Source organism: Devosia sp. WQ 349K1, from assembly GCF_016595685.1.
In the GTDB taxonomy this organism is placed as follows: domain Bacteria; phylum Pseudomonadota; class Alphaproteobacteria; order Rhizobiales; family Devosiaceae; genus Devosia.
Genome location: NZ_JAENGO010000001.1, coordinates 1 through 461,373 on the forward strand (window position 1 = coordinate 1; position 461,373 = coordinate 461,373).

The 461,373-nt window shown below is 57.2% G+C and carries 383 protein-coding genes, 6 tRNA genes and 3 pseudogenes (1 of these 392 only partly in view); 164 read left to right on the forward strand and 228 right to left on the reverse strand.

What is annotated here, in order from left to right; all coding sequences use genetic code 11:
- Nucleotides 1-277 (reverse strand): transposase (locus tag JHL21_RS00005; protein WP_200211105.1); only part of this gene is annotated, 277 nt, incomplete at its 3' end.
- Nucleotides 278-687: 410 nt separating this feature from the next.
- Between JHL21_RS00005 and JHL21_RS00010 the strand changes: the two genes are divergently transcribed.
- From JHL21_RS00010 to JHL21_RS00030, 5 genes are all read left to right on the forward strand, one after another.
- Nucleotides 688-8,766, forward strand: coding sequence for a peroxidase family protein (locus JHL21_RS00010; RefSeq protein ID WP_200211106.1), 8,079 nt, complete (start codon nt 688-690; stop codon nt 8,764-8,766).
- A 70-nt stretch (nt 8,767-8,836) separates the two neighbouring features.
- On the forward strand, nt 8,837-10,600 hold the full coding sequence (locus tag JHL21_RS00015) for a type I secretion system permease/ATPase (protein ID WP_200211107.1): 1,764 nt from the start codon (nt 8,837-8,839) through the stop codon (nt 10,598-10,600).
- Entirely contained in the window at nt 10,597-12,483 is a 1,887-nt protein-coding gene (locus JHL21_RS00020; RefSeq protein ID WP_200211108.1) for a calcium-binding protein, read from the forward strand. Before JHL21_RS00015 ends, JHL21_RS00020 begins: the two co-directional genes overlap by 4 nt.
- 10 nt (nt 12,484-12,493) lie before the next feature.
- Nucleotides 12,494-13,792 (forward strand): HlyD family type I secretion periplasmic adaptor subunit, encoded by a 1,299-nt coding sequence (locus tag JHL21_RS00025; protein ID WP_200211109.1) that lies wholly within the window; start codon nt 12,494-12,496, stop codon nt 13,790-13,792.
- 86 nt (nt 13,793-13,878) lie between these two features.
- Nucleotides 13,879-15,294, forward strand: coding sequence for a sensor histidine kinase (locus tag JHL21_RS00030; RefSeq protein ID WP_254081913.1), 1,416 nt, complete (start codon nt 13,879-13,881; stop codon nt 15,292-15,294).
- A 15-nt stretch (nt 15,295-15,309) separates the two neighbouring features.
- Here JHL21_RS00030 and JHL21_RS00035 read toward each other — a convergent pair whose 3' ends face one another.
- Nucleotides 15,310-15,972, reverse strand: a complete 663-nt coding sequence (locus JHL21_RS00035) for a response regulator transcription factor (RefSeq protein ID WP_200211112.1) — start codon at nt 15,970-15,972, stop codon at nt 15,310-15,312.
- A gap of 1,496 nt (nt 15,973-17,468) precedes the next feature.
- On the opposite strand from JHL21_RS00035, the pseudogene JHL21_RS17640 reads away from it, so the two are divergent.
- A pseudogene (locus tag JHL21_RS17640) lies at nt 17,469-17,608 on the forward strand (integrase core domain-containing protein); the annotation flags it as partial.
- Nucleotides 17,609-17,728: 120 nt separating this feature from the next.
- On the opposite strand, the gene JHL21_RS00045 reads toward JHL21_RS17640, so the two are convergent.
- Nucleotides 17,729-18,067 carry an immunity 8 family protein gene (locus JHL21_RS00045; RefSeq protein ID WP_200211116.1) on the reverse strand — a complete coding sequence of 113 codons (339 nt, stop codon included), beginning with the start codon at nt 18,065-18,067 and terminating at the stop codon, nt 17,729-17,731.
- 775 nt (nt 18,068-18,842) lie between these two features.
- Complete coding sequence (locus JHL21_RS00050) at nt 18,843-19,739, reverse strand: LysR substrate-binding domain-containing protein (RefSeq protein WP_200211117.1); 897 nt, start codon at nt 19,737-19,739, stop codon at nt 18,843-18,845.
- Nucleotides 19,740-19,861: 122 nt separating this feature from the next.
- Between JHL21_RS00050 and JHL21_RS00055 the strand changes: the two genes are divergently transcribed.
- The 6 genes from JHL21_RS00055 to JHL21_RS00080 all read left to right on the forward strand — a co-directional run bounded on the left by JHL21_RS00055 (nt 19,862) and on the right by JHL21_RS00080 (nt 25,279).
- A complete protein-coding gene (locus JHL21_RS00055; RefSeq protein ID WP_200211119.1) occupies nt 19,862-20,749 on the forward strand; it encodes a hypothetical protein in 888 nt (295 codons plus the stop codon).
- 49 nt (nt 20,750-20,798) lie between these two features.
- Nucleotides 20,799-21,761, forward strand: a complete 963-nt coding sequence (locus JHL21_RS00060; protein WP_200211120.1) for a tripartite tricarboxylate transporter substrate binding protein — start codon at nt 20,799-20,801, stop codon at nt 21,759-21,761.
- Between the two features lie 64 nt (nt 21,762-21,825).
- The gene (locus JHL21_RS00065) at nt 21,826-22,290 is read left to right on the forward strand and encodes a tripartite tricarboxylate transporter TctB family protein (protein WP_169193754.1); all 465 of its coding nucleotides are present in this window, start codon (nt 21,826-21,828) and stop codon (nt 22,288-22,290) included.
- Between the two features lie 12 nt (nt 22,291-22,302).
- The gene (locus tag JHL21_RS00070; protein ID WP_200211121.1) at nt 22,303-23,805 is read left to right on the forward strand and encodes a tripartite tricarboxylate transporter permease; all 1,503 of its coding nucleotides are present in this window, start codon (nt 22,303-22,305) and stop codon (nt 23,803-23,805) included.
- Between the two features lie 71 nt (nt 23,806-23,876).
- On the forward strand, nt 23,877-24,608 hold the full coding sequence (locus JHL21_RS00075; protein WP_200211122.1) for a PIG-L deacetylase family protein: 732 nt from the start codon (nt 23,877-23,879) through the stop codon (nt 24,606-24,608).
- Nucleotides 24,608-25,279, forward strand: coding sequence for a 4-carboxy-4-hydroxy-2-oxoadipate aldolase/oxaloacetate decarboxylase (locus JHL21_RS00080; RefSeq protein WP_200211126.1), 672 nt, complete (start codon nt 24,608-24,610; stop codon nt 25,277-25,279). Before JHL21_RS00075 ends, JHL21_RS00080 begins: the two co-directional genes overlap by 1 nt.
- Before the next feature lie 95 nt (nt 25,280-25,374).
- Here the strand turns inward: JHL21_RS00080 and JHL21_RS00085 are convergent, their stop codons facing one another.
- Genes JHL21_RS00085 through JHL21_RS00095 form a run of 3 tightly spaced genes read right to left on the reverse strand, consistent with a single transcriptional unit; the run spans nt 25,375 to nt 28,183 of the window.
- On the reverse strand, nt 25,375-26,253 hold the full coding sequence (locus JHL21_RS00085) for a sucrase ferredoxin (RefSeq protein ID WP_200211128.1): 879 nt from the start codon (nt 26,251-26,253) through the stop codon (nt 25,375-25,377).
- 23 nt (nt 26,254-26,276) lie between these two features.
- The gene (locus tag JHL21_RS00090; RefSeq protein WP_200211130.1) at nt 26,277-27,200 is read right to left on the reverse strand and encodes an ABC transporter substrate-binding protein; all 924 of its coding nucleotides are present in this window, start codon (nt 27,198-27,200) and stop codon (nt 26,277-26,279) included.
- Between the two features lie 59 nt (nt 27,201-27,259).
- Nucleotides 27,260-28,183 (reverse strand): ABC transporter substrate-binding protein, encoded by a 924-nt coding sequence (locus JHL21_RS00095; RefSeq protein ID WP_200211132.1) that lies wholly within the window; start codon nt 28,181-28,183, stop codon nt 27,260-27,262.
- Between the two features lie 126 nt (nt 28,184-28,309).
- Between JHL21_RS00095 and JHL21_RS00100 the strand changes: the two genes are divergently transcribed.
- Genes JHL21_RS00100 through JHL21_RS00110 form a run of 3 tightly spaced genes read left to right on the forward strand, consistent with a single transcriptional unit; the run spans nt 28,310 to nt 31,111 of the window.
- Nucleotides 28,310-29,281, forward strand: a complete 972-nt coding sequence (locus tag JHL21_RS00100; RefSeq protein WP_210338819.1) for an iron ABC transporter permease — start codon at nt 28,310-28,312, stop codon at nt 29,279-29,281.
- Nucleotides 29,278-30,312, forward strand: coding sequence for an iron ABC transporter permease (locus JHL21_RS00105; protein ID WP_200211134.1), 1,035 nt, complete (start codon nt 29,278-29,280; stop codon nt 30,310-30,312). The genes JHL21_RS00100 and JHL21_RS00105 overlap by 4 nt, the downstream gene beginning before the upstream one ends.
- The gene (locus tag JHL21_RS00110; protein ID WP_200211136.1) at nt 30,302-31,111 is read left to right on the forward strand and encodes an ABC transporter ATP-binding protein; all 810 of its coding nucleotides are present in this window, start codon (nt 30,302-30,304) and stop codon (nt 31,109-31,111) included. The genes JHL21_RS00105 and JHL21_RS00110 overlap by 11 nt, the downstream gene beginning before the upstream one ends.
- Nucleotides 31,112-31,260: 149 nt before the next feature.
- Here the strand turns inward: JHL21_RS00110 and JHL21_RS00115 are convergent, their stop codons facing one another.
- Complete coding sequence (locus tag JHL21_RS00115) at nt 31,261-32,241, reverse strand: DUF2971 domain-containing protein (RefSeq protein ID WP_200211138.1); 981 nt, start codon at nt 32,239-32,241, stop codon at nt 31,261-31,263.
- A 118-nt stretch (nt 32,242-32,359) separates the two neighbouring features.
- Nucleotides 32,360-36,046, reverse strand: coding sequence for a vitamin B12-dependent ribonucleotide reductase (locus JHL21_RS00120; protein WP_200211139.1), 3,687 nt, complete (start codon nt 36,044-36,046; stop codon nt 32,360-32,362).
- A 478-nt stretch (nt 36,047-36,524) separates the two neighbouring features.
- On the opposite strand from JHL21_RS00120, the gene JHL21_RS00125 reads away from it, so the two are divergent.
- From JHL21_RS00125 to JHL21_RS00135, 3 genes are all read left to right on the forward strand, one after another.
- Nucleotides 36,525-36,911 carry an NADH:ubiquinone oxidoreductase subunit NDUFA12 gene (locus JHL21_RS00125; protein WP_182395992.1) on the forward strand — a complete coding sequence of 129 codons (387 nt, stop codon included), beginning with the start codon at nt 36,525-36,527 and terminating at the stop codon, nt 36,909-36,911.
- A gap of 44 nt (nt 36,912-36,955) precedes the next feature.
- Complete coding sequence (locus tag JHL21_RS00130) at nt 36,956-37,339, forward strand: DUF2155 domain-containing protein (protein ID WP_248305862.1); 384 nt, start codon at nt 36,956-36,958, stop codon at nt 37,337-37,339.
- 61 nt (nt 37,340-37,400) lie between these two features.
- Nucleotides 37,401-37,898, forward strand: coding sequence for a GyrI-like domain-containing protein (locus tag JHL21_RS00135; protein WP_200211141.1), 498 nt, complete (start codon nt 37,401-37,403; stop codon nt 37,896-37,898).
- Between the two features lies 1 nt (nt 37,899).
- Here the strand turns inward: JHL21_RS00135 and JHL21_RS00140 are convergent, their stop codons facing one another.
- The 6 genes from JHL21_RS00140 to JHL21_RS00165 all read right to left on the reverse strand — a co-directional run bounded on the left by JHL21_RS00140 (nt 37,900) and on the right by JHL21_RS00165 (nt 42,620).
- Nucleotides 37,900-38,676: an APH(3') family aminoglycoside O-phosphotransferase gene (locus JHL21_RS00140; protein ID WP_200211143.1), complete on the reverse strand. Its 777-nt coding sequence runs from the start codon at nt 38,674-38,676 to the stop codon at nt 37,900-37,902.
- On the reverse strand, nt 38,651-39,307 hold the full coding sequence (gene aat / locus JHL21_RS00145) for a leucyl/phenylalanyl-tRNA--protein transferase (RefSeq protein ID WP_200211144.1): 657 nt from the start codon (nt 39,305-39,307) through the stop codon (nt 38,651-38,653). Before aat ends, JHL21_RS00140 begins: the two co-directional genes overlap by 26 nt.
- 39 nt (nt 39,308-39,346) lie before the next feature.
- On the reverse strand, nt 39,347-40,693 hold the full coding sequence (gene accC, locus JHL21_RS00150) for an acetyl-CoA carboxylase biotin carboxylase subunit (protein WP_169193769.1): 1,347 nt from the start codon (nt 40,691-40,693) through the stop codon (nt 39,347-39,349).
- Nucleotides 40,694-40,703: 10 nt separating this feature from the next.
- Nucleotides 40,704-41,195 (reverse strand): acetyl-CoA carboxylase biotin carboxyl carrier protein, encoded by a 492-nt coding sequence (gene accB / locus JHL21_RS00155; protein ID WP_169193770.1) that lies wholly within the window; start codon nt 41,193-41,195, stop codon nt 40,704-40,706.
- Nucleotides 41,196-41,228: 33 nt separating this feature from the next.
- A complete protein-coding gene (aroQ, locus tag JHL21_RS00160) occupies nt 41,229-41,666 on the reverse strand; it encodes a type II 3-dehydroquinate dehydratase (RefSeq protein ID WP_182395835.1) in 438 nt (145 codons plus the stop codon).
- 93 nt (nt 41,667-41,759) lie between these two features.
- Nucleotides 41,760-42,620, reverse strand: coding sequence for a DsbA family protein (locus tag JHL21_RS00165; RefSeq protein ID WP_200211147.1), 861 nt, complete (start codon nt 42,618-42,620; stop codon nt 41,760-41,762).
- A gap of 152 nt (nt 42,621-42,772) precedes the next feature.
- Between JHL21_RS00165 and JHL21_RS00170 the strand changes: the two genes are divergently transcribed.
- The 3 genes from JHL21_RS00170 (at nt 42,773) to JHL21_RS00180 (ending at nt 45,173) form a co-directional block, all read left to right on the forward strand.
- Entirely contained in the window at nt 42,773-43,918 is a 1,146-nt protein-coding gene (locus tag JHL21_RS00170; RefSeq protein WP_254081889.1) for a pyridoxal phosphate-dependent aminotransferase, read from the forward strand.
- A gap of 10 nt (nt 43,919-43,928) precedes the next feature.
- A complete protein-coding gene (locus JHL21_RS00175) occupies nt 43,929-44,441 on the forward strand; it encodes a GNAT family N-acetyltransferase (RefSeq protein ID WP_200211149.1) in 513 nt (170 codons plus the stop codon).
- Nucleotides 44,442-44,597: 156 nt separating this feature from the next.
- Nucleotides 44,598-45,173 carry a hypothetical protein gene (locus tag JHL21_RS00180; RefSeq protein ID WP_199531577.1) on the forward strand — a complete coding sequence of 192 codons (576 nt, stop codon included), beginning with the start codon at nt 44,598-44,600 and terminating at the stop codon, nt 45,171-45,173.
- 34 nt (nt 45,174-45,207) lie between these two features.
- Here the strand turns inward: JHL21_RS00180 and JHL21_RS00185 are convergent, their stop codons facing one another.
- Entirely contained in the window at nt 45,208-47,928 is a 2,721-nt protein-coding gene (locus JHL21_RS00185; protein WP_200211151.1) for a ribonuclease E/G, read from the reverse strand.
- A 672-nt stretch (nt 47,929-48,600) separates the two neighbouring features.
- On the opposite strand from JHL21_RS00185, the gene JHL21_RS00190 reads away from it, so the two are divergent.
- The 4 genes from JHL21_RS00190 to JHL21_RS17940 all read left to right on the forward strand — a co-directional run bounded on the left by JHL21_RS00190 (nt 48,601) and on the right by JHL21_RS17940 (nt 53,937).
- Nucleotides 48,601-49,704 carry an N-acetylmuramoyl-L-alanine amidase gene (locus JHL21_RS00190; protein WP_200211153.1) on the forward strand — a complete coding sequence of 368 codons (1,104 nt, stop codon included), beginning with the start codon at nt 48,601-48,603 and terminating at the stop codon, nt 49,702-49,704.
- Nucleotides 49,705-49,771: 67 nt separating this feature from the next.
- Entirely contained in the window at nt 49,772-52,237 is a 2,466-nt protein-coding gene (locus JHL21_RS00195) for a penicillin-binding protein 1A (protein WP_200211155.1), read from the forward strand.
- A gap of 97 nt (nt 52,238-52,334) precedes the next feature.
- Nucleotides 52,335-52,418, forward strand: a tRNA-Leu gene (locus JHL21_RS00200).
- 109 nt (nt 52,419-52,527) lie between these two features.
- Entirely contained in the window at nt 52,528-53,937 is a 1,410-nt protein-coding gene (locus tag JHL21_RS17940; RefSeq protein ID WP_200211161.1) for a site-specific integrase, read from the forward strand.
- A 212-nt stretch (nt 53,938-54,149) separates the two neighbouring features.
- Here JHL21_RS17940 and JHL21_RS00210 read toward each other — a convergent pair whose 3' ends face one another.
- The 5 genes from JHL21_RS00210 to JHL21_RS00230 all read right to left on the reverse strand — a co-directional run bounded on the left by JHL21_RS00210 (nt 54,150) and on the right by JHL21_RS00230 (nt 58,945).
- Nucleotides 54,150-54,704: a ribonuclease H gene (locus JHL21_RS00210; RefSeq protein WP_200211162.1), complete on the reverse strand. Its 555-nt coding sequence runs from the start codon at nt 54,702-54,704 to the stop codon at nt 54,150-54,152.
- 150 nt (nt 54,705-54,854) lie between these two features.
- Nucleotides 54,855-55,721: a ParB N-terminal domain-containing protein gene (locus JHL21_RS00215; protein WP_200211166.1), complete on the reverse strand. Its 867-nt coding sequence runs from the start codon at nt 55,719-55,721 to the stop codon at nt 54,855-54,857.
- A 1,006-nt stretch (nt 55,722-56,727) separates the two neighbouring features.
- A complete protein-coding gene (locus JHL21_RS00220) occupies nt 56,728-57,366 on the reverse strand; it encodes a recombinase family protein (RefSeq protein WP_200211168.1) in 639 nt (212 codons plus the stop codon).
- A gap of 434 nt (nt 57,367-57,800) precedes the next feature.
- Complete coding sequence (locus JHL21_RS00225; protein WP_200211169.1) at nt 57,801-58,355, reverse strand: hypothetical protein; 555 nt, start codon at nt 58,353-58,355, stop codon at nt 57,801-57,803.
- A gap of 2 nt (nt 58,356-58,357) precedes the next feature.
- On the reverse strand, nt 58,358-58,945 hold the full coding sequence (locus JHL21_RS00230; protein WP_200211171.1) for a ComF family protein: 588 nt from the start codon (nt 58,943-58,945) through the stop codon (nt 58,358-58,360).
- 670 nt (nt 58,946-59,615) lie between these two features.
- Between JHL21_RS00230 and JHL21_RS00235 the strand changes: the two genes are divergently transcribed.
- On the forward strand, nt 59,616-60,059 hold the full coding sequence (locus tag JHL21_RS00235) for a hypothetical protein (RefSeq protein WP_200211172.1): 444 nt from the start codon (nt 59,616-59,618) through the stop codon (nt 60,057-60,059).
- Nucleotides 60,060-60,116: 57 nt separating this feature from the next.
- On the opposite strand, the gene JHL21_RS00240 is transcribed toward JHL21_RS00235, so the two are convergent.
- Together JHL21_RS00240 and JHL21_RS00245 are read right to left on the reverse strand one after the other, a co-directional pair.
- Nucleotides 60,117-60,425, reverse strand: coding sequence for an AzlD family protein (locus tag JHL21_RS00240; protein WP_200211173.1), 309 nt, complete (start codon nt 60,423-60,425; stop codon nt 60,117-60,119).
- The gene (locus tag JHL21_RS00245; RefSeq protein WP_200211174.1) at nt 60,409-61,137 is read right to left on the reverse strand and encodes an AzlC family ABC transporter permease; all 729 of its coding nucleotides are present in this window, start codon (nt 61,135-61,137) and stop codon (nt 60,409-60,411) included. Before JHL21_RS00245 ends, JHL21_RS00240 begins: the two co-directional genes overlap by 17 nt.
- A 216-nt stretch (nt 61,138-61,353) precedes the next feature.
- On the opposite strand from JHL21_RS00245, the gene JHL21_RS00250 reads away from it, so the two are divergent.
- Nucleotides 61,354-62,715 (forward strand): MATE family efflux transporter, encoded by a 1,362-nt coding sequence (locus JHL21_RS00250; protein WP_200211175.1) that lies wholly within the window; start codon nt 61,354-61,356, stop codon nt 62,713-62,715.
- A gap of 22 nt (nt 62,716-62,737) precedes the next feature.
- Here the strand turns inward: JHL21_RS00250 and JHL21_RS00255 are convergent, their stop codons facing one another.
- Nucleotides 62,738-63,010 carry a hypothetical protein gene (locus tag JHL21_RS00255; protein ID WP_200211176.1) on the reverse strand — a complete coding sequence of 91 codons (273 nt, stop codon included), beginning with the start codon at nt 63,008-63,010 and terminating at the stop codon, nt 62,738-62,740.
- 110 nt (nt 63,011-63,120) lie between these two features.
- Nucleotides 63,121-64,695: a D-alanyl-D-alanine carboxypeptidase gene (locus JHL21_RS00260; protein ID WP_200211177.1), complete on the reverse strand. Its 1,575-nt coding sequence runs from the start codon at nt 64,693-64,695 to the stop codon at nt 63,121-63,123.
- A 388-nt stretch (nt 64,696-65,083) separates the two neighbouring features.
- Here JHL21_RS00260 and clpS point away from each other — a divergent pair, with 388 nt between their 5' ends.
- Nucleotides 65,084-65,500: an ATP-dependent Clp protease adapter ClpS gene (gene clpS / locus JHL21_RS00265; protein ID WP_169193783.1), complete on the forward strand. Its 417-nt coding sequence runs from the start codon at nt 65,084-65,086 to the stop codon at nt 65,498-65,500.
- A gap of 9 nt (nt 65,501-65,509) precedes the next feature.
- Nucleotides 65,510-67,852 (forward strand): ATP-dependent Clp protease ATP-binding subunit ClpA, encoded by a 2,343-nt coding sequence (gene clpA, locus JHL21_RS00270; RefSeq protein ID WP_182395818.1) that lies wholly within the window; start codon nt 65,510-65,512, stop codon nt 67,850-67,852.
- Nucleotides 67,853-67,970: 118 nt separating this feature from the next.
- On the opposite strand, the gene JHL21_RS00275 is transcribed toward clpA, so the two are convergent.
- Nucleotides 67,971-68,423, reverse strand: a complete 453-nt coding sequence (locus tag JHL21_RS00275) for a DUF6194 family protein (RefSeq protein WP_200211179.1) — start codon at nt 68,421-68,423, stop codon at nt 67,971-67,973.
- Between the two features lie 874 nt (nt 68,424-69,297).
- Between JHL21_RS00275 and JHL21_RS00280 the strand changes: the two genes are divergently transcribed.
- The 3 genes from JHL21_RS00280 (at nt 69,298) to JHL21_RS00290 (ending at nt 72,701) form a co-directional block, all read left to right on the forward strand.
- Complete coding sequence (locus tag JHL21_RS00280; RefSeq protein ID WP_200211181.1) at nt 69,298-69,444, forward strand: hypothetical protein; 147 nt, start codon at nt 69,298-69,300, stop codon at nt 69,442-69,444.
- Between the two features lie 403 nt (nt 69,445-69,847).
- Nucleotides 69,848-70,531, forward strand: coding sequence for an outer membrane protein (locus tag JHL21_RS00285; protein ID WP_200211183.1), 684 nt, complete (start codon nt 69,848-69,850; stop codon nt 70,529-70,531).
- Between the two features lie 1,375 nt (nt 70,532-71,906).
- Nucleotides 71,907-72,701 carry a hypothetical protein gene (locus tag JHL21_RS00290; protein WP_200211184.1) on the forward strand — a complete coding sequence of 265 codons (795 nt, stop codon included), beginning with the start codon at nt 71,907-71,909 and terminating at the stop codon, nt 72,699-72,701.
- 173 nt (nt 72,702-72,874) lie between these two features.
- On the opposite strand, the gene JHL21_RS00295 is transcribed toward JHL21_RS00290, so the two are convergent.
- Entirely contained in the window at nt 72,875-73,753 is an 879-nt protein-coding gene (locus tag JHL21_RS00295; protein ID WP_200211185.1) for a S9 family peptidase, read from the reverse strand.
- 77 nt (nt 73,754-73,830) lie between these two features.
- Nucleotides 73,831-75,537 carry a sulfate permease gene (locus JHL21_RS00300; RefSeq protein WP_200211186.1) on the reverse strand — a complete coding sequence of 569 codons (1,707 nt, stop codon included), beginning with the start codon at nt 75,535-75,537 and terminating at the stop codon, nt 73,831-73,833.
- A gap of 367 nt (nt 75,538-75,904) precedes the next feature.
- Between JHL21_RS00300 and JHL21_RS00305 the strand changes: the two genes are divergently transcribed.
- Nucleotides 75,905-75,981 (forward strand) — tRNA-Asp (locus tag JHL21_RS00305).
- 109 nt (nt 75,982-76,090) lie between these two features.
- On the opposite strand, the gene JHL21_RS00310 is transcribed toward JHL21_RS00305, so the two are convergent.
- The 4 genes from JHL21_RS00310 to JHL21_RS00325 all read right to left on the reverse strand — a co-directional run bounded on the left by JHL21_RS00310 (nt 76,091) and on the right by JHL21_RS00325 (nt 80,692).
- On the reverse strand, nt 76,091-77,248 hold the full coding sequence (locus tag JHL21_RS00310) for a hypothetical protein (protein WP_200211187.1): 1,158 nt from the start codon (nt 77,246-77,248) through the stop codon (nt 76,091-76,093).
- A gap of 3 nt (nt 77,249-77,251) precedes the next feature.
- Nucleotides 77,252-77,524 (reverse strand): hypothetical protein, encoded by a 273-nt coding sequence (locus JHL21_RS00315; protein ID WP_200211192.1) that lies wholly within the window; start codon nt 77,522-77,524, stop codon nt 77,252-77,254.
- Between the two features lie 705 nt (nt 77,525-78,229).
- The gene (locus tag JHL21_RS00320) at nt 78,230-79,624 is read right to left on the reverse strand and encodes a DUF6035 family protein (protein ID WP_200211193.1); all 1,395 of its coding nucleotides are present in this window, start codon (nt 79,622-79,624) and stop codon (nt 78,230-78,232) included.
- A gap of 36 nt (nt 79,625-79,660) precedes the next feature.
- A complete protein-coding gene (locus tag JHL21_RS00325) occupies nt 79,661-80,692 on the reverse strand; it encodes an AAA family ATPase (protein ID WP_200211197.1) in 1,032 nt (343 codons plus the stop codon).
- A gap of 515 nt (nt 80,693-81,207) precedes the next feature.
- On the opposite strand from JHL21_RS00325, the gene JHL21_RS00330 reads away from it, so the two are divergent.
- From JHL21_RS00330 to JHL21_RS00345, 4 genes are all read left to right on the forward strand, one after another.
- The gene (locus JHL21_RS00330; RefSeq protein WP_200211199.1) at nt 81,208-81,522 is read left to right on the forward strand and encodes a helix-turn-helix transcriptional regulator; all 315 of its coding nucleotides are present in this window, start codon (nt 81,208-81,210) and stop codon (nt 81,520-81,522) included.
- A 650-nt stretch (nt 81,523-82,172) separates the two neighbouring features.
- Nucleotides 82,173-82,646: a DUF2321 domain-containing protein gene (locus tag JHL21_RS00335; protein ID WP_200211200.1), complete on the forward strand. Its 474-nt coding sequence runs from the start codon at nt 82,173-82,175 to the stop codon at nt 82,644-82,646.
- A 559-nt stretch (nt 82,647-83,205) separates the two neighbouring features.
- Nucleotides 83,206-85,521, forward strand: a complete 2,316-nt coding sequence (locus tag JHL21_RS00340) for an AAA family ATPase (protein ID WP_200211201.1) — start codon at nt 83,206-83,208, stop codon at nt 85,519-85,521.
- Between the two features lie 202 nt (nt 85,522-85,723).
- Complete coding sequence (locus JHL21_RS00345; protein WP_200211202.1) at nt 85,724-86,110, forward strand: phage protease; 387 nt, start codon at nt 85,724-85,726, stop codon at nt 86,108-86,110.
- A 164-nt stretch (nt 86,111-86,274) separates the two neighbouring features.
- Here the strand turns inward: JHL21_RS00345 and JHL21_RS00350 are convergent, their stop codons facing one another.
- Nucleotides 86,275-87,636 carry a plasmid recombination protein gene (locus tag JHL21_RS00350; RefSeq protein WP_200211204.1) on the reverse strand — a complete coding sequence of 454 codons (1,362 nt, stop codon included), beginning with the start codon at nt 87,634-87,636 and terminating at the stop codon, nt 86,275-86,277.
- A 579-nt stretch (nt 87,637-88,215) separates the two neighbouring features.
- On the opposite strand from JHL21_RS00350, the gene JHL21_RS00355 reads away from it, so the two are divergent.
- The 4 genes from JHL21_RS00355 (at nt 88,216) to JHL21_RS00370 (ending at nt 95,363) form a co-directional block, all read left to right on the forward strand.
- A complete protein-coding gene (locus JHL21_RS00355) occupies nt 88,216-88,476 on the forward strand; it encodes a helix-turn-helix transcriptional regulator (RefSeq protein WP_200211206.1) in 261 nt (86 codons plus the stop codon).
- 278 nt (nt 88,477-88,754) lie between these two features.
- Nucleotides 88,755-91,820 carry a TerB N-terminal domain-containing protein gene (locus tag JHL21_RS00360; RefSeq protein WP_200211208.1) on the forward strand — a complete coding sequence of 1,022 codons (3,066 nt, stop codon included), beginning with the start codon at nt 88,755-88,757 and terminating at the stop codon, nt 91,818-91,820.
- Between the two features lie 5 nt (nt 91,821-91,825).
- Complete coding sequence (locus tag JHL21_RS00365) at nt 91,826-93,136, forward strand: ATP-binding protein (protein WP_200211209.1); 1,311 nt, start codon at nt 91,826-91,828, stop codon at nt 93,134-93,136.
- A complete protein-coding gene (locus JHL21_RS00370) occupies nt 93,111-95,363 on the forward strand; it encodes a DEAD/DEAH box helicase (protein WP_200211211.1) in 2,253 nt (750 codons plus the stop codon). Before JHL21_RS00365 ends, JHL21_RS00370 begins: the two co-directional genes overlap by 26 nt.
- A 15-nt stretch (nt 95,364-95,378) precedes the next feature.
- On the opposite strand, the gene JHL21_RS00375 is transcribed toward JHL21_RS00370, so the two are convergent.
- Together JHL21_RS00375 and JHL21_RS00380 are read right to left on the reverse strand one after the other, a co-directional pair.
- Nucleotides 95,379-98,855 (reverse strand): YhaN family protein, encoded by a 3,477-nt coding sequence (locus tag JHL21_RS00375; RefSeq protein ID WP_200211213.1) that lies wholly within the window; start codon nt 98,853-98,855, stop codon nt 95,379-95,381.
- On the reverse strand, nt 98,856-100,097 hold the full coding sequence (locus tag JHL21_RS00380; RefSeq protein ID WP_200211214.1) for a DNA repair exonuclease: 1,242 nt from the start codon (nt 100,095-100,097) through the stop codon (nt 98,856-98,858).
- Nucleotides 100,098-100,336: 239 nt separating this feature from the next.
- Between JHL21_RS00380 and zorA the strand changes: the two genes are divergently transcribed.
- From zorA to JHL21_RS00400, 4 genes are read left to right on the forward strand one after another with little or no spacing between them, the layout of a single operon-like run.
- Complete coding sequence (zorA, locus tag JHL21_RS00385) at nt 100,337-102,409, forward strand: anti-phage ZorAB system protein ZorA (RefSeq protein ID WP_200211215.1); 2,073 nt, start codon at nt 100,337-100,339, stop codon at nt 102,407-102,409.
- 3 nt (nt 102,410-102,412) lie between these two features.
- On the forward strand, nt 102,413-103,312 hold the full coding sequence (locus tag JHL21_RS00390) for an OmpA family protein (protein ID WP_200211217.1): 900 nt from the start codon (nt 102,413-102,415) through the stop codon (nt 103,310-103,312).
- Complete coding sequence (locus JHL21_RS00395; RefSeq protein WP_200211219.1) at nt 103,302-104,705, forward strand: EH signature domain-containing protein; 1,404 nt, start codon at nt 103,302-103,304, stop codon at nt 104,703-104,705. The genes JHL21_RS00390 and JHL21_RS00395 overlap by 11 nt, the downstream gene beginning before the upstream one ends.
- Nucleotides 104,702-107,698 carry a DEAD/DEAH box helicase gene (locus tag JHL21_RS00400; RefSeq protein WP_210338821.1) on the forward strand — a complete coding sequence of 999 codons (2,997 nt, stop codon included), beginning with the start codon at nt 104,702-104,704 and terminating at the stop codon, nt 107,696-107,698. The genes JHL21_RS00395 and JHL21_RS00400 overlap by 4 nt, the downstream gene beginning before the upstream one ends.
- A 554-nt stretch (nt 107,699-108,252) precedes the next feature.
- Here the strand turns inward: JHL21_RS00400 and JHL21_RS00405 are convergent.
- From JHL21_RS00405 to JHL21_RS00505, 21 genes are all read right to left on the reverse strand, one after another.
- Entirely contained in the window at nt 108,253-109,281 is a 1,029-nt protein-coding gene (locus JHL21_RS00405; protein WP_302052354.1) for a GntR family transcriptional regulator, read from the reverse strand.
- A 42-nt stretch (nt 109,282-109,323) separates the two neighbouring features.
- Nucleotides 109,324-109,653 (reverse strand): L-rhamnose mutarotase, encoded by a 330-nt coding sequence (locus tag JHL21_RS00410; RefSeq protein WP_200211223.1) that lies wholly within the window; start codon nt 109,651-109,653, stop codon nt 109,324-109,326.
- On the reverse strand, nt 109,650-110,486 hold the full coding sequence (locus JHL21_RS00415) for an amidohydrolase (RefSeq protein ID WP_200211225.1): 837 nt from the start codon (nt 110,484-110,486) through the stop codon (nt 109,650-109,652). The genes JHL21_RS00410 and JHL21_RS00415 overlap by 4 nt, the downstream gene beginning before the upstream one ends.
- 8 nt (nt 110,487-110,494) lie before the next feature.
- Nucleotides 110,495-111,469 carry an aldo/keto reductase gene (locus JHL21_RS00420; protein ID WP_200211227.1) on the reverse strand — a complete coding sequence of 325 codons (975 nt, stop codon included), beginning with the start codon at nt 111,467-111,469 and terminating at the stop codon, nt 110,495-110,497.
- Nucleotides 111,470-111,478: 9 nt separating this feature from the next.
- Nucleotides 111,479-112,585 carry a mandelate racemase/muconate lactonizing enzyme family protein gene (locus tag JHL21_RS00425; RefSeq protein ID WP_200211228.1) on the reverse strand — a complete coding sequence of 369 codons (1,107 nt, stop codon included), beginning with the start codon at nt 112,583-112,585 and terminating at the stop codon, nt 111,479-111,481.
- Complete coding sequence (locus tag JHL21_RS00430) at nt 112,582-114,108, reverse strand: sugar ABC transporter ATP-binding protein (RefSeq protein ID WP_200211229.1); 1,527 nt, start codon at nt 114,106-114,108, stop codon at nt 112,582-112,584. Before JHL21_RS00430 ends, JHL21_RS00425 begins: the two co-directional genes overlap by 4 nt.
- A gap of 1 nt (nt 114,109) precedes the next feature.
- Nucleotides 114,110-115,063 carry an ABC transporter permease gene (locus JHL21_RS00435; RefSeq protein ID WP_200211230.1) on the reverse strand — a complete coding sequence of 318 codons (954 nt, stop codon included), beginning with the start codon at nt 115,061-115,063 and terminating at the stop codon, nt 114,110-114,112.
- Nucleotides 115,060-116,067, reverse strand: a complete 1,008-nt coding sequence (locus tag JHL21_RS00440; protein WP_200211232.1) for an ABC transporter permease — start codon at nt 116,065-116,067, stop codon at nt 115,060-115,062. The genes JHL21_RS00435 and JHL21_RS00440 overlap by 4 nt, the downstream gene beginning before the upstream one ends.
- Before the next feature lie 57 nt (nt 116,068-116,124).
- Nucleotides 116,125-117,159 (reverse strand): sugar ABC transporter substrate-binding protein, encoded by a 1,035-nt coding sequence (locus JHL21_RS00445; RefSeq protein ID WP_200211233.1) that lies wholly within the window; start codon nt 117,157-117,159, stop codon nt 116,125-116,127.
- Between the two features lie 347 nt (nt 117,160-117,506).
- On the reverse strand, nt 117,507-118,184 hold the full coding sequence (locus JHL21_RS00450) for a hypothetical protein (RefSeq protein ID WP_200211234.1): 678 nt from the start codon (nt 118,182-118,184) through the stop codon (nt 117,507-117,509).
- Nucleotides 118,184-119,230: an ABC transporter ATP-binding protein gene (locus JHL21_RS00455; RefSeq protein WP_200211236.1), complete on the reverse strand. Its 1,047-nt coding sequence runs from the start codon at nt 119,228-119,230 to the stop codon at nt 118,184-118,186. The genes JHL21_RS00450 and JHL21_RS00455 overlap by 1 nt, the downstream gene beginning before the upstream one ends.
- 3 nt (nt 119,231-119,233) lie before the next feature.
- Nucleotides 119,234-120,076 (reverse strand): carbohydrate ABC transporter permease, encoded by an 843-nt coding sequence (locus JHL21_RS00460; protein ID WP_200211237.1) that lies wholly within the window; start codon nt 120,074-120,076, stop codon nt 119,234-119,236.
- Nucleotides 120,066-120,983, reverse strand: coding sequence for a carbohydrate ABC transporter permease (locus tag JHL21_RS00465; protein WP_199530335.1), 918 nt, complete (start codon nt 120,981-120,983; stop codon nt 120,066-120,068). Before JHL21_RS00465 ends, JHL21_RS00460 begins: the two co-directional genes overlap by 11 nt.
- Nucleotides 120,984-121,164: 181 nt before the next feature.
- The gene (locus JHL21_RS00470) at nt 121,165-122,436 is read right to left on the reverse strand and encodes a sugar ABC transporter substrate-binding protein (protein WP_200211239.1); all 1,272 of its coding nucleotides are present in this window, start codon (nt 122,434-122,436) and stop codon (nt 121,165-121,167) included.
- A 22-nt stretch (nt 122,437-122,458) separates the two neighbouring features.
- A complete protein-coding gene (locus JHL21_RS00475) occupies nt 122,459-124,072 on the reverse strand; it encodes an FAD-dependent oxidoreductase (protein ID WP_200211241.1) in 1,614 nt (537 codons plus the stop codon).
- Between the two features lie 14 nt (nt 124,073-124,086).
- Nucleotides 124,087-125,103: a LacI family DNA-binding transcriptional regulator gene (locus JHL21_RS00480; protein ID WP_199530338.1), complete on the reverse strand. Its 1,017-nt coding sequence runs from the start codon at nt 125,101-125,103 to the stop codon at nt 124,087-124,089.
- A gap of 445 nt (nt 125,104-125,548) precedes the next feature.
- Nucleotides 125,549-126,283: a ribonuclease activity regulator RraA gene (locus JHL21_RS00485; RefSeq protein ID WP_200211242.1), complete on the reverse strand. Its 735-nt coding sequence runs from the start codon at nt 126,281-126,283 to the stop codon at nt 125,549-125,551.
- Between the two features lie 36 nt (nt 126,284-126,319).
- Nucleotides 126,320-127,477 carry a mandelate racemase/muconate lactonizing enzyme family protein gene (locus JHL21_RS00490; RefSeq protein WP_200211244.1) on the reverse strand — a complete coding sequence of 386 codons (1,158 nt, stop codon included), beginning with the start codon at nt 127,475-127,477 and terminating at the stop codon, nt 126,320-126,322.
- A 48-nt stretch (nt 127,478-127,525) separates the two neighbouring features.
- A complete protein-coding gene (locus JHL21_RS00495) occupies nt 127,526-128,314 on the reverse strand; it encodes a FadR/GntR family transcriptional regulator (protein WP_169193808.1) in 789 nt (262 codons plus the stop codon).
- Nucleotides 128,311-130,272, reverse strand: a complete 1,962-nt coding sequence (locus JHL21_RS00500; protein WP_200211245.1) for an ABC transporter permease subunit — start codon at nt 130,270-130,272, stop codon at nt 128,311-128,313. Before JHL21_RS00500 ends, JHL21_RS00495 begins: the two co-directional genes overlap by 4 nt.
- A gap of 121 nt (nt 130,273-130,393) precedes the next feature.
- On the reverse strand, nt 130,394-131,788 hold the full coding sequence (locus tag JHL21_RS00505; RefSeq protein ID WP_200211246.1) for an ABC transporter substrate-binding protein: 1,395 nt from the start codon (nt 131,786-131,788) through the stop codon (nt 130,394-130,396).
- Between the two features lie 372 nt (nt 131,789-132,160).
- On the opposite strand from JHL21_RS00505, the gene JHL21_RS00510 reads away from it, so the two are divergent.
- Nucleotides 132,161-133,219, forward strand: a complete 1,059-nt coding sequence (locus JHL21_RS00510) for an ABC transporter ATP-binding protein (protein WP_200211247.1) — start codon at nt 132,161-132,163, stop codon at nt 133,217-133,219.
- A gap of 71 nt (nt 133,220-133,290) precedes the next feature.
- Here JHL21_RS00510 and JHL21_RS00515 read toward each other — a convergent pair whose 3' ends face one another.
- From JHL21_RS00515 to JHL21_RS00550, 8 genes are all read right to left on the reverse strand, one after another.
- A complete protein-coding gene (locus JHL21_RS00515) occupies nt 133,291-134,124 on the reverse strand; it encodes a sulfite exporter TauE/SafE family protein (protein WP_200211248.1) in 834 nt (277 codons plus the stop codon).
- 8 nt (nt 134,125-134,132) lie between these two features.
- Complete coding sequence (locus tag JHL21_RS00520) at nt 134,133-135,137, reverse strand: ketopantoate reductase family protein (protein WP_200211249.1); 1,005 nt, start codon at nt 135,135-135,137, stop codon at nt 134,133-134,135.
- Nucleotides 135,138-135,929 carry an SDR family NAD(P)-dependent oxidoreductase gene (locus JHL21_RS00525; RefSeq protein ID WP_182395781.1) on the reverse strand — a complete coding sequence of 264 codons (792 nt, stop codon included), beginning with the start codon at nt 135,927-135,929 and terminating at the stop codon, nt 135,138-135,140.
- Between the two features lie 8 nt (nt 135,930-135,937).
- Nucleotides 135,938-137,695 carry a M28 family peptidase gene (locus JHL21_RS00530; protein WP_200211250.1) on the reverse strand — a complete coding sequence of 586 codons (1,758 nt, stop codon included), beginning with the start codon at nt 137,693-137,695 and terminating at the stop codon, nt 135,938-135,940.
- Nucleotides 137,692-138,525 (reverse strand): ABC transporter permease, encoded by an 834-nt coding sequence (locus tag JHL21_RS00535; protein WP_199530347.1) that lies wholly within the window; start codon nt 138,523-138,525, stop codon nt 137,692-137,694. The genes JHL21_RS00530 and JHL21_RS00535 overlap by 4 nt, the downstream gene beginning before the upstream one ends.
- A gap of 2 nt (nt 138,526-138,527) precedes the next feature.
- The gene (locus JHL21_RS00540) at nt 138,528-139,427 is read right to left on the reverse strand and encodes an ABC transporter permease (protein ID WP_199530348.1); all 900 of its coding nucleotides are present in this window, start codon (nt 139,425-139,427) and stop codon (nt 138,528-138,530) included.
- Nucleotides 139,420-140,496: an ABC transporter ATP-binding protein gene (locus JHL21_RS00545; protein WP_200211252.1), complete on the reverse strand. Its 1,077-nt coding sequence runs from the start codon at nt 140,494-140,496 to the stop codon at nt 139,420-139,422. The genes JHL21_RS00540 and JHL21_RS00545 overlap by 8 nt, the downstream gene beginning before the upstream one ends.
- A gap of 61 nt (nt 140,497-140,557) precedes the next feature.
- On the reverse strand, nt 140,558-141,610 hold the full coding sequence (locus tag JHL21_RS00550; protein ID WP_200211253.1) for a PotD/PotF family extracellular solute-binding protein: 1,053 nt from the start codon (nt 141,608-141,610) through the stop codon (nt 140,558-140,560).
- A gap of 173 nt (nt 141,611-141,783) precedes the next feature.
- Here JHL21_RS00550 and JHL21_RS00555 point away from each other — a divergent pair, with 173 nt between their 5' ends.
- The 3 genes from JHL21_RS00555 to JHL21_RS00565 all read left to right on the forward strand — a co-directional run bounded on the left by JHL21_RS00555 (nt 141,784) and on the right by JHL21_RS00565 (nt 145,162).
- On the forward strand, nt 141,784-142,272 hold the full coding sequence (locus JHL21_RS00555; protein ID WP_169193820.1) for an Lrp/AsnC family transcriptional regulator: 489 nt from the start codon (nt 141,784-141,786) through the stop codon (nt 142,270-142,272).
- A 128-nt stretch (nt 142,273-142,400) separates the two neighbouring features.
- Entirely contained in the window at nt 142,401-144,134 is a 1,734-nt protein-coding gene (locus tag JHL21_RS00560; RefSeq protein ID WP_200212226.1) for a gamma-glutamyltransferase family protein, read from the forward strand.
- Nucleotides 144,135-144,151: 17 nt separating this feature from the next.
- The gene (locus JHL21_RS00565) at nt 144,152-145,162 is read left to right on the forward strand and encodes an NADPH:quinone reductase (RefSeq protein ID WP_200211255.1); all 1,011 of its coding nucleotides are present in this window, start codon (nt 144,152-144,154) and stop codon (nt 145,160-145,162) included.
- 18 nt (nt 145,163-145,180) lie between these two features.
- Here the strand turns inward: JHL21_RS00565 and JHL21_RS00570 are convergent, their stop codons facing one another.
- From JHL21_RS00570 to JHL21_RS00595, 6 genes are all read right to left on the reverse strand, one after another.
- A complete protein-coding gene (locus JHL21_RS00570; protein WP_200211257.1) occupies nt 145,181-145,699 on the reverse strand; it encodes a peptidylprolyl isomerase in 519 nt (172 codons plus the stop codon).
- A 61-nt stretch (nt 145,700-145,760) separates the two neighbouring features.
- Nucleotides 145,761-147,341 carry an ABC transporter substrate-binding protein gene (locus tag JHL21_RS00575; protein WP_200211259.1) on the reverse strand — a complete coding sequence of 527 codons (1,581 nt, stop codon included), beginning with the start codon at nt 147,339-147,341 and terminating at the stop codon, nt 145,761-145,763.
- Nucleotides 147,338-148,360, reverse strand: a complete 1,023-nt coding sequence (locus tag JHL21_RS00580) for an ABC transporter ATP-binding protein (RefSeq protein WP_200211268.1) — start codon at nt 148,358-148,360, stop codon at nt 147,338-147,340. The genes JHL21_RS00575 and JHL21_RS00580 overlap by 4 nt, the downstream gene beginning before the upstream one ends.
- On the reverse strand, nt 148,357-149,361 hold the full coding sequence (locus tag JHL21_RS00585; RefSeq protein ID WP_200211269.1) for an ABC transporter ATP-binding protein: 1,005 nt from the start codon (nt 149,359-149,361) through the stop codon (nt 148,357-148,359). The genes JHL21_RS00580 and JHL21_RS00585 overlap by 4 nt, the downstream gene beginning before the upstream one ends.
- Nucleotides 149,358-150,530, reverse strand: a complete 1,173-nt coding sequence (locus tag JHL21_RS00590) for an ABC transporter permease (protein WP_200211270.1) — start codon at nt 150,528-150,530, stop codon at nt 149,358-149,360. The genes JHL21_RS00585 and JHL21_RS00590 overlap by 4 nt, the downstream gene beginning before the upstream one ends.
- Nucleotides 150,527-151,456, reverse strand: coding sequence for an ABC transporter permease (locus JHL21_RS00595; RefSeq protein ID WP_199530356.1), 930 nt, complete (start codon nt 151,454-151,456; stop codon nt 150,527-150,529). The genes JHL21_RS00590 and JHL21_RS00595 overlap by 4 nt, the downstream gene beginning before the upstream one ends.
- A gap of 540 nt (nt 151,457-151,996) precedes the next feature.
- On the opposite strand from JHL21_RS00595, the gene JHL21_RS00600 reads away from it, so the two are divergent.
- Both JHL21_RS00600 and JHL21_RS00605 read left to right on the forward strand, forming a co-directional pair.
- Nucleotides 151,997-152,242: a DUF2798 domain-containing protein gene (locus JHL21_RS00600; RefSeq protein WP_169193827.1), complete on the forward strand. Its 246-nt coding sequence runs from the start codon at nt 151,997-151,999 to the stop codon at nt 152,240-152,242.
- A gap of 115 nt (nt 152,243-152,357) precedes the next feature.
- On the forward strand, nt 152,358-153,839 hold the full coding sequence (locus tag JHL21_RS00605; RefSeq protein ID WP_200211271.1) for a SulP family inorganic anion transporter: 1,482 nt from the start codon (nt 152,358-152,360) through the stop codon (nt 153,837-153,839).
- On the opposite strand, the gene JHL21_RS00610 is transcribed toward JHL21_RS00605, so the two are convergent.
- The 6 genes from JHL21_RS00610 to JHL21_RS00635 form a co-directional block, all read right to left on the reverse strand.
- Nucleotides 153,836-154,483 (reverse strand): YoaK family protein, encoded by a 648-nt coding sequence (locus JHL21_RS00610; RefSeq protein WP_200211272.1) that lies wholly within the window; start codon nt 154,481-154,483, stop codon nt 153,836-153,838. The genes JHL21_RS00605 and JHL21_RS00610 overlap by 4 nt on opposite strands.
- 6 nt (nt 154,484-154,489) lie before the next feature.
- On the reverse strand, nt 154,490-154,912 hold the full coding sequence (locus JHL21_RS00615) for an HIT family protein (RefSeq protein ID WP_200211278.1): 423 nt from the start codon (nt 154,910-154,912) through the stop codon (nt 154,490-154,492).
- Nucleotides 154,913-155,114: 202 nt separating this feature from the next.
- Nucleotides 155,115-156,284, reverse strand: coding sequence for a GNAT family N-acetyltransferase (locus JHL21_RS00620; RefSeq protein WP_367948137.1), 1,170 nt, complete (start codon nt 156,282-156,284; stop codon nt 155,115-155,117).
- A gap of 128 nt (nt 156,285-156,412) precedes the next feature.
- Nucleotides 156,413-156,874, reverse strand: coding sequence for a RidA family protein (locus JHL21_RS00625; protein ID WP_200211280.1), 462 nt, complete (start codon nt 156,872-156,874; stop codon nt 156,413-156,415).
- Nucleotides 156,871-158,202 (reverse strand): DNA polymerase IV, encoded by a 1,332-nt coding sequence (locus tag JHL21_RS00630; protein ID WP_200211282.1) that lies wholly within the window; start codon nt 158,200-158,202, stop codon nt 156,871-156,873. The genes JHL21_RS00625 and JHL21_RS00630 overlap by 4 nt, the downstream gene beginning before the upstream one ends.
- Nucleotides 158,203-158,481 carry a DUF3572 family protein gene (locus JHL21_RS00635; protein ID WP_182395761.1) on the reverse strand — a complete coding sequence of 93 codons (279 nt, stop codon included), beginning with the start codon at nt 158,479-158,481 and terminating at the stop codon, nt 158,203-158,205.
- A 125-nt stretch (nt 158,482-158,606) separates the two neighbouring features.
- Here JHL21_RS00635 and JHL21_RS00640 point away from each other — a divergent pair, with 125 nt between their 5' ends.
- A complete protein-coding gene (locus JHL21_RS00640; protein ID WP_169193835.1) occupies nt 158,607-158,978 on the forward strand; it encodes a response regulator in 372 nt (123 codons plus the stop codon).
- A 91-nt stretch (nt 158,979-159,069) separates the two neighbouring features.
- Nucleotides 159,070-160,440 (forward strand): PleD family two-component system response regulator, encoded by a 1,371-nt coding sequence (locus tag JHL21_RS00645; RefSeq protein WP_182395759.1) that lies wholly within the window; start codon nt 159,070-159,072, stop codon nt 160,438-160,440.
- Between the two features lie 307 nt (nt 160,441-160,747).
- Here the strand turns inward: JHL21_RS00645 and rpmG are convergent, their stop codons facing one another.
- The 3 genes from rpmG to rnr form a co-directional block, all read right to left on the reverse strand.
- Complete coding sequence (gene rpmG, locus JHL21_RS00650; RefSeq protein ID WP_046104197.1) at nt 160,748-160,915, reverse strand: 50S ribosomal protein L33; 168 nt, start codon at nt 160,913-160,915, stop codon at nt 160,748-160,750.
- Between the two features lie 96 nt (nt 160,916-161,011).
- On the reverse strand, nt 161,012-161,407 hold the full coding sequence (locus JHL21_RS00655) for a DUF983 domain-containing protein (RefSeq protein ID WP_169193837.1): 396 nt from the start codon (nt 161,405-161,407) through the stop codon (nt 161,012-161,014).
- A gap of 2 nt (nt 161,408-161,409) precedes the next feature.
- Nucleotides 161,410-163,689: a ribonuclease R gene (gene rnr, locus JHL21_RS00660; protein ID WP_200211287.1), complete on the reverse strand. Its 2,280-nt coding sequence runs from the start codon at nt 163,687-163,689 to the stop codon at nt 161,410-161,412.
- 198 nt (nt 163,690-163,887) lie between these two features.
- Here rnr and plsY point away from each other — a divergent pair, with 198 nt between their 5' ends.
- Both plsY and dprA read left to right on the forward strand, forming a co-directional pair.
- Entirely contained in the window at nt 163,888-164,496 is a 609-nt protein-coding gene (gene plsY / locus JHL21_RS00665) for a glycerol-3-phosphate 1-O-acyltransferase PlsY (protein ID WP_200211289.1), read from the forward strand.
- On the forward strand, nt 164,496-165,626 hold the full coding sequence (dprA, locus tag JHL21_RS00670) for a DNA-processing protein DprA (RefSeq protein ID WP_200211291.1): 1,131 nt from the start codon (nt 164,496-164,498) through the stop codon (nt 165,624-165,626). The genes plsY and dprA overlap by 1 nt, the downstream gene beginning before the upstream one ends.
- Here the strand turns inward: dprA and murB are convergent.
- Nucleotides 165,619-166,638, reverse strand: coding sequence for a UDP-N-acetylmuramate dehydrogenase (gene murB, locus JHL21_RS00675; RefSeq protein ID WP_200211293.1), 1,020 nt, complete (start codon nt 166,636-166,638; stop codon nt 165,619-165,621). The two genes, dprA and murB, sit on opposite strands and share 8 nt — an antisense overlap.
- Nucleotides 166,639-166,764: 126 nt before the next feature.
- Between murB and topA the strand changes: the two genes are divergently transcribed.
- Complete coding sequence (gene topA, locus JHL21_RS00680) at nt 166,765-169,500, forward strand: type I DNA topoisomerase (protein ID WP_200211296.1); 2,736 nt, start codon at nt 166,765-166,767, stop codon at nt 169,498-169,500.
- Between the two features lie 117 nt (nt 169,501-169,617).
- On the opposite strand, the gene JHL21_RS00685 is transcribed toward topA, so the two are convergent.
- From JHL21_RS00685 to ruvX, 4 genes are all read right to left on the reverse strand, one after another.
- A complete protein-coding gene (locus tag JHL21_RS00685; protein ID WP_200211298.1) occupies nt 169,618-170,664 on the reverse strand; it encodes a dipeptidase in 1,047 nt (348 codons plus the stop codon).
- Nucleotides 170,665-170,784: 120 nt separating this feature from the next.
- The gene (gene pyrC / locus JHL21_RS00690; protein WP_200211300.1) at nt 170,785-172,077 is read right to left on the reverse strand and encodes a dihydroorotase; all 1,293 of its coding nucleotides are present in this window, start codon (nt 172,075-172,077) and stop codon (nt 170,785-170,787) included.
- A complete protein-coding gene (locus tag JHL21_RS00695) occupies nt 172,074-173,048 on the reverse strand; it encodes an aspartate carbamoyltransferase catalytic subunit (RefSeq protein WP_200211302.1) in 975 nt (324 codons plus the stop codon). The genes pyrC and JHL21_RS00695 overlap by 4 nt, the downstream gene beginning before the upstream one ends.
- A 66-nt stretch (nt 173,049-173,114) precedes the next feature.
- Nucleotides 173,115-173,588, reverse strand: a complete 474-nt coding sequence (gene ruvX / locus JHL21_RS00700) for a Holliday junction resolvase RuvX (protein ID WP_169193846.1) — start codon at nt 173,586-173,588, stop codon at nt 173,115-173,117.
- Between the two features lie 61 nt (nt 173,589-173,649).
- Between ruvX and JHL21_RS00705 the strand changes: the two genes are divergently transcribed.
- From JHL21_RS00705 to gatB, 8 genes are all read left to right on the forward strand, one after another.
- Entirely contained in the window at nt 173,650-174,171 is a 522-nt protein-coding gene (locus JHL21_RS00705; RefSeq protein WP_200211304.1) for a hypothetical protein, read from the forward strand.
- 85 nt (nt 174,172-174,256) lie between these two features.
- On the forward strand, nt 174,257-174,544 hold the full coding sequence (gene gatC, locus JHL21_RS00710) for an Asp-tRNA(Asn)/Glu-tRNA(Gln) amidotransferase subunit GatC (RefSeq protein WP_169193848.1): 288 nt from the start codon (nt 174,257-174,259) through the stop codon (nt 174,542-174,544).
- Between the two features lies 1 nt (nt 174,545).
- Nucleotides 174,546-175,031 (forward strand): GNAT family N-acetyltransferase, encoded by a 486-nt coding sequence (locus JHL21_RS00715; RefSeq protein ID WP_200211306.1) that lies wholly within the window; start codon nt 174,546-174,548, stop codon nt 175,029-175,031.
- A gap of 32 nt (nt 175,032-175,063) precedes the next feature.
- Complete coding sequence (gatA, locus tag JHL21_RS00720) at nt 175,064-176,548, forward strand: Asp-tRNA(Asn)/Glu-tRNA(Gln) amidotransferase subunit GatA (protein ID WP_200211308.1); 1,485 nt, start codon at nt 175,064-175,066, stop codon at nt 176,546-176,548.
- Between the two features lie 135 nt (nt 176,549-176,683).
- The gene (locus JHL21_RS00725) at nt 176,684-177,001 is read left to right on the forward strand and encodes a hypothetical protein (RefSeq protein ID WP_169193851.1); all 318 of its coding nucleotides are present in this window, start codon (nt 176,684-176,686) and stop codon (nt 176,999-177,001) included.
- Between the two features lie 429 nt (nt 177,002-177,430).
- Nucleotides 177,431-177,745, forward strand: a complete 315-nt coding sequence (locus JHL21_RS00730) for a chorismate mutase (RefSeq protein ID WP_169193852.1) — start codon at nt 177,431-177,433, stop codon at nt 177,743-177,745.
- Between the two features lie 9 nt (nt 177,746-177,754).
- The gene (locus JHL21_RS00735) at nt 177,755-178,243 is read left to right on the forward strand and encodes an N-acetyltransferase (RefSeq protein WP_199530373.1); all 489 of its coding nucleotides are present in this window, start codon (nt 177,755-177,757) and stop codon (nt 178,241-178,243) included.
- Nucleotides 178,244-178,255: 12 nt separating this feature from the next.
- A complete protein-coding gene (gatB, locus tag JHL21_RS00740) occupies nt 178,256-179,755 on the forward strand; it encodes an Asp-tRNA(Asn)/Glu-tRNA(Gln) amidotransferase subunit GatB (RefSeq protein ID WP_200211310.1) in 1,500 nt (499 codons plus the stop codon).
- 77 nt (nt 179,756-179,832) lie between these two features.
- Here gatB and JHL21_RS00745 read toward each other — a convergent pair whose 3' ends face one another.
- The 4 genes from JHL21_RS00745 to purM all read right to left on the reverse strand — a co-directional run bounded on the left by JHL21_RS00745 (nt 179,833) and on the right by purM (nt 182,745).
- On the reverse strand, nt 179,833-180,036 hold the full coding sequence (locus JHL21_RS00745) for a hypothetical protein (protein ID WP_200211312.1): 204 nt from the start codon (nt 180,034-180,036) through the stop codon (nt 179,833-179,835).
- Nucleotides 180,037-180,083: 47 nt separating this feature from the next.
- Nucleotides 180,084-180,968: a DMT family transporter gene (locus JHL21_RS00750; protein WP_200211314.1), complete on the reverse strand. Its 885-nt coding sequence runs from the start codon at nt 180,966-180,968 to the stop codon at nt 180,084-180,086.
- Between the two features lie 125 nt (nt 180,969-181,093).
- The gene (purN, locus tag JHL21_RS00755) at nt 181,094-181,672 is read right to left on the reverse strand and encodes a phosphoribosylglycinamide formyltransferase (RefSeq protein ID WP_200211316.1); all 579 of its coding nucleotides are present in this window, start codon (nt 181,670-181,672) and stop codon (nt 181,094-181,096) included.
- Nucleotides 181,669-182,745, reverse strand: a complete 1,077-nt coding sequence (gene purM, locus JHL21_RS00760) for a phosphoribosylformylglycinamidine cyclo-ligase (protein ID WP_200211318.1) — start codon at nt 182,743-182,745, stop codon at nt 181,669-181,671. Before purM ends, purN begins: the two co-directional genes overlap by 4 nt.
- A gap of 134 nt (nt 182,746-182,879) precedes the next feature.
- Here purM and JHL21_RS00765 point away from each other — a divergent pair, with 134 nt between their 5' ends.
- Genes JHL21_RS00765 through JHL21_RS00780 form a run of 4 tightly spaced genes read left to right on the forward strand, consistent with a single transcriptional unit; the run spans nt 182,880 to nt 188,396 of the window.
- Complete coding sequence (locus JHL21_RS00765) at nt 182,880-183,974, forward strand: AI-2E family transporter (protein ID WP_200211320.1); 1,095 nt, start codon at nt 182,880-182,882, stop codon at nt 183,972-183,974.
- Nucleotides 183,975-184,700 carry a hypothetical protein gene (locus tag JHL21_RS00770; protein WP_200211321.1) on the forward strand — a complete coding sequence of 242 codons (726 nt, stop codon included), beginning with the start codon at nt 183,975-183,977 and terminating at the stop codon, nt 184,698-184,700.
- A 1-nt stretch (nt 184,701) separates the two neighbouring features.
- On the forward strand, nt 184,702-186,858 hold the full coding sequence (locus JHL21_RS00775) for an RNA degradosome polyphosphate kinase (RefSeq protein WP_254081892.1): 2,157 nt from the start codon (nt 184,702-184,704) through the stop codon (nt 186,856-186,858).
- 2 nt (nt 186,859-186,860) lie between these two features.
- Nucleotides 186,861-188,396 carry a Ppx/GppA phosphatase family protein gene (locus tag JHL21_RS00780; RefSeq protein WP_169193861.1) on the forward strand — a complete coding sequence of 512 codons (1,536 nt, stop codon included), beginning with the start codon at nt 186,861-186,863 and terminating at the stop codon, nt 188,394-188,396.
- Here JHL21_RS00780 and rnd read toward each other — a convergent pair whose 3' ends face one another.
- Nucleotides 188,397-189,566 (reverse strand): ribonuclease D, encoded by a 1,170-nt coding sequence (gene rnd, locus JHL21_RS00785; RefSeq protein ID WP_200211328.1) that lies wholly within the window; start codon nt 189,564-189,566, stop codon nt 188,397-188,399.
- 185 nt (nt 189,567-189,751) lie between these two features.
- Between rnd and aspS the strand changes: the two genes are divergently transcribed.
- The 14 genes from aspS to JHL21_RS00855 all read left to right on the forward strand — a co-directional run bounded on the left by aspS (nt 189,752) and on the right by JHL21_RS00855 (nt 204,783).
- A complete protein-coding gene (gene aspS / locus JHL21_RS00790) occupies nt 189,752-191,635 on the forward strand; it encodes an aspartate--tRNA ligase (RefSeq protein ID WP_254081893.1) in 1,884 nt (627 codons plus the stop codon).
- Between the two features lie 146 nt (nt 191,636-191,781).
- Complete coding sequence (locus JHL21_RS00795) at nt 191,782-193,383, forward strand: EAL domain-containing protein (protein ID WP_200211331.1); 1,602 nt, start codon at nt 191,782-191,784, stop codon at nt 193,381-193,383.
- Nucleotides 193,384-193,483: 100 nt separating this feature from the next.
- Entirely contained in the window at nt 193,484-195,763 is a 2,280-nt protein-coding gene (locus JHL21_RS00800) for an NADP-dependent malic enzyme (RefSeq protein ID WP_367948138.1), read from the forward strand.
- A 4-nt stretch (nt 195,764-195,767) separates the two neighbouring features.
- Nucleotides 195,768-196,058 (forward strand): Dabb family protein, encoded by a 291-nt coding sequence (locus tag JHL21_RS00805; protein ID WP_200211332.1) that lies wholly within the window; start codon nt 195,768-195,770, stop codon nt 196,056-196,058.
- Between the two features lie 66 nt (nt 196,059-196,124).
- Nucleotides 196,125-196,523, forward strand: coding sequence for a septum formation initiator family protein (locus JHL21_RS00810; RefSeq protein ID WP_182395736.1), 399 nt, complete (start codon nt 196,125-196,127; stop codon nt 196,521-196,523).
- 114 nt (nt 196,524-196,637) lie between these two features.
- Complete coding sequence (gene pdhA / locus JHL21_RS00815; protein ID WP_182395734.1) at nt 196,638-197,645, forward strand: pyruvate dehydrogenase (acetyl-transferring) E1 component subunit alpha; 1,008 nt, start codon at nt 196,638-196,640, stop codon at nt 197,643-197,645.
- A 91-nt stretch (nt 197,646-197,736) separates the two neighbouring features.
- Complete coding sequence (locus JHL21_RS00820) at nt 197,737-199,116, forward strand: pyruvate dehydrogenase complex E1 component subunit beta (protein ID WP_200211333.1); 1,380 nt, start codon at nt 197,737-197,739, stop codon at nt 199,114-199,116.
- Between the two features lie 11 nt (nt 199,117-199,127).
- A complete protein-coding gene (locus JHL21_RS00825) occupies nt 199,128-200,471 on the forward strand; it encodes a pyruvate dehydrogenase complex dihydrolipoamide acetyltransferase (protein WP_200211334.1) in 1,344 nt (447 codons plus the stop codon).
- Between the two features lie 12 nt (nt 200,472-200,483).
- Nucleotides 200,484-201,134 (forward strand): GDSL-type esterase/lipase family protein, encoded by a 651-nt coding sequence (locus tag JHL21_RS00830; RefSeq protein WP_169193870.1) that lies wholly within the window; start codon nt 200,484-200,486, stop codon nt 201,132-201,134.
- Between the two features lie 23 nt (nt 201,135-201,157).
- Nucleotides 201,158-202,597, forward strand: a complete 1,440-nt coding sequence (gene lpdA, locus JHL21_RS00835; protein WP_200211335.1) for a dihydrolipoyl dehydrogenase — start codon at nt 201,158-201,160, stop codon at nt 202,595-202,597.
- A gap of 121 nt (nt 202,598-202,718) precedes the next feature.
- Nucleotides 202,719-203,669: a lipoyl synthase gene (lipA, locus tag JHL21_RS00840; RefSeq protein WP_169193872.1), complete on the forward strand. Its 951-nt coding sequence runs from the start codon at nt 202,719-202,721 to the stop codon at nt 203,667-203,669.
- Complete coding sequence (locus tag JHL21_RS00845) at nt 203,670-204,113, forward strand: type II toxin-antitoxin system RatA family toxin (protein ID WP_169193873.1); 444 nt, start codon at nt 203,670-203,672, stop codon at nt 204,111-204,113.
- Nucleotides 204,113-204,388: a putative quinol monooxygenase gene (locus JHL21_RS00850; RefSeq protein WP_200211336.1), complete on the forward strand. Its 276-nt coding sequence runs from the start codon at nt 204,113-204,115 to the stop codon at nt 204,386-204,388. The genes JHL21_RS00845 and JHL21_RS00850 overlap by 1 nt, the downstream gene beginning before the upstream one ends.
- A 29-nt stretch (nt 204,389-204,417) precedes the next feature.
- Nucleotides 204,418-204,783 carry a VOC family protein gene (locus tag JHL21_RS00855; RefSeq protein ID WP_200211339.1) on the forward strand — a complete coding sequence of 122 codons (366 nt, stop codon included), beginning with the start codon at nt 204,418-204,420 and terminating at the stop codon, nt 204,781-204,783.
- A 34-nt stretch (nt 204,784-204,817) separates the two neighbouring features.
- Here the strand turns inward: JHL21_RS00855 and JHL21_RS00860 are convergent, their stop codons facing one another.
- Nucleotides 204,818-206,293: an AMP nucleosidase gene (locus tag JHL21_RS00860; protein ID WP_169193876.1), complete on the reverse strand. Its 1,476-nt coding sequence runs from the start codon at nt 206,291-206,293 to the stop codon at nt 204,818-204,820.
- Between the two features lie 296 nt (nt 206,294-206,589).
- The gene (locus JHL21_RS00865) at nt 206,590-207,198 is read right to left on the reverse strand and encodes a DUF1176 domain-containing protein (protein WP_199530391.1); all 609 of its coding nucleotides are present in this window, start codon (nt 207,196-207,198) and stop codon (nt 206,590-206,592) included.
- A 75-nt stretch (nt 207,199-207,273) separates the two neighbouring features.
- On the opposite strand from JHL21_RS00865, the gene folD reads away from it, so the two are divergent.
- Nucleotides 207,274-208,176, forward strand: coding sequence for a bifunctional methylenetetrahydrofolate dehydrogenase/methenyltetrahydrofolate cyclohydrolase FolD (gene folD, locus JHL21_RS00870; RefSeq protein WP_200211342.1), 903 nt, complete (start codon nt 207,274-207,276; stop codon nt 208,174-208,176).
- On the forward strand, nt 208,173-208,733 hold the full coding sequence (locus JHL21_RS00875) for a DUF1643 domain-containing protein (protein WP_200211343.1): 561 nt from the start codon (nt 208,173-208,175) through the stop codon (nt 208,731-208,733). Before folD ends, JHL21_RS00875 begins: the two co-directional genes overlap by 4 nt.
- A 142-nt stretch (nt 208,734-208,875) precedes the next feature.
- On the opposite strand, the gene JHL21_RS00880 is transcribed toward JHL21_RS00875, so the two are convergent.
- Both JHL21_RS00880 and JHL21_RS00885 read right to left on the reverse strand, forming a co-directional pair.
- The gene (locus tag JHL21_RS00880; protein WP_169193880.1) at nt 208,876-209,379 is read right to left on the reverse strand and encodes a CinA family protein; all 504 of its coding nucleotides are present in this window, start codon (nt 209,377-209,379) and stop codon (nt 208,876-208,878) included.
- Nucleotides 209,380-210,570 carry a bifunctional 2-C-methyl-D-erythritol 4-phosphate cytidylyltransferase/2-C-methyl-D-erythritol 2,4-cyclodiphosphate synthase gene (locus JHL21_RS00885; protein WP_200212230.1) on the reverse strand — a complete coding sequence of 397 codons (1,191 nt, stop codon included), beginning with the start codon at nt 210,568-210,570 and terminating at the stop codon, nt 209,380-209,382.
- A 166-nt stretch (nt 210,571-210,736) separates the two neighbouring features.
- Here JHL21_RS00885 and dusB point away from each other — a divergent pair, with 166 nt between their 5' ends.
- From dusB to hflX, 7 genes are all read left to right on the forward strand, one after another.
- Nucleotides 210,737-211,747, forward strand: a complete 1,011-nt coding sequence (gene dusB / locus JHL21_RS00890; protein WP_200211347.1) for a tRNA dihydrouridine synthase DusB — start codon at nt 210,737-210,739, stop codon at nt 211,745-211,747.
- Nucleotides 211,744-212,883, forward strand: a complete 1,140-nt coding sequence (locus JHL21_RS00895) for a nitrogen regulation protein NR(II) (protein WP_200211358.1) — start codon at nt 211,744-211,746, stop codon at nt 212,881-212,883. Before dusB ends, JHL21_RS00895 begins: the two co-directional genes overlap by 4 nt.
- Entirely contained in the window at nt 212,880-214,331 is a 1,452-nt protein-coding gene (gene ntrC / locus JHL21_RS00900; RefSeq protein ID WP_200211359.1) for a nitrogen regulation protein NR(I), read from the forward strand. Before JHL21_RS00895 ends, ntrC begins: the two co-directional genes overlap by 4 nt.
- 171 nt (nt 214,332-214,502) lie before the next feature.
- The gene (locus tag JHL21_RS00905; RefSeq protein WP_200211361.1) at nt 214,503-216,833 is read left to right on the forward strand and encodes a PAS domain-containing sensor histidine kinase; all 2,331 of its coding nucleotides are present in this window, start codon (nt 214,503-214,505) and stop codon (nt 216,831-216,833) included.
- Nucleotides 216,834-218,216: a sigma-54 dependent transcriptional regulator gene (locus tag JHL21_RS00910; protein ID WP_169193885.1), complete on the forward strand. Its 1,383-nt coding sequence runs from the start codon at nt 216,834-216,836 to the stop codon at nt 218,214-218,216.
- Between the two features lie 173 nt (nt 218,217-218,389).
- Entirely contained in the window at nt 218,390-218,641 is a 252-nt protein-coding gene (hfq, locus tag JHL21_RS00915; protein WP_169193886.1) for an RNA chaperone Hfq, read from the forward strand.
- A 6-nt stretch (nt 218,642-218,647) separates the two neighbouring features.
- Nucleotides 218,648-220,003, forward strand: coding sequence for a GTPase HflX (gene hflX, locus JHL21_RS00920; protein ID WP_199530397.1), 1,356 nt, complete (start codon nt 218,648-218,650; stop codon nt 220,001-220,003).
- Nucleotides 220,004-220,122: 119 nt separating this feature from the next.
- Here the strand turns inward: hflX and mazG are convergent, their stop codons facing one another.
- Nucleotides 220,123-220,938 carry a nucleoside triphosphate pyrophosphohydrolase gene (gene mazG, locus JHL21_RS00925; RefSeq protein WP_200211363.1) on the reverse strand — a complete coding sequence of 272 codons (816 nt, stop codon included), beginning with the start codon at nt 220,936-220,938 and terminating at the stop codon, nt 220,123-220,125.
- A 320-nt stretch (nt 220,939-221,258) separates the two neighbouring features.
- On the opposite strand from mazG, the gene JHL21_RS00930 reads away from it, so the two are divergent.
- Genes JHL21_RS00930 through JHL21_RS00945 form a run of 4 tightly spaced genes read left to right on the forward strand, consistent with a single transcriptional unit; the run spans nt 221,259 to nt 225,187 of the window.
- Nucleotides 221,259-222,674: a circularly permuted type 2 ATP-grasp protein gene (locus JHL21_RS00930; protein ID WP_200211364.1), complete on the forward strand. Its 1,416-nt coding sequence runs from the start codon at nt 221,259-221,261 to the stop codon at nt 222,672-222,674.
- 21 nt (nt 222,675-222,695) lie between these two features.
- On the forward strand, nt 222,696-223,637 hold the full coding sequence (locus JHL21_RS00935) for an alpha-E domain-containing protein (protein ID WP_169193891.1): 942 nt from the start codon (nt 222,696-222,698) through the stop codon (nt 223,635-223,637).
- A gap of 6 nt (nt 223,638-223,643) precedes the next feature.
- Nucleotides 223,644-224,444, forward strand: a complete 801-nt coding sequence (locus JHL21_RS00940; RefSeq protein ID WP_200211365.1) for a transglutaminase family protein — start codon at nt 223,644-223,646, stop codon at nt 224,442-224,444.
- A gap of 17 nt (nt 224,445-224,461) precedes the next feature.
- A complete protein-coding gene (locus JHL21_RS00945) occupies nt 224,462-225,187 on the forward strand; it encodes a proteasome-type protease (RefSeq protein ID WP_200211366.1) in 726 nt (241 codons plus the stop codon).
- Nucleotides 225,188-225,412: 225 nt separating this feature from the next.
- Here the strand turns inward: JHL21_RS00945 and JHL21_RS00950 are convergent, their stop codons facing one another.
- Nucleotides 225,413-226,420: a LacI family DNA-binding transcriptional regulator gene (locus JHL21_RS00950; protein WP_200211368.1), complete on the reverse strand. Its 1,008-nt coding sequence runs from the start codon at nt 226,418-226,420 to the stop codon at nt 225,413-225,415.
- Between the two features lie 207 nt (nt 226,421-226,627).
- Between JHL21_RS00950 and JHL21_RS00955 the strand changes: the two genes are divergently transcribed.
- The 9 genes from JHL21_RS00955 to JHL21_RS00995 all read left to right on the forward strand — a co-directional run bounded on the left by JHL21_RS00955 (nt 226,628) and on the right by JHL21_RS00995 (nt 235,829).
- Complete coding sequence (locus JHL21_RS00955) at nt 226,628-227,956, forward strand: alpha-L-fucosidase (protein ID WP_200211370.1); 1,329 nt, start codon at nt 226,628-226,630, stop codon at nt 227,954-227,956.
- 4 nt (nt 227,957-227,960) lie between these two features.
- The gene (locus JHL21_RS00960; RefSeq protein ID WP_200211372.1) at nt 227,961-228,797 is read left to right on the forward strand and encodes a DUF4037 domain-containing protein; all 837 of its coding nucleotides are present in this window, start codon (nt 227,961-227,963) and stop codon (nt 228,795-228,797) included.
- Between the two features lie 28 nt (nt 228,798-228,825).
- Nucleotides 228,826-230,046: a sugar ABC transporter substrate-binding protein gene (locus JHL21_RS00965; protein ID WP_200211374.1), complete on the forward strand. Its 1,221-nt coding sequence runs from the start codon at nt 228,826-228,828 to the stop codon at nt 230,044-230,046.
- 69 nt (nt 230,047-230,115) lie between these two features.
- Nucleotides 230,116-231,051 (forward strand): carbohydrate ABC transporter permease, encoded by a 936-nt coding sequence (locus JHL21_RS00970; protein ID WP_200211376.1) that lies wholly within the window; start codon nt 230,116-230,118, stop codon nt 231,049-231,051.
- Complete coding sequence (locus JHL21_RS00975) at nt 231,041-231,889, forward strand: carbohydrate ABC transporter permease (RefSeq protein ID WP_200211378.1); 849 nt, start codon at nt 231,041-231,043, stop codon at nt 231,887-231,889. The genes JHL21_RS00970 and JHL21_RS00975 overlap by 11 nt, the downstream gene beginning before the upstream one ends.
- Nucleotides 231,890-231,910: 21 nt before the next feature.
- Nucleotides 231,911-232,987 (forward strand): ABC transporter ATP-binding protein, encoded by a 1,077-nt coding sequence (locus JHL21_RS00980; protein ID WP_200211380.1) that lies wholly within the window; start codon nt 231,911-231,913, stop codon nt 232,985-232,987.
- 320 nt (nt 232,988-233,307) lie between these two features.
- Nucleotides 233,308-234,348: a methionine ABC transporter ATP-binding protein gene (locus tag JHL21_RS00985; RefSeq protein WP_367948157.1), complete on the forward strand. Its 1,041-nt coding sequence runs from the start codon at nt 233,308-233,310 to the stop codon at nt 234,346-234,348.
- Nucleotides 234,341-235,015: a methionine ABC transporter permease gene (locus JHL21_RS00990; protein WP_200211381.1), complete on the forward strand. Its 675-nt coding sequence runs from the start codon at nt 234,341-234,343 to the stop codon at nt 235,013-235,015. Before JHL21_RS00985 ends, JHL21_RS00990 begins: the two co-directional genes overlap by 8 nt.
- Before the next feature lie 28 nt (nt 235,016-235,043).
- Nucleotides 235,044-235,829, forward strand: a complete 786-nt coding sequence (locus tag JHL21_RS00995; protein WP_169193902.1) for a MetQ/NlpA family ABC transporter substrate-binding protein — start codon at nt 235,044-235,046, stop codon at nt 235,827-235,829.
- Nucleotides 235,830-235,889: 60 nt separating this feature from the next.
- Here the strand turns inward: JHL21_RS00995 and JHL21_RS01000 are convergent, their stop codons facing one another.
- From JHL21_RS01000 to JHL21_RS01030, 7 genes are read right to left on the reverse strand one after another with little or no spacing between them, the layout of a single operon-like run.
- A complete protein-coding gene (locus JHL21_RS01000) occupies nt 235,890-236,726 on the reverse strand; it encodes an MBL fold metallo-hydrolase (RefSeq protein WP_200211382.1) in 837 nt (278 codons plus the stop codon).
- A 3-nt stretch (nt 236,727-236,729) separates the two neighbouring features.
- A complete protein-coding gene (locus JHL21_RS01005; RefSeq protein WP_200211383.1) occupies nt 236,730-237,509 on the reverse strand; it encodes a TatD family hydrolase in 780 nt (259 codons plus the stop codon).
- Nucleotides 237,509-239,056, reverse strand: a complete 1,548-nt coding sequence (gene metG / locus JHL21_RS01010; protein WP_200211384.1) for a methionine--tRNA ligase — start codon at nt 239,054-239,056, stop codon at nt 237,509-237,511. The genes JHL21_RS01005 and metG overlap by 1 nt, the downstream gene beginning before the upstream one ends.
- Complete coding sequence (locus tag JHL21_RS01015) at nt 239,053-240,078, reverse strand: AAA family ATPase (protein ID WP_200211387.1); 1,026 nt, start codon at nt 240,076-240,078, stop codon at nt 239,053-239,055. The genes metG and JHL21_RS01015 overlap by 4 nt, the downstream gene beginning before the upstream one ends.
- The gene (gene tmk / locus JHL21_RS01020) at nt 240,075-240,761 is read right to left on the reverse strand and encodes a dTMP kinase (RefSeq protein ID WP_169193907.1); all 687 of its coding nucleotides are present in this window, start codon (nt 240,759-240,761) and stop codon (nt 240,075-240,077) included. The genes JHL21_RS01015 and tmk overlap by 4 nt, the downstream gene beginning before the upstream one ends.
- An 18-nt stretch (nt 240,762-240,779) precedes the next feature.
- A complete protein-coding gene (locus tag JHL21_RS01025; RefSeq protein ID WP_349236777.1) occupies nt 240,780-241,916 on the reverse strand; it encodes a D-alanyl-D-alanine carboxypeptidase family protein in 1,137 nt (378 codons plus the stop codon).
- A gap of 57 nt (nt 241,917-241,973) precedes the next feature.
- Complete coding sequence (locus JHL21_RS01030; RefSeq protein WP_182395984.1) at nt 241,974-242,894, reverse strand: septal ring lytic transglycosylase RlpA family protein; 921 nt, start codon at nt 242,892-242,894, stop codon at nt 241,974-241,976.
- Nucleotides 242,895-243,229: 335 nt separating this feature from the next.
- Here JHL21_RS01030 and metH point away from each other — a divergent pair, with 335 nt between their 5' ends.
- Both metH and JHL21_RS01040 read left to right on the forward strand, forming a co-directional pair.
- Entirely contained in the window at nt 243,230-246,973 is a 3,744-nt protein-coding gene (gene metH / locus JHL21_RS01035; protein WP_200211389.1) for a methionine synthase, read from the forward strand.
- A 111-nt stretch (nt 246,974-247,084) separates the two neighbouring features.
- Nucleotides 247,085-247,435 carry a hypothetical protein gene (locus JHL21_RS01040; RefSeq protein ID WP_200211390.1) on the forward strand — a complete coding sequence of 117 codons (351 nt, stop codon included), beginning with the start codon at nt 247,085-247,087 and terminating at the stop codon, nt 247,433-247,435.
- Between the two features lie 164 nt (nt 247,436-247,599).
- Here JHL21_RS01040 and aqpZ read toward each other — a convergent pair whose 3' ends face one another.
- The 3 genes from aqpZ to JHL21_RS01055 all read right to left on the reverse strand — a co-directional run bounded on the left by aqpZ (nt 247,600) and on the right by JHL21_RS01055 (nt 249,579).
- Nucleotides 247,600-248,286 carry an aquaporin Z gene (gene aqpZ / locus JHL21_RS01045; protein ID WP_200211391.1) on the reverse strand — a complete coding sequence of 229 codons (687 nt, stop codon included), beginning with the start codon at nt 248,284-248,286 and terminating at the stop codon, nt 247,600-247,602.
- A 448-nt stretch (nt 248,287-248,734) separates the two neighbouring features.
- Nucleotides 248,735-249,025, reverse strand: coding sequence for a GIY-YIG nuclease family protein (locus tag JHL21_RS01050; RefSeq protein ID WP_200211397.1), 291 nt, complete (start codon nt 249,023-249,025; stop codon nt 248,735-248,737).
- A gap of 434 nt (nt 249,026-249,459) precedes the next feature.
- Nucleotides 249,460-249,579, reverse strand: coding sequence for a hypothetical protein (locus JHL21_RS01055; RefSeq protein WP_200211399.1), 120 nt, complete (start codon nt 249,577-249,579; stop codon nt 249,460-249,462).
- Nucleotides 249,580-249,627: 48 nt separating this feature from the next.
- On the opposite strand from JHL21_RS01055, the gene JHL21_RS01060 reads away from it, so the two are divergent.
- Nucleotides 249,628-249,975 carry a hypothetical protein gene (locus JHL21_RS01060; protein ID WP_200211401.1) on the forward strand — a complete coding sequence of 116 codons (348 nt, stop codon included), beginning with the start codon at nt 249,628-249,630 and terminating at the stop codon, nt 249,973-249,975.
- On the opposite strand, the gene eno is transcribed toward JHL21_RS01060, so the two are convergent.
- Nucleotides 249,972-251,249, reverse strand: coding sequence for a phosphopyruvate hydratase (gene eno, locus JHL21_RS01065; protein ID WP_200211408.1), 1,278 nt, complete (start codon nt 251,247-251,249; stop codon nt 249,972-249,974). The two genes, JHL21_RS01060 and eno, sit on opposite strands and share 4 nt — an antisense overlap.
- A gap of 179 nt (nt 251,250-251,428) precedes the next feature.
- Here eno and JHL21_RS01070 point away from each other — a divergent pair, with 179 nt between their 5' ends.
- Nucleotides 251,429-251,860 (forward strand): VOC family protein, encoded by a 432-nt coding sequence (locus tag JHL21_RS01070; RefSeq protein ID WP_254081895.1) that lies wholly within the window; start codon nt 251,429-251,431, stop codon nt 251,858-251,860.
- A gap of 70 nt (nt 251,861-251,930) precedes the next feature.
- Here the strand turns inward: JHL21_RS01070 and JHL21_RS01075 are convergent, their stop codons facing one another.
- From JHL21_RS01075 to tpiA, 6 genes are all read right to left on the reverse strand, one after another.
- Nucleotides 251,931-253,220, reverse strand: a complete 1,290-nt coding sequence (locus JHL21_RS01075) for an MFS transporter (RefSeq protein WP_200211417.1) — start codon at nt 253,218-253,220, stop codon at nt 251,931-251,933.
- A gap of 154 nt (nt 253,221-253,374) precedes the next feature.
- Nucleotides 253,375-253,551, reverse strand: a complete 177-nt coding sequence (locus JHL21_RS01080) for a DUF4169 family protein (protein ID WP_169193915.1) — start codon at nt 253,549-253,551, stop codon at nt 253,375-253,377.
- A 117-nt stretch (nt 253,552-253,668) separates the two neighbouring features.
- Nucleotides 253,669-254,565, reverse strand: coding sequence for a hypothetical protein (locus JHL21_RS01085; RefSeq protein ID WP_200211418.1), 897 nt, complete (start codon nt 254,563-254,565; stop codon nt 253,669-253,671).
- A 137-nt stretch (nt 254,566-254,702) separates the two neighbouring features.
- A complete protein-coding gene (locus tag JHL21_RS01090) occupies nt 254,703-256,331 on the reverse strand; it encodes a CTP synthase (protein WP_169193917.1) in 1,629 nt (542 codons plus the stop codon).
- 113 nt (nt 256,332-256,444) lie between these two features.
- Nucleotides 256,445-256,864 (reverse strand): preprotein translocase subunit SecG, encoded by a 420-nt coding sequence (gene secG / locus JHL21_RS01095; protein WP_200211419.1) that lies wholly within the window; start codon nt 256,862-256,864, stop codon nt 256,445-256,447.
- Between the two features lie 141 nt (nt 256,865-257,005).
- Nucleotides 257,006-257,758, reverse strand: coding sequence for a triose-phosphate isomerase (tpiA, locus tag JHL21_RS01100; protein ID WP_302052346.1), 753 nt, complete (start codon nt 257,756-257,758; stop codon nt 257,006-257,008).
- 123 nt (nt 257,759-257,881) lie between these two features.
- Here tpiA and JHL21_RS01105 point away from each other — a divergent pair, with 123 nt between their 5' ends.
- The 7 genes from JHL21_RS01105 to glp all read left to right on the forward strand — a co-directional run bounded on the left by JHL21_RS01105 (nt 257,882) and on the right by glp (nt 265,527).
- Nucleotides 257,882-259,756, forward strand: coding sequence for a peptidylprolyl isomerase (locus JHL21_RS01105; RefSeq protein ID WP_200211421.1), 1,875 nt, complete (start codon nt 257,882-257,884; stop codon nt 259,754-259,756).
- A 30-nt stretch (nt 259,757-259,786) separates the two neighbouring features.
- Nucleotides 259,787-261,295 (forward strand): anthranilate synthase component I, encoded by a 1,509-nt coding sequence (gene trpE, locus JHL21_RS01110; RefSeq protein WP_200211422.1) that lies wholly within the window; start codon nt 259,787-259,789, stop codon nt 261,293-261,295.
- Between the two features lie 144 nt (nt 261,296-261,439).
- Nucleotides 261,440-262,039 carry an aminodeoxychorismate/anthranilate synthase component II gene (locus JHL21_RS01115; RefSeq protein ID WP_200211423.1) on the forward strand — a complete coding sequence of 200 codons (600 nt, stop codon included), beginning with the start codon at nt 261,440-261,442 and terminating at the stop codon, nt 262,037-262,039.
- Nucleotides 262,039-263,055 carry an anthranilate phosphoribosyltransferase gene (trpD, locus tag JHL21_RS01120; protein ID WP_210338822.1) on the forward strand — a complete coding sequence of 339 codons (1,017 nt, stop codon included), beginning with the start codon at nt 262,039-262,041 and terminating at the stop codon, nt 263,053-263,055. The genes JHL21_RS01115 and trpD overlap by 1 nt, the downstream gene beginning before the upstream one ends.
- On the forward strand, nt 263,055-263,858 hold the full coding sequence (trpC, locus tag JHL21_RS01125) for an indole-3-glycerol phosphate synthase TrpC (RefSeq protein ID WP_169193924.1): 804 nt from the start codon (nt 263,055-263,057) through the stop codon (nt 263,856-263,858). The genes trpD and trpC overlap by 1 nt, the downstream gene beginning before the upstream one ends.
- Nucleotides 263,858-264,337 (forward strand): cyclic pyranopterin monophosphate synthase MoaC, encoded by a 480-nt coding sequence (moaC, locus tag JHL21_RS01130; protein ID WP_169193925.1) that lies wholly within the window; start codon nt 263,858-263,860, stop codon nt 264,335-264,337. Before trpC ends, moaC begins: the two co-directional genes overlap by 1 nt.
- Nucleotides 264,334-265,527: a gephyrin-like molybdotransferase Glp gene (gene glp, locus JHL21_RS01135; protein WP_200211425.1), complete on the forward strand. Its 1,194-nt coding sequence runs from the start codon at nt 264,334-264,336 to the stop codon at nt 265,525-265,527. The genes moaC and glp overlap by 4 nt, the downstream gene beginning before the upstream one ends.
- On the opposite strand, the gene JHL21_RS01140 is transcribed toward glp, so the two are convergent.
- Both JHL21_RS01140 and JHL21_RS01145 read right to left on the reverse strand, forming a co-directional pair.
- Nucleotides 265,524-266,279 (reverse strand): DUF1365 domain-containing protein, encoded by a 756-nt coding sequence (locus JHL21_RS01140; protein WP_200211426.1) that lies wholly within the window; start codon nt 266,277-266,279, stop codon nt 265,524-265,526. The two genes, glp and JHL21_RS01140, sit on opposite strands and share 4 nt — an antisense overlap.
- Complete coding sequence (locus tag JHL21_RS01145) at nt 266,276-267,619, reverse strand: NAD(P)/FAD-dependent oxidoreductase (RefSeq protein ID WP_200211429.1); 1,344 nt, start codon at nt 267,617-267,619, stop codon at nt 266,276-266,278. Before JHL21_RS01145 ends, JHL21_RS01140 begins: the two co-directional genes overlap by 4 nt.
- A gap of 244 nt (nt 267,620-267,863) precedes the next feature.
- Between JHL21_RS01145 and JHL21_RS01150 the strand changes: the two genes are divergently transcribed.
- From JHL21_RS01150 to JHL21_RS01160, 3 genes are read left to right on the forward strand one after another with little or no spacing between them, the layout of a single operon-like run.
- Nucleotides 267,864-268,445: a sigma-70 family RNA polymerase sigma factor gene (locus JHL21_RS01150; RefSeq protein ID WP_349236778.1), complete on the forward strand. Its 582-nt coding sequence runs from the start codon at nt 267,864-267,866 to the stop codon at nt 268,443-268,445.
- Nucleotides 268,442-269,095 (forward strand): ChrR family anti-sigma-E factor, encoded by a 654-nt coding sequence (locus JHL21_RS01155; RefSeq protein WP_200211434.1) that lies wholly within the window; start codon nt 268,442-268,444, stop codon nt 269,093-269,095. Before JHL21_RS01150 ends, JHL21_RS01155 begins: the two co-directional genes overlap by 4 nt.
- 10 nt (nt 269,096-269,105) lie before the next feature.
- Entirely contained in the window at nt 269,106-269,522 is a 417-nt protein-coding gene (locus JHL21_RS01160; RefSeq protein ID WP_200211435.1) for a DUF2177 family protein, read from the forward strand.
- Here JHL21_RS01160 and JHL21_RS01165 read toward each other — a convergent pair.
- Both JHL21_RS01165 and JHL21_RS01170 read right to left on the reverse strand, forming a co-directional pair.
- The gene (locus JHL21_RS01165; protein WP_200211440.1) at nt 269,512-270,240 is read right to left on the reverse strand and encodes an SDR family oxidoreductase; all 729 of its coding nucleotides are present in this window, start codon (nt 270,238-270,240) and stop codon (nt 269,512-269,514) included. The two genes, JHL21_RS01160 and JHL21_RS01165, sit on opposite strands and share 11 nt — an antisense overlap.
- A 94-nt stretch (nt 270,241-270,334) precedes the next feature.
- Nucleotides 270,335-271,423: an ABC transporter ATP-binding protein gene (locus tag JHL21_RS01170; protein WP_200211441.1), complete on the reverse strand. Its 1,089-nt coding sequence runs from the start codon at nt 271,421-271,423 to the stop codon at nt 270,335-270,337.
- A gap of 411 nt (nt 271,424-271,834) precedes the next feature.
- Between JHL21_RS01170 and JHL21_RS01175 the strand changes: the two genes are divergently transcribed.
- The 3 genes from JHL21_RS01175 (at nt 271,835) to JHL21_RS01185 (ending at nt 274,960) form a co-directional block, all read left to right on the forward strand.
- Nucleotides 271,835-273,091: an extracellular solute-binding protein gene (locus tag JHL21_RS01175; protein ID WP_200211442.1), complete on the forward strand. Its 1,257-nt coding sequence runs from the start codon at nt 271,835-271,837 to the stop codon at nt 273,089-273,091.
- 94 nt (nt 273,092-273,185) lie between these two features.
- Nucleotides 273,186-274,118 carry a carbohydrate ABC transporter permease gene (locus tag JHL21_RS01180; protein ID WP_200211443.1) on the forward strand — a complete coding sequence of 311 codons (933 nt, stop codon included), beginning with the start codon at nt 273,186-273,188 and terminating at the stop codon, nt 274,116-274,118.
- A complete protein-coding gene (locus JHL21_RS01185; protein WP_200211445.1) occupies nt 274,118-274,960 on the forward strand; it encodes a carbohydrate ABC transporter permease in 843 nt (280 codons plus the stop codon). The genes JHL21_RS01180 and JHL21_RS01185 overlap by 1 nt, the downstream gene beginning before the upstream one ends.
- Nucleotides 274,961-275,023: 63 nt before the next feature.
- On the opposite strand, the gene JHL21_RS01190 is transcribed toward JHL21_RS01185, so the two are convergent.
- The 5 genes from JHL21_RS01190 to JHL21_RS01210 form a co-directional block, all read right to left on the reverse strand.
- A complete protein-coding gene (locus JHL21_RS01190) occupies nt 275,024-276,310 on the reverse strand; it encodes an amidohydrolase family protein (protein ID WP_200211447.1) in 1,287 nt (428 codons plus the stop codon).
- An 18-nt stretch (nt 276,311-276,328) separates the two neighbouring features.
- A complete protein-coding gene (locus JHL21_RS01195; RefSeq protein WP_199530445.1) occupies nt 276,329-277,276 on the reverse strand; it encodes an ABC transporter permease in 948 nt (315 codons plus the stop codon).
- A 2-nt stretch (nt 277,277-277,278) separates the two neighbouring features.
- Complete coding sequence (locus JHL21_RS01200; protein ID WP_169193937.1) at nt 277,279-278,361, reverse strand: ABC transporter permease; 1,083 nt, start codon at nt 278,359-278,361, stop codon at nt 277,279-277,281.
- On the reverse strand, nt 278,358-279,887 hold the full coding sequence (locus tag JHL21_RS01205; protein ID WP_200211449.1) for an ABC transporter ATP-binding protein: 1,530 nt from the start codon (nt 279,885-279,887) through the stop codon (nt 278,358-278,360). The genes JHL21_RS01200 and JHL21_RS01205 overlap by 4 nt, the downstream gene beginning before the upstream one ends.
- A 63-nt stretch (nt 279,888-279,950) precedes the next feature.
- Entirely contained in the window at nt 279,951-280,949 is a 999-nt protein-coding gene (locus tag JHL21_RS01210; RefSeq protein ID WP_199530448.1) for a BMP family protein, read from the reverse strand.
- Nucleotides 280,950-281,281: 332 nt separating this feature from the next.
- Between JHL21_RS01210 and lexA the strand changes: the two genes are divergently transcribed.
- Nucleotides 281,282-282,001, forward strand: a complete 720-nt coding sequence (gene lexA / locus JHL21_RS01215; RefSeq protein WP_200211450.1) for a transcriptional repressor LexA — start codon at nt 281,282-281,284, stop codon at nt 281,999-282,001.
- Between the two features lie 385 nt (nt 282,002-282,386).
- Here the strand turns inward: lexA and JHL21_RS01220 are convergent, their stop codons facing one another.
- Nucleotides 282,387-284,195 carry an IlvD/Edd family dehydratase gene (locus JHL21_RS01220; protein ID WP_200211452.1) on the reverse strand — a complete coding sequence of 603 codons (1,809 nt, stop codon included), beginning with the start codon at nt 284,193-284,195 and terminating at the stop codon, nt 282,387-282,389.
- Nucleotides 284,196-284,462: 267 nt separating this feature from the next.
- On the opposite strand from JHL21_RS01220, the gene JHL21_RS01225 reads away from it, so the two are divergent.
- The 4 genes from JHL21_RS01225 to JHL21_RS01240 are packed head-to-tail and all read left to right on the forward strand — an operon-like array spanning nt 284,463 to nt 288,829.
- On the forward strand, nt 284,463-285,380 hold the full coding sequence (locus JHL21_RS01225; RefSeq protein ID WP_200211454.1) for a 2-dehydro-3-deoxygalactonokinase: 918 nt from the start codon (nt 284,463-284,465) through the stop codon (nt 285,378-285,380).
- A gap of 2 nt (nt 285,381-285,382) precedes the next feature.
- The gene (locus JHL21_RS01230; RefSeq protein WP_200211455.1) at nt 285,383-285,994 is read left to right on the forward strand and encodes a 2-dehydro-3-deoxy-6-phosphogalactonate aldolase; all 612 of its coding nucleotides are present in this window, start codon (nt 285,383-285,385) and stop codon (nt 285,992-285,994) included.
- Nucleotides 285,991-286,866, forward strand: coding sequence for an SMP-30/gluconolactonase/LRE family protein (locus JHL21_RS01235; RefSeq protein WP_200211456.1), 876 nt, complete (start codon nt 285,991-285,993; stop codon nt 286,864-286,866). Before JHL21_RS01230 ends, JHL21_RS01235 begins: the two co-directional genes overlap by 4 nt.
- Before the next feature lie 7 nt (nt 286,867-286,873).
- A complete protein-coding gene (locus tag JHL21_RS01240) occupies nt 286,874-288,829 on the forward strand; it encodes a beta-galactosidase (RefSeq protein ID WP_200211457.1) in 1,956 nt (651 codons plus the stop codon).
- On the opposite strand, the gene JHL21_RS01245 is transcribed toward JHL21_RS01240, so the two are convergent.
- The gene (locus JHL21_RS01245; protein WP_210338823.1) at nt 288,798-290,849 is read right to left on the reverse strand and encodes a ComEC/Rec2 family competence protein; all 2,052 of its coding nucleotides are present in this window, start codon (nt 290,847-290,849) and stop codon (nt 288,798-288,800) included. The two genes, JHL21_RS01240 and JHL21_RS01245, sit on opposite strands and share 32 nt — an antisense overlap.
- Nucleotides 290,850-291,028: 179 nt before the next feature.
- Here JHL21_RS01245 and gltX point away from each other — a divergent pair, with 179 nt between their 5' ends.
- Nucleotides 291,029-292,444, forward strand: coding sequence for a glutamate--tRNA ligase (gltX, locus tag JHL21_RS01250; protein ID WP_200211461.1), 1,416 nt, complete (start codon nt 291,029-291,031; stop codon nt 292,442-292,444).
- Between the two features lie 178 nt (nt 292,445-292,622).
- Nucleotides 292,623-293,912, forward strand: coding sequence for a citrate synthase (gltA, locus tag JHL21_RS01255; RefSeq protein WP_169193948.1), 1,290 nt, complete (start codon nt 292,623-292,625; stop codon nt 293,910-293,912).
- Between the two features lie 50 nt (nt 293,913-293,962).
- Here gltA and JHL21_RS01260 read toward each other — a convergent pair whose 3' ends face one another.
- From JHL21_RS01260 to JHL21_RS01435, 36 genes are all read right to left on the reverse strand, one after another.
- Nucleotides 293,963-295,093, reverse strand: coding sequence for a lipid-A-disaccharide synthase (locus JHL21_RS01260; RefSeq protein WP_200211463.1), 1,131 nt, complete (start codon nt 295,091-295,093; stop codon nt 293,963-293,965).
- Nucleotides 295,094-295,104: 11 nt separating this feature from the next.
- Nucleotides 295,105-295,908: an acyl-ACP--UDP-N-acetylglucosamine O-acyltransferase gene (gene lpxA / locus JHL21_RS01265; protein ID WP_200211470.1), complete on the reverse strand. Its 804-nt coding sequence runs from the start codon at nt 295,906-295,908 to the stop codon at nt 295,105-295,107.
- Nucleotides 295,905-296,378: a 3-hydroxyacyl-ACP dehydratase FabZ gene (gene fabZ / locus JHL21_RS01270; protein ID WP_200211472.1), complete on the reverse strand. Its 474-nt coding sequence runs from the start codon at nt 296,376-296,378 to the stop codon at nt 295,905-295,907. Before fabZ ends, lpxA begins: the two co-directional genes overlap by 4 nt.
- Nucleotides 296,375-297,403 carry a UDP-3-O-(3-hydroxymyristoyl)glucosamine N-acyltransferase gene (lpxD, locus tag JHL21_RS01275; RefSeq protein WP_200211473.1) on the reverse strand — a complete coding sequence of 343 codons (1,029 nt, stop codon included), beginning with the start codon at nt 297,401-297,403 and terminating at the stop codon, nt 296,375-296,377. Before lpxD ends, fabZ begins: the two co-directional genes overlap by 4 nt.
- 71 nt (nt 297,404-297,474) lie before the next feature.
- Nucleotides 297,475-299,631, reverse strand: coding sequence for an outer membrane protein assembly factor BamA (gene bamA, locus JHL21_RS01280; protein WP_200211474.1), 2,157 nt, complete (start codon nt 299,629-299,631; stop codon nt 297,475-297,477).
- A 143-nt stretch (nt 299,632-299,774) separates the two neighbouring features.
- Nucleotides 299,775-300,896: an RIP metalloprotease RseP gene (rseP, locus tag JHL21_RS01285; RefSeq protein WP_200211475.1), complete on the reverse strand. Its 1,122-nt coding sequence runs from the start codon at nt 300,894-300,896 to the stop codon at nt 299,775-299,777.
- 27 nt (nt 300,897-300,923) lie between these two features.
- Nucleotides 300,924-301,784 (reverse strand): phosphatidate cytidylyltransferase, encoded by an 861-nt coding sequence (locus tag JHL21_RS01290; RefSeq protein WP_200211476.1) that lies wholly within the window; start codon nt 301,782-301,784, stop codon nt 300,924-300,926.
- Nucleotides 301,781-302,542: an isoprenyl transferase gene (locus JHL21_RS01295; protein ID WP_200211478.1), complete on the reverse strand. Its 762-nt coding sequence runs from the start codon at nt 302,540-302,542 to the stop codon at nt 301,781-301,783. Before JHL21_RS01295 ends, JHL21_RS01290 begins: the two co-directional genes overlap by 4 nt.
- A 30-nt stretch (nt 302,543-302,572) precedes the next feature.
- On the reverse strand, nt 302,573-303,133 hold the full coding sequence (frr, locus tag JHL21_RS01300) for a ribosome recycling factor (RefSeq protein WP_169193957.1): 561 nt from the start codon (nt 303,131-303,133) through the stop codon (nt 302,573-302,575).
- A 72-nt stretch (nt 303,134-303,205) separates the two neighbouring features.
- Nucleotides 303,206-303,925 carry a UMP kinase gene (pyrH, locus tag JHL21_RS01305; protein WP_200211480.1) on the reverse strand — a complete coding sequence of 240 codons (720 nt, stop codon included), beginning with the start codon at nt 303,923-303,925 and terminating at the stop codon, nt 303,206-303,208.
- A gap of 195 nt (nt 303,926-304,120) precedes the next feature.
- On the reverse strand, nt 304,121-305,047 hold the full coding sequence (tsf, locus tag JHL21_RS01310; protein ID WP_169193959.1) for a translation elongation factor Ts: 927 nt from the start codon (nt 305,045-305,047) through the stop codon (nt 304,121-304,123).
- 111 nt (nt 305,048-305,158) lie between these two features.
- Nucleotides 305,159-305,911 carry a 30S ribosomal protein S2 gene (gene rpsB / locus JHL21_RS01315; RefSeq protein WP_169193960.1) on the reverse strand — a complete coding sequence of 251 codons (753 nt, stop codon included), beginning with the start codon at nt 305,909-305,911 and terminating at the stop codon, nt 305,159-305,161.
- 353 nt (nt 305,912-306,264) lie between these two features.
- Nucleotides 306,265-309,726 carry a DNA polymerase III subunit alpha gene (dnaE, locus tag JHL21_RS01320; protein ID WP_200211482.1) on the reverse strand — a complete coding sequence of 1,154 codons (3,462 nt, stop codon included), beginning with the start codon at nt 309,724-309,726 and terminating at the stop codon, nt 306,265-306,267.
- 388 nt (nt 309,727-310,114) lie between these two features.
- The gene (locus JHL21_RS01325; RefSeq protein ID WP_169193962.1) at nt 310,115-310,801 is read right to left on the reverse strand and encodes an ABC transporter ATP-binding protein; all 687 of its coding nucleotides are present in this window, start codon (nt 310,799-310,801) and stop codon (nt 310,115-310,117) included.
- Entirely contained in the window at nt 310,794-312,101 is a 1,308-nt protein-coding gene (locus JHL21_RS01330; protein WP_200212232.1) for an ABC transporter permease, read from the reverse strand. Before JHL21_RS01330 ends, JHL21_RS01325 begins: the two co-directional genes overlap by 8 nt.
- Before the next feature lie 62 nt (nt 312,102-312,163).
- Complete coding sequence (gene proS / locus JHL21_RS01335) at nt 312,164-313,513, reverse strand: proline--tRNA ligase (protein ID WP_200211484.1); 1,350 nt, start codon at nt 313,511-313,513, stop codon at nt 312,164-312,166.
- Between the two features lie 648 nt (nt 313,514-314,161).
- Nucleotides 314,162-314,413, reverse strand: coding sequence for a DUF1467 family protein (locus tag JHL21_RS01340; protein WP_200211485.1), 252 nt, complete (start codon nt 314,411-314,413; stop codon nt 314,162-314,164).
- 99 nt (nt 314,414-314,512) lie between these two features.
- The gene (locus JHL21_RS01345) at nt 314,513-316,186 is read right to left on the reverse strand and encodes a ribonuclease J (protein ID WP_200211487.1); all 1,674 of its coding nucleotides are present in this window, start codon (nt 316,184-316,186) and stop codon (nt 314,513-314,515) included.
- 75 nt (nt 316,187-316,261) lie between these two features.
- Complete coding sequence (locus JHL21_RS01350; RefSeq protein WP_367948139.1) at nt 316,262-317,083, reverse strand: biotin--[acetyl-CoA-carboxylase] ligase; 822 nt, start codon at nt 317,081-317,083, stop codon at nt 316,262-316,264.
- Complete coding sequence (gene nuoN, locus JHL21_RS01355; RefSeq protein WP_200211489.1) at nt 317,084-318,529, reverse strand: NADH-quinone oxidoreductase subunit NuoN; 1,446 nt, start codon at nt 318,527-318,529, stop codon at nt 317,084-317,086.
- A 9-nt stretch (nt 318,530-318,538) separates the two neighbouring features.
- On the reverse strand, nt 318,539-320,113 hold the full coding sequence (locus JHL21_RS01360) for an NADH-quinone oxidoreductase subunit M (protein WP_200211491.1): 1,575 nt from the start codon (nt 320,111-320,113) through the stop codon (nt 318,539-318,541).
- Nucleotides 320,113-322,161 carry an NADH-quinone oxidoreductase subunit L gene (gene nuoL / locus JHL21_RS01365; RefSeq protein WP_200211492.1) on the reverse strand — a complete coding sequence of 683 codons (2,049 nt, stop codon included), beginning with the start codon at nt 322,159-322,161 and terminating at the stop codon, nt 320,113-320,115. The genes JHL21_RS01360 and nuoL overlap by 1 nt, the downstream gene beginning before the upstream one ends.
- Before the next feature lie 11 nt (nt 322,162-322,172).
- Entirely contained in the window at nt 322,173-322,481 is a 309-nt protein-coding gene (gene nuoK / locus JHL21_RS01370) for an NADH-quinone oxidoreductase subunit NuoK (protein ID WP_169194180.1), read from the reverse strand.
- A gap of 15 nt (nt 322,482-322,496) precedes the next feature.
- Nucleotides 322,497-323,105 (reverse strand): NADH-quinone oxidoreductase subunit J, encoded by a 609-nt coding sequence (locus tag JHL21_RS01375; protein WP_169193969.1) that lies wholly within the window; start codon nt 323,103-323,105, stop codon nt 322,497-322,499.
- An 11-nt stretch (nt 323,106-323,116) separates the two neighbouring features.
- Complete coding sequence (gene nuoI / locus JHL21_RS01380; protein WP_199530470.1) at nt 323,117-323,605, reverse strand: NADH-quinone oxidoreductase subunit NuoI; 489 nt, start codon at nt 323,603-323,605, stop codon at nt 323,117-323,119.
- A complete protein-coding gene (nuoH, locus tag JHL21_RS01385; RefSeq protein WP_200211494.1) occupies nt 323,605-324,702 on the reverse strand; it encodes an NADH-quinone oxidoreductase subunit NuoH in 1,098 nt (365 codons plus the stop codon). The genes nuoI and nuoH overlap by 1 nt, the downstream gene beginning before the upstream one ends.
- A 9-nt stretch (nt 324,703-324,711) precedes the next feature.
- Complete coding sequence (gene nuoG / locus JHL21_RS01390; protein ID WP_200211495.1) at nt 324,712-326,811, reverse strand: NADH-quinone oxidoreductase subunit NuoG; 2,100 nt, start codon at nt 326,809-326,811, stop codon at nt 324,712-324,714.
- 4 nt (nt 326,812-326,815) lie between these two features.
- On the reverse strand, nt 326,816-328,123 hold the full coding sequence (nuoF, locus tag JHL21_RS01395) for an NADH-quinone oxidoreductase subunit NuoF (protein WP_199530472.1): 1,308 nt from the start codon (nt 328,121-328,123) through the stop codon (nt 326,816-326,818).
- Nucleotides 328,113-328,331 (reverse strand): hypothetical protein, encoded by a 219-nt coding sequence (locus JHL21_RS01400; RefSeq protein WP_169193974.1) that lies wholly within the window; start codon nt 328,329-328,331, stop codon nt 328,113-328,115. The genes nuoF and JHL21_RS01400 overlap by 11 nt, the downstream gene beginning before the upstream one ends.
- Nucleotides 328,331-329,596: an NADH-quinone oxidoreductase subunit NuoE gene (gene nuoE, locus JHL21_RS01405; protein ID WP_200211496.1), complete on the reverse strand. Its 1,266-nt coding sequence runs from the start codon at nt 329,594-329,596 to the stop codon at nt 328,331-328,333. The genes JHL21_RS01400 and nuoE overlap by 1 nt, the downstream gene beginning before the upstream one ends.
- A complete protein-coding gene (locus JHL21_RS01410) occupies nt 329,596-330,786 on the reverse strand; it encodes an NADH-quinone oxidoreductase subunit D (protein ID WP_169193976.1) in 1,191 nt (396 codons plus the stop codon). The genes nuoE and JHL21_RS01410 overlap by 1 nt, the downstream gene beginning before the upstream one ends.
- The gene (locus JHL21_RS01415; protein ID WP_200211497.1) at nt 330,786-331,421 is read right to left on the reverse strand and encodes an NADH-quinone oxidoreductase subunit C; all 636 of its coding nucleotides are present in this window, start codon (nt 331,419-331,421) and stop codon (nt 330,786-330,788) included. The genes JHL21_RS01410 and JHL21_RS01415 overlap by 1 nt, the downstream gene beginning before the upstream one ends.
- A gap of 10 nt (nt 331,422-331,431) precedes the next feature.
- Entirely contained in the window at nt 331,432-332,013 is a 582-nt protein-coding gene (locus JHL21_RS01420; protein ID WP_200211498.1) for an NADH-quinone oxidoreductase subunit B family protein, read from the reverse strand.
- Nucleotides 332,004-332,369 (reverse strand): NADH-quinone oxidoreductase subunit A, encoded by a 366-nt coding sequence (locus JHL21_RS01425; protein ID WP_200211499.1) that lies wholly within the window; start codon nt 332,367-332,369, stop codon nt 332,004-332,006. Before JHL21_RS01425 ends, JHL21_RS01420 begins: the two co-directional genes overlap by 10 nt.
- 492 nt (nt 332,370-332,861) lie before the next feature.
- Nucleotides 332,862-333,446, reverse strand: a complete 585-nt coding sequence (locus JHL21_RS01430; RefSeq protein WP_169193980.1) for an outer membrane protein — start codon at nt 333,444-333,446, stop codon at nt 332,862-332,864.
- 318 nt (nt 333,447-333,764) lie between these two features.
- Nucleotides 333,765-334,313: an outer membrane protein gene (locus tag JHL21_RS01435; protein ID WP_200211500.1), complete on the reverse strand. Its 549-nt coding sequence runs from the start codon at nt 334,311-334,313 to the stop codon at nt 333,765-333,767.
- 408 nt (nt 334,314-334,721) lie between these two features.
- Between JHL21_RS01435 and JHL21_RS01440 the strand changes: the two genes are divergently transcribed.
- From JHL21_RS01440 to JHL21_RS01450, 3 genes are all read left to right on the forward strand, one after another.
- Complete coding sequence (locus JHL21_RS01440) at nt 334,722-334,931, forward strand: hypothetical protein (protein ID WP_200211501.1); 210 nt, start codon at nt 334,722-334,724, stop codon at nt 334,929-334,931.
- Nucleotides 334,932-335,001: 70 nt separating this feature from the next.
- The gene (locus JHL21_RS01445; RefSeq protein WP_200211502.1) at nt 335,002-335,214 is read left to right on the forward strand and encodes a hypothetical protein; all 213 of its coding nucleotides are present in this window, start codon (nt 335,002-335,004) and stop codon (nt 335,212-335,214) included.
- A gap of 68 nt (nt 335,215-335,282) precedes the next feature.
- Nucleotides 335,283-335,885, forward strand: a complete 603-nt coding sequence (locus JHL21_RS01450) for a YigZ family protein (protein WP_200211504.1) — start codon at nt 335,283-335,285, stop codon at nt 335,883-335,885.
- 17 nt (nt 335,886-335,902) lie between these two features.
- On the opposite strand, the gene JHL21_RS01455 is transcribed toward JHL21_RS01450, so the two are convergent.
- From JHL21_RS01455 to JHL21_RS01485, 7 genes are all read right to left on the reverse strand, one after another.
- Complete coding sequence (locus tag JHL21_RS01455; RefSeq protein ID WP_200211506.1) at nt 335,903-336,760, reverse strand: ROK family protein; 858 nt, start codon at nt 336,758-336,760, stop codon at nt 335,903-335,905.
- Nucleotides 336,757-337,431 carry an N-acetylmannosamine-6-phosphate 2-epimerase gene (locus tag JHL21_RS01460; protein ID WP_367948140.1) on the reverse strand — a complete coding sequence of 225 codons (675 nt, stop codon included), beginning with the start codon at nt 337,429-337,431 and terminating at the stop codon, nt 336,757-336,759. Before JHL21_RS01460 ends, JHL21_RS01455 begins: the two co-directional genes overlap by 4 nt.
- Nucleotides 337,432-337,501: 70 nt before the next feature.
- Complete coding sequence (locus tag JHL21_RS01465; protein WP_199530481.1) at nt 337,502-338,425, reverse strand: dihydrodipicolinate synthase family protein; 924 nt, start codon at nt 338,423-338,425, stop codon at nt 337,502-337,504.
- A gap of 37 nt (nt 338,426-338,462) precedes the next feature.
- Nucleotides 338,463-339,275 (reverse strand): ABC transporter ATP-binding protein, encoded by an 813-nt coding sequence (locus JHL21_RS01470; protein WP_200211507.1) that lies wholly within the window; start codon nt 339,273-339,275, stop codon nt 338,463-338,465.
- Nucleotides 339,272-341,275 carry a dipeptide/oligopeptide/nickel ABC transporter permease/ATP-binding protein gene (locus JHL21_RS01475; protein ID WP_200211509.1) on the reverse strand — a complete coding sequence of 668 codons (2,004 nt, stop codon included), beginning with the start codon at nt 341,273-341,275 and terminating at the stop codon, nt 339,272-339,274. The genes JHL21_RS01470 and JHL21_RS01475 overlap by 4 nt, the downstream gene beginning before the upstream one ends.
- 1 nt (nt 341,276) lies before the next feature.
- Nucleotides 341,277-342,242 carry an ABC transporter permease gene (locus tag JHL21_RS01480; protein WP_200211511.1) on the reverse strand — a complete coding sequence of 322 codons (966 nt, stop codon included), beginning with the start codon at nt 342,240-342,242 and terminating at the stop codon, nt 341,277-341,279.
- 99 nt (nt 342,243-342,341) lie between these two features.
- Nucleotides 342,342-343,916, reverse strand: coding sequence for an ABC transporter substrate-binding protein (locus JHL21_RS01485; protein WP_200211513.1), 1,575 nt, complete (start codon nt 343,914-343,916; stop codon nt 342,342-342,344).
- Between the two features lie 133 nt (nt 343,917-344,049).
- Between JHL21_RS01485 and JHL21_RS01490 the strand changes: the two genes are divergently transcribed.
- A complete protein-coding gene (locus tag JHL21_RS01490; protein ID WP_200211515.1) occupies nt 344,050-344,775 on the forward strand; it encodes a FadR/GntR family transcriptional regulator in 726 nt (241 codons plus the stop codon).
- A gap of 121 nt (nt 344,776-344,896) precedes the next feature.
- On the opposite strand, the gene JHL21_RS01495 is transcribed toward JHL21_RS01490, so the two are convergent.
- The 6 genes from JHL21_RS01495 to JHL21_RS01520 all read right to left on the reverse strand — a co-directional run bounded on the left by JHL21_RS01495 (nt 344,897) and on the right by JHL21_RS01520 (nt 351,520).
- Nucleotides 344,897-345,796 carry a carbohydrate kinase family protein gene (locus tag JHL21_RS01495; protein ID WP_200211516.1) on the reverse strand — a complete coding sequence of 300 codons (900 nt, stop codon included), beginning with the start codon at nt 345,794-345,796 and terminating at the stop codon, nt 344,897-344,899.
- Nucleotides 345,793-346,860 carry an ABC transporter ATP-binding protein gene (locus JHL21_RS01500; protein WP_200211517.1) on the reverse strand — a complete coding sequence of 356 codons (1,068 nt, stop codon included), beginning with the start codon at nt 346,858-346,860 and terminating at the stop codon, nt 345,793-345,795. Before JHL21_RS01500 ends, JHL21_RS01495 begins: the two co-directional genes overlap by 4 nt.
- Nucleotides 346,860-348,368 carry an argininosuccinate lyase gene (argH, locus tag JHL21_RS01505; RefSeq protein WP_200211518.1) on the reverse strand — a complete coding sequence of 503 codons (1,509 nt, stop codon included), beginning with the start codon at nt 348,366-348,368 and terminating at the stop codon, nt 346,860-346,862. The genes JHL21_RS01500 and argH overlap by 1 nt, the downstream gene beginning before the upstream one ends.
- A gap of 3 nt (nt 348,369-348,371) precedes the next feature.
- Nucleotides 348,372-349,229, reverse strand: a complete 858-nt coding sequence (locus JHL21_RS01510; protein ID WP_200211519.1) for a carbohydrate ABC transporter permease — start codon at nt 349,227-349,229, stop codon at nt 348,372-348,374.
- Nucleotides 349,226-350,158: a carbohydrate ABC transporter permease gene (locus JHL21_RS01515; RefSeq protein ID WP_169193994.1), complete on the reverse strand. Its 933-nt coding sequence runs from the start codon at nt 350,156-350,158 to the stop codon at nt 349,226-349,228. The genes JHL21_RS01510 and JHL21_RS01515 overlap by 4 nt, the downstream gene beginning before the upstream one ends.
- Nucleotides 350,159-350,284: 126 nt before the next feature.
- Nucleotides 350,285-351,520, reverse strand: a complete 1,236-nt coding sequence (locus tag JHL21_RS01520; protein ID WP_199530488.1) for an extracellular solute-binding protein — start codon at nt 351,518-351,520, stop codon at nt 350,285-350,287.
- Between the two features lie 223 nt (nt 351,521-351,743).
- On the opposite strand from JHL21_RS01520, the gene JHL21_RS01525 reads away from it, so the two are divergent.
- From JHL21_RS01525 to JHL21_RS01540, 4 genes and pseudogenes are all read left to right on the forward strand, one after another.
- A complete protein-coding gene (locus JHL21_RS01525) occupies nt 351,744-352,937 on the forward strand; it encodes an ROK family transcriptional regulator (protein WP_200212236.1) in 1,194 nt (397 codons plus the stop codon).
- A 29-nt stretch (nt 352,938-352,966) separates the two neighbouring features.
- Nucleotides 352,967-355,303: a PIG-L family deacetylase gene (locus JHL21_RS01530; RefSeq protein ID WP_200211521.1), complete on the forward strand. Its 2,337-nt coding sequence runs from the start codon at nt 352,967-352,969 to the stop codon at nt 355,301-355,303.
- A gap of 1 nt (nt 355,304) precedes the next feature.
- Nucleotides 355,305-356,231, forward strand: a complete 927-nt coding sequence (locus tag JHL21_RS01535) for a DMT family transporter (RefSeq protein ID WP_200211523.1) — start codon at nt 355,305-355,307, stop codon at nt 356,229-356,231.
- 453 nt (nt 356,232-356,684) lie between these two features.
- Nucleotides 356,685-356,978: pseudogene (locus JHL21_RS01540) on the forward strand (IS3 family transposase); the annotation flags it as partial.
- Nucleotides 356,979-357,217: 239 nt separating this feature from the next.
- Here JHL21_RS01540 and JHL21_RS01545 read toward each other — a convergent pair.
- The 13 genes from JHL21_RS01545 to JHL21_RS01605 form a co-directional block, all read right to left on the reverse strand.
- On the reverse strand, nt 357,218-357,868 hold the full coding sequence (locus JHL21_RS01545; protein ID WP_200211525.1) for a ThuA domain-containing protein: 651 nt from the start codon (nt 357,866-357,868) through the stop codon (nt 357,218-357,220).
- A gap of 8 nt (nt 357,869-357,876) precedes the next feature.
- A complete protein-coding gene (locus JHL21_RS01550) occupies nt 357,877-359,532 on the reverse strand; it encodes a DapH/DapD/GlmU-related protein (protein WP_200211527.1) in 1,656 nt (551 codons plus the stop codon).
- A 4-nt stretch (nt 359,533-359,536) separates the two neighbouring features.
- Nucleotides 359,537-360,544, reverse strand: coding sequence for a hydroxyacid dehydrogenase (locus JHL21_RS01555; protein ID WP_200211529.1), 1,008 nt, complete (start codon nt 360,542-360,544; stop codon nt 359,537-359,539).
- Entirely contained in the window at nt 360,544-362,394 is a 1,851-nt protein-coding gene (locus JHL21_RS01560) for a DUF2264 domain-containing protein (RefSeq protein WP_200211531.1), read from the reverse strand. The genes JHL21_RS01555 and JHL21_RS01560 overlap by 1 nt, the downstream gene beginning before the upstream one ends.
- Nucleotides 362,394-363,428, reverse strand: coding sequence for an ABC transporter ATP-binding protein (locus JHL21_RS17650; protein ID WP_200211534.1), 1,035 nt, complete (start codon nt 363,426-363,428; stop codon nt 362,394-362,396). Before JHL21_RS17650 ends, JHL21_RS01560 begins: the two co-directional genes overlap by 1 nt.
- Nucleotides 363,425-364,444 carry an ABC transporter ATP-binding protein gene (locus JHL21_RS17655; protein WP_200211535.1) on the reverse strand — a complete coding sequence of 340 codons (1,020 nt, stop codon included), beginning with the start codon at nt 364,442-364,444 and terminating at the stop codon, nt 363,425-363,427. Before JHL21_RS17655 ends, JHL21_RS17650 begins: the two co-directional genes overlap by 4 nt.
- Nucleotides 364,434-365,555 carry an ABC transporter permease gene (locus JHL21_RS01575; RefSeq protein WP_254081926.1) on the reverse strand — a complete coding sequence of 374 codons (1,122 nt, stop codon included), beginning with the start codon at nt 365,553-365,555 and terminating at the stop codon, nt 364,434-364,436. Before JHL21_RS01575 ends, JHL21_RS17655 begins: the two co-directional genes overlap by 11 nt.
- A 16-nt stretch (nt 365,556-365,571) precedes the next feature.
- Nucleotides 365,572-366,564 (reverse strand): ABC transporter permease, encoded by a 993-nt coding sequence (locus tag JHL21_RS01580; protein ID WP_199531471.1) that lies wholly within the window; start codon nt 366,562-366,564, stop codon nt 365,572-365,574.
- A gap of 235 nt (nt 366,565-366,799) precedes the next feature.
- A complete protein-coding gene (locus tag JHL21_RS01585) occupies nt 366,800-368,704 on the reverse strand; it encodes an ABC transporter substrate-binding protein (RefSeq protein WP_200211537.1) in 1,905 nt (634 codons plus the stop codon).
- Nucleotides 368,705-369,165: 461 nt separating this feature from the next.
- Nucleotides 369,166-370,170, reverse strand: coding sequence for a LacI family DNA-binding transcriptional regulator (locus tag JHL21_RS01590; RefSeq protein ID WP_200211538.1), 1,005 nt, complete (start codon nt 370,168-370,170; stop codon nt 369,166-369,168).
- Nucleotides 370,171-370,536: 366 nt separating this feature from the next.
- Nucleotides 370,537-371,214, reverse strand: a complete 678-nt coding sequence (locus JHL21_RS01595) for a hypothetical protein (RefSeq protein WP_200211542.1) — start codon at nt 371,212-371,214, stop codon at nt 370,537-370,539.
- 67 nt (nt 371,215-371,281) lie between these two features.
- Entirely contained in the window at nt 371,282-371,953 is a 672-nt protein-coding gene (locus JHL21_RS01600; RefSeq protein WP_200211543.1) for a hypothetical protein, read from the reverse strand.
- 62 nt (nt 371,954-372,015) lie between these two features.
- Nucleotides 372,016-373,185 (reverse strand): TMEM43 family protein, encoded by a 1,170-nt coding sequence (locus tag JHL21_RS01605; RefSeq protein ID WP_200211544.1) that lies wholly within the window; start codon nt 373,183-373,185, stop codon nt 372,016-372,018.
- 337 nt (nt 373,186-373,522) lie between these two features.
- Between JHL21_RS01605 and JHL21_RS01610 the strand changes: the two genes are divergently transcribed.
- Nucleotides 373,523-376,114, forward strand: a complete 2,592-nt coding sequence (locus JHL21_RS01610) for a LuxR C-terminal-related transcriptional regulator (RefSeq protein WP_200211546.1) — start codon at nt 373,523-373,525, stop codon at nt 376,112-376,114.
- A 714-nt stretch (nt 376,115-376,828) separates the two neighbouring features.
- Here the strand turns inward: JHL21_RS01610 and JHL21_RS01615 are convergent.
- The 3 genes from JHL21_RS01615 to JHL21_RS01625 all read right to left on the reverse strand — a co-directional run bounded on the left by JHL21_RS01615 (nt 376,829) and on the right by JHL21_RS01625 (nt 384,352).
- Complete coding sequence (locus JHL21_RS01615) at nt 376,829-378,748, reverse strand: hypothetical protein (RefSeq protein ID WP_200211548.1); 1,920 nt, start codon at nt 378,746-378,748, stop codon at nt 376,829-376,831.
- Between the two features lie 304 nt (nt 378,749-379,052).
- Nucleotides 379,053-380,813 carry a phospholipase D-like domain-containing protein gene (locus JHL21_RS01620; protein WP_200211550.1) on the reverse strand — a complete coding sequence of 587 codons (1,761 nt, stop codon included), beginning with the start codon at nt 380,811-380,813 and terminating at the stop codon, nt 379,053-379,055.
- Nucleotides 380,810-384,352, reverse strand: coding sequence for an AAA domain-containing protein (locus tag JHL21_RS01625; protein WP_200211552.1), 3,543 nt, complete (start codon nt 384,350-384,352; stop codon nt 380,810-380,812). Before JHL21_RS01625 ends, JHL21_RS01620 begins: the two co-directional genes overlap by 4 nt.
- 978 nt (nt 384,353-385,330) lie before the next feature.
- On the opposite strand from JHL21_RS01625, the gene JHL21_RS17945 reads away from it, so the two are divergent.
- Complete coding sequence (locus JHL21_RS17945) at nt 385,331-386,368, forward strand: tyrosine-type recombinase/integrase (protein ID WP_200211554.1); 1,038 nt, start codon at nt 385,331-385,333, stop codon at nt 386,366-386,368.
- A gap of 245 nt (nt 386,369-386,613) precedes the next feature.
- Here JHL21_RS17945 and JHL21_RS01635 read toward each other — a convergent pair whose 3' ends face one another.
- Both JHL21_RS01635 and JHL21_RS01640 read right to left on the reverse strand, forming a co-directional pair.
- Nucleotides 386,614-387,507, reverse strand: coding sequence for an IS481 family transposase (locus tag JHL21_RS01635; RefSeq protein WP_200211556.1), 894 nt, complete (start codon nt 387,505-387,507; stop codon nt 386,614-386,616).
- A gap of 229 nt (nt 387,508-387,736) precedes the next feature.
- Nucleotides 387,737-388,051, reverse strand: coding sequence for a helix-turn-helix transcriptional regulator (locus tag JHL21_RS01640; protein ID WP_200211558.1), 315 nt, complete (start codon nt 388,049-388,051; stop codon nt 387,737-387,739).
- Nucleotides 388,052-388,519: 468 nt separating this feature from the next.
- On the opposite strand from JHL21_RS01640, the gene JHL21_RS01645 reads away from it, so the two are divergent.
- The 3 genes from JHL21_RS01645 to JHL21_RS01655 all read left to right on the forward strand — a co-directional run bounded on the left by JHL21_RS01645 (nt 388,520) and on the right by JHL21_RS01655 (nt 393,222).
- Complete coding sequence (locus JHL21_RS01645; protein ID WP_200211560.1) at nt 388,520-389,578, forward strand: AAA family ATPase; 1,059 nt, start codon at nt 388,520-388,522, stop codon at nt 389,576-389,578.
- A gap of 34 nt (nt 389,579-389,612) precedes the next feature.
- On the forward strand, nt 389,613-391,007 hold the full coding sequence (locus JHL21_RS01650; protein WP_200211562.1) for a DUF6035 family protein: 1,395 nt from the start codon (nt 389,613-389,615) through the stop codon (nt 391,005-391,007).
- Between the two features lie 985 nt (nt 391,008-391,992).
- A complete protein-coding gene (locus JHL21_RS01655) occupies nt 391,993-393,222 on the forward strand; it encodes a hypothetical protein (RefSeq protein WP_200211564.1) in 1,230 nt (409 codons plus the stop codon).
- A gap of 39 nt (nt 393,223-393,261) precedes the next feature.
- Here JHL21_RS01655 and JHL21_RS01660 read toward each other — a convergent pair.
- From JHL21_RS01660 to JHL21_RS01695, 8 genes are all read right to left on the reverse strand, one after another.
- Nucleotides 393,262-393,338 (reverse strand) — tRNA-Asp (locus JHL21_RS01660).
- Nucleotides 393,339-393,733: 395 nt separating this feature from the next.
- Nucleotides 393,734-393,809 (reverse strand) — tRNA-Val (locus tag JHL21_RS01665).
- A 101-nt stretch (nt 393,810-393,910) separates the two neighbouring features.
- A tRNA-Val gene (locus JHL21_RS01670) sits at nt 393,911-393,986 on the reverse strand.
- Nucleotides 393,987-394,188: 202 nt separating this feature from the next.
- Nucleotides 394,189-394,464, reverse strand: coding sequence for an HU family DNA-binding protein (locus JHL21_RS01675; RefSeq protein ID WP_169193720.1), 276 nt, complete (start codon nt 394,462-394,464; stop codon nt 394,189-394,191).
- A gap of 462 nt (nt 394,465-394,926) precedes the next feature.
- The gene (locus JHL21_RS01680; RefSeq protein WP_200211567.1) at nt 394,927-396,123 is read right to left on the reverse strand and encodes a TCR/Tet family MFS transporter; all 1,197 of its coding nucleotides are present in this window, start codon (nt 396,121-396,123) and stop codon (nt 394,927-394,929) included.
- A 99-nt stretch (nt 396,124-396,222) separates the two neighbouring features.
- A complete protein-coding gene (locus tag JHL21_RS01685) occupies nt 396,223-397,104 on the reverse strand; it encodes an NAD(P)H-hydrate dehydratase (RefSeq protein ID WP_254081896.1) in 882 nt (293 codons plus the stop codon).
- A gap of 86 nt (nt 397,105-397,190) precedes the next feature.
- A complete protein-coding gene (locus JHL21_RS01690) occupies nt 397,191-399,131 on the reverse strand; it encodes a DUF5054 domain-containing protein (RefSeq protein ID WP_200211568.1) in 1,941 nt (646 codons plus the stop codon).
- 13 nt (nt 399,132-399,144) lie between these two features.
- Nucleotides 399,145-400,185 carry a LacI family DNA-binding transcriptional regulator gene (locus JHL21_RS01695; protein ID WP_367948141.1) on the reverse strand — a complete coding sequence of 347 codons (1,041 nt, stop codon included), beginning with the start codon at nt 400,183-400,185 and terminating at the stop codon, nt 399,145-399,147.
- A gap of 289 nt (nt 400,186-400,474) precedes the next feature.
- On the opposite strand from JHL21_RS01695, the gene JHL21_RS01700 reads away from it, so the two are divergent.
- From JHL21_RS01700 to JHL21_RS01760, 13 genes are all read left to right on the forward strand, one after another.
- Nucleotides 400,475-401,821: an extracellular solute-binding protein gene (locus tag JHL21_RS01700; RefSeq protein ID WP_200211570.1), complete on the forward strand. Its 1,347-nt coding sequence runs from the start codon at nt 400,475-400,477 to the stop codon at nt 401,819-401,821.
- A gap of 171 nt (nt 401,822-401,992) precedes the next feature.
- Nucleotides 401,993-402,937: a carbohydrate ABC transporter permease gene (locus tag JHL21_RS01705; protein ID WP_200211571.1), complete on the forward strand. Its 945-nt coding sequence runs from the start codon at nt 401,993-401,995 to the stop codon at nt 402,935-402,937.
- 11 nt (nt 402,938-402,948) lie between these two features.
- Entirely contained in the window at nt 402,949-403,782 is an 834-nt protein-coding gene (locus JHL21_RS01710; RefSeq protein ID WP_200211573.1) for a carbohydrate ABC transporter permease, read from the forward strand.
- 5 nt (nt 403,783-403,787) lie between these two features.
- On the forward strand, nt 403,788-404,891 hold the full coding sequence (locus JHL21_RS01715) for an ABC transporter ATP-binding protein (RefSeq protein ID WP_182393822.1): 1,104 nt from the start codon (nt 403,788-403,790) through the stop codon (nt 404,889-404,891).
- A gap of 1 nt (nt 404,892) precedes the next feature.
- Entirely contained in the window at nt 404,893-406,293 is a 1,401-nt protein-coding gene (locus JHL21_RS01720; protein ID WP_200211580.1) for a CehA/McbA family metallohydrolase, read from the forward strand.
- Between the two features lie 15 nt (nt 406,294-406,308).
- Complete coding sequence (locus JHL21_RS01725) at nt 406,309-407,160, forward strand: sugar phosphate isomerase/epimerase (protein WP_200211582.1); 852 nt, start codon at nt 406,309-406,311, stop codon at nt 407,158-407,160.
- A gap of 96 nt (nt 407,161-407,256) precedes the next feature.
- On the forward strand, nt 407,257-408,267 hold the full coding sequence (locus JHL21_RS01730) for a substrate-binding domain-containing protein (protein ID WP_200211583.1): 1,011 nt from the start codon (nt 407,257-407,259) through the stop codon (nt 408,265-408,267).
- 374 nt (nt 408,268-408,641) lie between these two features.
- Nucleotides 408,642-409,793 carry an extracellular solute-binding protein gene (locus tag JHL21_RS01735; RefSeq protein ID WP_200211584.1) on the forward strand — a complete coding sequence of 384 codons (1,152 nt, stop codon included), beginning with the start codon at nt 408,642-408,644 and terminating at the stop codon, nt 409,791-409,793.
- Nucleotides 409,794-409,825: 32 nt separating this feature from the next.
- Nucleotides 409,826-410,674, forward strand: coding sequence for an ABC transporter permease (locus JHL21_RS01740; RefSeq protein ID WP_169193707.1), 849 nt, complete (start codon nt 409,826-409,828; stop codon nt 410,672-410,674).
- Nucleotide 410,675: 1 nt separating this feature from the next.
- Nucleotides 410,676-411,500, forward strand: coding sequence for an ABC transporter permease (locus JHL21_RS01745; RefSeq protein WP_182393827.1), 825 nt, complete (start codon nt 410,676-410,678; stop codon nt 411,498-411,500).
- Between the two features lie 8 nt (nt 411,501-411,508).
- Nucleotides 411,509-412,543 (forward strand): ABC transporter ATP-binding protein, encoded by a 1,035-nt coding sequence (locus tag JHL21_RS01750; RefSeq protein ID WP_200211585.1) that lies wholly within the window; start codon nt 411,509-411,511, stop codon nt 412,541-412,543.
- On the forward strand, nt 412,544-413,380 hold the full coding sequence (locus tag JHL21_RS01755; RefSeq protein WP_200211586.1) for a glycerophosphodiester phosphodiesterase family protein: 837 nt from the start codon (nt 412,544-412,546) through the stop codon (nt 413,378-413,380). It begins immediately after the preceding gene.
- Nucleotides 413,377-414,186, forward strand: a complete 810-nt coding sequence (locus JHL21_RS01760) for an inositol monophosphatase family protein (protein ID WP_200211588.1) — start codon at nt 413,377-413,379, stop codon at nt 414,184-414,186. The genes JHL21_RS01755 and JHL21_RS01760 overlap by 4 nt, the downstream gene beginning before the upstream one ends.
- Nucleotides 414,187-414,359: 173 nt before the next feature.
- On the opposite strand, the gene JHL21_RS01765 is transcribed toward JHL21_RS01760, so the two are convergent.
- From JHL21_RS01765 to JHL21_RS01790, 6 genes are all read right to left on the reverse strand, one after another.
- A tRNA-Asp gene (locus tag JHL21_RS01765) sits at nt 414,360-414,436 on the reverse strand.
- Between the two features lie 292 nt (nt 414,437-414,728).
- The gene (locus JHL21_RS01770) at nt 414,729-415,790 is read right to left on the reverse strand and encodes an ABC transporter ATP-binding protein (RefSeq protein WP_169193702.1); all 1,062 of its coding nucleotides are present in this window, start codon (nt 415,788-415,790) and stop codon (nt 414,729-414,731) included.
- Between the two features lie 10 nt (nt 415,791-415,800).
- Complete coding sequence (locus JHL21_RS01775; RefSeq protein ID WP_200211590.1) at nt 415,801-418,998, reverse strand: glycoside hydrolase family 38 C-terminal domain-containing protein; 3,198 nt, start codon at nt 418,996-418,998, stop codon at nt 415,801-415,803.
- A complete protein-coding gene (locus JHL21_RS01780) occupies nt 418,995-419,810 on the reverse strand; it encodes a carbohydrate ABC transporter permease (protein WP_200211592.1) in 816 nt (271 codons plus the stop codon). Before JHL21_RS01780 ends, JHL21_RS01775 begins: the two co-directional genes overlap by 4 nt.
- Entirely contained in the window at nt 419,810-420,700 is an 891-nt protein-coding gene (locus JHL21_RS01785) for a carbohydrate ABC transporter permease (RefSeq protein WP_169193699.1), read from the reverse strand. The genes JHL21_RS01780 and JHL21_RS01785 overlap by 1 nt, the downstream gene beginning before the upstream one ends.
- A gap of 88 nt (nt 420,701-420,788) precedes the next feature.
- Nucleotides 420,789-422,105 carry an extracellular solute-binding protein gene (locus JHL21_RS01790; protein ID WP_169193698.1) on the reverse strand — a complete coding sequence of 439 codons (1,317 nt, stop codon included), beginning with the start codon at nt 422,103-422,105 and terminating at the stop codon, nt 420,789-420,791.
- A gap of 265 nt (nt 422,106-422,370) precedes the next feature.
- Here JHL21_RS01790 and JHL21_RS01795 point away from each other — a divergent pair, with 265 nt between their 5' ends.
- From JHL21_RS01795 to JHL21_RS01820, 6 genes are all read left to right on the forward strand, one after another.
- Entirely contained in the window at nt 422,371-423,435 is a 1,065-nt protein-coding gene (locus JHL21_RS01795; protein WP_200211594.1) for a LacI family transcriptional regulator, read from the forward strand.
- Between the two features lie 506 nt (nt 423,436-423,941).
- Entirely contained in the window at nt 423,942-425,696 is a 1,755-nt protein-coding gene (locus JHL21_RS01800) for a PQQ-binding-like beta-propeller repeat protein (protein ID WP_169193696.1), read from the forward strand.
- Nucleotides 425,697-425,774: 78 nt separating this feature from the next.
- On the forward strand, nt 425,775-426,644 hold the full coding sequence (locus JHL21_RS01805) for a transporter substrate-binding domain-containing protein (RefSeq protein ID WP_200211596.1): 870 nt from the start codon (nt 425,775-425,777) through the stop codon (nt 426,642-426,644).
- Nucleotides 426,644-427,630: an ABC transporter ATP-binding protein gene (locus JHL21_RS01810; protein ID WP_200211598.1), complete on the forward strand. Its 987-nt coding sequence runs from the start codon at nt 426,644-426,646 to the stop codon at nt 427,628-427,630. Before JHL21_RS01805 ends, JHL21_RS01810 begins: the two co-directional genes overlap by 1 nt.
- Nucleotides 427,627-428,475 (forward strand): ABC transporter permease, encoded by an 849-nt coding sequence (locus JHL21_RS01815; RefSeq protein WP_248305844.1) that lies wholly within the window; start codon nt 427,627-427,629, stop codon nt 428,473-428,475. Before JHL21_RS01810 ends, JHL21_RS01815 begins: the two co-directional genes overlap by 4 nt.
- Before the next feature lie 5 nt (nt 428,476-428,480).
- The gene (locus JHL21_RS01820) at nt 428,481-429,290 is read left to right on the forward strand and encodes an ABC transporter substrate-binding protein (protein ID WP_200211599.1); all 810 of its coding nucleotides are present in this window, start codon (nt 428,481-428,483) and stop codon (nt 429,288-429,290) included.
- 15 nt (nt 429,291-429,305) lie between these two features.
- Here the strand turns inward: JHL21_RS01820 and JHL21_RS01825 are convergent, their stop codons facing one another.
- The 11 genes from JHL21_RS01825 to JHL21_RS01875 all read right to left on the reverse strand — a co-directional run bounded on the left by JHL21_RS01825 (nt 429,306) and on the right by JHL21_RS01875 (nt 442,503).
- Nucleotides 429,306-429,914, reverse strand: a complete 609-nt coding sequence (locus tag JHL21_RS01825) for a hypothetical protein (protein ID WP_200211600.1) — start codon at nt 429,912-429,914, stop codon at nt 429,306-429,308.
- A gap of 42 nt (nt 429,915-429,956) precedes the next feature.
- On the reverse strand, nt 429,957-430,451 hold the full coding sequence (locus JHL21_RS01830; RefSeq protein WP_200211601.1) for a c-type cytochrome: 495 nt from the start codon (nt 430,449-430,451) through the stop codon (nt 429,957-429,959).
- A gap of 288 nt (nt 430,452-430,739) precedes the next feature.
- Nucleotides 430,740-431,603, reverse strand: coding sequence for a 2-hydroxy-3-oxopropionate reductase (locus tag JHL21_RS01835; protein ID WP_200211602.1), 864 nt, complete (start codon nt 431,601-431,603; stop codon nt 430,740-430,742).
- Nucleotides 431,600-432,385 carry a 2-oxo-tetronate isomerase gene (gene otnI / locus JHL21_RS01840; RefSeq protein ID WP_200211607.1) on the reverse strand — a complete coding sequence of 262 codons (786 nt, stop codon included), beginning with the start codon at nt 432,383-432,385 and terminating at the stop codon, nt 431,600-431,602. Before otnI ends, JHL21_RS01835 begins: the two co-directional genes overlap by 4 nt.
- A gap of 1 nt (nt 432,386) precedes the next feature.
- A complete protein-coding gene (locus JHL21_RS01845) occupies nt 432,387-433,304 on the reverse strand; it encodes a sugar phosphate isomerase/epimerase (RefSeq protein ID WP_200211609.1) in 918 nt (305 codons plus the stop codon).
- Between the two features lie 11 nt (nt 433,305-433,315).
- Complete coding sequence (locus JHL21_RS01850) at nt 433,316-434,347, reverse strand: Gfo/Idh/MocA family protein (RefSeq protein WP_200211611.1); 1,032 nt, start codon at nt 434,345-434,347, stop codon at nt 433,316-433,318.
- A 4-nt stretch (nt 434,348-434,351) separates the two neighbouring features.
- A complete protein-coding gene (locus JHL21_RS01855; RefSeq protein WP_200211613.1) occupies nt 434,352-436,061 on the reverse strand; it encodes an ABC transporter ATP-binding protein in 1,710 nt (569 codons plus the stop codon).
- A 10-nt stretch (nt 436,062-436,071) separates the two neighbouring features.
- On the reverse strand, nt 436,072-437,166 hold the full coding sequence (locus JHL21_RS01860) for an ABC transporter permease (protein WP_254081928.1): 1,095 nt from the start codon (nt 437,164-437,166) through the stop codon (nt 436,072-436,074).
- An 81-nt stretch (nt 437,167-437,247) separates the two neighbouring features.
- Nucleotides 437,248-438,234: an ABC transporter permease gene (locus JHL21_RS01865; protein ID WP_169193684.1), complete on the reverse strand. Its 987-nt coding sequence runs from the start codon at nt 438,232-438,234 to the stop codon at nt 437,248-437,250.
- A gap of 143 nt (nt 438,235-438,377) precedes the next feature.
- Entirely contained in the window at nt 438,378-440,489 is a 2,112-nt protein-coding gene (locus tag JHL21_RS01870; protein ID WP_200211617.1) for a family 10 glycosylhydrolase, read from the reverse strand.
- Nucleotides 440,490-440,574: 85 nt separating this feature from the next.
- A complete protein-coding gene (locus JHL21_RS01875; protein WP_200211618.1) occupies nt 440,575-442,503 on the reverse strand; it encodes an ABC transporter substrate-binding protein in 1,929 nt (642 codons plus the stop codon).
- Between the two features lie 220 nt (nt 442,504-442,723).
- On the opposite strand from JHL21_RS01875, the gene JHL21_RS01880 reads away from it, so the two are divergent.
- Nucleotides 442,724-443,731: a LacI family DNA-binding transcriptional regulator gene (locus tag JHL21_RS01880; RefSeq protein ID WP_200211619.1), complete on the forward strand. Its 1,008-nt coding sequence runs from the start codon at nt 442,724-442,726 to the stop codon at nt 443,729-443,731.
- Nucleotides 443,732-443,758: 27 nt separating this feature from the next.
- On the opposite strand, the gene JHL21_RS01885 is transcribed toward JHL21_RS01880, so the two are convergent.
- From JHL21_RS01885 to kdpA, 8 genes and pseudogenes are all read right to left on the reverse strand, one after another.
- Nucleotides 443,759-445,378 (reverse strand): FGGY-family carbohydrate kinase, encoded by a 1,620-nt coding sequence (locus JHL21_RS01885; RefSeq protein ID WP_200211620.1) that lies wholly within the window; start codon nt 445,376-445,378, stop codon nt 443,759-443,761.
- 3 nt (nt 445,379-445,381) lie between these two features.
- Nucleotides 445,382-446,110: an SDR family oxidoreductase gene (locus JHL21_RS01890; protein WP_200211621.1), complete on the reverse strand. Its 729-nt coding sequence runs from the start codon at nt 446,108-446,110 to the stop codon at nt 445,382-445,384.
- Nucleotides 446,111-446,169: 59 nt separating this feature from the next.
- Nucleotides 446,170-446,295, reverse strand: a pseudogene (locus JHL21_RS01895) (IS3 family transposase); the annotation flags it as partial.
- A gap of 546 nt (nt 446,296-446,841) precedes the next feature.
- Nucleotides 446,842-447,531, reverse strand: coding sequence for a response regulator (locus JHL21_RS01900; protein WP_200211622.1), 690 nt, complete (start codon nt 447,529-447,531; stop codon nt 446,842-446,844).
- Entirely contained in the window at nt 447,528-450,206 is a 2,679-nt protein-coding gene (locus JHL21_RS01905; RefSeq protein WP_367948142.1) for a DUF4118 domain-containing protein, read from the reverse strand. Before JHL21_RS01905 ends, JHL21_RS01900 begins: the two co-directional genes overlap by 4 nt.
- A gap of 4 nt (nt 450,207-450,210) precedes the next feature.
- Nucleotides 450,211-450,798, reverse strand: a complete 588-nt coding sequence (gene kdpC, locus JHL21_RS01910) for a potassium-transporting ATPase subunit KdpC (protein ID WP_200211623.1) — start codon at nt 450,796-450,798, stop codon at nt 450,211-450,213.
- Between the two features lie 12 nt (nt 450,799-450,810).
- The gene (gene kdpB / locus JHL21_RS01915) at nt 450,811-452,874 is read right to left on the reverse strand and encodes a potassium-transporting ATPase subunit KdpB (RefSeq protein ID WP_254081897.1); all 2,064 of its coding nucleotides are present in this window, start codon (nt 452,872-452,874) and stop codon (nt 450,811-450,813) included.
- An 11-nt stretch (nt 452,875-452,885) separates the two neighbouring features.
- Complete coding sequence (gene kdpA, locus JHL21_RS01920) at nt 452,886-454,595, reverse strand: potassium-transporting ATPase subunit KdpA (protein WP_200211625.1); 1,710 nt, start codon at nt 454,593-454,595, stop codon at nt 452,886-452,888.
- 811 nt (nt 454,596-455,406) lie between these two features.
- Between kdpA and JHL21_RS01925 the strand changes: the two genes are divergently transcribed.
- Together JHL21_RS01925 and JHL21_RS01930 are read left to right on the forward strand one after the other, a co-directional pair.
- Complete coding sequence (locus JHL21_RS01925; RefSeq protein ID WP_200211627.1) at nt 455,407-455,595, forward strand: hypothetical protein; 189 nt, start codon at nt 455,407-455,409, stop codon at nt 455,593-455,595.
- 270 nt (nt 455,596-455,865) lie between these two features.
- The gene (locus JHL21_RS01930) at nt 455,866-456,537 is read left to right on the forward strand and encodes a hypothetical protein (RefSeq protein WP_200211629.1); all 672 of its coding nucleotides are present in this window, start codon (nt 455,866-455,868) and stop codon (nt 456,535-456,537) included.
- A 219-nt stretch (nt 456,538-456,756) separates the two neighbouring features.
- On the opposite strand, the gene JHL21_RS01935 is transcribed toward JHL21_RS01930, so the two are convergent.
- The 4 genes from JHL21_RS01935 to JHL21_RS01950 all read right to left on the reverse strand — a co-directional run bounded on the left by JHL21_RS01935 (nt 456,757) and on the right by JHL21_RS01950 (nt 460,631).
- A complete protein-coding gene (locus tag JHL21_RS01935; RefSeq protein WP_200211631.1) occupies nt 456,757-456,909 on the reverse strand; it encodes a hypothetical protein in 153 nt (50 codons plus the stop codon).
- 205 nt (nt 456,910-457,114) lie between these two features.
- The gene (locus JHL21_RS01940; protein ID WP_200211633.1) at nt 457,115-458,353 is read right to left on the reverse strand and encodes a serine hydrolase; all 1,239 of its coding nucleotides are present in this window, start codon (nt 458,351-458,353) and stop codon (nt 457,115-457,117) included.
- An 11-nt stretch (nt 458,354-458,364) separates the two neighbouring features.
- Nucleotides 458,365-459,498, reverse strand: a complete 1,134-nt coding sequence (locus tag JHL21_RS01945) for a serine hydrolase (RefSeq protein WP_200211635.1) — start codon at nt 459,496-459,498, stop codon at nt 458,365-458,367.
- 233 nt (nt 459,499-459,731) lie between these two features.
- Nucleotides 459,732-460,631: an alpha/beta fold hydrolase gene (locus JHL21_RS01950; RefSeq protein WP_200211637.1), complete on the reverse strand. Its 900-nt coding sequence runs from the start codon at nt 460,629-460,631 to the stop codon at nt 459,732-459,734.
- A gap of 232 nt (nt 460,632-460,863) precedes the next feature.
- On the opposite strand from JHL21_RS01950, the gene JHL21_RS01955 reads away from it, so the two are divergent.
- The gene (locus tag JHL21_RS01955) at nt 460,864-461,265 is read left to right on the forward strand and encodes a glyoxalase/bleomycin resistance/extradiol dioxygenase family protein (RefSeq protein ID WP_200211639.1); all 402 of its coding nucleotides are present in this window, start codon (nt 460,864-460,866) and stop codon (nt 461,263-461,265) included.
- A gap of 38 nt (nt 461,266-461,303) precedes the next feature.
- Here JHL21_RS01955 and JHL21_RS01960 read toward each other — a convergent pair whose 3' ends face one another.
- Nucleotides 461,304-461,373, reverse strand: partial view of a hypothetical protein gene (locus tag JHL21_RS01960; protein ID WP_210338824.1) — the 3' portion only. Its footprint extends 377 nt past the window's final position; only the last 70 of its 447 coding nucleotides appear in the window; its start codon lies beyond the right edge, outside the window — the gene reads right to left on this strand; the stop codon is at nt 461,304-461,306.

Below are 461,373 nucleotides of genomic sequence, written 5' to 3' on the forward strand. Positions count from 1 at the left end.
TGCGTAAATCCAGAACCTCATCATTGGTGGCGGCACGAGTTGTGTCACCAGCCAAACGTCGCTTGCCAGCTTCCATGAACTCCTTTGACCAAGAGTAATAGACGCTCTGGGCGATGCCTTCACGCCGGCACAGCTCAGCAATGCTGTCCTCGCCACGCAATCCGTCGAGCACGATCCGGATCTTGTCCTCGGCCGAAAAGTGTCGTCGTGTCGCGCGGCGGATGTCCTTCACCATCTGCTCTGCGGATGATTTCGTCTTTATTGTTTTCGTCGCCATTCTGGTTCTTTCGTCACTCAGACGAGACCAGAACTCTCCTTAAATCGCAAACCCATTTCTGAGACATAGGTCCTGATGCCGGACAAATTGCCCGTTCGGCGGGGGGGGGCTTTGGGGGCACGTCATTATGTTGCGAACTCTATCAAAATCTGGAGGAGAGTTAGGGGGCTCGGTTCACGCGGTGCGCTCCCAAGTTCTTGGGTGTGGAGTGTAACTTCGGACTTTAGTCCGGTGCTTAAGGGCGGATGTTAAGTGTAATTCATTGTCCCTTTAGTCCTGCAAGTTGTTGGACGAATTGGAATAGCGAGTGAGTAAGGGTTAAGATTACGTTAACCTTCATGAGCTGGGTTGTCTGCATACGGAATGCACGACCGCTAGCGTGGCAATCAAGCCAATTTGGGGACATGATCATGGTCACTTTGGTTAGGCACGATCTGGAATTCATCCTAAAGCAGATCAAGATCGCTGAAAGACATTCTTCCGGTGAGAGCCTGACGACGCTGGTGGCCGAAGCTGGGGGCGTTGACGCCAGCTCCTCTGCATCAGAGCAAGTGCATTTGCTGCCCTATGGTCTGCGCACGGTAGACGGAAGCTACAACAACTTGCTGCCTGGCAGGCAGGAGTGGGGCGCTGCAGAGCAACCCTTTCCGCAGTTGACCGATCCGAGCTGGGTTGTGGGAAGCGGCAGCTTTCCGGCAGGCTCTGGCTATCCAACAAACAATCAATACATATTGCCTGGCAATGTTGTGGACATTGAGCCTCGCATTATCTCTAACTTGATCGTTGATCAGACGCTCGGCAATCCGGCTGCAATTATCGCTGCACTGGAGCATGCTGGGGTCACTGGGCAAGCCCAAGCTGGCGCTGTCATCGATATCCAGAACGCGTTCAGCGCCGTACGAGGCCTGAGCCCGAACTCTGATGCGTTTAAAGCGCTCTGGTCCGAGGTTAAGGAAGCCGTTGAGAGGTACGGGATCACCATGGATGGCACCACCATCCATTTGCCAAACGTTTCGCCTGATATCGGAGACTCTGCACCATATAGTGCGATCTTTACGCTGTTCGGGCAATTCTTTGACCATGGGCTTGATCTGGTCGCCAAAGGTGGCAACGGTACAGTTTACATCCCTTTGCAGACAGACGATCCGCTGTACAACCCAGGGTCTCCACACACCAACTTTATGGTTCTGACCCGTGTCTCCACGGGAGCCGACGCAAAGAATACAACGACGCCTTGGGTCGATCAGAACCAGACCTATGGCTCTCATGCCTCCAAGCAAGTGTTCCTGCGCGAATATAAACTTGTCGACGGCAATCCTGTTGAGACGGGCTATCTGTTGGGTCATGAAACGGGGGGGTTGGCCACTTGGGCTGACGTGAAGCAGCAAGCGCGCACAATATTGGGCATTGACCTCTCGGACGCCGATGTCTCGAGCATTCCGCTGATTGCCACGGACGAGTACGGCAACTTCATTCGCGGGAAGGACGGTTACCCACAATTCGTAAAGGGCGTTGGGTCCGACGGTATACTTGGGACGGCCGACGACGTGCTGGTTCAAGGAAATCCGCAGGCACCTGTTTCAACGGTCGGGGTCGCCCGGACAGCGCATGCATTCATTGACGACATTGCGCACAACGCCGTGCCCGGCACGACATACTTTGCGAATGGTCAGGCAGTTGTTGTCACTGCGGACAACGATACCGATGTGGGCAACCAGTTGTCCATTGACACGCGTGGCAACAAGACTGCTTACGACAACGAGCTACTCGAGGCGCACTTCGTAACAGGCGATGGCAGGGGCAACGAAAACATCGGCCTGACGATGATCCACCATATTTTCCATGGTGAGCATAATCTCATTGTCGAGCAGACTAAGAAGGTTGCGCTGGATAGTGCGGATCTCGCATTCCTCAACGAATGGCTGCTCGTGAAAGTAATGGCAATCCCAGCGGACCCGAGCACGCTCGTTTGGGACGGAGCGCGCTTGTTCCAAGCGGCGCGTTTTGTCACCGAAATGGAATACCAGCACCTGGTATTCGAAGAGTTCGCTCGCAAAATGCAGCCGGACGTTGACCTCTTCCTGTTTGAGCCTGATCCAGACATCAACCCAGCCATTTTTGCCGAATTTGCCAACGTCGTTTATCGCTTCGGCCACTCGATGCTGAACGAAACGGTGGACTTGATTGACGCAGACGGCAAGCCGACCCAGATGGCTCTCTTCGACGCCTTCTTGAACCCGCTCGCTTACGAGAGCGCCGGGATAACTCATGACGCCGCTGCTGGCGCGATTATTCGCGGTATGAGCACCCAGGTTGGCAATGAAGTCGATGAATTCATCACCAATACGCTGCGCAATCAACTGCTCGGCATTCCGCTCGATTTGGCGTCGATCAACATTGCCCGTGGCCGTGACACCGGTATGCCGACGCTCAATGAAGCGCGTGAACAATTTCAGGCCATGGCCCATGGTGACACCCAACTGAAGCCATATGAAAGCTGGGTGGACTTCGCGCTCAATCTGAAAAACCCTGCGTCAATCGTTAACTTCGTTGCTGCCTACGGCACGCACCCGCTGATCTTGGCTGCCCAAACGGTTGAGGCAAAGCGCGATGCGGCAATGTCCATCCTTGGCTTGGGCGAAGATCAGCAAGCTCTGACGTCAGCGAACGGCGACTTCGAGGCTGGGTCTTTGGCTTCGGGTGCTCCAGGCGTCAATGTAGATGCGAATGGCAATTATACCGTTGGAAGCCCGAACGGTTGGCGTCTCACAGGCACAGGTGGCGTATTTGACCCAGCTGACAACGTCATCAACCAGCCCGCTTCCTCAACCAACCAGGTGGGGTGGCTCGCGCAAAACGCATCGCTGACGAAAGTGACGGATCACACGCTCGCCGCCGGTGAAAAGTTTAGCCTGACGTTAAAAGTTGGTGATCGCCTAGATACCGATTGGCCGGGCGGAGTTGTTCGTTTGGTCACCAGCAATGGCACCGTGATCGCTAGCAAAGCTCTCACTCAACCCGCAGACGGGGGTTGGGCTACAGTGACGTTGGAAACAGGTGCTATTCCTGCTGGTCTTGCAGGCCAGGGGCTGTCCGTTGTCATCGAAAACACTGGCGGCACATCTGGCCAAATGCTCGTTGATGATGTCTCCCTTTCGCGACTGGTCTCTTCCAATGTTGCGGACCGCGTCGATTTCCTCAACGGTACTGGCGCTTGGGCGACTAAGGAAACAGGTCTAAACCTGATCGACCTTTGGGTCGGTGGACTCGCTGAAAAGAAGATGGACTTCGGTGGCATGCTCGGCTCCACCTTTGCCTTCATCTTCGAGCTGCAGATGGAAAATCTGCAGGACGCCGACCGCTTCTACTACCTCTCGCGTACGCAGGGCCTGAACCTGCTTTCAGAATTGGAAAGCAATTCGCTCGCCAAGATGATGTTGCGCAACACCGATTTGGATGAAACTGGCACTGCAATCCCGGGCGATATCTTCTCGCGGCCCGATCTCGTTCTCTATGCCGATCTTGCTAAACAGATCGCGATGACAGGTCTGGAAGATCCTGTACACGAAAATGCCTATTTGCAGGCTATTTCGAAGCTGGTTGAGCGTGGCGTGAACGGGACCGGTTTCTATCTGCGCTATAGTGGCGGTGAACACGCCCTTGTTCAAGGTTCGGACGGAGATGACCGCATCATCACTGGAGATGGCGATGACTCTATTTGGGGTGGCAAGGGCAATGACCGCATCGAAGGCGGCTATGGTGTCGACCATCTCCACGGCGGCGACGGCGATGACATCATCACCAATGCTGGCACCGATATCGGTGAAATCGACTTCCTGCACGGCGAAGGCGGCAATGACGTCATCCATGGTGGTAGCGGCAAGGCACTGATCTTCGGCAATTCGGGCCATGACTTCTTGATCGCCGGCCCGGACGGCAAGACCGTGATGGGCGGCACGGGCAATGACTTCATCCTCGGTGGCGACGGCATGGACTTCCTCATGGGTGAAGCCGGGGACGACTGGATTGAGGGTGGTGGGCGTTTCGATACGCTGTCGGGCGAAAACTCTGAGCTGATGTTCAACTCGAGCATTCAGGGCAATGACGTTCTGAACGGGCAGGGCGGGGACACTGACTACGACGCCGAAGCTGGCGACGACATCATGTTCCAGGGCACTGGCATCCAGCGTAACAATGGTATGGCGGGCTTTGACTGGGCGATCCACAAGGACGACCCAAATGGGGCTAATTCCGACCTCGGAATTCCACTCTTCACCAATCAAGAAGCATTTATTCTCAGGGACCGCTTCGACCTCGTCGAAGGTCTTTCGGGTTGGAAACACGACGACAATCTGACTGGCCGTGTGGTGCCGGTGAACACACGTGTTGAAGCGACGGGTACGGCCGCGATTCCTGCGCCCGGCATGCCGCTCTACGCCTATTCAAATGCCTTGTTGGAACGCAACGTCGCGCTCATCAACGGGCTGGATAACCTCGTTGCGCACCTGACAGCATATAATGAAACCGGCCGTGACGGCATCACGGAAAAGGTTCTGTTAGACACCGCAGATGCATCTGACATTCTGCTTGGCGGTGGTGGCAGTGATCGGATCAAAGGTCTTGCTGGCAACGACATCGTTGACGGCGATAAGTGGCTCAATGTCCGCATCCTGATCGTTCACAACGGCACCAATTACACCGCCGATGGCATGAGCAAGCAGGTCTTCCTTGAAACCGATATGGTCAATGGCGTCCTCAAGGCGAATGCGAACGCACAATTTGGTGGCAAAGGCCTCGATGCACTGATGCTGGAAGGCGTCTTTAATCCTGGTGCGCTATCGATCGTTCGCGAAATTGTTGATGGCAGGCAGACTGGCGACATCGATACGGCAGTATTTACGGGCATTCGCGAGCACTACACCTTCGGTGTGAACAAGGACCACAGCCTCTATCTGGACCATGCGCCGCCAGCATCCGACGAAACCGATCCGCTCACTGACAATATCGAAGGCGTGACTCAACGTCCGGTGCTCGACGGTCGCGATACTGTTCGCAATATCGAACGGCTTGAGTTCACCGACCTCACGATGAATGTCATCAACGGGACGGATGCTGTCGAAACGCTCAATGGCGATCAGTCAGGAACCGGTCTCATCCACGACGTTTTGATGGGCTTTGGTGGCAAAGACGTCCTGAACGGTCATAGTGGCAACGACGTGCTGATTGGCGGGCTCGGCGATGACACGCTCAACGGTGGTTCAGGCGACGACATCTATGTGTTTGGCATTAAGGACGGTAGCGACGTTATCACCGAAACCTCCGGCGATGATCGCATTAGCTTGGCGCTGAATGGAGCTGCTCTCGACAGTTTCAATATTGTTCGCTCCAATAACACTAACAGTAATACCTCAAACTCCTTGTCTATTTTGCTCAATGGGCACCAGATCCGGGTCAATAACCATTTCGGAAGTTCGTCCAATGCGGTGGAAACGGTTACGTTCGATGGCGGAAGTTACAAAGGCTATGACTTCTACCTCGCAGACGATGAAGGCGACGAAGTTTTCCGTGGCACATATGTTCTGAATCGCCAGAATGGGAGCACGCTAACTGCAGCGGCGGACGTTAACACTATCCTCGCCACTTCCAATTCAGCCACAGACCGCACGCTAACTGGCAATACGGGCCATGACATGTTGTTCGGAGGTGCCGGGAACGACATGCTCAACGGTGGTGCAGGGATCGACTTGCTGGTCGGTGGCGCTGGCAACGACACATATATCGTCGATGATTTGGGCGACACGGTTGTTGAACTCGCCAACGGTGGCAATGACACTATCCGCACTAGTCTGCCGTCCTACAACCTCGACGATAACGTCGAAAACCTCACTCACACCGGAACAGGCGATTTCACCGGCGCTGGCAATAATCTGAACAACGTCATCACCGGTGGCGCAGGCAACGACAGCCTGTATGGCGAGGCCGGCAACGACACTCTGAACGGTGGCACCGGCGACGACTATCTGGACGGCGGAGCGGGCAACGACACGCTCAACGGCGGCGATGGCAATGACAGCCTCTTTGGTGGGGTGGGCGATGACACGCTAAACGGTGGTGCTGGCAATGACTACATTGATGGCGGCGATGGCAACGACACTCTCGACGGTAGTCTTGGCGATGACGTTGTTCACGGTGGCGCTGGCAATGACATAATCTATGTCGGCTCGGGCAATGACACCGTAGTCTATAACACTCCAGGCTTCGGCACCGATACAATCCGAAACTTTGACACGAATAATAGTGGTGGGCAGGACCTCATAGATCTGCGCGGTCTCGGTATTACGTCGCAGAATTTCAGCGCTCGCGTTACCATCGGCACCGTCACGCCACTGCAGGGTAGTGCCGCGGCCAATGGCGGGAATAGCCAGGTTGCTATCACGGTAAAAGATGCTGCAGGGTCCACAATTGGTACTATAAACATCCGGGGCACCGACCTTTCTACAAATGCCTCTAACAGCAATGCAATCACCGCTGCTGATTTCCTCCTCGGTGTCGTCGCGCCAATAAATGGATCGAACAGCAGCAATACTCTCAACGGTACCGCAGGCAACGACGTCATCAATGGTTGGGGTGGAAACGACACCATTAGCGGCCACGCGGGTGACGACAGCCTTGACGGCGGAGATGGGAACGACACCATCAACGGCGGCGCTGGCAATGACACCATCAATGGCGGATCCGGCAACGACGTGATTAATGGCGGCACCGGCGATGACATCATCAATGGCGGCACTGGCAACGACGACATATTTGGGGGATCGGGTGACGACACCGTTCACTGGAACGCCCAAGCCGCAAATGGTTCCGCGGGCTGGGATGTGATCGATGGTGGGTCCGAAGGGATCAAGGGTGACACCTTAGTCATCACCGGCCAGAATAATGTCTACGAAATCTTCCGGTTCTACCCATTCGAAGATGCGCAGGCGCTGTTCCCCAATGCCACGTTCCGCGGCACCGGTACCGAAATTGTTGTGAGCCGAACTGTCGTTACCAATGGCATCGAAGGTACGCCGCAAATCATCGCTGAATTGAGCGAGATCGAAGAGATCGCGATCAATGGATCAGGCGCCAGCGGCGAGGGTATGGCTGGCGGCGACCGCTATGAATTCATCGGCGACTTTGCAGAACAAGGCGAAGAAACCAGTCTCCGTCTCAACACCATCACCATCAACGGCAGTGGTGGTGACGACACGGTCGATATTTCTAAGCTCACGTCCGCCCACCGTATCGTGTTCCGTACCCGTGGTGGCAATGACACCATTATTGGCAAGTTGCGCCCACAGGACGTTGTGCTGCTGCCACTGACCACAACGGTCGACGATTACGACGTCGTTGAAAATATCGATGGCACCACGACCGTGGTCGGTGAAGACTATTCCATCAACTTCTTCAGCCCAGGCGGGCTGCCTCAGTTCGAAATTGACGATGGCAGCGATGGTCACCTCGCGCCACCAACTGGTGAACCTGGCGACGAAGAAGAACCTATCATCGATGACGGCGATACAGGTGGGAACACCGGTGGGAACGGCAATGGTGATGATGACGATGAGGGCAACGACAGCGACAACGACGACGAAGATGATGACGATGGCGTTGTAACGCCTCAGCCGGGCACCGAAGCGCCTGTCAGTGGCAACAACAATGTCATCACCGGCACTTCAGGCGACGATGTGCTGAATGGCACCAATGGCCGAGACATCATGACCGGCGGCGCGGGCGATGACATCATCCTCGGCGGCAAGGGTGCCGACATGATCTTCGGCCAGGCTGGCGATGACCGCATCTTCGGCGAAGATGGCAATGACATCCTCGATGGTGGCAAAGGCAATGACACGATCGTTGGCGGCGCAGGTGACGATATCTTCCTCGCCAACGACTCTGACGGCAACGATGTCTACTACGGCGATGAAGTCGACGGTGGCGCGGGCAATGATACGCTCGACATGGGCACAATCAGCGCTGGCATCACCGCGGATCTCGGCACTGGCCATCTCGGCCGGGGCAGCGCGCAAAGCTCGCAGACTGGTATCGATACGCTCTGGGGTATCGAAAACATAACCACCGGCTCTGGCAATGACACGATCACGGCAAGCAGCGCCATCAACGTCATAGATGGCGGCGTGGGCAACGACACCTTCCGCTTCCTGTCTGCAGCCGATGCTGACGGCGATACCATCATGGGCTTCCAGCCCGGCGATAAGATCGATCTCAGCGCGATGGATGCAGATTGGCTAAGCGCTGGCAAGCAGTCCTTCACTCTCGTCTCCGGTGCATTCTCCGGGGCTCGTGGGGAACTACTCGTAACGCAGGAAAACCGCGACGGCGTTGATTTTACCATTGTCCACGGTAACGCCTCCGGCGGCCAAGACGCTGATTTCAAGATTGCCATCAAGGGCTCGCACACCTTCACGGCAAGCGACTTCGATCTCTAACTGACCACATCGGCCGGGGGCGAATAAGCGTCCCCGGTTGAGCGTTTCACCAGTTTTAGGCGGGTAAGTAATGCGTCCCAAGGATTACAATTCGGCAGCTCGAAATCGCAACGCCCAGCAGCTCACCAGTGGCTTCCGGTCAGTCGGTCTGTTCCTTTTCATCATGTCGGGGATCATCAATATCTTGGCGCTCACGGGCGCCTTCTACATGCTGCAGATCTATGATCGGGCGCTGACCAGCGGCAGCATTCCCACACTGCTCGCGATCTCGTTGCTCGCTATTGGCTTATATTTCTTCCAAGGCATGTTTGAGATTTTGCGTTCCCAAATCCTCGTCCGCATTGGGGCACGGCTGGACCGCAAAATTGCGCCTATGGCCCATCAAGTCGCGATCGACATGCCTCGGTTTGGATTCTCCACTGCCGAATCCCTTGAGCGTGGACGCGACGTTGATACTGTCCGTGGCTTCTTAGGTAGCCAAGGCCCGATCGCTCTGTTCGATCTTCCTTGGATGCCTCTTTTTCTCGCCTTCGTCTATCTGCTGCACCCGATGCTCGGGGCGCTGGCATTCGGCGGCGCAATTGTGCTCACCTTACTGACTATTCTCAACGAGCTGATGACGCGCCGACTGACCAGTGCCACTCACAGCGCGGTGGTGACGCGAAATGCCATCGCCGATTCAAATGCGCGCAATGCAGAAATTCTCAAAGCCATGGGTTTCGCCGGGCGTGCGGTTGCTCGCTTCAATGAGGCCAACGAAGACCATTTAAGCCTTCAAACCAAGGCCAATGATATTAGCGGCACATTTGGCGCGATCTCGCGCGTCTTGCGGATGATCTTGCAATCAGCTGTGCTTGGCCTTGGGGCCTATCTCACCATACAGGGGCAATTGTCTCCGGGTGCAATCATCGCGGCTTCTGTGGCCTCTGCCCGTGCTCTCGCGCCCATAGACCTTGCCATTGGAAACTGGAAGTACGTGGTATCGGCACGAGCTGCCTACGGCCGTCTCAAGGAAACCATGATTGCTCTGGCTTCGGCCGACGAACCATTAGAGTTGCCGCCGCCTGCCAATTCGCTCAAGGTCGAAGGCATTACGATAGCAGCACCAGGCACAGGCCGTGTGCTGCTCAGCGATGTCAGCTTTGAGCTGAAGGCTGGTGAAGCGCTCGGCATTATCGGCTCTAGCGGTGGTGGCAAGACCACGCTGGCCCGCGCTCTGACGGGTGTGTGGCCAAGTCTGCGGGGCAATGTCCGGCTCGATGATGCTGAACTCACCCAATATCGCGACGATAAGCTTGGCTCCTACATTGGCTTTCTGCCGCAGGAGGTATCGCTTCTCGACGCGACGATCGAAGACAATATCGCCCGCCTCGATGACAATTCTGATCCGCGCGACATTGTTGCTGCAGCCAAATCATCCGGCGTGCACGAAATGATCGTCCGCCTCGAATTTGGCTATAAAACCCAGATCGGCCCGTCGGGGACGGTGCTATCCGCTGGGCAACGCCAACGGATCGGTCTCGCGCGCGCCATGTATGGGCGGCCCTTCCTTGTGGTATTGGACGAGCCAAACTCCAACCTCGACAGCGAAGGGGAAGCCGCGCTGACCGCGGCCATTGAAAGCATCAAGAAACGCAATGGCATAGCTGTCATCATCGCCCATCGTCCGAGTGCCTTGAAGGCCGTCGATAAGGTCGCGGTTATTCAGAACGGCCGTATGACTGCCTTCGGCGCCAAAGAAGACGTTCTGGGGACAATGCTGCAGCCCGTGTCGTCCAATGGTCAGTCAATCAACCGGCCGCAGCCATCCGTGCAAGCGTCGGTGGCCACATGATCATCGACGTCAAAGGCACCAAGCAAGAGCCGAAGCAAGCCGATCCGGCCCAGAAATATATACTTAAAAGCATGGACGAGCGAAGCGATAAGCCCTTTGCGTTCGCCGTGCTTCTAACGGCAATCGTGCTCTACCTGCGTTCCTTTTTGGCACCAGAGCAAAATGCTGGCTTTGCTGAAGAAGCCAAAGTGCCGGGCCATGGAGAAGATGAAGCGGAGAATGACATCGCGCTCGAGGAGGATGTCGCTGTCGTCCCCATGCCAGATAATGGGGAGCCAGAGCAGGCGCCGTCTAGCGATCCGCCAGTCTTTAATTCGATCTCCGCCTATCCGGTGGTCTTGCCGACGCGGGCGTTAAGGCTCGATATTCGCTTGGGCGACATGCCTAACTTGGTGGATGTTGACCCGCTCGTCGCCGCCTTGACGGCCAATGACAATCTCTTCTTCCGCAATTTCTCTTCGGATTATTCCATCACTCCATCCCGTTTTGATGGTGGCGGGCAACCAGTGATAACTTATGCCCCATCGACAAAAACGCCCCCCCCTAAGCCCGGCCGTCCCGACAAGGATGATGACGACCACTCCACAAACCGGGCACCGCGCAACACCGGTCCGTTGACGCTGTTTGATCTCAGCGGTTGCGCGCTATTCGCCATTAGCCTCCCGGATCTGTTGCAACATACGGTCGACCCGGACGGCGATGTTCTGACAATCCGGAATTTGCGCGCGAGCAATGGTGTGCTGACGGCCGATACGGGAAGTTGGTATTTTCAGGCTGAGGCGAAGTTCGAGGGCATTGCAACGCTCACCTATGAAATTACCGATGGCCACTATGTCATGCAGCAAACCGCTTATGTGCATGTCATGCGCCCAACTATTGAAGGCACAGAAGGCCATGACAATCTGATTGGCACGGATTGCGCCGAAATCATCATCGGCGGCAGCGGGGACGACAATATCGTCGGGCGAGGCGGTGACGACATCATCCACGGCGACGATGGCGACGATCATATCATCGCCGGAGATGGGGACGATATCGTCTATGGAGGGCGTGGTAACGACATCATATTTGGCGGCGCCGGAAACGATATCCTTTCGGGCGGGGAGGGCGATGACTATCTTTCCGGCGATGAAGGCGACGACATTCTATTTGGCGACACTGGGGACGACCAGCTCTTGGGCGGTGCCGGGGATGACGTGCTCAACGGCGGGCACGGCAACGACACTCTCGACGGGGGAGATGACAATGATGTCGTCATCGACAGCGAGGGCAGCGATACCAATCGCGGCGGTGCGGGTGATGATTTTATCATCGCCGCTCTCGACCTGGCCGATGATCGCCAAGATGGCGGCACGGGATACGATACGCTCGACTATTCGGCCAGCACACAGGGCGTGACTATCGACGTCAAGAACGGTCTAAGCTCTGGCCGCGAGGTTGGCGAGGATCGTTTCGAGAATTTTGAAGCCTTTGTCGGTGGCTCGGGCGACGATCACTTCATCGCCGGGGACACGGACACACAGCTCACCGGTGGTGGCGGCGACGATGTGTTCGAGTTTTGCCCGACAGTCACAAGCGTTGAAATCACCACACCATCCGTGCCGCTCAATCACCACACAATCATCGACTTCAACGTCGGTGATCGCATACGGATGTCGAAATTCGACATCTTTGAAAAGGCTCTAGACACGCTAGAAGACCGCTTCGAAGAGATCTATGGCGATGATTTCGACGATGACGATATTCTCATTCGATATCGACACGATCGTATCGATGAGCTGACACACACCATCATTGAGGCTGACTTTAACCGCGACGGCGTTTGGGAAACCACCGTCGTTTTAGAAGGGACACGCGCTCTTTTCATCATTGAGCACGTGTGAGGGATGAGTAATGCGTAAGTACCGCAAGGACAGTTTTAAGCTTGGGTCGCGAGTTCTTCTTGGTAGTGCTCTGTCTGTGCTGCTCGTCGGTGGAGCAGGGGGCTGGGCTGCTACCGCCGAGATTTCGGGTGCCGTTATCGCTCAGGGCCAAATCGTCGTCGATCAGCAGATTAAGACCATTCAGCACCGCGATGGCGGGATCATTGGCCAGATTGCAATCCGCGAGGGAGATAGCGTCACCGCCGGTCAGGTCTTGCTCCGTCTCGAAGACTCTCAGACCAAGGCCGAACTCTCCATTATTGAAGCCCAACGCTGGGAGCTGACAGCGCGCCGCGCGCGCCTTTTGGCGGAGCGCGACTTACTCGAAACGATCGTGTTTCCGGAAAGCCTCGATGCTTCGATCGCTGAGGTGGACTTCCTCGTGACGGGGGAGAGCCGCGTATTCCACGGCAATCTCTCCAATCGGAATAGTCGTAAGCAGCAGCTGGTGCTTGTGGTTGAACAAGTTGCTGAAGAGGTGACCGGGCTTGAAGCTCAGCGTGGCTCCAAGCACCAGGAAATCGCTCTGGTGGAACAGCATAGGGCACGTTTGGACAGTTTGGTGTCCAAGCAGTTGATGGAGCAGGCTCCGCTCTATGCAGCGGATCGTGACATTGCTCGATTGATGGGGGAGAGCGGCGAAATTGATGCCGCGATCGCGCGTGCGCGCAGCAAAATGAACGAACTGAAGCTGCAAATCTTGTCCATAGACGAAACCTCCCGTACCGAGGCACAACGGGAACTAAACTCGCTCGACACCAAGATGAGTGAGCTGCAAGATCGCCATAACGCCATATCTGACCGTCTCGCTCGGACAGAAATCCGAGCACCCATTGATGGCGTGGTGAATGAACTCAACATGCACACTATCGGCGGCGTGATCACACCTGCCGAGATTCTCGTGACTATTGTGCCGTTGAATGCACAGCTCAAAGTGGAATTTGGTGTGCCGCCAATTTCTATCGATCAGGTCAGTATCGGTAGTTCTGCGCGCCTCCGCTTGCCCGCGCTGAACCAGCGCACAACGCCCGAACTCACCGGCAAGGTGACGCATATGTCGCCAGCGACAGCGCGGGATCCTGTTTCAGGCCAGTTCTTCTACAGAGGAGACGTGATTTTAGACGAGGGCGAAATCACCAAGATTGGTGCAAGTCAGCTCATACCCGGCATGCCGGTTGAGGTATATGTGACGACGGAAGAGCGAACGGCATTGTCATATTTTGTGCAGCCGATCACGGATCAGATAGTAAAGGTGTTCCGGGAGCGGTGATCTACTAATTGATGTGGTGTGGATGACTTAAATCTGCGAATTTCTATTTTAAAGTTCATTGTGAACGCCAAGAGATTCTTGTGAATATGTCGGCTGCAGCATCTGATCGCGGACAGTTGTTTGGGCTTAGTCTACCCATGCAGTTCATGGCTGCAGCGGCGCTCATATTGAGCGGTTCGATGCTATTGCTCGGTACCTATGTCAACCAGCAGGTGACCCGCGGCGTATTGGTGTCGTCAGGCGCTGGTACGGTCGCCTTTCTCGAGGCTGTCGTTGAGCCTTTGCTGCGGGAATTGGATACGCATGACAGCTTGCCCCCTCATGTTCATGAGCAGCTCGACGCGGTGCTCGAATCCGGTCAGCCAATTTTACGCAGTGTCGTCACGCTGAAACTTTGGCGCAGCGATGGCACGGTGCTGTACGCCAATATGCCGAAGTCGATTATTGGACAAAAATTCGTCTCTATTAATGTTGCAAAGGCCGCGTTGGGGGACGTCGTGGCCGAGTTTGAAGACATGCGCAGCGAAGAGAGTGCACATGAGCAGACGCTCGGCATTCCTCTAATTGAAGTTTATGCGCCGCTCTATGACCGCGACCGCAATATCGTTGCCGTCGGAGAAATCTATGAGAACGCCAGCGTGCTCCGTGCTCAGCTGCGCGATAGTCAACACCGCACGTGGGGCGTAGTGGCGGTCACAGCGATTTGCATACTTTGCTTGCTCTATCTCATAGTGCAGCGCGCCAACAACCTCATCTTGCGGCAAAGTGCCGAGCTGCTAGCTCGATACGGCGAAGCGGAAGCAATGGCCCGCATGAACCAACAATTGCGGATTGATGCGGACGAGGCTCGGTTGAACGCTAACGCGGCGAATGAAGAGCTGATCGGCCGCGTTGGTCAGGACCTACACGACGGTCCAATCCAGATATTGAGCCTGCTCATGCTGAAGCTGGGTCGCTTGCTGCGGAGTTCTCAAACTGATTCGGAGATAGAGTATGCCCAGTCCATTCAGGACATCACCACAGAGGTGATCAAAGAGCTGCGTTCTCTCTCGACCGGGCTGGTTTTGCCAGAAATTGGAGAAATCGATTTGACCAGTGCTGTGAAACTCGCTGCAGAGCGGCACGAGAACCTTACTGGTACGAGCGTCGAGCTCGACATTCAAGCCTTGCCTGACGTTACTAACGCGCTGAAAATATGCGTCTATCGTATCGTCCAAGAAGGTTTGAACAACGCTTTCAAACACGCTGGTGGCGTTGGGCAGAGGGTTGCGGTGAAGCGGGTCTCAAAATCGATCGAGTTAGAAATCTCTGATCAGGGCGTGAGAGTTGGCATGAATGGTGCACAAGCTAATGATAGAGCCACGCTTGGGCTATTTGGGATCCGAAATCGCGTTGCCACGTTCGGTGGGGAAATGGAAGTTGCCATAAATGAACGCGGCACGTCGCTAAAAGCGCGGTTACCGGTCGACATCAGCAAGACACTAAATTCCGTTTCACGTTGAAGGCTAGCCTGAAAGCTACTCGGCCGCAGCGCTTCGATGGTGGCCTGCCTCGATTTCTTTCGCCGCTATCACCACCTCAACGCGATTGCGCGCGTTCAGCTTCTGCATCAGCAAGGTCATATAATGCTTGACGGTTTTCTCGCTGATGGAAAGGCGCGTGGCAATTTCTCTATTTGTTCGACCGATCAGAAGTAGCTGCACGATCTGGTCTTCGCGGACACTAAACTTCACAGTGCTATCGCCGATCGGCTTGCTATCACGCTTGTTGAGGGAGGCTATGACCCTGCCGGCGAAGCTTGGGGTGATGAAAGTGTCGCCTGCGAGGACTGTATTAATAGCCTGATGCAGTTCCGCCTCGGTGCTCCCCTTAAGGACGAAGCCATCTGCACCCGCGTTCAAGGCGCGAACAGCGAGGTCGATACTGGCAGAGGCGGTGAACACTAGGATCTTCGTTCGAAGGTTCGGGCCAGCAACGCTAGCGATCTGCGCGATAACGTCGCCAGGCATACTGAGGTCGACGATAAGAACATCTGGATCACGGTCAAGTAACACTGCAAAATCAGTGGTGGCACTGCCTGTCCCTGCAATCTGATATTCATTCGTCTCTTGGAACGATTTTACTAGTCCTGACAAGAGAATAGGGTGGTCGTCTATAAATGCGATTGTTTTGTTTGGCATATACGTAACCAGAATTTCTTGACTATTCTGAAGTTACAAATAACTGTTTATTATGTACAGTAATTTGCGTGAAAATGGTTATTGCAGATTTGTAGCGAGAGTTAGCTGCTGACGGCTTGCAGATGCCAAAGCCAAAGCCGATTTGTGTTCACCTGGCGTCATGTTTTACCTATCACGCTGCTTCATGCCTTGAGTGGACCAAGTGCTTGGCCGAAAAAGGTCGGGTCCAAAACTCAACAGCAGGCCGGCATTTGGGATCGACGGAGAACGCGTACTTTAGAGCGCCATGATATCAACTCTGCAGATCGGGCCTATACCGACTATTGTTCTTGGCTCTGCGAACCGATTGTTAAATATTTCTTGTCTCTCGTGCTGTCGGACGGGCGCTCTTTAAGTCTGCTCCGACGGCAGAGATCGTCTTGGTAAGACTGGGGCCATTGGTCGCGTCTCGCGGTTGTATCACGCAGCCCCAAGAACCGACGGGTTACCTGAAGTCGTCGCGCTTTTTGTGACGGAATCCGTGGTCGATTGGGGCGGTTCTACTTTTTGAGACGAAACACTGTCGTCTACGATGTGCAGCTACTGCTGACATCTGCGCAATTCACGCGGCATAGTGGAGGAGTTGGGTGAATTTTGATCGATCAACCATTCCGAAAAACTGACTATCCGGACTGACCTACCTTGCGCACTGCTGCGCCATGGTTGTTGCCGTCGTGCTGGATTGTCCTTAGGTAGGCGAGGAATATCGCGCAACGGGACTTTTTGGGATTGAGGTTATCGATGAAGTTTCGGGAGCTATCATGCATTTGTTTGACCAATATGATTAGCTGTTGAGGAGTAGCCCTGCCACCCCACTTTTGCACCTAATGGTATCGCGCGTTCATGGCAGTCATTTCGTGGCGGATGTTGAGCGACAACGATCCCGCCGAATTGGCTAGTTGATACACATGGCTATTGGCTCGCGTTTCGGTTCTGATGATGTCTTAAAACGCATTACATCTATAAAACGCGATAAACAGAAGGATTCCTCCCATCGAATGTACGAATGGCAGGTGCGACGAGGTCGTTTTAGCGGGTAGAGCGGGCTCTAGTTTGGCGTTATATTCATGTTGCCAACAGTATTGTCCCCATCTTGGGGTGTCTGTCTCTATGTCTAATCGGTTCCGTACAATTGGTTTCAACTTTTCGGTAAATTACGTCCCGTTAGGACTGCGAAAATGTTGAAACTGCCGTCGATTTACTCAGAGGCTTTCCGGCCTGTCACGCCGGAGGTCGCGGGTTCGAGCCCCGTCTCTCGCGCCATTTTCTATCATTAAAATCATTGAAGTGAATCGCGCACTGCCTTTCAGCGGAGCGTTGAGTTCCAATTTTTTGAACTCGCCGTGCTGGCCAGTCTGATCCTGCTCAGTCTTTCCGTCGTCAGGTGTTTTAGCTCAGATTGGCGCGTTGCTTGGTGGAGAGCGCAACTCGTCGTTCGGTTGATGTTATGCCGCAAGCTAGGCGACACGTGCCTCAACGAGCACCTGTTTGCAAACCTGCGCCACGCCCGCGAGTTGATTGCTGCTTGGCGTGACGATTACAAACTCAACCGCCCCCATACGAGCCTCGACGCTTCACACCGTGGGAGTATCACTAACGGTCAACAGAAAGTCAAAGCCTGAACAGCGCTAACCAATAAACGCGGACACTTGTGGGAGCAGGTCAGCCTGTAAAGGTAATTTGGGGCGGGCTACATGAACCTGACAAAGGATCTAGGTTAGGATCGGTAATCCTCATACTCCCACCTAAAGTACCTAGACAACTTTTCAGCAATTTCGCTCCAAGTCCCCCCGGTGATATTCGCCACTGTGTCGACCACGAGGTTTTGCACGGCCTTCTCATCATACGCAGATACAAAAACTACGTGCCTGGCAAACGCCGCTGAGTTCAGTCTATTCTTGTAGAACCACTTTGGGGTGCACACCTCAAAGCTAAAGATATCGGCTCCATCCTCACCATCAGGCCCAATCATAGCTTCGGCCGCGACGCAGAAATCCTCAACGTCATCTGGCCAATATGCATAGGTCTCATGTTCAATAAGGTCGATGGATTTCACGGTTGCAATCATGGTGTCACATTAACATGTCCGTTCGCGCCCCACGCACCTGACGGCAGCAGTCCACGCGCATTATTGCCTTGAGCCAACTTCAGCGCCCGAGCAATCATATCGACGCTTACATAAGGGCGAAACCAACCCCGTCGCCAGCCTTCATGCTTGCTAGATAAGCTTCTAAGCGCTCCGTCTCTCTCAGAACCGAAAGTGCCCCAAGGTGCCAGATCGGGAGCACACCCGGCACGCTGGTGGGGAACTTGGAGTAGTCGATAAGGTTTGCCCTAAGTCTTGCTAACCGGTCCATTACAGTGCCGCTGCGCTACGCGCCTCCACCTCAGCTTCGCCCAGCGCTTTCGCTCGTAGCTTGGGAGGACGCAACGCACGTACCAAGGGAGCACCAAGCTTTCTCGGCGGGTCGTCGGCGGTTTCTGCGCACGCAGCGGAAAAGACCTTAGTTTTTACGCTGAGGGTACAATCCACCGGTTGTTTATCGGTCATTGTCCTATTCAGAAGATCATTTGTATGCTTGCGTCTCCCAAGTCTCGTGGGCAGTAAAGTCACCGGCTTCGTTCCTGCTAACCCTCCACCTCATTTGTGCCATCCATCCCTGTGTGATGGCGGCCTTCGGAAATTCGCTGATGGGCATCTGTTGGCTGAAATGGGCCTGGTTGGGGGGCTCCTCCGTGGGAAAGACCTGGGTTCAATTTGAGCGGAGAGGCGAGAGGGCAGGGCGTCGGTCTGGGCGATACATGCTCCCCCCGAGCGTTGGACACACAGTTCAACCGGATGAATAGGCTTGCTGAATGCAGTGGGAGAGGTCGGCGATCTCGGGGCGGGATTGAATGCGCATTGGGGCGAGAATGCCGAAGGCAAATTCGATGGCCGGGCGTAACGGTTTGATCTCATAGCCAAGAGGACGAAGCTTCTCGGCAGTGAACGGGTCAATGATGCCGACACCGAGACCTGCGGTGACAAACATGACAAGGGAAGCCGCAGTGGCGGTTTCGACTGCAATATTGTAGCGCAGACCGGCACTGCTGAATGCTTGCTCGACCTTATACCGAGTCAAATTGTGCCGTTGCAGGGCGACCAGAGGTTCATTCTCGAGCATGGATAGCTCGATATACTCTTGGTCTCGCAACTTGTGACCCTTGGGCAGAATGCAGACACCGTCGGCCACCGGCAGAGTGGTGATTAACTCATTGGGGTACTCAACGGGCAGCATGGTGACCGCCAGATCAAACTCCTGATCGTTCAACCAACGACGGTTGTCGCGGCGGGCAACAACGTCCGTGGAGACGGTGATCGACGGATGAGATTGCCGAAAGAGAACAAGTGCTTCCGGCAAAATGGAGTGTGCCATAGCCGAATTGGCGAACAACCGGATCGGGCGTTGTGGCACGCTTTCAATATCGCGCAGAATGGCATCGAGGTGATCGACGCGGGCCAGTGTTTCCTGCGAGGCATCGAACAGCCATTCAGCTTTTGGAGTAGGGACCAGACGACCACCCGTGCGCAAAAAGAGTGTTGTTCCGAGCTGAGCTTCCAACTCCGAAAGCGTTTTGCTGACAGCGGGTTGGCTGACATTGAGCGTTTTGCCGGCTTCGATCGTGCTGCCTGTGAGCATGAGGGCGCGGAAAACCTCCATATGCCGAAGCTTAAAGCGCCAGGCCATGTCTCTATTCCTTTTGGTTATAGCTTTATGGATTCATCGCATTTGACCTAATTGGTTGCAAGGCGGGATAGTTACCGAAAGCGACGTGTTCGGATCGTACCGGACCAAGTAGGGGGTATTCTGTGCAAGCTTTGCGGTTCAAATCTGCCATTGGCGATATGGTTCAAGTCCGTCCAATTCGTGAGAGATTGGCGCAGTCTGACCGGTTCGCTCTCGACCAAGTGGCCGTCGAGCCGTTCCACGTAGCCTTCCGGCGCATGGTGCGTGACCTCGAGTTTGACATCTCCGAAATGCCGATCGCGACGCTGGGGCAGGCGATGCATGCTGGGGTGCCGATCGTCGGTCTGCCGCTACCGGCCTCGTGCCGCATGCACCACACGTCCATTCTGACCAGCGTCGACTCTGACATTCGCGGGCCAGACGATCTTAGGGGAAAGCGCGTCTTGGCGCGCTCTTGGCCCCAAACGACGGGCATCTGGGTTCGCGGGATTTTGGCACACGAATATGGCCTCCATCTGCGCGACGTGAACTGGATTATTCAAGAAGGTCCGCACGTTCCGCAGTTCAAGGATCCGGACTTCGTGACGCTCGAAGAAAGCGAAGAGAGCCTGCTGAGCTTGCTTAAGCAAGGCAAGGTCGACGCGATCACCGGCCTACATGGGGTTCCAGAGGGTACGCGCCCGGTCATTGCCGACGCCAAACTTGCTGGTGCCGAGTGGCATGCGCGCACCGGTATCTTCCCGGTGAACCATGTTCTTTGCGTGCGTCGGGAAGTGTTGGATCAACATCCTTGGATCCTCGAAGAGTTGACCGAACTATTTGATAAATCTAAGGAAATCGCACAAGAAAGAGGCGATTTGGATAGTTCGAAACATGGCCTGCCAGCCGGGCTCGAACTCTACAAGGCTGGCTTGGAGGAAAACCGGAAGTCAATGCAGATGCTGGTCGATTTCTCCATCGAGCAACAAATTCTGCCGCCATCCATCACTCTCGATAGCCTTTTTGTCTAACGAACAGGTGGCCAACGCGCCACCACAACCAACCCGTGGGAGGGACACTATGAATTTGATTAAGACGTTACTGGCGAGCACTATTCTCGTTGCAGCGACCAGCGCTGGTGCACAGGCGCAGAGCTATCCGGACAAGCCGGTTACTCTGGTTGTTCCATTCGCGCCGGGTGGCGCGGTTGATTTGGTTGGCCGTTTTCTTGCCGACAAATTGGGTGCTGCTTGGGGGCAGACCGTCGTTGTCGAAAACATTCCAGGTGCAGGCACGCTGTTGGCGACCGGTCAGGTCGCCAATGCCAATCCAGATGGTTACACCCTGCTGGTCAATTCGGCGACGGTGACCATGAGTGCGGCGATTCAAGAAACTCCACTGGTCAATCCGTCTGAAGATCTGACCCACATCGGCCGCATTGGAGCGACCCCGCTGTTGCTGGCTGTGAGCCCATCGCTCGGCGTTTCGAACTATGAAGAGTTCGCTGCCCTAGCGAAGTCGCAGGAACTCAACTACGCCACTGTTGGCGTTGGTTCGCTCAACCAATTCGCCACGGAAATTCTGCGTAGCGCTGCGGAACTTCAGATGGTGCCAGTGCACTATAGCGGCGGCTCGCCTGCAATGACCGACGTTATCGGCGGCCATGCCGACCTGTTCTACGGCTCCATCACGCAGGTTATTCCCCATGTTCGTGAAGGCCTGATGACCGGCATTCTGGTGTCCAGTGCAGAACGCTCTGAAACCTTGCCAGATCTGCCAAGCGTTGGCGAACTGGGTATGAACGACGCTATTATCGAAAACTGGTGGGGTCTGTTTGGCCCAGCTGGTATGGACGCGGCTCTGGTTGAAAAGATCAACGCTGACCTGAACACTGTGCTGCAGACGCCTGAAATGGCGGAGTTTTTGCAGCGCGATGGCGGTCGCCCGATTTGGGGTACGCCAGCAGAATTCACAGCACAGGTGCAGGGTGAATATGCAACTTGGCGCAAGGTCGCCGAAGAGCAGGGCATCCGTCCCGAATAACGCCTAAGGCACCGAGCCGCCGCCTGAGGTGGCGGCTCAACTTCGCCAAAATTTTGGAGGTCATATGACCATCAGAAGTCAAAAGGACCTCGTCGCAGGTGGCCTGTTTGTCGCCATTGGCTTGTTCTTTGCCATAGCCTCACTTGAGTATCGCCTTGGTACACCGGGCCGTATGGGGCCAGGGTTCTTCCCACTCATGCTGGGGGCGTTGTTGACTGTTTTGGGGATCGGTGTGGTCATCACATCGTTGCGCGGTGAGCCTGAAGAAGACGGCAGGCTTGAGACGCTTAACCTGCGTGGATTGGCCATTGTGGTCGTGGCCACGGTGTCTTTTGCGCTGCTGATCCAGTCGTTTGGTTTGCTACTCACACTGGCGATCTGCGCCGGTCTGACCAGTCTTGCCAGTCCCGGCACCAAGCTCAAAACGATCCTGATCAACATGGGTGTTCAGCTCGTCATCGGCTTCGGCATTTTCCATCTGCTGCTGAAACTGCAGATCCCACTTTTGCCAGTATTTCTGGGCCAGTAGAGGCGCTGCACCATGGATTTTGTTGCTAATCTGACTTTGGGGCTGCAGACGGCCCTTACATTTGAAAATCTCATCTATGCAGCCGTTGGGTGTTTCCTGGGCACATTGATTGGTGTTTTGCCGGGTCTTGGCCCTCTCACCACTATTTCGATGCTCCTGCCGTTTACCTTTGGTCTGAGCCCGATCGGTGCACTGATCATGCTCGCCGGGATTTACTACGGCGCCGCTTATGGTGGTTCCACGACGGCTATTCTGGTGAACATGCCGGGTGAGGCTTCGTCCGTGGTCACGACAATCGACGGCCACAAGATGGCGCGTCAGGGCCGCGCGGGTTCGGCACTTGCTGCCGCAGCCATCGGGTCTTTTGTTGCAGGTAGCTTTGGTGTGCTCGTTCTGGCGGTCTTCTCAGGGCCGATTGCCCAGATCGCATTTAGCTTCGGGCCTGCAGAATACTTCGCCTTGATGTTCCTTGGCTTGATTGCTGCGGTTTCGCTGACATCCGGCCCCTTGCTCAAATCTCTGGCTATGATCGTTATCGGTCTGCTCGTCGGGCTCGTTGGTATGGACGTAAACTCCGGTGTTGTCCGGTTTGCGTTCGGCAATATGGCGCTATGGGAAGGCGTCAGCTTTATCGTGATCTCGATTGGTATTTTCGCCTTTGCCGAGATCGTCAGCACCCTTGAGCGGCACAAGGCTGGCGATGCTCAGATCGCGCCAATCAAATCGATCATGCCCACCAAGGAAGACATCAAGCGTATGACGCCGTCGATCCTGCGCGGCTCCGCGTTAGGGTCTCTGCTCGGCGTGCTGCCAGGTGCCGGCGTGTCACTCGCCTCCTTCTTTGCCTATAGCTTGGAAAAGAAGACGTCGAAGTACAAGCATGAGTTTGGCCACGGTGCGATCGAAGGCGTCGCCGGCCCTGAATCGGCTAACAATGCGGCCGCGCAAACCTCATTCATTCCGACACTAACGCTTGGCATTCCCGGCTCTGCGACGATGGCGCTTATGCTGGGGGCAATGGTCATCCACAATATCCAGCCTGGTCCAAGTGTTGTGACCAAAAACCCAGACCTGTTCTGGGGGCTGATTGTGTCGATGTGGATCGGCAATTTGTTTTTGGTGATCCTGAACCTGCCTCTGATCGGTATGTGGGTGCGCCTGCTGCGTATTCCTTACACCATGCTGTTCCCGGCGATCCTGATGTTCTGCTGCATCGGCGTCTATGCCAGCTCCTATTCGCTGTTTGACGTGTTCATGGTCGCGGGCTTTGGGGCTGTTGGATACATCCTCGCCAAACTTAATTGCGAGCCTGCGCCTCTCCTGCTTGGTTTTGTGCTTGGGCCGATGGTGGAAGAGTATTTCCGCCGCGCATTGGTGCTCTCGAAGGGCGACTTCTCGGTCTTCATCTCGCGCCCTATTTCTGCGGTTCTGCTGACGCTGGCTATCGCCATGCTCGTGTTCGCGGCACTGCCAAAACTGCGAAAGACCCGCAAAACCGTTTTTGCGGACGAATGATCTGGCAGCCTCTCGCCCACTCGCAGGCGAGAGGCTCAATTCTCTGAAATTGTAATTTTAGGATCTATGAGATGGCTAAGAAAACAGCGCTCATCGTGAGTGCGCATTCGGCTGACTTTGTCTGGCGTTGTGGCGGGGCAATCGCTGCCCACGCAGCAAAAGGTTATGACGTGACGGTGGTCTGCCTCTCCTATGGGGAACGTGGCGAAAGCGCCAAGCTTTGGAAGCAGGCGGATATGACCTTGGAGAAGGTCAAGACGGAACGTCGTCGTGAAGCAGAGAATGCCGCCAAGGCACTGGACGTTCACGACATCCAGTTCTTTGACTTGGGCGATTACCCGCTCGAAATGGACCGTGCTTCCAAAGACCGTCTGGTCGATGTGATGCGCGCGGTACAGCCGAGCTTCATCATGACCCACTCTAAATACGATCCGTACAACACGGACCATATGTATGTGTCGCAGTGGACCCTTGAATGCCGCGCCATTGCGCAGGCTTGGGGCCATAATCCAGGCCAGAAGATTTTGGGTGCGCCACAGGTCTATTTGTTCGAGCCGCACCAGACTGAGCAGATGGATTGGAAGCCAGACACATTCCTCGACATCACCGATGTGTGGGATAAGAAGTGGGCCGCTATCCAGTGCATGGAAGGTCAGGAACACCTTTGGCACTACTACCGCAATGTCGCTGAGAACCGCGCCAACCACTTCACCCGCAACTCGGGCGGTCAGTCCGGTGGTCGTCCGGCGAAATATGCCGAAGGCTTCCAGTCGATTTATCCACGTACCGTGGACGAACTCTAATGGGTGTCGTTGTTCAAAACATCGAACGGGCAGACCAATCGGTCATTGATCGTCTTGCCGCCTGTGGCGTGGCCACTGTCCATGAAGCTCAGGGCCGCAAGGGAATGCTCGCGAGCTACATGCGCCCGATCTACAAAGGTGCCCGTTTGGCCGCAAGTGCGGTGACGATCTCCTCACCGCCCGGCGATAATTGGATGTTGCACGTTGCCATCGAGCAAATCCGCGCTGGGGATATACTGGTGCTGGCGCCAACGAGCCCGTGTGACAACGGTTATTTCGGCGATTTGCTGGCAACGTCAGCGCAATCTCGTGGCTGCAAAGGCCTAATCATTGATGCTGGCGTGCGTGATATCGCCGACCTCACCGAGATGAACTTCCCAGTGTGGTCTAAGGCTGTTTCGGGGCAGGGCACGGTCAAAGAAACGCTTGGCTCGGTCAATGTCCCGATTGTCTGCGCCGGAGCGGCGATCAATGCGGGTGACGTGATCATCGCCGATGATGACGGGGTTTGTGTCGTGCGTCGGGAAGAGGCAGCTGCAGTGGCCGACCAGGCTGAGGCACGCGTTGCTGCCGAAGAGGCGAAGCGCAAACGTCTCGCAGCTGGCGAACTGGGCCTCGATATTTACAAGATGCGTGAACGCTTGGCCGAAAAGGGCCTCAAGTACATTTGAGGCTGCGGTTACTGCTAAAAGCAGATCATGAGAGGCCGGGCGTCTGGCCTCTCATCGGGGGCGAAGTGTACGCCGAGCAAAGCAATCGTCTCGTTTTACGGTCGATGGACGAGATTGACCGCGGTCACGATGAGGCGCTCAACGGTTTTTCCCTCGTCGCTAGCTAGCGAACGGCAGGTGCCGTGCATGTGGAACGACTTGGTTTCTAAGCCAATCGCGAGAACAGCGTTGCCGACCATGGCATGAGCGCTTGCCGTGCTGCCAGTTCCCTCGATTGGGTCCAGCAACCGCACCTCGTCTTGGGTGAAGCCATTCGCTTCGGCCCATTCCCACGCGGCAATTTCAGCGGCTTGTTCAGCTTCGCTGAGTTCGGGGCGGCCCTTAAAGGCAGGCAGGTAATGTCGGCCTTGGGCGAGGGTTTCTAAAAAGCTTGGAATTTGATCTGGCGTGAGGCGGCCATAGCGGGCGCGCTGTGGCATGACAATGACCGAAGGGGCAAAGTGACAGCCGCCAAAGTGGGTGGTCTGCATCACGTCAAAGCCGAACGCTCCGGCTTGTTCTCGAAGGGCTTTGTAGATGGGGAAGCCATAGCGTGCGCAACACGCATTCACCTTGGCATCAGTGCAGCACAGAATGACCGGTCGCGGCAAAACGGGACCGCTCAGTGGCGTGCCGTCCGCCCAAGCGCGAATGAGGGCTGCGGCTTCGGTCTGATTTGCGGGTAGGGCGGTGCGGCTGTCGGGAAATGACACCAGTTCCAAGTCTGGGCCGCCGTCGCTCTCAAGCAGCCCGACATAGCGGTTCGGCCCGTAGGACTCGTGGATGGCGCGTTGCAGAACCTCATCCAAACCAGCCGACTGGTACCGTGGCCGACGCCATTTCCCTTTCGGCCAGCGGATAAACATGTGGCGCAGTGCCATTGCCCCGGTGCCAGCGAGCGGCTGGGCAATGGCGTAGTCAGTGCAAAAGTCCATGGTTGAGGTTCTGCAGCCAGGCTTTAGTCGGCGTTTGCTGGATCTACGCCGTAGATGGCGGCGATTTCGTCCAGCAACATGTTGGCGCAGAAAATGCCGCCGCCCGTGTTCCACACCAGTTCGCTCACGCGCTGGGCTTTGCCCGACTTGACGGCTTCAAGGTTCTGCCACAACGGGTCATTGGTCCACTCGGACAAATTCGCCTTGGCGTCTTCTGGGTCGGCATCATCGGAGAAGTAGAAGATACGGTCGCCGGCCATGTCCGGGATACGTTCCTTCTGGATTTCTTCTGCAAACTCATCCTTGTTCTGAGCTGCAGGACGTTGGAAGCCCATCTGGCTGAGAATGCCACCGGCGAAGGTGTCCTTGTAGTAAAGGCGGACACGACCGGGAGCGAAGCGTACCAGCGAGATCTCTTCAGCGAGCCCGTCACCAATCGAATTGGCGATCGTGGCGGCGCGGGCGTCGAAATCGGCCAGCGCCTGCTTGCCTTCCTCTGCCTTGCCGACGGCTTCGCTATAAAGGGTCATATTGTCCTTCCAGCTGCCGCTCAGATCCTCGGCGAAAACTGTGGGGGCAATGGCGGACAACTGGTCGTAAATCTTCTCCTGACGCACTTTGTTGCCAATGATCAAGTCTGGCTCAAGGCTGGCGATGACCTCCAGATTGACAGCATTTTCAGTGCCAAGGGCGACCGTGTCCTTGAGCGCTTCGCTCAAATGGGCATACCACGGATCGCCGTCCCAGCTCTGGACCGCGCCAACAGGGATCACGCCGATAAAGACCAGCGCCTCAGTGCCTTCATTGGTCAGCATGACCACGCGCTGTGGCGCGTCTGGAACTGTTGTAACGCCCATGGCGTGCGTCACTTCGCGGGCCACGCTCGATCCGGCGAAGCCAAAGAGCGCCGAGCTCAGCACAGCGGCTGTTAGGAGGGATTTGATCATGGTTATGTGGTTTCTCTTGCGGATAAGGAGCGGGCCCGTACTCGGGCCCGCGTTGAGGCTTATTTGCGGGTCGCTGGAAGCCCATAAATGGCTTCAATATCGTCGAGCATGACATTGGCTGCGAGGATGCCGCCGGCTGTATTCCATGTCGCGTCCGATACGCCCTGGGCTTTGCCAGCGGCGACTACGGGCAGCGCGGCCCACAGAGGGTCGGCCATCCATTCGGCTGCTGCCGTGTCTGCCGCGCCATCGCCAGTCTCGTAGATGAAGTAGAACAGACGGTCGCCTTGGAACTCAGGGATACGTTCCTTGGTCACCTCGTCGGCAAATTCGTCTCGGTCCTGGTTCGCTGGACGGGCAAAGCCGATCTGGCTCAGAATATTGCCGGCAAACGTGTCATTCAGGTAGATTCTTGTGCGTCCAGCCATGAAGCGAACAAGCGAAATCTCTTCTGCTTTGGCGTCGCCAAGCGCAGCGCTCGTGGCCGCGATACGCGCGTCATAGGCGGCAAACGCAGCTTCAGCTTCGGCGGACTTGCCGACGGCCTCCGCGTAGAGCTCCATGTTGATCTTCCAGTCGCCGCGCAGGCGCTCGGAAATCACCGTTGGGGCGATTGCCGACAGCTGTTCGTAGATCTGCTCATGGCGGATTTTGGTGCCGATGATCAGGTCTGGCTCAAGGGCAGCCAGAAGCTCGAGGTTAATCGCCGACTCTTCTCCCAGAACGGTCACATCGGCCATTTGATCGGCGATATGGTCATACCATGGGTCGCCAAGCCAGGAGCGGACCGCGCCGACTGGCGTAATGCCGACGGCGAGCAGTGCCTCCGTCCCTTCATTGGTCAGCACCACCACGCGCTGCGGCGCGTCTGGGACATCTGTCGTGCCCATGGAATGGGTGACTTCGCGGGCACCGGCCGATGACGCGAAGGCCGCAACACAAGCCACCGAGGCGGCGATTACAACAATCTTCAGATTGCGCATTTTGCACCTAACTTGACATTGATAGTCATGAATGCGCATAGCTCACACCAGAGTTTAACATGACTGTCAACTTCAAGTTTGAGGGCTAAGCTGAGTACGCCATCCGCACATCGCCAGTTCGGACCAATGCCCTCGATATATGCGGGTCTGATCATTACCCTCGTCGCCGCCGTGCTCATCAGCATCTGCGTCGGTTACCGAGTCTATGGCCTTGACCAAGTCTGGCAGGCCATTGTCGCCTATGACGGCTCGGAAACTGCCGTCGTCATTGCCAATTTGCGCTTGCCGCGCGCCTTGATCGCGCCACTGGTTGGGGCAGGGCTGGGCATCGCGGGCGTCCTCGTCCAGACGCTGTCTCGAAACCGCATTGCCTCGCCCGACACCCTCGGGTTGAACGCCGGTGCGTCCTTGGGCGTCGTCATTGCGAGTTTCTGGTTCGGTGTTGGGTCGCTGACCGGGCTATCAATCGCGGCCGCCATGGGTGCACTGGCAACAAGCGTGCTGGTATTTGCAATTGCTTCTAGCGCGGGCGGTCTGTCGCCCATTCGGATTGTGCTGATCGGGGTGACCTTTGCGGGCCTCGGGCACTCGCTGGTCGAAGTGGTCCTCAGCACCAATGAAGCGCAGCTCTCCCAACTTCTGTTCTGGCTTTCTGGCGCGTTTGTTGATCGCCCAATAGCCTTGGTGCAGACGGGGGCTCCCATCATTGCTTTGGGCGCGGTGCTTGCCATTGTGTTGGCGCGCCCGCTCGATGCTTTGCAGGCTGACGACTCGACAGCGACCGGCCTCGGGGTCCCCTTGTTTGCCGTGCGTGGCTTGAGCTTTTTGGCGGTGTCGCTGTTGACGGGCGCTTCAGTATCGATGGCCGGCCCGGTGGGCTTTATAGGCCTTGTCGTTCCGCACATTGCGCGTTGGCTGGTCGGTTTGAGCCATCGTCGTCTTATTCCAGCGGCAGCGCTGATTGGCGCCATCTATGCCACCACAGCTGATGTGGTCGCCCGCTTTGTCGTCTATCCCACGGAAGCGCCGGTCGGGGCGATCACTGCTGTTGTCGGCGGAATTGCGCTGCTGGTTTTGTTGAAGCGGAGAGCCGCATGACCCCTTCGTCTTCGGCTGTAACCCAGTATCGAAATGCGATGAGCCTTGTGGCCATCATCGCCGTCTTCGTCCTGCTGTCCCTCAGCGCTGTTGCCTTTGGTTCAACCTGGATCGCCTTTGATAAGATCATCGGCGTTATTCTCGGCGTTGGCGAGAAGACGCAGAACATCATCGTCCTGCAATTGCGCCTCCCGCGCGTGGTCATGGCCATTTTGGCTGGTGGCGGCATGGCGGTCGCCGGGTTTCTTCTGCAGAAGGTCACGCGCAATAGCCTTGCTTCGCCCGGCGTGCTGGGTGTTATTGACGGCTCGGCCCTGGGCGTAGTGCTGTTTCTGGCGCTGCTCTCCAACGAATCCAATGCGCTGGTCACCTCCATTGCCTATCAGCCTGTCGCGGCCGCAATCGGCGCGTTTTTGGCGATCACGCTCGTCTTCACCCTATCGGGACGCCAGGCCTCATCGGCGATCCGACTTCTGCTGTTCGGCATTGCCGTTGCGGCGGTTGCTAAGGCCCTCACCGTCATTTTCATGCTGATCGGGCCGATCTATCGCGCCACGCAAGCCCAGCGATGGCTAGCTGGCGCGGTCAACGAGGTGAACTGGGGGGAAATCCAGATCACCGCGATTGCGCTTCTGCCTATCATGATTTTGGTGCTGCTGGCCGCACGGCGTCTGCCACCTGCTGATCTCGATGAAGTTTCGGCGCGCTCCGTCGGGCTCAACCTGCCGGTCTTTCGCATCGTGATTTTCGCGCTCGCCGCGAGCCTGACCGCTCTCTCGGTCGCCTTTGTTGGCGCTGTCGGCTTCATCGGCCTTATGGCGCCGCATCTGGCGCGCTTGCTGGTTGGGCGCAATGTCTATGCCGGTATTGTCGCCAGCTTCCTGCTCGGCGCTATTTTCCTCGTCGGTGCCGACATGATCGTGCGGGTTCTGTTCTCGCCGATTGAGGTGCCCGCGGGCACTGTGACCGCCATTATTGGCGCTCCCTATTTTCTATTCCTGCTGATGGGCAAGCAACGCAATGACGGATAAATCCTGCTCCCGTATCGATGTGCGCGATCTCAGCCTTTCCTATGGCAAGGTCAATGTGCTGCAGTCTTTGTCACTGCCCATTGAGCGCGGTAAAATTACCGTTCTGGCCGGGCCAAATGGGTGTGGCAAGTCCACTCTGCTCCGCGCTATTCGCCGCCTGCATAAGCCCACCTCTGGTGGTATTTTCCTCGAAGAGCTCGACATTTCTCGGCTGGGCGAGAAGGCGCTGGCGCGACAGATCGGCCTTTTGGCCCAAAGCCCGTCCGCGCCGGAAGACATGACGGTTGAGGAACTGGTTCGGCTGGGCCGCTATCCGCACCAATCCATGCTGCAACCGTGGAGCCGGGATGATGCGTCAGCATTGGAAAGCGCCATGGCAGGGACGGGGGTGACCGCCTTGCGCGATCGTCGCATCGGGTCGCTCTCCGGCGGTCAGTTGCAGCGCGTCTGGATTGCGATGGTCTTGGCACAGCAGACCGACGTGGTGTGTCTCGATGAGCCGGTCAACCACTTGGACATGGCCCATCAGCTCGATTGCCTCGATCTCGTGCGGGAGCTCAAGGAGGGTTTTGGGCGCACTGTTGTGCTGGTGCTGCATGATCTCAATCTGGCGGCGCGCTATGCCGATCATCTGGTGTTTTTGCGCGATGGCGCCATTGCGGCCAGCGGATCGCCGGAAGATCTGATGACCGAAGACACTATTGCGCGCGTGTTTGACGTCCGTGCCCGTGTCATCACCGATCCTGTGCACCAGCGTCCCTTGTGCATTCCGCTGAGCACCGTCAGAGCCGCCGAATAGCGCATTCATGCGCTAGGTCCTGCGTGGTGCGCCCGCTTTTGTAGAGGGACGTTGGGCGGGGGGTGAAAGACATTGTCCCATCAATTCCGCCTGTGAAGTAGCTCTGCCGCCGCCGTAGCCCTGATGTCTTCAGCCGCCGAGCGTCATCCTCAGAATGGAACGTTGTCGTCGTCAGCGGTATTGATCTGTACTGGCGCTGAGACCGTCGGTATCCAAAACGGTATCGGGTCAGTCATCGCTATACGCTCCAGGTCATAAGAATCCACTTCTTGTTTAACCTTGTAGAACGCTGGAGCTTCAGCGCCCTCGAACCGTTCTTCAAATATTTTTGTAACAAATTTCATGTTTTGTTCGTCACAGCGCAGTCCAAAGTAGATCCCCTCGACCTTCAGGTCGGTGAAGTTGTAAAAGTCTCCGCTTGGTAGAGATAGTTCAGTGCGTGACCGCGCGCCTTTTGTATTTCTGGATACGATCCGATACTCGTCTTCTTCACTCCATGCGTTTGATTTTTCGCAGTATATCATGGACAAGTTTCTTTTGGATTTTGGCGAGCCGTCTTCAAGATTAATTACGTCATCGAGAATGACTTGTGGCCTCTTGTCTGCATAGTTCACTCGTTCAAAAATGAAGTCAGGGTCAGCTGGCGGGAAGCCGGATAGCTCTAAACAAAAACCTCGATGTGAGTCCGCATAGTAACTCCACATCTGTGGTATATCCCACCCGGCTGACATCGAGAAAACTCTGGGCATTCCAATTCTGGAACGGATGAAACCCTTTATGTGCACATAGCCCCTGTCCCCTGCGGGCATGTTCGGCAGATAGTGTTCAGGGGTGTCTTCGGAGAAAAGTTGTTTCCCCTCGTTCTCGGCAGCATCTATGTTCTCGAGAAATTTGCTTGCCATCGTCACATAGAAACCGCCAGAGCTAAGGCGGCTAATTCTCTTGAGCGATGATCGGATAGATTGAACATCCTTTTCTACGGAGATGTTCGGCTCACAATCGGTGGGGTCATTCAGCGCCGATTTCATGGGCATATATAAACTACCCTTTTCGACTAACATGACCAAATTCAGCCCCGTATGTGGGCCAAACGGTTGGAACTTATAGAAGCGGCTTGGTTTTTTAGCCAAAGTTGCCAATTCCTTTAGTCAGAATGTTCCGGCCTTCACTTAAATGGACGGCGTGTCGGTAGTGTATGAGATGCAATAATATTGTTTGATGTCAATCTTTTATTAGAAGTTATTCTTCTCAACTGCACCCCGTCGTCGTTCCGCACGTGTCACACTTCAAACACGTCCCATTCCTCACCATCGTAAAGTTGTGGCATTCGGAGCATTGGTCGCCGGTGTAGCCTTTCATTTGGGCTTCGGCGCGCAGGAGCCCCGCGTCCTTTGAGGGCGGCGGGGTTGGGAGGGGGGAGAGTTCGGCGGCGTTGAGCGCTGTTGGGCTCGGTTCGATTTTGAGGGCCGTGCCAGAACGCAGGGCTGTCACCGTGTTGGTGTTGATGCCCGAGGGTGACAGTCGGGAAAGTTCGGCTGTCGGGACGAGCATGAGTGACGTGTTCGCCGTGCGGCCGCGGGTCATGCCGCGCGAGACAAATTGTGCCGCAGGAACGGGTGTTGGGGCCGTGCGGGCGTCGTGGTCTTCGGCGACGCCTTTGCCCAGCGCCGTGGGCGTGTCGGGGTTAACATGGGCGAGGTCGTCGCGGTCGAGGTAAGACACGGCCAGCTCGCGGAAGACGTAGTCGAGAATGGAGGTGGCGTTCTTGATGCGGTCATTGCCCTGGACCATGCCTGCGGGCTCGAAGCGGGTGAAGGTGAAGGCCTCCACATATTCATCGAGCGGCACGCCATATTGCAGGCCCAGAGAAATGGCGATGGCAAAGTTGTTCATCATGGCGCGGAAGGCCGCGCCTTCCTTGTGCATGTCGATAAAAATTTCGCCCAAGCGACCATCGTCATATTCGCCCGTGCGGACATAGACCTTGTGGCCGCCGACCACCGCCTTTTGGGTGTAGCCCTTGCGGCGGTCCGGCATTTTCTCGCGGTCGCGCAGGCGTTCGACAATTTTCTCGACAATGACTTCGGTGCGCGCAGCGGCGGGCATGGCGGCCAAGGTCTCCACCACGTCGTCTTCGTCGTCATTATCATTGGCGAGAAGCGAGGCGTTGAGCGGCTGGCTCAGCTTGGAGCCGTCGCGATAGAGCGCATTGGCTTTGAGACCCAAGCGCCAGGACTGCATATAGGCGTTTTTCGTGTCCTCGATCGTCGCATCATTGGGCATGTTGATGGTTTTGGAAATCGCCCCGGTAATGAAGGGCTGAGCGGCGGCCATCATCAGAATATGGCTATCCACCGAGAGGTAGCGCTTGCCGATTTTTCCGCAGGGGGTGGCGCAATCAAAGACCGGCAGGTGTTCGGCCTTGATGTGCGGCGCGCCTTCGAGCGTCATAGCTCCGCAGACATGGGTGTTTGCGGCTTCAATCTCGGCCTTGGAGAAGCCAAGGAAGGACAGAAGCTCAAAACTTGGATCGGCGAGTTGGGCGCCGGTAACCCCAAGGGCTTTGAGGAAGTCGACCCCAAGCGTCCACTGATTGAAGACGAACTTGATGTCGAATGCGGACTTGAGCGCGCCGTTGAGGGCTTCAACCTTGTCCTCTGTAAATCCCTTAGTTTTCAGGCTGGCCGGATTGATGGCTGGTGCTTGATTGAGATTGCCATGGCCTACGGCATAGGCCTCCATCTCGGCGATTTGGCTTTCGGAATAGCCTAGGGTGCGCAGGGCCGGGGGCACGGCGCGGTTGATGATTTTAAAATAGCCGCCACCCGCGAGTTTTTTGAATTTTACCAGCGCAAAATCGGGCTCAATGCCGGTGGTGTCGCAATCCATGACGAGGCCAATGGTGCCCGTGGGTGCGATCACGGAGACCTGCGCATTGCGGAAACCGTGCTCACTGCCCAAGGCGAGCGCGTCGTCCCAGGCTTGCTTGGCACGCGCGGCGAGCGTGGCGTCAGAGAGGTTGGCGTGGTCGAGGGCGACTGGCGCGATAGAAAGGCCTTCGTAGCCGGAGGTTTGACCGTGAGCGGCGCGACGGTGATTGCGGATAACGCGCAGCATGTGCGCGGCATTGCGGGGATAATCGGCGAAGGGGCCGAGTTCCTTGGCCATTTCGGCTGAGGTGGCGTAGCTGACGCCAGTCATGACGGCGGTGATCGCCCCGGTGATGGCGCGGCCGTTGGCGCTGTCATAGGGAATGCCCGAGGTCATGAGATAGCCCCCGATATTGGCGTAGCCAATGCCGAGCGTGCGGTATTCGAAAGAGCGGGTGGCAATGGCGCGCGAGGGGAACTGCGCCATCATCACCGAGATTTCGAGCACAATGGTCCAGAGGCGGACGGTGTGTTCGAACGCCTCGGTGTCGAAACTCCCGTCGGCCTGACGATAGGGCAGCAGGTTGACCGAGCAGAGATTGCAGGCCGTGTCGTCGAGGAACATGTATTCCGAGCACGGATTGGAAGCCGTGATTGGGCCCGCGGCGGGGGACGTGTGCCACTCATTGATGGTCGTGTGGAATTGCAGCCCTGGATCAGCCGACGCCCAGGCGGCGTGGCCGATCTGATCCCACAGATCGCGCGCCTTTAGCGTCTTGAAGGTGCTGCCATCGCGGCGACCGGTGAGAGCAAAATCCGCGTCGGCTTCGACCGCGTGCAAAAACGCGTCGGTGACGCGAACGGAATTGTTCGAGTTTTGACCCGAAACAGTCAGATAGGCTTCGCTGTCCCAATCGGTATCGTAGACCGGGAAGTCGATGTCGGTAAAACCTTGGCGGGCGAATTGGATGACGCGGAAAATGTAGTTTTCCGGCACCAGCGCCTTTTTGGCGGCGCGGACCTCACGCTTGAGGGCGGGGTTTTTGCTGACGTCAAAGCAGTCATCGCCCACCCCGCCTTCGCAATTGATAGCGGCCTTCATGACGGCCTTCAAATGCTTGGAAACGGTTTTCGAACCGGTCACCAGAGCGGCGACCTTTTGCTCTTCTTTGACCTTCCAGTTGATGAATTCTTCGATGTCGGGATGATCGATATCGACGACCACCATTTTGGCGGCGCGCCGTGTGGTGCCGCCCGATTTGATCGCCCCCGCAGCGCGGTCGCCAATTTTGAGAAAGCTCATCAGCCCGGAGGACTTGCCGCCGCCCGAGAGTTTTTCGCCAGAGCCGCGCAGGGCGGAAAAATTGGTGCCGGTGCCGGAGCCGTATTTGAAAAGGCGCGCTTCGCGGACCCAAAGGTCCATAATGCCGTTTTCATTGACGAGATCATCGTCGACCGACTGGATAAAGCAGGCGTGTGGCTGCGGATGTTCATAGGCCGAGGTGGAGGCCGTCAGTTCGTGGGTGAAGGGATCGACGTAATAGTGGCCCTGACCGGGGCCGTCGATGCCATAGGCCCAGTGCAGGCCCGTGTTGAACCATTGCGGCGAGTTCGGTGCGACGCGCTGAGTGGCGAGCATGTAGCACAGCTCGTCATAAAAGGCGCGGGCGTCGTCTTCGGTGTCGAAATAGCCGCCTTTAAAACCCCAATAGGTCCATGTGCCTGCAAGGCGATCAAAGACCTGACGGCTGTCGCGCTCGGAGCCATAGCGCTGGTCGGCGGGCATAAGCGCGAGGGTGGCTTCGTCCGGAACCGAACGCCAGAGCCATGAGGGGACCGCGTTCTCTTCGACGCGCTTGAGCGCAGCAGGGACACCCGCTTTGCGAAAATATTTTTGGGCGATGATGTCGGTGGCGACCTGCGACCAGCTCGCTGGGATGGCGATGTCTTCGAGCTTGAAAACGGTCGAGCCATTGGGATTACGAATTTCGCTAGTGGCGGAGCGGAAGTCGATGGTCGCATAGCGATCAGAGGTGGCGGTCGTAAAACGGCGGGTGATACGCATTTCGGTCTCTGGGCTCTGGTGTTGGACGGCTCACACAGGAGTATTGAAGAGTATGAAAAGCCCGAATGGCGTGAGAGTCGAGACGCTATTTTGCGAGTGTGATCATACCATCCCTAGTGGCGAATTTTGATCCAACGTCAAAATCTAGTATTTTATATGGATATAGGAAGCGCGCTTCACAAGCCTTCGCACTCCTTAATTTAGGGCGCGCGGATGCTCCGTAAAGGCTGAGGTTTTGCCCATAGTGCGCGATGCCAGTTGCGGAATTCAGATTGGGCTTTCGGCCTTGAATCAGGCGCGGGAGTGTCAAGCGCAAGAATTTGGTCAATGGCTTTGCGGTAATAGGCCGGGGATAGAAAAAGCCCTTTGGTGGGTCCGATTGTCGCAAGAAAGAATTGGATCAGGGGGCAGGCCATGCTAAACCGCCCAGAGTATTGACGACCAATTCTTCTGGAATCGACAAGTGGCCAAGTCCGGTATCAAGCAATTCCTGAGTGAAATCTTTGCGTGGTGGGGTGGCAACACCTGGGGGACACGCCTTTGGATCAAGCGCTTTGGCGAGTATGTGGGCTCCGATGAGTTCGGCAATCGCTATTATCAGGATCGCAAAGCGAACCGTCGCTATGTTACCTATGCGGGTGGCTTTGCTGACGCTTCGGCGATTCCGCCCGGTTGGCATGGTTGGATGCATCACCGCACGGACACTGTGCCGAGTGGAGCAAATTACCAGCCTCGCGCTTGGGAAAAGCCGCATGAGAAGAATCTCACTGGCACTGCCGCAGCCTACCGTCCTGAAGGTAGCTTGCTGAAGTCCGGTGAACGTCCGCAGGTTACCGGCGACTACCAAGCGTGGTCGCCCGAATAAGGATTTTGGGCTTGCCCTTTCTCCGTCGTCTCATTTCTCGGTCGCTGCTGGCAGCGACCGTTTTTGCTTTCTCGGCCCCCGCATTCGCGCAGCCGATTGCCAACCCCATCGCGACCTTTGCTGGGCTCGATAAAATTACGGGGCGCATCACCCGTTTTGACGTCTATATTGATGAGACGGTGTTGTTCGGCGCCCTCGAGATGACGCCGCGTGCCTGCTACAATCGGTCGAGCAAGGACACGGTGCAGCGCACTTCAGCGTTTTTGGAAGTCGATCAGCGCAGCCTCGACGGGTCTGCAGAGCGGATTTTCACGGGCTGGATGTTTGCCGATAGTCCCGCACTCAACGCAGTCGATCACGCCGTTTATGACGTCTGGCTGATTGAGTGCAAAACCTCGACCGACGTACCGCCACCAGCCAATAGATAGTCTGGATTTCCCCGCGCATTTGGAGGCATACTGACCCGATCAGCGTTTGATGGGGAGTGAGATGCTGACTGAACCCAAAATTGTCGCGCGTGAAGCGCAGACCTTCGCCTTTATGCGCGTGGTTGTACCTCAGCCTGAGATTGGCCGTGTCGCGCCGCCGCTTGTCGATCAGCTTATTGCTTGGATTGAAGAGATGGGTGGGACCGTCGCCGGCCGATCCTTCTTCAATTATCCGCGCTGTTACTCAGATGGCGGCATGGAAGTGATCGTTGGCGTACCGACGACCACCATCATGACCCCATCAGGGGAGGTGAGCACGGCAATCTTGCCCGCCGGGCGCTATGCCTCCTTGCACGCCAATGTCGACTATCACCAGTTGCATGATGCCAATCGGGTCTTGAGCGAGTGGGTTGAACGGGAAGGCTTGGAGCTTGATGGCCGGCGCGACGGGCAGGGCTCGTGGAGCGATAGCACACGTCTTGAGATTTATCACCTCGACCCCGGCGAGCATCCCAGCGGAATGCCCGTCACCGAGATCGCTTTCCGGTTAATGCGTTGAGTCAGTAAAGCGCGTCTAGCGTGTTGTAAAAGCGAAACTTTTCTGCGTTCCACTCGACCCCGTAAAGGTCGAGGAAGGGCCGGACGTGCTCCTGTCCGACATTGTAGGCGATGGAGCGGCAGGCAATTGAAAGGTCTTGCCACACATCGGCCGTTCCCAGGCGGGTGCAATCGACCATGCCGGAGAAGCGCTCATCGTCGCTCAGAATATTGGGAGCTGAAGGATCGCCGTGGGTGACGATCAGCTCACTCTCTGTGGGCTTATTGACGTTGAGCCAGGCGATCACGTCCTCCGCCGTAGAGCCGATCCAGTCCTGATCGAAATCGCTTTCATCAACGAGCTTTGCCGCAGCGCGTTGGGTGCCGAGAGCGATGCGAGCCTTGATGGAGTGATCGAAGGGGCATTGGCGCGGGTCGAGCGCATGCATGCGCTTGAGGCCCTGCGAATAGGCGCGGATGAACAATTCGGGTTTGTCGCGCAGGTGCGTCAGGTCTGAACCGGGCACGGCACTCATCAGCAGCCAGACACGGTCGGCGCTCTGTTCGGCGTCGATGACGCGCGGGGATTTGAAGCCCATTTTGGTGAGCCAGTTCAGCCGTTCGATCTCGCCGGGGAGTTCGGCGAGAGGGTGGTTGGCTTCCGATTTCAGGAAAACAGAATTGCCGTCACGAAGCGCAATTTGCCAGACCGAAGCGGCAGACTTGCCGATGGTAATCTTCTGCCACTCGAGGTCCTTGAGAGGCGCAAAGCTCTCAGGCAGGTCGGTCGGTTTGCTCATCTATCTCTTCCCATGCCCACCAATCTCCCATGTGTTCGAGAGATTTAGCCAAGCGTTCCTCATAGTCTTCGCGTGGTATCTCAATTCCGCCTAGCGAGGCTAGATGTGGCGTGAGGAATTGGGTGTCGAGGAGAACGAAATTTCCCGCGCGGAGGCGTTCCACAAGATGGGCCATAGCCGCTTTTGAAGCGTCAGTTTGACGATGGAACATGCTCTCGCCGAAGAAGGCGCCGCCAATGGCGAGACCATAAAGTCCACCAACCAATTGCTCGCCGTCCCAAACCTCAACCGTATGGGCAATGCCGCGCTCAAATAGCTCGCCATAGACGGAGCGAATGGTCGAGTTGATCCAAGTCGAATGTCGATCTTTGCCGACAGTGGAACAGCCATCGAGAATGCCGTCCCAATCACTATCGACGCGAATGGTCCAGCCCGATTTCCGCATGGTTTTGCGCAAGGATTTGGAGGCGTGGAACTTCTCGAGCGGAATGATGCCGCGCTCTTCGGGGGACACCCAAAAGACGTTCTCATCGGTAGCATCTTCCGCCATCGGAAATATGCCCGAGCAATAGGCGCGGATGATCAGTTCTGGAGTGAGTTCGATGTCGAACGGGTCTTGAGGGTCGGTCATGGGAATATGATAAGGGGCGCTTGCGCGCCCCTCAAATGATTAGACCTTGTTCTCAGCCAAGAACTTTTCCAGCCAATGGATGTCGTAGTTGCCGTTTTGAATATCGGCTTCCTTGATCAGGCGCTGGAAGAGCGGGAGCGTGGTCTTGACGCCATCGATGACGAACTCGTCGACCGCACGGCGCAGACGCTGCAGGCATTCTTCGCGGGTGCGACCGTAAACGATCAGCTTGCCGATCAGCGAGTCATAATAGGGCGGGATCTTGTAGCCCTGGTAGACGGCGCTATCGACGCGCACACCAACGCCACCAGCGGGGTGGTAGAAGGTGATCGTGCCGGGTGACGGCGCAAAGGTCTGCGGATCTTCGGCGTTGATACGCACTTCGATCGCATGGCCAGTGAACTTGACCTGATCCTGCGTCATCGAAAGCTTTTCGCCCGAAGCAACGCGGATCTGTTCGTACACGAGGTCGATGCCGGTGATGCGTTCGGTGACCGGATGTTCCACCTGCAGGCGGGTGTTCATTTCAATGAAATAGAACTCGCCGTTTTCGTAGAGGAACTCGATCGTGCCAGCACCGGAGTACTTGAGCTTGCGCATAGCGGCAGCACAAATTTCGCCGATCTCGTCACGTTCTTCCGGCTTGATGGTTGGACCACCAGCTTCTTCCCAGACCTTCTGGTGACGACGCTGGAGCGAGCAATCGCGCACGCCGAGGTGCACGGCATTGCCCTGACCGTCGCCCAGGATCTGCACTTCGATGTGGCGTGGCTTGCCCAGGTACTTTTCCATGTACACAGAGTCATTGCCGAACGCGGCCTTGGCTTCCGAGCGCGCAGTGGACCAAGCGACCAGCAGGTCAGCTTCAGTCTGCGCCACCTTCATGCCACGACCACCGCCACCAGCGGTTGCCTTGATCAGGACCGGATAGCCGATGCGACGTGCATCTTCGAGGGCCTGTTCTTCGGTTTCCACGGCACCGGCAGAACCCGGAACAACGGGAATGCCAAGCTCAACAGCGGTCTTCTTCGCGGTGATCTTGTCGCCCATGATTTCGATATGGTGCGACGAAGGACCGATGAAGGTGACGTTGTGCTCGGAGAGGATCTTGGCGAAGCGTGCGTTTTCCGAAAGGAAACCATAGCCCGGGTGCACAGCGTCGGCGCCAGTGATCTCACATGCAGCCATGATGGCTGGAATGTTGAGATAGCTGTCCTTGGCGGCGTTTGGGCCGATACAGACGCTTTCGTCCGCAAGGCGAACGTGCATGGCATTGGCGTCAGCCGTGGAGTGAACCGCCACGGTCTGAATACCCAATTCCTTACACGCGCGCAGTATGCGCAGCGCGATTTCACCGCGATTGGCGATCAGGACTTTCTGGAACATGGTCGCCCCCTTACTCGATGACGACGAGCGGCTCGCCATATTCAACGGGCTGAGCATCCTCGACCAGAATGCGGGTGATGGTGCCGGAGCGGTGTGCTGGGATCTGGTTCATGGTCTTCATCGCTTCGATGATGAGGACGGTCTGACCTTCAGAAACCTTGGTGCCGATTGCAGCGAATGCTGGTTTGCCTGGCTCTGGAGCCAAGTAAGCAGTGCCAACCATTGGCGAGGTCAGCGTGCCTGGGTTCGATGCCAGATCTTCTGCCTTCGGTGCAGCGGCTGGGACGGAGCCAGCAGGCGCGGCTGGTGCAGCAGCGGCCGGAGCTGGCGCTGCGTACTGGATCGGCGCCTGAGCATAGACAGGAGCTTCGTTCGGATAGGAACGGGTTACGCGGATGCGCATTTCGTCCTGTTCGATTTCGATCTCAGCAAGGTTTTCCTTGTTGAGGAGTTCGGCGATGGCGCGGATCAGATCCTGATCCACTGACGATGACTTGGTCATTCTTGTCGGTCTCCCGCTTCTCGCGTTGAAGCGTTATTTGAGTTTGTCGGCCAAGGCCATGAGGGCCAGTTTATATCCAAGTGCGCCAAAGCCGCAAATAACGCCGAAAGCCACCGACGACACATAGGAATGATGTCGGAAACTTTCGCGCTGATGGATATTGCTCAAGTGAACTTCAGCCACCGGAAGGGCCACGGCGCGTAAGGCATCGTGGATGGCGACTGAGGTGTGGGAATAAGCGGCTGGGTTTATCAAAATGCCGTCGGCCGTTTTCCGGGCATCTTGAATCCAGGTGACCAGCTCACCTTCGTGGTTAGACTGACGAAAATCGATAGCTATGCCCGCGTCTTTTGCAGTCGCGAGACAAAGGTTCTCAATGTCTTTGAGAGTTTCCGAGCCATAGGTCCCCGGCTCGCGCGTGCCGAGCAGGTTGAGGTTCGGGCCATTGAGGACAAGAACGCGTTTCGTCATGATCTTAGTCTTGTGCATTGCCATTCATAGTCGCTGCAAGGGCGGTTATACGAAATGCACCGAAAACGCCAAGGAAAACGGCGTTGGCCGGTTTTAAACACACTGTGCCTTACCGCATTCGCGCATGTTTGCAATTCGTTCCCGCAATGCATCGACGCCTATGGCGCCAGGGATGATCTCATTGCCGATGATATAAGCAGGTGTTCCCGAAATACCCAATGCTTGGGCAACCTTATAGGAATCCTGCAGGACTGTGGCGACGCTCTCGTCCTTCATGCGAAGTTCGAGATCGACAGGCGACAGGCCAAGGCCACGGGCTGCGGCAATGGCGGTATCTTTGGTCACTTTACCGCGGGCAGTGTAGAGCGCCTCGTGGAAGGTCCAGTAGTCGGCATCCGACTCGGCTACGAGAACGCCAATACGGGCGGCATCGACGGAATCGTCCGAAAGGATTGGAAGCTCTTTGAGGATGACGCGCAAATTGGGGTCTTCGGCCATCAGCGTCACGAGGTCAGGCATGGCCTTGCGGCAGTAGCCGCAATTGTAGTCGAAGAACTCGACCAGCGTGACGTCGCCATCGGGATTGCCGAGCACAACCTGATTGGGGGCGTTGTAGATAAGGTCCGCATTGGCTGCGAGACCCTCCTCGGCCTTGGCCATGGCCTCGGTGCGCTCTGTGGCCTCCAAATTCGCCACCATGCGGCGCAGAACCGTGGGGTTTTGCATCAGATAGTCTTCAATCATCGGATTGAGGAAACCTGCGTCGAGTGGCGGCGGCGAGAGAACTTGTGGCGCTGGCAGGGCGTCGGCCAGCTTTGCGGTGACAACACTCTCGACCACGGCGCGCAGATCGGCCTCTGGAAGAGCCGCAGAGGGACGATCAATGACGGCCCAGCCCAAGGCTCCAGCCAAAACACCAGCGAGAGCGGTGAGAGTAATCGTCGTCCTAGCCATGGATGTTCCTCAGGGCGCTGATTCAGTTCACTGCTTTTAGCAGAGGAGTATGGTGATGCGTACCCATGATGGCGAAGTGAAGGTCAAGTCGATCATTTCGGTTGAAGCGCTGTTCGGGGCGGGCTAGCACCAGTGTAATTTCTGGAGGCCTCATGACTTCGACTGCTGCTGACGGGCTAATGCCGTTCTTCGCCATGGATATTCTCAAGCAGGCCAAGCTGCTTGAAGGGCAGGGACGCACAGTCTGCCATTTGGAAGTTGGCGAGCCGGGATCGGCACCCGCGCCAGCCGTGCGCGCGGCTGTGGCCAAGGCCGTCGAAAACCCGCAGGGCTATACCAATGCCAAGGGCTTGCTTGAGCTGCGCGAAGGTCTCGCCGCCTATTACCAGCGCAATCACGGCGTATCGGTTGATCCTGAGCTAATCCTGGCCACCATGGGGTCTTCGGCAGGCTTTATTCTGGCCTTCCACACGGCCTTCAAGCCCGGCGCGCGCATTGCGATCACCCGTCCGGGCTATCCGGCCTATATCAATACCTTGTTTGGCTTGGGCTTTGGCATTGCCGAAATCCCGCTCACAGCCGAGAACGGCTGGCGGTTGACTGGTGCGGATATTGAGGCCGCCTACGCCCGCGAAAAATTTGACGGACTGCTGTTTGCCAGCCCGGCCAATCCAACAGGCGCGTCTGTGTCGCGTGAGCAATTGGCCGAAATCATCGCCACCTGCGAAAAGCTGGGTGTCACCCTAATTTCAGACGAGATCTACCACGGGCTCGACTACACCGGGCCAAGCGTCAGTGCCTTGGAGCTCACGCAGAACGCCATTATTATCAATAGCTTCTCGAAATATTATTGCATGACGGGCTGGCGCATTGGCTGGATGGTCATGCCCGAGGTCATGGTGCGTCGCGCCGAAATTTTGCAGCAAAACCTCTTCATTTCCGCGCCAACCCTTAGCCAGATTGCGGCAACCGTCGCCCTTGGCGAAGTCGACTATTCCGAAGAGCAGAAGGCGGGCTACGCGGCAACGCGCGATGTTCTGTTCAATGGGCTCCGCGAGATCGGCTTCTCGCTGCCGCATGACAGCGACGGCGCGTTTTACGCTTATGCGGGCATTGAGAAATTCTCCAATAACTCGCTGGAATTCTGCGAGAAAATGCTCGACGCCATCGGTGTCGCGGCAACGCCGGGGATCGATTTTGACCGTGTCGACGGCTATCGGTTCGTTCGGTTCAGCTTTGCTGGCACCCGCGCCAGTGTCGAGGAGGCACTCGTGCGGATGCGGACCTATTTGAAGTGAGGAGGGGCGCGTGGCTATACCCACAATCGAAACAGAACGACTGATCCTGCGTGAGCCGCGGGTCGAGGATTTTCCGGCCTATGCCGAGTTGATGGCGTCTGAGCGAGCCGAGTTCATGGGCGGCCCATTCGACAAGAAGGCTGCCTGGGGCATGTTCTGTCACGGACTGGCTCTGTGGCAGATGTATGGGCACGGCTCGTTGATGATCGAGCTTAAATCCACCGGCCAATGCATCGGCGAACTTGGGATCAATGCTGGTCCGTTTTATCCCGAAAAAGAGCTCGGCTGGATGCTTTACGACGGGCATGAGGGGCAAGGCTATGCCTTCGAGGCGGCGCTGGCGTTCCGCTCTTGGGCCTTTGATGCCCTCAAGCTGCCGGACCTCGTAAGCTATATCGATGACCGCAATGCGGGCTCGATTAAGCTTGCCGAGCGCATGGGGGCGGTGCGTGACGATAACTGCGTAAGGCAAGATCCTGAGGATGTTGTTTATCGCCATTATAATCAAGGTCTTACGGCTTAAAGTGAAACAGCTCGCTGAATGTTTGGACATCCCAGCGGGCTGAGCCTCCTCACGTAGCTTTAGCGAGATTGGAACTTTTTTAGCGCAACAGTCTTTCTCTATCGGATCTGCGACAGCCCATAGGATCTAGCCAAAGTGCTACAAGTGGTGCCGACGATGCTGGGAAACTGTAAGGCGATCATTGTGGCCAATGAGGCCCACGGTCGCGTTGAGCTTATGCAATTGGCTCGGAAGATGGGCTTCGGCCAAGTTGTTTCCCACGACACTGTCGATGGCGGCTCTGATGATGAGCCCTTGGTTGTCTTCTTCCTTGTTCACTACAACATTAGCGTCGCTGCGAAACAGCGCCTCTTGGCGCAATTGCGGGTATCAAGCTTGGACCAGGTCCGCTTTGCCCCTATCATTACCTTCCTTCCCGACGGCCCGAGCGAAGACGTCCTCGCCCATATCGAAATGGGTTTTGATGATGTCATTAGCCTGCCGGAAAATCAGCACATTCTGCAGTCTCGTCTAACCTCGCAGATTGGCAATGATCAGCTCTATATCGAAACGGCCAATTATCTCGGCCCGGACCGGCGCCGTATGGAGCCCAGTGGGCACCAGTACTCCGGGCGGCGGCAGGGGAATTTCGACCATAGCCGGCTTACGATCCATCGCTCTGTGAAAGAGGGGATAGCGGTTGTCCGGCGCGAAGTATTTTTATCCGCCGCGCCGATTGGGCAGAGGGCATAAAGAAAGGGCGGTCCGAAGACCGCCCTTGGTGTTTTTAGTTCAGGCCTAGGCGGCGCTGCCACCAACCGACCTTCTTCTTTTCGCCGGGTGCTTCGGCGTTCTCAACTTCTGGCGCTGCTGCCTCAGAAGGCGCGGACGAAGTGACAACCAGACCTTCTGGCGGCAGTTCCTTCTTCACACGTGGCTTGCGCTTTGGCTTGTCAGAGGCCGCTGGGGCTTCTGCAGCTGGCGCGGCGGCAACGGGCGAGGACTCGACGACGGCAGGAGCGGCCGCACTCGCATCGGCTGCTGGCGCAGCATCAGCGGCTTCGGCCTTTGGCTTGCGCGCACGAGACTTGCGCTTTGGTTTTTCAGCCGGTTCTGCTTCGGCAGCGGCCGGAGCGGCTGTCTCAGCTGGGGTCGCATCGACCGGAGTAGTTTCTGCTGGCGCAGACTCTTCGGTTTCCGTGACCTTCTTGCGGCGCGTGCGCTTTGGCTTTGCCTGAGCTTCGCTTGCAGCAGGTGTCGCTGTTTCAGCATTTGGTGCTGCGGCAGCGACTTCGAGGACTGGCGTCGGTTCAGAAGCGGTATCTGCTTCTGGTGCGATGTCAGCTTCAACCGTGCTCACTTCTGCAGCAACAGCTTCGCCGATGGCCTGTGCGGCTTCAGCTTCACCGTCACGACGGTTGCGGCGACCACCACGGCGGCCACGGCGACGGCGGCGGCGGGTTTCGCTATCCGCGTCATCGGCTGCGTCCGCTTCAGATGGGGTCGCTTCGGAGGCGCTGGCCTCGTCGCTTTCTTCACCATCGTCATTGGCCGCAACCTGTTGCGCCGCAGGATTGCTGTCGCCATTGCGTTCGCCACGTTCACCGCGACGGCGGCGACGACGACGGCGGCGATTATTGCCTTCGCCTTCTTCGGCGTCGGCAGACTTGGCCGGGGTTTCTTCTTCTTCGTCGTCGCTTTCAGCTTCGGCGACGTCTTCTTCCGCTGCGTCTTCGATGACGGCGCTGTCGACACGCACGTGTGCTGCTGCGCGCTGATCAACATAGGACGCGACGCGGGTTTCGCCCTTTTCGATTGCGAACTGGTGGCCGGTCATCTTGCCATCAGCCGTAATGGTGATGGAGAGATTGTTGCGGGCTTCCAGCAGCGTGAGGGTGTCACGCTTGTAGTTCAGAATGTAGAGAGCGACTTCGACCGGAACGCGGACATTGATCGACTGGCCAGGCTTGCGCATGACGTGTTCTTCAATGTGACGCATGATCATCAGCGCCAGGCTTTCGGTCGAGCGAACCAGACCTGTGCCATCGCAAATTGGGCACTTGTGGGTCGAGCTTTCAACAACACCAAAGCGGATGCGCTGACGGCTCATTTCCATGAGGCCAAAGTGCGAAATGCGGCCAACCTGAATGCGCGCGCGATCGTCCTTGAGGGCGTCCTTAAGACGGCGCTCAACAGCACGGTTAGAGCGGTTTTCCATCATATCGATAAAGTCGATAACGATGAGACCGGCAAGGTCGCGCAGACGCAGCTGGCGCGCCACTTCGTCGGAGGCCTCCAGATTGGTCTGGAGAGCGGTGTCTTCGATGTTGTGCTCTTTGGTCGAACGACCCGAGTTCACGTCGATGGAGACGAGCGCTTCGGTTGGGTTGATAACGATGTAGCCGCCGGAGGGCAGGGTGACGACCGGAGAGAACATCTGGTCGAGCTGGGCTTCAACGCCGTACTTGGAGAACAGCGGCTGATCATCCTTGTAGAGCATCACGTTTTTCGCGTGGCTCGGCATGATCATTGCCATGAAGTCCTTGGCTTCGCGGAAGGCAGCGTCGCCAGCCACGAGAACTTCATCGATCTCCTTGTTATAGAGGTCACGAATGGTGCGCTTGATCAGCGAACCTTCTTCGTACACGAGGCATGGCGCTTCGCTCTCCAGGGTCAGCGTGCGGACGCTTTCCCAAAGGCGCATCAAATATTCAAAGTCGCGCTTCACTTCAGCCTTGGTGCGCGAAGCACCGGCTGTGCGAAGGATAACGCCCATGCCCTGTGGTACCTCAAGATCGGAGGTGATCTCCTTGAGGCGCTTGCGGTCAGCAGCGTTGGTAATCTTGCGCGAAATACCACCACCACGGGCGGTGTTTGGCATCAGCACCGAATAACGGCCAGCAAGCGAGAGGTAGGTTGTGAGAGCAGCGCCCTTATTGCCGCGCTCTTCCTTGACCACCTGAACCAGCATGACCTGGCGGCGCTTGATAACTTCTTGAATCTTATACTGATGACGGCGCTGATGGCTGGAGCGACGACGCTCTGGCACTTCTTCAAGCGCGTCTGCGCCGCCGATGGACTCGACTGGCTCAGTATTGGCTGGTGCCTGCTCAATATGGCTGGCATCGCCTTCGGAGTCTGCGTCGGCTTCAGCCGAAGTTTCTGTTTCAGAAACAGCTTCAGCCGCTGGCGCGGCTTCTTCGACGTGTTCGTCTTCGCTGGTCTCTTCATCGAGCAGCAGGGCTTCGCGATCGGCTACCGGGATCTGGTAGTAATCGGGGTGGATTTCGCTGAACGCGAGGAAGCCGTGGCGATTGCCACCATATTCAACAAAGGCTGCCTGCAGGCTGGGTTCAACCCGAGTAACCTTGGCTAGATAAATATTGCCGCGCAGCTGGCGGCGGGTTGCCGATTCGAAATCGAACTCTTCGAGACGGTTTCCTTCAGTGACTACAATCCGAGTTTCTTCGGGGTGGATGGCATCCACCAGCATTCTCTTGGTCGCCATAATAAGCTCCGCGCACCCGCGCGCCGACAGAGACACGCCGTGAGATAGGCTGTCTGCATGTAGCGCGTTGCGGGGCGAATGGGTTGAGTTTGGTAATGCGCGAACCTCTCACGTTCGGCGCAGTTGTATTGATGGCAAAGGCTGGCTCACTGGGCGAAAGGGGACGGCAATCGACTTCTTCGATCGCGTCGCGCTGTTCTCGCCTGAGGGCCATATGACCTCTTCCTGTTAGGCCGCTACGTCAGTGCAGCAGGCCGTCCGGCTATTGGTACAAGCCGAAATTCTTCAACTGAAAGCGCAACCGCAACGTCCGTCTCGGACCACAGAGAGTGCTAGGGCACTCAGAACTAGTCACGAAACACGCGCGCTTTCATCCTTAGCGTGTAAGAAAGTTGGGCCCGATTAGCAACAAGAAAGTCGAAACGCCCTTCCGTCATGTCATTGTCATGGGCATCGGTTGGCGCAGCGCACAAATCATCGCATAAGGCTCGTTCTATGCCGAAGAATCGCCGCAAGCGCGGTGCATTTGGGTGTCAAATCAGTGCGAGGCAAGGTCCAGTTTTGACCAGAGCTATTTTTAAGCGTGTCATAGGTTTGATTGTCGTTTTGGGTGGGCTGTGCGGGCCTGCTTTGGCGCAAAGTGCTGCCTTACCAAACGTCATAGATGCACGAGTGACGATCACGCCGGAACGGGCGCGCCTTGTGATTGATCTGGCTGCAAAGACCGAATTCGCATTCGTTTCGCTCGATGAACCAAATCGCTTGGCCGTCGACGTACGGGCAGGGACCTTCACGGTTCAAGAGACCGAAGGGGAGCCTGCGGGCGAGGGTTTTGTCACCCGTTTCGCCATTGAACAGGCGGCAGGCGACCGTGTGCGCACAGTGCTGAGTCTCTCGGCTCCGGCACAGGTGCAGCAGGCCTATGTCCTTGAACCCTATGACGGACAACCCGCTCGCCTCGTCGTCGACATCATTCCTGCGACACCCGAAGAGTTCGCTGCCAATGTTGCGCGCGATAAGCAAATCTCCGCGGCCACCAGCGAATCGACCCCAGCAGGCGGCTCCGAGCTGCCCATCGCCACGCGGCCCCTCGTGGTCATTGACCCCGGTCATGGTGGTATTGATAGCGGGGCAGAAGCGCCGGGCGGCTTCCGCGAAAAGGACATTGTGCTGGCGTTTTCACTCAAGCTGCAAGAATTGCTGGTACAATCGGGACGCTTTGATGTGGCGCTTACGCGTCAGGACGACAGCTATCTGCGCCTTGAAGAACGCGTTGCCCTGGCGCGCGCCAACAAGGCTGATCTCTTCGTTTCGATCCACGCCGATAGTTTCCAGCAGCCCGAAATTCGCGGCGCGAGCATTTACACGCGCGACGAGCGGGCGACTGACATTCTCGACAAAGTTCTCGCCGACAATGAAAACACGTCGGACGTGATCGCCGGCTTTGTCATGCCGCAGGTGATGGCGCCGGAGGTGGTGGACATTCTGGTCGACCTGATGCGCCGCGAAATGCGGGCGCAGTCCTTTGCGGCGGCACAGGCCATCGTGCATTCGCTGGAGCCAAGCGTGCAACTGCGACGTTTTCCTGTGCGACAGGCGGACTTCTTTGTGTTGCAGGCCCCGGATGTGCCTTCGGTATTGGTGGAATTGGGATATATGTCCAATCCCGCAGACGTAACAAACCTGACGCAATCGAGCTGGCGCGATCGCACCGCAGAAGCCATTGCGCGCGGAATTTCGACCTATTTCGATAGTTTGGATGAAGAGGCCCAGTGACGTCTTCCGACTCAGGACGTGTGGGATAATGTTTTGCGGGTAATCCGCGTTTGGAGTGTCTGACGGGATGTTTCGTCTACTCGGCTGGCTGTTCGGTTTTGGAATGTTCCTCGCTCTCGGTGGCGTGGGCGCAGCGGCCGTGTATCTGTCCACTGTGACGGCCGAGCTGCCCGATTACACTGTCCTCAAGGATTATCAGCCGCCGGTAACGACGCGCGTTCATGCCGCCGACGGTACGCTCTTGGCTGAATATGCGCGCGAGCGCCGCTTGTTTCAGCCGATTGAAACCGTTCCGCCTTTGCTGATTGAAGCCTTCCTCTCCGCGGAAGACAAAGATTTTTACAGCCACAACGGCATCGCGCTCGACGGCATTATCCGCGCGCTGCGTGACAACGTTCTGGCGCGTATGGATGGCAATAGCTCCATTCAGGGTGGTGGCTCTTCGATCACCCAACAGGTGGCGAAGAATTTCCTTCTGACTTCGGAACAGACCTGGGACCGCAAGCTGCAAGAAGCCTTGCTGGCTATTCGTATCGAAAGCACCTTCACTAAGGACAAAATCCTCGAGCTTTACTTGAACGAGATTTTCCTTGGTTTGAACTCCTATGGCGTGGCCGCTGCAGCGCTCAATTATTTCGATAAGGCGCTCTATCAGCTGACCCTGCCGGAAGCCGCATACATCGCTGCACTGCCCAAAGGCCCGAATAATTACCACCCCTTCCGTCGCCCGCAGGCCGCTATTGAGCGCCGCAATTGGGTGATCGATCGTATGGTCGAAAACGGCTATGTCGCGCCCACAGAGGCTGCACAGGCCAAGGAAGAAGCGCTCAACGTTATTCCGCGCGCCTCCGGCAGCCAGCTCTATTCGGCTGAGTATTTTACCGAGGATGTGCGCCGTGAACTGGCCAAGCTCTACGGCGAAGACCAGCTTTATGGTGGTGGCCTCTCGGTGCGCACCACGCTCGAGCCCCGTCTGCAAGAATATGCGCGTCGCGCATTGATGGATGGCCTCATCCAATTTGACCAGCAACGCGGGTTCCGCGAGCCTGTGGCCTCGGTTGATCTCAGCGAGGACTGGGGCTTGGCGGTCTCGGCCATTAAGCCACTCAGTGACGTGCCGGAATGGCAGCTCGCAGTTGTGCTGGAAGCCAATGGCAATGAGCTGACAATTGGCCTGCGTCCCGAAAGCGATGCGGACGGTAAGCCCGGTGTTGACCGTTTGACCGGAACACTATCGGGCGGCGACGTGCGTTGGGTCTCCAAGCGTCTCGACAGCATTTTGGCTGTGGGCGACGTGATTTATGTATCGCCGGTCGCTGGTAAGTCTGGCTCCTATACCCTTCAGCAAGTGCCTGAAATCGAAGGCGCATTGGTGGCAATGGACCCGCGCACGGGCCGTGTTCAGGCCATGGTGGGTGGCTTCTCCTTCTCCGAAAGCGAGTTCAACCGCGCGACCCAAGCCCTGCGTCAGCCGGGCTCCTCGTTTAAGCCAATCGTTTATGCAGCGGCGCTCGATAATGGCTATACGCCAGCCTCGATCGTTCTTGATGCGCCGATTGAAATGCGCATGGCAGACGGGTCCGTATGGCGGCCCGAAAACGCCTCCCAGCAGTTCTATGGCCCGCAGACCCTGCGTCGCGGCATTGAGCGCTCGCGAAACGTGATGACAGTGCGACTTGCGCGTGAAATCGGCATGCCGCTGGTTGCGGATTATGCCAAGCTATTCGGCGTTTATGACACCATGCAGCCAGTGCTCTCCATGGCCTTGGGCGCGGGCGAAACCACGGCGATGCGCATGACTTCGGCCTATGCCACCATGGCCAATGGCGGTCGCAAAATTCAGCCGACACTCATCGACCGTATTCAGGATCGCTACGGCAAAACCGTCTACCGACACGATCAGCGCATTTGCGAAGGCTGCAATGCCGAAGCGTGGAACGGGCAGGGCGAACCCCGCATCATCGACACGCGTCAGCAGGTGCTTGATCCGATGACCGCCTATCAGATCACGTCCATGATGGAAGGCGTGGTCCTGCGCGGCACTGGTACGGCCGCCGCGCGGCTCAATCGTCCAGTGGCGGGTAAAACCGGTACCACCAATGATTACAAGGACGCCTGGTTCGTCGGCTTCACGCCGGAATTGGCCGTGGGCGTCTACATTGGCTATGACACGCCACGCTCCATGGGTTCGGCTGGCTCGGGCGCGGGCATGGCCGTTCCCGTCTTCGCTGGCTTTATGGCCAATGCTTTGGAAGGCAAGCCTGCCACGCCGTTTAACGTGCCGACGGGCATGGATCGCGTGCGCATCAATCCCGATACAGGGACGGCAGCCTATGAAGGCGAAAGTGGCATTGCCGAAGCCTTTAAGCCCGGGACGGGCCCGAACCTGATGACGTCGGTGATCGGTGTTGGACACGCCGCTAACGACGCGCTGGTGCGCGATCAGATGCTGCAGCAGCAATATAACGGGGGCATCGTCCCCCCACAGCCCGAGCCTGAGCCGCAACCGCGCCGCACATTGTTCGGCTGGTAAGGCGAGGGTGCAAAATCTGTGCGTAGGTATTGAACGGCAGGAAAAACGCACAGAATCTGTTGCGTAGCAAAATGGCTTACGGTAACACCCTAAGCGTGCCCCTCTGGCGGAATGGTAGACGCGCTTGACTCAAAATCAAGTATCGAGAGGTGTGCCGGTTCGAGTCCGGCGGGGGGCACCAATAATCTCCAAAAAGTCCCGGAAAGCCTGTGTTTCAAGGCCCTGAGTGCCCCTAGCGGTACACAACGTGGTACACACGCAGTACACGGGGTTCAGCTGTGAGGCTGGTCGTGAAGCACGTGAATCGCAATGCGCAGGGGGTGTGGAAGTACCGCCGCCGCGTACCGGGTGACATTGTTGAGGTCATCGGAAAGGCCGAGTTCAAAGGGACGCTTGGCAATAGCCACACTCAAGCTTTGTCAGCTTGGCCCAAATTTCACGCACAGATTGAGCAACAGATCGCTCGTGCTCGTAAGGCCAAGGGAACGGCGGATAACGCTGTGCCTAGGTCCGCTCGCGACGCATACGCTGATGCACTGCGCCAGTTTCGTGCCGCTGTCGAACATATCCCTGACATTGACTACGACCACGGTGACTTGCCGCCGAATCCTCGCGACGTCTTGGCGGACAATATTTTGGCTTCTTATCCGGAAGACCCTGATACCGGGAAGCCCGTAGGCATTCCCCAAGACCAGACCTACTTAGTCAATTTGCTACGCAACAGTGGGAAGGTAGCTCGTCCTCTAGCGACTTTGGGCGACGCTCTACGTGAGTACATCAAGGAGCGGTATGGCGACGACCGCGAAGGTTCCGAAAGGACCGCAATCGCTAGTGCTGAACGAGCGGTGCGGCTGGTAATTACCGCACTCTGTCGGGACCCGGTGCTGGCAGAATTGACCCGCGAGGACGCGAAAGAAGCGCGCGACTTTATGTTGGATCGCTTCAAGGCCAACGGTCAAAAGGTCAGCGTCTCGACGGTTGATCGAGAGTTGAATATCGTCCGTGCTGTGGTCAACTTCGCACTTGCCGAAGGCCTGATGCCAGCGGGGCTGCGCAACGTGTTTGAGCGGTTGCCAATGCCGACGATCGCAAATGGCTCGACTGAAGCAGAGGCGCGAGACCCTCTGCCGGGGCCAGTTTTAGCGGCGGTTTCAACGCGCTTTGTCACAGCGGCAGCGCAAGACATGAACTGCCTGTGGAGGATACTTGCCGGAACAGGGTGTCGTCTGTCTGAGATTACAGGATTGCGTCGGGAGGACGTGGTGCTGGACACTCTCGCTCTCGACCCGCTCCCCCATATTCGAGTTGCCTGGCATGAGAACCGTCGCCTAAAGACCCAGTCGTCAATTCGGTGTGTGCCGTTGGTTGGCGATGCGTTGGACGCTGCAAATGTGGCGCTATCGCTGTCAGAAGGTACGATGCTCTTTCCTCGATATGGGCGTCACAGGGGCGGCGATGCTGCTTCCCAAGCACTGATGAAGCACGTTCGCAAGGTCACGACCAACCCCAAACACGTGATCCACTCATTACGGCATAACATGAAGGATCGTCTCGCACTTGCTCAAACGCCTGAGCTCGTTCGGAATCTCATTATGGGTTGGTCGCTCGATAGCGTTGGGGACCGGGTATATGGCGGCGAGAAGGCGAAGCTGCTCGAGACCACACGTGCGATGCGCAAGGCGTTTGGTCAGGCCGATTAGTTAAAACAGATAGGCAAACCGAGGCTGTTGCAGTTGGACGGGGGCGACGCGAGGGGTATCCCTGCCGCCCGCCGCCGCCCGCCGCCGCCCGCTAATTCACCGTGTTCGAGGAAGACTGTCGCCTAGTGCGTTCATGAGGACTTAGCTGAACTTGAGGTGCAGATAGGTCATAAGAACTGGAGTGGCTGACAGCCTATTCTGAAGCTCTCCAATCAGGAGAGTGACTGAAACTGCGAGCAGAATGCTCTTGCTGGTCCGATGGCCTTCAGTCCGTATTCCGAGAGCCTAAGAGCTGTTTGCTGATGCATTTCGCTTTCGGCTGCTGAGATCCAAGTGTACCGGATCGTCAGACCCTCTGTGGCATTATCGAGCTCCTCCCACATTTCTCTATTCTTAACCGGCTTTTTGTTGGCGTTCCTCCAGCCGTTCCGTTTCCAATTATGAATCCAATCACTGGCTCCTTGGACTAGGTTTTTGCTGTCAGATTGGACTTCGATTGTGCAGTCATGTTCGAAGTTGGGGTGCTTTCGTACCGCTTTCAAAGCTTCGATAACGGGTGCCATCTTGATCCTGTTGCAGGTGGTTTCGTCTTGTGTTCCTGCAAGTTCGTCCAGAACCCATGAGCCATGTTCGCTATTTGCGATGATGACGGCGCCCCATGCTCCTGTTCCGTAATTTTCCACGCATTTCCCGTTGGTCGCTAGGGTGTAGCCGATGATTTTGTGATGTTCTTTCGGCAATGCTTGTTGGTTGGTCGACGCGGTCATCCCGGTCCTCCTTGGTTGTTTCGATAGAAATGATTGTGACGTTGCGAGTGAAGGGCGAAGGTCGTGCTTACCTTCGCAGGGTGCTCAGCCCTGCCCAAAATGGGCATATAATGGTTGGGTTGTTAGGTAGCGTTTGAGGTCGCGATTTGGTTAGAAATCCTCATCCTCATCCTCATCCTCATCCTCATCCTCATCCTCATCCTCATCCTCATCCTCATCCTCATCCTTATCCTCGTCTTCCTTCTTCTCTTCATTGAAGAGGTAGTCCATCATGGCTTCCAGCTTGTGTCCGATGGCGTAGTGGAGTGCCTCGGCCACCAGTTCGGAATCCCTGCGATGAAGCCCGTTCAGTGCGTCGAGGATGGCCCCCGCGAGTGTTCGAACGGCTGCTGTCCGTTCTTCATCTTCTGGGCTCTCGTAGGATTCCATTGTGTTAGGCCTTCGGTCACGGAACCATAAGCCAGTGGCTTCCATACCTTCGTGCTGCATCCCAACCCACCTCGCTCGCATGTTGTCGACAGTGCCCTTAGAGATGCCCGATGCTGTCACGATCTCGGATTTTGAGTAGTTGCCATTAGGGTCCCTGACGAGCTTCCACGCGAAATCAGCGCGTTCAGGGCCTGAAAGTGGGATTGAGGCCTTGGCGTTCTCTGCGCCAGCGAGAAGCAACGCAGTTCGCTTAGCGCAGGTCACAATTCTCGATGGAATTCCTGATTGCCATGCGACTGCTTTGTAGGCTGCTAGGCGGTGCACACCGTCGAGGAGGATGAGGGCTTTGCCATTGTCCCAGAGTAAAAGCGGATCAAGTTGCCCCGTGTTCCTCAAAATTGCCGCAAGTTGTTTGACGTGGTGCTGATCTGCGGTCGGTTGGTGGCGTGTCCTAAAGTATGGGTCTATTCGGATGAGGTTGCGGGTTGGCTTCCAAAACTCTTCGTTGACAGATTTTGGTGCATTTCTCCCTTCAATGGCCGGTGGTTGAGTGCAAGCGATTGGGCTGGCTTTTGGGACTTCGGTCATGAGTGTGTCCGTTAGAATGAAAAGTTTCGGTTCTATGGGACGGGGTAGTGGCCTAGGGGCGGTAATCGCGGTAAGCGTTGCGAAGACAATGTAGATATCTGAAGGTAGGATTGAGGCTCTTCTCTACGTTAAAAGTTGGGTACTTCCGCGTGTGGCGGAAATCATGTTTGAGCCTAAGCGGAGAGGCGCAGACGGTGTGCAGCACGGGGAACCGGTACGCCCCCCCTCCAAAGCCCTAGGTGACCTCTGCCTCTCTATTCTGGCAATTGAGGTGCTACCGGGGAGCGAGTGCACTCGATGTTGCGTTCTGGATCGTCAGCGGTAGTGTCACGAGAACGAGATCTTCTGCGCTGTTGAGTGTTGGGGTAGCCACATTCGCCTTTGGAGGTAAGGCTACGAGTGGGCCGACCGTTTCGCGTAGCGCGACCTGAGTGGTTGGGGGGAGCATCCGCGTGTATTTCAGCAAGCACCAGATGGTCCACGTGTAGTCACCGCGAGATTGAGGCGTGATTACCTCGTTTGCGATAGCGAGCTCTACTGCTGTGCTGATGGCGAAGTCAGCAGCGTCCCTAAGTGCCAGAACCGCGTTGTAAGTTTCTGATTTGACACGAGCGCTACCTAGATAACTTTTTAATTCATCTCCCACTGAGATAGAGCGCTGAGTGACACGGTCCCTCATCTCCTGTCCTGATGGTGGTGCTTGTTCCTTCTTTGGTCGGTTCACTTTGCTATTTCTCCGGAGATGCTATCGGGAAACGGCTTCTAGTTTTAAAAATTGTTGTGATGCAACAAGGGGTTGTTTGGGTTTTCTGGTAGGCCGGTTTCGCGATTGTCGATTGTCGCTATGTGATGACATTTAGCTCTGCTGAACGGCGGCACTTCTGAGGCTCCACGTAGTGAAATTGTAGCGGAGGCGCACATGCTGTGGCGCGGCGACGCAGTACGATAAATAGGGGGAGCTATTCCGGAGAACGTACGGGGGGCGGAGCACTCAAATCTCTCCCTATCATCTCTGCCACCTCGCTAGCACCTGTTCGGCTGCGTCGGGGTTGTCCCGGAGGCGCTGTACTGTCGGACGCGTAAGACCGGTTGCCTTAGCGATAGCAGACGCTCCAGCACCTAGCGCGTCCATGTCTCGAAGAGTCGTAAGCTGGGCGTGTGTATAGCTTGGTCGACGCCCTCGGTATTTCTCCGGTTCCTTGTCGCGTGTATCCGCAATTCCAGCCCTCTGGGCGCTCTTTGTTGCCTCGGCTTGAGCTTGTGCCGTAGCGGCCATAAATCCCACCAGAGCGTCCCGTACCGCCATTTGAATGGGGTCCGCAGTCGCGCCGTCGAAGGTCATGTTGTTGATGACAGTTCGAACCACAACGCCCTGCCGCATGAAGTGCCTGATAGTGTCTGTGACGTCCTGATAGTTGCGCCCTAGGCGGTCCACCCACCGCACCACGAGCACGTCTCCGTGCCGCAGCTTGTCGAACAAACGTTTCCCTTCTGGACGTTCCCGCAAGGGCACTTTCACTCCCGACACGCCGTCATCGGTGATGACTTCGTCAATCTTGAACCCTGCTGCCTCTGCCTGAATAAGTTGGTGAGCGCTGTTTTGGTCAGAAGTGGAGACGCGAGCATAGAGGATCGTGCGAGACATGAATTACCTGCCAACAAGGTTCGTGCCCACATAGGTGACTGCCAACAAATGAAAGTCAACCCTTGTGGGCGCGGCGTGACGGCAGTTCCTGTGTGCTCATAGAGGTATACCCTGTGGACACTTTCCGTAGCTGCGTTGAGGGGGCGGCTAACTTGCGCCGAGAGGGGGGCAAAGTCATTCGGCTTTCAAGAGACTGCCCCCTCGCGAATTTTGGGCATTTTTAGGGTGGACGCTAGCGCTTCTTGCAGGGACCCGATCGCTCGACCAATAAGCTCCGCGGGCTGCGGTAGTGCAATGATCAGGAGCGTGTTTGATAGCGTCGAAAGGTCGAGCTACACTGCGGTGCGTAAATAAGTGCCGTGATCGTCACGCAGATTTTCATGGCGGACCAAACTTTTTGTCCATATTCCTCATACTGTGCCGGGAGCTATGCCTCAAAACGGCAATTCAGGTTGGCCATTGAGAGCCGCAATTTGGTCGGAAATTCGTATTTTTAGGTCGGCTTGGGATCTAGCATCGTTGTCCATCACTCCAACCAGCGTTCGCAAGCTTGCCCCGTCTCGCACGATGGCGAAAGAGCGTTCGGTTGTCACATAAACAACCGACTTTTTTCCACGCTTCACGAGTTCTAGGACGTTGCCGAGCGTCCCCGTGCTTTTAGCGTCCCACAGCATCAGGCCGAAATCTGCCTTCGTAGCCATCGCCAAGTCTTTTGCCACGAAAAATTGCCTACTTCCCGGTAACGCTGACGTGTGAACGTTGTGAATCTGCCACCCCCCCAAGTTGTTTCGGGGGGCTGTTCCTGAGCAATAAACAGTCACATTTTCGCAGCCTTTCTCGTACAGAAACGCTTGCATCGCCTTGTCTGCGCCATTCGCATCACCAACAAGGACGTGAAGATCCGAATTAATCAGGGTTTCGAGGCGTTGCGAAAACGCAATGGGCATCTTTCTGATCTTTATTGAGCCAGCGATGAACACAGACTGCATTTTTATTTCCACGTAAGGGCGGCTACATATACGCCGCTGATCTTTGGGTAGGTTTGAAGGGCTGCGCAAGCCGCTTCCATTGAAGCTCCTGTATCGAATAGGTCGTCCACAAGCAAAGCGTTCCATTGCCCAGTACCGGCAATGCTATCTTGGATTGTTAATCGACCAGCGAGTTCGGCGTGCTTTTCTGCCTTTGTGCCCAGATCCTTGAGTTTCTTACCGGTGGTCGACGGGGCCTTTTGAATGATGTTTTCGAATGAAGTCACATTCATCAGTCCTGCGAGATCTCTTGCCACTGTCGAAACGGGCTGCTGCTGTCGAACTTGTGACGCTGGCATTGGGATCACCAACCCTATCTTGGGTAATAGTGGTACAATGTGCTCGTAGATTGCTGTTGCCAGTAGCGGGCTTTGGGCCCAAGAAGCGCGATATTTTAGTTGGTATACCGCCTCTCCAACCTCTGTACGTACAGTGTCAAACTGTGGATGGCCCAACTCATTGTCGTACAGATACGTGCTGGACACTATGTGTTTGTCTAGCGCGTAGCCGTCATTCCAAGGTCCTTTAATTTTTCGAATGTTTACCTTCATAAATGTCCCCTCCGCTTTCGAGGGTACTTATGTTGTTATGGTTGTTGTAAAAAGCTAGGCGTCTTAGAATTTATTTATGCGTGTGATGGCGCTTCAATGCATCGGTTCGCGTCACTAACCGCTCCATCACGTTGAGGGGGCGGGGGCTGATCAATCGAGTGACGGGTTTGGCGCAACTGAGATCTAGCGATATCTCTAATTGATATGGGATACTCTCGCGGTGCGAGCTCAGTTGTTTCTGCCTGTTTCCATCGAGGAACCATTTCCTGTTCCTGGGGGGGCATATGAGAGCTGTGCGGTGTGACCGAGCGCTCTGTGGTGCTTACCGTAGCCTTTTAGGCGGTACACAAATTTGACACGCGTGGTACACACGGCCTATTCTATCGGGTATCGGGTGTCGTCGGAAGTGCCCAGAAATCCTAGGGATTTGATCACAAAATGTCAGTTCGATATACTGCTGAGCCTCCGGCGGGGGGCACCATTCAGTTATCGCTAGAACTGAAATCAAAAGAAAGCCGATCCGGAAACGGGTCGGCTTCTTTGTTTTCGAGCCTTCTGTCGAATTGAATTTGAGAACTAGGTTGGTGACACATATCGTAATTTCTCCGCGGGATGACCAACCCTCGTTAATGCTGCATATTCACCTCGTGGTTCTCACGGGAGGGGAGAGATGCAAGTCATTGAAGAGGACCAGCTGTCGCGGGTGATGGCGCAGAAAACTACGCCTGTAGCGATACGCCGAGGAACGGGATACAAGTTGCATGTGCAGCTCCCGTATGCTGAAGACAATCGCATTTGGCTTCAACTGGGAATGAAAAGTGCGCCGAAGTGGCTTCTATCACAGCGTCGATGGGAACTTCCGAGCACCCACTTCAATACGTTTGTGAAGCGAGCATTGGATCGCTATTCGCGACTTTATGTAATTCAGCCATATGCAGAACAAGAGGTTTGCGCCAAGCAGTGCTGGGATGCACAAGGTCATGAATGTCAGTGCAGCTGCATGGGGGCAAATCATGGCAGCGGAAACGGGGATGGTTATTTCGAGGTAACGGACACGTTCGCCGTACGTTGGCAGGCGCAACGGATGGGGTGTCGTTTGATGGCGCGGAAATAGTTCCGTTGGGAATGGGGGGAATGCACCGAGTGCTTTGATAGTTCGGTGCCTCGCCCCCTAAGCCCCAATCCACATCCTAACCAGATACACCGTGCCCACCCCTGCAACCATGGCCGCAAACAGGTTTTTTGTGCCGACGAAAACCAGCGCTGTTGCAACAGCTGCCACCAGTTCCGCTGGGCTGCCGGTGACGAGGGCAGGCGCGACCAGCGCGGCGAGAACGGCACCGGGAATATGTTTCAGCCAGGCGGCGGCAAAACCGTCGCGGGGGAGCCGGTCCGCTAGGAGCAGGCCTGAGACTTTCACCGCGATGGTGACAAAGGCCATGCCGAGGATGGCGAGGAAAGCTTCAGGGGAGATGTGCATGCTTGCGCACCTCAAAAAATGCGCCCGCGAGCGAACCGGCGATGCCGCCAATGAGAATGTGCCAGCTGCCATCGATCAGTTTTGACGCGATGATGGCGACGAGTGCCCCGACGATCCATGGAATGAGGTCGGCCTTGCCCTTCCACATGCCAAGGAGCAGGGCGAGGAAGGTCGCTGTGAAGGCGAAGTCGAGGCCCCATTGCGCTGGGTCATCAATGGCTGAGCCGAGGCCATAGCCAATGAGATTGGTCAGCATCCACGAGAGCCAAGCCAAAGTGCCGCCGCCCAAAAGGAAGGCAACCGAGCCCTTGCCATGGGCCATGGCCGATACTGTCATCGCCCAGTTCTCGTCGGTGACGAGATACATCTGCAGGGCTTTAAAGCCGAGAGGGCCGGGCGGGTAGAGCGGGCGCAGGGTGGCAGTGAGCAGCAGATAGCGCAGGTTGACGATCAGCGCTGCCAACACCATTGCCCCTATGGGCAGGGTTGAGGCCGGTGTGCTCCACAATTCCAAAGCGACAAACTGTGAGGCACCGGCAAAGACCATGGTGCTCATCAAAACCACTTCGAGGGCGCTGAGACCGGTTGAGCGGGCGAGCACGCCCCACACCAGGCCATAGGCCGCAACAGAAATGGCGACGGGCACGCAGGCGCGGGCGCCGGCTAGGAACTGATTGCTGAGGGAATCGGGGGCTTGGGCAAGGTGTGACATCGTTCATGTGTCTAGCATGGTAGTTGAGAACGGAAAGATGCCCCGCTCGCAAAGTGATGCACGCCTTAGGTGTGGATGGTCTTGGCTGAATTGACGCTTTGTTAATCCGGGCGTAGAGACGCGACGTAGTCATTGGGCGCGATTGTTTCGACTCAATGACTGTTTCTACGGTTTGCTGAGCCGGGCCAGTCGCACTTTGGCCCTTCGGAGCGTTTCATGAATCCCTTTTCTGCGCGCCCTCTCTGGCAGAGGTTCGCCATTTTTCTCGTCCCGCTTATGGCGTCGAATATCCTGCAGGCGCTGTCAGGAACCGTGAACTCAATCTACGTAGGGCAGATGATTGGGGTGGAGGCGCTGGCCGCTATTGCGACCTACTTCCCGCTGATCTTTTTGCTGATGAGCTTCATGATCGGTCTCTCCGCTGGCGCGACCACGCTTATCGGTCAGGCTTGGGGCGCGAGGGATATTGCCAAGGTCAAGGTGATCGCTGGCTCTGCCTTTGCGGCGACGATTGTCTTCGGCCTTATTGTTGGTGTGTTGGGCGGAACCTTCGCTGAGCAGATCATGATGGCTTTGGGTGCGCCCGAGAATATCCGGGATATGGCGATTAGCTACGCGCGCATTTCGCTGTTTGGTATGCCGGCATTCTTCCTCTTTCTTGTGGCAACCTCGATCCTGCGGGGTGTGGGTGACACCATTACGCCGCTGCTCTCGCTGATCATGTCAATGGTGGTGAGCTTGCTTGTGACGCCAGCGCTGATCCTTGGTTGGGGTGGTTTACCCCAATTGGGTGTCACCGCTGCAGCGTGGGCAACCATTGCGGGCTTTGTGACCGTCCTGATTTTCCTCTTCGTCTATATGCGTGCGCGCAACATGCCGCTCGCGCCAGACCGTGACTTGCTGGCCGCCATCCTGCGTCCTGATTGGAAGCTCTTGCGCCTGACCTTGAAGCTGGGCATTCCGGCAGGTCTGCAGATGATCATCTCGTCCATTGCCGGGATTGTCGTCGTGGGCCTGGTCAACCGTTTCGGCTCAGATGCAACCGCCGCCTATGGCGCGCTGGGGCAGGTGATGAGCTATGTGCAGTTCCCGGCCATGTCAATTGGTATTGCGGCCTCGATCTTTGCCGCACAGGCTATTGGTGCGCGCAAACAAGATCAGCTTGGCCCTATCACCCGTACTGCGCTGATCATGAATCTGATCGTTACCGGTACGCTGGTTGTGCTGGCCTATCTCTTCAGTGAAGCTGTTGTGGCGCTGTTCCTGACCGATCCAGAAGTCGTTCAGCTGACGGAAGACCTACTCCGGGTCGTCCTGTGGAGCATTATCTGCTTTGGTGGCAGCGTTGTGTTCTCGGGCGTCATGCGCGCCAGCGGCACGGTCTATATGCCTATGGTGATTTCGCTGTTCTGTATCATTGGGATCGAGATCCCCGGAGCGATCTGGCTCAGCGGCACCGAACTGGGTCTGCGTGGGATTTGGATTGCTTACGCTGCGAGCTTTACGGCCATGCTGATCTTGCAGGCGGCCTGGTATCAGTTCGTCTGGAAGCGCAAAAAGATTGTGGCGCTCGTTTAGAGCGCCACATCAAAACTTCTGCTTAGGATTTGTTGCCCAGCGTGAGGCGGATGGCCCGCTTCCCGCCTGGGGCAAACACGTCGAGTTCGACGAAGGCCGGCGCCTGCGCCATGCGGCGGGTTCGAGCCGAGAGCGTCATCACCACACCGAGCAGGTCGCTCACAGAGCGCTTCTTGGGCAGCATGCGTTCCGTCATGCCCGAAAGTGCCTTATTGCGCACTTTCATATCAGGGGAGGCGAGCGGCGAGCGACCAATGAAACTGGCCAGTTCGACGAGAGCTTTACGGTCACTCATTGGGCTACTCCGTACACAAGCACCAATTTTGTTTCCTATAGGATGGGGCTCAAATGAGCTGATCATCCCGGTGGTATGGTTTGGCGGGAAGCCGCCACGTCGTTCGTTCATTAGCCTTGCATGGCCAGGCACTGCATATCCTGGCCCTTTAGGCGCTCGCACATAGCGTTGGCGGCACTGCGGTCACCAAAGCCGACGAAGCGGGCGCGGTAGAAGGTCTTGCCGTTCCGATCAAACGGTTCGACGAAGGAGCGGAAGTCGCCCAGAGAGCCAACCTTGCGGGCGGCATCAGAAAGCATGGTGCGTGCACCGTCTTCCGATGGACCTGCGCCGATCTGCACGATCCAGCCAGCGACTTGGGCAGAACCCGTCTGTGCCGAAGCTGTGTTGATTGGGTCGACGTTTGGCGTCTGGGTGTTCGAGCTGGTTGGGCCGATGCCGAGCGGTGCCGATGGCGCAGTCTGGCCAAGGGCCGATGGCGGCGCACCCAGCTTATAGGTGTCGCTCAGCCAAGCGCCGATCACGTCCGAATTGTAGTCCGGCACGCTTGGCGCTGCCAAAGCATTGGCTGCCTGTGCGGCTGGCACGAGGCCGAGGTCTGCAGGGGCAGGCGCTGGCATCGCAACTGCGACCGCGGGAGCTGGTGCCGATGCGACCGCAACGGCTGCCTGTGGCTGTGCTCCATTGGCGGCAACAAGTGCAGCGAGGCGGAACTCAGGCATTGGCGTTGGCATGGCGAAAGTTGCCTTGCGCTGCTGATTAGGCTGCGCCAGTGCGAACTGGGTGCTGCCCTGGCGGCCAGGCACTGGAACCATAGCGGTCTGCAAGTAGCCGCCGGAACGGCCCTTGTTGAAATAGGTGTTGACCAGCTGGCGGACCTTCTCGTCGCGCGATGCGGCAGAGTTGAAGCCGAAAGCGATAACGACAACGTGGCGATCATCCTTGCGGGCTGCGGTCATCAGGTTCGAGCCAGCCGCATTGATGAAGCCGGTCTTGATGCCGTCCACAGCGCCCATGTAACCGAGAACGCGGTTGTGGTTGCCGTAGGTGCGCTTGCCATAGGAGAACGAGCGGGTCTGGAAGAATTCGTAATAGTTCGGGAAGTGCTGGTAGACAGCAATCGCCAGAATAGCCTGATCGCGCACAGTGGTGACCTGACCGCCATCGGGAAGGCCCGAAGCGTTGCGATAGGTGGTGCTGCCCATGCCCAGAGCACGCGCGGTGGCGGTCATACGCTCAGCGAACTTGGCTTCAGTTCCCGAGATATGTTCCGCAATAACGCGCGACATGTCATTGGCCGACAGGGTGACGAGAGACTTGATGGCGTCTTCCACCGAAATAGTGGCGCCAGCGCGCAGGCCGAGCTTAGTCGGAACGGCCGCAGCAGCGTGACGGGACACGGTCATCTTGGAATTGAGCGAGAGATTGCCCGCCTGCAATTCTTGGAACAGGACGTAAAGCGTCATCACCTTCGCGACAGATGCCGGATAGCGACGAGAGTCAGCCTGATCTTCATATAGGATTTTGCCCGATTTCGCGTCGACCACGATACCGGCATATTTGCGTAGGTTTTCAATTGCATAGGTCGGCGCTGCAGCAGAGATGCTGACAGTTAGCGCAACGACAAAGGCAGCGGCTGCGCGAGCAATAATGCCGCGCCAAGGGGATTTTGCCAGGGAAGCCACCCGGTACTCCGTTTACTCACTCGGGCGAAAAATGCCCGTACGCAACACAACTAACGCGGCCGTCCAATCGGGGTTTGTCCCCCAAACCTGACTGAGCAGCCTTTTGTAAGCTACGGTGGGGCGGTTACGATTTCGTAAAATGCAAAGCTTTTTCACCGGCACTGTTGAATCAATGTCACGAGAGTTTTTCGGCAATGTGATGGGTGACGTGCCGCTTTGCTGTTTTGTCGCTTCAATGTGCGGCGAATTGAGCTATTCTATGGGCAAGTTTGAGCTGGGTTCTGCACTCTCGCCAGTTCGGGGTGGCCGAGCCCTTAACATGGGTCCATTCTTACCTACATAATGGGTCCAACCCGCTGCTTCGTTTTGTCTGGCGACAGTCTACTTTATGAAAACACTCTCTACGCAGATCCCTGTTTCCTTTTATTCCCAACGCTCTGCTGGGCCCGATGGGCCTTGGCTCGGGCCGAAGGATGATGGGGATGACCGATCGGGCGGAAACGACGCAGATTTCGAAACCGGGACGGTGACCAAAACGCGTCCCAAAACCAAGCGTCCGAACCTCTATCGGGTGCTGCTTCTCAACGACGACTACACGCCGATGGAATTCGTCGTTTCGGTGCTTCAGGACGTCTTCAACAAGTCACGAGAAGACGCCATGACCATCATGCTGCATGTTCACCAAAAGGGGGTCGGTGAGTGCGGCGTATATCCATACGAAGTGGCTGAAACCAAGGTCACTCGCGTCATGGATACGGCACGCAAAAACCAGCATCCGCTGCAATGCGTGATGGAAAAACAGTAGGAACATCATATGCCCTCATTTTCGCGCGGACTCGAAAAGGCCCTGCACCAGGCGATGAACCTTGCCCGTGAGCGCAACCATGAGTTCGCAACGCTTGAGCATCTGCTGCTGGCGTTGACCGACGATCGGGAAACCATCGCCGTTTTAACCGGCTGCGACGTCGATATTGATGCGCTTAAAAGCGACCTCGAAGATTTTATCAACGAAGAACTCGATAGCCTTGTCGTCCATAACGGCCAGGAAGCGCGCCCGACCGCTGCTTTTCAGCGCGTTATTCAGCGCGCGGTGATCCATGTTCAATCCTCCGGCCGCGAAGAGGTGACCGGTGCCAACGTGCTCGTGGCGATCTTCGCCGAGCGCGAAAGCCATGCTGCCTATTTCCTTGAGCAGCAGGACATGAGCCGCCTCGACGCCGTCAATTTCATCTCGCACGGCATCACCAAATCCGGCCCCAATGAAGATCGTCGCGTCAACGGCGCCGAAGATGGGGAAGGTGGCATCAACAACGCGCAGGAAGGCAAGAAGACTTCGGCGCTCGTCGAGTTCTGCGTCAACCTCAATGACAAGGCCAAGAAGGGCAAGATTGACCCCTTGATCGGCCGTGACGCTGAGCTGCGCCGCACCATTCAGGTTCTCTGCCGCCGCTCCAAGAACAACCCGCTTTATGTGGGCGACGCTGGCGTGGGTAAAACCGCCATCGCCGAAGGTCTCGCGCGCAAAATCGTCGAAGGCGATGTGCCTGACGTTCTCAAGGACGCCATCGTCTATTCGCTCGACATGGGCGCGCTGCTCGCTGGCACGCGCTATCGCGGTGACTTTGAAGAACGCCTCAAGCAGGTGATGAAGGAGCTCGAAAAGCAGCCGGAAGCCGTGTTGTTTATCGACGAAATCCACACCATGATCGGCGCTGGCGCCACTTCGGGCGGCGCGCTCGATGCGTCGAACCTCCTCAAGCCAGCTCTGGCTTCCGGGGCGATCCGCTGCATTGGCTCGACCACCTATAAGGAATATCGCCAGTTCTTCGAAAAGGACCGCGCGCTTGTCCGTCGCTTCCAAAAGATCGACGTCAACGAGCCAACCGTTCCTGATGCGATTGAAATCGTGAAGGGCCTGCGCCCTTACTTTGAAGAGTTCCACAAGCTCAAGTACACCGACGATGCCCTCAAGGCTGCCGTGGAGCTGAGCGCACGCTATATCAATGATCGCAAACTGCCCGATAAGGCCATCGACGTGATCGACGAAACCGGCGCCAGCCAAAAGCTGCTGCCCGAAGGCGAGCGCAAGGAAATCATCGACGTCGAAGACATCGAAGCAACCATCGCGACCATCGCCCGCATTCCGCCTAAGACCGTTTCCAAGTCTGACGCGGAACTGCTCTCTGGTCTCGAAAAGAGCCTCAAGACCGTGGTCTTCGGTCAGGACAATGCCATCACCGCGCTCTCGTCCGCCATTAAGCTGGCGCGTGCGGGCCTGCGTGAGCCTGAAAAGCCAATCGGCTCTTATCTCTTCACCGGCCCGACCGGCGTGGGTAAGACCGAGGTCGCCAAACAGCTGGCCGATACGCTTGGCGTCGAACTCCTGCGTTTCGACATGTCGGAATATATGGAGCGCCACACGGTCTCGCGCCTGATTGGTGCCCCTCCGGGCTATGTCGGCTTTGATCAGGGCGGCTTGCTCACAGACGGCGTGGATCAGCATCCGCATTGCGTTGTGCTGCTCGACGAAATCGAAAAGGCCCATCAGGACCTCTACAACATTCTGTTGCAGGTGATGGACCACGGCAAGCTCACGGACCACAACGGCAAGTCGGTCGACTTCCGCAATGTGATCCTGATCATGACCTCCAACGTTGGTGCGGCAGAACTCGCTCGTGCGCCGATCGGCTTTGGCCGCAAGCGCGAAGTGGGTGACGACGAGGAAGCGGTCAACCGCCAGTTCTCGCCAGAATTCCGCAACCGCTTGGACGCGATCATCTCGTTCGCGCCACTACCGCGCGAAACCGTGCGTCGTGTGGTCGAAAAGTTCGTGCTGCAGCTCGAAGGCCAGCTGGCCGAACGCGGCGTGACCATCGATTTGACCCCAGAAGCCGCCGATTGGCTGGCGGAACACGGCTATGACGAACGCATGGGCGCGCGCCCACTCGGTCGCGTCATTCAGGAGCATGTGAAGAAGCCTCTGGCTGATCAACTGCTGTTCGGCGAGCTGGTGAACGGCGGTTCTGTCACCGTGGCTGTGGTCGGTGAAGGCCGCGAAGCAAAGCTAGAGCTGGTGGCCGTGCCACCACGCCCCGCCAAGCCCAAAGCCCTACCCAAGCCAAAGAAGCCAAAGGCAACCGCGAGCAAGGACAGCTAATTTCCGCTGGATTTTAGTTGGTTGAACAAACAGAAGGCCCGGGGCAACCCGGGCCTTTTTGCATGTCACCAACGCACTGTTCATCTACCTCAGGTGGGGGCGGTCAATAGCGCATGGGCTATTTGGCTTGCCCGTGGGCCGTGCGGAGCAACTCTTGGCAGCGGGGCCACGAATGGTCGGGTGTGATCACACTCACCCAGCGCATTTTCGCGTAGACGGGGTGGGGGAAGAGCGTGTCGATTGCGGTGAGGTCGAAGCTCTCCGCAGGAGATGTTGATTTGTCGAAGCCGGGGAAGAGGCGCTCAAAGGTGTCTCTATCGGTTTGGATGTTGAGGCGGAATAGGCCTTGGCGATCGAGATTGGATTGATCGTCATAGGGCTGGTCGTGAGTGACCACCGTGGCAAAGGGAAAGTTTTGCTCCGTGCCCTTAAAAAAGAACACGTCTGCGGTTGTGTCATCAACCCGAACATCGGGCAGGGCGGCGACGTAATTGGCAATGTCCTCGATCGAAACGGGCATGATGGTCTCCTTGCGGATAGGAAGGCCCAGTATCGCAACAAGTTTGGCCATTTGGCGGCTCGTCTCTAGACGCAGAAGCCCGCGGAGACGACAAGGCTTGGTTATTATGTGATCTCAGTAGATGGCCCCACTCATTCCCCCCACGTAACCTCCCCGCAAGCGGGGGAGGAACAGACCGCGTTCGGTTGGGTGGGGGTAGATTCACTCCCGCTCTTCCAGCCCCACCGCACGCTTCTTTACCTCTCCCTCTGGGGGCTTCGAGCCGGCCGGAGGTAAAGTCATCCCTGCGGGATGATTTTAGGTGAGAAGGCCATGAGAGCTATGCGCGAATGGCTTGGTCGGCCAAAGGCCGGGTGAGGGGGCCCGCCTAGGGTCAGCCAAGTACAAAGCCCCCACTAACCTCCCCCGCAAGCGAGGGAGGGACGTATCGAGTGCGCTGGGCGTGCACAGTTCTCACCGGTCCATGCATTAGAGTTCAGTCGGCTGACGTAGCGTGTTCTCTCGGCCTACACTTTCTAACTCCTCCCCCTTTTAAGGGGGAGGTTGGGTGGGGGTAATTTCACTCCCGCTCTTCCACCCCGAGCGTGCGCCTCTTCACCTTTCCCTCTGGGGGCTTCGAGCTGGCCGGAGGTAAAATCATCCCCGTAGGATGATTTTAGGTGAGAAGGCCATGAGAGCTATGCTCGAATGGCTTGGTCGGCCAAAGGCCGGGTGAGGGGGCCTTTGTGGGACTAGTGTAGTAGAGAGCCCCGCCGAATTGTCTCAGCAAACGTGAGTTGGCATTCTCTCCCACCGTCATCACCCGGCTTGACCGGGTGATCCAGACCGGTCCGGCATCGCACTGGATTGCCCGATCAAGTCCGGCAATGACGTAAAGCAGGGGGGGGGCGTGACGCTGAGCAAATAACTGCCTGTCAGCGAGCTGGTGAACGGTGGTTCTGTCACCGTGGCTGTGGTGGGTGAAGGCCGCGAAGCAAAGCTAGAGCTGGTGGCTGTGCCCCCACGCCCCGCCAAGCCCAAAGCCCTGCCCAAGCCAAAGAAGCCAAAGGCAACGGCGAGCAAGGACAGCTAATATCCGCTGGATCTTAGCTGATCGAACAAACAGAAGGCCCGGGGCAACCCGGGCCTTTCTTGTTTTGGACAGGGTGGAGGTCGCAAGTTGTGCAAACTGGCTCCGACCGAGGAACGAAAACAACAGGGCGCGTCCAGCTAGATTAGGCATTGGTCACTAATATATGAGTGTGCCTGGTTAGCTTCGGTAGTGCGCGAGTTCTGTCGCCTATTTGCCTATGTGTGGCCGAGGTTGGATGTTACTTTTCTGACAAATATAATGTTTTTTTACAATCTGAATTTTCCGCGATTTTTGTGGATAATATTCCACTCGTCGCGCGTGCAGGGAGAAATTCCGGCGTTCTAGGTTCTAATTCTTTTGTCACTTCGTTAGATTTGAACGAATTCTATCGTTTGGTTTTTTTATGAATAAGTACCTTTGCGCATTCGCATTTCTCGGTGTTGCCTCAGGCTCCGCACAAGCTTTCGATGCGGTCCCATCTGATCCACAATCTCATTCGGTAATTGACTGGTCTGGCGCATATCTTGGCGCACAAGTCGGTCACTCTTGGGGGATTTCGCACCAGCAGTATGAACCGAATAAGCGCGACTATTCTGATCCTAATCCGAAGGGCCTAATGGGCGGCCTTTATTTGGGATACGACTATCAGCTCGATAATTCGCTCGTTTTGGGTTTGGACGCTGACATCAGTTGGACGGGCGCTGAAGGAAATTCGCTGTTCTACTTCTCCGATGGCACGCCCTACACCGATGAATTTAATTCAAACTTGTCGGTGAAGTGGACCGGTGCGGTCCGTGCTCGTGTCGGTTACGCAATGGGGCAGTTCTTATCATATGTTGCAGCAGGCCCATCGATAGCGTCAGCCAATTATACTTATACCTTCCGCGGAGGGGTCGTGGAAAACTTCGAGGCAATCTACAAAGGTTGGACTGCTGGTGTTGGGGTCGACTACTCCTTCACCGAGAACCTCGTTGGCCGTCTCGAGTACAGGCATTCGGATTATGGCAACGTGCTCAACACCGACTCCGAAAATCGCGTATCGTTGAAATCCAACTCGGTGCAGCTTGGACTTTCTTACAAGTTCTGACGATTAGTCACGCTCGACCGCGAACTGTTGGAAATGGACATAAAACAAAGTGCCCATTTCCCTGCGCTTATTAACGTCTCCATAAAAGTGCGCGCCACTCCGACCCCGCCTTGTCTGCTGAACCAGCGATCCAAGCATGCGCTGCCAGCCTCAACCGTCCCCGCAGAAGCTACCTGAACGTCTCAGTTGTGCCCTCTTCGACCGCCGGCCACTCTAGGCCTTGAGCCGTCGGCACCGACCTAATCGCATTCGTAAGCGCGGAAAGCACGGGTCCGGTTCGCCTAGCGCACACAGCTCTCACTGCGCCCGCTCCTTAGAGCGCACTGCTGATGAGGCGCGTACTTTCATCCCACACACTTCCTTCTCCTCCCGCTTTTCAGGGAGAAGTTGGGTGGGGGTAACTTCACTCCCGCTCTTCCAGCCCGAGCGTGCGCCTCTTCACCTCTCCCTCTGGGGGCTTCGAGCTGGCCGGAGGTAAAATCATCCCTGTGGGATGATTTTAGGTGTGAAGGCCATGAGAGCTATGCCCGAATGGCTTGGTCGGCCAAAAGCCGGGTGAGGGGGCCTTTGTGGGACTAGTGTAGTGCAGAGCCCCGCCGAATTGTCCCAGCAAGCGTGAGTTGGCATTCTCTCCACCGTCATCACCCGGCTTGACCGGGTGATCCAGACCGTTCCGGCATCGCACTGGATTGCCCGATCAAGTCCGGCAATGACGGGAAAGCCGGAGGGCGTGACGCAGGAAATCATCTCCCGCTCAGAAACACCTCCACCGAAACCTCCGCCCCATCTCTCCCACTCCCACCAGCCGTCACCCTAGGCCTTGAGCCGAGGGGCCTCCACTTGACTAAGCTGTTATGGAAACATTGCGCTCGCCACGCGAACTCCAGCCCGCCCAGATATCACCAAGTGCAACGCCCTCGGCTCAGGGCCGAGGGTGACGCTCAGTGGGTGGCGATGGAACTAGATTGCTAGGCAATGGCAGCTCTCACTCCTCCCCCTTTCCAGGGGGAGGTTGGGTGGGGGTTGTTCTTTAAAGAGCCTGCCCCTCGCCCTTAGCTGCTCGTCACTATTGTGGCGACATGGGGCAGAAATTTTCTCCCAGCATCGGAATTAAAGAGTCGAGTTCAGGCGGAGGGGTTTAGAGGGCGTGCTGAAAGGTTTTGGATTTTGTAATAACTTGAAATCTTGTTGATAATTGATTTGGCATTTGATGTGAAATTTGTGTTTTAAGGGGTTGTACTTATGGGGTAGTTGCTTGTCTGGTTTGTGCTTAGTTGTTTACTGTTAAGATTTTCCGGTTTCCGTTGGTGTTCTTGATAAGGTGCGGATATGTACCGAATTCAATATTCTTAACTATGTTCAAAAGGAGGGGGCGATGCTTGAATGGTTGCTGACGTATGTCATTATCGGTTTGGAGCAAGTCCCTGCGATTGTGCAAGTAATATTCTGGGGTACGGGCAGTGTTCTGGCGATATTGACCTATAGGCGCGCCCGAAAAACTCTACTTCAACCGGCGAAAACAGAGGTGTTCAAGTTACAGGTTCAGAAGTTGCAGCATCTTTTAGATTTCCTAAGTTGGAATGGACAAGTTGAGGCTTGGGAGAAGTCTGGGCTTGAAGAGAGCTTTGCAATAAACGCCCACGATTTGATCGATCGTTATGCAGACAGCAAGGGGCTAAAGAGAGAGGGAGGCACTCCACGCATAAAGCCCCACTCAAGTTTGGTGAGCGTTGGGTCACTAGACGATAACTTTGCTCTGATCGAACCGGGTGAGCGCGAATTTAGCAGATTAGCTGGTACGCCAAAGGCGATCGATTGGAGCGACTACACACCATGGGCGCTGCATATGGGGCCTACTTTGCATGCAACATTTGAACAGATTAGAAGGTTTAGAGCCGATCCAGTAATTCCGACGTTTGTTGCGAATGCGTTGGAGCAGATCGAGAGCGATCTCCATTCTGCAATGGTGGCATTCGGACCCACTATGAAAAGTTGTGCAGCGCTAATGGCAAAGCATTATCTTGAGACAGATGATGTGAAGTTGGCTTCGTGGAGTTGGCTCCCTAATCAGCATCCTGCCGAAGCGAAGTATGACTTTTATGAAAAAATCGTCGAATTGCGGTTAGAGATACGGAGCTATTTGAAGTCAGATCAAATGTTTGACTTGTAGAATGTGCTTCAAAAATTTGCTGTTTGATCAAAAATAGTCGGAACGATTTGAATGGTTTGCGTTTAGAGGATCTTCCTCCATGTTCCATGTGTGTGGTTTTAGCAAGCTATTGAATGCTATCTCTTTTAAGTAGTCGGGGCGGCGCCACTCCCCGACACCGCCGCCAGTGTTTCCTACTTCCCCAAATACGGCTTCATGAACGCCAGTGTGCTTTCCAGCATTTCATGCAGCGTCGTGGTGTCGGTGAATACATTAAAACTGTGGTCCATGTCGCGGACGAAGTGTTCTTCGTCGCCCTCGTGCGCGTCGATGAACAGCTGACCGCCACCATAGGCGACCGCTTCGTCTTTGGTGCCCTCGGCCACGAAGAGCGCGCCCTTATAAGCTGCGATTTCTTCGGTCGGCTTGGTGGTGGCGATCTCTTCAAAATAGCCCTGTTTCAAAAACAGCGAGAAACCCCATGGCATGGGGAGTTCGAGCGGCGTGTCGCCGGTCGTCAGGCCCGCTTGCACCTTTTCAGGGGTGAGGAGCGTGTCAAAAGTCTGTTTCGGGTCCGCAACGGCGGCCCAGAGCGCTGTGACTTTTGGGACATTGCTGCGGCCCGCAACGGCAGAGGCGACGAGGCCGCCTTGGCTCCAACCGATGATGCCGATGTTGTCGGCGTCTACGGTGTCGAGCGTCTTGACGAAATCCAGAGCGGCGAGGCCATCGGCGATCTGGCCGGAATAGGTGGTGTCAGGGAATTCGCCATCGCTTTCGCCCGAATTCCGGAAGTCGATGCGCAGGCTCGCGATCCCCTCGGCGGCGAGCTTGTCGGCGGTATAGGTGAAAATGCCCTTGCCCACGGATGGGATTTCCAGCTCATCGCGGGAGCCGCCAAAGCCGTGGAACAGCAGAACCACAGGGGCAGGGTCGCCCTCGGGGGTGACGAGTGTGCCGACGACTTTCATGCCGTCGACCTCATATGAAACAATTTTAGTTTCCGGCGCGGCGAAAGCGGTGCTGGTGAGCAGCAGGGCTAGGCCAAAGCCGAGTGCAATGCGTGATGCCATTTGCGTTCCCTCCGGGCCGGACTTTCCGGCCCTACAAGGAGGATAGTCACCAAATTCGCGGCCGCGCAATGGCTCGTCTACCTCCGCAGCGCAGACACTGCCTGGTGCTGACTGAGAAAAACCTTGCCCGAAAGATCACGCAGAAAATCGGTGGATTTGAGCTTGTCCATAACCGGACCTTTCACCTCAGAGAGGTGCAAGTGAACACCCTGAGTGTCGAGGCGATGTTGGATCGCTTCGAGGCTTTCGAGGGCCGATAGGTCGATGAAATTCACCGCCGAACACATCAGCACCACATGTTTTACCCGCTCATTGCCCGCGACCTGATCGGTGATCAAATCCTCCAAGAAGCGCGCATTGGCGAAATAGAGGCTTTCGTCGACGCGGATGGAGAGGATTTCTGGATGCGTTTCCACCGTGTGACGCTTGATATTGCGGAAATGCTCGGTGCCGGGCACTTGGCCGACCACAGCGGCGTGGGGCTTTGACGAACGGTAGAGAAAGATCAGGATTGAAGTGCCGATGCCCAGAGCGATGCCGGTTTCAACGCCGAGCAGAAGCGTTCCGATCAGCGTAATGGCGACAGCCGCAAAATCGGCCTTGGAATAGGCCCAGGCGCGTTTGAATACTGAGAAATCGACCAAGGTCAGGACGGCAATGACAATGGTCGCCGCCAGTGTTGCCTTGGGCAGTAGGGCCAGGAAGGGCGTCAGCATGAGCGTTGCGAGAGCAATGCCGATGGCCGTGAATGCACCCGCAGCGGGGGTGGCCGCGCCCGCATCAAAATTGACAACGGATCGCGCAAAGCCGCCGGTCACCGGATAGCCGCCACCAATGCCTGCCGCCACATTGGCCATGCCGAGGCCAATCAATTCTTGATTGGGCGAGATGCGCTCGCGGCGCTTAGCGGCCAGCGTTTGGGCGACGGAGATGGTTTCGACAAACCCAACAATGGAAATGATCAGCGCTGGAACCAGCAGCTGTTGCACTGTGTCGAGCGAGACGCTCGGTAGCGACAGCATGGGTAGGCCTTGCGGCACATCGCCGACTAGGGCGACGCCCTTAGCGCCGAGATCGAAAATCACCGATAGCGCCATAGTCAGAAAGACGACAAACACCGGACCGGCGCGGACGATGACGTTTGCCACTCCCTTCGGCACATGGAGCCGCTTCAACCATTTTTTGAGATCGAAGCGGATCCAGAGCAAGAGCCCGAGCGAAAGCGCGCCGATGCCAAGGGTATAGAGATTGATCGCGCCAATGCGGTTCGCAATGGAGCTGAACAAGCCGGGCAGGGCGTGTCCACTGGTCGAAATGCCCAGAAGGCCGCCAAGCTGACTGGTCGCGATAATCAGGCCCGAGGCGGTGATGAAGCCCGAAATCACCGGATGGGACAAAAAGTTCGCCAGAAAGCCAAGGCGCAATAGCCCCATGAGCGTCAGCATCGCGCCAGACATCAGCGCTAGCATGATGGCGGCGCTCGCATAATCAGCCGTGCCTTCCGCCGCGACGCGGCCAACGGCGGTTGCCGTCATTAGCGAGATCACCGCGACAGGCCCAACCGCCAGCGCCGAGGAGGTGCCGAAAATCGCATAGGCGATCAGTGGCAGGATCGAGGCATAAAGACCAACCTCCGGCGGGAGCCCCGCCAGCAGCGCATAGGCCAGCGACTGCGGAATGAGCATGATCGTGACGATCACCGCCGCGAGCACATCGCTGGTCAGGGTCTGGCGATTATATTTTCTACCCCAGTCAAGAATGGGGAGGTAGGATTGGAGGCGCACGCTGGGCTCCTGGCTGTTCAATCTGGCCCAGAGGCCGCAGAAATTTTCGCGCGCTGGCGGGCCGAATGGAAGCCGACGTCTGGTGACAGAGCGTGTGGCCCGGTTTTCCGGCTCTCTCGCGCATCATTTTCATTCGTATATACGCAATATCTAATATATATCAAGCCTATTGTTGCGCCTTTTGGGCGGGACATGCCTTTGCCGCGCCACGCGTGGCGCCCAAAAGTGCCAGCGAAGTGCCAATGATATGCCCATCGGCGCCACAGATGTTGAAAAGCTTTGAGAATTTTCTAGAGGCCGCTTTACAGGGGCAAATCACGCCCCTATACAGAGCCCACGTTGCGCCGAACGAGAGTTCGCAAGCGCTGCGGGAGTAGCTCAGTTGGTTAGAGCGCCGGCCTGTCACGCCGGAGGTCGCGGGTTCGAGCCCCGTCTCTCGCGCCACCTTTCCCCTTCACATTGCTGAAAAATTTGGAATGGTAGCGCACGGCTCGATAGCCTGTTCCCACTTTCATTGCTGACGCGTTCCCACTTTTGATCGCGGTCCGTTCCATTACCGCAGTTTGGTCCTGCCGCGCCTGCGGGCCTCTGTAACGGAACGAATTGTCCCCGCATTGACGGGAACGTATGTTGCAAACAGCGTGTTGGATGCGCTTAGGGTGTTTCCCATAGCGTGGGAAAGAGCCTCGGCTGTTCCGCCACCGACAATCGACTCAACTGCTCCCGAGCGCCGGAAGTCGTGGCCAAGAGTTCGCCTTTCTGCTGTTCCAAATTCAGCGGCGCGAACATCTCGGAAATCGTCACCTAACGTGTCTTTGCTATATGGCTGGCCCGAACGGTTCCGAAAAATCGGTGCATCACCGTGGATCTCTACGTCGAGGTGGGCCAAGTAAGCCTGAAGCACGAACGCTGACCGCCTGCTCAGGGCTCCTCCCACTGGCTTGCCGGTCTTGCCACGCTCGGTAAAGAATAGTTCTCCATGACCGGCCGTAGCGAGCTGAGAGGCTGTCAGCACACGAATGTCGCCGGGGTTAAGTTGTGTATCCCATGCGGCAGCGATGACTGCTGAGAGCCCAAAGTACCCCATCCGCCATGCCCTCTTCGCCAGCCGAACAGCCTCACCCTCCTGCCAGGTCTCCTCTCGGCCTTTTGCAGCGTCGTTGCGCACGCCCATGGATGGATCAGCGTCACGGACGCAGTAGCCCATAGCCGCCGCAACCTTCCATAGCGCACGCCATATCTTGATGACGCGATGAGCCTCTCGAAGGCTTACTTTGCGCTCGACCATGGACCGAAAGGCGCTGATAGTCACAAGCGTCACTCGGCTGGGGCGTACATCGCCGAAGGCAGGCTTGATTTGCTTCCATGCACGCCACCAGTCCTCGCGTGTTCTTGGAGCCTTTTTGGCCCATTCATCGGTTCCGCGGAAACCCTTGAATGCCTCGCCCAGGCTCCCGGACGGATACACCGTTAGTTCTTCTGCCCGCTCCGGCGAGAGGTTCTGTTCGCGACTGGCAGCTGGCGATGGGTGCTTGCCGGTCCGGGTATCATCCCAGCGCTGGTTCCACTCCTCAGCCGTTTTAAATGCCTCCGGGCCGTGCGCGCCGAGAGGAACCGACACAAAGCCATGCGCCTTCATAGTCGCGGTCGGTTCCCAAAACGCGCGATTATTCCGCTTTAGCTTGTAGTGCCGTGGCGTGCCGCGTCCCATGCTTCATCCCATCTCCATGATTCGTCGAAGCATTTCAGCCTCGTCCGTGATCGCTTCGCCGTCGTCTTGTTCCCCCATCAGCTTCGGGTTTCGCTTCGCGATGTAGCGATCGATGGCATCCAAATCGAAGTTGCCTGTAACAGGGTCGGGCAGCGGGAAGCCGTTTTTGAGTAGGTCTGCATAAATCTCTTTAAAGTGCATCTCGGTCACGCCGATCCGGTACGCGGCCTTTGCCGGCGGCACGCATCTGGGCTGGACGTGAAATCGGATGCCCATGGCTTCAAGTCGCCTTGGGGACGGTAGTTAAAGAAATCGCCTTCTCGACGTCGCGAAAGTGCAGGCTGGTATGCATTTGGGGACTTGCTCTTGTTTGGGTGGCAAGGACCCTCCTGCAGGAAAGGCTGTAGAAACATCGGGAAATTGGCTTCCTGACACAATTTTAGACTTGCGATTCTTGCCCTTGTGGATTTTTCACAAATTGAAGACAAGTCTTTGTTATAACATGGTCTTTTTCTGCTCGTTGGATTGGGAAAAGTATTTCCTTACCGTCTGTCGCTCAGAAGTGCGGCCAGCTCTTCCAGTTTCAAATGCCCGCATGGATGGACCCGTCCAGCTAGTGCTTGGACGGGATAGGGGGCTGCGATCGCTATGCTGAGCATGCATTGGAAACTGGAGCCATGAACTGGCCTTGACCCCAGATCAGGCCGCTCATCGCCTTCGGCGTAGACCAGCTCCGATGGAGCTGGTTGGGGGAAGGGTAGGCGGCCTGATCTGGCGTCAACCTCTGTGCTGGAATGCCTTTTTCTCACGGACGCGCGCGGGCGCCCCCTTTCTCTTTCTTCTCTTTTCTTTCTTATTGTCCCGGAGAAGGCCGCTCTTGGCGGCCTCTTTGGCGTCTGGTTACCCCGACCAGAGGGAGTGGAGTAACCTGGCGCCAGCAGCCCGCGACATCGGAATGTCCCGGGCTGCTTTTCTTCTCTTTTAGTGAGAGCTGCGGCGTTGGATGTGGGGAGCAAACCTTGGCGCCTTGACCAGCAGCTGGAAGCCGATCCAGTGGAACAGCACCGACAACATTTGGGCGTGATTGCGGATGGTGGGCGTAACCCCCTCCGTAGTCGCGAGCAACGCATTGAGCTGGTCGCGGTGACCAGCGGTAAGCGCGGCACGAACCTGAGGCGACATCTTACAAACGGTCTCTATCAGCGGTGCCCAATCCTTTGCGTTGCGCACGGTCAGCACTGTTGCGGTTGCCTGAAGCATGGCCTCGAGGGCGAAAGGGCGTGCCGTTGGTTCGGTGCAGGACGCATAAGCTTCCGCCGCAAACAACCAAGCGAGAACCGCGCCCACGCCCTGAGTGATCGCGGTGTCGATATCGCGACCCTTGATCTGACGCGCGATCGTCGTCCATTCGGGCCGCATCCATTCGAGCTCCTTGCCCTCCGCAAGAGCCGAGCGCATGGACGCCCGCTGGGCGCCAAAGTGCTGGCCCACCTGGCTGGCCAAAGCTTGGCGATAACGCTTTTGGCCGTTCGCCTTGCGCGCTGCCGGATCCATGAGGATGGTCTCCTGGTCGACCACGTCGCGTTCCCAGACGTTGTGCAGCGGAAGGGGCGGGGCGAGCCTGGGCATGATGCTCAGTTCCCACAGCTGAATCCTGCTCTGCTCAACGCAGGCGGCGGCGACGTCGGCGTCGAGGGCAAAGATGCGGCCGCCCATGCCGAGATAAATGTCGCGGAAGGCCAACTGGCTCAGGCGGTCGAGATTGTCAGTATCCGTAATCCAGATGTGACGGATTTTGTTGGCCGCGTAAAAGGCGCCCCGCTCCAGAATGGTGGAGAGGGACGCGGCTGCCAGCTGCACGTCGACTGCCACTGCTTGGCCGTGGAGCACGAAGCTCACATCGGGCTGGCGCCAGGAGCCATCCAGCGCCCGGATCTGGCGCTCGATCTGGATATCCGTGACGTTGGGATCCTGCGACAAGCAGAAAGCCAGCATGTGCTTGAGGTTGAAATGGTCAGCCCCTTCGCCTAGCCCCGCGAACTTCACCGCACCGATGTCGCGCAGATTTGCGGCGGTGCGCTGAGGGCAGGGAGGAGCGTCCGCGTTGGAATAATGCTTGAAGTGTGCGCCGCGGCCATCACGCGGAGTATCGGGAGATGCCGGATTCTGGGCCACGAAGAGGGGCTCGTTGCAGCCCGGGCACCGAAAGCGCGGATGACCGGCCACATAAGCTGTGCGCACATCGGCACGCAGGTCGCTCAGACCAACCTCAGTCAGAGGGTGAAGGATGTTTCGGGCCAGACGGACCTGCTGGCCCTGAGGCATGGTGGTGTCGATGACGGCTTCGAAGGCGCGGCTTTTCAGAGTCTTATTCATAACTTCGGTCCTTTTTTGCGTTTTTGAGAAAAATGGTCAGTTCAAAAGGGGGCGCGACGCAGCAGCAGAGGCTGCGTCGAGCAGTTTGTGGAGGGTGCGCAGGCTGGTGATTTTGCCCAAGCGGACGGCTTTGATAATGGGGGCGACCAGTTCGGGCGCGAGCCCGCGCCGCTCGATTTCGCGCGTAGCGATATCGGCGATTTCCGCGGGCGTCGGCGGCGCCATGCGGATCACCTGGCACCGGTCGAGCAAGGCTCGTGACAACCGCGTCGCATCGTTGACCAGGATGATCCAGTTGGTGAAACTGAGGTCCACGGTCAGCTGCAGATAGTTGTCCATATGCGCAGCTGCGCTGCGCTTCTCGAGCAGGCCCACCAGCGACTCGGACGGCTGGGGTGAGCTGTGGCGGCTCATATCGCGAAGCTTGTCGAGTTCGTCGAGCACCACGATGACATTGGCTGAGGCAGAATTTGCCAAGGCGTGCATGATCTCGCTGTGCCGCGAGTTGCTCCACGTGCCGTCCTGCGAGATGATCGGGCTCAGATTGGTCATCGCCGCGCAGTCCAGGTAGACCATCGTCAGGCCGCTGGCCTTCGCCAGAAGGTGCACGAGCCGCGTCTTGCCGGCGCCTGGGCTGCTTTCAATTACTAGAGGCCGGATCTGAAACCACCGTGCTCCGCGCGTAATGTGCACCTGCGCCGACTGCCGAATGGCTTCGATCGCCAAAGCAAAATTGGGCGCTTGGTCGAACACCTTGGCTGCAAACTCGTCCACCTCGTCTGACGTCCTGGGACCAGTCAGGTCCTTGACCTCGCCTAGTCCCTGAACCAACTGCCGCACGGCAAAGCGATCGCGGCGATCGTCAGCGCCGCGGCGCAAATTGAGGTCATCAGATGAGACCTGTGAGGCAATGCGAACGAAGGGCCGGTCGTGGTCCTTAAGCGAGAGCAAGCGCGGCTTCCCCACGATCGCGCGGTCCTCGGCTTCAAAAGCGAAGTCGCTCCGCAAAAGCTTGAGCAGTGCTTCGTCGTCATCATCGCCAATTTCCGGGCCGGGCCCGGACGTCATTTTCCAGTTTTTCATGATTATCGATATTTCTGCGGACGCGCAGATCCGTGGCACAAGCAGGTGTGCAGATCAGCGCGATGGATCGGATCCGACAGCGCAGGGGCTCAGTCTCGCGCAGTCAGCGCGAGGTCAGAGACAAACTGGCAATCAGGATGAGGGCAGGGGCCTAAACGGCGTGCGTTACCAGGCAGGCGTCGCGCAACGCGGCGACGCAGAACCATCCGATGCTCCCAAAGGGCGCAGAAATGTGGAGGAAATTGTTGCGACGAATCCATTCGCGGCAATAGAAGTGATTAGCCATCGCGGCTGCTCCTGTTCATGCAGGATGAGGCTGCCTGGTCAGGTCGTCAGAGTTGTTACTAGCAACGCTGACGGCCGCTTTTTTGGACAACCGGGAATCCGGGTAGAATCCTCATTTCAGGATGCACAAGTCTACGGTGCTCGTCATTACCGTTTGTTAAGAATGGTTAACGACGGGTGGGTCGGGCGTCAAAAAAACTTCGAAGGATTTCGAATTGAGTGATGAGGAAGCGCTGAGAATCCTTGTGGCGCTTGGAGATTCCAAACGATTCGACATTTTTCGAAAGGTCGGCGAGGCGCCGGGGTTGTCCTCATCAGACTTGAATTTTGGCAGTTCTGCGTCCACGACTTCTCACCATATCAAGCTTTTGGTTGAGGCGAGCCTGCTTGAGTCCATCAAGGACGGAAGGCACGTTCGATACAATCTGCATCGCGGTACACTCGTAAGGTTCGCACGCTGGGCAGCCGACCAAGCCGAGCAGGCGACCCTCAATGATCTGAGACAAAACCTGTCCGATAACCCCATATAGTCTGCGGACCTGGTAGGTTGTCTCTGATTAAAAAAGGCCGGTAGGGGGATGGTAACCATCTGGTTGCTTTCGGCATCAGGACGCGGACACTGGACGTTCGACAACGATGAAACCGGTCGTATCCCCATTAACGGATTGTAAATCCGCGTACTCCGGTTCAATTCCGGACGAGGCATTCAGCAAACTACTTAAAGATATCAGATCTTTAACTTGGGGCATGGCGCTCCAAGCTGTTCTTCTGTGTCGCGTTCATGTTGCGCACAAGTCCCAGCATTTCCGGGCTATTCTCGACACCCTCGGCGAATCCGTGCGACATGGAATGCAACATGGGAGGGGAATATGAAGGGCAGCAGTCTTTTTGCCGTCGCGGTAATGCGGACTATGTCAGTTTCGTCCGCCTCAGCTCAACAGGGCGAGTGCAACATCAAGGGCAATGTCAGCACTCAGGGCGAGCGCATTTATCATGTGCCGGGGCAGAGGTAATACAACGAGACCCACATCAGTGCATCGCATGGTGAGCGATGGTTTTGCTCAGAGGAATAAGCCCGCGCTGCCGGCTGGCGTCGGTCCCGAGTGTGATGCGACAGCGGGTGCAGACCCGGATGACTGCATAGCGTGATGCTTCATGACGTTGGTTTGAGAGGACGAGCATGAGCTACCAGTATGACACTGCTGTGGTGTGCAAGAATGGACACGTGGTGTCAGGCAATGAAACCAACGGAAAGGCCGCGCTATATTGCGAACAGTGCGGCGAGGCTACGGTCACGCGATGTGACACCTGCAACTCGCCGATAAGGGGCAACTCAACCTATTCGGGACATTTCATCTCGATGGGGACGCTTGCTGCCTTCTGTTACCAATGCGGTAAGCCGTACGAATGGACATTGCGCCAGATACAGGCTGCTAAAGACCTTGCCGACGAAGTCGAAGGCCTGGACGGCGCCGAACTCTCAAAGGCCAAGGACAGCTTCATCGTCCTCGTGTCCGATACCCCACAGACGCCCGTCGCCGCCGCTCGCGTTACCAAGCTGCTGCAGAAGGCCGGTCCGGTGATCGGTGGCGGCATCCGCGACATCGTCGTATCAATCGCCACGGACGCTGCGAAGAAGATGATGGGCCTTTAGCCTGCTGGTCGACACCGCCTCAGCGGTCCGGAGCGCATTAGACAAAGTGAGAGGTCGAGAAGCGATGGACTACGATGCAACCGCTAGAGCTGGCCTCGAGCGTGGGGCTCGCCTCACGGTCTTTCAGCGTCGCGGAGTGGACACGTTTGTTCAACTCGAAGCCGGCGACCATCTGCTTTTTGACGAAGTGTTAAAGATAAGTCAGATCGTGCAAGTGAACCGGGTCGACCAAGGCTCGCTTGAGCTGCTTGTGGGACGAACTTTACGGAGGTTGCAACCTGCCGATTGTTCTGAGGTGCCTGCGGAGAGTCGGCAGTCTGGCCGCCGCGTGCAGAACTGCATTGTCGGACCAAACTGAGCCGATAACGCAAAACCTGCGATAACAGGACTTAACGCAAATCTCGCCCATCCCTTCGCGCTAGCCGGCCGAAGCGTATTCGCGGCCGCTCATACGCGGCACGCATGCGCAAAGGCATGCCCGCCTCGATGTTTACATTAGTATCTGTCCAACAATAGAAATTTTGCCTGCCCGATGCTACCAAAGAACAGGGGGCGTCAGATGAACAAGCAAGTTACTGATTCTTTGAGACTTACTGCAGCCAACCTCGGTCCGGTTGCCAGTCTTGACGCTACGCTCAGCAAAAATGCTCAGAACTTGATTTATGCCCGAAACGGGACGGGCAAGTCATTCTTGACACGTGCCCTTCGTTACCTGGATTTGCAGGCTCAAGGCCAAGATGTTTCTGACGCTGCATTCAGCCTGGTGTCTGAAGAGTCGGCCGACAGTCGCGGCAGCTTCGCGCTCGCCCAAGGCAGCACACCATTGGGGTCCCTGGACCTGCATTTTACCGGCAATACCGTATCTGCAAACTCGCACGACCGCGTGTTTCATGTCTTTTCCGATGATTTTGTCCAAACCGACCTGCGCCAGCGCAACTTCGACATGGACGGAAATTTCGACGGCGAAATCCAGCTTGATCAAATCAACATCGACACGACGGATGCGGAAAAACGTCTGGCAGACGCCGCAGGAGAGGCACACAAAAAACGCGCAAACTTGGCAGTCCGGCTTGAGTCTGGAAAAACGGACGAATTGGTGGGGAAGGCGTCGGTAAGACGGCAATTGGCGGAATTCGGGGCGCTAAAAATCGATAGCGTCCTTTCCGCAAGCCAACAGCCGGAGCTCCCGGAGCGAACCTTCAAGGTCGTCGTGAGCGATTTGGACGCGCTGAAGTCGGTACCGGCCGATCCCGACTATCCCGCGCCGGTCAGATCCTTGGAGCTGTCAAAAGAACGCCTACATCAGATCGACAGGACTCTAGGCAATATTACTTCTCCCTCGAGCGTGTCCGCCGACATCAAACAGCTGATGAATACAAACCCAGGTTTCTTTGAAGATGGTCTGCATATGCTGGGGGAAGGTGGCGACCAAAGTTGCCCGTTTTGCAATCAGTCGGTCGCACATCCTCCTGCCAGAGACCGGATTGAGCTTTATCTGGCCTATTTCGCTGATGCAGAAGGCAAACATAAAAAGGAGCTGCGTGGCGCATGGTCGGACATCAAGAACTATCGCGGCGAGGCAGCTGAGCGCGTTACAGCGATAGCTCGCGAGGCGCTCAAATATGAGGCTTTGCGCAAACTCGTGCCCTCGCTGAGACACGCGGTGCTGCCAGATTTTTCAAGAGCTGCAGACGAAATTGATGCTGCTTTTCAAGCCTATCTGGAGGCCATCCGTATCAAGGGTGAAACGCCAAGCAGCATTGTTGACATACCCGACTCAAGCTTCGATCCACTGCTGTCAGAACTCAATCAGTGCATTGATCAGCTCAACGAAAAATTCGTGGAATTGACCACCGCGATCAAGACTTCCGACAATGAGAGGAAACGGCTGCAACGAGAAGCTTGCGCGGCATTCGAGATCGAGTTCGTGCATTCGCACTGGGCAGAGATTGATGCGATCTACAAGCACTATCAAGAAGCCGCTGCAGCACAAACCGATCTGGATGCGCTAAAAAAATCCCAGCTATCTGCAAATGCTAAGGAGCGTGTTGCCAAAACCTTCGAGGTATTGATAGGTACATTTTTTGGTCAAAAGTACAGTTTTGACCATACGGACTTCGTGCTCAAACGGGACAACAAAAAAATGGCGCGCGGCGCCAGCCGTACCCTGAGCGAGGGTGAAAAGACGGCTATTGCATTCTGCTATTTCATAGCGTGCGCACACAAGAAAGTTAGAACCACTTCGGATTATTCCAAGCTGTTTTTCGTGTTCGATGATCCCATCACGTCAATGTCGTACGACTTTGTGTTTTCGATCGCGCAAACGCTCAAAAACATCAGTATCTCCGCAACAGGCGAAATCTCCATCAACCCCGCGGATATTGCGAAGAGTAAACGCCCTGACCTTCTGGTTTTCACGCACAGCAGTTACTTCTACAATATCTGCGTCACGAACCGGGTAGTGAAGGACGGATCAGCCTTTTTTCTGCATGTCGCAGGGAAACAGCACAAGCTGTCGAAGCGAGCGCAATATGCGGCGCCGTTTGAACAGCATCTCAAGGAGGTGGTGGATGTTCACAATGGCCGTGATCCCGATCATACCACCGGTAATGCAGTACGGTGCATTCTCGAGGCGATTGGCCGGTTCTGCCATCCGGACAAGTCGTCCTTGTCAGATTTCATCACCTATCTTGCTGGCGAAGGCGGGTTTGAGATGAAAAGCGTGCTCATCAATAACCTGTCGCACGGCACCTACTATGATGAAACTCCGAGCCCGGATGAGTTGAAAGAGGCGTGCACGGAGGCAATCGCAGTCGTCGAACGATACGCCAGAGGACAGTTGGAAATGGTGCGCCAATTGTCGGATGCAGCGTAGCGACGGTCAGATTTGACTTCATCACACAGACGATAGCACTGCGTAGCCTGCTTCAATGTTAGCGCTGTCCCACTGCTGCCAACGTGCCGGGCATGGAAACCTGCGTCAACCATTCCCCCAGCTACCTCAGCCGGCAGGCTGCAGATGATGACAATTTTGCCTGCAGGCCCAGGCGCTGCCGGATGACGAGGCGCCCGCATGCGTGCATCTCATTCCTGCGGGCGAGCTGCGCACTCATGACAATCGCGGGCCCTTCAAAGTCAAGCCCGCCGCCAAGCTGATCCTTAATCCCATGACATCCGGCGATCGGCTGTCGATCGAAGAGAACCATGCCACGGACCGTGCCGGGCTCAATAGAATGCCGGCGCCGGCGCGTGGCTGGATCGTCGAACTGGCGCCGCGCAGCGTAGGGATATGGGGCAGGGTGGAGTTTACCGAGGAAGGCTGCCACCTCGTCGCCAGCAAGGCACATCAAGGCATTTTCCCGTTCAATCACCGGCGAAGCGACAATGTCGTCTTTGCCCTGCGCCGGCTTCGCTGGTCAACCGGCCCAATCTGCGCGGCCTTCACGCCTGCACCAGGAGAATGACATGGACCTGCTCGCCCAGCTCGCTAGCCGATCAGCCAAAAAGCGACCGCTCGATACACTCTGTGTATTGCAAGGCATCATCGACGCTGAAAAACCCCGGTTTAACTAAACCCGAAATTTAATCATGACGTCGACGTAAGGCGCTTAAGCGTTGGAGTGGCCAGTTAGGGCGAGAGATCTAGGTCCTCGCGCACCTGTTCCACCTTCGCCGCTTGTGCGGCATTGAGCTGCTCCCTAATGGTCTCAAGCTGGATGAGCATTTCACCTGCGCGCGCGCGTTCGGACGCGACAACGACTCGCTCTTTAGCCAACGCCTCTCGTTCACGCGTCAGCTTCGCGACCAGCTCAGCTAATTTGTCGTAGATTGGCCGAAGATATCTGAGCAGTGGTTTTAGACGAGCACCAAACTCGGCCGGGATCCCTGGCGCTGACCAGCGACCTTTGTCGATCGATAACTCGCCATCCGCGATCATCTGCACCCCCTCAAGGAGTGTCTCCTGCTGCCTTATCGCATCGGCGATCGTCTCCGATGCCTGATTCTCCGCATCCTCGCGAATGCGATCTACCGCAGCCATCTGTGCTTCGATTGAAGCTTCGGCCAGACGAAGCTTCGCCGTAGCTTCCTCGTGTTCCGCAGCGTGCTTAGCCAAACGTCCTTCGTAAAGTCGAAGGTTTTTTGCCTTCTGTTCGGTTAGTGTTTCCTGCTCCTTAAGCTTGAGGATACGCTCCTTGACCTTTTCGTGTTGGGCAAAAAGTGCCGCAACAGACGCCCGCAAAGTGTCGAGTTCCGCCTGTGCCTCATCACGGTCAGCATGCAATCCCTCAAGCTCCAATTCGCCTTCATCAAGCTCGGTCAGCAGGCTTCCGTGAAGCCTTTTCACCGAAAGATTAATCGTGTCGGAGGGGAGTGCGCCGGCGGCGATACGATCGAATTTGCGATTGCCGCGTTCGATCCGGGGTTCGAATTCAAAGATGATTTCGGCGACCAGATCCTGCAGTCGACCGTAATCCCTCCAAGTCATGGTTTTCGTCAGCGGATGGCCGTCAATGTCATAGGATGGCATCTGAAAATGTGCGTGGATGGCACTCTCATCCCGGTGAACTATGAGGCCCGTCAAAGTCGTGTTGCACCGGCTGCAGATGGCTTCGGCGATTGCCCTGAAAGCACGATTTTGGGTGTTTCTGTCGAGCGCTTCGAACCAGACCTGCGCCTCAGTTCCAAAGGCTATTAAGCCGGTTGTGGCGACTTTGCCGTCCTTTTTCGCACGCTTCTGAAGGTCGCGTTGAGCGCGGCGTGAGTTGCATATCTCCTTTAGTGTCGCGCCGCTGAGTGGCTCGATCAATACGTCATTGAGCTCCTTCCGCTTCGGATCGACATACTTGGGTTGGCGGCCGGCACGAACATCGTGTCGATTTTGCCCGTTTGCTTGTACGTGGTTGCAGTGCTTAAGACGGCCCAGGATCGCCTTCTTGTTAGCCTCAGAATTATCGGGAGCGACTTCGCGTTTTTTCGGTGTGGTTTTCATAATTGATCATCCGACAGGTGGATGAAAATGCGAAACAGCTGCCGGCACGGCATAACCTACTAGCCCCAACTACGTTTGGGGCTATACGGCGAAGGGGCTTCACCCCTTTCGAAACCCCACCGGCAGGCTCCGCCTATCCTGGACCTCACCATTCGAACCGCTGATTTGGGAGAGCGCCCCTCGCCTTCAGCAGGGCGCTAAACTCGCTTCGCTCGTCTCCCAAAAAGCGGGATGATACGACCGCCCCTCGCGCAAACGGGCAGGGCGGTAAAGCCTGCGGCTCGTATCGGATGTCCACCGCGGGCGGTGGACCAGATGCGATATCGTTGTCACCATCCTTCTGCGACTATCCGTCCGAACAAGCTCGGGCTCGCTGAGCTTCCAAAAGATCGCAAGCGATCTCTTGGAACCTTGAGCTCAGCTTGACCCCGACAAAATGACCATGGCCTTCGGCCTCACCCCCGCAGCCATGGCTGCTGGCTGGGGTGAGTTTTTGGCCAGTTTGTCAGGGTCAACCCGCGAGCATGTTCCTGTCGGTGGGTTGGGCTGATACGATCTTCTGCCATAGGAGGTGTCATCATGTTCCAGTACGACGATCTCGGCCCAATGATCTTTACCGCGCGTGAGGAGCTATACATGTCGCAAAGGCAACTCGCTGTCTTCGCAGAGACACCGTTGAGCCACATCGCTAGACTCGAAGCCGGTATCCCGACGCCCATCACCCTCGAACAGCTACTCCGCGTCTCGCATTGTGTTGGCCTCGACATGCCGGTCCAACATTTGCCTACGGCCCGTCCGACCTATGATCATCTTGTGGAGGAATCGCGGAACTATCACTGATCGGTGGCGACCTTGCAGCCAGATGAGCACCTTGCTGCGACCATCGTCCGGAGGCATTTCGGCTGGCAGCCCGTCAGCATGTCCCGTTTTACATCGGGCCTCGCCTTCTTCGTGTTCGACTTGGTCGGCGCTGACCTGAACCTCGTCGTGCGCCTCGAGCTGGCTATCCAAACTCCCAGTAGACATTGTCTAGCTGCGCAGTCACTTTCTCCGAAGTTGTTTTTCTTAAAGACATGATAACAATGTACGACAGGGAGCAAAGCGGGGGCCGGTTCACCGTGAGACTAACATGGATCGCCTTTCTTCTTTTGGCGCTGCTTTGGGCGAATCCCTCTTATGCTCAGTCGACGCCAGCCACCATCGCACAGCAGGAACTCGTGCGACTTGGCTACAACATTGGCACCGTCGATGGGCTGTGGGGACCGCGGTCCACAGCCGCTATGCTGGATTATCAAACTAAAGGTGATCTGCCTAAGACCGGCCTGCCCGACGCCGAGACGCTTGCACATTTTGCGCAGCCGGTAATTTCAGAGCTGACACCAGCAGGTGTTCCGGAATTTGATATCCCGGACAAACCTGTCGTTTCGAGGCGACCAACCCAGGCTCCGGTCGAACCTAATACCGAAAAGCGGCCGCCGGTCGCGGTCGATCTCCAGCCTGTCGTCACCGCGACGCAGCCTACGCAATCTGCCGATGACTTGATCAAGCCCTTGGCGCAAGTGGCCAGTTCATCAACACCGGTCAAAGAGCCACCTGCTGCGCCAGGGCTTTTGACGTTGATTGGCTGCATCGCTCTGCCGGCACTCTGTCTGTATGGCTATCTGAGGCGGAAGGAGCGAAGGAACTTCGCAAACTCGGTTCGTGCCGAAACAACGCACTCGACAGCGAGGGCGGTCCCGCTTGTTGCCCATACCCCGCGGGGAGAGCTTGCGGTCGAGAAATCACAGAACGCTCAACTCGCCGCAGACGACGGAATGTCCATTCTGCAGCGCGCCGTTCAAAGGGGTCTTGAGGGCGGTGCAGTCCCGGCAATCCAGGACAATCCGAGCGCGGACCATCCGCAAGCTCCGACCCCGTCGGTCGCGACGGGACGGGCTCGCGCCGATGCGCATAATGATGCGGTGCATGAGGTCATTCGCCAGCGAGCAGAAGATGCCCGGCGGCAGGGCAGCGCCGCAGCAGTGCTCAATTTGCCGCAAAGGATCATGCAAATTGCCGCTGTTACAAGGGAAGTGGAAGTCAGCGTCGAACCGCCTTATACTGGCGCTCGCTTCCGTCCGCCGCTGACCGACCCTTCGCCTAAACGAGAGCAATCGACTTGGGTCCGGGCACAGGACGCCGTCGCGATTGGCAAACATCACCTGACGCGAGGTCTGGTCTATGTTGGCGAAAAGCTGCCGACCCAGCGGGGCTGGCCGCACCGGGACAATTGCCTCATTGTCCCGTCGCTGCAAGTTGCGCTACGGGCTGACACTGCCGGGCAATATCTGGATTACTGGCCGTCCTATGAGACTTTGGCGCCATCCTCGCGCAAGGCCTATCTTGATTGGCTGGCGTCTGATCGGGCCGATCCAGCGACACAGATCGGATATGTGTTTCTCTATTTCTATGGCCTCGAACGGCGGCTGATGCTCGAAGGGGCGACCGACGAGCGTGACGCAATCATTGCAGAAGTCGAACGGCTGCTCGCAATCTACGGGGCGAACCACTCGTTCCATCGTTACGCGGCCAACCTGCTGGCGGCCTCTGGGATGCTGAGCGGCAGCGACAACCAAAGTTTGCGCGACGTAGAGATTGTCGATGGTGGAGTTCCGCCTGCCGTCCTGATCGAGCTCGGACGACGCGCGTCTGGTGGTCAGCCGATCAACGCCGATCTGCTGCTCTCGCTGGTGGTAAACCATCCTGAAACACGCCTCAGGACGCCGACGCGGCGGCTTTTCCACATGGTCCGCAAGCGTTTCGCGGAACGTATGGCGGCTGAATTTCCCGAGGGTCTCCGGGTGACTTTGCCTAAACGCACGCCAGTTCTGGACCTGCGCTATCGCAGTGCCAGCAACACATTCGATGTTCCGTTGATCACTGGCAGCCACGCCCTGCCAGACCTGGCTGCCCTGCCTGCGCCGCTGGTCATCGCGCGGCGACTGATCGATGAAATCAGCGACGAACTTGATGGCTATTCCCGTCAGATCGGGCGGACCGGGGAGAGCGCCAAAACGCTAGCGAGCCTCGCCAAACTGCCTCCTGCTTTAGCGCTGGAAGAGGCCATCACATTGCCAGGCGATCCGTTGGAGCGACTTTCCGCTCTTGCAAGCAGTCATCAAATGGTCAAGTGGACCGATCTGGCTGGGTTGACGGGCCACGACGTGGACGGCAGTGCCAAAACAAAGCTCAAGGAAATCGCGCAATGCGTCCGGACCTGGAATTTCGGCATAGTTCCTGACCCAGCTTTTACGCCGAAGATCATTTCGAACTGGGAAAATGTCGGCGTGTTTCGCTGGTCCGACGAGGAGCCCATGCCAAATACCGCAAGCGTGCAGTACCAGTTGGCCTATATTTCCCTGGCGCTCGGCGTCGTCGTCGCCAAGGCCGATGGCGAGGTCAGCGAGGCAGAACGTAAACTGCTGGCCAAGGTCATCTTGGAAAGCCCTGGGCTCAATGGCAACGAGCGGCGGCGACTTGTCGGCAATGCACGTTGGCTGGAGGCCAATACTCCGGCGCTGGTCGATATGAGGCAATGGCTTCGCGATGCATCGCCCACTTTCCGGCAGGCCATCATGGCCAACCTGTTTCCGGTCGCAAATGCCGACGGACGGTTGGCCGGCGAGGAGGTCGCAGCACTTGAGGCGGTTTCCAAGTTGCTCGGCCTAGACAAGCAGACCATCTATGACGGCCTGCATGATTCAACACGGCGCAGCGACGACGACCCTGTGCTTGTGGTTGCGGCCGGGGTCGAACAGGGAACCGCGATCCCGCGGAGCCCCGGCGCCACATCAGGTATCGATGTCGCGCGGCTTGCGGCTATTCGCGCCGAAACACTCGGAACATCGCGGATCCTCAACGACATTTTTATGGACGATGCCGGGCCGGCTGAACTGGTGGCGGCTGAGATATCGGCTTCGGATGGTGCCCTCGATGTTCGTCACCGCAGCCTGCTGGAGACTTTGCTGTCGAGACCGCAGTGGACCAAATCCGATTTCGAGCAACTAACACGCCAGGCAGGCTTGTTGCCCGGCAGCGTTCAGACGAAACTGAATGAATGGTCGCTCGAAAACTATGAAGAATTGGTGCTTGAAGGCAATGATCCTGTCATGGTCAATAGTACCGTAGTTCTTGAAAGCGCATGAATGTTATGACGTCCAAACCAACCATCAGACCCCGCGATCGCGATACCATCATCCAAGCGCTTCGGGCAGGGGTGGTGCCACGGCTGGGATTGCAGCATATCCAGGTCGGTCGTCAGGGCGAGATCGAGGCCATCGTTCGCGACATTGATCGCGTGGCGAACGGCGGTGCGTCTGTCCGGTTCATCATCGGGTCTTATGGCGCGGGCAAGACCTTCTTCTTGTTTTTGGTACGCCAGATTGCTCTGCAGCGAAAGTTTGTGGTGATGCAGGCCGACCTGGGTCCCGACAGGCGCATCCACGCCACCGGCGGGCAGGCTAGAACGCTCTATGCCGAGCTTGCCCGAAGCCTTTCGACGCGCTCCTCTCCCGATGGCGGTGCCCTGCGCGCTATTCTTGAGACGTTCATCGCCCAGACCACCGAATTATTCCCTGGAAAGCCCATTGAGACAGCAATATCTGCACGCCTTGCCGGATTGCGGGAAATGGTCGCGGGATATGACTTTGCCGCCGTGGTGGCGGCCTATGCTAGGGGCTACGAAGAGAGCAACGAGGCGTTGCAGGATGCTGCGTTGCGCTGGTTGCGGGCAGAATACACAACCAAAACAGAGGCTCGTGTCGATCTTGGGGTGCGGACTATCATCGATGACGCCTCGTTTTACGACGCATTGCGCCTGATGGCCAAGTTCGTACGGATCGCAGGCTTTTCCGGATTGCTGGTCAGCCTCGACGAGATGGTCAACCTCTACAAGCTGCAGAATGCCCAGGCGCGCAAGCAGAACTACGAACAAATCCTGCGTATTTTCAATGACGCCCTGCAGGGCACCACCGAGGGTCTCGGCATCCTGTTTGGCGGCACGCCGGATTTCCTGCTCGATACGCGGCGCGGTATCTATTCCTACGAGGCGCTGCAGACGCGCCTCGCCTCAAACAGTTTCGCCACGGGCGAGTTGATCGATCTCACCGGGCCGGTCATTCGGCTTCAGAGCCTGTCGGTGGAAGAGCTGCTGCATCTGCTTGAGAGATTGCGCGACGTTTTCGCCGCCGGTGATAGTTCTGCCTATCTGGTTCCCGACGAGGCGCTGCATGCCTTCCTCGACTACTGTCACACAAAGATCGGCGAGGCCTATTTCCAGACGCCACGCAACACAGTGAAGGCGTTTGTCGATCTGCTGTCGATCCTCGAACAAAACCCTGGCCTGAGCTGGCAGGAGCGTCTTGGCCTGCTCGATCTCAAGCTCGACACGGGCGGCGAGGACGATCGCGCGCTGCCCGAGGATGACCGGTCGGACGATGACCTCGCAACCCTTCGCTTCTAACCCCTCGACAACCGCATTCGACAGCCTGGCAGAGCCGGTTCGCAAATGGATATGGACCCAGAAATGGGCTCAACTCCGCGATGTCCAGACGCAGGCCATCCCGAAAATCCTCGAAGGCGGCGATGTCATCGTCTCCGCTCGCACCGCCGCAGGGAAGACCGAGGCGGCGTTTCTGCCCCTGATAACGCGCGTCCTCGCGAGGGGAGACGATCGGCCAACCGGCTTTGATATTCTCTATGTGGCGCCGCTCAAGGCACTGATCAACGATCAGCACCGAAGGCTGGAAGGCCTGCTAGAGGAGTGTGGCCTTCCGCTGCACAAATGGCATGGCGACGTCTCTTCGGACGCTAAGCAAAGGGCCAGAACCCGGCCGTCCGGGGTTATTCTAATCACTCCGGAATCCCTTGAGGCCACTTTGGTCAGGCGCGGGCGGGAGGTCGAAGGCCTGTTCTCAAATCTGTCCGCGGTCGTCATCGATGAGCTCCACGCTTTTGTCGGACGTGAGCGTGGCATGCAGTTGCAATCGATTTTGACCCGCATTGAGATCGCCTGCCGTCGCGACCGGATCGACCGGATCGGGCTGTCGGCTACGCTCGGCGATATGGGCATGGCCGCCGATTTCCTAAGGCCGGGGCGAGGTCAGAATGTTTCGCTCGTCGAGGGCTCAGACGCTGGCAATGGCCTCAAACTCCAGGTCCGCGGTTATGCGAAACAACTGGCGCCACCCCCTGAGGACGGGGAGGCAGCACCGTCGGCCAGGCCATCAATCGTGCATGACGCCATTGCGGATGACCTGTTCGCCTACCTGCGCGGCCATACCAACCTGATGTTTGCCGGCTCGCGGCAAAAAGTGGAGGCCTATACCGACGCGCTTCGCGAGAAATGCGAGGCCAATGGACTGCCAAATGAGTTCTTCGCCCACCACGGCAATCTCTCCAAGGGCGAACGGGAAGACGTCGAACTGCGCTTGCGGGATGATCCTCGCCCGACGACCGCTGTTGCCACGACGACCCTTGAGCTCGGCATCGATGTCGGTGACGTCGAGACGGTCGCCCAGATAGGGCCCGGGTTCTCGGTCTCCTCGCTGCGCCAGCGTCTCGGTCGCTCCGGCCGTCGGGCCGGCACGCCCGCCGTGTTCCGAATGTTCGTCGTCGAGCCAGGCCTTCACGCCGGTGTTCATCCAACCGAGCGGTTGCGGCTGGATCTGGTTCAGGGCATTGCCATGGTCGAGGCCATGCTCAAAGGGCTGTGCGAACCGCCCGACAGCGCGGGCCTCCACCTGTCGACGCTGGTACACCAGACGCTGGCGTTGCTGCTGCAATCGGGCTCGCTGCGTCCCGGCGTCGCTTACCGCGTGCTCTGCGAGGCTGGCCCGTTCCAGACGGTCAGCCGCGACATGTACGCGCTGCTGCTGCGGTCGATGGCGTCGTCGGAGCATCAGCTCATCGAAATGTCGAGTGATGGCAATCTGATGCTTGCCGCAGGCGGCGAGGCGCTCTCTGCAGGCCATGAGTTCTATGCGGTGTTCGAGACCCCGGTGGACTACCGGGTGCTGCACGGCGCGCACAATCTGGGGGCTCTGCCGATGGACCATGTGGTGGCCGAGGGCCAGACCATCATTTTTGCCGGGCGGCGTTGGCGGGTCATGACGGTAGATGACAAGGCGCGCGTCATTCTCGTGCAGCCAACTAAGGCCGCGCTGCTGCCGACGTTTGGCGGCAATGGCGGCGCTATCCATGACCTTGTGGTGGAGCAAATGCGTCTGCTGCTGTCTGGGACGAACGTCCCCGTCTATCTCAACGGCACTGCACGGCTCATGCTTGAGGACGCCCGCGCGGCCTTTCTCGAACTTGGCCTCGATCGGCGGGGCCTGATTCAGGTCGGGCGGGATGTTTACGTCTATCCCTGGGCTGGTAGCAAGCGTCTGGGCACCCTAAGCGTCGCGTTCTTGGCCCAGAAGTTCGTCGTCGCGGCAGGTCACCACCATCTCGAAATCGAAAACTGCGCGCCTGAGGCAGTCGACGCCGCGTTGCGGGCATTGATCGTGGCGCCGTTCCATACTGCCGAGGAGCTGGCAGCACTCGTGGCCAAGCCGGAGATGGCCAAGTTCGACAGCTTCCTGAGCCTGGAGCTGCTCAACCAGGTCACCATCGCCGAACGGCTGGATGTCCCATCCCTGCCTTACATCGCCCAACGCTGCTTCACGCCAGCCGCTGTGACCGGCTGAACTGGGCTCTTCAGCCTATAGCCTGATCAGGTCGAGGTCCGAACCGAGTTCGCTTCTGGCGATGTCGACGACGCTTTGATGGTGGGTGAACATGATGGGCTGCAGACGGGGCGAGATGGCGGCCAGGGCACGCAATCCTGAGGCAGTGCGATCGTCGTCGAAGGTCTGGAACAGGTCGTCGCCGATAAACGGGGCCGGCTCGTTGCGGGTGGCATAGTCTTCCAGAAAGGCCAGCCGGAGCGCCAGGTAGAGCTGGTCGCTGGTGCCTTCGCTCAGCGCCTCCAGGGCCAGACGCTCACCACTGGCGCGTATTGCCCTGAGCCGGGGTTGGTCCGTTTCGTCGAAATCCTGTGCCAGTCCGGTGAAGGCGTTGTGAGTCAGGCTCGCAAAGATGGTGCCGGCCGCGGCCATCAGGGGGTCAGCATGGGTGGCGCGTTGGCGATCCATAGCGGCTGCCAACAGTGTCGAGGCGAGCGTCAGCACCACCCATTGGCGCGACACTGCGACGATCTCGGTTTCGGCAGCGTGTTTCTGAAACGCCGCCAGTTCTGCGCCAAGGCGGTGCTCCAGCGCCTCCCGCCGCCTCCGGTGGTCGCTTTGCAGCGCTGAAAGGGCGTTCAAGTCCTCGATCAGGGCAAGATCCTGCTGTTCCAGCAAGTCGATGTCGATCGAGGCTTGGACTCGTTCAAAATTGGCAAGTTCGGCGTCGATTTCGCTGCTGTCATGGCCTTCGGCGAACGCTGCGAAGCGTTGATGACTGGCGGACAAACGCTCGACAATGGTGGCGCGGTCTTGCAGGCGCGTGATGACCTGCGGCAGATCGGTTCCGGCGGGCAGACTGGCGCAGCCTTCTTCTAATGCCGTCCGAGCGCTTGCAAGATCGGCGGCGGCCTCGGCTAGAAAATCCGTCGCCTCGGCCAGCTTGAGCGCAATTTCGCGGCGCTGCTGGTGCGCTGACCTTGCTGTTTCGGCCCGCTCGCGCAACCGCGCAATAACGACTTCGGCCGGCAGGCCAATGAGATCCGCTGCGACGGCCCGCGTGAGTTGGCCGGTCTCGGTTTCAAAGAGTGCGATATCGCGCTGCATGCCGAGCACCCGGCGCTCGCGATTGTTCTGCTCATGCAGCAGTGGCGGCAACTGTCCCCAGCCGGCGATTGCGACCTCGGCTTGTTGCACGGAGACTGTGGGCTCAAGGCCAATTCCCGGCAGCGCTTCAGCGAACTGCCGCTGCCAATCTGTTTCCTGGACCTGCAAGTCGCCCAGTTGTTGCTTGAGCGCCTCGCGGCGACGGACGCTGTCCTGCCGCCGACCATCGAGCGAGCGCCTCTCGGTCCACGCCTCCGAAAGTTGGGCAAGCCGCGCCTCGATCGCTCTAACCTGACTGGCAGTTGGCATTCTGATGTCGGCACCGAGCCCGCTTGCGGTTGCCAGAGACTGCAACACCGGCGCCAGCTCGGCATCACGACGATCTTGCTCCGCAAGCTCATGCTCGAGCAGCAGCAAGTCGTGGCGCCGTGCGAGCAAGTCGCCGACGGCTGCCAGCCACACGCTCATCTCGCGGGGCGACGCAGGAGTGACGCCGACAGGCACGAAGATGGCCCGGTAGTCCGCCTCAGCGGCGGCACGTTCCACCGAAAGGCGACCAAGCTCGTCCGCCAACTGGCGAGTTTCGAGCTGGCGCTCGGAAAACCGCAATTTCAGGTCCGCGAGACGCGACACCCGTTCGACGTCGGCAAACGCCGCATCGGCTCTCTGGTCGGCCAGACGCACCTGCCGTTCATAATTGGACGTGGCCAAACCGGCCTCTTCTGCCGGCAGTTGCGCGCTGCTGTGCAGCAGTGCATCGCGCAGGCGAACAAACAGTTCGTCGCGGTACTGCCGCACTGCTGCGATGGATTCGGCAGAAGGCAAATCCCGGTCGGGATCTGCCTGCGCTAGTTGCCCTGCGAGCCGCTCAATCTCGGCTGCGGCCAGGCGCTGCTTTTCGGCAGCCAGGCGCTCCGCCTCACTGGCCGCGGTGAGAGCCTGTTGATGTCGCGCCAGCGTCTCGGCGGTGGGCATCGCAACAATGGCCAACTGGTCGAGGTCCGACACTGGCGGTTGCAGTCGAAGCGCTGCCTCGCGTTGCGAGCGGGCAGTTGTCGCCGCGCGCAGGGTCAGCTCGTCGCGACGCTCCAATGCCCTGATTTCCGGAGCCAGAGCCGCCAGGCGGTCGCGCAGCGGCTTGGGATCGGCCAGGAACGCGGCAGGGCGTTCGGTCTCGAGAGCCGCTGCCGCGGTTGCTTCATCGCTGGCGCGCTGCAGCAGGTTGGCACGCTGGCTGGCCAGTTGCCGGCCGGCACTGGCCAGATCGGCGACCAATTGGAGCGCAGCATCGGAGGGCTGTCGGCGCTGCATCGTTTCGTCATCGGATAGGCCAAGGCGTCGTGTTAGCTGTGCGATCTGCCCGCGATATTCCGACAGTTCGGCGTCGACACGCGGCAGGTCGGAGCGCTTGCTGACGAAATCGCCGGACTGGGCAAACAGCGTCAAGATAGTCTCTGCGTGGGCCAGCAACGGCTCTTCGACAGTGATCGCGGCCAGTTCGGCTGTCGTCCGGGCAACTGTCTGTTCGATCAGGGCATGCCGCGCCAAGGCCTGCTGGTGCCTCGCCAGGCGCTGCTGCAGGACAGTAGCAAAATTGGCGGGCAGCGCGTCCAAGTCGCTGAAGGTAGCCTGATGGGCCAGGTCGGCGTCTATCTCGGCCTTGATCGGTTGCAGTTGCCGCAGGCGCTGCAACTGGTTCACCTGGCGGCGGGTCTGCACCCGATTGTCTCGGATGGCCTGCAGGCCGGTTTCGGCATCGGCAATGGCCGTCAGCAGCTCTTTCCATTCCCCCGATTTCAACTCGGTGTCGCGCTCCAGCCGACGCGCCTCTTCATGCCGCTCCAGCACCTGGTAGAAGGTGCGATCCTTGGCGGCGCGCTTTGCAAAGATGGCGTCGGCACTGCTATTGAGGCGAGCGCGCAGCGCCGACAGCCCGGTCAAGCCCGACGCGGCCGCGAAGAGCAGGCTGCCCAGTTCACCTTCACTGCGCAGCATCTCGTGGGCACCGGCCCGCAGACGGGCCGAATCGAGGCCGAAGGCACGCTGGAACACGTCGCGCGACAGAGCACCGACAAAAGGCTGCAATAGGTCATCGCGCAAAGCCTGCTCCTGCTCGTCATCACTCAGCAGGGTATTCTTGCTGCCACGGCGGCGGCGGAACGACACTTCGGTGCCAGCGCTGTCCCGCAGCGTAGCGCCTACCCGCCAAGTCACCGGATCGCGAAGAAAGCCGGCCGGCTTGGACCTGCCAAAGCCGAACAGCAGATCAGCAATGGCGGCAAGTGCAGAGCTCTTTCCCGCCTCGTTGGCTCCATAGACCAGGTGCAGCCTGGCGCCGGGACGAAACGCCAGCTCGCGCGCGTCGAGCGCGCCATATCGCAGCAGATTGAGACGCTCGATCCGCATCTATGCGCTGTCCCCTATGCTTTGGATCAGCAAGTCACGAGCCTCGGCCAACAGCAGGGCAGGGTCATCGCCCAGTGGTTGCTCGCCCGCCCCCAATCCTGCGGGCAGCTTTGCAGCAATTTCGCCGATGATTGCCCTGGCCTGTTCCAGCATAGCCGGATCCACCGCGAGGGCAGCCAACAGCCCCTCCATATCCAGCCCTGCCAATGAAGGAGCGGGGGCTGTGACGCGTGGTGCAGTCACCGCCAGGTCTAGCTTTTCGAGCCAGATATCGGGATGCAGGCGATGGCAGGCTGCCTGGATTTCGTCGACCAGCATGGCGCGCTGCGCCAACATCCAGGCGCGCAGCGGTGTCGATCCCGTAAGGCGCACGCGAATGGCGAGCAATTTGCCTTCGGCGGAATCAACCGTCGTAGCCAGCGCGTTGGTCAGCAGGCGCAGAATATCGGCAAGGCTCTGCGCCGCGGCGATATCGATCTCAAGCACTGCCCAGCGCGCCTCATCGACCAGTATCCGCTCGACACTGGCGACCCGGCTGTCTTCGACGGTCACCAGCACAGCGCCACGCGGACCGGTTTCACGAATGCTGCGGCCCTGCAGATTGCCCGGAAACACCACCATAGGCTCGGTGCTCACCACCTCGTGCTCATGTACATGCCCGAGCGCCCAATAATCATAGCCGCGGCTGCGTAGATCATCGAGCGAGCAGGGGGCGTAATTGGCGTGCGGCGGGCGGCCGGTTAGCGAAGTATGCAGCACACCAATGTTGAACCAGCCGGCGACGGGGGGCGGATAGGCAAGCGCCAGGTTTTCGGTCGCCGAGCGGTCTGCGAAACCCTGTCCATGCAGGGCGAGAGCGAGTGCCTCGATGCGGAAACTGGCGGGGCGGCGCGTGTCGAAGGAAAAAACGCTATCGGGCAGCGTGATGGATTTCGTGACGACACTTTCGGCGTCGTGATTGCCCTTGAGCAGATAGACCGGGATATTCGCCTGGGCGAGCCGGGCCATTTCGCGGTTGAAGAAAAGGCCGATGGCATTGTCCTTCCAGTCACCGTCGTAAATGTCGCCGGCTATGACGACGAAATCCACCGCCTCGGCTATGGCGCGTTGCACCAGCCCCGAAAACGCCTGCCGTGTCGCCTGGGCAAATCGAGCCGCAACCTCAACATCCTTCAACGCCAATCCTTTGAATGGCGCGCCCAGATGCAGGTCTGCAGCGTGCAAAAACCGGAATGAGGTCAAAAACAAAACGCCTTCATTTTTGGGATTCGGAAGTGGGTAAAAGCAAGAAACCCAGGGAAAATTCAGAAGGCTTATCTTAGTCGGATCCAATTAAACGAGAAAGGTTCCATGTCGCCTATCCACGGGCTTCCATAACTGCAATCGACCGGATAGCATCTGGGCAAATCGCATTACCCGCTCAGGGACATAAACAAAAAACATCGCGATATTTCACGGTATTTCTACCGGCGGGGGCACGGGTGGGCAAATTTATTTGGAACGGCTTGCTGCGGACAATTGCCTTTTGGGCGATCATAGCAGGTACCGTATATATGGTCGACATGCTGACGCAGCTCGACATTGGCATGATCCGAGAGAGGGTCGGTGCGGTGCTTGGACCGGTCATTCAAGGGCGCGAATTTGCCGCCGACAGCATAGCCAACCTCAGCCAACAGGACTTCGCCTTCTCGCTTGCCGGGTTGCTCGGGGCCTTCGGTGCCGGGTTGCTGCTGGCGTTTATAGCCCTGTACGCGATTGCGATCCGTTTTTCCCTTTGGCGTATCGGACGGTCATTTCGACCCAATGAGGACGACCGGCTTGGCTTCGCTCAAGCGTACGAAACTACGGTTTACCCGAAGCTACGGCGCCACCCGATTATCGGGCACGCTTGGCGGGAATTCGATGAAACGCTGCTCAAGGGCGAAGTAGAGAAGGGGGGCGTCATTGGAAATACTGTTCGCCCGCACAGCTTTATCAACTACGGGCTGGTTCGCGAGCGCCTGATGGGCCTCAAGATGATCAGCAGCATCCCCGGCTATTTCGTCGGTATCGGCCTGTTGCTTACCTTCACGGGCATCGTTCTGGCGCTGCACAAAGCCAGTGAGGCAACAACGGCATCGCTTATCAGCAATGATACGCCGGCAATGATGACGGCGATGACCGACCTTCTGGGCGTCGCGTCTTTCAAGTTTGCCACATCGATCGCCGGGCTCGGCGTATCCATTATTCTTGCCCTATTGTTCAAGGTGATCGTCATCGGCATCGAAGCGAGCTTTGCGCGGTTCTGCGAGCGGGTGGAAGCACAGCTCCGTTACACTGCTCCCCAGTCGATTGCCGCCGAGATGAATGAGACGGCCAAGGAGCAGAGCGCCCAACTCAAGGAAATCAACAGCGACCGGTTTTTCTCGCGCATGGGTGAGCAATTTGCGCCACAGGTCGCTGGTGCGCTTGAGAGCGCCATTGCGCCAATGACACAAAGCATAGACGACGCCATGAAGGCGATGTCGAGCCAGAGCCAGACTGGTGTCGGCGATATGATTGAGAGGTTCTCCACCACGGTGCAGGGCAGCGCCGGAACGGAACTCAAGCAGCTAGGCGAAACGCTGGCGAAAATGCACACGACGCTTGAAACGACACAGAAGGGATTGCACGGCACAGGCGAGGAATTCGCCAGCCGGATGAGCGAAGCGGCCAACGCTCTGCGAGAGACTTTTGACCGCGCCAACACCAAGCTCGACAGCGATCTGGGCTCGGCAGCATCTGGAGCCTCTGCCAAGGTCGAAGACGCCATGGGTCGCGTCATGGAGCGACTGGAGGGACAAGTCGGTACATTGATGGCAGGCCTTGCGGCGTTTGGCACAAGCAATGCCGCCAATCTGGACAACACCGCGAGCAAGGTGGCCGCAGCCCAGCAAGCCGCGGTAGATGGTATTGCCTCGGCATCGAGCGAAGCGGCAAAGGCCCTCGAAGCGGGGCTTGGCGAGGCGCTCGGGCGCGTTGCGGCCGAGATCGAACGCTTCGCGGTTGCCATGCGTTCTGGCGAAACGGCGCTGGCGCAGCAGGCGACTGCTATCGAAGCGGCGACCGAACAAACCAGGCAGGTTGCCGGCTCGTTCACCCAGACTGCTAGCGATGTGAGGACCGCAAGCGGCCCACTGCTACAGACCGGGGATCGTATCGCCAAGGCATCAGAACAGATGGGCGTGTCGATCGAGCGCGCCGCCGGTAGTCTTGAAACCGGAAACGCCGCAACGACCGCCCTGGCAGCGTCACTGACCGGGCAGTTGAGCGACCTGCGAGAGATATGGGAGAGCTACAAGACCCATTTCGACCGGGTCGATGTATCGCTCGGCCGAGCAGTGGAGCAGCTTGGCCAGGCCTCGGACGGCCAGTTGCAGACCATCAAGCGCTACGCCACCGAGATGAATTCCGACCTAGCCACAGTGATGAACAGCTTCAAGCCGCTGCTCCAGGATTTGGAGCAGAACGCGGATTCTATCGCAGAAAGTGTCGCTGATCTCGCCAAGACGCTGCCTCGTCTGGCAGCGGAATAAGCCATGGCCTTTATCGAGGAAACCGGATTCGGTTCTGACGGCCACGGCGAAGAGGACGAAAACTACTTCATTTCCATGACGGATATGATGGTGGGGATTCTCTTCATCTTCATCATTATGCTGATGGTTTTCGCGCTGAACTTCAAACAGCAGACCGACGTGTCAGAGGACCGGTTCGAACGGCTTGAAGAAGCGCGCCGACAGGCCGAGATTGTTGCCGACCGGCTCGACATATTGAAGGAGCAGGTGCAGGTCGAACTGCAACAACTCGATAAATCCGAACAGGTCCGCTCGGCGATGCTGCAGGATATTCGCGCACGTCTGGTCGCCCAAGGACTAGACGTGCAAATTGATTTGGCAAACGGCGTGCTTCGCCTAACGGAAGACGCCGTTCGGTTTGAACCCAGCAACGCCGACCTGGACGTGACTGCAGCCGACAACGTGCGCAAAATCTCTTTGGTCCTGCGGGAGGTGTTGCCGATGTATGCAGCCTGCGCAACGAGCGTGAATGCCTGCGGCGGCATTTCTACGGCAACATCGGTCGAGACGGTCTTTATCGAAGGTCATACCGATGTGACCGGACGCGACGACAGCAATTGGCAGCTTTCGACGCAACGGGCGGTCAACACCTACCGTGTAATGACCGAGGCACAACCCCTCCTTCGGGAACTGATCAATCGTGCGGGGCGAGAAATTATTTCGGTATCCGGATATTCCTCGACGCGACCCGTCAAAGACGAATCCAACAAGGCGGCGTGGGACACTAACCGGCGTATCGATCTGCGGTTCGTAATGGAAGTGGATGATAGCGAACGCCTCAAGGAGGTGCTGGCGCTGACCGACCAGATGGAGGGTCAACTGTTCGAGCTGCGCTCGGCTATCGATGCTGCCGATGTCCCATAGCCTGCAAGATGCCATAGGCAACCTCAGCCAGCGCCTGTCGCTTGGCGACAGACTCATGACCGAAGACCCGCCGCTATCGCGCCTGGCCGCCAAGCTTGCGCAGGATGGCGGCACAACGGAGCTTCGTCCGCCCAAGGATTACGATGCGGTTGCACGGGAAATATTGGCACAACTAGCATCCGGCCTTCATCTCGACACTCGGCAGTTGCGCGATGCTGCCTGGTGCCTGTGGAGTACCACGCCTGCCATCGTCGGCCAGCAGCGAGAATTCAGCGCGTTGCTGCTGCAGATGCAAGCGAGCGACAGCGCCCGTCCGTTTCGCACGCTCGCAACATCCTTCATGGCCTCCTACACCGCCGATCAGGCCGGCAGTTCGGAAGTGGCCCAAGTCCTGGGAGGTCTGTCGCAGCAGTGGGGCGGGCCATGGGGCCAGGTGCACAAGGCCTATAAGCTATTCGACCTGACGAATGGACCTCAAGCTCTCGCTTCAGCGGTCATTGCGCAGGACAAGCCCGCCTCCGATATCCTGAAGGCGGCGGGGATCGGCGCTATCAGCGCGCAGTCCGGTTATGCCAAGGCAATCACCAGCGCCCTGCTCGATCAACTTGCGCAGAGCCGGGATATAGATCACCTGACGAGGCTGGCCCGAATTCAGCGCTATGCGATGACCGCGGAGGGTAACCCTATCTACGGAGACCAGCGCCCAAATCTTGTCGAGGCGCTGCTGCGACCGTTTGGGACTGGCAAAGTTGAGAAAACCATCCGCGATCTGTTCCTCAAGATCGTACTAGCGCTGATGGGAGACCCGCGACTCAAGCCGGGCAATTGGAGTCTTGTGCCGACGGCATTGCGCGAGATGGTGCAACGCTGGCTCACCGAGCAATCGCTCCGCCAATTCCTCGATATCGTCGATCGAACGGCCGACGATAGCATGTGGCCTTATCGGCGGGCATTCTGGGAAGGCGTATATGACCGCGGGCTAATCGGCGATGCCTGGGTTGCCTTCGGCCCGGATGGCCAAAGACAGGCGAGGAACGCATTCGGCAAAGGCGCAGAGTTCGCCGTTCTGGCGGCTGAAGGACGGCAGGTAGAGTCCGGTCATGCCGTTCTGCTGCTGCGTATCGGCAACGGAGTGGTGGCGGATTGGAGCCACAATGGCAAATGCAACATCTGGTCCAATGCAGACAGCAAGACAGCCCCGAAGCTCTTCAAAAAATCCTACGGCTCCGACGAAATCCGCATCCACAAAGGCACCGGAAATTACGAGACTGAAGACCTGATGAGCCTGATGCATATGAGTTCTCCCACCTACAACTGGCAGGGTAAGGTCGCAGAGCGGCTGCGCAAGATGACAGGGATCCGCCTTCAACAGTCCGACTACAGGTGGCCATGATGTCACTTGCCTTCACCACGCGCCCTACACCCACCGGCGCCACCATCAGCCTGGTCGAAAAATCCCTGTTCAAGCGCAAGCCAATTGCTTTCGACGCCTGGGAAAGCCTAGACCCGTCTGAGCAGGCGGCAATCCGCTATCTGCGTCGCCTCGTCGAGGAGGGTCATGCTCGCTCATCGGGTGACGACCTCGCCGTTGATGGCGTGGCTGTTGTTAACCTGCCAACCCGACTTACCGAGATATTGAATGTCGCGCCGATTGCCTCGCTAACGTTGGGCTTGTCGATCGAAGATCGCGTCGAGAGCTCCAAGGGCCAGATCCGGCTGGCGTGGCAGGATAAAAGCGCTCGCAGGACCACTCCCACTCTAACCGGGCCGTTCGTTGCGCTGGGCGACAACCTGACGGGGCGACTAGCCGCACCGATCTTTGCCTTGCTCGAGGCCGTGGCAATCTACAACCAGTCGCTGGGGCAGCCTGGTGAAGCCCGGATCAAGCCCTGGCTCGGCGTACAAAGCGCGCTCGAACAGCTCACGGGCGAAGCCGTCACGACCGACAGGACGTTGCAGAGCCTGCGTATTTATCAGGCAGGCGCTTTTGCACTGGACGTGCGTGAAGCCGCTGGCGGCCCGCAAATTACGCCGATCCTGATGGCGCACGGTATGCGCCAATCACTGGCCGATGACGCCGATGCGCCTGAGACGCAGAATGGCGAATGGTTCGCCGACACGTCCGCCTCCAGCCTGCCGGACAACGAAAGCGACGCGCTGCTTGTGCCGGAGCTGCAACGCGCATTTGTGAACTCGTTCGTCCAGCAGGCTGGCAAGACCGCCCCGGCCATCAAGATCTCTGGCAATACATATGTGGTCATAGCACCCGAGCTGCGAGCGGCGCTTGATGTCGTCAAGGCGGCGCGTCAGTCGCCCGAAGCCGAACGCCGAAGCTTCATAGCCAATCCACGGGCCTTTCTCGACCGCGAAATCGGCACGCTGGGCGACGTCGAACTTGGATCGGTGTTTGTCGAGACGCACCAATACTCCGCTCGCGTGCTGGGGCTCGGACGCTGGGAAAAGCCGAGCCTGGACTGGCTGACCAAGCAAAATACCAGTTGGCTACCGGAGAGATTCCTGCTGGTTATCGGCAGCAAGACTGTCGAGCTAGCCCACGAGGACATTGAAGTCTTCAAGTCCACCGTTGAGTTGGCGATCCAGGATCACGCCGAAACCCTCAACTACAAGGACGATTGGCTCGACACATTGCTGGCGATCGACGCGCTGGGAACGCTGAAGCATTTCGGTGAGCAACAGCAGCAGGAGCTGCAAGGCGACCCTGACCCCGAGGCGACGGACGCCGGCGACCCCGTCATCAAGCCAGACACGGATGTTCTGCTGATAAACGACAATATCGATGGCACAGCGTTCCAGGCCCAGATTGTTGTTCGCAAAGCGTCGCTGCCCAAATCACTGCCGATCCACCTACTGCGCGCCAATCAACCCAAACCCCATCAGAGCGCGGGATTTGACTGGCTGCTGGGCGCCTGGGTTTCGGGCACGCCGGGCGTGCTTCTGGCCGACGACATGGGGCTGGGCAAGACCTTCCAGGCACTCAGCTTCATGGCGTGGTTCCGAGCCAACCAACAGGCGTCCGGTGCCAAAACCCAACCGTTAGATGGTCCTATCATTATCGTTGCACCCACGGCATTGCTGCTGAATTGGGAGAAGGAGGCCGACCTTCACCTTGTCGCCGGCAGTCTCGGCCAATGCGTAAAAGCCTTCGGCAAGGGGCTGAGCGAACTCAAATCGAAGAAAACCGATGTGGGCTGGACGCCAGAGGATGCCCTGGATGTAGACGCGCTGCGAGATGCCGATTTGATATTGACCACTTACGAGACCTTGGCGACCTACCATCGCGCCTTCGCACGAGTGTCGTATTCGCTCGGTGTGTTCGACGAAATGCAAAAGGTCAAAGCGCCGGACACGCTCAACACCCACGCGCTCAAGGCACTCAACGTCGATTTCGTTGTCGGAATGACCGGAACGCCGATCGAGAACCGGCTGGAGGATTTGTGGTGCATCATGGACCGGATCGAGCCTGGCTACCTTGGTGGGCTGCGCGACTTTTCCAAAACCTACAACACGAATTCGTCCGAGCCCTTGCAGGCTTTGAAAGCCAAGCTTGACCAGCCCCGACCCAACGTACCAGCGGTCATGCTCCGGCGCATGAAGCAGGATATTCTTGAGGGACTGCCGAGCAAAACCCCGAAGTCCTATCCCGTTTCCATGCCCCCCGAGCAAGCCGACGCCTACGCCAAGGCCGTTGCTGCCGCCAAGAGCGGCGAGCGGACCATGGGGGCAATGCTCACCGCTATCCACGCTTTGCGCGGCGTCTCGCTGCATCCCGGCGGCGGCAAGGGCATTGATGTGTATGACCCCGAGGCCCGACGCAGATGGATTGCTCAATCGGCCCGCGTTCGCACCACTCTGGAAATTCTTGGGACTATCCAGCGGTCTGGCGAAAAGGCACTGGTGTTCATCGAAGATCGCGCCATGCAATCGACCTTCGCCACCGTTGCAGCCGCGGAACTGAACTTGCCAAGCGAGCCTGAAATTATCAATGGCGAGTTGCCTGGGGACAGGCGACAAGCGATCGTCGACCGGTTCCAAGGCCTGCCTCTGGGCTTTGCATTGCTATTGCTCTCGCCCAAGGCCGCCGGCATTGGCTTGACTATAACTGCGGCCAACCATGTGATTCATCTGAGCCGGTGGTGGAACCCCGCGGTCGAGGACCAGTGCAACGATCGCGTCTACCGAATTGGACAAACCAGGCCCGTCACCATTCACATCCCAATCGCCAAGCACCCCGTCTTGGGCGATGCGTCTTTCGACGTGAAACTTGACGCCCTGCTGGAACGCAAACGCACCCTGTCGCGCGATATGCTTGCCCCGCCGATATCGGACAGCGATGTCTCAGATTTGTTCGGCAGTGCTGTGCAATAGACGTTCTCGCTTTACTGGCGGGAGCAAAACCAGTCCACGCCGCCAGCACATTCAAGAAAGAAGTCGGTCTCCAAACTGCCCCAAGCCGGCCATGGCTTCCTAATACGGTAATTTGCAAACATGGCAGGGCCTCAGCACTAGAGATAGTGAACGCCTTAGAGCCGGCGCAAATGATCTTTGTTGCGTTCCCACTGTTGGGCATACTGCAGCACTATTCAGGTTGCACGAAGTGGGAACATTCGTTGGCGGCATTGAGCAGACAGCTGGCCTGTCACGCCGGAGGTCGCGGGTTCGAGCCCCGTCTCTCGCGCCATTTTCTTTCATTGAAATTGTCGCATTTTCACACTCTCAGACGCAGTCTGTAGTGTTCTTGTCTTTCGCACTTCGATCCCAATAGTACAGCCTTGGTTGATGGCGATTGGGCTGAGTTATGGATTTTCGGAGACCGGATGCCGAGCGCCAGCGCTGCCGGTTTTGATACAATATCCGCTTCGGAAGCTAGGGTGTAGGGGGCTGTTTGGACCTATATAGCTACCGTTCTGAGGCGAGCTTGGTCATCCCTGTTGCGGCTGGATGAGGTAGCTTGGAATGCGGGATGTGGGTGTGGTCACGGACGCTTCGAGTACTTTTACGGTGCTGACGAGCGCTGCTTGGAGGTGGTGGACCATTTCTTTCGCAGCGGTCGCGTCGTCCCCCTTGTAGAGTGCCTCTAGGATTTTGACGTGCTGCTCTGCGGAGGGCAGTATTTCTTCGTCGTTGAGATAGCGCTCGAAGGTGAGATGCGTCGCGATCAGGGGCAGTTGGCTGCGCTCAATGATCTGGCGGAATTGGGCGTTTGAGCACGCTAGGACGATGTCGCGGTGTAAATCGTTTTCGAGCTGGACGATTTCCGCCTCACTTGATGCCGTGCCACGCGCGACGAGTGACCGAGCTCTGTCCAAGCGGACCTTTATGTCCTCTTTTTCCAGTGACCTAGCGCCTTGAACCAAGGCGAGCGGCTCAAGCACCGAGCGCACTTCATAGTGTTCTTCAACATCGCGGACCGTGAGCCGCGGCACGTACCAGCGGCCATTATTGCCCTGCTGGACGAGGCCGACGCGCTCAAGGCGTGTCAGCACTTCGTGCGCCACAGTGCGGCTGACGCCAAAAGTTTCCGCCAAGCTGGTGCCAACGATTTGGAAGGGGCCATAGGCCATGGAGGCGGCCACATCGCGCTCAACGAGCGGATAGAGACGGTCACGCCAGCCGCGTTGCTGCATTTCGTCGAGCTTGTCGGCCTCAAGCGATAGTCCCGCTTCGAAGAGATCGAGGCGTAGTGGGATATTGGTCTTTGAGCCGACCAGAAATCCGCGACCATCAAAGCTGCAGATCAAGCCGTCTTGGGCCAGCTTTTCCAGAGCCGCTGCAGCAGGCGAGCGGCTGACACCGAAGGCTCGGGCAATCGCGGATTCTGTCAGCACTAGGCCTTGGCTAAAAATGCCGCGCGTCAGGTGATCGTGCAGCACTGCGTAAATGGCATCCGAGCGTTTTCCGGGTGCCGTTGGGCGGCTATCAACCTGTGGCGAGATTTCTATGATCCTCAGCTTTGAGTGGGGCGATCTGGACTGCTTCTTCGAGGATGAGGTTTAGTCGACGTGAAAAACTTCTTCCGTCGATGCCCACCATTCGCCCGGCTCGCGCGTGGTCAGTGGTTCCTGCTTTGGCCCGCAGACCGCCCACCAGCGTTGCGTTTCTGGATCCTCCGCCATTTTGGCCATGTCTGCCTCATAGTCTGAGCCGATATACTCAAAATACGAGAACATCAAATTCTCAGGCTCGCGCAGGAAAATCGAATAATTGGTGATGTTGCAGGCTTCAATTTTGGCCAGCACACCGGGCCAAACCGCAGCATGGAGCGCCTTATAGTCCGCAATGTCTTCCGGCTTGACGCCGATCACTGAGCCCACACGCTTCATCGCGCAGCCTCCAGGCGATAGATCCGCTTGGCATTGCCGTTGAACAGTTTTGCGCGATCGCTTTCCGCCGCGCTGGCGGTGATGTCGAGGGATGCCTCCACCCAGCGTTCCAAACTGCCGTTGAGCAGCAGCACCGGATGGTCCGAGCCCCAGACAACGCGATCCCAGCCGAAAACCTCGATGAGGTGTTCAACATAGGGCTTGAGCGTCTCAGTGCTCCATCCCGCCGCAGCGTTGACAGCAATGCCAGAAACCTTCGCTGCAACATTGGGCAGGCTGGCGATCTTCTTTAGCCCCACGCTCCAGCTCTTAAAACCCTCATTGGCGATATCGGGATTGCCACAATGGTCGAGAACAAACTGGACTTTTGGAGCTGAGGCCGCGAGCTCATAGGCGAGATGCAATTGGTTGGCCCGCACGCAGAGATCAAAACTCAAGTCTGCCTCTGCCAACAGCCTCACATTTTCCACGAACTGCGAACTCTCGCTCAGCTCATCGGGCATGGTGTGTAAAATTCGGCGCACGCCTTTGACGTGGGGCAGGGATTGTAGTGCCTGAACATGTTGGGCGAAATCCGCATGTTCCGGCCGTCCTGCGGCAATCGCCCCGATCACGCGCGGATGTGCGGTCGCCATAAACTCGGCTTCGGCGAGCATTTGCCCTTCGGCAACATCCGCCTCCATATGCAGCGCCGCGACGATGCCCAGCTTTTCCGCCGTCGCAAAATACTCATCGGCCGTCCACGCACGATCTATCGCCGGATAATTGGCCAGCCAGGGCACATCAAATTGCGGGCGGTAGACCAGATGCAAATGGGTATCGATGATCTGCATGGTTCCTCCTAACCGAGCAAATGGCGTGCTGGATTAGACAGCGGCTTGGCCAGCAAGTCGAGATTCTTCTTGAGATTTGAAAGCTCTGCGCCGCCTAGCAGCACACTCGCGACGACGTCCTTGGGTCTCGTTAGCGCAAATTGCAGCGCTGCATGGGCCAATTCGGTGTCAGCTGCTGAAAATTGGTTTTCGAGCTCTGCGACCTGCTGCAAAACATCTGGCGACGCGGGCGCATAGTCAAACCAAGCACCCGGTTTCGGCCCAACGGCCAAAATGCCCGAATTGAACACGCCCCCCAGCACCAGCTTGGTGCCTTTTTCCCGGCACAGCGGCACCAGTTCCGCCTCTGCCTTGCGGTCGAGCAAAGTCCAGCGGCCCGCCAGCAGGATCACGTCCAGTGCATGATCTTGTAGTAGCTCAAGGCACACTTCCGTTTCATTGACGCCCAGCCCATAGGCGCCGATAAGGCCCTTGGCTTTCAGCTCCGCCAGATAGGGTAGCCCGCTTTCTAAAAGGTCCCGCATATGGGCCGGATTGTGCTCCGCCCCGAGCATGTAAGTTCCAATATCATGCACGAGCACGATATCGATCTTCTCAAGCCCCAATCGCTCTCGACTGCCTCGAAGGCTCTTTTCTATTCCGGCGGCCGTATAGTCGTAGTGCACATCATTGGGCAGTGGATCGATAAATCCATAGGCTTCGGCGCGCTGCGGGCCGGGGGTCAATACCCGCCCCACCTTGGTCGAAACCCCAAACTGATCGCGCGGCTTGCCCGCCAAAAACTGTCCCAAGCGCGCCTCGGATCGCCCACTGCCATAGCGCGGTGCGGTGTCGAAATAACGAACGCCTCGATCCCACGCGAGCTGCAAAACCTGTTGCGCCTGCTCATCGCTAATCGCAACTGCTAGGTTCCCGATTGATGCGCAGCCCATTGATATTTCGCTCACTTCGACCCCGGTCGAGCCAATGCTGCGCCTGTTCATTCCCGCCCCCTAACGCACAATGATATGCGTGCCTTCGCTGGTCTGCTTTTTGATGGCATCCCAATCCCAATCAATCCCCAGCCCCGGCTCCTCAGAGGGCACGGCGCGCCCATTGCGGATCATCATGCCGGTATGGGTCAGGCCGTCGAGCTGCGGAATATATTCGACCCACCGACCATTCGGCACAGCCGAGCACAGCGACACATGGAGCTCCATCAAAAAGTGCGGGCTGACTGCGACGTTAAACGTCTCCGCCAGATGCGCCACCTTCAGCCAGGGCGTGATCCCGCCGACACGCGCCACATCGACCTGCACGATGGAACAGGCACGACGCTGCAAATATTCCCGGAAATGGGAGGGGTGATAAATCGACTCTCCTACGGCAATGGGCAGTGTGGTCGACGCGGAAAGCCGCTGGTGCCCATCGAGATCTTCGGCGGGCAGGGGCTCTTCATACCAGCCAAGATCAAGCGGCTCATAGAGCCGCGCGCGACGTATGGCTTCGTCAACGCTCGCGCCCTGATTGCCATCGACCATGATCTCGAAATCGGTTCCTAGCGCATCCCGTACCGCCGTCAACCGTTTAACGTCTTCTTGCGGCGGACGCCCGACCTTAATTTTAGAGCCGCCAAAGCCGGCCTCTTTAGCGCGCAGCGCGTCTTCGATGAGTTCAGAAGGCTCGATGTGCAGCCAGCCGCCCTCGGTGGTGTAAAGCGGCACGGAGCGCTGCGCGCCCCCGGCCTCCTTATAGAGCGGTCGGTTTGCCCTGCGACAGCGCATATCCCACAGCGCGGTATCGATTGCCGCCAAAGCCAAGGCAGTAATCGCGCCGACGGCAGTCGCGTGGGTATGGAAGAAGAGCTTTTTCCAAATCTCTTCGATCATCTCCGGGTCATGCCCAATGATCTGTGGCGCTAGGTGCCGGGCAATCAGATCAACGATGGCATGGCCGCCGGTGCCGATGGTGTAGCTGTATCCAGTGCCAACCTGGCCGTCGTCGGAATAGATCCGGACAATGGGCGTCTCTTGGCTCACAAAACTCTGAATGGCATCGGTCCGTTTCACCTTCGGCACCAGATCGACCATCAGCACCTCAATGCGATCGATTTTGCTCATGCGAGCACCTCCTCCGGCGATGTTTCGGAATTGTGGATGGCAGCAATGATTTGGTTGCTCATATTTTTGTAGACGTGGTCGTTCTTGTACTGACCGGCTATGGCAAAATCCTTCATCACTACGATGTGGTCAGCCAGCGCGATCATTTCCGGCATATCGCTCGATATGACGATTATGGTCATGCCGCTATCGGCCAGTTCCACGATCAACTCGTGAATATAGGCCTTGGTTTTGATGTCGATGCCGACGGTGGGTTCATCGATAATCAGGATGTCGACCTCAGCCGCCAGCCATTTGGCCAGCTGCACTTTCTGCTGATTGCCGCCGGACAAATTGCCCACCAATTGCTCTAAGCTTGGCGTACGAATTTCTAGCCGCGCGGCTAGTGGTTTGGCCGCCGCCGTTTCTGCACCCGCATGAAGGAAACCCAAGGCATTGGCCAGGCGTCGCCAGATGGTTACAGCGATATTGGAGCGGATCGGGTGCGAGAGGATCAGTCCTTCGCTTTTCCTGTCTTCGCTGAGATAGCCAATACGATGCCGGGTGAGGGCCTCCTCGACGGATGAAATCCGCACCGGCTTGCCATCAATTTTGACGACGCCTTTGGTAATCTTTGCATCACCAATCAAGGCTCGAGCCAGCTCCGATCTGCCCGCACCAACAAGGCCGTAAAGGCCAACGATCTCGCCTTTCTTGACGTAAAGCGTAACGTCCTTATGGCCTAGGCTCGTTGAGATGAATTGCAGCAAGAGTTTGGTTGGCGTGTTCTCGGGCAGGTTACGGTTTTTATAGTCCGTTTCCTTCTCTTCGCGCCCAATCATCAGGGACACGAGCTTGCCGCGTGTCATCTCCGACATAGGCTCGCCACTGGCCGCAATCTTGCCGTCGCGTAGCACAGTCACACGATCGCAAATGGCAAAAACTTCTTCCAGCTTGTGACTGACAAAGACGATAGCGACGCCCCGATCTCGCAATTGCCGCAATAGGGCGAACAGGGCGTCGGCCTCCGTTTCGCTGATCGAGGCGGTTGGCTCGTCTAGCAGCAAGACCTGCGCTTCGTGGCGCAGCGCCTTCGCTATTTCGACAATCTGCATCTGCGCTACGGAAAGGTTCCGCACCTGCGTATGGGTGTCGATTGGTAACCCAATGCGATCGAGATATTTGCGCGCTTCTGCATGCGCCGCCGCATAATCGACAAGCCCGTTTTTGCGCGGCAAATGCTCGAGCACGATGTTCTCGGCCACGCTGAACCGAGGGATCAGATTGCGCTCTTGGTGCACCGCCGAGATGCCGTGGGCAATGGCGTCTCGTGGTGCATGCAGCTCAATCGGCTTGCCGTTGAGCAGAACACGTCCACTGTCCGGCCGGTGAACGCCCGTGATGATTTTGATCAGCGTTGACTTGCCCGCGCCATTCTCGCCCATCAGGGCGTGAATTTCACCCGGACGAAGGTCGAGTGAGACGCTGTCGAGCGCCTTAACGCCCGGAAAGGCTTTGGTTGCCCCTTCAATTGACAGCACCATTTCAGTCGCCCCCTGTCCGAATGGCTCGGAGCCGATTGATCCCAACCGCTCCTAGAATGAGCGCACCGAGAATAAACTGGACCCAATATGGGTCGACCTTGACCAGCACCATGCCGTTCTCGATCAGCGCAATCAGCACTACGGCGAGCAAAGTGCCGATGATGGAGATATGCCCGCCCGACAGCGACGCACCGCCGATGATCGGCGCGGCAAAGGAAATGATCAGCCAGTTAGAGCCAATGGTTGGTTGCGCTGACCCTAGCTGGGCCACCGCCAGAACTGCAGCGACAGCCGCCAACAGTCCCGACAGCGTGTGTGCCTCGATGATCGTGCGCGGCAGCGAAATGCCCGAGAGTTGCGCCGCATTGGCATTGCCCCCAACCGCCAACATGTGTCGGCCCGTTGGTACGCGCGAAAAGAACAGCGCCAGCAATCCTGTGACGATCAGCGGCACAATCAGCAGCAGAGGCAAAATGCCGATACGGCCAGTACCAAAAGACACGAATTCAGCAGGCAAATTGTAGAACGGAATTGAGCGGGTAATGCCAAGATTGATGCCCGCAAAAGCCGAGCCGGTGGCCAGAGTGACGATAAAGCCGTTGATCCCTGTTCGCACGGTCAGCCAGCCATTGATAAATCCGGCGAGGCCGCCAACGGCAATAGCCGTCGGCACTGCCAGGACCACTGGCACGCCCAGCGCGTCCATCAACCCGCCGACCGTGATGGCGACGAGGCCGCCGAGCGAGCCAATGGCCAAGTTCATCTGCCCCACGCCCAGCGTCACCATCTGCGCATAGGCAACGAGTAGCGCCACGCAAAAACTGCGCAGGAGAACGAAAAGATTGAATTCCGTCAGAAATGACGGTGCGGCGATGGCGAGCGCGACCATGCCCACCAGAATGGCGAGCAGAATGCCCGACCACTCCACCTGCAAAACGCGATTGAAAGAAGTCATGCGCGGCGCACCTGTCGTTTGAGCGCTTGGCTGGCGCGATAGCGTTCGAGCAGCACCGCCGAAAGCAGGATCACACCGAGGAAGAGTTGCAGCCAGAAATTGCCCACCTGCAGCACGAGCAGCCCACTGCGAATGGTGCTGACCAGCGCCGCGCCGAGCATGGTGCCGATAACCGAGACCATGCCGCCAGCCAGTGCTGTTCCGCCAAGCACAGGCGCGAGGAACGAAGACAGCAGCCAATCATCGCCGCCAACTGAAGGCATGGCTGCGCCAAGGCGCGAGGTCAGCATGATCCCCGCCGCTGCCGCCAGCACACCAGAAAGTGCGTGTGAGGTGATAATAGCCCGGCCGGTATTGATCCCCGACATCTGCGCCGCCCGCGTATTGGCCCCCGTCGCTAGAATTTCCCGGCCAAGTCGGGTGAAGCGATAAAGGACGAAAAGCAGCGCGCCGATGGCCATTGCGACCCATAAGAGCGAGGGCAGGGTGAGAAAGCTCGACTTGCCAAACTCGCCGACGCTGGCGGGCAGGGCATTATACGGCACCGCCTTAGTCAGGATCAGCATGCCGCCCGAAAAGAGGCTGGCGCTGGCAAGGGTGACGATGAAACTGTTCACCCCGGTTTTGACAATCGTAAAACCGTTGAGCCACCCCAGCGCCGCTCCGCCGAGCAGGGCGCCTGCCAAAGCAACGGGTATCGGCAGGCCGAGGGTTTGTAGGAGAAAGCCGGTGAGCATCACCGCGCAGACACCAATGGATCCCACCGAGAGGTTCATTCCGCCCGTGGCCAGCACCGCCATTTGCGCAAAGCCAATGACGATATCGACTGCAAGGGAGCGCCCCAGCGAATTGAGATTGAAACGCGAGAGAAATCCCGGCGCGAGACTTGAAAAGATGATCCAAAACGCAGCGACGATGACAAATAGGCCCAGTTGTGTCGAGCCTTTGCCCAAAAAGTCCAGCAGCGAGCGGCGCGGTGTCAGCGCGCTATCAGTGGCGGTCATGGCAATAATCCGGAAAGGCGATGCCGCACCGACAGCGGAGCGGCATCGCGTAAAGGCTTAGTTGCAGGTCAGATACTTGTCCTTGAAGCCCGACTGGATTTCCGTGGTCAGTGCCTTGAGGTCGTTCTGGTAGGCGTCAATATTGGCCGCCGAAATCACCAGGGTTCCGGAGTCGATGAACTTGGCTGTCTGTGGTGTTGTCACAAACGGCGCATCGGCCTTAACCGTGCAGCTGCCAGACGCCAACAGATCGAGCACATAGGCGCTGATATAGGCCTGACCATAGGGGTTCTGGGCCATGGTTCCGGCAACAAAGCCGTCACGGATCGCATCGAGAACAATTGGGTCATCGTCAATACCGACGAATTTGATCCGCTTGTCACCCAGATTGCGCAGCGCTGTCGAGGATACGACCGAGGGGATATAAGCGGTCGCAATCATGCCACCGATTTCATCCTTTTGCGCGGCCAGTAGGGCGTTGATTTTTTGGTCCGCAGCTTCCTGCGCATCGGTATCTGCAACGGTCTGCAGGAGCGTCACCGCGCCATTGGTTTCATCAACCGCCTTCTGTACCGCGTCGCTGCGCAGTGTGGTGTTTGGGTCGACCAGCAGGCCTGCAAGGTGCACGATTGCGCCCTTGCCACCCATGGCCTCAATCAATGCCTTAGTGCCGAGGTAGGCCGAATGATACACGTCCGTCCCGAAGCAGAACTCGACCTGTGTTGGGTCCTGAGCGCAACCCGCGACGGCGAGCGAGGGGATGCCATTGTCCTTGAGTTCAGCGACGGTCGAATTGATCCCAACCGCATCACCGGGGAAAATACCAAACCCGGTATAACCCTGCGCGGCGAGGCTTTCGAGCAGTTCGGTCTGCAGCTCTAGCTTCCAATCCGATGGAACTTTGAATTCCACAGTGGCAATGCCAAAATCTTTGGCCGCATCGGCCGCTGCCTGTTCCCACGGTGTGAAGTATGGGTGCGGGCCGCCCGAGATGATGGCGATCTTGTTATCGGACGCCAAACCAGCCACCGGCGTCAAAGCCGTGGCGACAACCAGTGATGCAGCAACAAGGCCGCTCAAACGAAATGTCATGTGATCCTCCCAGATCGCGACGTCGGAGCTCCTCCTCCCCGCCGCTTGTCCCGCACGCTATCAGTTACGTATATGTCATGCAATATACGTTATTGTGTCGATTAATGGATGGATTTTGAGGTCCATCAGCGAGTTGAACTGCGCTTTTGAGTGCGTTCTAAATGGTGAGTGGGTATGAGAAATTCTCATATGGCGCTCGTCCCTAGACACAATGAGCGCAGATAGTTTCGCGCGCCTAGGGGCAGTCGATTGACTGTGGTCGGATAAAAAACGCGGCGACTGGGTTTCGGTCGCCGCGGTTCTGAATATTTACATCGGCCGCCTTGCGCAGCGGACAGTATGGGTACTTATGCCGTAACAATGCCGCTTACGGCTTTGAACATGCTTTCAACTGTGTCGCCGGTGACGATGGCGCCGAGGAGGGGGGCGGCGATGCCGATCTCGCGGAGGCGGCGGGCGTCAGCGGGTGTGAGCGCGAGTTGGCTCGGTAGAATGACCGGGACATCGACCGCATCAACAATTGCTTTGTATCGCGCCAGATCGTCTTCCGTCATCGCGGTGCGGTAGCGGTCAAAGGTCATGATTGACGCTTCGATGATGCAGCCGGGAATAGCGGCGATGCGCTGAAGATCTTCGGGCGTGCTGGTTGAGGCCAAAGCAGGCATCGGGCGCAGTTTGGATTTCAGCAGATGCGGCTGGAGGTGGTCGACATAAACGTTGAACCCCTGAAAGCCGAGCTCGTACAGCGCGTCCATCTCCGCTTCGCTTGGCACGATTTCTTGCCCGGCCATTACCAATAGTGGGCAACCAAGTTTGGCCAGTTCCTCAAAGAACGGTCTTTCTTGCGCAAAAGTGCCGAAGGTGCGGTCGGTGGCGCGATGATAGGCGTTCAAATGGGTCTTGATCGCCGTCGCACCGGCATCCAACGCTGCTTTTGCGAGATCGATGTCATGGCGCGCCAAAGACACGATCACGGGAAAATCGCCGTTGGTGAGCGAGGTATAGAATGGGGTCGTCGCGTACATTAGTTGATCCGGTTGCCGAGTGCGGCGTCGAATAGGTGGACGGCAGAGAGTTCAGGGGCAATGTGGATGGTTTCACCCGGCTTGGCGCTGACGCGCTCGCGGAACACACCAACGATTGTTTGGCCACCCATGGTCATTGTGACCTGCGTTTCAGAGCCCATTGGCTCGACGAGACCGACCACGGCGGCAATGCCGGACGACGCCAGCGAGAGGTGTTCCGGGCGGATACCGTATTTGACCGGACCAGTTGCTGAGACGCCTGCAGGAATTGGCAGGGTGACGCCATTGCCGACGAAATTGTCGCCCTCGATGGTCCCCGTAATGATGTTCATTGCGGGCGATCCGATGAAGCCTGCGACGAAGACATTTTCCGGACGATCATAGAGATCGAGCGGCGCGCCGATCTGCTCAACCTTGCCGCCGTTCATGACGACAATCCGGTCGGCCATGGTCATGGCTTCGATTTGGTCGTGGGTCACATAGACCGTGGTGACGCCGAGACGCTGGTGCAGGCCCTTGATTTCGCCGCGCATAACGACGCGCAGCTTGGCGTCGAGATTGGATAGCGGCTCGTCGAACAAAAACACCTGCGGGTTGCGCACGATAGCGCGGCCCATAGCAACACGCTGGCGCTGGCCGCCCGAGAGCTGACGGGGATAGCGCTCAAGGAGCGGGGTGAGCCCGAGAATGTCGGCAGCCCAGTTCACCCGTTCGGCGATTTCAGCCTTGGACGCGCCGCGGTGCTCAAGGGAAAAGCCCATGTTGGTGGCAACCGTCATATGCGGATAGAGCGCATAGTTCTGGAACACCATAGCGATGTCGCGGTCCTTGGGTTCCAGTTCGTTGACGACACGGTCGCCAATGGAAATGTCGCCACCACTGATGGTTTCAAGGCCCGCGATCATGCGCAGCAGGGTCGACTTACCACAACCGGAAGGGCCAACGAGCACGATGAACTCACCATCGGTGATGTCGACATTGATCCCGTGCAGGATGTGAGTGTCCCCGTAAGACTTGCGGACATCGTTGAGAGAAACTTTGGCCATGGATCAGCCTTTCAGACCGGTATGGGCAAGACCTTCGACAAATTGCTTTTGCGCCACGATGAAGACGATGAGCACCGGAATAGCGGTCATGGTCGCGGCAGCGAGCTGAATGTTCCACATGGCTCCACCATAGGCGTCCGTGAACTGGGTCAGCGCCTGGGGCAGGGTGAACATGTGCGTCGAGGAAATGAAGACAATGGGCTCGAGGTAGAGGTTCCACGAGTGGAGGAAGGTGAAGATGGCGACCGCGCCGAGCGCTGGCTTGGCCAGGGGCAGGGCGATCTTCCAGAAGATTTTGAAGCGACCCAAGCCATCGACGCGTGCGGCTTCTTCAAGTTCGCCGGGCAGCGAGATGAAGAACTGGCGCATCACGAAGGTCGCGAAGACCGATGGCGCACCAAAAATCGGCACGAGGATGAGGGGCCAATGGGTGTTGATCATGCCCCATCCCAGAAACAGCTGGAACAGCGGAACAATGGTCACTTCGGACGGGATCAGCAGACCCAGCAGCACGATCATGAAGATCGCGTTTGAGAAGGGAAACTTGATCCGAGCGAAGGCATAGCCAGCCATGGAGGAGATGACCATGGTGCCTGCCGTGACGATGGCAGCAATATAGGCCGAGTTCCAATACTGGCGAGCGAAAGGCTGGAGCTCAAACACCTTCTGATAAGTGGTCCAGTCAAAGCGACGGGGCCAGATATCAGGCGGGAAAGCGAAGATGTCGCTGATCGGTTTGACCGATGAGGTGATCATCCACCAGGTCGGGAATACGAACGGCACCAGCAGCACGCAGAGCAAGCCGTAGAGCGCCACCTTCATGCGGGGAGAAAGATCAGTTTTCATAGAACACGATCCGCTTGCGCATCTGCCACTGAACGACGGTGAGGACCGCCACGATGACAAAGAGCAGGATTGAGAGAGTGGAGCCGTAGCCGAAGAAATTGAACTGGAACGCCTGCTGGTAGAGGTAATAGACCAGCACCGTGGTCGATACGCCCGGCCCGCCCTTGGTCAGGATTGCGATCTGCGCAAAGACCTGCAGCGAACCGACAATCGTGATGATCGACGTGAGCAGCATGGTTGGCGAGATCATCGGCAAGGTGATGCGGCGGAATTGCTTGAACTTGCCTGCGCCATCGACGCGTGCGGCCTCATAGAGCTCCTTCGGCACACCCTGTAGGGCCGCGAGGAACAGGATCATATTGAGCCCAACGTTCTTGAAAACCTGAACGACGACGACCGAGATCATGGCCGTGTTGGGGTGGCGCAGCCAGTTCGGACCCTCGATGCCAATCATGGCAAGCAGGCCGTTGATGCCGCCGTTCACCTGCAGCAAGAAGCTCCAGACGATCGTCCATGCGACGAGAGAAACCACAACTGGCGAGAAGAACAGCGTGCGGAAAACGACAATGCCTTTGAGCTTTTGATCCATCAAAATGGCCAAGAGCAGCGCAAGGCTCATATTGAGAACGACGAGGCCCAAGCTAAAGACGGCCGACGCCCACAAAACCGGGGGGAGGTTTGGGTCGCGCAGCAGCATCTGATAGTTGGCGTCACCCACAAAGGTGAAGGTGTTCGCCAGCACGTTCCACTCGTGCAGCGAATAATAGAACACCAGCGCAAGTGGGATGAGAACGAAGACGATCGTACCCACAAGCTGCGGTGCGATGAAGAGATAGCCGGCGGCCGCATCGCGACGAGCGATGGTCCAGAAGGGCGGCTTATGCGGCGCTTGTACTGGCTGAGACATTAAGGTTCCTGCGTCTCCCTCCCGCTTGCGGGGAGGGATCAAGGGTGGGGGTTAGCCACGGGCACAGTGTGTGCGGGGGCATACCCCCACCCTGGTTCACGACGGACTTGGTGCGCCAAGTCCTGTTCAGCTTCCCTCCCTGCGAGAGGGAGGGAAGAAGGAGCCGAAGCTCAAGTGGCGCTTAGCGCATCAACAGTGGGCTAACGCTCGAGCAGACGTTGTCGAGAACTGCGCCAACGTCAGCTTCTGCAACCCAGAGAGCGTCAAGCGACGCGCGGATGGTCTGCTGAATCTGAGCATAGTTGGTGTGGCCAGCCACAACATTGCCGGTGGAGATGCCGTTGATCACAACGGTTTCGATCTGTTCAGCCGAGAGCAGCGGATTGGTCGCGGTGAAGGTTTCGGTGTTCAGGAGAGCCGCACGCGCTGGTGGGAAGAACTGCGCCAGCTTGGCGCTGTTGGCTTCGTTGGTCCAGAACGCGAGGAAGTCGACAGCAGCGTCGACATTCTTGCCCGAAGCGAGGGCACCAACACCGGCCTGACCGACAACCGAATAGGTGCCAACCTTACCAGCTGGAAGCGGAACGAGGTCCCAACCGAAGGCGTCTTCCTTTGGCAGCAGCGAAGCACGCGAGATCTGCGTGACGGTCATTGCAGCGTCGCCGGTGAAGAAGTCTACGTTCTCACCTGGGCCTGGGAAGGAGCCATCCTTGAAGATGCCGGTGTGGAAGGCCGTCATGGCTTCGACCATTTCTGGCGTGTTGAAGCCGCAAGTCTTGCCGTCTGCAGACCATGCATCAGCGCCCCAACCACGGAAGAAGGCAGTCAGGTTCTGCCAGTTCTGATAGTTGAAGTCGCGGATGATGATGCCATCCTTACCTGCGTCAGCAACAGCCTTGGCCGATGCCATGGCATTGTCCCAAGTCCATTCGCCGGCAGCGATCAATTCGGCTGGAGTTTTAGCGCCAGCTGCGGTGATCAAGTCGGTGTTGACGAACATGGCGAATGGCGAGGTCGAGAACGGGTAAGCATAGAGCTGCCCGTCGCGCTGCCAAAGGCCGCGAGCGCTTTCGGTCACGTCGGCCAGATTGTAGCCTTCGATGGCGTTGAAGCGATCGGTGAGCGGAGCCAGTGCGCCAGAGGCAACAAAGTCCTGCGCGCTGGTTTCGAAGATCCAAGCCAGATCCGGTGCGTTGCCGCCCGCAATCTGTGTGGTCAAGGTCGTGGTGTAGTTGTCGAACGGTAGAGGTTCGAAGGTTACGGTCACGCCTGGATTTTCAGCGGTGTAAGCTGCCGCGATTTCGTTGAACAGCGCCATGTGCGCTTCGTTCGCGCTCCATGTGGTCATGCGCAGGTTCACTGCGTCCTGAGCCCATGCGACGCCGCTGAATGCGAGCGGCAGCATGATGCCGGCGAGGGCCGCAGTGGCCTTGAGCTGAGCAATACGGTTCATAATTCTCTCCCTTGAAAGTTTCTTAGTACCCACGGACGTCCGGCCAGCGGATCTCGATCCCCTCGCGATACAGCTGAGCTTGGAAGTCCTGGAGTTTTCCGTCGTCGGCCTGCACCTGGTGCGGGGTGAGGCCATTATTGAGGCAATGAGCGGCAAGCATGCCCGCCACTTCACCCACGTTCCATTCCACCGGATGCAAGCGATAGCAGCCGTTGGTGATGTGCGTGGTGCCCATGTTCTTGCCACCCGCGAGGAGGTTCTTCACGCGACGTGGCAGCAGAGAGCCGAGCGGGATTTCGAACGGTGCGGATTCAACGTCCACATAGTTATCGCCGCCGGTAGAGGGGTGAAGGTCGATGCGGTACATGCCGATACCGACGCTATCACGATAGTTTTTCGAGAGATTATTGCCGTGGACGAGCATGGAAACATCCTGCTCGACGATACGGGTCACCGGCAGAATGCGGCGGCTCTCGCGAATGTATGGGGCCATGGCCAAGCCATGTTCGGTGCCGGTGATGTCACCGCGCAGGCGCAGGCCCGGGAAGCCATAGCCACCATCGGTGCGCGGCGCTTCGGTCTGCAGCCAATAGAAGACCGAATAGGAAAGATCGGCTGCTTCCTTGAGCATGCGCGCTTTTTCGTCTTCCGACTTATCGATGATATTGCCATCGAGGTAGTCGATCATCGGCCAGTTCACGAGGCAGATGTCGGAATTGTAAGCGCCCGGTACGAAGTTGCGACGCGCTGCAATACGGCGGAAGGTCCAGAGGTTGCCATCGCCAGCATTGCGGCGCTGATCGGCATCCACTAGCAGCGGATTGTCATCCACATTCGGGGTGAATGTACGCGTGGTCTGCTCGAGCGTACGCGGATGCGGCGCGGTAAAGCCCAGCATAGGCCCGCCCCAGAAGTGCGGCTCGTAGGTGCGCCAGTAGTCGTAATTGTCTGGCTTATCGATGACGTGATTGCCGTCGACATGGTCCATGGCAAAGCAAACCGAGACGGCCTGAACATTGTCTGGCTGCGCTTCAGCAGGTGCGCTTGGTTCGCCAGTGTCGGACTGCGCTTCAAAGCCCGAAGCATATTCAGTGCCGGTCAGTGGCAGCAGATCGCCCAGCTCGGTGGCGTCCACAAAATACGGAGCCGAGCAGGTGATGACACGGCCGCTGTCGCGATGGCGCAGGGTTACCGACTTTACTTCGTCGCCGATAACTTCAGCCGAAATCGGCAAGTAAGGCTTCAAAATGGTCAGCTTGCCGCCGCCGATATAGGGCGCGAGCATGCTTTCGAGAACGGCAAGGCCAACGCGTGGCTCTGCGCACAGGCGGCTGACATATCCCGCACCGGGGTTAAGGTCATCCCAAGCGCGGCTGGCTTCGGTCAGCGGGTAGTGGTCGCGATAGTACTGGCGGATGCCCGAGCGCAGTTTGCGATAGGAACGGGTAATCCCGAACTGTTCAACCCAGGAGTGCTCGTCGGGCGGAACGGCCTGACTGGTCAGCTGACCACCAATCCAGTCGTATTCCTCTGTCATGATAACAGAGCGGCCCGCGCGCAGAGCGCCGAGCGCTGCTGCAACACCGCCGAGGCCGCCGCCAACAATAAGAATATCTGCGTGAAGCTCTTTGGTCATAATTTCCGGTCGAGTTAGCGAGAAACGGGGCCGAGGGTGTCACCCTCAAGCATTTGGCAAGTGAGAAGCTGTTGCTGAACGTCTTCGTTCTGCTCCAAGCGGCGCACCAACATCTGAGTAGCGCCGCGCCCCATGGCTTCACGGGGGATGGCGAAAGAGGTGAATTTTCGGCCCGGCTCTTCGGTCCGAATGTGGTTGCCGAGCACCACGATAGAGAGCGCGTTGGGCACCAACACGCCACGCGCACGGGCCGCCGCTTCCAACCCAATGGCGTCGACCAGTTCGGTGCAGAACACACAGGTCACGCCAGCGGCAAGCAGGCCATCAAGCAGGGCATTGGCGTCTGAGCCGACATGGTGATGGGTAAAGGCGAGTTCCGCCCCAGCCATTTCCTGCTGGAAACCTGTCCAGCGGTCGGCACTCGATTCAGCGCCTTCTTTGAAGCCGATAAACCCAAGTTTTTGGTGGCCCATGCGCTTGGTGCGCGCCACGAGTTCCGCCGTGGCTTCCGCATAATCACTCCCGACATAGGGCACAGGTCCACCGGCATCATCGCGTCGACCAACAGCCACGAAGGGGAAGTCGCCCCCGACGAGGCGCGCCAGTTCATCGCGATCAAATTGGCGTCCGAGAACAATGCAGCCATCGGCTAAGCGTAGGCGGACATTGTCGCCAAAAATTTTGCGGTTCTTTCCGGCGCCGGTTAGCAGCAGCAGGTCATAACCCAGCTCCTGCGCGGCATCTTCAATGCCCAGCAAGAAGGGGAGAAAGAAGTCGGCCTGATCGGACGGGAAGGCGGGTTCGTAGGTGAACACACCCAGAATGCGATTGAGCCCATTGACCATGCGCCGTGCGACAGGATCTGCCACATAGCCGGTATCGCGAATGACTTTGAGAACGCGCTCACGCGTATCATCAGGAATGCGACGCGCATCAGAAGGCGAACCATTCAAAACGAGAGAGACAGTCGCCTGGCTGACGCCAGCGAGCTGAGCAATATCCTTTTGCGTGAGTCTCTTGTGGGCTGCCATACGAGTTCTCCAATGTGCTGATACGTATCAGCGCTTATACGCATTAGCAATAGGGGCGTGACACTGGGATACCAAGATTAGGGGTGTTCGTAGCCCGTAGTACAGGCTCTCGAATGTGAATTGATAAGCTCAACCAAACGGTTGGCGATGTGCGGTGAGTTAATCGACCAGCCGCAAAACTGTGTGCAGAAGTGTGTCGTTTTCGCGGTGATCGAGGTCTGGACGAACGGGGCAGGACCGATGAAACGGCCTTGGCGCCGGGCCAAATAATGCCGTCACGAAGAGGCTTTGGTGTGTCGTTTAAGCAGGCAGAAAAGACCCCTGCTCGACGTATCGAGCAGGACAAAATGATTGCTAATTTCTAGGAGTTTAGCTGGGCCAAGCAGCAAGCGTTATGGATGCCGGTGAATAGGGTACGACCGTCTTGCACCACAGCCCGAGCTGCCTAACTGTTTAGCTTGCGCCAGGCTTGGTATTCTTCCTCAGCGTCGGGATGCAGCGGGTAGTAGCGCTGCAGAGACTCGCCCGCCATCAGCTTCATGCGTGAGAATTCTTCCCATTCGGCGTGCTTCTGGCCGTCGTCGATCACAGCTTGAGCCATTGAAATGGGGACTACGACCACGCCGTCATCATCAGCAACGATGATGTCGCCGGGCACGACGGTAACTCCGCCACAGGCGATAGTGACATTGACCGCATTGGGGTAAATATCTGTTTGGACGTGGAAATTGGGCGACCAGCCCTTTAACCATAGCGACAAGTCCAGCTTTTCGACATTGGGCCTGTCGCGCATCACGCCATCGATCACGATACCGGCGCCGCCACGACCTTTGAAATAGGTGGACATCATATCGCCGAAAATGCCTGAGCGCATGTCGCCGCGGGCGTCGACAACGACCACGTCGCCTTCTTCAACCTGATACAGAACATGGCGATGCAATTGCGTCTCCGGGTCCGCATACTCGCCATGATTGTAGAGGTCGGGGCGCTGCGGCAGACACTGCAGTGTCAGAGCCGGTCCGCAGATTACCTTGCCCTTGGTCTGCGGTAGAATGCCGGTCATATGCGGATTGCGGAAACCCATGTGTCCCAGCGTTCCTGCAATTGTTGCCGTGCCAAGGCTACGTAATGCCTCAATAATGGGGCGTGGTGGCCGGGTGATTTTTGCAATCTCGATCATGTCAAATCCCTCCTATGCAATCCGTTTTGCGAAATATCAGGCGAACCAAGTCGTGCCGGGATATTGATGCGCGCGTGCGACCTCTTCATTGAGCTCAAGCCCAATACCGGGGCGGTCTGAGAGGGTGATTTTGCCGTTCTTGATGATCTCGCCACCGTCGGTGATGGTCGACCAGTAATCACGGTGGAACCAGTGATATTCGAGCACGAGGAAGTTCGGCACGGTCGCGCACACATGGGCTGAGGCCATCGTGCCGATCGGCGACGAAACATTGTGGGGCGCGAAGGGGATGGAATAGAGGTCCGCCATTTCCGCGATTTTGCGACACTCCGAGAGCCCGCCGCATTTGGGAATATCGGGCATGATGATGTCGACCGCTTGCTGTTCGAGGAGCTTGCGGAAGCCATGCCGGAGATAGAGATTTTCGCCAGCGCAGATCGGCGTTGAGGTGCTGCGCGTGATTTCGGCCATGACGTCGATATTTTCGGGCGGCACTGGTTCTTCAAGCCACATGAGCTTGAGCGGTTCGAGATCGCGGGCGAGGCGAATGACGCTGTGCTTGTCGAGGCGCGTGTGCAGATCACACGCTACATCTACCGATGGGCCCGCTGCAGCAACGACCATTTGGGCGAGCTCGACCATGCGCTCGTGCTCCCACTTATTGGGAGTCATGTTGAAGGCGTCTTTCTGGTACCAGCCGGTTTCGCTGCCCGTGTGCCCATAGGCGCGTATGTCGAGATCAACCTTGAGGGCAGAAAATCCTGCTTCGAGCACTTCATCGACCACGGCCTGCACTTCGGCCATGTTCATGCCCGGGGAGACTTCGCAATCGCAGTAAAGGCGGATGTCGTCGCGGAACTTGCCTCCCAGTAGTTCATAAATTGGGACGTTGAGCGCTTTGCCTTTGAGATCCCACAGCGCGATTTCAATGCCCGTCAGGGCGGTGATGAGGGCGCCTGCGAACCCGCCCTCGAAAACGCGGCGGCGACGCAGTTCTTCGAACAGAGCGTCGATGGCAAAGGGATCGCGCCCAATCAGCATTTCGGTGAGTTCATGCTGGATAATGGCGATGGCCTGATGCCCGCCATGAACGCATTCGCCCATACCGGTAATACCGGCGTCCGTTTCAATTTTCACCCATAGGTGCATGCAGTGGCCGGTGGTGGCCGCTGTTTTGACCGACGTGATTTTCATTGTTCCCCCTCTGCCGAAGGTGGGCTCCCTCGGCCTCTTCTCGTCTTGTTATGGTGTGGATGTGCCCTTGCGACTGTTGGCAGACAGCGTGTTCTCCGCTTCTTCGCGGTCGTTGAACGCTTTCTTGCCCATCTGCAAATGCGATTGCAGGGCATACTGAAAATGGATGCGATCGCGCAGGGCGAGGCCGTCAATGACGCTGTCGTGCTGTTCAAAAGTGACGCCGGTGAAATCGCGGAGTTCCTTGGCGCGCTCCATAATCCGCAGCATCACCGGCTTCATGATGCGATAGACGTCGAGAACGGCCCGATTGTTGAGAATGGCGACCAGACGGAGGTGAAACTGAAAGTCCATCTCCGACGCCTGAACAATCGTGGCAGCATCACGTAGCTTGCCATTAATGTCGCGCAACTCGACAATATCGGTGGCGGTAATCCGGTCAAAGATGATGTCGACCGAGCTGATTTCGATCAATTGCCGTAGGCCCTGCACGTCAGAGAATGTCTGACGCGAAATATCGAGCGTGTTGAACGAAAACAGGTCCAGTGCACGTTCCATGCGGTCATCGATGATGATCGCCCCGATCTTGGGGCGAACGGACACCATGCCATAGGCCTTCATGATGCGCATGGCCTCGCGCACCGTATTGCGGCTGGCTTGAAAGCGTTCGCACAGCTCGCGCTCCGTGGGCAGGCTATCGCCCACGGTCAGCCTGCCGTCTGTGATCAGCCCTCTGATGTTCTGAACCATCGCGTCCACAGCGGACGGGATTGAGTTGCGAACAATAGTGTCGTTGAGCGACTGCCCATCAGACGACCGTGTTGTAGCGTCGCTCATCCTTTAACAGCCCCGACGGTGAGGCCTTCGGACAGGAAGCGTTGCGCATAGACGTAAAGAATTGCGACCGGCACAGCGGTCAATAAGGATGCTGCCATCAGCTTACCCCAAGGGAGAATATCGCCCACCACAAGCGACTGCAGGCCGATGGGAAGCGTGCGCAGAGATTCACTGGTGATGAAGACAAAGGCAAAGAGAAACTCGTTCCAAGCGTTGGTGAACGCAAACAAGGTGACGGAAAGGATCGCCGGAGCTGCCAGAGGAAGCGTAATGCGCCAGAAGATATAGAGACGACTTGCACCATCAATACGGGCCGCTTCTTCCAGTTCGACCGGGATGGACCGAAAGTAACCCATTAATACCCAAGTCGCGAAGGGCAAAAGGAAGGTCGGGTAAGTAATGATGAGAGCGATGTGGGAATTGATCACGCCAATGGTGGTGAGTGTTTGATACAGCGGGATGAAGAGGAGCGTACCGGGCAAGAGGTAGGTGATCAGCAGCAGCGTCGTCAGAAGCCCTGCGCCGCGGAACCGCAGCCGTGAGAGGGCGTAGGCGGCAAGGGACGCTAGCGCGACCGAAATCACCGTGCTGACAGCGGCAACGAAGACCGAGTTCAGCAGCCAGGTCAGGAAAGGCGTGTCGCCGACGAGTGAGCGATATTGCTCCAAGGTCGCTGGCTCTGGCCAGAAGATCGACCGACGCTCGCTGATTTGAGCCGTGGATTTGAGCGAGGTGGTGATGATCCAGTAAAAGGGAAAGAGCACAAAGGCGAGGAGCGGCAGGAGGACGATCACCCGCGCTATAGGCCCCGCATTGGAGCGCGCCGACTTCCGGAAAATCGGCTGCACGGGTGAGCGGCCCGTCGCCACGCGCACCCTACGGATGATCCATTCGATACCCGCAAAAGCCAGATTGATCGGCAGGAAGATCAGATCGATGAAGCCGGTGAACACCCGCGCTGCAATTTTCATGACACTGTGACCGGTGCCGCTGCGCTTTGCCGAGGCGCCATCGCGCTTATCGTCGTGGCGCATGAACCGCGCCAAGAGCCAAATCAGGATCGCCATCAAGGGCGCAACGCTAAAGGCTATGGCGATGCCGGGGCCGTATTGAAGCGAGCCCAAAGCCTTCTCATAGGCAAGGATCGAATAGAGCTTGGTCGCGCCGCCCGGTCCCCCCTGGGTCATCAGGAAGGGCAGGCCAAACTGATTGAAGGTCGAGATAAAGGACAAGAGCAGCGTTACGACGATGACATAGCGAAGGCTGGGCAGGGTGACGCTACGAAACCTTTGGACAGCATTGGCACCATCGACCTGCGCGGCCTCAATCTGCTCGCGATCGACCGCCTTCAGCCCCGCCAAAAGCAGCAGAACAAAGAAGGGTATGCCCTTCCACACATTGACCGAAATAATGCTGCCCATGGCCATGGTCGGGTCCGACAGCCAACCCAGTGGCCGGTCGATTACGCCGACCCCTTGCAGGATCGGATTAAGCCCGCCGAACATCGGATCATAAATGCTTTTCCAGGCAAGCGCGGTGACGATCTCTGGAACAATCCACGGCAGCAGCATGATGCCGCTGAGCAGTGCGCGGAAGGGCAGGCGGCTATTGAGGATAAGCGCCACGGTCATGCCGATGACGAATTTCAGGCTGAGCGACCAGAAAGTGAACTGGATGGTGTTCTGCATCGCTTGCAGAAAATCGCTGCTGCTCCACAGGCGCTGGTAATTGCGCAGGCCGACCTGAGTTGTCTCACCGGTGAGAAAGTTAAGCGAAGTGGTGCTGATGAAGATGGCGCTGACAAATGGCCAGAATATGAGCAAGGCCATGATGATGACGAGTGGAAGGATGAAGGCGTAACCGACCTTCCAGTCACGTCCCAAGAGCCCTTCGAGCTGCTTCTTGCTGGTCAGCTTCGGCCGGGGCAATTGTGTGGTCAGGCTCATACGGTCGTCCATAAAGGCGCTCCATCAGATCGCTATGGCGCAACGAGACCCTGGGTGGCAGGGCCTCGCCGCTCCGGGAAGAAAGGGAGACAGTGGCGACCCGATAGGACCGCCACTGATCGCTTGTGCTGGCTTAAAGGATGCCGCCTTCTTCGAAGATCTGGACGATCTTGTTGTGGCCGTCAGTCACGGCTTCTTGCGAGGTCATTCGGCCGGAGATGACATTGCTCATGGCTTGTTCGAGCACGCCCTGAGCACGGATCGCGTCGATCTGTGCGGCAGGTTGGGCTGGCCAAGATGCGCCGATGTATGGATCCTTGACGCTGACCTGGCTCTTGATGATCTCAAAGTTCGGGTCAGAGGCAATGAGTTCTGGTGTCCAAAGGTTTTCATAGGCTGGCATGAAGAGGCCGCCCGCGACGGAAGACATTTGCGTGAAATTGGCCGGGTCTAGCAGGTCCAGTGCAAGTTGCTTGGCCAGATCGACGTTGGGCGCACCCTTGAAGATGGTGAGCCACCCGCCCACTGCGCCGCCGTCACGGCTGCCGCCATCGTTGCCATTGGGCTGACGGAGAAGCACCGTGTTGGGGAACACCGGATTGTTGTCGCGCTTGGCAGCCGCATAGAGCGAGAAGGCGTTTGCGGTATAGCCAACACTGCCCGCCAAATAGGCTTCGTTGTTGGAAATATCGCCCCAACTTTCAACGCCCGGCGGCAACATGGCCGCATATTTGCCGTTGCGATCATAGGTTTCGCGGACGAACTCGAACGCAGCCACGGTGTTCGGATTGTCGAATTCAACCTTAGTGCCGGTGGCGTCGGTGAAGTGGCCGTTGAAGGCATTCAGAATTGCCGAGGCAACGCCCCAGCCGTCGCCGGACTGGTTGACCGTCAGGCCCCAACCATAAAAGCCATTAGCCGGATCGGAGATGGCCAGAGCCGCGTCGCGGCGCTTGCCCCACGTGTCCAGCGTGCGCCAATCAATGCCCTTTTCGAGCAATTTGTCGTTGCGGAAGAAGGTGCCGGTTGAGTTGGCGATGAACGGGACCGCAGCCCAGCGGCCGTCGACCTTGCCGTTCTGCTCAGCGTTGATCCCCGGCATAACATTGCCGTAGCGTTTTGTGGCTTCTTCCACCACGTCTGTAACGTCTTCGAGCAGCCCCAAGAGCTGCATTTGAGGCACAGAGATCGTGCTGGTGTAAGCCAGATCTGGTGGGTTTCCAGCACGCACGGCGGCCGACATTTTGCCTAAGAAGTCGCCGAAAGATTCCGGATTCGTGGTTGAAATGTCGAGTTGGGCACCGTTGGTGGTGGCAAATTTTGTCACGGTGTCGCGGAAAAGGTTTTGGGCCGCTTCGAAGTATTCTGTGCGGTGAATAACGGTGAGCTTGCCTGTTGCGCCTTCCGGCAGAGCTTGCTCAGCTTCCTGCGCCAGCAGCGGCATACCATTGCTTGCTGTCCATAGGCCTAGGCCTGCAGCACCACCATTTTTTAGCACGTCACGGCGATTGATCTTCTTAAAAGTCATTCGTCCTATTCCTCCTTTTGGACATGACTGCGCGCTCGCTGAGCCAGTAAAGGCGGCGATGAATACTGCGATGCGCTTTAATCTCCCGTGTGAAGACTCTCCTTGCCTTCACCTATCCGCGCCAAAAGCAGGCTTTTGTCCCATCAATAGGCTCGAATATGCACTATGACTGACGCAGGATGGGGTTTGAGTCAACATTTGTCCCACAAAAGACTTGATGCTTGGAAGTTCGCGCTTTAACAAATTGGCATAAGCAATGTTGTTCTTGCCGGTTTGAGGAGGCAGGCCTGAGCAACTTGTCAGTTCTATTTAAAGAACAATTTGCCGTTCTTGGGCTGACAAAACCGCAAATCATCGTTCTGGGAGGACTAGATGGGTGCCGTAACGATCCGCAATGTTCGCAAGGCCTATGGCGCAGTCGAGGTGCTGCACGGCGTTTCCATCGATATTGAGGATGGCGAATTTGTCATTCTCGTCGGCCCGTCAGGGTGCGGAAAGTCGACACTGCTGCGCATGATTGCCGGGCTGGAAGACATCACTGGCGGCGACATTGAGATCGGCGGACAGCTGGTCAACGATCTGGAGCCCAAAGATCGTGACATCGCCATGGTGTTTCAGTCTTACGCGCTTTACCCACATATGACGGTCGAGGAGAACATGGCGTTCTCGCTGAAACTGGGCCGTGTCCCCAAAGATGAAATCCGCCGTCGCGTGCTCAATGCCGCGCAGATTTTAGGGCTCCAAGATTATCTCGAGCGCTATCCGCGGCACTTGTCAGGTGGGCAGCGCCAGCGCGTTGCGATGGGCCGGGCGATTGTCCGAAACCCCAAGGTTTTTCTATTCGACGAGCCTTTAAGCAATCTCGATGCAAAGCTGCGCGTCCAGATGCGCAGTGAGATCAAGCTGAACCATCAGCGCCTCAAGACCACGACGATTTATGTGACCCACGATCAGATCGAAGCCATGACCATGGCCAATCGGATTGTGGTCATGCATTCGGGCAATATCGAGCAGATCGGCACGCCACTCGAGCTCTATGATCGTCCGGCAAACTTGTTCGTCGCTAGCTTCATCGGCTCACCAGCCATGAACATAATTTCGGGGGCGCTGGATGGCACCAGCTTCATCTTCCCGGACGGCAACAGAGTTGATCTCGGTGCCTTGCCGAGTGGCGTCGGAAATGGACTGATCAGCCTCGGTGTTCGACCCGAGCATTTTACCCTCGATGCCCAAGGGGTTCAGGCAGAAGTGGTGCTCATTGAGCCGACTGGATCGGAAACGCAGGTGACGCTGCGCCTCGGTGGCAAGGATATTGTCGGGGTGTTCCGCGAGCGCATCGAGGCGCAACCCGGCCAGTCCATCGGTATCAGTTTTCAGCGTGAGCTGGCGCATCTGTTTGCGGCGGAAGACGGACGCCGTTTTGAACGCTAGAAAAGCCAGCGTTCGCTCCTCTGCGCGAAGAAGGTATCCCGGCTCAATGGGGCAGAGCCGGGATGACTGGTTTACAGCCAGATATTCTGGATCACGTCCCAGCCCATGCGCAGGGCTGTGAGGGTCAGAAAGGCTGCAAAAGAATAGGACAGCGTCTTGCGTGGAATGCTGTGCGCCAGCTTTGCACCATATGGAGCCACCAGCATGGTGAGCGGGATCAAAGCCACCAGTGCGATCAGGTTCAGATAGCCGATAGATCCTGCTGGCAGGCCTTCAGCGCCAAAACCGGTGATGATGTAACCAATGGTGCCGGGGATGGCGATGACGAAGCCCAGAGCGGATGCCGTGCCCACAGCTTTGCGAATGTCGTAGCCGAAGGTTGTGAGGATCGGAACGCTCAACGTGCCGCCACCAATGCCCATCAGCGACGATATCAGGCCGACGACGGTGCCGAATGCGGCTTTGAGAGCCGGATGCGGGAAGTCGGTTGCGACGGCCGGGCTGTTGGCGCGGAGCGTCATATTGATCGCCACGAGTAGCGCCACAATGGCGAAGATCGCCGTGAGAACAATGCCCGAAACATAGGCGGAGAAGATCGCTCCACCAATCACGCCAATCACAATCGGCAGGGACCAAGACTTGATGAGGTCGAAGTCCACGGCACCCTTTTTGTAGTGAGAGCGTGCGGATGAAAGCGAGGTGAAAATGATCGTGGTGAGCGAGGTCGCCACCGCAATCTTCATGCGCAGGCCCTCATCGATCCCGAGGCCGCCCAGAACGAAGTAAAGCACTGGGACAATGATGATGCCGCCACCGACGCCCAAAAGGCCGGCGACGAGCCCGCCCATGAGCCCGGCAAAGATCATCGCGACGACAAAGAGCCCGTAATCTGCGAAAAATTCCATAGTGGTGCTTAGCCTTCCAGAGCTTCGAGCAGGGCGATGCCGAGTTCGGCGTTACCCGCTTCCACTGCCTTCACTGCATTGCGCAGCGCTCGCAGCCAAGGGGTGGGGACGCCAAGCTGTTCGCCAATCTCGATAACTGGCAGAACTTGGAAATCAACTTCCGTCGGACGCTTGAAAGTCGCCAGATCGCGCCACACGCCAGTGCGACGGTTGTCGTGAGAGTTCCAATATCGCGTCTGTGCGTCCCAGGAGGCCTGCATCTCGGCTTCGGTGCCACCAGCGCGGAACGCCTTGGGGTCAAAGCCATCGCTGTTCTCGATGCGAATACCCTTGGCGTCTGCAACGGCCGTGACTTCCGCGCAGATTTTGGCCAGAACCGCGCGCGCCTTTGGACGCTGGTAGATTTCAACGACGTCCATGTCGGCGATCGCAGTGCCGAAGTAGACCGCGCCAAGTGCCATTTTGGCCCAGAGATAGCCAAAAATATTGTCGGTGATATCGACCTTATGAACCGGCGCGAGCAATTCGCCCAGCTCCTTGATCCGGTCAGTAATCTGGCCGTCAACTTCGCCAATCTTGAAGCTGCCGCTGCCACCGTTCTTGATGTGACCCGGTTCGACAAAGAAGCCGCCAAAGGTCAGGTACCCGCCGATAGTGCGGTCCGCGCCAACTGCGTCGGCGATGCGGTATTCTTCGAGCCCGTTCTGCAGCGAGACAACGCAGCCGTCGGCGGCGAGAACGCGCTTGACCATGTCGAGCGTGCTTGCCGTGTGCGGAGCCTTAACGGCCAGCAGGATGATGTCGTAGCTGCCAGAGACGTCCTCCGGCAGCATGATGTTTGCGGGCACAGTGACGTCGCGCACGCCGCTCAGACGCAGCCCATTGGCACGCACGGCCGCCACATGGGCCGCGTTCGCGTCAACGAGATCAACAGTGTGACCTTGTTCGATCAGATGCACGCCAGCGATGGCGCCGATAGCACCAGCGCCGACAACGAGAATAGACTGACCCATTTAGCGCAACTGACGCGAGAAGGGCATGTGGGTGCGGCCGGTGTGCGTGCCCCCGGTGACTTCGAGGATCGCACCTGTGGTCCAGGACGAGCGGTCCGAGGTCAGGAAAGCTGCCGCCTCCGCAACGTCGATTGCCGCGCCGGTCCGGCCGATTGGTGTGCCTTCGAGGGTGAGGTTGACATATGGGTGCAGGCTATCGTCGGTTTCGGTGACGATATTGTCGAGGATCAGGCCCGGAGCAACCGCATTGACGCGGATGCCATATTGGCCCAGTTCGATAGCGAAGATGTGGGTGAGCAGTTCAACCGCAGCCTTGGAGCCACTGTAATGCGCACCACCGGCACGACCTGAGCGCGCCGCGCCCGAGGAGATGTTGATGATGGAACCCTTGACGCCAGCGTCGATCCACTTGCGGGACAGCGCCTGACAGGTGAGCATAGTGCCGCGCGTGTTGACGTTGAACACGCTGTCCCATTCTTCAACGGTCACATCGAGCATGGAGCAGTTTGGGAAAATACCATGCGCATTGGCCAAGAGGTCTGGCAGGCCGGCGAAAGCTTCTGCTTCCGCCACCATGCGCTGAACTTCGTCAAACTGCGACTGGTCGCCCTGAACGGCGAACACTTTGCCTGGGTAGGTTTCAGCGATTTCTGCGGCAACGGCTTTCACGCGACCACCATCGAGGTCGGCCATAACCACAATTGCGCCTTCACGAAGGTAAACTTCGGTGATCGCACGGCCCAAGCGACCTGCAGCGCCGGTGACCAGCGCGATTTTGTTTTCAAGAAGCATTTTTGAGATCAGTTCTGCTTGCTGTCGAGTTCGGCCGAAGCCTGTTCGAGAATTTCGATGGCCTGTTTCAGGCCCCACGCCACGCGATTGCGGGCACGCGATGCGCCAACGGTGAGGAACTTGAAGGCGTCGGTACCGGCCTCAACCTGCGCCATGTCGCGAAGCGGACGGAGCGACGGATAGATGGGCGTCATGATCGCGGCATCCTGCTCAAAGCGGTCCGCCTCGCTGTAGTCGAGGATGACCAATTGGCGCGAAACACCAATCAACGCCGCGTTTGCACTGGCGTATCCAGCCGCGTCCGAGAGGTTGGCAAGGCGTGCATTGAATGCCGTCGCGATTTCGGTCAGGCGGTTAGCGCGCTCTATCAGCACCGACATGTCGAACTTGCCGACAATGCCCGCCTGAATAGCGTTCAGTTCTTCAGAGAGATAACGACCGTGTTCAGCCCAATCGAGCGGCAGAACCTTGTCGGCGAGGAGGCGCCAGACCGTGTGGAAGTAAATCTTGGTGTCGCGCACCAAAATCTCTTCGTCCATCTTGTCGAGCAAATCATCGGGTGTGTGCCACCACCAGCCAGTGCCTGCGCCCTTGCGGTTGCCGCCGCCGAAAACCGCTGCCGATGCATTCGCATCCGCGCCAGCTGGCTGTTCGCTCATATTGCCGTAAATGGCCGAGACGCCAATGCCCCAGAAAGACTGGTCGCCAGCGCGCGCCATGCGGCGATTGGAAAACTCTTGCTGAGCCTGGTCCCAGATCGATTCAACGGCCAATGCGCGCAGTTCTGCCGCAGCGGTCGTGTCGGTCACGATGATGTTGCCCTTGCCGCCAGTCGAGTCGACGTTGACGTGCACAAGCGCGCGCTTTTCCAACTCTTCCCAATGCTCTTCAGCGTACCAGGTCGAGCCGGAGTAGCGACCCTGCGAGTGACCGGACCAGAAGACGATGCGCAGGCCACGTTGCCACAGATCGCGGCGCTCAGCGGCAACACGACCAACTTCCATCATGGTGGCATTGGCGCCGCCATTGTCCATCACGCCATAGTACCAAGTGTCGTGGTGGCCGGTGAAGAAGACAAATGGCTCTTCGTCATCTCCCGTCGCGCTTGGCAGGTCGGCCACCAGAATGGGGGTCTTGCGCCAGCGGGTATCGACGTCGGCGTGCAATGTGACCTGATAGCCTGGGTTTTCAACGAGCTTTGCCCGGATCGCCGTGCCGTTTTCGAGCGGCGTGCTGACCACAACGGTCTGTGGCAGATTGCCGACAGTTTGCTCGGTCGGGCTGCCCCAAACCGGCGAGATGCACATTTCGTGCGTGTGCTCGTGTGGGCTGACATGGAGCTGGCCAAGTGCGCCAGCTTCAGTGGCGCGCTGTGAAACGACAGCGCCTGCAACGCCATCAACGATGACGATCTTGCCGCGAACGTCCTTGCCAGCGAATTCAGCCGCAGAGCCCGAACCCACATCGACGAGACCCGCCGTAATCCCTTCAGCAGGGGAGGACTGCGAGAAGGAGTGGGTGATGCAACGGTGTTCACCGTCTGGAGTGACGATGCGCGCCTTTTGAGGAAGGCTGATATAGGCGTCGTGCAGGATGAGATCGGTCTTAAAACCGTAAGAGTTCATCTGCGCTTGGATATAGGCCAAGCTCTTGAGCTCTTCGTCGATGCCGGATTCTTTCCGCCACTTCGAGAATTCAACGAGGTGTTCCCACATCAATGGGCCGTTGATGGAATTGAGCAGATCTTGGGGGACGATCGCCTTCATTCTGATGCCTCCTTCGCCTGCAGCGACGCAAGCGGAATAGTTTTATTGCGCATGATCAGGCTCAGGATCGCGACGATGATAATCGCGAACAAAATCAAGAGACTGGACAGCGCAGCAATGGTTGGGTCCTGCCATTTCTGCAGGTAGAGGAACATTTCGATCGGCAAGGTGTTGGCGCCAGCGCGAACGAGGAACAGGGTGGTTTCAACCTGGTCGAACGAGGTCATGAAGGCGAACAGCGCCGAGACCACCATGCTCACCGAAATCTGCGGCATCACCACCTTGGTGAAAGCGCGGACTGGCTTGGCGCCCAAATCCATTGCCGCTTCCTGCAGCGACCAATCGAAATTGGCGAGCGAGGCCGTGATGACGGTCACGATGAAGGGCAGAACCACAACCACGTGCACGAACAGCAGGCTGGCGTAATTGCCAAACATGCCGATGCGAACAACGAACATGAACGCCGCCACGCCCAGCACGATGTTCGGCAGAACGATCGGCGAGAGCAGGAAGGCACGGATCAGGTTCGCGAGCTTGGGCTGGTAGCGGACGATGGCGTAGGACGCCATGGTGCCGATGACCATCGCAATCGCAGTCGCCAACAGCGCGAGCATCACACTGCGACCTGCAGCGAGATAGAACGTGTCCTGTGCGAACAGGTTTTCATACCAGCGGGTCGAATAGCCCTCAGGCGGGAAGACGTTGTGCGCCACGCTCGAAAACGAGTTGAGGATCACAATAGCCAGCGGTGCGAGCACGTAGAACACGCCCATCACCGCGAACAGGCCCAGCAGCAGATAGCGATAATGGGGCATAGTTTTATCAGACATCACTATACCTCACTAAAGCGCAGCAAGCGGTTGGAGATCATCACGGTGATCATAGCCAAGCCGAGCAGTGCGATGCCGCCAACAGCGGCAAGCGGCCAATTGATTTCGGTGGTCGCGGTGTAGACCTGCAGCGGCAGGATCAGGATGCGGCCGCCACCCAAAATCTGTGGCGTCACGAAAGCGCCAAGCGCTAGGGTAAAAGCGATTTGCGCACCAGAAACTAGGCCGGGCAGGGTGAGTGGGAAGGTGACGCGACGGAATGTGGTCCACCAACCGGCACCAAGGTCCATTGCGGCTTCGCGCAGGTTTGGGTCGATACGCTGCATCACCGAGAAGATCGGGAAGACAACGAACGGCAGGAACACATGCGTCAAGCTGATGACGACGCCGGTCAGATTGAACACGAGGCGGACCGGCTCAGGGAACTGCAGGATCTGCTGCAAGAACCAGTTAATCGGGCCCTGATCGGCCAGCAACACGGTCCAGCCATAGGTGCGCACGACGACCGAAACGAGGATCGGCGAGAAGATGATCACAGCGAACCACTTCTGCATCCACGGCTTTTGCATGCGCCAGAGCGCATAGGCCAGCGGATAGCCAATCACGATCGACACAAAGGTCGTCACTGAGGCCATCTTGAGCGTGTCGAGAATGACCATGTGGTAATAGGAGTCCGTGAAGAACTCGATATAGGTGTCGAAGCTGAAATCCTCAATCAGGCGACCCCGCTCAAAGCGGTAGAAGCTGTACTGAAAGAAGGTCAGCAGCGGCATTACGAAGGCACCCAGCATCACGATCATAACCGGTGACAGCAGGAGCCAGGGCATGATGCGACGGGTGAAAGGCGGCTTTGCTGGCGTTATCGCCAGCTTGCCCGAGGTGTTGGAGACGGCATCAGTCATCGCCGAAAAGCGTCGTTGCCGCCCCCTCCCAGCCAAGGGCCACGATGGTCCCAACCGCAGGGGCAGCGCTGGTACCATCGTGGTGGAGTTCGACCGTTAGGTCGATTGGGGTGTTCTGAATTTGAACCGTGACGAGGATCGAGGAGCCTGAGAACACGGTCTGTTTGACGAGACCCGACAGGCGCACCTGCGCGTTTGCAGCAGCATCTCCAACGCGGACGCGTTCGTGACGGACGGATACGACACCGGTCTTGCCATTGCCGATCTGGCCGATTGGCGTGGCAAAGCTGGCTTCGCCGACACGGACCATTGCGGTTTGGCCGGAGACTTCCAGGATTTCGACGGGCAGCAAATTGGTGTTGCCAATGAAGCTGGCGACGAAACGGGTCGACGGGCGGTCGTAGATTTCTTGGGGCGAAGCGAGCTGGTCGATCTTGCCCTTGTTCATCACGGCGATCTGGTCAGACATGGTCAATGCCTCGCCCTGATCATGGGTCACGTAGATGAAGGTGGTGCCGACTTCTTGCTGGATGCGCTTGAGCTCCATCTGCATTTGCAGACGCAGCTTCAAATCGAGCGCGCCGAGCGGCTCGTCGAGCAGCAGAACCTCAGGCTTGTTGACCAGTGCGCGGGCAAGGGCCACACGCTGCATCTGGCCACCCGAAAGCTGGCGTGGCTTGCGTTCTGCCATCTGCAAAAGGCTAACCATTTCAAGCGCATCGGCGACACGCTTACGAATTTCGTTGCGCTCGAGTTTTGCCACTTCCAAGCCGAAGGCGACGTTCTGAGCGACGGTCATATGGGGGAACAGCGCCCAGCGCTGGAACACCATATTGGTGGGGCGCGAGTAAGCTGCAACATTGTGCATGTCTTTGCCCGCAATACGGATCTGGCCGCTATCTGGCCATTCGAACCCGCTCATCATGCGCAAAGTTGTTGTCTTCCCGCAGCCGGAGGGGCCGAGAAGGGAGAAGAAGCTACCCTTGGGCACAGAAAACGAGATGTCGTCTACCGCAAGATAGTCAGCGAAAACCTTGCTGACATTTTGGAACTCGACGTCAAAATTCATTCGTAACTCGCTTGGAATGCACGGCAAACATGCGGAGGGGCGCAGAGCGCCCCTCTCATGATCAACGCATGTTAACCTTGACTTCACGATCCCAGCGCTGACGCCAATCAGGCGTCACTTCGCCGATGTGGCCGTAGTCAAACACAATGGATTCCTCAGCCAGGCTGAGCTGCAGCATCGGATTGGTCTTCTGCTTTTCGGTGAGAACAGCATTGGACACAACCGGGATGGACGAGGTCAGATCGCCGTAGCGGCCAGCGTTTTCAGCTTCGAGCAGCGAGTTGATCAGCGACGCGCAGACGGCCTTTTCAGCTTCGTCCGAACCGTCAACGATAGCGAGGTAGCTCGGGAACGCGATCGCGCCTTCCTTTGGAACTGCGAAGGCAAATGGGCCACCTTCTTCGATCCATACGTTGGAGATCGAGGAGAACCATGGCGCAGCCCAAGCGTCGCCGCTCACCAGCAGGTTCTTCACGGCGTCGTTGGAATCAACCAACGCGCGGAAGTTCTTGGCGTTTTCTGCCCAGACCTTGAAGCCTGGATCGATATTGAATTCGTCACCGCCGTTGAGCTTTGCAGCCACGGCCATCATGCGGGTGTCGTAGTCGAACATGGTCACGCGGCCTTCATAGGCCTCGCTCCAAAGGTCGGCCCACGAGGTCGGTGGGGTTGGAACCGCATCCTTGTTGTAGAGGATGCCGACAGCGTTCATCTGGTAGCCAACACCGCGGTCTTCAGCGCGACGGAAGTTTTCCATGACGTTGGTGAGGTTTGGAACAGCTGCTACGTCGAGAACATCCCACATGCCCTCTGCGTCGCCCTTGGTGATGGCGTCAGCATTGAAGAAGCCGCAGTGAACCAGCGGATTGTCCGGGGTGGTGCGGCGGGCCGCGACCATCTGCGGGTAGGTGATCGCGTTGTTCGATTCCAGAATGTTGATGGTCACATTCGGGTTCGCGGCGCGATATGCCTCAATAATTTCAGTAGGGACAACGCCCTGGTTCGAACCTGCCCAGATGAAGAAGGTAACTTCGGTCTTGTCTTGGGCAAATACGGCGGGAGCGACGGCTACGCCGCCAAGGAGTGCTGCCGTCAGCGCTGCAATACGTATCATACTTAGTCTCCGTATGGGGACGTGTACTCACGTCTCCCGACCCTTTTGAATGCGCGGCGCGTGGGGCACGCACTGCGCATCTCGTATAAATACGATACGAAAATTGCGCATAGTCAAGAATGAGTTTGCAGAATGATGCGAAATGCGTAATTTTATTGCAGGGAGGATGCGGGATGCAAAAAGTGGTTTTGGATCAGCTTGATCAAGACATCATCGCCTTGCTGGCGAAAGATGGTCGGGTTTCATTTCGTGAAATCGCGCGACAGTTAAACGTCTCGGAGGGGACGGTGCGGTTGCGCTTCACGCGCCTGCAAGACGAAAACCTTATTCGCGTGACCCTGGTGGGTAGCCCTATTGCTTTGGGCGTTGGGGTGTCAGCGATGACATTGCTACGGGTAAAGCCCGGACACACGCGCGAGACAGCCGAAATTCTGGGCCAGCAAAGCAATGTTCGCTTTGTTGGTCTGTCCTTTGGTCCAGCCGATGTGATGATACAATCCCTCCATAAGGATGTGGCAGATCTCCATCGGTTCGTGTCGGAAGTGGTGCCCAAGGTTGCCCCTGCAGTGACCAGCACCGACACTTTCCAAATTGCTGAGGTCACCAAGAGCTCCTGGACCTGGGGCGATTGGTTTGAATACCTCGAGTCCGATCAGGACTAGTTCTGAACTTCAACTTCTCAAGGCTTTGTCTGTTGTCTCCAACCCAACCGAGTTTCGTTTCGCGTCCTGAAATTGTTGGTAGCTTCGGGGTGGTCTCGTCCACGCACTGGATCGCCAGCGCCGTGGCAATGTCCATTCTTGAGCGTGGCGGGAACGCGTTCGATGCTGCGGTTGCCGGTGGTCTTACCCTGCAAGCTGTTGAGCCACATTTGAATGGCCCGGCGGGTGAAGTGCCGATTGTCTTTTACAATGCGCGCACCGAGCAGACTGAGGTTTTGTGCGGGCAGGGCGTGGCACCCGGCGCGGCGACGCCAGAACGTTTTACCGATCTTGGCCTTGATCTTATTCCCGGCTCCGGCCTTCTCGCGACTGTTGTCCCCGGCGCCTTCGACGCTTGGCTGGTGATGCTACGCGATCATGGCACCATGCGCCTGCGCGATGTGTTCGAGCCGCTTATTCACTATGCCCGCAATGGCATTCCTGTTTTGCCGCGCATCAATTCAGCTGTGGCCGGGATGCGGACCGTCTTTGAGAACCATTGGCATGGCTCGCGCGATGTCTACCTCAAGAATGGTGATCTGCCGCAAGTGGGCACCATGCACCGCAATCCGGTCATGGCCGACACCTATGAGCGCATCCTGTCTGAGGCCGAGGCCGTGGGCGGCGATCGTGATCGCCAGATCGAGGCCGCGCGTCGCGCTTGGTACAAGGGCTTTGTCGCTGAGGCGATGGATCGCTTCAGCCAATCCGGCGATGTCCTCGATGTCGACGGCGTCCCGCACAAGGGTCTTCTTACCGCCGACGATATGGGGCGTTGGGAAGCCAACTACGAAAAGCCACTGTCGCTAAAGTTCCGGGACTTTGAAGTCTTTAAGCCCGGCCCATGGAGCCAGGGGCCGGTCATGCTGCAGCAATTGTCGCTGCTCGACGGCTTTGCCCTCGAAGACATGGATCCTTCGGGCGATGAATACATCCACTTGATCCTCGAAGCCGGCAAGCTCGCCTTCGCCGACCGCGAGGCCGCCTATGGCGACCCGAAATTCAGCGATGTTCCAATGGAACACCTGCTCTCAAAGACCTATGCCGAAGAACGCCGCCGCCTCATGGGTGAAACCGCGTCTTTGGATTTGCAGCCCGGTATCCAAACCGACGCTGCTTGGGAGGCGCATCTCGCCGCCATTCGCACACGCGAGACCAAGGCCGCGGCGGGCGCAGGCGAACCCACTGTTGCTCCGATCCTCGGCGTTGGTGAGCCAACAGTGGCTCTTCCACCAGCCGAGCGTGGCGACACCTGCCACATCTGTGTCGTGGATCGTCATGGCAATATGGTTTCTGCGACCCCAAGCGGCGGTTGGCTGCAGAGCTCGCCGGTCATTCCTGAGCTGGGCTTCCCGCTCAACTCGCGCGCTCAAATGTTCTGGCTCCAGCCCGGTCTGCCGAGCACGATTGCGCCCTATAAGCGCCCGCGCACAACACTGTCGGCTTCGCTCGCCCATCGTGATGGCAAGCCGTATATGGCTTGGGGCACGCCGGGCGGTGATCAGCAAGATCAGTGGTCGTTGCAACTCTTCCTCCGCCACGCGGTCTCGGGGCTCAACCTGCAGCAGTCCATCGAAGCGCCTAACTGGCACACGGATCACTTCCCAAGCTCGTTCTGGCCACGCGCCGCTAAGCCCAACACCGTCGTTGTCGATGGGCAGATGCCGGAAGCCACCGTCACTAAATTGCGCGACCGTGGTCATGACGTCGTTGTCGGTCCTGTCTGGTCCGAAGGTCGCCTCTGTGCGGTCTCGCAGAAGGACGGCATCCTCAAGGGCGGTGCAGACCCACGCACCTCCCAGGGCTATGCCATCGGCCGCTGATGAAAGATTTTTCCGACATGTCCCAGCCGATTGCCGCGAGCTATGCAGGTTTTGGTCCTGCGCGTGACGTTTTGAAGTTTTCAGAACAAGTCCGTCCAACACCCCAACAGGGTGAGGTCGTTGTCCGCATCCACGCCTCCGGCATCAACCCGTCAGACGTCAAAAAGCGTTCTGGCTGGGGCAGCACAACGCCTCCTGCTCAACCCATCGTTCCACACAGCGATGGCGCGGGTGTGGTCGAATGCGTCGGTGCCGGTGTCCCAGAGTATTGGGTCGGTCGCCGCGTCTGGGTGTTTAACGCGCAAGGCGCTGCCTCTTATGGCGGTTCGGGCCCGGAAGCAGGCACTGCTGCCACCTACAGCTGCCTGCCGCTGTCCCATGTCGTGCCTTTGCCCGATAATGTCTCGTTTGAGGTTGGAGCCTGCCTCGGCATTCCCGCTCGTACCGCGCATTACGTCACCTTCTGCGATGGTCCGGTCACCGGCAAAACCGTCCTCGTGCAAGGCGGGGCAGGCGCTGTTGGCGAGCTGGCCGTGCAGTTCGCCGTAGCCGCTGGCGCGACCGTCATCACGACAGTCTCTTCGCCAGAAAAAGCCGAGGTCGCACGTGCGGCTGGAGCCCACCACATCATCAACCGCAAGACCGAAGATGTGGTGAAGTGCGTTCGTAACATTGCCACGCAAGGCGTTGATCGCATTATCGAAGTTGACTTCGGCGCGAACGCTGCCATTGACGCTGCCGTGCTGAAACTCGGCGGTCAGATCGCCAGCTATTCCTCGCCATCCGACCGTACCCCGGCCATCCCTTACTATCCGCTTCAGTTCACCAATGCCCATATTCGGCTCGCGCCGATCTTTATGATTTCGGAGGCCGACAGTATGCGTGGGCTCGCGGATATCAACTTTGCGCTCTCGATGGGGCAGCTTCGTCCAACCATCGCTGCGACCTTCGCCCTCCGCGAAATTGCCGATGCGCATGAAGCCGTAGAAGCCCCAAAGCAGCCTGGCAATGTGGTGTGCCTCGTCTGAGACACACCGGGGCGCGAACTAAACCCGCGTGAATTTTTGCGCTGACACCGGGCTCTGCGGATATTCGGTCGACTCAGCGGTCGCGAAAATCTTCATCACAATGTCTTCGCCCTCGATCACCTTGCCAAAGGCAGCGAAGCCCTGACCATCCGGGTTGCGTCGGCCACCAAAGTCCAGCTCTGGCTGATCGCCAATGCAGATAAAGAACTCCGATGTCGCCGTTCCCGGCTCAAGGCGCGCCATCGACACCGTCATGTGCTGATGCTTTATTCCTGTCACAGAGGTCGGCTCATGGGCGATGGGTGGGAAGATTTGCGGCTGGTCATCCTTGGGATCGATGCCCATCTGGACGACTTCGATTTTCGGGTCACGCTCCGGCGCTTGGTTGCTCAGCGTCACAACCCGATAGGCGCGCGCCGCGTCGAGGTGCCCGCCGTCCACATAGGCCAAAAAATTCTCTGTCGTGATCGGAGCCCGCTCCGGCTCTAGGCCTAGGGTGAAATTGCCCTGCTCGGTTTCGACGCGGACCTTAATCATATGCAATGACTTTCAAGAGAATGGGTGCCCCCGCCGAAAGAGCGGCGAGGGCATTGAGCACTTATTCAGCGATGGTTGCGTCGCGGAAATACGGCACGTTCAGCGACGAACGCCAGAAGCCAGACACCTGCGGGCTCATCATCATGTAGTTGTAACGATGATATTGCGGCAGGATGGCATGGTCGTTCATCAGGATCGCTTCAGCCGCACGCATATGGTCGCGTGACGCGGCTTCATCGGTTGCCTGCTTTGCCGCTTCGATCTCAGCGTCATATTCGGCATTCGACCAGTTGTTGAGGTTGTTGGCCGAACCGGTGACGAAGTTGTCGAGGAAGGTCATTGGGTGCGGATAGTCAGCGCCCCAGCCCATCTGTGCGATCTGGTACTCGACCTTCTGCACTTCTGGATAGAACACCTGCCATTCGGTGGCCTGAATCTCGACGTCGATGTTGAGATTTTCCTTCCACATCTGCTGAATAGCTTCGAGCAGCTTTTCGATCGGTGGGGAAGTGTAGGTCACAAAGACGGTCGAGGGGAAACCTTCGCCATTCGGATAGCCTGCCTCAGCAAGCGCGGCCTGTGCGCCTTCAACGTCTGCCGTTTCCGAAAGACCAAAGGTGTCGCGGCCGTCGGTATAGTCTTCGCCGCCAAGGCTCATGCCGGGTGGTACGAGGCCTAGCGCTGGCGTGTCAGCCGACTGCAGCACGAATTCGATGATTTCCGAACGGTCGATGGCCATGGAGAGGGCCTTACGCACGTTCAGATTGTCGAGTGGGGCTTGGTTCGGGTTGAAGAACGCATAGGTGGTGCCCAGCGCCGGAACGACCATGAAGGCATCCGATTCAACCGACAGGCGTGGAATTTCTGGCGATGGCACAGCTTCGATGCCGTCAACGTCACCAGCTTCCATAGCGGCAAGCGCGGTTGCTGGATCTGGGATCAGGCGGAAGGTGAGCTTATCGAGGCTGACAGCGTCGGCGTCGTAATAGTTCGGGTTCTTTTCAAAGACGACGGACTCGCCCTGATTGAACGCGGTCACGCGGAACGGGCCGGTGCCGATAAAGGTCGCCGGGTTGCGGGTCCAGCCTTCAGGGTCAGCCGAAACAACGTCCTCACGCACCGGGTAGAATGCCGGGTAGTTCAAGAGCTGCATCATATAGGGGACGCGCTGCTTGAGCGTGAAGGTGAGGGTCTTGTCGTCTGGCGCGGATACGGCAATCGCACCAGCGTCGCCACCGTTGTAAGCCTCTTCAGCGCCAACGATGTGGTAGAGCATCTGCGAGTTCATCGCGCCGGAGGCTGGGTCGAGCACGCGCTTCCACGCATAGACGAAGTCCGAAGCCTTTACCGCCTCGCCGTCCGACCACTTGGCGTCGCGCAGCTTGAAGGTATAGGTGAGGCCGTCCTCAGAAATTTCCCAGGTTTCGGCCAGTGCCGGAATGACTTCGCCTTCTGGGCTGTAGCGGATCAGGCCTTCAAAGGTGTTGCCGATGATCGGTGCTGCAAAGGTTTCCGCAGTGGTACCGGGATCGTATTTAGCGCTTTCGTTGTTGACCACATAGGTCAATTCCCCAGCAGCGAAGACTCCCCCAGTCGTCGCCAGCAGCGCTGCCGTTATCATCGGCAGAAGCATCTTGTTCATGACGTTCTCTCCTGTTGTGAGGTCGCAAAGACCTCGTTTGGCCTGTCCGCCAATTCCTTGGCGAAATGGCAGGCGGAGACATGGCCTCCGCCAATATCAACCAGTGGCGGCTCGATCCTCGCGCATAGCTCAGTGGCGAGCGGGCAGCGGGTGCGGAAGCGGCAGCCAGTGGGAATGTCGAGTGGGCTCGGAATTTCGCCCTGCATCGGCTCAACCTTGCGGGTCACCGATGGGTCAGGCACGGGAATGGCCGAGAGCAGCGCCCGCGTATAGGGGTGCGACGGGCGATGATAGAGATCGGCGCTCGGCGCCAATTCAGCAATTTTGCCCAGATACATAACCCCGATGCGGTCCGAGATGTGGCGCACCATCGAGAGGTCATGGGTGATGAAAAGATAGGTCAGCCCGAGTTCGTCTTGCAGGTCCTCAAGCATGTTGACCACCTGCGCCTGAACGGAAACGTCCAGCGCCGAGATCGGCTCGTCGCAAATGACGAGATCCGGCTCAAGCGCGATAGCGCGGGCAATGCCGATACGCTGGCGCTGACCGCCCGAGAATTCATGGGCAAAGCGCGCAGCGGCGTCGGTAGGCAGGCCAACACGGTCCAGCAGTTTGCTGACCTTAGCCCGTCGTTCAGCCGGCGTGCCGACACCCGCGATTTCCAGCGGTTCGGCGATCAGCTCGCCAACGCTCATGCGCGGATTAAGGCTGGCATAGGGGTCTTGGAAGATCATCTGCACGCGACGCCGGAACTTTGCCAACTGCCGCTCAGGCAATGCGCCAACGTCCTGCCCGTCAAAGATCAGGCTGCCAGAGGTCGGCTCATGCAGGCGGATCACCGTCCGAGCCAATGTGGATTTTCCGCAACCGGATTCGCCGACGAGGCCGAGGGTTTCGCCCTTCATCAAATCCAAGTCCACGCCGTCTACCGCGCGCAGGATTGGGGCCTGTGTGAATGGTGGAGCCGGGAGATGAAAATGCTTCTTGAGATTGCGCAGCGAGAGGAGAGGCTGGGTCATGCGACCACCTCATGCAGTCCTGCGACCTTGGGGGCCTCGGGGTGTTGCAGCCAGCACCGGGCTTGATGGCTATCGCCAAACAGCGGGGGCAGGGCCGCGACGCATTGGGTCATGGCGTGGGGGCAGCGTGGTGCGAAGGGGCAGCCGGGCGGCGGAGCGAGCATATTGGGGGGGCTGCCTGGAATTGGCGTCAAACGCTGGTGGCTATCATCGCGCAGGTCCGGAACCGCGCCGATTAGCCCGAGGGTGTAGGGGTGTGCTGGAGCCGCAAACAGATCCCGAACATTGGCGGTTTCCATCACCATGCCGCCGTAGAGCACCAGCACCCGGTCGCACACTTCAGCGATAACACCGAGATCATGCGTGATCAGAATGACGGACATGCCCAAACGTGTTTGCAGGTCTTTTAACAACGATAAAATCTGCCGCTGGATCGTCACGTCCAAAGCCGTTGTTGGCTCATCGGCGATCAGCAGTTTCGGGTCGCAGGCCAGCGCCATGGCGATCATCACGCGTTGACGCATTCCGCCTGAAAACTCATGCGGATAAGACTTGAGCCGAGTGGCCGCCGAAGGGATGCGCACCAATTCAAAGAGTTCGATTGCGCGCGCCCGGGCCTCGGCGCGGGTCGCCTTTCGGTGGCGCAGAATGGTTTCCATCACCTGCTCACCCACGCTCAGCGTTGGGTTGAGCGAGGTCATAGGGTCTTGGAAAATAACGCCGACCCGGTCGCCGCGAATATCGGCCAATTCTGCTTCGTCGAGTTTGAGCAGGTCTTGGCCCTCAAAATGGGCCGAGCCCGATTTGATCCGGCCACCGGCCTTGAGCAGCTTTAACACCGACATGCAGGTAATCGACTTGCCGGAGCCGCTTTCGCCGACAAAGCCGAGCATTTCTCCGGGGCGCACGTCAAAGCTGACGCCACGCACCGCTTGCACCTCGCCGCGGCGGGTAAAGAACGATGTGGTCAGGTCTTTGACCGATAAAATGGGCTGGGTCATGCGCTCAACCTCGGGTCGAGTGCATCGCGCAATCCATCGCCAAGGAAGTTGAAGGCGAACATGGTCAGCGAAATGGCAGCTGCTGGGAAGAACAATTGGTGCGGATAGGCGCGCAAGGTTTCGACAGCTTCCGATGTCAGCGAACCCCAGGAAGCCAAGGGTGGCGTCACGCCAAGGCCAATAAAACTCATGAAGCTTTCAATGAAAATGGCCGACGGGATCAGCATGGTCAGCGTGACAATGATTGGCCCCAGCGCATTGGGGAGCAGGTGGCGCGTCAAAATCCGCGCCGGAGACGCGCCCATGGTGCGGGCCGCCGCCACATAGTCGAGGCTTTTGAGCGAGAGGATTTGGCCCCGCACAATGCGCGCCATGTCCACCCAGAACACTGAACCAATCGCGATAATGATCGATAGCAGACCGGAGTTGAACACCACCATCAGCAGGACAACATAGAGCGTCAGCGGGATGGTCGAGATGATTTCGACAATACGCATCATCACCGCGTCGACCCGGCCGCCGACATAACCGGCTATGCCGCCGTAAAACACGCCGATGAAGAAATTCACCAGCGTCGCCACAAAGGCCACGGTTAGCGAGATCTGCGCGCCATAAAGCTGGCGCACGAGAATATCGCGACCAAGCTGATCCGTGCCAAAGAGATAGGTGCGGTTCCAGCTCCAGCCGGACGGTCTTAGCTCCGTGCCATCTTCAAGCAGAATGCGGGCAGGGAGCTTGCTATAATCAAGCGTAATGGGCTGGCCGCCGATTTCGAAGGCCTGCTGCTTCTTGATCATGTCGCGCCGTTCGCCCCGCACAAGGCCCAGCACAAACCCACTCTCGTCGACCTCATAGATGTTGAAGTTTGAGGCGTTGAGGAACACGCGCGCAGTTTCGCCTTCGGCATTGGTCAGCGCATAGGTTTCAAAAGCGGGCGGAATATTCGCGAGCTTGAGGTCTTGCTTGTAATAGGTGTGCGGCGACAGCATCGGGCCAAAAAATGCGGCCAAGACCAAAGCGATGATGAAGACGATACTGGCGACAGCAAGCTTGTTGGCGAGCAGGCGGCGGCGCACTTCCTGACCATAGGTCGGCGCGGGTGGTTGAACCGGCGCGGCCAGCGCTTCCGGCGGAAGCTTGGCCCACATATCGGGAGAAATCTCGGTCATGCTTTGGCCTTGCTCAACTTGATGCGTGGGTCGAGCCAGACATAGAGCAGGTCGACAATGAGGATCATGACCATAAGAATGGCAGCGTAGAAAATGGTAATGCCCATGATCGCCGTGTAATCGCGATTGGTAATCGACAGCACGAACTGACGGCCAATGCCGGGCAGGGCGAAAATCTGCTCTATGACGAAAGAGCCGGTGATCAGATTGGCGACAACAGGCCCGAGCACGGTGACGACAGGCAGTAGCGAATTGCGCAAACCGTGCTTGATCAGGATTTGACCCGGCCGCAGGCCTTTGGCGCGCGCCGTGGTCATATAGTCCTGTTCAAGCGTCTCCAGCAGCGACGAGCGCGTCAGCCGCGAGACAAAAGAAATCCAGAAGCCCGATAGAGCAAAGACCGGCAGAATGTAGCCGCGCCAGTCATCCAGACCAAAGGTCGGAACCCAGCCGAGGCGTAGCGCGAAGACATAAAGCGATACGGTGGCAATCACATAAGACGGAATGGCAACGCCGAGCGTGGCGATGAACATCACTGTCGTGTCCGGCCAACGATTGCGGTTCAGCGCCGCAACAATCCCCAGCGGCACACCCAATGCTACAACACAGATAACGGCCAAGAGGCCCGTCTGCAGCGTGACCGGTAGGCCCGATGCAATCATCGTGTTCACGGAAACGCCGGGGTATTTAAACGAAGGCCCGAAATCGAGCCGCAGCATTCCGCCGAGGTAGTTGAGATATTGCTGCCAGATCGGCTGGTCGAGGCCATATTTGGCATTCAGCGCGGCGGCAATTTCCGGCGCAAGCATCTTCTCAGAAACGAACGGACCACCAGGAACGGAATGCATGAGGAAGAAAGTCAAAGTTATAATGGCCCAAAGCGTGAGCGCCATCATGCCCAGACGTTGCAATATATACGACTGCATTGGTCGTCTGTTCCAATTCAGAAATTTCGAGGGCCGATCTACCCTACTAGATCAGCAGTAGCTTGCTGGAAAATCAATCTAATTTTTCAGCGCAACGTAGGAAATTGATGTTGCTGCTAGGCCGTCTTTATTGGCAGTCGCGCTGCACAACAGTGCGGTGTCTGCGCCACCCCAGATGCCAAGACGGCGCCCATCGTGCGGCCCTTAAAGGCCAGCAAGACGCCCATATGAGGCCAATTGGTGCCACTGTGGTCGCTTAGCCCCAAGCACGCAAAAAGGGCCGCTATTCCAAAGCATTGCTATTGATTCAGCCTAAAAGGGAAGCCCCGGCAGCGCATAAGAGCATTGCCAGCTCTCGGGGTGCCTCGCTCTGGTGGACGGTGTATAACGGCCCTCTGCCGATATTGAGGTCGCCGGTTGGGTATCCCGGCGCTGCTTTTGCAGTACTCGTCGCACTGCGTCCCAACGGCTCCATTAGATTTTTAGTTTGCACGGCAAGGGCCTAGGTCCGGGCTGGTGCATTTTGTATTGGAGAGGCGCATGCTTCCGAAAAAGACAACTCTGGTTCTGCAGCTAAGCATGACTTTCATGATGGCCTTTGTGATGTCGGGTTCGCTCGGCTTCATCACTGCCGGAACAGACTTCCTAAGCCATTGGCCAAAAATGTTTTTCATCGCTTGGCCGCTGGCGTTCATCTGGACCCGCATTATCAATCCGATTGCCTTCAAAATTGCCTTCAAGTTCGCCCCGCCACACAAGCAGGGTGGCGCTGCTCCGCAGCACTAATTTTGCCAAGAAAGCCGGGGCTCTGCTCCGGCTTTTTTGTTTGTGGGGGCGCTGGCTCGACCGTATAAGCGGGGCAAATTCTCGTCCTCTGCCCTCGGGCCAATCCGGTTTTTGCATGTTTAATTTCGCCAACTACCGCGCCGAATGGGTGCGGGATGTGCGGGCGGACCTCTTGTCTGGTCTGGTCGTTGCGCTCGCGCTAGTCCCTGAAGCCATTGCGTTTTCGATGATTGCCGGCGTGGATCCGAAAGTCGGGCTATACGCGTCGGTGGTGATTTCCATCGTCATCGCTTTTTTCGGCGGGCGTCCGGCGATGATCTCGGCAGCGACGGCCGCGACAGCGGTCCTGATGGGCTCGCTGGTGCGCGACCATGGGCTCAATTATCTGCTGGCGGCGACTATTTTGGCCGGGGTTCTGCAGTTGGTCGCCGGGTGGTTGAACCTGCAAAACGTCATGAGGTTCGTTTCGAAGTCGGTCATGTCCGGCTTTGTAAATGCCCTCGCCATCATGATTTTCATGGCGCAAATCCCCCATCTCGTGGGCGTGCCGTGGCTCACCTATCCGCTGATCGCGATATCGCTGGTCATCATCTATCTGTTCCCGCGCCTGACCACGGCGATCCCATCGCCGCTGGCAACAATTCTCATCATTGGGGTGGTGGCCTATTTCGCAGGCTTAGACATTCGCTATGTCGGAGATATTGGTGAGTTGCCTAATGCCTTACCAAATCTACTCATTCCCGATGTTCCGCTAAGCCTCGAAACCCTCCTGATCATCCTGCCTTATTCGGTGGGCGTGGCGGCTGTTGGCTTGCTCGAAAGCCTGATGACGGCACAGATTATCGATGAGGAAACCGATACGAATTCCTCAAAACGTCAGGAAACCTTCGGGCAGGGTATCGCCAACATTGTGTCGGCGTTTTTCGGCGGAATGGCCGGATGTGCCATGATTGGCCAGTCCGGGATCAACGTTCGCTCCGGTGGGCGCGGCCGCCTTTCGACATTCCTTGCAGGGTTCTATCTGCTGGTTTTGTTGGTCGCTGCTGGGGACTTGCTCAAAGTTATCCCCATGCCTGCGCTTGTGGCTATCATGATCATGGTATCGATCGAGACCTTTGATTGGCGGTCAGTGCGTAATTTGAAGGATCATCCGCGGTCCTCCTCGATTGTCATGCTCGCGACGGTTGCTGTGGTGCTTTACACCCATAACCTCGCCATTGGCGTCGTGGTTGGGGTCTTGTTATCGGGATTGTTTTTCGCCTGGAAAATCGCGCAGATTTTTGGAGTGCGTTCGGAATTGAGTGCCGACCAGACCACGCGGATCTATCACGTCGAAGGTCAGCTCTTTTTTGCCTCAGCGGAGCGTTTTGTCGGGGCGTTTGATTTCGCCGAAAAGCTGGAACGCGTGGTGATCGATCTCACCCACGCTCATATCTGGGATATTTCCAGCGTCGCCAGCATCGATAAGGTCGTAGCCAAATTCCGTTCCCTTGGCACGCAGGTTCAAATCTCGGGGATGAATAAAGCCAGCGCGACCATCGTCGATGAGTTGGGCGCGAAGCACACCAAGAATCCAGACATTTTGCTCGAAAACTAATTTCGGGAACGGGCGGCGCGGATCGTTTGGGTGAGGAAGAAAGCGCTATAGACCGCTAGGGCGATGAACAGGGTTCGGATGCCCATGTGGCTATAGAACATTGCCCCCAATGCTGCGCCGCCAAATAAGGCGAACCAAATGGCGATATGTTGCAGCCAGCGCCATTTGGGGCTTTTTCCGCGAAGTGCAAGAGCCAAATCCTGGCCCGCCACATAGAGCGTTCCAGTGACGAAGGTGGCGCCGAGGCGCACCGTGCCACGTGCGGGGAGAATGGCGTTTTGCGCGCCAGCGGCCAGCGATAACAGCAAAAGAGATTGTTCGGGTGGAACGCCTGCCACCATGAGGCCGAGCGCCGCTGCGACGGCTAAAGCGGTGAAACCGGTCACCAAAGCTGAGGACCATCGGGTCTGTGCTGTGGCCAGAAACGTCGCAATGGTGCTGCCCAAGAAGAAAAGCGCGATGAGCGTCAAGGTCAGGGCGAGGACCGAATATTCGCCGTTAAAGAGAGCGGCAGCCCCTTGCGTGGTGTTGCCGCTCATGAAGCTCGTAAAATAGCCGCCCAGTTCGATAAAGCCGACAACGTCGACTAATCCTGCGGCTCCGGTCAGCACCATTCCGAGGATGAGGTGTTTCGCCGGAGTCATTGGTGTTTACGCCGAGAGCCTTGCGCCGATGGTTTTTGCCAATTCGGCCAGTTCTACATCATCGCCGCGTCCCGAGGCATGGGCACCTAGGGCTTGGCCTTCATAGGCTGGAATAACGTGGAAATGCAGGTGGAAGACGGTCTGCCCAGCCGGGGCTTCATTGAACTGCGCGAGGCGAATACCGTCGGCATTCGTTACGGTTTTCACCGCATTGGCGACGCGCTGAACCAGTGGGATCACGGCCGAGAGCGCCGCCGGATCGGCGTCGAGTAGGTTACGGCTTGCAGCCTTAGGGATGATCAGCGTGTGACCCTTGGCTTGCGGAAAAATATCCATCATCACCAGCGCGGTCTCATCCTCATAGACCTTGTGGCACGGCATCTCGCCCTTGAGGATCTTGGCAAAAATATTGGTGGGATCGTAGGTCATAACGAAGACTCTATGCAGTGAAGCGTTTGGTTCTTTGTAGGCGGGCGTTGCAGCTTGAGGGAAGGGGCTTTTGTAAAGGGGACTAGCAAGGATCAGCCCGCACGCCCTTACCCATCAGTCCTCCACGTCCGTCATTGCCCGACATGATCGGGCAATCCAGCGCGATGCAGGGACAATCTGGATCGCTCGGAGGAGCGGGATGCTACTGCCGCTCGCCTTTGCGAAACGGGGTGTACTCTTCTAACTCAATCTGAGAGCGTAACACCGCTTTTCGCTCATGAATGAGGAAGTCATCCACGGCCGCGCGGAGGCCAGGGTGAGCGATGTGGTGTACCGAGTGCGTCAGAACCGGCTCATACCCGCGGGCCAGTTTATGCTCGCCTTGTGCGCCTGCCTCCACCACCGCGAGGCGGTGTTGTATCGCGAAATCAATGGCTTGGTAGTAGCAGATCTCAAAGTGCAGGAAGGGCACGTCACGCGTGGCGCCCCAGTTGCGGCCGTAAAGCGTGTCCTTGCCGATGAAGTTGATCGCGCCGGCAATTGGTTCATCGCCGTCATAGGCGAAGATGAGCAGGATGCGGTCGGCCATGGTCTCTCCCAGACGCGAGAAGAACTCGCGATTGAGATAAGGCCGCCCCCATTTGCGCGCACCAGTGTCTTCATAGAAATCGTAGAAGGCGTCCCAATGGTGCTCTTTAATGTCCGAGCCGGTGAGCCAACGGGCAGTCAGGTCATCGGCAAGGGCATCGTTGCGTTCGCGGCGGATGGTTTTGCGCTTCCGGGATGCCAATGTTTCCAAGAAGTGGTCGAAACTCTCGTAACCACGATTGAACCAATGGAACTGGGTGTCATTGCGCCGGAGCCACCCCAAATTGCCCGCCAATTCGGCTTCGCTTTCGGGTACGAAGGTGAGGTGGGTGGAGGAGGCGTTGAGGCGTTGCGTCAACTGCTGTGCGGTTTGCAGCAGTGCGGCCTGCGCATTCAAATCACCATTCGGAACCAATAGCTTAGGCGCTGTTGCTGGCGTGAAAGGTACAGAACCTTGCAGCTTGGGGTAGTATTTGCCGCCAGCACGTTCCAAGGCGTCGGCCCAGCCGTGGTCGAAGACATATTCGCCCATGGAATGGGATTTTAAAAACAACGGCATAAGCCCGATTGGCGCGCTGTTCTGGTCCTGCAACACAATGTGCTGCGGTAACCAGCCGGTTTCCGCTGTGGCGCAGTTGGATTGCTCCAGCGCCAGAAAGAAAGCGTGGTCGAGAAAGGGATTGTCCACAACGCCATTGGTTGAGGGCACAAGGCTGTTCCAGACATCGGCTGGAATGCTGGCTGTCGTGGGGTGAATGTGCGCCGAGAATTCGTTCAAGCTCACGCCGCACTCCACGTCTCAAATTGCTTATGCTTGAATATGCTATCTGCAGGCCGGAGCTTCAAGGGAAAGCAAAGGGCCAGGTGCGCCCCGCGCTACCCAGCCCCTTGAAACTCAACTGAAATGCAAATTTAGACTTCGATGACGGCGTCGATTTCGACAGCTGCGCCCAGCGGCAGCGAGGTCACGCCGAAGGCCGCGCGAGCATGTGTGCCGACCTTCTCGCCAAACACGCCGACGAAGAGGTTGGACGCGCCATTGGCGACGAGGTGCTGTTCGGTGAAGTCAGGGGTCGAAGCGACGAGAACGGTCAGTTTGACGACGCGCTTGACGTCTTCCAGCGCAATGCCGGCCGAGTGGACGATGTGGGCCAGAATATTGACGGCGCAGAGTTCCGCAGCATTGCCGCCCTGAACCACATTCATCGTGTCGCCAAGCAGGCCCTGGACAATGCCATTGGCGTCGCTGGAAATTTGGCCGGAGATGAACAGCAAATTGCCAGTGCGAACGACAGGGGCATAGCTGGCCACTGGTGCCATTGGGGCAGGAAGTTCGTAGCCATATTCGCGGAGCTTCTCGATGGGGGTGGTCATCTGATCTTGCCTTCCAAGTCGTCTGCTTCTTGTTCCGAACTCGCCTCCGGCGGCGCGCCGGTGCGAGCATTATAGAGTTTTCCGCGCATTACCGCGGTTCGGCCAAATTTGGATCGAACACGATCCATGGCCCTTTCAGCTGCCGCCTTGCGCGCCACTTGGGGCTCAAGGAGGTCAATTGGGTCAATGCCAGTGGCCTCGTCGAGCCCTGAAATGCCAATGCCAATGAGGCGGAATGCGGTTCCATCCACCTCTTTCTGCATTAGGCTCAGGCCGGTCTCGTAGAGAACATTGGCCAGCTGTGTGGGCATCATCAGGTGTCGCGCGCGGCTTCGCAACTTAAATCCAGTTGTTTTGAGCTTTAGGGTGACGGTATCGCCCACCAAGTTTTTGGTTTTGAGCCGTTCCGAAAGTCGCTCACAGCACTGCAAAAGCTCCGTTGAGAGTGCCTCTATATCGGAGAGGTCGTGGTGGAAGGTGGATTCTGATGAGACCGACTTCATAGAGCGGTCCGTCGAGACTTTGCGGGCATCCTGACCTTGGGCAAGGCGCGACAGGCGCGCGCCCGATTCTCCGTATAGCCGCATGAGACGGTGGGGGTCTTCTGCCTGCAGCTGACCGATGGTGTAATAGCCATCGCGTTGAAGCGTTTCCGCGAAAACCTTGCCGACGCCAAAGATAATGCTGATCGGCTTGTCATGCAGAAAGCTCAGCGTCTCTTCCGCCCCAATAACGGCAAAACCGCGCGGTTTATCGAGGTCGGATGCGATTTTAGCGAGGAATTTGTTATGGCTTAGGCCAACCGAGATGGTGACGCCGATCTGATCCGAAACAGCTTTTGCAAACTTGGCCAGCATGACGGCTGGAGGCGCTTTGTGTAGTGCCGTAGTGCCTGTCAGGTCGAGAAAAGCTTCGTCAATCGACAGCGGCTCAACCACTGGCGTCATCGTATCCATCAGCGTGCGAATTTCTCGGCTGACGCCAACATATTTGGCCATATTGGGTTTTATGACCACCGCATCTGGGCAGAGCTGCAGCGCCTTGAACATGGGCATGGCCGAGCGCACACCCGACTGGCGGGCAATGTAGCAGCATGTGGAGACAACGCCGCGCGTGCCTCCACCGATGATCAGCGGCTTGTCACGCAGCGAGGGGTCGTCCCGCTTTTCGACCGACGCATAGAATGCGTCGCAGTCGACATGTGCGATGGAAAGGTCAAACAGCTCGGCGTGGCTACGAATGCGCGGCGAGCCGCAGCGAGGGCAGCGATTGGGGGATGCTGCTGCCGCTCCGGTGCTCAGACAATCGCGACATAGCCAAGCGCTCATCTATCCCTCGGGATTTAGCTTGTGCCAAATGCGCATGAAGTTCTCTGGCGTCATCCCGGTGTTCGCGCATAGGGCGAGCAGAATCGCTTCGTTTGATGCAAAATAGTCGATAAGCCCATGTTGCAGCATTTTCGTGCCGACGGCGTTGCGTAAAGCCTGTGGGTCGATGCCCGCATGCTGCATAAATGCCAAAAGCTCTTCAGGATGTTCGGCCAGATAGGCTAGGCAAGCGTCGGCTGTGCTCGACAAATCTGGGGTAACGCGCTCAGAAATCGGCACCGTCCGGCCTCATTTGGTTTTTTGTAACGGTTTCAATGCTAGCTCATGTGCGTGGCGAAGCGAAGAACCGAGCAGCGTTCAGCCACCGTTTTTGGGGTGCGTAGTTTGTACCCAAGTGAGGGAATATGCCTAAGTCTGTGATGATCGTCGAAGACAATGAGCTGAATATGAAGCTCTTCAACGATCTGCTGGAGTCGCGTGGATACACGGTCATCCAGACTCGCAATGGCGTCGAAGCGCTGGATCTGGCGCGTGCGCATATGCCTGATCTGATCTTGATGGATATCCAGTTGCCAGAGGTTTCTGGACTTGTGGTCACTAAGTGGCTCAAGGACGATGAAGAACTGGCGCATATCCCAGTTGTTGCTGTCACGGCGTTCGCCATGAAGGGCGATGAAGAGCGAATTCTTCAGGGCGGCTGCGAGGGATACATTTCCAAGCCAATCTCCGTGTCTCACTTTCTGGAAACCATTGCCGGTTATATTGGGCCAGCCTGATTTTCCTTGTAGGGAAATCTAGCGAGGTTTCAGTGGCTCGACACGAACGGGGGGAGCTTGTTCGTGGGTCGCATTTATCTGGGGTAGTGGTTTGACCGCGCGCGTACTTATCGTCGATGACATTCCAACGAATGTGAAGCTGCTCGAAGCGCGGCTGCTGGCTGAATATTACGACGTGGTTACGGCCAATTCTGGCGCGAAAGCGCTCGCCATCTGCCAAGAGCAAGATATCGACATTGTCCTTTTGGACGTGATGATGCCTGAAATGGATGGCTTTGAGGTCTGTCGCCGGCTGAAAGCTGACCCTAAGACCCAGCACGTGCCTGTGCTGATGATCACTGCACTCGACCAGACTTCGGATCGGGTGCAGGGGCTCGACGCCGGAGCTGATGATTTCCTGTCAAAGCCTGTGGATGACACGCAGCTTCTGGCGCGCGTAAAAAGCCTGGTGCGGCTCAAGTCGCTGACCGATGAGCTGCGGGCTCGGGCGCAAACCAGCCAGCAGATTGCGGCTGAGGATGCGCTGCAGGCGATGAACTCTATTTCCGCTAAAGATGGCTCGATCTTGATCGTTGATACCGATCGCCGTCATGCGGAGCGTATTGCAGGCTATCTGCAAGCTGAGCATCGTGTCGAAATTCTCACCGAGCCTATGGACGCGGTATTCCAAGTCGCTGGTGGCAGTTATGAGCTGGCTTTGGTTAGCATGAGCCTCAAGGACTTTGATCCGCTCCGTGTGTGCTCGCAAATTCGTACCGTTGATCAAGCCCGTGGCCTGCCCATTATTTTGATGGCCGATGAGGCGGATAAGCCCAAGGTCGTGCGTGGGCTGGATCTGGGGATCAACGATTACATATCGCGCCCGGTTGAGCGCAGCGAACTGATGGCGCGGGTGCGCACACAGATCCGCCGCCAACGCTACGCGGACGTTCTTCGAGACAGTGTCAATTCCACCATTGCTCTTGCGATTACCGATGAGCTGACGGGCCTCTACAATCGTCGCTATTTTGATCGGCACATGAGTCTGGTGATGGCGAAGTCGCTTGAGCAAGAGCGCGATGTTGCGGTGATGATCCTCGACATCGATCACTTCAAGTCGGTCAACGACAACTATGGTCATGACGTTGGCGATGCCGTGATCCGTGAATTCGCAGCGCGTCTGCGCCGCAATCTTCGTGGCGTCGATATGGCGTGCCGTTTTGGCGGTGAAGAGTTCTTGGTGCTGATGCCTGACACAGACGTGCGGGTCGCAGAATTGGTGGCTGAGCGCGTGCGTGAGGCGGTTGCTGACCGTCCATTTGAGGTTGGCCTGAGCCGGCCTATCTCGATCACCATATCCATCGGCATGGCGCTCTATGAGAACATGGATGATACGCCGGAGGTGATCATCAAACGGGCTGACGTGGCGCTCTATAGGGCCAAGCACGCAGGTCGCAATCGCGTCATGGTCGACGCGGCGTAAGTCCCGTTAGGGTTAGCTGTTATAATTAACGGTAAGAACTCATTGGCCCTCAGCCAGTGAGGCGCTAGGGTCTTCATGACGGTTAGGGCGCGTTCTAGCGCTCCTATACCCGTGAAGTTCCCTAGGCATATCTCAGGTCCGCCGCAACTCCTGAGTCGCCCTGGGACGGCTGGTTCGGTGACGCATAGAGTGGCCTCGTCGTCGTTGTATCCCGAACCAGCCACCTCACATTTTCAAGCCAACCGCATAAAACAAAAGCCCCGCAGAAACTGCGGGGCTTTGTTTATTCCGATAAGGAATAGCCAGATTACTTGATCTTGGCTTCCTTGAATTCCACGTGCTTGCGGACAACTGGATCGTACTTCTTGAAAGCGAGCTTTTCAGTCTGGGTACGTGCGTTCTTCTTGGTCACGTAGAAGAAGCCGGTGTCGGCCGTCGAGACGAGCTTGATCTTGATAGTGGCGGCCTTAGCCATGATTGTGGTCCTTCACAAAGCGAAACGCGCTGCAGCAGGGCAGCGCCGAATTTGGCCGCAAACTACTAATTTGCGGTCGAAAGTCAAGTGTTGGCGTCAGTCCTTCTGACCTGTTCCAAAGCCATACATGCGCAAAGACCACTGTAGGCCTACAATTGCGCCCTTAATGGAGGGAAGCATAATCAGGGGAAGAACGATTGCGAGCGGAATCATCGTCAGCACATAGGTGATGGGCTGGATCTGATGGGTCATGTCGAGGTGCAACATCAGGAAGACGATAATGTGGCCCACGATGGTGATTGCGACGTAGGGAGGCAGGTCGTCAGCACGGTGATGTCTGAGTTCCTCGCCGCAAACATTGCATTCGTTTGCTACTTTGAGATAGCCCGCGAACATCTTGCCCTTGCCACAGTGTGGGCAACGGCAAAGCGCGCCACGCCACATGGCCTGACCAACGGTACGTTCGGGAAGAACTGCGCTGTTTTCAGTCATGACTACCTCTTTCTGCGTCCCTTGGGGCCGAAGCTGTTAGATGCGCCCTTACGCAGGGGGCGTGTAGGCGGCTTATTGCCGCGCTTGCCCTCAGAAAGCAACTCAAAGCGCAATGAGCCGGCCACGGGGGAGGCTTCGACGAGGCGAACTTCGACTCGGTCGCCAAGCGTGAAGCTTTCGCCCGTGCGCTCGCCAACCATCGCTTGGCGTTCTTCGACGTAGCGATAATAGTCCTTGCCCAGTGTCGAGGCAGGGATAAAGCCATCGGCACCGGTCTCGATCAATTTTACGAACAGGCCCGAGCGGGTGATGCCGGAGACACGACCCTCAAAGCGTGCGCCGATCCGCTCCGACAGATATTGAGCGAGCAGACGGTCGGAAGTTTCGCGTTCCGCCAACATGGCGCGACGCTCAGTCGTGGAAATGTGCTGCGCAATGCCACTGAGCTTGGTCTGCTCCTGATCCGTCATCCCATCGTCACCAAGGCCCAAAGCGCGGATAAGCGCTCGGTGCACGATCAAATCGGCATAGCGGCGGATGGGTGAGGTGAAGTGGGCGTAGCGGTCGAGATTGAGCCCAAAGTGGCCGTAGTTCTCCTTGGAGTACTCAGCCTGAGCCTGGGAGCGCAACACCATTTCCGACACTTGCTCGATATTGCCCATGTCGCGGGCCTTGCCCAGGATGCGGTTAAAATCAACAGCGCGAACGTTGTCGGCCTTTTTGACGCTGATATCGAGGCTGCCCAAGAACTCGCGCAGCGCGTGGAGTTTTTCGGACGATGGTTCATCGTGAACGCGATAGAGCAGTTCAGTGCGCTTTTGCTCAAGCGTTTCGGCTGCAGCGACGTTGGCCGCAATCATCATCTCTTCGATGAGACGATGCGCGTCTAAACGTTCAGGGATGAAAATGTCCGCGACCATGCCTGTCTTGTCGAGCTTGATCTTGCGTTCGGGCAGGTCAAGGTCGAGCGGGCCACGGGCATCGCGTGCTTCTGACATGGCGCCGTAGGCCATCCACAGAGGCTTGAGGATCGGCTCCAGCAGAGGCCCCGTCTGATCGTCCGGATTGCCGTCAATGGCCGCCTGTGCCTGCTGGTAGCTGAGTTTAGCTGCCGAGCGCATAAGGATGCGATGGAAGCTGTGGCTCGTCTTCCGACCGCCGGCGTCGAGGACCATACGAACGGCCATCGCCGCGCGCGACTCGCCTTGCTTCAAGGAGCAAAGCTCATTGGAGATGCGCTCAGGCAGCATGGGCACGACGCGATCCGGGAAGTAGACCGAATTGCCGCGCAGATAGGCTTCGCGATCAAGCGAGGTACCGGGGCGGACATAGGCGGCAACGTCGGCAATCGCAACCGTGACGACATAGCCGCCAGGATTGGCTGGGTCGGTATCGAGCACAGCGTGAACCGCGTCGTCATGGTCCTTGGCGTCTGGTGGGTCGATGGTAACCAGCGGCAAGTCGCGCCAGTCTTCACGGCCCTTCAGCGTTGCTTCCTCCGCCTCTTCTGCTTCGCGGGTGACTGAGGCGGGCCACTTGTTAGGAATATCGAGATTGTGGATTGCAATCAGCGACACAGCGCCTTCGGACTTTGGATTGCCGATGACGGTGGTGACGCGAGCACGCGGAATCATCAGGCGCCCGGAAAGCTTAACGTCTACCTCTACGAGATCGCCGTCTGAGGCATCGCCAAGGTCGCCAAGTGGGATACGCATTTCTTTCTGCTTGCGATCAACCGGAATGAGACGCGCGCCTTCCTCATCCATGCGGACAATACCGATGTGGCCGCGACGGGGCTTGTCGAGCACCTTCATCGGCTTAGCGGTGTAATCGGGCACAATGTCTTCGCCAGCGTCAATGCGGGCCAAGATGCGGTCGCCTGGAGCGGGTGCAACTCGAGAATGGGAATCCACCAACACGCGCACGCGTGGGATTTCACCTTCTTCCGGGTTCCACTGCGCTGGGAAGGCGTGGAGGTTGTCTGGGTCTGCGTCCGTCGGAATGTCGAGGACGGTTACATGGGGCAGGGCGGCGGTACGGCGCAGCGCCTTGCGGGTGCGCGTGATGACTCCTTCACCCTCAAGGTCCGAGAGCAGTCTTTTAAATGGCCGACGCATGTCGCCGCGAATGCCAAAAACTTTGGCCAGATCGCGCTTGCCCTTGATATCGTCTTCCTGCGCCAATGCTTCTAGGATCTGTTCCTTGGTCGGCAAGGCATCGGCGGCGGGCTGACGGGAGCGCTTTGGGCCGGATGTGTTTTTTGCTTTTGGTGTCTTGGCCATGGTCTATTCTTTGGGAGTTGCTCCCTATGTAGGGGAATAAGGGTGGTTTTCCAACGCATACGGGTTATTTGCTGGGCAATAAGTGCCGAGTGTGACCCAAGCAGCGCTTATCAGTCCCGGTAAAACGGGCCTCTACCCCTTGTGAACCGCGACTTTCAAAGGTTAGGTGTTGGTTAACGAAACTGCGAGAGCGCGTGTATGTCCGCTGAAATTCTCACCCTCTTTTATGCCGTCGGCTTGGGATATTTGTTTGGCTCGATTCCATTTGGGCTGATCCTGACCCGTGCGGCGGGGCTTGGCGATATTCGTCAGATCGGCTCTGGCAATATCGGCGCGACGAATGTGTTGCGCACCGGGAATAAGAAGATTGCCGCGCTGACACTCATTCTGGACGCATTGAAGGCAGTTGTTCCTATTCTGCTTGCGCGCCACTTTTGGGGTGAAGACGCTGCACGCATTGCCGCCGTTGGTGCCTTCTTCGGGCACTGTTTCCCCGTTTGGCTCGGCTTTAAGGGTGGCAAGGGCGTAGCCGTCATGATTGGCTCGCTTCTGGCTCTCGCGTGGCCGGTGGGGCTGATTTTCTGCGCTGTTTGGTTGCTGCTGGCCTATGTTCGCAAAATCTCGTCGCTGGCGGCGCTAACCGCCGCTGCAACGGCCCCGATCTTTGCCTATCTGTTCGTGGACGCAGGGCTGGCGATTGTGGTGCTGATTTTGGCGCTGCTCTTGTTCTTCCAGCATCGTGAAAACATCGCACGTCTGATCAAGGGCACCGAGCCCAGGATTGGCGGAAGCAAAAAGCCTGCTTGATGACCTGGCGCCGGGAAGGGGATAGAAACCTCTCTCCGGCGCAAAGACTGGCCATACTCAGACTTATCCGTACGGATAATATTGGCCCGATCACGTTTCGCCAGCTTCTTAGCCGATTTGGCTCAGCGCAAGCGGCCCTCGAAGCACTCCCTCAAATTGCACAGCGCGCCGGCCGGCCCATGGTCGCCTGTACGCTGACGCGCGCCGAAGACGAGTTTGCCGCCATAGAGCGGCTCGGGGCGCGTTTGGTGATTGAGGGGGATAGCGACTATCCCAATCTCCTCAGCCACATTGGCGGTGCACCGCCGGTTCTCACTGTTCACGGTGGGGAGCAGATCAACTGGCAACGCACAGCGGGCATTGTTGGGGCGCGCAACGCGTCGTCGGCAGGCATAAAAATGACGCGGCTGCTCACCGAAGGCTTGGGACAGGCAGGGTTCACCGTCGTTTCTGGACTGGCCCGAGGCATTGATGCTGCAGCACATTGGGCGGCTCTTGAAACCGGCACAGTCGCCGTGTTGGCGGGCGGCTTGGATCGGATCTATCCGCGCGAGCATCTCCAGTTGGCTGAAAAGATAGTCGATGGTGGCGGTGCACTAATCAGCGAAATGCCAATGGGCTGGGAGCCAAGGGCGCAGGATTTTCCGAGACGTAACCGTTTGGTTTCAGGGCTATCGTTGGGCGTCGTCGTTGTCGAAGCCGCCAAGCGGTCAGGTTCGCTGATTACCGCGCGCCTAGCCTTGGAGCAAAACCGGGACGTCTTTGCAGTGCCGGGGTCTCCGCTCGATCCACGCGCGGAGGGCGGGAACTTGCTCATCCAACAGGGTGCGCGGCTCGTCACCTGCGCGCAAGACATTGTCGAGGTTCTGCAAGACTTTGATCCGGTCCGCACAGCTCTCTTCGAGCCGGAATGGCACCCGGATTTTACGGCGGTAGACGATGTTGAACCGGGCGAGGATGTGCGTGCACGGCTGAGGCAGGCACTATCGGTCGTGCCCACCCCAGTCGATGATATTCTGGCCCAGATCGAGGTGTCGCCCGCCGCGCTACAAATGCTGCTGCTCGAGCTCGACATTGCTGGCGAAATCGAATGGTCGAGCGGCCAGTTGGTCGCTCTTCGTTTTAGGTGAAAATCGGCTCTTCGTGGAGCTGGATACCAAAGCGGTTTTTAACTTCGGTTTTGACGTGTTCAGCCAATCTGGCCACATCGGCCTGTTCGCCATGGGCGTGGTTGACCACAACCAATGCGTGGCGTTCAGAAATACCAACCGGCCCGAGCTTGTAGCCCTTAAGCCCCGTTTTTTCGATCAACCAGCCCGCTGATAGCTTTGTGCGACCATCGGACTGCGGAAAGTTCGGCGCTGTTGGAAACTCGGCCAAAACCGGAGCCGCAGCATCGCGTGCAACGATGGGGTTTTGGAAGAAGGAGCCTGCATTGGGTTCGGTGCGGTAGTCGGGCAGCTTTGAGTTGCGTAGGGCAACGACCCGCTCCATCACGATAGCAGGCGTCACCAGCGGAGTTTCGGTCAAATCCGAGAGCCCAGCGAAGCCGAGGTTGGCGCGCCAAGCCTTGGCCAGTCCCAAGCGAATTGCGAGCACAACATAACGATTGGGCTCTTCCTTAAAGACGGAATGGCGATAGGCGAACTTGCACTCTTCTTTTGAGAAGGTGCGCGTGGTGCCGGTTTGCCGATCCCAAGCCGACAATTCGAGGAAACTATCAGCCAGCTCGGCGCCGTAAGCACCAATGTTCTGGACGGGAGCCGCGCCTGCGGTACCAGGAATGCCCGCTAGATTCTCAAGCCCGCCGAAACCGAGGCCCACAGTGAACGCGACGAAGTCATGCCAATTTTCACCGGCGGCGGCCTCAACAACGATGTGTGTTTCTGTTTCTTCAACAAGCTGGCGCCCCTTAAGGGCAATGACGGCGGTTATGCCCTCAAAGCGCGGAGCGAGTACCACATTGGACCCGCCGCCAAGCACTTGGACAGCGATGCCCGATGTGTTGGCGTACGCAAAAAGCGCAGGCAAGTCGTCGATATCGGTGATTTCGATGCCAAAACTCGAGCTGGAGCGCAGCGCTAAAGTGTTGCGATGGGTCAGGTCGAAATTGGGAATCAAGCGGTCATGAATTTCAGTCATTGCGGGCCTAAAAATCATTGTTCGGGCCCCGAGGGCAAGACCATGTCTATAAGGATACGTTGACTTCTAATTGCGGCTTGACCATGTTGCGGCCTCTTCCCTTAGGCATTTGCGGAACGCTTACCCATGAAGGTCGTCGTCGTTGAAAGTCCGGCTAAAGCCAAGACAATCAACAAATATTTAGGCAAGGACTATGAAGTTCTAGCCTCCTTCGGGCACGTTCGTGACCTGCCAGCGAAGGATGGTTCGGTACGTCCGGACGAAGATTTTGCCATGTCTTGGGAGGTCGACACCGCTTCAAAAAAGCGGTTGAGCGATATTTCTTCCGCGCTGAAGGGGGCCGATGGCCTTATTCTGGCGACTGACCCTGATCGCGAAGGCGAAGCCATCTCTTGGCACGTTCTCGATGTTCTGCGTCAGAAGAAGGCGCTGAAAAAAGATATGACGGTGCAGCGCGTTGTGTTCAACGCGATCACCAAGGACGCAGTGACGGCGGCTATGGCCAAGCCGCGTGATATCGATATGCCGCTGGTCGACGCCTATCTGGCGCGCCGCGCACTCGACTATCTCGTCGGCTTCACGCTTTCTCCGATTCTGTGGCGCAAGCTGCCGGGTTCTCGTTCGGCTGGCCGAGTGCAGTCTGTGGCCTTGCGCCTCGTGTCGGACCGCGAAGCCGAAATCGAAAAATTTAAAGCCGAAGAATATTGGTCGCTGGAAGCCAAGCTTTCCCAATCGGGTAAGAGCTTTTTGGCGCGCCTTTTGTCGGTTGACGGCAAGAAGACCGACAAGCTCGATATCAAGACCGGCGAGAATGCTGCGGAGCTGAAAAAGCTCGTGGAAGCTGGCCAGTTCAACGTCTCCAACGTTGAAAAGAAGCCAACCAAGCGCAATCCTTATGCGCCGTTCACGACGTCCTCTCTGCAGCAGGATGCGTCATCGCGTTTGGGGCTGTCGCCCTCGCGGACGATGCAGATTGCCCAGCGCCTCTACGAAGACGGTCTGATCACCTATATGCGTACCGACGCCGTGCAGATGGCCCCTGAGGGGATCGCCATGGCGCGCTCGGTGATTGGCAAATATTTCGGCGACGAATTCCTGCCGGAAAAGGCCCGTATTTATCAGACCAAGGCCAAGAACGCACAGGAAGCGCACGAAGCGATCCGCCCAACGGATATGTTCAAGCGCCCAGAACAGCTGCATCTCGATGCGGATCAAGCCAAGCTTTATGGCTTGATCTGGCGTCGTACGCTGGCCTCGCAGATGAAATCGGCTGAAATCGACCGCACCACGGTGGATATTTCGGTGAACGTCCCGGGCCGCGTTGTTGGCCTGCGTGCGACTGGCTCTGTTGTCACTTTCCCGGGCTTCCTAAAGCTTTGGGGCATTGAAGCGAAGTCTGACGAAGACAACGAAGACGAAGACGATCGTGAGCTGCCGCCGCTCGCAGTCGGTGATAAGCCAAGCCTGCAGTCCGTTGATATTGAACAGCATTTCACTCAGCCGCCGAGCCGTTACACCGAGGCGAGCCTGATCAAGAAGATGGAAGAACTCGGCATTGGCCGTCCTTCCACCTATGCTGCAACGCTGTCGACACTCAGAGACCGCGATTATGTGCGCCTTGAAGGCAAAGCACTGCATCCGGAAGATCGCGGGCGCATTGTTACCGCCTTCCTCGAAAGCTTCTTCAACCGCTATGTCGAATATGGCTTCACTGCGGGATTGGAAGAGCAGCTCGACCAAGTTTCGGCGGGTGAGCTGGAATACAAGGTGCTCTTGCGTGATTTCTGGAAAGATTTCACGGCGGCCACTGAAGAGATCAAGGATCTGCGCGTTTCAGAGGTGCTCGACGCACTCAACGATATGCTCGCAAGCCGCATTTTCCCGCCAAAGGAAGATGGGTCAGATCCGCGCGTTTGCCCAACATGTGGTGAAGGCCAGCTTTCGCTCAAGCTCGGTAAATTCGGTGCCTTTATTGGCTGTTCGAACTATCCTGAGTGCAAGCACACTATGCAGCTCTCGGACGCGGCCAATGGCCAGAGCTCGGAAGCCATGGCAGGCGACGGCGTGTTGGGAACGGACCCAGAATCGGGCGAGGACGTCTTCCTCAAAACCGGTCGTTTCGGTCCTTATGTGCAGCTCGGCGATGGCAAAGAGCCAAAGCGCTCATCGCTGCCGAAGGGTTGGGATGCGCCATCTCTGACGATTGAAAAGGCTCTGCAATTGCTGAGCCTGCCACGTGAAGTTGGTCTGCACCCGGAAAGCGGCTTGCCTATCCAAGCCGGTCTTGGTCGCTATGGACCGTTCATTCTGCATGACGGCAAATACGCCAATTTGCCGGACGTGGAAGAAGTGTTCACTGTTGGCATCAACCGTGCGGTTGATCTGATCGCGCAGAAGGCCGCTGGCGGCTTTAAGCGTGGTGGCGGCACGGCTGTGGCAGCCATTCAAACATTTGAGCACGACGGTGGGCCGATTACGGTTCGCGCGGGTCGCTATGGCCCCTATGTGAACCAGGGCAAGATCAACGCGACCATTCCGAAGGATGTTGCGCCAGAGGCCGTAACGCTTGATCAGGCGATTGCCTGGATTGCGGCGCGCGCTGAAGTGGCCGGTGCCAAGAAGAAGGCCGCGCCGAAAAAGGCAGCTGCTAAGAAGCCTGCCGCCAAGAAGGCAACCACCAAGAAAGCCGCTGCGGCTGAAGATGGTGCCGAAGAGGCTGCGCCTAAAAAGCGGGTGACCAAGAAGGCTGCCGCTGCTGCTGAAGACGGGGCGGAAGCTCCGGTGAAAAAGGCAGCGGCGAAAAAGCCAGCGGCGAAGAAGGCTGCGCCAAAAACGATTGATCCGGAAGACGTACCGTTCTGAGGTTTGATCGAGCGAAATTGAAAAAGCCGCCGAGGAAACTCGGCGGCTTTTTTGTCGTCGGGAATTTGCATTACCCCCACCCGGCCTCCCCCCTGCGAAGGGGGAGGAGAAGAGGGCTTAGCCCATGGTCCGTTCGATGACGGCGAGCCAATTGTCTTGGGCGATCTTTCTGACCAAGGCTTGCCCATAGCCCTTATCGAGAAGGGCCTTGAGGAGCTTTGGGACGCCGGTAACGTCCTTCAATTCCTTAGGCATTTGCGCGCCGTCGAAGTCACTCCCGAGCGCCACGCCGTCTTCACCTAAGGCTTCAACGAGGGCGTCGATATGGCGGACCATCACCTCAAGCGGAGTGTCTGTGTCCCATTTGCCGTCAGGACGGAGGAAGCCGGTGGCGTAGTTGAGGCCGACAACGCCTGCAGACTCCTTGATCGCGGCTAGCTGCCAAGCGGTCAGATTGCGAGCGCTGGGGGAAATGGCGTGGACGTTGGAGTGGGTGGCGATCAAAGGCTTGGTGGACAGGCGCGCCACATCGCGGAAACCAGCAGCGTTAAGATGGGAAAGGTCGATCATTACCCCGCGCTTGTCGCAGAGTTTTACGAGGTCTTTGCCCGCTTCAGTGAGGCCGGGGCCGATGTCGGGATCGACATTGTGCAAGAAGGGGACGCCGGTGCCAAAATCATTGGCGCGGCTCCAGGTGATGCCGATGGAGCGCAGGCCTGCGGCGTAGAGCACCTCGAAACTATCGAATTTCACGTCGATGGCTTCCGCGCCTTCGATATGAAATATTGCCGCTAATTTTTTGTTTCTAATGGCATTTTGCACTTCACCTGCAGTGCGGCAAACGGCTAGGGCGCCTGCGCGTTCGAGTTTGTGAAGCAGCGAAGCCATCTCAATGGTGGAGGCAAGCGCATCGCGCACATCGAGATTGGGAGGGAGTTGGCCAGCGGAACTCGTGGGGCTGGAGACAACTGAAGCGGCATCGGCCTTAAGCGGTGGCGGGAATATGGCGAAAAAGCCGCCCGTCATACCGGCCTGATTGGCGCGGGGAAGATCGAGTTGGCCATCTATTGTGCCGTCGACAAACATTGCGATTTTGTCGGGCCGCGAGCTGTCTACCAAGCGAAGCAGGGTATCGTTGTGGCCGTCGAAAAAGGGAATGGTCATCGAATCGTCTCCGTCAGACCAAGACGGTAGCCGCTTCTTGTGGTGAAGTTGAGTAACGGACGCTCAATAATGAAATGCCGCCTCCCGAAGGAAGCGGCGGTGTTCATGTAAAGCTTGAACTCAGTCTTGGTGGGTGAAGACGGTTTTACCGCTCACGAAAGTGCGCATCACCTTGCCGGTCATGCGCGCGCCTTCAAAGGCGGTGTTGCGCGACTTGGAAACCAGAGCGCTCTCTTGCACCTGCCAAGGATAGTCGAGATCGATGAGGATCAGGTCTGCAGGCGCGCCTTTGGCAATGCGACCGCTTTCAAGGCCGAGAATCTGCGCTGGGCGGATTGTCATAGCTTTCAAAACGGTATGCAGGTCCAGATCGTCCGAGTGAACGAAACGGAGCGCCGCGGCCAAGAGTGTCTCCAAACCAATCGCGCCATTCGAGGCTTCTGCGAATGGACGGCGTTTCACTTCACTATCCTGCGGATCGTGATCGGAATGGATCGTGTCAATGACGCCAGACCGTAGGCCTTCGATGAGCGCACGGCGGTCGTCTTCGCTGCGCAGCGGAGGGCTGACCTTGAAATAGGTGCGATACCGGCCGATGTCGTTTTCGTTCAGGCAGAGGTTGTTGATCGAAACGCCAGCAGTGGCCTTGGAATTGCGCGACTTCGCAAACTTCAGCAGCGTAAGCGAATTCTCGGTCGAGACCTGAGCTGCGTGATAGCGGACGCCAGTTGAGAGCGCGAGCTGAAGATCGCGCGCGAGAGGCACCGTTTCGACTTCGCGCGACAGGCCCTTCAAGCCCAGAACGGTGGCAAAGAGTCCTGAATTCATTACGCCTTCGCCAGCCAGATCGGCGTCGAAAACGTGGTGGACGAACGGCATGTCGTAATTGGCAGCGTAGCTCATGGCGCTGCGGAGCAGCGAATTCGACTGGATCGAATTAGCGCCATCGGTGAGGCACACAGCGCCAGCTTCTTTGAGAAGACCGAACTCGGTGATTTCCTTGCCCTGAAGACCGCGCGTGATGGCTGCAGAGGGTAGCACGCGAGCCAGAGACTGCGCTTCTGCGCGACGGATGAGGAAGTCGACAATTGCACTGTCGTCCACCACAGGGGTGGTGTCTGGCATCATGACGAAGCTGGTGACGCCACCGGCGACGGCGGCCTTACCGGCCGAAGCCAAAGTCTCGCGATATTCCTTGCCCGGTTCGCCGACGAAGACGCGCATGTCTATAAGGCCCGGCGCAAGCACCTGACCATTTGCGTTGATGACTTCGGCGCCGTCTGGCACGCCAACGGGACCGTTGAGCGCGATGTCTGTGATGATGCCGTTTTCAATCAGAACCGCGCCGGGATGATCGGTGCCGGAGGCTGGATCAACAATGCGGGCATTTTCGATGAGGACGGGCCGGGTCATGCGTCGTTCCTATTGAGCAGAGCATCGAGCACGGCCATGCGTGCGGCAACGCCCATTTCCACCTGGTCGGTGATGACTGAGCGCGCGCTATCGGCGATCGCAGGGTCGATTTCGACGCCGCGGTTCATTGGGCCGGGGTGCATCACGATCGCGTCGGGCTTAGCGAAGCCGAGCTTGCGTTCATCCAGGCCGTAGAAGTGGAAATATTCACGCACCGAGGGGATCATCTTGCCGCTGGCGCGTTCATGCTGCAGGCGCAGCATCATTACCACGTCCGCGCCCTTCAGGCCCTGTTCCATATCGGTGTAGACCTCGGTTGCGAGGTGTTCGATGCCGGAGGGCAGGAGGGTTTTTGGGGCAATGACCCGGGTGCGAACATGGAGCGCTCCGAGGAGCAGTAAGTTCGAGCGGGCAACACGCGAATTGGCGATGTCGCCGCAAATGGCAACCGTCAGGCCCGCCAGCGTGCCCTTGTGGTTGCGAATGGTGAGGGCGTCGAGGAGAGCCTGGGTCGGGTGCTCGTGCGCGCCGTCGCCGGCGTTGACCACCGAGCAGCCAACTTTCTGGCTGAGCAGTTCGACCGCGCCGGAGGAACCGTGACGCACCACCAGCACATCGGGGCGCATGGCGTTGAGCGTAGCCGCGGTGTCGATCAGCGTTTCGCCTTTGGTGACGGAGCTGGTCTTGACCGACATGTTCACGACCGTAGCGCCAAGGCGCTTGCCCGCGATTTCGAACGAAGACTGGGTCCGCGTCGACGGCTCGAAGAAGAGGTTGATTTGTGTCTTCCCCGCCAAAGTGTTGAGCGACTTGCGCTCTTGGCGGCTGACAGCAATCATCCGTTCGGCACGATCAAGCAGTTCGATAATCTCGTGTTGCTTGAGGTCCGCAATAGAAATCAGATGGCGCTGGCGGAAGGGCGGGAAGTCACCGGATTGCCCGGCGACGGATGGAGGAGTGTCCTGCGGCATGTCGCATCCCTAGCGATTTGGTGCGGTCTATCGGCTGGGGGCGCGATGAGCAAGCCCCTCACGAATTTATCCCCGCCGGAGCCGGTCCAGCGCTCCCTGTAGAATATAGCTGGCGGCCAGTTTGTCGACCACTTCGGCGCGACGGTCACGGCGCATATCTGCGTCGATCATCATGCGCGTGACGGCAGACGTAGATAGGCGCTCATCCCAATAAGCGATGGGCAAGTTGACCTTGGGTGCGAGGTTGCGGGCGAAGGCGCGTGTCGATTGAACGCGGGGGCCTTCTGAGCCGTCCATATTGAGGGGGAGACCCAAAATGATCGCAACGATTTGATTCTGTGCGATCAATTCGATGATGCGCTCAGCGTCCTGAGTGAACTTGGTTCGTTTGATGGTTTCAATCGGGGTCGCGGAGTAGCGCATGCCATCACTGATAGCGACTCCAATGGTTTTCGTGCCGAGGTCCAACCCCAAAATCTTGCCGGAAGGCGGAATGTCGGAGAGCGGATTATTGTCGTCGGTCACTGAATGGGTACTCATTGGATTGATTGGGTCTGTCCTATAGGGTGCGGGGCAAAATGGCGATGAAAAAGACTTCCCTATGAAACTCACTTGGTTCGGCAATACGGCATTTCGCATACATGCGGGTGGGAAGATCCTAGTCATTGATGCTCATGGCGCAGTTGGGGTTGACCATCAGGAGCTGTGTTCTGGAGCGGATGTGCTGCTGCAGACGAGAGCGCCGTTCGACGAGATTTCTGGCAGCAGCTGGAAGCCGATGCCGCGAAAGCGCTTGCTTGATGCGGATGGGGCGCTCCGTGAGGTTGTGGTGGCAAAGCTCGGGCAGGGGGCGTTTGTCTTTGATGCAGAGGATGAGCCGCCCTTGTTGCTTCTCACCGAGTCTGTGCCCGAGCTCGGGAAATGGGCCGATAAGGCTGTGGTTCTTATTGCGGGGGGCGATTTGGCAGGGCTTGCCGACACGCTGACGGATGCCGCGGCGCCGCGACTGATCGCCCTAGCTGGAGGCGATGAAGAGATTGGCGCCGCCTTTGAAATTCTAAGATCTAAACTGGATGGCACCGGCGTTGTGGCGCTGGAACATGGGCTTGCTGTGGAAGCGTAATCGCGCCACGGTGCCATTTCGATTGTCTTTTGATACCGGGCATTGCTAATAACGCCCCAATACGCCGTTCTCGCTGGAGTTTGCCATGTCTGTCGACGCCAATACCGTCAAGCGCATCGGGCGCCTTGCCCGCATCCGCATCGAAGAAGACGAAGTCGCTGGCTACCAGACCGAAATCAATTCGATCCTCGGCTTTGTCGAGCAGTTGTCTGAAATTAACGTCGATGGTGTTGAGCCAATGACATCGGTCATGCCGATGACCCTGCGCCGCCGTGACGACGCGGTCACCGACGGCAACATCGCCGAAAAGATCGTCAAGAACGCCCCATTGACCGAAGATAACTTCTTCATGGTCCCCAAGGTCGTTGAATAATATGGCGGTTTCCATCGCCATTGAGACCCCTTTGCAGGACGACGTGCGCGAGCTCGTCGCGCAGCTCAACGCTTTCCTGCTGCCCACCTCGCCAGTTGAATTCCAGTTCAAGATGACTGTGGAACAAATGGCCGGTGAGGACACGACGGTTCTTGTCGCTCGCGACGAAAACGGCGTGGCTGTCGGCATGGGGGCACTCAAGGTGCATGGTCCCGAGCTTGGCGAAGTCAAACGCATGTTCACCCTGCCGTCCGTTCGCGGGCAGCGTGTTGGCACTCTATTGCTCGACCGAATCGTCGGCTTGGCGCGGGAGAAGGATCTTCCCATCGTCATGCTCGAAACTGGACCAGAAGACGGCATGGCGGACGCCCATCGTCTTTATGGGCGTTACGGGTTCTCCCGTCGCGGTCCGTTTCTCGACTATCCAGAAAGCCCCTGGTCCAACTTTTTTGAATTGAAGCTGACGGCACCCGCCTTCGCTGGTTGAGCGCAGCCGACGCTGAAGAGAAAGAAACTCCATTGACCGATCTTACCCGTCTGAGCATCGCCGAAGCCCGCAAGGGCCTCACCGAAAAGACGTTTACTGCGACCGAGCTGACCGAGGCCTATGTCTCGGCTATCGACGCAGGCAATGCGGCGCTGAATGCCTATGTCGTCACGACGCCGGATAAGGCGCGCGAAATGGCGGCAGCATCGGATGCCAAGATTGCTGCCGGTACGGCTGGCACGCTTGAAGGCATTCCACTGGGCGTGAAGGATCTGTTTGCGACCAAGGGCGTCCACACACAGGCCGCTTCGCACATTCTTGATGGCTTCAAGCCGGAATACGAATCAACCGTCACAGCAAACCTGTGGCGCGATGGTGCCGTGATGCTGGGCAAGCTCAACATGGACGAGTTTGCCATGGGTTCGTCCAACGAAACCTCGTACTACGGTCCTGCGATCAATCCTTTCCGCGCTGAAGGTTCGGAAGAAAAATTGGTTGCCGGTGGGTCATCGGGCGGTTCGGCAGCGGCTGTTGCTGGCTGGCTCTGCGCTGGCGCGACCGCAACCGACACTGGTGGCTCGATCCGTCAGCCAGCTGCCTTCACCGGCACTGTTGGCATTAAGCCGACCTATGGTCGTGCATCGCGTTGGGGCACTGTTGCTTACGCGTCTTCGCTCGATCAGGCTGGCCCAATTGCCCGCACTGTTGAAGACGCAGCGCTGCTGCTGACCTCGATGTCCGGCTTTGACGCCAAGGATTCGACTTCGGTCAACATTCCGGTTCCAGATTTCGCCGCCGCGGTTGAGCGTGGCGTAAAGGGCATCACCATTGGTGTTCCGCGCGAATACCGCATGGACGGCATGCCAGAGGAAATTGAAAACCTCTGGAAGCAGGGCCTCGAATGGCTCAAGGCTGAAGGCGCGACCGTCAAGGACATCTCGCTGCCACACACCAAGTATGCCCTTCCGGCCTACTACGTTGTTTCGCCAGCAGAAGCTTCCTCGAATCTCGCGCGTTATGACGGCGTGAAGTACGGCCTGCGCGTGTCCGGCAAGGACATCACCGACATGTACGAACTCACCCGCGCTGCCGGTTTCGGCCGCGAAGTGAAGCGTCGTATTATGATCGGCACCTATGTGCTGTCCGCCGGCTACTATGATGCCTACTACGTCAAGGCGCAGAAGGTTCGCACGCTGATCAAGAAGGACTTCGAGGATGCGTTCAACGCAGGCGTTGACGCGATCCTGACCCCAGCGACCCCATCCTCTGCCTTCGCTATTGGCGATGCAAAGTTGGCCGCTGATCCGGTTGCGATGTATCTCAACGACATCTTCACCGTGACTGTGAACATGGCAGGTCTGCCGGGTATTGCTGTGCCAGCCGGTAAGGATGGCAAGGGTCTGCCGCTCGGTCTGCAGCTGATCGGTAAGCCGTTTGACGAAGAGACTCTCTTCGCCGCAGCGCGCGTCATCGAAAAGAGCGCCGGTGGTGATTTTGCACCCAAGCAGTGGTGGTAAGACCCCACTAAACCCCTAGATCAGGTGGCGGCGCTTGATTGTGCCGCCTTTCCGCATTATTTCCGGGTCATGCACAAGTTGAAACTGGTAATGACGCCTCCAGCCGAGGCGCCCGGGCCAACAGGAACATCACCGATGGCCGCAGATATTTTTACGACGCTCGACTGGTCTGAGCCGCCGAAGGATATGAGTAAGCCGTTGCAGGCGCTCTGGTGGCTCAAGAAAGGCGAGTTCCGTATTGGTATGGAATGGGAGCGTGCGCACGCCATCGTCCAGTCGATGGAAGGTGTGCAGGCGTTCGATTGGGTCCATGCCTTGATGCATTGGATTGAAGCCGATCTCGCCAATGCCGACTATTGGTATCGCCGCGCCGGTAAGCGCCGCGCGACGGCGAGTGTTTCCACCGAATGGGAACACATGGCCGCTGCGTTAAGCGAAGTGACCAAGCACTAAGTGCACGCGTAATCCGTGATTGAATTGCCGCTCTCTGGGAACAGGGGGCGGCAATTTCTTTTGACGAACGCGCAGGGGCCTGGAAGTGGCATTATGCTGGCACTTATGGGCCTGTGGAGGGGCACCGCTGTCGTTTTACGTGGCATATTGCGCGCACGAGCCATGCCCATGGGACGCGAAAGCGTAATGGGAATAAGTGCTTGAAGAGGGGAGATTGGGCAGGCAGACGAGAGTGGCCTTGTGGGCTTATTTTACCTCAGAAGTAAACGCTGAGGAGAGATGAAGGGATGCTTTGTGCGGATGGGGGCCGCAAGCTGGGCTTTTTCTGTTCCCTGCCGGACCGAGCGTACCGAAACCGCCATTGGTGGCATTGAAAAGCGGGTGGAATACATGTCACAATTTTCCGAGCTTTTTTGACTGGATACGCTTGTGACTGCCGCTAAACTTCCCGCGCAATGCGAGACAAAAGAAGACGTTCGTTTCGAGATCGACCGCATTGATCGGGCGCTGTTGAATTTGTTTGCGGAACGCCACGCTTATGTCACGCGCATGGCTGAGATTAAAACCGATCCGCATGAAGCGTTTGACCCGGTGCGTATCGAAGCAATTATCTCCAAGGTTCGCGCGCTCAGCGTTGAGCAGGACTTGGATGAAGATCAGGCCGAGCTGATTTGGCGGACGCTGATCGATTGGAACATCAATTTCGAAAAGGGCATTATTGCCGCCCGTCGCCGGGCAAAATAGGAAATTTCCATGCGTGTCTCTCAGCCGGATCGTGATCTTGACTGGGAAGCACTGGGCTCATTGGCTTTTGCCTCCTGGCAGCAAAGCGAATTTGGAGCGCAAGACGCTGGGCGCTGTGACCGCGAAAAGCTGTTCGCAGAGTTTTGCACCTTTTGTCGCGACAAGTCGGAAACCATGCATGTTGCGACAATCGGCGATGTGCCAGTGGGCTGGGGCGCAAGGGAATTTTCCGATAATGTGATTTCTGACCTGTGGGTCGCACCGTTTGCGCAAAGCCAAGGCGTCGGTGCGGCCTTGCTTGCAGCGCTGGAAGAGGTTATCGCCAACGCAGGCTACACTTTCGTGGAGCTTGAAACCTCGGCCGGCAACACCGGGGCGGTACGCTTCTACGAGCGCAACGGATATATTCCGGTGTGGCGCGGTATGAAGTTTTCCGCCAGCCTGAACTACGAACTCGACAAGATTCGCTTCCGCAAGGCATTGCCGGAAGCGGCATAGGACTGCCGAAACATGACACTCGTTGACACCCGTACTCCCGACAAAAAGCGTCTGATCTCCGGTTCGACCGGCGATTGGGAAGTGATCATTGGTATGGAAGTGCACGCGCAAGTGACCAGCGAAAGCAAGCTGTTCTCTGGCTCGTCGACCGCTTTCGGTAATCCTCCTAATGCGAACGTCAGCTTTGTTGATGCCGCCATGCCTGGCATGCTGCCAACCATCAACGAAGAATGCGTGCGTCAGGCTGTGCGCACAGGTCTGGGTCTGAAGGCTCAGATCAACAAGCGCTCGGTCTTTGACCGCAAGAACTATTTCTACCCTGACTTGCCGCAGGGTTATCAGATTTCCCAGTTCAAGGACCCAATCGTTGGCGAAGGTGTGATCACCATCGACGTCGATGGGGAAACCATTGAGATCGGTGTCGAACGTCTTCACCTCGAGCAGGACGCGGGTAAGTCGATCCACGATCAGCACCCAAACATGAGCTTTGTTGACCTGAACCGTTCGGGCGTCGCCCTGATGGAAATCGTCTCCAAGCCCGACCTGCGTTCGTCCGAAGAAGCCAAGGAATATCTATCCAAGCTTCGCGCTATCCTGCGTTATCTCGGTACTTGCGACGGCAATATGGAGCAGGGCTCCATGCGTGCTGACGTGAACGTATCGGTACGTCGTCCGGGTGGCGAATTCGGTACGCGTTGCGAAATCAAGAACGTCAATTCGATCCGCTTCGCGGGTCAGGCGATTGAATATGAAGCCCGTCGCCAGATCGACATTCTGGAAGATGGTGGCTCGATCGATCAGGAAACGCGCCTGTTTGACCCGAAGAACGGGGAAACGCGCGCTATGCGTTCGAAGGAAGAAGCGCACGACTATCGCTACTTCCCAGATCCAGACCTGCTGCCACTCGAATTCGACGATGCTTTCGTCGCGGCTTTGGCTGAAAACCTGCCAGAACTGCCAGACGAAAAGCAGGCACGCTTTGTGCGCGATTTTGGCGTCACCAAGTATGACGCGCATGTGCTGACGCTCGAACGTGAAACCGCTGACTTCTTCGAAACCATCGTGGCGCACGGTGGCAGCAAGCGCGACGGCAAGGCTGTTGCGAACATCCTCAACGGTGACGTGGCAGCTTTCGCAAACAGCGAAGGCAAGGCAGTTTACGAAACCCACATTACCCCAGCGCAGATTGCTGGTGTGGTTGACCTGATTGCTGCGGGCACGATCTCGTCCAAGGGCGGCAAGGATGTGCTGCAGATCATCATCTCGGAAGAGAAAGACGGTGATCCGGCAGCTATCGTTGAAGCCCGTGGCCTAAAGCAGGTGACCGATCTCGGCGCGATCGAAAAGATTGTGGACGACATCATCGCCGCCAACCCGGAACAGGTTGAGAAGGTTAAGGCAAAGCCAAGCATGATGGGCTGGTTCGTCGGTCAGGCGATGAAGGCTTCGGGCGGCAAGGCCAATCCGCAGGCTCTTAACGATCTCATGAAGCAGAAACTCGGCATCGAGTAAGAACGCGGGTCTGGATTCTGGTCCAGTCAGAACGTTGAACGAATAGAAAACCCGGCCACTGAGCCGGGTTTTTGTTTTTACATCGTCGGCACAGTGCCTGGAGAGGGCGGCGGCGGCACGTCAGGGCCCGGCGTAGGCGGAATGGGGTCTTCCAGCGGCGGCTGGTGTGGCGGCACCTCCTGGGGCTCTGGAGGCACAGGATCTACGGGCTGGGGCTGAGGAGGCTCAGGCTGTGGCGGGATGCCGGGAATGGGCTCGGGTTCGTAGGTTGGGTCTGGCACGGTTCTCTCCTCTAAAAGAGGCTAACGGGGCCAGACACGATGAGTTCCTAGCGTTTGCGCAGGAGCGTTTGGATGCGGCCATCAATGAAGAGCAGGCCGAAGAAGATCACCAACATGCCTAGGATTTGGATGGGCAAGATCGCCTCGCCCAAAAGGAAGGTGCCCAAAATCAGCGTGGAGATTGGCGCAATAAAGGTCGTTGTGGCGAAATTGGTCGCGCCAACGCGCGGAAGAATTCGATACATGATCAGAAACGTGAGGGCCGTCGACAAGAGGCCCAGGCCGAGCAAGGAGCCGAGTGTTTCAATGTGCGTAATCTGTGGCAGGCCGTTGAGGCTTAATGCCACCGGCAGGCTCAAAATGGCCGAGCCCGTAAGCGCGATGGCGGCGAAGGCGGTCGGCTCGACATGCTTGTAAGAGCGGGTGATGTTGAGTGAGAGCGCATAGCACAGCGTTGCCGCGAGACAGGCGCCGACGGCCCAAAGCGCCGTATTGCCGCCGCTTTGCAGGGCAGGTGACACCAGAATAGCAGCGCCAACGAAGCCAATCCCTACACCTATGAATTTTCGGGGGCCGGATTTTTCACCGCCGGGCCAGAAGTGGGACATGATCGCAGTCATCATTGGAGTGAGCGCATTGATGATAGCGGCAACTCCACTGGCGAGGTGGGCTTGTGCCGTTGGAAACAGCGCAAAAGGAATGGCATAGGCGATGACGCCGAGAAGGGCCAACTGCCCCCAGAGCCTAGGATCGCGCGGAACGGGTTTTTTCAGCAGGAAAAGGATTGCCCAACAGCCGATGGCGCCAATGCCGACCCGCAAGGTTGTGATCCAGAGCGGGCTGAGTTCGCGGATGAGAACGGCATTGAAAATAAATGAGCAGCCCCAAATGGATCCTAAAAGAACAATCCAACCCCAATCACGCAGACTCATTATCGCCACTCCAATAGATGCGTTGGTCTACGCCTGCGCTGAAGTGGCGTCGAACCGATTTTGACAATGGGGGCGATCGATTTTGGTGATGGATAAAGAAAAAGGCCGGATCGCTCCGGCCTAATTTACATTTTGCCAAGGGCGAGTTGTTTCAACGCCTCGGGGTAGATCCTGTGTTCTTCCACCAGAACGCGAGCTGCAAGTGTGTCTTCCGTATCGTCGGGCAGAACGGGGACGCGGGCCTGCAGGATCGCGTCGCCTTCGTCGAGACCGGGGGTGACAAAGTGGACGGTGCAGCCGTGTTCCTTTTCACCCGCCGCGAGAACGCGGGCATGGGTGTCGAGGCCTTTGTAGGCTGGGAGCAGGGAGGGGTGGATGTTGATCATCCGACCTTCCCAGCGATTGACGAAGTCCTCACCCAGAACGCGCATGAAACCGGCGAGGCAGACAATATCGACCTCCCAGCTTTCGAGCATGAGCGTCATGGTGTCTTCGAACATTTCCCGACTGGGGAATTTGCTCTGCGCCAGCGAGGCCGTGGCAATGCCGTGGCTCGCCGCAATCTCAAGACCGGGCGCGGCTGCCTTGTTGGACAGCACGCCGACGATCTCGGCAGGAAAATCGGGAGCCTTTGCGGCCTCGATGAGCGCGCTCATGTTTGAGCCGCGCCCCGAGATCAGAATGGCGACCTTTTTCTTGCTCATAGAGCGAGCTTGCCGCGGAAGGTCACAGGTTCACCGCTGCGCTCGGTCAACTGACCGACGACAGCTGCGATTTCACCATTAGCGGTGAGCGAGGCGACCAGCTTCTCAGCATCTGCCGGCGCGACAGCGACCAGCATGCCGACGCCGCAATTGAAGGTGCGGAGCATTTCGCGCTCTTCCATGCCGCCAACCTTGCTCATCCAGCCGAAAACTGGGGGAACGGTGACCGCGTTGAGATCGACATCGGCGGCGAGGTGGTCAGGCAGTACGCGCGGGATATTGTCGATGAAACCGCCGCCTGTGATGTGCGCAAGGGCTTTAATGCCAAGACCTTCCTTGAGCGCAGCCAGCAGTGGCTTCACATAGATGCGGGTCGGCTCGAGCAGGGCTTCTGCAAGGGTTTTGCCTTCAGCAAATGGTGCTGGTGCGTCCCAGGCGAGGCCGGAGAGGTCAACAATCTTGCGAACCAGCGAATAGCCGTTGGAATGAACGCCAGACGAGGCGATGGCAACCAGCGTATCACCAGCGGCGATATCGGCGCGTGGCAGGAGGGTGCCACGTTCGGCGGCGCCAACGGCAAAGCCTGCGAGGTCATAATCATTGCCATGATACATGCCCGGCATTTCAGCGGTTTCCCCGCCGATCAGTGCGCACCCTGCTAGGCGGCAACCGTGGGCAATGCCTTCGACAATCGCCGTGCCCTGGGCCACGTCGAGCTTGCCGGTGGCGAAATAGTCGAGGAAGAAGAGGGGCTCGGCACCCTGAACGACGAGGTCGTTGACGCACATGGCGACCAGATCCTGGCCGATGGTGTCGTGCTTGCCAGTGTCGATAGCGATCTTGAGCTTGGTGCCAACACCATCATTGGCGGCAACCAGAACTGGATCTTTGAAACCTGCGGCCCTTAAATCAAAAAGACCACCAAATCCGCCGATCTCGCCGTCGGCGCCTGGGCGTCGGGTGGATTTCACTGCGGGCTTGATGGCCTCTACCAGAGCATTGCCGGCGTCGATATCGACCCCTGCCTGCTTGTAAGAAAGCCCATTAGGTGGCAGGTGTGGTGTGTCGGACATGAGCCTGGTGCCAAATGCTGAGGATAGCGGGCAGAGTGAACCGCGCGCCACCGGGGTTGGTTGAAACTTTCGGTGTTGGCCGTTAGACGGCTGATAGCTTCTCGATTTCCTATAAGCAAGGGCTACACGCAGCAATGACGCTCCGAAATCAAGTGACCATCTGGATCGGCCTCTTGGCTGCCCTGCTTTTATCGCTCTGGATTTTCCGGGGCATCCTGCTTCCATTCGTGGTTGGGGCGGCCTTGGCCTATCTGCTCAATCCAGTGGTAAACCAGCTTGAGCGCTGGCGATTTAAGCGCGTTTGGGCGACGGCATTGGTGTTGACGGCGATTATCGTCGTGATCATCGGCTTGTTCTTCATGCTGGTTCCGATGATCGGACAGCAGATTGTTGGCCTCATTCAGCGCGCGCCGAGTCTGTATCGCGACCTTCAGGGGCTCATAAATCAGTATTCGCCTGAGGTCAGCGCATGGCTCGGGCCTGAACGTGCCGCCGAAGTTGAGCGTGGGATCAACGAGATTGCGCGCAATTTGCTCGGTTGGATTACGCGACTGCCTGCCGAATTGGTCAATATCGGCATGTCTGGCGCGTCTGTCGTGGCGTTTCTGGTCGTGGCGCCGGTGGTGGCGTTCTACCTCCTGCTCGATTGGCAGGGGATGGTTGATGGGGTCGAAGGGCTTTTGCCACGCCAGCATAAGGGTGAGATCAAAGGCATCCTGCGCGAGATTGACGATTCCATGGCCGGCGTTATCCGCGGGCAGGGCTCTGTTCTCCTGCTCGATGCTGCGTTCTATGCGACCGCGCTATCTCTGATTGGGCTGAACTTTGGTTTGGCCGTGGGTATTATCGGTGGCCTGCTGAGCTTTATTCCATTCGTCGGTGCGGCAGTGGGATTCGGGCTATCAGTGGGCATTGCGCTCGTGCAGTTCTGGCCAAACATGTGGATGGTTGGCCTCGTGTGCGCGGTCTTCCTGTTTTGGCAGTTCATCGAAGGCAATATTCTCTATCCAAAGCTCGTGGGCTCATCGATCAACATCAATCCGGTCTGGATGATGTTTGCTCTCCTCGCTCTGGGCGCGCTGTTCGGATTCACCGGGCTCCTGCTGGCTGTTCCAATGGCGGCCATTGCCTCGGTACTCGTGCGGTATGGCGTGAGAAAATATAAGGAAAGTGCGCTCTATCTTGGGACAGATGCGCCAGCTCCAATCGACCACAAGGACCAGAACTAAATGGCTTTGCCTGAGAACGGACCCCGGCAGCTTCCGCTGGAGTTCGTTCACGAACCCTCGCACGCTGAAGATGATTATCTCGTTGGTGCAGGAAACGCCTTAGCCTATGCCCGTATCGAAGCGTGGCCACATTGGCCTGACGGGGTGACCATGTTGATTGGTCCCACCTCGTCGGGAAAATCGCATGTGGCGCGCATTTTTGCTGAGCGCAGCGGCGCTGTGCTGGTAACGCCCGAAACGATAGCGGCGGTTGCTTCCGCACATGGCAATGAACCTCTGGTGCTAGAGGACGTTGATCGGCTTGATTATAATGAGGATGATCTTTTCCATCTGCTGAACCAAGCCATGCGCGGCGACAGAACTCTGTTGCTGACGGCGCGTGAAGACGTTGCCAAATGGGATTTGCGGACCGATGATGTCCGCTCACGCATTCGGCGTGCGCCTGTTTTCACATTAGAAATCAGTGATGACATCGCGTTGTCACAGATTTTTGTGAAGTTGTTCGGTGATCGACAGATCACAGTCGACCCAAAGATAATCGGCTATGTGGTGCCGCGCATGGAGCGGAGCCCGGAAGAAGCCGAACGTCTGGTTGATTTGATGGACAAGCTGGCTCTTGCGAAAGGGTCGGCCATTACGCGTGCGATAGCGGGTGAAGCTCTTGCTGTACGGCAAGACGCAGATTCGGCGCTGAAATTGGACTGGGACGCAGACGACGATGAATGAGATGAGCGAAATCGCCGAACTGGATGGTGCCAACCCAGATGTGGAGGCGCTGCGCAAAAGCCCGGCGCGTTTCGTTAATCGAGAAGTCAGCTGGCTTCAATTCAATATGCGGGTTCTGGAGGAGGCTGGGAACGAATCCCACCCTCTGCTGGAACGCCTGCGTTTCGTGTCTATTTCGGCAAACAATCTCGACGAATTCTACATGGTCCGTGTTGCGGGTCTGAAGGGCCAAATCCGTGCTGGTTTGGCCAAGCAATCTGCCGATGGCTTATCGCCGAGCGAGCAGCTGGAAGAAATTGCGACGCTCGCTCAGCACTTGCAGTTGGAACAGCAGGACCACTGGCAAGATTTGCGCGAATTGCTGGTCGAGCAGAATGTCGTCATCCATGAGCAGGACGACCTCTCGCCGGAACAAATCGCTTATCTGCAAAAGCTGTTCCGTGAAGAAATTTTCCCTGTCCTCACACCAATTGCGGTCGATCCAGCCCATCCATTCCCGTTCATCCCGAACCTCGGGCTGGCCCTCGCATTTGAACTCAAGCGTCCAACCGGGGATCAAAACCTGACGGCGCTCGTGCGTATCCCGGGTAATCTCGATCGTTTTATCACGCTGCCATCGGCGCTGGTTTCAGAGGGGCGGACTGAGGTCGTCTCGATCGACACCCTAGTGAAGCTGTTCTTCCTCAAAATGTTCCCGGGCCATGAAATTGTTGGCTCAGGCGCATTCCGCATCATCCGTGACAGTGAAATCGAAATTGACGACGAAGCTGCCGATCTCGTTGTCGAGTTCGAATCTGCACTTCGGCAACGTCGCCGTGGCCAGGTTATCCGCCTAGAAATCGAGCGGTCGATGCCGCGTGCGTTGAAGCGGCAGATTGGTGAACAGCTCAGTGTCAAAGAGGCGGATGTCTTTGAGGTACAGGGGTTCCTCGGCCTCGCCGATGCCCGTAAAATCTGCGACGTTGATCGTGCGGACCTAAAATTCCCGCCGTATCACGCGCGTTTCCCAGAACGTATCCGCGACTATAACGGGGATAGCTTCGCGGCTATCCGCGCTAAGGACATCCTTGTCCACCATCCGTTTGAGAGTTTCGACGTCGTCGCGCAGTTCCTGATGCAGGCAGCGCGGGACCCGGAGGTGGTGGCGATTAAGCAGACGCTGTACCGGACGTCTTCAGACAGCCCCATCGTTAAAGCACTGGTCATGGCGGCAGAGGCGGGCAAGTCTGTGACGTGCCTCGTGGAGCTGAAAGCGCGTTTTGACGAAGAGGCGAATATCCGCTGGGCCCGCGACCTTGAACGGGCAGGCGCGCAGGTTGTGTTCGGTTTTATCGAACTCAAAACCCACGCCAAGCTGAGCCAGGTCGTTCGTCGTGAGAAGGGCAAGCTGGTTAGCTACTGCCATATTGGCACCGGCAACTATCACCCGATTACAGCCAAGATTTATACAGACCTCAGCTATTTCACGATTGATCCCTCGATCACCCGTGACGTTGCGCGCGTGTTCAATTTTATAACGGGTTATGCGCGGCCGACCGAACTCGAAACTATCGCTGTTTCCCCGGTCAATTTGCGCCAGACATTGGTCGAAAGCATCGCGCGGGAGATCGAGTTCGCGCGCGAGAGCAAGCCAGCCCATATTTTGCTGAAGATGAACTCGCTGGTTGATCCGCAAGTCATCGACGCGCTCTATGACGCGAGTCGGGCAGGGGTGAAAGTTGACCTGATTGTTCGTGGGATTTGCTGTCTGCGCCCCGGTATCCCCGGGTTCTCAGAAAATATCCGTGTAAAATCTGTGGTCGGTCGGTTCCTCGAACACAGCCGAATTTACTGTTTTGGCAACGGGGAGATGATGCCGTCCCCTCGGGCAAAAGTGTATATTTCCTCGGCAGATTTGATGGGCCGGAACTTGGATGGACGGGTGGAAGTTATGGTCCCGATCCTGAACAAGACCGTGCACAAGCAGATACTGGATCAGATCCTTGGGGCCTATCTCAAGGACAACGAACAAAGCTGGGAAGTCTTGCCGGATGGCAGTTCACACCGCATAAAGCGCTCTGAGGGTGAAGAAGCCTTCAGCGCTCATAAGTATTTTATGACTAATCCCTCCCTGTCTGGGCGCGGTAGTGCCGGGATGGTTGATAACGACGAGGCTTAAGTTTGACCCAATTCTGGGGCGTCGACGCCGATCCTACTGCCCAAGGTCGTTTGAAGGGGGCGCGCCCTGTCGCAGTCCTTGATATCGGATCAAACTCGGTTCGTTTGGTGGTTTATGAGCGGCATGCCCGCTCATTAACACCGCTCTACAACGAAAAGGCCTCCTGCGCCCTCGGGCGTGGGGTCGGCCAGACTGGTCGTTTGGCCGAAGCCAATATGGCGACGGCGCTTGAGGCGATGAAGCGTTTCGCTCTTGTTGCGCGCATGATGCGCGTTGGCACTGTGGTTGTGTTGGCAACCTCTGCCGTACGCGACGCCGCAAACCGCGATGAGTTCGTCGCGGCAGTCGAAGAGATTATGAACACCGAGGTTCGTGTTCTCTCAGGCGAGGATGAGGCGCACTTTGCGGCATTGGGGGTGGTTGCCGGTATCCCTGGGTTTGTCGGCGTTGTCGGCGACCTTGGTGGCGGTAGCCTCGAGTTTTCAGCACTCCAGAACGGATCAGACAGCAATAATCAGTCCTTCGAGCTTGGTGTCATTCGCCTGCAGGACGATTCGAACGGTTCTCCCGCGACTGCTGCGGAAATCGTGCGCAAACAGCTTAGTAGCTCCATGTTGAAAAACACTGGCGAGGAACAGCGTTTCGCGGCCATTGGCGGCACTTGGCGCTCATTGGCGAAGCTCCATCAAGCGCGCAGCAATTATCCGCTGCATATGGTGCAAGACTATGTGGTGTCGGCAGATGAGATGATCGCTTTCTGTAGCGACATCGTGAAAGCGGATTCCCTCAAAAATTATCCAGGCTCCAACTCGGTGTCGAACTCGCGGCGAGAACTCGTGCCTTTTGGCGCGGCCGTTTTGATGGAAGTTCTTAAAGCCGGTCGGTTTGCATCGGTGGTCTTCTCAGCGCTCGGTGTGCGCGAAGGCTATCTCTACGGCATGCTGGACGATACCGAACGGGTCGTCGATCCGTTGATCCAAGGGGCCGAGGAGCTATCAATTTTGCGCTCGCGCTCCCCTGAACACGCTACGGATCTAATAGATTTCACCACGCACTATTTCCGCTCGGCAGCCGTTGAAGAAACTGGCCAGCAGCGTCGCTTGCGCCTCGTCGCATGTCTATTGGCCGATATCGGCTGGCGCTCCCATCCCGACTATCGCGGCGAGCAAAGCGTCAATGCGCTTGCCTATGGCTCATTGACGGGGATTGATCACGTCGGTCGTAGCTTTTTAGCCCAGACCATGGCGGTTCGGTATGATGGGCTCAAGAGCAAGTCGGCTCTGGCGATTGCCGGCCTCACGTCATCTGAGATGACGGCGCGCGCGCGCTTGATCGGCGCTTTGTTCCGCGTTGCCTATCCGATGACGGCGGCAATGCCGGGCGTGTTGGGACGCACGTCACTATCGGTCGTTGACGAGGCTTTGGTGCTGAGTTTGCCGACCGACTATGCGTTCCTCAACGGCGACCATTTACGCAATCGCTTGCGTCAGCTCGCCGATGAGGCCGGGTTTGAAACGTGGAGAGTGAAGGTCGGCTGATTACTCAGCCGATTCTTCTTCTGGTACATCAAATTCGATAACGCCCTTGCGGGTCGCCACAAGGCCAACGCGGCCATGCTTAATGGCAAGCGCTTTTTCGCCAAACAGCTTGCGACGCCAGCCTTTGAGGGCAGGGACGTCTGCATCGTCGTCGAGCACGAGGGCGTCGATTTCGTCCGATGTCGCGATGATTCTCGCCGCAACGCCGTGCTGTTCCGCGACAGACTTGAGCAGAACACGAATGAGATCGCCCACGGCGCCTTTAGGGGATGGTCCGCGATAGCGCTCAGGCATGGCCGGAAGAGCCGACTTTGGAATGGCTTCCACGTCTTTCATCAGCGCGATGATTTCTGCGGCAGCACTGGAGCGGCCATAGCCGCGCGGTACCGCACGCAGTTTGTCAAAGGCTTCAGGTGTCAGCGGGCGTTGAGTCGCCAACTCGCTCAACACGTCATCCTTGAGAATGCGGCTTCGCGGCTGGTCTGATTCCTGTGCGCGTCGTTCGCGCCATTGAGCCAGCGCCTTCATAGCAGCCAAATCGCGCGGGCGATTGAGCTTCATCTTGAGGCGTTCCCAAGCATTTTCAGGCTGGACGACATAAGTGTCTATGGAACGGAGGACACCCAGCTCGTCTTCGACCCAATCCCAACGACGGGTCTGTTCGACCTGCTTTTTGAGCTCGCGATAGATGTCACGCAGATAGGTGACGTCAGCGAGTGCGTAGGTGAGTTGTTTATCGCTGAGCGGGCGAGCCGACCAATCGGTAAAGCGGGATGATTTGTCGAGTTCGACCTTGCAGATGGCGCGCACAAGACTGTCGTAGGAGGCGCTATCGCCAAACCCGCAGACGCTGGCCGCTATCTGAGTGTCGAAAATGTTATTGGGTACCGCGCCCGTCAACTTCACGAAAATTTCCACATCCTGCCGAGCGGCGTGGAAAACCTTGGTCACTTCCGGATTCGCGAGGAGCGTGAAAAAGGGCGCGAGTTTGATATCGGGAGCAAGCGGATCGATGAGAACCGCTTCGTCATTTGTGGCAACTTGGATCAGGCAAAGGCGCGGCCAATAGGTGGTTTCGCGCAGGAATTCCGTATCCACGGTGACAAATTCATACTGGGCAGCGCGCTCGCAAAACGCGGCGAGCGCCTCTGTGGAGACTATAATGTCCATGCGTCTACCGTCTTACTATGGTCGATATTCTTCCTATCAGGGTCTTCTCAATAGCTCCACCGTCGATTTTCCTTGCTTGTAGCGGGGGAAAGCCGCTAATCCCCCGAGCTTGACAGATGGGAGTGGCCATGCGCTTTTCCCGACTGCCTTTCCGGCCTTCCCGTAAGCTATTTCCGAGCATTGACATGACACTTCATCGCTATCGTTCCCACACCTGTGGTGCCCTCACAGCGAATGATGCTGGCAATAATGTGCGCCTATCGGGCTGGGTGCACCGTGTTCGCGATCACGGCGGTCTGCTGTTTATCGACCTTCGCGACAACTATGGCATCACCCAATGCGTGATCGACCCCGATTCTGCTGCATTCAGCACCGCTGAAAAAGTACGCTCTGAATGGGTTCTGCGTATCGATGGCGAAGTGAAGCCACGTGATCCATCGGCAGTGAACACCAATATTTCGACTGGCGCGATTGAGATTTTCATCCGCGACATCGAAGTTTTGTCCGTTGCCAAGGAATTGCCGCTGCCCGTTTTCGGCGACGCGGAATACCCAGAAGACATTCGCCTCCGTTACCGCTTCCTCGACCTGCGTCGTGAGAAGCTGCACAACAACATCCTGAAGCGCACCCGCGTTATCTCGGCGATGCGTTCGGGCATGGGTGACGCTGGCTTTACCGAATTCTCGACGCCGATTCTGACCGCGTCGTCCCCAGAAGGCGCGCGCGACTTCCTCGTGCCAAGCCGTATCCATCCCGGTAAGTTCTTCGCGCTGCCACAGGCTCCGCAGCAGTACAAGCAGCTGCTGATGGTTGCTGGCTTTGACCGCTACTTCCAGGTCGCACCATGCTTCCGCGATGAAGATCCACGTGCAGACCGTCTGCCGGGCGAATTCTACCAGCTCGACCTGGAAATGAGCTTTGTCACTCAGGAAGACGTCTGGAACACAGTTGAACCCGTCATCACCGACGTGTTCGAAAAGTTCGCCGAGGGCAAGCGCGTCACCAAGAACTGGCCGCGTATTCCCTACGATACCGCGATCCGTAAGTATGGCTCGGACAAGCCAGACTTGCGTAACCCGATCGAGCTGCAGAACGTTACCGAGCACTTCGTTGGTTCAGGCTTCAAGGTTTTTGCAAACCAGATCGAAGCCGATCCGAAGGTTGAAGTTTGGGCGGTTCCGGCCAAGAACAAGGCGGGTGCTGAGCCAATCGGCCGTGCTTTCTGCGATCGTATGAACGCATGGGCGCAGGGCGAAGGTCAGCCAGGCCTTGGCTATATCTTCTTTAAGAAAGTCCTAAACGTCACGGAAGTTGAAGCCCGAATTTTCGGAGAATTGTCTCAGGAAGCTCGCGAATCATACTTCGAACGATACGGCACTATAGAAGCAGAGGGATCTGGTCCTATTGCTAAGAACCTTGGCCCGGCCCGCACCGAGGCTATCAGGCGGGAGCTCGGCCTGACCGACGGCGACGCTGTGTTCTTCGTCGCTGGTCGCCCAGAGAAGTTCTACAAGTTCGCAGGTGAAGCCCGCACCAAGGTCGGTACCGATCTCGGCGTCGTCGACACCGAACAGTATGCACTGTGCTGGATCGTCGACTTCCCATTCTACGAGTGGAGCGAAGAAGAAAAGCGCATCGACTTTGCGCACAACCCGTTCTCCATGCCGCAGGGTGGCATTGACGCTCTGAACTCGGCGGATCCGCTTTCGCTCAAGGCTTACCAGTACGACGCTGTCTGCAACGGCTTTGAAATTGCTTCTGGCTCGATCCGTAATCAGGAGCCGGAAACCATGGTCAAGGCCTTCGAAATCACCGGCAAGAGCCGTGAGGAAGTCGAAGAGCAGTTCGGTGGTCTCTATCGTGCGTTCCAGTACGGCGCGCCTCCGCATGGTGGTGCAGCCTTTGGTATCGACCGTATCGTGATGCTGCTGTGTGGCGCGCAAAACCTGCGTGAAATCACCGCCTTCCCGATGAACCAGCAGGCGGAAGACCTTCTCATGGGCGCTCCGAGCCCAGCGGACAACAAGCAATTGCGCGAGCTCAGCATCCGCCTGAATGTACAAAGCTAAGCTTTACGCGAAGTGATTTTTGAAAGACGCCCTCCGGGGCGTCTTTTGTTTTGTGCATACGCGGACCCTCCGACCATGTGTTAATTGCTCGGAAAGCCAACACGGCATAAAAAGCTAACGTTCTCCTCTGAAACGGATTCTCGGTCGTGAAGTTCAACATCTCGCACCTGCTGATGTTACTCGGCGCGGCCGTAGCGCTGGTGCCAATCGTCGCTGTCGATTTTGTCATCGACGCCTATGTAGAGCATCGGGAAAAGACGGTGGCCGAGCGACACGTCAGCGTGGACAGTTCCACTGTTGCGTCCTCGGCTTCAGAGGGTGTAGCCGCCCTGCGCATAGTATGGTCCGACAGCCCGTCCTTGTGCGCACAGACCTTTGTGCAGAACGCTCAGGCGGCGGTTCAGAACAATGTCAGCGTGCTTCAATTCGTCGTCGAGAATAGCGATGGCACCCAGTATTGCGACGCGTTTGGTACAGGCGTCAGTTATGCTCCGCTTTCGACAGCGCTGCCAATTCCTGGCCAGTCCGAGACGCTGACCGTCGTGCGCTATGGCGCGATGGACGCGCCTGTTTTGAAGATCACACAGGAGATCGGGGAAACTCGCAAGCTCTCCGTGTTTGTGCCGCTTCTTCCACAGAGCATTGAATCGCATCTGCGGACCATGGCGCCTTCAACGATGAAGCGGTTCTCGCTGACCAATAACCAACCTATTTTGGTGCTGGGGACGAGCGGTGAGTTTGAGGCCGACAAGGCGCCGGACGATTTTATTCTCGCTGCAGGTTACGCCTCTCAGTTCCCGATCAAGGTTGAGCTTGCGATCCCGTTTGACGTTGCCCGTTCGCATTACCGCGATTTGGACCTTGTGTTCACCGTTCTTGCAGCACTGCTCAGCGGCGCGTTCTTGCTCGGCGTCCTGAGTTATTTCCGTCGCTCCCGTGTTCCAGCTTTCAATCTGGAACGGGCAATCGAGCGGAATGAAATCAAGCCGTATTATCAGCCCGTCATCAATCTTCGCACGGGCGATCTGGTTGGTTGTGAGGTGTTGTGCCGCTGGGAAAAGCCTAACGGCCGTGTCGTCCCGCCGAACAGTTTTATCGAATACGCTGAGAATACCGGCCTCGCGATTCCGATGACGGTTTCGCTGATGCAGCAGGTTCGAGGCGATCTCTCAGAACTCTGCAAAACCATCCCGAACTTCAAGATCTCCATAAATCTGTTTGAGGGTCATTTCCGCGATGGCGGGATTGTGGAGGACGTTCAGGCTATTTTTGGCAATTCGCCGATTAGCTACCGTCAGCTGGTTTTTGAAATCACTGAACGCCGTCCGCTGCGCAACACACTGGCCGCGACCAGCGTGATTTCAGGCCTTCACGCGCTGGGTTGCCGTCTGGCGATGGATGACGTCGGTACGGGGCATTCAAACCTTGCGTACCTCGCCACGCTCGGCGTTGATGTGATTAAGATCGATCGCATCTTTGTCGATATGATCAAGAAAGACACCACCCAGGTGCCAGTGCTCGATGGCCTAATTGCCATGGGCAAAGACCTTGATTGCGAGATTGTTGCTGAAGGCGTCGAAACGGAAGAGCAAGCGCTTTACCTTCGCGCGCATGGTGTGGTTCATGCGCAGGGCTATATTTTTGCACCTGCACTCAAGGCTAAGATCTTCATTGAACTGGCCACGGCCCTCCATCGCTCGGGTGGAAATGCGCGTGACGTTCTCGCACGGGTTGCGACAGCCAATTAACCCGATTGCATTGGTGCGACACAAAATGCCGCACTTGGTCTTTTCATTGCCGTGAATCGGTGGCACGTACGCTCCCAGACGAGAGTTTGGGAGATAAGTCGTGTCCTCGGATGTGAATGAACAGCGCAAAGCGCTGCGTGATGCAGCGTTGCATTTTCATGAGTTTCCCAAACCCGGCAAGCTCGAGATTCAGCCGCTAAAACCTTTGGGCAATCAGCGCGACTTGGCGCTCGCCTATTCCCCGGGCGTTGCTGCGCCTTGTGAGGAGATCGCTGCCAATCCCGATAGCGTGGCCCGCTACACCTCGCGGCAAAACCTTGTTGCAGTGATTTCCAACGGCACTGCCGTGCTCGGCCTAGGCAATATCGGGGCGCTGGCGTCTAAGCCTGTGATGGAAGGCAAAGCGGTTCTGTTCAAGAAGTTCGCAGGCATCGACGTCTTCGACCTCGAAATCGACGAGCTAAACCCACAGAAGTTCATTGACGCGGTAGCGCCGCTCTGGCCGACATTTGGTGGCATCAATCTCGAAGATATTCGCGCGCCCGATTGCTTCGAAATTGAAGAGCAGCTGCGCGAGCGTATGCCAATCCCGGTGTTCCATGACGATCAGCACGGCACAGCGATTATCGTCGGTGCTGCAGTGCTCAACGGCCTGGAGCTGGCGGGCAAGCATATTGAAGACGTCAAAATCTGCACATCAGGGGCAGGAGCGGCGGCCATTGCATGCCTCAATGTTCTGGTTGGCCTTGGCGCAAAAATCGAAAATATCTGGGTGGCCGACAAAGACGGCCTGGTCACGCACAAGCGCAACGACGTGAATGACAAATGGCGGTCGCGCTTCCGCCGGACCTCTGAGGCGACAACGCTGGCCGAAGTCATCGACGGTGCAGACGTTTTCCTGGGGCTCTCCGCTCCCGGCGTGCTCTCGCCAGAGATGATTGCCAAGATGGCGTCTAATCCGCTCATCCTGGCTCTGGCTAATCCGACGCCGGAAGTTATGCCGGAAGTTGCAAAGCAAATTCGTCCAGACGCCATGGTGTGTACTGGGCGCTCGGACTATCCCAATCAGGTCAATAACGTCCTCTGTTTCCCCTTCATTTTCCGTGGTGCGCTGGATGTGCACGCCACGACGATCAACGAAGAAATGAAGCTGGCTGCAGTGCGGGCGATTGCCAAGTTAGCGCACGAACCGGGTTTGGAAGTTTCGCCTTCTGGCGCGCCTGCCGTTTATGGCCCTGAACACATTATCCCAAATCCCTTCGATCAGCGCCTGATCTTGCGCATCGCGCCGGCTGTGGCGCGCGCCGCTATGGAAACGGGCGTCGCGAAAAAGCCTATTGAAGATTGGGCTGCCTATCTCGATAGCCTCAATCGCTTCGTGTTCCGCTCTGGCCTCGTCATGAAGCCGATCATTGATCGGGCGCGTGGGCAGGAAAAGCGCGTGGCCTTCGCCGATGGTGAAGATGAGCGCGTTCTGCGGGCCACTCAAGTGTTGCTTGAAGAACGGATTGCGCGGCCGATTTTGATCGGTCGTCCGGCGGTTCTCGAAGCGCGTATCGAGCGTTTCGGTCTGTCGATTAAGCCGGGCAGGGATTTTGAAGTCATCAATCCCGAAGACGATCCGCGTTACCGCGATTACGTCAGTCTCTTCCATTCACTGGTTGGCCGGGATGGCGTGACGCCCGACACAGCGCGCCATATTGTGCGCACCAATACGACGGTGATTGGCGCGCTGGCCGTAAAGCGCGGCGAGGCTGATGCGATGCTCTGTGGCTTGCAAGGGCGGTTTATCAAGCACGCCCGCGACATTGGCTCTGTCATTGGCCTGCAGGACGGGCTGAACACGGTTTCAGCGCTTTCGATGCTGATCATGCCGCGCGGTGCCTTCTTCCTCACCGACACCTACGTTAATCAGAACCCAAGTGCTGATGAGATCGTGGCTATTGCTTTGCAGGCGCGTCAGCATCTCAAGCGCTTCAACATCGAGGCGCGAGCCGCCTTGCTCAGCTATTCGAACTTTGGGTCGCGCGATGGCGAAAGCGCTTACAAAATGCGCGAGGTCTACAAGAAGCTCAAACGCGTCGCGCCGGACTTTATTGTCGATGGCGAAATGCAGGGCGATCTGGCGCTGAACGAAGAGTTGCGCGAGCGCTACATTCCGGATTCGGTGCTAAAGGGCGAAGCCAATCTCCTGATCTTCCCAGATCTTGACGCTGCGAACTTGTCGGCAACCTTGCTCAAGGAAATGACCAACGCTCTCGCCGTTGGGCCGATCCTGATGGGGACTAAAGCGCCAGCCCATATTCTGGCACCCTCAGTGACCAGTCGTGGTATCGTCAACATGGCGGCTATTGCGGCCAATGAAGCTGTACAGGGGTAAGGCTTTGATCCGTCATACGGTTGTATTCACTCTGCGTCATGAGTCGGGCTCTGCTGAAGAGGCCGACTTCCTGAGTGCAGCGAAAATTCTTGCGGATATTCCGGGTGTTGAGGCTTTCGAGCAGCTCCGTCAGGTCAGCCCCAAGGCGGATTTCGCCTTTGGGTTCTCAATGGAATTCGCAAATTCTGAGGCCTATCAATTCTATAACGACCACCCGCATCACGTCGCTTTCGTGCGTGATCGGTGGGTGCCCGAAGTGTTGCGGTTCCAAGAGATCGACTACACAGCGCTATAAGCTGTGTGGTCCCTAACCGGACATTAAGGCTCGTCGCGGATAATGGCGTATCTATAAGGTTTCGTCATGCCAACACGTCTTAAACGCCCGCCGTTCTGGCGCCACCTTGCTTTGACAGCGGCTCTGCTCGGCGTGCAGGGGTATCTTGGCTATTCGGCTATTTCCGGGCAGTTCGGCATTGAAAATCGTGCTCAGATAATTGAGGACATTCAAGTGCTTGAGGATAAGTCCTCGGCACTGCAAGCCGAGATCGACGCCTTTAAGCATCGCGTTCAGTTGATGAACCCAAAACATCTCGATCCCGACCTCATCACTGAGCGGGCGCGGGCCTTGCTCAACATGGCGCATACCGACGATATTTTGGTCATGGTGAACCCAGACAACGGTAAACCAGTTTCCGGTAAATTCCAAGAATTAATCGATTCTGAGTTAAGGTCAATTATTGAAGCGGATTCAACGCTCTAATAGAGTTTTTTGAATTCGCATTGCGGAATGTTATTACAGAGACGCTTGCGGTAAGGTGCGTGAAATGGCCTGATGGGCCAATCGCATACGACCCCGACCCAAGCGGAGTGCAGCATGGCGCGCAAGGCAACGGCCTCACAGCCCAACGTCCCTCAGTTTTCTAGCGAGCAGGACCTCGAAGCGTTCCGCGAAATGCTGCTTATTCGGCGTTTCGAAGAAAAGGCCGGCCAGATGTATGGCATGGGCCTGATCGGCGGTTTCTGTCACCTTTATATCGGTCAGGAAGCTGTTGTGACCGGCATCACCATGGCCTCGGAAAAGGGCCTTGATGCGCAGATCACCGGCTATCGTGATCACGGACACATGCTGGTTATGGGTCTCGACCCTAAGGGCGTCATGGCTGAACTGACCGGTCGTCAGGGCGGTCTGTCGCGCGGCAAGGGCGGCTCGATGCACATGTTCTCGAACGAGCACAAGTTCTATGGCGGCAACGGTATCGTGGGGGCGCAGGTTGCGCTCGGCACTGGTCTGGGCTTTGCCAATAAGTACAAGGGTGATGGCGGCGTTTCGATTGCCTATTTTGGTGACGGCGCGGCCAACCAAGGTCAGGTCTATGAGAGCTTCAATATGGCCAAGCTCTGGAACCTGCCGGTCGTTTATGTGATCGAAAATAACAAGTACGCCATGGGGACCTCCATTGAGCGTGCTGCTGCAACAACCGATTTCTCCATGCGCGGCGCTTCCTTCGGCATCGACGGCGAGCAGGTCGATGGCATGGACGTCCGCATGGTCTATGATGCCGCCAAGCGCGCCATCGAGCATGCTCGTTCGGGGAAGGGCCCGTTCATCCTTGAAATGCTGACCTATCGTTACCGTGGTCACTCCATGTCCGATCCGGCGAAATATCGCTCCAAGGACGAAGTGACGAAGTATCGCCAGGAACGTGACCCGATCGAACAGGTCCGCGCGCGTCTGCTGGAAGCCGGTATTGTGACGGAAGATGATCTCAAGAAGATCGAAACCGATATCCGCGCTGTCGTCACTGAAGCGGCGGACTTCGCGACCAATGATGCAGAGCCCGATCCTAAGGAGCTCTGGACCGATATCACTATCGAGGCATGAGCCGGCTCGGCCGCGCGCCGAGCCCCCAAACAAGTTGAGTTTCGCCGTGCGGCTTCAAAAAGCCCGGCGTTAGAAATTCTGGAGAGCAAATATGCCCCAAATCCTCATGCCCGCCCTGTCTCCCACTATGGAAGAAGGCAAGCTGGCCAAGTGGCTGGTGAAAGTTGGTGATGTCGTAAAGTCTGGCGATGTGCTGGCGGAAATCGAAACCGATAAGGCGACGATGGAAGTTGAAGCGGTCGACGAAGGTACTGTTACGGAAATCCTGATCGCCGACGGCACTGAAGGCGTAAAGGTCAACACCCCAATCGCCGTCATTCTGGCTGAAGGCGAAGTGGCTGGCGAAACAGCAGCTCCGGCTGCCGTTGAAGCGACCACTACGGAAACTGCGGCTCCTGCAGCTGATGCGCCCGTTGCGGCGGCACCAGCCACGGAAGCGCCAAAGTTTGTCGCGCAGAACGATCCGGACCTGCCAGAAGGCGTCGAAATGGTGGAGCTCACCGTTCGTCAGGCGCTGAACGAAGCCATGGCCGAAGAAATGCGCGCTGACGGCAACGTCTTCATCATGGGTGAAGAAGTCGCTGAATATCAGGGTGCGTATAAGGTCACTCAGGGCCTGCTGCAGGAATTTGGGCCGCAGCGCGTTATCGATACCCCGATCACCGAACATGGCTTTGCCGGTCTCGCTGTTGGTGCGGCCTTTGCGGGTTTGAAGCCAATCGTTGAATTCATGACCTGGAACTTTGGCATGCAGGCCATTGACCAGATCATCAACTCGGCTGCAAAGCAGCTCTACATGTCCGGCGGTCAGGTGACGGCACCTATGGTGTTCCGTGGCCCGAACGGCGCGGCAGCACGTGTTGGTGCGCAGCACTCCCAAGACTATTCGGCATGGTACAGCCATGTTCCGGGCCTCACCGTTATCGCGCCTTACAGCGCCGCTGACGCCAAGGGCCTGTTGAAGGCTGCGATCAAGTCGCCAAACCCGATCATCTTCCTCGAAAACGAAATCCTTTATAACTCCACTGGCCTCGTGCCGAAGATGGATGATTTCGTTCTGCCAATCGGTAAGGCTCGTGTTGCCCGTCAGGGTAAGGACGTCACCATTGTGTCGTTCTCCATGGGCATGCGTTACGCTACTCTGGCAACCGAAAAGCTGGTCGCGGCTGGCGTTGACGTTGAACTGATTGACCTGCGTACCCTCCGCCCAATGGACACCGATACCATCATTGCATCGGTCAGGAAGACCGGTCGCTTGGTGACGGTTGAAGAGGGTTGGCCGCAGGGTGGTATTGGCGCGGAAATCGCGGCCGTCGTCATGGAACAGGCGTTCGATTATCTCGACGCGCCAGTGACCCGCGTGACTGGCAAGGACGTGCCAATGCCTTACGCTGCGAACCTTGAAAAGCTGGCACTGCCAAGCGTTGACGATGTGATCGCAGCGGTGAACGCTGTGACCTATCGCTCTTAAGGAGAAGCCGGATGCCAATTAACATCACCATGCCGGCGCTCTCTCCGACGATGGAAGAGGGCAAGCTCGCCAAGTGGCACGTCAAGGAAGGGGACACCGTCTCCTCCGGCGACGTGATCGCGGAAATTGAAACCGACAAGGCGACCATGGAAGTGGAAGCTGTCGATGAAGGCAAGATCGGTAAGATCTTGGTTGCCGAAGGCACTGACAACGTCAAGGTGAACGCGGTTATCGCGGTTCTCCTGCAGGACGGTGAAGAGGCTTCGGCGGCAGATGCGGCTTCGGCCGCAGCGCCAGCGCCAAAGGCTGAACAGCCAAAGGCCGCTGCACCCGCTCCGGCGGCTGCGCCAGCGCCTGCTGCGAAGGCAGAAGCACCAAAGGCGGCAGCTCCGGCTCCTGCCAAGGCCGAGGGCGCTCGCGTCTTCGCTTCGCCATTGGCAAAGCGCCTTGCGAAGGAAGCTGGCATCGACATCGGTTCGGTTTCGGGTACGGGTCCGAAGGGCCGCGTGATCAAGGCTGACGTGGAAGCGGCAAAGTCGGGCAAGACCCCGCTCAAGGCTGCTGCATCGGCTCCGGCTTCGGCCCCATCGGCTGGTGGCACGATTTCGGCAGGGATGACCAAGGCTCAGGTCTTGGCGCTTTACGAAGAAGGCTCGTACGAGCTGGTTCCTGCCGATGGCATGCGCAAGGTCGTGGCGGCCCGCCTGACCGAAAGCAAGCAGTCGGTTCCGCACTTCTACCTGACGCTCGATTGCAAGATCGACGCGTTGATGGCCGCCCGCGAGCAGATCAATGCTTCGGCTCCGAAGAACAAGGAAGGCAAGCCAGCCTTCAAGCTCTCGGTCAATGACTTCGTCATGAAGGCTTGGGCTGTGGCGTTGCAGCGCGTGCCGATGGCCAATGCGACTTGGGCAGGTGACGCGATCCTCTACCACAAGCGTTCTGACGTGGCGGTTGCCGTGTCGGTGCCAGGTGGTCTCTTCACCCCAGTGGTGCGTTCGGCGGATACCAAGACGCTGCGCGAAATCTCGGATGCGGTGAAGGATCTGGCGACCCGCGCGAAGAACAAGAAGCTTGCGCCGCAGGAATATCAAGGCGGTTCGTCTTCTGTGTCGAACCTCGGCATGTTCGGCATCAAAACCTTCTCGGCTGTGATCAACCCGCCGCATGGCACGATCCTGGCTGTGGGTGCGGGCGAAGAGCGCGTTTACCCAGAAAACGGTCAGATCAAGATCGGTCAGTTCATGACGGTAACGCTCTCCTGTGACCACCGTGCCGTTGACGGCGCGCTGGGGGCGGAACTCTTGGGCGTATTCAAAAGCCTGATTGAAAACCCGGTGATGATGCTGGCGTAAAGGGGTTTGGCGATGAAGACCATTCTCGCCTTTGGCGACAGCCTGACGTACGGGGCCAATCCGGTAACGGGTGGCCCGCGTCACGCCTATGAACACCGCTGGCCGACTGCGCTTGAACAGGGGCTTGGCGGGGCTGCACGGGTGATTGCCGAGGGCATGGGTGGCCGCACCACCGTTTGCGACGACTGGTTTGCACCGGGCGATCGCAATGGTGGGCGCATTCTGCCGACCTTGCTGGAAAGCCATTCCCCGCTCGATCTCGTCATCATCATGCTGGGCACCAATGACCTCAAGCCAGCCATCAATGGCTCGGCCTTGCAGGCATCCTTTGGTATCCGGCGACTGGTTCAGATCATTCGCGAGCATGCTGCAGGCAAGGCGATTGCTGCGCCTGCAATCATCATCGCCGCGCCACCTCATATTTGCGACACCGACCATGCCGATATGATCGGCCATTTCGGTGGCTTTGCGCATGCGTCGAGCCAATCACAGCTCTTCGCCGAGCATTATGCGCGTCGCGCGGCTGAGCTGAACACGGGCTTTTTCGACGCTTCGACAGTTGCGCAAGCAGACCCGCGTGATGGTGTTCACCTCGATGAGGCGAATACACGCGCGATTGGTCTCGGTCTTGTGCCGCTTGTTAAACAGACACTGGGTCTTTGACCCAAAAATTCGTGGAGGCCCTCATGGCTGACCAATACGACCTTCTCGTTATCGGCGCCGGTCCCGGCGGTTACATCGCAGCCATTCGTGGCGCGCAGCTCGGGATGAAGGTGGGGATCATTGAGCGCGAGCATATGGCTGGCATCTGCTCCAACTGGGGCTGTATCCCGACCAAGGCGCTGCTGCGCTCTGCCGAAATCTACGGTCACATGACCCACGCCAAGGACTATGGCCTTACGGCTGAAAAGTTCGGCTTTGACCTCGACGGTATTGTGGCCCGTTCGCGCGCGATTGCTGCGCAGATGAACAATGGCGTGCAGTTCCTGATGAAGAAGAACAAGGTCGACATCATCTGGGGCGAAGCCACCATCACCAAGGCCGGTGAAGTCAAGGTTTCCCCGACCAAGAAGGTGATTGTTCAGCCGCAGGGCCCTGTGCCGAAGAACGCGCTGGGTGAGGGCACTTACAAGGCCAAGAACATCATTATCGCCACTGGTGCACGTCCGCGTCAGCTGCCGGGCATTGAAGCCGATGGCGATAAGATTTGGACCTATTTTGAAGCGCTGAAGCCTGCCGCCATGCCGAAGTCGTTGGTGGTTATGGGCTCGGGCGCGATTGGTATCGAGTTCGCATCCTTCTACCGGTCGCTTGGCGCGGAAGTGACCGTTATCGAACTGCTTTCGCAGATCATGCCGGTAGAAGATGCTGAAATTTCCGGTCTCGTGCGCAAGCGTTTGGAAAAGCGCGGCATCAAGATCGTCACTGAAGCCAAGGTGGCCAAGGTCGAAAAGACCGCGACGGGCGTTATCGCTCACGTTGAAACCAAGGACGGCAAGACCCAGCAGATCGCTGGCGATAAGCTGATCTCGGCGGTTGGCGTGCAGTGCAACACCGAGGGCCTCGGCCTCGAGACCGTTGGTGTGAAGCTCGATCGCGGTGCCATTGTCACCGACGGTTATGGCAAGACCAATATAGAGGGCATCTGGGCCATCGGCGACGTTGCAGGCCCACCAATGCTGGCGCACAAGGCCGAGCATGAAGCGGTTATCACGGTCGAAAAGATCGCGGGCCTACCCGTGCATGGCCTCGACAAGAGCAAAATCCCGGGCTGCACCTATTGCGAGCCACAGGTGGCTAGTGTCGGTCTGACCGAAGCTAAGGCCAAGGAAGCTGGTCGCGAGATCCGCGTTGGTCGTTTCCCCTTCGTGGGCAATGGCAAGGCGATTGCTCTGGGCGAGCCAGATGGCCTCGTGAAGACCATTTTTGACGCCAAGACCGGTGAGCTTTTGGGCGCGCACATGGTGGGCGCGGAAGTGACCGAGTTGATCCAGGGCTTTGTGGTGGCGATGAACCTCGAAACCACTGAAGAAGACCTGATGCACACGATCTTCCCGCATCCGACCCTGTCTGAGTCGATGAAGGAATCCGTGCTCGATGCCTATGGTAAGGCTCTGAACATCTAAGTTCGATACAAGCTTTGCTGCTCCCGCTTTTGGCGGGGGTAGCCCAATAGCTGAGTGAGTTGGGGTTGAACCCGCCGCTCAAGGGAGCGATATAACGGGAAGTTTCCCAGTCAGGACTGATATGGTCACGCTCATCGACAATTCGGCCAAGCCGCGTCACCCGGAAAAGGCCAATCGCCCCGATAGTATCGTCCTGCGCAAGCCGGACTGGATCCGTGTGAAAGCGCCGGGCTCACCAATCTATAAGGAAACCCAGCAGATCGTGCGCGAGAACAATCTCGTTACGGTTTGCGAAGAAGCGGGTTGCCCTAATATCGGCGAGTGCTGGAGCAAGAAGCACGCGACCATGATGATCATGGGTGAAATCTGCACCCGTGCTTGCGCCTTCTGCAACGTCCGCACCGGCATGCCTGGGCCGCTCGATCCGCTCGAGCCTGAAAACGTCGCGAAGGCTGTCAATAAGCTCGGGCTTGAGCATGTGGTGATCACCTCGGTAGATCGTGACGATCTTGCCGATGGCGGTGCGCAGCACTTTGCCGATGTGATTTTGGCGATCCGTGCGCTCAATCCGAAGACCACCATCGAAATACTGACCCCAGACTTCCTCCGCAAGGAAGGGGCTTTGGAAATCGTCGTGGCGGCAAAGCCAGACGTCTTCAACCACAACCTTGAGACTGTGCCATCAAAGTACCTGAAGGTGCGTCCCGGTGCGCGTTACTTCCATTCGATCCGCTTGCTGGATCGGGTGAAGGAACTCGACCCGACCATTTTCACCAAGTCTGGCATCATGGTTGGCCTCGGCGAAGAGCGGAATGAAGTTTTGCAGCTGATGGACGATCTGCGTTCGGCTGACGTCGACTTCTTGACCATCGGGCAATATCTGCAGCCGACCAAGAAGCACTATCCGCTGCAGCGCTTTGTAACGCCGGAAGAATTCAAGTCGTTTGCCACAGTTGCGACGGCCAAGGGGTTCTTGTTGGTATCGTCCAGCCCGCTGACCCGCTCGTCTCACCACGCCGGCGAAGACTTTGCGCGCCTCAAGGCCAACCGCATGCAGAAGCTCGGTCACTGAATGAAACGCTTTTATGACCGCCACGTCCCTCATTTGCCCCAGCGCATGTATGAGATCGTGGCGGACCTTAACGACTATCCGCGCTTTATCCCGAATTGCGCAGCCATGCAGGTTCGCCCCGATCCGACAGCACAGTCGGATACAGTCGTTCTCGCCAAAATGACCATTGCTTTTGGTCCCATCACGCAAGGCTATACCAGCCGAGTGACCATGGACCCTGAGGCATTGACCATTCGCGCTAAAGCGGTTGATGGGCCGTTTTCGTATCTCGATAGCGTGTGGAGCTTTGAGCCTGAAGGGCAGGGCACGCGCGTCAAGTTCGAGATCGATTTTAAGATCTCCAACCCATTTATTGCGGCCGTTGCTGAACCAGCCTTCGCCGCCAAGCAGGAAGAAATCATGCGGGCGTTTTCGGACGAAGCTGATCGACGGTTTGGTGCGTGATGATCGAGCTGTCCGGTAGTCTCATTTGTGCAAATGAAACCGAAGCGACACTCGTTCGCTCACTGCTGCCCCTGCACATAGAACTGACCCTGGCCGAGCCGGGCTGTTTGGTGTTTGAAGTGAAGGAAACTGACGTTCCCCTGGTGTGGAGCGTTTTCGAGCAGTTTTCGGACCGAGTATCCTTCGACGCTCATCAGGCTCGTGTGCGGGCGTCCAAGTGGGGCCAAGAGAGCGCTCATATCAAACGAGATTACAAAATCGTCGAAATGCGCTAGCGTCGCTCCACTGATCCGTGGGGGGCGACATGATTAGAAAACTCGAATGCGTCTGCATTCCGACAGACGATATCGTTGCCTCGGAGGCGTTCTATCTCAAACTTGGTCTGACTCGCGCTTGGAGCATCGAGCGTCCGCTCGCAGGTGGCGAAATGTGGACCTTGGTTGGCCTCAAATTTCCTGAAGCTCAGAGTTCAGAAATGGTCTTGAGCAATAATTCTGATGTTCGGCTCGTCGAGGTGGAGTTGTTGTGCGATGACGTGCGTCAGACCTTCGCCGAGCTTCATGGTGCCGCGGGTGTCGAATGGATTCGGGAGCCTTTTGCGACCGAGAGCGGCCATGTTGCGGTGATGAAAGCGCCAGACGGAAACGTCTTCGTGCTCGTCGGGCCATAAAAACTCTGGGCTCCCCGAAGGGAGCCCATTTCGTTCACTGGAAAGCGGTTTCGGCAAAACTACGCAGCTTGCGCGAGTGCAGGCGCTCGGCGGGTTGGTCGCGCAGAATTTCCATCGCCCGCAATCCAACCTGCAAATGACGATTGACCTGTGTGCGGTAAAAGTCCGAGGCCATGCCGGGCAGTTTTAGCTCGCCATGCAGAGGCTTGTCGGAGACGCAGAGCAAGGTGCCGTAGGGAACGCGGAACCTAAAACCGTTGGCGGCGATAGTGGCGCTTTCCATATCAAGGGCCACAGCGCGTGATTGGCTGAGCTGGCGCGTGATCTGGGCCTGATCCCAGAGTTCCCAATTGCGGTTGTCAAACGTCGCGACTGTGCCAGTGCGCATGATCTTCTTGGTTTCGACGCCTTCGGTGTCGGTGATCTCATGCACAGCCTGTTCGAGCGCAACCTGAATTTCGGCCAAGGCGGGGATTGGCACGGAGAGCGGCAAGTCAGCGTCGAGCACGTGGTCCTCACGCACATAGGCGTGGGCGAGGACGTAGTCGCCCAGTTCCTGGCTGTTGCGGAGCCCCGCGCAGTGGCCGAGCATGATCCAGGCATGTGGGCGCAGAACCGCGATGTGGTCGGTGATGGTTTTAGCGTTCGACGGGCCAACCCCGATATTGACCATGGTGATACCGCGACCGCGTTCACCCACCAAGTGATAGGCCGGCATTTGCGGTGTGCGGATCGGTGGCGAGCCGGTGACTGCGCCGCCGGTCAGCATGTTATCAGTCGAGACGTTCCCCGGCTCGATAAACCGCAGATAGTCTGGGTGGTTTTTCGCCATATGGCTTTTGGCGATGGCGCAGAACTCGTCGATGTAGAACTGGTAATTCGTGAAAATCACAAAGTTCTGGAAATGCTCAGGGCTGGTGCCTGTGTAGTGGGAGAGCCGTTGCAGCGAATAGTCGACGCGCGGGCCTGTGAAGGCCGACAGCGGGTATGGGCCACCGCGTGGCGGGACATAGGTGCCGTTGGCGATCTCATCGTCAGTATTGGCCAGGTCGGGCACGTCAAACACATCGCGCAGCGGCACGTTCAGCGCGTTGATCGCCTGACCATCGAGATGGTCATTGGGATTGAGCGCGAAGTGCAATGGCAGCGGCGTGTCACTTTCGACGATGTCGATGGTGCCGCCGTGATTGGTGAGGATCACCGAGAACTGGTCAATGAGATAGCCCTTGAACAGATCAGGCGCCGTAACGGTGGTGCGATAGATGCCTGGCGTATGTAGATAGCCGTAGGGAAGGGTGCTTTCGTGCTTGGAATAGCTGGTCGAACGCACTTCCACCTGTGGGTAGTAGGCGCGGACGCGGCCAGCGGGCACCGTGCCCTTGGTGAGAGCCTCGAGATGGCTGCGGATGAAGGCGCAGTTGCGGTGATAGAGCTGGGCTAGGCATGCCCAAGCGGCCTCCGGATCTGTGAAAGATTGCTTTTCGAGACGCGGCGGAGACAGCGTGGTCATGGATACCTCATTGGACTCATCAGAGTGTTTCTCTGAACTGCGCCACAACTATAGTCGCCGTATGACATTGGCTCAACGGTGGGCGGAGATAAGTCCGGCCTTCACGCTTGCGTGAGCACTACTTTTATTGCCGTAATTCTTAGCCATCTACTGGTGCATCTCATCGCAGTGGCAAACGACCCATGCAAGCGATGAGCGGGGTGAAGTCAGCCGCTTGTCCCCCAAGCCCTCAACAGTGCGGCAGGCAAGATCCCAGAGGCCGTCCGGCAGTGATGCGGGACGGCCTTTTCTTGGATTTAGTTTTCGCCTGAGTAGTCAACGATCGTAACGGGGTTCATTTCGCCGTCATAGCTCGCGTCGACGTCGTATTTCTGCAGCGAAAATGTGCCGTCGCTGAACACCCAGGTTCCCGCAGAGCTGGCATCGCCAAGGCCACGCCACTTCGAATATTCGGTGATGGTCAACGTCTCTTCATCGAAGTGAGAATTGACCAAACCTAGCGTCGTGCCCATGCCCTTGACGGAGATGTCTTCGACCTCGCCCTCATAGTCATCATTGACATAGCGAACATCGATATCCGGTTGGGCGAAAGCGATGGGACGCAGGCCTTCGGTGTCGGTGTAGAGGTAGTAGCTGTCGGTTATGTTATAGGCTCCGGCCATGCAGAACATGCTGATGAGCGTTACTTTTTGCTTTTGCTCCTCGTCGTCCGTCCAGCTGGGCTGATAGGAAATTTCCCAAGCCCCATAAGCGTCGTCCTGAAAATACTCGTCCGGTTCTGAACAGACTTCGCCGCCCGCGGCTTGGTGCAATTTGGTTGCAGCTTCTCTGAGGTCGATATCGTTTGCGGCAGCAGCGCTGACCGAAAGCGCTATCAAAGGCAGCCAAAGCAATGGACGGATCATTTCTCTTCCCTTATGTCGTGCGCATCGCGCAGGACTCGCGATGTACTTCCGTTATTGAACCAGAATGAGGCCAAAATGACCGCAAAAATCATCGATGGCAAAGCCTTCGCCGAAAACTTGCGCAAGCGGGTCGCAGGTCACGTGGAACGCCTCAAGACGGAACACGGTATTACGCCGGGCCTCGCTGTGGTGATTGTCGGCGAAGATCCGGCAAGCCAAGTCTATGTCACCAACAAAGCCAAGCAGACGGCTGAAGTGGGCATGGCTTCGTTCAAGCACGAATTGCCAGCCGACGCTTCGGAAGCCGAACTCATCGCGCTGGTTCATAAGCTGAACAATGATCCGGCAGTGCATGGCATTTTGGTGCAAATGCCGGTGCCAAAGCACATCGACGGCAATAAGGTCATTGAGGCGATTTCACCGGCTAAGGACGTCGACAGCTTTACGGCCGAGAACGTCGGCAAGGTGCAGATTGGCCTGCCGGGCCCCGTGTCCTGCACGCCGCTTGGCTGCCTGATGCTGCTGCGGGATGAACTTGGCTCGCTCGAAGGCAAGAACGCTGTCATTATTGGTCGGTCCAACCTTGTTGGTAAGCCGATGATGCAGCTGTTGCTGCGCGACAATTGCACTGTCACCGTGGCGCACTCGCGCACCCAAAACCTCGCCGACGTTGTCCGCGCCGCTGACATTGTGGTCGCCGCTGTTGGCCGTCCGCACATGGTCAAGGGCGACTGGATCAAGCCGGGCGCTGTAGTCATCGACGTTGGCATCAATCGCATTCCGGCGCCGGAAAAGGGCGCGGGTAAGACTCGCCTCGTTGGCGACGTGGATACGGCAGCTGCGGCGGAAGTCGCGGGTGCGATTACCCCGGTTCCCGGTGGCGTTGGTCCGATGACCATCGCGTGCCTTCTGGCGAACACCATCACGACGGCCTCGCTGATCAATGGCCTTGTGCCACCGAGCGATCTCACGGCATGAGTGATCTCTTCGGATATGAGCCGGACGCGCATGATCCGGGCGGTAAGGTGCGGTTGCGCCTTGGTGCCGGGGTCAATGGCGATGCGGTGATCTCCGAGGATGGGCGCTATAGACAAATCATGCGCCGTTGGCTCGGGGAGCAATTTCCCGAGCGCTACATTCTGTTCATTGGCATGAACCCATCCACCGCCGACGCGAGTGTGGATGATCCAACCTGCGCGCGCGAATGGGGATTTTCTCGCCGTGAAGGCTTTGAGGGCATGGTGAAGTGCAATGTCGGCGATTATCGCGCCACGCACCCCAAAATGTTGCTTGAAGACGGCGTTGAGGCAGTGTCGCCAGTTAATCTGCCGACCATATTAGGTTTGGCAATGAAGGCGGGGCGGGTCGTGCTCTGCCACGGCAAGCTCAACAAGGCGCTCGCGCCTGCCGGGCGGCAGCTGGTGAGTGCGCTGGAAGCCGCCAAAGTGCCGCTTTATTGCTTCGGCAAGAACGGCGATGGCTCCCCAAAACACCCGCTCTATCTTCGTGGCGATACGCAGCTGGTGCGCTTCTAAGACTATTATGATCAGTGTGGGGGCAGGCCGGATCACCCGGTCGCGCCGGGTGATGTCGATGGGAGCGGCGAGCGAATGGTCTGGACCATCGTCCCCACTATCGCGCTGTCGTCTTCGCCGACGCGACAGACGAAACCCTTGATCAATCGTCGTCGCTGCTCACAACCTGCAGGACGAGTTCCAGTGCGGCCTCTACTGTTGCTTTGCGGATTTCGTCGCGGCCGATGTCGCCGAACTGGTGTTCAATGACGACGGTCGCGAGCTCTGTCGACACCGCGACATAGACCAAGCCAACGGGCTTTTTGTCTGAACCGCCATCCGGCCCGGCGATGCCTGTGCTCGACACGGCAATATCGGCATTGGCAGTGTTCCGCGCGCCGTCCGCCATAGCGCGGGCAACTTGATTGCTGACCGCGCCATAGTCCTGAATGAGGCGAGGCTGCACATGGATCATGCTCGCCTTGGCCTCGTTGGAATAGGTGATGAAACCACCGAAGAGAGCGGCGGAAGAGCCGGGAACATCAGTCAGCGCGGCGGCGATCATGCCGCCTGTGCAGCTTTCAGCGGTTACAATCGAAAGCTTCCGGTCCGAAAGGGCCGAAATAACCCGTTTTGCAGTGCTGAGTGGTGCAGATTTAGAAGCCAACTAGTCCTCCCTGGGTACCTCAATGCTCGCGCTGGCCATGGCAACCATGCCTTCCTCTCGCCCAATGAAACCGAGCTTTTCATTGGTTGTCGCCTTAACGTTGACACGCGAAGGCGAGATCCCGAGAGTTTCAGCAATAACTGCACACATGGCTGGTGCGTGTTTTGCAATCCTCGGCGCTTCTGCAACAATTGTCACGTCCAGATTTACGATACGTGCCTTGCGTTCAGCGACAAGCTTGCCCGCATGCTTGAGGAATATTGTAGAAGCAGCACCACGCCACTGCTCATCACTTGGTGGGAAGTGGATGCCGATGTCTCCCGCACCAATTGCCCCGAGAATAGCGTCAGTCAAAGCATGGAGCGCAACGTCGGCATCGGAATGGCCATTGAGCTTGGAATGGTGCGGAATTTTGACGCCACAAAGCCATACGGCATCACCGGGCTCGAAATAATGCACGTCATAGCCGGTGCCAACACGCGTTTCGAACATGGTTTCTCCTGCCAGCAATCGCTCTGCACGAGCGAAGTCTTCCGGGTGTGTAATTTTAAAATTGTCGCGGTCGCCAGGGACCATTTTGACCCGCATGCCCGCCCATTCGGCGATTTCGGCATCATCGGTAAATTCGCGACGAACAGTGCCGGTGCGCATATGGGCAGAAAAGATTGGACCGAACCGGAAACCCTGAGGCGTTTGCGCGGCGAACAATAGATTTCTGTCTTCGGTTTTGGAAATCAGACCGTCACCAAGGCTGCGCTTGATCGTGTCTGTTGTTGGAAGTGTCGGCAATGCGCCATCATGCTCTTTAAGGGCTTCAATGACATCATCTATGATGCGATGCGAAACGAATGGACGTGCGGCATCTTGGATCAGCACGCGGTCAATGCGGAGTTTTGCAAGCGCTTTTAGGCCTTCCAGCACAGAGGCTTGACGAGTCGCTCCACCAGGCACCGCTGCGTGTAGCCGTTCATGGTGCAAGCCCAAATCGGCATAGCGCTGTGCATGATCTGGGTGGATTACGGGCAATACGAGGGTCACAGATTCGTGGCTTAGAAACGCTTCTATGGTTCTGGCCAATACTGATTTTCCGGCGATTTCTCGATATTGCTTGGGATCGGCGATCCCATTGGCATTGGCACGTTCGCCTTTTCCGGCCGCAACGACGATAACGGCTATGGATTTTGAAGACATGTCGATGTAGGCACTCACAAGAACCGCTATTGGTTAAAGGTCTAGCCCTCCGCCCGACATGCGGCAAGAGCAGGGCTGATTTGCTCAAGTTTTACAGCCAGTACGTGTTGCGCCCTGACTGAAAATGATTATTGTGCAGGCACTTCCTTACTCCTGACCAAAACTGGTGCAATTCTTGTCTTCAAATGCACGCCCGTTGAGCATCGGGGGCCACACATTGCGCAATCGTGCAATATTGGCGCCGATGGCCGGTATCACGGACCGACCCTTCCGCGAGATTGCGGAGCGGTTTGGCGCGGGCTTGGTTGTGTCAGAAATGGTCGCCAGCGCGGCCTTGACCACCGGCCACAGCGGCATGGTTCAAAAGCTCGGGCGAGCGGGCTCCTTGCCTCATATGGTCCAGTTGGCGGGCTGCGACCCGCATTGGATGTCCGAGGGTGCGCGCATCGCCGAGGATGCGGGTGCCGACATTATCGATATCAATTTCGGCTGTCCTGCCAAGCGCGTAACGACAGGCTACGCCGGCTCTGCGTTGATGCGCGTTCCAGACCAGGCTTTGGCTATTGTCGAGGCGGTTTCGGCCGCGACATCCAAGCCGGTGACCGTCAAGATGCGCCTCGGTTGGGATGATGACAGCCTCAATGCCCCCCAGATTGCGAACCTTGCTGTGAGTGCAGGGGCGCAAATGATCACCGTTCACGGCCGCACTCGCCAACAATTTTATAAGGGCACGGCCCGCTGGGCGCTCGTGCGCGAAGTTGTCGAAAGTGTTTCGGTTCCTGTCGTCGTCAACGGCGATATCGTCGATGAAGCCAGCGCACGAACAGCACTTGAGCAATCTGGTGCAGCCGCAGTGATGCTTGGTCGTGGCGCGCAGGGGCAACCGTGGAAAGTTGCGCAAATCGGCGCGGCCTTGGCAGGGCAGATTGGGCCTGATGCGCCAACTGGCGACGCCCTTATTGCGCTCATCAGAGAGCATTACGAAAATATGCTGGGCGACTATGGCATCGAAGTTGGTCTGCGCGCTGCGCGCAAGCATCTCGATTGGTATGCTGACGCAGCCAATCTTCAACTTGATAAGCCGACCCGTAAGGCTCTGCTAGACAACGACAATCCGAGTGCAGTTATCGCACTGATTGGTGACGTATTTTCCGGCCATTGGAGTGCCGCTGCATGACAAATGCGACTATCTCTGATGTTGACTCGATCGCAGCCCGATCTGTCCTTCAGGCTCTGCCACAGCCGATCATGGTGCTCACCGCAGAGCGGCGCATCAGCTTTGCCAATTATGCGGCTGAGGCTTTCTTCGGCGCGTCGATGAGCGTGCTGTCGCGCCAGACGCTAGACGATCTTATTGCGTTTGGGTCGCCCATCATCTCGCTGGTCGAAAGCGTGATCCAGCGCCGCGCTCCAATGACTGAGTACCGCGTCTTGGTTGGTTCGTCCCGTTTTGGCGACGAACGCGTTGCTGACGTTTTCGCTAGTCCGCTTACCGACAGTGACGACCGCATCGCCATTCTTATCCAAGAGCGCACCATGGCCGATAAGATCGACCGCCAGATGGTGTCTCGCGGCGCGGCAAAGTCGGTGACGGGCCTCGCGGCCATGTTGGCACACGAAATTAAGAACCCACTCTCTGGTATTCGCGGCGCAGCACAGTTGCTGGAATCCTCAATCCCGCCAGAGGAAATGCCGCTGGCGCGTCTCATTCGGGATGAGACCGATCGCATTGTTCATCTGATTGATCGCGTTGAAGTGTTCGGCGATGAACGGCCGCTGGAGCGTGAGCCGATCAATATTCACGTCGTTCTTGACCGGGTCAAACTGCTCGCTCGAAATGGCGTCTCTCGCGGCATTACCTTCTACGAAGAGTATGATCCTTCGCTGCCGCCTGTTCTGGGAAACCGCGATCGGCTGATCCAAGTCTTCTTGAATTTAATCAAGAATGCATCGGAAGCCCTTGAAAAAACACACAATCCCGAAATTCGAATTTCGACAGCCTTCCGGCCCGGCATCCGCATTGCGGTGTCTGGTGTGGCGCAGCGCATTTCGCTGCCGCTTGAAATTTTGATTGAAGATAACGGCCCCGGCGTGCCGCCAGATATTATGCCATTCCTATTCGATCCATTCGTCACGACGAAGATGAACGGCTCAGGCCTTGGTCTGCCTTTGGTCGCAAAGATCATCGGCGATCACGGCGGTGTCATTGATTGCGAAAGCCGGCCGGGTCGTACCCGTTTCCGAATTCTTCTGCCGGTCGCTAAAGGCGATCTGCAGGACTCTGTTGAAGCTGAAGAGGGCGCGAATTCATGAGCCATGTCGTTCTGCTTGCCGATGACGATGCGGCGATCCGTATGGTGCTCAACCAAGCGCTGACCCGTGCCGGGTATGAAGTGCGTCCCACAGGCAATATTTCGACCATGTGGAATTGGGTGAGCCGTGGCGAAGGTGATATTCTGATCACCGACGTTGCCATGCCCGACGGCAGTGCTTTCGACGTCATGCCGAAAATCAAAAAGCTCCGTCCCGAGCTTCCTATGATCGTGATGAGCGCCCAGAATACTTTCATGACTGCGATCCGCGCGTCTGAAGTTGGTGCTTACGAATATCTTCCTAAGCCCTTTGATATTACTGAGGTTTTGTCTGTCGTATCGCGCGCTTTGGCCGATGCTAAGAAGCCAACCAAAGCTGAGCGCGAAGCGGAAGAGCCATCAGAATCCATGCCCTTGGTTGGTCGCTCCACGGCCATGCAGGACATTTATCGCGCGCTCGCACGCCTGATGCAGACCGACCTCACGGTCATGGTAACGGGCGAAAGCGGGACGGGTAAGGAGCTGGTCGCTCGTGCGCTTCATGACTTTGGTAAGCGTCGCAATGGACCCTTCGTTGCCATTAACATGGCCGCTATTCCGCGCGACTTGATCGAAGCCGAATTGTTCGGTCACGAGAAGGGCGCCTTTACGGGCGCGAATGCTCGGTCTTCGGGGCGCTTTGAACAGGCCGAAGGCGGCACGCTATTCCTCGACGAAATCGGCGATATGCCGATGGATGCGCAAACCCGTTTGCTGCGCGTCTTGCAAGAGGGCGAATACACCATGGTCGGTGGGCGCACCCCGATCAAGACCAATGTCCGTATCGTTGCGGCGACCCACCGCGATCTCAGTCAAATGATCCGCCAGGGCCTCTTCCGCGAGGATCTGTACTACCGCCTCAACGTCGTGCCCATCCGCTTGCCACCACTGCGCGAGCGCACCGATGATATCGCGGATTTGGTCGCACATTTCCTCCGTGCAGCGCAGCGTGAAGGCGAGCCCTTAAAGACTGTTTCGCCTGAAGCCATCCGCCTCATGCAGAACTACTCTTGGCCGGGCAATATCCGCGAGCTTGAAAACCTTGTGCGTCGCCTTGCAGCGCTTTATGCCGACGAGCAGATTTCGGCTGAAATTGTTCAGAATGAGCTCAATATTGCTGACCGCATTTCGGCGCCGACAATGGCTGCTGGTCCCGTCGACCTCTCGATGGCGGTTGAGACTCACGTTGGGGAAGTCTTGCGTGAATATGAGCCGAACCTGCCGCCAGCGGGATTGTATCAGCGCGTTATTGATCGTGTCGAAGCGCCGTTGATCGCAATGGCCCTCAATGCCTGTGGTGGCAATCAGATCAAGGCGGCGGACCTATTAGGGCTAAACCGCAACACTTTGCGAAAGAAGATCCGCACCCATTCCATCGAGATTGTTAAGCACAGCCGTCGGGGGCTTTAGGCCTCCGAGCGGCTCGCCCACAGGCACTGTCACATTTTGGCAACATTTATCTTGAAGGGTTGCTCGAATTGGGTCAGGCTTTGCCATCTCCCATAAGAAGTCACTGATTGACTGCGGGAGACAACTGGCGGCGCAGCCCTCTTGCGCCGACGATAGGGGTGTTGGGGCTTAATGACCGAATGGATTTCGGCCACCGAGAAACGCGAATTGACCTCGGACGCTTTGCGTCCGGAGCGCCGCACTCTGTTGCTCACGCAGCAGAACAACGGCCTGCGCGTGCTTGGCTTTGTGGTCGTCACCGCCTCGGTCATCCTCGCCTCTATTTCCTTCCTCATTCTATCCGGTGCGACCAATATTGAGCCATCACCGATGGTGTGGACGATCATTTGGATCGTCACTGCCGTTTTGGTGTTGCTCGTTATTGCCCTCGTGGTCACCGAGGCTGTTCTGCTGGTGCAAGCCCATCGCCGCCGCACGCCGGGGGCGGGGCTCCAAGTCAGCATGGTCACCATGTTCGCCTTCGTTGCGGCAGCGCCTGCGGTGCTGGTCGCTGTTGTGGCGTCGATCTCGCTGAACCAAGGTCTCGACCAATGGTTCTCCGAACGCACGCGCGCGATGGTGGAAAGCTCGCGTCTCGTGGCGCGCTCCTACATGCTCGAGCACGCTCAAGTGCTGCGCGATGACATTATCTGGGTCGCCACGGAGCTTGAACAAGCCGTCCAGACCTATGATGCCGACCCGCAGCGATTTGAACGCATTTTGACCGCTCTGGCGGTCACACGCTCGCTCCCGTTCACCTCGCTCATTGACAAAGATGGCAACACGCTGGCGCGCGCCCAGATCAATGTTTCGGGATCGTATCCGCAGCCGCCTCCGGGCGTTACTGATGGCGTGATTGAAGGCGTGCCGACAGCAATTGCACCGGGCTCAACGCAGTTTGTTGGCTCGGTCGTCAAATTGCGCGGCTATGCCGATGCGTTCCTTTTTGTGGTGCGCCCTGTTGACCCTGAAGTGCTCGAATATATGCGTCTGACCGACGAGAATATCTCCGAGTACCGCCAGTACACGTCCAATCGCATCGTGTTCCAGATCACCTTTACAATCATGTATATCGGTCTGGCCGTGGTTCTTCTGCTCGGCGCTCTGTGGATCGGGATTGCACTGGCCAATCGGTTCGTCGACCCAATTCGTAATCTCATGATCGCATCGCGCCATGTGTCTGCGGGTGATTTGGATATTCGGGTGCCGGTCAAAGATGAGCGGGGGGATCTCCACGATCTTACCTCTGGCTTCAACCGCATGACCGAGCAGTTGCGCAGCCAGCGCGAGGAATTGCTCAAAGCGAACGACGTCAACGAAAAGCGTCGGCAGTTTACTGAGGCCGTGGTGGAAGGCGTGTCCGCAGGAATCATCGGCTTGGACGCCTTCGGCTCGGTCACTTTGGTCAACGCTCGAGCGTGCGACATGCTCGGTCGTTCCGAAATCGAACTGATGGGCGAGCGCATCGAAGCCATCCTGCCAGAGATGGCACCGACGCTTGAGAAGGCGCGTTCGGCGCGCCGCGGGCAGGTGCGTGACCAAATTCAAATCGGCAATGAAACCAACCGCCGCATTTATCAGGTCCAGCTGACGCGCGAAGGTACGATCACGGAGTCCAAGGGCTATGTCGTGACCTTCGACGATATTACCGATCTTGAATCGGCGCAGCGTACCTCGGCCTGGGCCGACGTTGCCCGTCGCATTGCCCACGAAATTAAAAACCCGCTGACACCGATCCAACTCTCTGCCGAGCGGTTGCGCCGCCGCTATGGCAACAAGCTTGATGATGATCGGGAAGTCTTCGACAAGTGCATCAACACCATAGTTCGGCAAGTCGGCGACATTGGCCGCATGGTTGACGAATTTTCTGCGTTCGCGCGTATGCCAGAGGCAGCGCCTGAGCGCTCCGATTTGACGGACACCGTTCGCCAAGCCGTGTTCCTCGAAAGCGTGCGCTTGCCTGAGGTCAACATCACAACCCAAGTCCCAGATGAAACCATCGTGGCTTGGTTTGATGCGCGTCTCATGGCGCAGGTGCTGACCAATCTGATCAAGAACGCCGTCGAGGCCTTTGAGGGCATCCCCCTCACAGCGGAATGGCAGCCAACGATTACAGTGGACGCACATATCGAGGGGCGTAACGCGCGCGTCTCTGTGTCCGACAATGGCAAGGGCTGGCCGAAGGATAATCGCCAGCGCCTGCTTGAGCCTTATATGACGACCCGCGAAAAAGGCACCGGCCTGGGCCTTGCGATCGTCGCCAGAATTATCGAGCAACACGGCGGTATCGTCGAGTTGGTCGATGCAGAACCAGACGTCAACGGTCGTGTTGGCGCCTGTGTTACTTTCACCCTGCCTTTGCAGAACCCCGCAATTAGCGGCCCGTCGGAAGGGGAAGTCTCTCCCTCTGACCAGACGCCCCAAAAGGAGGAACCGCTGGATACAGCGGTTGTTCACAAGTAGATGGCACTCGACATTCTCATTATCGACGATGAAGACGATATCCGCGACCTGATCGCTGGGATCCTCGAAGACGAAGGTTACGACGCTCGACAGGCGCATGACGCTGACTCTGGGCTCAATGAAATCGCACGTCGTCGCCCAAGCCTTGTATTTTTGGACATCTGGATGCAGGGCTCCCGCCTCGACGGTCTGCAGCTTTTGGATGTGATCCAGAGCCAACACCCAGACATGCCCGTGGTGATGATCTCCGGGCACGGCAATGTTGAAACCGCGGTTTCGGCGATCAAGCGCGGCGCTTACGACTATATCGAGAAGCCATTCAAGATTGACCGCCTTCTGCACGTCACCCAACGTGCTTTGGAGGCAACGCGGCTGCGCACAGAAGTTGCGGAGCTGAAGGAACGTACGCCCTCCAAAAACTCCGAAATGGTCGGAAATTCTAACGCCCTCCAGCAGGTGCGTGCACTGATTGAAAAGTCGGCCCCGACCAATTCGCGCATTTTCATCTCTGGTCCGTCAGGCTCAGGCAAGGGCCTTGTTGCGCGCGCCATCCACACGCGTAGCCCGCGTTCCGATGCGCCGTTCATCGAGATCAACGCCTCGCTCTATGCGCCCGATGAAGTTGCCGTCGTGTTGTTCGGACGGGAAGCTCGGGACAAGTCCGGTCTCCTGAAGGTCGAAGTGGGCGCCCTTGAGCGCGCGCACGGTGGAACGCTCTATCTTTCGGAAGTGACCGCTCTCCCAGCACCTGTCCAACAGACGCTGCTGCGGACGCTGGTTGAGAACAAGTTCAGCCGCGTTGGTGGTGCACAATCGGTGGCGATCGACGTTCGCATCATTGCGGCCTCGTCGCAAAATGTCGCCGCACAGATCGACGCTGGCGAATTCCGCTCCGATCTCTTCCATCGTCTGTCCATTGTGCCTCTGCCTTTGTCGCCGCTGCGGGAGCGCCGCGAGGACGTACCACCACTGGTGCAGGTCTTTATCGACCAGGTTTGCCGTATGCATAATTTGCAGCGCGTCACGATTGGCGATGACGCTATGGCGGTGCTGCAGACACAAGAATGGCCCGGCAATGCGCGCCAGCTGCGCAATTCGATCGAACGCTTGCTGATCTTGATGAAAGATCAGCAACCTGAGAATGGCATAATCACTGCCACTATGTTGCCGTCAGATATTGGTGAAGTCCTACCGACCGTAGGTGACACCGATTCGTCGGCGCATCTGATGAGCCTGCCATTGCGAGAAGCTCGCGAAGTTTTCGAACGCCAATATCTCTTGGCGCAAATCGAGCGCTTCGGCGGGAACATTTCCAAGACGGCTGAGTTTGTTGGTATGGAGCGCAGTGCGCTTCACCGTAAGATCAAGTCGTTGGGGTTGTGACAGATAATGCCGGACGGCCATGCGCGCGAGCGGGTAGGCATGTTCGGGTATTTATGTCATATTGAACTGACTACTGAAGACTAGGGTTTTGAAGCCTGTGCGGCAGTCCTTCAAAGTCCAGCGCACACAATGCGAAAACAACAGCGACAATAAAGCCGCGAAAGAGGCCAAAAATGGCTAGCGAAAAGCAGCAGAACTTACAGGATTCATTCCTGAACCACGTGCGTAAACAGAAAGTACCGGTCACTATATTCTTGGTGAACGGTGTTAAACTTCAAGGTGTGATCACCTGGTTTGACAATTTCTGCCTTCTTCTTCGTCGCGATTCCCAGTCTCAACTGGTTTACAAGCACGCCATCTCGACCATCATGCCAGGCGCGCCGATCCAGCTGTTCGATCCGGAAACGGCACAAGACAGCGACTGACCATATATGGATGATTTTGAGGAGGACGGCTGGGCTACCGGTCCCAAGCCGTACATAGATCGGCAAGAACAGCCGACACGCACCGGTTTGGTCGTTCCTGATGTTCGGGGACGCGCCACATATCACAATGTTGAATCACGCCTTGCCGAGTTTGTCGGCTTGGCTGGTGCGATACGTCTCGACATCATCTTCGCTGAGGTCATGCGGGTCCGAGAAATTCGGCCCGCAACCTATCTTGGCGCAGGTCACGTCGAAACCATCGCCGAAAAGGTCAAAGCTGAGAAGATTGAGCTGCTGCTCGTCGACGCAGCGCTGACCCCTATTCAGCAACGCAATCTGGAACGCGAAACAGGCACGAAAGTGCTGGATCGCACTGCGCTCATCCTCGAGATTTTCGGGGAACGTGCCGCGACGCGCGAAGGCGTGTTGCAGGTTGAGTTGGCGCATCTCAATTACCAGAAGGGGCGCCTCGTGCGCTCCTGGACCCACTTGGAACGTCAGCGCGGCTCAGGCGGCACTGGCTTTATGGGTGGTCCGGGTGAAACCCAGATCGAAAGCGACCGCCGCCAGATCACTGAGCGTATCGTCCTTCTGGAAGATCGCCTCAATAAGGTGCGCAAGACGCGTGTTCAGCAGCGCGCGCAGCGGACCAAGGCCAAGATCCCTGTGGTGGCTTTGGTGGGTTACACCAACGCCGGCAAGTCCAGCCTCTTCAATCGGCTAACGAATGCGGGCGTTTTCGCTGAAAACCTGCTGTTTGCGACACTGGATACGACAGTCCGCAAGATCGCACTGCCGCATGGCCGTGAGGTCATGGTGTCAGACACCGTAGGCTTCGTTGCTGATCTTCCGCACGATCTTGTTGCCGCTTTCCGCGCCACGCTGGAAGAGGTCACGGACGCAGACATTATTCTGCACGTTCGGGACATCGCCAATCCAGACCACGCCGCACAGGCCCAGGACGTTCTCACCGTGCTCGATGAGCTTGGCGTGTCGTCGGAGACAAAGCCGGTCATCGAGATTTGGAATAAGGTCGATCTTCTCGAAGACCCGGCCTTGCAGCTGGCTGCCGCGCATCCGGCAGGTCGCGTTCTCGCATCCATTCCTGTGTCGGCGCATACAGGGCAGGGCGTTGATGCTCTTCTCACCAAGATCGAAGAAACGCTGGGCGAGCAAGGCCGGACCTATCAGGTCTTCGTCCCGCACGCGGCGGGCGCTGATATCGGCTGGCTCCACAAGAACGGCGAAGTGATCGAGCAAAAAGACCCGACCGAAAAAGGCACGGATTTTGTTGTTCGCATCGACGCCCGGCACCGCGATGAGTTTCTCGAGCGGTTCAATGGCCGGATAGAGGGTTCCTAACCCCACGCTTTGACATTTCGTTTCAAAAAACAAGAGAGCCCCGGACCAGTTCCGGGGCTCTCTGCATTCCACGTCGGTGTCGTTTTCGCGAGGGGGAGGTGCGTGTTGACGGGGAAGGACTAACTCCTGTTTTTGTCCTTCGCCCGGATTTCGTTCCAATACCCGTCCATGCGCTCGAGCCCAGCCTCGACCGGCAAAACCCCGTCCTCGCGGCAGCGGGCTTCAACATAGTGGAAACGTCGCGTGAATTTGGCATTGGCGTCACGCAGCGCAGCCTCTGGATCAACCCCAGCCTTGCGCGCAAGGTTGGAAACGGCAAACAACAGGTCACCGATTTCCTCGCGGATCGCGTCAGCATTTCCGGACGCTTCTGCTTCGGCGACTTCGTCGAGTTCTTCCGAAATTTTAGCGCGGACCTGTTCTAGGTTCTCCCAATCAAATCCGACCTTTGCGGCGCGTTTGGTCAGCTTTTCTGCACGCATTAGGGCGGGAAGAACTTCCGGCACATCGTCAAGCAGCGATGGTGTTTGCTCGCCCTTGCGGGCGGCCTTTGCAGCGCGTTCCTGGGCTTTGATGGCTTCCCATTTGACCTGCGCATCGCTCGCGCTGTCCGCATCCACATCGCCAAAGACGTGCGGATGGCGCCGGATCAATTTCTCGGTGATGGCAAAGATGACGTCGCCAATTTCGAAATGGCCGGCTTCCTTGGCCATTTGCGCGTGGTAGATCGGCTGAAGAATGAGATCGCCAAGTTCTTCGCGCAGATCGGCGAAATCTTCCCGTTCGATGGCGTCAGCGACTTCATAGGCTTCTTCGATCGTGTAGTGCCGGATAGATCGAAAATCCTGCTCTAGGTCCCAGGGACAGCCGCCATTGGGGTCGCGTAGCCGCGCCATAATTTCGATAAGGCGAGATAGGTCACGGGAGGGCTGCATAGAATGCTCCAGCGGGAGGGAATCGTCGCGCCTACCATAGTGAGAGGCGATGTTTTTGAGTGCAAAATCTCCGATCCGCCTGGCGAACGCATCATCCGAGTTTGGCAACAATCACGGACTGGTGGACCGGAACCTTGGAAGTAGTTTTTCCTGCCATGGCAGTATTTTCCAAGAAATTCATGCGGCTTTATCCCGCCAGGCCTCGCCTTTAGAGCGTAACTGCACAGATGTTAGTCATGGCTGCCATGTGCCTATCGATTAAACAAACGCTTGCCATTCCCAATTTCCCGTTTGAATATCGGATGACTGGGAGGGATTGAGTGAACCCATTCGACGAAATGCTGACCGCAGGTCAGGGAGTCAGAGCGCCTTATGCGGGTCTCCAGCAATGGTATGAAACGCAGACGCCAGAGAAGCTGAGCCGCAAGGTCTCTGACGCGGAGGGTGCCTTCCGTAAGACAGGCATTACCTTTGCTGTTTACGGGGACGATCAAGCTGCTGAAAGACTTATCCCTTTTGACATCATCCCGCGCATCATAACCGGACGGGAATGGCGGAAGCTTTCTCAGGGGATCGAGCAAAGGGTGATGGCGCTCAATGCTTTCCTCGATGACATTTATCATCGCCAAGAGATCGTCAAAGCCGGACGTATTCCGCGCGAGATCATCGCCAATAATGAGGCGTTCTTGCCGGAAATGATCGGTTTTCGGCCACCGGGAAATGTTTACACGCACGTCATTGGCGTGGACATTGTGCGCACCGCCGAAGACCAGTTTTTCGTGCTGGAAGACAATGCCCGCACGCCATCTGGCGTCTCCTATATGCTGGAGAACCGCGAGACCATGATGCAGCTCTTTCCGGAGTTGTTCCATCAGAACAAGGTCTTGCCGGTCGAAAATTACCCGCAGTTTCTGCGACAGTCGCTGGCCGCAGTGGCGCCGCGGGGCGGCAATCGAGAAAACCCAACCATCGCCGTTCTCACGCCCGGCATGTATAATTCGGCCTATTATGAGCACGCTTTCCTTGCCGACCAGATGGGCGTGGAGCTCGTTGAGGGGCGAGACCTCAAGGTCATGGATGGGCGCATTGCAATGCGCACGACCCAAGGCTTCAAACCAATCGACGTACTCTATCGGCGTGTTGACGACGCCTATCTTGATCCGCTGACCTTCCGGCCGGATTCTACTCTGGGCGTTCCGGGCATTATGGACGTCTACCGCGCCGGTAACATAACGATTGCCAATGCGCCCGGCACTGGAATTGCCGATGACAAAGCAATTTACAGCTATATGCCGGAAATTATTGAGTTTTATACCGGGCGCAAGGCTATTTTGGAGAACGTGCCGACTTATCGCTGCGCGGAAGCAGATAGCCTGAAATACGTGCTCGAACACCTCCATGAGCTGGTCGTTAAAGAAGTCCACGGCTCGGGCGGATACGGCATGCTGGTTGGTCCCGCAGCGTCCAAGAAGGAGCTGGAAGCATTTTCCGAAAAGCTCAAGGCGCGGCCCAGCAACTACATTGCTCAACCGACCCTTGCGTTGTCGACGACACCCATCTTGACCGAAAAGGGTTTGGCCCCGCGTCACGTGGATTTGCGCCCGTTTGTATTGGTGTCTGATCGGGTACGCATTACCCCCGGTGGATTGACGCGCGTGGCCCTGAAAGAGGGTTCGTTGGTGGTCAATTCCAGCCAGGGCGGCGGCACCAAAGACACTTGGATACTGGACGATTAAGCGGGCGAGGGGACCTGACTAATGCTTCTTGGACGCACCGCGAGCGGTCTATTTTGGATGCATCGCTATATTGAGCGAGCGGAAAACGCAGCCCGTATTATTGATGCCGGCCTGCGCATGGCGCTGACGCGCACGAACAATGCCTCAGAGGAATGGTCCTCCGTGGTGTCCTCGGCGGGCGCGCACCAGCGTTTTGCCGATAAGTACAAGAGTTTTGATGCGGCGAATGTCTCGGACTTCATCCTACGGGACCGGGATAATCCGTCGAGTGTGCTCGCCACAATCGAGTCTGCGCGCGCTAATGCCCGCATGGTGCGAACAGCGCTAACGCGCGACGCCTGGGAGGCAGTCAACGAAGCGTGGATGGCGCTCAATGACGTGCTGCGCGATCCAGTACCGCAGAGCGATATTCCGCCGGTGCTTGATCATATCAAACGACAGACCTCGCTTATTCGCGGGGCTTTTCACGGCACCATGCTGCGCAATGAGATCTTCAATTTTGCCCGCATTGGCACCTTCATCGAGCGAGCGGATAATACGGCTCGTATTCTTGACGTGAAGTATTATGTGCTCTTGCCGGCAGTGTCCTATGTCGGCTCCACCATTGATAATTATCAATGGGAGTCGATCCTGCGTTCGGTTTCAGCGCACCGATCCTATCGCTGGGTCTATGCGGGGGATTATCGCCCGGCGCAGATTGCTGACTATCTCATTCTTGATGGCCGCATGCCGCGATCGCTGAATTTTGCGTATCGCAATATCGTCGAAAATCTCAATTTTCTGGCGAAGGATTATGGTGAGCGGCATGTGTGCCACAGCTCTGCTGAACGGACGTTGGCGACGCTGAACGACACCACGATCGAGCCGATTTTTGACGGCGGTCTCCACGAATTCCTCACCGACTTTATTGAATGCAACAATCGGCTGGGCGTGGAAATCGCCGAAGTCTACAACTTCGATTGATCCAAAGTGCTACTCACCATCAATCACACCTCTCGCTATGACTATGACCAGCCCGTCAATTTTGCGCTGCAGCGGCTTCGCCTGTGGCCGCAAAATATCGCGGGGCAGGTTGTGCGTGAATGGAGCGTCGAAGTGAGTGGGGCTGATCGGGAGGTCAGCTATGTCGACGGTTTTGGCAACAAGGTCGAGCTGTTCAAGCACGAGCGCAGTGCCGACAGCATCATCGTGCGGGCCCATGGTGTAGTCGAAACGGAAGATCGGGCAGGGGTCGTTGGCAAGAGCGCTGGTGGTCCTCCACTTTGGATTTATGAGCGCGTGACCGACCTCACCAAAGCAGGCCCTCATATTCGCGAGCTGGCAGAGGGCATTCGTGATGAACAGGCCGATCAACTCGCCTTACTGCATACTCTGATGAACACGATCCATTCCCGCGTCGTCTATTCGCCCGGCACAACCAGCGTCGCAACCGAGGCTGAGGTGGCGCTCGATAATGGAGCAGGGGTCTGCCAAGACCATTCCCATATCTTCCTCTCAGCTGCGCGACTCCTCGGCATTCCTTCGCGCTATGTTTCGGGCTATTTGCGCATGGAAGGCGTTACCGATCAGACTGCTAGCCATGCCTGGGCCGAGGCCTATGTGGATAGTCTGGGCTGGGTTGGGTTCGATGCGGCCAACAATATCTGTCCAAACCACAATTATGTTCGAATCGCCGTCGGCCTAGATTATCGTTCGGCCGCTCCTGTCTCAGGCGTGCGGATGGGGGCAGCTGTTGAGACGCTAGACGTCCATATCAGCGTCGAACAGTAGGAATAGGACGAAGACCCATGACGTATTGCGTTGGTATGAAGCTGGATCGTGGGCTGATTTTCATGTCCGACACCCGCACCAATGCAGGGCTCGACAACATCTCTGTCTTCTCGAAAATGCGTAACTGGAGCGGTCCCGGAGAGCGTGCTATCGTCTTGCTGTCAGCGGGAAATTTGGCGACGACGCAAGCTGTTTCAAGCCTGCTGGACGAGCGTATTCGCACGCCAAAACCTGGGCAACCGACACTGCACAGCACTGGAAGCATGTTCCAGACAGCACAGCTCATCGGCTCAGTGGTCAAAGAAGTCATCCGGGATGCCGCGCCGGGTGGGCAGAATGCAGATGCTTTTGGGGCGTCATTTATCCTCGGTGGGCAGATCAAGGGTGAAGAGCCGCGGCTGTTCTACATCTACCCAGAGGGCAATTTTATCGAGTCTTCCGCTGACACGCCGTTCTTCCAAATCGGCGAGCATAAGTACGGCAAGCCAATCCTAGTGCGCGCTTATGAGCGAGAAATGAGCGTTGATCAGGCGATCAAGCTCTTACTGGTTTCCTTTGACTCTACGCTCAAATCCAATCTCTCGGTGGGTCTACCGCTCGATCTGCAGATCTACAACAAGGATAGCTTTAACCTTGAGGCGCAAAGACGGTTTGAGCGGAACGATCCGTATTACGTGGCGATATCTGAAGGCTGGGGCGCTGCGCTCAAAGATGCATTCCATCAGCTGCCGTCACTCGACTGACCACGTCCAGCAATCTTCCGCCGATTTGAAGCCATCGCCAGTCTGATTGCCGTAGGGGGACATTATGCAAAATAGCGCATAATATATATTATGGAACAATCTGATTGGTGAGTTTGGATCGGCATCCCATCGATTTGGCAAATGACAGCGCAGAAAGCTAAGGCAAACTGGTTGGCTAACTTGCTCCGTCACGGCTCATGTGACGCCTGCGGCACCGAGCCCGCGCTAAAGCTTCCGACACGAAGCGCCAGCGACAAATCTTGGTGTCAGCGTAAAGTCCTGCGCAGGCTCTGCTGCAAACTCTGGATTGGTTATGCGATGCACAAGCCGCTGCGCGATGATATTGCCCAGCTGCACGGAATCCTGAACCACGGTCGTTATCTTCGGCGTGATTACGTCGGCCCATTGCACGGTGTCGATCATTGCCAGCGAAATATCGTCCGGGCATCGGAAGCCAAGTTCCTGCATTGCCTGCAAAGCCGCAAGCGCAACCGTATTGTTCGCGCCGATTATGGCTGTGGGCCGCTGCGGTTGCACCAAGAGGTTCATTGCCGCCGCATAGCCGCCAGATCTCGTGAATTTGCCATCGACCACATAAGCCGGATTAACCTCGACACCCGCCCCGGCCATAGTTTGCACAAAGCCTCGATAGCGTTCAGCAGCGGTGTTGAAATGGTCCGGCCCTTTGATGAAGGCGATGCGCTTGTGACCGAGCTGTAGAAGATGCTCTGTGAGCATCGCGCCGGCCATAAAGTTATCCGAGCCCACAAAGTCGCGTTCCAGACCGGCGATCTTCTGGTCAAAACAAACCACGGGAATGTTCAGGGATTGGATAAAATCGACGTAATCCTTGCCCGAGCTGGCCGGCGCCAGGGCTAGACCGGCAATTTTGAGCCCGACAAGATGCTCAATGAGCGCCCGCTCCCGCTCCGGCTGGCCCGAGGTATCCGTGACCAAAACGAAGTGCTCATGGGTGAGTGCGTAGTTCTCTAGCTCACGTCGTATATCGCCAAAAAACGGGTTGCCGACGTTACCGACAACGAATCCAATCATACGACTACGGCCGCGCGCCAGACTCTGCGCCAGCGGATCAGCCGCATAGCCAACGGTCGCAGCAGCGGCACGAATTTTCTCTAACGTAGCCGCACTCACCCGCCCCGGATTGCTGAACGCAAGTGACACGGTGGAGACAGAAACCTCTGCAATTTTGGCAACGTCACGTATCGTGGCCATGCTTTTATCGAACCGTTTCAATTGCTAGAGCGCTGCGAAGATCGAATGATATACGTACCGCTTTCCTGCGCATTTCTAGGCAAAATCGCCCAGACTGCAAGCCCCATTTCTGTGACGTTCGATTTTTGATCCTACCCTTCTTGACAAAGTTAACATCTCAGCAAACTATTACATCGAACCGGTTCGATATGGTTCTGGGAGGAATAGATGGATAGCTCGCTGACGCTGAGCCGCGCCGATGATGGCGCAAGTGGCAAGGCCTGGTTTTCAGAAGATCGCTTTGGGATGTTCATCCACTTCGGTCTATACGCCCTGCCCGCTCGGCACGAATGGGTCATGAACCGCGAGGAAACCTCGCCGGAAGACTACGCCAAGTATTTTGAGAATTTTAATCCGGACCTATACGACCCCAAGGAATGGGCACGACATGCCCGTGAAGCGGGGATGAAATATGTGGTACTGACTGCCAAGCACCACGAAGGCTTCTGTCTTTGGGACAGTAAGTTTACGGACTACAAGGCGACCAACACTCCATATGGCAAGGACCTCTTAAAGCCATATGTCGAAGCGTTTCGTGCCGAAGGCCTGAAGGTCGGCTTCTACTATTCGCTGATCGATTGGCATCATCCGGAATTCCCGATCGACGGCATTCATGCGCTGCGCAATCATCCTGATGCGCTCGAGATGAACAAGAGCCGCGACATCCGCAAATACGCTGAATACATGCGCAATCAGGTGACTGAACTCCTGACAGAGTTCGGTGAGATTTCGGTCATCTGGTTCGACTTCTCTTATCCCAATCGCGACTATCGCGGCATGCCCGGCAAAGGTCGGACTGATTGGGAAAGCGAGGAACTCATCGGCCTCGTGCGCCAGCTCCAACCCGACATTATTGTCGGCGACCGTCTCGACCTGCCAACCGATGGGAATTTCCCGAAGGATCTGGCGACCCCGGAGCAATATACGCCGCGCGAAGCCCCAACCATCAATGGCCGCCCGGTGCGCTGGGAAGTGTGCCATACCTTCTCGGGCTCATGGGGCTATCACCGCGACGAAAGCACGTGGAAGGATGCCGATCAGCTCATCAACATCCTCGTCGACACCGTTGCTCTCGGCGGCAACCTTCTTATGAATGTGGGCCCGACAGGTCGTGGCACTTTTGATAAGCGCGCCGTCACTGCGCTTCAGACCTATGGCGAGTGGCTGCGTTATAATAGCCGCTCCATTTATGGCGCTGGCCCGTCCAAATATCAGGCGCCGAACGGCTGCAAATTCACGCAAAAGGGTAACAGGCTCTATCTGCATTTGCAGACTTGGCCGTTCCGTCACGTTCACATTGCCAATCTGGGCGGCAAGGTGCGCTATGCCCAGCTCTTGCACGATGCGAGCGAGATCCACTGGCTCGACCCTAAGGCCGAAGTTGATAGCAATATCGGGGTCGCTGTCGGCGCCAACATGCTGACTTTAGAGCTACCGGTTCTAAAGCCAGACATGGTGTCGCCCGTCGTAGAACTCATTCTCCACGACGAGGCATAAGACAATGAGCCTGCGCGACGAACTTATCGCTGTCATGGTACCGCTGATCGCCGATCTGGCGGAAGACGGTGCGGCAGCGGTCGCGCTGGCCGGCTCGCACGGTAAAGGGCGTGCCGATGCGTTGTCGGATTATGATTTCCGGGCCTATTCGGACGCCTATCGTCCGCACTTGCAGCAAACCCCACAATGGCAGCGTTTCTTGCTGGAGCAGCGGCGCTTTCAGAAACTTGGTGCCCGCATGGATGGCATTTGGATGCGCAGCTATCAAGGCGTTCGGCGTGATCTGAATGGTTGGCTCGCCGGACAAGTGGTCGAAAAGCAGTTCGAGTGGACGATCTGGGGGTATCAGCTCCCAACGGACCTCAGTACCCAGCTTATCGCTTACGATCCGCGCGGAGAGCTGCAATCCTGGCGGATGGAGCTCGCGGTGTTCCCGGAGATATTGCGTAGCGCGATCTTTACGCATTACCGCAAAATCTTGGATTATTGGAAGAGCGATTACCACTACACCAGCAAGGTCATCCGGCTCGACCTTGTCTTTCTCGCTGGCATCACTGGCAAGCTGGTGAACGCCATCATGCAGGTCGTTTTCGCATTTAACCGGCGATACTTCCCGGGCGATGGCTGGAACCTGGTCTTGGCCCATGAACTGCCACAACTGCCCCCGCATTTTGTTGAACGCATGGTCGAAATTGTCGAACCGGGAAACGCCCCGGATCGGTGGCATCGCCAACGCGAAAATATTGTCTCCATGATCAACGATGTGGAGACCCTGATATCGGCCGAGGTCGGTCGAAAACTTCCATCCGCAGTCGAGGAGCTGCGGCCGGAGGCCCGTTGAGATCTTTCGTAGGTTTGAGGAGACTATCGTGAGACGACATCTTGTTTTATTGGCCACAACGGCCTTAGCCAGCGCATCCCTATTTGCAGCCCCGAGTTATAGCCAGGAACAGGTCAATCTGACCTGGCAAATGTGGGGCGATGAAAAAGACAGCGCCCTGTTCGCAAGCCTTGCGGCACTGGTCACCGAACAGTATCCGAATATTACGGTGACCCCACAGTTCTCGGGCTGGACCGACTATTGGACCCGTTTGCCCGTGCTCGCTTCATCGGGGCAAATTGCTGACATCGTTGCCATGCAGTCGATGCGCATGCCGACTTTCTACGGCATTCTGGAGCCGCTCGACCCGTACTTCGAAAAGGAAGGATTTGACGTCAATCTCTATGAGAGCTCCATTATGGAGGGGCTTTCACATGGCGATACGCAATACGCCCTGCCCTATGACGTTGGCCCTTGGGTCGTCTATTACAATATCGACCGTTTTGAAGAAGCGGGCATCCCGACCCCAGCCCCAGACTGGACCTTCGACGACTTCCGCGATGCAGCGGTCAAGCTCACTGGCGATGGCAAATACGGCTACGCCACTCAGGCTTTTGACTTTATCGCTGGCCCGGTCGCCTTGGGCGCCGAATACCTCAATGACGCCGATGAGTTCGACGCAACGAACCCCGGCTATGTCGAAGCTGTTGGGAAATTTGTCGATCTCGTTAATGTCGACAAGGCGTCCCCAGTCTTCGCCTCAGGTTCAGGCGCAATCACCGGCAGTGGACGTTTTGCGACCGGCGAAGCGGCGATGTACATCGATGGCCCTTGGGTGCTGCTCCAGACCAAAGACAGCGTTGATTTCAAAATTGGCGTGACCACACTGCCGCGTGGCGATGGACCGTCTCGTTTCATCACGGCAGGTTCTGGCTGGGGTGTTGCCGCCGCCAGCAAGCACAAGGATGAGGCTTTTAAGGCTCTCGCCGTTCTCACCGGCCCGAAAGCTGCCGAAATCCTTGCAACCGCTGGCCGGGCGCTGCCGGGACGTCTCGACGCCCAGAAGTTCTGGTACGACGAGGCCGCAAAGGATGTCGTCGGTGCACGCGAGGCGCTCACCTACGCTTTTGAGCACTCCACCAAGTTCCGTCTGAACGAAAAGTATAACGATTTTGAAAATCTGATCACCCAGTACATGCCACTGGCCTTGCAGGGTGACTCAACGACCGAAGCTGTCCTGACTGATATTCAGAACCAGCTGCCGTTCTAAAACCTTCTCCCCCCGATCCGGCGGGAGCAATTCCGCCGGATCACCCTCAGTCTAGCAAGGGATGAAGCCATGACAGCAATTGAAACGGGCGCAACGCGCATAGTTGTGCCAGTGAACCGCAAGAAGAGCCGCATTGCAGCGCGCGAAGCCCGCACGGCATTGTTCTTCCTGCTGCCCGGCCTCATAGGCATGATCCTCTTTCTCGTGCTCCCTATTTTGGCCTCCGTGGTTTTGAGTTTCACCAATTGGAAACTCCTCGGCACGCCAGAGTTCGTTGGCTTCGCCAATTACCAACGTTTGCTCACTGCTGATCCGCAGTTTTGGCCCGTTCTGCGCAACACCTTGTTCTTCACGGTCGAGTATCTGATCCTCAACCTCGTGATTTCATTGGGCCTTGCAACTTGGATATCGAGCGCCAAGTTCGGCCAAAAATGGTTCCGGGTCATCTTCTTCCTCCCCACCTTCACGCCCGGCATTGCGGTCTCCATCGTGTGGCTGCTGATCTTCATGCCGGGCGGTTTTTTTGATGGGGTGATGCAGGCCATTTCCGTCACCATGCCAAACATGCTGACAAATCAAGGCCTTGCCATGCAGGCCGTGATCATCGTCTCGCTTTGGGCTGGCGTCGGCTACAACACGGTCTTATTCAATGCTGCGCTCGATATGGTTCCTCAAAGCTACCTTGAGGCAGCGCGTATTGATGGGGCTAGCGCCTGGGACCGGTTCTGGAAGATCCGCCTCCCCTTGATTTCCCCTACCCTGTTTTTTGGCATGGTGATGACAGCGATTACCTCGTTGCAGGTGTTCGATCAGATCTATGTCATGACCCGCGGCGGTCCTGGCAATGCCACGGCGACCCTTGGCTACGCCATCTACCAGCGTGGCTTCCAGAACTTCCAGATGGGCTACGCCTCGACCATCGCGTGGGTGATGTTTGCCATGATCATGGCGCTCACCGCCTTCCAATTCTGGCTACAGCGTAAGTGGGTGCACTATGACAACTAAGCGCGAAAACCTGCACTTCACCTCGGCCGAACTGGTCAGCCATGCGTTGCTGATCATCGTGGCACTCATCTTCCTCTTCCCATTCTTCTGGATGGTGTCCAATGCCGTGCGCTCCAATGTGGAAGTTCTGGCGACACCCGTACGGCTGCTCCCGCATCAGTTCGAGTGGGACAATTTCGTGCGGGCTTGGACCGAGTTGCCGTTCGGGCGGTTCTTTCTCAACAGCATGATCGTCGCCGTAAGCGTGACCATCATCACTGTCATCATTTCGTGCCTATCTGGTTACGCGTTTGCCCGACTGAACTTCCCCGGCCGCGATCTATTGCTGATGGGCTACCTTGGCACGCTTATGGTTCCGGGGATCATGCTGATCATTCCGCTGTTTCTCATCGTCAATGCACTGGGCATGGTGAACACGTTCCAAGGGGTTATCCTACCCGTTGCCTTTGGCACCTTCGGCGCGTTTCTCATGCGGCAGTTCTTCCTCTCCATACCCATGGAGCTTGAGGAGGCTGCACGCATAGATGGGGCCTCGCGTTTGCGTATCCTCATCTCCATTATCGTGCCGCTCTCCATGCCAGCGATCGGCCTGCTGTCGCTCTTCACGTTCATTGGTCAATGGAACAACTTCCTCTGGCCGCTGATCGTCATGACCGGCACCGAGAATGCCACGCTGCCTGTGGGTTTGACCCAATTTCAAACTCAGCAGGGCACGCAGTGGAACTACATCATGGCGGGCGCGGCTCTTTCGATGTTGCCCGGCATTGCCCTCGCTATTCTGCTCCAAAAACTCATCTACAAGTCCATCGCACTCAATGCCGGCATGGGCGGCCGATAGGCGCGAAAACAGGAGGTCATCATGGCCAGTGTTTCAATTCGTAATGTCGTCAAGGCCTACGGCGCTGCCCAGGTGTTGCATGGGGTGTCCGTCAACGCTGAGGATGGCGAGTTCGTGGTGCTCGTGGGACCATCGGGCTGCGGAAAGTCGACCCTGCTGCGCATGATCGCGGGGCTCGAGACCATCACTGATGGCGAGATTGCCATAGGCGATCGCGTGGTCAATGACCTCGAACCCAAGGAACGCGACATCGCGATGGTGTTCCAGAGCTACGCGCTCTACCCGCACATGACCGTTTACGACAACATGGCGTTTTCCCTAAAACTCGCCAAAAAGAGCAAGGCTGACATTGCGTCAGAGGTGAACCGCGCCGCCGAAATTCTCCACCTTCAACCTCTGCTGGATCGCTACCCGCGCCAATTGTCCGGCGGTCAAAGGCAGCGTGTTGCGATGGGGCGCGCCATTGTTCGCAATCCTGCGGTGTTTCTCTTTGACGAACCCCTGTCCAATCTCGACGCCAAGTTGCGCGTTCAAATGCGAAGTGAAATCAAGGCGCTGCATAGCCGTCTTGGCGCGACAATGATCTATGTCACCCACGACCAGATGGAAGCCATGACGATGGCAGACCGCATCGTGGTGATGCGCGCTGGGGTCATTGAACAAGTTGGCTCGCCCTTAGATATCTATGACCAACCAGCCAATAGTTTCGTTGCCAGCTTCATTGGGTCGCCTGCAATGAACTTTCTCATTGGGCAGGTTGATGCAACGAGCGCACCTGTCTTGGTCGACGCAGAAGGGGTTCGTTGGCCGCTTCCAGCTAGCGCGCGTGGCCTACACGGAAAATCGATAACCGCTGGCATACGTCCCGAGCACATCGCGCTTGGCGACGGGCCAATCTCCGGCACGTTGCAGAGCATAGAACCGACCGGGGCGGAAACCCATCTTGTTGTGCACGCTGGTGCGCATGATCTCACCGTACTCACACGGGATCGCTTGTTCGGATCAATTGGCTCACCAATGTCTGTGCGCACCGATGTATCGCAGATGATACTCTTCGATACGACCAGTGGTCACCGCATCGGTGATATCCCTTCCTGAGAATCTAGGCAGATCAAAACTCGACCGTCACCTCTCCCGCAGAATGTGCCGAACCGTGCGTGACCAGTCACCGTTCTGGCCACTTTCGCGCGCAATCTGCTATAGTCGTCTTGGCTATAAACCACGCCCATTCAAAGGGTTGAGAGGAAATTTGCGCAGAAGACGTCTTCTAAAGACAAAAATCCTGAGGTGAACGGTTCATTTGAATTTCGTTCGCTCGACAGATTGGCGCATAAAGACGACAAAGTTAGTCGAGCAAAGGAATAACTGTGCCTGACCATCTAGACCACACATCGCCTCCCACACATGAGGCATCCGATATCGCGATCCGCCTGCAAGGCGTTGAGAAGACTTATGCTGCCCGTGGTGGGAATGATCAGGTCTTCGCGCTGCGCGGCATCAATCTCGATATCCCGCGTGGGAACATTGTCGGTGTCATCGGCAAGTCCGGCGCCGGCAAGTCGACACTGATCCGGCTCATCAACGGCCTCGAACTGCCAACCGCAGGGAAGGTCATCGTTGATGGCGTTGAGGTTTCTGCGCTGTCTGAAAAGCAATTGCGCGACGAACGTCGTTCAATCGGCATGATCTTCCAGCACTTTAATTTGCTGGCGCGACGCACCGCCTATGGCAATGTGGCACTGCCTCTCGAAATTGCTGGGGTTCCGGCCGCCGAGATCAAAAAACGCGTCCTGCCGCTGCTCGATCTGGTCGGGCTGTCCGATAAGGCCGACCGTTATCCATCCGAACTGTCTGGCGGCCAAAAGCAACGTGTCGGTATTGCTCGCGCCTTGGCGACCAAGCCTAAGGTTCTGCTGTCAGACGAAGCGACATCAGCACTCGACCCTGAGACCACTGAGTCTATTCTGGCGCTCCTGCGTCAGGTCAACGCCGAGTTCAATCTGACCGTTCTCCTGATCACTCACGAGATGAGCGTGATCAAGGCTGTGGCAGACCGTGTCGCGGTGATTGAAGGCGGTCATATCGTCGAGCAAGTCCCGACTTATGATGTCTTCACCCAGCCAACCAATGCGACGACGCGCAAGTTCGTGTCCGAACTCACCGGCACCGCCCTGCCCGAGCACATCCGCAACCGGATCGTTTCCGCTCCTGCGGTTGGTAAGCAGGCCTATGTCACCCTGACCTTTAAGGGTGAAGGCGCAGCGCAGCCCTTCCTTTCAGTCCTAACCCGCCGCCTAGGTCTCGATTTCGGTATTATTCAAGCCAAGGTCGACCATATCCACGGCAAACCTTTCGGCACACTGGTCATCAGCGCCGACGCAACTCCGGAAAAGCTGGCTGCACTGCAAACAGAGGCCAGCACCTTAGGTCTCGAAACGGAGGTTCTTGGCTATGCTTGAGATCTTCTCGCCTCAAATGCTGAACCTGTTCTGGAATAGCCTTGTCCAGACGTTCCACATGGTCTTGGTGTCCGGCATCGTCGGGACGGCTATAGGTTTGCCGCTGGGCGTCTTTCTGGCGACCAGCCAAAAGGGCGAGCTGTTTGCGGCCCCTGCCCTCAATGCTATTCTTGGCCTTATCGTCAACGCTGCGCGTTCGACCCCGTTTATCATTCTCGTCGTCGCCATCGTGCCGCTGACCCGCTTTATCGCGGGAACCTCCATCGGCACCACGGCAGCGATTGTCCCCCTCACCATCGCAGCTGCGCCCTTTATCGCCCGCATCATCGAAGGCGCTATTCGTGGCGTTGACCGCGGCCTGATCGAAGCGGCCCGTTCAATGGGCGCAAGCCCTCTGCAGATCGTGCAAAAGGTCCTCCTCCCAGAGGCGCTTCCTGCCATCACCCTCGGCCTGACCCTGACCATTGTGAGCCTCATTGGCTTCTCGGCCATGGTTGGCGCTGTTGGTGGTGGTGGCTTGGGCGATCTGGGTATTCGTTTTGGTTATCAGCGCTTTATGCCAGACGTCATGTTGGCTGTGGTGCTGGTGCTCATCGTCATTGTCCAGAGCGTACAAAGCCTGGGCGACTTCCTCGCCAACCGCTTCGACAAGCGGTCGCGTCATTAATTTACCTCCCAATAGTCGGATTGTTCAAATGAGCCTCAAGACTTTTACTGCTGCCCTGATCGCTGGTGCATCGCTGATCGCAGCCCCAGCCTTTGCTGAAGACGTCAAGATTGGCGTCACCCCTGGCCCACACGCCCAGATCATGGAACAGGTTAAGCCGATCTTCGAAGCCAAGGGTCACACCTTGGAAATCCTTGAATTCTCGGATTACGTCATTCCGAACGAAGCGCTGTCGACCGGCGACCTCACCGCCAACTCGTTCCAGCACCAGCCATACCTCGACAACCAGATCGCTGATCGCGGTTACAAGATCGAAACCGTCGCTGTCACCGTGAACTTCCCAATCGCCGTTTATTCGGACAAGTTCGAGAAGTTTGAAGACCTGCCAGAAGGCGCAAAGATCGGCCTCCCGAACGACCCTACCAATGGCGGTCGTGTTCTGCTGCTTCTCGAATCCGCTGGCCTGATCAAGCTTAAGGAAGGCGTTGGTACGAAGGCTTCGGTGATCGACGTTATCGAAAACCCCAAGAACGTGCAGTTCCTCGAAATCGACGCTGCCCAGCTCGCCCGCACCCTGCCAGATCTGGACGCTGCAGGCATCAACACCAATTACGCTGAAGACGCTGGTCTCGACCCAGTCAACGGCTCGATCCTACGTGAAAGCCCAACCGGCCCATATGTAAACGTCATTGCCGTCCGTTCGGAAGACAAGGACCTGCAGTGGGTCAAGGATCTGGTCGCGTCCTACCACAACGATGAAATCAAGGCGTTCATCGAAACCGAATTCAAGGGCTCGATCCTCGCAGGCTGGTAAGCACTGCGCATCAGGCAAATGAATTGGGCGCTTCGGATATCCGAGGCGCCCTTTTTCGTGTCAGCGATTGAGAATGTGGCCGGTCAGCACATCGATGCGCATGCCATCAAAGGCAGGCGTCACATTGGGCGGCGTTTCTTCGTCGGTCATGTGATAGTCGAGGTCAATGTGCAGATTGGTGAGAATGCCTTGCTGCGGGGCAAAGCGCTCGATCATGTCCAAGGCTTCGGGTAGGCTCAAATGGCTCGGGTGGGGTGTCGGTCGCAAAGCATCGATAATCAACGTCTTGAGCGCGGTCATGCCAGCCTCGGAGCTTTGCGGCAGTGCTGAGAGATCGCAGCAATAAGCAAAATCTTCGACGCGGAACCCGAAGCACATAATATCGCCGTGGACCATGTCAAAGGCGAGAAAGTCGATTGTGCCGCCCGGCCCGTCAATGCTCACGGTGTCACCATCGGCAATGACGTGGGCGTCGAGAATTGGCGGGTAGGAACTGCCTGCTGGAGTTTTAAAGCAATAGCCGAACGCAAGATTCAGGCGTTCGCCGCACGCCTCAGAGTAATAAACGGCGACCCGCTTGCGGCTCTGTAGTGCCAGCACGCGCAGGTCGTCGATCCCATGAGTGTGGTCGGCATGCTCATGCGAATAAAGAACTGCGTCGATTCGACCAACATTTGCAGCAAGCAATTGCTCGCGCATGTCTGCGCCGGTGTCGATGAGAACACGCGTCGGCTCATCCACGCCGTTCTGCCAGGCCTCAACCAGCAAGGCGCAACGGGTACGGCGGTTGCGGGGCTCGAGTGGATCACACGCGCCCCAGATATTGCCTAAACGCGGCACGCCGCCGGATGATGCGCATCCCAGAATGGTCGCGATGATCCGGTCGGGTTTGGCCATGAGTTATTTGAGCCCGGTCTTGGAAAACAGGCGCGCAAAATTCGCAGTGCTTTCCGCGCCGCACTGTTCAAGGCTAATGCCACGCACTTCGGCGACCTTGGCCGCGGTGTGACGGACATAGCTCGGCTCATTGCTTTCACCACGATGCGGGATCGGCGCGAGATAAGGCGCGTCGGTTTCCACGAGGTAACGATCCGCAGGAACCATTCTGGCGACCTCGCGGATTTCCTCGCCGTTCTTGAAGGTGATGATCCCCGAAAAGGAGATATATCCGCCCAGCTCCAGCGCCGTTTCAGCCAAAGCCTTACCCGCCGTGAAGCAATGCAGAAGGAAGGGGAAAGCCCCCTGCTCTGTCTCTTCGCGCAGGATAGCGGCCATGTCCTCATCGGCAGCGCGGCTGTGGATAACCAGTGGAAGACCGGTGATCCGAGCTGCTGCAATGTGCCGACGCAATCCGATGGCCTGCGCTTCGCGCGGAGCATTGTCGTAAAAATAGTCGAGACCGGCTTCGCCGATAGCAACGCAACGCGGATGGGCACTTAGCCGTACGAGGTCTTCCGTTTGAATATGGAGTTCTTCGTGGGCGTTATGCGGATGTGTCCCAACGGAACACCAGATGTTCTGGTATCGTTCCGCAAGATCTGTGTATGTTGAAAACTTTTCCACACGTGTGGAAATCGTCACCATTCCGGTGACGCCAGCGGCTTCGGCTCGGGCGAGAACGCCGTCCAAATCATTGGACAGCGCCTCAAAGTCGAGATGGCAGTGACTATCGATCAGCATTATTCAGCAGGCTTCTCGACACGCGCAAAGACGCCCTGCGGAACTGGCAGTTCGGTGCCCAAAACAAGACCATTGGTCTTGGCAGCGTCGGCAAGCGTGCGCTCATCGGCCGGGACTTCCAGCTGGTCGAGCAAACGTGCTGCCGAAGCCGGTACGAAGGCCTGCATGGCGATGGCCAGACGGCGAACCGTATCTGCCGTGCGGTAGAGCACGGTGCCCATGCGGACTGGATCGGTCTTCTTCAGAGCCCAAGGTTCTTGGCCAGCGAAGTAGTTATTGGCAGAGCTGAGAGCGGCGATGATGGCGCCAGTGGCTTCGTGAACCAGCTGCTCGTCCATAGCCTTCTGCGCTGCAACCAGTGCTTCGGTGACTTCATTTTCGATGGCCGTGTCGGCCTCGGTGTAGTCGCCGAACGCCGGAACCTTCGCTTCGCAGTTCTTGTTGATCATCGACAGCGAACGCTGGGCAAGGTTGCCAAGGTTGTTGGCGAGATCTGCATTGACGCGATTGACCAGCTTTTCGTGGCTGTAGTCGCCGTCATTGCCGAAAGACACTTCGCGCAAGAAGAAGTAGCGAACAGCGTCTGGACCAAAGGTTTCGACCAGTTCGAACGGATCGATCACATTGCCGAGCGACTTGCTCATCTTCTGGCCGTCAACGGTCAGGAAACCGTGGGCGAAGACGCGGTGCTGCACAGGCAGACCGGCGCTCATCAGGAAAGCTGGCCAGTAGACGGTGTGGAAGCGAATGATATCCTTGCCGATGACATGGAGGTCAGCGGGCCAGAATTTTTTGAACAGCTCGCTCTGCTCGTCCGGATAGCCAACGCCGGTGATATAGTTGGTGAGGGCGTCAACCCACACATACATCACGTGGCCTTCAGCGCCGGGAACCGGAATACCCCAATCAAAGGTGGTGCGCGAAACCGAAAGGTCCTGCAACCCGCCCTTTACGAAGGAGATAATTTCATTGCGGCGTTCCTTCGGCGCGATGAAGTCTGGGTTCTCTTCATAGAGCTTGAGGAGACGATCCTGATAAGCCGAGAGACGGAAGAAATAAGTAGGTTCTTCGACCCATTCCACTTCCGCACCCGATGGGGCGAAGCGCTTGCCGTCCTTCTCGGTCAGCTCGGCTTCGTCGAAATAAGCTTCGTCGCGAACCGAATACCAGCCCTTATAGGTCGACTGGAAGATATCGCCATTGTGGCTCGCTTCCATCTGCTTCCAGATGGCCTGCGCGCTCTTATGGTGACGCTCTTCGGTGGTGCGGATAAAATCGTCGTTGGAGAGGTTAAGCAGTCCTGCCAGCTTCTGGAACTGTGCTGAGTTCTCATCCGCCAGCTCGCGAACCGAAACACCCTTGGCGGCAGCGGTCTGCACCATCTTGATGCCGTGCTCGTCCGTGCCGGTCAGGAAATAGACATCGCGCCCTTCCAGACGCTTCCAACGCGCGATGGCGTCAGTCGCGATCATTTCATAGGCATGCCCGATGTGTGGGGCGCCATTGGGATAGGAAATCGCGGTCGTGACGTAAAAGGGCTTGGTCATTCTTGCTCAGCGGAATTTGCGGACAGGGCGCTATGCTTCCGGATCCAATCGAAGATCACGACCAGTGTCTGCTTGAAATCAAGATTGACACTATCGGCCTCGGACAGAAGCGCGTTTGCCTTCTCCCATAGCTCAGTTGCGGAGGCAAGTCGCCTACGATCTGGGCCCTGCATTGCCGCATCGCGCATTTCTGATGCCAGCCAATCACTCAGGATCTCGCGCGCAAAGGACATATCGGGGCCATTGGGATCACTCCCAAGCGCGTCACCGAGTTTAAGGTGCGCTTCTGTTGGCATGGCGGCCGGGTTCTGCAGCCATGTGATCAGCGCCCCAACGGGGGAAGTTTCAGCGAGGGCCAGTGTTTCAAACGCGCGACGCGGGCGGCCGCCAGCCAATTGCACGGCGCGGTCAAGGGTTGAAGCGTCAAGCTCAGGATGATTGTTCATCACCACATCTGCCACAAGCTGATCACTCAGCGGACGGAGAGCGATGTTGTGGCAGCGCGATTTGATCGTCGGCAGCAGGCCACCGGGGCGATGGGAAATCAGGAAGAAGGTCGTATCCGCTGGCGGCTCTTCGAGTGTCTTGAGCAGAGCATTGGAAGCGGATGGATTGCAGTCGTCGATCGAGTCGAGAACAGCGATACGATGCCCCGAGCGACCGCGCGTCTGCTGCAAGGTTTCGCGCAGCTCACGCACGTCTTCGACGCGGATCACCGTATAAAACCCTTTAGCGTCCTTCATCCGCCGACGCAGCACGCTCAGGTTCGGATGCGAGCCAGCCGCGATCTGCTCGCGTACGCGCTCGGAGCTCTCATCGCCAGTGGCGGTGAATATCGCCGCTGCCAACTCGAAAGCGAGCGTTGCTTTCCCAATCCCCTCGGGCCCGTGAAGCATTATCGCGCCCGGTAGGCGGTGATCGGCCAATTGCGCCAAAATTGCTTGTCGCGCCTTGTCATGACCAACGGCAAGCTGCCGCTGTTCTGGCAGCGGGAGATCTTCGATTGCGTTTGGATCGATCACGCCTGCGGCCTACCCTGAAGTTCGGGGAAACGCTGGGTCACGACGGACCAAATGGCCATTTCGAGAGCCTCTTCGCTCTGATGCGCCGACAGCACGACACAACGGTCGGCATTGCGCGACGCTATATCGAGGAAATTGTCCCGCAGACGTTCGTGCCAGTCGAGATCTTCCTTCTCAAAGCGATCCCCTGTGAGCTGCAAACCATCCTCGACGGCGCGCTGTTCAACGCGCTGGAAAGCCAGTTTGGGGTCCATGTCGAGAACAAGAGTCAAATCGGGCGTATGACCATCGAGCGCGAGATTTTCCAGCGCATCGATAAGCCCGTCTTCAACACCACCCGTCAGCCCCTGATAGGCGCGGGTTGAGTCACAGAAACGGTCGGAAATCACCCAGGTGCCGCGCTCCAGATTGGGCGCGATAAGTTGGTGGACGTGGTCATAGCGTGCTGCCGCGAACAAAATCGCTTCTGCCCCCGGCCCCCAGCTCTCCGACTTTCCCTGGAGAATGAAAGCGCGGATTGCTTCGGCCTTTGGCGTGCCACCGGGCTCGCGTGTGCGCACCGCCTCAATGTCATTGCGCGCCAAATTCTGCAGCAAGCGCTTGACCTGCGTAGACTTTCCTACGCCCTCTCCACCTTCAAAGGTGATAAATCGTGCTGTGCCTCGATTTGGCGCTTTTAGCATGGTCTCGTGTCATTCCGGTCAGAGCCAGCCAAGGGCGAGCTGTTTGAGCGCATCGGTTGCGCGACGAACAATATCACCCTGCGCTACTGATTCAGCAGCATAAAGCGGCGTCGATTGAATGAGCTGATCGTCGCAGAACACACGCAGTTCGGCAAGTTTCTGTCCTTGCTCAACGGGCGGCATGAGCGGCGCGGTATAATTGATGGTTGCAGCGAGGCACTGCTTCGTCCCACGCGGCAGGTAAAGCGCAACTTCGCCGTTACCGACCAGGCCGACACTGGCGACTTCGCCACCATACACATCTGCGGTGCCAACAATCTGTCCCGCCGCATAAGGCGTCACCTTTTCAAAGGCGCGCGCGCCCCAGGTCAGCAGCTTACGCGCTTCTTCAGTGCGCTCGCGCATCGACTCCAGACCGTGAACCACGGCCACGAGGCGACGATCGCCTTGGTTGGTCGACGTCACAGAGCCGTAGCCAGACGCTTGCGTATGTCCAGTCTTCAGACCATCGACGCCAATACCCATTTCCACGAGCGAGTTTCGGTTAGGCTGCTTGATCTTGTTCCACTCCATCTCCGGCTCAGAGAAGTAGTGATAAAACTCGGGGAACTCGCGGATGAGATAGCTCCCTAGCACCGCAAGATCGCGCGCCGTGGAATACTCATCAGGATCAGGCAAGCCGGTCGAGTTCACAAAATGCGAGCCGGACAAACCAATCTGGCCGCTCAACTCGTTCATCATCGCCGCAAAGCTGCCTTCGGAGCCGGCGATGCCTTCCGCCAGAACGATTGCCGCATCATTACCCGATTGAATAATGACCGAACGCACCAAATCTTCGACGCGAATTTGCGAGTTCAAAACGGCGAACATGGTGGAGCCACCAGAGGCAGCCCCGCCCGTACGCCAAGCATTTTCGGAAACCCAGAACTCGTCGTCCAGGGACAAACGCCCTGCCCGAACCTCAGTGAACACCACTGCCAGCGTCATCAGCTTGGTCATGCTCGCTGGCTCTAGGCGGTCATCTGCGCTTTTCTGGTAGAGGACCGTGCCAGATTCATGGTCGGTCAAAATGGCGAACTTCGCCTTACTGTCAAACGCCACCTGAGCGTTCGCCTGAGAAATCAGGCCCAGCATAGCGATCGTAGCAAACAACACTCTCACGTCCGCCCCTCCGTGATGGAAATTAATCCGTTGCTCGCATTTAAATCAAAGTCAGAGCACTATTCCAACCTCGGCAGCGAGGTTACGAACGTCTTCTTCGGTCACGCCCGGTTTTAAATTGGTCAGCGTCAGTTTTAACGCCGAACCAGAGCTCAACGGCAAAGCGCTTTCTGTAACAGCACCAAGCACAGCGAAGCGCTCAGAGACCGACTGCGCACTCGCATCGTCATAGAAAACGCCGAGATCCACATTGACTGGCACAGCGCCTGGCGTTGCGAAGGCCGCGAGGTCGAGCCCGCCTGCTGCCATTGCATTTGTGGCAGCCTGCGCCGAACTATCCGGAACTGCACCAGCCTCGGCATAAGCGAACAGACCGCCGAACATGCCGAAGATATTATTGGTCACACCGAAATTGCCGGTCGCCACCTGCGTGTGCTTCCCGAATTCCTGCGGGCCATTATAGCTTGCCATCAGCTGGCGCGTATCATCGCCATTGAGAGGCGCTTCACCAACATAAGCGATCTCGACATTGGCAGAGCCATTCTCGACATAACCAAGCATGGCCGCCGAGCGATAGCTAAGGTCGATCACGCGACCAGCAACATAAGGACCGCGATCGTTGACGCGCACCACGAGCGAACGACCGTTGTCCTTATTCGTCACACGAACATAGGAGGGCAAAGGCAGAGTAGGATGCGCTGCCGTAATCGCATTGGCGGAGAAGATTTCGCCGTTCGCAGTTTTGCGACCATGGAAATCAGCGCCGTACCAAGAGCCAGTACCAGCAGCAACATAGGCCGGATCATGCTGCGGAACATAAGTTCTGCCTGCAACCGTATACGGCTTTCCGACCTGATAGCGACCACCACCACGCGGGGGATGAGGATTCGTCGTTACGCGCGGCGAGGAGGTGACGCCGTACTTGGCCGAAGTGAAGGCACCACGCTTCACTGTCGGCCCGAGATTCCCCATGTTGCATGCGGCAATAGCCGGGACGAGCAGAGAGGTTAGAACCAAAAACCGTGCGTATTTGCGGTAATGTTTCGTCACTGTTCGCGCTTCTTCTTAAATGGAGCCTATCGCGCGTTAACCTACACGCCTGCGCCGATGCATAAAATTGAAGACAGTTTTGATGGTTTACAAACCCCTAATCTCACCAAGCCCGGCTCGCGCCACTAATCCACCTGCGGCGCATGAACACAATTATGGGCAAAGCAAGCATCAAGCTTGCTCAGATATAAAGATATCTTTATATGCGTACGAGCCGGTACGCGGCGCAGACTTCCCAAGTGTATAGAGGACGGTAGATGAGCCCCTCCGAGCTGAACATCTCAAGCCCAGTTTCCCATGATTGGAACGAAGTGCGCTCCGCACTTTCAAAGGCTATGGAGGAGCGTATCCTCGTTCTCGACGGCGCTATGGGGACGATGATCCAGCGTCTCGGCCTGACGGAGGAAAACTTCCGCGGGGAGCGCTTCAAGGATTGGTCGCACCCACTCAAGGGCAACAACGACCTCCTCGTCATCACCGAACCGAAAATGATCGAGGATATCCACTACGCCTATTATATGGCGGGTGCGGATATCGTTGAAACCAACACGTTTTCCGGCACCTCTGTGGCGCAGGCCGACTATGCCTGCGAAAGCGCAGTTTACGACATCAACTATCAGGGCGTAATCGTTGCCCGCCGCGCTGCAAAGCGCGCTGAAGCGGAAGACGGTCGCCGCCGTTATGTGGCAGGCGCCCTCGGGCCGACCACGAAAACCTCGTCCATGTCGACCGACGTCAACAATCCCGGTCACCGCTCCATCAGCTTCGACGAGCTGGCCATCGCCTATGAAGAAGCCCTGCGCGGCCTGATCGACGCCGGCGCTGACCTTCTGCTCTTTGAGACCATCACCGACACGCTCAACACCAAGGCCGGCCTCTTCGCTGCTCGCAAGATTTTTGACGAGCGCGGCATTGATGTGCCGATCATGATTTCGGGCACCATCACCGACCGTTCGGGCCGCACGCTCTCGGGCCAGACCCCGACCGCGTTCTGGTATTCGATCCGCCACGCCAATCCGATCACGATCGGGCTGAACTGCGCGCTCGGTGCCGATCTGATGCGCGATCACATCGCCGAACTCTCCAAGGTCGCCGACACCTTTATCTGCGCCTATCCGAATGCTGGCCTGCCCAATGAAATGGGAGCTTACGACGAAACGCCGGACGACATGGCGCGTCAGTTGCAGAGCTTTGCCTCCGAAGGTCTTCTCAATATCGTCGGCGGCTGCTGCGGCTCGACCCCGGACCATATCCGCGCCATCGCCCAGATGGTCGCCCAGTATGAGCCACGCAAAGTTCCCGAGATCGAGCGCCTGCTGCGTCTCGCGGGCCTAGAACCCTTCACGCTCACCGCTGACATTCCCTTCGTCAACGTTGGCGAGCGCACCAATGTGACCGGCTCGGCCAAGTTCAAAAAACTGATTACCGCTGGCGATTACACCACAGCGCTCGACGTTGCGCGCGATCAGGTCGCCAATGGCGCTCAGGTCATCGACATCAATATGGACGAGGGCCTGATCGATAGTAAGCAGGTGATGGTTGACTACCTCAACCTGCTCGCCGCCGAACCCGATATCGCCAAGGTTCCACTGATGATCGACAGCTCAAAGTGGGATGTCATTGAAGCTGGCCTGAAATGCTTTCAGGGCAAGGCGCTGGTCAACTCGATCTCGCTCAAGGAAGGCGAAGACGCCTTTATCCATCACGCCAAGCTCGTTCGCGCCTATGGCGCTGCGGTTGTGGTGATGGCCTTTGACGAAAGCGGTCAGGCCGATACCAAGCAGCGTAAGGTCGAAATCTGTACCCGTGCGTATAAGATTCTCACCGAGCAGGTCGGCTTCCCGCCAGAAGACATCATCTTCGACCCGAACGTGTTCGCGGTTGCGACCGGTATTGAAGAACATAACAATTACGGCGTCGACTTCATCGAAGCGACCAAGGAGATTGTTGAGACCCTGCCCCATGTTCACATCTCGGGCGGTATTTCCAACCTCTCCTTCTCATTCCGCGGCAATGAGCCGGTGCGTGAAGCCATGCACGCGGTCTTCCTCTACCATGCCATCAAGGTCGGCATGGACATGGGCATCGTCAACGCCGGTCAGTTGGCGGTTTACGAAACCATCGACGCCGAACTGCGCGACGCCTGCGAGGACGTGATCCTCAACCGCACCCCAAACGCTACTGACCGTATGCTCGAGCTGGCGGAACGCTATCGCGGTCAGGGCGGCGCAGCGGGCAAGGCCAAGGACCTCTCTTGGCGCGAGCTCCCCGTTGGTCAGCGTATCACCCATGCGCTGGTCAATGGCGTCACCGAATTCATCGAGGCAGACACCGAAGAAGCCCGCCTCGCTTATGACCGCCCGCTGCACGTCATCGAAGGCCCGCTGATGGACGGCATGAATGTCGTCGGCGACCTCTTCGGCTCGGGCAAGATGTTCCTGCCGCAGGTGGTAAAGTCCGCCCGCGTCATGAAGCAGGCCGTTGCCTATCTCCTGCCCTATATGGAAGAGGAAAAGGCTGCCAATGGCGGCACTGGCCGCTCCAGCGCCGGCAAGGTGCTGATGGCAACCGTGAAGGGCGACGTCCACGACATCGGCAAGAACATCGTTGGCGTGGTTCTGGCCTGCAACAACTACGAAATCATCGACCTGGGTGTCATGGTCCCGTCGGCGAAGATTTTGGAAGTGGCCAAGGCCGAGAACGTCGACATCATCGGCCTATCGGGTCTCATCACCCCCTCGCTGGACGAAATGGTCCATGTTGCCGCCGAAATGGAGCGCGAAGGATTTAACATCCCGCTGCTCATTGGCGGGGCTACGACCAGCCGCGTCCATACGGCGGTAAAGATACACCCGCGCTACAACCGTGGTCAGGCCGTTTACGTCAACGACGCCAGCCGCGCTGTAGGTGTTGTCTCGGCGCTCCTCTCGGACGATCAGAACGCCGCATTCGTCGAAACCACACGCGCGGAATACGCCAAGGCGGCGGCTGCGCACGAACGGGCCGAACTGGACAAGAAGCGCCTGCCGCTGGCCACTGCCCGCGCCAATGCGTTCAAGTCCAACTTTGATGGTTACACCCCGCCAAAGCCGACTTTCCTTGGCACCAAGACCATCACCGATCTCGATCTGGGTGAAATCGCCCGCTACATCGATTGGACCCCGTTCTTCCAGAGCTGGGAACTCAAGGGCCGTTACCCAGCCATCCTTGAAGACGAGAAGCAGGGAGAAGCCGCTCGTGCGCTCTGGGCTGACGCTCAGAAAATGCTCAAGCAGATCATCGACGAAAAATGGTTCAACCTGAAGGCGGTCATCGGCTTCTGGCCCGCCAACCGCGTCGAGGACGACATCCGTCTCTTTACCGGCGAAGATCGCGCAACCGAGCTCAACACCTTCTTCACCCTGCGCCAGCAGCTGTCCAAGCGCACCGATAGCGCCAATGTCGCCCTGTCCGACTTCGTCGCGCCGGTCGGCACACCCGACTATCTTGGTGGCTTCGTCGTCACCGCTGGGCTTGAAGAAGTCGCCATTGCAGAGCGCTTCGAAAAGGCGAATGACGATTATTCGTCCATTCTCGTCAAGGCGCTGGCCGACCGCTATGCCGAAGCCCTGGCCGAATACATGCACGAGCGCGTCCGTAAGGAGCACTGGGGCTTTGGCAAGGACGAGACGTTTGCGCCAGACGAGTTGGTTGGCGAACCCTACGCCGGCATTCGCCCTGCTCCGGGCTACCCAGCCCAGCCAGACCACACTGAAAAGACTACTCTTTTCAATCTGCTAGATGCGGAAGCTCAAGTCGGAGTTACACTCACTGAGAGCTACGCCATGTGGCCGGGCTCGTCCGTTTCTGGTCTCTATTTCAGCCATCCGGAAGCCTATTACTTTGGCGTCGCCAAGGTCGAACGCGATCAGGTTCTGGACTATGCGGAACGTAAGGGCATGGCTGTTACCGAAGTGGAACGTTGGCTCGGCCCCGTGCTGAACTACATTCCGGGTAAGTAACTTCGGATAAATTAAAAGGCTCCCGGCGCTGTCGGGAGCCTTATTTCTTCACCCTTCGGAACCCTTCGTCCTGTCACGCGTCTCATCCAGAACCTCCTCTCAGGTAGCACTATGTTGGCTCCCCAAATTCCAGTTCTGGTTGTGACCCAAGCGGACGCGCTGCCTCAACTCGCACCCGGCGACAAGCTTCTGCGCTTACCCCGCAACTCTGGCCACGGTCACGCCGATGGCGCCAGCTGCGTGGCTTGTTCCTCTCAGACAGATGTCCGTGCGCTGCTCTACAATCTGCTGTTGGACCGGGACAACGGCACTGATAATTTCACCCGCGTTATCGTGGATGCCAGCGCTATCCCTGAGCCCCTGCAGGTCATGTTCGCCTTAACGGGCAAGCTGCCTGCCCAAGCTCTGCGCGACCACACTGTCGCCAAACGCTTTTACCTTCAGGGCGTAGCGGGCCGGTAAGGGGCTATAGGCGTGAGCGAATAGTGCTTCAGCCCCCTTATTCGATCCACGCCACCGTCATTGCCGGGCCTGTCCCGGCAATCCAGACAGGCCTCGCACAAAACAGGATCACCGGGACAAGCCCGGTGATGACGACGGTGCTGAAGGCACCTAGCGCAACGACCTCAGTCGCGCTCTAGCAGTGCTTTCCAAATGATCCCGCCAATAGCGGCGCCTGCAAGTGGGGCAAGGATAAACACCCAGACTTGGCCCAAAGCCCCATTGTCCGCAAACAAGGCGGCCGCGATAGAGCGTGCAGGATTGACCGAAGTGTTGCTCACCGGAATAGAGATCAGGTGGATCAGGGTCAGCCCTAAACCGATAGCGATTGGCGCGAAACCGGCTGCGGCATTCTTATGCGTCGATCCCAAAATGATAATCAGGAAAAACGCCGTCAGCACCACTTCAGCAACGATAACGGACACCAACCCATAGCCATGCGGAGAAAGCGTGTCATAGCCGTTCGAAGCAAAGCCACCAGCGACAAAGCCAGTCACGCCCGACGCAATGACGAAGAGCACCAGAGCACCGAGCGCGCCGCCGATGATCTGTGCGACCCAATAAGGTACGAGGTCCTTGTAATCGAACCGGCCAGCGACAGCGAGCCCGAGAGAAACTGCCGGGTTGAAGTGTCCGCCGGAAATGTGCCCAACCGCGTAAGCCATTGTCAGCACAGTTAAACCGAAGGCCAGCGAGACACCTGCATAGCCAATTCCAAGTTCCGGAATTCCAGCCGCAAGAACAGCTGAGCCACACCCTCCAAAGACAAGCCAAAACGTGCCGAATGCTTCGGCTGAAAGACGCTTAATCATGGCCCTCTCACTCCAAGCAGATGATTCTGCTTTGGATATGCTGTCTAAAATTTCAGAAATCAGCAAAACAAATAAAACACGAGCTAATTTGCGCAGCGCTATGCTCTAATGTGCCGGAGTTTTACATCGCGCGACTTCACGATCGAAATCCGAAGCGCTGTTCCTCCCCCTTTCACGCCCTCCGCCCCCATCGTCATTGCCCGGCCCGACCGGGCCATCCAGTCTGCCGCTTCCTCGCACTGGATCCCCCGATCAAGTCGGGGGATGACGGGGTGTAAGGTGATGGTGACTAGAAGAAAGGGGGATACCTACATCACTTCTTGTCCTACAACGCCCTCGCCTCTCCGTCATTGCCCGGCTTGACCGGGCAATCCAGCCTGCTGGCGCATCTTGAGAGCTGACAGGCGGATATCCGGCGCGGGAGAGACTGTGCCAGCAGGTCGACATCTTAAGTATCAACCAGCCAGTCCGATAAGTCTCGCCACTCCGGATTGAGTGCCTCGATGAGGTCGATCTTCCATTTCCGATTGTACTTCTTGATCCGTTTTTCGCGCTGGATCGCATCGACGACAAGGTCATGCTCTTCAAGCCAGACCAATGTCTTGACGCCATAGCGACTGGTGAAGCCGGGTGTCAGCCCATGCTGATGTTCAATGAGGCGACGCGACGGATTGGATGTCACCCCTGTGTAAAGCGTGCCATTGCGTCCTGATGCGAGGATATAGACGTAGCCCTTCATACTGCGAGTTTGCTCCCGCGTCGGCATCGCGGCAATTGGGATATGTAACGCGGTTCGAAATAGCGATTTTGCCAATTGTTACCCTCCCTCACCCTCCGTCATTGCCCGGCTCGACCGGGCAATCCAGTCTGCCGCTACCTCGCACTAGATCCCCCGACCAAGTCGGGGGATGACGGGGCGGAGGGTTAAGGTGATTTGATGCGGGTGGGTGGTGGATACGTAAGCCCCTTCTCGCCCTTCTCGCCCTTCCCGTCCATCACGATCCCTCGCCCTCCGTCATTGCCCGGCTTGACCGGGCAATCCAGTCTGCCGGTGCAGTGCGCTGCGTTCTTGGGAGCACCTCATGAACAGCAACCGGGCGCCAGCGACACCCAAAACAAAAAAGGCCGGGCATTTCTGCCCAGCCTCAAATCTACAGCACTCGATAAGAGCGCTTAGCGGCCCTTGACCACCGAGTAGCCAGCATACTTCGCTGCCGTGCCGAGTTCTTCTTCGATACGGATGAGCTGGTTGTACTTCGTCAGACGGTCCGAACGCGACAGCGAGCCGGTCACTAACGCTTTTTCACTGACTGAGAAACTACAGAGCCTGCGAGTGACTTCGTGTCTGCACTATACTTCTTACTTGCTAGTACAGCAGAAGCCTTATCCTCCAACTTAGAACCAGTCTGCTTGTTGGTCCCTGCCTGGGAGAGAGCTGATCCGGCTAAGCTCTTCGCGGTAGCCGAAGAGTTCGGGTTTGCCAAGATTGCGCCAGCTTTTGATCCAACGCTACTTGAAGTTTGCTTCTTGTTGCTCATCGAATTCCCAGCCTATACTGCTTCAAAAACAGACAGCATTGTTCATCATTTGTTCGGAGTCAATAACTTTTTAGTGATCGGCCAGACAAGCAAAAAAGGCCGGGCATTTCTGCCCAGCCTCAAATCTACGACACTCGATAAGAGCGCTTAGCGGCCCTTGACCACCGAGTAGCCAGCGTACTTCGCTGCCGTGCCGAGTTCTTCTTCGATACGGATGAGCTGGTTGTACTTCGCCAGACGGTCCGAACGCGAGAGTGAGCCGGTCTTGATCTGACCGCAGTTGAGCGCAACGGCAAGATCAGCGATGGTCGCGTCTTCGGTTTCACCCGAGCGGTGCGACATAACCGAGGTGTAGCCTGCGCGGTGCGCGGTATCGACGGCGTTCAGCGTTTCAGAAAGAGAACCGATCTGGTTCACCTTGACGAGGATCGAGTTCGCGACGCCCATCTTGATGCCCGATACGAGGCGTTCGGTGTTGGTCACGAACAGATCGTCGCCGACCAGCTGAACCTTCTTGCCGATAGCATCGGTCAGCGCCTTCCAGCCATCCCAATCGTCTTCGGCCATGCCGTCTTCGATGGTGATGATTGGGAAGCGGTTCACGAGGTCCTCAAGGAAACGTACGTTGTCGTCGGACGACAGCGACTTGCCCTCGCCGACCATCTCGTACTTGCCGTTCTTGAAATATTCGGTCGATGCGCAATCGAGACCGATGAAGACGTCTTCGCCTGGGCGATAGCCGGCCTTTTCGATCGAGCGCATGATGAAGCCGAGCGCTTCGTCAGCCGAACCAAGGTTTGGTGCGAAACCGCCTTCGTCGCCCACGTTGGTGTTGTGGCCTTCAGCCGACAGACCCTTTTTCAGGGTGTGGAAGATTTCCGAACCGATACGGACAGCGTCGGCGATAGAGTCAGCACCAGCTGGCAGGATCATGAATTCCTGCATGTCGATTGGATTGTCAGCGTGCTCGCCGCCATTGATGATGTTCATCATTGGCACAGGCAGAACGTGGGCGTTTGGCCCACCAATGTAACGGTACAGTGGCTGGTTAGCCGATTCAGCAGCGGCCTTCGCAACGGCGAGCGACACGCCCAGAATTGCGTTAGCGCCAAGACGGCCCTTGTTGTGGGTGCCGTCGAGATCGATCATCGCCTGGTCGATTGCCAGCTGATCGAAAGCGTCCATACCGAGGATTTCTTCGGCCAGCGCGGAGTTCACATTTTCAACGGCCTGGGTCACGCCCTTGCCGGAAAAGAGCTTGCCGCCGTCGCGCAGTTCTACGGCTTCATGGGCACCGGTAGAAGCGCCTGATGGCACTGCGGCGCGGCCGAAGCTGCCGTCGTCCAGAACCACATCGACTTCAACAGTGGGATTGCCGCGGCTGTCAAAGATTTGACGGCCATTGACGTGGATAATCGATGCCATGAGTGCCCTTCCAGAAGTTGCGCTGGTGTTGTGTGCCTCTCTAGACCCAGTGTGTGACAGAAGGAAGGGGGACAGACGAAAAAAGCCAAATCTGCCGGATTGAAACGTTGTCATAACCGCAAAGAGCGCACTAACATGTCACTGCGCTGCGGAGGATGAACGGCGCGGAGGATACAGTTTTGACTAAGCCACTCGTAAAACAGGTCGCCCATACCTGCGTATTTGCTCGGGATTTGAGCGCCGTAGAGGCATTCTATCGAGACATTCTTGGCGTAAGCCCCAAGTTTGACTTCAAGCGTGGTGAAGAGCGCATCGGGTTTTACCTCGATTTCGGCAATCGCACCTTCGTTGAAGTCTTTATGCGCGGCGATTCGGCATTCGAGGATCGCAATCAGATCAACCACATCTGCTTTGAGACCGACGACATTGATGCCTTCATGGCCAATGCCGCGCGACATGGCGTGACGGTCACGCCAAAGAAGCTCGGTGTCGACCACACCTGGCAGTGCTGGCTGGCGGATCCGAGCGGGGTGAAGATCGAGATTTTCCAATACACCGAAAAGTCGATGCAGTTCGGCGCCTCCGGCGTTGTCTGCCAGATCGACTGGTAATCTATACCCCATAAAAAAAACGGCCTGACCAAAAGGTCAGGCCGCTTCAAAATGGCTAAGTTCGTCTGACTTAGTCGGACGTCTGGCGGATAAAGCCGAACGCGACCAAGGTGATCACCGCTGCGATGATCATGTAGTAGCCAACCGTATGCAGGCCATAGGTATTGGCCAGGTGCGTCGCGATGTAAGGCGCGAAGGACGCACCGAAGATGCCACCCAAGTTGAAGGTCAGCGACGCGCCGGTGTAGCGAACCGAAGTTGGGAATGGTGCTGCCAGTGCGGTGCCGAGCGGACCATAGGTCATGCCCATGAGCGCAAAGCCTACGCAGAGGAATGCAAGCACGCCCCAGACATTGCCCGAGCCGAACATTGGCGCGAGAACCAAACCGAAAACTGCAATACCAATTGCAACGCCGATCATCACCTTGCGCATGCCGAACTTGTCAGCAAGCACGGCCGAAACCGGAATGAACAGGCCAAAGAACACCACGCCGACCATCTGCAGGAGCAGGAAGTCTTCGCGAGCATAGCCAAGGTTCGCAGTACCGTAGCTCAGCGAGAACACGGTCATGATGTAGAACAGCACGAAGGTCGCCAGCGCTGCCATAGTGCCGAGCACAAGGCTCATCTTATGGTTCTTGAAGACGTCGAAGAATGGCACTTCAACGCGTTCTGCCTTTTCGATCGCCTTTGCGAATTCTGGCGTTTCGGTGATCTTGAGACGGATCATCAGACCAACGATAACGAGAACCGACGAGAGCAGGAACGGCACGCGCCAGCCCCAGTCCATGAAGGCGTCGTTGCCCAGAACCTTATCGAGAACGATGAAGATCATCGTCGCGAGGAAGAAGCCAACCGGCGCGCCCAACTGTGGGAACATGCCATACCAGGCCTTCTTGTCTTCCGGAGCGTTTTCGGTGGCGAGCAGAACAGCGCCGCCCCATTCACCGCCAAGACCCAGACCCTGACCCAGACGGCACAGAGCAAGGAACAGCGCGGCCCATACGCCCACCTGATCATAGGTCGGCAGCAGGCCGATAACGACAGTGGAAATGCCCATCAGCAGCAGCGCAGCAACCAGCGTTGCCTTACGGCCGATACGGTCACCATAGTGGCCGAAGAACGCAGCACCCACAGGACGCGCGATGAACGCAATTGCGAAGGTCGCCAGCGAGCTCAGAAGAGCAGTGGTGTCATCCCCTGCCGGGAAGAACAGATGCGGGAAAACGATAACCGCAGCTGTTGCGTAGATGTAGAAGTCGAAAAATTCGATCGTGGTGCCGATCATGCTGGCTGCAAGAACGCGCGTAGGCGAGTTCTTCTGCGGCGCTGCATTCGGCGAGGCACTAACGGAGGTCATCTGAAATCCAGATTGCTATCGAAACGGAACGAGGTCGAAAGCACCTTCCCCCGATAAGCGCGCCCGAACCCTCGGTTACGGCCGGAGTACCGCAGAGTACGCTCCAGAGCAACTGCGACAGTTTTACACTTTTAGTTCAACGATTTAGCAAAGTTCATTCGTCACGCTTATGTGCGTCTATCTGTCTGTCAGATAGCAATTTCTTTGCCTCTTCCAACTCGCGCTCGGCTTTGGTGCGCCCAAATTTTAAGCGGTTCGCCTCGGCGGTCGTCTCTTTTTCGACTTTCGCCTTAGCTTTGCGCGCCTTCGAGAGCGATAGAATCTCAGCCATGGACAGTCTCCAAAACACATTAGGGAGCGAAACAGGTTGGACCAAAACTATGCCACAACCCGCCGCACTTTGCAGCCTCCACGCGCTGCCCGCACCGTGGAGGCGCCGCATGGAGTGTTAAAGCGAGGCGATATCGAGCCGATACCCCTGCCCCACAGCCCGCTCAAACGCGGCCTTGGCAATATCGGTTAGCCTAAATCCCTGATCCCAACGGTCGCCGAGCTCACGGAGCGTTCCATCGGCGCCCAAATTGGGGAACGCATATTCGATGTGCAGCGGTCCGTCCGGCGTGTCGACGGTCTCGGGCAGGATTTCGGGCGCAAACGGAATAACGGTCCCCTCCGCCGCTGTTTCCAAGAACCCCGCAAAGCAATACTGCCACATCCAGCCAAAGCGAGTGACATGCGGCTCGTCGCGCAGCCCCACACCAATCGGCACTTGGATGCAGCCACTCGATCCGATCCGCCCATGCACGAAGCGCACGCGCCGAAAGATTGGCTTCATGATCTCGAGTTTTTCCGGGATCGAGCCATATTGCATCTCAAGCCCAGTGTAATAGTGCGAGAGATCGGCGTTGATCGTCATTTCGGGGAATTTTTCGACCCAACCAAGGGTACGGAAAATATCCTGCGTGATCGTCGCGCGATGGGTTTCGATGTGCGCAGCGTGATTGAGCTTCTGGCTGGCGCTCAAAATATCCTCAATCAGCGCATAGGCTTGTTCATTCGTTTCAAAGCCTGTGCCGACATGCAGCGTCGTCTGCTCGTGCCCAGCATCCACCTGTCGCTGCAGCACCTCCAGCGCCTCGCCAGGCGCAGCCACACGGCTCGATCCATAGGTAATCAATCCAGCTTTGCCATAGGCAGGATCATCGCTCCCCTGCACGCCCTTGTACCTTGCGTCCAGCAGCACTTGCGCGATCTCCGCGGCACTCCCCTTCGGCCCCGCAGACCAGTCCGGAAGCTTGGTGATGGTGCCGAGGTTGAGAGCCTGAATAAAGCGCGGATGGGTCATGACGCGTCCAATAAGAATTGCCCGACGAGTTTAGGCCTCGAACCGTTGCGAGAAAAGCCACAAGTCACTGGATCAAAACAAAAACGCCGGACTTCGTGAGAAGCCCGACGTTTAAAATTTTGAGTGTGCGTTTCGTCTTAAACGAGACGGCTCTGGTCCATTGCCGCAGCGATAAAGCTGGTGAACAGCGGATGCGGTTCAAATGGCTTGGACTTGAGTTCTGGATGGAACTGCACGCCGATGAACCACGGGTGATCCGTGCGCTCAACGATTTCCGGCAGCGTGCCATCTGGCGATACGCCGGAGAACAGCAGGCCGTTCTTTTCCAGAAGCTTGCGGTAGTCCATGTTTACTTCGTAGCGGTGACGATGGCGTTCGGTAATGCGAGTGGTGCCATAAATGTCCGCAACGCGCGAGCCACGAACCAGCTGAGCTGGGTAAGCGCCAAGACGCAGTGTGCCGCCGAGATCGCCATTTTCCTCGCGGGTGGCCTTCTCATTGCCCTGGACCCATTCCGTCATCATGCCGACGACAGGTTCCTTGGTCGGACCAAATTCGGTCGACGAAGCATTCTTGATGCCAGCGGTGTTCCGCGCAGCTTCAACGCAAGCCATTTGCATCCCAAAGCAGATACCGAAGTACGGAACATCCTTGGTGCGCGCAAAGCGTGCAGCTTCAATCTTGCCAGCCGCGCCACGTTCGCCGAAGCCGCCCGGCACCATAATGCCGTGAACATGCTCGAGATATGGCGATGGATCATCACGCTCGAAGACTTCCGAGTCGATCCACTGCAGGTTGACCTTCACCTTGTTGGCGATACCGCCATGGATCAGGGCTTCCGAGAGCGACTTATAGGCATCCTTGAGGCCGGTGTACTTGCCAACGATGGCAATGTTCACTTCGCCTTCTGGATTGTGGAAGCGCTTGGAGACTTCGTTCCAGGCCGTCAGATCAGGTTCTGGCGCATCGGAGATACCCAGAGCGGCCAGCACTTCGCGGTCAAGACCTTCGTTGTGATAGGCCATTGGAACGTCGTAGATCGAGGCGACATCGAGGCCCTGAATAACGGCGCTTTCACGCACGTTACAGAACAGCGACAGCTTCTTCTTTTCGCCTTCAGGGATCGGACGATCGCAACGGACCAGAAGAACGTCTGGTGCAATACCAATCGAGCGCAGTTCCTTGACGGAGTGCTGCGTCGGCTTGGTCTTGAGTTCGCCTGCGGACGGAATGTACGGCATCAGGGTCAGATGCAGATAGCAGGTGTGACCGCGCGGCAGATCATTGCCGAGCTGACGGATCGCTTCAAAGAAGGGCAAGCCTTCAATGTCACCGACAGTGCCACCGATTTCGACCAGAACGAAGTCGAAGTCTTCGTTGCCTTCGAGAACGAAATTCTTGATCGAGTCCGTAACGTGCGGGATCACCTGAACAGTCGCGCCCAGAAACTCGCCCCGGCGTTCTTTGCTCAGCAGGTCCGAATAAATTCGACCTGACGTGATGTTGTCACGCTTATTGGCCGCGCGGCCAGTGAAGCGTTCGTAGTGACCGAGATCGAGATCGGTCTCCGCGCCGTCGTCGGTGACAAACACTTCGCCGTGTTGTGTCGGCGACATCGTGCCGGGATCAATGTTGAGATAGGGGTCAAGCTTACGCAGGCGGACCTTATATCCGCGTGCTTGCAGAACAGCACCGAGTGCTGCTGAAGCGAGACCTTTGCCAAGGGAGGAAACCACGCCTCCGGTGATAAAAACGTACCGAGCCATGGGCGATCACCATAAGCATAATATTGACGATTCGCAGAGCACGTTTTCGTGCACTACACAAAAGAAACAAGGGGATGTTTCCATCCCCTTGTTCAAACTAGCCTTTCGGCAGATCAGTTACCTGTTGCAGGTGCTGCCGGAGCTTCAGCCGGAGCCACTGGGACCGGTAGGTCTGTGGTCGACTGCGCCGGAGCTGCGGGAACAGGAAGATCACCTTGCAGAGCATTCAATGCGTCAAGAACGGTCGAAGGCTGGGAGCCATCGGAGTTGGTGACAGCATTATCGAGAATGCTTGAGGTGCCGCGATCCAGCTCTGCCAGAATGGTCAGGCCGATTGCAGAAACAAAAAACAGGGTTGCCAGAATAGCGGTCGTGCGGGTCAGCAGGTTTGCCGATCCGCGCGCGGATACGAGACCCCCACCGGAGTTGCTACCGCCAATACCAAGGGCACCGCCCTCTGAGCGCTGGATCAAGATAACGACGATCAGCGCCAGCACGATCAGCAGATAGGCGACTAGCAGGACGTTGGCCATTGAACTTCTGTCTTCGCGTCATTCCGAGCATGCCAAGGCACCGCTCAGGTTGAAAAGGATGTCGGGCTCTTACACCCGTCGAACGGCAAATGCCAGCCGGTCCGTGAATTTTCAACGGAACCGAGTGGCGCTTCGCCTGATCTATACCGCCGAGATAATAGTATAGAAGTCTTTTGCCAAGAGGCTTGCGCCCCCAACGAGGCCACCATTGACGTTTTCAATGGCCAAAATCTCGCGAGCGTTCTGCGGCTTCAGCGATCCACCATAGAGAATCTGGATCGTTGCGCCGGTCTCACCGAAGCGCTCAACCAGCTGCGCACGGATAGTGTCGTGAATTTCTGCGATGTCAGCCGAGCTCGGAGTGCGACCCGTACCAATCGCCCAGATTGGCTCATAAGCCACCACAACACTGTGCTGCCCGGCCGCATCCGGCAGTGACGCTGCCAACTGTGCAGCAACAACGCTCACGGCTTGCCCAGCATCGCGCTGCGCTTCGCTTTCACCAACACAGACGATCGGCTTCAAACCTGCGCCAATTGCAGCTTCTGCCTTGGCGCGGACCATGTCATCGCTTTCGCCGTGGTCGGCACGGCGTTCAGAATGGCCCACGATCACATATTGGGCACCAGCGTCTGCCAACATTGAAACGGAAATATCGCCTGTGTGCGCGCCAGCATTTGCCGTGTGACAATCCTGTCCACCGGCCAAAATGCCACTAGAAGCACCCTGCTCCGCCACTGCATGCAACAAAGTTGCGGGCGGGCAAATGCATACCAAAGCGCGTGGAGCCTCGCCTGTCGTCAATAATTGTGCGAGTTCACTAATCTCTGAGAGGGACTGCTTGAGCCCGTTCATCTTCCAATTTCCCGCGATCAACGGTGTAATGGTGGTCAATTGAAGTGCTCCTACCTCTTGCGCCGACGAGGGGTTTGCCATAACCCCGCAAGTCGGATTGTCTCTACTCATCTGCCCTTACACGTTTGGTAAGGGACTGGGCAAGGAACTGGAACGTACGAAATGCTCGATGGTTTGCGCGGTTTTGCAAAATCTTGGCCTGGTAAGATCATGGGCGCGTTTTTGCTCGTGGGCGTCGCTGGTTTCGGGATCAACAATGTTATCCTCGATCTTGGTAGCAATACCGTAGGCCGAGTGGGCGATGAAGAGATCAGCGGCAAAGACTTTTTCCGCACCTATCAGCAGCAGCTGAACCAGCTGACACAGACCATGGGCACTATGCCGACGACCAGTCAGGCAAGCGCAATGGGCGTACCTTCCTCGGTGCTGATGCGTCTGGCTAATGAAGCTGCGATTGATTCTCTTTCCAACAGCTTTGGTCTGGGCGTCACTGAAGCCAAGCTCGCGCAGCTTCTGCGTGAAGATCCATCCTTCTTCGGCACCTTGGGCAATTTTGATCCGCAGGTTTTCCGCGCCGTGTTGCAAAACTCTGGCATGACGGAAGCCGAATATTTTGACTCCGCGACGAGCATGGCGCAGCGCGAGCAACTAACCCAGGCTATGTTTGTCCACACCAAACTGCCAAGCGTGGCCGCTGACCTCATCAACAGCTATGCCAACACCACCCGCGCTATCGACTACTTTGCGCTCACCGATGCAAATATCGAAACGCCAGCTGAGCCGACTGAAGAAGAGCTGAAGGCTTATCTCGCAGAGCATCAGAACGAATACCGCACCATCGAAACCCGTAAGGTTCGTTTGTTCGACCTGTCGATTCCGGCGCTCGCTGCGACGATCGACGTGCCGGAAGCTGACATTGCGGCCGAGTACGAAGCGACCAGCGCGAACCTGACGACCCCAGAGCAGCGCACTATTCAGCAGCTGGTTCTCAACACACCTGAACTGCAGACCGCCTTTGCAGAGGGCCTTGCCAGCGGCGCGACGTTTGAAGACCTCGTTGCTCAGGCGGGTGTAACCCCAACCACTCTCGGCACCCTGCCACGCAGCGCCATCAACGACGCTCGCCTCGGCGACGCGGCTTTCGCTCTCAACGCTGGTGAGTTCGCGATTATCCCAGGCATTGGTGGCGAACGCGCCGTCTTCGCATCAGAAATCATTGCAGAAGCCCGCCCAACGCTGGAAGAAGCCAGCGAGCAGATCAAGACCCGCCTGGCTCAGGCCAAGGCCCGTACCGAAGTCAACGAAATCCTCGATCAGGTTGAAGAACTGCGTGCAGCCTTCCAGCCACTCGACCAGATTGCCGAACGCTTCAACCTGCCGGTTTATGAAGTTGATCTCACCGCATCCGGTGCAGAGCTCTCCGTCTTGCCGAACCTTGCAAACGACGACCGCAACCGCGTTTCGCAGGCGATCTTTGCCGCGCAAATGGACAAGCTGACCCCAGCTATTCCTGTGACTGGCAACGCCCACGTTTGGTTCGACCTGCTCAACATCGCACCAGTCCGCGACGAAACCTTTGAGGAAGTGCGCGAAGAAATCACTGCAGCCATCACGCAGGAACGCGTGGAAGCGGCAATGACTGCGCTTGGCGAAGACATCGTCGCGCGTCTCGACGCCGGCGAAACGCTCTCCGACATCGCGATGAGCCTCTCGACCTTCCCGCAGATCAGCTCGCCCTTCACGCGCTTTGGCTCGGAAGATGGCACGATTGATCAGGTCACAGCCGCTGCCGTCTTCGCTGGCGGCGCTGAGCACCGCGGTACGGTCATCAATCAGAACGGCGAATTCATCGTCTTCGAAGTGATGGACAGTTCCACACCAGCAGAACCTCTGCAGGCGGAAATCGTTGATAATCTCAACGGTGAAGTCCAGAACGATCTCTTTGGCGACTTTATCAGTGCCGTACGTGATGACGCTGGCGTTCGTGTGAACGAACAGGCGATGACCAACATCATCACCCAGAACTTCGGCCAGTAACGGTTCCTTTCAACTCTCGGAAACTACAAAATGACGCCCGACTTTGCTCAGACATTCAGCGCCCAATACGACGCAGGAAAGTCTGGCATCGTCTGGCGTCGCATCGTGGCAGACCTTGAGACTCCGATCGGCACCTATCTGAAGCTGGCAGCAGACCGCACCCACACCTTCCTTTTGGAAAGTGTTCAGGACGGCACCAAGCGTGGTCGGTATTCGATTATCGGCCTACAGCCAGATCTGCTGCTCAAGGTTGAAAACGGCACAGCCTCGATCAATCGTTCGGCTCAAACCGACCCCGACGCCTTCGTCCCTGTCGACGCACTTCCGCTCGATGCTCTGCGTGATCTCGTGGCCGAAAGCGCCATCGACATGCCGAGCCAGTTGCCGCCCCAATCGGCAGGCGTCTTCGGCTATTTGGGCTATGAAATGGTGCGCTACATGGAGCTCCTGCCCAATAGCAATCCTGATGAACTCGGCACCCCTGAAGCGGTGCTGATGCGCCCATCCCTGCTGGCGATTTTCGATACGCTCAAGGACGAGCTTTACCTCACAGCACCGGTCTATGTGAAAGACGGCGTCTCGGCGGCGCAGGCGCTTGCAGCGGCCGAAGATCGTATCGATGATGCAATTGCGCGCCTGTCACGCGCTCTGCCCGCCACGCCCGCCGTCGCTGACCTTGAGTCCATTGACGTCACCAGCAACACCACCGAGGAAGAATTCTTCGGCATGGTCGCCAAGGCCAAGGACTACATCACGGCTGGCGATATTTTCCAGGTCGTCCTCAGCCAGCGATTCTCGGCTGAGTTCACCCTGCCCCCGACCGCGCTCTATCGGGCGCTGCGCCGGACCAATCCAAGCCCCTATATGTATTTCCTCGATTTCGGTGGTTTTGCCGTCGCTGGCTCCAGCCCCGAAATTCTGGTGCGCGTGCAGGATGGCGAAGTCACCATTCGTCCAATCGCAGGCACGCGTAAGCGCGGCGCGACGCCGATCCGCGATCAGGAATTGGCGGAAGAACTGCTCTCCGATCCAAAGGAATTGTCCGAGCACCTCATGCTGCTCGATCTCGGCCGCAACGACGTTGGTCGTGTCGCCAAGCCGGGCACGGTAAAAGTCACGGACAAGTTCTTCCTCGAATATTATTCCCACGTCATGCACATCGTTTCCAACGTTGTGGGTGAACTCGACCCCGTCAACGACTTCGTTGATGCGCTCTCTGCTGGCTTCCCGGCTGGCACGGTATCTGGCGCGCCAAAGGTCCGTGCGATGGAAATCATCGACGAGCTGGAACAGTCCCGTCGCGGCATTTACGGCGGTTGCGTCGGATACTTCGGCGCCGATGGCACAATGGACACCTGTATCGTCCTGCGCACCGGCATCGTGAAGGACGGCAAGCTTTACGTTCAGTCTGGGGCGGGCATTGTCGCCGACAGCAAGCCCGAACTTGAACAACTAGAATGCCAGAATAAGGCAAGAGCCCTTTTCAGCGCTGCTGAAGAAGCGCTACGATATGCAGGCGAACCGAAAGTGGGCCAATAATGCTGGCTCATTCCGTGGTTGTAGACGCAAGAGATAGGTCTGACATGGATTTTCGATGGCGAGGCTGGTGCTGAAACAGGGCGTTTCGCTTTGGCGAGAGAGCCCGGTGTTTTCGTTTTCAGACACCCTCAGGACTTGAGTGCAATGACCAAGACCCTCGTTATCGATAACTACGACAGCTTCACCTACAACCTCGTCCACTATCTTGCCGAGCTCGGCGCTGACATTACCGTCAAGCGCAATGACAAGATCACGCTCGACGAAATTGCCAAAATGACCCCCGAGGCCATCGTACTCTCGCCCGGCCCCTGCACCCCCACAGAAGCCGGTGTCTGCCTCGACGTCATCGAGCGCTTCAAGGGTGAAATCCCCATGCTCGGCGTCTGCCTCGGCCATCAGGCCATTGGTCAGGCCCTTGGCGGCGACGTTGTCCGCGCCCCGACCCTGTTCCATGGCAAGACCAGCAAGATCAACCACACCGGCAAGGGGCTTTTCCGTGGCCTCAATGCTGGGTTTGACGCCACGCGCTATCACTCGCTCATCGTTAAGGCCGACACACTGCCTGATGAGCTAGAAGTCACCGCCACCACCGATGATGGCCTGATCATGGGCATGCAGCACAAGTCGCTGCCCATTCACGGCGTGCAGTTCCACCCGGAAAGCATTGCCAGCGAAAATGGCCACGCCATGCTGCAAAACTTCCTGAACCTTGCCCGTGATTTCAACGCCCGAAAGGCTGCGTGATGGATATCAAGCAAGCTCTCGGCAAAATCGCTTCCGGTAAGGATCTCACCGGCGAAGAAATGCGCTCAGTGATGCGCATAATCATGTCCGGCGAAGCGACGGCCGCACAGACTGGCGCATTCCTCATGGGCATGCGCATCAAGGGCGAGACCTCTGGCGAAATCGCCGCTGCGGTCTCGATCCTTCGCGAAAAGATGATCCCGGTGGAAGCCCCTGAAGACGCCGTCGACATTGTCGGCACAGGCGGCGATGGTCACGGCACCCTCAATATCTCGACAGCTTCCGCCATCGTCACTGCCGCGCTCGGCGTTCCGGTGGCCAAGCATGGCAATCGCGCGCTGTCGTCCAAATCCGGCTCCTCGCAAGCGCTTGAAGCCCTCGGAATCAAGCTCGATCTGGCACCTGCCGAAATTACCCGCTGCATCACCGAAGCCGGGATCGGCTTCATGTTTGCGCCTAATCACCATCAATCGATGAAACACGTCGGCCCGGCCCGCGCTGAGCTCGGTGTGCGCACCATGTTCAACCTCTTGGGCCCACAATCGAACCCTGCTGGCGTGCGCCGTTACGTCCTCGGCGTCTTCGCTGAAGAATGGGTCGAGCCGGTCGCTCAAGCCCTTCTCGCCAACCGCGCCACCAAGGCATGGGTCGTTTATGGCTCGGATGGGCTGGACGAACTCACCATCACCGGCAAGAGTTTTGTAGGCCAAATTGCCAATGGCGACCTGCGCAGCTTTGAGGTCTATCCTGAGCAAGCGGGGCTCAAGCAGTATCCGCTGGAGGAGATTCTGGGAGGAACTCCTGAAGAGAACGCTCAGGCCATCCACGCTTTGCTGGACGGCGCACCCGGCGCATATCGTGACATCGTCCTCCTCAACGTCGCTGCGGCGATGATTGTGGCCGACAAGGCCGAAGACCTAGAACAAGGCGCTGCAATGGCCGCACATGCCATCGACAGCGGGAACGCAAAACAAACCCTCGCCCGCCTCGTGGCGGTATCGAACGGACGAGCGTGATGACTGATATTCTCAAGCAGATCGAGCATTATAAGCGCCAGGAAATTGAAGCCGCCAAAGCGGCTCGTCCTTGGAACGAGGTCGTGGCCCAAGCGCACGATCAGCCCAAGCCTCGCGGCTTCCTCAATGCGCTCAAAGCCAAGCGTCGCGCCGGCGAATACGGCCTGATCGCAGAAGTCAAAAAGGCGAGCCCCTCCAAGGGCCTCATTCGCCCCGACTTCAACCCAGCGCAACACGCCCGGGATTACGAAGCCGCTGGCGCGGCCTGTTTGTCCGTCCTCACCGACGGCCCGAGCTTTCAAGGCAAGCCAGAGTTTTTGATTGAAGCGCGCGGCGCTACAAATCTGCCGGCCCTGCGCAAAGACTTCCTCTTTGAAACCTATCAGGTCGCCGAAGCCCGCGCTTGGGGCGCGGACTGCATTCTCATCATTCTCGCGGCGGTTGGCGACGACACTGCGCGCTATCTTCTCGATAGCGCCAATGAGTGGGGCATGGACGCGCTGATCGAAGTGCATGACCAGCTTGAACTCGACCGCGCTTTGGCGCTAGACGGCAAGTTCATCGGCGTCAACAACCGCAATCTGCGCACTTTCGAGACGACCCTCGATACCACCGTCAAACTCGCCACCGGCGTTCCCGATGATGTGCTCCTCGTCAGCGAGAGCGGCATCGTCAATCACGAGCACATCAAAATGCTCGACCAGACCTGTGGGGTCACCACCTTCCTCGTGGGCGAAAGCCTGATGCGTCAGTCCGACGTCGTCGCCGCAACCCGCACCCTTCTTACCGGCAGCGCAGCTTGATGACCAAGGGCCTTACCCACCTGAATGCCAAGGGCGAGGCCCACATCGTCGACATTGGTGACAAAGCGGTTACACGCCGTCGTGCCGTCGCACAGGCGCGGCTCAATGGCGAAGCCAGCACCATCACGACCATACTCGGTGGCGGCCTTAAAAAGGGCGATGCCCTCGCCGTTGCGCGCGTTGCTGGCATTATGGCCGCGAAAAAGACCGCCGACGTCATCCCTCTCTGTCACCCGATCCCGCTAACCAAGGTTAGCGTCGAGATCGAGGGCGATAGCGACACCTCTATTCTCATTCGCGTCACCGCCGAGACCACGGGCCAGACCGGCGTCGAAATGGAAGCTCTGGTCGCCGCATCGACCACAGCATTGACCCTTTACGACATGGCAAAGGGTATCGACCGCGCCATGGTCATTTCCGACCTCTGCTTAGTGGAAAAATCCGGCGGCAAATCCGGCGATTATCAGCGCACACCATGAGCCTTCTCCCTGTCGACGACGCCCTAACCGCTATTCTTGCCCGCGTTCCTGCGGTCCAATCGGAAACAGTCGCCTTACAGGACGCTCTTGGTCGTGTGCTCGCAGGCCCAGTCATGGCCCAGCATGACCAGCCTCCTTTTGACGCCAGCGCCATGGACGGCTACGCCATGCGTGCTGCGGATGTTACCGAAACCGCCTTGTTGCGCGTCATCGGCATGTCGCAAGCGGGCGCGGGGTTTTCGGGTACAGTCGGCGCAGGCGAAGCCGTGCGCATTTTCACCGGCGCGCCCGTTCCACCCGGCGCCGATACAGTCATCATGCAGGAAGAAGCAGTGCGCGAGGGTGACTTCGTCCGCTTCACCGCCCCTGCCCGTTTTGGCCACAGCGTTCGCCCCAAGGGTAACGATTTTCACACCGGACAAGTGTTGCTGGAAGCCGGCACCCAGCTGACACCGATGCAGATCGCAGTCGCGGCCGCCGCCAATTGCGCCACGCTCAACCTCGCCCAACGACCCAAGATCGCTCTGGTCGCCACCGGCGACGAACTCGTTCTTCCCGGCAATCCACTCGGGCCAGATCAGATCGTCGCGTCGAACTCGTTTGGCCTCAGCGCTCTGCTCTCGCCTTACGCCTCGAGCGTCGACGATTTCGGCATCATCCCGGATGATGACGATGTGTTGCGTAACCGTCTTGCAGTTGTTTTTGCCAGTGAGCCCGACATTGTCATCACCACTGGTGGTGCCTCAGTCGGCGAACATGACCTCGTTCAAGGCGCGCTCAAAGACCTCGGTGTCGAACTGGATTTCTGGCGCATCAACATGCGTCCCGGCAAGCCGCTGATGTTCGGTACACGCGGCAGAACACTCGTCTTCGGGCTTCCGGGCAATCCGGTTTCGGCCATGGTCACCGCGCTCGTGTTCATCGTGCCGGCGCTCCGTCATTGGCTTGGGCAGGCTCAGGCCGAAGCCTGGACGTTACCATTGGCGGCACCAACGCCACCGAACACAGCCCGCCGCCATTTCATGCGCGCCAAGCTCATCCACACCGCTATGGGTCCGAAATTGTTACCAATTTCCCAGACCGACAGCGGCCATACATCGTCGCTCTCTCAAGCCGATATGCTGATCATCCAGCCTGAGCATGACCCTGGCCAAGCTGAAGGCGCGCTGGTCCGCGCCTTGCCGATTTAAGAGATACGCTGGCTCGCCGCTGCGGGCTTTTTCCGTCCCGTGTGCCAGCGAATTTTGATCCCCTTGGAGAGCAGCTTTAGCGCCTCCAGATAGATCCCACCCGTAACTTTGAGCGTCATCAATGGGTGCGAAAAGAACAGCGACTTCAGAACATTATCGGAAAAATCCTGCCGCGTTCCGGTGAAAGCCGCGTAAAGCAATGGCTCCCGGTTCTGCGTTTCATTGATCGCCACCATCACCCGCTCGCTCGGCAGAACCAGACGGAAATTATAGACGCAGTCCATATCGATGAAGGGCGAAACGTAAAAACCCTTCTCGGCGCTCTGTCCGATATCATCAGCGCCCAGCACATAGGTGTGCCGCTCTTTAAACGTATTATGGACCTCATAAATGGTCGCTATCCGCGCACCATTTTCATCGTCGCAATACCAGACGGTCAGCGGATTAAACACGTAACCCAAAATGCGCGGATAGCATAAAACGCGAATGCGTGTCGGCTTGGCAAACCCTGCCTCCGTCAGCTTCCCTTCTGCCCAGTCTCGAAGACTGCCACCATCTCCATGGTCCGCGTCGAGAAACGAGAACAGAGCCCGCCGATTATGCCCAAAGTGCTTGAGCGTATTGAGCACTGGCAGCTCGTCGAGATCGATGAGCAGAGAGAAAACACGGTATTTCAGCGCGTGTTTTTTGGGGCGATGGCGCTGATGCACCACCTCCCCAACATAGATCGCCGAATTGACGATTTGCGTCATGCCACCAGAGCTTCCGCCGGTGCCAGCGTAATCCGGCCAGACTGGTTCTTGACCGACCAAGGCCGTGGCAGAGAACCCATGGCTTCCGCCGCCGCAAGTCCCGACTGCAAACCATCCTCGTGGAAGCCACGGCCGAAATGCGCGCCTGCGTAGAACGTGTTCTGCAGGCCCTGAATGCGCCAGAGGTTTTCCTGCGCGTGAATGGCGGCGGAATCGAACAAGGGATGGGTGTAATCGAAACGAGCGATTTCCCCCTGCGCTTCACGCGCCGGATTGAGGGTTACAAAAATATCGTCACCCTTGAAATTCTGCAGCGCGTTCATCCAATAGGTAACGCAAAGGCTTTCGGTGTGGCCGTCATTTTCTCCGACATAATTCCAGCAGCACCAGATATTACGGCGGCGCGGCATGAAGCTTTTGTCCTTATGGACGACAGCCAAATTGTGGGTGTAGCGGAACGCACCGAGCAAAGCCTGCTCGCTCGCATCTGGCGCATCGAGCATCGCCAGAGCCTGATCCGCATGGCTGGCGATCAGAATCTTATCGAAACGATCAGAGTGCCCCGACCCGTCAATAACGGTCACCCCACGCCCGTCACGCACCACCTTGGCAACTGGCGTATTGAGCCGGATTTCGCCAGCAAATTCGCGTGCAAGCGTTTGCACGTAATTACGGCTCCCGCCTGTCACCGTGCGCCAATCGGGGCGCTGCAACAGCGTGAGCAGGCCATGGCTTTCAAAGAAGCGCACGAAGGCTAGCAGCGGGTAAGAGCGAATGTCTTCAGCGCTGGATGACCAGATCGCCGCCGCCATCGGCAGCAGATGCCCATCAACGAAAGAGTCTGAGTAGTTTTGGCGGCGTAGATATTCGTCCACGGTCAGTCCGCGAATTTCACTGCGCGAGAGATCGCGCGGCGCTTCGCGATAGAAACGCAGAATATCGCGGAACAATTGCCAGAAGCGCTTGCGGAACATGTTCCGGCGCTGACCCAACATGCCATTGAGTCCCTCACCGCAATATTCGAACTCGCCATTGTCCAGCGAAGCCGCAAACGACATCACCGTCCGCTCACTGGCCACGCCAAGGTGATCGAACATGGCTTCGAGATTGGGGTAATTCTTATTGTTATAGACGATGAACCCCGTGTCCACCGGCCCGGTGCCCGGCACGTCAATGGTGTTGGAGTGCCCACCCAAACGATCTGCCGCTTCATACAAGACGACGTCGTTGGTTTTGCTCAGGAGCCAGGCGGCCGACAATCCGGAGATACCACTCCCCACAACAGCGATCCTTTGACGGAGCGGTTGAGCGCCAGAGAACGGTGCAGGTTCGTGATACATATATAGAGGTCCCTTGAAGTGTCATCAGCACTACGCAGATACAACGCGATTGGATCATCAAAGGTGACGCAGAGCTTTCTCGCTGCCGCCATTTTTTTCCTGAGCGGCGAGTGATCCAAGTTTTATGTGATGCCGTAATTGAGGCATGACACTTGCGATTTACCCCGATACGGGACCGTGCGAGAGTGCTGCTTTTCCACCTAGCCGTAACAACATGTTACGCGCTGCAAATGGGCGTGGCCGCGTGACGAGTAATATCCCGAAAACGAGCGATGCGACAGAGAACGAGCTGGTTACCAGTTGCCTGGTAGCGGTCGCCGAAAGCCGCGACGTGGCGGCCTTACGTAAGATATTCACTCTCTATTCGCCTCGCATTCGTGCCTATCTCATCAAGCATACGCGCGACGTCCAGGCCGCCGAGGACTTGGTGCAAGAGGTCATGCTCGCCATATGGCGCAAAGCCGAGCAGTTTGACCCCATGCGCGGGTCCGCTGCTGCATGGATTTTCGCCATCGCGCGCAACACCTATATCGACGCCTGGCGCCGCCAGAAGCGTCCTGAATTCGACCTGAATGACCCTGCCCTCATGGCCGACCCGGAACCGGAGCCGACGGACATCTTAGTTCAGAGGCAACGACAAGACGCAGTTCAAAAGGCCATGCAAACTCTACCACAGGAACAGATCGACCTGATCAAGCTCTCGTTTTTCGAAGAAGCGTCGCACAGCACCATTGCCAAGCAATTGAGCTTGCCGATCGGCACCGTAAAATCCCGCATTCGCCTCGCCTTCGGGCGCCTTCGCACGGCATTGGAGGACCTGAAATGAGCCTTCATCACCACACAAGCGAAGCGCTACTGCTCGATTACGCATCCGGCAATCTGGCCGAGGGTTGGTCATTGGCAATCGCCACACACTTGGCCATGTGCCCAGAGTGCCGCCAGCGCCTCGACATCATCGAAGCCACTGCTGGCGCGCTTTTGGCCGAGATCGAGCCCGTCGCCGGTCCTGCTGACGCATGGGAAAGCTTTGCTGAACGCTTGGAAGTCGAACCCGCACCACGAGCTGCCAAACCGGTACGTGATGAACAGGTTACTGTTGGCGAAATCCCACAGCCTCTCCGCGACTATGTTGGGCGTTTCGATCAGATCAAGTGGAAGCGCATCGGCAATGCGCATCAGGTTATTTTGCCCATCAATGATGGGGAAACCATGGTTCGCCTGCTGCGCATCCCTGCGGGCAAGCCTGTCCCTGAACACAGCCATGGCGGGCGCGAGCTCACACTCGTTCTCCAAGGCAGTTTTCACGATGAAGTAGATCGTTTCGGTCCCGGCGATCTTGAAGAAGCAGACGGCTCCCTCACGCACCAGCCCATCGCGGGCACGGACATGGACTGTATCTGCCTAGCGGTTACTGACGCACCGCTCAAATTTAGCTCGCGACTGGTTCGCTTTATGCAACCGTACCTCGGCATCTAAGGAGTGCAAAATGGCTGGTTTCTCTATCGGCACGCTGTTAGCGGCCTATTTCGGCGCGGCTGCGTTATTCTTCGCGGTTGATTTTGTCTGGCTCGGCTTCCTCGCTATCGGTTTTTACCGCAGCGAGATCGGCCACCTTCTGCTCGATAAGCCGAACATGACCGCAGCAGTGGTGTTCTACCTCTTCTATGTGATCGGGATTGTCGGCTTCGCCATTTTGCCGGCCCTCAACGCCAATTCTTGGGTTTGGGCTCTGGTCGCTGGCGTTGCACTGGGTCTGATTGCCTATGGCACATACGACTTCACCAATCTGGCGACACTGAAGGATTGGTCTTGGAAGGTAACCGTTGTCGACCTGATTTGGGGCGGCGCAATCACTGGTGGCGCCGCCGTTGCAGGTTACTTCGCCGCGCGGCTCACTGTTTGAGCCGCTTGGTCAAGGCAAACGAAATGGGTTTTGGCAGCCATGCCAGAACCCGCAAAGGCCAGATCAGCCGACGCGGGAAAGCGATCTCAAAGTGCTTACCCTTAAGCCCCTTCAAGATCCGCTGTGCCGCAGCTTCGGGCTCCAGAATGAACGGCATCTCAAAGTTATTCTGATCGGTCAGACGGGTCCGAACAAAGCCCGGCGTAATCAACCGCACATCGACATTGGGCTCCAGCTCAACGCGCAGGCTCTGCGCCAGATTGACGATCCCAGCCTTCGTCGCTGAATAGACCTGCCCATTGGGCAATCCAAAAATCGCTGCAGCCGAACCAAAGAGCGCCAATTGCCCGCCGGGCTTGAGGTTCTTCGCGCCAACACGCGCAACATTATAGGTCCCGGTTAAATTGGCGACGATAATGTCTTCGGCCTTTTTCTGGTCCGCTGCCAGCACCGGGCCGGGATCATAGATCGCCGCCGTTGTGATGATGCAGTCGAAAGGCCCATGCGCCTTAGCCGCGTCTTCAAGCGATTGCGGATCAACCACATCGGCAACCACAAAACTATGCCGAGGCCCGAGAATAGAGACCACTTTCTCTAGCGCCTCGGCATTGCGCCCACTGATGGTAACCTCGGCCCCATCGTCGGCATAGGCCTGCGCAAGTGCTGCACCGATCCCGCTACTGCCACCAATAATCCAAACTTTTTGGATGTTCGCCATCGCGTAATATCTCCTGTGTCAGAGACACTACGCAGCTGGCTCGAGGATGGATGCTTAGGCGGCCGATATTATCGGCGGTCTAAGCGCTACAACCTCACAATCGCGCCCCGTCAGTGTCAAATGCCAATGCGGCCCCAGCCTCTATGCCGACATCTATTTGCGCACCATTGGTGATCTTTGCGTGACCCTTTTGTTGAATGGTCAGCTTCGTCTCACCATCACTGCCGACGGCATAAACATAGGAAACGCCACCGAGCTGCTCGACCACCTGCGCAGTTGCCGTCAGGCGTTCGCCACTCTCCTCGACCGCGCAGAAATGCTCGGGCCGTATGCCAATTGTTACCTTTTGCCCAAGCGCTGCTTTTCCGCTCCGCTGTCTGACGGTGATGGAACTGCGGTCAAAGCCGCCAAGCGCTACACGCAGCACATCGCCCGCGATCTCGCTAACCGTTCCGCCCAAAAAATTCATGCGCGGCGAGCCAATAAATCCAGCGACGAAAACATTGTCCGGATTGTCATAAAGCTCAATCGGGCTCCCCTCCTGCTCGATCCGCCCAGCGCGCAGCACCACGATCCGATCCGCCAGCGTCATGGCCTCGACCTGGTCGTGGGTCACATAGATCATGGTCGCCCCAAGCTGCTGATGAAGCTTGGCGATCTCGATCCGCATCTGCACACGAAGCTCTGCGTCGAGGTTCGAGAGCGGCTCGTCGAATAGGAAAGCTTTGGGTTGCCGGACAATCGCCCGACCGATTGCAACGCGTTGGCGCTGTCCGCCCGAAAGCTGTCTCGGCTTGCGGTCCAGCAGTTCATCCAGCTCCAGAATGCGCGCCGCTTCCTCGACACGCTTGGCCACATCCTCTTTCGGCATGCCGCCCATCCGCAGGCCAAAACCAAGATTCTGCGAAACAGTCATGTGCGGATAGAGCGCATAGGACTGAAACACCATGGCGACGCCGCGCTCGGATGGGTCAAAATCGGTAACATCCTCGCCACCGATCATCACCTGACCAGAACTCGGTTCTTCAAGCCCCGAAATGGTGCGCAAGAGGGTAGATTTTCCGCAGCCTGATGGCCCGACAAATACGACGAACTCGCCATCAGCGACATCGAGATCGACGTCTTTTAGAACGCTCACGAGACCGAACTGCTTGCTGATGCCGCGTAACTTAAGATCTGCCAAAGTCCCCTCCCGGACAGTCGATACTGACGCTTGACCCTTGGACAAAAGGCGATCCTCCCTCACCTAACGCCAAGAAAATCCACATTATATTCGCCTGAGCAATTTCAATTACAGGGAGTGCAACTTACCCCAGAAACCGAACAACGCCGTGCCCCGGCAATTATTGACGCTCAATGCAATTACACAATCGAAACAACACATTATCCAAAAGATAACCTCTACTGAACATCAACAACAACCATTACGATCATCTCAATTCAGGCACTGCATTCATTTAATGAGGTACGTTCCTCTTGCCAGAGTTAATAATGGATGCTTAAAAATATCAAGCGGGACTTCGGCGCGGCCGAGCTCGTAAACGGACGCTAATCTCGGGAGAAGGTTACCGTCCGATTGGAGGAGGGATTACCAATGAAGATGATTGCGCTCGCCGCAATGCTGAGCATTGCCGTGATTATTCCAGTGCAGGCTCAGACAATTGTCCGACACCTGCACATTGCGTCCATTCCGGCAGAAGTGGACTTAATGAACAAGGCAGTTGCGGAATTTGAAGCCGCCAACCCCGACATCAAGGTCGAGCTGCCATTTCTGGAAAACGAAGCTTTTAAGGCTAAGCTAACCACACTTTTACAATCGGCTGATGCGCCAGACGTGTTCCACTCTTGGGGCGGCGGCGTGTTCTATGAGCAGGCCGCAGCGGGCGTATTGCGTCCCGTTGAAGATGTCATGACCCAAGAGGCCAAGGACAATCAGGGCACCGCTGGCGTATCCGCTTTCACCTACTCAGATGGCCACCTCTATGGTGCGGCACGCGACGTCGGTGAAGTTGTGTTGTGGTACAACAAAGCCCTGTTCGAGCAAGCCGGTGTCGATCCTGCCAGCATGGAATCTTGGGAGGGATTCCTTGCGGGTGTTCAGAGCCTAAAGGATGCTGGAATTACCCCGATCTCGGTCGGCGCTAAGGACAAGTGGCCTGCCCACTTCTGGTGGTCCAAGTTCGTCGTCCGCCTCGCCGGCAAAGATAGCTTTGAAGCAGCTGCACGTGGCGAAGGCGACGGTTTCGCTGGCGAAGATTTCGTCAAGGCAGGTGAGTACTTCCTTCAGCTCGCTGAGCTCGAACCTTGGCAGGACGGGTTCCTCGCCGCGGGTTACGGCGACGCGTCTGGCTACTTTGGCGACGGCAAGGCCGCAATGCACCTCATGGGTGACTGGGACTATGCCTCCGCCAAGGACAACTCGGCTTCCAAGGCAGGTATTCCAGACGACCAACTCGGCATTCTGCCATTCCCGACCATTCCAGGCGGTAAGGGCGATCCAACCGACACGCTGGGCGGGCTTTCTGGCTACCTCTTCCACAAAAACGCCTCTGATGCGTCTGTGAAGTGGATTGAGTATTTTAACTCCGCCGAGGTTCAGAAGCGCTTTGCTGATGCGGGCTTCTATATCCCCATCGCCAAGACCGCTGCCGATGGCATGACCAATCCATTCAAGGCACAAATCGCCCAGAACATTGGTAACGCCCACTGGCACGCCCTCTTCTTCGATCAGGCCTTGGGTCCGAACGTTGGCGGGGTCGTCAATGATATTTCGGCTGAATTGGCTGCCAATGCGCTGAGCGCGCAGGAAGCCGCCGAGATGATCCGCGACGCTGTCGCTGACGGCCTATAACGCGATCGAAGGGCGGGGGTAACCTCGCCCTTTTCATTGCCGTAACATCATTGTTCTGCGTTCAGGTTTGAGCGTCTCTGGGGAGGAGTTGCCGATGACCACTGTCGCTGCCCCATTTGAAATTGGTCAAAATTCTACCGCGCGAAAACAGCGTTATGCGGATCGCAAAAGTCTGATCCCGCTGCTGATTTTCCTACCGCCTGCGCTAATCCTCTTCACTGTCTTCGTTGTCCTGCCGATGGTCGATGCGGCGAGCTTTTCCTTTTTCAAATGGAACGGTTACGGACCGCTGACCGATTTTGTCGGCCTCAAAAACTATGAAGACGTGATCACGCACCGCAATTTTGGGACAGCTGTCCGCAATAGCTTGCTGGTTGTCGCGGTATCGCTCGCCATCCAGCTACCGCTGGCCATGTGGTGCGCCATCGCGCTCGCTGAAAAAGCCTGGCACATCAACGTTCTGCGCACGCTATTTTTCCTGCCCTATATGCTCGCCGAAGTCGCCGCAGGGCTGATCTGGAAATTTGTTTACGACGGAAATTACGGCGTTCTGCCGATCATCGGTGACACATTTGGTACCAAACTACCCCACGTGCTCGGCGACAAGCTCTGGGTCATCCCCGCCATCATGCTGGTGATCACATGGAAGTACTTTGGCTTCCACATGATGATTTACATCGCCGGGCTCCAATCCATTCCCAACGAAGTAGTGGAAGCGGCACGCCTCGATGGGGTGAAAAAATGGCAGATCGTTCGTCACATCAAACTGCCGATGATCCGTTCAGCGATCGTCATCTCCGTGTTCTTTGCGATCACAGGCGCTCTGCAGCTCTTTGATCTCATCATTCCCCTGAGCAATGGCGGCCCGTCACACGCCAGCCACACCATAGTGACCTTCCTCTACCAGTTCGGCATCTTGCGCATGAACCTTGGCTTCGGTGGCGCCGTCAGCGTGCTGCTGTTCATCGCCTGCGTGATCGTCGCTGTCAGCTATCGCCGTATTCTGTTCAAAGTGGAGCAGAGCTAATGGGCACCCACACACGCAAACGCCGCCCGCTCATCTCGCCCATCCAGTGGATCACCCTCGGGATCGTCGCTCTCTTCGTCATCGTCCCCTTTTACGCCACAGCGCTGGGCGGTTTTAAGGAAGTCGGGGAGTTACGGGTCAATCCGTTCGGCATGCCCGCCAGCTGGGATCCGTGGCGCTTCACTGAAGTACTCTTCGGGCCGCGCTATTTCTCATCGCTGGGCAACTCGATCTTCATCGCCATCGGCACCGTCCTGCTCTCAACCCTCGTTGCCTCCATGGCAGCCTTTGCCCTCGCCCACATAAAATTCTTCGGGCGTCAGTTCATCCTTGGTTACCTGATGCTGGGCCTATTATTCCCTGCCGCAACCGGCATTCTGCCGCTCTTCATCAAGATGCGCGATCTCGGCATGCTCGATAGCCAATGGGGTATTGTCATTGTCCAAGTGGCGTTCAGCGTGTCCTTCTCGGTTCTGCTGTTCCATAACTTTTTCAAAGAACTACCCAAGGAACTGATCGACGCCGCACGCATGGATAATTGCGGCTATATCCGCATCTATTGGTACATCACCCTGCCCCTCTGCGTGCCGATCATCGCCACCGTTGGGGTGTTCAACTTCGTCGGGAGCTGGAACAGCTTCCTGCTCCCGCTCATCATGTTGAACTCAGAGGCTAAATATACTTGGCCCTTGGGCATCATGCAGTATCAGGGACAATACGGAACCGACTGGCCACGCGTTCTGGCCTATCTATCCCTCTCTATTCTGCCCGCCATCGTCTTCTTCCTCGCGGCCCAGCGCTACGTCATCTCGGGCCTCACAGGCGGAGCCGTTAAGGGCTAATGCAAACGAAAAGGCCGGCCTCAAAACTGAGACCGGCCTTTTCAATTCAACAAGTGCGTCCGCTTAAACCTGCGGCACAACCTTGCTCGCATCGATCTGGCTTGGACGGCCAGCGATGTTCAGCTTGGCAACACGCGGTTCAGTCCGCGAGATCACCTTGCCACCCTTGATAACAGCCAGACGCGTTGCCTTGAGACGGATCGCCTCAATGCTATCGGACGCCTGCAGCAGCACCATGTCGGCCTTGCAGCCCACATCGACGCCATAGCCTTCCAGATGCATGATCTTGGCCGGGCTCGTGGTCACAGCCTCAAAGCACTGGCGCATAGCCGCGCGGCTTGTCATCTGGGCAACGTGCAGGCCCATATCCGCAACTTCGAGCATGTCTGCGTGGTTGAGCGAATACCATGGGTCCATCACGCAATCCTGACCGAATGCGCTGGTGATGCCGTAGGTCAGCATTTCCGGGAAGCGGTTCATGCCGCGACGCTTCGGATAGGTGTCGTGACGACCCTGAATAACGATGTTGATGCGTGGGTTCGCGGTCGCCGCAATCCCCGCCTCTGCCATCATCGGCAGCAGCTTGGACACATAGTAATTGTCCATGGAGTGCATCGAGGTCAGGTGCGAGGCATTCACACGACCATTGAGACCTAGACGCTGGGTTTCATAGGTCAGCGCTTCGATGTGGCGCGAATTCGGATCGTCGGTTTCGTCGCAATGGATATCAACCAGCAGACCACGCTTTTCGGCGATCTCGCAGAGCGCCTTCATGCTCGCTGCGCCATCGGCCATGGTGCGTTCAAAGTGCGGAATGCCGCCAACAATATCGACGCCCATGTCGAGCGCACGGTCGAGCAGGTCGACAGCACCCGGGTAGCGATAGTAGCCGTCCTGCGGGAAGGCGACGAGCTGTAAGTCGATATATGGCGCGACAAGGCGCTTCACTTCCAACAGCGCTTCAACGCCCAGAAGGCGTTCATCGCAAATATCGACGTGCGTACGGATCGCCAGCAGCCCCTGCGACACCGCAAGGTCGCAATAGGCCAGCGCGCGCTCGATGACAGCTTCTTGGGTAAGAAGAGGCTTCAGCTCACCCCAGATCTTGATGCCGTCGAGCAGCAGTCCGCTTTCGTTCATACGCGGCATGCCGAGCGAGAGCGTCGCGTCCATGTGGAAGTGAACGTCAACAAACGGCGGCGCAACCAGCTGATTGCCCGCGTCGATGGTTTCACCCGCTTCGCCACCGAGGTTCTTCTCAATGGCGGTAATGCGGCCGTCCTTAACGCCGATATCCACACCAGTGCGGCCATCAGGAAGGTTGGCATTCGTAATCTTGAGATCGAACATAAGTGTACTCGCAGAAAATTAGTGACGCTGGCCTTTGAACCATGGCTGCAGCAGCGCGCGCGGGTAGTCCGCACGACGAGCAACCAGAACCAAGGCAACGATGGACAGCAAATAGGGCAGCATCAGGAAGACCTGCCCCGGAACGACTTGGCCAATTTCGGCCTGGAGACGGATTTGGAAGGCATCGAAAGCGCCGAACAGCAGTGCGCCGAGCAGAGCCTTGCCCGGCTGCCAGGAGGCGAACACGACCAGCGCAATACAGATCCAGCCACGACCATTGACCATGCCAAAGAAGAAAGCATCGAACGCCGACATGGTGAGAAACGCGCCGCCCAGAGCCATGAGCGACGAGCCCACAACAACGGCCCCAATACGCAGCGCCTGCACCGACAGCCCCTGCGCTTCAACCGAAGCAGGGTTGTCGCCGACAGCGCGGATCGCCAGCCCAAGCGGGGTGCGGTAGAGCACGAAAGCCACAAGGATCACGAAGGCAATCGCCAGCATGGTCAGCGACGTCTGCTGGAACAGCGCCGGACCAATAAACGGCAGATCCGACAACACTGGAATATCGAGCGGCTGGAACGGGGTGATGCGCGGTGGCGACGTCACTTCCGGCAGCGCCGTACGATAGGTGAAGTACGAAAGGCTTGTCGCGAGCAGCGTAATGCCAATGCCCGACACGTGCTGCGACAGTCCCAGAATGACTGTCAGCCCGGCATGCAGCAGGCCAAACACCGCGCCGACCAACATGGCCACAATCACGCCACCCCAAAGCCCCGCGCCGAGGTAAACAGCGAGCCAGCCCGCCATTGCCCCCGCCACGAAGATGCCCTCAATACCAAGATTGAGCACACCTGCCCGCTCACAGATCAACGCGCCCAGCACACCAAAAATCAGCGGTGTCGCGATGCGCAGAGCTGCAGCCCAGAAATTGGCCGAGCTGATAATGTCAAATACGACGTCCATTCTTACGCCTCCGCACCAGACTTGGCTTTGCGTTCAAAGCGAACGCGGAAGCGCAGGAAGAATGTGCCGACCAATACGCAAAGCAGCGACAGCGCCACAACGAGATCAGCGAGATAGTTGGAAATGCCGGTAGCGCGGCTCATCGAATCCGCACCAACAAAGACCGAGGCCACGAACAGTGCCGCAAACACGGTGCCAATCGGCGAAAGCCCCGCAAGCATGGCCACGACAATCCCCGAATAGCCAAAGCCCGGTGACAGGTCCGCGGACAAATAGCCCTTTACGCCTGCAACTTCGGACACACCGGCAAGACCGGCGAGGCCACCCGAAATCAGCGCCACTTTCAGCATGGTCGCATTGACCGGGATGCCTGCGAACTTAGCCGCATCGCGGTTCTCGCCCACGGCCTTGATTTCAAAGCCGAGCACGGTCTTGCGCACCAATATCCAGAGGACAATGGCCGCGCCAATACCGACGATTAGGCCCCAGTGCATCCGCAGACGCGGAATAAGCTTTGAGAATTTTGCTTCCGCGTCGAGCGGGATGGATTGCGGCCAACCCATCGCCAGAGGGTCTTTCAACGGCCCTTCGATCAGCATCTGCACAAAGAGAATAACGACGAAGTTCAGCAGTAGCGTAATTACCACCTCATCAGCGCCAAAGCGCTGCTTGAGCATGGTGGGCACCACCATCATCATGCCGCCGCAGATAAAGCCCGCGATCATCACCGTTGGGATCATCAAAGCCGGCGGCATCTGCAGCAAGCCGCTCCCCACGAGCACCGCCGCGAGCGCGCCGATATAGAGCTGGCCTTCCGCGCCGATATTCCAAAGCTTCGCCCGGAACGCGACTGCGCAGGCGAGCCCGGTGAGAATAAGCGGCGTCGCCCGGTTCAGCGTTTCGGAAAACGCGAACATCGAGCCAAACGCGCCCTGCACCATCAGGCCATAGGCCGTAATCGGGTTTTGCCCCGCAGCCAGAACAGGAATAGCCACCAGCAAGAGCGCGGCAATGCCGGAGCCAAGCGAAACCAGCAGTTTGAGCGCGACAGAAGCGTCAGCGCGGTTTTCAAGACGCAAACTCATGCTGCCTGCCCTGCCATCAACAAACCAATCGTACCGCGGTCGAGCTTTTCGCTCGGGCCAGCGTCGCTGACCTCCCCGGCGTGAACCACAAGGAAGCGATCCGCCAGCGCGAACAATTCGTCCAGGTCTTCCGAAATCACCATCACGGCGGCGCCACGGTCACGCGCTGCAATAATGCGGCGATGGACTTCCGATTGCGCGCCAACGTCGAGGCCGCGTGTGGGCTGGTTCGCCAGAATAACGCGCGGCGAACGCTCCAGAACGCGCGCCAAAATCAACTTCTGCACATTGCCGCCAGAGAGCAGCCGCGCTTCGGCGTCCGGCCCCGGGCAACGCACGTCATAGGCCGCAATCGCTTCCGTCGCCCGCTGCTGCATGGCTTTACGATTGAGCAGGCCATAGCGCGAGTATGGCGCGCTGCGCACTTCCTCAATGGCGATATTGTCAGCAACACTCATCGTGCCAACGACGCCGTCATGCTGACGATCTTCCGGCATGCGCGCCACACCAGCCTGAACCAGCGCACGCGGGTCCGCCTTGGTCAGCGCTTCGCCATAAAGGCGCACTTCGCCAGCGTCCGGAACAGCAAGCCCCGAGATCAGTGCGGCAATGCCCGATTGGCCATTGCCCGACACACCGGCCAGACCGATGATTTCGCCAGCCTTGAGTTCAAAGCTGACATTGCGCAGTGATTGACGGGTCGAGCCCTGCTTAAGCGACACATTGGCAAAGCTCATCAGCGGCTCGCGCGGCGTTGCGGGCGTACGCTTCACTTCCGCCACAGCCTTGCCCACCATCAGGTCGGCAATATCGCGACGATCAGAATTTGCAGTGACGAGCTCACCGGCCTTGCGGCCGCCCCGCAGAACCAGAATACGGCTCGATACGGAGAGCACTTCACCCAGCTTGTGAGAGATAAAAATAACGCCCAGCCCATTCGCAGCCAAGCGGCGCAGAACGGTGAAGAGCCCTTCGGACTCTTGTGGGGTCAGAACCGCGGTGGGTTCATCCAGAATAAGCACGCGGACATTGCGATAGAGCGCCTTCAAGATTTCAACGCGCTGCTTTTCGCCCACGGTGAGGCTGGCGACAGGACGATCAAGGTCCACATCAAGCCCACTCTCCGCAATAATGGCTTCCACCTTCTTGCGCGCCGTAGATTTGCCCCCAAGCGCAAACATGCCCTCGGTGCCAAGACGAATATTGTCGAGCCCGCCGAGGTTTTCCGCCAGCGTAAAATGCTGGTGGACCATGCCAATTCCGGCCTTCAACGCCGCGCCAGGCGAACCGGCAGGCAAAATTTGAAGGCCAGCCTCGCTCGCAACACGAACCACACCCTCATCCTGCACATAGTGCCCGAAGAGAATGTTCATCAATGTCGTTTTGCCGGCGCCGTTTTCCCCCAGAAGGGCTAGGATTTCGCCCCGCTTGAGACTGAGATTAATCCCGTCATTCGCGGTGAGTTTGCCAAAGCGCTTGGTGATACCCTCAAGTGAGAGCACCACATCCCCCTGTTGGTCGGTCATTGCCGCCCCCAAAAAATAGAATAGGCCGGGCGTGGGAAAACCCACACCCGGCCAGAAAAAGGATTACATGCTGGAGCTTGGTTCAGCGTCGTTGATGTCGACCTTGAAAGTACCAGCAAGGATTTCAGCTTCCTTGGCCTTAGCGGCAGCAACTGCGTCCGCACCAGCAAGCGCTTCATCATAAACTGCGCTCGAACCACCGTGCTCGAGGAAGGCATAAATGCCGTAATCCGAAGCGGTGAAACTGCCAGCCTTAATGTCGGCAATTGCCTTGTTGATCATTGGCTCGCCGTGCCACAGCGCCGACGCCAGAATGGTGCCTGGGTAATCCGCTGCGGTGTCGATCACGTTGCCGATGGCCAGAACGCCGCGTTCCTTGGCAGCGTCAGACACGCCAAAACGCTCTGCGTACAGAATGTCCGCGCCCGCATCGATCATAGCGAATGCCGATTCCTTGGCCTTCGGAGGATCGTACCAGGAGTTGATGAAGCTCACCGAGAACTTCACCTCTGGGTTGACCGAGAGCGCGCCCTGCATAAAGGCGTTCATCAGACGGTTCACTTCTGGAATAGCGTAACCACCGATCATACCGATCTTATTGGTTTCGGTCTTCATGCCCGCAACCATGCCGGTCAAATAGCTTGGTTCTTGGATGAAATTGTCGAAGGTGGCGAAGTTTGGTTCAACTGGCTGGAGCGAGGACCCCATCAGGTACATCACTTCTGGGTATTCTTCAGCAACGGCACGCGCTGGCTGTTCAACACCGAAGGCTTCACCGATCACCAGCTTAGCGCCCTGTTCCGAATATTCGCGCATGACGCGTTCATAGTCGGTGTTCGACACGTTTTCCGAATACACATATTCGATCTCGCCGCGTTCCTGCGCTGCGATCAGCGCGAGGTGGAGGCGCGATGCCCACTGCTGCTCAACCGGAACGGTCCACACAGCTGCAATCTTGGTCACATCCTGCGCCAATACCGACCCGGTCAGCGACAGAGCTGCGACGCCGAGTGCGGCCGCCGAAAGAAAGGCGCGTCGACCGAATTTCGTTAGAGCGGTCATTTTAACCCCCAATGAGTGTGCAAAAAACGAACAAAAATCTCTCTTGCCTATCTAGCGAGCGAAGACGCTTGGTTGGCAAGTTGAAAATTAAGGTTTTTTAAATCTGTTCCGTCTTGCTGACGAGTCGCATTTGCTCCTCAACGCCGCACTGTGCCTGTGACCCGTTTACGCATGTTTGGGTCCCGGGCTTGGACCGGCCAAAACCACCCATCTATGCATGCGCATATTACAGTCGTTTGGCAGTGCTGACAGGAACATGGCAACACTTGCAGAACATTTGAGGAACACATATAGTCGTTCCGTCTATGTTCCGATTCTGGGGTCTGGGGCCGATGCTGACGAAAAAACAACACGAATTGCTGATGTTCATCCATGAGCGGATGAAGGAGAGCGGTATTCCTCCGTCATTCGACGAGATGAAGGATGCGCTTGATCTGGCGTCCAAATCCGGCATTCACCGTCTCATCACGGCCCTCGAAGAGCGCGGCTTTATCCGCCGCCTTCCCAATCGCGCCCGTGCGCTCGAAGTGGTGAAGCTCCCGGATTCGATGAACCCGACCTTGGGTGGCCGTAAATCAAAGTTCGAGCCCAGCGTCATTGAAGGCACTCTCGGCAAGGTTGCCGCGCCCCCAGCGCGTGCTCTTCCATCCGCCGCTGACGATTATGCTCGCCCCATCTCCATTCCGGTTATGGGCCGCATTGCAGCAGGCACGCCCATTGAAGCGATCCAGACCCACTCGCACACCATCGCTGTACCGCCAGAAATGCTCGGCTCAGGCGAACACTACGCATTGGAAGTGCGTGGGGATTCGATGATCGACGCAGGCATTTTTGATGGCGACACCGTCCTCATCAAAAAGCAGGATACGGCCTCGAACGGCGAAATCATCGTCGCCCTTGTCGACGATGAGGAAGCGACGCTTAAGCGTCTGCGCCGCAAGGGCGATACGGTCGCTCTGGAAGCGGCCAACCCGGCCTATGAAACCCGCATTTTCCCGCCCGATCGGGTCCGGGTTCAGGGCCGCTTGGTCGGCCTGATGCGGAAATACTGAATTGGCGGAGGGGCAAGTTGAAAAACTCTGCCCCTTTGTTCTGCGCGGCGTTGGTTCTTGTAACACGCCTCCACGATACTCCCCGCGCCCCGGAGTGGCGTATATTCTTCCAACGCCCGCTCGCCGACCTTCGACATCACAGGCGCTGAGCCAGTACACGCGCAAAGCCGAGCATTGCGCTCACGGCTAAGCCCGAGCGCCGCCTCCATTTTCATATATCCCCGCTCTAAAGGACGCGCCCCTTCGCGCCCTAAAAGGCCATGTCCGCGCCAAAGCTGACGCCCATAAGTGCCAGCCAAAAGCCACAGATAGGCCAATCGCGGCCACGCTGGCTGGACGCATAAAAAGGCCCGCTTTCGCGGGCCCTTTCTCACGCATATCGCGCTTAGTGATTGTCGCGTGGCAGACCTTCGGTCTGGGCAATGCGCTGGTATTTGTCGGCACCACGCAGAATGGCGCCGTCGCCCAATTGGCCGACCAGGCCGCGCTGGATTTCCTGCCAAGGGGTCTGATGCTTGGGGAATTTGTATCCGCCCTCTGCATTCAGATCCAAACGGCGGGCGGCGATTTCCTCGTCCGAGATGAGAATGTCCGCTTCACCCTTATTGAGGTCGATCCGCACCCGGTCGCCCGTCCGCAGGATCGCGAGGTTGCCACCAGCCGCCGCTTCAGGCGACGCGTTGAGGATCGAAGGCGAACCCGACGTGCCCGACTGACGACCATCACCGATACAAGCAAGGGACGAAATGCCCTTCTTAATCAGATAGCTAGGCGGACGCATGTTCACCACTTCCGCAGCGCCTGGATAGCCGATTGGCCCCGCGCCGCGCATGAACAGCAGCGTATGTTCATCAATAGCAAGCGAGGGATCGTCGATCCGGTGGTGATAGTCTTCAGGACCATCAAACACCACCGCCTTGCCCTCAAACATGCCCGGATGCTGCGGATCGGAGAGATAGCGCTCGCGGAACTCGGGGCTGATCACCGAGGTCTTCATAATGGCGCTGTCGAAGAGATTGCCACGTAGCACGAGGAAGCCCGCTTCCGACTTCATCGGATTGTCGAAATGACGGATGACCTTGTCGTCCTCAATCGGACGATTTCGGCAGTTTTCGCCAATCGACTTGCCGTTCACGGTTGGGGCGTTCTCGTGGATAAGCTTCTGTTTCATAAGCTCATTCACCACCGCAGGCACACCGCCCGCGTGGTAATAGTCCTCACCGAGATATTCACCCGCTGGCTGCAAGTTCACCAAGAGCGGCACCTTGTGCCCATGCTCCTGCCACTCGTCGATATTGAGGTCGACACCAATATGCTTGGCAATCGCATTGATATGGATTGGCGCATTGGTCGAGCCGCCGATGGCCGAATTGACCACGATAGCGTTGAGGAAGTTTTCCTTGGTCAGAATGTCGGATGGCTTGAGGTCTTCACGCACCATCTCCACCGCACGCTTGCCAGTGCGATAGGCCATTTCCTGACGGTCACGATACGGCGCTGGAATCGCTGCAGAACCCGGCAGCTGCATGCCAAGAGCTTCAGCCAGCGAGTTCATCGTTGTCGCTGTGCCCATGGTGTTGCAATAGCCAGTCGACGGGGCCGAAGACGCAACCAATTCAATGAACTTTGGATAATCGATTTCGCCAGCGGCGAGCAGTTGGCGGGCCTTCCAGACGATGGTGCCAGAGCCAGTGCGTTCGCCCTTATGCCAGCCGTTCAACATTGGGCCAACCGAGAGCGCAATCGCCGGAATATTGACCGTCGCCGCACCCATCAGCATAGCGGGTGTGGTCTTGTCGCAACCAATGGTCAGCACCACGCCGTCCAGCGGATAGCCGTAGAGCACTTCCACGAGGCCCAAATAGGCCAGGTTACGGTCAAGACCTGCTGTCGGGCGCTTACCGGTTTCCTGTATCGGGTGAACCGGGAACTCAATGGCGATACCGCCTGCTTCGCGAATACCTTCGCGCAGACGCTCAGCCAGAACGATATGGTGACGGTTACAAGGGCTTAGGTCGGAGCCGGTCTGCGCAATGCCGATAATCGGCTTATCGGACTGCAGCTCTTCGCGCGACACACCATAGTTCATATAGCGCTCAAGATAGAGCGCGGTCATGTCTGGATTGTCGGGATTATCGAACCACGCACGCGAGCGCAGCTTCCGGCCGCCATTGCCGCTGTTATCTACCGTCATAGATCAATTCCTTGGTTCTCCGCCCTGCGGAGCACTGGGGTCTGTTTGCTCCTGTTCTAGCACGGCAATTCTGGAATGGAACGGGGCCGCAGCTTAAAATCATACAAATGACTCTAAACACCGTGAGAATCTGATTTTCGGCGCATTCCACCTTACTCAGCGCGCGGTGCAATCAGGCAGTTGCGGTTAAGCCATACAAGAACGGGCTAGTCAGTGTCGGTCTCCGGCTTTACGTTCGCGCCGCAGACTTGGAGGGACTACGAAGTGATGCAATCAGGAGCATGGGTCGCTGTTGACTGGGGCACCTCAAATTTAAGGGCTTGGGCGCTGGACGGCGACGGGTCCGTAATCGGAACAGCAAGCTCCGACAAAGGCATGGGCAAGTTGACCCCCGATGCTTTTCCCGGCGCACTGACAGAAACGATCGGCCAATTAAGCTTGGCAAATGCGCCAGACGAAGTGCTGATCTGTGGCATGGCAGGCGCGCGCCAAGGCTGGCTCGAAGCGCCTTACCTTGAAGCCCCGACCGACCTTAAGGACTTGGCCGCGGGCGCGGTCCATCCTGAAATGGCTGGCGGCTTGCGCGTCTCCATTTTGCCCGGCGTATCCCAGCGTCACGGTAGCGATGACGTTATGCGTGGCGAGGAGACTCAGCTCCTTGGTCTCGCAGCGATCTCCCCCGACTATTCCGGTCTCGTCTGCATGCCCGGCACCCACTCCAAGTGGGCAAAGCTCTCCGGCACCAAGATCGAGAGCTTCTCGACGGCCATGACCGGCGAGATGTTTGATCTTCTCAAAACCCATTCCGTGCTTCGCCACTCCCTACAGGGCGACCTCACCACTGCAGATCGCGATGACGGGTTTGTCTTTGGCGCCAGCAAGGGTCTCGAACACCCCGAGAATTTGATCGGGCAGTTGTTTGCCGCGCGCGCCAGCGCTCTTCTCTCGGGCCGGAGCTCGGCATGGTGCGCAGGCTATCTCTCGGGCCTCCTCATTGGCTCTGAGATCGCCGCCAACCGCTCCAAGATCGGTTACGACCCCGTCCCCCTGATCGGCTCGCACAATCTATGCGCCCTTTACGCCCGCGTACTGGGCATGACCGGCGCTTCGAGCCGTATCGTAAATGTTACAGACGTCATGCTCGCAGGCCTTAAGGCCGCGCGTACCGGCATCGCAGGAGTATAAATATGAACCATCGTCACATCATCGCCATCCTGCGTGGCCTCAAGAACGACGAAGCTGTTGCCGTCTGCACCGCGCTCGTGGATGCCGGTATTACCCTGATTGAAGTGCCGCTCAATTCGCCCAACGCTCTCGAAAGCATTCGCCTTGCGGCAGAGGCGCTTTCAGACCGTGCGGACATTGGCGCAGGCACGGTGCTTTCCGTTGACGACGTCCGTAACGTCAAGGCTGCCGGTGGCGTCTTCATCGTCTCGCCTGACACCAATCCGGAGGTGATCAAGGAAACCGTAGCCCAGGGCATGGCCTCCTATCCCGGCGTCTTCTCACCCACCGATGCGTTCACCGCCATTCGCAATGGCGCGACCGGGCTAAAATTCTTCCCAGCCGAAGTTCTGGGCTCCAAAGGCATCAAGGCCGTTAAGGCCGTCCTGCCGCCTGCCGTTCCAACCTATGCTGTCGGCGGCGCCAACCCCGATAATTTCCACGAGTTCTTCGCTGTCGGTTGCACGGGCTTTGGCCTTGGCACCTACATCTTTAAGCCCGGCATGAGTGTCGCCGAAGTTTCGGAACGCGCCAAACTGGCCGTGGCCTCCTATGACAAAGGAGCCAAGGCGTGAGCGAGACCGCACAGTTACTTGTCGATAGCCAATGCGCCCTTGGTGAAGGGCCATTCTGGCACCCACACCGCGAAAAACTCTTCTGGTTTGATATCAATAATCAAACCCTCTTTGCCGTCGATGAAAATGGCAAGGATCAGGAAAGCTGGGCGTTTGACGAGATCGTCACCGCCGCCGCGATCATCTCCGCGGATGAACTCGCCTTGGCGACGGAGACAGGGCTAAAGCGTTTCAATCTCGTCACCGGTGAGATCAGCCTCATCGTCGCTATTGAAGCCGATAATCCGGGTAACCGCTCCAATGACTGTCGCCTCCATCCATCAGGCGGCTATTGGATCGGCACCATGGTCAAGGACGAAGGGCCAGCCGAAGGCGCGCTCTATCACTTCCGTAAGGGGAAGCTGACGCAAATCCGTTCTGGGGCCGCCATTCCCAATGCAGCCTGCTTCACCGCCGACGGCAAGCGTGCCTACTGGACCGACACGCCAACCCAGAAAATCCTCACCGTCGCGACAGACCCGGCAACAGGCTTGCCCCTCGGCGAATGGGAAGTTTTCGCTGACGTCTCAAACGACCGCGGCTATCCCGATGGCGCTGTTGTCGATAGCCAAGGCTATATCTGGAACGCGCGCTGGGGCGGCAATTGCGTCATCCGCTATGCCCCAGACGGCACAATAGACCGCATTATTGAAGTGCCCGTTAGTCAGGTCACGTGCCCCGCATTTGGCGGCAAGGACTTGAAGCGCCTCTTCATCACGACCGCCAATAAGACGTTGTCCGAAGATCAACTGGCTGCAGAAAAAGTCGCCGGTGGCCTCTTCTACATCGACCTCGACGTGGCGGGACTACCGGAACCAACTATAGAGCTCTGAGGACGAAATGTACCCTGCATTGGGCGTTTGCTACTATCCCGAACATTGGCCAGAAGATTGGTGGGACGCAGACGCCCGCCGCATGGCTGAAGTCGGGATCAAAGTCGTGCGGATCGGCGAATTCGCCTGGTCACGCCTCGAGCCTACGCCCGGCAATTTACAGTTCGACTGGCTTACTCGGTCGATGGACGTACTGCACAAACATGGCCTTAAGGTCATCGTCGGCACGCCCACGGCGACCCCGCCGCGCTGGATGGCGGATAAGCATCCAGACATGTTCGCAGTGGATGCGCAGGGCCGTCATCGCGGCTTCGGCTCTCGCCGCCACTATGATTTTTCGCACCTTGGCTATCGTGAAGAGGCCGCCCGCATCACAAGACACGTCGCCGAACGCGTTGGCGATCACCCTGCCCTCATTGGCTGGCAGACCGACAATGAATATGGCTGCCACGGCACGACCTATTCCTATTCACCTGCTGCTGAAGCTGGTTTCCGCCTCTGGCTTAAAAAGAAATACGGCACGATCGACGCGCTTAATCAGGCGTGGGGCAATGTCTTCTGGTCGATGGAATACAATCGCTTCGATCAGATCGAACTGCCCAATCTTTTAGTCTGCGAAGCCACACCGAGCCATGAGCTAGATTTCCGCCGCTATGCCTCCGATCAGGTCGCGGCTTTCAATGCTGTCCAATACGATATCCTCAAGGCCCAGCGTCCCGACCTGCCGGTCATCCATAATTTCATGAGCCGTTATGCCGAGTTCGACCACTATGATGTGGCCGAAACACTCGATATCGCCTCGTGGGACAGCTATCCCATCGGTCACCTTGCGATGTCCGATGAGAGTGCGGAAACCAAGCGCCAGTACCTGCGCCAAGGCGATCCGGACAATGCTGCCTTCCACCATGATCTCTACCGCACGGTCGGGCATGGCCGCTGGTGGATCATGGAGCAGCAACCTGGCCCGGTGAACTGGGCTTTTGCTAATCCCGACCCGTTGCCGGGCATGGCACGTCTTTGGGCGTGGGAAGCCTTTGCACACGGCGCGGAAGTGGTTTCTTACTTCCGTTGGCGGCAAGCCCCCATGGCCCAAGAGCAGATGCACGCGGGCCTGCTCCGTCCCGATAGCGAACCAGCCCCGGCCTATCACGAGGCGACACAGGTCGCTCAAGAGTTACGCGACATCGGCTTGGATGGCCTTGCCAATAAAGGCCGCGTCGCGCTGGTCTATGATTACCAGAGCGAATGGGCATGGGAGATCATGCCGCAAGCGCAAGGGTTTAAGCACGGCAATCACGTGCGCGAACTCTATTCGGCCTTCCGCAAGCACGGCCTCGACGTTGATGTCCTTTCTCCCAAAACCACGAGTTTTGAGGGTTATGACATCGTCGCTCTGCCAGCCCTGTTCGCTTGGACCGACGCGCTACGCACCGCTGTCGAAAGCTTTGAGGGGCATCTCCTCATCGGGCCACGCACGGGCTCCAAGGATCAGAACTACATCACACCCAAGCGTCTCGGGCCCGACTTGCCGCAAAACCTTCTCGACGTGAAAGTTGCGCGGGTCGACAGCCTGCCGCGTGGCGTCTCGGTTACCGTTCGCGGTGGCGGCGAAACACAGCTATGGCGGGAGAAAACCGAAGGCGGTGCCGAGGTCATTATCGAGGACGTTGAAGGCGTTCCGGTTCTCCTCTCGCAAGGCAAGATCTTCTACCAGACCGCAAGCGGCGACCGCGCTTTGGTCCAGCGCATTGCCGATTACCTGATCGCCGAGGCCGATGTGCCGGTGCTGAATATTCCTGCGGGCGTGCGCTGCCGAACCCGTGGAAAGTTCCGCATCTACGTCAACTACGGCACCACGACCCAAACACTTATCCCCGCACCAGATGAGAGCGGTTATGCTTTGGGCGGACCAGAAATCGAAAGCGCTGGTGTTACCGTTGCAAGGCTCTCCACGGGCGGTTGAGATTTGTGAGCGCAGGCCGAAGATCAAAACGGCCTGCCTCATCATTCCAAACCAAACTGTGTACGCCACCTCGGGCTAACTGATCCGCGTCGATGATCTGGCCTACGCTAGTGCAGAATACGGGCGCTCTAAGGCGGGTTATGACGAGATCATGCCGCCCGCAGTCTTCGGCAAAGGCGGCGGCGTTCTTTATCGTCGCGACGCTATAGCCATTCTGATCGGAAACGCACGCAAGGTCGTCGCATCTTGTGGTGCTGTGCTGCGCGCTGATTTCCGTCTGAAAATGCTGCTCCCAGACTTCCACGGCAAAACTCCCAGCGCGTCCCGTAACGAGCCCATATCCGTCACCATCCCGGATTGCGACCGCCTGAGTGGTATCGGCGATCAGAATATCCGGCCGTGGTACCAAGCCATAAAAAAGCACCAGCGGCACGAGGAAAATAGGGCCCAAAAATCGCCATCGTGTTTGCAGAAAAGCAAACCACGCCAATGCGATAACACTAGCGACCAAGGTCCATTCTGCAAGCAATGGGTTACCAGTAAACCCTTCACTCCAGCCAGCGACCAGTTCTGCCACATCGACCATCCGGTCAATGCCCCAGCCCATGATTTGAAAAGGCGCAGCATCAAGGCCGAACGGAATGGCAAAGGCTGAAACCACGCCAAACGGCATAATGATCAGGCTAACAAACGGCAATGCCAAAACATTGCCCACCACGCCCAATGGAGCTGTTTGCTGAAAATGATAGGCCGAAAAAAGCATCGTCGCGCCCCCGGCGATGAAGCTCGTCCAAGCGGTCGCCGAGACAAGGCTCACTACCCGGCTGAACCGCCCCCTGGACTTGGGGATTTTGCCAAGCGGCATTTCATAAACGCCGATCAGCGCTACGACAGCGGCGAATGACAGCTGAAAGCTCGGGCGGAAAATGCTCGCTGGATCAATGACTAAAATGGCAAGAGCGGCAATCGCAACGTTACGCATCGTCAAGGCCTGTCGCCCCGCCAACACCGCCCCAAAGACCAGGGCCAGCATCAATGTGGAGCGAAATGCCGGAACATTTTCGATGCCACCCGCGAGCGCCAAATAAGCAAAGGCGGACAGCAAGCCGACAACGGCCGCAATCTTTTTTACCGGCAAGCCGACCGCGAGGGGGATGGACGCGAGAAACAGGCGCACAAGGAAATAGATCCCTCCCGCGACGATGGAGAGATGTAGGCCCGAAATAGAATAGATATGGGCAAGCCCCGATGCAGCCATAACCTCCCGTGTTTCATCATCAATATCGCTCTGGTCTCCTACGACCATGGCCTTGCCAATCGCTGCGGTTGCGTCATCAAGGTGCATGTCGATCCGATCAGCAATGGCTGTGCGGAGTGCCAGTACGCGCCGATCCAGCGCGAGACCGTCGCCGCTCCGTACCAGCTGAAACTGGCTCGTTACATTTCCATATGCACCTACGCCGTTGAAATACGAATGGAATTGACCATCGAATGCCCCCGGCAACACAGGGCCTGGAATAGGCGCAAAGCGCATTGCAGCGCGAATGATGTCGCCGGGCCCCACCTGCACATCCACCGGCAAGATCAACCGCGCCCGGCGGATTGGCACAGCCCGCGCCTCTGCATCCGGGGTGATGCCCGATATTATGACCCGCGCCCGCCCGCCGTCACTCCCGAGCACCTCATCAACGCGCGCCTCATAGGTCCCGTAGAAAGGCGTGCGCAGCATTTCTGTACCAAAGAGGGCTCCATGAAGCGGCAGGAGGCAAAACCCGGCCCACAGGGCTGATAGCTGCACCATAAGCCGGATACCCTCAATGGGCGCGCGCCAGCTTGCCCAGACGAGACCGAGAGCGCAAACAACCGCTCCGGTCGCCAGAACCAGCCAATGCGGTTCCCCCAACAGCAGGGTATAGGCAATCATCCCCGCGATGAGCGAAAATGGCAGCAGGACGAAACCGCGCCTTTGCTCAAAGGCTAAGCCAAATTCGGTGACAAGCCTCTGATACGCAGTCGCCAAAGGGTGAGCGATCATTTGGCGCAGGAAAACCTGACCGAAAACACCGGAAAGTCCGGCATTTATCGGCCTAAACCGAGACCAAATCGGTACTCGTTCGCTCCCCACGCGCGCCCTCGCCCTTGCGCTGCCCCAAGGCTATGGTACACACGCCGCACACTTCCTCAAAATTCCTTGGAACCATGTCTCAGGTCGTAACCCGTTTCGCCCCATCCCCCACCGGTTACCTGCACATTGGTGGTGCTCGTACCGCCCTGTTTAGCTGGGCTTTCGCAAAGCACTCCGGCGGCAAGATGCTGCTGCGTATCGAGGACACCGACCGCGAGCGTTCCACCGAAGCTGCAGTTGTCGCGCTCATCGATGGCCTGACTTGGCTCGGCCTCGACTGGGAAGGTGAACCGATCAGCCAGTTTGAACGCGCACCGCGCCACGCGGAAGTCGCTCACGAGCTGGTCAAGATGGGCCACGCTTACTACTGCTACTGCTCGCCCGAAGAACTCGACAAGATGCGCGAAGACGCGCGCGCTGCCGGTAAGCCCCCGCGCTACAACGGCTATTGGCGCGACCGGGATGTGAGCGAAGCGCCAGAAGGAGTGAAGCCAGTCGTACGCATCAAGGCTCCGCTGTCTGGCGAAATCGTCGTCAAGGACCATGTCCAGGGCGATGTCGTCTTCAAGACCGAAAACCTCGACGACTTCATCATCCTGCGTTCGGACGGCACACCGACCTATATGCATGCCGTGGTTGTCGACGACCATGACATGGGCGTCACCCACATTATCCGTGGCGACGACCACCTCACCAATGCTGCCCGCCAGATCATCATTTACAACGCCATGGGTTGGACTGTGCCAGAAATGGCGCATATTCCGCTGATCCACGGTCCTGACGGCGCAAAGCTCTCCAAGCGTCACGGCGCACTCGGCGCCGAACAGTACCGCCAGATGGGCTATTTGCCCGCAGCCATGCGCAACTATCTCTCGCGCCTAGGCTGGAGCCACGGCGACGAAGAAATCTTCTCGACCGAGCAGATGGTTGAGTGGTTCAGCCTAGAAGCCCTCAACAAGGGCGCGGCACGGTTTGACTTCGATAAGCTGGCGAACATCAACGGCATCTACATTCGTGCTGCTGAGCCTGCGTATCTCTACGAGGTTATGGTCGCGACCGCGCTTGAAACTGGTCGCACCGAAGACCACGCGGGTCTGGTTGCAAACCACAATTCGGTGCTCGCCGCGCTTCCAGAACTTCAGCCTCGTGCGAAAACTGTCCTCGAACTCATCGACTTGGCGCAGTTCATTTACGCGACCCGCCCGATCACGCCTGACTCGGCCGCAGCAGCATTGCTGACCCCTGAAAATCGCGAGATGCTGAAAAGCGTTGCTGATACGATAGGGGGCCTTGCCGATTGGTCAGTGCCAGAGATCGATGCGGTCATGCGCAAACTGGCCGAAGAGAAGGGTCTTAAGCTCGGCAAGCTCGCTCAGCCACTGCGTGCGGCGCTCACCGGACGCACCGTTTCTCCGGGGATTTTCGAGGTAATGGTGCTGATCGGCCGCGAAGAAAGCATGGCTCGACTCGGCGACGTAACCGTCAACTAAAACCTTAAAATATCGGCGCGGTTCACCCGCGCCGATACTGCACCAGCGCATACCTATCGGTTGCCTCTCAGGCCTAGAACCTGATACCTCTACCCTCGAAAACGGCGCGGTCAGGCGCCGGTGCCGGCACGATGCACCAGCTTTGCTTTTGTGCCTGCGATGAATCGAGGAGTGCTCTATGACCGACAAAGTCGCCAAACTCGTCATCGGAGATGAAACCCACGAGTTCCCGATCCTAAGCGGGTCGGTCGGACCAGATGTGGTTGATATCCGTTCACTCTATGCCAAGACCGGTCTGTTCACATACGACCCCGGTTTCACCTCGACAGCCGCCTGCGATAGCGCCATCACCTATATCGATGGTGACAAAGGCGAGCTTCTCTATCGCGGTTACCCAATCGAACAACTGGCCGAGCACTCCAGCTTTCTCGAAGTTTCCTACCTCCTCCTTTACGGCGAACTGCCAACCGCAGCTCAGCTGAAAGACTTCGACGAGGTCGTTACCCGCCACACAATGGTGCACGAGCAGATGCACTATTTCTATCGCGGCTTCCGTCGCGACGCGCATCCGATGGCCATCATGACTGGTGTCGTGGGCGCTATGGCGGCGTTCTACCACGACTCCACCGACATCAATGACCCACAGCAGCGCGAGATCGCCTCGATCCGTATGATCGCCAAGATCCCAACGCTCGCAGCTATGGCGTACAAATATTCGGTCGGTCAGCCCTTCGTCTATCCACGTAACGACTTGGATTACGCAGCGAATTTCCTGCACATGTGCTTCTCGGTTCCTGCCGAACAGTACAAGGTCGATCCGAAAATCGCCCGTGCGATGGACCTGATCTTTACCCTGCATGCAGACCACGAACAGAACGCATCGACCTCGACCGTGCGCCTGTCCGGCTCGTCTGACGCGAACCCATTCGCCTGCATCGCTGCTGGTGTTGCCTGCCTCTGGGGACCTGCTCACGGCGGCGCCAACGAAGCATGCCTGAACATGCTCCGCGAAATCGGCACTGTTGATCGCATTCCCGAGTTCATCGCTCGTGCGAAAGACAAGAACGATCCGTTCCGCCTGATGGGCTTTGGTCACCGCGTCTACAAGAACTTCGACCCTCGTGCGAAGGTCATGCAGCAGACAGCGAAGGAAGTTCTCGCCATCCTTGGCGTTGAGAACAATCCAACCCTGCAGGTTGCTCAGGAACTCGAGCGCATTGCGCTGGAAGACCAATACTTCATCGATCGCAAGCTCTATCCAAATGTCGACTTCTACTCCGGTGTGATCCTGGATGCGATCGGCTTCCCGACCTCCATGTTCACCGTTCTGTTCGCGGTGGCTCGTACCGTTGGCTGGATCAGCCAATGGAAGGAAATGATCGGCGATCCTCAGAAGAAGATCGGCCGTCCGCGCCAACTCTACCAAGGCGCGACCGCACGCGATTACGCTCCGATTGAAACCCGCTAATCGCAGGTCAGATCATCATAAAATTAGGCCCCGCATTGCGGGGCCTATTTTCATTCCGGATTATAGTAGCGAAGGATGCGTTCAACGGGATCAACCCGTGCCTCGCCCTCTTCTCCATGTTCCATAAGAGTGCGAATGCGTGCAAAGCCATCCAACTGCGCTTGGCTGCTTGCCGGTTCGTCGAGAAGCTGAGTGATCTGCGCGACCAGTGCCGCAGGGTCCGCTTCGAGCTGCAGAACCTCGGGCACCAGCGGCTGATCGAGGATCGCGTTGGGGAGCGAGGCGTACTTCACCTTATACTTCACCCAGCGCTTGGCCTGCCCCTTATCGGCAACATAGGTCGTGACCATGGGCACACCAGAAAGCGCAAGCTCAAGCGTGACGGTACCAGTCACCGCGACAGCCGCCACGGCGCTATCCAGTGCAGCGGCGCGGCGCTCATCGCCTGTGATGACCTCAACGGCAACAGGCCACTGGATGGTTTCACGCTCTACGCGCGCTTTAAGACGGCTCGGTGTCGGAAGCACAAAACCAGTGACACGCGGATGGTCAGACAGTTGCTTGGCGACCTCGGCCATCAGTGGCAGGTGGCGACGCAACTCGCCCTCGCGGCTGCCTGGCAGGAGCATCAACGGCCCGCGCTCGGGCACTTCTGAACGCTGTTTGAATACGCTTGTCGCCGGGTGGCCGATATAATTCGTTTCCGGCCCGCCAGCCGCGCGCATAAACGCTGGCTCGAAAGGCAAGACGGATAGTATCTCGCGAAATTTCGGGCTCAGGGACTTGGCCCGCTCAGGCTTCCAAGCCCAAACGGCGGGAGCGACACAAAGCACCACTGGAATTTCGGGAGCCAGCTTGTGGACCTGCTTGGCAACAATGGCGCTAAAGACCTGAGAGTCGACCAACACCGCAACATCGGGCCGAGCCTTAACAATGGCCCGTGCGACCTGCCGCGACCGCCAGAGTAGTTTGGGCAAGCGTGGTAACACGTCAGCCCAGCCCATGACCGATAGCTCATTCATATCAAAGAATGATTTGAGGCCTAGGGCAGAGAGTGCTTCACCCCCTACCCCGGCAAATTCAAGTGGCACACGCGCCTGCAATCGTGACACGAGATCTGCAGCAATGCGGTCGCCAGATGGCTCGCCCGCAAGGATAAAGAGACGAAGCGGGCTCGTCATGTTCTCTACTCTTACTCTTCGTCTAGATCACGCGGCTGAATAAGGGGGCGATCTTCAGCGGTAATGAAGTTCACCACATCCTGCACCAGCGGCTTGTCTTTAAACATCTCAGCGGCGTCTTCAACGCGCTCGCGAAGCGTCCCCTCTTGCGAGAAGATCATGCGATAGGCCGCACGCAATGAATGAATTGCATCACGATCAAAGCCGCGACGCTTCAAACCAACGAGGTTCAACCCACCCAGGCGCGCACGATTACCGACAGCCAAGCCATAAGGAATGACGTCAGCATCAATCATGCTCTGCGCGCCGATGAAGGCATGATGACCAATACGCACGAACTGGCGCACCGCACATATGCCCCCAAAGCCGACGTGATCGCCGACAATAGAATGGCCTGCTAGGCCAACGTAATTGGCCAGAACCACATTATTGCCAACCTGGCAATCGTGAGCCACATGCGAACAGGCCATGAGCAAGCAGTCATTGCCGATCCGCGTATATAGACCGCCACCTTCCGTGCCCGGATTGATGGTGACGGACTCGCGAATGGTGTTGCGCTCACCGATCTCAAGGAAGGATTCTTCGCCGTGGAACTTCAAATCCTGAGGCTGATGCCCAATCGAAGCGAAGGGGAAGATCTTTGTACCGGCACCGATTGTGGTGCGACCGTCAATGGAGACATGGGAAACCAGTTCCACATTGTCTCCGAGTTTGACGTTAGGTCCGACAATGCAATACGGCCCAATACGGACGCCCGCACCGAGCTGAGCGTTTTTATCAACGATAGCTGTCGGATGAATAGTCAAACTGCTCACTCGTCGGCACCAACAATCATGGCAGTGATTTCCGCTTCGGCAATCACCACGCCATTGACCTTGGCTTGCGCGCCATAGCGTCCGACATTGCGGCGGCGCTGGATTTTAGCGATATGAAATTCAATCGTATCGCCCGGACCAGCTGGCTTGCGGAACTTGGCCTTATCAACGCCAAGCATCAGAACGACGTTCTTCTTGCCGCCATTGGAATCGTGCTTAATCACGATAGCACCGGCCGTCTGGGCCATGCCTTCGATGATGAGCACACCAGGGAAAATCGGGTTACCGGGGAAGTGGCCGGTAAAGATAGGCTCGTTGTAGGTGACGTTCTTCACACCAACAGCACTGTCGTCACCGTCAATCTCGATGATCTTATCGATCATCAGGAACGGATAACGGTGTGGAAGGGCTTCCAGAATTTCACCAATGCTCATCGCATCGAGTTCGGTCACGGCGGTAGTTTCAGTCATCCCCGCTTCTCACCCTTTGTTAGTTTGCGCATGATGGCGAGTTCTCGCCAGAAATCTTTAATATCCTGAGCCGGCGCACCAGCTAGCTTCGAATCTGCTGGCCAATCCTTAGTCACCGCAGCGCGGCCATGAACCACGGAGCGAGTACCAATTCTCAGGTGCCCTGAGGTCCCGACCCCACCACCAAGAAGCACGCTGTCTTCAACGATAGTAGACCCAGAGAGCCCGGACATCGCCGCAATCAGACAATTGCGACCAATTTTGCAGTTGTGACCGATCTGCACGAGGTTGTCGACCTTTGTGCCTTCGCCGATCACGGTATCCCCAAGCGCGCCACGATCAATTGTCGAATTCGCGCCAATTTCAACGCGATCTTGAATAATTGCGCGACCGAGCTGCGGAATCTTCCGGTTCGTCCGGCCGTGATCCAGCCAGCCAAAGCCTTCTGTGCCAATCCGCACACCGGGGTGCAGCACAACGCCATTGCCCAGATGGGCGCATTCTAAAGTGACATTGGCACCAATAACGCAATTGCGCCCAATGGTGACCCCTGCCCCAATGACTGCATTGGCGCCGATAACCGTTCCGCGACCGATTTCAACGCCCTGTCCAACAGCGACATTAGCGCCGAGATAGACGTCAGCCTCAATCAGCGGCTCGGCGAGATCTTCGCGCAGACCAGCAATGATCGACCGTGTGTTGGATGGGTAAAGCGCATCCAGGATGTCGGCAAAAACGTTGTGGGTGCCAGTTGTCGCAACGACAATCGCTCCCTTAGGAGCGTCATCAACCAGATTTGGGGAAACCAACACAATGCCGGCGGAGGACTGGCGCAACTCGCTCGCGTAGCTCGGATGGGCCGCAAATGCGATCTCACCTAGGCCTGCAAGTTCTAGTTCTGAAACGCCCGTAACAAGGTAGTCCGGCTGGCTAAGGCCTGGAACAAGATCCTCACGACCGATGCTAGCAAGCAGCGCGCCCAACTGGACAGGCCCGGCAAAACGGTGAAAACGCGTATCAACCATACTGTCACTCAAAATAAACGAGCCGCGGGCGACCGCGCCGCGGCTCGAAAATATCTGTCACGTTGCTCTGATTAGAGCAAGCTGGAGATCGTAAACTGGAACACCTGAGTACGATCGTCTGTGGCCTTGTTCAACACGTGAGCAACGTCACCACGGAGCGGGCCGAATGGTGAATCCCAGATCAGGGACGCGCCAACCGAAGCCTTCCAAGGCTCATCAACACTGCCAGCAGCAAGTGCGCCGCCGCCAAGACCTGGAAGATGTTCGCTACCGACATATGCCGCATCAGCAAACACTGCACCGCTCAAACCGTAGCTCTCTGGCAGACCAGGGATCGGGAACTGAACTTCAGCCGAAACACCAGCGTAGTAGGTCATGCCGAGGTATTCGCCATTGGTAAGACGAGGACCGACACCACGACCCTGGAAACCACGAACAAGCGACGAACCAGCCGAGAAGGCCTCGACCGCATGCACGGCACCACCGTCCATCGAATTGATGATACCAGCCTGAGCGCGCACACTACCAACCACACCCGCATCCGGGATCAGAGGCATGAAGTAGCGACCGCGTGCTTCGGTCTTGAGCAGGTTATGATCCCAGCCAATGTACTGCTGCGTGAAGGTCGCAAGCAAGCCTTCGCTTGGCTTCTTCTGATCGTTCAGCGAATTCCAAGTCAGCGAGTAGCCAACAAAAGCCTTGTTGAAGACCTGGCCATCGTCAACGAGCTCAGAGTACGGATCCTTCGCGTCAGCGATAACTTTGTGCTCACCACCGACGAAAACAGAGCTCGAAAGCGCGCTGGTGATCGGAATACCAAAGCGAAGCTGACCGCCAGTTGCCTGAGTACCGTAGAAGCTATTCGAGTTTTCGTCACTAATGCGGTGATACGCATCAATACCAGCCGAAACCCGAGTACCCATGAAGCGCGGCTCAGTGAAGGAGAAGTCGAAAGTACGACCCGATTCCGATGCACCGATTGCAGCCCGAAGGTACTGACCACGACCAAGGAAGTTACGCTCGGTCAGCGACAGCTCACCAAGGATACCATCCGAAGTGGAGTAACCTGCGGTTGCGCCATATTCACCAGTCGGACCTTCTTCAACATTGATGTTGAGGATGATCTTATCCGCAGAGGAACCCTGCGCGGTCGAGATATCGACCTTAGTGAAGTAGCCAAGATTTTCGAGATTCTGACGACCGCGAACGACCATCGAGCGATTGAACGCATCGCCTTCTGCGAAGTCAAATTCACGGCGAATGACAAAGTCACGCGACTTAACGTTACCGCTAATATTGATGCGCTCAACGTAAATACGCGCACCTTCATCAACCAAGTAAGTAACATTGAACGTACCGGTCGCAACGTCACGATCGAGACGAGCACGAACGTCCGCGAAGGAGTGCCCCTGAGCCGTTGCCTCATAAGCCATCGTCTCGATGGACTTCTGCAGCGCATCAGCCGAATAGGTCGAACCCTTGCCAGTGCGAACAGTACCGCGCAGCGCATCAGTATTCAGACCACTAATGCTGGTTTCGATACCAACATTACCGATCTTGTAACGCTGACCTTCATTAACAGTGACGTTGATGAAGTACGCATTGCGCGCAGCGTCAAATTCAACAACCGAGTTCACCTGAGCATCTGGGTAACCACGGTTTGCGTAGTAGAGACGAAGGCGTTCACGATCCACAGCAAGCTTACGCTCATCGTAGGAGTCATCACGAACCAACCAGCTCAGCAGACCAGTTTCCTTGGTCAGCATCGCACCCTTAAGGTTGCCAGAACCAATCGCGTTATTACCGGTGAAATTAATCCCAGCAATGCCGGAGCGATTGCCTTCATTAATCTGGAAGATAACACGAACGCGGCTATCAGCAGTCGCTTCAGTGCGCGCCGTCACGGTAACACCGCGATAGCCCTGCGCATCATAAGCGCGACGGATACTCTCAACGTCGGCAGCAAGACGTGCTTGCGAGAAAATACCAGAACTCGACAGGTCAACCATGTCGACCAGCTTGCTATCCTGAATTGCACGGTTGCCTTCAAAGAGAACCGAGGCAACGAGCTGTTCCTGAGCGTAGGCAGCGACAGCGCCGACAACAGGAACACCAGCAGCGAGGGACGAAGCCCCGAGTATGGCGATCGCGGAAACCGCGCCACGCATCAGCTTGGTGGGGTAGATCATATTGTTTTTGCCTTCTGCGACCGCCCGGGGAATCGCCATGCACAGCGCCTCCCCAAGCAAACTCCATTGAAGTGTTTTACTGTTTTTTGAATTTGGAACAACCCCGTACCTCGCAGAACTCAAGTTATTCGTCTCAACCCTTGTATTCACGCAACACACTGCCAGTTAAGGTTAACCCGCGGTTAGCGCAGAATTCCGAAATATGCGAAAAGTGTATCATTAAAGAGCGTAAAGATCATAAGGCCGACAACCAAAGCAAATCCAAAGCGATAGCCGATCTCCTGCACCCTCATACTCAGAGGTTTCCCCCTGACCGCTTCAACGGCGTAATAGAGCAAGTGCCCCCCATCAAGCATGGGAACTGGCAGAAGATTGAATATGCCAATGTTGAGGGAAAGCAGCGCCATCAGATTGATCAGCGCGACGATCCCTAAGGTCGCTACTTCCCCGGAAACCTTCGCAACTTTGACAGGACCGCCAAGCTGCTCCACGTCTCCGCGACCAACAAAGAAGTCACCCAGGAACGCCGCAGTACGCTGAATAATAAAGCGGATTTCCTCAAAGGTCATGCCGATGGCTTCGACTGGACCCGGCGTATAGAGCGCCACTTCCTCTTGAGTAACGTCACGCATTACCCCGATCCGGCCAATACGCTGGTTGTTGCCGAAACGGTCTTCAACTGAAACAGCCTCTGGTGTTAGTGCAATAGCACGCTCGCCACCGTTACGCTCCAATACAACGCTGACTTCGCGCTCGGGGCTGGTCGCGATAAATCGCTGGAAGTCGTCGAACCCGCGAACTTTGTAACCATCCACAGAGATGATCGTATCACCTGGCTCAAAGCCAGCTTCAGCCGCAACAGAGGCCGGCAAGACGTCGCCGATCGTGGGCGGAATAATGTAGCGCCCATAGCTCATGAGCAGAACATAGAGGATGACGAATGTCAGGATAATGTTTGCGACTGGACCCGCGAGAACGATGGAGATCCGCTGCCAAACATTCTTATTCATGAACAAGCGCGGCGCCAGAGCCGGGTCAATATTCTTCATTACCTCAGGATCAGGCGCACTGGCCTCATTCATATCACCAAGGAAGCGAACATAACCACCGAGCGGGATCGCCGAAATCTTCCAGCGAGTGCCGTGCTTATCATTCCACCCGATAATCTCAGGACCAAAACCGACCGAAAATGCCTGGATAGCCACGCCATTCCAACGCGCGACAAGATAATGCCCCATCTCGTGGATGAAGACGATCGCAGCGATGATCCAAATGGCATTGAGCCATAAAAAGGCGTCGAACATGGTATTCCTTATAGTGGCACTGGCAAACTACCAGTGCAGCAGGCCTTCAGCGACCGAGCCAAAGCCCTGATGGGTGGCACCAATAATCACCACCAAGAACAAGCCGAATGTGAGGCTATCAAGGCGGTCCATTAGACCACCGTGGCCAGGAATGATGTCGCCTGTGTCTTTAATGCGGAACCAGCGCTTTATGCTGCTTTCGGTGAGGTCACCCACCTGCCCCAGTACACTGATGGATGCAGCGATAATCAAACCAATCCACCACGGCGACGGCGTAAGCACCATCCAGACCGAGAGGCCCGCAATCGTCCCTAAAGCCAAGCCGCCCAAAGCCCCTGACCAAGTCTTAGACGGCGAAATGGCTGGAGCCAATTTCTCGCCACCGATCTGGCGACCAGTGAAAAATGCCGCTGAGTCCGTCATCCAGACGCAGGTGCCCAGAAACACACCAGCAACGATACCCAGATCGCCGGCACCGCGCATTAACAGCGCAGAGATGATGAGCGCGCTGAACAGCACAATGCCTACCATGCGCCACAGTATCTCCCCACGCCCCATGGTCAACGCCACACCGCAGGCAATCGCAACAGCAGCGAGAGACCAGACAAAGCCGAAAAATGGAAACACCACCCCCGACAGAGCAACAAGCGCCACGATGGCAATGCCCCTAGGGGTGATCGGCTGGCGAGAAACCATAGTCTCCCACTCGCGATAGCAACCAGCGAAGACCGCGCTAACCACCAGCGCAAACCAGATTCCACCCAAATAGAGAGACACAACGGTCAAGGCGATGAGGACCAGCGCAGAAACAAGGCGCGGTCCCACATCAGCCCAAGAGCGACGAACAGGCGTGTTTTGGCTCGACGCAGGGCCTTTTGATTTACTCAACTGGCCACAGCTCCAATACCGCCAAAGCGTCGATCTCGCTTGGTATAAATCTCTAGTACACGGGTAAAACTCTGCTCATCGAAATCAGGCCAATGTTCGTCCACAAAAACGAACTCAGCATATGCCGACTGCCACAGCAGAAAGTTTGAAAGACGTTGCTCGCCACTCGTGCGAATGATGACGTCAGGATCCGGAATGCCCGCAGTGTAGAGAGCATTGGAAACGTGTTGCTCTGTGATGTCCTCGGCCTTCAACCGACCGGCAGCGACTTCTGCAGCGAGATGACGTGTCGCCTCAACCAATTCAGCTTTACTGCCATAGTTGAAAGCCACGACAAGTGTGAGCCCGGTGTTGGCAGACGTTTTCGCCTCAACATCTTCGATCAAGCGCACCATCGACGCATCCAGCTGATGGCGCGAACCGATGATCCGGACACGAACATTATTCCGGATAAGCTTCTGCAAATCCGACGCAACAAAGCGGCGTAGAAGATTGAAAATAAAGGATACTTCTTCGGGAGGGCGTGTCCAGTTCTCCGATGAGAAGCTGAAAACGGTGAGGTAATCCACGCCGTGCGTAATGCAGAGCTCGACGCAGTTACGCAGGGACTTCACGCCTTCGACGTGCCCTTCCGTTCGCATCTTTCCGCGCTGCTTAGCCCAGCGTCCGTTGCCGTCCATAATAACGCCAATATGGGCCGGAATTTTCCATCCCGACCCTGAAACAGCGTTGATCTTTGCGGCGGGTTCCCCAGCCATAAGCCCCTCCAGGCTCGGAACCTACAAGCCTTAAACCTGTAGAATTTCCTGTTCTTTTGCTGCTACGACCGTATCGATTTCTGCAACAGCATCGTCAGTGGCCTTCTGAACAAGTTCAGACTGCTTCTTCGAGTCATCTTGGCTCATGTCGCCGTCTTTTTCAGCCTTTTTAAGGGCATCCATACCGTCACGTCGAATGTGACGCACAGCAACGCGCGCAGCTTCTGCATAGTTGTGAGCGACCTTAGCGAGTTCCTTACGGCGCTGTTCGTTCAGCTCCGGAAGCGGTACGCGGATCACCTGACCTTCACCCATTGGGTTCAGACCGAGACCGCTATCGCGAATGGCCTTTTCAACGGCGTTAGCCATTGAACGGTCCCACACCTGCACCGAAAGCATACGCGGCTCAGGGACAGTCACAGTCGCCACCTGGGTGAGCGGCATGCGCGAGCCATAGGCTTCAACAACAACTGGCTCCAAGAGGCTGGCGCTTGCGCGACCCGTACGAAGACCGCTCAATTCGTCCTTGAGCGACGCGATCGACTTCTGCATGCGCGTCTTGAGATCGCTGAGGTTATAGGCAGATGCCATGGTCGGTTATCCTTCCAGTCCTATTCTCGAGTGCGCAAATCATAGCGCACATCGACAGATTCTGCTGCTGGCTTATGCAGACTTACCAACGATCGTGGAACGGCCCTTGCCTTCCAAGATGCCGGCAAGACCTGCGGCGTCATCCAGCGCATATACGATGATCGGCATTGCGTTGTCACGCGCAAGAGCGAATGCAGACGTGTCCATTACCTTAAGATTCTGAGCAATCACCTCTTCAAAGCTGATTGCGTCGTAACGCGTCGCTGTCGGGTCCTTCATCGGATCAGCGGAATACACGCCATCGACCTTGGTCCCCTTGAGGACAACATCGCATTCCAGCTCGATCGCGCGAAGCGTCGAGGCCGTATCAGTTGTGAAGAAGGGATTACCCGTACCGCCACCCAGCACCACGACAAAACCCTCCTCGAGGGCCTGCTTGGCATCACGGGCGGTGTATGTATCTGCAACCGATGGCATGGTCGCCGCGCTGAATGGCTTAGCCTTGAGGCCCTGCCGCGAGATCGCGTTAGACAGTGCCAGAGCGTTGATCATGGTCCCCAACATGCCCATAGCATCGGCAGTGACGCGGTCAGTGCCATCAGCAGCACCAGACATTCCGCGGAAAATGTTACCGCCACCAACGACGATGGCCACCTGAACACCATCGCGCGCAACCTGCGCGATCTGCTCAGCAACACCATGGAGAAACTTTGGCTCTATGCCGAATGAGTTATCACCCGCTAGCGCCTCGCCCGAAACCTTGAGCAGTATGCGCTTGTAAGCAGAAGACATCGGCGAACCCTTTTTCAAAATTGTAAAACCGGTGTCTGCGAAACACCAGACAGACCCTATGGCAAATCGCCCTCAAAAAGGAAGGCAAAGTTTGCGCAAGGAATTTAACGAGACAATAGACTGGCTCAATCCGACGCTTAGCCGCAGCCGGAGAGCAGCGGGCGGGCCCGAAGGTCCACCCGCCGTAACTATGGCTTACTTTACGCCTGCAGTTGCAGCGACTTCAGCAGCAAAGTCAGTTTCAACCTTTTCAATGCCTTCGCCGAGAGCGAAACGCACGAACTTGGTCAGCTTGATCGGGGCGCCAGCGTCCTTCTCAGCATTCTTGATTGCGTCTGCAACCTTGGTTTCGCCGTCGATGACGAAAGTCTGGCTCAGCAGCGTGACTTCTTCGAAGTACTTACGCATACGGCCTTCGACCATCTTTTCAGCGATCTCAGCGGACTTGCCCGATTCCTTGACCTGTTCAAGAATGATCGCGCGCTCACGAGCGACAACTTCCTGATCCAGTTCTTCCGGAGCAATTGCCTGCGGCTGAGCTGCTGCGATGTGCATCGCAAGCTGCTTGCCGAGTGCAGACAGGACTGCCTTGTCACCGGTCGATTCGAGAGCAACCAGAATACCGATCTTGCCGATGCCTGGCTTGACCGCATTGTGGATGTAGCTTTCGACCACGCCATCCGAGACCGAAACGGTCTGGGTGCGGCGCAGGTTCATGTTTTCACCGATCTTAGCGATCGCTTCGGTCAGTTCAGCAGAAACCGAGTGGCCAGCGCCTGGGAATGGCATTTCGCCGAGCTTGGCAACGTCGCCATCGGCGTCGAGTGCAAGCTTAGCAATTGCAGTCACGATGTTCTGGAACTGATCGTTGCGAGCAACGAAGTCGGTTTCAGAGTTCACTTCAACGACAGCAGCCTTTGCGCCAGCAGTCGCAACACCGACGAGACCTTCCGCAGCAACGCGGTCAGCCTTCTTTGCAGCCTTCGCGAGGCCACGGGTGCGCAGCCAATCGATTGCAGCTTCCATGTCGCCGTTGGTTTCAGCGAGTGCCTTCTTGCAGTCCATCATCCCGACGCCAGTCGAGTCGCGGAGCTGCTTGACCATTGCAGCAGTGATTTCCATGGGGTTCACCTCTTGGCGGCCCCTCGCGGAACCGCAATGTGTATCTGGAAGACCCTAAAGGGTCAGCGTGCCTCCCGAAGGAGGCACGCCTTGTGACGATTAGTTAGCAGCTTATTCCGACAGGTCTTCTGCCGGAGCTTCGCTCGAAGCGCCCAGGTCTGCACCCAGTGCACTGGACGAACGGGCGATACCGTCGAGAGCTGCACGGGAGATCAGCGAAACATAAAGTTCCAGAGCGCGGCTTGCGTCGTCGTTACCCGGAATAGCGTAATCAACGATATCCGGATCGCAGTTGGTGTCGACGATTGCGACAACCGGAATGCCCAGACGACGAGCTTCCTTAATCGCGTTCTCTTCCTTGTTCGTGTCGATCACGAACAGGAGGTTCGGCAGGTTGCCCATGTCCTTGATGCCGCCCAGGTCGCGCTCAAGACGCTCCTGTTCACGGGACATCATCAGACGTTCCTTCTTGGTGCGGAGCGCCTTGTCAGCATCAGACATCGATTCCAGTTCGCGCAGGCGCGAGATGGAGTTCGAGATCGTCTGCCAGTTGGTCAGAGTACCACCGAGCCAACGCGAGTTGACGAAGTACTGAGCCGACTGCTTTGCAGCGTCTGCAACGAGCGGAGCTGCCTGGCGCTTGGTACCAACGAACAGAACGCGACCGCCATCAGCAACGGTGTCAGACACCAGCTGAAGAGCGCGCTGCAGAGCCGGAACGGTCTGCGACAGGTCGAGAATGTGAATGTCGTTACGTACGCCAAAGATGAAGCGTTCCATCTTCGGGTTCCAGCGATGCTTCTGGTGACCGAAGTGCACGCCAGCTTCGAGCAGCTGACGCATGGAGAATTCTGGGAGTGCCATTGGGCTATCCTTTTACCGGTTGATTCCTCCACAAAACAATTGCGACCGTCTGTTAGGACTGTCACCGGTTGGCTTCCCCCGAAAGAAAAGCCCTGCCTTGTGTGTGTGATCACGCTCGACCGTGGGCCGAACGCGTGCGCCATATAGGCTAGAAGCTGTATTTTGGCAAGCGGCTCACGTCTTGCTTACGACGTGCCGAGACAAGTTTATCTCAATTTCACCCGACTGATTAGGGGAACAGAACATCAGCCGTGGCATTGTTCAAACATAGACCCGTGCGAGATCACGGGGACAAGGGTGAAAACCCCTAAGTGGGGGAGGACGGGCTATCGGCTCACCTCCCCCGCGTTGTTTTATGCGAAGCGCACATCCGTAATACCAGGCAGAGACTTGATCCCCCCGGCCACTTCAGCCGTCACTTGGTACTTCCCTGGCAGTTCGATCTCGTACTCACGCGCCCCACCATCCCTGATGACAACGAAATTCACGGCCCCGTTCCCGCCCCGCTTTAACTGCGCGGCTGTCGGCCCAAGGGCCTCGCGATCTTCAACAAAGATGGTCAACTGGCGCTCGATACGCTCCGCCATGCCTTCGATAGGCTGTGCAGAGACGAGACGAAGACTGACGTTACCATCGCGCTCATCAGCGCCAACCTGCAGGACCACAGACCTTCCGGGCTGTAAGAGCTCACCGAAGTCCTTAATCTGTTCAGAGAAGGCAATACACTCGAAGGTCCCAGTCTGGTCAGACAGCGACAAGATCATCATCGGCGTGCCTTTTTTAGTCCGCCGATCCTGTCGAGACGCCACTGTGCCTGCCAAGCGCCCCGCCCCTGCGCCATCCTTTACCGCGCGCTCAAAATCCGCCCATTTCTGAACCCGGAGTTTTTCGAACATATCCGTGTAGGCATCGAGAGGGTGTGCTGAAAGGTGGAAGCCAATAGCAGCGCGCTCCTTGTCGGCACGCTCGGTCGAGTTCCAAATTGCAACATTGGTCGGCATCCGGAACTGCTGATCTTCAGCGCTATCGAACATCGAGACTTGGCCGCTGTTACGATCGGCATTGAGTGCCTGTGCCGTACCAATGATGGTTTCAACTGCTGCAAAGGCGATCTCGCGGCTTGGCGATATGCCATCAAAGGCACCCGCGCTCACCAGAGTTTCCAAGGTGCGCTTATTCAACGCCTTCGGATCTATTCTGCGAGCAAAATCACCTAAGTCTTTGAAAGGCTTATCAGCACGAACTTCAACAATATGCTCCGCCATAGCGCGACCAACACCCTTCACGGCCGAAAGGCCGTAATGGATGCGATCGTTCTTCACCGAGAACAGGACTTCAGATTGGTTCACGCATGGTGACACGACCTCAATCTTTTTCTTGCCAGCCTCACGGCGGAAGTCAGAAAGCTTATCGGTCTGCGCCATATCGAGCGTCATCGACGCCGCGTAGAACTCGTGCGGGAAGTGCTCCTTCAAATAAGCTGTCTGGTAGGACACCCAAGCGTAAGCGGCCGCGTGGCTCTTGTTAAAACCATAGTTCGCAAACTTGGCCAGAAGATCGAAGATTTCATCGGCAAGCTTTGCGCTTACGCCTTGCGGACCAGAACCATCCCGGAAGCGGATACGCTGGTTGTCCATTTCCGCTTTGATCTTCTTACCCATCGCGCGGCGCAGCATGTCTGCTTCACCCAGAGAGTAGCCAGACAGAAGCTGGGCGATCTGCATCACCTGCTCCTGATAGACGATAATCCCATAGGTTTCGTCGAGCACTTCACTCAGCGCGGGGTGCGGATATTTCACCTCTTCCTTGCCGTGCTTACGATCAATGAAGCTCGGGATATTATCCATCGGACCCGGGCGATAGAGCGCGTTCATCGCGATCAAGTCTTCGATACGGTCGGGCTTGAGGTCCATCAGCGCGCGACGCATGCCGGGACTTTCAAACTGGAAGATGCCGTAGGTGTCGCCACGCGAGTAGAGATTGTAGGTTGCAGCGTCATCGATCGGTATAGTGTCGATATCGATGTTAATGCCGCGATTTTTGACCATGTTGACGGCGTAACGGATAGTCGTCAGTGTTTTGAGTCCGAGGAAGTCGAACTTAACAAGTCCCGCCGGTTCCACCCATTTCAAATTATACTGCGTGACCGGCATGACCGAGCGCGGATCGCGGTAAAGCGGGAGCAACTCTTGGAGCGGGCGATCGCCAATAACGATACCAGCAGCGTGTGTCGACGCGTGGCGGAAAAGCCCTTCCAGCGACTGCGCAATTTCAACCAGCTGACCGACGGTCTCGTCCTCGTCGACCATCTGCTTAAACTGCGGAATCTCCTTGAGCGTGCGCTCTACCGACCAAGGATCCGCGGGGTTCGCTGGCACCAGCTTACAAATACGATCGACCTGCCCATAAGGCATCTGCAATACGCGCCCGACGTCGCGCAACACAGCGCGAGCCTGCAGAGTACCGAAGGTAATGATTTGCGCCACCTGTTCGGCGCCGTATTTGTCTTGAACGTAGTGGATCACCTCTTCGCGGCGATCCTGACAGAAGTCGATATCAAAGTCGGGCATCGACACGCGTTCCGGATTAAGGAAGCGCTCGAACAGCAAATTGTAACGCAGGGGATCAAGGTCGGTAATCGTCAGCGCGAACGCGACGAGGGAGCCAGCACCCGAACCACGCCCAGGGCCCACCGGGATATCCTGCGCTTTGGACCACTGGATAAAGTCGGCCACGATCAGGAAATAGCCCGGAAATTTCATGCGCTCGATAATGGTGAGCTCGAAATCCAGTCGGTCGCGGTATTCCTGCTCGGATTTGCCTGGAGCAATCCCCGTCGTCTGAAGGCGCATGTTGAGGCCCGCTTCGGCCATCTCCCGCAGGACCGCACCTTCGGCCGCTACAACCTCATCTTCAGTTTGATGCGATCCGGCGGCAAATTTAGGCAGGATGGGCCCACGTGTGCGCGGGCGATAGGCCATGCGCTGGGCGATCTCAATCGTGCTATCGAGTGCCTCCGGGAGATCCGAGAACAGCTCGATCATCTCCGCACGTGTCTTGAAATAATATTGGTCGTTCAGCTTGCGCCGTTCGGTTTGGGCGATAACGGAACTACCGGCGATTGCCAGCAGAGCGTCGTGCGCCTCGTATTCTTTGGCAGATTTGAAGAAAGGCTCATTCGTCGCGACGAGCGGTATGCCCTTGCGATAGGCATAATCGATTAGCTTGGGTTCAACGATAGCTTCACTGGTGCGGCCGTGGCGCTGAACTTCGATGTAGAAACGATCGCCAAACAGATCGGCTAACCGATCGAGGCGGCGCGTTGCATTAGCGTCCTGGCCCATGGCGAATGGCATATCAATGGCGCCCTCTGGGCCACCAGAGAGACAGATCAGGCCAGCAAGACTGTCGGAGTTGAGCCAATCGAGCTGGGCGCGCGCCAGACCAATTTCGCCGTCCATTTCCATGTAGGCTTTAGACACAAGTCGAGAGAGGTTGGCGAACCCCTCCGCCGATTGCGCCATCAGCACAACGCTGGATTTTCCGGACCACGCCACATGTCCGCGCTCACTTATGCGCTCTTCCGCAGCGGCGAAGTCGATTTGCATTTCCATGCCGATCAGCGGCTGGATGCCCTTCTTCGTGGCCTTCTCGGAGAACTCCAAGGCACCGAAAAGATTGCTTGTGTCTGCAAGCCCCAAGGCGGGTTGCTCGTCTTCGACTGCCATCTTGAGAATGTTCTCAAGCTGGATCGCGCCTTCGAGCAGAGAGAAGGCAGAGTGTACGTGAAGGTGAATAAAGCCAGGGCCGCGCATGAGGTTCTCCTGAGTCTGACCTTCAGTCAGTCAGCCTCTTTGGTCAAACCACGGTTTACCGACTTCCACAACCGATCACGCGAAATGGGTGAGAATGTCGACCCAAGTCAGGGACGCGACAGTGAAAGCGCCAAGGGTGACAAAGGCAGCGAGGTCTTTAACGAAATCGAGCATTTTTGAACTCCGTGTTTCACTGTTTGTTCTTATATGTTCCATTTCTGTTCTCGTCCAGATGGGAACACTGGTGAAACCGGGAACACCGCGAAACTGGTTAGGAAATCGTTAGGAACCGCGTGCGGCCGTTAAGATTCGGCGACACGGATTGGCCAAAGAAAAGCCCCGGCAGGAAACCATGCCGGGGCGAGTTTTGCGCAAATGAGTGTCGGGGTTAGACCGTGTGCGGGACGACCAATCCGTTCCGGATGGTGACGATACGATCGGCACGTCGCGCGAGATCATAATTATGCGTTGCGATCAGCGCGGCTGCACCTTCGTTGCGGATGAGGCTCTTGAGGGCCTCAAACACCAGATCGCTGGTCTCAGGGTCTAGGTTGCCGGTCGGCTCATCGGCAAGGATAACGCGAGGACGGTTCGCTGCGGCGCGGGCGATGGCCACACGTTGCTGTTCACCCCCCGAAAGCTCTGCCGGACGGTGCGACGCACGATGGCCGACATTGAGCAGGCTGAGCAGTTCCATAGCCCGAGTTTCGGCCGCCTTCTGATCCACTCCAGCGATCAACTGTGGCAGAGTTACATTCTCCAAGGCGGTGAATTCTGGCAGCAGATGATGGAACTGATAGACATAGCCAACAGTGGTACGGCGCAACTGCGTGCGGGCGCGGTCCCCCATTTGACTGGTCTTCTCGCCAATGATTTCGACTTCCCCTTCTTGCGGGGATTCGAGAAGACCACAGAGATGCAGCAGGGTCGACTTGCCGGCACCAGAAGGGGCGACCAAGGCGACGAGCTCGCCGCTTTCGACCGTGAGATCGGCAGCGTCGAGTACGCGCACTAAACGCTCCCCTTCGCCGTAGTGACGGTGAACAGCAGAGAGTTTCAGATGAGGCTTATTCATAGCGCAAAGCCTCCACTGGGTCATACTGGGCCGCACGCCAAGCTGGATAGAGCGTCGCGAGGAAACTCAGGCTCAGTGCCATAACCACGATTACCGTGACTTCTGTGTAATCCACGCGGCTTGGCAAGCTCGAGAGGAAAAACACGTCTGGTGGGAAGAGCGTCACACCGAATGTGTTGGAGATAAACAAACGAATATTCTCGGCATTCGACGCAATGACCAAGCCCAGCAAGAAGCCAGTGATGGTACCAATAAAGCCAATGGCTGTGCCGGTGATGCAGAAAATGCGCATGATCGACCCCCGTGTAGCGCCCATGGTGCGCAGCACAGCGATATCGGCGCCCTTATCCTTCACCAGCATGATGAGGCTGGAGATGATGTTGAAAGCGGCAACGAGGATGATCATCGAAAGAATGGTGAACATCACCACACGTTCGACCTGCAAGGCAGAGAAGAACGTCTCGTTACGCTGACGCCAGTCAGTGAGGATTAACGGACGCAGTCCATCGACGGCGGCGATACGGTCGCGCATCACGGCAATATTGTCGGGGTCGTCGATGAAAATTTCCATAGCCGACACGCGACCAATACGCTCATAGGCAGCGTCGATTTCTTCATCGCTGGCCAGAGGGTCGAGTGGGCCCTGCCCGGGCTTGAGCACCTCATCGACCATTTTGAAATAGTCCTGAGCGGGCTCGAGCGGCATATACATGTAAAGACTGTCGAACTCGACCATGCCGACATTGTAGACGACATTGACTGTGTAAGAGCGGATCTGCGGCGTGGAGCCAAAGGGCGTCATTGATCCATCGGGATTAATGATCTGCACTTCGTCACCAAGCCCGACGCCCAGCTGTTGGGCCAGGCGATAGCCGATAGCGACTCCGCGGCTATCATCCCATTGGTCAAAACCGCCCTGCTCTGCCGAGTTGTACAGCAGATTGAGCTTTTTGAGGTTGGCTTCGTCCATGCCACGGACCACGACGCCTGAAGAGGCGCCGCGACCACTAGCCAAAACCTGACCCTCTACGAAGGTCACGGCATAGGACACCCCGTCGACAGCTTCAATTCTGCTCACCGTCTCCCGATAGTCGGTAAACTGGCTTTCGATAGGATGGGCGGTGAAATGCCCATTAAGGCCGAGGATTTTGTCGAGAAGCTCCCCCCGAAACCCGTTCATGACGGACATGACGACAATCAATGTCGCCACGCCTATCGCCACCCCCACCATGGTGAGGGAGGCAATAACGGAGATGAAAGCTTCCTTGCGGCGGGCGCGCAAATAGCGCCCAGCAATCATCCATTCGAAACGCGCAAACGGGCGTGTGTGCCGGCTTGTCGCTGCGTCCTCGGCGCTCGTGGTCAAATGTCGCTCATCCGCTGCGGTACAATAAGGCTTACGAGGCGTTCAACAGCTGCCGCGATTGGCAGCGTCTCACGTTCGCCCGACTTACGATGCTTGATCTCAACTTCGCCGGTTTTAAGGCCACGCGGTCCAAGAATGATCTGGTACGGAATGCCGACCAAGTCGGCAGTCGCGAACTTCGAGCCGGCTGGCTGATCGCGATCATCATAGAGCATGTCGAGGCCAGCAACGCTAAGCTCTTCATAAAGCTTGTCGCAAGCGGCGTCGGTGTCAGCATCACCCTTCTTGAGGTTGATGAGTACAGCTTCAAATGGGGCAACCGAAACCGGCCAAATGATGCCGTTTTCGTCGTGGTTAGCTTCGATGATCGCGGGAACGACACGGGTCAGGCCGATGCCGTACGAGCCCATGTGCACGGTAACGTCCTTGCCGTCCGGACCGGTGACATTTGCCTTCATCGGAGCCGAGTATTTTGTGCCGAAATAGAAGATGTGACCGACTTCGATACCACGGGCAGAGACACGCTTGTCTTCTGGGACAGTGGCTTCGTATTCGGCGTGATCAACCATTTCTTCGGTCGCGGCGTAGAGAGAAGTCCAATCGTTGAAGATTGGCTTGAGGTCGCCACGGAAATCTACGTCCTTGCCCGGAATTGGCTTTTGCAGAAGATCGGCGTGGCAGAAGACCTGGCTCTCGCCAGTTTCGGCCAGAATGATCCATTCGTGCGAGAGATCGCCACCAATTGGGCCGGTGTCGGCGCGCATCGGGATGGCGGTCAGCCCCATGCGGGCATATGTGCGCAGGTAAGCCACGAACATGCGTTCGTAAGCGGCAACTGCTGCATCCTTGTCGAGATCGAAGGAATAGGCGTCCTTCATCAGGAACTCGCGGCTGCGCATGGTGCCGAAACGCGGGCGCACTTCGTCGCGGAACTTCCACTGGATGTGGTAGAGGTTCAGCGGCAGATCCTTGTAAGACTTCACATAGGTACGGAAGATGTCCGTGATCATTTCCTCATTGGTCGGGCCATAGAGGAATTCACGCTCGTGACGGTCTTCGATGCGTAGCATTTCTTTGCCATACGCATCGTAACGACCAGACTCACGCCAGAGGTCGGCGGACTGAATGGTCGGCATCAGCAACTCAACAGCACCCGAGCGGTTCTGTTCTTCTTCGATGATGCGCTGGACCTTCATCAGGACCTTGTAGCCTGCAGGCAGCCAGGAATAGAGCCCAGAAGCCTGCTGACGGATCATGCCTGCACGTAGCATCAGGCGATGCGATACAATTTCGGCTTCTTTCGGCACATCGCGCAGCACCGGAAGGAAATAACGGGAAAGGCGCATAGCTACTCCGAATACGCTGTTCGACTCGTGGTTCTGTTGATGCCCACTCAAACCCCGTTCGTCCATTCGATGCAAGCATGCAAGCTATGCAGATTTTACTTGGCAGGACGAAATTCTATTGTTAGGCTCTGTAACAATAATATTACGGCGGAATAAAACCGCTGGACGTCGACAGCGTCAAGGGAGGAGCGTTGGCCGCCGCTTTTTAGCGTGCCTAAGACCAACGTATTGTCGATTAAACTCTTTCCAACAGGGCCTTTGGCCCTGTTTTTTTGTTTGCAGAACAGTAGGATATCACGCTTCGTTAATGTGACACGTCAGTTCGCAATGTGCCGCTGCACCCCATCCCAAGCGTTCTCTCATGATCGACAGCATATATGCTACGGGACGTTAGCGCGGCGAGCGTTCACGCACCGAAATTCCCTAACAAAAGCTAAATCAGCCAATACCCTATCGCATGGCGAAGTTAGCAGGCGGGATCAATTCCAATGGCCGAGATAAAGAAAATAGCGCGCACTGGAAGCCCCAGTTACGCGCTACAATTTTCTGCTCTGTAATTACGATGACTTTGCTTGGATCATTCTGGATCTACGGTACGAAATCCCCAAGCAGTACACGATTGTGATGCAGAGTGAAGAAGTGACGCCTTCAGCGGTTCCAATAGTCGGCAACAATGGTCTGGGTCATCAAGTAGATCAGGCCTGCAGTCACGAAAGCCGCGATTACAGTGGTGAGCAAGCCCTTCTTAATCAGCTGCAGTTTCACCGGCGACCCAGGCTCATGCCCAGGCTCAACCTCGGCTCCTACCTCGTGAAGGCTAGTTGAGCCCATCGGCACAACCGCCACGAAAATGATCCACCATGCCACGAAGTAAATTGCGAGTAAGGAGCCGATTTGCATGGCGAGATATCCGTGTCCGAGAACAGAAGAAGGGCTTAGTGGGAGATATCATACCCCAAAAGCAGATCGCTGCCCCAGAGCCGGGGCAGCGACATAAAGTTACACGCGGTGTACGAAGATCGAAACGTTTGGCTTACGGCCCCAGAACGCGTTTACTTCCCCGCGTATGCCCTTGAACAAGGCCGAGTTCAAAATCTCTGTATCCCGGCGACGCTTTGGCGGCATCGAATTGATAACGCCGTGAACGGTGTCGTGCACGAGTTCGCCAATGGACTCTTCGTCAGTTTCCGGAAGGCCTTCAATGACAATGTCCGGTCCGGAGACAACCTGGCCGTTGTTGTTCACGGCCATGCTGACGATGATCATACCACCGAAGGACAAGCGGCGGCGTCCTTTCACACCCGACTCGTCTGGGGTGCAGAGCACCAGACCATCGAGGTAAAGTTCGCCGACGCGTACTTCAGCTGGCATCGTCAGCGGCTCAGGGAAGAGCCGCACCATATCGCCATTGCGCGCTTCGCAAACATTGGGAATGCCTTCGGCGCGACCCAACTTAGCATGAGCAGCCAAGTGCATAGCTTCGCCGTGAACTGGAACGAGCACTTCCGGCTTCACCCAAGAATAGAGCTTCTTGAGTTCGCCACGGCGCGGGTGGCCGGTAACGTGAACAAGCGCATCATTGGCGGTGATCAGTTCCACGCCCTTATCGATAAGCAGGTTCTGAATGTCGATGACTTCGCGCTCATTGCCCGGAATGGCCCAGGACGAGAATATCATCCGGTCGCCAGCATTGAGGTCGATAACCGGGTGATCGCCGCGCGCAATGCGAGCAATAGCGGCACGCGCCTCGCCCTGCGAACCCGTGCAGATGAGAACACATTTGTCGCGTGGGATCGAACGATACATGTCCTGATCGTGCAGCGTCGGAATGCCTTCCAGCATGCCCAGTTCACGGGCAATACCCATGATGCGGTGGAGCGAACGGCCCGAGAGGACAACTTCACGGCCAGCCTTATGGGCTGCGCGCACGATCGAAACCACACGCCCTACGTTTGATGCGAAAGTGGTGACGCACACACGATGGGGAGCATCGAGAATGAGCTTTTCGAGGTTCTCGCCGATTTCCTGCTCGGAGGGGCTTTCGCCTTCCTTCATCGCATTGGTCGAGTCACAGACGAGCGCCAGCGGCAGTTCGCTGTCGTTGCGGAGTGACTGCAAGCGATCAAAATCAGTCGGTGCAGAGAGTACTGGGGTTGGATCAAGCTTCCAGTCACCGGTATGCAGGGCACGACCAACTGGGGTGGTGATCAGCAGTGCGTTCGACTCTGGAATGGAGTGCGCTACGTTGATCGGCTCAATGGTAAAGGGACCAACTTGGAACGCCTTGCCTGGGCGCATGATGGAGATGTCGACGTTTTCGACAATGCCATCCCCTGCCCGCTTGGCGGCCAGCATGGCCGCGGTGAATGGTGTTGCATAAACCGGCTTGTCAAAGACGGGCCACAGATCAAGCACCGCGCCGTAGTGATCTTCGTGGCTGTGGGTGAGGATTAGAGCCAGAACGTCGTCGGCGTTCTCTTCCAGAAATTCTGGGTTGGCCATGATCAACTCAATGCCCGGCAACTCCGGACCACCGAAGCTTACGCCACAGTCCACGACGATCCACTTCCGGGAGCGCTCAGGGCCGAAGCCATAAGCAGCCATATTCATACCAATCTCGCCAACGCCACCGAGCGGCACAAATACGAGTTCATCCCGTTGGTTCTTCGCCATGGGTTCTTATTCCTTTATTGAGTACTGTGACGCCGAACGAACTCTGGCCGTCGGTCGCTTCGCACCTCGTTATGGTCAGCTTCGGGCGCTGGCCGTTGCCCCAAAATGCACATCGCCCGCAGTGATGGTGATCCGCGCGCCGTCGTCGTCGCGCATGATCAATCGACCTGTGGAGTCGATGGTTTCAAATATTCCACGTCGCACTGCGCCGTCTTGTTGGACAGTGATTGGGCCACCGATTCCAGCAGCAGATTGACGCCATTTTTCCAGAACCGCCGCCGTACCGCGACCATCATCCCAGATTGCAAAAGCCCCTACCCAAGCATCGGATAGAGCCGCAAGCACGTCTTCGGCGCTACGGACATATCCCAAGCCTGCAAGAGACGCTGTAGCGTATGGCACACCTTGGGGTGCCGCGACAACATTTACTCCGCAACCAACGACAACAGCGGTCTGACCAGACGGCGTTTTACATGCTTCCAGAAGAATGCCGCAGAGTTTGGAGCCGCCAGCCAACACATCATTTGGCCATTTCAGCGCGACTTGCTCCCCAAAGTTTTCGCTATGGCTCTCAGTCTTCACAACACCCTGAGGCAATATTCCATCCAATGCGCTGACGATGGCCACGCCGGCGACAAAGCCGAGTGTGGCGATCTGATCTGGTTCAGCATCAGGAATAATGAGAAGGCTAGCGGCAAGGTTACCGGATGGATTGAACCATTCTCGCCCACGACGTCCGCGCCCTGCGGATTGATGTAGTGAAGCGAACCAGTGTCCACCGAAATCGCCCGCAGCTGCCGCTGCGAGCGCTTCCGAATTTGTGGAGCCTATAGTGTCAAAGCCCGTCAGCCGATAGCCGGCTGAACGGGCCTTTTCGCCCAGATAAAACTGAGCCACCTAGAACAGGCTGCCCGCGGCCGTCTGCGCAGCAGAGGTGAGCGGATTGCCAAGGATGAAGTAGTACGTCACCAGCAGGAAGGCGCTGACACCGAGAATGATGTTGAGTTCACTCGGCACAGCAGCGAACTGATGCTTGGGCTCATCAAAATACATCGTCTTGACCACACGAAGATAATAGTAGGCGCTGACAGCCGAAGCCAGAACACCGACCACAGCCAAGACGAAGAACCCTGCTTCAACAGCGGCAAGGAAGACATGCCACTTGGCAAAGAACCCTGCGAGCGGCGGGAGGCCGATCAGAGAGAACATGATTATCAGCATTACAGCGGCCACATAGGGACGCGTCTGTGCTGCACCAGCGAGATCTTCGATGGTTTCGACATAGCCCTTATCCGTACGCAGCGACAGAATGCAGGCAAAAAGACCCACAGACATCAACACATAGATCGCCATGTAAATTGCCACACCCTCAACGCCGACCTGCGAACCCGACGAAAGGCCAACCAGGGCAAAGCCAACGTGGCCGATCGAGGAATACGCAATAAGGCGCTTAAGAGACTTCTGGCCGATCGCTGCAAAAGCCGCGAGGACCATCGAGGCGATCGAGAGGAAGATAACGATCTGTTGCCAGTCGGCAGTGATGGGCGAGAAGGCGTCGACGACGAGGCGGATCATGAGTGACATTGCTGCCACCTTTGGCGCCATCGCCATGAAGGCGGTAACTGGTGTCGGTGCACCCTCGTAGACGTCGGGGGTCCACATGTGGAATGGCACGGCCGAAATTTTGAAGGCAATGCCTGCCAGCACGAAGACAACGCCAAAGATAAGACCGATGGAACGGCCTTCGATGGCGATGGCCCGGACGATCTCTTGCAGATTGGTATGGCCAGTAAAGCCATAAATCAGCGAGGCGCCGTAGAGCAGCATCCCCGAAGAGAGAGCGCCCAAAACGAAGTATTTCAGGCCCGCTTCGGACGCACGTGGATCGTCGCGCTTGATCGCTGCCATCACGTAGATGGAAAGCGCCTGCAGCTCGAGACCAATGTAGAGCGACATCAGATCATTGGTTGAAACCATGATCATCATGCCCAGCGTCGCGAGAACCGCCAGGATAGAATATTCGTATTTATGAACGCCATTCTCTTCGGCGTTCGATACGGCCAATACCAGCGCCAAAGCGGACGAGCCCAACACAAGGACCTTCATGAACCGACCAAAACTGTCGGCCATGAAGAGGCCATTGAAGACGATACCATCAGCGTTCTGGAACGCTGTGAACAGCGCTGTCCCGGCGAGCAAAGCAATTGCCAGCCAAGAGACCAGTGCGGACCGCTCCTTGTTGACAACCACGCCCAAGAGCAACAGCACCAGCACGCCGACCGAGATGATCATCTCTGGGTAGGCAGGAGCAAGGCTCGCGAAATCGGTAATGTCTGAGTTCACGTCAGTCTCCTAGTGCGATGCTGAGGCGGCCGGAGCCGGTTCAGCGGCACCATCTGCGGGTGCTACATAGTCCAGGGTGACACGGGCATCGGCCTGGTCCACGGCCACATCACGGCCAACGGCAGTCGAATACTGCGCCATAAGCTTGTCCACGGCCGCTGCGGTCGTGTCGAGGATTGGTGCGGGATAGAAACCGAACACCAGCGTGAGCACGATCATGGGGTAAAGCATGATCTTTTCGCGCAGGTTAAGGTCCAAAATTCCCTTGAGACTATCCTTAGTCAACGCGCCGAAAATTACCCGGCGATAGAGCCACAGGCCATAGGCGGCAGAGAAGATGACGCCAGTTGCAGCACCGAAAGCAACCCAAGTGTTCACCTGGAACACGCCGACCATGGTGAGGAATTCACCGACGAAACCAGAAGTACCCGGGAGCCCAACATTGGCCATGGTGAAGACCATGAAGGCGAAGGCGTAACGCGGCATGCGTTCGACGAGACCACCATAAGCTGAGATCTCGCGGGTGTGCATGCGATCATAAATGACGCCTACGCAGAGGAAGAGCGCGCCGGAAACAAAGCCGTGCGAAATCATCTGGAACATGGCGCCTTGGATGCCCAGAGCGTTGCCAGCAAAGATGCCCATGGTGACAAAGCCCATGTGCGCCACGGATGAGTAAGCGATCAGTTTCTTAATGTCGGTCTGAACCAATGCGACCAATGAGGTCAGGATGATTGCAGCAACCGAGAGAATGAAAACAAAGTTCGCGAACTGAGCCGAAGCCTCCGGGAACATTGGCAGGGAGAAACGGAGGAAGCCGTAACCGCCAAGTTTCAGAAGGATTGCCGCCAGAATGACAGAGCCGGCTGTCGGTGCCTGCACGTGCGCTTCCGGCAACCAACGGTGGAATGGCCACATTGGCATTTTCACCGCCAGGGATGCGAAGAAGGCAATCCAGAGCCAAGGCTGCATTTCCGACGGGAAGCCGTGGTTCAGAAGAACCATTATGTCGGTGGTGCCTGCGTCCCAATACATGGCCATCATAGCCACAAGCATGAAGACCGAGCCTACGAAGGTGTAGAAGAAGAACTTATACGCTGCCTGAATGCGAGCCGAACCGCCCCAGATGCCGATGATCAGGAACATCGGCAGCAGCGTGCCTTCGAAGAAGACGTAGAACATGGCCAGATCGAGGGTCGTGAAGACCCCGATCATCAGCGTCTCCAACACAAGGAATACGAGCATGTATTCCTTGACGCGGGTATCCACTTCCCAACTCGCCAGAATAGCGAATGGCATAAGCAGTGCGGTTAGCACGACGAATAGCACCGAGATGCCGTCAACGCCGACGCGATAGCCAATGCTGTCCCCGATCCACGGGGTGTTGACCACGAATTGGAAACCAGCGTTTGACGTATCAAAGCTCTGCCAGAGCGCGAGCGCACCGACGAGAACCAGAAGAGTTACGGTCAAGGCGATCCAACGGATCGCACTGACAGATGTCTTTGGCGTGAGCAGGAGCAGGGCTGCGCCAAGTGCCGGCAGCCAAGTCAGTATCGTGAGAATAGAATTGGCAAAGGTCATCAGAGAAGCCCCCCGGCCGTAATAGCCCAGGTCAGCAGCAAGGCAACACCAATCAGCATCGCGAATGCATAGTGATAAAGATAGCCGGACTGGAGCTTAACGACCCAGCTGGTGACATTCTGCACACGACGACCGAGGCCTTCGGTGAGTTTGCTGTCGATCAGCCAATCGTCAAAGCCCTTCCAGACCGCATTTCCGAGCCAAAGCGCCGGACGTACGAAAATGAAGTTGTAGAGCTCGTCGAAGTACCACTTGTTCAAGAGGAACTTGTAAAGCCCTGGATTGGTCGCAGCCACACGACCCGGCATGTCTGGGCGCTTGATATACATGTACCAAGCGGCGACGAAGCCTGTGATCATTGCACTGGTTGCGCTCCACTTGACCCAAGTCGGAACGTGGTGAGCATCGTCAATGATCTGCTCATCGATATAGATCGAGCCAGCGAAGAAGTGCTGGATATGCTCCACGTCATGGAAGAACATTCCGTAGAACACAAAGCCTGCCAAAACCGCGCCAACCGCGAGAACGTAAAGCGGAACCAGCATAACAGTTGGCGCTTCATGGGCGTTGTCGTAGGCGGAGCCATGATGGCCGTGGTGATCGTCATGCGCATGATCATCGTGATGCGCATGTGGATTTTCACGCGGCGAACCATGGAAGGTCAGGTGAACGAGGCGCCACGAGTAGAAGCTCGTGAACAGCGCCGCGATGACGAGCATCCAGAAAGCAAAGGACCCGACATTGCCGCCGAAGGCGTATGCGCTTTCGATGATGGCGTCCTTCGAGAAGAACCCTGCGAAGCCGAAGCTTGTGCCGGGAATGCCGACACCGGTCAGCGCAAGAGTACCAATCATCATCATCCAATAGGTGATGGGGATCTTCTTCCGCAGTCCACCCATGTAGCGCATGTCCTGCTCGTGGTGCATGGCATGAATGACCGCACCAGCCCCTAAGAACAGCAGAGCCTTGAAGAAGGCGTGGGTGAAGAGGTGATAAACACCGGCCGAGTAGGCCCCTACTCCAAGCGCTACAAACATGTAACCGAGCTGCGAACAGGTCGAGTAAGCGATGACGCGCTTGATGTCGTTCTGAACAAGACCAACCGTGGCCGCGAAGAAAGCAGTAATGGCACCGACGACGATGATCACTGTGAGCGCAGTCGGCGAGGTCTCAAACATCGGCGACAAACGCGCGACCATGAACACGCCAGCCGTCACCATGGTTGCCGCGTGGATAAGCGCCGACACAGGAGTCGGGCCTTCCATCGCATCAGGCAGCCAGGTGTGAAGCAGGAACTGTGCAGACTTGCCCATCGCGCCAACGAAGAGCAACAGGCAGATCACGGTCATGGCGTCGACTTGCCAAGACAAGAAGTTGAAAACTGGCAGTCCGGTGGTTCCGAATTCACCGACCGCGTTGAAGGCGCCATCGAAATCGATGTGGCCGAGAACGAAGAACGAACCGAAAATGCCGAGCGCGAAGCCGAAGTCACCCACACGGTTGACCACGAATGCCTTCATTGCGGCCGCATTTGCGCTTGGCTTGGTGTACCAGAAACCAATGAGCAAATAGGACGCAAGACCAACGCCTTCCCAGCCAAAAAACATCTGCAGGAAGTTGTCGGCTGTCACCAGCATCAGCATAGCGAAGGTGAACAGTGAGAGATAGGCGAAGAAGCGCGAACGATGCGGATCTTCGTGCATGTAACCAATCGAGTACAGGTGCACGAGGGCCGAAACAGTGTTCACGACAACCAGCATAATGGCCGTGAGCGTGTCGACACGCAGGATCCAACGCAGATCCATGTCACCGACCTGGATCCAACGCATGACCTCAACCTTGACCACAGATGAGTGGCCATCGCTGACCGCGCCTACCAAACCGTCACCAAAGGCGACCGGAATGAAGACGATCCAACTCAGCACAGCGGCGATCAGCAGCAGTGCAGTCGTTAGATATTCACTGACCCTGTGGCCGATCTGTCGACCGAGTAATCCGGCGATCAGCGCCCCAATGAGGGGAAGAAAAACAATCGCTTGAATGATCATAGCGGGTGCTCTTAGCCCTTCATCAAGTTAGCGTCTTCGACAGCAACAGTGCCGCGATTACGGTAGAAGATGACGATGATCGCCAGACCGATTGCAGACTCGGCTGCGGCGACTGTGAGGATCATCAGCGCAAAAATCTGACCCTGTAGGTCATGCAAATGCGCGCTGAACGCCACCAAATTCAGGTTCACTGCCAGAAGGATCAATTCGACCGACATCAGGATGGTGATGATATTCCGGCGGTTCAGGAAAATCCCGAAAACGCCGAGTGTGAAGAGAATGGCTGCAACGGTCAGGAAATGACCGAGCCCGATACCCAAGCCCATGTTAACCCCCTACAGTCCCTGACCAGTTTTAACTTTGTTGACCTTGAGCGTGTTGCTCGGGTCACGCGCCAGCTGCGCCGCAGTGCTCTGACGCTTGATGCCTGGACGATGGCGCAGTGTCAGTACAATCGCGCCGATCATGGCGACCAACAGCACAGCCGCTGCTCCCATAAACAGGAAGACATAGCGCGTGTAGAGAACCTGCCCGATGGCACGAGTGTTATCGATAGCGTCGTTAATTGGCAGCGCAGAGGTCGTCCCAACAGCAGGAGCGATAAATGCACTACCCGCTACCAGGAGAAGCTCGAGCAACAGAACCACTCCAACAACCACGCCAATCGGCGCGTATTGAAGCATGCCCTGGCGCATCTGCGCGAAATCGACGTCGATCATCATCACAACGAAGAGGAAGAGAACCGCGACCGCGCCCACATAGACAACGATGAGGATCAGCGCGAGGAACTCAGCCCCCGCCAGCATGAACAGCCCGGCGGCGTTCACGAAAGCAAGAATGAGGAACAGCACGGCGTGAACCGGATTGCGGGCAGAAATCACCATGAATGCGGAGGCGATGGTCACCGCAGCAAACAGGTAAAAGAAGAACAATGGAAGTGTCATGCTCTTCCCTCTCAGCGATACGGCGCGTCAGCAGAGATGTTGGCGGCGATTTCGCGCTCCCAACGATCCCCATTGGCCAAGAGCTTCGCTTTGTCGAAGTAGAGCTCTTCACGCGTTTCAGTTGCAAATTCGAAGTTCGGGCCTTCCACGATTGCGTCCACCGGGCAGGCTTCCTGACAGAAGCCGCAGTAGATGCACTTCACCATGTCGATGTCATAGCGAACGGTACGACGAGTACCGTCGTTCTGGCGTGGTCCAGCCTCGATGGTAATGGCCTGTGCCGGGCAAATGGCTTCGCACAGCTTGCAGGCGATGCAGCGTTCTTCCCCATTGGGATAACGGCGCAAAGCATGCTCACCGCGGAAACGCGGTGACACCGCACCCTTTTCGAAGGGGTAGTTGATGGTTGGCTTCGGGGAGAAGAAGTAGCGCATGGCCAAGAAGAAGGCCGAGACGAACTCTTTCAGAAGAAGCGTATTGAGGATCTGCGAGGCGCGCATTAGACGGCTCCCCCGTGCCAGCCCCAGCCGGTGAGCTGAAGTACAAAAGCAACGATGACAACCATGATCAGCGACAGCGGCAGGAACAGTTTCCAACCGATCCGCATCAGCTGGTCATAGCGGTAGCGGGGGACAATCGACTTGGCCATGGCGAAGAAGAAGAAGACAAAGGACACTTTGAGGAAGAACCACACCACACCCGGAATCCAGGTGAACGGCGGCAGATCGATCGGCGGTGCCCAGCCCCCCATGAAGAGGATGGTGGTCATGGCGCACATCAAGAGGATCGAAATGTATTCGCCCAGCATGAACAGCAGGTATGGGGTGGACGAATATTCCGTCATGAAACCGGCAACCAGTTCCGATTCACCTTCGACCATGTCGAACGGTGGACGGTTGGTTTCAGCCAAAGCCGAGATGTAGAACACCACGAACATCGGGAAGAGCGGGATCCAGAACCAATTCAGGAACGAGAGCCACGGCACGCCTAGAGCATGGGCAATGCCCATCTCGGACTGCGCCTGCACGATGTCGTTGAGGTTGAGTGAGCCTACGCACAGGAGGACAGTGATAATGACGAGGCCGATAGAGACTTCGTACGACACCATCTGTGCGGCAGAGCGCAAAGCACCAAGGAACGGATATTTGGAGTTGGATGCCCAACCACCAATGATCACGCCGTAAACACCGAGCGACGAAATACCGAGAAGGTATAAGATCCCGATATTGATGTCTGCCATTGCCCAGCCATCAGAGACCGGAACAACGGCCCAGCCTGCCAGAGCGAGCGTTGCCGTGATCAGCGGCGCAGCCAGGAACAGAACCTTGTCAGCGCCCGCAGGAATAATGGCTTCCTTGAACGCGAACTTGAGCAAGTCCGCAAAGGATTGGAAGAGACCGAAGGGACCAACAACGTTGGGACCACGGCGCAGCTGAACGGCAGCCCAGACCTTACGGTCGCCCAAGAGGATAAAGGCTGTGAAGAGCAGCAGACCAACGAGAAGCAGAAGAGCCTTGTAGACAAAACCAACGTGGATACCCCATCCGAGAACGGGGATACCCAACAGGTAATCAAGTGCCGAAAGAATAAAGTCCATTATGCTCCCCTACTCCGCTGCCTGACGCAGGCCTGCGGCCATCGCCGCGCATTCGCCCATCACGGCGGAAGAACGTGCGATCGGATTGCTGAGGTAGAAATCGGTCTTTGCGCTCGAAAGCTGTGCCGACTTGGTCTTAGTGACCTTGACCAGCTTGGCGACGTCTTTCGCCGACCCCGGAGTGATCTGGTCAATCTTGGCCAGATGCGGGAATTCAGCATAGATCGCAGCGCGCAGCTGGGTCAGCGAATTATATGGCAGAGCCTGCCCAATGGCGCCCGAGAGCGCACGGATAATGGCCCAATCTTCCTTTGCATCGCCGGGCGGGAACACCGCACGGGTGGTGACCTGCACGCGCCCCTCGGTGTTCACATAGGTGCCAGACTTTTCGGTGTAGGTCGCGCCGGGCAGGATGACGTCGGCGCGATGCGCGCCCTTGTCACCATGCGAGCCGATGTAGACGACAAAGGCCTTACCCATGGCAGAGGTGTCGTATTCGTCAGCACCGAGAAGGAAGAGAACGTCGAGTTCTCCCTTGCCCGCCAGAGCGATCTGGTCAGCCGAGCAAACGCCGCCGTCATGCGGCACGAAGCCGATGTCGAGACCACCAACGCGGCTTGCCGCATTGTGCAGAAGTGCAAAGCCATTCCAGCCTTCGGCGACGTTCGCGCCAGTCGCCAACTTGGCGGCGAGTGCGATGACATCGCGACCGATTTGTTTGCCACCTTCAGCGTTCGACACTGCACCTTCGCCAACAATAATAAGCGGACGCTGGGCAGAAGCCAGGGTATTGGCAAACGCACCGTTACCGGATGCGAGGTCGGCTAAGGTCTCAAAGCCAGCACCAAGATAGGTGTAATCATAGTTCAGGTCTGGCTGATCACCGATGACGGCAATTGGCAGACCCTTGGCGCGCCAGGTCTTGCGAATACGCGAATTCAGAACAGCTGCTTCATGGCGCGGGTTGGCGCCAATGATCAGAATAGCGTCGGCCTCTTCGATCCCGGCAATGGTCGGGTTGAAGATATAGGCTGAGCGCGGCATGGACGGATCAATGCCGGACATGGCCGGACGAACGTCGGTCATGCCAGAGCCGATGGAAGCTAGCAGGCCCTTGAGGGCATACATTTCTTCGACCGCTGCGAGATCCCCCGCAATCGCACCGACCTTGTTACCGGCCTTTTTTATCTTGCCAGCAACTGCCGACAGCGCTTCGTCCCAGCTTGTGGGCTGCAGCTTGCCGTTCTTGCGGACATAAGGCCGATCAAGGCGCTGGCTCTTAAGGCCATCCCAGATGAAACGGGTCTTGTCCGAAATCCATTCCTCGTTGATCGCTTCGTTGATGCGCGGAAGAATGCGCATCACTTCTCGACCACGAGAGTCGACGCGAATGGCCGAACCGACAGCGTCCATCACGTCGATGGACTCGGTCTTGTTCAGTTCCCAAGGACGCGCATGGAAAGCGTAGGGCTTGGAGGTGAGCGCACCAACAGGACAAAGGTCGATGACATTGCCCTGCATTTCGCTGGTTAGTGCACGTTCCAGATACGGAGTGATTTCTGCGTCTTCGCCACGACCGATGAGGCCGAGTTCAGAAATGCCTGCCACTTCAGTGGTGAAGCGAACGCAGCGCGTGCAGTGAATGCAGCGGTTCATCACTGTGTTGATCAGCGGGCCCATGTACTTGTCTTCGACTGCGCGCTTGTTCTCAAAGAAGCGCGAACCAGAGACACCATAGGCCATGGCCTGATCCTGCAGATCGCACTCGCCGCCCTGATCGCAAATCGGGCAATCTAGCGGGTGGTTGATCAGAAGGAATTCCATCACGCCTTCGCGCGCCTTTTTGACCATCGGCGTGTTGGTGAACATTTCTGGCGGTTCACCATTGGGGCCTGGACGCAAGTCCTTGACCGCCATGGCGCAAGAGGCCTGTGGCTTTGGCGGGCCACCCTTAACTTCGACCAGACACATGCGGCAGTTGCCGGCCACAGACAAACGTTCGTGGAAGCAGAAGCGTGGGATTTCCGCGCCTGCTGCCTCAGCGGCTTGCATGAGTGTGAAGTAGTCAGGGACTTCGACGAGAGTACCGTCGACTTTGATCTGAGCCATCGGCTTACTCCGCGGCAATCGACGGCACAGCGCCGTCGCTGGTCGAGGACCAGGTATATTGATCGATGCGCGCTTCGATGACGTCACGGAAGTTGCGGATCAAGCCCTGAACAGGCCAGGCCGCAGCGTCGCCCAGCGCACAGATTGTGTGCCCTTCGATTTGCTTAGTGACTTCAAACAGCATGTCGATTTCGCGCTTTTGTGCACGGCCCTCAACCATTCGGCCAAGAACGCGCATCATCCAGCCTGTGCCTTCTCGGCATGGCGTGCACTGGCCGCAGCTTTCGTGCTTGAAGAAAGCCGAAATGCGCCAGATGGCTTTTACCACATCGGTCGACTTATCCATGATGATCATGCCGCCGGTTCCGAAGCTCGACTTCTTCTCACGAAGACCGTCGAAGTCCATGATGGTGTCCATCATGTTTTCGGCCCGCACGATCGGACACGAGGCACCGCCCGGGATCACTGCAAGGAAATTATCCCAGCCGCCACGGATGCCGCCGCAGTGCTTTTCGATGATGTCCTTGAAGTTTTCACCCAAGGCTTCTTCAAACGTACAGGGATTGTTGACGTGCCCCGAAACCATAAAGAGCTTGGTGCCAGTGTTATTGGCGCGGCCGATATTGGCGAACCACCCGCCAGAACGACGGAGAATTTCCGGCACAACGGAGATGGATTCGACGTTGTTGACCGTGGTTGGGTTGCCATAAACGCCCATACCCGCTGGGAATGGCGGCTTGAGGCGTGGCTGCCCCTTCTTGCCCTCTAGGCTTTCCATCAATGCGGTTTCTTCGCCGCAGATGTATGCACCAGCGCCGTGGTGGACGATGATATCCAAGTCCCAACCGTGGATATTGTCCTTGCCGATCAGCTTGGCGTCATAGGCCTCCTGGACAGCATGCTCGAGGTTTTGACGTTCACGAATGAACTCTCCGCGCACGTAGATAAATGCTAGGTGCGCATCCATGGCGCGCGCGGCCAACAAACACCCTTCAATCAGGTGGTGCGGATCGTGGCGCAGGATTTCGCGGTCCTTACATGTGCCCGGTTCAGATTCGTCGGCGTTCACCAGCAGATAATGCGGACGACCGTCATTGACCTTTGGCATGAAGGTCCATTTGAGTGCCGTCGGGAAGCCTGCACCACCACGACCGCGGAGGCCGGAGGCCTTCACTTCATTGGTGATCCAGTCACGCCCGGAGTCGATAAATTCCTTAGTGCCAACCCAAGCGCCACGTTTCCGCGCGCCTTCCAGACGCCAATCGTGCCGTCCGTAGAGGTTGGTGAAAATGCGATCCTTGTCAGCGAGCATGATGATCAGCTTTCCGCTTCACTACATAAAACCACCAGGCGGTCATACCAATGACCGCCCCAATCACCGCAGCAACCAGCCCATCGAGCTGAATGCCTGCGACGATCCCGAGACCTGAGACTATAGCCGTCCCCATAATCGCGAATGCCACCAGAAGGAGGATTTCGACCATGGTCAGCTTGCTTAGGTCAACTTTGCCATCAGCCATCAACGGGGATCCTTCCCGAAGACACGACGGTATTCTTCAATCCCGCCCTTGGCCAAAGCCTCAGCCTGACCTTTCCAGTTGTCGCGCTGGGCACGGCCGGGGAAGGACAGTGCAGCTTCAACCTTGGCAAAATCCTCGTCGCTGAAATCGGCAACCTGATCGTAACGGGTCACGCCAAGCGCGTTGAGCTTGCTTTCGATAACGGGGCCGACACCGGAGATAAGCTTGAGGTCATCCGCAGCGCCCGCGGGAGCCACAAAGATGGGCGTCACGCCGCCCTTCTCAGCATTCGGAGTGACTTCTTTGGGGTTATCGGAGGCTGCAACCACAGCAGGCTTGTTGTCGCTACCAACGCCTTTGCCGCCGTCGACCTTGCCTGCAGACGATTCCGCGCCGGTGGCGCCTTCACGCATTGCTGTGTTCGGCTTGCCGTCTGCCCCTGCTGAGGCAGAAGCATCCTTACGGTCCTTTTCGGCCTGAGCGGTCGAAACCTTGGCCTCAACAGGCGTACCCTTGAGCGCAGGCGCCGCTTCAGGCGCGATGTTCTTGGGCTGCGCGGCCGTAGTCGGCGCTTGCGGCGCGGCACCAGCGGCGGGCGCGGCTGCTGGAGCGTCTGGAGCCAGAGGCGGCACAAACTTTTCGCGCTTGGCAGTTGGCTCCTCAGTGAGAACAACCAAGCCTGAAGCAGGCGCAGCGTTCAGACGATCGATCTGGGTGCCCGGTTTGATCGTGTCAGCACGACCAGCATGGAGAGCGTCGATGATTTCTTCGAGGCGTTCCGGCGTCAGATCCTCGTAGGTGTCTTGGAAGATCGCAACCATTGGTGCGTTCACACACGCGCCAGCGCATTCCACTTCTTCCCAAGACAGCGTGCCGTCTTCGTTAAGGTGGTGCGGATCGTGATGGATCTTACTTTTGCAGACTTCGATCAGAGCCTCGGCGCCGCGCAACATGCACGGGGTAGTACCACAGACCTGCACGTGAGCACGGGTACCGACAGGCTGGAGCTGGAACTGGGTATAAAAAGTCGCGACCTCGAGCACCCGGATATAGGGCATGCCGAGCATTTCCGCGATCTTTTCAATCGTGGCGCGAGTGACCCAGCCATCCTGTTCCTGGGCACGCATCAACAGAGGGATCACAGCTGATTGCTGGCGTCCCGCGGGATAGAGGCCAATGCGCTTTTCAGCCCAGGCCTGATTTTCTGCAGTAAAGGCGAAACTTGCCGGCTGTACCGACTCTTCCGCAAGGCGACGCACAGACATCAGCGATCAACCTCTCCGAACACAACGTCGATCGATCCGAGGATTGCCGTAACGTCAGCCAGCATGTGGTGACGACACAGGTAATCCATGGCGCTTAGATGGGCGAAGCCCGGCGCACGAATGTGACAACGATAGGGTTTGTTGGTGCCATCAGACACCAGATAAACGCCGAACTCGCCCTTTGGCGCTTCGACGGCTGCATAGATTTCACCGGCAGGTACTTTGAACCCTTCTGTGTAGAGCTTGAAGTGATGGATGAGCGCTTCCATCGATTGCTTCATCTCACCGCGCTTAGGCGGAACGACCTTACCATCAGTAGAGGCCACTGGCCCCTTCCCGTCCGGAGCGTTCAGCTTGTCAACGCACTGCGCCATAATGCGGGTCGACTGACGCATCTCTTCCATACGGACGAGATAGCGGTCATAGCAGTCCCCATTCTGGCCAGTTGGAATGTCGAAATCCATCTCGGCATAGGCATCGTAAGGCTGTGCCTTGCGCAAATCCCAAGCAGCGCCCGAACCACGAACCATGACCCCCGAGAACCCACGCCCCCAAGCTTCTTCCAGCGGAACAACACCGATATCGACGTTACGCTGCTTAAAGATGCGGTTGTTGGTGAGAAGACGGTCAATGTCTTCGAGTGGCTGGATGAAATCCTTGCAGAATTGGCCGATATCATCGACCAACGCCTGCGGCAGATCCTGATGCACACCACCAGGACGGAAGTAGGCGGCATGCATACGAGCGCCCGATGCGCGCTCATAAAAAATCATCAGCTTTTCGCGCTGTTCGAACCCCCAAACAGGGGGCGTGAGCGCACCAATGTCCATGGCCTGCGTGGTCACATTCATCAAATGGGCGAGCAAGCGGCCGATTTCTGCAAACAGGACACGAATAAGCTGGCCACGGCGAGGCACTTCGATGCCCAGCATGCGCTCAACCGCCAGCACATAGGCGTGCTCTTGGTTCATCGGCGCCACATAGTCGAGGCGATCGAAATACGGCAGGCCCTGCAGATAGGTCTTGTGCTCGATTAGCTTTTCAGTGCCGCGGTGCAACAGACCAATATGGGGATCAACGCGCTCAACGATTTCACCGTCGAGCTCCAAGATCATACGCAGCACACCGTGCGCCGAAGGGTGCACAGGGCCAAAGTTTAGCGTGAAGTTGCGAACGTCTACTTCGCTCATCAGTTCTTCGCCTTTTCGTCGCCGGGCAGCACATAGTCCGTGCCTTCCCATGGTGACAGGTAATCAAACGCACGAAATTCCTGCGCGAGCTTAACCGGTTCATAGACGACGCGACGACGCTCTTCGTCGTAGCGAACTTCTACAAAGCCGGTGAGCGGGAAGTCCTTGCGCAGCGGATTGCCGTCAAAACCGTAGTCGGTGAGGATGCGACGCAAATCGGGGTGATCTGAGAACAAAACGCCGTAGAGGTCATAGACCTCGCGCTCGAACCAGTTTGCCCCGGCGAACACGTCGCAAATCGACGGCACAAGGCTATTTTCGTCCGTCTGCAGCTTGAACCGGATACGCTGATTAAGGTGCGGACTCAGCAAGTGGTAAACCACGTCAAACCGCTGTTCGCGTTCTGGATAGTCCGCGCCGCAGACATCCACAAAAGAGATGAAGCGACATTTTGCGTCATCGCGCAGAAACAGCGCGACATCTACAACGGCATCCTTCGCTATGGAAACCGTCAGATCCCCGAAAGCGACGTCAAAGCCAATCACTGCGTCTCCCAGAGATGCGGCGATATATTCCCCCAGTGCGACTTGCGGGTCCACAACGACGGCAGTGTCCAAAATTTCAGTTTCGTCCATGACCCTGCCCTTATCTTTCGATCGTGCCGTCTCTGCGGATCTTCTTTTGCAAAAGAAGAATGCCGTAGAGCAGCGCTTCAGCAGTGGGCGGGCAGCCTGGAACGTAGACGTCTACGGGCAGAATGCGATCGCAACCGCGAACGACCGAATAGGAATAGTGGTAGTAGCCGCCGCCATTGGCGCAACTGCCCATGGAAATGACGTAGCGCGGCTCGGGCATCTGGTCATAGACCTTGCGCAGAGCGGGCGCCATTTTGTTCGTCAGCGTACCGGCGACGATCAGAACGTCCGACTGGCGCGGCGACGCACGGGGCGCCGTACCGAAGCGCTCCACGTCATAGCGCGGCATGGACATCTGCATCATCTCGACAGCGCAACAAGCCAGACCTGTCTGCATCCACATCAGCGAGCCAGTGCGCGCCCAAGTGATCAATTGAGAGACCGTGGTCACAAGGAAGCCCTTGTCGGCCAGCTCGTTGTTCACGCCGACAAAGAACGGATCGTCAGCACCAACTGCCCTGCCCGTCGCGGGGTCAAGAGCACCTGTCGGACGGGGCGTAACCAGCGTGGTATCTGCGTGGTTCAATCCCATTCGAGAGCTCCCTTACTCCACTCATAAATAAAGCCGATGGTCAGCACCGCGAGGAAAACCATCATCGACCAGAAACCGAACCAACCAACATCCCGAAAGGCTACAGCCCAAGGGAAGAGGAAGGCGACTTCTAGGTCAAAAATGATGAACAGAATCGCGACCAGATAAAAACGCACATCCACCTTCATGCGCGCGTCGCTGAACGCCTCGAAGCCCGCTTCGAACGCCGACACCTTTTCAGGGTCAGGACGTTTAACGGCGATCAAGAATGGCGCAACCAGCAATGCCGCGCCGATAAGGCCCGACAAGGCGATGAAGATAACAATGGGCAAATAATCGCTGAGCAAATCAGTCATGCGAGCAGCCTAAAAACTGTGTTCCGGCCAGGGCGGCCGTTAGGCATGCGGGTAGCATCGCAATTGGGGCGAGTGTACCGACACGCCGGTGATGCGAAACCGATTAGACCTTCCCCCATCCTGTTTCAAGGGAAAGAAAACATGACTTGAACAATCATGTAATGGGTCTGCTATCGAATACTGGAAATTAGTGCAGTTTCTCTGGCATTAGCCAGTGCAAGTTGTCGCATTGACGGGCAAATCTCTCCCGGCTGACTGCATTTTATTGCACTAGCCGAGCACCATTCAGCCCCTAAACGGGCAACGACAGGCCGAAATTTCAAGACGAAGAGAATCGATCACATGGACCAATTTTCTCGCGAGCGTTTTACGCACCGCTCGTTAGTGTAGGGCACCCTAAAAAACAAAACGGCGAACCGCGTGAGCGGTCCGCCGAATTGGGTGCAAGTAAAGCATCGGAGCGCGCGAAGCGCCCCGATACGTTATCTTGGCTTAGAAGTGGTAGAAGGCACCAACGGTTGCCTTGGTCGCACGGAAGAAGTCGTCCGAGCCATTCTTGTCGAATGCGCCCTGACCAACGATTTCACCGCGAACGGTTACTGCGTCGGTTACAGCGAATTCAACGCCAGCGCCGAGCTGGTAGATACCAGCATTGTCAACGCCTTCACGAGCCTGGAAGCCAACGCCACCAATTGCGTATACGAGTGCGTTGTCGGTTACGACAGCACCAACGCGGAGGTTAGCGAAGAATTCACCGGACGAGTACGAGTCGTTCCAGAGCCAGTCGCCGGTCACTTCAAGACCAACCAGAACTGGGTCCATTGGAATGAAGTTCACGCCAGCTGCAACGCCGAGAACACCATTGGTGGTGTCGATACGACCTGCGTTACCGTACTGCTGAGTACCAACCCACTGGCCGCCAACGCGAGCACCAGCATAGATACCTTCCCAATCAAAACCCGAAGAGGTTTCGATGATTGGCTGTGGGGTGGTTGGGATGATGAGGTCAGCTGCCTGAGCGCCACCAACCATAAGAGCTGCGGCCGAAACGCCGATAGCCAGAGAACGTACAAACATATCTTGCACTCCCAATAGAGTTAACCGTAGTCGCCCTGTAAATGACTCAGGCAGAGGGAAGATACAAGTGCGTCAAAGCGCATTTTAGCCAGTGAGGCTAAGAATCCATGACCAATTGGCCCATGGTGTTGCAAAGAAACTACGGATTCGCTCCAATTTGAGACAAATCCTAGCTTTTGCATCCATCCACACCCCTTGCAGCCAGATGGCGCAACACAATAGGGCGGCAGATCACAGTAGTGACACATTTCCGCCCTGTTTGCAACATTCGAAGGCACGCCGCCGCGCGCATTCATTTAAGATTCGTTATCACTCTGATCAAAAATGCCAATTTGCGCCAAAAGTGATCAGATTCGTGGGCTCCCCACCGGAGATCGGGACACCACGGAGATATTGCGCACCCAAGGAAACCGAGTCCGAAATCGGAATTTCGAGCCCGCCGCCTAATAGGACTTGCTGGTTTGGCTGAGGTCCCAAATCCAGCCCGTACCCGGCTGCTGTGTACACGAGTAGGCTATCAGTCGCGACAACCCCTGCCCTGCCAAGAATCTCACCATAGGCCATAGCGTCATGACCTGTGGTGCCAGGAAGCCCACGGACGGCAACTTCGGCTCCAACTAGGTAGAAGTCGAACTGGGTTTGAATGCCAAGCTGCGCACCCAGCGCTAACGCTCCACCGTCATTATCGAGCGCGGGGCCAGCACTGATCCCGGCGTAGAGTCCAGACCAATCAAAATCGGCTTCATCGTAGATAGCCAAAGAAGCAGAGGTGGATATGGGCACCGCAATAGGCTCAGCAGCACCAGCCAAGCCAGTGTTCGACACCGCGCTCAGTATCAGAATGAGAATTCGATTTTGCGATTTCATCTGGCACCCCCTGCGGTGCGGCCGTTGCTATACCTCTAACTCAGCAGCGATGGCGGAGTTCCAAATCGGCTCCATGCCCTTAAGACAAAAAAAGTCCCCGGCCTTGTGTGCATGAACCGGGGACTACTGGAGGTCGCAGGGAGGGAGGTGCCTGCAGTCGAAAAACGAAGTGGCGCGCGTTCGGTTCCAATTACTTAGAATGCAATCGGTATCCTCAATCAACGGTGCAAGATTTACACAAGAGAGTAATTTCTCATATTTAACATCGCTTTAGCAGAACTCGGCACTGTGGATAGAGCGATAAAGATACAATTTTAGTCACTGCGTTAGCTTCTCGTTCGTCGACTCGGCCCAAATCAGTCGGCCATGAAAAACGACCGGCGCGACCAAGAACGAGATAGAGTGCGATTGCCAGCGACGCTCGTCTGGGGTGACGGGCTTCTGCGCGCAGCCGGGACGATTATTGAGCAATCATCCGGTGGTGCTCGAGTTCGCCTGGATGAAGAAACCAAGGTCGCCGCTGACTGCTATTTACTCTTCTCGCATCGACTTGAACCGTGTCGCGTGATTTGGCAGGCGCAAGGCTCCATTGGCTTGAGCTTCGTGCTGCCTGAATAGCCTCTGCGCTCTCACCCTCGTTGGAACCGACAACGGCCCCGCCCATTTTTCCCTCCAATGGAGGCGAACAATGGCGACTGTCGTACGACTAACTGAGAAACAAATTCGAAGCTTGCTTGAGGATGCTCACGAGATCGAGCAGGAATTCAAAGCGATCTACGTCCAGCTCGAAAACGCGCAAGTGAGCGAAGGCATTCTGGTCAACTACCGAAAGCTGCACAATCGCTATTCCACAGCCATCAAATTCATTCACCGCCAACGTGAACTCGCAGGTAAAACGTAAGTCACTGCCTGTGAACGGAAAGCGGTAAGCTATTTCCGCACCTGAGCAAGGAATGGTACCCTCGATAAATGACGGACCGTTTCACGCTCATCAACACTGCAACATTTCGGCAGGACATTAAGAAGAGCTGCTTCATCGCCCTGGCTGCTCCCATTGCATCAGAGGCGGACGCGAAGCAATTTCTCACGGAGAGTGCCGCAACTGATGCGGGGCATAATTGTTGGGCATGGCGCCTCGGCCAAGCCTATCGCTTCAGTGATGACGGCGAACCGAGTGGCACAGCGGGAAAGCCGATACTGCAGGCGATCGACGGCCAGAATTTAGATGGCGTCGTCGTCAACGTGTCGCGATGGTTTGGAGGCGTACTCCTCGGCAGTGGCGGACTGATCAGAGCTTATGGCGGAACCGCCGCCCAATGCTTGCGAAACGCCGAGAAAGCACAGTTGATCGCGATGAGCACCGTCAAGATTACGGTGCCTTTCGAGGATGTAGCGCTCCTTCAAGCGCGCATCCCTACGTTTCCCCATGCCAGCATTTCGGCACAAGACTTCACCGCGACCGGTGCGAACCTGACAATTGCTGTGGCTCGTGACGCCGCCGAGGAACTGCGGGCTTACGCCATCAACAGTACCCGCGGCCGCGCCTTAGTCTTTGCGCAGGACGAAAACTGACCCGTAGAGCCAACTGCTCACGACTTGTCCTGGCAATGCATCAATGCTCCGAGCAGCCCACTGTCGTGCCCTAGTGCAGCAGCACGAATCTCGGTGCGGAACAGTTCCGGCTCAGAGGCAACCTGACTTTTCACACGATCGAGAAATCCTCGTGCCAAGCCGATGCTTCCCCCGATGGCAACGCGGTCCAATCCCAATATGGAAGTGAGATCCGTTATTAGTGTGCCGACGCTAGCAGCGGCGAGCGCGATAACGCCTTCATGCTCGCCACTTTCAAAAACCGCTTTCGCATCTGCGAGCCCAGCCGCAGCGGCTAAGGCCTTGCCACCGGCAATGCTCTCAACAGTGCCTACACGTCCAGAACCGCAGCGCGCTGACCCATAGGGCGATGAGACGAAACCGACATGGCCGGCAAGGCCGTTAGAGCTTTCGACGAGCTTCCCACCGAGGACAAGGCCACCACCAACGCCCGTAGAGACGGTGATGTAAGCAAAGTTGTACGCCCCCTGCCCAGCCCCCAGCTTCGCTTCAGCAACAGCCGCCGCCGCCGCATCATTTATTGCGCAGCTTTTGTGGCCAAAGCGCTTGACGAGCAGCGCGCCCAACGGCGCCGCTGTGATTGCACTGAGAGTTTTGATATTGACCGCGTGCCAATTGCCTTGGTGATCAACTCGCCCTGCGACAGCGACACCAACAGACTGACCGTCCGAGTGCCCGATGCCTCTCAGGAGGCCCGCCATCTTATCTATTTGAGCGTCCAGACCCGCAGCGGGATCTGTCATATCCTGCACTTTTACGGCCACGCGACCGTCTTCAATGCGCGCGGCTGCGATCTTAGTGCCGCCCAGATCAACCGCGAAGCCGCTTAGGCTCATTTTGCGCTCCGAATGGCGTCAGCGAACCAAGAGGTAACATGTTCGAGACGCGTCAAGGCACTACCAACGGTAACCGCGTCTGCACCAGATTGCATGGCTGCTGCGGCCAAGTCAGGTGAATTAAGGCGGCCTTCAGCCATAACAAATGCACCTAAGGCTTTGAAGTCGCGGATAAGCTGGAAATCCGGTCCATCGTTATTACCGGCTGTTGCCTCGGTATAGCCGGACATGGTCGTGCCCAAAATCTGCGCACCACCAGCGAGCGCTAGCTTGCCATCAGCAAGAGTCGAACTGTCTGCCATCGCAATTTTCCCGGCTCCGAGAATAGCAGCCAGCACTGCTTCCTTGCTGTCAGGACGGGCGCGGTCAGTCGCATCATAGGCTATTATGTCGGCACCGGCTTCTGCCAAAGCGATAGCTTCCGAAACACGCACGGTAATGCGAACAGGGCTGTCGTCGAGATCAGATTTTACAATGGCAATGATCGGGACATTGACCAGCGGGCGCGTCGCCTTGAGATTGTCGACACCTTCAATGCGAAGAGCAACAGCGCCACCGGCGACACAGGCCTGCGCCATGGCCGCAACGATCTCTGGGCGATCCATCGGACCGTCATCTACTGGCTGACACGAGGCCACCAGGCCCCCACGGATGCGGCTCAAAATGTCCACGATCTAGTCCTTTAAACGAGAGTACCGGCGGCAACGCGAGAATGTGTCGCCGCCGGGAACGGTATTCAGATTAACTGATCACGCCGAGATCGCGGGCGATCTTTTCAATCTTGGCAGTAGTTTCCGCATCCAAACCCTTCAGAGGCGCGGTCATCGTTGCCGACGAAATAATGCCGCGTGCGGCCATAACGACCTTGAACGCGCCAACACCGGTAGCGTCACCCGAGCGACCAGCCGGTACAAAAACGACTTCGAAAAGATCGTTGATGAACTTCTGTTCCTTGACGGCAGTGGCGTAGTCACCAGCCTTCGCTGCGTCCCACAAACGGACATACGCCGCTGCTTCATAGTTCGCAGCGCCAGGAACGGCACCATCGGCACCGATAAGAGCCATGGCATCAACAACCATTTCGTGACCGGTGAACAGTACCAATGGCTTACCGGCAGCTTCGTTGTAGGCAATGAGGCGACGGAACGACACGTCGTCGCCCGAAGAGTCCTTCACGCCAGCAATGACGCCTTCCTTACCGAGCTGAACGAGCAGCTTAGGCGACAGCTTTTTGTGAACGCGCACCGGAATGTCGTAGGCGAACAGTGGAACCGAAATACCCGCCTTGATGATGCGGAAGTGGTCAGCCACTTCAGCTTCATCGTTGATGGTGTACATTGGCGCGGTGGTCACGATGGAGTCTGCGCCGGCTTCAATCATCTTATTGGCGGTGCGAATGACGGTCTGCGGGGAGACTTCCATCGCGCCAGCGATAATCGGAACGCGACCAGCGTTGACCTTGGCGATGTGGCGAACGATCGCGACGCGATCTTCCTCAGACAAATAGCAGACCTGGCCGGTCGAGCCGAGGGCGAATAGGCCGTGCACGCCGGAGGTAATCAGGTACTCGACGAGGTTGGTGAGATCGTCAAAATTGACGGTCCCGTCCGCGTTGAGCGGTGTGACGACGGGAGGGACGATGCCGTGATAAACGTGCTTAGACATGAGAGGACCAAGGGTCAGGAGGTTAAGGAGGATCCGACTAAACGTGCAGCAGGCTTGGCGCTGCCGAGAGCAGAGTACGGGTGTAGTTTTGGGACGGAGAGCCGAGCACCTGCGCGCCCGGACCATATTCGATGACCTTGCCGCGGTTCATCACGGCGATATCGTCCGAGATGTGGCGTACGGTCTGAATGTCGTGGGAAATGAAAACCATCCCCAAATTAAGCTCGCGCTTGAGGTCCTGGAGAAGATTGAGAATCTGCGCCCGAACCGAAACGTCGAGTGCCGATGTCGGCTCATCGGCAACAATCACCTGAGGCTCTAGTGCGAGAGCGCGGGCAATCGCAACACGCTGGCGTTGCCCGCCTGAGAGTTGAGCTGGAATTGCGTCAAGCACGGATTGCGGCAGACCGACCAAGGAAACCAACTCAGAGACGCGACGCTGACGCGAGTTGTCGTCGCCAATGCCGTGGACTTGCAATGGATCAACCAGCGCATCCCTGACAAGCATTCGCGAATTAAGTGCAGTAGCCGGATCTTGAAACACAACCGACACCACCCGACCAATACGCTTGCGCGTCTTCGCGTCGAACTTCTTGACCTCTTCGCCGCCAAAGAAAATCTGACCCGAACTCGGTGCCAGAAGACCAATCAACACCTTCGCAGCGGTCGATTTTCCTGAACCAGATTCGCCCACTACACCCAAGGTGCGGCCGCGATGAACCGCAAGGGAAATAGTATCGAGTGCACGAAGCGAAACCGGCTTCAGAATGGACGACCGGATACGGAAGTCGACGCAGACATTGCGCAGTTCAATGAGGGCGTCGCCCTTTTCGGATGCAACCGTGCTCATGCGTTTTGCTCCAAAGGTTGAACCAAGGCGTCATCGGGATGAGCTGCATAAAAATGCTGCGTGTTTGGTATTTGGCGGAAGACGCGACGCACACCCGCATTGCGCTCAGGGTCCGATGACCGTGGTGCGAAACGATCCCCTTCCGGGAATTCACGCGGCGATGGCACTGTGCCCTTCACCTGGTGAAGTCGGGAAGCACCCGCTTCGATGCTGAGAACAGCACCAAGCAAGCCACGGGTGTATTCGTGCACGGGCTGAGTCAGAACCTCACGGGTTTTGCCCTGCTCAACCATCTGGCCAGCATACATCACTGAAATGCGGTGGGAGATTTCAGCAACCAAGGCCAGATCGTGAGACACGAAGAGCATTGCAAAGCCGAGTTCTTCGCGCAGACGATTGAGCAGCTCAACCACTTGCTTCTGTACGGTCACGTCGAGTGCCGTAGTCGGTTCGTCGGCGATGACCAAGCGCGGATTGCGGGTAAGCGCCATCGCGATGAGTACGCGTTGCCGCTGTCCGCCCGAAAGCTCATGCGGATACGAATTGAGGATACGCTGTGGCTCAAGACCAACCATGGTGAGCAGGTCTTCAGCCGTGCGGGTCCCACCACGCGAGGTGAGCTGGGCCATCTGGCTGCGGATCAACATAGCCGGGTTCAGCGACGACAGCGCGTCCTGATAAATCATGGCGATACCCTTACCGCGCAGAGCATTGCGCTCCTTCTCGGTCATGGTGAGAAGGTTCTTGCCTTCAAACAGAATCTCGCCCGTGATTTTCGCCCGTGGATCAAGAAGACCCATAACCGCGAGAGACGTGATGGACTTGCCGCAACCACTCTCGCCAACGAGCGCAACGGTCTCTCCCGGACGAACCGAGAAGGAGATCTCGTCCACGACGTTGACATTGCCGTGTCTCGGGAAGGCTATCGAAAGGTTCTTAACTTCGAGAAGTGGAGCCTTGCTGTCGTCACCCACGAGGCGATCCGTTCGGGCCAACTCAATGCGACGGAGTTCGGCAAGACGATCCTCGAGTGAGACGACCGCGTCACCCGCTACCGCCTCATTACCCTGGGCCTTGGGCGCAGTGAGCTGATCGATCGCGGCGGCAACTTGGCTCTGGTTGATCGCTGCGCGAGCACGAGGTGCCGCCATGGCGTCCGTCATGCCTTCGGCAAGAATGTTGAGCGCCAAAACTGTAATCGTAATCATCATGCCGGGGAAGAAAGTCGACCACCAGCTACCGGACATGACGAGCTGACGACCGGCGGCCATCACATTGCCCCAACTTGGCTCCGGGTCAGGAACACCAGCCTGAATAAAGGAGAGCGAAGCTTCAAACACAATCGCATCGGCAACAAGGATGGTTGCGAAAACCAACACTGGTGCCAAGCAATTTCGAGCGACGTGTTTGATCAGAATGTGCGGTGTGGAGGCGCCCATAACGCGCACTGCAGCAACATAGTCATCGCCATATTGGCCAATAATGTTTGCACGAATGACACGGGTCATCTGCGGCACATAGAGGAAGGCAATGGTGAAGACCAAGACTGGCAGGTTCTGGCCAAACACCGTGACGAATACAACTGCAAGAGCAATGCCCGGGAACGACATGACCATGTCGAGGACACGCATAAGCGTCTCGGAAACGAGCTTGCTGGCGGTTGCAGCTATTGCGCCCAAGACAGAGGCGGCAATGAGCGCAACGAAGGTCGCAGCAATACCGATAATCAGAGAATAGCGGGCGCCATAGGCAAGACGAGAAAAGATATCGCGTCCCTGTCGGTCAGTGCCGAACCAGTGCGTTGCGTCCGGACCGGCTGGGCCACGTGTAAGCCCGGTGGCGAGGGGATCAAACGGCGAGACAAGCGGCGCAAAAACAGCGCCGAAACCAACGAGCGCCAGCACAAAGAGCGCGATCTTGGACGTCAACGGAAGGTTCTTCAGGCCTGCCAGGCTTAAACCCGGAACAGAAAGCTTTTTGGTGGTTTCAGTACGGATCACGTCAGATATCCCGGATGCGCGGATTGACCAGCACGTAGAGCAGATCGACCACGACATTGATCACGATGAAGGCGACCGCCACGGTCAGGGTCACGCCCTGCACCAAGTTTGGTTCATTGTTGCTGACTCCGTTGAGGATCAGCATGCCCATGCCGTTGATGTTAAAGATGATCTCGATGATGACGGCACCGCCCATGAGATAGCCAATGCGGAGCCCCAAAACGGTGATCGGTGTAATAAGCGCATTGCGCAGAACATTACGACCGACAACGACATGTCGCGGAACGCCAGCCCCGAGAGCTGTGCGGACGTAGTCCTTGTCGAGCTCTTCAACAACGGCGGTGCGGACAACACGTGACAGCTGGCCGACAACAGGCACAGCAAGCGCCACAGAAGGCAGCAACATGCGGAGGAACCAACCGCCAAAATTGTCAAACATGTCTGGCAATCGGCCAGATGTCGGAAGGAGAGAAATCAAACCAACTTTGTGGCCAAGCGCTTGAATAAGCAGAACAGCAAGCCAGAAACTGGGGGTGGACAGCGACGCAATCGAGAAGACACGGATAAGCTGATCAGGCCAGCGATCGCGATAAATCGCGGCGATCACACCGAGCAATAGCGAGAAGAAGACTGCAATTATCAACCCAAGGAAGGTCAGCTGCAGCGTGATCGGAAAGGCGCGAGCAACTTCGTCAATCACAGGCAACTGGCGCGCAGAGTACGTGCCTAGGTCACCCTGGACCATGCCGAAAAGGAAATCGATGTAGCGGGACAATAACGGCTCATCGAGCCCATGCTGCAACCGATAAGCAGCGCGCGCCTCCATCGATGCGCCCTCGCCCAGCGCGGTAATCGCTGGATCTACGCCCGAAAAGGACATGACGAAAAAGACGAGGAAGGTGATCCCTAGGATCATGATCGGCAATTGCAGTAAGCGGCGACCGATCAGATTGAGCACGTTTAGCATTCCGCCTTGGCTCTCTTCTGGGTAAGCGTGACGGGGAAGTAGACCCCGGGATAACCCGAGGTCCGTATTTGCGAATGGCGCAATGTGCGCGACTGGCTCTTACTTCTTCACGCCAACGTCTAGGAAGGACAGACCAGTGGTTGGAACTGGTGCAAAGCCTTCTAGTTCGTCTGGGTTCCAAGCCGTCGGCAGCTGACGGTGCAGCAGCGGATAGAGCACGACTTCTTCAGAAAGAAGATCCATGGCTTCGTTCCACTTTGCAGTCTGGTCGTCACCGGACAGCTTCTGTGCGTCGGCAAGCAACTGGGTCAGCTCGGCGTAGCCTTCGCTTTCAGCCCAACGGTAGCGCGTGGTTGGCCAGATGTTGTCGCCAAACCACCACTGCATCAGAATGTCTGGGTCATTGCCAAAAACAGATGGATCACCAGGGGCAATCATGACCTGCATTTCGCCAGCATCGACCTTAACGTACTGACCGCCGGACTGACCGATGTCGAGCGTGGTGTTGATACCAACAGCATCAAGGCTTTCCTTGATGATTGGCGCAACGTCCTTCACCCAACCATGATCAGTGCTCATCAGCGTGATATCAAGCGAAGGAACACCCGCTTCAGCGAGAAGCGACTTGGCCTTTTCTTGGTTCAGCGAATAGACCGTCGAAGCTTCATGGAAGTTCGGGTGCGTTTCTGGAAGGAAGCCCTTAGCAGCGGATGCGTTGTCGAGCATACCAGTGCCAATGACCTTATCCATGTCGATTGCGTACATAAACGCCTGACGAACACGAACATCGTTGAACGGCGCCTTCGTGGTGTCAAACATCGCGAAGAGCAGACCGAACGACTGAGCCTTTTCAAGCTCGGCAGTCGCAGCTACCGCGTCAACGTCGATGTAAGGAACGTCTTCCATTGCCTGAATTGTGCCAGACGACAGAGCGTTCACACGCGCTGTAGGATCAGCAATGAGGTTCCAAACCATATCGGCTGCAAGAGCAGGACGATTGCCGCTGTAAGCCTCGTTACGTTCAAACACAATTTCCGCTTCCGGCACTGCCGAAATCAGCTTGTAAGGACCCGTACCAGTCGGGAGCTTACCGAAAGCTTCCGGATCTGCCTCAACAAGTGCCTTCGGAACGATCTTGATCGAACCGATACGCTCGTTGAACAGCGAGAATGGGTACTTGTTGGTGAACTTTACAGTCGTTGCATCAACAACTTCCACCTTATCGATGAACGCTACGAATGAGCGGAACAGCGAGTTCGAGTTTGGATCCAGCACACGCTGAGCGGAGAAGACAACGTCTTCTGCGGTGACTGGGGTGCCGTCATGAAAAACAGCGCCCTCACGCAGCTTAACGATGTACTCGAGACCATCCGCACTGGTCGGCATTTCTGCAGCCAGGGCAGCGTAAGGCTGACGAGTGACCGGGTCGAGATCAACCAAGCCTTCCATGGTGTGCCAGTTGGCAGCCACAGTGACCGCACCCGACGCATTGAGCGGATCGAAAGTGCCAGAGAGACCATAAGCGATACCGGCCTGAATGGTGGCATCGAGGTCGATATTATCAGTATTTACCTGCGCAAAGCTGGCCGATGCGCCAAACAGCGACATTGAGGCGAAAGCACCTGCAGCAAGGCAGAGAGCGCGGCGAGAAATCCCTTGAGAACGCGAAGTCACTTATTCCCTCCAGTTGACATCAGACGTCTGACGTCTTCTATCCTAATGTATGGCTGCACGCAAGCCTTGTATCCAAGCGAAATACGCGGAATATCGCGGCACGCTACGGCGAAAATACACGCATGGTAGGAAAATGAGCGAACCGACTGACAGCACCAATAGCCCATTGCGGATGCGCCGCTCGACCACTGCCGAACAGATCAAGCACCTGATTATGCAAAGGGGTTTGCGGCCCGGGGATACCATCCCGACCGAAGCGGAGCTCTGTAATGATCTTGGGGTTTCCCGTTCATCGGTGCGCGAGGCGATTCGCACTTTGGCCACACTCGACATCGTGGAAGTCAGGCACGGTCATGGCACGGTCGTGGGGAATATGAGCCTGACCCCACTTGTCGAGACACTTGTGTTTCGCGGCGCGCTGACACCCGGCGATGATCTTGAGGCGCTGCGTGAAGTGATCGAACTTCGTCGCGTGCTGGACTTGGCATTCACCGACGCTGTGGTGGACGCTCACAAAGGCAAGGCGAACCCGATCATAGAACGGCTCGTCACAAACATGGTCGAGCGCTCCAATAACAATGAACCCTTTTTGAGTGACGACAGGCTCTTCCACTCTGAAATGCTGTCACCGGTCGGCAATCCACTGGCCGTTCAGCTCGTCGCAGCTTTCTGGGACATCCATACGGCCGTATTGCCGAAACTTGACCTGGCCCTTCCAGACGACATGCGCCAAACAGCGCAAGCGCATAGCGACCTCTATTGGTCGGCACAACGCGGAGACCATGAGGGCTACCGCCATGCCGTAATCGCGCACTACGATCCACTGGTGCGCATGCTGCAGAAGCAGGCGAAGTCGTAGTACCCTGCCCCAGTTGCGCAAGTGAATGCGTCGCTATCCCGAAGAATAGCGACGCCAAGAGATTTCATACTGCCCGGCACCGAAGGCTAAACGACCTAGCCGAACGCCAGGCGATCAGATTTTAGGACGCCGCACGCAGGCTTCCCGTACCACCAGACGCCTGTACTGAACGCGTACCCGCCAGTATCGCCGCCTCGAGGCATGCCTCCTTCGGCTGGCCATTTAGCCAAGCGTCGATAAACCCGGCATTAAAGGCATCCCCAGCGCCGGTCGTGTCGACCACCTCAACCTTTGCACTGCTGCGGGCGATCACCTCACCCTCGCAGGCCAGCATAGCCCCGTCGCCCCCTAGTTTGAGTGCAACAACGGGGAAATGCGATGCCAACTTGGCCAGTGCCGCGGCCGGATCTGTATCCCCGGTCAGGGCCTGCGCTTCTTCCAGATTTGGCAAAAACAGATCCACATCTTTTGCACGTTCAAAGAACAATGGATCCTTGATAAGCGTGTCATCCCAACTCGGGTCGAGAGACACGGTCAGTCCCTGCGCCTTCGCCAGAGCGACAGCATCCTGCATTTCGTAAAGCGTTGCATATTCGGCAATATGCAAATGCGCTGCCTGATCCCAGGCGATTGCGGTCTCAAAGGTTTCCGGGCGTGCATAGCCCGCACGACGCGAGAGAAAGGCGCGATCACCGCTATTGACGATAACCACAGTCAACTGCGGACCAGCAGTTTCGTGCCGATCAAGGAACTGCAAATCCAGCCCAAGCGTCTCGATCTCACCGCCCAAGGTGCGCGAAAGCGGATCCGTGCCAAAGCGTGCCACGACCGCTGAGCGACGACCATGCGCTGCAACATGGGCCGCCGTGATCAGCGCACCACCACCTGGGGTTAAAGCGAAATCGTCAGCGAAGATTTCGCGTCCAAGTTGCGGCATGCCGTCGAGGCCGCGAAACACCATGTCGCAATATATACGGCCGAGGCTGAGAACAGCCCCGGCTTTGTTCGAAGTCGATGTCATGCGCGGCCAATAGCCTTTTCGGTCACGGCATCAAAGAGATAAAGCGAACCAGGCTCTGCCCGTACTGTCACCGACGAACCCACAGCAGGCACAACGCGGCCTGGTGCCGTACCGATGACGGTTTTGCCATTCAGGCCAATGTGCACCAGAGTTTCCGAACCAAGCGGCTCGACAGCCTCCACCAGACCGCTGGCGACAAAACCATTGCCCTCGCCTTCACCGACCACAAGATCATGCGGACGGATGCCAACCAGCACCTTGGCGTCATGGCCGGGAAGTGTGAGCCCGGAAATGGCGGCGCCGGCCACGCTGAGGTCCGACGCTGTCAGATGGCCATCGATCATGTTCATTGATGGGCTACCGATAAAGCGCGCGGTGAACACATCCTGAGGATTCTCATAAAGCTCTGTCGGCGACCCGGCCTGCAGAATATGACCATCGCGCATAACCACGATCTTGTCGGCCATGGTCATGGCTTCCACCTGATCGTGCGTCACGTAAACAATGGTCGTGCCAAGACGCTGATGTAGCGCTTTGATTTCCATGCGCATTTGCGAACGCAGCTGCGCGTCAAGGTTCGAGAGCGGTTCGTCGAAAAGGAACGCAACGGGGTCGCGCACCATCGCGCGACCGATAGCAACGCGCTGACGCTGACCGCCAGAGAGAGCTGCAGGACGGCGATCGAGCAGATGCGACAGGCCCAAGAGCTTGCCAGTTTCTTCGATGCGCTGCTGCTTCTCAGCCTTCGAGAGCTTTGAGGTATAGAGCCCAAAACCGATGTTCTGGCCAACCGTCATATGCGGGTAAATCGCATAGTTCTGGAACACCATAGCGATATTACGCTGCTTCGGCTCGCGCTGGTTCACCACCTCATTACCGATCAGCAACTTCCCGCCGGAAATGTCTTCCAAGCCTGCGATCATGCGCAGTGTCGTTGATTTGCCGCAGCCCGATGGACCGACAAAGACAACGAATTCGCCGTCTTCGATCTTAAGGTCAATACCGTGAACGGCTTGGGTTTTGCCATAAGCCTTGATCAAGCCCTGAAGTTCGATACTGGCCATCAGACTGCTCCCTTTAATGCGGTGAATCGCTCATTGAGCGTGCGCGCGGCGTCAGCCTGTCGGCGCAAGATTGTTTCGTGTTTTGCAGCAAGTTCTGCTGCTTTGGTTTTGTAGCCAGCAATGGCGGCGTTCAGCGGCTCAGGTGCCGGACCGCCGTAGCGTGTCCGCACAGCGACGAAATATTCTGGCGAGACGATTTCAGCAAAGCTGGCTTCGTTCAGTGCAGTTTCGCGCTGCGTTGCGTGCTGGAAGGCCTCCCGGAATGGAGTGTAGCCGTCCTTGGCCAGATCGCCCTTTTTGGCGACAACCGATTTAGCCACTGCGGCCGCAATCTCGTGTCCTTCACGGAACGACAAGCCCTCGCGACGAACCAGACTGTCCGCCAGTTCGGTGATGGTGATGCAGGAGCGCGAGATATTTTCGCGCACACAATCAGGGTTGATGCGGATTTGTGCAACCAGAGCGGCCAACAGGTCGAGCACGCGATAGGCACTGGCGAAAGCGCCATAGCCCATCGACTGCGTTTCCCCTTCGCTGTCGTTCATATCGGTGAACGGGGTGTTGTGCACCACGGTCAGCATGGCATGAGCGCGACCAACGGTCTGGCTCGAAAGATGACGCAAGTGCTCAATCGGCACCGGATTGCGCTTCTGAGGCATGATCGAGGAGATTTGCACGAGGCTATTTGGCACATAGATCTGCCCGACCTCAAAGCTTGTCCACACTTGGAAGTCTTGAATGACACGACCAAGGTGGAGGAACATCAGTTCAATGGCTGAGTAGGTGGAAGTGATGTAATCCACGCCCGCAATGCAGGAATAAGAATTCTGCAAAGGCTCTGAAAAGCCCAAGAGGTCGGCAACGCGGTGACGATCAATCGGGAACCCCGAGGTCGTGATCGCAGCCGCACCCATCGGCGAGTAATCGAGAATGCGGTATGCTTCGAACAGCCGCTCGATGTCACGACCAACAAACTCTACAACTGCAGAAAGGTAGTGACCAAAGGTGGTTGGCTGCGCTGGCTGGCCATGAGTATAGGCGACTATCAGCGTCGCCCTTTCCCGTTCAGCCGCATCAATGAGCGCTGCATGCAGCGCCAGTGCCTTCTCGAGCAACACGTTCAACCGCTCGCGGATACCCAGCTTGAACAAAGTATGATCGATATCGTTGCGCGAACGGGAGGTGTGCAAACGCCCACCAAGGTCCGGGCCAACGCGCTTTTTCAATTCGCGTTCGATCAGGAAGAAGAAGTCTTCTACCTCACCGGTGTAAACAAGGGACGACGGCTCAATTTCGGCATCAATGCTCTCGAGCGCTTTAGCAATGTCCCTTCCCTGCACTTCGGTGAGAATGCCGGTTTCAACCAGCATCACCAAATGCGCACGGTCGATGGCGCGGAAACCTTCGACGTGGTGATCCTTCGCCCCATCAAAGAGGGGGCGAAGAACGGTTTCTTTGTAGACTGGGTCCGGAAAGACCGAGGTGTCAGTGAGACGTGGGTCGGTCATGCCTTAGCCCTTCAAACCGGCCAGCATGACACCGCGAACGATGTAGCGCTGGAGAGCAAGGAAGACGAGCAGCGTCGGAATGGTGCCGATTGCGGCGCCAGTCATAATCAACTCCCACTGGATCGCAGCTTCCGCCGAGAACGAAGAGATACCCACAGGCAATGTGTAGAGCTCCTTGGAGGTCGTCACAATCAGCGGCCAGAAGAAGGCGGTCCAGTTGCCGAGGAAGGAGAAGATGGCCAGAGCAGAGATGGCAGGAACCACCATCGGCATAGCGATCTTCCACCAGATGGTGAATTCGTTCAGCCCATCAACGCGGGCCGCCTCGAGGAAGTCGTTCGGCACGCCTTCAAAGAACTGCTTCATCAAGAAGGTGCCAAATGCCGTCATCAGGCCTGGGAACATGATCCCCCAATACGAGTTCAGCCAACCCAGCTGGCTCGACATCAAATACCACGGGATCACCAACATTTCGGTCGGGATCATCAAGGTCGACAGAATGGCGAGGAAGATGAAGTAGCGGCCACGGAATTGGAACTTCGCCAGCGTGTAGCCAACCAGACTGTCGAAGAAGACGTTCGACGCGGTCACAACGACAGCAATGAAAGTCGAGTTGATGAACCACTGCAGGAAGCGACCATCCTGCAGAACCTTCAGATAATTCTCAAAGGTCGGCGCAGCTGGGATCAGCTTGAGGTCATAGACCTGACCCGACGTTTTGAGCGAGGTCGAGAACATGAACAGCAATGGCGTGATCATGATCAGCCCACCGATGAACAGCAGCGTCCATGCAATGTAACGACCGGGACGAATATCGCGGCGGTTGGCCGCCAATTCAGAGGAAACGGTTGTAGCGGTCATTTCTTTTCCCTCAGCACATAGAGCTGGAGCAGAGAGACGATGAGCAGGATGGTGAACAGCACCACTGTCTGCGCAGCGGCATAGCCCATCTGGTAGGACGAGAACGCGGTCTGATAGATCATCAACACCAGTGGCTTAGTCGAGTTCAGCGGACCACCCGGATCATTGGTGGTCATATTGTAGACCTGGTCAAAGATGCGGAGGAAACCGATGGACGAAAAGACGACGAGGAACACGGTTGTCGGCTTCAGCAGCGGAATGGTGATCTTGCGCAAAATAGCGCCATCGCCCAAGCCGTCGATGCGCGCGGCCTCATAAAAGGTCGATGGAATAGCCCGCAGACCAGCCATGAAAATGATGATCTGGAAGCCCAATCCTGCCCAAATGGCTGGAATGAGAATTGAGAACAGCGCTTGATCGACCGAACGCAGGAATGGCTGCTGCGGGATCCCAACACTGCTCAGAACGGAGTTAATCACGCCGATTGGAACCGGCTGATAGAACCAACGCCATACCCAACCCATAGCCGCAGCCGTGGTTAGGAAGGGCAGGAAATAGAGCGCACGGATGAAACCATGCATGAAGCGGACGCGGTCGAGGTAGTAGGCGATCAAGAAGGAGATCACCAAACTCAGTGGCGTACCGATGATAAGATAGAGGAAGGTGTTGTTGAACACTTTCCAGAAAGCTGGATCGGCGAACATTTTTTGATAGTTCGCAAAGCCGATAAACTTGGCCGGACGCAAGAGGTCCCAATTGGTCAGCGATAGCCAAAACGCCTGAAACGTTGGATAAAATCGAATGCCTGCGTAGAAGGCGATCGGGATGATGAGAAACACCCAAGCCCAGATCACACGCTTTTGGCCGATAGTCAGTCGGTCCCAAAGCCGAACCGGTCCTGACTGTGGAAGTGCGTTCGTTGACGCCATGTTTGCTCCTTGTGGGGCACCCGGGCGCTAGAGCCACAGATCCACACCGCCTGACGAACCACCCCGATCACAAGGACCGGGATGGAACGAATTTTTGGAGATAATCGCGAGCTCTAAGCCCGGCGATTAGCGGTTGTCGTTGATGATCGCCTGCTCTGCAGCAGCTGCAGCAGCAACGGAGTCGGCTGGCGACTGACCTTCGAGCAGAATACGATTAACCGCATCGATCGCTGTCGTACGCTGACCAGCTTCGTCGTAGAAGCGAGTGGTGTGAGCGTATTCAAGGCCCTTCAAGAACGGCGCGCGGATTGGATCAGCAAGATTGGCTTCGGTCAGTGCAGCGTCGCGACGCGCTGGCAGTTCGCCAACCGTTTCCAGCCAGATGTTCATCGCCTCTTCCGAGGAAATGTACTGCAGGAACTTCTGCGCAGCTTCTAGCTCTTCACCCTGAGCAGTCGCGCCGATGCCGTTAGCAAAGTAGGACGAGTAGTTCGAACGCATACCGTTTGCATCGGCTGGCAGCTCGACAACACCCCATTCAAATGGGTTGGCGGCGAACGCACCGAGACGGAACGTACCGTCGATGGTCATAGCAGCAAGGCCTGCACGGAATGCTGCCTGACCTTCATCCATGAACCCAACCAGGCCAACCTTCTGCTCGGTCTGCAGGTCCGTATAGAACTTCATCGCTGCTGCGCCAGCTTCGTCGTTATAAGCGACGTTGCCTTCTGCATCATATGGGACGCCGCCGAACTGACGAACGAGCACTTCGCGCCACCAGTGGTGATCCTGCCCAGCCATATCGAGCGTGATACCCGCCGAAGTAATGTTGCCACTACCATCAACCTTGGTGGTGGCCTTAGCGGCAGCGACGAGCTCTTCCAGATTGTTTGGAGGCTCGATGCCAGCTTCAGCGAAGTGCGCCTTGTTGTAGAACAGTGCAAGCGAACGCACCGCCGTCGGCAGACCATAATAGTCTTCGCCACGCTTCATCGCAGAGACGATTGGGAAAAATTCTGATTCAATCTCATCGTGCGGGAACACAGCCGGATCAAGTGGCTGAATGAGGCCACCGTTCACGAACTGATCGGTCCAACCGTAGAAGAGCTGCACAACATCCGGACCCTGCCCTGCAACCTTAGCAGCGACAACGCGCGTCTGGTAATCGGCATAAGGGAAGGTGGTCTGCTTGACGGTAATGCCTGGGTTAGCCGCCTCGAAATTCTCGATCAGCTTGTCCATAGCCTGAACACGGCTATCGAACACATACTGCCAGTATTCGATTTCAACGGCCTGGGCGGAGCCGAGTGCCAACATGCTGATGCCAGCGGCGAGGCCGGCCATTTTTGCTTTGAAAAGCATTGGTATATATCCTCCATACGACCGTCGGCCTAAGCGACAGCTCTCCATGTGACCTGAAAGTCCCCTTCCAAGCTTGCCTTCAACGTCCCCCAGAATCCAAGCGATTGTCAATAACATAATCTACTTGAGTTATTGTTTTGACATTCGACTTTTGGTGCTATGAGTTGAGCGCATCCTTCGGAGATCACCCTTGACTAGCCGCAGCAAAAAACCCGTACCGCCAATGGTCGCTATCGGCTCCAACCCAGAACGTAACCGCGCACACAATCGCCGCGTCGTCCTGGAAGTGATCAGACTACACGGTCATTTGGGCCGCACTGAAATTGCCCGCCACGCCAAAATCACCGCCCAAGCGGTGACCAATATCGTTGAAGAGCTGCTCGCCGAGGGGATGCTGATAGAATTGGGACGGCTTCGCTCTGGGCGTGGTCAGCCCCCGATCCAATTTGCAGTCAATCCCGACGGCCCACTCACCGCAGGCGTCGAAATCGCCGCCGACCATATGGTGTGCGTCCTTCTCGATCTCTCTGGTCGCGTGCGTGCGCAGTCGATCAGTCGACTTGAGGATACCGGCCCGGCGGTCGTGCCAAAACTTGTCGCAGATGAAGTGGCACGGCTTCAAACCGAACTCTCCGCAACACCGCCCCCCAAACTTTTGGGTATCGGCGTGGTGATGCCCGGACCGTTTGAAATTGAGGGCATGAGCTCTGTCGGTCCGGCGACCCTCCCGGGTTGGACAGGCCACGACCCGCGAAAACTCTTCGCCCAAGCCACTGGTCACGATGTGGTCGTCGAAAACGATGCGACCGCCGCTGTCGTAGGCGAGCGACTCTATGGCGCCGGGCGCCAGCTTACCAATTTCTGTTACCTCTATTTCGGCGTTGGCCTTGGGCTCGGCGTCATACACGATGGCCGCCCATTGCGTGGTGCATTTGGCAATGCTGGCGAAATCGGTCACATCGGCCTAGTGCCGCGCAATGGCGCTGGCAAGGCAGGCCCGGCTGGCGCACTCGAGCGGTTCGTATCCGTTTTCGCTCTGCGTGAGCGTTTGGCCATGGCGGGCATCTATGCCAAAACCGTGGAAGATATCGAGCGCCTGCACGAGGCGCAAAATCCAACTCTGCTGGATTGGATTGAGACCGCTGCGGATTATCTCGCGCCCACCGTGGCCCTACTCGAAAACATTTTCGATCCCGAAACCATTATCTTTGGCGGCGGCCTCCCTGACGCCGTTCTGGAAGCAGTAATTTCAGCAATCAATCCTCTGCCCGTTACTGTGGCCACACGTGACAAACGCGTCTTGCCGCGCGTTCTAGGCGGGCAGACTGGCCAACTAACGGCCGCCCTCGGTGCTGCAGCATTACCATTGCTCGACACCGTCTCCCCGCACCTCAGCCTTTCCGATCCTGCAAACTGACCCATCTTCGACGCAAGGACTAGTCGATCATGCTTTCTGCCCGCGACCGTCTTCATAACCGAGCAAAATCGCCACGCTTCGTCGCGCTCTACCGTGCCCTCACGCGGCTCAAGTCCACTGTGACTGTTATGAACACCGGCGCCCATCCGGACGATGAGCACAACTCAATGCTCGCCTCCTTGCGCCACGAACACGGCGCACGCATTGTTGTCGCCTGCTCGACACGTGGCGAAGGCGGTCAGAACACGCTCGGTCCAGAGCGTTTGGGAGCCCTGGGTGTTGTCCGCAGCCGCGAGCTTGAAGAGGCCGCCCGCGTTATCGATGCCGACATCGCTTGGCTCGGGCACGGACCGAATGACCCCGTTCACGACTTTGGCTTTTCCAAATCCGGCCCAGACACACTCGCCCGTTGGGGCAAGGAACGTACAATCGATCGACTTGTTCGCGCCTATCGCGAATTCCGCCCTGACATCGTTATTCCAACTTTCCTCGACGTTCCGGGCCAGCACGGTCACCACCGAGCCATGACTGAAGCGGCCGAAACCGCTCTCGCTCTGTCAGCCGATCCGACGTATGAAATCGTCGGTCTCACCCCTTGGAAGGTCAGCAAATATTATCTCCCCGCATGGTCCGGGGGCGGCGACTATTATGACGACGAAGTTCCTCCACCTCCCGCAACCACGACGATTGTTGCGGGCACATGCGACCCTGTCACGGGCTTGAGCTTTGCTCGTCTCGGCGAAGTCTCGCGCGCGTATCACGCCACCCAGAATATGGGCGACTGGCGCTATGACGCTTCACGTTGGGACCTCCACCTCGTTGGCGGAACAGCTGAAATCAGTGTCTTTGACGCCCTCCCGACAAAACTGTCGGATCTTGGGTCCCTGCCTGAATTGGCCCGGGCTGACGCGGCTATTGCGAGCGCTATTGCAGCCTTCCCAAAATCGGATGAAATTTTAAGCGCCCTAATTGAGGCCAAGCAGGCACTCAGCAGTATTGACGCAATCGCTGACCATCACGCGCACCGCATCACTCGAAAAATTGTCGAACTCGACGCTGCAATCGTACTGGCCGCTGGTCTGGACCTGACTGCATCCGTATCCTCCCGCGATGTCCTTCCCGGATCGAGTGTAACGATCACTATCGAAAGTGCACATCCACTGGACGGCACTGTCACCGTGACACCAGTAGCGCCAAAAGCTTTTGCTTCCGGCGTTCCTGTCAGTTTTAGCGCCCGCACGGCCATCCTGACTGTCGAGGCCGATCCGCATGCCGACGTCGGCAATCCGTACTACCCAAACTGGTTCAGCCTAGGCGGCAACGGCGCGCTCTGGCTCGAAGTCGAAGCCGAGGTCAGCGGGACCAAGGTTCGCTTTGCACTCGATACAGAAGAAGTCGTCCAAATCGCCCCAGCGAAAAGGGCCGCAATCACGCCCGAGGCGCTCATTCTAGCGCTTCCCGCACAGGGCCAGCACAGCTTCACCGTGAAAAGCACCGGCGCTCCATCGTCTGTATCAGTTGAGAATATCCCCTCTGGGCTCAGCGTCAAATTTGCGGGCGATGCGCTGCGGCTCACAGCAACTCCTGACCTCACTCCCGGTAAATACCACCTGCCACTAAGCGTTGACGGACTTTCGGCTCACGTCGTCACCCCTATTGCCTACGAGCATATCGGCACATCGCGCTATGTCCGCCCGCTCACACTCGACATATTGGCGCTCGATCTGAAAGTGCCTGACACCAAGGTAGGCATCATCAACGGCGGGGCCGACAATGTCAGCTTCTGGCTTAAACGCATGGGCGCCAATGTCATCGACCTAGACGCTGAAGCACTTGCGGGCGACCTCTCAGTCTATGACACTATCATCGTCGGCCTCTTTGCTTTCGGCACGCGCCCAGACTTGAAAGCGGTAACCAGCAAGCTACACACTTTCGTCGAGGACGGCGGGCACTTGGTCACCCTCTACCATCGCCCAACGGACGGCTGGGACAAGCAAACTCCCCCCCCTCGCCCGCTGACGATCGGCTCGCCTTCGCTTCGCTGGCGCGTCAACAACCCATCAAGCACAGTCGAAATCCTGCAGCCCAACCATCCGCTCTTTGCTGGCCCCAATACCATCACCCGCGCCGACTTTGACGGCTGGGATAAAGAGCGCGGTCTCTATTTCGTCTCTCACTGGGATGAAGCTTATGAGCCCCTCCTAAGTATGAACGATGTCGGCGAAAATCCGCTCTTTGGTTCTCTCGTCTCAGGGAGGATCGGTAAGGGGCGCCATACCCACACGAGCCTCGTGCTGCACCACCAGCTCGATAAGCTGGTTCCAGGTGCCTTCCGCATCATGGCTAACCTCTTGCAAAGAGCCTAAAATGGCCCAAACGCGTGCGCTGCCCCTTGGGCTAGCGTGGCTTCTTTCCGACATGGTTCTGGTCACTGTTATGACCGTCCTCGTCAAAATGAGCGGGGCCAGTTACCCATCGGTGCAGATTGTTTTTATTCGCTCGCTCATCGGTCTCGTGAGCGTGCTGCCGCTGGCATGGAAACACCGCACTGCGCTCAAAAGTACCAAGCGACTGGGACAACACAGTTTTCGGGTATTGTGCAATACGCTTGCCCTCAACTGCAATTTCGCAGCGCTGACGGCACTGCCTTTGGCGCTCGTGAACGCCATCGGCTTTACCAGACCACTCGTCACTCTGGCGCTGGCCAGCTGGCTCCTTCAAGAACGCTCGGGGCCGTGGCGTTGGATAGGAACTGGGGTCGGTTTTTTTGGCGTGCTCATCATGATTGGCCCCAATCAAGTCGAATGGAACCTAGGCCTATTAGCCGCTCTTGGCACTGTTGTGTTCGGTTCGCTATCCACGGTGCAAACCCGTGCGCTGGCAGGAGAGAACACAACCACATTGATGGTCTTTTATACCGTTGGGCTGACTGTATTCACATCCGCCCCAGCGATCATCATGTGGGAGCCGGTGCGCCTTGGCGATTGGCCAGTCCTGATAGCGATCGGCGCACTCGCGCAAGTTGGACAATATTGCTTCCTGCGCGCCTATCAGAGCTCCCCAGCCAATCAACTGGCGCCCTTCCACTATCTTTCCATTATAGCCGCAACCGCCGCAGGGTTCCTTGCCTTTGGTGAGATACCATCCGCGTCAACGGCTATTGGAATCGCCATTATCCTATCGGCGCTTTACATCACCAATCATCTCGACAAACGACAGTCGGCACACCGCACCGCACCCGAAGCGCGCGCTCGACCTACGAGGCCCGCATCTTCCGAGGATAGACCCAGATAATAGAAATATCGAGCTTGAGGTGTCTTAAAAAAAGCTCAAAGCCCTGGAGACTAAGGTCCGCGAGGTCCGGTCGAGGTGGCCCGCTCGCGCCCGAGCAAAATACTAACGTGCTAGCGAAACCCGACATGGATCGAACTAATCAACGCAACAATTTCAATGAAAGAAAATGGCGCGAGAGACGGGGCTCGAACCCGCGACCTCCGGCGTGACAGGCCGGAAATTAATCAATTACAACAACACAGTATTCAACTTTTTGCGGCTCACAAGCAGTATCAAAAGCGTCAAAAGTTGAAACCGCACTCCATGCTTGCCGTTCAGTTTTGCCTAGGCCTTTCGCAAACGCTTGCCTGTTGACCGCCTGACACATATTCAGCAGCTGAAGTCAAGACCGCTAACCGATACTCATGATCGTCCACCAAAGAAATCTCCTTGCCGGAACAGCCAGGCGCTTATTCCCGCTACATCATCGCCTGGTAGCTCTGCTCCACGATGCGGCCTCAGGAAGTCACCGATACGCTGGACTTAGCATTAGAAGCTTCAGGGTGTGATCAGGCGCATGTTCGGCACCGACCGCGCTTGTTGACCGACATCGGACCCAGCTACATCGCCCAAGAGCTAGCCGACTACAACGCACCCGCTGGCATGGATCAGGTTCCAGGCGCTCCACTTCATTCCCAGACACAGGGCAAGATCGAGCGCTTGCACCAGACGCTCAAGAACCGCATTCTACTCGAAAAATACTTCTTGCGAGGTTTCGGTATTCTTCATGTGTGAGTGCCTGGCAACCAGCAACGCCAACGCGCCGAACCGGTGGAAATTCACGCCTCGGCAATCGGCAGATTGATGACTTGGCGGTCCAATTCCGACCTGCAAGGGCGTCCAATAATCAGCGCCTCCACATCAACGGCCGTTCACCCCCGCCTCAAAAAATCCCTGCGTGATTGATACCTTCGTGCCCCTCGTCGATCACCATATCTGCCGTGGCGCTACTCTCGTGCAGCCCACATAAGACCGCGTTTTAATATGGTGCGCACGTGTGGCAATTCCAGCTCATCAGCCGTATGCCCGAGCGAGGAATAGAACACGCGACCTTTGTCATGCGTGGTAGTGAAGACGACTGGCATGGTCACTTCCTTGCGCCAATGATGGACCTCACCAGAAAACACGGTGGTTGCAAGGACGTCTACGGCCGGATCGTAGTTGAGGTAATACTGCTCCGAAGTATGCTCGAAACTCTCCAATCCAGCCATGATGGGGTGATCGGGCTGCGTGACGTTCACGCGGTAGGTTATGATATTGCCGGGATGCTGCACCCAATAGCAGCTTGCCGCATAGCGAAACGGGACACTGGCGCGAAATGTCGTGGCAAGCCCCATGTGGTAGCCGGCCAAGCCCGTCCCTGAGCGAATGGCGGCGATCAGGACCTCCATCTTTTCCGGTGCGAGGGTACCGTCGGTGATGACTGGCACAATCAAATCATTAGTGCCAACGTTTGGATCGCCAAGTGCGTCGTAGTCTTCCGTAACGGTGACCGCGAAACCTTCCTCCTCAAGCAGTGTCCTCACCACATGAGCACCGCGTTCGGGTGTATGCAGAGGCAATCCGCCCCAAACAACCAAAGCCTTTTTCTGTCTCATTTTGCCCCTCAAAGCCCCAGTCCAACGGCGTCAGTTCGATGCACACCACAGGGCACAAAAGATAATGCATCATCGATCCGCAATAGCTTTGCGGCAAGGTGCGCCACCGAAAGCCACATCTCTGTTCCTTGTAGACCCGGCGAATGCCCATGGGCAAAGGCTAGGCCCTCCCGGTCCACCCATCGTTCTGACACGCCAGCGATAATGCCCCTGGCGATCGCTTCAGCTTCCACGCGCCGATGATCGGTTTGAGCCAAGCACAACAGAAGGGGGTGAATGGTATCGAGTAGGTTGCAGGCTGTATAAGTTTCGCCCGAGAAGCCATTATAGTTTCGGTAGTTGGTGATCACCGCATCGATAGCCTGTTCGGCCCGTGGCACAGGAATACCGAACTGAGCATAAGTGCCTCGCGTCAGCCGATAGAAGCCGTTGACCGGCTGCAGCAGGCCTTCGCTGGTGGGGCACCCCCAGAGGCCAGTAGCCCTATCTTGATGCAATGCGAGCCAACCAAAAAGCGTCTCATTGATGCGGGTGGCCTCGAAGTATCGCGCATTCAAATAGAGTGCGGTGCCAATCGCATCCACTGCCGCGCCACTTGACCATGCGTGTGTGCGCCACGGCAGGTGGTTGAGCCAATGGCTCAGCTCCGGTGCCGAAAGGTCAACAGCACTGATCCGGTGCCGTGGTTGACTACCAAGCATCTCCAGAGCGTAACCCACCGCGAGAACATTGTAGAGTGCGAGCCCATCCTCTCGAAGCGGGTGTGTCGGATCAGGCGTTTGGTAAGGATCAGGAAACAAGCCCGTTACTGCATCTTGCGCGCGTTGCAGCTGCGCAATCACCTCAAACCGATCTGCACCCGGAAGGTCTTCGCCAAAGGATTTTGATATCTCGATGGCGTCGCAGAGGTGACGAATGCTGCGCCGTTTTTGCCCGCTCCCGTCATAAGAGAGGTATTCTCCGTCCTGTTGGTTATGGCGCAGAATATCACGCCATTGCTCTTGGGCGCGTCGGCTTAGTGCCTCAAGCTGGTCGGGCGTCTCGTGTCGCTTACCCTGCCCCCTAAAGCGGATGACTTTTGCCGGGACACCGCCAACAATAGCATTCGGTGGAACATCTTTGTTGACCACCGCCCCGGCGGCAATGACGGCCCCCCGGCCAATGGTTACGCCGTCAACAATGACGCAGTTCGCACCGATCCAGACATCATCCTCAACCGTAATGCCGAGGCTTTCGTGCTTTTGCAGGTAGATGGGTACTTGTGGGTCATCGTAGCCGTGATTGAACCCCACAAGAGTAGCGTGACTGGCGATCCTTACCGCATTGCCACAATGCACCTTGCCGGAAATTGTCGCGAAGCTGTTGATCGTGCAATGGGCACCAAAGTGGGCATCGCCGCGGACCAGGGCGTTTCCGGCAATCCAACTGTGTGCACCCAGCACGAGGCTGGTCGTGAAAATAGCTGCGGTGTCCGCGATATAGGCCGTTGGATCGACCTCTGCGCCTGCGTGGCGCTGTAGGTGAGCAATACGAGCCCGATGCTCATGGCTGGTGATGTCTTCCGGTGTCCGATCCCAAGTCAGATACTGAAGACGATCGTAGGCCCACTTTGCGGCGATAGGATCTTCCTCTCGCCGCGACGCTGTATGTCCTCCCGAGTGCATGTGACTAAGCCGTCCGCTCTAGTAGGTCTTGAGTGATTTCGTATTGGAGCGGCTTGCCCAGCACGTAGCGCTCAACCTCATCGGCTACCATGATGCCGAGCCTCGTCCGTTCTGTACCAACGGCACCGGCGATGTGCGGCGTTAGGAAGACATTGGGCAGAGTGTAGAAGGGACTATCGTCCACTGGAATTTCAGGATCGGTCACATCAAGAATGGCGTTAATGCGCCCCGTCTTGACCTCCTCCAGTAGCGCCGCTTCGTTCACCAAAGACCCACGAGCAGTGTTGATGAAGGTGGCGCCGTCCCGCATGAGCGCGAACTGCTCCCTCCCCATCATCCCGGATGTCGACGGCAATGCGGGAGCGTGCAGACTGACAACGTCCGAACGCGCCATCAGCGTATTGAGGTCGGTGAGTTCAACGTCCTGCGCTAGTGGATCAGTGGCAGGAACGAAGGGGTCGTAGAGCAAGACCGTCACGTCGAAGGGCTTGAGCAGTTGGATCACCCGCCTGCCGATGCGTGACGCGCCGATGACACCAACGGTACGCATAAAATTGCCAATGGGCTGATCTTGCAGGGCAAGGCTGGTGTTGCGCGAGTGGTCGTCTCGGTAGTAGTCGCGCAGATCGAAAACGCGCTTGTTAGCAAACAGAATGGCTGCCAATGAAAATTCAGCAACCGGCACAGCGTTCGCCTCGGCGGCGTGTGTAACCCGAATGCCGCGTTCGTAGGCGTAAGGGGCGATGGTGAACTTCACTGTCCCTGCCCCATGCGCAATGAGGCGCAGGTTCGGTGCTTGTTGCAACACTTCACGCGTCAGAAATGGTGTACCCCACGCAGTCACCAGCACCTCGGCCTGCTTCAATACATCGAGAGCATCAGAGCTACTGAAAGTGGTCAGGGGTTTGTCATTGATTATGTCGCAACACGCTTCCAGTCGCCGAAGAGTTTCAAGCGTGAAAACGTGACGCGTTCGTGCCGGATCATATGCAAAGGCAAGTTTTGGACGCATTAGGACAACTCCACACCCACCGCGCTGACGTCGATACCGTCTTTGGCAAAGAGCGCCTCGAGGTCAGCAATGCTGGGCGCCACTGGCGGATTGGCCAAGGCGTGGTCGGCAGCTGCCCCGACCGGCTGCGCCATAGCCGCCGTCACAAAAACAGTTTCACCTGCTGGCACTTCGCCCAGAAGTTGCGGCAAAATCGTTTTGGAGACGATGAGGTTACTGTTGGGCAATGCTTTGTGTGCTCGCCCTGCCCGTTGCCCGGTTAGATCAAGAATTACGGACACGTCCGTTTCGCTGCTCGCAAATCCCATAGCGGGGGCATCGACATATTTATCAGCGTTGAGATCGGCACGCGCAATGGCGAACCCACCCTCAATGGTGCTCAAGGCACGAGGGGTGTTGATGCGATGCACGCGGACGTGCCAATCGCCCGATGGAATAAGCCAAGTGTCGACCGTAACGTCACCAAATGGCTTCCACCGCGAGTAAAGCGTTGTTCCGGCAATCTGAGCGCTCACATTGTGTTCGCGAACGCGATAGTGAAGTCCATCGTCGGAAAACGCCAAAGCGCCGTCGAACGCGCCTTGTTTAAAGTTTCGCTCGTCCGTTTCGACCGAAAACCCGTAGCGGCTGGAATAGACGAACTTAGCGTATTTCTCAGTGCCTTCGCGCATCATGAAGTTCTCTTGCCCGCAAGAGAGCGCCACGACATTTCCCGCGGTGTGCTGCATCACCATGCCCGGATGCTTGAGCGGCACAGGATCAGTGGTGTAATCCGCCTCGACCTCTTCTGCAGTCCAGAATGGGTGATCGGCCGGAAGCGCCAGTGGCAGAAAAGCTTTTAGCGCCCAGTATGGGGAGCCACCCGAATTGTAGTTCTCGGACATGAATAGGTTCGGATAGCCGTAACCGACCGAAAGCACGCCATTCCCATGGGCAATCGGGAGCTTGCTCCACCAACGGAGGTGGCGCAGGTAATGGCCCTTGATGACGCCCCATGGGAGCGCCTCAAGATCGGCAAAAGCCAGCGCGCCCCAGAACCCACCGCAGGCGAAGCGATAGGTGAGGCTGCGACCAAAGGCGAGCGTGCCGCCGTCCTCGTCGAACCAATGCTGGATGTCCTGCGCAAAGCGCTCTGCACGAGCCTTGTAATTGGCGACACGCTCGTCGTCGCCAGTTTTGAGCTTGGCGTAGATCAGGCCATAAAAGTGCATCGCGAAGGGAATGTAGTGATCCAAGCGGCGCACATTTCCGTCGCGATACCAGCCGTCATCTATGTAGAACTCTTCCAGCTCGCCGAGGAACTGCTCGGTGTAGGAGCGGTCAAATTCGACCCCAACCTCATCGAGCCCTAGATCTACCAAAATGCGGAAAAACTTCCAGTTGTTGGGCGCATAGTCGAACTTGCGCGCGTGCTTGAGATAGTTCGCAAGATTGTCCTTCGCCTTCTGCGGCAGGGGCTCCCATACCAGATGCGGCAACATCTTTAGGGTGAACCCTATCGCGGCCAACTCGACCTGGCGCTGGTCTATACCATTCACCGTCCCCCAATATTCTGGATGATCAGGATCGGTGCCATTGGCTAGCCCCTGACGATACCGCTCCCAGTGATCAAACGCCCCGCCTCCAGCCGCAAGCGGCGTCAGGCCCCAGAGAGGGCGCGCAAACCCTTCCAAGTCTGCGGCGGCGCGATCAAAGTGCGCACCCGCTCCATCAAGGCGAACGCGGGCATTGCCCTCCGAAAAATAGGGCAGCAAGGGTTCAAAAAGATCACGCAGCGCGGTCTCAATATCGGTGCGCGTCTTAAGCGGGTTACCGAACAGCGGATTTGCATGTGTTGGATCGTAGGTCATTACACAAAGGCCTTTTGCGGCGCGTCGTCATAAGCGCCTTGAAGTGAGAGCGTTTCAGCAAAATGGCAGGCCACCAGTTGTCCCGTGCCGTTGACGGCACGCAACTCGGGCTTGATTGCTCGGCATTGATCGGCGGCGTATTTGCACCTTGTATTGAACGGGCATCCCACAGGGCGATTGCCGAGATATGGGATTTCGCCGCGAAGCTCTTTGCTCGGCCCTTTGCGCCGAGTGGGATCAGCAACGGGCAAAGCCTCGAGCAGCATTTCGGTGTAGGGATGGCGCGGGCGCTCAAACAGCTGTTCGGTTGGGGCGCTTTCAACGATGTGGCCAAGGTACATCACCACCACACGGTCAGCGATGTAATTGACCACGCCCAGATCGTGGCTGATGAAAATATAGGTCAGCCCCAATTCGGCCTTCAGATCATCCAAGAGGTTCAGGACCTGCGCCTGAATGGAGACATCGAGCGCCGATACGGCTTCGTCGGCAATGACCAGCTGAGGATTGAGCACCAGTGCGCGAGCGATGCCGATGCGCTGCCGCTGCCCGCCGGAGAAGGCATAGGGATAGCGCCCTACAGCATCCGCCGCGATACCGACGCGAGCGAGGATATCGATGACCCGATCTTCCAGCTCTTGGCCTTTCGCCAAGCGATGCACGCGTAACGGTTCTGCGACAAGATCGAAGACCCGCATATGGGGATTGAGCGAGCTCATCGGGTCTTGAAAGATCATCCGCATATCGCGGCGCCAGGGCTTCATGGCGCGCTTGTCGAGGGCCGTAAGCTCAACCTTTTTGTCTTCAGATTGGTGGTAGTAGACCTTGCCGGTAGTGACCGGCTGCGCCTTGATGATGCTGCGACCAAGAGTGGTTTTCCCACAACCGCTTTCGCCGACGATAGCGAGTGTCTCCCCTTTTTCGACCGTGAGGTTGATATCGTTGAGAGCCACCAGTTCACGCGGCGGGGCGAACATACCACCGCCGAGCGTGTAGACCTTGGAGAGGTTTTCGACCGTAAGAAGCGTGCTCATGCCATCGCCTCCGAATTGACGGTGCTAAGCAAGTGGCAGCGCGCCACATGGTCCACGCCGATCGCCACCCGAGGGGGGCGAACATTGGCACACGGACCGAACGCATGAGGACAGCGGCTCGTAAAGCTACAGCCTTGCGGCCGGTCTTTCGGTGATGGCACGGTGCCTTTGACCGGGCTGAGCCGCGTTCTGTCGGCTTTCCTCTGTAACTTGGGCACCGAATTCATCAGCGCCTGCGTATAGGGGTGCCTCGGCGCGGCGAAAACATCGTAGACACTGCCCTGCTCTACGACGTCTCCGAGATACATTATGGCGATATCGTCAGCGATTTCGGCAACGACACCCAGATCATGGGTGATGAAAAGCATGGCCATGCCGTATTCGGCTTGCAATTGGCGCAGGAGATCGAGGATTTGAGCCTGGGTGGTCACGTCGAGGGCGGTGGTGGGCTCATCCGCGATCAGCAGCTTGGGGGTGCAAGCGAGAGCCATCGCAATCATGGCGCGTTGGCGCAAGCCGCCGGAGAGTTCAAACGGATAGGCATTTGCGCGTTCACGCGCACCCGGAACCCCGACCTGGTCGAGAATGCTAATAGTGCGTTCACGAGCCTGTTTCTTATTCACCTGCTCATGCAACAGAATGACTTCGTCGATCTGATCGCCAATCGTGTGGACGGGTGAAAGAGAGCTCATCGGTTCTTGAAAGATCATCGAGATCTGTGCGCCACGGATTGCGCGCATGGGCGTGCTGTCGGGCTTGAGCTTGGCGATGTCGGTCCGTCCGGTAGAACTATCGAACAAGATCTCGCCCGTCCGAATATCGGCGTTGCGGTCGAGAAGCCGTAACACGGCACGAGCGGTTACCGACTTTCCGCAACCACTCTCCCCAACCAAAGCAAGGGTTTTGCCAGGTGTGAGGGTGAGGTCGACTTGCCGAACAGCTTCGATATCCGGATCGTCGGGTGAGGTGAAAACAATCGACATATTCTGAACTGAGAGAAGCGCTTTATCTGCCATGGGGATCAGCGGCGTCGCGTAAGCCGTCTCCGAAGAAGTTGAAGGCAAGAATGACCACCACCACGCAGACGCCCGGAACGAGCAACCACGGTGCAGAAGCCAAGGTACGGATGTTTTGTGCTTCTTGAAGCAAGGTGCCCCAGCTGACGATCGGTGGCTGAAGGCCAAGACCAAGGAAGCTAAGCGCTGTCTCTGCCAAGATCATTCCGGGAATGGCGAGGGTCGCCGCGGCAATGATGTGACTGGTAAAGCTGGGGACCATGTGGCGGATAATAATGCGCCAATCACTTGCGCCATCGAGTTGCGCAGCCGTGACGAAGTCCTCGGTGCGGAGGCTCAAGAACCGCCCGCGCACGACACGCGCCAACTCAGTCCACCCGATCAACGACAGGATTAGGGTGATGGCAAAATAGGTTTGCAGCGCGCTCCAGTCTTTAGGCATAGCTGCAGCCAGACCGAGCCAAAGCGGGATGGTCGGCATGGAACGGATGAACTCAATAATGCGCATTATCGCGCTATCAAAACGCCCGCCATAATAGCCCGCAAATCCGCCAATAATGATGCCAAACACCAGCGAAAGCGTAACGCCCGCCAAACCGATCGAAAGGGAAATACGCGTACCGTGGACCAAGCGGCTCAGTACGTCGCGGCCCAGCCGATCAGCACCCAAAATGTAGAACGGATCGCGCTTGTTCTCGACGCCCATAAGCTTGACGGACATGGGGATGAAGCCTGCAAGCTTATAAGGCTCACTCGGGGCAAAGAACTGAACCGGAATGACCTCTTCTGGGTCGAGTACAAAGGAACGACGCAGAGCTTTCGGGTCGACCTCCGTTTTGTAGCCGTTCACATGCGGCTGAAACTGCCAGTTACCATTCTCATCGGTCGTGATGAACTGCAGCCCCTGAGGCGGTGCATAGGTATAGCGTGCGCTATAAGCGGATGGGTCGGTCGGAGCGAGAAACTCCGCAAAGGCAGCAATCACGTAGAAGGCGACGACAACCCAAAGACTAACAACTGCCAGCTGATGGCGACGGAACCGCCGCCACATCAGGCTAAACTGGCTCTCACGGGTCCGAGGTACTTTGCTTGTGCCGGGTACGTCGCTCATGGTTTCAACAGCCATCTCACTTGCTCCCATAGCGAATACGTGGATCGATCCAGGCCAAGAGTAGGTCTGAGATCATTGTTCCGATCACGGTGAGCACACCGAGGAGCATGATGATCGCGCCTGCGAGATACATGTCTTGACTGGTCAGAGAGCGCAGCAGCAGCGGCCCTGCGGTTGGCAGGTTCAGAACCACCGAAACGATCACTGAGCTCGACACCAGCGCAGGCAGGAGCCAACCAATGGTCGAGACCAGCGGATTGAGCGCCAAGCGGACCGGATACTTCAGAATGACCTTCCACTCAGGCAGGCCCTTAGCGCGTGCCGTGACGACATACGGTTTCTTCAACTCATCGAGCAGATTGGCGCGCAAAATACGGATCAGCTCTGCCGTCCCTGCGGTCGCGAGCACCAAAACGGGCGCCCATGCGTGAGACAGAAAATCCCAAACTTTCGGGAGGCTCCAGTGCGCCATCTCATATTCAGATGAGAACAGGCCGCCAATGGTGGTGCCGAAATAGACGAAGCTGAGATACATCAGGATCAGCGCAAGGAAGAAGTTAGGTACGGCAAGTCCGATGAAGCCAACGATCGTGGCGAGGTAGTCGCCGAGCGAATATTTCTTGACCGCGACATAGACGCCGATCGGCAAAGCGATCAGCCACATGACGATGACGGCCAAGCCTTCAACAAGGATCGAGTTTCCGAGGCGGCCCCAGATCAGGGACGTCACAGGGGCTTTCCACTCAAAGCTCTGGCCAAAGTCGCCGCGGAACAGAATGCCGCTGATCCATTTCCAGTACTGGACATAAAAGGGTTCGCCGAAGCCATATTGCTGACGCAGTGCTTCGATCATGGCCGGATCAACGCGATCCCCATTGGCGTTCAGCGTTGCAATATACGTCGTTAGATAATCGCCCGGTGGCAGCTGGATGATGGCGAACGCCACAATGCTTACCGCAAACAGCGTCAGCACCATCGAAACCAGTCTCATGCCAATGAAACGCAGCATGGGCGTCTCCTCAGAATTTTGGCCTATTCCGCACGCAGGGACACGGCGGATCGAAAGTGTCCGAGGGAGATGTGGAGGCGCGTAAACTCACCCACACGCACTATGCGCATGTCCTATCCCATCTCTCGGAGGGCTCGCCTCCGTGGTCGGGAGCGAACAAGTTGCAAGATTTCATAGCCAAGCCCCTCTTCGGCTCCGCAGTGAGAAGAACACACTGCGGAGCGCTGGGAGGTGACTATTTATCGCCGAAGTACCATTGGAATGGGTCGTAGGGCGCTGGAGTTGGGTAAAGGTATGCGTGCAGCATCGAGTCCGCGATATTCCGCACGTTATTCTTGGCAATGTAGTAGCCTTCGCCAGGCAGGCTGATGCCAATGACCGGGAAGTTTTCCTTAGCGATAGCCAAGATTTGCTTCATCATATCGTTGCGCTTGGCCGGGTCGCCTTCGGCGCGGATGGCAGTGTAAAGGTCCATCTGCTCTTGCGCCCAAGCTGGCGGCGCTTCAGCGATTTCGGGACGAGAGCCCTGGAAGTGCTGAGCCCAGCGATATGCCCAGACGGATTCATCGTTAGCAGCCATGTAGTAACGCGGCTCTTGGATGACATCGAGACCACCGTCGCCTTGCCAAATCTGCGCATCATAATCGCCGACGACGCGCTTATCGTAGTACAGGGTACGGTCGATGTTATTGAGCTCGATATCCAGGCCACCCGCTTCGAGCTGAAGCTGGATCAACTCCATCATATCGACCCATTCACTCTTGAATGAGGAGATCATGTCGATGGTCACGACCAGCGGTGAACCATCCGCAAAGGTATAAAAGTCTCCACTGCGCGTTAGACCTGCAGCTTGGAACGCAGCATCGGCAGCCTCAACGTCATATTCGGTATACTGCTTGGCCATCTCCTCATCGTAGAATGGAGATTCAGGGCGAGGCGCTGCCTGGAAGGGTTCGCCCTGCCCGGTAAACACCACATCGATGATCTCCTCACGATCAAGAAGATGGCTCACGCCAATGCGGAAGTCCTTGCTTTCAAAGAGGGCACGGCGCTTTGGATCGATGTGGTTAAGGTTGAACTGTAGCATGAGCGTATTCATGCTTGAGGGCACATTGGGGCCGAGGCGGTAGTCGCCGGCTTCCTGGCCATCAAAGAACAATGGCTGGTTAGCAACCGTCGCAATGTGGCGATCCTGAAAGTCGATTTCGCCATTCAGCGCCATCAAGGTGATTTCTTCGAGGGAGTCCGACACGCGCATCTCGAGACGATCGATATACGGAAGCTGATTGCCCTCAGTGTCGACCTTCCAATAATACGGGTTACGTTTGAAAGTGGTGCGGGTCGCATCGCCGGTCAGCGGCTCATCGATCATCCACGCATTCATCATGGGCAGATCAGGGTTCGCCCAGCGGATTGTTTCAGTGGCCCACGAGCAACGATTGCCCATGTGCGCTTCCCAAGTTTCAAATCCGGCAGCCTTTGCATTTGCGACTGCGTCGGGATTGTACTTTGGATAGAACTGGCTGCAGTAGTCTTTGCTGAGCGACACAACGGTGAAGCCGTTGATGCTGGCCAACTCGTCCATGATCAACCCATTTGGCTCTTCAAAAACCAAGCTGAATGTCGTGTCATCGATAACGTCGACAGTTACCTTGTTGGGCTGCTTGATAAAGGTACCGCCGCCATAGGTCGGCTCGCTCATGACCTCGACAGCGAAAGCGATATCGGCGCTGGTGAATGGGGTGCCATTATTCCACTTCAGCCCCTCGCGGAGCTTGAAGGTATAGGTGCGAGCGTCATCGCTAACCTCCCAGCTCTCGGCTAAGTTTGGAATGATCTCTTTCCACTCGCGATCGTAACGCACCAAACCGTCATAGGCGACGGTCCGCCCGATCCATGCATTGTCGAGGCCACCGCGAAGCGCGCTACGCCACGTTCCGCCATAAGTGCCAACGCTTTCGAATGGCGTGATCACCAGGGGGTTCTTCGGCAGGCGGTCTGCCACCGCAGGCAAAGCGCCACTCGCGACATCAGCATCCAAACTCGGCGCTTGCTGCTGACCAAGGCTCGAACCGGCCATGGCAAACAGCGCAATCATCGCCACAGCGCCTGACAGGCGCGCAGATGAGAGCATCTTCATATAATTTCCTCCCTTTTTCGGGCACCACCCGAAGATGTTGCAACCCAGCCGCCAAAAGCGCGCTGGACATTTCACCCGCCTCCTCTGGCGAGTGCCTCGGTTTCCCGAGGGACGGTCACGAAACAGGCACTCCTCAACGCCAGTTTCAGTGCAAGCATGGGCTCGCTTTGTAATTCAGAAGGCCAGAGCCCCCTCTCGGCCGCGGACCAATTGGAGCGCGGCAACATCGTTACGTTAGGATTGATTTGCGCGAAAAACAAGTAATTTGCGCAAACAACGCAAATTACGCAAATTACTGCAATTTGCGTTGTCACAAGAAAGCAATAGGTACAAAAAAGCCGCCTTCCCGATGGGGGAAATGCGGTATTGGGAAATTTATTTTAAACCTATTTGGAGGTTACGAGCTGACTATTACCGAAAATCAGCGGCACAATAAAAGTGCAATAGTCGCTGTTCTCCGGCTACTCGATGGCAGCGACGGTATCGCCTTCAATCAGCGTGACGCCAATTTCCACCTGCTGCACAGCAGGCTCGCCATCGAATTTTTGTCCTAAAAGACGTATCACAGCGCGCCCCATAGCAACGCGATCCACCTGCACCGTGCTGAGCCGTGGGGTGGCCATGCTTGCGATCGGAAGATCATCAAAGCCGACAATCGAGAGAGGATGGCGCGCATGTCCCTCACCACCGCCCAGAGCATCGACCAAGGGCATTGCTGCTATATCATTCCAGCAAAAAACTGCCGTGACGTCGAACTCCCCCTGCCTCAAGGCGGCCACCAATTCGGCATTTGTGTAGTCGTTCGTCGTCACAATGGTCGGCACGGCATCCGCCACCTCCGCCATCGCCGCCTCATAACCCCGCTGGCGCTGTATAATCGTAGGGCGTACCTGATGGGTATAGTGCAGAATTTTACGGTGCCCCGCGTTTAGCAGGTACCGCGTTGCCTGATAGGCACCAAAGAAATTTGCCGGCGTTACAGAGCTAACGGCCATTCTCGGATCTAAGCCGTTCGCCAGAACAAGATTTATCTCGTTCTCGTTACACCATTGCGCAAATTCAGGCGCAGGGTCGATGCCAGCCAAGACCAAGCCACTCGCCCCAGTACGCTGCAACTGCCGCTGAACAAACACATCATCAACGCTATCCTCATTGACGAGACGCACATCCAGTTTGATCCCCAGCTCTGCAGCTTGTGCCCGCATCCCTTCAACAATGCCGTGATAGAAACTTGTCAGGTGGCCAGTCGCTCCGCCGAGCGGAACCAACGCCAGAACATGCCGATCCAAGTTTTCGACGGAATAAACATGCTTACTCTTATATCCAAGCTGGCGCGCGACTTTCTGAACTTCCGCGCGCATGACCTCGCTAATGCCAATCTCATTGGCGAGCGCACGAGACACGGTCGAAATCGACACTCCCAACTGAACCGCAATGTCAGCCTGGCTTGCACGCTTTGGGGACATAAGCTTGGCACCTCCTGCCCTATGCAATATTTGCGTTTTTTGAGTAATGCAAGAGTTCAAGTTGAGGCGCCCCGCACCTGGCTCGAGAAGCCATAGGTTACAGGGACTTACAAATGTCCTCGAAGGAGGTGACGAATTGATTCACCGGCGGAGGCCGCTCAATTGCACGGCACGGCTTGTTGTCAGTCGGCCCTTAACAACTATTCGGCAGCAGGAAGCTTCAGAATTTGTCGTCTATGATGGCCTATGGCGGCTCTTTGTCTACGGCTGAGATCGGCTAGATAAACACACTAACAACCGATCGACGGGCAGCGCGTCGCGCTAATTGAACTCCATTCAGACCCGTAGCAACTGGCGACGTTTCAGCTATCGCTTCCACATCGCCGTCTGGCACTGATCCACGGATCGCTTCATATAGTCCCAATAGAGGTCCGGATCACTCGTTGCTTCGAACTCGGTTGCGTACTCATCGGCAAAGTCTTCCATGATTGCCGCCGCGCAGAAACACAGATCTTCAGCGCCGATGCCCGAGTCCGAAATCCAATCTTGAACATAGGCCCGATCAAAATCGTCGGGCTCGAGCAGCCCTTCAATGGCGAATTCGCAATGGGCCTGATCGGGCATGCTTGACCAATCGGGGCCGTCTTGGCTGCCGTCCGCGCCATTCTCCTCATATCCCTCAACGCCAACAAGATCCCCGTCGATAAAATCTTCGTCGTCAAGGAGTGACGGAAGGCAGACACTCATATTCTCGCGCAGGATTTCGACAAATACCGCTGCGACGTCATCCTCATTATCAGCCATATCCATGCGGAACGTCTGCAAATCCGCATTCTCTACAAATTGAGCGCCAACGCAGGCGCAAAAACGAGAAGGATCGCCGCCAACAGCATCTGCAAAGACTTCGAGGCCTGCACCATCGAGACCTTTGGTGCAGGCCTCGTCCCCAATCCGGTAGAGTTGATGATCTTCCATCTCTGCCGACACAGCGGGCGGCATGAACAAGGACAAGGTTACAAGCGTGATCATAGCAGCTGGACGCACGGATAAGCCCCTCGCAGGATAAGAAAACAAGCGCGACCGAGGCCGCGCTCGCCAAGGATTTGCTTGCCTAGAGGCGGCAGGTCTCAATCGCGCCAGCCAGCGTGCTGGCGTAGACGATATTGGGATTTGGGGCATTCTCGATAGCCTGTTGGAGCGGCTCGCCTTCAGCCGCGAAATAGCGTGCGGTGCAAGTGCAGAGATCGTCACGACTTTGGCCGACTTGTGCCATGCCCTTCAAAATCTCTTCGCGATCGAAGCCCGGCACCATAATGGCGTCATCAAGGGCCATTTCGCACATGTCCTTATCGCCTTCGTCATAGGCGAAGTCCTCATCAGGGAGCTCTTCGACGTCCCACTCGGCCAGATCGCCATCCGCAACCTCGCCGTCCCACTCGAGATCGGCAGCACCGGGCAGACAGATGGCCATGTTCATCGTGGCGATGAAGGCCAAGTGGTCATTGCCCTCGGCAGTCCCCGAGGTCATGCTCGCCAGATCGTCACTATCGAGATCCTGGAACTCTTCACCGACGCAGTGGCAATATTCGGCGCGCTCCCAATTGGCACTATCGACCGCAGCGACAAAACTTAGGCCATCGACGCCATCCACCTCTCCCGCGATGGCGCTGCTACAGGTGTCGCGCCCCAAATCATAGAGGTTCTGCCGCAGGCTCTGCTGGGCCGAAGCGGGGGTGACGCAGACAAGCAGCCCCAAGGCTGCCACCAGCATTGCTGTTCTCATTTGCATATCTCGTTGATGGAATGGAGCCCTCGGCGGCACATTGCGCCGAGGGACAAATCGGTTCAGGCCGGCCGAGTGGCTGGCGCCGCCTTCTTGCGACTGCCGATGTAAATCAGGCCGCCAACAATGATCGCTGCCACGGCAAAGATCAGCAGCGCCGTCAACGGACGGTAGAATAGCCACGCCGTCCCGATGGTGAGCGCACCCAGCGCCACGCCAAAAATACCGGCGATAATGCCCGTGCCGAAGCCGAGAATGCTGCCAAGGAAAGGCAAGACGCTGGCGACAACCGACAAAGGTCCGAGGATGGAGCCAAAGCCAGCGATCAGCAAGACGATGCCGACGGCGCGCAAAAGCCAGGTGAAGGTGGAATTGCCTGCCGCTGCGCCTTCAAACATGTCCTCGGCTGCAACCGCCCCTGCATCCACCATCAGCAGGCTGTCGCCGCTCTCGGTCTTATAGGAGGCAAGCCCACTGCCCCTTTGCGCCGCAATAATGCTGACCTGACTGGCCGGGGTAAATTCATAGCTGATGCGGTAGTCGCCAATGACGGGCTGGCTCGGAGTGCTGCCCAGATAAATCGTGCCATTAACGATTGACGCGCGCATGCCAGCGCCGACTGCGGCCTGTACCCCATCGGCAAGATTGTCGCTCAGCAGATAGGGCTGGCTGGAGCCAATGCTGCCGATGATATTCTGGTCAAGAACAAACGCCCCGAGATTGGCACTTGGAACAGAAAAACTCTCGCTTGCGACGTCCATAGTGGGATTCTGGTGATCCGTCGGATCTTCGAAATCGACAGAATTCTGGTGCTGCGACGACCAGTCCGGAGCATAGCTATAGGTCGTGACCTGCGTTTCGCTGCCGCCAAGCTCGACCTTTTTCTCGGTCGAACGGCTCTCCACCCACTGATACATCTCAACCTTGCGACGCAGCATCAGCCCATTGGCGGAAACAGGAAACTCCCTGTCCACCACGGGCTCAGCCGTCGTCACATAGCCCGTCACATGGATCAGACGGCCTTCATTGGCGGGATCGAGCGTGTCTGGAGAGACGGAAACGACAAGTCCCGCCCCTTCAGCCAAGGATTTTTCAGTTTGGACTGCGCGTCCCTCGTTCCAGAACAGCAGCCCAACCATGCCGATGACCAGCACAAATCCCACGACCACCCCGCCGACGGATTGCTTGATCCGGTCGAACCAGGAAATTGAAACCGTTTTTTCTATCGCCATTTTTTACCAATTGGTCAAAGAGTGAGCGGAAAAAGTTCGGGCCCTATCAGCCTGTCCAAGCGACGCCATAGTGATAGCGACGCGCCCTTGCCCGCATGTAAAAGCATCCCGAAAATGCAAACATCTTCAGAGAATTCCGTCTCCCGAAATCATGACGTGAACAGCCGACCGGGAGCGTTGACGTGACAGTAAAGACACCCAAGCGGGCAAGACTACTCCCCTAAAAGGGGGATGCGCTCCGAGCCGACCGCCTTGGCAGTCCTGCTGCACCGTGGCAAAAGGAGAATAGTAATTGACGACACAAGGTTAAGTCATCTTGGATACTTGGAGGCAAGGCTTGGGGGGATCGCTGAAGCGCGCAACGGTCGAGAACCGCTTGTTCTGCCCGCCGCATTTTGCCGACACCCTCGTGCCGCGCACGGGCCTGCTGACACGCCTCGCCCAAGCCGACCAACCCGTTGCGCTTTTGCTCGGCCCACCCGGCAGCGGCAAAACCGCCACGCTGACCCTATTCTACCAAAACCTCGTGGCGCAGGGAAAATCCGTCTTATGGGCAAATTTGGGCGATGGCGATTTCGACGCCGTCACACACCAAGCCCAGCTCAGCCTGTCTGATGCCGCAGACGAAGGGCTTTATCTCCTCCTCGACGGGTTAGAGCGCGTGAGCGAGCCAGAAATGTGTCGCCAGATGGAGCGCTGGATTGTGGGCCTACCGCGCACCATTCGCGTGCTGGCAACGGCACACCACTTACACGGCCCCGTATTGCATGATTTATGGCTCCGGGGACAATTGGAACGCATCGGGCCAGAGGCACTCGCCCTCGATGATTTTGAAGCGGCTGCCCTACTGGGCCCGCGTTGGTCATCGGCAGACGCATGCCTACTCAATGACCTCATGGAAGGGTGGGCCGCTGGCCTTAAATTTCTGGCTCAGGACCCAACCGCCACAATGGCCCTGCTCGATCCGCGTGCGGACAGTCTCGCCCTGCCAAGAGGCCTTGGCGATTATTTTGACGATGTGATTTGCGCTCAACTCTCCCCGGAAATACTGAGCCTCCTGCTCGACCTCAGTGCATTTGACAGGTTCTCTCCGGACATCGTTGCCAGCTTGTCTACGACCAAAGCCTGGCCCGAGATCGAAGAGCTGATCCGCCGTGGCCTCTTCATCCAATACCGCGACGCCACGTGCGGCTGGGCAGGACTTCATCCCGCCTTCGCACGCCATCTGCAACGCAAAATGCGCCAAGCCGACCCCGCAAGGTTCGAGTCCATGCGGATTTTTGCGGCGAATTGGTTTGCCGAGCGCGGCTTCGCCTCAGATGCTGTGCGCCATGCAATCGGCGTCGCCGACAGCACGACTGCGGCCCAGATTATCGAACGGGCTGGGGCGATTTCGGTCGATCTCGCCGACGGACCCGACCTTGGGCTTGAAGTCAAGATTCCGCCCGATCGCGCCGGGGAGTTGCCCATGCTCTTCCTCAGTCAGGTCTATAATCGCCTCAGGCATGGAAAGCATCACGAGGCCCGAATTGCCTTCGACGCAGCAGCAGAGCTGACAGAGAACTACAACAGGATAGAAAATTCAGCCGATGCAGAAATAGTGGCCACTTGGGCCGCCAGTATCGAAATCGTATTTTACTCTCTCGCCGATGCTCCCGTGCCGGGCGATCGAATAGCGTATCTGGAAACCCGCCTGCTGCGTTTTCTCGACACCCAGCCAATCCTTGCAGCAGTTATCGCATCGGTTCTGGCCTTCTTCTATGTGGACACGGGCCGTTTTAGTGAGGCGATCCGGATCAGCCGTCTCGGTTTCCACGCCCAACGCGCGGACAATTCCAGCAAGGTCACGCTGTTTCTCGACCTTCATTACGCTTCTGCCCTGATTGCGACGGACACAATCGATCAGGCCATCGCCCATGTCGTGCATGCACAAAAGCTGGCCCATCTCGAATGTGGGCCGCACACTTATGAGGTTTTGACTTCGCAATTGATGCGCGGCGTTCTGCACTACGAGTGCAACGAACTCGACGCGGCCTTGGACAACCTGATGCCGGCACTGGAGCAATTGCGCAATATCAATGGCTGGCTCTGGCTTTATCTCGAAGGCTTCACGGCAGCTGTCTCCGTCCATTGCGCCCAGGGTAACACCGAAAAGGCGCTGCAGCAGATCCGCGTAGGCGAAGCCTTCGCCCAAGAACGCAACCTCAAGCGCTTATTGCGAAAACTCGCCATTGCGCGCGTGCATGTGCTCATTAGCATGGGCGAGTTGCGCGATGCCGCGCAGCAGATAGACACGCTCCTATCAGAACTTGCTGCAGACAAATGCGGCTGCAGGGTAATCGAGAGTGAGGCCTTGCTAGCTTCGGCATTGCTGATGCTCGAACTTGGGCGTCCCCGCGATGCATTAGGTGAAATAGAGCGGATAGATATGGTCCTCCTCGGCGACGCCGATCTTCGCTTACGGTTTTCCTATCATTGTCTTTTCATGCGCGCCGCGCGCACTTTGCGGCGATACAACAGCGCGGTGGAGCACATGTCCGTCGCGGTCGGCATTGCACGGCAGGCAGGGCTGGCCCGCAGGGCTGCCGACCACAGTAAAACCCTGATCGACGTCACCGACTTGTCCCTACGCAGCGGCCGCAAGCTGCCCGCCGCGGTCGAGGCTTACGTCCACTCTTTGCGCAGCAGCGAGCCCCACCCCGCCAGTGCGTCAAAAACCGAGGTCGTCGGCCAAAACTATGCCCTTAGCCCGCGTGAAAGCGAAATCATAACGCTCGTTGCCGAAGGTTTGAGTGCCAAAGAGATCGCCTCGCAATTGGGAATTTCTGAAGGTACCGTGAAAAGCCATCGTAAGAAAATCCACGACAAACTTGGCGTCTCCACCCGCTCACAGGCCATTTCTCGCGCCCGAGAGCTGTTGATCATATGAGCCGCATGGGGGGCGCCGCTTAATCCCCAGACACCGGGAAGTTAGAGCAATGGCGTAAGCCACTCGGGAGCCTCATCAATTGACACCCGCGAGCGCCTAATCCGGCAGAGCATCGGCCATCATCAAAAGGCGTGAAAGATCGAACGCGACACAATCCGGCATCGACGAGTTGCGCTCTCCACCAAGCAAAGCGCCAATCTGAGGCCAAGCATCTGATGACGGGAGGATTATGCCGGATTAAACTGGCTACACAGCACAGCGAGTTCAAAAAGTTAAAACTCAACGCTCCGCTGAAAGGCAGCGCTCGATTTATTTCAAGGATTTCAAGGAAATAAATGGCGCGAGAGACGGGGCTCGAACCCGCGACCTCCGGCATGACAGACCTGGATTTATCAATTGAGTTCATGAATAGTTTCAACATGTGGGCTCCGAATTTACGGCCTAAATTACCCGAAGTTGAAACTCGACTCGCTGAGTTGGTGCCATCTTTAGCTCATTTGATAGAGCGCCCTGCCACCTGTGCACCCCAACGCATTTTGTCGCGACCAGAATGGGGCCGGAAGCGGTCTGTCCTCTTCCGGTGAGAGCGTTATGGAAGGCGGGCATTCGCGCCTGTGTGCTGGCACTTTGTGCCATGAGCACGCTGGCGGCTTCTCGTCGAGCGCGGCGGCATCAGGGTCTACGAACACCCGGACGCCAAGGCGGCGTAGCTCGCTAGTATGCTGCGGCTTCGATTGCAGGGCCCACGTGCTGTTTCCAGTAACTCAGTAGCGGGATGCAGGTGAGCTGGAAGATGAACCACATCGCATAGACAATATCGTGGTGGAAGCAGGCTCCCGTGCCGATCTTGCCATGAGCCATCTCGTGTCGAAGACCGGGTCCTGGATGGCCATTGAACATCAAGTCGATCTGCAGGACGACACCAGGGGTAAACGCCTTGTTCAATTCTGGTCTATAGCTCTCAAGTAAGGACGACAGCGACCGATCCTCTTGGAGCATGTCGTTCAAGATCTTCGACGTATCAGTGTTAGAATTCCTGAGAACGTACCGGATCGAATTTTCCACCTGCGGCACCAGCATGTGCGCCGCCGCGACGTAGTCACCTTGAAAGAAGCGGGCAAAACCCAGAGCGAAGATGCCGGCGTGCGATGGTGGCACAAATGGGCTGTTGATAGCTATGGAGTGGAAGTGCCGTTCTGCAATGGGGAAGCTGCTTGCAATGTACTGCCTCGACGGTTGTATGAAACCGTTTACGATTTCCATGCGACGGAAGTTCTCCAGCTCGGTAATCTTGTTCTTGATCCAATCGTCGTCAGGAACGCCACCGATCGGGGCACCTCCAACCTCACCAACAATCTTGCCATCGGCGTCGTGCTGCACAGCGGTAAAGATGGAGGCGATCGAATTATGATCCAGGCTGTCCAAGGCTTGCTGGCGAAGAGCATCCGGGGAAAGCGGCACGGCCAAGGTCGCGAACTGCTTTAGAGCGTCCGGCAGGGTCAAACCGTCGAAGGCTTCGAGGGTGCCGGTGATCTGGTTTGTGAAATCGACTGGGATTGAGAAGGACAACATCTCGTCCATGGCCTTCTCTTGCAGCTGACGCATCTGCAGTCGAAGTTGCTCTCGATACTCGTCAGTCCCGGATACTCTCCGCAACTCGGATATCGCCGTCCTAAGCCAGTGCGCTTGAGCGGATGTCTGACCAACGTGGTTGCCCATCTTGATGGTCTGCTCAATGCCTTCTAGCGTACACCGCCGTTCATCCTCTGGTCGATCCTGATAACGGTGAGAGGCTGCGGCCAAGTCCCAAATCTCTTTGATACCCAACGGATATGGATCAGGCCCATTTGCTGCCGCGATGGCTAGTGCCTCGGCATCCTGAGCGATCTGATCATCCGACAAAAGGTCGAACCGATAGCAAAGCCGGGCGACACGTTCGAACGGGAACACATCAAGGTTGTCGCGGGCTGCTTCGTACAGCGCCATCAGATTCGATACGATCCGGTTCGGAAGAGCCGCACCCCGCTTGCTTATGACAGTAGATATCTGAATGGCTCGCTCAATCAGGTCGAGCTCTTCATTGCTCACGGTCGTCTTGTAGTCGAAGCGTTCCTCGAACCGGCCATCCCTCAGACCTTCCACAGCGTCGCAGTAGGCTTCGATAGCATCACGAGCGGCGGCTCCCTTGCGACGATCATTGACCCAAACGACGTCTGCGATCCTGGCGCGAAGCCCGGGATGTGTGATCTCATGGTAGAGGGCGTTGAAGACCTCGTTCTGTTCGCCAATCCAATCTGCTGGAATGAACGACCGTCGCGCTCCCATCACCATTTGCGGGCCGTATGCATCGCCAGGATCCTTGACGCGGAAGTGCAGACCACAAACGCCGGTCAGAATGCGCCACACTTCGAAGCTTGGGTCTTTTCCAACCGTTTCGTTAGACAGGCGATGGTACACCGTCTCAAGATTGTGGCACTCGACCTTCTTGATGTCCGCGATTGGAGCATGGAAGTCGACGGCATTAAATTCGTCAAGCGTTACCAGTCGTGGCTCGGGCCAACTGCTCTTGGCCTCAGCTTCGTCTTCTGCGGCGGCCTCGTTCATCTCGTCCTCGATTTTGTCATCGTCAGACATGGCCCATCTCCTATAGTGTCGTCGACCCTTCGGCTTCTAGTCGATGCTGGAGTCGTACTCTGCGCACTCGATCTTGACCTTCGCCTTCTTGAACACGCGCTGAGGGATGGTCACGCCATGTGCTCGAGCGCGGTTGGACACCATCAACACAGGCTGACCCCGATGTCAGTCTAAACGCCAGGATTGACCCTTGCGGATACCCACTACGCGACCAGATGTACTATCTTGAAGCGGCTACGATTAGGATTCTTAGTGTCCCCCAAGTGCGGGAAAGCAAAGGGGTACTGGGGGGCGCTGCAATGGATCAGGTATCTGTTGCAGCCTTAAACCGGTCATTTAAGATCCGAGCAACGCCAGCGGAACGGATGCACACTCCAATCTCTTGCCTTGGATTGTCATCCATCGTGTCGGCCGACAACCAGTTTTGACTGGTGATGATAGCGGTGTCATCGTCCCAACTCAAAAATTTGGCGTGCAACATCGGGTTGTGAACTGGCCGAATGCGTATGCCCGCCTTTGCCCCTGCAATCGTCATTTCGGCAATGTCCCTCGCCGTTATTGCGCCGCTGTCCTTGCCGTAAAACAACCTGACGTCGAGATCCCGAACCCTCTCGGCTGCAGACAAAAGGGGTTCCAGAACCAAGTTGCGCGCGGCGCCTGCGAATTTATTGCTAGCAATAACAATCTGTTTGTTGGCCTTATCACGGGCTTCCCGCACGAGCTCGGCATGGCCTGTGCCCAGCAGGACTGAAACCTCCGCTTTGCCCTCCGGCGTTGGCTGTTGCTTTCGCAAAGTTTCTGCCTGGGCAACGAGGTCGCTGGTCAATTCAGTCCAGTGACCATTCCCACCCCGTGACAACTCCGCAAGCTGATCAATCAAGTCTGCGACAAGATGTGGATCACGAAGGCGCACTGACACCTCGAAGCTCGAGAAGCCGCTATAGAGCCAGTTACATGAACCAATTAGTGCGGTCATTTTTTCAAGCGCGCCATCGTCGCAAATGACGAGCTTCGCGTGCGAGCCGGTAGAGAATGGGTGCACCACGAGTCCGTCTAAACCTTCGGCTGCGAGACGCGTCCTGATTTGGCTGACGGCTTTTATTGTGGAACGCCTTTCATCCGCGTTCTCATTTTGGCCCCAAAGGATGTCAATTTTCACGCCATTCCCAAGTGCCTTGCGTAGATCCGGTAAAAGGGCCTCGAATCGCGGCACAGAAATGAATGTTGAATGTATCAGTATGCGGTGACGGGCCTTGCTTATCGCTCCCTTCAAAGCAGTCTCGTGATCAGTGCCTCCCGTGATCAGATCGCTCGTTACAAATGCAACCTTATGAGCTGGTGGTGTCACGTGCGTAACTGGGTGTTCGTTTACGTGCACGGCGCTGTAAACAACTCGACTGTCACCAGATCGTGTTGAGTATCGAGCAGCTGCCTTCTTGATTTCGTCCGCAAGCCGAAGTGGCGTGCGTGGACTTAGCCCTTCTGGCTGCCCATCTCTGACGGAAACCAAGGCCCAACGTTTGGCGAGCCGATCACCGTAGAGATCCATGCCTACAAACTTCTCATCGGACTGGAACAGGGCGTCCACTAGTGGTCTGGCTTCTTCAAGGTACTGTCGGTCGGGTCGCTCTATTCGTATGATCGGTTCCCCTCTCGCTTCGCGACTTTCGACAACGTGTTCGTGGACAAAAGGCAGGTCCCTGCTTCTAAACAAGGCGCCAGTGATTTGCTCGACGACGAAAGTCATGTGCCTGCTCAATCGCCTCGGAGCCGTTGGCAGCTGTTCGTACTCGTTGACGATTCTCCCCTCGGGAGTGATTTGGAAGTTCACGCTGGACGGGAGTTGCACCATCTCAACCCAACCGGCCCGCATCAGTCGGATCAGGGCTTCGATTATCACCCGTTCGGGTATTCCGGCCCGCTCCTTCAATGCCGATACCATGGAAGGCCCGCGATCCAGCTCGTGGAGCAACAACTGCTCCAAAATGGTCCAGGGTCTTCCCTTATCGAAGTGGAACTTGCGACGACCTTGAAGGACTGGAACCGCAACTCGAACGTGACTCATTTGCCATTTTCCAATCGGTCATGCGGAATGATGACGGCGTTGCCCTGCTGTCTCTGAACCTCGAGTGCCGCCAGAAAGCGCTCTAGAAAAGCCGCTTCTTGCAACGCTTCCGTTCCCTTATTCGACTCAATTGTCGCCCGCAAAAATCTAAGAGACCCGACGACGAAAAGGCGCGACTTCGCCCTGCTCAGCAGCACATTCATGCGCCTCGGATCGCTTAGGAAGCCAAGCGCACCACGTATCGATGCATGGTTGTTGTTGCGGACCAAAGACACGATCACAACGTCCGCTTCATTTCCCTGAAAAGAGTCTACAGTCCCGCAGTACTTGTCGGCATCCACGGCAGGCGCTAGCCCCGACAACAGAGAATAGCGTTTGCGATTGTCATCAATTGCAATGCCGAGACGCCGCACCTGTTCACTGTACGGCGAGAGAACAGCGAGGGTAGGCATTCTTTCCAGGCCCTCCCGAATTTTTAACAGTTCCAAAATTTGGCAAACTGCGCGCACCTCGGTTGGGTTATGCCATCGAGGCCGTCTCTCCGCATCGTCCGCCTTCATCCCGATGGTGGTCTGTACCCACGGCATGTCAACAAAAATCAAAGGAGCGTTTGGCAGGCGCTTACTGTCCCTCGAAGAAACTGGTGACGGTGTGGTTGCGATACGTTTGGCGGCCAGTTCGTGTGTCTCGAGACCGTCGTCGTAGAAACTATGAGAGACAATCTCTGCAAAGGCCGGATGCATTCTATGCTGTAACGTTAGTCGTTGGGCCAAGCGACGGGCCCTTGGCTTTCGTTCGTGCACTTTGAATTCGTCTTCAATCAGGCGCTCGAACAGAAGTACGTGACCCAACGCGAGAGAGCACAATGCGGGAAAGTCGCTCTGATCCGTGTCGACCTCGTCCAGAACGTCTTCTGTGGCTGCGTCGCGTAGCGTCCTACCGATGAACTCTGCCCCGACCTCAAGCGCCCGAGCAACGGCAGCTGGATCCGTGAGAAGTTGCACGATCTTGTCGGATCCGAACGGAGCCAACTGTTTGTGATCACCGATCATCAAGCGGCGATATGAAAGCAACAATGGAGCGATCAGCTCACCGCCAGTTGCCTTTCCGGCTTCCTCCACCATAACCCAATCAAACTGGCCGCGCTCGTCGAGCAAACGTTCGAGCTCTGGCGAGTTGGTAGTTGCGAAAAGGATATTGGCGCCACGGATAAGCATTGCCTCCATAGCTAGCCTTCCTTGGCTGACACTCGACCGATCCTCACGCGGCTTAGAAGTTATGTTTAGCTGAAGATCGGCAAGCTGCTGTTGAAGGCGCCGAGGTGCGTCCGCTACTAGTGAACTGGCTGCAAGTTTGGCGACCAGGGCCTCGGTTTGCCTCACAACCTCAAATGGGCCCGCGTCTTCTTTGCTGTCCCTTGACTGGCTTCGGACGATCACCGGACCATGTGGATGTTCTTCAAATGCGCTTGCTAACTCATCCATGAGGTGGTTGACAGCGGCGTTACTCTGAGCCGTGAGCAACAATCGCGCGGAACTGTTCTCGGCCAGAGTATCGAGTACTAAGTCTCTAACCAGCCTAGTTTTTCCCACACCGGGGGGACCTTGCACAAGATAGAGCGGGATGGTCGACACAATCGCCCTAAGCGCACTCTGTTTGGATTCATCGAGGTCCGCCAAGCGTTCCTCCGACCCGATACTCTCGTGCGACTCCAAAATCCTGGCTCTGGGGTCGTCTAGCATGCGCAGGAGCTCGGAATGATCCGCCAATGCTCGAAGAGCCTTAAGCCTGCGTCGAAGCTGTATATCGCGGCCAACAAAGTCGGCAGGTATTAAGACTGCGTCACGTAGGTGGGAAGGGCGTTCAGGGCCCGTGAAGACATATTCGGGCTGCGTATTTCCAGACTGGACCTTCCGGTTGAACTTCCAAGAGGTGTCCGAGTATTCACGGTCGCCCAAGTGCCGCGCTTCCGTCAGTACCCAGTCCTCAACGCGCGAGTCGCCGAGCAACACTTCTTCGAAGCGTTTGGCGGGAGGCTTGAGCCCCAATGCTAGAGAAAGCGCATCGCGCTCTGGATCTGCTCGCGGCGTCACCGAAACCCTGATTTCATCACCCTCGGACTCCGAAAGATCACGGGTAGTACTAGTCCGAACCTCTATGGGGTAACTGTCGGCAGCAGCGTACAGCGCTTCCAGGAACTGCGTGAGGGCAAGTGCCTGATGAACGCGTTTTACTCTGTCTGGCTTTGCCTGGTCAGCGTCCAGTTCCTTGCGCAACTGCTCCCAAGTCGAAAGCTTTCCTCGTAGCCTAGGAAACCGAACCCTCGCGTCTCTCTGGTCCATAATTTCAAGGGATCGGGCCGGGAGCTGAATCTGTCCTAGGATATTAAAGGCCGCTGCATCATTCGTTTCCGCCCGCTCGGAATACGCCATCTCCCAAGTGCCGGGCATCCCTGACCGCGGTACATATTGGGCCAGAGAATAGGTCAGAAGAGTTCCCGCTAGTGTGAGCCTAAACGGCTGCCCATCGCTCTTTAACGCCAGTAAGAGCGGCGTGTCACCCAGATCCGCACGAACAAATTCCAGCATCGCCTCTGCGTCATCCACTTCGATGTCGTTGCCTGAGGCTTCTCGAAGACGTTGCGCAAAAGACCCGGAAAAGCGAAATACGAGATGAAATTTCGTCTCGCGTCCCGCAACGTCGGCCGCCAGATCACGGAGAATTTCCGTGATCCTTTGAATGACAATCTCGCCGTCCAACCTATCCAGTCGTTCAATACGCACCAACTGGCGCAGGAGTTTGACTTCGTCAGCTGATAGGTGATCTGCGACCTCGGAGGGCACGAGACGAAGATTCAAAACCCTCTTTAAGTCGGCGCCGAGAAGTCCAGAAGCCAATTCGCCGAATGCCCGCCAGTCTTCAACGAACGAAGCCGGCGCGCCGGACGTGGTTCGAGCACGATCAGGCGCATTAACCGCACCCGCTAATCTCAAGGACCATTCGAAGCCTGTTAGTTGAAAGTCGGGCTCCAATCCGCCCGAAGCAAGAATTGACCATTGGTCGAGATTACGATGCAACAGCCCTTGGTCATGAAGGATCTCCAAGGCGGACGCTATTTGCCTGAGATTTTGCCACATAAGAACTCTGTTGCGGGCAAGTCGTGGATTTGTCAGCCAGTGACCCTGCTCCCTATGCTGCAGCAAAGATGCAAGCGGCTCCCGTTGACCGAGGTCCAACACGAGATAAAATCCCGTTTCGTCGAAACCTGCTTGGAGTAAGGTCGCTATCGATGACGATGCCCGCGGATAGCCGCCAAGCCGATAGAGATGCCGAACCTCGTGTTGCCATAGTTCATGTAATTCGTCTTGACCGGCCCCCGCGACACGTGGCCATGCTTTGACGAGTACTTGGTTACCGTTTTCATCCACCGCCAAAGTAAGCGATGGCCGTCCGGACTTCTTGTCTGCCTTTTGAAGGTCGCGATCCCCAAGCTTAAAGCTACTCAGAAACTCTCCCTTGCGGCGCGATTTACTAGCCATTTTTCGATCCCCCAAGCATCTTGATAGACGATGCAAGAGCACAAAGACAGATCTGCCAACCCGTTCGACATAGTATTTTGGAAGAGTCCCCCGGAGCCCGTTCCAGTGGTTCTGCGCGAATGAGCGATAAATTCGATCAGGTTCGAGCCGGTGGGCCCACCAGCTAATCCGGCGGTTTCAGGGACATCTGAAGTTGCCTACTAAACCTGGATCAAAATCTCCTCGATAGGTCCACTTTCGGGATGCTTTCAAATGGCAATGAACGGCAAGCATGGGGCGCAGTGCCGCCACACAGGCGCAGCGAGTTGAGCTCAAGATGTTCAGCCTTAGCGCACCCGAACATGAGAACCCTAGTTTGAACTAAGTGCGGATTGGCAAAGCGGGGTCCAGTCGGTTTGGCAGAGATAAGATCGGTTTTGGCCCGATAAGATCGGTTCACCCCAAGATAAGATGGTCAAAATGTGTGTGAGACGGTCGTATCCCGTCGGAAGAGATTTCCTCGACCCAGTCGGGTAAGATGGCCTCTGGCCAGTCGGGTAAGATGCTCTTTGCCTATTTCCGGAGGCGCTCCGGGCGGTTCCGGAAATAGGGCCTGTTGGTCGAAATCGACGAGCAAAGCGAGCTTGCGCCCCTGATCCAGCATGGATCGAGGGGGCGTCGGTTTTGAGCAACAGGCAAGGCAGGAGATCATCTTTGATCTCCTGCCACGGATGATCCTTCCGGCGACCGAAGAGAGCTTGCCCCCCTGCCCCATTCCATGGGGCGAAGGGGGGCCGGTAGGATCATCCGTCGCTTTGACTGGACATGGGTCGCCAGACCCTGCCGCCCTGCTGGCGCGAGCCAGCGAAGGGTGGCCATGGCCAGTCAAGGCGCTCAAGAGCATCTTGAAAAACAAGGCCATCTTTCACTCTCGAAAGCTCGCGTTTTCCGATTTTCATCCACTCCGCTTAACGTCCATGAAGACAGTGGAGAGACACAGTGGCACACGACCTGAAGCGCATTCTGAGCGAGACGAAAGATTATCTGGCAAAGCCCAAAAAAGCGAGAACCTTGGAGCGCTACGGGCGGATATGGAATTCAATCAACCAGTCCGGGTTGAACATATTCGAGTATCTCGACTATGTGGCGTCCACCACGCCTGGCCAGTTTGTGATCACAAAGGCAGCGGCCATCCGCGGATTGTGGAAGGTGATCCGTCAGAAGTTCTTCAGTGCCAATCAGAAAATGGCCGCAGGTCAGAAGCAAGCATCAACTAACGAACTGAACGAGGTGGTCGGCGTGCGCATGGTGATCGACATGCTGCTCGATAAAAAACCGCCAATGGACGCTTTCACTCGCAAAGGCTGTTCAAAGCGTGGAACGCTGCACAAGCTGCCGCAAGATTGGCGCACGCGTCTCGTGGCCAATACGATCACTGCTGCGGTGCCGGCCGTTCTCGTGTCGATGCTCTCAGGATGCCGCCCAGAGGAACTGGCCATGGGAATAAGCGTCAGCGTGTTGGATGACCAGCATCTCAGCGTCACGATCAATGGGGCGAAGGTGACGGAGCACAATGGGCAGCCTTGGCGCAAGTTGACCTACGACGTGTCTCTCTCCGATCAGGCGGCTCAGTTGTGGCGGATTGCAGCGCGCCGAGGCGGCAACCTGGTGGTCAAGCGCGAACCCCGCACCTTTCACAAAAACCTTGAGCGCGCCTGTGAGAAGGCAGGCTTGCCTGGCATCAGCGCGTACACATGCAGGCATTATTTCGCCTCGCAGCTTAAGAACGCAATTGGCACTACTAAGGAGATAATAGCGATGGCGCTCGGCCACGCGAGCACGGCAACACAGCAAGTTTACGGCACAAAACAGCAGGGTCGAAAGGGCGGCCTTGCCCTCGTGGGTGTAAGCGCAGCGCGGGCAGTTCGTACGCCGGATCGGCCTCATCCTGGCTTGGCGAACCGCAAAATTGTCTCATCAAGCCAACTGGAAGAAGACTTGGCCAGCGAGCTGCCGCATCCTTCGCCATACAATTGATGGCATTTCAGGCAAACAAACCACCACCAATTGCTCGCCTTGGCTCCCAAGCAATCCACCGCCTTTTCAAGGAAGGCCGATGCCTCATGCGTTGCAAGCTCGCGGCAACGATGCGCCCCATTCCGGACATTCAGGCCGCACTTTTGATTTCCCAATAGCTGCCGTAGGCGGCCGACTTACGAATGGCATAGGCGGTGTAGGTAGCGTGTAAGCTGCAGGTGCTTTCGGGACATCTTTCGGTCTGATTATAGCTTTTCTCGGAGGGCCTCGTAAGGCGTTTTTCCGTTGAACGCTCCGTGCGGCCTGGCGAAGTTATAGAACCGTTCCCACTCGTTCAGTTTCGCCTCGAGATCAACATCGCCCTTGTAGCTGAGCAGCTGGTAGAACTCCTGTTGATCTGACCGGTGCGATCGTTCGACCTTGCCGTTCAATTGCGGCGTACTGCGCTTGATATAGGCATGGCGGATGCCTTGGTCTTCGACATGCCAATGGAACTTGGCCTGGAACTCATGGCCATTGTCGGTTCGGATCTCGCGAATTCGAAACGGGGAAGTATTGATGATGTGGTCAACAAAATCGATCGCGCTTGCCTGGGTGTGCTTCTGGTAAATTTTGAGCGCGCGCACCCGGGTCGCATCATCGATGGCAGTGAACTGAAAGCGCCGGACCTTCTCGCCACTTTCCCCCTTAAATGTCAGGAACTTGACGTCCATCTGAATATGGTGGCCGGGAACCTGCTTGTTGTATCGCTTGGTGTGCACCTTGCGCACACGGGTACCGCGCGGCAGCCGATTGACGCCATTGCGTTTAAGCATCCGCGAGACCGTGGCGTCTGAGATTTTAATCCCATGGTATCGGGCCATATACCAGACGATCCGCATTGGGCCGAGGTGATACTTGCTGCGGAGGTGGAGAACTTTCTCTTCGATCTCGATTGGTATGCGATTAGCATGCCATTTGGGGATTGGAGGCCGGTTCACCAGACCGGCCTCACCGAGCTTCAGATAGGCAACACGCCACCGGTAGAAACTGCTGCGGCTGACGCCGAAATATCGACAGGTCTTGGCAACCTGACCCGTCTCTTCTGCGTGCCTCAGAACACGAAGCTTGCGCGCAATCTCACGTTGTTCTTTGTTCATAAATGCCTCCTTAGCTCAACAAATGTCAGCTTATTGGAGATGTCCCGCGAGTACCGACATATCTACAGTCTGGCTTTCTGGAAGCTGAGGACTTGCGGAGCGGAGCGAAAACCGTTCATGTTGGGTTTTTCTGCCCCTTGTTTGTGAGAAGGTCGGAACAATCCTTTTGACCACGGCAAACTCTAAGGCCGCCACGCCAGGCAGGATTTTGAGGCCGATCTTGCACGAACTAAGTCGGGTTGTCCGCAAGGTATTTTGCAAGGTCATCCAAAGTCCCGAGCTCGGCCTGCTCTGCCGCCCACTTCGCAAAATTGATCATGGCCCCACTGTGAATACGGTATCGCACGTGCTTGCCGTCACGCATGGTTTCGAGCACCCCTGCATCGACCAGCAGCTTGAAGTGATGCGAAATGGTCGATGCTGATTTTTCGCTTTTGAGGTCAGAGGGAGATAATCCGGGGGCCAGCTGCACATTTCGAAAAATATCGAAGCGTGTGGAATCCCCAAGGCCCACAAGGACTTTCAGCGCTTCGTCATCGGTCAATTCGAAATCCTTCGAAACATCATGCGAACATGCAGCCAAGGCGCCGTTAACCATTCCTAACAATTCGATGTGACAGCCGCGATCACCTGATTCATCCTGCTTTCAGGACTCCGCCCGGATTCCCGGTTGTTATCAAGGCAGCCGCCAGAGTTGCGCTAACAACTCCAGCGGCCTGACCAGACGACCGACCTGCCAGAAACAGGAGTGGCCGAATGGCTATGCTCATCTATCGCCGCGATTGGATTCGCTGCAACTCTTTCCCTGACAATTTCGAAGACGGTAACAGCTGGCTTGCGTCTCGCAGCACCACCTTGGTGCGCTCGCCGCGCTAGCCCCCAGTTACGCCGATCATGCAGCTAAACCTCGCGGGCCCTCCGCTCGCGTGAGCCCGGCCGTGTGATTTTTTCAAAAACTCTGCATGCCCGCCGTCCGCATCCGCGGACCGGCTTGAGCTGGAGTCTGTCGAAAATGTCCAAATCTGCAAAAAATGCGCTGCCACCGGCAACGCCATCTCATGAGTTTGACGATCCTGCTGATCTTGGCGATCGCCCCAATCCTGTGGAGCGCCTGCTTATTGACGCCGAACTCGACATGCTCCACCGCACCGCAGTGGGACGTCCCCGCATGGTTTGGGGATCTAAAACGGCGTTTGTTCGCCTCAGTCCCGAGCCGGCCCCGTCCGCATACGGCGGAAAGCGCAGCGATCGTGCCTCCCATTTTCGCGCCATCGAGATCGCCCGTGCGCTGAGTGAACCTCTGGCCCTCAAGGGCCCGGCAAAGGCTCACGCCATCGACGAGCTGGTCGCAACCGTCTTTGAGGCGGCTCCAAATTTTGCCCGGCCGCTCGAGGCGATCCGGCAGAGTGCTCTATCCATGGTGCGCCGGGGCGCTCCTCACTTCCAGTTCAAGCCCATCCTGATCGAGGCACCACCTGGGTGTGGCAAGACCACCATGGCGATGTGCCTGGCAGCGGCCAGCGGCCTGCCCTCGCTCTACCTCGACGCCACCGCCATGACCACCGGTACGCCGATCGTCAGTGCAGACAGCGTCTGGAGCCATGCTCGGCCTTCCGAGGTCGTGCAGTTCCTGGCGCACGAGCAGGTGGCCAATCCAGTCATCATCTTCGACGAGTTCGACAAGCTGCAGAACCTCTCAGCGCACGCCCGGTCCGAGGCCACCGAGATCATGCTGCCGCTTTTGCAGCGCGACACCGCCGCTGCGCACGTCGACCACTTCCTGCAATCCAGGGTGGATCTCAGCTTCATCAACTGGATCCTGCTCTGCAACGACCTCAATCGCATCGCCAAGCCGGTGCGCGATCGCTGCACCGTCATTCGCGTCAATGCGCCGGACGTCGACGAGATTGCCGAAATCGCCCGGCGCGAAGTGCAGCGCCGCGGTCTGCCTGACGAGCTTGTCGCGCCGCTGGTCCGTGCCGTTCGCACGGGTCGCCTCACCTCGCTGCGCAAACTCCACAAAGCCCTGGATCGCGCCGATGCGGCAGCGGCCCGCCCTCTTCTCAACTGATTTCTTGAAAAAACCCAAAAATAGGACGCAGACCATGAACAAGACCATCCAACTTCGCGCCATAGAAACCGTCACCGACACCACAATGCCCTCAGGCCAGCAGGTCCGTCTGGCGCGAAACATCCTTGACCTTCTTACGGAGGTTGGTCTGAGTGAACTCCGTGCCGATGTGCGCACAGCTTATGTCGCCGGTCACCCGCGCTTTCGGTGCCCCGACTGCAACGAGCCACTTTTCGTGGCTCAGAACCCGGCATCCGCGGATACCCCCCGTGACGGCAGGGCCGCACACTTCAAGCATCATGCTAACGCGGATGCCCCGCCCTGCCGGAGGCGCACCGCCGCAAATCTGAGCGATATCGGTGCAGTCAAGTTCGCCGGGTTGGGCGAAGGCACTGACCACTCCAACCTCAAGCACATGCTGGCGTTCTGTTTGTCGCAGGATCCCAACGTCACGGACATTGAGATCGAGCGCCAGATCAGGGCGCTCGACGGCTCCTGGCGCCAGCCCGACGTGAGCTTCGTGCTCCACGGCCAGGCTGTGGCAGTCGACGTGCAACTGGCGGCCGCGTCCCTCTCCACCATTCTGGAGCGGGGCGTCTTTTACGCGGCCAACAAAATCCGACACATCTGGGTGACGGATACTGACAATCTCGACCGCCTGAACCAGTTGGCCTTCCGCGACATTTATCTCGGCATGGGCGGCCGCATCTTTGCCCTCGACGCCGACGTCGCCGCCGCCTGCGTTGAGCAGAGCAGGATTCAGCTGTGGGAACTGAGCATCATGCCCAGGCTCGCCCCGCCCCTTCCGCTGCACAACGTCTGGGAACGCGACGTGGTCGACCAGGAGACCATCCTCATGGATCCGGCAGCGCGCAAGGCGAACGGTCAAAAGCGCTATCGCCGGTCTTTGGCCAGCCAGGTCGGCCAGCATTTTGGCCGTCAGCGGGCGTCCATGCGCGCGGCTCTTGCCGAGGGCAAGCCGCTCGAATGGATGCGGCCGGAATGGACGACGATCGCGCGTCAGATCAAGGGCCGCGATATCGACACCGCGATCGCTCAGGGCGTTGGTGCGGTTCTGGCTTGGTTGTTTGCGGCGGAAGCCTATGCATCCTGCGCCGAACCAACGGCACGCCCCGTTGCCCTCGCCGCCATGCATCAGGCAACCGCAGCCGTGCTGACCATTCGCAACGCCAAGGACTGGGCGCCGCTGGTGGAAACCGTGTGCAAGATGTCGCCTCCGGTTCAGGCCGCGCTTGCCCCCGATCACCGCGACCAGCTCAACGCGTTGCTCGCCACCGCAGAGCCCACAACGCCCGTCATCCGCAACCATGCACAGATGCTGTCGGTGCTGTTTCCCTGGATCGCCTTCAAGCTGCTGGTCAAGGCGCCAAAGTTCGGCCCCTCGATCACCCGCCGCAACTCTCACTAAAAGAGAAGAGAAGCAGCCCGGGACATTCCGATGTCGCGGGCTGCTGGCGCCAGATTACTCCACTCCCTCTGGTCGGGGTAACCAGACGCCAAAGAGGCCGCCAAGGGCGGCCTTCTCCGGGACAATAAGAAAGAAACGAGAAGAAAGAAAAAGGGGGCGCCGCGCTTCCGTGAGAAAAAGGCATTCGAGCACAGAGGTTGACGCCAGAGCAGGCCGCCTACCCTTTCCCCCAACCAGCTCCATCGGAGCTGGTCTACGCCGAAGGCGATGAGCGGCCTGATCTGGGGTCAAGGCCAGTTCAAGGCTCCAGTTTCCAATGCATGCGCAGCATAGCGATCGCAGCCCCCCTATCCCGTCCAAGCACTAGCTGGACGGGTCCATCCATGCGGGCATTTGAAACTGGAAGAGCTGGCCGTACTTCTGAGCGACAAACGGTAAGGAAATACTTTTTCCAATCCAACGAGCAGAAAAAGTCCATGTTATAACAAAAACTTGGCTTCAATTTGTGAAAAATCCACAAGGGCGAGAATCTCAAGTCTAAAATTATGTCAGAAAGCCAATTTCCCGATGTTTCTACAACCTTTTATGCACAAGAGTTCTTGCAGAACGCAAAAGAATGGCTGCGCGGGATGTCCACAACCACAACATCTTATTTCCGAAAAACTACCGGAACCGCGAGTTCTGGAAGCTTTTCCTGCGTCTACGGAGCTCGCTTCCCTCTCGAATATCGCGTTAGTCGTGGAGGGATGGCTTCGCGCCATCAATACTGAAATGCGCTTTCACGTTATTCCACGCTGCGTGCCTACACATGTTGCGGCACGGCGTATCGGCCTAACGGTCAGTGCTTTTCTTCAGCTTGAGCCCGAGTTGCGCCAAAGCGGCTTTCCCCCGCCTGACCCAGTAACCGGCAATTTCGACCTGAAGGCAATCGAAGCTTGGCTTGACCGCAGGTCTGGGCTGTCCCAGCAGGCATCGAGCGCAATAGATGCAGCCGATGGCTTCGAGCAAAGGCTCGCGCAAATTGGCTGACATCAAGCTCAAGCATTACGTCATCAGGAAAGGAAAATACGGGTACTGGCTTCCTACGCCGGCGATGAAAAAGCTTGGATTTCAAAATGTCAGATGCGGTCTAGACGGCCCCGAAGCGTGGAAGATAGCTCGGGAATGGGAAGAGCGATATCAGAGGGCCCGCCGTGGCCTAGAATCCGCTCCCATAGGGAAGTTTTATCCACCCGGAAGCGTGGGTGATGGTTTCGCCCGATTTCGTCGCACTCAAGAGTGGGCAAAAAAGGAAATCAGGACACGGGAGGACTGGGAAAGAAGCTGGGTATACATAGAGCCTGCTTTTGGCACTACGGCCCCTTCCACGGTCACCTTTGAACTCCTAGATCGCTGGTATAACCATCTCATTGCAAAGAAAGGCGTCGGCGAAGCCGGTCGCGCGCTGAAGTATTGGCGCGCTCTGTATACCGTTCTGGTTAGCCTTAAACTCGCCCCTCCCGGAGACCCCTCGAAAGCTATACGAAAGACCGGTGTAGCCGGGCGCACTCAAACGTGGCGCGAAGGAGAAGTGGTTCGTCTGGTAAAGCATGCCATCCGCACCGGCAGGACTGGCCTTGCATGCATAATAGCGGTTGCTTGGGACACGCAATTCTCCCCCGTCGATTGCCGGCAACTCAAGCCAGCTCAGGCCGTTACCAGTGGCAACGATATGGCATTCTTGATTGCTCGCGGTAAAACCGAGGAACCTGCGCTGGGGATCTTGTCCCCTCGCGCGCAACGCTTAGTACATGCCTATCTGAATTCACAGAACTTTGTGCTGCACGATGATGCTCCGATTTTCCGCACAAAGGGCTTTGCACTTGGTGACAAAGGCGGGAGACCGCGCCTTCCCGTACCGTATACCAAAGACAAGCTGGTGAGCGATTTCGCAGAAGTCCGCCTTGAGCTTTTTGGCGAAATGGAGACTAGGAGGCTGATGGACATGCGTCGCACTGGTGCCGTTGAAGCCAATGCAGGGGGCGCATCTGTGGAGTTTTTGGCTGCAAAGATGGGCAACTCCATCGATCAGAACCGAAAGCTGCAGAAAACGTACATGCCAGTCAACTCAGCAGCGATTCGAGCAGCCGATGAGGCTCGCAAGAAGGGACGAAAACTTTTGAGCGAGGAACACAACGAGTTCAAAAAGTTGAAACTCTATGGGACCAAAAGTTGAAACTGAAAGGGAGTAAAACGCGCAAACCCTAGGAAAGGATGGCGCGAGAGACGGGGCTCGAACCCGCGACCTCCGGCGTGACAGGCCGGCGCTCTAACCAACTGAGCTACTCCCGCAGCGCTTGGGGAACATCAGTTCCGCGCAACGTGGGCTCTGTATAGGGGCGTGATTTGCCCCTGTAAAGCGGCCTCTAGAAAATTCTCAAAGCTTTTCAACATCTGTGGCGCCGATGGGCATATCGTGGGCACTTGGCTGGCACTTTTGGGCGCCGTGAAGGGCTTGGCCGAGGCCTTCTCGATGGCAGCGCACGGCAGGAAACAAAAATGGCGCCGTCCGGTGGAGACGCCAGACATTTTCTATGCAGCATCGGAATCGCTGAACGTGAATCAGATCACCGCCCTGCCCGCTGCGACGAGAATGACGGAGGCAAGAATCTGGAAGCGAGTTGGCAGAATCCCAAAAAGCAAAAAACCGCCGAGGCGGTTTTGATTTGTCGTTCAGGAGAAGTGAATGGTGGGCGATGACGGACTCGAACCGCCGACATTCTCGGTGTAAACGAGACGCTCTACCAACTGAGCTAATCGCCCGTGCCATTATCACGGAGTGCTTTTTCTAACGCTGACTTGGTGGTCAGAGCACTGGCACCAAGTAAAGAAGACCACTCTTCTTCGCCGCTGGTGAGCGGCAATGGTGGGCGATGACGGACTCGAACCGCCGACATTCTCGGTGTAAACGAGACGCTCTACCAACTGAGCTAATCGCCCGTGCCATTATCACGGAGTGCTTTTTCTAACGCTGACTTGGTGGTCAGAGCACTGGCGCCGCTTGCAGAACCGTTGTTCTTCAGCGACGAGCCACTGAATATGCGGACACGGGTTTCAGGTCAACACCCGAAAAAGTTCTCCACATAACAAAAAGGCCCCGGCTGTGAAGCGCGGGGCCAAATGCCGAGAGGCGAAGTCGCAATCAAGCGTTGATCGCGTCCTTCAGGCCCTTACCGGGCTTGAACTTGGCCTGGTTCGAGGCCGGAATCTGAATTTCAGCACCCGTTGCAGGGTTACGGCCGGTCGAAGCCTTACGCTGCGAAACGGCAAAGGTGCCGAAACCAACCAGACGAACTTCGTCGCCGGCCTTCAGGGCTTCGGTGATAGCTTCGAACACTGCGTCAACCGCTTCGGCGGCCTGTGCCTTGGTGATCGTTGCCTTGTCGGCGACAACGCCAACCAGATCGTTTTTGTTCATAGCGTTTCCTCACAGTGAATGCTCGCCGCCACAAGCGGCTCTTGATGCCTGATAGCTAGTCGCGATCACTCGCAAATCCAGACTATCCGGCCGATCAGTGCCCCGACGGTAGTAGCAGTTAATGGACCGGAAATATGGCTCTCGCAAGCCCCATAACCCCGAAAAGCCCGGTTTCCGGGGGAATATGGTCCCATTTCCACGCCGACATCAGTTTTGCTCGGCTTACGCGCGCCAAATGAATTCGCAGAATTACCAAGGAGATAGGATGCTTGGAACGCAGTCCATCCGAGCGACGATTGCCAGCCACGCAGTCAAAAGCAGCCTCGATTTTACGGGCAATTTTTGAAAACAAAATCCATTGAGTCCCTTGGATTTTGGCAGTTTTCGCAGACTCAGCAACACTATTGGAGCAAGGCCAAGACGAGGTCGATGATTCTTGGATTTGAGCCCTATTCCAAAGCCTCAACTGCCGTCTTGGCGCTCGATAGGCTTACTCTTGATTGTCAGCATCAGCGGCAAGGCTGCCAGATAGATCACCATGGCAACCAGCCAGATTCCGCCCGGCCAAGTTCCACGGATGGAATGATAGATATTGCTGAACAGCAATGGCCCAAAGACCGCCGCCAAGCTGACCACGCTCGCCAACACGCCCTGGAGCTGTCCTTGGAGTTCAGAGCTGACTTGGCGGGTTGTCAGAGACTGTAGCGCGGGCATGCCAATGCCACCCAGTGCAAAGATCGGCGCCATAATAAAGAGGGCCGCTCCATGGGTGGCAAAAGCGAGAGTGAGCATCGCGCCAATTTCAAACGCCATGCCGACAACCAAGGCCCAGCGCTCGCCGAGCTTGGCGACTGCGGGACCGGTGACGAAGGCCTGCGCCAAGGCGTGGAAGAGCCCGAATGCCCCAAGGGACAGACCAATCAGCATGCCGTTAAACGCATAGACGTCTTCAGAGAAGATGGCCCAGGTTGAGCCATAGACCGTGCCGACCAGATTCATAATCAGATAGATGGCGATCAGGGGCAGCAAGGCCTTGAAAGCAAAGGCCCATGCCAATGGCTTGAACGGATTGAGCGTATCCAAGGTAAAGCGCGTATCACGCTGGCCTTTGCGCGACTCGGGCAGGACGAAGAGTGCCATCGCGAAATTGACAGTGTTGAGCAGCGCTGCCAGCAAAAACGGCGAGCGCAGCCAGATATCGCCTAGGATGCCGCCAACCACAGGTCCGATGATAAACCCGATGCCGAACATAGCATGGAACAGACCAAAGCGTTTGGCGCGCTCCTCTTCGGTGGAAATGTCGGTGATATAGGCCGTGGCCACGGCCATGTTTGCGCTGGTGATCCCAGCGATGGCGCGACCGAGCACGAGCAACCACAACTCTGGTGCAAAGGCCATCACCACATAATCAATCGCCGCGCCAGCAAGCGAGATCAGCAGCACCGGACGGCGCCCAAATCGATCGCTCAGCACGCCCAAAATCGGTGAGAACAAGAACTGGCACGCTGAGTAAAGCGCCAGCATTACGCCCAATATTGTTGAGATATCAGAAGTATGCCCAACTTCACGCAGCAGCGCTGGGAGAATGGGAAATATGAGCCCAATCCCAATGGCGTCCAGCATGACTGTTAACAAGATAACGAGAAGCGCTTTGTTCATCAGAAAGCTCCAGCTCTAGCGTCACCACTCAAACTGGAGTTAATGCAGCGCCAGATTTCTATGCGCTTCACAATTTCTGATCAAGCGGCTCTGCGGCCCTCAACTCTTCACTTTATCAGCCAGAGACTGAAGCACATTGGGGATGAGCCCCGGGAGATCTTCGCTGATCATGCCGGTGCCGCCAAAGGCACTTCCCGCAGCGCCGTGAATCCATGCGCCCGCGGCGGCGGCATCGAACCCGTTCATGCCTTGCGCCAACAGCCCCGCTATTATGCCAGCCAAAACATCACCTGAGCCCGCTGTCCCCAACCACGCAGGTGCGTTGTCGTTGACGACGATTTTACCATCGGGCTCGGCGATGACTGTGTCTGCGCCTTTCAGCACCACAACCGCTCCAGAGTCGCGCGCCGCCTGATGGGCTCGCATGGCCTTGGACGCATCGTTGGCGTCAAACAGCCGTGCAAACTCTCCTTCATGCGGCGTCATAACGACCTGCCCAGACGGTCTTGCCTTTATGGCTGCAAACAGAGTGTCGGGGTCTGATGCGAAAACGGTCAGCGCATCGGCATCCAGAACGATATTGGCCTTGGATTTTAAGCCCGCCAACACCCGCTCCCGAGTGCCCTCGCCTACCCCAGCTGCCGGCCCAATCACCAAGGCGTTGATCCGCTCGTCGGCGAGCACCGTGGCAAAGTCTGCGGGAGTTTCAGCGATGCGCAACATAATTGCCGTGACATGGGCAGCGTGCACCCTCAGTGCCGCTTCGCTGCCCACCAATGTGACCAAGCCCGCCCCGGCGCGGAATGCACCATAGGCTGAGAGGCGCGAGGCTCCAGTCTGCAGTGGACTGCCGCTGAGGACGACGACATGCCCACGGGTAAACTTGTGACCCTCTGGATCAAGCTGCGGCAGTTGCCACAGCCCCGGACCGTTCTGAACGGGCTGAACACCAGCAGCGGCGGAAGGCATAGAGTGTGCCAAGTGCGTTCTTCCCTATCATGGGGTCCGGTGCGTCGTGATGATCACGAAACCCTATCAGCTTCGCAGTTTTACGCGGTCCTGTCCGTTCATTTCCCGCCGAGGGTCAGCACGAAGCGGAACTGCACCGTTCCGTCCCACCACATCGGGAAATTCGTACCCCATTTATTGTTATAGAGATTGAACCGAAGGCCCTGACTGAAATCAGGAATTTCCGGCTGGAAGGGAATGAAGTCGCTGCCGGCGGGGCAAACCAGTGCGCTATCAATGGGCTCAATTGTCAGCTCGATCTGATCGAACGTGGTGCGCGCCGCCTCAATGGCCTGCAATTGACCGCCACCGGCGCGAACAATATGCGCACTGTCCTTCCACGATGCCATTTTGCGCAGTGACCATGCCGCCGCGCCCGCAGGGGTGAACGCAAAAAATCCGGCTTCGGGTATGCGATTGGCCGGCTTGTCTCGCAGTGTTAGTGAGACCTCGACAGACTTATGCGATATGCGCCGAATGGCGATGTCGTGACGCGCCGGAATGCCGACATGCGCTGCCTCATCCCGCGAAATGGCAGCAATAGCGACCTGCGCATTGGCATCGACACCGATATGAGTGGGCGCGAATGACGCGGTGCGGGCAGTTTTTGCGTTCTGCAGGCCCGGCTTGTCGTGGTCCAGAATGGCCCATTCCTGTCGATGCTGAAGATAGCTATCGAGGTGCCTTTGTAGTTCAGCCCAATCATAGGTTTCGTGGCGGTAGCCGAAGAGCGCGCCATGGCTGCCCGCGATCTCAACGCCTTCCGGCGAGACTAGACGAGCAATGTCGCCCGTCGACGGATCAAGATCGGCCATCCAGCCGCCGTCGCTGATTTGATTGCCGGCCCGTGGCGCACGCGGTGCAATCGGAACCAGTTCGGCGAGCGCCTGCGAGGCTGCGGCGCGATCTTCGGCAGACAAGTCCGAGAGCGCATCGTGCATATAGTCGCGCTGTTCCTGCCAAGATTGCTCGGCATATTGGAAGCGATAGTCAATTTTGCGGGCGTGTTCGAACTGGGCCTGATCAAAGGCCTGGTCGTCGCGCAGATAGGTTTTGATATCCACGCCCCAAGTGTGTTCAGCCACCATGGCAAGCCGACGCGCGAACGTCTCGCGCTCCTCCGTCGGCTGATCTAAATTCTCGTAAAATCTCTCTAGCGCTTTGTACTGGCTTAATTTTACCGGATCAGATGCCGCGCCATGAATCCAACTGTCGCCAATTTCTTTGTCGATAATTGGGAAGTCTTCGCGCCGCTCCCACATGGCCTGGCCGAACGCATCAAGGGTCGACGCTTTGATCAACGCCCCCGGGTTCGCATGATGAAGCTCGCGCAGGGCCTCGACGGTCTGCCCGACGCTCTGTGGCCCGATATTGTCATTGGTGTGCGCAAAGCTGAGGCCCAAGTCCGGACCGGCTGGGAAGTCCGTGGCGCCATAGGAATTCTGATACATGACGACAATCTCGCTGCCGTCCTCAGCGCGCCAGCGGAAAATTGGCGGCACGTCAGGGACTGGGCTGGCGGTGTTGACCCCAAGATGGAGGAAGCGAAGCCCTGCTTCGGCCATGAGTGGCACCATGCCCAGCGTGTGACCCGGTACGTCCGTCATTTTTGCGGCAATAGTCGTTTTGCCAAACCGCTTGTCGAGCTCACGCGAAAAACTCAATGCCGCGCGGAACATTTTTGGGCTCATCAACTCCGTATGCGAGGTAAATGGCAAGCCATGCCAAGCGATGAGGCCTTTCCTGATCGCGTCTTCTAGCCGTGCGACTTTTTCTGCGCTTTGGGTCTGGAGGTGATCCCAGATCAGCCAAGCGCCAGTGGTCCAGATGAATTTTGGATTGGCTGGATCTTCGGCATAAAAATGGGCGCCGGTTGCGATCGCCTGCGGGATAAATTGCTCATGATACTGCTGGCGCACGCGCTTGGCATGGTCGGTGAAGCCAATGTCCAGATGGGTCTTGAAGATCAGATGGATCTGCTGCTCAGATGTTTGCGTCATGAAAATGCCCAGCTCAGCCCACCGTGCCACGCACGACGAGACGGGTGTTTAATGTTTCTTCTAAACTTGGCGCGTCCGGCGCATTGAGCCGCCGCAAAATTAGGCGAACGAGGCAGCGCACGCGCTCATCGAGGTCGAATTTGACCGTTGTCAGATTGAAGCTTTTCCAGTGTGACTGGGCGATGTCGTCGAAGCCAACGACCTTCACATCCTCCGGGACGCGCAGGTTTAACTCGTGGCGCAAAGCGTCTAGAACGCCAAAGGCGCCGACGTCATTGGCCGCAAAAATTGCATCAGCGCCCTGCCCGATGCGGAACAAATCGACGGTCGAGCGATAAGCGGTGTCGTAAGTGAAATCGCCTGGAATAATCTGCGGCTCGCCCAGTCCGCGCTCACGCATGACGCGCCGGAGGGTCCGTTCGCGAGACACATTGGCGCGAGACTTGCTCAGCCCAGAAAGATAGGCAACCCGTTTCGCCCCAAAGCCCTGAAGCAGGGCTACGGCTTGATCGATCCCATTGTGCTGGAAGACGTTCAGGCGGTCATACAATGGCTCGGCAACCGGCGTATCGTCTTCATTTTCAAAAGGATAGTTGACGTAGATCGGCACCGCACGACCGAGGAAGCGCACGAGAGTTTTCGGCTTCACATTCTCGACGAAGGCGATCACCGAGTCTGGGTTGAAGCCGCGCATATAGGCGAGCAACTGCTCATCCATGGAGTAGTCAGTTCGGGTCTTGAACAGGAGCGTGGCAAAACCTTCGTTCTGGAGCGCTGTCGTCAAAGCGTCGATCTCTTGAGATTCCCAATGACTGCACACGTCTGGAACGATCACGCCAACAAGGTGCGAGCGGCCGCTCACCAGCGCTCGCGCTGCGCGATCGGGGGTGTAGTCCAGCTCTTTGGCGATCCGGAGGATGAGCTCGCGCTTTTCCGGTTTCAACGAGGTGTGAGGATTGAACGCCCGTGAAACAGCCACCCGCGAGACGTTAGCCTTCGCAGCGACCATTTCGGCCGTCGCCCTACCCCGTCCCGGCTCGCCCGCACTACTCACAGACACACTCCACAAAGATGAAATCGTGTTCATTTAAGAACAGAACCCGAGCTGAGCTGTCAATGCAGACTATCGCAGGGACAAGTTCTCCACACCCCAAAGACGGGACAATGCAATGAAAACACGGCTTTTCCGCAAGTGTACCGGCATCACAAAAGTTAACACTACCATACCTGCCATTGACGAGCAGTGAAAACGTGTTCAATCTGACGGCGTCCGCAAGCCAAGGGAGGCGCGGGCCAACAGCGGCTACCGGAGAATCCGGAGCCACACATGGGAGGAATCTGCGATGAGCAATCGCCTACGCGCACTTGCGCTCGGCCTCGTCTCTGCCACCGCTATGGCAGTGCCGGCATTCGCCGTTGATCTAGAAATCACCTGCCGCTGCGTCATCGGCGGCGTTAATAGCGCCACCGCTCAGTGGATCGAAGAGAGCGTTATTCCTGGCTTCACAGCTGCCAATCCGGGCATCAATGTGAAGCTGAACCAGTTTGGTGGCGAAGACGCCCAGCTCACCCAGCAGCTTGCTCTCGACTTCTCAACCGGCGCAGGCCCAGACATCTCGGGCTTCGACGGCTTCCTGATCCCCTCATTTGCTGAAGGCGGCCTCCTAAAATCTCTCGATGAACTGATTGGCGATGACTACGCCAATTGGGAAGGCTGGGACCACATTTCTCCCGGCATTCGCTCCATTCTCTCCTATGGCGGGGAAACCTATGGCGTCGGCCTCGGGACTGACGTGCGCATGGTCTTTGTCCGCAAAGACCTTTTCGACAAGGCCGGAATCGACGCCGCGACGTGGAACCCCACCTCTTGGGCCGATCTGATCGACGCTGCCAAGAAGCTCAAGGAAGCCGGTGTCGAAGCGCCACTGCAGCTGAACGCTGGTGTGGCCATGGGCGAAGCGACCACCATGCAGGGCTATTGGATGGCACTGCTGGGCACGGGCGAAGGCGTCACCAATGACGACGGCAAGTTCATCGTTGGCTCCCAAGCCATTCTCGACACGCTCAACCTCTACAAGACAATCTATGTCGACGACGGCCTAGGCGATCAGCGCGCGCAGCTTCTGGCAGACGGACGCAACCGCACCTTTGCCAATTTCCGCGATGGCAAGACCGCCATGCTGGTCGAAGGCGATTGGTTCTATCGCTCCGTCACCGCGCCGGGTGCGGAATTTGAAGTCAAAGACCGCGACAATGTCATGACTTGGAAGAAGATGCCCGCTCAAGAACCGGGTAAGGGCATTCGCGGGCAGGATGCTGTCTCGATCTCCGGTGGTACGGGCTATGTGATTAACCCGAATACGGACAGCCCGAAGGAAGCTTGGCAGTTCTTGTCGTTCATGATGAGCCAAGAACAGATGACAGCGTTCCAAGGGTTCTCACCGGGCATTCGCTCGCGTGATGACGTGGCGATCCCGGACAATGCGTTCTTGACGGAAACCAGCCAGGCCTTGCTGCCAATCACCACCGCGCGTCCGAACAATGCGCACTACAACGCAGTCAGCCAAGAAATTCAGCGCATGACCGAAGCCGTGGTTTCGGGTGAACTGTCGCCTGAAGATGCAATGGCTCAGTACCGCTCGGCAGTCATCGCCATCGTTGGCGAAGAGAACACCGTCTCCACGCTTTAGAACTCCCTAGTGCCCGGCGTCTTTCCTCGACGCCGGGCACACCAGCACATTTCACATTCCTCGCCTTGCCCCTAGGCGTTTTTATCCGTGCCTCGATCAATCGATGGCGGCCGTTTCTTGCCGTCCGCGCGAGGTATTTTGCTTAGCCTCACTCACCTGAGTAGGACCTAAATGACCACCGACGCCAGCGCATCACCACCTAAATCGAAGGGCAAAAACTTCGCCCTACTTTCCAATAGAACCGGAGCGGCATTTCTCGTCCCGGCGGGCCTTTTGGTGTCGGTCTTCGTCATCATCCCGTTTTTTTGGGTGATATTTGTTTCCTTTACCAACCGGACCCTGCTGGGCAAAACCGCCCTCAGTCCAGAGTTTGTTGGCCTCGCCAATTATTTGACGCTGTTCGATCCAGCGTCCTTTTTCCAGCGTGGTCAGTTCGGCTTCTCGCTGATCCTGACCACGCAATTTGTTCTCTGCTCGGCCCTCCTCGGCCAAGCACTGATCGGTCTCATTCTGGCTTGGCTCATCCAGACCGTTCCTCCGGCAGTCAAGCGCATGGTCGAAACCTTTGTCATCGGCGCGTGGATCCTGCCTGAGGTTGTCATCGGCTTTGCTTGGTTTGCCTTTCTCGACTACGACAACGGCACGCTGAACATGATCCTCACGAGCCTTGGCCTGCCCAAGGGCGACTTCCTGTTACAGCAGCCATTCTGGGTCATCGTCATCTTCAATACGTGGCGCGGCGCAGCATTCTCGATGATGCTGTTCAACTCGGCCTTTGCCTCTATCCCGCCCAGCTATTTCCAAGCTGCTGACGTTGCGGGTGCAAGTTCATTCCAGAAATTCCGGGACATCGGCCTCCCGCTGATCAAGGGTCACATCATCACCGATTTGATCCTGATCACCATGTGGACGTTCAACGTGTTCACGCCGTTCCTGCTGACCAATGGCGGGCCGAGCTACAAGACTGAACTTGTCTCCATCTACAATTACCGCGTTGCCTTCCAAGACTTCCAGTTCGGCAAGGGCGCGGCCGTTGGCGTGATCATGATGCTCATCAACCTTGCCTTCGCGCTGATCTATCTCAGCATCGGCAAGAAAAAGACGCCGAAGACGTGAGGAAAGCCACCATGAAAAACCTTCCGTTTCACGCCCTTCTGAGCCGTATCGCCTTCTCGGGCCTCGCCACGATCATCGGCATTGTCTTTGCTCTGCCGCTGGTCTGGTTCATCTTCTCGCCCTTCAACGCGAGGGCTGAACTGGGTCTCGAAATTCCAGATCCCTGGACGCTCTCGAACTTCTTCACAGTCTTTGGCAATGGCTTTGCCATGCAAGCGCTCTGGAACAGCTTTATTCAGGCTGTCGGTGGCGTGATCCTCGTCGGTTGCGCGGCAACGCTTGCTGCCTATGCGCTGTCGCGATCCTCGATCCCCGGCAAGGGCGCTGTGACTTATATCCTGCTGCTGTTTTCGTCAGTCGTATCGGGCACCGCAGCCATGGTGCCGATCTTCCTGATCGTTTCAGCCGCTGGACTGATGGACACCCATCTTGCCGTGATCCTCACCTTCGCTGGTGGCTTGCTGCCCACCGCCATGTTCATCCTGCGCGACTTCATCGATGGCATTCCAAAATCTTATGAGGAAAGCGCCATGGTGGCGGGCGCGTCGCCCGTGCAGGCCTTCTTTGACGTGGCCTTGCCAGTCATTCGCCCGGGCATTGTGGTTGTGGTCGTCTGGGCCTTCGTCAACATCTGGGGCTCGTTCCTCATCCCCTTCATTCTGCTGCGTTCGAGCGAGAACATGCCAGCGTCTGTGGCCATCTATTCCTTCTACTCCGAAGCGGGCACGCCGGTCGTGACCCTGTTGGCGGCCTATTCACTGATCTACTCGCTCCCCGTTATCGCGCTCTACCTCTTCGTCAGCTGGAAGTTCGGCTTCCGGTTCTTCGGCGGCATCAAGGCTTAACTCCCATGGCATCTGTACAATTCAAGAACATCTTCAAGAGCTTTGGCAGCTTCAGCGCGGTCGAAGACGTCAGCTTTGACATTGCCGATGGTGAGTTCGTCTGTCTCTTGGGCCCCTCGGGCTGCGGCAAGACCACATCGCTGCGCATGATCGCAGGTCTCGAAACTCCTACCTCCGGCCAGATCTTTATCGACGGCAAAGAGGTGACCCACCTCCACCCGAAAGATCGCAACATCGCCATGGTGTTTCAGGACTATGCGCTCTACCCGCATATGAACCTGGCCGATAACATCGCCTACCCGCTCAAAGTGCGCGGCGAAGCGGTCGAAAAACGCCATGCCCGTGCCAAGGAAGTGGCCGATGTGCTCAAGATCGGTCATTTGATGAACCGCGTCCCGAGCCAGATTTCAGGCGGCCAGCAGCAGCGTACTTCGCTTGCTCGCGCCCTCGTCTATCCAGCCAAGGTTTATCTCTTTGACGAACCGCTCTCCAACCTCGACGCCAAGCTGCGACTTGAAGCGCGTGGCTTCCTCAACCACCTGCAACGCGACATGGGTATCACCGCCGTTTACGTGACACACGATCAGGCCGAAGCGATGGCGCTGGCCTCACGCATAGCTGTGATGGATGCGGGCAAGATCGTGCAGTTCGCCTCGCCCATCGAAATCTATCGTCGCCCAGCCACCACCTTTGTCGCGAACTTCGTCGGCAACCCGCCGATGAACCTTGTCGAAGTCGAAGGCGCGCAGGTCGATGGTCAATTGCGCCTCAAGGCCAGCGATCTCAAAATCGTCGATCTGCCAATGACCGACGCGATTGCCAGTGCCCTCAGCACCAGCCCCAAGCTTACCCTCGGCATCCGCCCTGAGCATCTCCACATCGCCAAGGCCGGTGACGAAAACACTGTGACGGCAAAGCTCTTTGCCAATGAGAACATGGGCCCCGAAAGCCTTGTGACCTTGGATCGCGGCGATAGCGCGCGCATCACTGCGCGCATTTTCATTGATGATCATCTCGAGTTGAGTGACACCGTGAGCCTGAGCTTTGGCGTGGAACACACCCATTTGTTCGACAGCAGCGGCAAGCGTATTCCGGCCGTTGGGGAATAAGATGCTGACGATCACGCACCACATCACCCGCGCCGACCAAGAGCGGAACCCGTATTATTACATCCCCTATGAGGTGCCCGCAGCCACCTCACGCATCGACGTCACTTTGGCTTACGCTAAGGCGGAAGATGCCATTATTGATCTGGGTGCTTTCGATCCACGCGACACGGGCTACCCCACCGCCGCAGGGTTTCGCGGCTGGAGCGGTGGCGCGCGTGACACCTATTTCATCGCCACGGACGATGCGACGCCCGGCTATATTCACGGCACCATCCAACCCGGCACTTGGACTGTTGTTCTCGGGCTCTATAAGGTGCCGCTTGCTGGCCTTGATGTGACTGTAACGATCACACTCGACAGTAGCGCCCGTCCGCACGCCCCCCAACCGGCTCGTAGTTTCCCGGTGCGCCAAGGCGCTGGCTGGTATCGCGGCGATCTGCACTGCCACACATTTCACTCTGATGCGCGCGGCGCGCCCGAACTGCTGCATGCTGCGGCCAAGCAGGCGGGGCTCGATTTCCTCGCCATCGCCGACCACAACACCATTACCCAGCGCCGCTATTTCCACCCACAGTCCTCACCAGACTTGGTGTTCATACGCGGCATGGAGATCACCACGGCCGTCGGCCATGCCAATGTTTTTGGCGTCGACGAGTGGATCGACTTCCGCATGACCAAGCCAAGCGACGCCCATGTTCTGGCAAAGCTGGTGCATGACAAAGGCGGCCTGCTGTCCATCAATCACGACAAGCCGACAATCCCTTGGGACTATGATTTTCCGGAAGCGGACTGTCAGGAAGTTTGGCAATCCACCTGGCTGGCGTGGAATTGGGTCGCTCTCGAAAAGTACCAGCAGCGCCTCGCCTCCGGGCTAAAACTCTCGGCCATTGGCGGCTCGGATTTCCACCAGCCGAACCGATTGATGCCGGAAGGCCCGCTGGTTTTGGCGCGCCCAACGACCGTGTTTTACCTGCCGGAACTCTCAGAAAACGCGGTTCTAGCGGCGATGAAGTCCGGATACGGATATGTTACCGAAAGCCCAACAGGCCCGCATCTCGAAATTCGCGCTGGCGACAGCGTCATGGGCGGCACGTGCGATGCCATCTCGGAGATTGAGGTGACCATCCGCGGCGCGGCAGGCGACACGCTCTCGCTCATCGACGCCAGCGGCGAAATCGCTTCCGTCACCATCGAGAGCGACGCGTGGAACGCAACGTTGTCTGTCTCGCCCAAGATGTTTATCCGTGCCGAAATCATCGCCAAGGCGAGCCGCGCCGATCTGATCGAGAGTTTCAAAGCGGCGCTCGATGGCAAGGAATTGCCTTGGCAACTCAAGGGCACCGACCTTGAGAGCCAGCCCATTCGCCGCGCACTCTCTAACCCCATTTATCTCGCCCGCTAATTCCGGACCCAATCCATGCTTATCGGCAACGCGCCCTGCTCTTGGGGCATCGCCTATCCAACGGGCAATTCATACACTTGGGCGACCTATCTCGATGAAGTGGCCGCAGCAGGCTATCGCGGCACCGAACTCGGCCCGTTTGGCTTTCTGCCCAAGGACGCCGAGGTCTTGCGCGAAGAATTGGCCAAGCGCGATCTGACACTGATCGGCGCAACCCATGTTCATACGTTTGGCGACGCCAAGTCGGCTCCCCAACTTATGGCGACTTTGCGTGAGCTGGCGCCCCTGCTCAAAACCCTTGGGGCCGCTCATCTCGTCATCATGGATGAGAGCAATTTTTATCCAGCGGGTCAGGAAGGCGTGTTGGATGAGGCTGGATGGCAAGGGCTCGTGGGCATGGTGCGCGACGCCATTGCGCTGGTCGAGGGCGACTATGGCCTAAAACTCAGCTTCCATCCGCACATCGGCACTGCTGTCGAAAAAGAAGCCCAGATTGATCGCCTCTTGAATGAGACCAGTATCGACCTCTGTTTTGATACTGGCCACCACGCCTTCTGGGACCAAGATGCCCTCGCCTATATGGAGCGCCGCTTCGACCGCATCGCCTATATGCACCTCAAGAACGTCGACCCCAAAGTGCGCGCGCGCGTCCTTTCTGGCGAGCTCTCAATAGCGGCGTCTTATGGCGCTGGGGTCATGTGCCCCTTGCCGGATGGAGCCGTTGATATCCAGGCGGTGATGCGCCTGCTGCAAACGCGGGGCTTTACCGGCCCGATCGTCGTGGAACAGGACGTCGCCACGGACGCAAAAGAAACACCGCTGCAGCTGGCACGGCGCAATCTGATCTTTATGAACGAGATCAAGTGACGACCATGCCCCGCAACGGCCACGCGACCATATCAGTGGCCCTTGACGGGGCGCTGCGACTTAGACCAAATCCTCCCCCTCGATAGGGTGGATGCGATGTCCGGCAAAAAGCGTAGCTTTGTGAGTGCTCAGATGGTTGCCGACCGCGCCGGGGTCTCGCGATCAGCCGTATCACGCACATTCACCGACGGCGCCAGCGTATCCGAACCAACGCGTCGGAAGGTCCTCGAGGCAGCGGCAACGCTCGGCTACCACGTCAACCATCTCGCCCGCGGATTGCGCGAGGACAGCAACATTGTCTGCCTTGTGGTGGCCGATATGACCACGCCCATCCGCGCGCTGATGGTTGATGAACTGACGCGAAAACTCCAAGCGGCGGGTAAGATCACCATGGTGATCAACACCGAGACGGACACTGCAAGCCTGACCAAGGCGCTACACCAGACGCTTAACTATCGCGCCGACGCCACGGTGGTGTTGTCGGGCACGCCCCCATCGTCCTTGATTGAAACCTGCCTCAGCAACGGCCAGCAGGTCATCTTGATCAATCGCGACGAGCGGCTGTCCGGGTCGAGCAATCTGGGCGTCGACAACGCCTTTGCTGGGCGCGAGGCGCTGTTCCTGCTCCGCCGTGCAGGCTGCGAACGGATGGGGCTAGTTACCTCGACGGCCCGCACGGCCAGCCTTGTCGAACGCGAACGCTTTTTCATAGCGGCAGCAGAGGACGCCGGACTGGCTGTCACAGCCATTGCTGGCGGACCAACCAGTTATGCCTCTGGGCAAGACGCTGCCCGCCGCATGTTCGGTCGATCCAACGCACCGGACGGCGTATTCTGCGTCACCGACTTGCTGGCGCTTGGGTTCATGGACGCTGCTCGGCGCGAGTTCGGGCTCAATATTCCGCGCGATCTGTGCGTCGTCGGTTTCGACAACATTGAGCAATCGAGCTGGGATTCGTACCAGCTGACCACTTTTGCACAGCCTCTGGACGAGTTGAGCACCAAAGTGGTGGAATTGCTCGGCGCTGCGACCCCAAGCAGCTCTGCACGCACCGTGATCGAGCCTATTCCCGTGTGGCGGAAGTCGGTCCGCCCCGGCATAATCTAAGCTCTTTAAAAACAATACCTTAGCTCGCCAGAATTCTTAAACGCTGAAGACGCCAGCGATTGCACAGCTGTGCACTAAATAACTGTCATATGAGCGTTATGAAGCTCCAATATCCATATCCGCACTTCGTATGCAAATATGCACTTGTGTGCATTGGCTATTAGGTGTTGTCTGTTCTGTGTGAAGAGTGCGCTCTTGGACAGACCCACCATCGAAGAGTGGGCGTCCTTCCGCAATTCACACGGGAGGAGGCCCATGAGGCGCGTCGTTGAGAGCCGATCTCGACGACTGACCGACATTGATCGGACGCCGCCTCCGCACATCGGCAGTTTTTGCGCAATGACTTCGACAGTCATTTGGGATGGGAGATTTGAATGAAACGTCGTGCATTTATGCTTTCGGTCGCGGGTCTGGCGGCCGGCATTTCGATGTTGCCACAGGTCAGCTTTGCCGCTGAAGGGACCATTGATTGGTACACCAGCTCGGACAGCAATATTCTCGACTTCTGGACCAACACGGTTAAGCCCGCATTTGAAGCGGCGCATCCAGAATTCAAGCTGAACCTTGTGGACGCCGGTGACGGCGCAGGCATCATCGCCATTGGTGAGCGCGCGGTAGCCGCTAAGGCGACCAACACTGATCCACAGGCAGACTTCTTTGAAGCGGCTGACCCGCTGCTACCAGCTGGTGCAATCGAAGCTGGCATTTTCGTAAACATCAAGGAAGCTGGCCTGTCGAACTACGACAAGGTCAATCCTGCCGGCATTCAGTCCGACTATTCCTTGCCTTATCGCGGCAGCCAAGTGCTCTTGGCCTATGATACCACCAAGCTTGACCCAGCCAACGCCCCGAAAACTTGGGATGAGCTAGTCACATGGATCAAGGCAAACCCCGGCCAGTTCGTTTACAACCGTCCTGACAAGGGCGGCTCAGGTGGCAACTTCGTCCGTCGCGCCATTCACCAAGCCAACGGCCTCGACCCATCCAAGTTCACCGTCGATAATTACGACGAGACTTTCGGCAATGAAGCGCTCGGCAATGCGTGGGCTATTCTGTCGGACATCGCACCGTCCCTTTATGACAACGGCGCGTATTCCTCGGGCAACACCCAGTCGATCCAGCTTCTGGCACAGGGCGTTGTGACCATGACCCCGGTTTGGTCGGATCAGATCCTGCAGGCAATCGATCAGGGCGTTCTGCCAGAAACAACCGGTCTCGTGCAGCTACAGGACCTTGCCCTGGTTGGTGGTTTCACGCGCTCCGTCGTACTTGAAACTGGTACCAACCGTGATGCAGCGCTAAAGCTCGCGGACTTCATGCTTTCCGAAGAAATCCAGAGCGCCATTCTGACCGAGCTCGGTGGCTTCCCGGGCGTAAGCTGGGACCATATCTCTCCAGAACTGCGCGAAAAGTTTGCTGACATCATTCCGCAGCAAATCCCAACCTTCCCGGGCGGCGCGTGGGAAGCAGCGATCAACGATGGTTGGTATCGTAACGTCGCTCCAAACGTCGATCGCACCCAGTGACCAACGTCGTGGAAGGGGGAGCACGCCCTCTCATGGAAAAGACCGACAGCAGGAGGCCAACTGGCCTTCTGCTCGTCGCCGTGCCTGTTCTTCTCATGGCTTGGCTGATCATTTGGCCGATCTTTAGCGCGATTGGGCGCACCATCTGGCGCCCTGACGCCAATGGCGAAACCGGCTTTACGCTTTCAAGCTATGTGTTCTTTTTCTCAGATCAGTACAGCATCAACAATTTGATGATCACGCTGTGGACGACGGGCGTTTGCGCCCTGTTCCTACTGCTCATTTGCTTGCCCATCGCCATATACCTGCGCTTCTCAACCGGCAAAATCCCGGCCTATGTGCAGGCCCTTGCGATTTTCCCGATGTTCGTTCCATCGATCATTCTGGCCTACGCGTTCATCCGCGTTCTGGGGCCGAATGGCATGGTCGACATTCTGCTCAATTCGGTTGGTCTCCCCAAAATCCGCACGCCATATCTAACCCCGTGGGGGCCGGTCATCGGCATGGTTTGGGATAATATTCCGCTCACCGTTCTGATCTTGCTTTCCGGCCTTGGCAGCGTTTCCAACCAGTCCATTGAAGCCGCGCGCGATGTTGGAGCCAAGCGCTTGCAAGTGCTTTGGTACATCATTCTGCCACGCATTTCGAATTCGGTCTTGGTCGCGATTTCCTTCGCAGTGCTAGGCATTTTCTCAAGCTTCACCCTGCCCTATTTGCTGGGTCCCGCTTCGCCAGAAATGATGGGCCCGTTCATGAACCGCACCTTCCGCGAAGTGAACGACCCCATCAACGCCATCACGCAGGCAGTCATCACCTTCTGCTTCTGTATCGCCTTCGGGCTGTTCTACGTGCGCTCCGTCGCGCGCAATCAGGGGAAGTGACATGACCACCATCGCTCCCACTCGCCCTCGCCTTGACTGGACCGGCATCGTTTTCGCGGCCGTTCTGTCGATTGCCATCATCTTTCCGCTGCTCGTTGTCGGCACTTGGGCTTTCACCGAGGTCTGGCGGTATCCGAACGTCATCCCGCAACAATTTGGTTTCCGCTTCTGGGGCCAAACTTTAGGGCGCCCCGACGTTTGGGCCGCGCTGACGCTGAGCTTGCAACTTTCGACCGTCGTCACCCTGTTGTCTGCCGCAATATGTCTGCCCGCTGCCTATGCATTTGCGCGGCTCGACTTTCCGGGTCGCTCGATCCTGTTTTTCTCGTTTCTCGCCGGTCATGCCTTTCCAAAGTTTGGTCTGCTGATCGCCATTGCAGCGATCTTCCTCCAACTTAATCTCATTGGCACCTTCTGGGGCGTGGTGCTGATCCAGCTCGTCGGCACATTGCTGTTCATGATCTGGATTCCGGTGGCGGCGTTCCAATCGGTAGACCGGCGCATGGAAGAAGCGGCACGCGACGTTGGCGCTGGCCCATTCCGCGTGTTCTGGTCCGTCACGCTCCCGCAGGCGGGTCCGACGATCGCCGCTGCGGTGCTGTTGAGTTTTGTCGGCACCTTCTACGAAACCGAAGGCGCTTGGCTCATCGGCGCACCAGGCATCCGAACCATGCCGGTTCTGATGATTTCCTTCATCAACAATCAGATGGTCATCCAGTTTGGCGCGGTACTGTCCGTGCTGCTGTGGGTACCCTCGTTTATCGCTCTTATCTTTGCCCGCCGGGTTATCGGCGGCGGCGCCTTCGCGCGCGGCTTCGGGGGCTAGGAAACCATATGTCCGTTCTCAAGATCACTGATGTCACCAAGCTCTTTGGCTCCTCCATTGTGGCGGTCGACAAATTCTCGCTCGATGTTGCCGATGGCGAACTGGTGTGTCTCCTCGGCCCTTCTGGGTCGGGTAAATCAACTCTGTTGCGCATGGTTGGCGGGTTCGAACGCGCCTCCTCAGGCGTCATCTCCATCGACGGCGAAGACATCACCTACCTCGCGCCTGAAAAGCGCCCGACAGGCATGGTATTCCAGAGCCACGCCCTGTGGACGCATATGAATGTGTTCAACAATCTCGCCTTTGGCCTCAAACTGCGCAAAACCCCTGCCAAAGAGATCAAAGAGCGCGTTGAGGGCATTTTGGAGCTCGTTGGCCTGCCTGGCTACGGCACGCGCGGCGTGGGCCAGCTTTCCGGTGGCCAACAGCAGCGCGTGGCGCTGGCGCGTTCGCTCGTCCTCGAGCCAAAGATCCTCTTGCTCGACGAACCGTTTGCCAGCCTCGACCAGCATCTGCGCGAGCGTCTGCGTGAAGAAGTGCGCGATATTCAGCAGCGCCTCAAAATCACAACGCTTTTCGTCACCCACGGCCAGGACGAAGCCCTTGCCATGGCGGATCGCATTGTCGTCATGCGCGATGGCCGGACTGAGCAGATTGATCGGCCAGAAACGGTCTATCGCGAGCCACTGACGCCTTTTGTGGCTGGCTTTATCGGCCAGATGAACCTCGTGGACGGCAGTGTAACCAACGGTCAATTTGAGCGCTCTGGCTTCACAGTCTCCCTGCCCATCCCCGATGGCGCGGCGACCCTTGCTATGCGTCCCGAGGCGCTGGATCTCGAAGTTTCAGAAACTGGCTGCGCCGTCGTCCATCGCGTGACCGATTTTGGCACGCACGGCCTCGTTGACGTCCACTTGAGTGACAACACGCGGATTAAATCCATGGTCAACCATCCAGACCTCTTCAGCAACGGCCAGCGCGTCACCCTAAAACCCAAAGCCATCGCTGCCTATCGCGACAATGCGCGGGTGTATCGAAGCTAAATGACCTTCCCGCTATACATCGAAACAAACGGCCACCGGACGTGGCTGAAATGGCACCGAGGGCGACGCAAGGCGGATGATCCCGTCTTTGGCGCAAGTCGCATCATCGAAGCCATGCGGATTGGGGCGAGTGTCGAAATCGACCTCGTCATCCACGCCGATCATGGCTGCGCTGTGTTGCACAATTTTGAACTATCGGAAGAAACCACGGGCCGCGGCTTGGTTCGCGAGACGTCAGCTGACGTTCTGCGCCAGCTCAATCTGCGCGACAACAGCGGCACGGTTCTGCCGGAAAAAGTGCTTCTGCTCGAAGACCTTTGCGCCCTCCTCGACACAGAGCCCGCTCACCCAGATGCCTTACTACAACTTGATTTCAAAGAAGGGCGTGCGGCGCTCGACGAGGAAACGGTGCGCAGTGTTGCCGCAACGATCAAAAATCATGTTGGAGCAATGATCCTCTCGGGAGGCGACTTTGCGGCGATCGATCTGCTCGCCAATGCAACTCCGGGCCTCAAGATTGGCTATGACCCTTGTCATGGCGACAGCCTTGAGCAGCTTAAACAAAGCGGCGATTACGATGGCTTCATCCAAGACGCCCTCGCCACTGCACCCGACGCCGAATTGATCTATCTGCATCACGAAATCGTCCTTCAGGCCGACCGCGAAGGCTTCGACATGATCGCTGCTGTCCACGCTGACAACCGGCGCGTCGATGCCTGGACCCTCAACAAGGTCGACGCACCATCGATCGAGAAGGCCCGTCGCCTCATCGCTCTTCGCGTTGACCAAATCACCACCGATGACCCGGAGGGGCTGCATTCAGCCCTCACATCATGACCCTCAATTACGACGCTATTTTGGACCGTATGGTCGCCGCTGCCCGCGAAGCCGGCGAGCTTACCCAAGGTCATTTTAAGAATTTTCGCGATATTGAGATCGGTGTGAAGGGTCCTGGCGATTTCGTCTCCGACGCTGACCGCCAGTCCGAAACCCTTATTCGCGAACGACTTTTTGCTATCGATCCGAGTTGGAGCCTGACCGGGGAAGAGTTCGCACCCGTCGACGGCGCGGACCCCGAACACCGTTGGCTCGTCGACCCGATTGACGGCACAACGAACTTCCTCTTCGGCCAACACTATACCATCACTATCTCCTTGCGCCGTGGCAATGAGACGGTATGCGGGCTCGTCTACAATCCCGTCTCCGACGAGATGTTTACGGCAATGAAGGGCGGCGGCGCATTTCTCAACGGCGCAAAACTCGACGTCAGCAAACACGCCGATGTCGGCATGATGTGCATCGGCACGGGCCTGGCGCAACCGAGCCACAGCCTGTACCCCGGCGCCTATGAGCGCCTTGACCACATCCGCAACCAAGTGGGCGCGGTTCGCGTCGTGGGGAGCGCGGCAAACTCTTGTGCCTATGTGGCTTGCGGACGGTTGACCGGCTATTACGAAGAGACCGGATTTGTCGATACCGCGGCGGGCATTCTACTGGTGCAAGAAGCGGGCGGGATCGTCACCGACTGGTGGGGCCGCGGGGAAGAGCACTATGCGAAAACAGGCGCTCTAATCGTCGCAAACCCCGCAACACATGCCTTCCTGCTCAACGAATTCGCAGCAGTCCCACCCAAAAACGCTTAGCCAAGCCGCACTACCAAAACCCAGCGCGCCTCCCATGGCCGCTGGGCAATTGGCGTATGGAGCACGCATTTGAAGTGCCCCGCATAGCTGCAAAGCATCAAACCATCGTGCGAGCGAATTCATTCTGTACGAACGGAGCGAACGTTTTCAAATCAGCGATGTCATGAAACAAATGGCGCGAGAGACGGGGCTCGAACCCGCGACCTCCGGCGTGACAGGCCGGCGCTCTAACCAACTGAGCTACTCCCGCAGCGCTCGCGAACTCTCGTTCGGCGCAACGTGGGTCTGTCTAGGGTGACCCTGCCTGGGTGTCAAGCGAGCGAGTTTGAGGATGATGGTTTTACACAAGCCCTTGGCAAACCATTAGAAACAAACCCCGCCTATGTCCGAACTCAAAACCGAACTCCGGCCCACGACGTGTAGAGGTGTCATGTCGAAAGACGCTTTCAACCCGCAGGATAAGGCGTTGTCGGAGGCAGAGATTTCGATCCACACCTGTCGGCCAGTTGTCCTGCGCCAGATTTTGTAGGTCTACAGGCAATTTAATTGATAGTGAGAGCCCTGCCTGCCGCGTCGAACAGATGGACTGCGTCAGGCGGGATTTTGGCCGAGAGTGTTTGGTGCAATTCCAGCTCTGGCGCGCCATCAATTTTGAGCGTGACCAGATCGCCGTTTGCAAGCTCGACATAGGCAAGAGCGTATTCGCCAAATTGCTCGATCACAGTCAACCTACCCGAGAGGTCGCCCTGCCCTTCGGCGGCCACCTGCAAATGCTCAGGCCGAATGCCAAAGGTTTTGGCTTCGCCGAGCTTGGGATGATCGAGGCGTACCGTTCCGCCCCCCGGCAAGCTAAAGCCGCCAGATGTCGGGGTGATCTCGATAAAATTCATTCGCTGGCTGGCGATAAAGCCGGCAACGAAAGTGTTGACCGGATGGCGATAGAGCTCAAGTGGCGAACCAACCTGTTCGATCTTTCCGGCATTGAGCACGACGATGCGATCGGCCAAGGTCATGGCCTCAACCTGATCGTGGGTGACATAAATCATTGTCGCATCGAGCGCATCGTGCAGCTTGGCAATTTCAATGCGCGTTTGCGCGCGCAAAGAAGCGTCGAGATTGCTCAGCGGCTCATCAAAGAGAAAGACCTTGGGGTTGCGGACAATGGCGCGCCCGATGGCCACACGTTGGCGTTGCCCACCGGACAGCGCTTTAGGCATACGATCGAGATAGGGCTCGATTTGCAGAATACGCGCCGCTTCGCGCACCCTTTGTTCGATCTCTGCCTTCGGCGTTTTGGCCAGTTTCAGGCCAAAAGCCATGTTGTCGAAGACGCTCATATGCGGATAGAGCGCGTAGGACTGGAACACCATGGAAATGCCACGCTGCGGCGACGGCACATCGTTGACGACTTTCCCACCGATAGAAATTTCGCCGCCCGAAATCGGCTCGAGCCCCGCGATCATCCGCAACAGCGTGGACTTACCGCAGCCCGAGGGGCCGACGAACACGACGAACTCACCGGACTTAATATCGAGATCGACGCCATGGATGACCTCGAGACTCCCATAAGATTTCCGTACATTCCGTAGCGTAACGTCAGCCATAGCGGCCTCCTTAAACTTCGATCAGCAGTGTTGCGATCTCGAAAGGTCGCAAGGCCAGTTTGACGCTATTGTTGTTGAGCGGCAGCGGCTTGCTGGGGCCTTCTTCCATAAGATTGACCGTACGGACGGATTTCACCGGCAGGCCAAAATGGATGGTTGCGTCGGCACGAATATTGGCGTGCTCAAACAGCCGCAGGACCAAGCGATTGGACGCCTCGGCCTTTTTGACAGTTTCAAGCGCAATATTGGGCACGTCGACCGAGGCAAAGCTAAAGCTGTCCAATCCCTGCGCCGGCGCAGACGCAATGGTTCGGGCGCCAACGACAGACAGAGGATTGTTGAACCGCTCGGCGGCACGGTGGACTTCGTGCAAATCGGCCACGCCATCATGCACGAGAAGTCCATAGCGCAGGCGATGTTCACCCAGATCCGCATCGGGAGCGGGGAAGGTTGACCCGCGCACCAGCGTCAGCCGCACCGACTGTTCGTGGCAATCATAGGCGTATTTGCAGTCATTGATCAGCGCCACGCCGAAGTCAGTTTCGCTGATATCCACCCACCGGTGCATGGGGGCTTCAAACCGCGCGCGATCCCAAGTGGTGTTACGATGGGTCGGGCGTTTAACGTGGCCGAACTGAATTTCCGAGCGAATTTCGGAAATATTGAGATCAAATGGGAACTGCGCTTTGAGAACCGTCTGGCGCTCCTGCCAATCGATATGAGTATCGAACTCGATCTGCCGCTCACCGGCGACAAGGGAGATCACTTGCACAATGGTCGAGCTTTGATACTTGCGCTCGATGCGAAGGGCGGCGCGATGGGGACCCGTTTCCGCGACGGAAATCGTCGCAGCCGTATCGGCCAATGGCCAGAACTGTTCTTCAAAATAGCGGTCTATGTCCCAAGCATCCCACTCCATCGGCTTGTCTTCATAGGCGATGAGGCGATTGGCTTTTTCTCCAGCGGCCAGGGTTTCACGCTGGCGAGCCTTGTCGAAGATCGAGGTAATTTCGCCGGACTTGTCGAAGGTCACACGCAGAAGCTCATTTTCAAGATGTGTCTTTGTGGCTGAAACAGCCGAACGGACAGCGCCTTGCTGAGCAACTAGCTGCGTCCGTGTCCAGCCGAGAGCAGCCACGTTCGAGACCGGTGCGGCAAAGCTGGATGTGCCATCGGCACGACTGATTTTCTGAAGTGGTGCGGAGCCAGATGCCGAAGTGACAGCCGCACCGGCAAGCTGCGCATCGGAACCGAAATCAACGAGATCGCTACGGGTCTGCCCGGTAAAGTTGAAAATAGAGAGCGCACCGTCGCCCGACTTTGCAAGGGTTTTGGCAGCGGTGTGCCAAGGCCCATTCTGCGAATTGAGCGTCGAGAAAATCTCGGCATATTCGCGGTCGCTATCGACATAGACTTCCGGGATCGAGGTGCCGGGCAGAATGTCGTGGAACTGGTTGATCAACACCAGTTCCCAGAATTTGGCCAAGGTCTCGCTTGGATAGGCGTGGCCAGACTGACTGAGGGCCAACGCGCCCAAAAACTCCAGTTCGCGCAGCATGCGTTCGGCGCGGCGGTTGTTGGCCTTATTTTTGGCGACCGAGGTCAGCGTGCCCCGGTGGTATTGCAGGTAGAGTTCGCCATTCCAGGTCGGAAACTTGCTACCAGGCTTATCCATGGCCGCGCCGAGGCGGTCGAGATAGGGCACGATGCCTTCCAGCTTGACCCGTGGCGCACCCGGAATACCGCGTTCTAGGCGAATACCGCGCTCGATCATCGCCCGTGTCGGACCGCCACCACCATCGCCATAGCCATAGGACATAACGACTTCATTGTGCACCGCCTTGGGCTCGTAACGCTTCCACGCACCCATGGTCTCGCTCACGGACAGATCGCCATTATAGGTCGTGAAAATCTGCTCACTTTCGTATTTCTGAGCGGTGATCAGCTGGGCTTTGGTGACAGTGCCGTCGATCCCGCGCCAATGGAAACTGTCGTAGGGGTGGCGATCTGTGTCGTTCCAGCTCAACTTGGAAGTGACAAAATATTTGAGCCCGGATTTATCCATGATTTGCGGCAGGTTGGCCGAATAACCAAAGGTATCGGGTAACCAAACGGTTTTCGGATCGACGCCGAAATGCTCGAGGTGGAAGCGCCGCCCGCGCATGATCTGGCGCACCAAACTTTCACCCGAAACAATATTGACGTCTGGCTCCACCCACATGGCGCCTTCGATCTCAAACTGGCCTGATTTCACGCGCTTGAGCATTCGTGCCCAGAGCTCTGGATAATCCTGCTTGAGGAAATCAAAGAGCACGGACTGATTGTACATGAAGATGAACTCAGGATACTCCTCCATGAGGTTCAACACTGTCGCGAAAGACCGACCGGTCTTGTCCCGCGTGTGCATCACGCGCCAGAGCCAACCAACATCAAGGTGGGTAGAGCCAACGGCCGTTATCTGTGGCTGGACCTCAGTGTCAACGAGCGCATAGATCTCGGCAGCAATCTTCTCGGCCGCGCCCAGCGACGCCTCAAATTCGGGGGTAAATCCGGCGCGGCGATCCAGTGCCCGCAAAGCCCTGTCGACAATGTTGAGAATGGCTTGGCGGCGCGCGTCGTTTTGATAGAGCCGAATGGCGACGTCGAGTGGTGTTTTTAGGTCCCAATAGAGTTTTTCGGCACGCTCGCTGCGGGTATAAAACTCGACGGTAAATCCGACGAGCGGGCGGTCGAAAAAGGTAAAGGCATTGACCAGCAGCGTGTGCTTTTTACCCGGTTTGGCTTTGCGCTCGATAACCAGTTCTGTGTGGTTGCCGTCGAGCGCCTGCGCGATGTGGCCATCAATATAGGCGAGGCACTGCGGATCAGTGGACCCCGGCCGATCCTGCCACTGGCTCTTGAATTTGAGCACGAAGGTTTTCCCGGCCGCCGCCTCGGGCACAGTTACCTCAGCGGCGAACCACGTGTGGCCCTGCTTTTTCGCCCAGACGGAATGGGAGCCAAAGGTCTCCCATGATCGCCAATCTGCAGAAAGGGCGTCCCCCGCCGAAATATCTGCGCGCTGGATGTGCCACTGCCAACCGAAATCGGAAACGGGCGTCAGAATTTTGGCTTCAAGATCTGCGCAGAGGCGGATGAGCTTGCCCTCCATTTTGAGGTCATCATCCAACAAGCCCAGCTTGGTCGATTGGGGATTGGAATAGGTCATCCTTTAACTCCGACACCGGCGAACCCTGTGTTCATGTTCCGCCTGAGAAGAAAATACACGCCGATCGCCGGCGCCGCGTAGATGATTGAAAACGCTGTTAGAAAACCGTAGTTGATCGCGCCCTGCTGGCCGAAGGCAGCGTAAAGGCCGACGGACATTGGGAAAGCATCCTGCACGCGGGCGAAGATGAGCGGCAGCAGGAACTCATTCCATGCGCCTGTAAAACTATAGAACCAGACCACTGCAATGCCCGCGCGAGACATGGGCAGAACAATTTTGGTGACGATCTGGAGGAGGCTCGCGCCCTCGACATAGGCAGCTTCTTCCAATTCAATCGGCACTGTGTCGAAGAAGTTTTTGAGCAGCAGCAGCGTGAACGGTAAGTTCAAAATCGTCAGGGATATGATGACACCGAGCTGGTTGAGCAGGCCAGATCGCTGAGCGGCAAAATAGAGCGGCACCAGCACGCCAACAGACGGCAACATGCGCAACAGCACGAGGGTCCACAAAAAGGCGTTGCGCCCCGGGATGCGGAGCCGCGACAGCGGATATGCCGCCGCAATGCCGACAAGAACGCTCAGCGTTGCAGTACCCGCAGCGATGATCAAGGAATTGAGAAACTGCCGTCCAGCGTCCCCACTCACCGCCTCTGCGAAATTATCGAGCCCAACGGACTTGGGAATTTCCAGAAGGCCGCTGGCATCCGGATTAAAAGCGTTCAGGATTAGCCAGGAAAACGGGCTGACCCAGATGACCGCCATAAAGCTCAGTGCGATGGCCGTCATGCGCGAGGTTGTGGCGTTGGTCTCCATTATTTCGGCTCCCGCAGCAGGCGCAGATAGAACAGCGAGAGCACGCCAACAATAATCAACATGGCGACAGAAATGGCGCTGCCGAAGCCCAAGTTCCCGCGCGAAAAACTCTGATTATAGAGGAAAAGCGCTAGGGTCTGGGTCTGTGTGCCGGGCCCGCCTCCCGTCATTGCGTAGATGAGCGGGAAATAGGTGAAGGTCCAAATGGTGATGAACAGCATATTGGTCGCAATGTGCGGTCGTATAATCGGCAACTGCACAAGCAAGACACGCTGAAGCGGTGTCGCCCCATCGACTTTGGCCGCTTCCACCACTTCGCGGCTGACGCTATCGAGCGCGGCAGAAAAGAGCAGATAGGACCACGCGGTGCCTTTCCACACATTGGCGATAGTGACGATGGGCAGCGCGTATTCATTGATGAAATTGATCGGCTTAAAGCCAAGCGGCACGACGATCAGCTGATTGATGAGGCCAGTCTGGCTTGTGGTAGCGGACCAGAGAAAGGCCGCCACAATGTCTGGCAGCAACCAGCCCAGCATAATCGACACTTCAATGATGGTGCGCAATTGCGAACGCGTACCACGCAAGACCGCCGCCAGCATAAATCCGAGGACGGACTGCCCCACGATGGCTGAGAAAAACACAAAGACAACGGTGGTCCAGAGAGATTCAAGAAAGCCGCGACGGGTAAACAGCCGCTCAAAATTTTGTAGACCTACCCAGCTCCACTCGACCGATTTGCGCCCGACGAGGGCCAGATCCGTGAAGCTGAAGGCGATGGCCCAAGCCGTGAAATAGAGCAAAGCGCCAATCAGGAGAGCGGCTGGCAATAGCGCTAGCCCGAGCACCCAAATATTGCTCGTCAGCCAGGGATTGGATTGGTTGGTCATGCAGACACCAGCCCATGTCTAGGACGGAACTAAAGGGAAGTGCGACGGCATCCGGAGGTCAGGTGGATGCCGTCGTCTCGGGAAAAGCTTATTCGTAGGTAATCACATTCTCGGCGCCAAATTCATCGACGAGAGCATCATGATAGGTCGTGATCACCTCATCGACGCTTGCCCCATCGAGAATGTCAGATGTGGCCTGCTGGATAAGTGCGGATACGGTCTGATAACCCGGAATAGTGTCGCGACCAGTGGTGTCCGCTGCCAGCTTTGTGGCTTCGGCCAAGAACGGATCGGCTGTGTATTCGGGCGATTCAGACACGTCGGTTCGCACCGCCATACGGTGGGTCGTTAACGTCCAAGCCTTAAAGTTTGCCTGATCAAAGATGGTGGTCAGGAGCTTGAAGGCGAGTTCTTTGTCAGCGGCCTTAGAGCTGATGCCCATGGCCCAGCCACCGGAAATATTGGTAGTGGCTTTGGTGCCCGGCTCGCCAGAACCCGGCCATGGCGTCCAAGCCACGAGCGCATCACGCTCTTCGCGGCTAGGTGGATTGTTGCAGTCCCAGATACAGGCATCTTCCCAAGAACCAGAAGCCATAATGCCCATATTGCCGTCACGCAGTGCCTGACGCACGGCGACACCAATGTCGGTCGCGTAGTTCAAGTCTGCAGGCTGGAGTTGTTTTTCGACGAATATCTGATGGTAGAGATCGAATGTGCGGCGCAGGGCCGGACTATCGCCAATCCATTGATTGGTTTCCCGGTTCAGAAGTCGATTGCGATCCCCCTCGGGGACGTCGGCCCCCAGTAGGGCCATATAGACGCCCTGCATAGTGGTGGCTTCGCCCTGCTTTATCCCTGCCGGTATCTGGAACGGATACTGTACGCCTGCGTCTTTGAGTTTTTGTGCTGCATCGAGAATGTCGGCCCAGCTCTTAGGCTGCCACGGCAGGGCAATGCCCGCCTTTTCAAAATTACCCTTGTGATACCAGAGCATGCGCACGTCAGTATCGGTCGGGAATGCGAATAGCTTGCCCTGGTAAGAAGACACTTCCAACAGGCCGGGCATGTAATACTGATATTGGTCCCACGTCTTGGCGAGATCATCCAACGGTTCGAGATAGCCAGCTGCAGCCAATTCGGACACCATAAAGCTGTCCATCAGATTGACGTCAGCGGCGGTGCCAGCAGCAAGATCGAGCGCGATACGCTGATCATAACCCTGCCCCGGCAGTTTGATGGCGTTCACCGTCTCGCCGGTGGCCTCCTCAAATGCCTTGATGCCCGGCTCGACGAGTGCGCTGGTCCATTCTGCATACATGAAAGATACTTCCGCCTGTGCCGGCAAAACCGAGGCGGCCAGCAGTGACGCAGCGGCCACTGTGGTCAGAAACCTAGTCCTTAGCATCTACTCCTCCTCAGAAGCTGTCATCTCGTTGGACGACCGTGGACCAGGCCTCACCCAGCCACAGGCCCAGCAAAGCACAAGTATTGCAACGTTGCAATTTCAATTAACGATTTTTTAATTTCACTCTGTTGGGCGAGTTTTCCTCCTTTAACCTAAGGTCATTAGCAACACATCTTGAATGTATGTTTGGCATCAGCTCTGTTATATCGTTGCAAAACGCAGGTTGTTTTCAGGTCCCCTGCCCTAGACGTTTCGGATCTCACCTATGGCACCGCGCAAACCAACAACGCCGCCGCAGAGCGCCTCCCGCGTGACGCTCAAAACTATTGCCGAAATGACAGGATTGAGCCTGTCGACGGTGTCCCTGTCGCTGCGCGATGGCAGCAAACTCAAACAGGAGACGCGCGACAAGGTCGCAGAGGCAGCCAAGGCGCTCGGCTACGTGCCCGATCGCGCCGGGGTAAGACTGCGCACCGGCAAAACCAATGTCATAGCGCTGGTTCTTGATAGCGCTGAAGACTCAATCGATTTCGCCCGGCAAATGATCCAGGGCATAGGACAAGGCATTAGGGGTACTCGCTACCACCTGACCGTTATCCCTGAATTTGAGCGCTCGAACTCAGACGAAACCATACGCTATGTTCTGGAAAACAGAACAGCGGACGGCGTTATCATCACCCACACTCGGCCCCGCGACCGGCGCGTTCAAATGATGATGGACGCCAATTTTCCGTTTGTCAGCCACGGGCGGACGGAGTTTTATGCGCCACATCCCTACCACGATTTTGACTCCCATAGCTTCACGGTGATGGCCGTCGAGCGGCTCGTCGCCAAGGGCTGCCGCTGTATTCGTCTGGCCATGGGTGATGATCGCACGACCTACTTTCACACCGTTCAGACGGCATTTTTGCAGGCAACGGCGAAGGCGGGCGTTGAAGCTTTCGTCCATGAAAGCCTCATGGGACGATCGCCGAACGAGACGCGCGCAATTGGCTCGGCTCTGGCCAAAGAAAGCAAGACGCCCTTCGGGATTATCTGTGACAGCGAAATGCGCACAATTGCGCTTGTCGGGGGAATGCAGGAAGCCGGCGCCGTGATGGGCCGCGATTTCCACGTTGTCTATAAGCAGACATCGGGCATTTTGCCTGCCTTTTTCCCGAACATGGACAGCCTACGCGAAGATGTTTTCAGCGCCGGCCAAGAGCTCACGCGCATCCTGCTTGAACGGATAAATGGCGAAAAACCGTCTCTGCTGCAAACTCTCGCAAGCCCTCAACCCCATTGGCGGCCACAGCCAGCAGAAGACCTCAGCACTCACGATCCGTCGTGAGCGCATTTCTGCTGTACCAATCCCCATATGCGTCACAAGAATTGGTGTGCCCGTTCAACCTCTTACCGACGACTTAATTTCCCGAACACCGCCGCACTCCCAGGCTGCAACTACGCTGCACTCTCCACACCGCGTTCCAAATCACGGAACTGAGTAATCGATTAAATCGCTGCGCGGCAACACACCCAAACCCAGTTCACACACAGTTCAAAGATCAAAAATTCTATCGAAAATAATTATCGAGAATATAGGCATAACTAATACCGACCCCATGATCCGATATAAACTTACCGACGCAAATCGGACCGCTCATCTACTCAAATGAATACGCTCTGCCTCGTTCATTTCCCAGACATTCCAGAGACTTGAACACACCGTCAACCCACCATGTGGCAGGTTGACGCACTGCCATACAAGACTTAGGCTACTGCTGTTAGGACCGATTTTATTGCAAATATTCAAGCAGAATACGGACCGGTTCAGCAAACTGAGGAGGAGTGCTGATCATGAAGCGTGGTTTACGGCTTACTTTACTCGCGACACTAGCAACGACATTAACGTCGAGTTTCGCAATTCAGGCTGCAGTGGCGCAGTCCCCAATCGACTCCATCACCCCCGTCACGGACGAAATGCTGCTCAACCCGCCGGATGGCGACTGGTTGATGTGGCGCCGTACCTATGACGGCTGGGGCTATAGCCCGCTTGATGAAATTACCAAGGAAAACGTTGGTAAGCTGCAGCTGGCGTGGTCTTGGGGCATGTCTCCAGGTGGCCGCACGCAGGAAACACCATTGGTACACGACGGTGTGATGTTCATCCAGAACTCCAATCACGTCATTCAGGCGCTCAATGCTGCGACCGGCGAATTGATCTGGGAATATGAGCATCCGCTGCCAGATGGCGTTGCCCCGAACGGCGAACGCAACAAGGCGATCTACGGCGACAAGCTGATCTTCGCGACCCGCGATGCCCATCTCGTTGCCGTCGACATCAAAACCGGCCAGCTCGCTTGGGATCAACAGGTTGCTGACCACAAGAAGGGTTACGCATTCACCTCCGGCCCTCTCGTGGCTGAAGGCGTTGTCATCCAAGGCATGACCAACTGCTCGAACGCTCAGCCGGGCGGTTGCTTCTACACCGGTCACGATGCTGACACAGGTGAAGAGCTGTGGCGCTTCCAGACAATCGCCCGTGGCGATACACCAGAAGGCAACAGCTGGAACGGCCTGCCACTCGAAAGCCGTCACGGCGGTTCGGCGTGGATTTCTGGTTCATACGATCCAGCACAGGGTCTGTTCTTTGCCGGCGTTGGCCAGCCTTATCCATGGCCAGCAGTGGTCAACGGCCTGCTGCCGAAGAGTGATGATCCAAACGTCACCAATGACGCTCTCTACACCAACGCCACCCTCGCGCTTGATCCAAAGACAGGCGATCTGAAGTGGCACTTCCAGCACATGCCAAATGACTCGCTGGATCTGGACTATGTCTATGAGCGCTTGATCATTGACGGCAATGTCGATGGCGAAGACCGCCAGATGGTCATCACCACCGGCAAGACTGGCATTATCGAAGCACTGGACCGCACCACGGGTGAATGGCTCTGGCACAAGGAAACGGTTCCGCAGAACGTCGTTCTCGAAATCGATCCTGAAACCGGCAAGAAGACCATCAACCCAGACGTTATCCCGCAGATTGGTGAAACCACCTTCAACTGCCCGGCTGACCCTGGTGGCAAGGCATGGCAGGCAACGTCCTACAGCCCACGCACCGAAACCATCTATCTGCCGCTGGTTGAGTTCTGCTCGAACACCACACCGCAGCCGATCGATCCAGGCACCATCTACACCAGCGGTGGCCGCGCGATCTTCTCGCGTGTTCCAACCCCTGAAAGCGATGGCAACTACGGTCGTCTGGACGCTGTGAAGGTCGCCGATCAGTCGACCACTTGGTCGCACCGTCGTTATGCTCCACTGACCACCTCGACCCTGCCAACCGCTGGCGGCCTGGTGTTCGCTGGTACGCTGGATCGTAAGATGATGGCGTTTGACGACGAAACCGGTGACGTGCTGTGGGAATCCAGCACTCTGAGCAACGCTCTTGAATCCTTCCCGATCTCCTATGAAGCCGATGGCAAGCAGTACATTGCCGTGGTCTCCAACTGGGCATCGGGTCTGGGCCGCCTGCAGTCGCTCACTCCAGACATCAAGCTGCCTGCGCACAACCCGGCCACCGTCTACGTCTTTGCTCTGCCAAACGAATAAGACCTGACGACACGATCTCCGTTTGGGCGGACTTGGCACACGCTAGGTCCGCCCAGACCACCTCAAGAGGTCCGGAACATGACTAAGACTAATTTGGCTTCGCACCTCGCTTCAGCCGTCTCCAAACTCCCCCGCATCGCTGCGCTGCTTTTGGTATGCTGCGCGCCTGTTGCCGCTCAACCCGAGCCTGAGTTTTTTGATAGGCCTTACGTCTACGGCCAGTGGGAAATCGGCCGCAAAACCGATGAATCCAAACTGCGTTACTGCGTTGATCCACGAGACGGCGAATGGCAAGTCGCTGCGGCCATCGGCGAGGCTATTGCCAATGCGCTTCTGCTAGAACCCGTCGAGATTGTCGTCGAAAGCGATTTCGAAACCGAAGACATCACCCGCGTCTATCGCCATTTACTGGAACAGTGCAGCCTCTACATGGGCTTCAAACTCCTGCCCGAAGGCTATGATCCGTGGTCCATGCCAACGCGCGGCTTCTACGATGCAAAATATGCCTTCGTCACCGACGACCCGAACATAAAAAGCCTTCAAGATCTCGCGCCTAAGCAGATCATTGGCGCGGCCCTTGGCACAACGGGCCACGTCCGCTTAGCTAATTACAACAACGCGCAGGCCTCAGAGCGCCGCTGGCGAATTTTCCCAATCGGCACCAACCCTCTAGCGCTCGACGCTGTGCTGTCTGGCTCCGTCGATGTCGCTCTCGTCTGGGAGCCATCCTTGTGGGCACTCCAGCACGCCGATGACAAATATAAAGCGCTCAGCGTGCTCTCGTCTGCCCCCCTGCCCGAGACCTCACTGCCGGTCGGCGCACTCATGCTGTCGAACGAAACTTTCCTGCGCAATTCCATCGACGAAGCCGTAGCAGCCCTCGTCACCGATGGCACTATCGACGCCATTTTGGCTGAGTTCAATTTTCCCGGCCAAGGTTCGCGCTAATGACATCATCTCAAGAGGGCATTCGTGTTGCCGACGTGAGCAAACGTTATGGCCGCACGCTGGCGCTTGACGGCGTCAGTTTCGAGGTGAAGCCACGCGAGCTATTTGCGCTGCTTGGCCCCAATGGCGCTGGTAAAACCACGCTCATGCACATTTTGAGCACGGTCCTGCGTCCCGATAGCGGCACAGCGGAACTGGCTGGCCACAATGTGGTCACCGCACCGCTCGAAGCTCGCGACGCACTCGGCATCATCTTTCAGGAGCCGAGCCTCGATGATCGCCTGACGCTGCGCGAAAACCTCAATTTGCACGGCTTGGTCTTTGGCATTCCCCGCCGACATAGGCTCAACCGCATCAACGAAATGCTCGCACTGGTGGAGCTGACAGAATGGGCCGACAAGCCCGCCCGTGCACTCTCATCAGGCATGAAGCGACGCTTGGAAATTGCGCGCGCACTCATGCATGATTCAAAAATCCTGCTGCTGGACGAACCCACGGTGGGACTTGATGCGCAAACGCGCGAGCGCATCTGGGGCTATATCCGCAAACTACAGGCCGATCGTGGCCTGACCGTTCTGGTTACAACCCACTATATTGAGGAAGTTGAGGCCTGCGACCGGGTCTGCATCATCGATCATGGCAAAGTGCTTGCGCTAGACACGCCCGATGCGCTGCGCGCGGCGCATGGCCAGCAGGTGCTGCATGTCACACCACGGTCCGAGGCGGATCGTGAAGACATCCTGAGCCAATATGCGGAACGGCTGATCTCCCAAACCCCCGTCGAAGTGACGCTGCGCTCCGACGAGGCCTTTGTTGAGACCTTCCTTGGCGCCTACGGCACGAGAGTGTCAAACTTCGTCAATGCCATCCCAAGCCTTGAAACAGTGTTTTTGACTCTCACCGGACGCGAGTTGCGCGACCGGGCGGCGACCGCGCGTGAGCGCACAGCAGCCTTTGGCAAACGCGGCGGGGAGCACACACGATGAGCATGCAAGAAAAGTCACTGCCAACACGCTATTCCTCGCGCTTCCTGATCCAGCTCAGTGGGCTTTACGGCCTCTGGATGCGCGAGGTCATGCGCGCCTTTCGCGATAAGGGACAATTGATCGGTGGCGTCAGTCGTCCGATCTTGTGGGTGCTGATCCTCGGCATTGGCCTCAACCCCTATTTCCGCGGTGAAGTGTATGGCTCTGTTACGTTTGTCGTACCCTTCACCTATCTCCAATTTATCTTTCCCGCCGTGGTCGCATTGAACATCATGTTCACCTCGGTCCAATCAGCTGTCTCGGTCATTTGGGACCGGGAGTTCGGCTATCTCCGCGAAGTGATGGTGTCGCCACTCTCGCGTGCCACCGTGCTCTTGGGCAAAATCCTCGGCGGGGCAACGGTTGCCGTTCTTCATGGCTGTCTAGTGCTCATTCTCGCCCGCTTTGCCGACGTGACTCTTACCTTTCAGCAAACACTCCATGCCCTTGGTTTGATGTGTCTTTTAGCTTTCACATTAACAACACTTGGGGTCGTCATCGCCAATCGTATCCGCACCTTTGAAGGCTTCGGCATCTTCTCAAATGCGGTGATCTTGCCGCTGTATTTCCTCTCCAGCTCGATCTTCCCGCTCGACCCGGCCCTCTCCCAGGCACAAACCAAAATCACCTATCCTGAGTGGCTCGTGACCTTGGTGCAGTGGAACCCACTCACCTATGCGGTGGACGCTTTGCGTGGCGCGCTGATCAATTACAACCAGTTCGACCCGCTGATCGGCATTTCGATCCTTGTTGGCAGCGGCGCTGTGCTCTTCGCTATCGCACTCTATGACTTCAGCCGGAACTAGCCGCCATGTCTCGCTATAAGCGTGCGCTGCAAACATTCGGCCCAGTCACCGCAGTGGTCGCTCTTCTTGTCGGCGTCTCAACGCTACCGCCAGACACCTCTCTGCGCGACATTCAAAACGTCGGCACCCTAAGAGCCTGCGTTCCCACCAACTATCCGCCGCTGGTCACGAATGATCCAGCTGCGCCCGGCGTCGATATTGAAATCCTCAGCGCCGTGTCGGCGAAGCTAAATGTAACGCTGGTCTTGAGTCCCAGCGCTGAGATGGGCCGTGACTTCAATCCACTGAATTGGAACCTCAACCGCGCGAAGTGCCAGATCGTAGCGGGCGGCGTGGTTGCGTCTAGCCAAACACGGTCCTTCCTCGAAACTTCGCCCTCTTATGCGCAAACCGGTTGGGCGATCGTTTCCAAGGAGCCACTGCCTACGCTTGAGGGCAAAACCCTTGGTGCCCTAACCCTGGTCTCTGGCCTCAACCGCATCGAGTTGGCAGGGTATCTCCGCAATCAGCAAAGCACTGTGCGCGTTGTTCCCACCGAGGCGGCCTTCGCGGACAACATCAATAGTGGCACTTTTGATGGCGGTGTCACTGAGGCACTTCTCGCCAGCCAACTGGCGACCGAAAACAATTGGAATGTGGCACCAGTCTCAGATGCGCTCGCCAGCTACCCGATCGTTCTCGGCTTGTGGAAGGGTGATCTCACGCTCAAGCATCAGGTCGATGCAGCGATCTTGGATATGAAGGCCGATGGCACGATGGATGCCATTTTGGCCAAATATGGCGTCAAGCAACAAACCACCGGCGCGTCTCTCTAAAACGACACGCTCCGGTCACGTCCCCACAACAAAACTGACGACGGCGTTCCACGTTGGAGACAGCAGAAAACGCGTCACCCCGAGGGCCGTGATAGCAAACAGCGCCCAACTGCTGATCAGCGTCACGCGGTCAGAAAGCTGCACCCCAAAAATCTGGAGGAGAAATCGCCCGGCCAAGCCCGGCAGCGGGAGAAGCGCCAGAACAGCCATCGCCAAATAAATCCGTGCCGCAGTGCGCAAAAACGCTGCAATCGTAATGCCGGCCGTGTGAGGCAAGGAGAGCAAGACCGGGGTGATTAGCTGCATCGCCAGCCAAGCCAGCGCCACCATGGTCAGACTGCCGCACAGTGTCAGCAGGACCAAACCAAGCTTGCCGGATTTGAGCTCGTGCCCATTGACGACAACGGGCTTGGACCACCCAAACCCCGTCAACACGAGCGCTAACAGGCCCGGCAAATCCGTATGCACAGCGGGGTTGAGCGTAGTACGCCCGTCATAGCGCGGGCCCTTATCGCCCAGTTTGACGGCAAGATAGGCGACCGCAAAACCTTGGATTGGAAATGCGATCAGCGCAGCGATAATCCGCACAGCAATGAGCTGGAGGTTCAGTTCCCAAGCAATCATATTCTGGTCTGCCTACAGCCCAAGGATCGTCGCGGTCTTGGCTTACTTCTGCATCACCAGTTCATATAGCGCGTCGCTATTTGCTGGCAGGTCCATGCCATCCTTATAGCCGTTCACCTTGAGGATATAGGCCATCAGATCAGCATAGATTGCTGGCGCATAACGCCCGGGCGAGCTTGGCGGCATCGTGCCGACCATAACGTCGAACAGTGCGCCGGCAGGAGCGCCGTCCGCATATTTCTCGTCAAAGCTTGGGCCACGCAGGACCGGACCACCGAGGAGACCACCCTTGAGATCGTCGCCATGGCACTCGGCGCAATCTGCTTCATACTTCTTCTTACCGCGCGTTGCCTGCGCTTCAGAATAGCTAACGGAGCGCTCTGCTTGCGCAACGAGAATACGGTCCACGCTCACTTCGGTTGTAGCCGGGGCTGGATTCAGGCTGGCGGGGGACCAGGCTGTAAGCAGTACGGCAGCGGAAGCGGCGATCCCAACGCCGACAACTCGACGCAAAATGCTTGATGATCCAATAGTCAAAACAACCTCCCTAGTCTGTGCAACCCGTCCTGACGAAGCGCTGCCCGGATAGACTAGAATGGTAGTTTGCCTATGTCGAGCAATGTTTTAGCGAATTCTTGTGCTGCGCCAGAGGCATTTGAATTTATCACCCCGCCGTCCCGGCCGATTAATATGAACCCCATGGGCAAGGCCGATTGAACGTAGATCATAGACCCGAGTTTCGAGGTTCTTACCGCCGCGGGCGCCCCGACCCAGCCAGAAATCGCCGCAACCGACCACTCGGCCTCCCTATCGCCCTGCCCTTATTCAATTATCGGGATCGATGACTTTATAGAGCCCGGAGTGGTCCTTTTCTCCCAGCCCTTGCGCAATGGCGCTGTTCATCAGCTGATGTAGGCTCGCGGAATGCGGCAGGAACAGATCAAGCGCTTTGGCGACGTCCAGAGCCAAGCCAATGTCCTTGCGATGCAGCCGAATACGGAAACCGGGGTCAAAGGCCTCCCTAATCATCCGGTCGCCATGCACCTCCAATATGCGCGACGAGGCAAACCCGCCCATGAGAGCGTCGCGGACCTTTGCCGGATCAGCCCCCGCAGCCTTTGCCAGCGCAAGCCCTTCTGCGACGGCCTCAATCGTGAGGCCAACAATGATTTGGTTGGCGACTTTAGCGGTCTGGCCGGAGCCGACGTCGCCGATATGGGTGATGTTTTTGCCCATAAGCTCAAACAAAGGACGGGCGCGCGCGAAATCGCTGGCCGTGCCACCGACCATGATCGTCAACGAAGCCGCCTTCGCGCCGACCTCACCCCCTGAGACGGGAGCATCAAGATAGCCTGCTCCAAGAGCGGCGATCCGTGAGGCAAATTCCTTGGTTGCCACCGGTGAAATCGAGCTCATATCAATGACGAGCTTGCCCGGCGACAGAGACGACGCCACGCCATCTTCGCCAAACAGAACCGCTTCAACATCTGGCGTATCCGGCAGCATCAGAATGACAATGTCGGAAGCGGCAGCCACTGCTGAAACGCTTTGCAAAGCGATCGCACCGGCCTCCACAAGATGCTCCGACACCTCTTTCACCCTATGGAGATAGAGCGTGTTACCCGCAGCAATGAGGTGCCCAGCCATGGGCCGCCCCATGACCCCAAGACCAATAAAACCGATCTTCATACTCTGCTGCTCCACTCTCTAAACCATCCCAAACCGGCGCTCGTACCTGCTTTGGGCTTGTATTCAGCACCAACCCAGCCGCTGTAACCTGCATCGTCTAGCGCTCTGAAAATATTGGGGTAATTGATCTCGCCCGTACCGGGTTCATGGCGGCCCGGATTGTCGGCTACCTGGACGTGAGCAATCCGGGACCGCAAGCGCTTAAAGCCCGGGATCAAATCCCCCTGCACGATCTGCATGTGATAGAAATCGTACTGTAGATAGAGGTTGTCATGCCCAACGGCTTTGGCGATCCTCTCATAGTCATCGGTGGAGTTGATGAGAAAACCGGGAATGTCGCGTGTATTGATCGGCTCGAGTAGGAGCTTGATACCGGCGGACGAAAGGCGCGGTGCTGCGTAGCGGAGATTGTCGATGAGCACGGCTTCCAGCTCGTCCCGCGCCATGCCAGTCGGCGCAATCCCAGCCAAGCAATTGAGTTGCGTGCAGCCCGTCGCCTGTGCGTACAAGATGGCCCGATCAACGCCCTCGCGGAACTCTGCAATTCGGTCTGGGTAGCAGCCGATACCACGTTCGCCTCCGCCCCAATCGCCTGCAGGCAGATTGAACAGCGCCTGCGTTAAACCATGGGCTTCCAGCTGAGCCTTGATGTCTTCCGGCTTGTGCTCATAAGCCCCCACATATTCGACCGCTTCAAAGCCATCAGTCGCCGCCGCCGCAAATCGCTCCATAAATGGCAATTCGCCATAGAGCATCGACAGGTTTGCAGAAAATCTTGGCATGTTAGGCGTCCTTCAACGGCCCTGGATAAGGGATAAACTCACCGCCACGGCAAGATTTCAAATAGTTCAAAGCGTGGACCTGACCGACCATTTCCAACTCGTCACGATAGACCGGATCGTGCCAACCTTCGATATCGATTGCGCCTGTGTAGCCCGCCAGACGCAGCTCGGAGATGACATCACTCCAATTGGTGTCACCGAAGCCCGGCGTCCGCATCCAGACCGCTTTTTCTTTGCCGCCAAAACCGTGTTTTTTGATCACATCCCAACGAATGGTCGCGTCCTTGCCATGGACGTGGAAGAACTTGTCGCCCCACTCGCGGATCTGCGGGATGGGATCAATGAGATAGGCCATCTGGTGGCACGGTTCCCATTCGAGCCCCAGATTGTCTTCCGGCAACTCATTGAACATCATCGACCAAGCATCGGGATTATGGGCGATGTTCCAATCCCCGGTCTGCCAATTGCCGCCATTCATAGCGCAGTTCTCAAAGGCAATCCGGACACCCTTGTCCGCAGCGCGTTTGGATAGCTCTCCCCAGACTTTCTTAAACTGCGGCAAACTCTCCTCGATTGGTCTGCCCCGAACACGACCGGTGAAGCCCGCGATACAGGTCGCGCCGAAATGGTGCGCGTTATCAATCAGCATTTCCCAGCCGCGCAGCGTTTCGACATCCTTCTCACGGTCTTCGAGCGGATTGCCGAACATGCCCAAGGTCGAAATGGTGACATCACGATCACCGATGACATCCTTGAGGCGCTTTGCCAGCTCCGGCAAATCCTTATTCACGGTCTGCCAGAAATAGGGCTCGATGCTCTCAAAACCATGCGGCAGGATTTTTTGCAGATAGCCAGCGGGATCGGGCTCATGGCCGCGGATCATGGTGCCGATACGAATTGCTTTGGGGTCAATAGCCATAGTGAATTCCTCTAAATATGTATTTCGACGCGACGGCCAAGCGTCGAGCTATCGATGGCACCGAGCACCATGGCGAGGCTTTTGATATTCTCGCTGCCGACGGTTTCGGGCACAGGCCCGCCGCGGGTAGCGGCGAGGAAATCTGTGATGACCCCAAGGTGCCCACCGATACGATCCGCAGGATCAAGCGCCGGGATTTCAAGCATGGCCGTGTCTGGCAGCAACTGCCCACTCACATGCGGCTTCGAGCGTGCCGCGCGAATATCATCGGCACCGTCCCAGACGATGCTGCCCTCGGTTCCGGTTATGCGCCACTGGCTCTCCCAAGATGTCCTCAACCCCGGCGCTGCCCATGAGCCGCGGTAGGTCATAACGGCCCCACCAGCGAAGCGAAAACTGGCGAAGGCAGCGGCATCACGTTCATACCATGAGCCCGCCGGGTTCCACTCTTCGGCATAGGCCGAGGTGGCAATGTCACCGATGACGTAGCGCGCCGCATCAAATGTGTGGACCGCCATGTCGAGCAGCAGAACGTGAGGCATTTGCTCGCGGAAACCACCGAAATGGGGATCAAGGAAGAAGTCACAATGCACCCCCGTCACCTCCCCAATAGCCCCCGAAGCCACGAGGCGATGAATGCGGCGGAGCTGTGCGAGATAGCGGCGGTTTTGAATAACGACGTGCAGCCGATCTGCAGCCTTGGCGCGCGCCACCAGATCCCTCGCCTGCTCTAGCGTTTCAGCCATCGGCTTTTCAGACAAGACATGAGCCCCGGCGGCGAGCGCAGCGCTGACGATGCCGTGACGAACCGCTGGAATGGCGACGTCAAAAACAATCTCCGGCGCCAATCTGAACAACATGGCGGGAAGGTCAGTCCCGATTTCGGGATTGATATTGTGCTCTTTGGCACGCGCTTCCGCATTGGCGGGATTGATGTCGACGATGCCGACGATGTCAACGCCGCCAACAGTTTTGATGGCTTCGAGCCACTTCCGGCTCATTGCGCCAGCGCCAGTAAGGACAGCGCGTTGATTGATGGTCATGAAACTAGCCAACTGCAGAGGGGGACAGAGACGACAGACGCGTGCGGTGCAACATGCGCTTGTCACGAGGATCCGGATTGGGCACCGCCGAAATCAGCGCGCGCGTGTATTCCTGGTCTGGCTGGGTGCATATCTTTTCTGCATCGCCCACTTCCACCAACCGTCCGCGATGCATCACGGCCACCCGGTCGCAGAAATAGCGAACCACGGAAATATCGTGGGAAATGAAGATGAAAGACAGATCAAGCCGCTCCTGAATCTCCAGCAGCAGATCCAGAATTTGGCTACGGATCGACACGTCCAGCGCTGACGTCGCCTCATCAGCGATAACAATGCGGGGGTCGAGCGCCAAAGCACGTGCAATGCCGATGCGCTGGCGCTGCCCGCCGGAAAAGGCGTGCGGATATCGCTCCATGACGTCCGGCGACAGCCCGACGAGGCGAAGGAGTTCGGCAGTTTTATGCTCAATCTCCTGAGCGCCCAACTTGCCCTCAACGATCAGCGGATCCGCAATGATCTGCCGGACCGTCATGCGGGGATTGAGGGAGGCAAAGGGGTCTTGGAAAATCAGACGTACATCTGCATGGAACTTGCGCAGCTCGGCCTTGGACAAGCTGGTGACGTCAATTTCTGAACCGTCGCGCTGACGGTACAGCACTTGACCAGCGGTAGGCTCCACAACACGCAGAATGAGGCGTCCTAGCGTGGTTTTGCCCGATCCGCTCTCGCCAACTATGCCGAGGTTTTCGCCGGCATGGAGCACAAGATTGACGTCATCGACGGCCTTGAGAGCGAAAGTTTTGCTACCCAAAAACCCCTTGGCCCCGCCATAGACCTTTGTGAGGCCATTGATGGTGAGGATGGGCTGTGGCGCAACGACCGCTTCGGCCCGCGCGGCGGCAGGCTGTTCCAGCTTCACGGTCGAAGCCAGTAGCCGCTTTGTATAGGGGTGTTGGGCCGCATGGAAAATGGCATCCACCGTCCCCTTTTCGACGATCCGCCCAAAACGCATCACGGCAACATCGTCCGCAACCTCGGCCACAACGCCCATGTCATGAGTGATCAGCAGCATGGCCATGCCACGCTCGATTTGCAGGCGTTTGATTAGGTCCAGGATTTCAGCCTGAGTGGTGACGTCTAGGGCAGTTGTCGGCTCGTCCGCGATTAGTACATCCGGATTGCAGGCCAGAGCCATGGCAATCATGGCGCGCTGACGCATTCCTCCAGAAAACTCAAACGTGTAACGGTCCGCCATCTCTGCGGGGTTTGGAATTTCCACCTGACGCAAGAGTTCAACGGTGCGGTCCCGCGCCGCGCGCTTACTGAGTTTGACGTGAAGGCGTAAAACCTCGTCGATTTGGCTGCCAATGGTGTGGACCGGCGACAGCGAAGACATTGGCTCCTGAAAGATCAGGCCGATGCGGGCGCCCCGAACGGCTCGCACTTCCTTGCTGCTCGACGACAGCTGAGCGAGATCGGTTTCTGTCCCATCAGCGCGCAGGATAATCTTACCACCAACCATCACTCCGGGCTTATCAACGATGCGCATGAGTGATCGCGCCGTCACCGATTTTCCGGACCCGCTCTCGCCAACGAGCGCCAGCGTGCGGCCCCGATAGAGATCAAAGCTCACGTCCCGCACCGCATGCAGAATGTGTGTTCGAAGGTGAAAATCGAGCGATAGGTTTTGAACGCTCAGAACAGGCTTTTCCATTCCGCGCTCCTCAGCTCTCATAGGGGTCGGCAGCATCGCGAAGTCCGTCACCGAAAAAGTTGAAGGATAGAACCGCAATCACCACCGCCAGACTGGGCCAGATCAGTAGCCAAGGTGCCGTCGAGATCGACCGGATGTTTTGCGCGTCTTGGAGCAGCACGCCCCAGCTCACGACCGGCGCCTTGAGCCCCACGCCCAAGAAGGACAGTGACGTTTCGGCGATAATCATCGAGGGGACCGCAAGCGTCGTCACAGCCAATATGTGGCTGGTGAGTGAGGGAAGAATATGCCGGAAAATGACGCGGGGCTCACTCGATCCATCGAGCTTGGCTGCCGTGACAAAATCCTCATTGCGAAGCGAAAAAAAGCGTCCCCGGACCTCGCGGGCCAACCCGGTCCAGCCCAATAGTGATACGATGACCGTTATGACGAAATAGACATGCAGCGGCGACCAGGTGAGCGGGATTGCAGCCGCCAGGCCAAGCCAGAGCGGAATGGTCGGCATGGCGCTGACGACCTCAATGATGCGTTGGATCACTGTGTCGACGATGCCACCGAAATAGCCTGAGACCGAGCCAAGCACGACGCCCAGCACGAGCGACATGCACACCCCGATTAGCCCAATGGACATGGAAATACGGGTGCCATAGACCAGCCGGCTCAGCAAATCGCGTCCTAGGCGATCCGCCCCAAGCAAGTAGACGGTCTCGTTGGGATCAATAGGACCAAAAAAGTGTCGATTGGATTCAAATAGGTTCCAGAACTTGTAAGTGGGGCCCTCCACGAAGAAGCCAACAGGAACAATCACGCTGTCGTCGACAACGAAAGTGCGCCTGAGTGCCTCCTTGTCGATGGTGACCGAATAGCCCTTGGCATGGAGCTGGAATTCACCTTCGGGAGTGAAGAGCGCCAAAGTTTGCGGGGGGGCATAAGTGTATTGAGCGCGACTGGTGTCCGGCAGGCCTGGCGCGAGAAACTCTGCCAGTGCACTGACCAGATAGAGGGCCAAGATCACGCCGCCGCAAAAAACGGCGACTTTCTGCGCGAAGAACTTGCGCCAGATCAGTGTCCATTGCCCAGCACCGGCATCCGAGATTGGTGCCATGCCCGGCGCGAGTCCGGAGATTGCCGGACCATCATCAACGCTTGTCGGATCGAAGACAGGTGTCATTGTCATGCCAGCACCTCAATTATACCGAATGCGCGGATCGAGAAGCGCGAGCAAGATGTCTGAAATGAGCATGCCCACGAGGGTCAGAACGCTCAGCAACAAGATGAAACTGCCCGCCAAATACATGTCCTGAGCCACTAGCGCCCGCAGCAGCAGTGGCCCGGCGGTCGGCAAATTCAGAACAATCGCCGTGATGGTGACGCCTGAGACCAATTCCGGCAGCACCCAGCCAATGGCGGAGATGAACGGGTTCAGCGCTATCCGCACGGGATATTTGACGATGACCTTGTATTCCGGCAGCCCTTTGGCGCGCGCTGTGGTGACATAGGGCTTGGAGAGCTCATCGGTGAGATTGGCCCGCAAAATGCGGATCATGGACGCCGTGCCTGAAAGGCCGATGACGAGTATGGGTATCCACAGGTGCAGGATGAGATCCCAGACCTTGCCCCAGCTCCAGGGCGCGTCAACATATTCGGGCGAGAACAAGCCACCAACAGACTGCCCAAACACCCTGAACGACACATACATCAGCGTCAGCGCCAAGATGAAGTTTGGCACAGCCAAGCCGATGAAACCAAAGAAGGTGAAAACGTGATCGCCAATGGAATTGCGGCGCACTGCCGAATAGATCCCAATTGGCAATGAGATTGCCCAAACCAGCAGGAGCGCCGCGAATGAAATGGCCAGCGTCGAACCCATCCGGCCCCAGATAACTTCAGAAACCGGTTGGTTCCATTCGAAGGAAAAGCCGAAGTCCCCTCGAGTCAGAATGCCGGTCATCCATTTGCCGTACTGTACCCAAACCGGCTGATCGAGCCCGTATTGCGTTTGTAAACGCGCAATGGTTGCCGCGTCGACGGGTGATCCGCCGTCGGCCAATGTCGACAAGAGCGAGGTGAGATAATCACCCGGTGGTAACTGGATGATGGCGAACGAGATCACCGACATCCCGAACAATGTCGGGATCATGTAGACCAGCCGCTTCAGAATATAGTTTAGCATTGCCGCTCCTCTTTCGGCATTGCGGGTGGCTGGCAGCGTTTCCGCCGCCAACCGAGATGATATGCTCGTCAAACCCCAATCAAACGACGCCTTGGTCCTTCTCCCTGGACAGCACGTCACTCACTGGGGTTATCGGTCTTGCGTCATTCCCAGCGCAGATGGACCACCTCCATGGTCTCGATCTCGCTGACCTCCACAGTCGCTCGGTTACCTTCTACATGGACCGACACATTCTGACCGGATACCAAGAGACTGGCAGATTTAACTTTTTTGCCAAGCGGGATTTCGATGTCTACCGTCAAAGGACCAATGGGCCAGGTATCGCGCAGTGGACCCTTCATCATCATCGGGTTTGTCAGATTAAGCAGGCACAGCACCCGGCCATTCTCGCTCTGGTGAAGGCCGACATCCAGCACGCCTTTGCCACTCACGCGCACTTCGGGCTCTTTCCCCAGGGCCCATTTGACCGCATTCGCGATAAGCAGCCCTTGGTCTGCTGCCATATATGTCCAAAAAACTTCCCCGATATTCCACGGGATGTAGACCACGCGCCCGCCTGCTTTAGTTTCGCGGGCGGCAACGCCCACGCCCTGCGGGGCGAGACGCGGATAGACTTCTTCCATCGGCAGGTCAGGAAAATCTGGAATTTTCAGGAAAGGCTGTTCAAGGCCAGCAATTGGCTCGACCCCAATGTCTTCCGTGCCACCAATAATGCGCGTTGCGCCGGCAAAGCCTGCATTGATTGGGTGATCGCCATTGATTGCAACATAAGAATTGCGAACGTTTCCGCGCGGCGGCGCCGTCATCGTCACGCCGAACACGTCAGCCAAGCCGAAGTCAGGCCGTGCGGCGCCTTTTTCGTCAAATAGCGACGTTTGGTGTGCCGCCACGACGCTGCCACCGGCTGCAACATAGGCGCGAATTGCGGCGCATTGCTCGTCCGATAGATAGGTCGCATTGGCCAGAATGATCAGCTTATAGGCGCTCAGCGTTTCGGCCGTCATGATCTGGTCAGAGAGAAACTCAAACGGCAACCGTGCTTCGACGAGAGCATGGTAAAACCCCATGTCGTTAAGCTCGGCCAAATGACGCTTATCGGGGTCCCAATTGCGTAGAGTTGTCGCCGGGTCGATGACTGCAATTTCTGCAGTCGGCGACATCTCGCCAAGGACCGGCTCTATCTTAGCATGCAAGTTGAAGGCGTTTGCCGTCGGCTGCACCCAGCGATCATCCGGGACACAGGCGTTGAACTTGGTGAACCACGGAAAGAGGCCCTGCGTGATCCCTGCGTGGACCCATTGCTCGATTTCCGGGCCGGTCTGCACAGAGTCTTTCCAGCGCGGAATTTCCTCTGGACCGATTGAGGTAATGAGCCCCACCGGCCGATCGCGGAAAGTGGCGCGGATACGTTTGCCATTGCGGCCCGCCGACCAGGCCGGCTCGACATTGCGTCGCCCCTGATGGTCGACAAACAAGATCGGGCAGTGTTTTTTGATGACCGATAGGTCAAATTCCATGAGCGAGGAGCCGCTCATATTGGGAATGAAACTGGCGTGTGGTTTGACCTTCTTAACTTCCGTGTCCCAATGCGCCACGAGACGTGTCAGCGTGGTGCGACGCCACGCGGCCCAAGCCTGCCAGACAGGATCTGAGGCACTGGTCGTCTCGGGCAGGTCAAATCCACTGGCAGCGCGGAAATTATCTTCGCATGCCTTGCAATAGCAAACACCGTGCCCCTGCCAACGATTGCCGAACAAGGCATCGATGTCATACTTCTCCGCGATTTCGACAATGACCTTGGTCATGAAGTCGAAATTGTAGCTAGAATAGGCGCAGGTGACATAAATTCCGGGCATCGCCCAGTGTTCACGAGGCTTCCGATCGACAGTGAGGGACACCCATTCAGGATGCGCCTCTGCCGCATCCGCATGGATGGCATGGGGGTCGACGCGCGCCATAACATGCATGTTCAGTTTGCGCGCTTCGTCCACCAATCGGCCGAACGGATCACTATCGCCAATAAATTTGGACACGTAGTGGAGCGGAATCTCGCTCGGGTAATAGGCAATATACCCCCCTGCGGAGAGGCAAATGGCGTTCGATTTCGTGCGCTTGAATACGTCCACCCAGAACTCAGGATCGTACCTCTGCGGGTCATCCTCGACAAAAGTGAGCTGGGTCCACCGCGTAGCACTCTTGTACCATTCAGGTGTTCTTAGTCCGGCGGTGGAAAGGCTGTCTTCTGTCATGAGCATCAAGTCGGTCCGAAGCATGGGCGTGAAAAAGGGAGCCCCGGCGGCGGGGGTAACCGCCGAGGCCAAGCGCTGACATTTAGGGATGTCAGCTGATGTAGTATTGTTCCGGGTTAGTCGGCGCTGGCGTCGGGTAACCCCAGCTGTTTGGCATGGTCGGACGGACGTTTTTGAGCCGGTTTGCGACAATGCCATAGCCATCAAGCGGCAGCGTTATACCGAAAACGTAAAACTCATCCGCCGCGATTTGCAGGATTTCCTTCATCAACTCCTGCTGACGCGCCGGATCACCCGTCTGCCGAAGCTCATCATAGGCAATATACTGCCGCTGCGTTGCCGCTGGAGGTTCGACCGCGTCGGGGGATGTCTTGTCATTGTACCAGATCTGCCACCCCTTGGCGTACATGGCCTCGGTCGTGTTGGGGAAGAAATAGCGCGGATCCAACACAGCGACGATGCCACCATTGCCACCGAACTTGTGAACCGTTGCATCATACTCCCCACCCTGGCGCACTCGGACTTCCCAAAGCGAGCGATCCATGGAGCGCATCTGAGCGTCTACACCAACAGCACGGAACATCGGCAAAACGAGCTGGAACGCGTCGACAAAAGTCTGGCGAACCTGATCGATCTCGAAGATGATCGACACGCGCTGGCCATTCTCGTCTAGGCGGAAGCCCTCACCATCCTTGTTCGGGATGATTTTGTCCAAATACTCGTTCGCCTTAGCGACATCATAGGCGACATATTGGGTCGCCAGCTGTTCATTATACAGCGGATCTTCCGGACGCACCGACGGCTGGGCCGGAGCCCCCTGCCCGATAAAGATTGTATCAATGACGGCCTGACGATCCAGAGAATGGCTCAAACCGGCACGGAAATCCTTGTTCTGATACAGGGCGCGCTTGATCGGATCGGGATGGGTCAAGTTGAGCTGGAACACCATCTCGTTGGGTTCCGTTGAGGTCGTCGTATAGAAGCCGTATTTACCCGCCTCCTGGCCGTCATAGAGCACGGCACGATTGGCTGGGGTACAAATCCACTGGTCAATCATGTCGATTTCGCCCTGCAGCACCTTAAGAAGCAAGACTTCATTGTCGGCGGCGATGGCATAGGTAACCCGGTCGATGTAGGGCAGTTGGTTCCCTGCCGTATCAACCTTGAAATAGTACGGGTTGCGCTCGGCTATCGAGTATTCCGCAGACTCGCCAACCGGCTGCACGATCTTCCAGCCGTAGAGCGTCGGCATGTCCTTATTCTTGAAAATTTCACCGTCGACGGAAATCCCGCTCTTGATCTGGAACAGCTGGACCCAGCCGGTGAGCCCCTGTTCCACAGCCAGCTTATCCGCGTCTGGGTTGTACTTGATGTGGAACTGGCTGAGGTAGTGCTTTGGCAACCGCGTCGTACGGTCGTCGTTAGCCCAAGCCATGCGCAATGGGAGCAGACCATGCGGCTGGCTGAAGGAAATCGTAAAGGTCGTCTCATCGACCTTAGCGAAAACACCGGCATCGCCATTCGGCGTCCGCAGATAGCCTTGCACCGAAGGTGTCAGGTCCAAATTCTGCATGACATCTTCATAGAAGAACATGACGTCATCGGTGGTGAAGGGCTGACCATCAGACCACTTATGACCCTCGCGAAGCTTGACCGTATAGACAGTCGCATCAGCATTGGATTCGAAGCTTTCGGCAACGTTCGGAATAACTCCGCCAAAGTCCGGCGTATACCGCAGCAGACCTTCGTAGCCCTGGTAGCGGTGCATCATATTGAGGGAGCCGCCGCCGACAAGCGCCGCCCGCAGATCGCCGCCGTATTTGCCAACGGCTTCAAACGGCTCAACCACCATGGGGTTCTTGGGCAAGCGCTCAGCGACCGGCGGCAATGTCCCCGCCGCGACGGCATCCGCCAAGCCTGGCGCCTCCGTCATCGCTCCTTGGGCGAACGCAGGAATTGCAGGCAGTAGCAGAGCAGCACTAGACGCAGCTAGGAACGCCCTCCGAGAAATATTGGTCATTTTTTCTCCTCCTCAGCCCGGATGACTTATCTATCAATCTTCGGACTAACATCAGCTTTTCACTGCCTAATTGTTAGGTCAATTTGTTTTTCAGACATTATGAACATCAATACATTACCCCGATAACCACTTGTTTTATCTAACTTTTTACCGCACATTTCTCGCCATTGTTGCACCTAACTTCTATTGTGCTACAACCTAAAAAGATGGAGGTGGTGAAGTGAAGAAAGTGACTCTAGGCAGCATCGCCGACCAACTTGGTGTGTCGAAATTCGCGGTGTCCCGCGCGCTGGCAGGCAAGGATGGCGTGGGTGATGAGCTGCGCTTGCGCATCATCACCAAGGCGCGTGAAATGGGCTATCAGCGCAGTTCAGCGACAGTGCCAACGCAGCCCATCATTCATGTCATTTTCGCTGAGCATGACCCGGTGAATAGTGAGCTGTGGATGCAGATGCAGAATGGCATCGAGCAGGAGGCTTCAGCGGCTGGATTTCAACTGCAGACCATTTGGGCGCCGTCTTCGGACAAAGTCAGCGGCATGGTCGCGAACAGCAATGGGGTGGTCTTGGTTGGCCCCCATGAACAGCCATTGATTGAAGCTATAGCCGCAACGGGCCGCACCACGGTCCGGCTGGGCTGGGTTCGCCCACTCGAGAACACCGATCAAATCGGTGGTGCCGACCACGAAGCAGGCAAAGCCGTGGGGGAGTATCTTCTGGCCCGCGGGCATCGCAAAATTACCTTCGTCCACGGCACGCGAAAATTGCGCGGCCGTATGGAACGTCTTTTTGGACTGAGAGAAGCCACCGTCTACTGCCCTGATGCTACCATCAGCGAAATTCAGTTCAGCACCGAAAAAACCTTTGCCCAGCACATTACCGAAATGGCTGACCTAGGGGACCGACCAACAGCGCTGTTCTGTTCACACGACAGCCTGGCCGTTTTTGTTATCGCTGAGCTCCATCGGATCGGCTATCGCGTTCCGGAAGATATCTCGGTGATGGGCTATGGCGATTTTACGGCCGCGACACAGATTTCGCCCGCGCTCACAACACTGCGCCTACCCGGCACAGACATGGGCATTGCCGCATTTCGCCTGCTCATGGACCGCATGAACACACGCAAGCGCCAGTTACCGCCACAGCGCGTTATGCTGGTTCCAACCTTGATCGAACGAGAGTCCGTCCGTGATCTCACTGTCCTGTCGGACGAGACATCACGGGCCTAAACTTCCGCCTTCGCCCGGACGAGCATTTCAATGCTCAGAGGATCGAATTCTTTCCGCAAGGGACTGTAGGTCAACAAATGCGCCATAGCGTTTCTGGTGGAAAGATTGATGGGCCACACTCGGCGAGATCACGTCTTGCGTGCTGGCCATTTGCGCCATTGCCTCGCTCAGAGCCCGATATGCCCCTGCTGCAGTTGCGCCCAACATAGCGGAGCCGAGCAGCACAGGCTCAGGCGAACTGGTGACGGCCACAGGCACACCGACGCTATCGGCGAGAAGTTGGCGCACGAGCTTTGACTTACCAGCCCCGCCGCTAATGTAGATTGCTTCGACATTGATGCCGGACACTGAGGACGCTTCAATGATCTGTCGTAGACCGTAACCGAGGCCCAAAAGTCCGGCGAGATAGAGCGCCACAAGGCTCGCCTCTGTCGTGTCCATGCCGATGCCAGCGATGACCCCCTTCGCCAATGGATTGGCATGCGGCGCCCGATTGCCCAAGAACTCAGGAACAACATGAAGGCCCTGCGCCAGCAGAGCAATTTCTGACAGTGTGGCTCCCGTGGCTTCGGCTAATTGGCCGAGATAGGCAGGCACGGACATTCCTGCTGCACTTGCCCGCTCACGCGCCTCGGCACCAAAAGGATGCAGAGTGACAAGATGATCGAGCGCTGCACCGGCGGCAGATTGACCACCTTCACTCAGCCATAAGCCCGGCACCATGGCGTCGTAATAAGGACCCCATACGCCGGAAACTGGCTTTGCCGTTTCAGTGGAGGCCATTGTGCAAGCCGAAGTCCCAAAGACATAGGCCATGCGCGAAGTTATCGTCCCCGGCCCGCCTGCAGCGCCTAGCGTCCCAATGCCGCCGGCATGTGCGTCGATCAAAGCCGCGCCGACCGAAGTCCCCGCAACAAGGCCCAGGTCTGCGGCCGCCTCCGCGGTCAGGCCGCTGCCCAACGGCGAACCGGGAGAAACAATGTCAGTGCCGATACGCTCAAAGCTTTCATCGGCGAGTGCACCCAAGCCAATGGCGCGGAAATAGCTCTCATCCCAACGCTGCTCGTGAGCCAAATAGGTCCACTTGCAGGTCACCGTGCAGGAAGACCGAGCAAGGCTTCCTGTTGCCTTCCAGGTCAGAAAATCGGGCAGATCGAAAAACTGCCAAGCACCCGCAAATACTTCCGGCTTGTTCTCCGCCAGCCACAGCAGTTTTGGCGTCTGCATTTCCGGAGAAATGCGCCCGCCAACGTAAGCCAGAACAGCATGATCACCGGCATTGATCCGCTCGGCCTGCTCCAGCGCACGGTGGTCCATCCAAACAATGATATCGCGGCTTGGATCGCTACTGTCACTGATAGACAGTGGCTTCCCGCCTTCGCCCAACACCACCAAGGAGCACGTTGCGTCAAAGCCGATGCCTTTAACATTTGCGGGGGCAACGCCTGCCAAGGCTACAGCCTCGCGGACCGTTTTGCAGACGGCCCGCCAGATATCGGCGCTTGAACTTTCCGCCCGTTCACCGGGCTCCAAACAGAGTTTTATCGGATCGACCGCCGAGGCGAGCATTACTCCTTGAACATCGAACACTCCTGCGCGTGCGCTCGCAGTCCCAACATCGACGCCGATAAAATACTGTTTTGTCATGGCTTAAAGATCGTTGCGCTGCGGAAGAATGACGAGATCACGGATGGTAACACTGCGCTTACGCGTGAGCATAAAGACAACCGCGTCAGCGACCTCTTCTGGTTCCATCAGGTCACCTGCCGCCAAAGCGGCTTCCAGCTTTTCCTTTGGCCAATCAGAAATCAGCGCCGTCCGCACCGGGCCGGGACACACTGCGCCGACGCGAATGCCCGCTGGAGCCACCTGACGGCGCACCGTATGCACGAAAGCCTGCACGGCAAATTTGGAGGCGGTGTAAATCGGCTCCCACGCAACTGGGACAACGCCAGCAATCGAGCTGGTCATGATGATATCGCCGGTTTTGCGCTCGGTCATATAGGGCAATACGGCATGAACGGTGCGGAAGGCGGCATTGACGTTCAAGTTTAACATCCGGTCCCAATGGTCAGGATTGCCCTCAACAATTGGCCCGCCGATATAGGCGCCCGCATTGGCGTGGAAAATATCGAGCTTACCTGCACGATCAAGAATTGCGGGCAGCATGGTCGCAACGCTGTCGGGCGAGAGGAGATCGACTTCGACGGCAAAAGCACCCTGCCCCAAATCTGCGCAGGCCGACGCCAGTGCAGCGGCATCGCGGTCAACAAGGGCGACCTGCGCTCCGGCCTCCGTAAGCGCCTTGGCACAGGCGAAACCGATACCAGAGGCCGCCCCAGTAATCGCTGCAACTTGGCCCTTCAAAGACAGGCTCATTCGGTGGTCCTTTGTATAGTCGTAACGAATTGCCCCGCGTTCTGTAGACACCTTCGGGGTCAGTTTTTATGTAATCGGTCGAACTCGATCGATGAGAGCATGCTGTTTCGGGCATGCTTCGGGGTCAGGTTGTAGAACATCTCGATGTAGTCGAACACATTTTTGCGAGCTTCGTCTCGTGCTCGATTGGTCCCTCACCTGCTCCATTCACCTTTGAGAAGGTTGCAGAATCTCTAGGCAGTCCGACAGCAAATTCAACCTTGTGTACAGTTAGGCGTCCCCTCACCTTCGGCTGAAATACATACGAATCCGCCTTGGGATCTCGGTGGCCTTCCACCATACTAGGGTTCACAGTTGCACAGCGGACATATTCGGTCGGCGATAGTAATACGTGTTATGTTGCGAACAGCGTATTCACCGCAGGACATAATTGAAGTTATTTTATCTTTAAGCCGCTTGGTGTGCACATTACACAAACGGCGTAACACTCAATCTAATCTCGCGAATATTTCAGCTCCAAGGGCAATGTAATTGTTCGCCTTCAGATGCTTTGGCACAGATCGGTGTTTTGAATAGCGATGAGCGCTGCTCGTTGCTTGGTTGATGCTATGCGGCAAGCCTATGGTGCATCAAGCCCATGCCGGATGACCGAAATGGGGCGGTTCACGCCTCACATTTCAGGCTTTGGCGTGGCCTCTTAAACCACCGAAGACCAGACAAAATCTGTCGTGTCACCGTCTGAGCCGATAACCTATGCCCGGTTCAGTGACGATGTAGACTGGCGCGGCGGGTTCGGCCTCCAGCTTCTGACGCAGTTGGCCGATGGCGACACGCAGATACTGCGTATCTTCCGTATGCGCGATGCCCCAGACGGCCACCAGTAGTTCCTTGTGGGCAAGCACCTTGCCATTGCCTGAAATCAGTCGTGTGAGCAGAGCATATTCTTTGGGTGCCAGATGCACCGGTGCGCCACTGCGCGTCACGTAGCGCATATCGAGATCCACCTCGACGTCTCCGAAACGCACGATTGATGCTGGCGACTGCACAATTGTCTTCGGGCGCAGCGCCACTTTAATACGCGCCAGCAACTCGCCAATGCCGAAGGGCTTTTCGATATAGTCGTTGGCGCCACTGTCCAAGGCTTCGATCTTCTCGCCTTCCTTGTCGCGCGCCGACAAGATCAGAATGGGCCCCTCGTAAAAGATCCGTGCCCGCGTCAGCACATCTTTACCGTCCATATCCGGCAGGCCAAGGTCAAGGATCACCACATCTGGGCTCCATTGGGCAATTTCCCGCAGCCCCTGCGCACCGTTGTCAGCACGACGGTGGTGGTAGCCTACTGCTTCCAGCGCTGGTCCAAGAAAGCGATGGATCTGCGGCTCATCGTCGATAACCAGAATACGTGCGAGCGCTTGTGTCACTTGCTTTTCCAGATGTCGGCTGCAGACTTTTTGAGGGCGATCAACATGCGCGTTCCCTTCTCGCCATGGATGGGACTCGCGGCGACGATTGATCCGCCCATAGCCTCAATGAAACCTTTTGAAATTGATAGTCCCAACCCTACGCCCTTGCTGCGATCCGTTGGTTCCTCGAGCCGCCGGAACTTGTCGAACACGCGCTCAAGCTCGTCGGTGGGAATGCCCTTGCCCTCATCCTCGATACTAACGATGATCTTCTTGCGGTCCTCATAAGCGGCAATGCTGATTTCGGTATTGTCGGGCGAGTATGCAATCGCATTTTCAAGGATGTTGACGATCGCCTGTTCCAACAGCCCCGGATCAATAGTGACCTTGGGCAGTTCTGCCGGGAAATCATAGGTAATCGAGTGCTCGCCCAGCCTGCGGCTCAACCGGGCCGTCGCGGCGCGCAGCACTGTCTCAATGTCACTATCCTCAAGCCGCAGTGTCACCCCGCCCCCTTCGAGCCGGGTCATGTCCAGTAAATTACGGATATAATGATTGAGCCGCTCTGCCTCCTCGCGGATGGATAGAAGCAAGTCCTGTTTGACGGCTGGCGCTAGCTTGTCACCCAACTCAAGTAGCGTCGAAGACGATCCCAACACGGTGGACAAAGGCGTCCGCAAATCATGGCTCACCGAATTGAGCAGCGCCGTCCGGAAGCGATCCGCCCGCCGCAGCGTCTCAGCTTCCACCGCATGCATTGCAAACTCCGCCCGTTCGATTGCAATGCCGCCGCCATCAGCCAGTGCCGTCAGCAGCTTTTCCTGATCCGAACCCGGCACCGTCGCCACGCGCTCAATGCCAACCACGCCCGTCCGGTTCTGCACCCCACGTAGCGGTCGGAACGACCAATTGCTTTGCGGCAGCGTGCCCGTGTTATACCCTGCCGGTTCCCCCCGCTCCCACGTCCAACGGGCCGCTGCCATGGCCCCCGCCCCCAACTCTTGCGCTTCCGGCGCACCAGCGACAGCCACCAGTTCTCCATTTTCGGGCAGCAGCACGATCGACTTCGCGCCAGTCGCCGCTGTCGTCTGCTCGGCGAGCGCCCTCGCGGCCTCAGCCTTGGTCGGCGCGCGCGAAAACGCCCGTGTCGCCACCAACAGCGAGGTCACATCGCTCGCCCGCCGTTGGGCGTCGCGCGCCCTGTCCCGAGAGCGGCCAGCCAGAACACCCGTCGCCAGCGCCACCGCGAGAAAGACCATCAGCGTCAGCAGATCGGTTGGGGACCCAATAGCAAAGCTATAGCGCGGGCTCAAAAACAGCACATTGTAGATGGCAAAGGCGCACGCCGCCGCCACCAAGCCCGGCGCCAGTCCATGCACAACCGCCGCCGCCAAAATAGCGGCCAGAAAAACCATGCCCAGATCGGCCCGCTCAAACTGCAGATCCAACACATAGGCCAGCGCGGTTGCCACGCCGACATAGCCCAGCCCAATGGCATATGGTGCCCAGCCCCGCTTCACTAATTGCAGCCAAGCTCGACGCGGAAGCAGCTCAGTTTCTCCCGGTTCAGTGACCACGTGAATGGACACACCCCGCGCCGCTCGCAGCAATTCGGCCGCCAGCGACAGACCGAACATTTCCCGCAAACGGCTGTCCCGTCCTTTGCCAATGACAATCTGTGTTACGTTGTTCTGGCCCGCATAGGCAAGCGCCGCAGCCACCAGATCAGCGCCATTCAGCACCACTGTGGTCGCGCCCAGCTGCTCCGAAAGCTTGAGCGCGTCCATCAGCTTGGAGCTGGTCCCTGCGTCCCCATTCTCCGCCCCTCCCCGCGTAATATGTGCCACGATCCAAGGCGCATCTTTCATTGTGTCTGACAGCCGCCGCCCTTGGCGCACCAGCGCGCTCGCCATACCATCATCGGCCACCAGCACCAGAATGCGGTCTCCCGCGGCCCATGGCCCCTCAAGTCCCTTCACCCGCATGGCGGCGTTGAGTTGATCGTCCACGGTCTGTGCCGCGCGCCTCAGTGCCAATTCGCGCAGCGCCGTTAAGTTCTCGGGCTTGAAGAAATTGTCAGCGGCCAGCCGCGCCGTCTCGGGCACGTAGACTTTCCCCGCCGCCATGCGTTCACGCAGTTCGGCCGGGGTAATATCAATGACCTCGATATCATCGGCCCGCGATAGCGCGCCGTCCGGGACGGTCTCACGCTGCCGCACCCCTGTGATTTTGAGCACGACGTCGACGAGACTTTCGAGGTGCTGAACATTGAGGGTCGTCCACACGTCTATCCCAGCAACCAGCAATTCCTCGACGTCCTGCCAGCGCTTTGGATGCCGCGAACCCGAGGCATTGGTGTGAGCATATTCATCGACGATCAGCAGCTCGGGTTTTCGCGACAGCGCCGCGTCGATATCGAATTCGAGCTGCGTCCGCCCGCGATTTTCGATGGGCCTCCGCGGCAGCACGTCCATGCCCCGCAGCAGGCTCTCGGTTTCCTTGCGCCCATGCGTCTCGACGAGCCCGACAACAACATCGAGCCCGTCCATCTTGCGTCGTCGCGCCTGCCGCAGCATTTCGTAGGTCTTGCCGACACCCGGCGCCATGCCCAGAAAAACCTTGAGCTTGCCCCGATGCGCCTTCTGCGTTTCAGCGAGGAGTGCTTCGGGATCGGGACGCCGGATGTCTTGCACGTCGTTACTCTGCAGCAGGTTGGAGCGGATAGGCGCTGTCCAGCGCCAGATTGGTCATCAACACATTCACGCGCGTTTGGCCGATAAATCCTAAGATGGGTGCCGCCGTATTCTCGGCGACAACGGCCTCCACCTCAGACGGTTCTATACCGCGCGCTGCCGCAATGCGATCCACTTGCAGTGCCGCAAATTCCGGCGTTATTTCGGGATCAAGCCCCGAACCAGATGTGGTCACCGCGTCCGGCGGGATCGCCCCAACCGGCGCGTAGGACCGAATTGCAGCGACTTCAGCCGCGACCCGCTCGATAAGGACGGGATTGAGTGGGCCAAGATTGGACCCGGAGGAGCCAGCGGCGTTGTAGCCATCGCCAGCCGCCGAAGGCCGTGGCCAAAGATAGCCTGGCCCTGTCGTCACCTGCCCGATGAGTTTTGAGCCGACGACTACCCCCTCCGAGTTTCTCACGAGTGAGCCCTCGGCCTGCTGGGGGAACAGCGCCCCGCCCGCCGCCGTGACGAGGGCCGGATAGGCCCCCCCGAGAATGGCCGAGAACAACAGCATAGAGGCTATAGCTGGTCTTGCTTGGTTCAGCATTGTGGTTGCTCCTTATGCGAACCCGAGTGCGGTGATGGCAATGTCGATGATCTTGATGCCGATAAAGGGGGCGATAAGACCTCCGAGCCCATAGATGCCCAAGTTGCGCGACAGCAGCGCACCGGCCCCAATGGCGCGGTATTTGACGCCGCGCAGGGCAAGCGGAATGAGAGCGACAATGATCAGGGCGTTGAAAATGACCGCTGACAGGATCGCGCTTTCCGGACTGGTCAGCCCCATGACATTGAGCGCCTGCAGTTCGGGCAACACCACGACAAACAGCGCCGGAATGATGGCAAAATACTTCGCGACGTCATTGGCAATGGAGAAGGTCGTCAGTGCACCACGCGTGATGAGCATCTGCTTGCCGACTTGAACAATCTCGATGACCTTGGTCGGATCGCTATCGAGATCAACCATATTGCCCGCTTCACGGGCCGCCTGTGCCCCAGTCTGCATGGCCACACCCACGTCGGCCTGAGCAAGAGCGGGGGCGTCATTGGCGCCATCGCCACACATGGCAACGAGACGCCCCTTCCCCTGTTCCTCGCGGATGAGGCGCAGCTTGTCCTCGGGCGTCGCCTCCGCGAGGAAATCGTCAACACCGGCCTCTGCCGCTATGGCCGCAGCCGTTACTGGGTTGTCGCCAGTAATCATCACCGTGCGCAGGCCCATCTTCCGAAGATCGGCAAAACGCGCGGCAACGCCGGGTTTGACCACATCCTTGAGATGAATGACGCCGATCAGCGTCTTCCCTTCGGCAATGGCGAGCGGCGTGCCACCACTGCGCGCGATCCGATCCACCACCTGGCGGAATTGGGCTGGAGCGTCGGTATCGCTCTTGCCCGTCAGCTTCAAGATCGCGTCGACCGCCCCCTTGCGCCAGAGTTTGCCGTCCGTATCAATGCCCGATAGGCGGGTCGACGCCGTGAACGGAATGATCTTACCGTCAGCAGGCGCGTCAAGGCTGATGCCCTTGTTGCGCGCCAGTTCGATGATCGAACGGCCCTCAGGCGTCTCATCTCCGAGCGAGGTCATGACCGCAGCCCGTAACGCCAAATCTTCCCTGATCCCCGGAGCCGGAATGACTTCGGTCGCCATGCGATTGCCGAACGTGATCGTGCCGGTCTTGTCGAGAAGCAGCGTATCAACGTCACCAGCTGCCTCCACAGCGCGACCGGACGTCGCCAGCACATTGACCTTGAGCAGCCGATCCATGCCGGCGATACCGACAGCCGACAGCAGGCCGCCAATTGTAGTGGGGATCAGGCAGACAAAGAGCGCGCCAAGCACAACAGGATCAAGATCGATGCCTGTGTAGCCGGCAAAAGCCAGAAGCGTGACGACGGCGATCAGAAAGATCAGTGTCAGTCCCGCCAGCAACACCGCCAGTGCAATTTCATTGGGTGTTTTGCGCCGATCAGCGCCTTCCACCATGGCGATCATCCGATCGAGGAAGGTCGAGCCGGGGCGCGCCGTCACCCGCACCTTGATCCAGTCCGAGACCACCGTCGTTCCGCCCGTAACGGCAGAACGGTCGCCACCAGACTCGCGGATGACGGGGGCGCTTTCCCCCGTAATCGCCGCTTCGTTGACCGAGGCCACCCCTTCAATGATTTCCCCATCGACCGGAATGACGTCGCCTGCTTCGACCAGAATAATCTGGCCTAGGCCCAGTTCATGGGCCGGCGTCGGCACCACAAGGCCCTGCTTTTCATCGACGATCAGCTTGGCCTTGGTTGTCGTGCGCGTTGCCCGCAGGGAGTCGGCGGCGGCTTTGCCCCGCCCCTCGGCAATGCTCTCAGCAAAGTTGGCAAAGAGCACGGTTGCCCAAAGCCACACGGCAATGGCGACGGCAAAACCGCCATTGGTCCCGCTACCGATCGCAATCGCAGCCGAAACTGTCGCAAGAACCGCGACGAGTTCAGTAGCAAGGATCACCGGATTGCCAAAAAGTTTTCGGGGGTCGAGTTTCATAAAGGCGTCGCCCAATGCACGGGCCAGCGTCGCGGCATTGAGACCACCGGCAAGCCGGGTGTGTCCTTTGCCTTCAGTTCCAAATTCCATCGTAGACATGTGACGAGACCTTAGTTTGCCGCGACCGCTTCAAGCACTTGGAAGTGCTCTACGATCGGGCCAAGGGCGAGCGCCGGGAAATACTGCAGCGCACCGAGAATGATGATGACCCCGACGAGCAGGCCAATGAACAGCGCGCCCGTCGTCGGCAGAGTGCCAGTGCTCGGGGCCAGTTTCGGCTTGGCGACAATGCTCCCAGCAATGGCGAGCACAGCAACGATCGGAATGAAGCGACCAAGGAGCATGGCGAGGCCAAGTGTGGTGTTCCACCAAGGCACATTGGCCGAGATGCCGCCAAAAGCTGAGCCGTTATTGGCCGTGGCTGACGTGAAGGCATAGAGCAGTTCGCTGAGGCCATGCGCGCCGGGGTTGAAGAGGCTGGAGAGCCCACCCGGCCAAACCACGGTGAGCGCCGAAAAGCCCAGCGTCGAGAGCGGCGCGACCAGCAGGGCCACCATGGCAAACTGGATCTCACGCGCCTCAATCTTCTTACCCAGATATTCTGGCGTGCGCCCAACCATGAGACCCGCCACGAACACAGACAGCATGGCCATGACCACCATGATGGCAATGCCCGAACCAATGCCGCCAGGCAGGATCTCTCCCAGCATCATCAACAGCATCGCCATTCCACCGCCAAGCGGCATCAAACTGTCATGCATGCCATTGACCGAGCCATTGGAAGCCCCTGTCGTCTGCGCGGCCCACGCGGCAGTGCCAGCAATGCCGAAACGGGTCTCTTTCCCTTCCATGTTCGCTGGGTTTTCGATCCCTGCCGCCGCGAGAGCCGGAGCGGGCTGGGCTTCAGCGGTATAGATCGCAGCGCCGCCTGCACCGAGGATCAGAATGGCCGCAGTCGCCAGAGCCCGAATGTCCTTGCGCGCAAAAGCCGAGCGCCCAAAGGCAAAGAATGCTGCCCAGCCCAACGTATTGATCGCCACAGCGGTCATGAGATTGGTCAACGGGGTGGGGTTTTCGAAAGGATGGGCCGAATTGGCGTTGAAGATACCGCCGCCATTGATGCCCAACTGCTTTATGGCCAACAGGCTCGCGGTAGGGGCCACTGAAATGGTCTGGCTCGCGCCGTCGAGCGTTGTCGCCGATAGTGTGGCGGCAAAGTTCTGGACCACGCCAAGGCCGATCAGGGCCACTGCGAGAACAATCGATAGCGGTAGCAGCACATAGAGAGTCGTCCGCACTAGGTCGGCCCAGAAATTACCCAGCCCGGTCTCGCGATTGCCGATAAATGCCCGCGCTAGCGCAGCTGCGATTGCGGCACCCGTCGCTGCAGAAACAAAATTCTGCGTCGTCAGGCCAACCATCTGGGTAAAGTGGCTCATAGTGGTTTCCCCACCATAGCTCTGCCAATTGGTATTGGTCACAAAGCTCACCGCCGTGTTGAACGCCAGGTCCGGTGAGACGCCCGAAAACCCCTGCGGATTGAAGGGCAAAATGCCCTGCAGGCGCAGCATGGCGTAGAGCAGGACAAAGCCGAAGAGATTGAAGGCGATTAGCGACGCGCCATAGCCGAGCCAGCCCTGCGACTTGTTAGGGTCGATGCCGGAGGCCGCATAGAACACGCGCTCAACGGGTTTCAGCACCGGATCAAGCCAGGTGCTTTCCCTATTCCAGACGCGCGACATGAAAATACCCAGTGGCCAGCCCAAAGCGAGGGCGAGACCAAGGGTCAGGGCGATTTCCGCCCAGCCTTGCCAGTTCATTTTGAAAAGTTTCCGCTAAAGTTTGTCGGGCCGAAACAGGGCGATGACCATGTAGACGGCGATCGCGAGGGCACCGAGCCCCCAAAGCCAGGTCAGCATGGCGCTACACCCGCGACAAAAGCCGCGCGAGGGCGAATGTGAGGACGAAAAACCCCACCCCAAGCGCCAGATAGATGATGTCCAACATGCGTACGTCCTCCGTTGAGAGGCCCGCACATTCGATTATTGTCGCGTAAAAATTCCATGTGGAACCGCGCGATCCGCATAAAGCCTGCATAAATTTTTAGAACGCGGGAGTGACCAGAAGCGCCTGCGTCTATGGGCCTCTAGGGAGATAGCGCTTATCCCTCGCTCAGTCAGGTTTTGGCTCCTTGGCATTTCACGCCGAAGCCAGCACCCCTACCCGACCGTCTGCTTACTGCCCCTCATTCAGACGGTGGTGCCGCAATAGCCAGTTCCCAAGAGCGGACCAGCCCACACAAACCGATCTCAACCCGATCTCAACCCGATCTCAACCCGATCTCAACCCGATCTCAAATCTCGCGGCATCAATGCTGCGGCCCCTGCTCGAGTACCGTCAACCATTTTGACAGCTAACGCCCCATTTCGGACATCAGATGCCCTTCAACACCCCCCAAAACCGCCATCACGCAGGGATGGATGGCACAAATGGGGTGGGTAGCGGAACGGCGGCTTTGGAACCAGATAAGCGCGAAGCGGCTACGGAAGTGTAAGCCATTAACCAGTGGGGGCCGTACTGTTTGCTCGTTGGTTCTGACCTGTTAGCCTAGCGGGTCGCAAGGGGTGGGTGATGGCAGAGTTTCGGCATGCTTTGATCGCGGCTACAGCCTGTTTTATACTTCTGTTTGCCGCAGGAATGAGTGCCATGGGCGCGGGCATTTTCAATGTATCAGTGCTCGCAGTTATCGCAGTTATTTCAGTGCTGGCGGCAGTTGCCGACATCTTCATCCGCCGAAAAAATGGCATTACACTAAAATAGCGCACGTGCTTGTTGTGTCCGCTTTGAAGCGGTCACATCAACCTTTTCAACGTCCGAAATGGCGTCGATGGGAGACCGGCGCGTCAGGCGTGGAAATCGGGCTTAGCTCATACGCGATTGTGCGCAGGTTGGCGGCCTTTCGGCTAGGCTTGCCGCACCTTCGATGAGAAGGCTCCAGAATATCCCGACAAAACCCTAAGCCCAAAACCAGCCGCTAAAAAGCCGCTTTTGGTGGCGACCGTTCCACAGGTTTCAGGCAGGAGCATTATGGTGGCGTTGAAAACTGTTTCGGCGGAAGAATGGCTTGCTGAAGTTGCGCGACGAACCGCAATGCTACCGGAAGGTCTTGGCGACTATATTGGGCGCTTCGAGCTTACCCCGGCGGGCATGCCGCTGGCCGACATCGCTGCAGGCCATCAGGCGGGCGACATGCTTGTGGACGGTGATTTTCGGCCTCCGTGTCTGATCACAGCCGTGGATGGGCATCTTACTGTCGACGGGCTGGTGTCTACGCAAGGCGGGGACGGTGCAGATGGCAATGCGACCCTGATTGTCTTTGGCGATGTGCGCTGCAAGACCCTGATCAATGAATGGGCCAGCATCATCATTGTGACCGGCGACCTGATCGTCGGGGATTGGGTTTATGCCGGGCGAGAGGATTCGGCGCTACTTGTCGGAGGGGATTTCAGGACGCCGATTTATATCGGCGCCGATATCGGCGTGACCGTCGGCGGCACGATCGCTGTAGACTATGCCTATGGCTATGCCACGGATGTGCCCGAACCGGGGCAGACCTATGGGGGGCGCAAGGCGCTGGAAAACAGAAGCTGGCGCGAGATTGCCGCTCGGCTGGGCCTTGGCCGCGAGGTCACGGCGGAGGAAGAGCTCATGCAGGCGCTGGATATGCGGGTGATCACGACAGGCAGTTTGCTGCCGGGTTAAAGCTCGCACGCTCACAAGGTCCAGCTCCAACAGAATGACACCCACCACGACTTTTGGGCCGAGGCACGACCCGTTCAATTGCGTTAGGGCCGGCGCCCTTTCTACTCAACCTCTAACAACGCAAACCAGTACAATCTTGGTCCACGAGTAGGCTCGCGAAAAATCCTCGCCGCTCATCGTTGGATGACAGCGACGAGAATAGCTTGGTCCTATTGCCTGCTAGAGCTTGCGGACCACGTAATTGAGCAGCTCGTCACGCGGTTCAACGCCGATCCCTGCCCCGGTTGGCACAGTGTAAGCACCTGCGGAAACCGCCTTGAAATAAGAAATTTGAGCCGCGACGTCATTACCGAGAGCTAAAGGGGCGCTCACCATTGCCGCCGCAGCGCCGACCTCTCGGCCCTGCGAAGCACGTAGCCGTGATGACGAGCATTAAGACCAAGCGCAAGTAACATTCATCCCAATTCCGCGCCATCGGATCGGGCAATCCAAAACCCGAGTGCGTTGCTGTTTTCCGCGTGCCCTCTGTTCGTGGCGCGAGACCAAGTGAGCGCTCTTGCTCGCAATGCCGCCCTAGCTAAAGCGTCGGCGCGCTGAACGGTGGCGGCGGGTTATCCGGCACCAGCAATGCCCCCAGTTCGGTGGCCAACTGGTTGGACCAGTTCGGCAAGGTGAGCGTCCAATCATCATAAGTCGCCTGCGTCGCTGTCGCCGCGACGGCAATCGTGACGCTGTGGCCGCCATTGCGCTCTTTGGGCAGGGTTGCGACGGTCGAGAAATAACCTCCGAAAAGGGGCGTCTGGTAAACCCAGTCGTCCTGCAGATAGACGCCGAAGCCATAATTGAACCGGGGCTGCAGCTCGTGGCAGCTGCGGCAGGCATCAAGCGGCGCGCCAAAGCCCTTCTCAAATGGCGAAATCATCGCGTCGCGCGAGGCAGGTGCGAGCAGTGTCCCCTGCCCGATGGTCGCCTCAAAGCTGGCTGCCACATCGCTGATGGTCGTGGTTTCCACCGATCCGGGCGGCAGTGTCCAGGAGGGATGCCAATAGGTCGCGTCTTCCCAAATACCGCGATCGAAAGAGAAGGCATGGATCGTCGGCTCGGGGATCGAGGCGGTAAAACTATTGCTCGTGCCGGTCAGCTGCAGTGGCTCCAGCACATATTGGGCAATGAGCTGATCAAGCGGTTTGCCGCCTGCCCGCGCCATGACTTCGCCGAGGGCAAAATAGCCCGCATGGGTATAGTCCCAGTTTTCACCCGGCGTGAACGGGTTGGGCGTGCGCTCGCTATAGGCGATGATTTCATCATGCGTATAAGAGCGGAACGGATCGGCGACAAAGTCGGCGATGAACTGGCTGTCCGCCACATGGTCGGGATAGGCGCCGGTCATCCGCGCCAGCATGCGCGGCGTGGTGATGTCGGCGCGCGGCAATTCCGGAGCCCATTTGCTGATCGGGTCGTCGAGGCCGATTATGCCCTCTTCGGTCATGCGCAGTAGGGTCGCCGAAATATACATCATAGCCACGCCGCCATTGCGGAAGCGCCCATCCCGCATCAACGGAACACCCGGCATGGCTTCGCCCATGACGACGGATGAGATCACCGCGCCATCGACCCGCAACTCCACCAGCAGCGACATCAGCTTGTGATTGTCGAAATGGGCTGCCGCAGCCTCTTCCACCAGTGCCGCCGTTTCGGAGAGAGTTCCGGTGGCGATCCCGGAAAACTTCTCTTGCGCCTGTGCAAGCGCACCGGTCGAGATCACGAGTGTCGCCAGGGCAAAAGCTGTGCTGCCAAGCATGGGTGTCTTGATCATGGTATGGGGTCTCACTGTGCCGGAATAGCACGTTGGATGAGTTCGGCGATCTTGGTCGCCGGCAGCTCCATATCGGGCGCCTGAGTAATATTGGTCACCACGACGATGACTGTGTCGTCTGCGGTGCGGCGCGTGGCTTGGGACTGGAACCCGCTCATATGAGCGTGGTGCCCGACAAGCGAGTTCAGCCGGGCGATGCCAAGCCCATAGGGCATGGCGCCAAGCGTCACGAACTCCATCCGCTCAGCCTGCATCTCTGCGCTCAGCAAAGTGCCGTCAACAAGCGCATCCGCCCAAATCACCATGTCGGCCGCCGTGCAGATGGCGTCACCCGCCGCATAACCCCAGGATGGGTTGAAATGGGTGACGTCGACCAGCTCTGGCAGCGGCGCAGGCGGGGTGGGATCCTCCCACTTGGTCCCGTATTGATAGCCGTGGCTGAACGGCGCCGGGATCGTCGCATCGTCGGCAGCAGCAAACGAGCAACCGTCCATCTTGAGCGGGTCGAACAGGCGCTCCTGTGTCAGCGTTGCCAGCGACGCTCCGCCGAACTTTTCGGCAAGCAGGCCCAGCAACACATAATTGGTGTTGGAATAGTGCCAGCCCTCGCCCGCAGGGAAATCGGCCGGCACGCCCTTTACGACATCAACCAGATCATTCGGCGTCCAGACGCGGTCGGGACTGTCGGCCAATGCGTCGAGGAAGGCCACGGTGGAATAATTGGCAATTCCCGCCGTCATGTTCAGCGCCTGGCGCACCGTCGCGTCATTGGTTTCCATATCGGGGAAGAATTGGGACAGCTTGTCATCAAGGTCGAACTTGCCCTCCTGCGCCAGTTGCAGCACGAGGGTTGCCGTCATGGTCTTGGTGATACTGCCGACCCGAAAATGGTGATCCAGCGTCATCGCCGTGCCGACCTCCCGGTCTGCGACACCTGCGGCCACAGCGTAATACCCAAGGCTTGGACTTTGGACGATCGCAACAAGGCCCGGAATACCCATTTCCTGCATCTGCTCGGTGATGACTGGCAGGATAGCTTTCTCAAGCGCCGCAGTCTGAGCGACGGCGTCTTGCGCGTGCACCGCACTCGTCAACGCTAGGATTGCAAGCGAAGCAACACCAAGCCTCAAAATAGGTTCGGACATATTTTCTCCACCCCAAAAATCTTTCGAATTGAGTGACTGTAGCCAACTCAAAAATCGCAGAAATAAAACAATGGGATGGTCAGAATGACCGCCTCACCAATATATTGTGAACTATTCGTTATTCGATCATCTTCCGCAATAGCGGCTCTACCCCAGCCTCGTTTTTCATCGAAAATGACCAGATCCACGAGGATTGCAGTTAATATTTGGCCACTTTCATTACAAAAACCGCGCTACTTCGCGACGATTCCGCGGATCGTCTCGACGACTAAACCTGTATTCTCGTGCGGAATGTCGTGCCCACTGTGGGTCTCAGTGATGTGCTTTGCTCCGTCCAGCAGATTAGCTTGAAACGATTGGGACGCTTGCTGGGCAGCATCAATGGCATAGCCGAGATCGACAGGAGTGTCCGGCGGCAGGGCCCCGCTCTCGATCATCCCCTCCCATTCAGCCCCATATCGGCGGTCCGCCGACAACACGACGAGGGGCATTTCCGTCAGGGGAGCTGACTCTCGCATCTGCTGCATGACCGCGTCAAAATCCAGTCTCTCGATCCCTGGATAGAGCGCGATATCCTCGTCCGGCACTGCGGTCGTGGCCTTCCAGGCCGCGAACTGTTCTTCGCTCAACGCAGCTTCAAACCCCTCGGACAGGGCATCGACCAGCACAAGGCCAACCACATCTTCCGGATAGAGACCGGCAAAGCTCCGCGCGATGAACCCGCCATAAGAGTGAGCCGCAAGCACATAGGGCCCCGTCTCGCCCGAAGCGGTGATCAGGTCGCGCAGATCCGACACTGCTGGTGCCTGTGTCGTGGGCTGGACAATTGCGTCAGACCGGCTGAACTGGTTGTTTCCCCACACCGTGCCGGGGCGCTCATAGCTGCACACGCGCGTGAACTGCGCCACCCGCCGGAACACCGAAGCCTCGCCCTCTGCGTTTCGGTTCCAATAATCCGCACCAGCCCGCAGACCGCCAATAAGCAGGACCGCAGGTTCCCCAACGCCGGCACACTCCATATAAAGCTTACGGCCGTCCGCAACCTCAAAAATGCGCTGTTCGATGTCAATCTCGGCAGAAGCAGTCGAAAACGGTATCAGGGCCAACAGGCCAGCGACATATCCCAAACGCATACCAGACCGCTCCCGATGCCAATTCCCTCCATCGGTATCAGACACACGAGCATTTAGCACTGCCGGTACAGCTTACGGCCGATTTGCATCTCGCGCTCTGTTTCCAAACGGAGATTGGGACTTTGGCTCATCGGCGCATGTTCACGTGTTTTGCTCTGAGCCCTTGGCACGCCACGCAATATTGCTATGCCCCAAACAGAGGCATAGGCTGCTCGCCAAGGAGGACACTACGATGGATACCGCGAGCAAATTTGGGGGCGTCACGCCCTACCTCAGCGTCGATGGCGCACGAAAAGCGATCGAGTTCTACAAGGCCGCCTTTGGCGCTATAGAGCGCCACGCCCTGCCAAGCGAAGACGGCAAGCTGATCATGCATGCCCACATCGACATCAACGGAACGCCGATCTTCCTCAGCGACTTCTTTCCCGACTACGGCTATCCTGCCGTCCCGCCGCAGGCCTTCAACCTCCACATTCACGTCGACAACGCTCAGATGTGGTGGGACCGCGCCTTGGCCGCAGGATGCACAGTTGGCCAGCCGCTCGAAAAGCAATTCTGGGGCGATATCTACGGCCAGCTAAAAGATCCCTTCGGCGTCACCTGGGCCATCGGCCAAGAGACCGCAGACTCGTAGTGCGCGCCGCGAGCCTTTAGGCCAACCCCTGCCGAACCTCAGCCGCATGTCTCCAAGACTTTTCCGATCATCGTCTTGGAGCCACGCGCACCAAACACATGCGTATCA

Coding starts and splice junctions, on each gene's coding strand:
- JHL21_RS01340 (WP_200211485.1), bottom strand. CDS start 314,413: ATGCAAATCGGCTCCTTACTCGCAATTTACTTCGTGGCATGGTGGATC.
- JHL21_RS00390 (WP_200211217.1), top strand. CDS start 102,413: ATGGCCTTTATCGAGGAAACCGGATTCGGTTCTGACGGCCACGGCGAA.
- JHL21_RS01145 (WP_200211429.1), bottom strand. CDS start 267,619: ATGTATCACGAACCTGCACCGTTCTCTGGCGCTCAACCGCTCCGTCAA.
- JHL21_RS01955 (WP_200211639.1), top strand. CDS start 460,864: ATGGATACCGCGAGCAAATTTGGGGGCGTCACGCCCTACCTCAGCGTC.
- metH (WP_200211389.1), top strand. CDS start 243,230: ATGAGCCCCTCCGAGCTGAACATCTCAAGCCCAGTTTCCCATGATTGG.
- JHL21_RS00490 (WP_200211244.1), bottom strand. CDS start 127,477: ATGAAAATCACGTCGGTCAAAACAGCGGCCACCACCGGCCACTGCATG.
- JHL21_RS00575 (WP_200211259.1), bottom strand. CDS start 147,341: ATGAACAAGATGCTTCTGCCGATGATAACGGCAGCGCTGCTGGCGACG.
- JHL21_RS00080 (WP_200211126.1), top strand. CDS start 24,608: ATGGGTGTCGTTGTTCAAAACATCGAACGGGCAGACCAATCGGTCATT.
- JHL21_RS00990 (WP_200211381.1), top strand. CDS start 234,341: ATGCTTGAGATCTTCTCGCCTCAAATGCTGAACCTGTTCTGGAATAGC.
- JHL21_RS01040 (WP_200211390.1), top strand. CDS start 247,085: ATGTTGGCTCCCCAAATTCCAGTTCTGGTTGTGACCCAAGCGGACGCG.
- JHL21_RS01560 (WP_200211531.1), bottom strand. CDS start 362,394: ATGACCTACGATCCAACACATGCAAATCCGCTGTTCGGTAACCCGCTT.
- JHL21_RS00580 (WP_200211268.1), bottom strand. CDS start 148,360: ATGACCCAGCCTCTCCTCTCGCTGCGCAATCTCAAGAAGCATTTTCAT.
- JHL21_RS00770 (WP_200211321.1), top strand. CDS start 183,975: ATGGCTTTGCCTGAGAACGGACCCCGGCAGCTTCCGCTGGAGTTCGTT.
- JHL21_RS01210 (WP_199530448.1), bottom strand. CDS start 280,949: ATGACCGCTCTAACGAAATTCGGTCGACGCGCCTTTCTTTCGGCGGCC.
- JHL21_RS01815 (WP_248305844.1), top strand. CDS start 427,627: ATGAGCATGCAAGAAAAGTCACTGCCAACACGCTATTCCTCGCGCTTC.
- JHL21_RS00425 (WP_200211228.1), bottom strand. CDS start 112,585: ATGAGCAAAATCGATCGCATTGAGGTGCTGATGGTCGATCTGGTGCCG.
- JHL21_RS00945 (WP_200211366.1), top strand. CDS start 224,462: ATGACGTATTGCGTTGGTATGAAGCTGGATCGTGGGCTGATTTTCATG.
- JHL21_RS00135 (WP_200211141.1), top strand. CDS start 37,401: ATGCTGACTGAACCCAAAATTGTCGCGCGTGAAGCGCAGACCTTCGCC.
- JHL21_RS01575 (WP_254081926.1), bottom strand. CDS start 365,555: ATGAGCGACGTACCCGGCACAAGCAAAGTACCTCGGACCCGTGAGAGC.
- JHL21_RS01750 (WP_200211585.1), top strand. CDS start 411,509: ATGTCCGTTCTCAAGATCACTGATGTCACCAAGCTCTTTGGCTCCTCC.
- JHL21_RS00185 (WP_200211151.1), bottom strand. CDS start 47,928: ATGGCGACCAAGAGAATGCTGGTGGATGCCATCCACCCCGAAGAAACT.
- JHL21_RS00625 (WP_200211280.1), bottom strand. CDS start 156,874: ATGACCACCCCCATCGAGAAGCTCCGCGAATATGGCTACGAACTTCCT.
- JHL21_RS01615 (WP_200211548.1), bottom strand. CDS start 378,748: ATGTCTGACGATGACAAAATCGAGGACGAGATGAACGAGGCCGCCGCA.
- JHL21_RS01805 (WP_200211596.1), top strand. CDS start 425,775: ATGACTAAGACTAATTTGGCTTCGCACCTCGCTTCAGCCGTCTCCAAA.
- JHL21_RS01140 (WP_200211426.1), bottom strand. CDS start 266,279: ATGACGCAAATCGTCAATTCGGCGATCTATGTTGGGGAGGTGGTGCAT.
- JHL21_RS00765 (WP_200211320.1), top strand. CDS start 182,880: ATGACGCTCCGAAATCAAGTGACCATCTGGATCGGCCTCTTGGCTGCC.
- JHL21_RS00165 (WP_200211147.1), bottom strand. CDS start 42,620: ATGGCTAGGACGACGATTACTCTCACCGCTCTCGCTGGTGTTTTGGCT.
- JHL21_RS00435 (WP_200211230.1), bottom strand. CDS start 115,063: ATGACTTCTTTCAATCGCGTTTTGCAGGTGGAGTGGTCGGGCATTCTG.
- JHL21_RS01325 (WP_169193962.1), bottom strand. CDS start 310,801: ATGAATAAGCCTCATCTGAAACTCTCTGCTGTTCACCGTCACTACGGC.
- JHL21_RS17650 (WP_200211534.1), bottom strand. CDS start 363,428: ATGAGCACGCTTCTTACGGTCGAAAACCTCTCCAAGGTCTACACGCTC.
- JHL21_RS00100 (WP_210338819.1), top strand. CDS start 28,310: ATGCCCTCGATATATGCGGGTCTGATCATTACCCTCGTCGCCGCCGTG.
- JHL21_RS01455 (WP_200211506.1), bottom strand. CDS start 336,760: ATGAGCCTAAGCGGCTTCGCGGTTGATCTGGGCGGCACTAAGATCGCA.
- JHL21_RS01555 (WP_200211529.1), bottom strand. CDS start 360,544: ATGCGTCCAAAACTTGCCTTTGCATATGATCCGGCACGAACGCGTCAC.
- JHL21_RS01680 (WP_200211567.1), bottom strand. CDS start 396,123: ATGAACAAAGCGCTTCTCGTTATCTTGTTAACAGTCATGCTGGACGCC.
- JHL21_RS01605 (WP_200211544.1), bottom strand. CDS start 373,185: ATGGCGATAGAAAAAACGGTTTCAATTTCCTGGTTCGACCGGATCAAG.
- JHL21_RS00445 (WP_200211233.1), bottom strand. CDS start 117,159: ATGACATTTCGTTTGAGCGGCCTTGTTGCTGCATCACTGGTTGTCGCC.
- JHL21_RS00910 (WP_169193885.1), top strand. CDS start 216,834: ATGGCACTCGACATTCTCATTATCGACGATGAAGACGATATCCGCGAC.
- JHL21_RS01190 (WP_200211447.1), bottom strand. CDS start 276,310: ATGTTCGATCTCAAGATTACGAATGCCAACCTTCCTGATGGCCGCACT.
- JHL21_RS00215 (WP_200211166.1), bottom strand. CDS start 55,721: ATGACCGAAGTCCCAAAAGCCAGCCCAATCGCTTGCACTCAACCACCG.
- JHL21_RS00875 (WP_200211343.1), top strand. CDS start 208,173: ATGAGTGATCTCTTCGGATATGAGCCGGACGCGCATGATCCGGGCGGT.
- JHL21_RS00255 (WP_200211176.1), bottom strand. CDS start 63,010: ATGAGTGACCGTAAAGCTCTCGTCGAACTGGCCAGTTTCATTGGTCGC.
- JHL21_RS00585 (WP_200211269.1), bottom strand. CDS start 149,361: ATGACCCAGCCCATTTTATCGGTCAAAGACCTGACCACATCGTTCTTT.
- aroQ (WP_182395835.1), bottom strand. CDS start 41,666: ATGACGAAACGCGTTCTTGTCCTCAATGGCCCGAACCTCAACCTGCTC.
- lexA (WP_200211450.1), top strand. CDS start 281,282: ATGCTGACGAAAAAACAACACGAATTGCTGATGTTCATCCATGAGCGG.
- JHL21_RS01080 (WP_169193915.1), bottom strand. CDS start 253,551: ATGGCTGAGATTCTATCGCTCTCGAAGGCGCGCAAAGCTAAGGCGAAA.
- JHL21_RS01470 (WP_200211507.1), bottom strand. CDS start 339,275: ATGAGCACGGTTGCATCCGAAAAGGGCGACGCCCTCATTGAACTGCGC.
- JHL21_RS01450 (WP_200211504.1), top strand. CDS start 335,283: ATGACGGACCGTTTCACGCTCATCAACACTGCAACATTTCGGCAGGAC.
- JHL21_RS01230 (WP_200211455.1), top strand. CDS start 285,383: ATGAACCATCGTCACATCATCGCCATCCTGCGTGGCCTCAAGAACGAC.
- JHL21_RS00715 (WP_200211306.1), top strand. CDS start 174,546: ATGGCGGTTTCCATCGCCATTGAGACCCCTTTGCAGGACGACGTGCGC.
- trpE (WP_200211422.1), top strand. CDS start 259,787: ATGACGCCCGACTTTGCTCAGACATTCAGCGCCCAATACGACGCAGGA.
- JHL21_RS01220 (WP_200211452.1), bottom strand. CDS start 284,195: ATGACGGTAGATAACAGCGGCAATGGCGGCCGGAAGCTGCGCTCGCGT.
- JHL21_RS00350 (WP_200211204.1), bottom strand. CDS start 87,636: ATGAAAACCACACCGAAAAAACGCGAAGTCGCTCCCGATAATTCTGAG.
- secG (WP_200211419.1), bottom strand. CDS start 256,864: ATGGCCAACGTCCTGCTAGTCGCCTATCTGCTGATCGTGCTGGCGCTG.
- aqpZ (WP_200211391.1), bottom strand. CDS start 248,286: ATGATTAAGCGTCTTTCAGCCGAAGCATTCGGCACGTTTTGGCTTGTC.
- pyrH (WP_200211480.1), bottom strand. CDS start 303,925: ATGTCTTCTGCTTACAAGCGCATACTGCTCAAGGTTTCGGGCGAGGCG.
- JHL21_RS00485 (WP_200211242.1), bottom strand. CDS start 126,283: ATGATCGAGATTGCAAAAATCACCCGGCCACCACGCCCCATTATTGAG.
- lipA (WP_169193872.1), top strand. CDS start 202,719: ATGGTCACGCTCATCGACAATTCGGCCAAGCCGCGTCACCCGGAAAAG.
- murB (WP_200211293.1), bottom strand. CDS start 166,638: ATGACTGAAATTCATGACCGCTTGATTCCCAATTTCGACCTGACCCAT.
- kdpA (WP_200211625.1), bottom strand. CDS start 454,595: ATGAACTGGCAAGGCTGGGCGGAAATCGCCCTGACCCTTGGTCTCGCC.
- JHL21_RS01435 (WP_200211500.1), bottom strand. CDS start 334,313: ATGAAATCGCAAAATCGAATTCTCATTCTGATACTGAGCGCGGTGTCG.
- JHL21_RS01720 (WP_200211580.1), top strand. CDS start 404,893: ATGCTGACGATCACGCACCACATCACCCGCGCCGACCAAGAGCGGAAC.
- JHL21_RS00285 (WP_200211183.1), top strand. CDS start 69,848: ATGAATAAGTACCTTTGCGCATTCGCATTTCTCGGTGTTGCCTCAGGC.
- JHL21_RS00510 (WP_200211247.1), top strand. CDS start 132,161: ATGGGTGCCGTAACGATCCGCAATGTTCGCAAGGCCTATGGCGCAGTC.
- JHL21_RS01760 (WP_200211588.1), top strand. CDS start 413,377: ATGACCCTCAATTACGACGCTATTTTGGACCGTATGGTCGCCGCTGCC.
- JHL21_RS00475 (WP_200211241.1), bottom strand. CDS start 124,072: ATGACCAAAGAGCTTCACGCAGATATTCTTATTGTTGGCGGCGGCCTC.
- JHL21_RS00325 (WP_200211197.1), bottom strand. CDS start 80,692: ATGACGTCCGGGCCCGGCCCGGAAATTGGCGATGATGACGACGAAGCA.
- JHL21_RS00605 (WP_200211271.1), top strand. CDS start 152,358: ATGTTTAATTTCGCCAACTACCGCGCCGAATGGGTGCGGGATGTGCGG.
- JHL21_RS00060 (WP_200211120.1), top strand. CDS start 20,799: ATGAATTTGATTAAGACGTTACTGGCGAGCACTATTCTCGTTGCAGCG.
- JHL21_RS01600 (WP_200211543.1), bottom strand. CDS start 371,953: ATGAGAACAGCAATGCTGGTGGCAGCCTTGGGGCTGCTTGTCTGCGTC.
- JHL21_RS01490 (WP_200211515.1), top strand. CDS start 344,050: ATGAGCGAACCGACTGACAGCACCAATAGCCCATTGCGGATGCGCCGC.
- JHL21_RS00950 (WP_200211368.1), bottom strand. CDS start 226,420: ATGGCCACGATACGTGACGTTGCCAAAATTGCAGAGGTTTCTGTCTCC.
- mazG (WP_200211363.1), bottom strand. CDS start 220,938: ATGCAGCCCTCCCGTGACCTATCTCGCCTTATCGAAATTATGGCGCGG.
- JHL21_RS00170 (WP_254081889.1), top strand. CDS start 42,773: ATGACTTCGACTGCTGCTGACGGGCTAATGCCGTTCTTCGCCATGGAT.
- JHL21_RS01260 (WP_200211463.1), bottom strand. CDS start 295,093: ATGACGAGCCCGCTTCGTCTCTTTATCCTTGCGGGCGAGCCATCTGGC.
- JHL21_RS00395 (WP_200211219.1), top strand. CDS start 103,302: ATGTCCCATAGCCTGCAAGATGCCATAGGCAACCTCAGCCAGCGCCTG.
- hfq (WP_169193886.1), top strand. CDS start 218,390: ATGGCTAGCGAAAAGCAGCAGAACTTACAGGATTCATTCCTGAACCAC.
- JHL21_RS00195 (WP_200211155.1), top strand. CDS start 49,772: ATGTTTCGTCTACTCGGCTGGCTGTTCGGTTTTGGAATGTTCCTCGCT.
- JHL21_RS01675 (WP_169193720.1), bottom strand. CDS start 394,464: ATGAACAAAAACGATCTGGTTGGCGTTGTCGCCGACAAGGCAACGATC.
- JHL21_RS01155 (WP_200211434.1), top strand. CDS start 268,442: ATGAGCCTTCATCACCACACAAGCGAAGCGCTACTGCTCGATTACGCA.
- accB (WP_169193770.1), bottom strand. CDS start 41,195: ATGACCAAGTCATCGTCAGTGGATCAGGATCTGATCCGCGCCATCGCC.
- JHL21_RS01945 (WP_200211635.1), bottom strand. CDS start 459,498: ATGTCCGAACCTATTTTGAGGCTTGGTGTTGCTTCGCTTGCAATCCTA.
- JHL21_RS01345 (WP_200211487.1), bottom strand. CDS start 316,186: ATGGCGAAGAACCAACGGGATGAACTCGTATTTGTGCCGCTCGGTGGC.
- JHL21_RS00110 (WP_200211136.1), top strand. CDS start 30,302: ATGACGGATAAATCCTGCTCCCGTATCGATGTGCGCGATCTCAGCCTT.
- JHL21_RS01950 (WP_200211637.1), bottom strand. CDS start 460,631: ATGCGTTTGGGATATGTCGCTGGCCTGTTGGCCCTGATACCGTTTTCG.
- JHL21_RS01165 (WP_200211440.1), bottom strand. CDS start 270,240: ATGGCGAACATCCAAAAAGTTTGGATTATTGGTGGCAGTAGCGGGATC.
- JHL21_RS01400 (WP_169193974.1), bottom strand. CDS start 328,331: ATGGCTGATGGCAAAGTTGACCTAAGCAAGCTGACCATGGTCGAAATC.
- JHL21_RS00855 (WP_200211339.1), top strand. CDS start 204,418: ATGATTAGAAAACTCGAATGCGTCTGCATTCCGACAGACGATATCGTT.
- JHL21_RS00225 (WP_200211169.1), bottom strand. CDS start 58,355: ATGCAGTCTGTGTTCATCGCTGGCTCAATAAAGATCAGAAAGATGCCC.
- JHL21_RS01735 (WP_200211584.1), top strand. CDS start 408,642: ATGAAACGTCGTGCATTTATGCTTTCGGTCGCGGGTCTGGCGGCCGGC.
- JHL21_RS00075 (WP_200211122.1), top strand. CDS start 23,877: ATGGCTAAGAAAACAGCGCTCATCGTGAGTGCGCATTCGGCTGACTTT.
- JHL21_RS01870 (WP_200211617.1), bottom strand. CDS start 440,489: ATGCTCATGACAGAAGACAGCCTTTCCACCGCCGGACTAAGAACACCT.
- JHL21_RS01500 (WP_200211517.1), bottom strand. CDS start 346,860: ATGGCCAGTATCGAACTTCAGGGCTTGATCAAGGCTTATGGCAAAACC.
- JHL21_RS01925 (WP_200211627.1), top strand. CDS start 455,407: ATGGCAGAGTTTCGGCATGCTTTGATCGCGGCTACAGCCTGTTTTATA.
- JHL21_RS01620 (WP_200211550.1), bottom strand. CDS start 380,813: ATGAGTCACGTTCGAGTTGCGGTTCCAGTCCTTCAAGGTCGTCGCAAG.
- JHL21_RS00630 (WP_200211282.1), bottom strand. CDS start 158,202: ATGAGCGCTTGGCTATGTCGCGATTGTCTGAGCACCGGAGCGGCAGCA.
- argH (WP_200211518.1), bottom strand. CDS start 348,368: ATGACCGACCCACGTCTCACTGACACCTCGGTCTTTCCGGACCCAGTC.
- JHL21_RS01865 (WP_169193684.1), bottom strand. CDS start 438,234: ATGCTAAACTATATTCTGAAGCGGCTGGTCTACATGATCCCGACATTG.
- kdpC (WP_200211623.1), bottom strand. CDS start 450,798: ATGCTGAACCAAGCAAGACCAGCTATAGCCTCTATGCTGTTGTTCTCG.
- JHL21_RS01770 (WP_169193702.1), bottom strand. CDS start 415,790: ATGGCTGACGTTACGCTACGGAATGTACGGAAATCTTATGGGAGTCTC.
- JHL21_RS00480 (WP_199530338.1), bottom strand. CDS start 125,103: ATGGCAGCCCACAAGAGACTCACGCAAAAGGATATTGCTCAGCTCGCT.
- JHL21_RS01775 (WP_200211590.1), bottom strand. CDS start 418,998: ATGACCTATTCCAATCCCCAATCGACCAAGCTGGGCTTGTTGGATGAT.
- moaC (WP_169193925.1), top strand. CDS start 263,858: ATGACCAAGGGCCTTACCCACCTGAATGCCAAGGGCGAGGCCCACATC.
- rpmG (WP_046104197.1), bottom strand. CDS start 160,915: ATGGCTAAGGCCGCCACTATCAAGATCAAGCTCGTCTCGACGGCCGAC.
- JHL21_RS00365 (WP_200211209.1), top strand. CDS start 91,826: ATGACGTCCAAACCAACCATCAGACCCCGCGATCGCGATACCATCATC.
- rseP (WP_200211475.1), bottom strand. CDS start 300,896: ATGTTCGACGCCTTTTTATGGCTCAATGCCATTTGGATCATCGCTGCG.
- JHL21_RS00695 (WP_200211302.1), bottom strand. CDS start 173,048: ATGCCGCAGGACACTCCTCCATCCGTCGCCGGGCAATCCGGTGACTTC.
- JHL21_RS00975 (WP_200211378.1), top strand. CDS start 231,041: ATGACAACTAAGCGCGAAAACCTGCACTTCACCTCGGCCGAACTGGTC.
- JHL21_RS01205 (WP_200211449.1), bottom strand. CDS start 279,887: ATGACCGACCAACAGGGGGATGTGGTGCTCTCACTTGAGGGTATCACC.
- JHL21_RS00845 (WP_169193873.1), top strand. CDS start 203,670: ATGAAACGCTTTTATGACCGCCACGTCCCTCATTTGCCCCAGCGCATG.
- JHL21_RS01495 (WP_200211516.1), bottom strand. CDS start 345,796: ATGACATCGACTTCGAACAAAGCCGGGGCTGTTCTCAGCCTCGGCCGT.
- JHL21_RS00960 (WP_200211372.1), top strand. CDS start 227,961: ATGAGCCTGCGCGACGAACTTATCGCTGTCATGGTACCGCTGATCGCC.
- JHL21_RS00825 (WP_200211334.1), top strand. CDS start 199,128: ATGCCAATTAACATCACCATGCCGGCGCTCTCTCCGACGATGGAAGAG.
- JHL21_RS00725 (WP_169193851.1), top strand. CDS start 176,684: ATGGCCGCAGATATTTTTACGACGCTCGACTGGTCTGAGCCGCCGAAG.
- JHL21_RS01530 (WP_200211521.1), top strand. CDS start 352,967: ATGCTTTCTGCCCGCGACCGTCTTCATAACCGAGCAAAATCGCCACGC.
- JHL21_RS01940 (WP_200211633.1), bottom strand. CDS start 458,353: ATGATCAAGACACCCATGCTTGGCAGCACAGCTTTTGCCCTGGCGACA.
- JHL21_RS01585 (WP_200211537.1), bottom strand. CDS start 368,704: ATGAAGATGCTCTCATCTGCGCGCCTGTCAGGCGCTGTGGCGATGATT.
- JHL21_RS00420 (WP_200211227.1), bottom strand. CDS start 111,469: ATGAACAGGCGCAGCATTGGCTCGACCGGGGTCGAAGTGAGCGAAATA.
- JHL21_RS01550 (WP_200211527.1), bottom strand. CDS start 359,532: ATGCACTCGGGAGGACATACAGCGTCGCGGCGAGAGGAAGATCCTATC.
- tmk (WP_169193907.1), bottom strand. CDS start 240,761: ATGCTAAAAGCGCCAAATCGAGGCACAGCACGATTTATCACCTTTGAA.
- JHL21_RS01820 (WP_200211599.1), top strand. CDS start 428,481: ATGTCTCGCTATAAGCGTGCGCTGCAAACATTCGGCCCAGTCACCGCA.
- JHL21_RS00410 (WP_200211223.1), bottom strand. CDS start 109,653: ATGAAGCGTGTGGGCTCAGTGATCGGCGTCAAGCCGGAAGACATTGCG.
- JHL21_RS01740 (WP_169193707.1), top strand. CDS start 409,826: ATGGAAAAGACCGACAGCAGGAGGCCAACTGGCCTTCTGCTCGTCGCC.
- JHL21_RS00935 (WP_169193891.1), top strand. CDS start 222,696: ATGCTTCTTGGACGCACCGCGAGCGGTCTATTTTGGATGCATCGCTAT.
- JHL21_RS01000 (WP_200211382.1), bottom strand. CDS start 236,726: ATGGCCAAACCCGACCGGATCATCGCGACCATTCTGGGATGCGCATCA.
- JHL21_RS00030 (WP_254081913.1), top strand. CDS start 13,879: ATGTCGGCTGCAGCATCTGATCGCGGACAGTTGTTTGGGCTTAGTCTA.
- JHL21_RS01030 (WP_182395984.1), bottom strand. CDS start 242,894: ATGGGGAATCTCGGGCCGACAGTGAAGCGTGGTGCCTTCACTTCGGCC.
- JHL21_RS00685 (WP_200211298.1), bottom strand. CDS start 170,664: ATGACCATTCCCTTTTTCGACGGCCACAACGATACCCTGCTTCGCTTG.
- JHL21_RS00830 (WP_169193870.1), top strand. CDS start 200,484: ATGAAGACCATTCTCGCCTTTGGCGACAGCCTGACGTACGGGGCCAAT.
- JHL21_RS01645 (WP_200211560.1), top strand. CDS start 388,520: ATGTCCAAATCTGCAAAAAATGCGCTGCCACCGGCAACGCCATCTCAT.
- rpsB (WP_169193960.1), bottom strand. CDS start 305,911: ATGGCACTCCCAGAATTCTCCATGCGTCAGCTGCTCGAAGCTGGCGTG.
- lpxD (WP_200211473.1), bottom strand. CDS start 297,403: ATGGTTGATACGCGTTTTCACCGTTTTGCCGGGCCTGTCCAGTTGGGC.
- JHL21_RS00210 (WP_200211162.1), bottom strand. CDS start 54,704: ATGACCGCGTCGACCAACCAACAAGCATTGCCGAAAGAACATCACAAA.
- JHL21_RS01420 (WP_200211498.1), bottom strand. CDS start 332,013: ATGGGATTGAACCACGCAGATACCACGCTGGTTACGCCCCGTCCGACA.
- trpD (WP_210338822.1), top strand. CDS start 262,039: ATGGATATCAAGCAAGCTCTCGGCAAAATCGCTTCCGGTAAGGATCTC.
- JHL21_RS01480 (WP_200211511.1), bottom strand. CDS start 342,242: ATGCTAAACGTGCTCAATCTGATCGGTCGCCGCTTACTGCAATTGCCG.
- JHL21_RS00450 (WP_200211234.1), bottom strand. CDS start 118,184: ATGTACGCGACGACCCCATTCTATACCTCGCTCACCAACGGCGATTTT.
- JHL21_RS01375 (WP_169193969.1), bottom strand. CDS start 323,105: ATGACACTTCCATTGTTCTTCTTTTACCTGTTTGCTGCGGTGACCATC.
- JHL21_RS00320 (WP_200211193.1), bottom strand. CDS start 79,624: ATGAATAAGACTCTGAAAAGCCGCGCCTTCGAAGCCGTCATCGACACC.
- gatB (WP_200211310.1), top strand. CDS start 178,256: ATGACACTCGTTGACACCCGTACTCCCGACAAAAAGCGTCTGATCTCC.
- lpdA (WP_200211335.1), top strand. CDS start 201,158: ATGGCTGACCAATACGACCTTCTCGTTATCGGCGCCGGTCCCGGCGGT.
- rnd (WP_200211328.1), bottom strand. CDS start 189,566: ATGGACATTATAGTCTCCACAGAGGCGCTCGCCGCGTTTTGCGAGCGC.
- JHL21_RS01510 (WP_200211519.1), bottom strand. CDS start 349,229: ATGACCGCTACAACCGTTTCCTCTGAATTGGCGGCCAACCGCCGCGAT.
- JHL21_RS01160 (WP_200211435.1), top strand. CDS start 269,106: ATGGCTGGTTTCTCTATCGGCACGCTGTTAGCGGCCTATTTCGGCGCG.
- JHL21_RS00070 (WP_200211121.1), top strand. CDS start 22,303: ATGGATTTTGTTGCTAATCTGACTTTGGGGCTGCAGACGGCCCTTACA.
- JHL21_RS01885 (WP_200211620.1), bottom strand. CDS start 445,378: ATGACAAAACAGTATTTTATCGGCGTCGATGTTGGGACTGCGAGCGCA.
- JHL21_RS00495 (WP_169193808.1), bottom strand. CDS start 128,314: ATGAGCGACGCTACAACACGGTCGTCTGATGGGCAGTCGCTCAACGAC.
- JHL21_RS01515 (WP_169193994.1), bottom strand. CDS start 350,158: ATGGCGTCAACGAACGCACTTCCACAGTCAGGACCGGTTCGGCTTTGG.
- JHL21_RS00120 (WP_200211139.1), bottom strand. CDS start 36,046: ATGCGTATCACCCGCCGTTTTACGACCGCCACCTCTGATCGCTATGCG.
- JHL21_RS00460 (WP_200211237.1), bottom strand. CDS start 120,076: ATGAAAACTGATCTTTCTCCCCGCATGAAGGTGGCGCTCTACGGCTTG.
- JHL21_RS00775 (WP_254081892.1), top strand. CDS start 184,702: ATGAGCGAAATCGCCGAACTGGATGGTGCCAACCCAGATGTGGAGGCG.
- JHL21_RS00540 (WP_199530348.1), bottom strand. CDS start 139,427: ATGACTGATGCCGTCTCCAACACCTCGGGCAAGCTGGCGATAACGCCA.
- JHL21_RS00095 (WP_200211132.1), bottom strand. CDS start 28,183: ATGCGCAATCTGAAGATTGTTGTAATCGCCGCCTCGGTGGCTTGTGTT.
- JHL21_RS00850 (WP_200211336.1), top strand. CDS start 204,113: ATGATCGAGCTGTCCGGTAGTCTCATTTGTGCAAATGAAACCGAAGCG.
- JHL21_RS00315 (WP_200211192.1), bottom strand. CDS start 77,524: ATGGGCATCCGATTTCACGTCCAGCCCAGATGCGTGCCGCCGGCAAAG.
- JHL21_RS00440 (WP_200211232.1), bottom strand. CDS start 116,067: ATGACCGCCACTGATAGCGCGCTGACACCGCGCCGCTCGCTGCTGGAC.
- JHL21_RS00275 (WP_200211179.1), bottom strand. CDS start 68,423: ATGGCCAAACTTGTTGCGATACTGGGCCTTCCTATCCGCAAGGAGACC.
- JHL21_RS00240 (WP_200211173.1), bottom strand. CDS start 60,425: ATGCACATCTCCCCTGAAGCTTTCCTCGCCATCCTCGGCATGGCCTTT.
- nuoE (WP_200211496.1), bottom strand. CDS start 329,596: ATGTCTGTGCGTCGCCTTGCGGAAGAGTCGGTACAGCCGGCAAGTTTC.
- JHL21_RS01085 (WP_200211418.1), bottom strand. CDS start 254,565: ATGACCCATCCGCGCTTTATTCAGGCTCTCAACCTCGGCACCATCACC.
- JHL21_RS00025 (WP_200211109.1), top strand. CDS start 12,494: ATGCGTAAGTACCGCAAGGACAGTTTTAAGCTTGGGTCGCGAGTTCTT.
- nuoG (WP_200211495.1), bottom strand. CDS start 326,811: ATGGCTCAGATCAAAGTCGACGGTACTCTCGTCGAAGTCCCTGACTAC.
- JHL21_RS00375 (WP_200211213.1), bottom strand. CDS start 98,855: ATGCGGATCGAGCGTCTCAATCTGCTGCGATATGGCGCGCTCGACGCG.
- JHL21_RS01240 (WP_200211457.1), top strand. CDS start 286,874: ATGTACCCTGCATTGGGCGTTTGCTACTATCCCGAACATTGGCCAGAA.
- aspS (WP_254081893.1), top strand. CDS start 189,752: ATGACACTTCATCGCTATCGTTCCCACACCTGTGGTGCCCTCACAGCG.
- JHL21_RS00895 (WP_200211358.1), top strand. CDS start 211,744: ATGACAAATGCGACTATCTCTGATGTTGACTCGATCGCAGCCCGATCT.
- JHL21_RS01745 (WP_182393827.1), top strand. CDS start 410,676: ATGACCACCATCGCTCCCACTCGCCCTCGCCTTGACTGGACCGGCATC.
- gatC (WP_169193848.1), top strand. CDS start 174,257: ATGTCTGTCGACGCCAATACCGTCAAGCGCATCGGGCGCCTTGCCCGC.
- rnr (WP_200211287.1), bottom strand. CDS start 163,689: ATGGCCAAGACACCAAAAGCAAAAAACACATCCGGCCCAAAGCGCTCC.
- JHL21_RS01825 (WP_200211600.1), bottom strand. CDS start 429,914: ATGATTGCTTGGGAACTGAACCTCCAGCTCATTGCTGTGCGGATTATC.
- JHL21_RS00250 (WP_200211175.1), top strand. CDS start 61,354: ATGAATCCCTTTTCTGCGCGCCCTCTCTGGCAGAGGTTCGCCATTTTT.
- JHL21_RS01590 (WP_200211538.1), bottom strand. CDS start 370,170: ATGTCCCCAAAGCGTGCAAGCCAGGCTGACATTGCGGTTCAGTTGGGA.
- JHL21_RS00600 (WP_169193827.1), top strand. CDS start 151,997: ATGCTTCCGAAAAAGACAACTCTGGTTCTGCAGCTAAGCATGACTTTC.
- JHL21_RS00015 (WP_200211107.1), top strand. CDS start 8,837: ATGCGTCCCAAGGATTACAATTCGGCAGCTCGAAATCGCAACGCCCAG.
- JHL21_RS01635 (WP_200211556.1), bottom strand. CDS start 387,507: ATGAACAAAGAACAACGTGAGATTGCGCGCAAGCTTCGTGTTCTGAGG.
- JHL21_RS00610 (WP_200211272.1), bottom strand. CDS start 154,483: ATGACTCCGGCGAAACACCTCATCCTCGGAATGGTGCTGACCGGAGCC.
- JHL21_RS01835 (WP_200211602.1), bottom strand. CDS start 431,603: ATGAAGATCGGTTTTATTGGTCTTGGGGTCATGGGGCGGCCCATGGCT.
- pdhA (WP_182395734.1), top strand. CDS start 196,638: ATGGCGCGCAAGGCAACGGCCTCACAGCCCAACGTCCCTCAGTTTTCT.
- JHL21_RS00515 (WP_200211248.1), bottom strand. CDS start 134,124: ATGGAATTTTTCGCAGATTACGGGCTCTTTGTCGTCGCGATGATCTTT.
- JHL21_RS00340 (WP_200211201.1), top strand. CDS start 83,206: ATGAACAAGCAAGTTACTGATTCTTTGAGACTTACTGCAGCCAACCTC.
- JHL21_RS00020 (WP_200211108.1), top strand. CDS start 10,597: ATGATCATCGACGTCAAAGGCACCAAGCAAGAGCCGAAGCAAGCCGAT.
- JHL21_RS00290 (WP_200211184.1), top strand. CDS start 71,907: ATGCTTGAATGGTTGCTGACGTATGTCATTATCGGTTTGGAGCAAGTC.
- bamA (WP_200211474.1), bottom strand. CDS start 299,631: ATGGCGATTCCCCGGGCGGTCGCAGAAGGCAAAAACAATATGATCTAC.
- JHL21_RS01415 (WP_200211497.1), bottom strand. CDS start 331,421: ATGGACGAAACTGAAATTTTGGACACTGCCGTCGTTGTGGACCCGCAA.
- JHL21_RS00430 (WP_200211229.1), bottom strand. CDS start 114,108: ATGGTGCTGTCAATTGAAGGGGCAACCAAAGCCTTTCCGGGCGTTAAG.
- dnaE (WP_200211482.1), bottom strand. CDS start 309,726: ATGCGCGGCCCTGGCTTTATTCACCTTCACGTACACTCTGCCTTCTCT.
- JHL21_RS00065 (WP_169193754.1), top strand. CDS start 21,826: ATGACCATCAGAAGTCAAAAGGACCTCGTCGCAGGTGGCCTGTTTGTC.
- JHL21_RS00735 (WP_199530373.1), top strand. CDS start 177,755: ATGCGTGTCTCTCAGCCGGATCGTGATCTTGACTGGGAAGCACTGGGC.
- purM (WP_200211318.1), bottom strand. CDS start 182,745: ATGTCCGACACACCACACCTGCCACCTAATGGGCTTTCTTACAAGCAG.
- JHL21_RS00455 (WP_200211236.1), bottom strand. CDS start 119,230: ATGGCCAAAGTTTCTCTCAACGATGTCCGCAAGTCTTACGGGGACACT.
- JHL21_RS01185 (WP_200211445.1), top strand. CDS start 274,118: ATGGGCACCCACACACGCAAACGCCGCCCGCTCATCTCGCCCATCCAG.
- hflX (WP_199530397.1), top strand. CDS start 218,648: ATGGATGATTTTGAGGAGGACGGCTGGGCTACCGGTCCCAAGCCGTAC.
- JHL21_RS00105 (WP_200211134.1), top strand. CDS start 29,278: ATGACCCCTTCGTCTTCGGCTGTAACCCAGTATCGAAATGCGATGAGC.
- pyrC (WP_200211300.1), bottom strand. CDS start 172,077: ATGACCCGGCCCGTCCTCATCGAAAATGCCCGCATTGTTGATCCAGCC.
- ruvX (WP_169193846.1), bottom strand. CDS start 173,588: ATGAGTACCCATTCAGTGACCGACGACAATAATCCGCTCTCCGACATT.
- JHL21_RS01850 (WP_200211611.1), bottom strand. CDS start 434,347: ATGACCATCAATCAACGCGCTGTCCTTACTGGCGCTGGCGCAATGAGC.
- JHL21_RS01180 (WP_200211443.1), top strand. CDS start 273,186: ATGACCACTGTCGCTGCCCCATTTGAAATTGGTCAAAATTCTACCGCG.
- clpA (WP_182395818.1), top strand. CDS start 65,510: ATGCCCTCATTTTCGCGCGGACTCGAAAAGGCCCTGCACCAGGCGATG.
- JHL21_RS00235 (WP_200211172.1), top strand. CDS start 59,616: ATGCAAGTCATTGAAGAGGACCAGCTGTCGCGGGTGATGGCGCAGAAA.
- JHL21_RS00590 (WP_200211270.1), bottom strand. CDS start 150,530: ATGACCGAGATTTCTCCCGATATGTGGGCCAAGCTTCCGCCGGAAGCG.
- frr (WP_169193957.1), bottom strand. CDS start 303,133: ATGGCATCTGCCTATAACCTCAGCGATCTCAAGACGCGCATGCAGAAG.
- JHL21_RS01580 (WP_199531471.1), bottom strand. CDS start 366,564: ATGCTGCGTTTCATTGGCATGAGACTGGTTTCGATGGTGCTGACGCTG.
- ntrC (WP_200211359.1), top strand. CDS start 212,880: ATGAGCCATGTCGTTCTGCTTGCCGATGACGATGCGGCGATCCGTATG.
- JHL21_RS00470 (WP_200211239.1), bottom strand. CDS start 122,436: ATGAACCGTATTGCTCAGCTCAAGGCCACTGCGGCCCTCGCCGGCATC.
- dprA (WP_200211291.1), top strand. CDS start 164,496: ATGACCTGGCGCCGGGAAGGGGATAGAAACCTCTCTCCGGCGCAAAGA.
- plsY (WP_200211289.1), top strand. CDS start 163,888: ATGTCCGCTGAAATTCTCACCCTCTTTTATGCCGTCGGCTTGGGATAT.
- otnI (WP_200211607.1), bottom strand. CDS start 432,385: ATGCCAAGATTTTCTGCAAACCTGTCGATGCTCTATGGCGAATTGCCA.
- JHL21_RS00505 (WP_200211246.1), bottom strand. CDS start 131,788: ATGACTTTTAAGAAGATCAATCGCCGTGACGTGCTAAAAAATGGTGGT.
- JHL21_RS01050 (WP_200211397.1), bottom strand. CDS start 249,025: ATGAAGGGCTACGTCTATATCCTCGCATCAGGACGCAATGGCACGCTT.
- JHL21_RS00245 (WP_200211174.1), bottom strand. CDS start 61,137: ATGTCACACCTTGCCCAAGCCCCCGATTCCCTCAGCAATCAGTTCCTA.
- glp (WP_200211425.1), top strand. CDS start 264,334: ATGAGCCTTCTCCCTGTCGACGACGCCCTAACCGCTATTCTTGCCCGC.
- JHL21_RS01005 (WP_200211383.1), bottom strand. CDS start 237,509: ATGCTGATCGATAGTCACTGCCATCTCGACTTTGAGGCGCTGTCCAAT.
- JHL21_RS00820 (WP_200211333.1), top strand. CDS start 197,737: ATGCCCCAAATCCTCATGCCCGCCCTGTCTCCCACTATGGAAGAAGGC.
- JHL21_RS00980 (WP_200211380.1), top strand. CDS start 231,911: ATGGCCAGTGTTTCAATTCGTAATGTCGTCAAGGCCTACGGCGCTGCC.
- JHL21_RS01875 (WP_200211618.1), bottom strand. CDS start 442,503: ATGACCAATATTTCTCGGAGGGCGTTCCTAGCTGCGTCTAGTGCTGCT.
- JHL21_RS00140 (WP_200211143.1), bottom strand. CDS start 38,676: ATGAGCAAACCGACCGACCTGCCTGAGAGCTTTGCGCCTCTCAAGGAC.
- nuoI (WP_199530470.1), bottom strand. CDS start 323,605: ATGCGCGCCTCGCAGATCCTCAATACGCTTCTTCTGAAAGAGTTCGTC.
- JHL21_RS01200 (WP_169193937.1), bottom strand. CDS start 278,361: ATGAGTTTGCGTCTTGAAAACCGCGCTGACGCTTCTGTCGCGCTCAAA.
- eno (WP_200211408.1), bottom strand. CDS start 251,249: ATGGCATCGATTATCCACGTCAATGGCCGTCAAATCTTTGACAGCCGC.
- JHL21_RS01855 (WP_200211613.1), bottom strand. CDS start 436,061: ATGGAAAAGCCTGTTCTGAGCGTTCAAAACCTATCGCTCGATTTTCAC.
- JHL21_RS00995 (WP_169193902.1), top strand. CDS start 235,044: ATGAGCCTCAAGACTTTTACTGCTGCCCTGATCGCTGGTGCATCGCTG.
- kdpB (WP_254081897.1), bottom strand. CDS start 452,874: ATGTCTACGATGGAATTTGGAACTGAAGGCAAAGGACACACCCGGCTT.
- JHL21_RS01075 (WP_200211417.1), bottom strand. CDS start 253,220: ATGACCTCCGTTAGTGCCTCGCCGAATGCAGCGCCGCAGAAGAACTCG.
- trpC (WP_169193924.1), top strand. CDS start 263,055: ATGACTGATATTCTCAAGCAGATCGAGCATTATAAGCGCCAGGAAATT.
- JHL21_RS01175 (WP_200211442.1), top strand. CDS start 271,835: ATGAAGATGATTGCGCTCGCCGCAATGCTGAGCATTGCCGTGATTATT.
- nuoH (WP_200211494.1), bottom strand. CDS start 324,702: ATGGACTTTATTCTTTCGGCACTTGATTACCTGTTGGGTATCCCCGTT.
- JHL21_RS00570 (WP_200211257.1), bottom strand. CDS start 145,699: ATGATTAAGGTCCGCGTCGAAACCGAGCAGGGCAATTTCACCCTAGGC.
- clpS (WP_169193783.1), top strand. CDS start 65,084: ATGAAAACACTCTCTACGCAGATCCCTGTTTCCTTTTATTCCCAACGC.
- topA (WP_200211296.1), top strand. CDS start 166,765: ATGAAGGTCGTCGTCGTTGAAAGTCCGGCTAAAGCCAAGACAATCAAC.
- JHL21_RS01195 (WP_199530445.1), bottom strand. CDS start 277,276: ATGGACGTCGTATTTGACATTATCAGCTCGGCCAATTTCTGGGCTGCA.
- fabZ (WP_200211472.1), bottom strand. CDS start 296,378: ATGACTGAAACTACCGCCGTGACCGAACTCGATGCGATGAGCATTGGT.
- JHL21_RS01225 (WP_200211454.1), top strand. CDS start 284,463: ATGCAATCAGGAGCATGGGTCGCTGTTGACTGGGGCACCTCAAATTTA.
- JHL21_RS00545 (WP_200211252.1), bottom strand. CDS start 140,496: ATGAATTTTGACGTCGAGTTCCAAAATGTCAGCAAGGTTTTCGCTGAC.
- JHL21_RS00860 (WP_169193876.1), bottom strand. CDS start 206,293: ATGACCACGCTGTCTCCGCCGCGTCTCGAAAAGCAATCTTTCACAGAT.
- JHL21_RS01810 (WP_200211598.1), top strand. CDS start 426,644: ATGACATCATCTCAAGAGGGCATTCGTGTTGCCGACGTGAGCAAACGT.
- JHL21_RS00970 (WP_200211376.1), top strand. CDS start 230,116: ATGACAGCAATTGAAACGGGCGCAACGCGCATAGTTGTGCCAGTGAAC.
- JHL21_RS00705 (WP_200211304.1), top strand. CDS start 173,650: ATGAAACTCACTTGGTTCGGCAATACGGCATTTCGCATACATGCGGGT.
- JHL21_RS01295 (WP_200211478.1), bottom strand. CDS start 302,542: ATGGCTGGGGAACCCGCCGCAAAGATCAACGCTGTTTCAGGGTCGGGA.
- JHL21_RS01790 (WP_169193698.1), bottom strand. CDS start 422,105: ATGCTAAGGACTAGGTTTCTGACCACAGTGGCCGCTGCGTCACTGCTG.
- JHL21_RS00090 (WP_200211130.1), bottom strand. CDS start 27,200: ATGATCAAATCCCTCCTAACAGCCGCTGTGCTGAGCTCGGCGCTCTTT.
- JHL21_RS01115 (WP_200211423.1), top strand. CDS start 261,440: ATGACCAAGACCCTCGTTATCGATAACTACGACAGCTTCACCTACAAC.
- JHL21_RS00520 (WP_200211249.1), bottom strand. CDS start 135,137: ATGGGTCAGTCTATTCTCGTTGTCGGCGCTGGTGCTATCGGCGCCATC.
- JHL21_RS00500 (WP_200211245.1), bottom strand. CDS start 130,272: ATGGACGACCGTATGAGCCTGACCACACAATTGCCCCGGCCGAAGCTG.
- JHL21_RS01655 (WP_200211564.1), top strand. CDS start 391,993: ATGCAGCCGATGGCTTCGAGCAAAGGCTCGCGCAAATTGGCTGACATC.
- JHL21_RS00640 (WP_169193835.1), top strand. CDS start 158,607: ATGCCTAAGTCTGTGATGATCGTCGAAGACAATGAGCTGAATATGAAG.
- gltX (WP_200211461.1), top strand. CDS start 291,029: ATGTCTCAGGTCGTAACCCGTTTCGCCCCATCCCCCACCGGTTACCTG.
- JHL21_RS01780 (WP_200211592.1), bottom strand. CDS start 419,810: ATGGAGACCAACGCCACAACCTCGCGCATGACGGCCATCGCACTGAGC.
- JHL21_RS00810 (WP_182395736.1), top strand. CDS start 196,125: ATGCCAACACGTCTTAAACGCCCGCCGTTCTGGCGCCACCTTGCTTTG.
- JHL21_RS00035 (WP_200211112.1), bottom strand. CDS start 15,972: ATGCCAAACAAAACAATCGCATTTATAGACGACCACCCTATTCTCTTG.
- gltA (WP_169193948.1), top strand. CDS start 292,623: ATGACCGACAAAGTCGCCAAACTCGTCATCGGAGATGAAACCCACGAG.
- JHL21_RS01650 (WP_200211562.1), top strand. CDS start 389,613: ATGAACAAGACCATCCAACTTCGCGCCATAGAAACCGTCACCGACACC.
- JHL21_RS01785 (WP_169193699.1), bottom strand. CDS start 420,700: ATGACCAACCAATCCAATCCCTGGCTGACGAGCAATATTTGGGTGCTC.
- JHL21_RS01755 (WP_200211586.1), top strand. CDS start 412,544: ATGACCTTCCCGCTATACATCGAAACAAACGGCCACCGGACGTGGCTG.
- JHL21_RS01545 (WP_200211525.1), bottom strand. CDS start 357,868: ATGAGACAGAAAAAGGCTTTGGTTGTTTGGGGCGGATTGCCTCTGCAT.
- JHL21_RS01700 (WP_200211570.1), top strand. CDS start 400,475: ATGAGCAATCGCCTACGCGCACTTGCGCTCGGCCTCGTCTCTGCCACC.
- JHL21_RS01425 (WP_200211499.1), bottom strand. CDS start 332,369: ATGACTGATTTGCTCAGCGATTATTTGCCCATTGTTATCTTCATCGCC.
- JHL21_RS00525 (WP_182395781.1), bottom strand. CDS start 135,929: ATGCTTCTTGAAAACAAAATCGCGCTGGTCACCGGCGCTGCAGGTCGC.
- JHL21_RS01525 (WP_200212236.1), top strand. CDS start 351,744: ATGGTCGCTATCGGCTCCAACCCAGAACGTAACCGCGCACACAATCGC.
- JHL21_RS01845 (WP_200211609.1), bottom strand. CDS start 433,304: ATGGCTATTGACCCCAAAGCAATTCGTATCGGCACCATGATCCGCGGC.
- JHL21_RS01860 (WP_254081928.1), bottom strand. CDS start 437,166: ATGGCACCAATCTCGGATGCCGGTGCTGGGCAATGGACACTGATCTGG.
- JHL21_RS00955 (WP_200211370.1), top strand. CDS start 226,628: ATGGATAGCTCGCTGACGCTGAGCCGCGCCGATGATGGCGCAAGTGGC.
- JHL21_RS01090 (WP_169193917.1), bottom strand. CDS start 256,331: ATGGCTCGGTACGTTTTTATCACCGGAGGCGTGGTTTCCTCCCTTGGC.
- JHL21_RS00560 (WP_200212226.1), top strand. CDS start 142,401: ATGTCCATTCTTGAGCGTGGCGGGAACGCGTTCGATGCTGCGGTTGCC.
- JHL21_RS01105 (WP_200211421.1), top strand. CDS start 257,882: ATGCTCGATGGTTTGCGCGGTTTTGCAAAATCTTGGCCTGGTAAGATC.
- JHL21_RS00595 (WP_199530356.1), bottom strand. CDS start 151,456: ATGCAGTCGTATATATTGCAACGTCTGGGCATGATGGCGCTCACGCTT.
- JHL21_RS00465 (WP_199530335.1), bottom strand. CDS start 120,983: ATGTCTCAGCCAGTACAAGCGCCGCATAAGCCGCCCTTCTGGACCATC.
- JHL21_RS00335 (WP_200211200.1), top strand. CDS start 82,173: ATGAGCTACCAGTATGACACTGCTGTGGTGTGCAAGAATGGACACGTG.
- JHL21_RS01330 (WP_200212232.1), bottom strand. CDS start 312,101: ATGATTGCTGGGCGCTATTTGCGCGCCCGCCGCAAGGAAGCTTTCATC.
- JHL21_RS00865 (WP_199530391.1), bottom strand. CDS start 207,198: ATGATCCGTCCATTGCTTTGGCTGCCTTTGATAGCGCTTTCGGTCAGC.
- JHL21_RS00885 (WP_200212230.1), bottom strand. CDS start 210,570: ATGTCTTCAAAATCCATAGCCGTTATCGTCGTTGCGGCCGGAAAAGGC.
- JHL21_RS00415 (WP_200211225.1), bottom strand. CDS start 110,486: ATGCAGATCATCGATACCCATTTGCATCTGGTCTACCGCCCGCAATTT.
- JHL21_RS00230 (WP_200211171.1), bottom strand. CDS start 58,945: ATGAAGGTAAACATTCGAAAAATTAAAGGACCTTGGAATGACGGCTAC.
- JHL21_RS00750 (WP_200211314.1), bottom strand. CDS start 180,968: ATGAGTCTGCGTGATTGGGGTTGGATTGTTCTTTTAGGATCCATTTGG.
- JHL21_RS00310 (WP_200211187.1), bottom strand. CDS start 77,248: ATGGGACGCGGCACGCCACGGCACTACAAGCTAAAGCGGAATAATCGC.
- JHL21_RS00180 (WP_199531577.1), top strand. CDS start 44,598: ATGCTGGGAAACTGTAAGGCGATCATTGTGGCCAATGAGGCCCACGGT.
- folD (WP_200211342.1), top strand. CDS start 207,274: ATGACCGCAAAAATCATCGATGGCAAAGCCTTCGCCGAAAACTTGCGC.
- JHL21_RS00555 (WP_169193820.1), top strand. CDS start 141,784: ATGCAAAAAGTGGTTTTGGATCAGCTTGATCAAGACATCATCGCCTTG.
- JHL21_RS01360 (WP_200211491.1), bottom strand. CDS start 320,113: ATGACCTTTGCCAATTCTATTCTCACGATACTGACTTGGCTGCCGGCA.
- tsf (WP_169193959.1), bottom strand. CDS start 305,047: ATGGAAATCACTGCTGCAATGGTCAAGCAGCTCCGCGACTCGACTGGC.
- JHL21_RS01410 (WP_169193976.1), bottom strand. CDS start 330,786: ATGAGCGAAGTAGACGTTCGCAACTTCACGCTAAACTTTGGCCCTGTG.
- JHL21_RS00400 (WP_210338821.1), top strand. CDS start 104,702: ATGATGTCACTTGCCTTCACCACGCGCCCTACACCCACCGGCGCCACC.
- JHL21_RS00355 (WP_200211206.1), top strand. CDS start 88,216: ATGTTCCAGTACGACGATCTCGGCCCAATGATCTTTACCGCGCGTGAG.
- JHL21_RS00655 (WP_169193837.1), bottom strand. CDS start 161,407: ATGACTGAAAACAGCGCAGTTCTTCCCGAACGTACCGTTGGTCAGGCC.
- proS (WP_200211484.1), bottom strand. CDS start 313,513: ATGCGCCTTTCCCGTTATTTCCTTCCGGTGCTGCGCGATGTGCCGAAA.
- JHL21_RS01465 (WP_199530481.1), bottom strand. CDS start 338,425: ATGTCTAAGCACGTTTATCACGGCATCGTCCCTCCCGTCGTCACACCG.
- accC (WP_169193769.1), bottom strand. CDS start 40,693: ATGTTCCAGAAAGTCCTGATCGCCAATCGCGGTGAAATCGCGCTGCGC.
- JHL21_RS00550 (WP_200211253.1), bottom strand. CDS start 141,610: ATGATACGTATTGCAGCGCTGACGGCAGCACTCCTTGGCGGCGTAGCC.
- JHL21_RS01800 (WP_169193696.1), top strand. CDS start 423,942: ATGAAGCGTGGTTTACGGCTTACTTTACTCGCGACACTAGCAACGACA.
- JHL21_RS01795 (WP_200211594.1), top strand. CDS start 422,371: ATGGCACCGCGCAAACCAACAACGCCGCCGCAGAGCGCCTCCCGCGTG.
- JHL21_RS01890 (WP_200211621.1), bottom strand. CDS start 446,110: ATGAGCCTGTCTTTGAAGGGCCAAGTTGCAGCGATTACTGGGGCGGCC.
- nuoF (WP_199530472.1), bottom strand. CDS start 328,123: ATGCTCGCTGACAAGGATCGCATTTTCACCAACCTCTACGGACGGCAC.
- nuoL (WP_200211492.1), bottom strand. CDS start 322,161: ATGATCATTCAAGCGATTGTTTTTCTTCCCCTCATTGGGGCGCTGATC.
- JHL21_RS00010 (WP_200211106.1), top strand. CDS start 688: ATGGTCACTTTGGTTAGGCACGATCTGGAATTCATCCTAAAGCAGATC.
- JHL21_RS01445 (WP_200211502.1), top strand. CDS start 335,002: ATGGCGACTGTCGTACGACTAACTGAGAAACAAATTCGAAGCTTGCTT.
- JHL21_RS01625 (WP_200211552.1), bottom strand. CDS start 384,352: ATGGCTAGTAAATCGCGCCGCAAGGGAGAGTTTCTGAGTAGCTTTAAG.
- JHL21_RS01690 (WP_200211568.1), bottom strand. CDS start 399,131: ATGACGCAAACATCTGAGCAGCAGATCCATCTGATCTTCAAGACCCAT.
- JHL21_RS01705 (WP_200211571.1), top strand. CDS start 401,993: ATGACCACCGACGCCAGCGCATCACCACCTAAATCGAAGGGCAAAAAC.
- JHL21_RS00615 (WP_200211278.1), bottom strand. CDS start 154,912: ATGACCTACGATCCCACCAATATTTTTGCCAAGATCCTCAAGGGCGAG.
- JHL21_RS00295 (WP_200211185.1), bottom strand. CDS start 73,753: ATGGCATCACGCATTGCACTCGGCTTTGGCCTAGCCCTGCTGCTCACC.
- JHL21_RS00220 (WP_200211168.1), bottom strand. CDS start 57,366: ATGTCTCGCACGATCCTCTATGCTCGCGTCTCCACTTCTGACCAAAAC.
- JHL21_RS00905 (WP_200211361.1), top strand. CDS start 214,503: ATGACCGAATGGATTTCGGCCACCGAGAAACGCGAATTGACCTCGGAC.
- JHL21_RS01725 (WP_200211582.1), top strand. CDS start 406,309: ATGCTTATCGGCAACGCGCCCTGCTCTTGGGGCATCGCCTATCCAACG.
- aat (WP_200211144.1), bottom strand. CDS start 39,307: ATGACCGACCCTCAAGACCCGTTCGACATCGAACTCACTCCAGAACTG.
- metG (WP_200211384.1), bottom strand. CDS start 239,056: ATGACCAAGCCCTTTTACGTCACGACCGCGATTTCCTATCCCAATGGC.
- JHL21_RS01715 (WP_182393822.1), top strand. CDS start 403,788: ATGGCATCTGTACAATTCAAGAACATCTTCAAGAGCTTTGGCAGCTTC.
- JHL21_RS17655 (WP_200211535.1), bottom strand. CDS start 364,444: ATGGCAGATAAAGCGCTTCTCTCAGTTCAGAATATGTCGATTGTTTTC.
- JHL21_RS00565 (WP_200211255.1), top strand. CDS start 144,152: ATGTCCCAGCCGATTGCCGCGAGCTATGCAGGTTTTGGTCCTGCGCGT.
- JHL21_RS00085 (WP_200211128.1), bottom strand. CDS start 26,253: ATGGACTTTTGCACTGACTACGCCATTGCCCAGCCGCTCGCTGGCACC.
- JHL21_RS01730 (WP_200211583.1), top strand. CDS start 407,257: ATGTCCGGCAAAAAGCGTAGCTTTGTGAGTGCTCAGATGGTTGCCGAC.
- JHL21_RS00530 (WP_200211250.1), bottom strand. CDS start 137,695: ATGAAGGCGATCGTCCCCCAAGATCTGCTCAATTCCATCAACGGCCCA.
- JHL21_RS01535 (WP_200211523.1), top strand. CDS start 355,305: ATGGCCCAAACGCGTGCGCTGCCCCTTGGGCTAGCGTGGCTTCTTTCC.
- JHL21_RS01520 (WP_199530488.1), bottom strand. CDS start 351,520: ATGCTTTTCAAAGCAAAAATGGCCGGCCTCGCCGCTGGCATCAGCATG.
- purN (WP_200211316.1), bottom strand. CDS start 181,672: ATGAGCAAGAAAAAGGTCGCCATTCTGATCTCGGGGCGCGGCTCAAAC.
- JHL21_RS00370 (WP_200211211.1), top strand. CDS start 93,111: ATGACCTCGCAACCCTTCGCTTCTAACCCCTCGACAACCGCATTCGAC.
- JHL21_RS01710 (WP_200211573.1), top strand. CDS start 402,949: ATGAAAAACCTTCCGTTTCACGCCCTTCTGAGCCGTATCGCCTTCTCG.
- JHL21_RS00050 (WP_200211117.1), bottom strand. CDS start 19,739: ATGGCCTGGCGCTTTAAGCTTCGGCATATGGAGGTTTTCCGCGCCCTC.
- JHL21_RS00535 (WP_199530347.1), bottom strand. CDS start 138,525: ATGTCTGATAAAACTATGCCCCATTATCGCTATCTGCTGCTGGGCCTG.
- JHL21_RS01430 (WP_169193980.1), bottom strand. CDS start 333,446: ATGTTTGTACGTTCTCTGGCTATCGGCGTTTCGGCCGCAGCTCTTATG.